The organism is Ureibacillus acetophenoni (assembly GCF_900220965.1).
GTDB classification, from domain to species: Bacteria; Bacillota; Bacilli; order Bacillales_A; family Planococcaceae; genus Ureibacillus; species Ureibacillus acetophenoni.
Genome location: NZ_OBQC01000001.1, coordinates 173015 through 586256, shown reverse-complemented (window position 1 = coordinate 586256; position 413242 = coordinate 173015). Strand labels below are relative to the sequence as shown.

General features: G+C 35.1%; 385 protein-coding genes, 5 pseudogenes and 2 other annotated features. Of the genes and pseudogenes, 74 read left to right on the top strand and 316 right to left on the bottom strand.

Going from position 1 to position 413242, the window contains the following annotated elements:
* Window positions 1-660: 660 nt before the first annotated feature.
* From dapA to CRO45_RS02650, 5 genes are all read right to left on the bottom strand, one after another.
* Window positions 661-1563: a 4-hydroxy-tetrahydrodipicolinate synthase gene (gene dapA, locus CRO45_RS02670; RefSeq protein WP_097148073.1), complete on the bottom strand. Its 903-nt coding sequence runs from the start codon at window positions 1561-1563 to the stop codon at window positions 661-663.
* Window positions 1564-1576: 13 nt separating this feature from the next.
* Complete coding sequence (locus CRO45_RS02665) at window positions 1577-2614, bottom strand: aspartate-semialdehyde dehydrogenase (protein ID WP_097148072.1); 1038 nt, start codon at window positions 2612-2614, stop codon at window positions 1577-1579.
* Between the two features lie 90 nt (window positions 2615-2704).
* Window positions 2705-3295 carry a dipicolinate synthase subunit B gene (locus tag CRO45_RS02660; RefSeq protein WP_097148071.1) on the bottom strand — a complete coding sequence of 197 codons (591 nt, stop codon included), beginning with the start codon at window positions 3293-3295 and terminating at the stop codon, window positions 2705-2707.
* The gene (locus CRO45_RS02655; protein ID WP_097148070.1) at window positions 3289-4071 is read right to left on the bottom strand and encodes a dipicolinate synthase subunit A; all 783 of its coding nucleotides are present in this window, start codon (window positions 4069-4071) and stop codon (window positions 3289-3291) included. The genes CRO45_RS02660 and CRO45_RS02655 overlap by 7 nt, the downstream gene beginning before the upstream one ends.
* Window positions 4071-4337 (bottom strand): YlmC/YmxH family sporulation protein, encoded by a 267-nt coding sequence (locus tag CRO45_RS02650; RefSeq protein ID WP_097148069.1) that lies wholly within the window; start codon window positions 4335-4337, stop codon window positions 4071-4073. Before CRO45_RS02650 ends, CRO45_RS02655 begins: the two co-directional genes overlap by 1 nt.
* 256 nt (window positions 4338-4593) lie before the next feature.
* Between CRO45_RS02650 and CRO45_RS02645 the strand changes: the two genes are divergently transcribed.
* From CRO45_RS02645 to CRO45_RS02630, 4 genes are read left to right on the top strand one after another with little or no spacing between them, the layout of a single operon-like run.
* Window positions 4594-4971: a GntR family transcriptional regulator gene (locus CRO45_RS02645; protein WP_097148068.1), complete on the top strand. Its 378-nt coding sequence runs from the start codon at window positions 4594-4596 to the stop codon at window positions 4969-4971.
* Window positions 4972-5859, top strand: coding sequence for an ABC transporter ATP-binding protein (locus tag CRO45_RS02640; RefSeq protein ID WP_097148067.1), 888 nt, complete (start codon window positions 4972-4974; stop codon window positions 5857-5859).
* Window positions 5819-6439, top strand: a complete 621-nt coding sequence (locus tag CRO45_RS02635) for an ABC-2 transporter permease (RefSeq protein WP_097148066.1) — start codon at window positions 5819-5821, stop codon at window positions 6437-6439. Before CRO45_RS02640 ends, CRO45_RS02635 begins: the two co-directional genes overlap by 41 nt.
* 11 nt (window positions 6440-6450) lie before the next feature.
* Complete coding sequence (locus CRO45_RS02630; RefSeq protein WP_097148065.1) at window positions 6451-7053, top strand: hypothetical protein; 603 nt, start codon at window positions 6451-6453, stop codon at window positions 7051-7053.
* Window positions 7054-7105: 52 nt separating this feature from the next.
* Here CRO45_RS02630 and CRO45_RS02625 read toward each other — a convergent pair whose 3' ends face one another.
* Entirely contained in the window at window positions 7106-8332 is a 1227-nt protein-coding gene (locus CRO45_RS02625) for a M16 family metallopeptidase (protein WP_097148064.1), read from the bottom strand.
* Between the two features lie 1555 nt (window positions 8333-9887).
* Here CRO45_RS02625 and CRO45_RS02620 point away from each other — a divergent pair.
* Both CRO45_RS02620 and CRO45_RS02615 read left to right on the top strand, forming a co-directional pair.
* Window positions 9888-10583 (top strand): ABC transporter ATP-binding protein, encoded by a 696-nt coding sequence (locus tag CRO45_RS02620; protein WP_097148063.1) that lies wholly within the window; start codon window positions 9888-9890, stop codon window positions 10581-10583.
* On the top strand, window positions 10573-11859 hold the full coding sequence (locus tag CRO45_RS02615) for an ABC transporter permease (RefSeq protein WP_097148062.1): 1287 nt from the start codon (window positions 10573-10575) through the stop codon (window positions 11857-11859). The genes CRO45_RS02620 and CRO45_RS02615 overlap by 11 nt, the downstream gene beginning before the upstream one ends.
* Before the next feature lie 57 nt (window positions 11860-11916).
* Here CRO45_RS02615 and CRO45_RS02610 read toward each other — a convergent pair whose 3' ends face one another.
* The 81 genes from CRO45_RS02610 to CRO45_RS02205 all read right to left on the bottom strand — a co-directional run bounded on the left by CRO45_RS02610 (window position 11917) and on the right by CRO45_RS02205 (window position 91853).
* Window positions 11917-12393: a DUF4188 domain-containing protein gene (locus CRO45_RS02610; RefSeq protein ID WP_097148061.1), complete on the bottom strand. Its 477-nt coding sequence runs from the start codon at window positions 12391-12393 to the stop codon at window positions 11917-11919.
* 2 nt (window positions 12394-12395) lie between these two features.
* Complete coding sequence (locus CRO45_RS02605) at window positions 12396-12944, bottom strand: PadR family transcriptional regulator (protein WP_097148060.1); 549 nt, start codon at window positions 12942-12944, stop codon at window positions 12396-12398.
* Window positions 12945-13177: 233 nt separating this feature from the next.
* A complete protein-coding gene (gene pnp / locus CRO45_RS02600) occupies window positions 13178-15295 on the bottom strand; it encodes a polyribonucleotide nucleotidyltransferase (RefSeq protein WP_097148059.1) in 2118 nt (705 codons plus the stop codon).
* A 397-nt stretch (window positions 15296-15692) separates the two neighbouring features.
* Entirely contained in the window at window positions 15693-15962 is a 270-nt protein-coding gene (gene rpsO / locus CRO45_RS02595) for a 30S ribosomal protein S15 (RefSeq protein ID WP_097148058.1), read from the bottom strand.
* A 162-nt stretch (window positions 15963-16124) separates the two neighbouring features.
* A complete protein-coding gene (ribF, locus tag CRO45_RS02590; RefSeq protein WP_097148057.1) occupies window positions 16125-17075 on the bottom strand; it encodes a riboflavin biosynthesis protein RibF in 951 nt (316 codons plus the stop codon).
* Between the two features lie 12 nt (window positions 17076-17087).
* Window positions 17088-17999, bottom strand: a complete 912-nt coding sequence (gene truB / locus CRO45_RS02585; protein WP_097148056.1) for a tRNA pseudouridine(55) synthase TruB — start codon at window positions 17997-17999, stop codon at window positions 17088-17090.
* A gap of 684 nt (window positions 18000-18683) precedes the next feature.
* A complete protein-coding gene (locus CRO45_RS02575; protein ID WP_235864511.1) occupies window positions 18684-19556 on the bottom strand; it encodes an IS3 family transposase in 873 nt (290 codons plus the stop codon).
* Between the two features lie 11 nt (window positions 19557-19567).
* The gene (locus tag CRO45_RS02570) at window positions 19568-19870 is read right to left on the bottom strand and encodes a transposase (protein WP_235864510.1); all 303 of its coding nucleotides are present in this window, start codon (window positions 19868-19870) and stop codon (window positions 19568-19570) included.
* 336 nt (window positions 19871-20206) lie between these two features.
* Window positions 20207-20548: a 30S ribosome-binding factor RbfA gene (gene rbfA, locus CRO45_RS02565; RefSeq protein ID WP_097148052.1), complete on the bottom strand. Its 342-nt coding sequence runs from the start codon at window positions 20546-20548 to the stop codon at window positions 20207-20209.
* Window positions 20549-20779: 231 nt separating this feature from the next.
* Window positions 20780-21058 (bottom strand): DUF503 domain-containing protein, encoded by a 279-nt coding sequence (locus CRO45_RS02560; RefSeq protein WP_097148051.1) that lies wholly within the window; start codon window positions 21056-21058, stop codon window positions 20780-20782.
* Window positions 21055-23412, bottom strand: coding sequence for a translation initiation factor IF-2 (gene infB, locus CRO45_RS02555; protein WP_097148050.1), 2358 nt, complete (start codon window positions 23410-23412; stop codon window positions 21055-21057). Before infB ends, CRO45_RS02560 begins: the two co-directional genes overlap by 4 nt.
* Before the next feature lie 15 nt (window positions 23413-23427).
* Window positions 23428-23736, bottom strand: coding sequence for a YlxQ family RNA-binding protein (locus CRO45_RS02550; RefSeq protein ID WP_097148049.1), 309 nt, complete (start codon window positions 23734-23736; stop codon window positions 23428-23430).
* Complete coding sequence (rnpM, locus tag CRO45_RS02545; RefSeq protein WP_097148048.1) at window positions 23733-24011, bottom strand: RNase P modulator RnpM; 279 nt, start codon at window positions 24009-24011, stop codon at window positions 23733-23735. The genes CRO45_RS02550 and rnpM overlap by 4 nt, the downstream gene beginning before the upstream one ends.
* 49 nt (window positions 24012-24060) lie before the next feature.
* Window positions 24061-25212: a transcription termination factor NusA gene (nusA, locus tag CRO45_RS02540; RefSeq protein ID WP_097148047.1), complete on the bottom strand. Its 1152-nt coding sequence runs from the start codon at window positions 25210-25212 to the stop codon at window positions 24061-24063.
* Between the two features lie 26 nt (window positions 25213-25238).
* On the bottom strand, window positions 25239-25718 hold the full coding sequence (rimP, locus tag CRO45_RS02535; RefSeq protein ID WP_097148046.1) for a ribosome maturation factor RimP: 480 nt from the start codon (window positions 25716-25718) through the stop codon (window positions 25239-25241).
* A gap of 355 nt (window positions 25719-26073) precedes the next feature.
* Window positions 26074-30402 (bottom strand): PolC-type DNA polymerase III, encoded by a 4329-nt coding sequence (locus CRO45_RS02530; protein ID WP_097148045.1) that lies wholly within the window; start codon window positions 30400-30402, stop codon window positions 26074-26076.
* Between the two features lie 50 nt (window positions 30403-30452).
* A complete protein-coding gene (gene proS / locus CRO45_RS02525; protein WP_170949381.1) occupies window positions 30453-32150 on the bottom strand; it encodes a proline--tRNA ligase in 1698 nt (565 codons plus the stop codon).
* A gap of 186 nt (window positions 32151-32336) precedes the next feature.
* Window positions 32337-33590, bottom strand: coding sequence for an RIP metalloprotease RseP (rseP, locus tag CRO45_RS02520; RefSeq protein ID WP_097148043.1), 1254 nt, complete (start codon window positions 33588-33590; stop codon window positions 32337-32339).
* Between the two features lie 95 nt (window positions 33591-33685).
* Window positions 33686-34831 (bottom strand): 1-deoxy-D-xylulose-5-phosphate reductoisomerase, encoded by a 1146-nt coding sequence (locus CRO45_RS02515; RefSeq protein WP_097148042.1) that lies wholly within the window; start codon window positions 34829-34831, stop codon window positions 33686-33688.
* A gap of 18 nt (window positions 34832-34849) precedes the next feature.
* The gene (locus CRO45_RS02510) at window positions 34850-35644 is read right to left on the bottom strand and encodes a phosphatidate cytidylyltransferase (RefSeq protein WP_097148041.1); all 795 of its coding nucleotides are present in this window, start codon (window positions 35642-35644) and stop codon (window positions 34850-34852) included.
* Window positions 35641-36438, bottom strand: coding sequence for an isoprenyl transferase (locus CRO45_RS02505; protein ID WP_097148040.1), 798 nt, complete (start codon window positions 36436-36438; stop codon window positions 35641-35643). The genes CRO45_RS02510 and CRO45_RS02505 overlap by 4 nt, the downstream gene beginning before the upstream one ends.
* A 300-nt stretch (window positions 36439-36738) precedes the next feature.
* Window positions 36739-37296, bottom strand: coding sequence for a ribosome recycling factor (gene frr / locus CRO45_RS02500; RefSeq protein ID WP_097148039.1), 558 nt, complete (start codon window positions 37294-37296; stop codon window positions 36739-36741).
* Entirely contained in the window at window positions 37296-38021 is a 726-nt protein-coding gene (gene pyrH, locus CRO45_RS02495; protein ID WP_097148038.1) for a UMP kinase, read from the bottom strand. Before pyrH ends, frr begins: the two co-directional genes overlap by 1 nt.
* Before the next feature lie 196 nt (window positions 38022-38217).
* Entirely contained in the window at window positions 38218-39102 is an 885-nt protein-coding gene (gene tsf, locus CRO45_RS02490) for a translation elongation factor Ts (protein ID WP_097148037.1), read from the bottom strand.
* Window positions 39103-39279: 177 nt separating this feature from the next.
* Entirely contained in the window at window positions 39280-40005 is a 726-nt protein-coding gene (gene rpsB, locus CRO45_RS02485; protein WP_097148036.1) for a 30S ribosomal protein S2, read from the bottom strand.
* 342 nt (window positions 40006-40347) lie between these two features.
* Complete coding sequence (locus tag CRO45_RS02480) at window positions 40348-40908, bottom strand: hypothetical protein (RefSeq protein ID WP_097148035.1); 561 nt, start codon at window positions 40906-40908, stop codon at window positions 40348-40350.
* A gap of 9 nt (window positions 40909-40917) precedes the next feature.
* Window positions 40918-41226: an RNA polymerase subunit sigma gene (locus CRO45_RS02475; protein WP_097148034.1), complete on the bottom strand. Its 309-nt coding sequence runs from the start codon at window positions 41224-41226 to the stop codon at window positions 40918-40920.
* Window positions 41227-41284: 58 nt separating this feature from the next.
* Window positions 41285-42055: a FliA/WhiG family RNA polymerase sigma factor gene (locus tag CRO45_RS02470; RefSeq protein ID WP_097148033.1), complete on the bottom strand. Its 771-nt coding sequence runs from the start codon at window positions 42053-42055 to the stop codon at window positions 41285-41287.
* A gap of 470 nt (window positions 42056-42525) precedes the next feature.
* Window positions 42526-42864: a hypothetical protein gene (locus CRO45_RS02465; protein ID WP_097148032.1), complete on the bottom strand. Its 339-nt coding sequence runs from the start codon at window positions 42862-42864 to the stop codon at window positions 42526-42528.
* Window positions 42861-43358 carry a chemotaxis protein CheD gene (locus tag CRO45_RS02460; protein ID WP_097148031.1) on the bottom strand — a complete coding sequence of 166 codons (498 nt, stop codon included), beginning with the start codon at window positions 43356-43358 and terminating at the stop codon, window positions 42861-42863. The genes CRO45_RS02465 and CRO45_RS02460 overlap by 4 nt, the downstream gene beginning before the upstream one ends.
* Window positions 43359-43979, bottom strand: coding sequence for a chemotaxis protein CheC (locus CRO45_RS02455; RefSeq protein WP_097148030.1), 621 nt, complete (start codon window positions 43977-43979; stop codon window positions 43359-43361).
* A gap of 23 nt (window positions 43980-44002) precedes the next feature.
* Window positions 44003-44449 carry a chemotaxis protein CheW gene (locus CRO45_RS02450; RefSeq protein WP_097148029.1) on the bottom strand — a complete coding sequence of 149 codons (447 nt, stop codon included), beginning with the start codon at window positions 44447-44449 and terminating at the stop codon, window positions 44003-44005.
* A gap of 20 nt (window positions 44450-44469) precedes the next feature.
* Window positions 44470-46536, bottom strand: a complete 2067-nt coding sequence (locus tag CRO45_RS02445) for a chemotaxis protein CheA (RefSeq protein WP_097148028.1) — start codon at window positions 46534-46536, stop codon at window positions 44470-44472.
* A gap of 15 nt (window positions 46537-46551) precedes the next feature.
* On the bottom strand, window positions 46552-47688 hold the full coding sequence (locus tag CRO45_RS02440) for a protein-glutamate methylesterase/protein-glutamine glutaminase (protein WP_097148027.1): 1137 nt from the start codon (window positions 47686-47688) through the stop codon (window positions 46552-46554).
* A gap of 2 nt (window positions 47689-47690) precedes the next feature.
* Entirely contained in the window at window positions 47691-48563 is an 873-nt protein-coding gene (locus tag CRO45_RS02435; RefSeq protein WP_097148026.1) for a MinD/ParA family protein, read from the bottom strand.
* A complete protein-coding gene (gene flhF, locus CRO45_RS02430) occupies window positions 48560-49699 on the bottom strand; it encodes a flagellar biosynthesis protein FlhF (RefSeq protein WP_101956400.1) in 1140 nt (379 codons plus the stop codon). The genes CRO45_RS02435 and flhF overlap by 4 nt, the downstream gene beginning before the upstream one ends.
* Window positions 49696-51729 carry a flagellar biosynthesis protein FlhA gene (gene flhA, locus CRO45_RS02425; RefSeq protein ID WP_097148025.1) on the bottom strand — a complete coding sequence of 678 codons (2034 nt, stop codon included), beginning with the start codon at window positions 51727-51729 and terminating at the stop codon, window positions 49696-49698. The genes flhF and flhA overlap by 4 nt, the downstream gene beginning before the upstream one ends.
* 30 nt (window positions 51730-51759) lie before the next feature.
* Window positions 51760-52848: a flagellar biosynthesis protein FlhB gene (flhB, locus tag CRO45_RS02420; protein ID WP_097148024.1), complete on the bottom strand. Its 1089-nt coding sequence runs from the start codon at window positions 52846-52848 to the stop codon at window positions 51760-51762.
* Window position 52849: 1 nt separating this feature from the next.
* On the bottom strand, window positions 52850-53626 hold the full coding sequence (fliR, locus tag CRO45_RS02415) for a flagellar biosynthetic protein FliR (RefSeq protein WP_097148023.1): 777 nt from the start codon (window positions 53624-53626) through the stop codon (window positions 52850-52852).
* Between the two features lie 5 nt (window positions 53627-53631).
* Window positions 53632-53901 (bottom strand): flagellar biosynthesis protein FliQ, encoded by a 270-nt coding sequence (gene fliQ / locus CRO45_RS02410; protein ID WP_097148022.1) that lies wholly within the window; start codon window positions 53899-53901, stop codon window positions 53632-53634.
* A gap of 12 nt (window positions 53902-53913) precedes the next feature.
* Window positions 53914-54579, bottom strand: coding sequence for a flagellar type III secretion system pore protein FliP (fliP, locus tag CRO45_RS02405; RefSeq protein WP_097148021.1), 666 nt, complete (start codon window positions 54577-54579; stop codon window positions 53914-53916).
* Entirely contained in the window at window positions 54579-55259 is a 681-nt protein-coding gene (locus CRO45_RS02400) for a flagellar biosynthetic protein FliO (protein ID WP_097148020.1), read from the bottom strand. Before CRO45_RS02400 ends, fliP begins: the two co-directional genes overlap by 1 nt.
* A gap of 4 nt (window positions 55260-55263) precedes the next feature.
* Complete coding sequence (locus tag CRO45_RS02395) at window positions 55264-55626, bottom strand: response regulator (RefSeq protein WP_097148019.1); 363 nt, start codon at window positions 55624-55626, stop codon at window positions 55264-55266.
* A 23-nt stretch (window positions 55627-55649) separates the two neighbouring features.
* Complete coding sequence (gene fliY, locus CRO45_RS02390; protein WP_097148018.1) at window positions 55650-56885, bottom strand: flagellar motor switch phosphatase FliY; 1236 nt, start codon at window positions 56883-56885, stop codon at window positions 55650-55652.
* Window positions 56878-57873: a flagellar motor switch protein FliM gene (fliM, locus tag CRO45_RS02385; RefSeq protein WP_097148017.1), complete on the bottom strand. Its 996-nt coding sequence runs from the start codon at window positions 57871-57873 to the stop codon at window positions 56878-56880. The genes fliY and fliM overlap by 8 nt, the downstream gene beginning before the upstream one ends.
* 107 nt (window positions 57874-57980) lie before the next feature.
* Complete coding sequence (gene fliL, locus CRO45_RS02380) at window positions 57981-58418, bottom strand: flagellar basal body-associated protein FliL (RefSeq protein ID WP_097148016.1); 438 nt, start codon at window positions 58416-58418, stop codon at window positions 57981-57983.
* Window positions 58411-58629 carry a flagellar FlbD family protein gene (locus tag CRO45_RS02375; RefSeq protein ID WP_097148015.1) on the bottom strand — a complete coding sequence of 73 codons (219 nt, stop codon included), beginning with the start codon at window positions 58627-58629 and terminating at the stop codon, window positions 58411-58413. Before CRO45_RS02375 ends, fliL begins: the two co-directional genes overlap by 8 nt.
* Window positions 58630-58713: 84 nt before the next feature.
* Window positions 58714-59928 (bottom strand): flagellar hook-basal body complex protein, encoded by a 1215-nt coding sequence (locus tag CRO45_RS02370; RefSeq protein ID WP_097148014.1) that lies wholly within the window; start codon window positions 59926-59928, stop codon window positions 58714-58716.
* 82 nt (window positions 59929-60010) lie between these two features.
* Window positions 60011-60388, bottom strand: a complete 378-nt coding sequence (locus tag CRO45_RS02365; protein ID WP_097148013.1) for a TIGR02530 family flagellar biosynthesis protein — start codon at window positions 60386-60388, stop codon at window positions 60011-60013.
* 14 nt (window positions 60389-60402) lie between these two features.
* Window positions 60403-61080: a flagellar hook assembly protein FlgD gene (gene flgD / locus CRO45_RS02360; protein ID WP_097148012.1), complete on the bottom strand. Its 678-nt coding sequence runs from the start codon at window positions 61078-61080 to the stop codon at window positions 60403-60405.
* 3 nt (window positions 61081-61083) lie between these two features.
* Window positions 61084-62418, bottom strand: coding sequence for a flagellar hook-length control protein FliK (locus CRO45_RS02355; protein ID WP_097148011.1), 1335 nt, complete (start codon window positions 62416-62418; stop codon window positions 61084-61086).
* 34 nt (window positions 62419-62452) lie between these two features.
* Complete coding sequence (locus CRO45_RS02350; RefSeq protein WP_097148010.1) at window positions 62453-63043, bottom strand: MotE family protein; 591 nt, start codon at window positions 63041-63043, stop codon at window positions 62453-62455.
* Between the two features lie 6 nt (window positions 63044-63049).
* A complete protein-coding gene (gene fliJ, locus CRO45_RS02345) occupies window positions 63050-63499 on the bottom strand; it encodes a flagellar export protein FliJ (RefSeq protein WP_097148009.1) in 450 nt (149 codons plus the stop codon).
* Between the two features lie 2 nt (window positions 63500-63501).
* Window positions 63502-64824, bottom strand: coding sequence for a flagellar protein export ATPase FliI (gene fliI / locus CRO45_RS02340; RefSeq protein WP_097148008.1), 1323 nt, complete (start codon window positions 64822-64824; stop codon window positions 63502-63504).
* Window positions 64825-64835: 11 nt separating this feature from the next.
* Window positions 64836-65615 (bottom strand): flagellar assembly protein FliH, encoded by a 780-nt coding sequence (gene fliH / locus CRO45_RS02335; protein WP_328588575.1) that lies wholly within the window; start codon window positions 65613-65615, stop codon window positions 64836-64838.
* Window positions 65599-66612 (bottom strand): flagellar motor switch protein FliG, encoded by a 1014-nt coding sequence (gene fliG, locus CRO45_RS02330; RefSeq protein WP_097148006.1) that lies wholly within the window; start codon window positions 66610-66612, stop codon window positions 65599-65601. The genes fliH and fliG overlap by 17 nt, the downstream gene beginning before the upstream one ends.
* A gap of 14 nt (window positions 66613-66626) precedes the next feature.
* Window positions 66627-68225: a flagellar basal-body MS-ring/collar protein FliF gene (gene fliF, locus CRO45_RS02325; protein ID WP_097148005.1), complete on the bottom strand. Its 1599-nt coding sequence runs from the start codon at window positions 68223-68225 to the stop codon at window positions 66627-66629.
* 57 nt (window positions 68226-68282) lie between these two features.
* Complete coding sequence (gene fliE / locus CRO45_RS02320; RefSeq protein WP_097148004.1) at window positions 68283-68594, bottom strand: flagellar hook-basal body complex protein FliE; 312 nt, start codon at window positions 68592-68594, stop codon at window positions 68283-68285.
* A 20-nt stretch (window positions 68595-68614) separates the two neighbouring features.
* Window positions 68615-69067, bottom strand: coding sequence for a flagellar basal body rod protein FlgC (gene flgC / locus CRO45_RS02315; protein ID WP_097148003.1), 453 nt, complete (start codon window positions 69065-69067; stop codon window positions 68615-68617).
* 2 nt (window positions 69068-69069) lie between these two features.
* Entirely contained in the window at window positions 69070-69462 is a 393-nt protein-coding gene (gene flgB / locus CRO45_RS02310) for a flagellar basal body rod protein FlgB (RefSeq protein ID WP_097148002.1), read from the bottom strand.
* A gap of 338 nt (window positions 69463-69800) precedes the next feature.
* The gene (codY, locus tag CRO45_RS02305) at window positions 69801-70580 is read right to left on the bottom strand and encodes a GTP-sensing pleiotropic transcriptional regulator CodY (RefSeq protein ID WP_097148001.1); all 780 of its coding nucleotides are present in this window, start codon (window positions 70578-70580) and stop codon (window positions 69801-69803) included.
* Between the two features lie 55 nt (window positions 70581-70635).
* On the bottom strand, window positions 70636-72036 hold the full coding sequence (hslU, locus tag CRO45_RS02300; protein WP_097148000.1) for an ATP-dependent protease ATPase subunit HslU: 1401 nt from the start codon (window positions 72034-72036) through the stop codon (window positions 70636-70638).
* Complete coding sequence (gene hslV / locus CRO45_RS02295) at window positions 72033-72581, bottom strand: ATP-dependent protease subunit HslV (RefSeq protein ID WP_097147999.1); 549 nt, start codon at window positions 72579-72581, stop codon at window positions 72033-72035. The genes hslU and hslV overlap by 4 nt, the downstream gene beginning before the upstream one ends.
* A 42-nt stretch (window positions 72582-72623) precedes the next feature.
* Complete coding sequence (gene xerC, locus CRO45_RS02290) at window positions 72624-73517, bottom strand: tyrosine recombinase XerC (RefSeq protein WP_408057106.1); 894 nt, start codon at window positions 73515-73517, stop codon at window positions 72624-72626.
* Window positions 73518-74001: 484 nt separating this feature from the next.
* Window positions 74002-76080, bottom strand: a complete 2079-nt coding sequence (gene topA, locus CRO45_RS02285; RefSeq protein WP_097147997.1) for a type I DNA topoisomerase — start codon at window positions 76078-76080, stop codon at window positions 74002-74004.
* A 118-nt stretch (window positions 76081-76198) separates the two neighbouring features.
* Window positions 76199-77092 (bottom strand): DNA-processing protein DprA, encoded by an 894-nt coding sequence (gene dprA / locus CRO45_RS02280; RefSeq protein WP_235864506.1) that lies wholly within the window; start codon window positions 77090-77092, stop codon window positions 76199-76201.
* Window positions 77093-77246: 154 nt separating this feature from the next.
* Window positions 77247-78149 (bottom strand): succinate--CoA ligase subunit alpha, encoded by a 903-nt coding sequence (sucD, locus tag CRO45_RS02275; RefSeq protein ID WP_097147995.1) that lies wholly within the window; start codon window positions 78147-78149, stop codon window positions 77247-77249.
* Between the two features lie 18 nt (window positions 78150-78167).
* Window positions 78168-79328, bottom strand: coding sequence for an ADP-forming succinate--CoA ligase subunit beta (sucC, locus tag CRO45_RS02270; RefSeq protein ID WP_097147994.1), 1161 nt, complete (start codon window positions 79326-79328; stop codon window positions 78168-78170).
* A 148-nt stretch (window positions 79329-79476) separates the two neighbouring features.
* Window positions 79477-79782 carry an EscU/YscU/HrcU family type III secretion system export apparatus switch protein gene (locus CRO45_RS02265; protein WP_097147993.1) on the bottom strand — a complete coding sequence of 102 codons (306 nt, stop codon included), beginning with the start codon at window positions 79780-79782 and terminating at the stop codon, window positions 79477-79479.
* On the bottom strand, window positions 79779-81674 hold the full coding sequence (locus CRO45_RS02260; protein WP_097147992.1) for a hypothetical protein: 1896 nt from the start codon (window positions 81672-81674) through the stop codon (window positions 79779-79781). The genes CRO45_RS02265 and CRO45_RS02260 overlap by 4 nt, the downstream gene beginning before the upstream one ends.
* 11 nt (window positions 81675-81685) lie before the next feature.
* The gene (locus tag CRO45_RS02255) at window positions 81686-82453 is read right to left on the bottom strand and encodes a ribonuclease HII (RefSeq protein ID WP_097147991.1); all 768 of its coding nucleotides are present in this window, start codon (window positions 82451-82453) and stop codon (window positions 81686-81688) included.
* A 182-nt stretch (window positions 82454-82635) separates the two neighbouring features.
* Complete coding sequence (locus tag CRO45_RS02250; RefSeq protein ID WP_097147990.1) at window positions 82636-85815, bottom strand: ATP-binding cassette domain-containing protein; 3180 nt, start codon at window positions 85813-85815, stop codon at window positions 82636-82638.
* Between the two features lie 102 nt (window positions 85816-85917).
* Window positions 85918-86793, bottom strand: a complete 876-nt coding sequence (ylqF, locus tag CRO45_RS02245) for a ribosome biogenesis GTPase YlqF (RefSeq protein ID WP_097147989.1) — start codon at window positions 86791-86793, stop codon at window positions 85918-85920.
* A 68-nt stretch (window positions 86794-86861) separates the two neighbouring features.
* Window positions 86862-87458: a signal peptidase I gene (lepB, locus tag CRO45_RS02240; RefSeq protein WP_328588573.1), complete on the bottom strand. Its 597-nt coding sequence runs from the start codon at window positions 87456-87458 to the stop codon at window positions 86862-86864.
* Window positions 87459-87651: 193 nt separating this feature from the next.
* A complete protein-coding gene (rplS, locus tag CRO45_RS02235) occupies window positions 87652-87996 on the bottom strand; it encodes a 50S ribosomal protein L19 (RefSeq protein ID WP_097147987.1) in 345 nt (114 codons plus the stop codon).
* A gap of 124 nt (window positions 87997-88120) precedes the next feature.
* Window positions 88121-88864 (bottom strand): tRNA (guanosine(37)-N1)-methyltransferase TrmD, encoded by a 744-nt coding sequence (gene trmD / locus CRO45_RS02230; RefSeq protein ID WP_097147986.1) that lies wholly within the window; start codon window positions 88862-88864, stop codon window positions 88121-88123.
* Complete coding sequence (gene rimM, locus CRO45_RS02225; protein WP_097147985.1) at window positions 88865-89383, bottom strand: ribosome maturation factor RimM; 519 nt, start codon at window positions 89381-89383, stop codon at window positions 88865-88867.
* A 133-nt stretch (window positions 89384-89516) separates the two neighbouring features.
* Window positions 89517-89750 (bottom strand): KH domain-containing protein, encoded by a 234-nt coding sequence (locus CRO45_RS02220; protein ID WP_097147984.1) that lies wholly within the window; start codon window positions 89748-89750, stop codon window positions 89517-89519.
* Window positions 89751-89764: 14 nt separating this feature from the next.
* Complete coding sequence (gene rpsP, locus CRO45_RS02215) at window positions 89765-90037, bottom strand: 30S ribosomal protein S16 (RefSeq protein WP_097147983.1); 273 nt, start codon at window positions 90035-90037, stop codon at window positions 89765-89767.
* A gap of 110 nt (window positions 90038-90147) precedes the next feature.
* Window positions 90148-91506 (bottom strand): signal recognition particle protein, encoded by a 1359-nt coding sequence (gene ffh, locus CRO45_RS02210; RefSeq protein ID WP_097147982.1) that lies wholly within the window; start codon window positions 91504-91506, stop codon window positions 90148-90150.
* Window positions 91507-91517: 11 nt separating this feature from the next.
* Complete coding sequence (locus CRO45_RS02205; RefSeq protein ID WP_097147981.1) at window positions 91518-91853, bottom strand: putative DNA-binding protein; 336 nt, start codon at window positions 91851-91853, stop codon at window positions 91518-91520.
* A 195-nt stretch (window positions 91854-92048) separates the two neighbouring features.
* Between CRO45_RS02205 and CRO45_RS02200 the strand changes: the two genes are divergently transcribed.
* The gene (locus CRO45_RS02200) at window positions 92049-92795 is read left to right on the top strand and encodes a hypothetical protein (RefSeq protein WP_097147980.1); all 747 of its coding nucleotides are present in this window, start codon (window positions 92049-92051) and stop codon (window positions 92793-92795) included.
* Between the two features lie 40 nt (window positions 92796-92835).
* Here CRO45_RS02200 and ftsY read toward each other — a convergent pair whose 3' ends face one another.
* From ftsY to CRO45_RS02135, 13 genes are all read right to left on the bottom strand, one after another.
* Window positions 92836-94059 carry a signal recognition particle-docking protein FtsY gene (gene ftsY, locus CRO45_RS02195; RefSeq protein WP_097147979.1) on the bottom strand — a complete coding sequence of 408 codons (1224 nt, stop codon included), beginning with the start codon at window positions 94057-94059 and terminating at the stop codon, window positions 92836-92838.
* Between the two features lie 2 nt (window positions 94060-94061).
* Complete coding sequence (smc, locus tag CRO45_RS02190; protein ID WP_097147978.1) at window positions 94062-97634, bottom strand: chromosome segregation protein SMC; 3573 nt, start codon at window positions 97632-97634, stop codon at window positions 94062-94064.
* 1 nt (window position 97635) lies between these two features.
* Window positions 97636-98397: a ribonuclease III gene (rnc, locus tag CRO45_RS02185; protein ID WP_097147977.1), complete on the bottom strand. Its 762-nt coding sequence runs from the start codon at window positions 98395-98397 to the stop codon at window positions 97636-97638.
* A 288-nt stretch (window positions 98398-98685) separates the two neighbouring features.
* Window positions 98686-98922: an acyl carrier protein gene (gene acpP / locus CRO45_RS02180; RefSeq protein ID WP_097147976.1), complete on the bottom strand. Its 237-nt coding sequence runs from the start codon at window positions 98920-98922 to the stop codon at window positions 98686-98688.
* A gap of 121 nt (window positions 98923-99043) precedes the next feature.
* A complete protein-coding gene (fabG, locus tag CRO45_RS02175) occupies window positions 99044-99790 on the bottom strand; it encodes a 3-oxoacyl-[acyl-carrier-protein] reductase (protein ID WP_097147975.1) in 747 nt (248 codons plus the stop codon).
* Between the two features lies 1 nt (window position 99791).
* Window positions 99792-100733: an ACP S-malonyltransferase gene (fabD, locus tag CRO45_RS02170; protein WP_097147974.1), complete on the bottom strand. Its 942-nt coding sequence runs from the start codon at window positions 100731-100733 to the stop codon at window positions 99792-99794.
* Window positions 100733-101755: a phosphate acyltransferase PlsX gene (gene plsX, locus CRO45_RS02165; protein WP_097147973.1), complete on the bottom strand. Its 1023-nt coding sequence runs from the start codon at window positions 101753-101755 to the stop codon at window positions 100733-100735. The genes fabD and plsX overlap by 1 nt, the downstream gene beginning before the upstream one ends.
* Entirely contained in the window at window positions 101739-102332 is a 594-nt protein-coding gene (fapR, locus tag CRO45_RS02160; protein ID WP_097147972.1) for a transcription factor FapR, read from the bottom strand. Before fapR ends, plsX begins: the two co-directional genes overlap by 17 nt.
* Window positions 102333-102471: 139 nt before the next feature.
* Complete coding sequence (recG, locus tag CRO45_RS02155; protein WP_097148099.1) at window positions 102472-104511, bottom strand: ATP-dependent DNA helicase RecG; 2040 nt, start codon at window positions 104509-104511, stop codon at window positions 102472-102474.
* An 11-nt stretch (window positions 104512-104522) separates the two neighbouring features.
* Window positions 104523-105407 carry an L-serine ammonia-lyase, iron-sulfur-dependent, subunit alpha gene (sdaAA, locus tag CRO45_RS02150; RefSeq protein ID WP_097147971.1) on the bottom strand — a complete coding sequence of 295 codons (885 nt, stop codon included), beginning with the start codon at window positions 105405-105407 and terminating at the stop codon, window positions 104523-104525.
* 13 nt (window positions 105408-105420) lie between these two features.
* The gene (gene sdaAB, locus CRO45_RS02145) at window positions 105421-106083 is read right to left on the bottom strand and encodes an L-serine ammonia-lyase, iron-sulfur-dependent subunit beta (RefSeq protein WP_097147970.1); all 663 of its coding nucleotides are present in this window, start codon (window positions 106081-106083) and stop codon (window positions 105421-105423) included.
* A 351-nt stretch (window positions 106084-106434) separates the two neighbouring features.
* The gene (locus CRO45_RS02140; RefSeq protein ID WP_097147969.1) at window positions 106435-108090 is read right to left on the bottom strand and encodes a DAK2 domain-containing protein; all 1656 of its coding nucleotides are present in this window, start codon (window positions 108088-108090) and stop codon (window positions 106435-106437) included.
* 18 nt (window positions 108091-108108) lie between these two features.
* Window positions 108109-108471: an Asp23/Gls24 family envelope stress response protein gene (locus CRO45_RS02135; protein ID WP_097147968.1), complete on the bottom strand. Its 363-nt coding sequence runs from the start codon at window positions 108469-108471 to the stop codon at window positions 108109-108111.
* Window positions 108472-108787: 316 nt separating this feature from the next.
* On the opposite strand from CRO45_RS02135, the gene rpmB reads away from it, so the two are divergent.
* The gene (rpmB, locus tag CRO45_RS02130; RefSeq protein WP_097147967.1) at window positions 108788-108976 is read left to right on the top strand and encodes a 50S ribosomal protein L28; all 189 of its coding nucleotides are present in this window, start codon (window positions 108788-108790) and stop codon (window positions 108974-108976) included.
* Between the two features lie 147 nt (window positions 108977-109123).
* Here rpmB and spoVM read toward each other — a convergent pair whose 3' ends face one another.
* From spoVM to CRO45_RS02060, 15 genes and pseudogenes are all read right to left on the bottom strand, one after another.
* The gene (gene spoVM, locus CRO45_RS19820; RefSeq protein ID WP_235864505.1) at window positions 109124-109246 is read right to left on the bottom strand and encodes a stage V sporulation protein SpoVM; all 123 of its coding nucleotides are present in this window, start codon (window positions 109244-109246) and stop codon (window positions 109124-109126) included.
* Window positions 109239-109892 carry a thiamine diphosphokinase gene (locus CRO45_RS02125; protein WP_097147966.1) on the bottom strand — a complete coding sequence of 218 codons (654 nt, stop codon included), beginning with the start codon at window positions 109890-109892 and terminating at the stop codon, window positions 109239-109241. The genes spoVM and CRO45_RS02125 overlap by 8 nt, the downstream gene beginning before the upstream one ends.
* The gene (gene rpe / locus CRO45_RS02120; protein WP_097147965.1) at window positions 109889-110557 is read right to left on the bottom strand and encodes a ribulose-phosphate 3-epimerase; all 669 of its coding nucleotides are present in this window, start codon (window positions 110555-110557) and stop codon (window positions 109889-109891) included. Before rpe ends, CRO45_RS02125 begins: the two co-directional genes overlap by 4 nt.
* 2 nt (window positions 110558-110559) lie before the next feature.
* Window positions 110560-111441 (bottom strand): ribosome small subunit-dependent GTPase A, encoded by an 882-nt coding sequence (gene rsgA / locus CRO45_RS02115; RefSeq protein ID WP_097147964.1) that lies wholly within the window; start codon window positions 111439-111441, stop codon window positions 110560-110562.
* 14 nt (window positions 111442-111455) lie between these two features.
* Entirely contained in the window at window positions 111456-113414 is a 1959-nt protein-coding gene (gene pknB, locus CRO45_RS02110) for a Stk1 family PASTA domain-containing Ser/Thr kinase (protein WP_097147963.1), read from the bottom strand.
* Window positions 113415-113417: 3 nt separating this feature from the next.
* Window positions 113418-114167: a Stp1/IreP family PP2C-type Ser/Thr phosphatase gene (locus tag CRO45_RS02105; RefSeq protein ID WP_097147962.1), complete on the bottom strand. Its 750-nt coding sequence runs from the start codon at window positions 114165-114167 to the stop codon at window positions 113418-113420.
* A 5-nt stretch (window positions 114168-114172) separates the two neighbouring features.
* Window positions 114173-115312: a 23S rRNA (adenine(2503)-C(2))-methyltransferase RlmN gene (gene rlmN / locus CRO45_RS02100; RefSeq protein WP_097147961.1), complete on the bottom strand. Its 1140-nt coding sequence runs from the start codon at window positions 115310-115312 to the stop codon at window positions 114173-114175.
* Window positions 115313-115402: 90 nt separating this feature from the next.
* Window positions 115403-116803: a 16S rRNA (cytosine(967)-C(5))-methyltransferase RsmB gene (rsmB, locus tag CRO45_RS02095; RefSeq protein ID WP_097147960.1), complete on the bottom strand. Its 1401-nt coding sequence runs from the start codon at window positions 116801-116803 to the stop codon at window positions 115403-115405.
* Window positions 116800-117741, bottom strand: a complete 942-nt coding sequence (gene fmt, locus CRO45_RS02090) for a methionyl-tRNA formyltransferase (RefSeq protein WP_097147959.1) — start codon at window positions 117739-117741, stop codon at window positions 116800-116802. Before fmt ends, rsmB begins: the two co-directional genes overlap by 4 nt.
* Before the next feature lies 1 nt (window position 117742).
* Window positions 117743-118234, bottom strand: a complete 492-nt coding sequence (gene def / locus CRO45_RS02085; protein WP_097147958.1) for a peptide deformylase — start codon at window positions 118232-118234, stop codon at window positions 117743-117745.
* Between the two features lie 117 nt (window positions 118235-118351).
* Entirely contained in the window at window positions 118352-120772 is a 2421-nt protein-coding gene (gene priA / locus CRO45_RS02080; protein WP_097147957.1) for a primosomal protein N', read from the bottom strand.
* 11 nt (window positions 120773-120783) lie between these two features.
* Window positions 120784-121326 (bottom strand): annotated as a pseudogene (gene coaBC / locus CRO45_RS02075) (bifunctional phosphopantothenoylcysteine decarboxylase/phosphopantothenate--cysteine ligase CoaBC); the annotation flags it as partial.
* Between the two features lie 85 nt (window positions 121327-121411).
* Entirely contained in the window at window positions 121412-121636 is a 225-nt protein-coding gene (rpoZ, locus tag CRO45_RS02070; RefSeq protein WP_097147955.1) for a DNA-directed RNA polymerase subunit omega, read from the bottom strand.
* A gap of 4 nt (window positions 121637-121640) precedes the next feature.
* Window positions 121641-122258 carry a guanylate kinase gene (gmk, locus tag CRO45_RS02065; protein WP_097147954.1) on the bottom strand — a complete coding sequence of 206 codons (618 nt, stop codon included), beginning with the start codon at window positions 122256-122258 and terminating at the stop codon, window positions 121641-121643.
* Between the two features lie 45 nt (window positions 122259-122303).
* Entirely contained in the window at window positions 122304-123179 is an 876-nt protein-coding gene (locus CRO45_RS02060; RefSeq protein ID WP_097147953.1) for a YicC/YloC family endoribonuclease, read from the bottom strand.
* 209 nt (window positions 123180-123388) lie between these two features.
* Here CRO45_RS02060 and CRO45_RS02055 point away from each other — a divergent pair, with 209 nt between their 5' ends.
* On the top strand, window positions 123389-125083 hold the full coding sequence (locus CRO45_RS02055) for an Rqc2 family fibronectin-binding protein (RefSeq protein ID WP_097147952.1): 1695 nt from the start codon (window positions 123389-123391) through the stop codon (window positions 125081-125083).
* A 294-nt stretch (window positions 125084-125377) separates the two neighbouring features.
* Here CRO45_RS02055 and CRO45_RS02050 read toward each other — a convergent pair whose 3' ends face one another.
* The gene (locus CRO45_RS02050) at window positions 125378-125593 is read right to left on the bottom strand and encodes a hypothetical protein (protein WP_097147951.1); all 216 of its coding nucleotides are present in this window, start codon (window positions 125591-125593) and stop codon (window positions 125378-125380) included.
* A gap of 315 nt (window positions 125594-125908) precedes the next feature.
* Here CRO45_RS02050 and CRO45_RS02045 point away from each other — a divergent pair, with 315 nt between their 5' ends.
* Window positions 125909-126817 carry a nuclease-related domain-containing protein gene (locus tag CRO45_RS02045; protein WP_097147950.1) on the top strand — a complete coding sequence of 303 codons (909 nt, stop codon included), beginning with the start codon at window positions 125909-125911 and terminating at the stop codon, window positions 126815-126817.
* Between the two features lie 686 nt (window positions 126818-127503).
* Here CRO45_RS02045 and pyrE read toward each other — a convergent pair.
* The 43 genes and pseudogenes from pyrE to CRO45_RS01830 all read right to left on the bottom strand — a co-directional run bounded on the left by pyrE (window position 127504) and on the right by CRO45_RS01830 (window position 172180).
* On the bottom strand, window positions 127504-128142 hold the full coding sequence (pyrE, locus tag CRO45_RS02040) for an orotate phosphoribosyltransferase (RefSeq protein ID WP_097147949.1): 639 nt from the start codon (window positions 128140-128142) through the stop codon (window positions 127504-127506).
* 1 nt (window position 128143) lies between these two features.
* Window positions 128144-128851, bottom strand: a complete 708-nt coding sequence (pyrF, locus tag CRO45_RS02035; RefSeq protein WP_097147948.1) for an orotidine-5'-phosphate decarboxylase — start codon at window positions 128849-128851, stop codon at window positions 128144-128146.
* Window positions 128851-129762, bottom strand: a complete 912-nt coding sequence (locus CRO45_RS02030) for a dihydroorotate dehydrogenase (RefSeq protein ID WP_097147947.1) — start codon at window positions 129760-129762, stop codon at window positions 128851-128853. The genes pyrF and CRO45_RS02030 overlap by 1 nt, the downstream gene beginning before the upstream one ends.
* Window positions 129759-130532 (bottom strand): dihydroorotate dehydrogenase electron transfer subunit, encoded by a 774-nt coding sequence (locus CRO45_RS02025; RefSeq protein WP_097147946.1) that lies wholly within the window; start codon window positions 130530-130532, stop codon window positions 129759-129761. The genes CRO45_RS02030 and CRO45_RS02025 overlap by 4 nt, the downstream gene beginning before the upstream one ends.
* Complete coding sequence (gene carB / locus CRO45_RS02020; protein WP_097147945.1) at window positions 130529-133729, bottom strand: carbamoyl-phosphate synthase large subunit; 3201 nt, start codon at window positions 133727-133729, stop codon at window positions 130529-130531. Before carB ends, CRO45_RS02025 begins: the two co-directional genes overlap by 4 nt.
* Window positions 133722-134822 carry a carbamoyl phosphate synthase small subunit gene (locus tag CRO45_RS02015; protein ID WP_097147944.1) on the bottom strand — a complete coding sequence of 367 codons (1101 nt, stop codon included), beginning with the start codon at window positions 134820-134822 and terminating at the stop codon, window positions 133722-133724. The genes carB and CRO45_RS02015 overlap by 8 nt, the downstream gene beginning before the upstream one ends.
* On the bottom strand, window positions 134812-136098 hold the full coding sequence (locus CRO45_RS02010; protein WP_097147943.1) for a dihydroorotase: 1287 nt from the start codon (window positions 136096-136098) through the stop codon (window positions 134812-134814). The genes CRO45_RS02015 and CRO45_RS02010 overlap by 11 nt, the downstream gene beginning before the upstream one ends.
* Complete coding sequence (locus CRO45_RS02005) at window positions 136061-136978, bottom strand: aspartate carbamoyltransferase catalytic subunit (protein ID WP_097147942.1); 918 nt, start codon at window positions 136976-136978, stop codon at window positions 136061-136063. The genes CRO45_RS02010 and CRO45_RS02005 overlap by 38 nt, the downstream gene beginning before the upstream one ends.
* A 166-nt stretch (window positions 136979-137144) precedes the next feature.
* Window positions 137145-138461 (bottom strand): uracil-xanthine permease family protein, encoded by a 1317-nt coding sequence (locus CRO45_RS02000; RefSeq protein WP_097147941.1) that lies wholly within the window; start codon window positions 138459-138461, stop codon window positions 137145-137147.
* A 19-nt stretch (window positions 138462-138480) separates the two neighbouring features.
* A complete protein-coding gene (gene pyrR, locus CRO45_RS01995) occupies window positions 138481-139029 on the bottom strand; it encodes a bifunctional pyr operon transcriptional regulator/uracil phosphoribosyltransferase PyrR (protein WP_097147940.1) in 549 nt (182 codons plus the stop codon).
* 334 nt (window positions 139030-139363) lie between these two features.
* Window positions 139364-140281 carry an RluA family pseudouridine synthase gene (locus tag CRO45_RS01990; RefSeq protein ID WP_097147939.1) on the bottom strand — a complete coding sequence of 306 codons (918 nt, stop codon included), beginning with the start codon at window positions 140279-140281 and terminating at the stop codon, window positions 139364-139366.
* The gene (gene lspA, locus CRO45_RS01985) at window positions 140281-140757 is read right to left on the bottom strand and encodes a signal peptidase II (RefSeq protein WP_097147938.1); all 477 of its coding nucleotides are present in this window, start codon (window positions 140755-140757) and stop codon (window positions 140281-140283) included. The genes CRO45_RS01990 and lspA overlap by 1 nt, the downstream gene beginning before the upstream one ends.
* Window positions 140758-141182: 425 nt before the next feature.
* Window positions 141183-143942, bottom strand: a complete 2760-nt coding sequence (ileS, locus tag CRO45_RS01980; RefSeq protein WP_097147937.1) for an isoleucine--tRNA ligase — start codon at window positions 143940-143942, stop codon at window positions 141183-141185.
* A gap of 82 nt (window positions 143943-144024) precedes the next feature.
* Window positions 144025-144279: a binding site (T-box leader), on the bottom strand.
* A gap of 205 nt (window positions 144280-144484) precedes the next feature.
* Window positions 144485-144994 (bottom strand): annotated as a pseudogene (locus tag CRO45_RS01975) (DivIVA domain-containing protein); the annotation flags it as partial.
* Between the two features lie 94 nt (window positions 144995-145088).
* The gene (locus tag CRO45_RS01970; RefSeq protein WP_097147935.1) at window positions 145089-145874 is read right to left on the bottom strand and encodes a YlmH family RNA-binding protein; all 786 of its coding nucleotides are present in this window, start codon (window positions 145872-145874) and stop codon (window positions 145089-145091) included.
* Window positions 145875-145962: 88 nt separating this feature from the next.
* Window positions 145963-146250: a YggT family protein gene (locus CRO45_RS01965; RefSeq protein WP_097147934.1), complete on the bottom strand. Its 288-nt coding sequence runs from the start codon at window positions 146248-146250 to the stop codon at window positions 145963-145965.
* 22 nt (window positions 146251-146272) lie between these two features.
* Window positions 146273-146731, bottom strand: a complete 459-nt coding sequence (locus CRO45_RS01960) for a cell division protein SepF (RefSeq protein ID WP_097147933.1) — start codon at window positions 146729-146731, stop codon at window positions 146273-146275.
* 15 nt (window positions 146732-146746) lie between these two features.
* The gene (locus tag CRO45_RS01955) at window positions 146747-147415 is read right to left on the bottom strand and encodes a YggS family pyridoxal phosphate-dependent enzyme (RefSeq protein WP_097147932.1); all 669 of its coding nucleotides are present in this window, start codon (window positions 147413-147415) and stop codon (window positions 146747-146749) included.
* Between the two features lie 72 nt (window positions 147416-147487).
* Entirely contained in the window at window positions 147488-147727 is a 240-nt protein-coding gene (locus CRO45_RS01950; protein WP_097147931.1) for a PRC-barrel domain-containing protein, read from the bottom strand.
* Between the two features lie 156 nt (window positions 147728-147883).
* The gene (gene sigG, locus CRO45_RS01945; protein WP_097148098.1) at window positions 147884-148663 is read right to left on the bottom strand and encodes an RNA polymerase sporulation sigma factor SigG; all 780 of its coding nucleotides are present in this window, start codon (window positions 148661-148663) and stop codon (window positions 147884-147886) included.
* A gap of 231 nt (window positions 148664-148894) precedes the next feature.
* Window positions 148895-149602, bottom strand: a complete 708-nt coding sequence (gene sigE, locus CRO45_RS01940) for an RNA polymerase sporulation sigma factor SigE (RefSeq protein WP_036181762.1) — start codon at window positions 149600-149602, stop codon at window positions 148895-148897.
* Window positions 149603-149849: 247 nt separating this feature from the next.
* Window positions 149850-150677: a sigma-E processing peptidase SpoIIGA gene (locus CRO45_RS01935; RefSeq protein ID WP_097147930.1), complete on the bottom strand. Its 828-nt coding sequence runs from the start codon at window positions 150675-150677 to the stop codon at window positions 149850-149852.
* A gap of 687 nt (window positions 150678-151364) precedes the next feature.
* Window positions 151365-152510, bottom strand: a complete 1146-nt coding sequence (ftsZ, locus tag CRO45_RS01930; RefSeq protein WP_097147929.1) for a cell division protein FtsZ — start codon at window positions 152508-152510, stop codon at window positions 151365-151367.
* Window positions 152511-152552: 42 nt separating this feature from the next.
* The gene (gene ftsA / locus CRO45_RS01925; protein WP_097147928.1) at window positions 152553-153845 is read right to left on the bottom strand and encodes a cell division protein FtsA; all 1293 of its coding nucleotides are present in this window, start codon (window positions 153843-153845) and stop codon (window positions 152553-152555) included.
* A gap of 96 nt (window positions 153846-153941) precedes the next feature.
* On the bottom strand, window positions 153942-154313 hold the full coding sequence (locus CRO45_RS01920) for a small basic family protein (RefSeq protein WP_097147927.1): 372 nt from the start codon (window positions 154311-154313) through the stop codon (window positions 153942-153944).
* Between the two features lie 3 nt (window positions 154314-154316).
* The gene (locus CRO45_RS01915; RefSeq protein ID WP_097147926.1) at window positions 154317-155033 is read right to left on the bottom strand and encodes a DUF881 domain-containing protein; all 717 of its coding nucleotides are present in this window, start codon (window positions 155031-155033) and stop codon (window positions 154317-154319) included.
* A gap of 25 nt (window positions 155034-155058) precedes the next feature.
* Window positions 155059-155772, bottom strand: a complete 714-nt coding sequence (locus CRO45_RS01910; protein WP_235864504.1) for a DUF881 domain-containing protein — start codon at window positions 155770-155772, stop codon at window positions 155059-155061.
* Entirely contained in the window at window positions 155765-156625 is an 861-nt protein-coding gene (locus CRO45_RS01905; protein WP_097147925.1) for a cell division protein FtsQ/DivIB, read from the bottom strand. The genes CRO45_RS01910 and CRO45_RS01905 overlap by 8 nt, the downstream gene beginning before the upstream one ends.
* Window positions 156626-156646: 21 nt before the next feature.
* On the bottom strand, window positions 156647-157735 hold the full coding sequence (locus CRO45_RS01900) for an FtsW/RodA/SpoVE family cell cycle protein (protein ID WP_235864508.1): 1089 nt from the start codon (window positions 157733-157735) through the stop codon (window positions 156647-156649).
* 25 nt (window positions 157736-157760) lie between these two features.
* On the bottom strand, window positions 157761-159113 hold the full coding sequence (gene murD / locus CRO45_RS01895) for a UDP-N-acetylmuramoyl-L-alanine--D-glutamate ligase (protein WP_097147923.1): 1353 nt from the start codon (window positions 159111-159113) through the stop codon (window positions 157761-157763).
* Window positions 159110-160090 carry a phospho-N-acetylmuramoyl-pentapeptide-transferase gene (gene mraY / locus CRO45_RS01890; protein ID WP_097147922.1) on the bottom strand — a complete coding sequence of 327 codons (981 nt, stop codon included), beginning with the start codon at window positions 160088-160090 and terminating at the stop codon, window positions 159110-159112. Before mraY ends, murD begins: the two co-directional genes overlap by 4 nt.
* Window positions 160091-160146: 56 nt before the next feature.
* On the bottom strand, window positions 160147-162144 hold the full coding sequence (locus tag CRO45_RS01885; RefSeq protein ID WP_097147921.1) for a stage V sporulation protein D: 1998 nt from the start codon (window positions 162142-162144) through the stop codon (window positions 160147-160149).
* An 89-nt stretch (window positions 162145-162233) separates the two neighbouring features.
* Window positions 162234-164423 (bottom strand): penicillin-binding transpeptidase domain-containing protein, encoded by a 2190-nt coding sequence (locus CRO45_RS01880; protein ID WP_097148096.1) that lies wholly within the window; start codon window positions 164421-164423, stop codon window positions 162234-162236.
* Window positions 164424-164461: 38 nt separating this feature from the next.
* Complete coding sequence (gene ftsL / locus CRO45_RS01875) at window positions 164462-164827, bottom strand: cell division protein FtsL (RefSeq protein ID WP_097147920.1); 366 nt, start codon at window positions 164825-164827, stop codon at window positions 164462-164464.
* A 4-nt stretch (window positions 164828-164831) separates the two neighbouring features.
* On the bottom strand, window positions 164832-165779 hold the full coding sequence (rsmH, locus tag CRO45_RS01870) for a 16S rRNA (cytosine(1402)-N(4))-methyltransferase RsmH (RefSeq protein ID WP_097147919.1): 948 nt from the start codon (window positions 165777-165779) through the stop codon (window positions 164832-164834).
* Window positions 165780-165809: 30 nt separating this feature from the next.
* Window positions 165810-166241, bottom strand: a complete 432-nt coding sequence (gene mraZ, locus CRO45_RS01865) for a division/cell wall cluster transcriptional repressor MraZ (protein WP_097147918.1) — start codon at window positions 166239-166241, stop codon at window positions 165810-165812.
* A 176-nt stretch (window positions 166242-166417) separates the two neighbouring features.
* A complete protein-coding gene (gene bshC / locus CRO45_RS01860) occupies window positions 166418-168034 on the bottom strand; it encodes a bacillithiol biosynthesis cysteine-adding enzyme BshC (RefSeq protein ID WP_097147917.1) in 1617 nt (538 codons plus the stop codon).
* A 110-nt stretch (window positions 168035-168144) separates the two neighbouring features.
* Complete coding sequence (locus CRO45_RS01855; protein ID WP_097147916.1) at window positions 168145-168537, bottom strand: DUF3397 family protein; 393 nt, start codon at window positions 168535-168537, stop codon at window positions 168145-168147.
* Window positions 168534-169436, bottom strand: a complete 903-nt coding sequence (locus CRO45_RS01850; RefSeq protein ID WP_097148095.1) for a ketopantoate reductase family protein — start codon at window positions 169434-169436, stop codon at window positions 168534-168536. The genes CRO45_RS01855 and CRO45_RS01850 overlap by 4 nt, the downstream gene beginning before the upstream one ends.
* Window positions 169437-169906: 470 nt before the next feature.
* Window positions 169907-170293, bottom strand: a complete 387-nt coding sequence (locus tag CRO45_RS01845) for a Myb-like DNA-binding domain-containing protein (RefSeq protein ID WP_097147915.1) — start codon at window positions 170291-170293, stop codon at window positions 169907-169909.
* Window positions 170294-170507: 214 nt separating this feature from the next.
* Window positions 170508-171272 (bottom strand): enoyl-CoA hydratase/isomerase family protein, encoded by a 765-nt coding sequence (locus CRO45_RS01840; protein WP_170949379.1) that lies wholly within the window; start codon window positions 171270-171272, stop codon window positions 170508-170510.
* A 176-nt stretch (window positions 171273-171448) separates the two neighbouring features.
* Window positions 171449-171622, bottom strand: coding sequence for a 50S ribosomal protein L32 (gene rpmF, locus CRO45_RS01835; protein WP_036171914.1), 174 nt, complete (start codon window positions 171620-171622; stop codon window positions 171449-171451).
* Window positions 171623-171646: 24 nt separating this feature from the next.
* Complete coding sequence (locus CRO45_RS01830; RefSeq protein WP_097147913.1) at window positions 171647-172180, bottom strand: YceD family protein; 534 nt, start codon at window positions 172178-172180, stop codon at window positions 171647-171649.
* Between the two features lie 131 nt (window positions 172181-172311).
* On the opposite strand from CRO45_RS01830, the gene CRO45_RS01825 reads away from it, so the two are divergent.
* Window positions 172312-173520: a nucleotidyltransferase gene (locus CRO45_RS01825; protein WP_097147912.1), complete on the top strand. Its 1209-nt coding sequence runs from the start codon at window positions 172312-172314 to the stop codon at window positions 173518-173520.
* A gap of 1 nt (window position 173521) precedes the next feature.
* On the opposite strand, the gene CRO45_RS01820 is transcribed toward CRO45_RS01825, so the two are convergent.
* Window positions 173522-174571 carry a SepM family pheromone-processing serine protease gene (locus CRO45_RS01820; RefSeq protein WP_408057105.1) on the bottom strand — a complete coding sequence of 350 codons (1050 nt, stop codon included), beginning with the start codon at window positions 174569-174571 and terminating at the stop codon, window positions 173522-173524.
* A 203-nt stretch (window positions 174572-174774) separates the two neighbouring features.
* Between CRO45_RS01820 and CRO45_RS01815 the strand changes: the two genes are divergently transcribed.
* Window positions 174775-175578 carry a hypothetical protein gene (locus CRO45_RS01815; protein ID WP_097147910.1) on the top strand — a complete coding sequence of 268 codons (804 nt, stop codon included), beginning with the start codon at window positions 174775-174777 and terminating at the stop codon, window positions 175576-175578.
* 58 nt (window positions 175579-175636) lie between these two features.
* Here the strand turns inward: CRO45_RS01815 and coaD are convergent, their stop codons facing one another.
* Genes coaD through CRO45_RS01800 form a run of 3 tightly spaced genes read right to left on the bottom strand, consistent with a single transcriptional unit; the run spans window position 175637 to window position 178138 of the window.
* A complete protein-coding gene (coaD, locus tag CRO45_RS01810; RefSeq protein WP_097147909.1) occupies window positions 175637-176122 on the bottom strand; it encodes a pantetheine-phosphate adenylyltransferase in 486 nt (161 codons plus the stop codon).
* Window positions 176123-176149: 27 nt separating this feature from the next.
* Window positions 176150-176698 carry a 16S rRNA (guanine(966)-N(2))-methyltransferase RsmD gene (gene rsmD, locus CRO45_RS01805; RefSeq protein ID WP_097147908.1) on the bottom strand — a complete coding sequence of 183 codons (549 nt, stop codon included), beginning with the start codon at window positions 176696-176698 and terminating at the stop codon, window positions 176150-176152.
* A gap of 18 nt (window positions 176699-176716) precedes the next feature.
* The gene (locus tag CRO45_RS01800; RefSeq protein ID WP_097147907.1) at window positions 176717-178138 is read right to left on the bottom strand and encodes an RNA polymerase II; all 1422 of its coding nucleotides are present in this window, start codon (window positions 178136-178138) and stop codon (window positions 176717-176719) included.
* 55 nt (window positions 178139-178193) lie between these two features.
* On the opposite strand from CRO45_RS01800, the gene CRO45_RS01795 reads away from it, so the two are divergent.
* On the top strand, window positions 178194-178583 hold the full coding sequence (locus tag CRO45_RS01795) for a DUF7147 family protein (protein WP_097147906.1): 390 nt from the start codon (window positions 178194-178196) through the stop codon (window positions 178581-178583).
* A 68-nt stretch (window positions 178584-178651) separates the two neighbouring features.
* Here the strand turns inward: CRO45_RS01795 and CRO45_RS01790 are convergent, their stop codons facing one another.
* Entirely contained in the window at window positions 178652-178930 is a 279-nt protein-coding gene (locus CRO45_RS01790) for a YlbG family protein (protein WP_097147905.1), read from the bottom strand.
* A gap of 253 nt (window positions 178931-179183) precedes the next feature.
* On the opposite strand from CRO45_RS01790, the gene CRO45_RS01785 reads away from it, so the two are divergent.
* Entirely contained in the window at window positions 179184-180125 is a 942-nt protein-coding gene (locus CRO45_RS01785) for a glycerophosphodiester phosphodiesterase (RefSeq protein ID WP_097147904.1), read from the top strand.
* A gap of 50 nt (window positions 180126-180175) precedes the next feature.
* On the opposite strand, the gene CRO45_RS01780 is transcribed toward CRO45_RS01785, so the two are convergent.
* A complete protein-coding gene (locus CRO45_RS01780; protein WP_097147903.1) occupies window positions 180176-180622 on the bottom strand; it encodes a YlbF family regulator in 447 nt (148 codons plus the stop codon).
* A 103-nt stretch (window positions 180623-180725) separates the two neighbouring features.
* Window positions 180726-182198: a UDP-N-acetylmuramoyl-L-alanyl-D-glutamate--2,6-diaminopimelate ligase gene (locus CRO45_RS01775; RefSeq protein WP_097147902.1), complete on the bottom strand. Its 1473-nt coding sequence runs from the start codon at window positions 182196-182198 to the stop codon at window positions 180726-180728.
* Window positions 182199-182471: 273 nt separating this feature from the next.
* Between CRO45_RS01775 and CRO45_RS01770 the strand changes: the two genes are divergently transcribed.
* Complete coding sequence (locus tag CRO45_RS01770; protein ID WP_097147901.1) at window positions 182472-182840, top strand: YugN family protein; 369 nt, start codon at window positions 182472-182474, stop codon at window positions 182838-182840.
* Between the two features lie 146 nt (window positions 182841-182986).
* Here CRO45_RS01770 and CRO45_RS01765 read toward each other — a convergent pair whose 3' ends face one another.
* From CRO45_RS01765 to cyoE, 7 genes are all read right to left on the bottom strand, one after another.
* Window positions 182987-183451 (bottom strand): DUF420 domain-containing protein, encoded by a 465-nt coding sequence (locus CRO45_RS01765; RefSeq protein ID WP_097147900.1) that lies wholly within the window; start codon window positions 183449-183451, stop codon window positions 182987-182989.
* Between the two features lie 35 nt (window positions 183452-183486).
* Window positions 183487-184419, bottom strand: a complete 933-nt coding sequence (ctaG, locus tag CRO45_RS01760) for a cytochrome c oxidase assembly factor CtaG (protein ID WP_097147899.1) — start codon at window positions 184417-184419, stop codon at window positions 183487-183489.
* Window positions 184420-184575: 156 nt separating this feature from the next.
* On the bottom strand, window positions 184576-184917 hold the full coding sequence (locus tag CRO45_RS01755) for a cytochrome C oxidase subunit IV family protein (protein ID WP_097147898.1): 342 nt from the start codon (window positions 184915-184917) through the stop codon (window positions 184576-184578).
* Window position 184918: 1 nt separating this feature from the next.
* Window positions 184919-185548, bottom strand: coding sequence for a cytochrome c oxidase subunit 3 (locus tag CRO45_RS01750; protein ID WP_097147897.1), 630 nt, complete (start codon window positions 185546-185548; stop codon window positions 184919-184921).
* Window positions 185548-187440 (bottom strand): cytochrome c oxidase subunit I, encoded by a 1893-nt coding sequence (locus tag CRO45_RS01745; RefSeq protein ID WP_097147896.1) that lies wholly within the window; start codon window positions 187438-187440, stop codon window positions 185548-185550. Before CRO45_RS01745 ends, CRO45_RS01750 begins: the two co-directional genes overlap by 1 nt.
* 150 nt (window positions 187441-187590) lie before the next feature.
* On the bottom strand, window positions 187591-188691 hold the full coding sequence (gene coxB / locus CRO45_RS01740) for a cytochrome c oxidase subunit II (RefSeq protein WP_097147895.1): 1101 nt from the start codon (window positions 188689-188691) through the stop codon (window positions 187591-187593).
* Between the two features lie 185 nt (window positions 188692-188876).
* Window positions 188877-189794, bottom strand: coding sequence for a heme o synthase (gene cyoE / locus CRO45_RS01735; RefSeq protein WP_097147894.1), 918 nt, complete (start codon window positions 189792-189794; stop codon window positions 188877-188879).
* A gap of 329 nt (window positions 189795-190123) precedes the next feature.
* Here cyoE and CRO45_RS01730 point away from each other — a divergent pair, with 329 nt between their 5' ends.
* Window positions 190124-191053 (top strand): COX15/CtaA family protein, encoded by a 930-nt coding sequence (locus CRO45_RS01730; RefSeq protein ID WP_097147893.1) that lies wholly within the window; start codon window positions 190124-190126, stop codon window positions 191051-191053.
* A gap of 138 nt (window positions 191054-191191) precedes the next feature.
* Here the strand turns inward: CRO45_RS01730 and pyc are convergent, their stop codons facing one another.
* From pyc to CRO45_RS01715, 3 genes are all read right to left on the bottom strand, one after another.
* Complete coding sequence (gene pyc / locus CRO45_RS01725; protein ID WP_097147892.1) at window positions 191192-194629, bottom strand: pyruvate carboxylase; 3438 nt, start codon at window positions 194627-194629, stop codon at window positions 191192-191194.
* A gap of 1 nt (window position 194630) precedes the next feature.
* On the bottom strand, window positions 194631-195818 hold the full coding sequence (locus tag CRO45_RS01720) for an FtsW/RodA/SpoVE family cell cycle protein (protein WP_097147891.1): 1188 nt from the start codon (window positions 195816-195818) through the stop codon (window positions 194631-194633).
* Between the two features lie 64 nt (window positions 195819-195882).
* Window positions 195883-196164, bottom strand: coding sequence for a YlaN family protein (locus CRO45_RS01715; RefSeq protein ID WP_097147890.1), 282 nt, complete (start codon window positions 196162-196164; stop codon window positions 195883-195885).
* Window positions 196165-196347: 183 nt separating this feature from the next.
* Here CRO45_RS01715 and CRO45_RS01710 point away from each other — a divergent pair, with 183 nt between their 5' ends.
* Both CRO45_RS01710 and CRO45_RS01705 read left to right on the top strand, forming a co-directional pair.
* A complete protein-coding gene (locus tag CRO45_RS01710; RefSeq protein WP_097147889.1) occupies window positions 196348-196848 on the top strand; it encodes a hypothetical protein in 501 nt (166 codons plus the stop codon).
* Between the two features lie 10 nt (window positions 196849-196858).
* On the top strand, window positions 196859-197065 hold the full coding sequence (locus tag CRO45_RS01705; RefSeq protein ID WP_097147888.1) for a YlaI family protein: 207 nt from the start codon (window positions 196859-196861) through the stop codon (window positions 197063-197065).
* Window positions 197066-197142: 77 nt separating this feature from the next.
* Here CRO45_RS01705 and CRO45_RS01700 read toward each other — a convergent pair whose 3' ends face one another.
* From CRO45_RS01700 to typA, 5 genes are all read right to left on the bottom strand, one after another.
* A complete protein-coding gene (locus tag CRO45_RS01700) occupies window positions 197143-197937 on the bottom strand; it encodes an ABC transporter permease (protein WP_097147887.1) in 795 nt (264 codons plus the stop codon).
* Window positions 197915-198697: an ABC transporter ATP-binding protein gene (locus tag CRO45_RS01695; RefSeq protein WP_097147886.1), complete on the bottom strand. Its 783-nt coding sequence runs from the start codon at window positions 198695-198697 to the stop codon at window positions 197915-197917. The genes CRO45_RS01700 and CRO45_RS01695 overlap by 23 nt, the downstream gene beginning before the upstream one ends.
* 1 nt (window position 198698) lies before the next feature.
* Window positions 198699-199697: an ABC transporter substrate-binding protein gene (locus CRO45_RS01690; protein ID WP_097147885.1), complete on the bottom strand. Its 999-nt coding sequence runs from the start codon at window positions 199695-199697 to the stop codon at window positions 198699-198701.
* Window positions 199698-200362: 665 nt separating this feature from the next.
* Window positions 200363-200758, bottom strand: a complete 396-nt coding sequence (locus tag CRO45_RS01685; RefSeq protein WP_235864503.1) for a YlaH-like family protein — start codon at window positions 200756-200758, stop codon at window positions 200363-200365.
* A gap of 48 nt (window positions 200759-200806) precedes the next feature.
* Window positions 200807-202654 carry a translational GTPase TypA gene (gene typA / locus CRO45_RS01680; RefSeq protein ID WP_097147884.1) on the bottom strand — a complete coding sequence of 616 codons (1848 nt, stop codon included), beginning with the start codon at window positions 202652-202654 and terminating at the stop codon, window positions 200807-200809.
* A gap of 106 nt (window positions 202655-202760) precedes the next feature.
* On the opposite strand from typA, the pseudogene CRO45_RS20420 reads away from it, so the two are divergent.
* Together CRO45_RS20420 and CRO45_RS01675 are read left to right on the top strand one after the other, a co-directional pair.
* Window positions 202761-202868, top strand: a pseudogene (locus CRO45_RS20420) (hypothetical protein); the annotation flags it as partial.
* Window positions 202816-202977, top strand: a pseudogene (locus CRO45_RS01675) (DUF5325 family protein); the annotation flags it as partial. The pseudogenes CRO45_RS20420 and CRO45_RS01675, both read left to right, overlap by 53 nt.
* Before the next feature lie 113 nt (window positions 202978-203090).
* Here CRO45_RS01675 and CRO45_RS01670 read toward each other — a convergent pair.
* Together CRO45_RS01670 and CRO45_RS01665 are read right to left on the bottom strand one after the other, a co-directional pair.
* On the bottom strand, window positions 203091-203882 hold the full coding sequence (locus CRO45_RS01670; protein ID WP_097147882.1) for an inositol monophosphatase family protein: 792 nt from the start codon (window positions 203880-203882) through the stop codon (window positions 203091-203093).
* A 92-nt stretch (window positions 203883-203974) separates the two neighbouring features.
* Window positions 203975-204172, bottom strand: coding sequence for a hypothetical protein (locus tag CRO45_RS01665; protein ID WP_036181882.1), 198 nt, complete (start codon window positions 204170-204172; stop codon window positions 203975-203977).
* Window positions 204173-204288: 116 nt separating this feature from the next.
* On the opposite strand from CRO45_RS01665, the gene CRO45_RS01660 reads away from it, so the two are divergent.
* A complete protein-coding gene (locus tag CRO45_RS01660) occupies window positions 204289-204918 on the top strand; it encodes a YktB family protein (protein WP_097147881.1) in 630 nt (209 codons plus the stop codon).
* A 192-nt stretch (window positions 204919-205110) separates the two neighbouring features.
* On the opposite strand, the gene CRO45_RS01655 is transcribed toward CRO45_RS01660, so the two are convergent.
* Together CRO45_RS01655 and CRO45_RS01650 are read right to left on the bottom strand one after the other, a co-directional pair.
* Window positions 205111-205389, bottom strand: a complete 279-nt coding sequence (locus CRO45_RS01655) for a UPF0223 family protein (RefSeq protein WP_097147880.1) — start codon at window positions 205387-205389, stop codon at window positions 205111-205113.
* 20 nt (window positions 205390-205409) lie between these two features.
* Complete coding sequence (locus CRO45_RS01650) at window positions 205410-206369, bottom strand: NAD(P)H-dependent flavin oxidoreductase (RefSeq protein ID WP_097147879.1); 960 nt, start codon at window positions 206367-206369, stop codon at window positions 205410-205412.
* Window positions 206370-206511: 142 nt separating this feature from the next.
* On the opposite strand from CRO45_RS01650, the gene CRO45_RS01645 reads away from it, so the two are divergent.
* Window positions 206512-207981, top strand: a complete 1470-nt coding sequence (locus CRO45_RS01645; protein ID WP_097147878.1) for an aminotransferase class I/II-fold pyridoxal phosphate-dependent enzyme — start codon at window positions 206512-206514, stop codon at window positions 207979-207981.
* A 393-nt stretch (window positions 207982-208374) separates the two neighbouring features.
* On the opposite strand, the gene CRO45_RS01640 is transcribed toward CRO45_RS01645, so the two are convergent.
* The 11 genes from CRO45_RS01640 to pdhA form a co-directional block, all read right to left on the bottom strand.
* Entirely contained in the window at window positions 208375-209061 is a 687-nt protein-coding gene (locus CRO45_RS01640; protein WP_097147877.1) for an LrgB family protein, read from the bottom strand.
* Complete coding sequence (locus CRO45_RS01635; protein WP_097147876.1) at window positions 209027-209512, bottom strand: CidA/LrgA family protein; 486 nt, start codon at window positions 209510-209512, stop codon at window positions 209027-209029. Before CRO45_RS01635 ends, CRO45_RS01640 begins: the two co-directional genes overlap by 35 nt.
* A gap of 144 nt (window positions 209513-209656) precedes the next feature.
* Entirely contained in the window at window positions 209657-211183 is a 1527-nt protein-coding gene (locus CRO45_RS01630) for a tripartite tricarboxylate transporter permease (RefSeq protein ID WP_097147875.1), read from the bottom strand.
* Between the two features lie 18 nt (window positions 211184-211201).
* Entirely contained in the window at window positions 211202-211651 is a 450-nt protein-coding gene (locus tag CRO45_RS01625) for a tripartite tricarboxylate transporter TctB family protein (RefSeq protein WP_097147874.1), read from the bottom strand.
* A 62-nt stretch (window positions 211652-211713) separates the two neighbouring features.
* Window positions 211714-212736 carry a tripartite tricarboxylate transporter substrate binding protein gene (locus CRO45_RS01620; protein WP_097147873.1) on the bottom strand — a complete coding sequence of 341 codons (1023 nt, stop codon included), beginning with the start codon at window positions 212734-212736 and terminating at the stop codon, window positions 211714-211716.
* A gap of 172 nt (window positions 212737-212908) precedes the next feature.
* Window positions 212909-213601 (bottom strand): response regulator, encoded by a 693-nt coding sequence (locus CRO45_RS01615; protein WP_097147872.1) that lies wholly within the window; start codon window positions 213599-213601, stop codon window positions 212909-212911.
* Entirely contained in the window at window positions 213594-215201 is a 1608-nt protein-coding gene (locus tag CRO45_RS01610) for an ATP-binding protein (protein WP_097147871.1), read from the bottom strand. The genes CRO45_RS01615 and CRO45_RS01610 overlap by 8 nt, the downstream gene beginning before the upstream one ends.
* Window positions 215202-215448: 247 nt before the next feature.
* Window positions 215449-216861 carry a dihydrolipoyl dehydrogenase gene (lpdA, locus tag CRO45_RS01605; RefSeq protein ID WP_097147870.1) on the bottom strand — a complete coding sequence of 471 codons (1413 nt, stop codon included), beginning with the start codon at window positions 216859-216861 and terminating at the stop codon, window positions 215449-215451.
* Between the two features lie 4 nt (window positions 216862-216865).
* Window positions 216866-218203, bottom strand: a complete 1338-nt coding sequence (locus CRO45_RS01600; protein ID WP_097147869.1) for a dihydrolipoamide acetyltransferase family protein — start codon at window positions 218201-218203, stop codon at window positions 216866-216868.
* Between the two features lie 79 nt (window positions 218204-218282).
* Window positions 218283-219260, bottom strand: a complete 978-nt coding sequence (locus CRO45_RS01595) for an alpha-ketoacid dehydrogenase subunit beta (RefSeq protein WP_097147868.1) — start codon at window positions 219258-219260, stop codon at window positions 218283-218285.
* A gap of 3 nt (window positions 219261-219263) precedes the next feature.
* Window positions 219264-220376: a pyruvate dehydrogenase (acetyl-transferring) E1 component subunit alpha gene (pdhA, locus tag CRO45_RS01590; protein WP_097147867.1), complete on the bottom strand. Its 1113-nt coding sequence runs from the start codon at window positions 220374-220376 to the stop codon at window positions 219264-219266.
* Window positions 220377-220764: 388 nt separating this feature from the next.
* On the opposite strand from pdhA, the gene def (CRO45_RS01585) reads away from it, so the two are divergent.
* A complete protein-coding gene (gene def, locus CRO45_RS01585; RefSeq protein WP_097147866.1) occupies window positions 220765-221322 on the top strand; it encodes a peptide deformylase in 558 nt (185 codons plus the stop codon).
* A 58-nt stretch (window positions 221323-221380) separates the two neighbouring features.
* Here the strand turns inward: def (CRO45_RS01585) and CRO45_RS01580 are convergent, their stop codons facing one another.
* A complete protein-coding gene (locus tag CRO45_RS01580; protein ID WP_097148093.1) occupies window positions 221381-222151 on the bottom strand; it encodes a Cof-type HAD-IIB family hydrolase in 771 nt (256 codons plus the stop codon).
* A 588-nt stretch (window positions 222152-222739) separates the two neighbouring features.
* Between CRO45_RS01580 and CRO45_RS01575 the strand changes: the two genes are divergently transcribed.
* Both CRO45_RS01575 and rnjA read left to right on the top strand, forming a co-directional pair.
* Complete coding sequence (locus CRO45_RS01575; RefSeq protein WP_097147865.1) at window positions 222740-222949, top strand: DNA-dependent RNA polymerase subunit epsilon; 210 nt, start codon at window positions 222740-222742, stop codon at window positions 222947-222949.
* A 5-nt stretch (window positions 222950-222954) separates the two neighbouring features.
* Window positions 222955-224622, top strand: coding sequence for a ribonuclease J1 (gene rnjA, locus CRO45_RS01570; RefSeq protein WP_097147864.1), 1668 nt, complete (start codon window positions 222955-222957; stop codon window positions 224620-224622).
* A gap of 118 nt (window positions 224623-224740) precedes the next feature.
* Here the strand turns inward: rnjA and CRO45_RS01565 are convergent, their stop codons facing one another.
* The 3 genes from CRO45_RS01565 to CRO45_RS01555 all read right to left on the bottom strand — a co-directional run bounded on the left by CRO45_RS01565 (window position 224741) and on the right by CRO45_RS01555 (window position 226793).
* Window positions 224741-225400 carry a potassium channel family protein gene (locus CRO45_RS01565; RefSeq protein WP_097147863.1) on the bottom strand — a complete coding sequence of 220 codons (660 nt, stop codon included), beginning with the start codon at window positions 225398-225400 and terminating at the stop codon, window positions 224741-224743.
* Window positions 225401-225484: 84 nt separating this feature from the next.
* A complete protein-coding gene (locus CRO45_RS01560) occupies window positions 225485-226180 on the bottom strand; it encodes a Type 1 glutamine amidotransferase-like domain-containing protein (protein WP_097147862.1) in 696 nt (231 codons plus the stop codon).
* Between the two features lie 169 nt (window positions 226181-226349).
* Window positions 226350-226793 carry a TlpA family protein disulfide reductase gene (locus tag CRO45_RS01555; RefSeq protein ID WP_097147861.1) on the bottom strand — a complete coding sequence of 148 codons (444 nt, stop codon included), beginning with the start codon at window positions 226791-226793 and terminating at the stop codon, window positions 226350-226352.
* 255 nt (window positions 226794-227048) lie between these two features.
* On the opposite strand from CRO45_RS01555, the gene CRO45_RS01550 reads away from it, so the two are divergent.
* From CRO45_RS01550 to CRO45_RS01530, 5 genes are read left to right on the top strand one after another with little or no spacing between them, the layout of a single operon-like run.
* On the top strand, window positions 227049-227591 hold the full coding sequence (locus tag CRO45_RS01550) for a helix-turn-helix domain-containing protein (RefSeq protein ID WP_097147860.1): 543 nt from the start codon (window positions 227049-227051) through the stop codon (window positions 227589-227591).
* 15 nt (window positions 227592-227606) lie between these two features.
* Window positions 227607-228710 (top strand): ABC transporter ATP-binding protein, encoded by a 1104-nt coding sequence (locus CRO45_RS01545; protein WP_097148092.1) that lies wholly within the window; start codon window positions 227607-227609, stop codon window positions 228708-228710.
* Window positions 228700-229506: an ABC transporter permease gene (locus CRO45_RS01540; RefSeq protein ID WP_097147859.1), complete on the top strand. Its 807-nt coding sequence runs from the start codon at window positions 228700-228702 to the stop codon at window positions 229504-229506. Before CRO45_RS01545 ends, CRO45_RS01540 begins: the two co-directional genes overlap by 11 nt.
* Window positions 229506-230306 carry an ABC transporter permease gene (locus CRO45_RS01535; protein WP_097147858.1) on the top strand — a complete coding sequence of 267 codons (801 nt, stop codon included), beginning with the start codon at window positions 229506-229508 and terminating at the stop codon, window positions 230304-230306. The genes CRO45_RS01540 and CRO45_RS01535 overlap by 1 nt, the downstream gene beginning before the upstream one ends.
* Window positions 230303-231379 (top strand): ABC transporter substrate-binding protein, encoded by a 1077-nt coding sequence (locus CRO45_RS01530; RefSeq protein WP_097147857.1) that lies wholly within the window; start codon window positions 230303-230305, stop codon window positions 231377-231379. The genes CRO45_RS01535 and CRO45_RS01530 overlap by 4 nt, the downstream gene beginning before the upstream one ends.
* A gap of 270 nt (window positions 231380-231649) precedes the next feature.
* On the opposite strand, the gene CRO45_RS01525 is transcribed toward CRO45_RS01530, so the two are convergent.
* Entirely contained in the window at window positions 231650-232225 is a 576-nt protein-coding gene (locus CRO45_RS01525) for a hypothetical protein (protein WP_097147856.1), read from the bottom strand.
* 280 nt (window positions 232226-232505) lie between these two features.
* Here CRO45_RS01525 and CRO45_RS01520 point away from each other — a divergent pair, with 280 nt between their 5' ends.
* From CRO45_RS01520 to CRO45_RS01505, 4 genes are all read left to right on the top strand, one after another.
* Window positions 232506-233708 (top strand): MFS transporter, encoded by a 1203-nt coding sequence (locus CRO45_RS01520; RefSeq protein WP_097147855.1) that lies wholly within the window; start codon window positions 232506-232508, stop codon window positions 233706-233708.
* A 121-nt stretch (window positions 233709-233829) separates the two neighbouring features.
* Window positions 233830-235167, top strand: a complete 1338-nt coding sequence (locus CRO45_RS01515) for a sigma-54 interaction domain-containing protein (protein WP_097147854.1) — start codon at window positions 233830-233832, stop codon at window positions 235165-235167.
* Between the two features lie 312 nt (window positions 235168-235479).
* Window positions 235480-236817 carry a GntP family permease gene (locus tag CRO45_RS01510; RefSeq protein WP_097147853.1) on the top strand — a complete coding sequence of 446 codons (1338 nt, stop codon included), beginning with the start codon at window positions 235480-235482 and terminating at the stop codon, window positions 236815-236817.
* Window positions 236818-236868: 51 nt separating this feature from the next.
* The gene (locus tag CRO45_RS01505) at window positions 236869-237636 is read left to right on the top strand and encodes a 3-hydroxybutyrate dehydrogenase (RefSeq protein WP_097147852.1); all 768 of its coding nucleotides are present in this window, start codon (window positions 236869-236871) and stop codon (window positions 237634-237636) included.
* Between the two features lie 43 nt (window positions 237637-237679).
* Here the strand turns inward: CRO45_RS01505 and CRO45_RS01500 are convergent, their stop codons facing one another.
* From CRO45_RS01500 to CRO45_RS01440, 13 genes are all read right to left on the bottom strand, one after another.
* Window positions 237680-238798, bottom strand: a complete 1119-nt coding sequence (locus CRO45_RS01500) for an N-acetyldiaminopimelate deacetylase (protein ID WP_097147851.1) — start codon at window positions 238796-238798, stop codon at window positions 237680-237682.
* A gap of 13 nt (window positions 238799-238811) precedes the next feature.
* A complete protein-coding gene (gene dapD, locus CRO45_RS01495) occupies window positions 238812-239528 on the bottom strand; it encodes a 2,3,4,5-tetrahydropyridine-2,6-dicarboxylate N-acetyltransferase (RefSeq protein ID WP_235864502.1) in 717 nt (238 codons plus the stop codon).
* Between the two features lie 107 nt (window positions 239529-239635).
* Complete coding sequence (locus CRO45_RS01490; protein ID WP_097147849.1) at window positions 239636-240517, bottom strand: LysR family transcriptional regulator; 882 nt, start codon at window positions 240515-240517, stop codon at window positions 239636-239638.
* A gap of 223 nt (window positions 240518-240740) precedes the next feature.
* Window positions 240741-241181, bottom strand: coding sequence for a cyclic-di-AMP-binding protein CbpB (gene cbpB / locus CRO45_RS01485; RefSeq protein WP_097147848.1), 441 nt, complete (start codon window positions 241179-241181; stop codon window positions 240741-240743).
* Window positions 241182-241399: 218 nt separating this feature from the next.
* Window positions 241400-241576 carry a short-chain dehydrogenase gene (locus CRO45_RS01480; protein ID WP_235864501.1) on the bottom strand — a complete coding sequence of 59 codons (177 nt, stop codon included), beginning with the start codon at window positions 241574-241576 and terminating at the stop codon, window positions 241400-241402.
* Between the two features lie 194 nt (window positions 241577-241770).
* Entirely contained in the window at window positions 241771-243813 is a 2043-nt protein-coding gene (locus tag CRO45_RS01475) for a sensor domain-containing protein (RefSeq protein ID WP_097147846.1), read from the bottom strand.
* A gap of 95 nt (window positions 243814-243908) precedes the next feature.
* Window positions 243909-246002, bottom strand: coding sequence for an RNA degradosome polyphosphate kinase (locus CRO45_RS01470; RefSeq protein WP_097148091.1), 2094 nt, complete (start codon window positions 246000-246002; stop codon window positions 243909-243911).
* 86 nt (window positions 246003-246088) lie between these two features.
* On the bottom strand, window positions 246089-247636 hold the full coding sequence (locus CRO45_RS01465) for a Ppx/GppA family phosphatase (protein ID WP_097147845.1): 1548 nt from the start codon (window positions 247634-247636) through the stop codon (window positions 246089-246091).
* Window positions 247637-248042: 406 nt separating this feature from the next.
* The gene (locus tag CRO45_RS01460; protein ID WP_170949378.1) at window positions 248043-248945 is read right to left on the bottom strand and encodes a chemotaxis protein; all 903 of its coding nucleotides are present in this window, start codon (window positions 248943-248945) and stop codon (window positions 248043-248045) included.
* A gap of 66 nt (window positions 248946-249011) precedes the next feature.
* On the bottom strand, window positions 249012-250334 hold the full coding sequence (locus tag CRO45_RS01455) for an MFS transporter (RefSeq protein ID WP_097147844.1): 1323 nt from the start codon (window positions 250332-250334) through the stop codon (window positions 249012-249014).
* A 71-nt stretch (window positions 250335-250405) separates the two neighbouring features.
* A complete protein-coding gene (locus CRO45_RS01450) occupies window positions 250406-251278 on the bottom strand; it encodes an NAD(P)-dependent oxidoreductase (RefSeq protein ID WP_097147843.1) in 873 nt (290 codons plus the stop codon).
* A 292-nt stretch (window positions 251279-251570) separates the two neighbouring features.
* Window positions 251571-251744: an aspartyl-phosphate phosphatase Spo0E family protein gene (locus tag CRO45_RS01445; protein ID WP_268878109.1), complete on the bottom strand. Its 174-nt coding sequence runs from the start codon at window positions 251742-251744 to the stop codon at window positions 251571-251573.
* Between the two features lie 117 nt (window positions 251745-251861).
* Entirely contained in the window at window positions 251862-252050 is a 189-nt protein-coding gene (locus CRO45_RS01440; RefSeq protein WP_097147842.1) for a hypothetical protein, read from the bottom strand.
* Between the two features lie 127 nt (window positions 252051-252177).
* Between CRO45_RS01440 and CRO45_RS01435 the strand changes: the two genes are divergently transcribed.
* The 3 genes from CRO45_RS01435 (at window position 252178) to CRO45_RS01425 (ending at window position 253850) form a co-directional block, all read left to right on the top strand.
* Window positions 252178-252369, top strand: coding sequence for a YkvS family protein (locus CRO45_RS01435; RefSeq protein ID WP_097147841.1), 192 nt, complete (start codon window positions 252178-252180; stop codon window positions 252367-252369).
* Window positions 252370-252451: 82 nt separating this feature from the next.
* Window positions 252452-253063: a CPBP family intramembrane glutamic endopeptidase gene (locus tag CRO45_RS01430; RefSeq protein ID WP_097147840.1), complete on the top strand. Its 612-nt coding sequence runs from the start codon at window positions 252452-252454 to the stop codon at window positions 253061-253063.
* A gap of 127 nt (window positions 253064-253190) precedes the next feature.
* A complete protein-coding gene (locus tag CRO45_RS01425; protein ID WP_097147839.1) occupies window positions 253191-253850 on the top strand; it encodes a hypothetical protein in 660 nt (219 codons plus the stop codon).
* Between the two features lie 231 nt (window positions 253851-254081).
* Here the strand turns inward: CRO45_RS01425 and CRO45_RS01420 are convergent, their stop codons facing one another.
* The 6 genes from CRO45_RS01420 to CRO45_RS01395 form a co-directional block, all read right to left on the bottom strand.
* Window positions 254082-254528 (bottom strand): MarR family winged helix-turn-helix transcriptional regulator, encoded by a 447-nt coding sequence (locus CRO45_RS01420; protein WP_097147838.1) that lies wholly within the window; start codon window positions 254526-254528, stop codon window positions 254082-254084.
* A gap of 111 nt (window positions 254529-254639) precedes the next feature.
* Window positions 254640-255365 (bottom strand): sensor histidine kinase, encoded by a 726-nt coding sequence (locus tag CRO45_RS01415; RefSeq protein WP_097147837.1) that lies wholly within the window; start codon window positions 255363-255365, stop codon window positions 254640-254642.
* Between the two features lie 395 nt (window positions 255366-255760).
* Entirely contained in the window at window positions 255761-256525 is a 765-nt protein-coding gene (locus tag CRO45_RS01410; protein ID WP_097147836.1) for an N-acetylmuramoyl-L-alanine amidase family protein, read from the bottom strand.
* 187 nt (window positions 256526-256712) lie between these two features.
* A complete protein-coding gene (locus CRO45_RS01405; protein WP_097147835.1) occupies window positions 256713-258065 on the bottom strand; it encodes a TrkH family potassium uptake protein in 1353 nt (450 codons plus the stop codon).
* 428 nt (window positions 258066-258493) lie between these two features.
* On the bottom strand, window positions 258494-259582 hold the full coding sequence (locus CRO45_RS01400) for an SDR family oxidoreductase (protein WP_097147834.1): 1089 nt from the start codon (window positions 259580-259582) through the stop codon (window positions 258494-258496).
* A gap of 177 nt (window positions 259583-259759) precedes the next feature.
* The gene (locus CRO45_RS01395) at window positions 259760-261337 is read right to left on the bottom strand and encodes a peptide chain release factor 3 (RefSeq protein ID WP_097147833.1); all 1578 of its coding nucleotides are present in this window, start codon (window positions 261335-261337) and stop codon (window positions 259760-259762) included.
* Window positions 261338-261617: 280 nt separating this feature from the next.
* On the opposite strand from CRO45_RS01395, the gene CRO45_RS01390 reads away from it, so the two are divergent.
* The gene (locus CRO45_RS01390) at window positions 261618-262496 is read left to right on the top strand and encodes a nuclease-related domain-containing protein (RefSeq protein WP_097147832.1); all 879 of its coding nucleotides are present in this window, start codon (window positions 261618-261620) and stop codon (window positions 262494-262496) included.
* 802 nt (window positions 262497-263298) lie between these two features.
* Here CRO45_RS01390 and CRO45_RS01385 read toward each other — a convergent pair.
* Both CRO45_RS01385 and CRO45_RS01380 read right to left on the bottom strand, forming a co-directional pair.
* Window positions 263299-264771 (bottom strand): UDP-N-acetylmuramoyl-L-alanyl-D-glutamate--2,6-diaminopimelate ligase, encoded by a 1473-nt coding sequence (locus CRO45_RS01385; RefSeq protein WP_097147831.1) that lies wholly within the window; start codon window positions 264769-264771, stop codon window positions 263299-263301.
* A gap of 322 nt (window positions 264772-265093) precedes the next feature.
* Complete coding sequence (locus CRO45_RS01380; RefSeq protein ID WP_097147830.1) at window positions 265094-266482, bottom strand: aldehyde dehydrogenase; 1389 nt, start codon at window positions 266480-266482, stop codon at window positions 265094-265096.
* 184 nt (window positions 266483-266666) lie between these two features.
* Here CRO45_RS01380 and CRO45_RS19965 point away from each other — a divergent pair, with 184 nt between their 5' ends.
* Both CRO45_RS19965 and CRO45_RS01375 read left to right on the top strand, forming a co-directional pair.
* The gene (locus CRO45_RS19965) at window positions 266667-266816 is read left to right on the top strand and encodes a hypothetical protein (protein WP_170949377.1); all 150 of its coding nucleotides are present in this window, start codon (window positions 266667-266669) and stop codon (window positions 266814-266816) included.
* Between the two features lie 109 nt (window positions 266817-266925).
* On the top strand, window positions 266926-267417 hold the full coding sequence (locus CRO45_RS01375; RefSeq protein WP_097147829.1) for a hypothetical protein: 492 nt from the start codon (window positions 266926-266928) through the stop codon (window positions 267415-267417).
* 45 nt (window positions 267418-267462) lie between these two features.
* On the opposite strand, the gene CRO45_RS01370 is transcribed toward CRO45_RS01375, so the two are convergent.
* Both CRO45_RS01370 and CRO45_RS01365 read right to left on the bottom strand, forming a co-directional pair.
* Window positions 267463-268074: a thermonuclease family protein gene (locus CRO45_RS01370; RefSeq protein ID WP_097147828.1), complete on the bottom strand. Its 612-nt coding sequence runs from the start codon at window positions 268072-268074 to the stop codon at window positions 267463-267465.
* A 34-nt stretch (window positions 268075-268108) separates the two neighbouring features.
* Complete coding sequence (locus CRO45_RS01365; RefSeq protein ID WP_097147827.1) at window positions 268109-268678, bottom strand: phosphatidylglycerophosphatase A family protein; 570 nt, start codon at window positions 268676-268678, stop codon at window positions 268109-268111.
* Window positions 268679-268799: 121 nt separating this feature from the next.
* On the opposite strand from CRO45_RS01365, the gene CRO45_RS01360 reads away from it, so the two are divergent.
* The 3 genes from CRO45_RS01360 to CRO45_RS01350 all read left to right on the top strand — a co-directional run bounded on the left by CRO45_RS01360 (window position 268800) and on the right by CRO45_RS01350 (window position 270550).
* On the top strand, window positions 268800-269522 hold the full coding sequence (locus CRO45_RS01360) for an alpha/beta hydrolase (protein ID WP_097147826.1): 723 nt from the start codon (window positions 268800-268802) through the stop codon (window positions 269520-269522).
* Between the two features lie 78 nt (window positions 269523-269600).
* Window positions 269601-270116, top strand: coding sequence for a YjcG family protein (locus tag CRO45_RS01355; protein ID WP_097147825.1), 516 nt, complete (start codon window positions 269601-269603; stop codon window positions 270114-270116).
* 5 nt (window positions 270117-270121) lie between these two features.
* On the top strand, window positions 270122-270550 hold the full coding sequence (locus CRO45_RS01350; protein WP_097147824.1) for a GNAT family N-acetyltransferase: 429 nt from the start codon (window positions 270122-270124) through the stop codon (window positions 270548-270550).
* Window positions 270551-270690: 140 nt separating this feature from the next.
* Here the strand turns inward: CRO45_RS01350 and CRO45_RS01345 are convergent, their stop codons facing one another.
* The 6 genes from CRO45_RS01345 to CRO45_RS01320 all read right to left on the bottom strand — a co-directional run bounded on the left by CRO45_RS01345 (window position 270691) and on the right by CRO45_RS01320 (window position 273410).
* The gene (locus CRO45_RS01345) at window positions 270691-270939 is read right to left on the bottom strand and encodes a stage VI sporulation protein F (RefSeq protein ID WP_097147823.1); all 249 of its coding nucleotides are present in this window, start codon (window positions 270937-270939) and stop codon (window positions 270691-270693) included.
* Window positions 270940-270961: 22 nt separating this feature from the next.
* Window positions 270962-271120 carry a YjcZ family sporulation protein gene (locus CRO45_RS01340; protein WP_097147822.1) on the bottom strand — a complete coding sequence of 53 codons (159 nt, stop codon included), beginning with the start codon at window positions 271118-271120 and terminating at the stop codon, window positions 270962-270964.
* A gap of 64 nt (window positions 271121-271184) precedes the next feature.
* On the bottom strand, window positions 271185-271553 hold the full coding sequence (spoVAE, locus tag CRO45_RS01335) for a stage V sporulation protein AE (protein ID WP_097147821.1): 369 nt from the start codon (window positions 271551-271553) through the stop codon (window positions 271185-271187).
* A gap of 8 nt (window positions 271554-271561) precedes the next feature.
* Complete coding sequence (locus CRO45_RS01330) at window positions 271562-272557, bottom strand: stage V sporulation protein AD (protein WP_097147820.1); 996 nt, start codon at window positions 272555-272557, stop codon at window positions 271562-271564.
* Window positions 272551-273006, bottom strand: a complete 456-nt coding sequence (spoVAC, locus tag CRO45_RS01325; protein ID WP_097147819.1) for a stage V sporulation protein AC — start codon at window positions 273004-273006, stop codon at window positions 272551-272553. Before spoVAC ends, CRO45_RS01330 begins: the two co-directional genes overlap by 7 nt.
* The gene (locus CRO45_RS01320; protein WP_097147818.1) at window positions 273006-273410 is read right to left on the bottom strand and encodes a putative periplasmic lipoprotein; all 405 of its coding nucleotides are present in this window, start codon (window positions 273408-273410) and stop codon (window positions 273006-273008) included. Before CRO45_RS01320 ends, spoVAC begins: the two co-directional genes overlap by 1 nt.
* A gap of 178 nt (window positions 273411-273588) precedes the next feature.
* Between CRO45_RS01320 and CRO45_RS01315 the strand changes: the two genes are divergently transcribed.
* Window positions 273589-274152, top strand: coding sequence for a CotY/CotZ family spore coat protein (locus CRO45_RS01315; protein WP_097147817.1), 564 nt, complete (start codon window positions 273589-273591; stop codon window positions 274150-274152).
* A 447-nt stretch (window positions 274153-274599) separates the two neighbouring features.
* Here CRO45_RS01315 and CRO45_RS01310 read toward each other — a convergent pair whose 3' ends face one another.
* From CRO45_RS01310 to CRO45_RS01285, 6 genes are all read right to left on the bottom strand, one after another.
* Complete coding sequence (locus CRO45_RS01310) at window positions 274600-274956, bottom strand: 4-diphosphocytidyl-2C-methyl-D-erythritol kinase (protein WP_097147816.1); 357 nt, start codon at window positions 274954-274956, stop codon at window positions 274600-274602.
* Window positions 274957-275049: 93 nt separating this feature from the next.
* Window positions 275050-276423, bottom strand: coding sequence for a magnesium transporter (mgtE, locus tag CRO45_RS01305; RefSeq protein WP_097147815.1), 1374 nt, complete (start codon window positions 276421-276423; stop codon window positions 275050-275052).
* 145 nt (window positions 276424-276568) lie between these two features.
* A complete protein-coding gene (locus tag CRO45_RS01300) occupies window positions 276569-277483 on the bottom strand; it encodes an RluA family pseudouridine synthase (protein ID WP_097147814.1) in 915 nt (304 codons plus the stop codon).
* 12 nt (window positions 277484-277495) lie between these two features.
* The gene (locus CRO45_RS01295) at window positions 277496-278290 is read right to left on the bottom strand and encodes an NAD kinase (RefSeq protein WP_097147813.1); all 795 of its coding nucleotides are present in this window, start codon (window positions 278288-278290) and stop codon (window positions 277496-277498) included.
* Between the two features lie 3 nt (window positions 278291-278293).
* The gene (locus CRO45_RS01290) at window positions 278294-278965 is read right to left on the bottom strand and encodes a GTP pyrophosphokinase (protein ID WP_097147812.1); all 672 of its coding nucleotides are present in this window, start codon (window positions 278963-278965) and stop codon (window positions 278294-278296) included.
* 90 nt (window positions 278966-279055) lie between these two features.
* Window positions 279056-279448: a UPF0738 family protein gene (locus CRO45_RS01285; protein WP_097147811.1), complete on the bottom strand. Its 393-nt coding sequence runs from the start codon at window positions 279446-279448 to the stop codon at window positions 279056-279058.
* Window positions 279449-279562: 114 nt separating this feature from the next.
* Here CRO45_RS01285 and CRO45_RS01280 point away from each other — a divergent pair, with 114 nt between their 5' ends.
* The 4 genes from CRO45_RS01280 to CRO45_RS01265 all read left to right on the top strand — a co-directional run bounded on the left by CRO45_RS01280 (window position 279563) and on the right by CRO45_RS01265 (window position 282333).
* Window positions 279563-280150 carry a CYTH domain-containing protein gene (locus CRO45_RS01280; protein ID WP_097147810.1) on the top strand — a complete coding sequence of 196 codons (588 nt, stop codon included), beginning with the start codon at window positions 279563-279565 and terminating at the stop codon, window positions 280148-280150.
* Window positions 280151-280170: 20 nt separating this feature from the next.
* Window positions 280171-280830, top strand: a complete 660-nt coding sequence (locus CRO45_RS01275) for a lytic transglycosylase domain-containing protein (protein WP_097148088.1) — start codon at window positions 280171-280173, stop codon at window positions 280828-280830.
* A gap of 292 nt (window positions 280831-281122) precedes the next feature.
* On the top strand, window positions 281123-281521 hold the full coding sequence (locus tag CRO45_RS01270; protein WP_097147809.1) for a globin domain-containing protein: 399 nt from the start codon (window positions 281123-281125) through the stop codon (window positions 281519-281521).
* On the top strand, window positions 281521-282333 hold the full coding sequence (locus CRO45_RS01265; protein ID WP_097147808.1) for a DsbA family protein: 813 nt from the start codon (window positions 281521-281523) through the stop codon (window positions 282331-282333). The genes CRO45_RS01270 and CRO45_RS01265 overlap by 1 nt, the downstream gene beginning before the upstream one ends.
* A gap of 375 nt (window positions 282334-282708) precedes the next feature.
* Here the strand turns inward: CRO45_RS01265 and pepF are convergent, their stop codons facing one another.
* The 4 genes from pepF to spxA form a co-directional block, all read right to left on the bottom strand.
* Window positions 282709-284514 carry an oligoendopeptidase F gene (gene pepF, locus CRO45_RS01260; RefSeq protein WP_097147807.1) on the bottom strand — a complete coding sequence of 602 codons (1806 nt, stop codon included), beginning with the start codon at window positions 284512-284514 and terminating at the stop codon, window positions 282709-282711.
* A gap of 60 nt (window positions 284515-284574) precedes the next feature.
* Window positions 284575-285699, bottom strand: coding sequence for a competence protein CoiA (locus CRO45_RS01255; RefSeq protein WP_097147806.1), 1125 nt, complete (start codon window positions 285697-285699; stop codon window positions 284575-284577).
* Between the two features lie 343 nt (window positions 285700-286042).
* Window positions 286043-286693, bottom strand: a complete 651-nt coding sequence (mecA, locus tag CRO45_RS01245; RefSeq protein ID WP_097147804.1) for an adaptor protein MecA — start codon at window positions 286691-286693, stop codon at window positions 286043-286045.
* A 376-nt stretch (window positions 286694-287069) separates the two neighbouring features.
* Window positions 287070-287465, bottom strand: coding sequence for a transcriptional regulator SpxA (spxA, locus tag CRO45_RS01240; RefSeq protein WP_170949384.1), 396 nt, complete (start codon window positions 287463-287465; stop codon window positions 287070-287072).
* A 448-nt stretch (window positions 287466-287913) separates the two neighbouring features.
* Window positions 287914-288129: a binding site (T-box leader), on the top strand.
* A 65-nt stretch (window positions 288130-288194) separates the two neighbouring features.
* Here spxA and trpS point away from each other — a divergent pair.
* Complete coding sequence (gene trpS / locus CRO45_RS01235) at window positions 288195-289184, top strand: tryptophan--tRNA ligase (protein ID WP_097147803.1); 990 nt, start codon at window positions 288195-288197, stop codon at window positions 289182-289184.
* Between the two features lie 342 nt (window positions 289185-289526).
* On the opposite strand, the gene fabF is transcribed toward trpS, so the two are convergent.
* Both fabF and CRO45_RS01220 read right to left on the bottom strand, forming a co-directional pair.
* On the bottom strand, window positions 289527-290765 hold the full coding sequence (gene fabF / locus CRO45_RS01225) for a beta-ketoacyl-ACP synthase II (RefSeq protein WP_097147801.1): 1239 nt from the start codon (window positions 290763-290765) through the stop codon (window positions 289527-289529).
* A 61-nt stretch (window positions 290766-290826) separates the two neighbouring features.
* Window positions 290827-291762 (bottom strand): beta-ketoacyl-ACP synthase III, encoded by a 936-nt coding sequence (locus CRO45_RS01220; protein ID WP_097147800.1) that lies wholly within the window; start codon window positions 291760-291762, stop codon window positions 290827-290829.
* Between the two features lie 339 nt (window positions 291763-292101).
* On the opposite strand from CRO45_RS01220, the gene CRO45_RS01215 reads away from it, so the two are divergent.
* Window positions 292102-292293 carry a YjzD family protein gene (locus CRO45_RS01215; protein WP_097147799.1) on the top strand — a complete coding sequence of 64 codons (192 nt, stop codon included), beginning with the start codon at window positions 292102-292104 and terminating at the stop codon, window positions 292291-292293.
* Window positions 292294-292410: 117 nt separating this feature from the next.
* Here CRO45_RS01215 and CRO45_RS01210 read toward each other — a convergent pair whose 3' ends face one another.
* Window positions 292411-294540 (bottom strand): ATP-dependent Clp protease ATP-binding subunit, encoded by a 2130-nt coding sequence (locus tag CRO45_RS01210; protein ID WP_097147798.1) that lies wholly within the window; start codon window positions 294538-294540, stop codon window positions 292411-292413.
* 222 nt (window positions 294541-294762) lie between these two features.
* Here CRO45_RS01210 and CRO45_RS01205 point away from each other — a divergent pair, with 222 nt between their 5' ends.
* Window positions 294763-295458, top strand: a complete 696-nt coding sequence (locus CRO45_RS01205) for a Crp/Fnr family transcriptional regulator (RefSeq protein ID WP_235864500.1) — start codon at window positions 294763-294765, stop codon at window positions 295456-295458.
* A 15-nt stretch (window positions 295459-295473) separates the two neighbouring features.
* Window positions 295474-296187 (top strand): hypothetical protein, encoded by a 714-nt coding sequence (locus CRO45_RS01200; RefSeq protein WP_170949376.1) that lies wholly within the window; start codon window positions 295474-295476, stop codon window positions 296185-296187.
* 54 nt (window positions 296188-296241) lie between these two features.
* Here the strand turns inward: CRO45_RS01200 and CRO45_RS01195 are convergent, their stop codons facing one another.
* Window positions 296242-296550, bottom strand: a complete 309-nt coding sequence (locus tag CRO45_RS01195) for a metal-sulfur cluster assembly factor (protein WP_097148086.1) — start codon at window positions 296548-296550, stop codon at window positions 296242-296244.
* 240 nt (window positions 296551-296790) lie between these two features.
* Between CRO45_RS01195 and CRO45_RS01190 the strand changes: the two genes are divergently transcribed.
* Both CRO45_RS01190 and CRO45_RS01185 read left to right on the top strand, forming a co-directional pair.
* Window positions 296791-297600, top strand: coding sequence for a Cof-type HAD-IIB family hydrolase (locus CRO45_RS01190; RefSeq protein WP_097147796.1), 810 nt, complete (start codon window positions 296791-296793; stop codon window positions 297598-297600).
* A gap of 98 nt (window positions 297601-297698) precedes the next feature.
* The gene (locus tag CRO45_RS01185) at window positions 297699-298556 is read left to right on the top strand and encodes a DegV family protein (RefSeq protein ID WP_097147795.1); all 858 of its coding nucleotides are present in this window, start codon (window positions 297699-297701) and stop codon (window positions 298554-298556) included.
* Between the two features lie 143 nt (window positions 298557-298699).
* Here the strand turns inward: CRO45_RS01185 and CRO45_RS01180 are convergent, their stop codons facing one another.
* The 12 genes from CRO45_RS01180 to CRO45_RS01125 form a co-directional block, all read right to left on the bottom strand.
* Window positions 298700-300541 (bottom strand): oligopeptide ABC transporter substrate-binding protein, encoded by a 1842-nt coding sequence (locus CRO45_RS01180; RefSeq protein ID WP_097147794.1) that lies wholly within the window; start codon window positions 300539-300541, stop codon window positions 298700-298702.
* Between the two features lie 120 nt (window positions 300542-300661).
* Complete coding sequence (locus CRO45_RS01175) at window positions 300662-301567, bottom strand: ABC transporter permease (protein WP_097147793.1); 906 nt, start codon at window positions 301565-301567, stop codon at window positions 300662-300664.
* A gap of 30 nt (window positions 301568-301597) precedes the next feature.
* Complete coding sequence (opp4B, locus tag CRO45_RS01170) at window positions 301598-302560, bottom strand: oligopeptide ABC transporter permease (RefSeq protein ID WP_097147792.1); 963 nt, start codon at window positions 302558-302560, stop codon at window positions 301598-301600.
* A gap of 1 nt (window position 302561) precedes the next feature.
* Window positions 302562-303509 carry an ATP-binding cassette domain-containing protein gene (locus tag CRO45_RS01165; protein ID WP_097147791.1) on the bottom strand — a complete coding sequence of 316 codons (948 nt, stop codon included), beginning with the start codon at window positions 303507-303509 and terminating at the stop codon, window positions 302562-302564.
* Window positions 303487-304515, bottom strand: a complete 1029-nt coding sequence (locus tag CRO45_RS01160; RefSeq protein WP_097147790.1) for an ABC transporter ATP-binding protein — start codon at window positions 304513-304515, stop codon at window positions 303487-303489. Before CRO45_RS01160 ends, CRO45_RS01165 begins: the two co-directional genes overlap by 23 nt.
* 396 nt (window positions 304516-304911) lie before the next feature.
* Window positions 304912-306369 (bottom strand): alpha-amylase family glycosyl hydrolase, encoded by a 1458-nt coding sequence (locus CRO45_RS01155; RefSeq protein WP_235864499.1) that lies wholly within the window; start codon window positions 306367-306369, stop codon window positions 304912-304914.
* A 661-nt stretch (window positions 306370-307030) separates the two neighbouring features.
* Entirely contained in the window at window positions 307031-307393 is a 363-nt protein-coding gene (locus CRO45_RS01150) for a YisL family protein (protein WP_097147789.1), read from the bottom strand.
* 94 nt (window positions 307394-307487) lie between these two features.
* The gene (locus tag CRO45_RS01145; RefSeq protein WP_097147788.1) at window positions 307488-308390 is read right to left on the bottom strand and encodes a fumarylacetoacetate hydrolase family protein; all 903 of its coding nucleotides are present in this window, start codon (window positions 308388-308390) and stop codon (window positions 307488-307490) included.
* 179 nt (window positions 308391-308569) lie between these two features.
* Window positions 308570-309730, bottom strand: coding sequence for a DUF418 domain-containing protein (locus tag CRO45_RS01140; protein ID WP_097147787.1), 1161 nt, complete (start codon window positions 309728-309730; stop codon window positions 308570-308572).
* Window positions 309731-309833: 103 nt separating this feature from the next.
* Window positions 309834-313556 (bottom strand): helicase-exonuclease AddAB subunit AddA, encoded by a 3723-nt coding sequence (gene addA, locus CRO45_RS01135; protein ID WP_097147786.1) that lies wholly within the window; start codon window positions 313554-313556, stop codon window positions 309834-309836.
* Entirely contained in the window at window positions 313537-317061 is a 3525-nt protein-coding gene (addB, locus tag CRO45_RS01130) for a helicase-exonuclease AddAB subunit AddB (RefSeq protein ID WP_097147785.1), read from the bottom strand. The genes addA and addB overlap by 20 nt, the downstream gene beginning before the upstream one ends.
* A gap of 227 nt (window positions 317062-317288) precedes the next feature.
* Complete coding sequence (locus CRO45_RS01125; protein WP_097147784.1) at window positions 317289-317909, bottom strand: TVP38/TMEM64 family protein; 621 nt, start codon at window positions 317907-317909, stop codon at window positions 317289-317291.
* A 210-nt stretch (window positions 317910-318119) separates the two neighbouring features.
* On the opposite strand from CRO45_RS01125, the gene CRO45_RS01120 reads away from it, so the two are divergent.
* Entirely contained in the window at window positions 318120-318842 is a 723-nt protein-coding gene (locus CRO45_RS01120) for an AzlC family ABC transporter permease (protein ID WP_097147783.1), read from the top strand.
* Window positions 318839-319162 (top strand): AzlD domain-containing protein, encoded by a 324-nt coding sequence (locus tag CRO45_RS01115; protein WP_097147782.1) that lies wholly within the window; start codon window positions 318839-318841, stop codon window positions 319160-319162. Before CRO45_RS01120 ends, CRO45_RS01115 begins: the two co-directional genes overlap by 4 nt.
* A 79-nt stretch (window positions 319163-319241) precedes the next feature.
* Here CRO45_RS01115 and CRO45_RS01110 read toward each other — a convergent pair whose 3' ends face one another.
* The 11 genes from CRO45_RS01110 to CRO45_RS01060 all read right to left on the bottom strand — a co-directional run bounded on the left by CRO45_RS01110 (window position 319242) and on the right by CRO45_RS01060 (window position 332913).
* Entirely contained in the window at window positions 319242-319493 is a 252-nt protein-coding gene (locus CRO45_RS01110; RefSeq protein WP_097147781.1) for a CsbA family protein, read from the bottom strand.
* Between the two features lie 39 nt (window positions 319494-319532).
* Window positions 319533-320699: a PDZ domain-containing protein gene (locus CRO45_RS01105; RefSeq protein ID WP_097147780.1), complete on the bottom strand. Its 1167-nt coding sequence runs from the start codon at window positions 320697-320699 to the stop codon at window positions 319533-319535.
* 164 nt (window positions 320700-320863) lie between these two features.
* Window positions 320864-322306: a S41 family peptidase gene (locus tag CRO45_RS01100; RefSeq protein ID WP_097147779.1), complete on the bottom strand. Its 1443-nt coding sequence runs from the start codon at window positions 322304-322306 to the stop codon at window positions 320864-320866.
* 94 nt (window positions 322307-322400) lie between these two features.
* Window positions 322401-323003, bottom strand: a complete 603-nt coding sequence (locus CRO45_RS01095; RefSeq protein WP_097147778.1) for a peroxiredoxin family protein — start codon at window positions 323001-323003, stop codon at window positions 322401-322403.
* A 155-nt stretch (window positions 323004-323158) separates the two neighbouring features.
* Window positions 323159-324397, bottom strand: coding sequence for a murein hydrolase activator EnvC family protein (locus CRO45_RS01090; protein WP_328588570.1), 1239 nt, complete (start codon window positions 324395-324397; stop codon window positions 323159-323161).
* A gap of 21 nt (window positions 324398-324418) precedes the next feature.
* Complete coding sequence (gene ftsX, locus CRO45_RS01085) at window positions 324419-325315, bottom strand: permease-like cell division protein FtsX (RefSeq protein WP_097147777.1); 897 nt, start codon at window positions 325313-325315, stop codon at window positions 324419-324421.
* Window positions 325305-325991 (bottom strand): cell division ATP-binding protein FtsE, encoded by a 687-nt coding sequence (gene ftsE / locus CRO45_RS01080; protein ID WP_097147776.1) that lies wholly within the window; start codon window positions 325989-325991, stop codon window positions 325305-325307. The genes ftsX and ftsE overlap by 11 nt, the downstream gene beginning before the upstream one ends.
* 273 nt (window positions 325992-326264) lie before the next feature.
* Window positions 326265-327485 (bottom strand): DUF4097 family beta strand repeat-containing protein, encoded by a 1221-nt coding sequence (locus tag CRO45_RS01075; protein ID WP_097147775.1) that lies wholly within the window; start codon window positions 327483-327485, stop codon window positions 326265-326267.
* A gap of 120 nt (window positions 327486-327605) precedes the next feature.
* Complete coding sequence (gene uvrA, locus CRO45_RS01070; RefSeq protein WP_097147774.1) at window positions 327606-330473, bottom strand: excinuclease ABC subunit UvrA; 2868 nt, start codon at window positions 330471-330473, stop codon at window positions 327606-327608.
* Between the two features lie 5 nt (window positions 330474-330478).
* On the bottom strand, window positions 330479-332455 hold the full coding sequence (gene uvrB, locus CRO45_RS01065) for an excinuclease ABC subunit UvrB (protein ID WP_097147773.1): 1977 nt from the start codon (window positions 332453-332455) through the stop codon (window positions 330479-330481).
* Window positions 332456-332679: 224 nt separating this feature from the next.
* Window positions 332680-332913 carry an IDEAL domain-containing protein gene (locus tag CRO45_RS01060; protein WP_097147772.1) on the bottom strand — a complete coding sequence of 78 codons (234 nt, stop codon included), beginning with the start codon at window positions 332911-332913 and terminating at the stop codon, window positions 332680-332682.
* A gap of 196 nt (window positions 332914-333109) precedes the next feature.
* Here CRO45_RS01060 and CRO45_RS01055 point away from each other — a divergent pair, with 196 nt between their 5' ends.
* Window positions 333110-333613: a competence protein ComK gene (locus CRO45_RS01055; protein ID WP_097147771.1), complete on the top strand. Its 504-nt coding sequence runs from the start codon at window positions 333110-333112 to the stop codon at window positions 333611-333613.
* A 114-nt stretch (window positions 333614-333727) separates the two neighbouring features.
* Here CRO45_RS01055 and CRO45_RS01050 read toward each other — a convergent pair whose 3' ends face one another.
* Window positions 333728-334108: a hypothetical protein gene (locus CRO45_RS01050; RefSeq protein WP_097147770.1), complete on the bottom strand. Its 381-nt coding sequence runs from the start codon at window positions 334106-334108 to the stop codon at window positions 333728-333730.
* Window positions 334109-334301: 193 nt separating this feature from the next.
* On the opposite strand from CRO45_RS01050, the gene CRO45_RS01045 reads away from it, so the two are divergent.
* Window positions 334302-334679 carry a hypothetical protein gene (locus CRO45_RS01045; protein WP_097147769.1) on the top strand — a complete coding sequence of 126 codons (378 nt, stop codon included), beginning with the start codon at window positions 334302-334304 and terminating at the stop codon, window positions 334677-334679.
* Between the two features lie 58 nt (window positions 334680-334737).
* On the opposite strand, the gene prfB is transcribed toward CRO45_RS01045, so the two are convergent.
* From prfB to secA, 3 genes are all read right to left on the bottom strand, one after another.
* Window positions 334738-335839, bottom strand: a protein-coding gene (gene prfB / locus CRO45_RS01040) for a peptide chain release factor 2 (protein ID WP_097148083.1) whose coding sequence is annotated in 2 segments (ribosomal slippage) — window positions 334738-335766 and window positions 335768-335839 — 1101 coding nt in all. Because the reading frame shifts where the segments join, the coding sequence is not laid out codon by codon here.
* Between the two features lie 287 nt (window positions 335840-336126).
* Window positions 336127-336306, bottom strand: coding sequence for a hypothetical protein (locus CRO45_RS01035; protein WP_097147768.1), 180 nt, complete (start codon window positions 336304-336306; stop codon window positions 336127-336129).
* A gap of 107 nt (window positions 336307-336413) precedes the next feature.
* On the bottom strand, window positions 336414-338921 hold the full coding sequence (secA, locus tag CRO45_RS01030; RefSeq protein WP_097147767.1) for a preprotein translocase subunit SecA: 2508 nt from the start codon (window positions 338919-338921) through the stop codon (window positions 336414-336416).
* A gap of 348 nt (window positions 338922-339269) precedes the next feature.
* On the opposite strand from secA, the gene CRO45_RS01025 reads away from it, so the two are divergent.
* A complete protein-coding gene (locus tag CRO45_RS01025; protein ID WP_097147766.1) occupies window positions 339270-339695 on the top strand; it encodes a VOC family protein in 426 nt (141 codons plus the stop codon).
* 194 nt (window positions 339696-339889) lie between these two features.
* Here the strand turns inward: CRO45_RS01025 and CRO45_RS01020 are convergent.
* From CRO45_RS01020 to CRO45_RS00895, 26 genes and pseudogenes are all read right to left on the bottom strand, one after another.
* Window positions 339890-341237 (bottom strand): annotated as a pseudogene (locus tag CRO45_RS01020) (IS3 family transposase).
* A 118-nt stretch (window positions 341238-341355) separates the two neighbouring features.
* A complete protein-coding gene (gene thiD / locus CRO45_RS01015; RefSeq protein WP_097147765.1) occupies window positions 341356-342180 on the bottom strand; it encodes a bifunctional hydroxymethylpyrimidine kinase/phosphomethylpyrimidine kinase in 825 nt (274 codons plus the stop codon).
* A gap of 163 nt (window positions 342181-342343) precedes the next feature.
* On the bottom strand, window positions 342344-342652 hold the full coding sequence (locus CRO45_RS01010) for a DUF3796 domain-containing protein (RefSeq protein ID WP_097147764.1): 309 nt from the start codon (window positions 342650-342652) through the stop codon (window positions 342344-342346).
* Window positions 342653-342856: a helix-turn-helix transcriptional regulator gene (locus tag CRO45_RS01005; protein ID WP_097147763.1), complete on the bottom strand. Its 204-nt coding sequence runs from the start codon at window positions 342854-342856 to the stop codon at window positions 342653-342655.
* Window positions 342857-343435: 579 nt separating this feature from the next.
* Window positions 343436-345121 carry a phospho-sugar mutase gene (locus CRO45_RS01000; protein ID WP_097147762.1) on the bottom strand — a complete coding sequence of 562 codons (1686 nt, stop codon included), beginning with the start codon at window positions 345119-345121 and terminating at the stop codon, window positions 343436-343438.
* On the bottom strand, window positions 345114-346337 hold the full coding sequence (locus CRO45_RS00995; RefSeq protein WP_097147761.1) for a glucose-6-phosphate isomerase: 1224 nt from the start codon (window positions 346335-346337) through the stop codon (window positions 345114-345116). The genes CRO45_RS01000 and CRO45_RS00995 overlap by 8 nt, the downstream gene beginning before the upstream one ends.
* Window positions 346338-346587: 250 nt before the next feature.
* Window positions 346588-347472 carry a UTP--glucose-1-phosphate uridylyltransferase GalU gene (gene galU, locus CRO45_RS00990; RefSeq protein WP_097147760.1) on the bottom strand — a complete coding sequence of 295 codons (885 nt, stop codon included), beginning with the start codon at window positions 347470-347472 and terminating at the stop codon, window positions 346588-346590.
* 203 nt (window positions 347473-347675) lie between these two features.
* Entirely contained in the window at window positions 347676-348227 is a 552-nt protein-coding gene (hpf, locus tag CRO45_RS00985) for a ribosome hibernation-promoting factor, HPF/YfiA family (protein WP_097147759.1), read from the bottom strand.
* Window positions 348228-348595: 368 nt separating this feature from the next.
* Window positions 348596-348979 (bottom strand): PilZ domain-containing protein, encoded by a 384-nt coding sequence (locus CRO45_RS00980; protein WP_097147758.1) that lies wholly within the window; start codon window positions 348977-348979, stop codon window positions 348596-348598.
* A gap of 356 nt (window positions 348980-349335) precedes the next feature.
* A complete protein-coding gene (gene fliS, locus CRO45_RS00975) occupies window positions 349336-349740 on the bottom strand; it encodes a flagellar export chaperone FliS (protein WP_097147757.1) in 405 nt (134 codons plus the stop codon).
* Window positions 349741-349798: 58 nt separating this feature from the next.
* Window positions 349799-350158, bottom strand: a complete 360-nt coding sequence (locus CRO45_RS00970; protein ID WP_097147756.1) for a flagellar protein FliT — start codon at window positions 350156-350158, stop codon at window positions 349799-349801.
* Window positions 350159-350174: 16 nt separating this feature from the next.
* Complete coding sequence (fliD, locus tag CRO45_RS00965; RefSeq protein ID WP_097147755.1) at window positions 350175-352628, bottom strand: flagellar filament capping protein FliD; 2454 nt, start codon at window positions 352626-352628, stop codon at window positions 350175-350177.
* 21 nt (window positions 352629-352649) lie between these two features.
* On the bottom strand, window positions 352650-353003 hold the full coding sequence (locus tag CRO45_RS00960) for a flagellar protein FlaG (protein ID WP_097147754.1): 354 nt from the start codon (window positions 353001-353003) through the stop codon (window positions 352650-352652).
* 1311 nt (window positions 353004-354314) lie between these two features.
* Window positions 354315-355991, bottom strand: coding sequence for a methyltransferase domain-containing protein (locus tag CRO45_RS00955; RefSeq protein WP_170949374.1), 1677 nt, complete (start codon window positions 355989-355991; stop codon window positions 354315-354317).
* Between the two features lie 107 nt (window positions 355992-356098).
* Complete coding sequence (locus CRO45_RS00950; RefSeq protein WP_097147752.1) at window positions 356099-357637, bottom strand: flagellin N-terminal helical domain-containing protein; 1539 nt, start codon at window positions 357635-357637, stop codon at window positions 356099-356101.
* Between the two features lie 168 nt (window positions 357638-357805).
* Window positions 357806-358021 carry a carbon storage regulator CsrA gene (gene csrA, locus CRO45_RS00945; protein ID WP_097147751.1) on the bottom strand — a complete coding sequence of 72 codons (216 nt, stop codon included), beginning with the start codon at window positions 358019-358021 and terminating at the stop codon, window positions 357806-357808.
* Window positions 358022-358025: 4 nt separating this feature from the next.
* Window positions 358026-358463, bottom strand: coding sequence for a flagellar assembly protein FliW (fliW, locus tag CRO45_RS00940; protein WP_097147750.1), 438 nt, complete (start codon window positions 358461-358463; stop codon window positions 358026-358028).
* A 19-nt stretch (window positions 358464-358482) separates the two neighbouring features.
* Entirely contained in the window at window positions 358483-359037 is a 555-nt protein-coding gene (locus CRO45_RS00935) for a DUF6470 family protein (RefSeq protein ID WP_097147749.1), read from the bottom strand.
* 54 nt (window positions 359038-359091) lie between these two features.
* On the bottom strand, window positions 359092-359997 hold the full coding sequence (gene flgL / locus CRO45_RS00930) for a flagellar hook-associated protein FlgL (protein WP_097147748.1): 906 nt from the start codon (window positions 359995-359997) through the stop codon (window positions 359092-359094).
* Window positions 359998-360010: 13 nt separating this feature from the next.
* Window positions 360011-361642: a flagellar hook-associated protein FlgK gene (gene flgK / locus CRO45_RS00925; protein ID WP_097147747.1), complete on the bottom strand. Its 1632-nt coding sequence runs from the start codon at window positions 361640-361642 to the stop codon at window positions 360011-360013.
* A 69-nt stretch (window positions 361643-361711) separates the two neighbouring features.
* A complete protein-coding gene (locus tag CRO45_RS00920; RefSeq protein WP_097147746.1) occupies window positions 361712-362212 on the bottom strand; it encodes a flagellar protein FlgN in 501 nt (166 codons plus the stop codon).
* Window positions 362213-362232: 20 nt separating this feature from the next.
* Window positions 362233-362493, bottom strand: a complete 261-nt coding sequence (gene flgM, locus CRO45_RS00915; RefSeq protein ID WP_097147745.1) for a flagellar biosynthesis anti-sigma factor FlgM — start codon at window positions 362491-362493, stop codon at window positions 362233-362235.
* A 174-nt stretch (window positions 362494-362667) separates the two neighbouring features.
* The gene (locus CRO45_RS00910; RefSeq protein ID WP_097147744.1) at window positions 362668-363084 is read right to left on the bottom strand and encodes a TIGR03826 family flagellar region protein; all 417 of its coding nucleotides are present in this window, start codon (window positions 363082-363084) and stop codon (window positions 362668-362670) included.
* Between the two features lie 115 nt (window positions 363085-363199).
* On the bottom strand, window positions 363200-363805 hold the full coding sequence (locus tag CRO45_RS00905; RefSeq protein WP_097147743.1) for a ComF family protein: 606 nt from the start codon (window positions 363803-363805) through the stop codon (window positions 363200-363202).
* The gene (locus tag CRO45_RS00900) at window positions 363805-364914 is read right to left on the bottom strand and encodes a DEAD/DEAH box helicase (protein ID WP_328588568.1); all 1110 of its coding nucleotides are present in this window, start codon (window positions 364912-364914) and stop codon (window positions 363805-363807) included. Before CRO45_RS00900 ends, CRO45_RS00905 begins: the two co-directional genes overlap by 1 nt.
* Before the next feature lie 1248 nt (window positions 364915-366162).
* A complete protein-coding gene (locus tag CRO45_RS00895; protein ID WP_097147742.1) occupies window positions 366163-367008 on the bottom strand; it encodes a DegV family protein in 846 nt (281 codons plus the stop codon).
* Window positions 367009-367172: 164 nt separating this feature from the next.
* On the opposite strand from CRO45_RS00895, the gene CRO45_RS19885 reads away from it, so the two are divergent.
* Window positions 367173-367382 (top strand): hypothetical protein, encoded by a 210-nt coding sequence (locus tag CRO45_RS19885; protein ID WP_141400310.1) that lies wholly within the window; start codon window positions 367173-367175, stop codon window positions 367380-367382.
* Window positions 367383-368092: 710 nt separating this feature from the next.
* Here the strand turns inward: CRO45_RS19885 and CRO45_RS00890 are convergent.
* From CRO45_RS00890 to CRO45_RS00880, 3 genes are all read right to left on the bottom strand, one after another.
* Window positions 368093-368617 (bottom strand): nuclear transport factor 2 family protein, encoded by a 525-nt coding sequence (locus CRO45_RS00890; protein ID WP_097147741.1) that lies wholly within the window; start codon window positions 368615-368617, stop codon window positions 368093-368095.
* A 315-nt stretch (window positions 368618-368932) separates the two neighbouring features.
* Window positions 368933-369607, bottom strand: a complete 675-nt coding sequence (locus CRO45_RS00885; RefSeq protein WP_097147740.1) for a response regulator transcription factor — start codon at window positions 369605-369607, stop codon at window positions 368933-368935.
* 71 nt (window positions 369608-369678) lie between these two features.
* Window positions 369679-370845 carry a sensor histidine kinase gene (locus CRO45_RS00880; RefSeq protein WP_097147739.1) on the bottom strand — a complete coding sequence of 389 codons (1167 nt, stop codon included), beginning with the start codon at window positions 370843-370845 and terminating at the stop codon, window positions 369679-369681.
* Between the two features lie 178 nt (window positions 370846-371023).
* Between CRO45_RS00880 and CRO45_RS00875 the strand changes: the two genes are divergently transcribed.
* From CRO45_RS00875 to CRO45_RS00865, 3 genes are all read left to right on the top strand, one after another.
* Window positions 371024-371656, top strand: a complete 633-nt coding sequence (locus CRO45_RS00875; RefSeq protein WP_097147738.1) for a YigZ family protein — start codon at window positions 371024-371026, stop codon at window positions 371654-371656.
* Window positions 371657-371802: 146 nt separating this feature from the next.
* A complete protein-coding gene (locus tag CRO45_RS00870) occupies window positions 371803-372846 on the top strand; it encodes an LCP family protein (protein WP_097147737.1) in 1044 nt (347 codons plus the stop codon).
* 670 nt (window positions 372847-373516) lie between these two features.
* A complete protein-coding gene (locus CRO45_RS00865) occupies window positions 373517-374014 on the top strand; it encodes a hypothetical protein (RefSeq protein WP_097147736.1) in 498 nt (165 codons plus the stop codon).
* A 78-nt stretch (window positions 374015-374092) separates the two neighbouring features.
* On the opposite strand, the gene CRO45_RS00860 is transcribed toward CRO45_RS00865, so the two are convergent.
* The 3 genes from CRO45_RS00860 to CRO45_RS00850 all read right to left on the bottom strand — a co-directional run bounded on the left by CRO45_RS00860 (window position 374093) and on the right by CRO45_RS00850 (window position 376671).
* Window positions 374093-374731: a vWA domain-containing protein gene (locus tag CRO45_RS00860; protein ID WP_097147735.1), complete on the bottom strand. Its 639-nt coding sequence runs from the start codon at window positions 374729-374731 to the stop codon at window positions 374093-374095.
* Between the two features lie 81 nt (window positions 374732-374812).
* Window positions 374813-375817: a macro domain-containing protein gene (locus CRO45_RS00855; RefSeq protein ID WP_097147734.1), complete on the bottom strand. Its 1005-nt coding sequence runs from the start codon at window positions 375815-375817 to the stop codon at window positions 374813-374815.
* Between the two features lie 122 nt (window positions 375818-375939).
* Window positions 375940-376671, bottom strand: a complete 732-nt coding sequence (locus CRO45_RS00850) for a CPBP family intramembrane glutamic endopeptidase (RefSeq protein WP_097147733.1) — start codon at window positions 376669-376671, stop codon at window positions 375940-375942.
* A gap of 217 nt (window positions 376672-376888) precedes the next feature.
* Between CRO45_RS00850 and CRO45_RS00845 the strand changes: the two genes are divergently transcribed.
* Window positions 376889-378340, top strand: coding sequence for a carbon starvation CstA family protein (locus CRO45_RS00845; protein ID WP_097147732.1), 1452 nt, complete (start codon window positions 376889-376891; stop codon window positions 378338-378340).
* A gap of 157 nt (window positions 378341-378497) precedes the next feature.
* Here CRO45_RS00845 and CRO45_RS00840 read toward each other — a convergent pair whose 3' ends face one another.
* On the bottom strand, window positions 378498-382043 hold the full coding sequence (locus CRO45_RS00840) for a chitobiase/beta-hexosaminidase C-terminal domain-containing protein (protein WP_097147731.1): 3546 nt from the start codon (window positions 382041-382043) through the stop codon (window positions 378498-378500).
* Window positions 382044-382708: 665 nt separating this feature from the next.
* Here CRO45_RS00840 and CRO45_RS00835 point away from each other — a divergent pair.
* Entirely contained in the window at window positions 382709-383296 is a 588-nt protein-coding gene (locus CRO45_RS00835; protein WP_097147730.1) for a transposase, read from the top strand.
* A 95-nt stretch (window positions 383297-383391) separates the two neighbouring features.
* On the opposite strand, the gene CRO45_RS00830 is transcribed toward CRO45_RS00835, so the two are convergent.
* The 3 genes from CRO45_RS00830 to CRO45_RS00820 all read right to left on the bottom strand — a co-directional run bounded on the left by CRO45_RS00830 (window position 383392) and on the right by CRO45_RS00820 (window position 387070).
* Window positions 383392-384615: a GNAT family N-acetyltransferase gene (locus tag CRO45_RS00830; protein ID WP_097147729.1), complete on the bottom strand. Its 1224-nt coding sequence runs from the start codon at window positions 384613-384615 to the stop codon at window positions 383392-383394.
* Window positions 384616-384773: 158 nt separating this feature from the next.
* Window positions 384774-385649 carry a hypothetical protein gene (locus CRO45_RS00825; protein WP_097147728.1) on the bottom strand — a complete coding sequence of 292 codons (876 nt, stop codon included), beginning with the start codon at window positions 385647-385649 and terminating at the stop codon, window positions 384774-384776.
* A gap of 368 nt (window positions 385650-386017) precedes the next feature.
* On the bottom strand, window positions 386018-387070 hold the full coding sequence (locus CRO45_RS00820) for a glycosyltransferase family 4 protein (protein WP_097147727.1): 1053 nt from the start codon (window positions 387068-387070) through the stop codon (window positions 386018-386020).
* Between the two features lie 281 nt (window positions 387071-387351).
* Between CRO45_RS00820 and secA2 the strand changes: the two genes are divergently transcribed.
* From secA2 to CRO45_RS00800, 3 genes are all read left to right on the top strand, one after another.
* Window positions 387352-389715, top strand: coding sequence for an accessory Sec system translocase SecA2 (gene secA2 / locus CRO45_RS00815; RefSeq protein WP_097147726.1), 2364 nt, complete (start codon window positions 387352-387354; stop codon window positions 389713-389715).
* Between the two features lie 2 nt (window positions 389716-389717).
* Window positions 389718-390617 carry an accessory Sec system S-layer assembly protein gene (locus tag CRO45_RS00810; protein WP_097147725.1) on the top strand — a complete coding sequence of 300 codons (900 nt, stop codon included), beginning with the start codon at window positions 389718-389720 and terminating at the stop codon, window positions 390615-390617.
* 1077 nt (window positions 390618-391694) lie between these two features.
* Entirely contained in the window at window positions 391695-392333 is a 639-nt protein-coding gene (locus tag CRO45_RS00800) for an FMN-dependent NADH-azoreductase (RefSeq protein WP_097147723.1), read from the top strand.
* Window positions 392334-392370: 37 nt separating this feature from the next.
* On the opposite strand, the gene CRO45_RS00795 is transcribed toward CRO45_RS00800, so the two are convergent.
* A complete protein-coding gene (locus CRO45_RS00795) occupies window positions 392371-392886 on the bottom strand; it encodes a C40 family peptidase (RefSeq protein ID WP_235864498.1) in 516 nt (171 codons plus the stop codon).
* Window positions 392887-393338: 452 nt separating this feature from the next.
* On the opposite strand from CRO45_RS00795, the gene brnQ reads away from it, so the two are divergent.
* Together brnQ and CRO45_RS00785 are read left to right on the top strand one after the other, a co-directional pair.
* Complete coding sequence (gene brnQ / locus CRO45_RS00790) at window positions 393339-394673, top strand: branched-chain amino acid transport system II carrier protein (RefSeq protein ID WP_097147722.1); 1335 nt, start codon at window positions 393339-393341, stop codon at window positions 394671-394673.
* A 69-nt stretch (window positions 394674-394742) separates the two neighbouring features.
* A complete protein-coding gene (locus CRO45_RS00785) occupies window positions 394743-395702 on the top strand; it encodes an LCP family glycopolymer transferase (RefSeq protein ID WP_235864497.1) in 960 nt (319 codons plus the stop codon).
* A gap of 304 nt (window positions 395703-396006) precedes the next feature.
* Here CRO45_RS00785 and CRO45_RS00780 read toward each other — a convergent pair whose 3' ends face one another.
* The 4 genes from CRO45_RS00780 to CRO45_RS00765 form a co-directional block, all read right to left on the bottom strand.
* Complete coding sequence (locus CRO45_RS00780; RefSeq protein WP_097147721.1) at window positions 396007-396270, bottom strand: hypothetical protein; 264 nt, start codon at window positions 396268-396270, stop codon at window positions 396007-396009.
* A 75-nt stretch (window positions 396271-396345) separates the two neighbouring features.
* Window positions 396346-397266, bottom strand: coding sequence for a C40 family peptidase (locus CRO45_RS00775; RefSeq protein ID WP_097147720.1), 921 nt, complete (start codon window positions 397264-397266; stop codon window positions 396346-396348).
* 415 nt (window positions 397267-397681) lie between these two features.
* The gene (locus CRO45_RS00770; protein WP_097148079.1) at window positions 397682-398587 is read right to left on the bottom strand and encodes a C40 family peptidase; all 906 of its coding nucleotides are present in this window, start codon (window positions 398585-398587) and stop codon (window positions 397682-397684) included.
* A 340-nt stretch (window positions 398588-398927) separates the two neighbouring features.
* Window positions 398928-400031, bottom strand: coding sequence for a CAP and S-layer homology domain-containing protein (locus CRO45_RS00765; protein WP_170949373.1), 1104 nt, complete (start codon window positions 400029-400031; stop codon window positions 398928-398930).
* Window positions 400032-400317: 286 nt separating this feature from the next.
* Between CRO45_RS00765 and CRO45_RS00760 the strand changes: the two genes are divergently transcribed.
* Window positions 400318-401706 carry a S41 family peptidase gene (locus tag CRO45_RS00760; RefSeq protein WP_097147718.1) on the top strand — a complete coding sequence of 463 codons (1389 nt, stop codon included), beginning with the start codon at window positions 400318-400320 and terminating at the stop codon, window positions 401704-401706.
* A gap of 97 nt (window positions 401707-401803) precedes the next feature.
* Here the strand turns inward: CRO45_RS00760 and CRO45_RS00755 are convergent, their stop codons facing one another.
* Window positions 401804-402394: a TetR/AcrR family transcriptional regulator gene (locus CRO45_RS00755; RefSeq protein WP_097147717.1), complete on the bottom strand. Its 591-nt coding sequence runs from the start codon at window positions 402392-402394 to the stop codon at window positions 401804-401806.
* Between the two features lie 673 nt (window positions 402395-403067).
* Here CRO45_RS00755 and CRO45_RS00750 point away from each other — a divergent pair.
* Window positions 403068-404789: an LTA synthase family protein gene (locus CRO45_RS00750; protein WP_141400309.1), complete on the top strand. Its 1722-nt coding sequence runs from the start codon at window positions 403068-403070 to the stop codon at window positions 404787-404789.
* 743 nt (window positions 404790-405532) lie between these two features.
* Here the strand turns inward: CRO45_RS00750 and CRO45_RS00745 are convergent.
* Window positions 405533-407410: an FAD-dependent oxidoreductase gene (locus CRO45_RS00745; RefSeq protein WP_097147715.1), complete on the bottom strand. Its 1878-nt coding sequence runs from the start codon at window positions 407408-407410 to the stop codon at window positions 405533-405535.
* A gap of 83 nt (window positions 407411-407493) precedes the next feature.
* Here CRO45_RS00745 and CRO45_RS00740 point away from each other — a divergent pair, with 83 nt between their 5' ends.
* Together CRO45_RS00740 and CRO45_RS00735 are read left to right on the top strand one after the other, a co-directional pair.
* Window positions 407494-408702 (top strand): acyltransferase, encoded by a 1209-nt coding sequence (locus CRO45_RS00740; RefSeq protein ID WP_097147714.1) that lies wholly within the window; start codon window positions 407494-407496, stop codon window positions 408700-408702.
* 556 nt (window positions 408703-409258) lie between these two features.
* Window positions 409259-410473: a DHHW family protein gene (locus tag CRO45_RS00735; RefSeq protein ID WP_097147713.1), complete on the top strand. Its 1215-nt coding sequence runs from the start codon at window positions 409259-409261 to the stop codon at window positions 410471-410473.
* Here the strand turns inward: CRO45_RS00735 and CRO45_RS00730 are convergent.
* Both CRO45_RS00730 and CRO45_RS00725 read right to left on the bottom strand, forming a co-directional pair.
* On the bottom strand, window positions 410454-411035 hold the full coding sequence (locus CRO45_RS00730; RefSeq protein WP_097147712.1) for a hypothetical protein: 582 nt from the start codon (window positions 411033-411035) through the stop codon (window positions 410454-410456). The genes CRO45_RS00735 and CRO45_RS00730 overlap by 20 nt on opposite strands.
* Before the next feature lie 7 nt (window positions 411036-411042).
* The gene (locus tag CRO45_RS00725) at window positions 411043-413055 is read right to left on the bottom strand and encodes an N-acetylmuramoyl-L-alanine amidase (RefSeq protein WP_170949372.1); all 2013 of its coding nucleotides are present in this window, start codon (window positions 413053-413055) and stop codon (window positions 411043-411045) included.
* Window positions 413056-413242: the final 187 nt, after the last annotated feature.

Below are 413242 nucleotides of genomic sequence, written 5' to 3'. Positions count from 1 at the left end.
TACGCTCCTAACTCTATGAAGTTAGGATTATTTTCATATAAAAGTGGCTCACTTTTCAATTGCTATGGTGGCTCAGTTTTAGCTTATCAAATACACACCCACTTTTTAAACCACTTTTGTCCATTAGACCCCTTCTATTAGACACTTCATCTACTTTTCCATCCTCTTTTGTCTAATATAGCCCTTCTATTAGACAATTCATCTGCTTTTTCATCACCTTTTGTCCAATAGACCCCTTCTATTGGACATTTCACATGCTTTTCCATCCTCTTTTGTCCATTAGAGCCCTTCTATTAGACACTTCACATGCTTTTTCATCACCTTTTGTCCATTAGAGTCCTTCTATTAGACACTTCATCTGCTTTTCCATCCTCTTTTGTCCAATAGACCCCTTCTATTAGACAATTCACATGCTTTTTCATCACCTTTTGTCCAATAGACCCCTTCTATTAGACAATTCACCTGCTTTTTCATCACCTTTTGTCCAATAGACCCCTTCTAATGGACACTACATCTACTTTTCCAACCTCTTTTATCCAAAAAAAAGCCCTTCTATTAAATACTTCACCTGCTTTTGCCATAACCCATAATCACTCCAACCTCAATCACTCCACAAAAAAAACACCCGGCACAACTAACGTGCCGGGCGCGCAAATCTATTTAATACCTTGCTCGAAAACTAGCAGCTTTCTTTTGGTATTCATTCCATACTTTATCGAAATCTACTTTATCTTCGTCCCTCAAGCCTACTAATGGAAGTCTGACGTGTTCTACATCAAAGCCCATTTTACTCATGGCATATTTCACTGGGACGGGGTTAGGGCTTACGAATAGTTCGCGAATCAATGGAAGTAATGCTTGATGAATTTCAGCAGCAACTTCATGGCGGCCCTCTTCAAAAGCACGCATCATCAGTTGCATGTCATCCCCTACGACATGGGATGCCACGGATACGACACCGCGCCCACCAGCCGCAAGTAACGGCAACGTTAAGCTATCGTCGCCACTATAGACATAAAATTCATCGTCCACATTTCCTAAAATCTCCGTCATCTGATCGAGACTTCCACTTGCTTCTTTTACAATACGAATGTTTGGTATTTTACTTAAAGCGATTGTTGTTTCTGCTGATATATTTACCCCTGTACGACCTGGTACATTGTAAATGACAACAGGTAAACTTGTCGCTTTGGCAACAGCTTCGAAATGCGCATAAATGCCTCGCTGATTTGGTTTGTTGTAGAAAGGTGCAACGACCATGATGCCGTCAGCACCTGTTGTTTCTACCCATTGCGCTGCACCAATCGTATAGGCAGTGTCATTATATCCAACTCCTGCAACGACTGGAATGCGTTTGTTCACCGTTTTAATTGTAAATTCTATAATGGATCGTTTTTCTTCTATTGTTAAGGTCGGCGTTTCACCTGTTGTTCCACACACTACGATTGAATCTGTTCCACTTTGAATTAAGTGCTCAATAATTCCTTCTGCCACGTCATAATCGATCGCGCCATTTTCGTCAAATGGGGTAATCATGGCCGTAGCAATCCGACCTAAATCCATTAACTTACACCCCTTATAGTAAGTTATCCTCCAACATCGCTTCTGCAATCTGAACTGAGTTTAGCGCAGCACCTTTTAATAAATTGTCGGATACAACCCATAAGTGGAAACCTTTTTTATTATCTAAGTCTTGACGAATGCGTCCAACATAAACTGGATCTTCGCCTTCAACGTAAATAGGCATTGGGTATTCTTGTTGAGTAATATCGTCTTGGAGTACAACGCCCGGAGCATTTCTTAACACTTCAAAAATATCTTGTTTTGTCGCGTCTTGCTCAACTTCAATATATACAGATTCAGAATGTCCTGAAACGACTGGAACACGAACACAAGTAGCAGCAACAGAAAGCTCTGGTGAGTGCATAATTTTTTTCGTTTCATTGATCATTTTCATTTCTTCGTACGTAAAGCCGTTGTCAGTAAATACGTCGATTTGCGGAATAACATTACGTGCGATTGGATAATGTTTTTTATCTGATTTAGCTGGTAAAATGTTTGCTTCAACATCTTTCCCTTTTTCCCATTGAGCACTTTGCTCGCGTAATTCTTCAATAGCTGAGATACCAGAACCTGACACAGCTTGGTAAGTTGAAACTACCACTTTTGATAAACCGAATTTTTCACTAATTGGTTGTAATGCAACAACCATTTGAATAGTTGAACAGTTTGGATTTGCAATAATTCCGTTATGCTTAGCTAAATCCTCGCGATTCACTTCTGGAACCACTAAAGGTACCTCTGGATGCATACGGAAGTGACTTGTATTGTCAATAACCACTGCTCCACGTTTTGCAGCCTCTGGAGCTAATTTCGCTGAAACTGATCCACCAGCAGAGAAGAATGCTACATCCACACCTTCGAAAGCTTCTGGAGTAGCTTCTTCAATAATATATTTTTGATTATTAAACTCAATCTCTTTACCTGCTGAACGTGCAGAAGCTAGAAACTTTATATGTTTAATCGGAAATTTACGTTTAATTAATTGTTCTTTCATTTGTGATCCTACTGCGCCTGTTGCGCCTACAATTGCCACTACTAATTCTTTTGCCATTACTCATCTCTCCTCAAAACATTTACATAATGTTAGAAATTGTATCATAGATTATTTGATTTGTGTGAGAAATGTTTGATAAATATTTGACTATTTATAATATTGGATCAATAAAGGCTGTAACTGCTTTTTATATTCGAGGGCATGCTCTACTGTTTCTCGCATTTTCGTAAAGTCTGCGATCAATGAGTTTGGTTTTTTGAAAGGATCGTCTTGACCGAAAGGAATAAAATAAATATTTTTAGAGTTCATTAATTTCATAATGTTAACGCCGTTTAGCCCTAGCGCATCATTTGTTGAAATTCCTAATACGACAGGGGATCCATTACGTAATGTCGCTTTTGCAGCCATTAATACTGGACTATCTGTTGCCGCATTTGCAAACTTACTAATTGAGTTACCTGTCATAGGTGCAATCACCATTGCATCTAGTGGATTACTAGGTCCAAATGGTTCTGCTTCAAGAATGGATGACACTACTTTTTCACCAGCAATCGACTCGATTTTTTTAATCCATTCTTCTCCTGTACCAAATCGAGTCGCTGCTGTTAATACTGAATGTGTAATAATTGGTACAACTGTTGCACCTGCTTCTGTAAATTGCGTAATCTTCGGCACAACATCTTCATACGTACAATGCGACGCCGTAATGCCAAGACCTATACGTTTACCTTCTAGCATTCTTCGCTCCCCCTTATTTGTCCAATTATTGATTCATATAAAACATGAGCTGCATCTTGTGGAAAATATTTCCCAGGAAGTGCAGGTAGTAAATCATAATTCGAACGTTTCACATCATCTTTTAAACACCCTGGAGAGGAAGCTAAATCATAGATTGGCATTTCGATTGCGTCATTAAATTTTTCGTCGAACCATTTTGCAGGAATCGTGTTGATGAAATAATCTCCTTTAACCTTACCTACTTGGTCTAAATAAACCGCTTCATAATGGAATGCTTTTGCTTCGTTCAATTGAACATGAGAACGTACAGCAATACAAACTTCCCCACCGATATTTTTTAATACGTGGGCAAGCATTTTCGCCACGCGGCCAAAACCTGTAATGATGAACTTTTTCCCATATACTGCCTGTTTTGTATTATAGAAAAATGAAACAAACCCCTCTGCAGTAAGTTGTGCATTTTTCCAAATGAATGATTCATCTTGTAAATAATAATGAATATCGTGATTTTTTAAGACTTCCTTCCACTCATCACTTAGCTTTCCTGCAAAAATTCTTGCGTTAGAAAGCCCAAGTACAACAGCTACTTGGATTGGTAGTGGATGGATTGGTAATACAACAACATCTGGTTGAAAATTGAACGCAGTTAAATTTAATTCTTCGCTCCAAACCGTTTCATTTTTATAATAAACAGTACGATTCCCTACACTTAGCTTTTTAGCTAAACTTTTTAGTCTTGCATCAGTTCCAATTACTAGCCATTTCTCGTTTACCATTAGTCATACTGTTTTCTTGTTGGTTTTGCCTTTCGAAATAGAATTCGATCCTCGCCAATTAGATGAATCTCTTCCCAAGGGATAAATAACGTTTGTGTTGGTTTTTTCTTTTGAAAAGGCATTTTAGCAGATTGGTCCAACAATTCGAATCCGTAAATAATTCCTGTCTTTGGATCAAAAATACATTCTGTTTCTGCTAAAAATCCAAAACGAACGCCATTTTCCATTTCGATCAGCTCTTTTTCAGCAAGCTCCGATAACAGCATGTTTTCCCTCCTCCCGAGCTCATTGTTAGCATATGCAACACTCAATTTTTGGGTGATGCTCCCAATGAAGTTTTAAAAATTGAAATAAATGTTAGAAAAACACGCATTACGACCTAAAACAAGACGAAAGCATATTTTTCTAGTGCGGATGTTAGGAAAAATCAAAAAAATCCATCCACGCGAAAGATATCACTAGACAATACTTTTCCGACTGTATATACTGTACATATACAGTTAGTAACAAGGTGGTGCAAGCATGTTTATTCGACTTAGTAATTCTAGTGATAAACCAATATATGAACAAATTACGCAACAAATTAAACAAACCATTCTTTCAGGAAAACTTACAGCTGGTGAACCACTGCCTTCCATCCGCGCTCTTGCAAAGGACTTAAAAATAAGCGTCATGACAACAAAGCGGGCTTATGCAGATCTAGAACGGGATGGCTTCATTGAGACAGTGGCTGGCAAAGGTAGCTTTGTAGCACAACGCAATCAAGATTTCCTAAGAGAAGAGCTTATAAGACAAGTAGAAGAACATTTACAAAAGGCAGTAACTCTTGCCAAAACAGCAGGACTCCCATCGAAAGAGGTACAAGAATTACTTTCATTGTTATTAGAGGAGGACGTTTAAATGACAAATGCAATTGAAGTACAAAACTTACTGAAGCACTTACACAGATTTCAACTAAAGGATGTTTCTTTCACCCTTCCTAAAGGAACGATTATGGGGTTTGTAGGTGAGAATGGTGCGGGAAAAACGACTACGATTAAATGTATTTTGGATTTGCTAAAGAAAGACGGCGGAAAAATTAAGCTTTTCGGTAAAGAACTGCATGAAGATGAACTAGCCATTAAATCTGAAATCGGTGTGGTTTTTGATGATCTTAACTTTCCTGAATCATTAACAGCTAAGAAAATTAGTAAATTCATGAGAAAAGTATACTCAACTTGGGATGACTCGTATTATTGCGAACTTTTAAATAAATTGAAAGTTCACGAAAACAAAAAGTTAAACGAACTGTCTCGCGGAATGAAGATGAAATTGTCTATTGCCATTGCCCTTGCCCACCATCCTAAATTATTAATTTTAGATGAACCGACAAGCGGTCTTGACCCCATTGTGCGTGATGAAATTCTCGACCTCTTCTTAGATTTTATGCAAGATGATGAGCACAGCATTTTATTCTCATCTCACATTACAAGTGACCTAGAGAAAATTGCTGATTATATTACTTTCATCCATGAAGGTAAGCTTTTATTCAGTGAGAGTAAAGATACATTGTTATATGACTATGCCATTTGGCGAGGTACGAAAGATGAATTTGAGGATTTACCTAGCGAGAGCATTCTTGCTATCCGAGAACAAGCATATGGACTTGAGGTTCTTTTAAAGAGAAATGAAGTAAGTACAGCATTTGAACTATCTCAACCTACCATTGAAGAGATTATGCTAATTTATGTGAGAGGGGTTAAAGCGGATGAGAGCTTTGTTAATGAAAGATTTTTTAATGCTCAGTAAACAAATTAAAATGATGGTAGCCATTTTTGCCGTGTTGATTATCATTTCATTCATTACAAATATGACAATGGTATTGGTTATTTTTTCACTCATTTTTGCATCCCTGCAACTAACAACCGCTTTTACATTTGATGAGATGAGTAAATGGGATAAATATGCCAATACCCTTCCTGTCGATCGAAAGACAATTGTTCAAAGTAAGTATGTGTTAGGATTGATACTAATTGCAAGCGGAATTGTGATCTTTACTCCGGTTGTTTTCCTATCAGATGAAATGACAAGACAACTTCCATTCATTGACATTTTCCAAACGATTGTTATCGTCTTATCAATAGCTTTGTTCTATATTTCTTTAACGATTCCTTTATTTATAAAGTTCGGCACTCAAAAAGCTAGATTCATTATTTTTGCCATTGTGTTTCTACCTGTTTTTGGTTCTGGCTTTATCCAATACGGTTTACGAACTGTTGGTTTGAATCAACTAATGAGTTACATCAAATATGTGCCGATTGCTGCCTTTGTATTTCTACTCTTATCTTATTTTGTTTCTGTGAAATGGTATGAGAGGAAAGAGTTTTAGGAGGTGTTCGTATGAGGGCTAGCCTTTACTTAAATTTTAAAGAACATCTTGCGTCAATCATCTTAACGGTTTGTCTAATTGTTCTTAATGCCGTCTCCATTTACATGTTTGATGCGATTAAATCAATCGAAATATTCATTATTATTTTTAATGTCACGCTAACAATAGAAATTATTTCAACTTACCGGAGAAAAAGCTGGGAAAGACATCTCCATACGTTTCCTATAAAGAAAGAAAGTTTTATAAAAGCTCCAATGATTATTGCTTGGGGTCATTGCACTCTACTTTTTCTCATTTCAATACCTGTCGTATTTTTAAGAGATGGTTCACTCTTTGATAATTTCAGGGGATATTTATTGTTCTATTGTGCATCCATTGTGACGATCGCTGTAATTTTTTACTTAAATTTCCGATATAAATACCGGGAAAAAATTAAAGGACTTTCTTACTTTGTTGCCTTTGTTACAACCATAGTTGCGGCAATTGGTTATATGTTCGTCGTTGTTTTACTAGGATTTCTTCCCCTCTATATCGTGCCACTACTTTTCCATATTCCATTATGGTATAGCTATAAATGGTGCGTAAAGAAGTATAAGCAAATGGATATCATTTAAGGGACCGGGTTCAATGTCCCGGTCCCTTGTTTTTGGTATATTTTCCAGCATTTTATTTTACATTCTGCCCAATTAAAGCTACAGCTGGTTCCACACTTAATATTTGTCTAAATAAAGAGTTTACTTGCTCTTGTGTAATTAGATCGATTTGTTCAATGATTTCATCCACTGTTAAATGTTTACCGTGAATTAATTCATTTCTTCCATTATGACTCATGCGAGCATTCGTACCTTCCAAGCTAAGCACAAAGCTACCTTTTAATTGCTCTTTCGCGTTATCGACTTCTTCGGCAGAAACTCCTTCACTTCTCGTTTTCAGTAATGATTCGTCAATTGATTGGTGAAGTAGTGGGTATTGCTGATTGTTCGTACTACCATAAATTGTTAATGAACCTACATCCGCATAGCTCGAGTGATAGGAGAAGATTGTGTACGCTAGCCCCTTATCCTCCCGAATATCTTGGAATAAACGGGATGACATATTCCCACCTAAAATATTGTTCATGGCGATAAAACCGAAGTAGTTCGAATCATTAACTCCAACTCCCGGATAGGCGATAGCAATATGAGATTGCTCCACATCACGATTTTTCACAAACTTGCCAGAATGGAATGTTGGGTACGTTAATGTTTGTTTTACCGCTTGAGGTGAACGCTCAAAGTGGCTAAACAGATTCTCAATATGTACTAACAATGTTGGTGTAATATTTCCTGCAACGGAGATGACCACATTCTCCGGGTAATAGTGCTTTGCCATATATTCACGAATCGATTCAGCCGTGAAAGTTTCAAGCGTTTTGCTGCTCCCTAAGATTGGCAAACCAAGGGAATCATTTGGATACATTACTTGCCATAGTTGTTCATGGATGTCGTCATCAGGGGCATCCTCGCTCATAAGAATTTCTTCTAGTACAACCTGTCTTTCTTTTTCTAGATCTTCATCAGCAAACATGGAGTTAAAAAACATATCCGCTAAAATCGATACCGCCAGTTCTCCATGATGATCTAGAACTTTTGCATAGTAACAAGTATTCTCTTTCGTCGTAAACGCATTCACTTCTCCACCAATACGGTCAAATTCTTCAGCGATTTGTCTAGCTGTTCTTGTTTTCGTTCCTTTAAACAGCATATGTTCAATGAAATGCGTAATCCCGTTCTCTTCCGGCGCTTCATAACGAGACCCTGCCCCAACCCAAATTCCTACAGAAATCGATCGCACATGGGGAATCGCCTCCGAAACAACCCGCACACCGTTTTGACATGTATATACCGTAACCATATAGTCCACTCACCTAACTAAAAATTCTAATATGAAGTAATAATATGCTAAAGTGGGAGAGGTTTCAACTGATGGGGGTTTTATACACTGTTGGGGATTGAAATAGGATTTCGTACGAGCATTGAGAAAGCTTTCGGTTACCTTTAGCGGGAATTATGGCTTTGTTCGGGCACTGAGAGGGGCGTTCTGTAACATTGTGATTGATATGCGACTGCGTTCTGGCACTGAGAGGGCCGCTCTTTTACCTTTTGATTGGAATTCGACTTCGTTTGGGCACTGAGAAGGCCGCTATGTTACCATGTGCTGGAATTACGACTGCGTTCGGGCACTGAGAAGGCCACTCTGTTACCTTTTGATTGAAATGCGACTTCGTTTGGGCACTGAGAAGCCGACTCTGTTACCTTTTGATAGAATTACGACTGCGTTCGGGCACTGAGATGGCCGCTCTGTTACCTTTTGATAGAATTACGACTGCGTTCGGGCACTGAGATGGCCGCTCTGTTACCTTTTGATAGAATTACGACTGCGTTCGGGCACTGAGAAAGCCGTTCTGTTACCTTTTGATAGAAATACGACTGCGTTTGGGCACTGAGAGGACCGCTCTGTTACCTTTTGATAGAATTAAGACTGCGTTCGGGCACTGAGATGGCCGCTCTGTTACCTTTTGATAGAAATACGACTGCGTTTGGGCACTGAGAAGGACGCTCTGTTACCTTTTCTTTGACATATGACTGCGTTCGGGTACTGAGAGGGCTGCTCTTGTTACCTTTTGATGGAATTACAACTTCATTCGGGCACTGAGAGGGCCGCTCTGTTACCTTTTGATAGAATTACGACTGCGTTCGGGCACTGAGATGGCCGCTCTGTTACCTTTTGCTTGAAATGCGACTGCGTTCGGGCACTGATGAGGATGCATTTTATATTTCCCCGCAGTTCCTCACTTCTATGAGACAGTTCTCACGCAATTCTTCTCACCTTTGTCCCATAGAACGCTTCTACGAGACACTTCACCCACTCTACTTACCGATTTTGTCCCGTAGAACGCTTCTACGAGACACTTCTCCCTCTCTACTCACCGCTTTTGTCCCGTAGAACGCTTCTACGAGACACTTCACCCGCTCTACTCACCGATTTTGTCCCGTAGAACGCTTCTACGAGACACTTCATCCACTCTACTCACCGATTTTGTCCCATAGAATGCTTCTACGAGACACTTCTCTCACTCTTCTCCCCGATTTTGTCCCATACAACGCTTCTACGAGATACTTCACCCGCTCTACTCACCGATTTTGTCCCATAGAACGCTTCTACGAGACACTTCATCCACTCTACTCACCGATTTTGTCCCGTAGACCGCTTCTACGAGACATTTCCCCCTCTCTTCTCCCTGCATTTGTCCCATAGAACGCTTTTCACCCTCTACAACCTCATACAAAACCCCATAATTCCTCACCTTTCATCATTTCTTAAGAAAATCTTCATAAATCCCCTCCCCTTTTCTTCAGATTCGTTGGCTAGAATCATATTAGTAAATCAATAAAAAAGGAATGAGTATATGATTACAGTTCAGTCACTGAGCCATACATTTAAAATCGGAAAGAAAGGTAAAGAGAAGAAAATTGAAGTGTTGAAAAATATCGACTTTCAAATACAGCAAGGTGAGATCATCACAATTGTAGGGAAAAGTGGTTCCGGAAAATCTACCCTATTACAAACAATAGCAGGCTTTATGAAACCGGACTCTGGATCCATCAAAGTAAACAATACAGAAATTGCGAATTTTAATGAAAAACAAAGCGCAGCGTTCAGACTAGATAACTTCGGATTCATCTTCCAAAACTTTCAATTGTTGCCGAATCAAAACGTTTTCGAAAATGTCGAACTACCTTTAAAACTCAAAGGGGTTCAAGCTTCCATTCGTAAACATAATGTGAAAATAATCCTTGAAAAAGTAGGATTGACAGATTACGCAGACCACTATCCAAATGAACTATCAGGTGGACAGCAACAACGTGTATCTATCGCACGAGCTTTAATTACAAATCCGCCCATTATTTTAGCGGACGAGCCTACGGGAAGTCTTGACTCGCAAACGGAAAAAGAAATCCTAGAGCTAATTCAACAATTAAACAAAATAGATAATATTACTTTTATGATCATTACACATGATGAAGAAGTTGCTCAAATTGCAGACCGCAAACTTCGCATGCACGATGGTATATTGTTAGGAGATGTAAAACATGTTATTTAAAGACCAACTTTCATTCGTATTTCAACATATGAGAAAAAATAAACTACGCGTCACAATGACAGTCCTTGCCGCAATGATTGGCTGTGCCTTTCTAATTGTCCTTGCTTCAGTTGGTTTCGGCCTTCAAGCTACAATTAAAGGTGAAATTTTAAATCAAGAAGACATTACAGAAATTAATCTTTGGGGCGATGAGCCTTTAACACAAGAGGAAATGGTAGATATCGAAGAAATTGACCATGTCAACGTCGTGTTAACAAGAAATGAAATCTCAGGTTCAATTCGTTCAACATTTGAAGACCGCGAAGTGGAATCGATGGGTATTGCCGTTAATATGGAAGACCAAGCAAAACTCCCTTCTACATTAAGTGAAGGACGACTTCCAGAAAACGCAAATGAAATCGCAGTAGGCTACCATTTTGCGCGAGCGTTATTAAATGATAAAGATCGTGAAATCATTGAGCAAAAATCAAAAGAAGCTGAAGAACAAGGTACTTGGTATGATGGTTTAGAAGAAGGTTATAAAGGGGAAATCCTAAATAAACAAGTCAACGTTCAATTTATGGATCCTGAGACGATGGAATACTTAGAACAAATCAGCACTTATACAATCGTAGGTATTTTAGATGAACCAGATTATGAATTCCAGATCGACAGCAGTATTTTATTCAGCGATGATTTATTCCTAGCACAACCTAATTTAGTTTCATATCCAGCGACTACAATCTATGTCGATACATTAGATAACGTATTGCCTGTATTGGATCAATTGAGAGAAAGCAACTATCAAGTTTACTCACCAATCGAACAGGTTAAAGAACTTGATTTATTCTTCCTTATTTTCAAAATCGGACTTATTTTTATTGGTACTATTTCAATTTTAATTGCATCTATTGGTATCTTTAACACGATGACGATGGCGGTAACGGAAAGAACCCGTGAAATTGGGGTATTAAAAGCAATTGGGGCATCTCCAAACATTATTCAACGTCTATTCTTAATGGAAAGTGCTTTCATTGGGCTACTCGGAACAGCTTTAGCCGTAATCGTATCATACGGTTTAAGTTATTTAATTAACGCATTACTTCCTTCTATCGTAGCCTTTGCATTATCAGATGAAAACGCAGATATGGCTGGAATCACGTTCTCCATCATTCCTGTAAGCCTAGTTCTTATAGCTGGTGGTATCAGTATATTTGTCGCAATCCTATCCGGCTGGCGCCCAGCAAGAAAAGCGACAAAAATCGAAGTAATCCAAGCATTAAGACAAGAATTATAATTATTAAGAGGAATGAAGTTTCGCACTTCATTCCTGTTTTTTATTTCTTAAATATATTTACCCCTCTTGTGATAACCTTTCAGTGGCACTGTTTATTTTCGAAGTTATCGGAATTTGTTCCATCGCTTTTGCAAGTCCATATAACGGCATATTGCGATAGACTGATTCGTATTCGCCTTTTCTTATGACATATGTCTCATGATATACTCCAACTGCATCATTATTTCCGACTTTCTGATTGAACTCTTTCCAAGCCTTCAAATGATTTTGCCCTCTTGCATAAGCCATGAGCTCATCTGTCGATCTCCAATACTGAATCATAACCGATGTTCTAAGCCCAAAATAACTTTCCATTGAAATAAATCCTAAATCTTTATTTTGGTACAGTTCCCGAATCATCTTAGGCATTGCTGTAAAAACCGGTAACCACTTTCGAATTGCAAGTCTTTTATTAATTCTCATGCCAATTAAAAACACTACGATGTCTTGATCATTTTCAGTCGTAAATCTTCCTGGAAAGATTTCTTTTCCCACAATTATTCCTCCTTTAATTGATCAATCGTGTCATTGCACCATTCAATTGCACTTTTTGCAATACGCTTTCCATAGTCAAGGGTAAACAGCCAAAACTTCGCATCTTCATTGTCACTTGAATAAAGAAGTATACTTTGTTCAATATTGAGGTACGTGTTGTATCGTTCTTGTAGTTTTTCCTTATAATCATTTAAATGAAGTATCGTCACATCATTGGTTTGGTGGCGACTAAAGAAAAGTTTCAAAAGTAATTCGTTTTTTTCCGTTGGTATATCTTTAATGGGTGCTAGGAGCCATGTTTGTAATTCAAGAACACCTTTTTCTGTCAGAAAATATTCCTTCTTATCTGGTTTGCCATCCTGGGATGAATCTGTTACAGTTGCAAGTCCTTCGTCAACTAATTGTTTCAGTACCGGATAAATTTGGCCATAACTAATTTTCCAAAAATGATTTAGACTTCGATCGATTAACTGTTTAATCGCGTATCCTGTGCGACATCCCGTTGTCAGTACACCTAGAATGGCATACTTTGTATCAGATTTTTTACTCATCTAACCAACACCTATCATTTTGATATATATCTTAATGATATACTATCACTTGCAGGATTATTCTGTAAACAAGAAAAAGTCCTATTTAACAATAATAGGAAATACACCTAACCATCCTGTAAAAGGCAAAATAAAAAACAGAAAACGAAGTCTTTCTTCATTTCCTGCTTGCCTGTTTACATATATAAAGTGCCTGGCACACTGCATAACAGTGTCCAGAGCGGTTAGTTTTATTATTGTTGTGCTTGTTCAGCGCGTTCTTTTTCTTCTTTAAGTACTACTTTACGAGATAAGTTTACGCGGCCTTGATTGTCGATTTCGATTACTTTTACAAGTAATTGATCGCCAATTTTTAGAACGTCTTCTACTTTGTTCGTACGTTCTTCTTGGATTTCAGAAATGTGTAATAATCCATCTTTACCTTGGAAGATTTCACAGAATGCACCGAATTTCTCAATACGTTTTACAGTAGCCATGTAGTACTCGCCTACAACTGCTTCGCGAACGATTGACTCGATGATTTCTTTTGCACGTTTGTTCATTGCTTCATTTGCAGAAGAAATGTAAATTGTACCATCTTGTTCAGTATCAATTTTTACGCCAGTTTCTTCAATGATTTTATTGATTGTTTTACCACCAGAACCAATAACATCACGGATTTTTTCTGGGTTAATTTGAATCACTTCAATCTTAGGCGCATATTGTGATAACGAAGTACGAGGTTTGTCCAACGTTGAAAGCATATGATCTAAAATGTGCATACGACCAACTTTCGCTTGTTGTAATGCCTCTTCTAAAATCTCACGAGATAAGCCATCGATTTTAATGTCCATTTGAAGTGCAGTAACACCTTTTGCAGTACCTGCTACTTTAAAGTCCATGTCTCCAAGGTGGTCTTCCATTCCTTGAATGTCAGTTAACACTGAGTAGTGTTCGCCTTTTTTCACAAGACCCATTGCAATACCAGCTACTGGAGCTTTTAATGGCACACCTGCGTCCATCATTGCTAATGTAGAAGCACAGATCGATGCTTGAGATGTTGAACCATTTGACTCTAATACTTCAGATACACAACGGATTGCATAAGGGAAGTCTTTTTCATCTGGAATAACAGCAAGTAACGCACGCTCACCTAACGCACCGTGACCGATTTCACGACGACCTGGTCCACGGATTGGTCCAGTTTCCCCTACTGAGAATTGAGGGAAGTTATAGTGATGCATGAAACGTTTTGACTCTTCTAATCCAAGACCATCAATAATTTGCACGTCACCTAGTGGCCCTAATGTACAAATCGATAACGCTTGAGTTTGTCCACGAGTGAATAAACCAGAACCGTGAGTACGTGTTAATAAACCTACTTCTGATGATAACGGACGGATCTCATCCACTTTACGGCCATCAGGACGGATTTTTTCTTCTGTAATTAAACGGCGAACTTCATCTTTCACCATTTTATCTAAAATTGTTTTAACTTGTTTTAATGTTTCTTCATCTGCTTCTTGCTCTTCGTAACTTGCAATAACACGTTCTTTTACAGCAGTAATTGCTTCTTCACGAGCGTGTTTCTCAACAGTTTGAATCGCAGCAATCATGTCTGCTTCACAAGCAGCTTTAATTTGTGCTTCGATTTCTTGATTGATTTCAAATAAAGTTACTTCAATTTTTTCTTTTGCAACTTCAGCAACGATTTGTTCTTGGAAGGCAATTAATTTCTTAATTTCTTCATGACCGAACATAATCGCTTCTAACATAGTTTCTTCCGGTACTTCTAAAGCTCCAGCTTCAACCATGTTAATAGCATCTTTGTTACCTGCCACTGTTAAGTGAATCGTACTTTTTTCTGATTGTTCAACAGTTGGGTTGACGATAAATTCTCCATCAATATAACCAACATGTACACCTGCAATAGGTCCGTTAAATGGAATGTCAGAAATTGATAGTGCTAATGAAGAACCAAACATTGCTGCAATGTCAGTTGGACCATTTGGATCTGAAGACATAACCATAGAGATTACTTGTACTTCGTTACGGAAACCATCTGGGAACATTGGGCGAATCGGGCGGTCAATCAAGCGAGATGTTAAAATCGCATGCTCTGATGGACGACCTTCACGTTTAATAAATCCACCAGGGATTTTACCAGCTGCATATAGTCTTTCTTCATAGTTTACAGTTAACGGGAAGAAATCTAATGCTTTAGCCTGTTTTGACATAGTTGCAGTTGCTAATACAGCTGATTCGCCATATCGAACTAAAGCTGCGCCGTTTGCTTGTTTAGCAAGTTGCCCAACTTCAATGACTAATGGGCGACCCGCCCATTCATAAGTGTAGACTTTTTTTTCGGTCATTTAATGAACCCCTTTCTCCTTAGAAAAACACTAATTTATCGCAATTTATGGCGAAAACTGATGTTTCTTTATACTAATTTACATTTAATTCTTTATTTATCAAAATTAGAAACACAATACGTCATAAAATATATACTGTACCAATAGTAAGTGTAACAAAAAACGCTATTGTATGCTAAATATTTTCAATAAAAAAATGGATATTTCGTTAAATTTTACATTCAATAAATCGATGAGTTAATGAATTTATTTTTACATAAATAAAAAGCGGGAAAATTCCCGCTTTTTAATGATTAGCTTTCAATTTGTTCGCGAAGAAGTTTCTTGGTTATAGTATTCATCATTGAATACAAATTAAACATAAAACAACTTCGAAAAGACGACTGAAAACTTAAAATTATCGACGTAAACCTAAACGTTGGATTAACTCACGGTAACGTTGAACGTCGTTTTCACGTAAGTATTTTAATAAGTGACGACGACGACCGATTTTTTTAAGTAAACCGCGTTCTGAATGGAAATCTTTTTTGTGCGTACGGATATGTTGGTTTAACGCGTTGATTTCGTGTGTTAAAACTGCGATTTGTACTTCTGGAGAACCAGTATCTCCTTCGTGTGTGCGGTATTCCGCAATAATTTCGTTTTTACGTTCTTTTGTGATTGCCATAATTATGGACCTCCTAAATTTGAATTGATCACCATCAGCACAGCAGTCGTTGGAGACTCGAACAGCCGAGCTAAGGTTAAGTACATGACTGTACTAAAGAATAGTAACATAATTCGATAAACCTAGCAAGGAATATCCTTTTCCAATCGAATTACCACTTTTTTAATTATATGACTGAAAGTATTTAATAGCTTCTTGTTTATCTTTTTCGATTTGAGCTTTTAATGATTCAATGCCATCAAATTTTTGCTCACTTCGAATTCGTTTAAACCAACCAACGACAACTTCTTCACCATAAATATTTTTCCCGAAGTCTAAAATATGAACTTCAATCGATAATTGTTTATCTTCTGGATTTTTAAATGTTGGCTTGTATCCAACATTACAAACTCCATCATACCATTCGCCTTGAACTTTTATTCGTACAGCATAGACTCCTGTTGCAGGGATAAAACTCCCTTCTTGGGATTGGATATTTGCTGTCGGGAATCCGATTGTACGACCGCGTTTATCTCCATGAACAACAAGGCCAGGTACTTCGAATGGACGTCCTAAAAGATTGTGGACCTCTTCCATATTCCCCTCTTGTAAACTTTTACGAATTCGGGTTGAGCTAATTTTTTCTTCATCGTCTGTTAATTTATCTACCACTGTAACTCCATAATCACCATTACTTAACTCTTTCATCGTTTCCATGCTTCCTTTTCCAAAAGCACCAAATGAAAAATCAAATCCGGCAGTTACATGGACTACATTTAACTCACGAATAAAGAAATTGATAAATTGTTCAGGTGTAAGTTTTGCAAAATCTGAAGTAAATTGAACGACAAACACCGTATCAACACCAAGTTCTTGTAAAATATTAATCTTTTGTTGTAGTGGTGTTATGTAAAATACCTTTTCCTTACGTCCACCAAGAACAATCGATGGATGCGGATCAAATGTCATTACAGCACTTTTCACATCTAGTTCTTTTGCTTTTTGAATTGCGCTTTGAATAACTGCTTGATGCCCTCTATGTACACCATCAAAAAATCCTACAGCTAAGGAATATGAAGAAGTTTTTTCCCCCTCATTGAGTTGGTGTGGATATTTTAAATGAATAACATTCATACGTTTGGCCTCCTACGTAACGATTGGGAACATTTTCTCTGGTTTCATCAAATCCATTTTTTCAGGATGTTGGATATAAACTGCAATCGCTTTACTATTTTTAGTAAATACTATTTTATCATGTTCAGTTAATAAACTATGCTTTGGAAGCACTTGCCCATTGAGAATTTGTTTTTCATTCTGCTCAGTAATTTCAATAAATGGAAATGAAGATAGTGCATACTCTACAGGGAAAATTATATCATGGATTGTTCCTTCTTCCATGAAATTTTCAATTTGTTGAAGTGTATAACATTTTTCACCTGTGAAACTTCCAGATTTTGTTCGAATTAGTGAAGCCATATGGGCAGGAAACCCTAGTATTTCACCAATTTGGACTGCCAATGTTCGAATGTAAGTGCCTTTACTACATGCGATTCTTATTTTGAAAGTAATTTCTTCCCCTTCAAATAACTCACGATCATCTAACAATTGTAAGGAATAAATAGTCACTTTACGTGTAGGACGTTCTACAGTCTCCCCTTTACGGGCATATTCATAAAGTCTACGGCCATTTACTTTTACAGCTGAATACATTGGCGGTGTTTGCTCAATTTCACCTGTTAGTTGATGAAGAGCTTGCATAAGTTCGTCTTTTGAGATGGATTTGTGAGTGTTGTCTTGTTCAACAGTTTCACCTTCCGCATCTTCGGTCGTTGTCGTACGGCTAATTGAGACAATCGCCTCGTATTCCTTACCAGCGTCTGTAAGATATTCTGCAATGCGGGTTGCTTGTCCAATACAGATTGGGAGGACACCTTCCACACCTGGATCGAGTGTTCCTGTATGGCCCACTTTTTTCGTTTTAAGAATTTTACGTAGTTTAAAAACGCAATCATGACTCGTCATGCCACGCTCTTTCCATAATGGAAGGATGCCGTTCATTGATATACCTCCGTGATCGTTTGTGTTCTTAGTATGTATGAATTAATAATTGATAAGGAATCAAATTAAATTGATTTACGAGACAAAATTTTAGGGTTCGCCGATGAAGTGTCTCGTAAAACTAATTTACAGGACAGAATTTCAAGGTTTACCCATAAAGTGTCTCGTAAAACTAATTTACGGGACAAAATTTCAAGGTTTGCCCATAAAGTGTCTTGTAAAACCAATTTACTGGACAAAATTTCAAGGGTCTCCAAAAAAGTGTCTTGTAAAACCTGTTTTCTGGACAGAATTTCTTGATTTCAAGTAATAGTGTCACAATAACACCCGTTTTTTGACAAAATTTCTTAATTTCCAGAAAAAGTGTCACAATAACGCTCGTTTCTTGACAGAATTCCCTAATTTCATGAAAAAGTGTCATAATAACACCCGTTTCTTGACAAAATTTCATAATTTCCAGAAAAAATGTCATAATAACGCTCGTTTCTTGACAGTATTTCTTGATTTCCCGAAAAAGTGTCATAATAACACCTGTTTCTTGACAGAATTGGTCTTCTGTCAAGAAAGTGGACAATCAAATTTGAGATTTAGAATAGACAAATGCCTACCGCACTTCGTTTGGTCCGGTATTCGAAATGACCGGTCGAAAAACCTGACCGCTCATTTCGAACACCCTGTCTTTTTTTATGAGATCAATTCTACTTCACGTCTGTTATACTTCCTCTCAAATTCAGCTGGTGAGATATTCCCTAAAGTTGAGTGTTTTCTTCTCGTATTATAGAAGCTGCTAATGTAATAATTTATAGCTTTGATGGCCTCATCTCTTGTCTTAAATCGTCTTCTGTAAATTAAGTCTTTCTTAAGTGTGGCATGGAACGATTCAATACAGGCATTATCATAGGGATCGCCTTTTCTGCTCATACTTATTATCATTTTATTCTCGTTTAAGATATCATTATAGTCTTGTGAAGAATACTGGGAACCCCGGTCGGAATGATGAAGTAGTCCTTCACCAGGTTGTCTATTAACTAGCGCCATGTTTAAGGCTTGAATTGTTAGCTCCTTTTTCATATGAGACGCAAGGCTCCAACCTACAATCTTTCTTGAAAATAAATCCATTACAGATGATAAATAAACCCAACCTTCAAGCGTCCAAATGTATGTAATATCAGCTACCCACACTTCGTTAGGCTCATCTACGTTAAACTGTCGATTAAGTTGATTAGGATACGTCTTATCATCATGATTGGAATCCGTTGTAACAACAAACTTTTCTTTCTGAACCGCGTTTAATCCCATTTCTTTCATCATCCGAGCTACGGTCTTTTGTGAAACGGAATATCCCCATTCAGTTAGGTCGTCATGAACTCTCGGGCTACCATAAGTTCCAAAACTCTCATGGAATGACTTAGCGATCTTCTGTTGGATTTCTAACCGATATTCTTCTCTTTCCGTTATAGCGCCAGATTGATTAAGCCATTTGTAATAACCACTCGTTGATACTCCCAGTACCTTGCACATCTTCGAAATGGCGTGTTCATCAGAGTGGGATTGAATAAAGGTATAAACTACGCTTGGTTTTTGGTGAAGATGTGCATGGCCTTTTTTAAGATTTCGTTTTCCTCTTTAAGTTGTTCCAATTCTTTCTCGTGTTGCTTTTTAAGTTTCTCTAGATCCGAAGGGGTAATATAAGCTTCCTCAGACTTACCACCATTTTTAATCGCTCTATACTCCTTCACCCAACGACTAACAGTCTTTGGAGATAGTTCTAGTTCGTAAGAAACTTCGCTTGCTTTTCTACCTTCTTCTACCACTAGCTTTGAAACATAATCTTTAAACTCTTGGTCATAATGCTTCGCCAAAATGAACACGTCCTTTAATATGATGATTTGATTATAAAACAAATCTCATTTTAACGTGTCCACTTTTAAGACTAACCTCAGAATTCCCTAATTTCGTGAAAAAGTGTCACAATAACGACCGTTTCTTGACAGAATTCCCAAATTTCGTGAAAAAGTATCACAATAATGCCCGTTTCTTGACAAAATTTCCTAGAACCCCGGAAATTTGTCATAATACATTGATTTCAAAGTATTAACTTTGAATCTTCACACGAAAATCATAATCACTAAATGAAAAAAGCCCGCCTGCATACTAATGATGCAGTTGCAGGCTTTTGTGCTGTTTTCACAACTTAATGCGATGTATTAATCTTTATTAATCGAGCGAAGTAGTTCTTCGATTTTATTTCCGTATTCTACGGAAGCGTCAAATTCAAATGTAATTTCTGGTGTACGGCGTAAGCGAATGCGTTGGCCGATTTCAGAACGAATAAAACCAGTAGCTTTCACTAGTGCAGCCAATGATTCTTGGCGTTCTTTTTCATTACCTAAAGCGGTAATGTACACCGTCGCCTGTTGAAGGTCACCTGTTACACGAACATCCGTAACCGTCACAAATCCAACACGTGGATCTTTGATTTTACGAGTAATGATTTCTCCAAGCTCTTTTTGAATTTGTTCACCAATACGATTGGAACGTAATGACATAGATTGTCACCCCTACTAATAATCAAATGCGCCTTGGCGAATTTACGACTAGATTTTAAATGTCGAGCAAGCTCGATAAAAATCTAGGGCACCCGCCATAAGGCTCTAACTTCATTCAATAGGAGTACTAACCCCAACTGAATGATTTACTGTTTGCATTCATTTCATCACTTTTAGAAGTGGCTACCTGAATGAAGTTAAAACTTGTTAAGATATTTATCCCCTAAAGGTTTATAAATATTCCCGCCACACATCGAGTTGTTCCCATGCAGGGTACGATTGTAGAAAATTCAATGCATGATTAATTTCACGTTCTGCGCTGTCTTTAGAAGAGGAGACAGCGACAAGAGCAATTCTTGTTCGCTGCCACACATTTTGATGATCAATTTCAGCTATAGAAACGTTAAATTTTTGTTTCGTACGTGTAATCATTCTTTGAAGTACTGCACGTTTTTCCTTTAACGAATGGGCTGTTTGAATCATAAACTCTACTTCAGCGTAGACGATCATGCGCGTTTAATTTCTTCCATAACGAAGGCTTCTAGCACGTCGCCTTCTTTAACGTCATTGAAGTTTTTAATCGTAATACCACATTCGTATCCTTTGGCAACTTCTTTCGCATCGTCTTTGAAACGTTTTAACGAATCGATCTCACCTTCAAAGATTACGATACCATCACGAATTACACGTAAACCAGAATCGCGTGTTACTTTACCTTCTGTAATATAAGAACCAGCAATTGTACCCACTTTTGATACTTTAATCGTTTGACGAACTTCTGCTTGACCGATAATTTTTTCTTCGAATTCTGGGTCTAACATACCTTTCATCGCTGCTTCAATTTCTTCAATTACTTTGTAGATAACGCGGTGTAAACGGATTTCTACACCTTCTTCTTCTGCAGCACGTTTTGCATTCACATCAGGACGTACGTTAAATCCGATAACGATTGCGTTAGATGCAGCAGCTAAAGAAATATCTGACTCAGTAATTGCTCCGGCACCTGTGTGGATAATTTTTACGTTTACGCCTTCTACATCGATTTTCATTAATGATGCAGCCATTGCTTCCACAGTACCTTGTACGTCAGCTTTAACGATCACGTTTAATTCTTTTACATCGCCTTGGCTCATTTGTTCGAATAAGTTATCAAGCGTTACACGTTGTTTTTCAGAACGGCTTGCTTGAATTGCAGTCATCGCACGAGATTCACCAACTTGACGAGCTGTTTTTTCATCTTCGAATACAACGAAGCGGTCCCCAGCTTGTGGTACATCGTTTAAACCTGTAATTTCTACTGGAGTTGATGGTCCAGCTTCTTTAACACGACGACCGATATCATTAACCATTGCACGAACACGACCATATGCATGACCAACTACGATAGGATCTCCTACACGTAAAGTACCGTCTTGCACTAATAATGTTGCAACAGATCCTCGGCCTTTGTCTAATTGAGCTTCAATAACAGTACCGATAGCAGTACGGTCAGGATTTGCTTTTAACTCCCCTACTTCTGCCACTAATAAGATCATTTCTAATAGTGTATCAATACCTTCACCTTTTAATGCTGAGATTGGAACAAAGATTGTATCGCCGCCCCAATCTTCAGGAACTAATCCATGTTCAGTTAGTTCTTGCATTACGCGGTCAGGATTGGCAGTAGGTTTATCCATTTTATTCACTGCAACAATGATTGGTACTTCTGCAGCTTTAGCATGGTTAATAGCTTCAACTGTTTGAGGCATTACACCGTCATCAGCAGCTACAACGATAATTGCTAAGTCTGTAATTTTCGCACCACGAGCACGCATTGTAGTGAAGGCTGCGTGACCAGGTGTATCTAAAAATGTAATCTTTTTACCGTTTTCTACAACTTGGTATGCACCAATATGTTGCGTAATCCCACCAGCTTCGCCAGCAGTTACTTTTGTATTACGGATTGAGTCTAGTAGCGTTGTTTTACCATGGTCAACGTGACCCATAATTGTAACAACTGGCGGACGTTCCATTAACTCTTCTTCAGTCGTTTCTTCAGACTGTTCAAAGTAAACTTCTAAATCCGTTTTATCAATACGAATTTCTTCTTCTACTTCTACGCCATAATCAGCACAAATTAGTTCGATTGCATCTTTATCAAGATCTTGGTTAATTGTTGCCATTACACCAAGCATGAATAACTTTTTAATTAGTTCAGATGGTTCACGATGTAATTTTTTCGCTAATTCTGCAACTGTTAATGATTCATAGAAAGTAATTTTTTCTGGTAATTCTTTTGGTACAACCGGTTGAGATGGTTGGTGAGTTTTTGGATGACGACGTTTTCCACCGTGAATTCCTGGTTTCTTACGTTGGTTAAAGCCACCTCTGTTATTATTACCGCCTTTAGAATTACCACCAAAGCGATCGTTTTGGTTTTGATTGCCCTGATTGTTGTTATTACGTTGATTAGTTTTTGGCTTATCGTTGTTCGATGCAGCTCTTGGCTTATCGTTATTTGTTGCAGGTTTTTGTTTGTTTTGTGGTGCGTTATTATTAGTTCGCATAGTTTTATTTTGTTCTGTCATTCTCTCTTCTTTTCGTTTATCAATTTTTTGGTTTTGACCTTTAGCCGCAGGTTTTGCTTGTTTAGGTGCCGATCCACCTTGATTATTTGCATTACTGTTTTGTTTTGGTGCTGACCCACCTTGGTTATTGGCATTACTATTTTGTTTGAATGCATTATCTAATTGAGACAAAGCATCAACTGTCAGTGTTGACATATGGTTAGAAACAGTAATATTTAATTTTTTTAGCTCTTCAATGACTTCTTTACTTGATTTATTCACTCTTTTTGCATATTCGTGAACTCGAATTTTGGTCATCAGCTCACCCCCGATTTATTTTTCGTTGAGTAGACTAGACATTTTTTTCGCAAATCCGCTATCGGTTATAGCAAGTGCGACCCGGGCTTCTTTACCAGTAGCATGTCCTAGTTGGTAGCGATCACCTATCACATGATACTCAACATTGTAATACGTACACTTGTCTTGAATTTTTTTGGAAGAATTAGGTGATGCGTCCGATGCTAAGAAGATAAGCTTAGCATTACCACTTTGAATCGTTTTCACCACTAATTCTTCTCCAGATATGATCTTACGCGCTCTCGCTGCTAATCCTAGTAATTGGAAAAGCTTATCATTTGTCATAAAATCGACTCCCTGCGGATTAGCCTCAGGATTTCTTCATATACCTCTTCAGGGATTTTCACTTCTAATTGGCGTTCTAAACTACCTTTTTTACGTGCTAGTTCTACCGCCTCTTCAGTTTTCGAGATGTAAGCACCGCGACCATTTTTTTTACCAGTAGGATCGACGAATACTTCTCCCTCTTTATTTCGAACAATTCGAATCATTGATTTTTTTGGAAGCATTTCACCTGTTACTACACATTTACGTAACGGTACTTTTCGCCCTGTCGACATTAGAATTCACCTTCCTATTGTTTCCAAATACGCTGAACTTCTTAGATGATTATTCTTCGTCGTCTTGATATAAATCGTATTCCACATTACTATATGAATTATTTTCATCTTCATCGTCTTCAAATTGACTAATGAAAGAACTAGATTCAGATGGATAAATACCTAATTCACGTGCATCAGTTTCACTCTTAATATCAATTTTCCAGCCTGTAAGTTTTGCTGCTAGACGCGCATTTTGACCACGTTTACCAATAGCTAATGATAATTGATAATCAGGTACTACAACCGTTGTCGATTTTTCTTCTTCGTTCACTTGAACATCAAGAACTTTTGAAGGACTTAGTGCGTTTGCAACAAATACAACCGGATTTTCAGACCATTCAACAATATCGATTTTTTCACCATTTAGTTCATTAACGATTGTTTGAACACGTTGTCCTTTTGAACCAACACATGAGCCAACAGGGTCCACATCTTTGTCATGAGCATACACAGAAATTTTAGAACGATCGCCAGCTTCACGTGCAATCGATTTAATCTCTACTATACCTTCATAGATTTCAGGAACTTCCATTTCAAATAGACGACGTAATAGCCCTGGGTGTGTTCTAGATACAATTACTTGTGGCCCTCTTGTAGTACGTTCCACTTTAGTAATGTACACTTTAATACGACTTTGAGGTTTGTAGACTTCACCTTGAATTTGTTCGTTAATTGGAAGTGCTGCTTCAACTTTTCCTAAGCTAACATAAATGTTACGGGAATCCATTCTTTCAATCGTACCGTTAACGATATCGTCTGTTCGATCGATAAATTCTTCATAAATGATTCCGCGTTCAGCTTCACGAACTCGTTGTGTAACTACTTGTTTTGCTGTTTGAGCTGCGATACGACCGAAGTTTTTTGGAGTTACTTCTTGTTCTAAAATATCACCAATTTCATAAGCGGGATTAATTTGCTTTGCTTCTTCTAGGGAAATTTGAAGTCGATCGTCTTCTACTTCATCTACGACATCTTTACGTGAGTAGACTTTCATCGATCCATTTTCTAAATTTAAATCGACACGCACATTTTGTGCTTGATTAAAATTACGTTTATATGCAGTAACTAAAGCTGCCTCGATTGCTTCAACTAGTACATCTCTGGAAATCCCTTTTTGTTGTTCAAGAGCAGTTAAAGCATCTAATAAATCACTACTCATTTTAATTTTCACTCCCAAATATTCTGTTATGATGAAAAGTCAATTGCGAGTCTTGCTTTTGCAATCTTATCTTTTTCAATAAAAATAGTTAATTTACGTGTTTTAATACGAATTTCCATTTCTAAGCCATCTTCATTATATGCTTTTAAATAGCCTTCGAATTCTTTCATATCTTTAATGGGTTCATATGTTTTCACATAAATAAACTTTCCAATCGCTTTTTCAAAATCCGATTCTTTTTTTAATGGACGTTCAGCTCCAGGAGATGAAACCTCTAAATAATAGTTTTGTTCGATTGGATCTTTTTCGTCGAGTACTTCGCTTAGTCGTTCACTCACTAAAGCACATTGATCTATATCAATTCCGCCACCAGGAGTGTCTATATATACTCTAAGAAACCAATTGCGTCCTTCTTTGATAAATTCAATATCAACAAGTTCAAGGTTTAGCTCTTCTAAAATTGGTGTGACAAGCTCTTCTATCACTGTTGTTACTTTGCTGCTCATAAGATCCTCCCAACGTACTCGTTCTTGTCTTTAAGCTTATATTTCCAAGTTGTAGTAGATATATACAAAGAACATATGGAAAACAACATGTTGTGTACAAAATTACAACATATAGCTAAAAATAAGAAAATCCACCATTGTTTGGTGAAATAATGTAACGGTCGTCTACGAAATTTGAAGTAGCCGTAACAACAGAAAAGAGCGGGAGAAAAACCCACTCTTTGCTGCAAGACTATCAACAAATTATTAATATTACAATAGCACAGTTTATGCTTGAATGCAAATTTGCGTAATTATGACACATGTTTCTTGTTGATTTTTTTATAGTTTTAGTTCCTGTTCACATTGTTAAAAGTTAGAACAAAGACAACTGATTTGCATCTGGTAATCCATCAAGACATCCCATTTGATCCATATATTCAATCAATGTCTTCGAAACACGGCCGCGCAACTGTAAATCTTCTTTCGATAAAAATTCTCCATCTTTACGGCTTGCAACGATAGCTTTTGCCACGTTTGTACCTAAACCAGGTATTGCATCGAAAGGAGGGATCAAAGAATTACCATCAATAATCCATTCACTAGCCTGTGAACGATATAAGTCTACCTTTTTAATACTCATGCCACGTTCAGCCATTTCTAGTGAAATTTCTAAAACGGTTAATAAATCCTTTTCCTTCTTAGAAGCCTCTAAACCCTTAGCATTTATTTCTTCAATTTTTGCTCGGATCATAGAAGGACCTTGTGACATAGCAATTAGGTCAAAGTCGCTCGCTCGAACTGTAAAATAAGTAGCATAATAAACAATCGGATGATGCACCTTGAACCAAGCAATACGAACCGCATTTAATACGTAGGCAGCAGCATGGGCTTTCGGGAACATATATTTAATTTTCTTACATGAATCGATATACCAGTTCGGTACATTTTTCTCCCTCATAGCTGCTTCCATGTCTTCAGTTAAACCTTTACCCTTACGAACGGATTCCATAATTTTAAAGGCTAACCCTGGTTCTAATCCTCTATAAATTAAATACACCATAATATCATCACGACAACCGATTACTTCAGCTAGTACACAAGTTCCGTTTTGAATGAGCTCTTGAGCGTTACCTAGCCATACGTCCGTCCCGTGGGATAATCCCGAAATTTGTAATAGCTCACTAAAGGTTGACGGTTTTGTATCTTCTAACATTTGGCGAACAAATCGTGTACCAAACTCAGGAATACCCAATGTCCCCGTTTTACACATAATCTGTTCCTCTGTAACACCTAACGATTCTGGGCCAGAGAAAATTTTCATTACTTCCGGATCATCAGTTGGAATTGTTCTTGGATCAATTCCTGTTAAATCTTGTAACATACGAAGTACAGTCGGATCATCGTGTCCTAGTATATCGAGCTTCAAAATATTATCGTGAATGGAATGGAAGTCAAAATGGGTTGTTTTCCATTCAGAATCTTGGGCATCCGCTGGGAATTGCACAGGTGTAAAATCGTAAATATCCATATAATCAGGTACAACTAGAATACCACCAGGGTGCTGCCCTGTTGTACGTTTAACTCCCGTACACCCTTGGACTAATCGATCGACTTCAGCTCCACGGAATGTTTTTCCATGGTCATTTGAATACCCTTTTACATAACCATAAGCTGTTTTTTCAGCAACCGTACCAATTGTTCCAGCACGGTATACGTAATCTTCACCGAACAAAACTTTCGTATAGTTATGGGCATGGGCTTGATATTCACCACTAAAGTTTAAATCGATATCGGGTACTTTATCTCCATTAAATCCTAAGAACGTTTCGAATGGAATGTCGTGTCCATCCTTTTTCAAATTAGTTCCACATTCAGGGCATTCCTTATTAGGTAAGTCGAATCCTGAACCTACAGAACCATCCGTAAAGAATTCACTATAATGACATTTCGGGCAAATATAGTGCGGTGCTAATGGATTTACTTCCGTAATTTCCATCATTGTCGCTACAAATGAAGACCCTACCGAACCACGGGAACCTACTAAATAACCATCCGACAACGACTTTTTAACAAGCTGCGCCGAAATTAAATAAACTACCCCAAATCCATGTCCTAAAATTGAATCTAATTCCTTTTCAATTCGTTTTTCAACAATTTCAGGTAATGTCTCTCCATAGATTTGATGAGCCATTTCATAGGTCATATTTGTAATTTGCTCATTTGACCCTTCAATATTTGGTGTATATAGCTTGTCCTTAATTGGCACAACTTCACCAATCATATCAGCCACTTTTTGAGTATTCGTCACAACGATTTCTTTTGCTAAATCTGGTCCTAGGAAGTCAAATTCTTTAAGCATCTCATTTGTAGTACGGAAATGCACTTTTGGTAATGGGTAACGATTTAATGGGTTCGCCCCACCTTGAGAACTGATTAAAATCTCTCTAAATATATGATCATTTTCATGTAAGTAATGGACATTCCCCGTTGCAACAACAGGTTTACCAATCTTTTTACCAAGCTTCACTAGTTTTCGAATAATATCTTCTAAGTTCCACTCATCATGAATAATCCCACCATCAACTAATTGGGAATAAACTGGTTTAGGGTGGACTTCAATATAGTCATAAAACTCAGCTACTTTTTCAGCATCCTCAGGTGATTTATTCATCATCGTTTCAAATAACTCACCGTTATTACATCCTGAACCTACAAGTAGTCCTTTTCGGAATTTAATTAAATCTGAACGTCTAACCCTAGGAACACGGTGGAAAGTTTGTGTATGTGCAACAGATATAAGCTTAAACATATTTTTTAATCCGTCGTTATCTACTGCTAAAATTGAACAGTGATAAGGACGACCTTGTTTATAACTTTCATCGGCATTTATATGTTTATTAAAATCATCGTGATAATGAATACCCTTTTCCTTTGCTTCTTTAAGCAAGTGTAGCATTAATTCACCTGTTGCCTCTGTATCGTAGATGGCACGGTGATGTTGAGTTAATTCAATACCATATCTTTTACTTAATGTATTTAATCGATGACTTTTAAGCGTTGGATTTAACATACGTGATAGTTCCAACGTATCTATTACAGGATGAACTACACCTTTAATTCCTGCTTTTTCATAGGCTGTATATAAGAAGCCCATATCAAACGATGCATTATGGGCTACTACAATCGCATCACCGATAAAATCACGGAATTCTGTAACAACCTCATCCACTTCTGGTGCACCGACAAGCATATCATCTGTAATATGAGTTAACTCGATAATTTTTGCTGTCAATGGTTTATGTGGATTTGCAAAACGTTCAAATTTATCTATAACTTTACCATCTTGAATTTTAACTGCGGCTAATTCAATGATTGAATCATAAGCAGTTGATAAACCTGTCGTCTCAACGTCAAATACAACAAAGGTTGCAGTATCTAATTCGATATGTTGTTCATCATAGGCAATTGGTGAACCATCATCGACTAAGTTTGCTTCAATACCATAAATAATTTTAATGCCATGCTTTTTACCAGCAGCATAAGCATCAGGGAAACCTTGAGCTACGGCGTGGTCTGTAATTGCAATGGCTGAGTGTCCCCATTTAGCCGCCTGACCAACTAATTGGTCAATCGGTGTAACAGCATCCATTGTACTCATTGGTGTATGTAAATGAAGTTCTACCCGCTTTTCTCCCTCAGGGGCAGTATCTTTTCGAGTTTCTCTAAATATTTCATGCATACCTTGTGCCATGATAACTAAATCTCGAACAAAGGTATCATTTTGAACAGATCCACGAACCTTGATCCACATCCCCTTTTTCAATTGGGACATTTTTTCTGCTTCCTCATCGTTACGTGAGAACATTTTCACTAAAATAGAATCCGTATAATCTGTCATTTTCACTTCTAGAAGTGAACGGCCACTCTTCAGCACTTTTACTTCTACTGCAAATACGAACCCTTCAATAACTACGCTTCGCTCTTCATCTTGAATACTCTTAATATCAACAATCTCTTGTTCTTTAATTTGCGTTCCAATTTGGAATGGACCACTTGATTCAACTGCAGCTGGACCTTCACTTTTCTTCGTTTCATTACTTTGGAAATCTACCATTGCTTGTCTAGCTAACTCAGCTTCCTCTAATTGACGTCTTTGGATATATTCATCCTGTGCTTGACGAGCTTCTTCCGTCATTTCTGCTAATTTAAAGTCAACGGCAATGTTTGAAAAACCAAGATTACTATAAGTTTGTGAAATTTTGTCTGCATATTTCGCTTTTAATGTAAGCTGCTCTACTTCCATCACACAATCTACTGTAAGTTTAGTGCCAGAAACTTTAGGGATTTGTGAGATAAGAATATTTCTTAATGTTGGAGCCATTTGGTCAATTTGATTTACTGCAGTTAACCAATAGTCTGTTAAAAGCTGTTCATTGATCTCTGGATTTTCAACTTGAATTGTTAAATTCGTTTGGGCAATTTCTGAAAATTCCTCTGCCATTCTTGAAGTTAAAAGTTGATACAGAGGAAATGGTAAAACATTATTTAGTTTAATAGAGAAATTCCAAACACGCTCTTTTTTATGAACTGTAACACGAGTGAGTTCACCTTGTTCAAAAAATGACATGTAGACATCTTCAGTTAGTTTTAACTGCTGTAAAAGTGTTAAAAATAATTGACGCTCTTTTTGTTTGTCCGACAATTGACTCACCTACTTTCTAAACTTGAAAAGAGGAGTACAACATTGCACCCCTAGTAAACCCTGAAAAATTCACTTAAACGATCCATTAATTCTTCCTTGGCACATTCAAATGATTCTCCAGTACGTCTATAAATGACTTTTACATTGCCTTGAATAGCATTATTTCCTACGATAACTTGAACAGGTATTCCAATTAAGTTTGCATCCATTAATTTTACATCAAATGGAGTATCACGGTCATCAAACAAAACATCAAATTGATAACTTAATAAAACATGATATAGTTGTTCGGATATCATCCATTGTTCTTCATCTTCAACTGATTCAGTCAATAAATGAACATCAAATGGGGCGATTGAATTTGGCCACGCAATACCTTTGTCATCTTGATATAATTCCGTTGAAACGGCAAATAGTCGGGAAACACCCATTTCATATATACCCATTTGAATTGGGTTGGATTTTCCATCCTCATCAATATAGTTCATTTCGAATTTTTCTGAGAAACTAGAACCTAATTTATATATGTGGGCAATTTCATATCCTTTGGAAAATTGGATTTCACCTACTCCATCAGGTGATGGGTCTCCTTCTTGGATATATCGTAAATCTTCATATGCATTAATAGCAAAGTCTCTCTCTGGATTAACATTACTATAGTAAAACCTGTCCTCATTCGCAAAAGTGATTCCATTACAAATCGTTTTAATACCATAATCTGCAACCACTTTTACATTAACCGGTAGTTTAATTGGACCAACATAACTTGATGAACATCCAATCACTTCTCGAACGGTCTTTTCATCAGCATATTTTATTTTTGGGACATTCAACTTATTTTTTAATTTCACTTCATTTAAAGTATGGTCCCCACGGTATAGAACAACGATTAGTTCTTCATTTACTCGAATTATTTTAGCTTTAATCATTTGATCTGCAGTTGTATCTAAGCTGTGAAGAAAATCATTTATCGATAGTTTACTATTACTTACTTCTTGTTTGACTAATTCTTTCATATCACAGCGATCAGATGTAGTGATTATTGGGACTTCTGCCAAATCAGCATTCACTACATAATCAGATTCGTTGGAACAGGCAATTGTTGCATCACCGTTTTCTGATAGAACGATATATTCATGAGATAGTTGGCCGGGGTAACTCCCTAAATCGGCTACAACTTTTTTGTACGGTAAACCGAGCCTTCTAAAAATTGATGTGTATACTTGATCTATTTTTTCATAAAACTCATCAAGTTGTTCACTTGTATGATGAAAAGAATAAACATCTAACATTTGAAATTCTTTATTTTTAAACATTCCATTTTCATGAATTTCATTTCTGTACTTGTTTTGAATTTGGTAAAGTACAAAAGGTAATTGTTTATATGAATTTATTTTTTCTTTTACGATGGATGTTAGTATTTCTACATGGGAAGATGCTAGATAAAACTCTTCCTTTTTATTTTTTTTCCAATGAAATAGTTCTTGATCATCCATTTCGGTTGGACTTTCTGACAAAGAATTTAAAATTGGTAATGTGATTTCATTGGTTGAAATTGTGTTTAATTCTTCTCGAATAATTTTTTCTATTTTTTGTAACACACGTTTTCCTAACGGTAAAAGTGAAATGTACTTCCCGTTTTTCATGTGTATATATCCAGCATGTACTAATAGTTCGTTTGGATGGATAGGGTTATTATTAGAAGGCACTTCATGGATTGTACTTATAAAAGCAAGACTTTGTTTCACCTCGCGCGCTCCTTTATTAAAAATAGTCCTCTTTCTAGCATAGCATAAGAATAAGTTGTTAAATAGTTTTATTGTTAATTCAAATTTTACAGATTCAGTTAAAAATCTCCACAAAAATAAACCTTATTCAGATAATTCTACTGAATAAGGTCTATTGTCATGTGATTAAAATTCACTTTAATGTAATTAGAAGAAGAATCGTTGTATATCGTTCCAAGTTACAACAACCATTAGAATCATTAATAGAACAATACCAACAAAATGAACCATACCTTCTTTTTGACGGTCAATCGGTTTTCCACGCAATGCTTCAATACCGAAGAACAATAAGCGTCCTCCGTCTAACGCAGGAAGTGGTAATAAGTTCATAATCCCTAGGTTTATACTAAGTAGTGCTGCCCAGTTCATTAAATTGAAAATTCCGTGCTGAGCAACAGTTTCGGTCGCTTTATATATGCCGACAGGACCAGAAAGTGCGTCAATAGAAAATTGTCCAGTGATCAATTTCCCTAGTAATTCAACAATTAGGACTGTATAATCCCAAGTTTGCGTAGCTCCAAATACAACGGCTTTTAGAGGGTCTTGCTCAATAGGTCTTAAAATACCTAATTGACCAAACTGTTGTTCATTTTCTACTACAGTAGCCGGTGTAATAACGAGCTCAATATTTTGGTTATCTCGTTCAACAACAAAATTTAATGGCTTTCCAGGGTTTTCTTGAACGATTCCCGATAATTCGTTCCAACGTTCGATTGGTTGTCCATTAATTGATGTTACTCGGTCGCCTGCTTGTATACCTGCCTCCGCTGCAGGTAAATTCGGCATGACAGAATCAATAACTGGTTCTGATGCTGGAACCCCTCTCATCATTCCTAAAGCCATTAAAACAAAAAAGGCAAGAATAAAGTTAAAAAGAGGACCTGCAAAAATCGCCATTGCCCGTTGACCAACAGTTTTCGAATTAAATTGACGGTCAACAGGGGCAATCATAATTTCGTTTCCATTTTCAACGAGGATCGCATTTCTCGCAATTTTATAACGTACGAAACGTTCCTCTTCATCGTATCCTTCAATGAATAGGTCTTTTTCTAAATCGGCTCTTTCTACTTCTAAGAACACAATATTTGGATGTGTCACGCTTTGATTAAAATAAATCTTCTCAGCTACATCGTCTTCGTTTAGTATAATCCCTACACGATAGCCAGGTTGAAGTTCAACTGAATCCATATCTTCTCCAGCCATTCGAACATATCCACCGAGTGGTAATAATCGAATCGTATAAAGGGTTTCACCTTTCGTCATACCAAATATCTTTGGACCCATACCAATAGCAAACTCCCGAACCATAATACCCGCACGTTTTGCGAATAAGAAGTGACCAAGTTCATGGAAGAATACTAAAGATCCAAATATGATAATAAACGCGATTACCGTTTGCATTCTTTCCCCACCTTTAAAGAGCAATTACTCGTGTTTGCTCAAACTAAACTTCAGTTACAAGTTAGACCAAAATCAATACCAAACATGAATAGTTTCTATTTTACCATGCCAAGGACAGTTTTTCTCGTCTCGCTGTCTACATGTAAAATAGTTTCTAAATCTGGCATTAAAATATTGTTATGATCGTTCATAATTTGTTCTATGATTTCGTCGATTTGTAAGAATGAAATTTTCTCTTGTAAAAATAGAGAAACTGCTGCTTCATTTGCTGCATTCATCGCTGTTAAAACTGTCCCACCAGTGCGTCCAGCATCATAAGCAAGCTTTATAGCACGGTAGCGGTCAAAATCTACTTCTTTAAAGTGAAGTTGTCCAATTTGTGCTAAGTTAAGTCGCGTACTATTTTTTACTGGATAACGGTCTGGGAAACTAAGTGCATATTGAATAGGAACTCTCATATCAGGTGTACCAAGTTGAGCAATTACACTAGTATCATCATACTCTACTAGAGAGTGAATAATACTTTCTTTATGCAATAAAACATCAATTTGATCATATGGTAAATCAAATAATACATGAGCTTCAATAACTTCTAAACCTTTGTTCATCATCGTTGCAGAATCTATTGTAATCTTTGCACCCATTGACCAGTTGGGATGATTTAATGCTTCTTTTACAGTTACTTGTTTTAACTCTTCACGGGTTTTATCACGGAACGAACCACCAGAAGCTGTAATAATAATTCGGTTCACCTGTTTTTTATTTTCGCCATTCATTGATTGAAAAATCGCGGAATGCTCACTATCAACAGGTAAAATTGTTGCATTATGTTTTTTTGCCTCAGCCATTACAATATGACCAGCTGTTACTAACGTTTCCTTATTGGCAATGGCAATTGTTTTCCCCATTCGAATGGCAGCTAATGTGGATTCTAACCCAACACTACCTAATACAGCGTTTAATAAAACTGTAGAATCAGGATGCGTTGCTACTTCAACTAATCCCTTTTTTCCATATGTAAAATGAATCGTAGGGAACTGTTTTTGCAAGTCAGTTGCTGCTTGCTCTTCTTGCACTGAAACGAGCTCAGGTTGGAGTTGTTTAATAATTTCTATCGTTTTTTCTATATTTTTTCCTGAAGAGAATGCAACTAGTTTAAATTTTTCTGGATAAGCAAGTAATATATCAATTGTTTGCAACCCAATAGAACCAGTTGCACCTAAAAGACTAATTTTTTTCAAAACTAAAACTTCCTTTCACTAACTTACAAAATGCAGTAAATTTAATAACGGTAAAACGAATAGTAAACTATCAAAACGATCTAAAATTCCACCGTGTCCTGGTAAAATCCAGCCTGAATCTTTTACATCGTAGTGTCGTTTAATTGCTGACTCTACAAGGTCCCCTAATTGTCCAAAAATCGAACTAATAATCGTAACGATGATAAAATAACTCCAAGACATATTAAATGGAGTAATAATTTGCATTACAGAAGCTAAAATAACAGCAATAATAATCCCACCTACAAAACCTTCAATCGTTTTATTTGGTGAGATTTCTGGCCAAAGCTTCCGTTTACCAAATTTTCTTCCTGTAAAATAAGCACCAGAATCAGTCGACCAAACAACAAGTAGAGCATAAATAATATACGTAAGTCCTGCTTCTCTTGTTGTTATTAAGTAATAGAAACCAATTCCAATATATAATGAGCTCAGGACAATAAATCCAATTTCATCGAATGTGAAATGATTTTTCACCAAAACAGAATAAGCTAATAACAAAATTGTTCCTATAACTAATAACTCAAATTTTGAATAACTCGTTATTTCTAGCATTTGAGCTGCCCACTCAGGAGGCATTAATATTGCAAATAAAAGTAAAGTACCTATTAAACCAGGTACCGAATAGATCTTAATCCCTTTCATTCGGAGTATTTCATAAAGCGCTACTAGTGCTAATCCATATACTCCAATTGTAAAAGGTAATTTTCCATATACAACAAACGGGATAAAAATTGCTGCTGCTATGACTCCCGTTATAATTCGTTGTTTCAAACTTTCCCTTCTCCTTTCAACCCTCCGTACCTGCGATTTCTCTTTTGATAATCATGGATTGCATTTAAAAATGTTTGTTCATCAAAATCAGGCCAAAGAGTATCAGTAAACCAAAATTCTGTATACGCAAGTTGCCATAACATAAAGTTACTTAAACGTACTTCTCCACTTGTTCGTATTAATAAATCTGGCTCTGGTAATGTATTTGTCATTAAGTATTGATTTACTGTGGACTCATTTATATCATCAATCGTCAGTTGTCCATTTTCTACATTACTTAGTATTGCCTTCATTGCTTTTACTATTTCATCTCTACTTCCGTAATTCATAGCAAAATTTAAAATAAGTCCACTGTTATTTTTTGTTTTTTCCATCGCATCATTTAAAACGATTTGAGTATGCTTTGGAAGCCCGTCCTTATTTCCCATCATCGTTACTCTTATATTACGTTCCATTATCTCTGGTAAAAAAGAGTTGAGAAACTTTTCCGGTAAACTCATTAAGTATTCTACTTCTGATTTAGGCCGTTTCCAATTTTCAGTTGAGAATGCGTAAAGGGTAAGTACTTTTATACCCCCTAAATCATCGGCAATACGAGCGATTTTTCGAACAATTTTCATTCCTTCATGGTGCCCCGCAATTCGAGGTAAAGCTCGTTTTTTTGCCCAACGTCCGTTCCCGTCCATAATAATTGCAATGTGGCTTGGAAGTATTTCTTTATTAGACAAAATCGTAGCACGGTCTAATAAAGAGTTTTGTTTATTTCGTTTTTTTCCAAATAGTTTAGAAAACATTTTTGTATTCCCCCATTTACAATAAATCGGACGTATTCTTACATAATCATATCAAAAACGAATGTTTGTGTCTTTTTTAAGAACAAACAAATTTCAATCATTTTATTTACATTTACTGTATTTTAATATACGTAGTAAGTATAAAATAAATTATTACAAATAAAAACTGTAAGATATTTAGTAATAAGCGTTCACATGTATTGTGATCGTATGTATATTGAATTCTTTCACAATTATAAAAATGAAAAGAGACGCCCTTTATGGCAGGACGTCTCAATTGACATAAAGTTCTTTCACATTTTAAACTGCAAGGATTTCTTTTTCTTTTTCTTTTGCTAAATCATCAATTTTTACGATTGATTGATCTGTTAATTTTTGAACATCATCGTTAAATCCACGTAGTTCGTCTTCAGTAATATCGCCGTTTTTCTCTAATTTTTTCAAATCTTCGTTTGCATCACGGCGTACATTTCGAACTGCAATTTTCGCTTCTTCTGCCTCTTTTTTCACTACTTTTACTAGTTCTTTACGTCTTTCTTCTGTTAATGCAGGGATCGTTAAACGAATAACATTACCATCATTTGTTGGTGTAATACCAATGTCAGATTTCATAATCGCTTTTTCAATCTCACCTAATATTGATTTGTCATATGGAGTGATTACGAGTAAACGTGCTTCAGGAACTGAAACACCAGCTAGTTGGTTGACGGGAGTTGGGGCACCATAGTAATCAACAGTGATACGGTCAAGTAATGAAGCGTTCGCACGTCCAGCGCGAATGGATGCTAATTCACGTGAATATGCAGAAATTGATTTTTCCATTTTGTCTTTTGCTTGTGCTAATACATCTTTAGCCATTATAGACTCCTCCTAACAATTGTTCCGATTTTGTCACCTTGAACGGCGCGTTTAATATTTCCTTTATCCATAATTGAGAATACTATTAATGGGATATCGTTGTCCATACATAATGTGGAAGCTGTAGAATCCATTACTTGAAGTCCCTTTTGAATGACGTCTAAATATGTAAGTTCGTCATATTTAACAGCAGTTGGGTCAGTTTTAGGATCTGCTGAATAAACCCCGTCTACGTTATTTTTAGCCATTAAAATTGCTTCAGCTTCAATTTCAGCTGCACGTAATGCTGCAGTTGTATCAGTTGAGAAGAAAGGATTACCTGTACCAGCAGCAAAGATGACAACACGTTTCTTTTCTAAATGACGAACTGCTTTTCGGCGTATATATGGTTCTGCAACTTGTGTCATAACAATCGATGACTGAACACGAGTTTGAATTTCAAGCTTTTCTAAAGCATCTTGTAATGCAAGAGAGTTCATAACCGTTGCTAACATACCCATATAATCGGCTGATGCACGGTCCATCCCCATTTCACTACCAACTTTTCCTCGCCAAATGTTTCCTCCACCTACTACTACAGCAACTTCAACACCTAAATTAACAACATCTTTAATTTCTTCAGCAACAGACTTAATAATTTGTGGTGATAATCCAAAGCCTGCTTCTCCTGCTAATGCTTCACCGCTTAATTTAATTACAACTCGTTTGAATTGTGGCACACTCATAGTAAACCTCCGTAACTCATTATTTATGGATTTCTCTTGTTGAATTCATACGCTATTCGTAATAATACTCTCAAATCATCTATTTTATAAAGCAAATATTCGCGTATGTAAGTTTTATCTTGAAAAATAGGGAACACTGTGATGTGCTCCCTATTGTTTCAATGTGTAAATTAATGACACAATTATTTGATTTGTCTTAGTTACCTTTAACTTGGTTCATAACTTCTTCAGCGAAGTTGTCTTCGCGTTTTTCAATACCTTCACCAACAGCATAACGTACGAATGAAGTTACGTTTCCACCAGTTGCTTTTACGAAGTCACGTACTTTTTGATCTGAGTTTTTAACGAAAGTTTGGTCAAGTAAGCAGATATCTTCGAAGAATTTTCCAAGACGTCCTTCAACCATTTTCGCAACGATGTTTTCAGGTTTACCTTCGTTTAATGCTTGTTCAGTTAATACTTTACGCTCACGCTCAACTTCTTCTTCAGAAACTTGGTCACGTGAAACATAAGTTGGGTTAATAGCTGCGATGTGCATAGCTACATCTTTAGCAGCTTCTTCGTTTGTTGAACCTTCAAGTACTACTAATACACCAATTCTTCCACCCATGTGTAAGTAAGAACCGAATGCATCAGCATCTGTTTTTGTTTTAATTTCGAAACGACGTAAAGTGATTTTTTCACCAATTGTTGCAACAGCTGATGAAATTTGGTCAACAACTTTAACGCCCTCAGCATTTACTACTTCTAAAGCAGCTTCTACAGATTCAGGTTTTGCAGATAATAGAGTTTCAGCAAGGCTTGCAACTAATACTTGGAATTTGTCATTTTTCGCTACGAAGTCAGTTTCTGCGTTAACTTCTAAGATTACAGCTTCATTTCCTTTTGCTAAAATGTAAGTTGTACCTTCTGCAGCGATACGGTCAGCTTTCTTAGCAGCTGAAGATAATCCTTTTTCACGTAAGAAATCAACTGCTGCGTCAATGTCTCCGTTAGTTTCTACTAGTGCTTTTTTGCAGTCCATCATTCCTGCGCCTGTTTTTTCACGTAGTTCTTTTACTAATTGTGCAGTAATTGCCATGGGGGGTTCCTCCTTAAAATTGTACATAGTTTTTACTATATCTATTTGCTCAATTTAGACTTAGAATAGCCAAGAAACTTTCAAATAAATCGAAAATTATCGGCGGTAAACTTTGTCTAAAATGTTCTTAAAAAAAGGTGATAAGGGGAATATCCACTTATCACCTTAAATAGTGAATTACTCAGCTACTACTGCTTCTTCAGCTGCTGGAGCTTCAGATTCACCTTGTTTAGACTCGATTAGAGCATCAGCCATTTTAGCAGTTAATAATTTAACAGCGCGGATAGCATCATCGTTAGCAGGGATTACATAGTCGATTTCATCTGGATCACAGTTTGTATCAACAATACCTACGATAGGAATATTTAATTTGCGAGCTTCAGCTACAGCAATACGCTCTTTACGTGGGTCAACAACGAACATTACGTCCGGAATTTCTTTCATATCACGAATACCGCCTAAGAATTTAACAAGACGTTCGTGTTCTTTTTTAAGTTGAACAACTTCTTTTTTAGGAAGTACGTCAAAAGTACCGTCTTCTTCCATTTTTTCGATTGCTTTTAAACGTGCAACACGTTTTTGAATCGTACCGAAGTTTGTTAAAGTACCACCTAACCAACGTTGGTTGATGAAGTAGTTACCAGAACGGATAGCTTCTTCTTCAATTGCTTCTTGAGCTTGTTTTTTAGTTCCTACGAAAAGAACTTTACCACCGTCTTGCCCAACTTGGCGCATGAACTCGTAAGCTTCCTCTAATTTTTTAACTGTTTTTTGTAAATCGATAATGTAGATACCGTTACGCTCAACAAAAATGTATTTTTTCATTTTTGGGTTCCAACGGCGAGTTTGGTGACCGAAATGTACACCAGCTTCAAGTAATTGTTTCATTGAAATTACTGACATGAATGTTTCCTCCTAATGTTTTGGTTTTTTTCCTCCGCATTTTTCATCTGTAACAAGCAACTTTTAGTTCTAAAAGCACCACTTACTACATCAAAATGCGTGTGTTTTATCACATTTGCCTTGGCGAATGTGCCGCCCAGATTTTTTCGAGCTCGCTCGAAAATTCACCTTTAAAAATCTGTGGCATCCGCCGGAGGCAATTAACTTCATACTTCCTACTACTTTGAGAAGTATTAGGTTTATGGTTTAGCCTCAAATTGTTTGAAACAAAAATCACTTTAAATGAAGTTAATTTAACACCAAGTGATATCATAACACAACGTATTGCCTACTGCAACAATTTTAAGCTTGGAATTTCAATAATAATTCGATCTCAGTCTTACCTTTATTCGTCAATTTTGCTATTTCTTCTATATTTTTTCCTTGATTATGTAATTTTATAACATGTTCTTTAAAGGAAATTATCGGTGCTTCAGAATTTGACTCAAAGGCATTATCAACTGTTTTAGTATCGTTATTCGTTTTTAATGTTTTATTTTTACTATAGGCATTTCTAGCAATAGACTTCGGCACAAATACTTTTTGTTCATATGAAAGATTATTTGAATCTATATTTCCCTCGTTCTTATCGGTAGTCCGTTCTATTTCAGTTTCTACCATATCTGCTGTTTTTCTTACCTTTTTTGTAGGTTGAACTTCTGAGAGTTCTTTAATTAACCGATCGTTCTCTTCTTGAATTTCAACAAGGTATAGACTAATGGACTCTTCCATTTCACGCATTATTTTTTCTTGTCGTACTTCTAAATCTTTAAATTTAGCAACCTTTGCATTTAATAAGGCTATGATGTAAAAACAGAACAGCTGTGAAATAATTAATAAAATAATAAATATAGTGGTTAACATCTGTTTCTCCTATCCACTGTAATCAATAAAGTTCCCTTTAAATGGATGAGTTGCTTTCTTTGTTTCCTTAGTGTCTTTCTTTGGATGATTCTGTTTCGTCTGTTGATCGTTCCCGTTTTTGTTGTTTTCATCTTTGTTGATTTTTTCTGTCGGTTCAGTATCAATTACAGTCAATTGCTTTCGCACCAACTCTTTTTTTAAAGCCTCATTGGCATTTAGTTGCTGCTGTAGAACATTGTGCTGATGCTGTTCAGCTAATTTTCCTGCATCAAAAGTCTTAGGAATGGCTATTTGTAATTCCACACCTTTTAAACTCATTAGTGAACCTCCAATCTTAAATCAGTTCTCGCTTAGATTGGCAAAGATACATTCCAACTTAGTTAACATTTATCATTTCTGAAGAGAGAAGCTTTCTTAGTTTAAATAATGCCTTAGAATGAATTTGTGAAATACGGGAAGTTGAAAGATTCAACATTTCGCCAATTTCAGTTAGCGTCATTTCTTCAGTATAGAATAGACTAAGAACTAATTGCTCTTTCTCATTTAAATTTTGAATATTTTTTACCAATTCATCGATTAATTCTGATTGTATGGCGGATTGTTCTGGCGTTTTTGTACGTTCATCACGGAGAACGAATTCTTTTCCTTCAGATTCATCCTGATCTTGTTGTTCATTAATGGACAATAGATTTGAAAAGAAATGTTCTTGTACTGTTTGATAAATATCATCAACCGGGACATTCATGTGTTCTGCTAATTCTTCGGGAGTTGGGTGTCGCATTAACTTTTGCTCTAGTTTTTCAATTTGAGCGTCCATTTTCTTCGCCTTTTCCCTAGCAGAACGTGGTAACCAATCTTCTTTTCTAAGTCCATCAATGATTGCTCCCCTAATACGGAACGAAGCATATGTATCAAATTTTAAATCTCTATTAATATCGAATTTATTTAGTGCATCAAATAGTCCAATCATTCCTAAGCTGAAAATTTCATCTTTTGAAATATTTTTAGGTAATCCCGCACTAATTCTTTGTGCATGGTAATTCACTAATGATTTATATTTTTTAATCAGCTGATCACCAGCTTGTGGATCTCGATTTTGTGTCCAGCTATTCCAAAGTTTTTGTTCGTCTAAAGTTGGTTGTACCATCGTATCACCTTTCTTCAGGCTGTGCGTAAATTCTAATGTTATTATAACAAATACCGCCAAAAAAACACATTGTTCGATTAATCCGAAATTGTACTATTCTGTGTAATTTGAAAGATCCCTTTGAATTCTTATTCTAACAAGTAAAAAAGTACAATCATTCTTTTCCGATTGTACTTTTTGGATATAGTGTCGTTCGCTTCCGATGCAGGCCTCGCTTTCCACGGGGAAGCCTTGAGCCGCTTCGAGCTAAAGCTCTGCAGGGTCTCAAGTCTGCTTCTACATCCCGTAGGACAAGGAATGCTTCCTTGAATTTACATCACAACGAGAAAATGCTTTAGCATTTTAGAGAGAGTCTCAGCCTGCCTCTCCAGCGAACGTCTTTCTAATTAAAGTATGAGCATATTTTTATAACAATTCTCAAGACAATTTGATCGCTGAAAAAGTATTTTTTATCAAGCCTTTTTGTTTTGTTAACTATTCATCATTGTTCTTACAACTTTTGCAATCTCCCCTGAGCTACTATCATTCATTTCAAATGAAGATGTACTTTCCTTTGGTTGTTGAGAAGCCTGAGTATTGGATTTATTTTCGTCTTTATTAGATGCCTCTATGTTATCTTCCGGTGTATATAATATGTATCCAATTAGGTATCTAATAATAAACATTGCAACAAATCCAATGATTGCAAAAATAAATGACCCTATAATAATACTGAAAGGAGATTCGGGTTTTTGGAACATAATTAAAAAGTAAAATGTAAATGCAGCTAAGGCTGCCCAGAAATTTAAAAGAAGTGTACCTACCATCATATATCACACACTCCTTGATTGACGGTGCGAATATTTAGCAGACTATTTTCAGGGTTAAATTCAATCGTTCTACCACTATTTCCACCAGTATTTTCTGCAACAATTGGTATACCGTGTTTTTTCAAAGCATTTTTAACTGCTTCAACATTACGGGGGCCAATACGCATCGTATCGTTATCCGTTGTAAATTTGAACATCTGAGCTCCGCCAGCGATTTTTGCCTTCAATCGAAATGGTTGTACCCCTTCTGCTTTCAACTTATCTATTAAAGCTTCTATACCTGTATCAGCGAACTTTGCTACATTTAGAGTGCTTGTTTTCCCTAGACTTGAATCTGGTAACATTACATGAACTAAACCTGCAATTTTTTTCGTTTCGTCATATAAAACTACACCAACACAAGAACCAAGACCTGAAGTGCGAATTGTATCTGGTGATTTTACTACATCCATTTGAGCGATTCCTACTTTTACTACCTGTTTAGACGAAAACATTTAAACAACACCTAAAGCATTGAATAACGATTCAAATGATTCAGGATCTGGTAGAAGGAAGAAATGGCCACGTACTTCCTCACAGTCACCATATCCTTCTTCAAAAATGGATGTATTAATCACTATGACATGGTCACTGATTTGTGATATCTCGATTAAACCAATACTAATAATCGCTCCAAACATATCAACTGCTAGCCCAGGTACAGTTGGATATATCTTTAGTCCTGTAAAATCCGATAATGCAGATAAATAAGATCCTGACAATATATTACCTAGCTCTTGCATAGCTGATAACCCTATTTCTGATACAAGATTATTTGAAAAATCAAATTGTTCATCTTGAATTAATCGTTGAATAAAACGGTTTGCTTGCTCCACAGGTAATATAAAGAACATGCTCCCCTCTACATCACCTTCGATACGTAAATAGATACCTACTACAACATTTTCAGATCCACCCGCAAGTTCCATCATATCTGTAAAGTTCACCATATCTACGTTTGGGACCCGCATGTCAATTTTTCTACCTACAAGATTGGATAAAGACGTTGCAGCATGAGCAGCACCAATATTCCCAATTTCTTTTAGAATATCTAAATGTAATGCAGTTATTTTCATTTTTGTATCCCTACTTTTAATAGTTAGTTGTCTGGCATTAATACTCTATTAAGATGTAAAAGAATTAAAAGACGATTGTCAATTTTAGCAACACCAGATATAAATTCAACCTCAACGGTACCAACAACATTTGGTTGATTTTCAATTGAATTTACTGGTATATCAATTACATCGTTTGCAGAATCAACAACAAAACCAACTTCCATATTATCAAGGGTACAAATGATAATTCTTGTGGAATCCATATATTCTGCAGTTGGTAATCCAAAACGTTCTCGAAGGTCAATGATTGGCGTTACAACACCTCTAAGATTAATAACGCCTTTTACGTATTTTTCAGCTTTAGGTACACGAGTAATATGCATTAACTTCTCAATTCCTTGCACGTTAGAAACAGGGATTGCGTATTCTTTCTCACCTAATTGAAAAATAATTACCTTCATAAATTCTTGGTCAACTAAATTAGTCATATTAACACCTCTTTCATCCTTTACTTCATCAATGCGTTACAATCTACGATTAATGCAACTTTACCGTTTCCTAAAATAGTTGCACCAGAAATGGCAAAGATGTTTGTTAAATAATTACCTAACGATTTTAGGACGATTTCCTGTTGCCCAATAAAGGAATCTACTACTAAACCTGCTAGTTTATCGCCTTTACGAACAATGACAACAGATTGATACTCATCATCGATTTCTTTTTCGCGAGGAACTTCAAAAATTTCTTCTAAATAAATTAACGGTACAACTTTTCCTCTAAAATCGATTACCTTTTGATTATGTGCATTTAGTATATCTGACTTTTTAATAATTGAAGTTTCGATAATTGATGATAGCGGTATTGCATACATTTCATCTTCAATTTCAACTAACATGACAGAAATAATCGATAATGTAAGCGGTAATTGAATAGAGAAAGTTGACCCTACACCTTCTGTCGAGTCAATTGAAATACTTCCACCTAAGGATTCAATTGTTGTTTTCACTACATCAAGTCCTACACCACGGCCTGAAATATCGGAAATCACTTCTGCAGTTGAGAACCCTGATGCAAGAATTAATTCATTAATTTCCTTATCTGTTAATGTAAGGGCACTTTCTTTCGTAACGATTCCTCGTGCTATAGCTTTTTTCAATACTTTATCTTTATTAATACCAGCACCATCGTCTTCAATTTCGATGAAGACGTAGTTTCCGCTATGATAAGCTCGTAAAATAACGGTACCTTCTTCAGGCTTACCTTTTGCAATACGCTCTTCAGGACTTTCAATTCCATGATCAAGTGAGTTTCGAATTAAGTGAACTAAAGGATCACCGATTTCATCAATTACTGTTCGGTCAAGCTCTGTCTCGGCACCGATAATTTCAAGGTTAATCTTTTTATGTAAATCACGAGATAATGTACGGACCATTTTAGGGAAACGATTGAATACCGTTTCTACAGGAACCATTCGCATAGTTAGTACAATATTTTGTAAATCACCCATCGTACGGCTCATTCGTTCAACCGTTTCGTTTAATTCGGTATGATTCACCTCAGAAGAAATCGATTGAAGTCTCCCTCTATCAATCACTAACTCTTCAAATAGATTCATTAGAATATCTAGTCGATCAATACTTACTCGAATCGTTTTACTTGAAGCATGTGACTGTGATTTAGATGGAGTCGATGATTTTTGTTTCGTTTCATTTTCAGTTGGCTGAACAACAGGTGTTGGTTCAGTATCTGTGTTAGTAATTGGTTCTACCTGTGTTACTTCTGTTGCAGAGGTTGTAAACATATCTTTTGTTAATGTTGAAACTATTACTTTATCTACCTCTGAAACTTTCATAATCTTTTTCTGAATTTCTTCCGCAGAATCTTTCGTAATAAATGCAACTTGGAATTGTTGGTCAAAATTCTCTTCTTCAAGTTGATCGGCAGAAGGAACTGATTTAATAACATCGCCGTTTTTCTCTAAAATATCAAATACCATAAATACACGAGCTGCTTTTAATAGGCAGTCTTCACGAAGAATTACCGTAATTTCAAAAGCATTGTAATCCTGCTCTGAAGATTGTTGTAAAACAGTTTTTTCATAGTCATCATATTGCATATGCTCTACTTCGTTAATTTGCGTAACTGTAGCTGCAACTTCTTCTAAAGCTTGAGCTTGTTCTTGGGAGGAAATAGGTTGTCCAGATTCAATTGCTTTTAGTTTAGCTACTGTATCTTTTACATCACGTTTTCCATCTCCACCATCTGCAATATCCATAATCATATCTTCTAGGTGATCTACGGATTCAAAAACAACGTCTAATATGTCCGAACTGACACTAATTTTATTGTTTCGAATAGCATCTAAAACATTTTCCATTTTATGAGTTAAGTCTGCTAAATCTTCATAACCCATTGTGGCAGACATACCTTTTAATGTATGAGCAGAGCGGAAAATTTCATTTACGATACTTAAATCTTCTGGATTCTTCTCTAATTCTAGTAAATTATCACTACAAGATTGTAAATGTTCTTTACTTTCTTCAATGAACATTTCTAAATATTGATTTAACTCCACCTTATCCACGCTCCTCTATAAATACTTTGTAATCGTATGTGCAATATCTTCAACGCATGTAATCTCATCAATTAGCTTTGTTTCTACTGCGGCTTTTGGCATTCCATACACAATACACGTTTCTTGCGATTCTGCTATTGCAATCGTCTTACCACTATTTTTCAATGCCCTCAATCCTTTAGACCCATCAGAGCCCATACCTGTCATAATGACAGCAATCTTATCAAAGTCGTCGTAACAACTTACATTTTCAAACATGACATCAACAGATGGTCGATGTCCTGAGCGTGGCGGCTCAGTTTGGTCAATTACAATTTCGAAATGGTTTCTAACCTTTTTTAATTTTAAATGAAAACCACCTGGGGCAATGTAGGCAGTTCCATTCTCTATGACTTCCCCATTTTCAGCTTCTTTCACACGAATTTTACTAAGCTGATTTAATCGTTCTGCTAAGGATTTTGTAAATCCCTTCGGCATATGTTGGACAATTAATATAGGAGCGTTTATAGTCTCTGGTATATTTGTGATAACTTCTTGAAGTGCACGCGGCCCACCTGTTGAAGTTCCTATTAATACAATTTTTTTGGATAACTTATTCCAGTCAAATTGATGATTTACTTTATTAATGATTTCACTTTGATTATTTTGTTGTACGCTTTTAGTTATAGGCGTCGTCAGCTTTGGCTTAACAATCTGATTGTTTAATGATTGTATTCCTATGGGCTTTCTCAATTTTGTAATAGATACATCGGCTACTGATAGAACCTTTTGAATCAGTTCTTCTTTCACTTTGTGTAAATCAAGTGAAATCATTCCACCAGGTTTTGCTACAAAATCAACAGCACCATACTCCATTGCGGTTAATGTTGTATCGGCTCCACTTTGAGTTTCACTCGATAGCATGATCACTGGAACTGGACAAAGTTGCATAATTTGTTTTAATGCATCGAGTCCATTTAGTTCAGGCATTTCTACGTCCATCGTAACTACATCAGGTTGTAATTGTTGTATTTTTTTAATAGCATCTTTCCCGTTACGTGCTGTTCCAATTACTTCTACATTCGGATGATCATGAAAAAAATCTGAGATTAGTTTTCTCATGAATGCTGAATCATCAACGATTAATAATTTGCTTTTTTTCGAAAAGCCCATTATTAACCACGTCCTTTCGAAAAAATATTCTTGAGCTTCTTCAAGAAGGAATTTGGTTGATTTGGTGCGTATACTTCTTCTACTCGATAATTCACAAAACTACTTACCATAGCTTGTAATGTTTTTGAAATTGATGAATCTGGATAGGAAATCGAAAATGGAATTTGATCTATAACTGCCTTTCTTACTAAAGGATCTTCAGGTAATGATCCTAATAAATTAATTTCTTTTGATAAAAATTTCATCATTGTATTTTTTAAGCGGAAACCAGTCTCTCTACCTTCTTCAGTTGTAAATGCTCTATTAACAACTAAATAGAATTTTTTCGTTTGGTCTCTTAAATGGATATATTTCATCATTGAATAGGCATCAGTAATTGACGTTGGTTCAGTCGTTGAAATAACGATTATTTCATCAATCGAAGTTAGTAAATCTAATGACCAGTTCGTTGCACCAGCACCCATATCAAATAAAATATAGTCAAAATTCTTTTGTAACGTTTCAAAAGCGCTAATTAATGACTCAAACATCGTAGGAGACCATTGAACCACTGACGATAAACCGGAACCACCAGATATATATTTCAAATTATTTGGACCGTCTAGTATGACGTCTTGTAATGGCACTTCTCCAACTAAATAATCCTTTAAATTATATCGGGCATTTTTACCTATTAATATATTTATATTTCCCATCCCGATATCCATATCAAGGACTACAACTTTCTTTCCTAAATTCGAAAGCAGAATGGCAAAATTCGTAGTAAAATTACTTTTACCTACTCCACCTTTTCCACTTACAACTGCAATCGATCTTCCCAAGGACCCTTGATTCTCCAACATTTTCATTCTTAATTTTTCAGCTTGATCTCTCATTTAAATTCACCTTGGAAAAATAAATCTAACAAATTATTAAGATTTGCTTCTTTAATATCTTCTGGTACTTCTTGACCATCCGTGTAGTAAGCAAGTCCTTTATTATATTTAATCATTAAATTATACATAGTGCCAATAGTATTTGTTTCATCGATTTTCGTAAAAATGAACTTTTGAATTGGAAAATCCTTAAATTGTTCAATAATCCGTTCCATGTCTCTTTCTTTCGATGTTAGTGCTAATACTAAAAACGATTCTACTTCATCATCGAAGTTAATCAGCTGTTTTAAGTCGTCTACATACTTTTCCTCTTTATAGTTTCGACCAGCTGTGTCGATAAAAACTAAATCTACGTTCGACATTTTTTCAATCGCTTTTTTATAATCTTTTGTATTGTACACAACTTCAATTGGTGCTTGTAACAGATTGGCGTATGTTTTTAATTGTTCAATTGCGGCAATACGATACGTATCTGTTGTAATAAAACCAACTTTTTTCTTCTTTTCGAGGACAGAACGAGCAGCTATTTTTGCAATTGTTGTTGTTTTCCCAACACCTGTAGGACCAAGAACATTAATAAACTTTTTCTCATATGTAATACCACCCATAGGTAATCTTTCAAGTCTTGTTCTTAAATTGTGTTCTACCATTTGCCACAATTCTTTTTGGGAAACATTTGCATCTAATTTTTCATAATGTGCAAAAAGCTCATCACTAATTTTTGTGATGAGCTCATCATTAAGCTCTTGTTGTTTAAGGAACTCAATGATAGTAAGTAATTGCTCAGGATAGTTATTCTCCTGTGACTGTCTTTGAATGGATTTCACCATAGATTTTAAATCAGCTAATTCCTTCTTTAAATCCTCACTTGAATCATTTTTTTGCTCATGTTGTATTGGACTTGATAGATTCTTCTTTTGATCAAAATTTAAATCAGGTAAATGATCGGTTTTAGGCTGTATCTCAATTTGGTCAACACCTGCTAAAACTTCAAAATGCTTTTGTTTCACTAATCCAAAAAACTTTTTTGTTTCAACCACTTTCGAATTAATAATGACTGCATCCTCACCTAATTCAGCTCGGATATTTTTCATTGCTTCTGCTATGGAAGGAGCTATATATTTTTTCATTTTCATTCTACATTCACCACTCCAACACTTTGAATTTCAATGTTTGCATCTAATTCGTTATAGGAAAGAACCGGAATTTGCGGGAAATAATTTTGAGTTAACTGTCTTAAGTACATTCGAATTGCAGGTGAACAAAGAATGATTGGAGATTGTTCCATAAATGATACACGTTCTACTTCTTTTGCAATTGATTCTAAGACATTTTGTGAATCTTGAGGATTCATAGCTAAATAATTCCCATGATCAGTTTGTTGAATACTATCAGCAATTAGTTTTTCTAACTTTGCAGGAACCGTTATAACTTTTAATGTTGGTCCCCCTGCAGCATATTGTGCTGTAATTTGTCTTGCAAGTGCTTGTCTTGCATATTCTGTTAATATATCTGGGTCGCTTGTTAACTTCGAATAATCTGCTAACGTCTCAAATATAATTGGCAGATTTCGAATCGAAACGTTTTCTCTTAATAGTTTGGCCAAAACCTTTTGAATTTCACCAATTGCAAGGGGAGTTGGTGTTAATTCTTCGACTAAAATTGGGTATGTTTCTCGTAAATGATCGATTAACTGTTTCGTTTCTTGTCGACCTAACAATTCATGCGCATTTGCTCGAATGATTTCTGTTAAATGAGTCGACACAACGCTCGGCGGATCAACGACTGTGTAACCTAAAATTTCTGCATCTTCTTTCGTTTTTTCTGTAATCCATTTTGCTGGTAATCCGAATGAAGGTTCAATTGTATCGATTCCTTCAATTGAGTTATCATCTCCTGGACTCATCGCTAAGTAATGGTCAAGTAATAATTCCCCTCTTGCCATTTCATTGCCTTTAATTTTAATGCGATATTCGTTAGGCTGTAATTGAATGTTATCCCGAATTCGCACAACAGGAATTACAATACCAAGTTCAAGGGCAAGTTGTCGTCGAATCATTACAACTCGATCTAGCAAGTCCCCACCTTGAGCAGCATCTACTAGTGGAATTAATCCATATCCAAATTCAAACTCGATAGGATCTACATTCAGTAGATTAATAACATTTTCTTGGCTTTTCATCGTATCGGTAGCGACTTCTTCTTCAATTTCAAGAATTTCTTCAGGTGTTTCATTTTTCTTACGGTCAGTTAGGTAACCAATTAAAACAAGAACGCCAGCGATTGGAACCGTAATCCAAAGTGGAATCGGTGTAAATAACCCAAGTAAAAAGATTGTTCCACCTGCGATATATAATAGTTTTGATTGTGCAAATAATTGTGCAGTAATATCAGATCCTAAATTACCATCAGATGCAGCACGTGTAACAACTAAACCAGTTGCCGTTGAAACAAGTAACGCTGGAATTTGTGCAACTAAACCATCCCCAACTGTTAACTTAGAGAAGTGAGAAGCCGCGTCAGCCATTTCATAACCTAATTGCGTCATACCAATAATAATACCGAATAATAGGTTGATGAAAACCATGATGATGGATGCAATGGCATCCCCTTTTACAAATTTCGTCGCCCCGTCCATCGCTCCGTAAAAATCTGATTCTCTTGAAACTTTTTCACGACGTTCTCTGGCTTCACTTTCTGAAATCATCCCTGCGTTCAAGTCAGCATCGATACTCATTTGTTTCCCAGGCATCGCATCTAATGTAAATCGAGCTGCTACTTCAGCTACACGTTCCGAACCTTTCGTAATAACTATAAAGTTTACAATAACGAGTAACATGAAAATTACTAACCCGACTAGTACATTCCCGCCGGTTACAAACTCACCAAATGTTTCAACAACATCCCCCGCATCACCATTTGCTAAAATGGCACGCGTAGTGGAAATACTTAATCCTAAACGGAATAATGTAACTAATAATATAACTGAAGGAAATATAGAAAAATCTAATGCTTCCTTCATATTCATCGCTGTTAATAATATAAGTAGTGAAATTGTAATATTAATTATAATTAAAAAACTTAGTAACCATGTTGGGAGTGGAATAACGAGCATCGCTACAATTAGAATAACTACAGCTAATACGCCAAGATCGCGAAATTTCAATTGATTCCCTCCTCTGATCTACTAAGTCGTTTAGATTTTACGTTTAATTCTATATACATAAGCAAGTATTTCTGCAACAGCTTTAAAAAACTCTTCTGGTACAAAATCTCCTATTTCTACTTTGTCATACATTGCCCTAGCAAGTGGTCTGTTTTCAACCATTACCACATTATTCTCTTTAGCAATTAGTTTGATTTTTTGAGCAACAAAATCAGTACCTTTAGCGACAACTTTTGGTGCTTCCATATCATTTTCATCGTATTTAAGAACAATTGCATAATGGGTTGGGTTTGTAATGACTACATCTGCATTAGGGACTTCTTGCATCATTCTTCGCATTGCCATTTCACGTTGACGTTGCTTTATTTTTGACTTAATTTTTGGATCCCCTTCCGCATTCTTATACTCATCTTTAATATCTTGTTTAGACATTTTTAATTGCTTTTCGTATTCATACTTTTCATACACATAATCTAAAACACCGATAAGTATTAGAATAAGTGAAGCTGCAATTCCCATAATTCCTGTTAAACTTGCAACAATCGTTAATATTTCCCACGGACTATGTAAAGCAAGGGAAAGTACATCTTCAAAATTCATCCAAATAATTAAGGCAGTCACTGTCCCGATAAAGGTTACTTTTAATAATGATTTAATTAAATTAATAATTGCTCGTAGTGAAATGATTTTTTTTATTCCTTTAATCGGATCCATCTTTTTTAAATCTAATTTCAATTGTTCTGTCGTAAATAAGAATCCAAATTGAAAGAAGTTAGAAGCTACTCCGATGACCATAGCAGCTAGAAGGATGGGTAATGCGATTTTCCCCATTTCCAATAAAGATTGCGAATAAATTTCCATCACCGTATCTTGATTTAAAGTATCAATCAACATATTCTTTTCGATCGATTGATGGAAAAAGGAAAATATACTTTCGAGCATCGATGGAGCCCAAAAATAAAGTAAAAGAAAAATCGTTAATAATAAAAATGCAGCGGATATATCTTGGCTTTTTACAACTTGTCCTTTTTTCCGAGCATCTTGACGTTTTTTCGGTGTTGCTTTTTCAGTTTTATCTCCGGCAAAAAACTGCAAATCTAATGGAAGAAGCAACTTCATTTTAAGCACCACCTAAAAGACTCATTAAATCTCGCATTGCGTAAATCATAAATTCTACTAAATATTTCATCACTTGGATCATGACGGCCATGACAATAAATAAAACAATAAAACCGATTGCGATTTTAATGGGAAACCCTACAACAAATATATTAAGTTGAGGAACCGTTTTCCCTGTAATCCCTAATGCAATCGTTACTAAAAATAGTGTAGCTACAACAGGTGCAGCCATTTGAAAGGCAATTGTAAAAACAGCTGCAAATAGTTTAATGATATATTCTGCTGTACCTGCATCACCGAAATTAGGAAAGACTTGATCGATCGGTAAAAATCGATAACTATAAAATATCCCATCTAAAATAAGATGATGTCCATTCGTTGCTAATAGGACAAAGATTAAAAGGACATTTAGAAACTGCCCCATAAGTGGACTTTGTGTTCCAGTTTGTGGGTCAATAATGTTTGCCATTGCAAAGCCCATTTCAAAATCTATAAATCCTCCGGCGATTTGCACAGCTGAAAAAACAATAAAGGCACAAACGCCAAGCATCAACCCTATAATTGCTTCTTTCAGAATTAATAATATGTAATTTCCATCAATTGAAATTGCGTCAATGGAGAACGTATAGTACATCATCCATGAAAGAATGAGTGCTAATGCAATCTTCAATTGTGGTGGAATCGTTCGATATGAAAATAACGGGATTGATACGAAAAATGCAGAAACTCTAACAAAAATTAATAACAGTATCGATAATTGTGGAATAATTTCCGTCATTTGGCTCACCCAATGTACCGAACTAAGTTATTTAAAATATTGTATACATAGGATGTCATTTGTGAAATCATCCACGGGCCAAAAAAGATAATTGCCACTAGTACAGCTATAATTTTTGGAACAAAGGCTAGTGTTTGTTCTTGAATTGACGTTGTTGCTTGGAAAATACTTACCATCAAACCAACCACTAATGCGATTAAAAGTAATGGGCCTGCTACAATGAGTACCGTCCATATCGCTTGTTCTGCTATTGAAATGACCATTTCTTCTGTCATACGTATCAACCCCTAGAAACTTTGAAGTAAAGATTTGACGACTAAGTACCAACCATCCACTAAAACAAATAATAATATTTTAAATGGTAACGAAATCATTACTGGCGGTAACATCATCATACCCATTGACATAAGGACACTCGCTACAACCATGTCAATAACTAAAAATGGAATGAAGATCATAAACCCAATTTGAAAGGCAGTTTTAATTTCACTTAAAGCAAAGGCAGGAACGAGCATCGTTAAAGGAATATCTTGAATGGTTTCTGGACGCTCTGCTTGGCTGTAATTCATAAATAATTCCAGGTCTTCCTGCCTCGTATGCTTCGCCATAAACTCTTTAAAAGGAGCAGAAGCCCGATCATAAGCTTCTTCAATTCCGATTTCTTCATTAAATAACGGTTGTAATGCCTGGTCATTCACCTGTTGAAATGTAGGTGCCATTATGAAAAAAGTTAAAAATAATGCAAGCCCGATTAATACTTGATTTGGCGGCATTGTATTAGTTGCTAATGCCGTCCTAGTAAATGATAAAACAATGATAATTCGGGCAAATGATGTCATTAATATTAAAATACTAGGTGCAAGTGATAGCACCGTTAAAAGAAGTAGAAGCTTCACTGAAGTAGAGACATTGGTTGGATCGCTTTCACCAAAGAACGAGATAAACTGTTCCATTACTTATCGCGCTCCTTTTCTTTCCATTTCTCCAATTCGTTTTGGCGATGCTTTTTAATATCCGAAAGTTTATTGTTAAAAATATCACCAAACGATTGCTGTTTTTCCTCTACTTCATTTGTTTTACGCATTTTCACATTCAATTTTTTTACAAGCTCGGAAATGTAAGGTGAAGTAACTGAAAACGATTGTCTTTCGTCGAAGTTTGCAATGATTTGTTCAATTTCTTCAGGATTTTCAATTTCCTTTATTAATTGAACATCTTCTCCAACACCAACAACGTAGATGGAATTACCAATTTGAATCAGTTGTACTGATTTTTGGGCTCCTAAATTTACCCCACCAATATTACGAACTAAACTATTTTGTTGATAACTGTGACTTTTTTTATTAATAAACTTTAAGACAAATAACAACAAACCTAATACAAAGATTAAAGCAAAGAGCATTTTTAAATAATCCCAAAAGCTTAACCCTTGTCCACCTGTAAGCTGTTTTTCTTCGGTGTTGTTTGTTTGTGCAGGTTCGCTTTGATTACTATCTTTACTATCTTGTTCCTTCAACCAATTATCAGTAACATTATTTGTTTCTGCAAAAACTAAATCTTGAGCTGGGACAACTAATGAAATAATGACGAAAAATATTAGTAGGAACCACTTTTTTCTTAGAAAGTCATACATCTTATTAACCTAATGCTTTTTGAATAGCTTCAATTACACGATCTGCTTGGAACGGTTTTACGATAAAGTCTTTTGCTCCTGCTTGGATAGCATCAATAACCATCGCTTGTTGTCCCATAGCTGAACACATAATAACAACTGCACCAGGATCATTACTCTTAATTGCCTTTAATGCTGCAATACCATCCATTTCAGGCATCGTAATGTCCATAGTTACTAAATCAGGACGTAATTCATTATATTTTTCTACAGCTTGTGCTCCATCAGCTGCTTCTCCAACAACTTCATATCCGTTTTTCGATAAGATATCTTTTATCATCATGCGCATGAATGCCGCATCATCCACAATTAGTATTCTTTTTGACATAAAACAAATTCCTCCAATAATTTCTATTTTAAATTATCTAATCGAGCAGCTTGGCTAACAATATCCGTAATGCGAACGCCGAAGTTTTCATCGATCACAACAACTTCACCTTTAGCAAGTAGTCGATTGTTTACTAAAATGTCGACTGGTTCGCCTGCAAGTTTGTCTAATTCAATAATCGAACCTGTTGCTAATTGCAAAATATCTTTCACCGAATGTTTTGTTCTACCAAGTTCTACAGTCACTTGTAATGGAATATCTAATAGCATATTTAAATTACTTGTTTCAGACTGTGTTATTAGCGGTTCTTGGAATGATGCAAATTGTGCTTGTTGTACATTTACAGGCTGCTGTTGTTGATAACGAGGTTGAGAAAAAATTGGTGCCTCGTCATAAACAGTTGCTGCAACTTGCTGTTGCTGTATCGGCTCCTGATATTTAGGTTGTTCATATGTTGGTAGTACAGGCACTGTTTGAGTATATTGTTGTTCAGGTTGAGTTTGCATAGGTTGTTGTGCAACTGGTTGCTGAATATGTTGTTCTGGCATAGGAGCCGGAGTAGACTCACCTAACAATGTTTTAACGATTTCCTGACTAAATGCTAATGGTAATAGTTGCATAATTGTAGAATCAATTAATGATCCTACTTTCAAACGAAACGAAACTTTTACCAATAAATCATCATTTGGAATTGTATCTTGCCCTTCGTTTTTAGGTAAATTTAACAAATCAATAGATGGCGGAGAAATATCCACTTTTTTATTGAAAATTGTTGACATTGAAGTCGCAGCAGAACCCATCATTTGATTCATCGCTTCTTGTACTGCACTTAAATGGATTTCACTTAAATCTAGGTTTGGATTTAAGCCATCCCCACCTAACATTAAATCAGCAATAATGGAAGCATCCGTTTGTTTGATGACAAGTAAGTTCATTCCAGTTAATCCTGTTGTATATTCCACTTGGATCGCTACATAAGGATGAGGGAATTCTTCTTCTAAGCGGCTACGTTGGACCATTGATACTACAGGAGTCGTAATATCTACCTTTTGCCCTAATAGTGTAGACAAAGCTGTAGCAGAACTACCAAAAGAGATATTTCCAATTTCACCTAATGCATCTTGCTCCATGGAACTTAAGTAATCCTCAACATTAAGTACTTCATCGTTTGAGTTATTAATTTCTGGTAATCGATCGTCTAAAGTTTCACCTCTTAGTAGAGCTTCGATTTCTTCTTGGGAGAGCATGCCATCATTCATCTTCGTCTCCTCCTTTCAACGTGTCCATAATTTGTACAGCCATTTTATTATTAAGTTTACCTGGCTGTACTGTGAATTTTGGTAAATTCCCCACTTTTAGCACTAGTGGATCTTCTATCTTTTTATCTAATTGAATGACATCACCTATATTCATATAGAGGAAATCTTCAATTGATATTGAAGCAGAACCAAGTTCAGCAATAATATTAATTTCAGCTTGCTTTACTCGATTTTCTAGTATTTTTGCCTGTTCAGGTGATGTTTCTTTTATATTCGATTGCATCCAATATTGAACAGATAGATTTTGTATTATTGGTTCTAACACTACATGTGGAATACAGATATTAATCATACCTGTTGTTTCCCCAATAATCGTATTCAATGAAATAACAATGACTGTTTCATTTGGTGAAATCATTTGTAAGAACTGAGGATTTACCTCAAGTTCAATGAGCATTGGATCGATTTCAGCAATATTGTCCCAAGCTTCTCGTAAATTATCGAAGGATCTCTCAAACAAATTCATCATTATTTTTTGTTCAATTTCTGTAAGATTATCAACATTATTATAGCTAGCACCAGTTCCACCTAATAGGCGATCCATCATGGAATAAGCAATGTTTGGATTAATTTCCATTAAAATATTACCATCTAAAGGTGGTACTTCAAATATATTTATTAATGTCATATTTGGAATTGATCGTACAAACTCTTCAAAAGGAATTTGGTCAACGGAAGCAACATTAATTTGAACATAAGTTCTCAGCTGAGCAGAAAAAAATGTTGTCAGTAGACGTGCAAAGTTTTCATGAATTCTTGTTAAGCTTCGTATTTGGTCTTTTGAAAAACGAAGAGCCCTTTTGAAATCATAAACTTTCACCTTTTTTGTTTCTTCTTCTTTTTTCATTTCATCTGCTGACATTTCCCCAGTTGAAATAGCAGAGAGTAACGCATCAATCTCTGATTGGGATAATACATCGCCTGCCATTTGACCACCTCCATTCCTTAAAATTTTCTTTAATGTGTTTTATTAATTTCTACTAATATTGTTTTTGGAGTGTGACAAAAATTATTACCTTCCAAAATGAGAAGCTGTTATTGAATTATGTAAGAAGTAATATAAACTTCAACGACTTCCCCGTTTTGCATCAATTCATTTAATTTCGATTTAACTGTAGATTGTAAGAAAATTTTCCCTTGTTTACCTTGTAAGTCTTCTTCAGTTAACTCCGATAATTCTTCAATTAATAAATTGTTAATTTGAAAATCACGTTTAGTTAATTCTGCTGCAGCATCTTTACTGTCAGTTGTAATTTTTAATGTTAGACGCACGAAACTATCATCAGCCAAGTTAGTTGTAATTTCAGGAACGTCTACACTTGCTGCGATAATTTCATCTATTGTAGGTTCTCCATTTGAAGCTGGTTTATTAAATTGAGTAAGTAATACAAAAATAACAACACCAATCAATGTGATCGTTACTAAGATGATTAACATGATTGTCAGCAGATTGTTTTTGCCTTTATTATTCATCTTCTTCACCTCGTAAATGCGGGTTAGATAAAACTTGGATTTCACGATAAAAATCCGAAACTTTTTTTCGAACTTCTGCAGTACTTTCTTTAACAATAACTTTTCGCCCAGTCGTAAGCGTTATCGTCGTATCCGGAAATGCTTCGACTGTTTCTATGTATAATGCGTTTAGTGACAATGGTTTTCCATTTAAACGAGTGAGTTCAATCATTGAATTAGGGCCGGGACCGGAGAGTGCCGGCCCGCCCCTCCTTAGCAATGAATTTATATGAAAAAGCTAAACTAGATTAATAGATTAACGTTTTAAGTTTACTAGTTCTTGTAAGATTTCATCCGACGTCGTAATAATACGTGAGTTCGCTTGGAATCCACGTTGTGCAACGATCATTTCAGTAAATTCTTCTGAAAGGTCAACGTTGGACATTTCTAGGAAACCGGATTGGATTGAGCCAATACCTGACTCAGTTGCAAAGCCTAATACCGGCACACCAGAGTTTGTTGTTTCTTGGTAGTAGTTACCTCCAACTTTTTCAAGGCCCCCAGTATTCGGGAATTTAGCTAATTGGATTTGCCCTGCAGATAATAAAACTCCATCTTTATCTACAAAGTTTACTGTGCCATCTTGACCAATTGACATACTTTGAGCTGTAGTTGGAATTCTTATCGGTTTTAACGTCGTTAATGCAGATTCAAATGTTAATTTTCCTTCAGCGCTGATAGCAGAATTAAATGCAGTGTGGTAGTTATTTCCAAGTGAAATTGTTATCGTATCTGTTGCAGGGTCTCCACCTTCTTTTAAAGCTGCACTATCACCTGTTAATGTATAAGTCTCTCCATTTTTATCTGTAAAAGTAAGCACTCCAGTTGCTAGATTTACTTCAATTGGGTAAGTCTCTCCATCATAATCTACTTCTGCAATTGTACCTGGTTCTTCACCAAAAACTAATTTTCCATCTTCAACTCTTAGTGCTTCATTGAGAGCATCAATATCTGCTTGTGTTGGTGGAGTAGAAGGTGTTATAGCTGTACCATTTTCATCAACACGTTGATCACCATTTAGTAAATACGTATTTGCATCAAACCCAACTAGATACTTACCATCAGAATTAACTAGATAGCCATCTGCATCCATATAAAAATTTCCTGCACGTGTATATTGTGTATTTGTGTAGCCAGATAATCCAGCTGCGCTATCAGCTACTTGGAAGAAGCCATCTCCTGAAATTGCTAAATCAAGTGTACGTGATGTAGTTTGTAATGAACCTGAACCGTGAATTGTATCAATTGCTGCAATCTGTGATCCTAATCCTACTTGTTTTGAGTTGATACCCCCACGTGTAGGAGTTGCAGCTGATGCACCTGAAATATTTTGAGAAATTAAGTCTTTGAATACAACACGACTTTTCTTAAATCCGTAAGTATTAACGTTTGAGATATTATTCCCAATTACGTCTAATTTCGTTTGGTGGTTTTTTAAACCTGATATTCCTGAGTACATTGAACGTAACATAGTTAGCGTTCTCCCTTCGTTTTAAAATATTTTACTCGCTTCGATCGGTCGGCGAGTTTAAGGCATCCATTAAGGTCCAGCCTTATAGCACAATCGTGCCGTCAATGTTTGTGAAAATTTGTTCCTTCGCTTCCGTGCGTTCCATCGCAGTGATTACCGTTGCATTTTTAGCACTTACAATCAACGCCGCTTGATCCATCAAAACGAGCGGTTGATTCACTCCTTTTTGTCGCGCCTCAAATACTTTATCTGTCACAACTTGCCACTCTTGATCTGAAATGTGAATATTGCGTTCCATTAACCGATCATTGGCATGTTTACTGATTTTTAATTCTTGGCTGTTCGTTGCTTGTTGTAAATGTTCTAAAAAACTATTATTCGTTGTAACTTTTGTATTCAGTTTTTGTTGTGCATGGTATGTCGGTTGCAATGGCACGTGCTGAATATGTATTCTTTGCATGTGCTTCACCAACCTTACTCTGTTATTAATTCAAATTGGTCTTTTGTTAATGATTCATTAGTTTCTAATAGAAACTCGATTGCTAAATTATTTGTTTTTACAGATTGGATAATCGATTCAATCCATTCACCATTTGATTCATAGCGAACTTTTTGTCCGATTAATTTACTCGCTTCAACTAATGGATTTTCAGTTGCTTCATTTTTTGAAGATGAACTGTCGAATACCGAAGAGATATTTCCAGGCGATAGTTCTTTCCCGTCTTCTAAAATAAAGACCGGTTCCCCATTGACAAACTTCATTTGATTAATGACACCTTTACCATTATTTACAATGAAGTTCCCTTCTTCATCTAACTCGTCAGTCATTTCATGCCACTCGACTTCTTTACCGATAAACGTTGTGTAATTCATCAATTGTGTTTGTTGCTGCGATACTAATAGATCTTCTATAGCCTTCGTCATATTTTGCATTTGCTCTAAAGAACTAAATTGGGCTAGTTGTGATATGTACTCAGTATTATCCATTGGTGCTGTTGGATCTTGATGTTGTAATTGAGTTACAAGTAATTGTAAAAATGCGTCTTTGCCAAGTGAATTATTGCCTGTTTCTTTCACTGTTTGCTTTTTATTCGTTAAATAATAATCATTTGTAATCGGCGCTGTACTTTGAGTTGTATTAGTATTAGTCAAGTACTACACCCCCTCATTAATTAAGTAGTCTTGGAAGCTAAGTTGCTCCTCATCTTCGTCATTTTGTTCTTCCTGATCATTTTCTGATTCTTGTTGTTGTCTAAAGAAGTTACTAAACAAGTTTTGATCTCGTAAGTTTCGATCTGGATCTTGTAAACTTTGGGCTATATCAATTCGATCCATTTGAATATTTGCTTGGGCAAAGGATGTTTTTAATTGATTGATTTGACTATCAAGTAACTCTTTTGCTTGTGGTGTTGATGCTAATAATCTTACTGAAAGTACACCATCTTTTTGCATTACTTCAATACGAATTGACCCCAAGTTTTCAGGATAAAGTTTAAGCAAAAGCTTCATTGTTCCTTGTCCGTTTGAAAACTGGCCTCGACCAATTAATTGTTGAATTTCTTTAACTAACGCTTCACCTTGAGCACTTTTTTCAACTGGCAACGTAATGGTTACAGTTTTTGGTACCGTTACATTGGTTTGTTGCCCAATTGCCGTAGTTGCTTGTGTTTCGGATGTTGAATTAAGCTTTTCAACTATTTGTTGGAAACTTTGGATTGATATATTACTAGTATTCGAATTTTGAATTGAGACACTTTGTGTTGAATTTAATAATTGAGATTGCACTTTATCTATAGTAGAAGATTGATTTACTTTCTCTTGATTGCCATTTATAAGTTCATTAATCTCATTCAAAATTGCTTTTAAATTCCCTAATTGAATTGGTTGTTCTCCAATTAAATCTGAACTTTTACCAATTGTTTCGGCTAACTTTAAAAGTTTTAACAATTGCTCAGCTTCTTTCGGTGTTACTTTATGTTCACCCTGCAAAGAAGTAGTCAATTGTGTAATTAAGTCAGGTGCTTGTTCGTTCACTAATTGAATAAGTTGCCAAACATCATTTATATTCAAATCAAGTTGCTCGGTACTTAACACTTGTTCCAGTACGTTTTGTTGTTGACTTTGGTCTATGTTCAATAATGCTAATAAATCTTCTAAATTCATTAATTCATCGATTGATTTAAAACTCTGCTCATCGGAAGTTTGAATTGTTAAGATTCCTTCGTCGTGGGGAATACCTAGTATATCTAGTACCTCTTCCAACGATTCCGAATTAACAAGTTCTGATAATTGGTTTAAATCGACATCATTACCCTCAGTAGAATCCATAACATTGTTTTGCTCGCTCATAACTTTACTGAAAATTGCTCCAAACTTACTATCACTTTCAGTAACGTTGTTTAAAGACGTTGTTTGGGACATAGCATTCAATTTTGTTTTTGATGCTGAGTTCATAGCAACAGTATTTAATTGCATGATTCCTAGATTCACAGTTTCACCCCCTTTCGACGCTAATTGTTTATGTCTATTGTGCTAATCGTTCAGTAAATTTTGCTGCATCTTCTGGACTCATCTTAGAAAGCACTTTTGATAGAGTTTCTGGTTTTAACTCCGCTAATATTTTTAGCGCTTCATTTTGATCCATTTCTACTAAAATTGGAGCAGCTTGTTTTGCGGTCATTTTTTCAAAAGCTGAAATAATTTCAGTAAATTCTTTTTGTGCAACACTTTGATCGTTCTTTAACTTTTGAATCTCATATTCAAGTTCTTCTTGTAAATTCTGAGCTTCTTGATTTTTCGCAATGGCACTATCTAATTGAGATTGAAGTTTAACTATTTGTGCCTCTTTTTCCTCAATTTCAGCTTGTAACTCTACAATTTTTTGACTGTCTATAGGCGTCGACTCAGGAGTCTCATCTTGAGATGAGACAAATGGTAAATTTCCAGTTATCTCTTTTGCCTTTTCAAATACATTCGTACCTGTAAAGGATGCAATCACTAATAACACCGCAATTCCGAATAGTAATGGAATTAACACTAAATAGAAGAATTTTTGGAAAAATCCCGGTGATTTTACATCTTCCATTGGCCTTTTTTCAATTGTAGGTCTAGTCATTAATGATCACCTTACTTCTCTTTTGGAATACATAATAGATGAAAGCTCGTCCAACATTAGCATTTCTACTTTGTCTTGTTCTTCTTTAAAGCTCTCAAAATCTTTCTCCCGCATTTTTTCAAATTTACGAACTTCTAAACTTTTTTCAACTAACTTTTGTTCATGCCAGTTCATTTTCGTTCGCGCTTGCATTACCTTTTGTTGCACATCGTTTATCGACTTTTCTAAACTATCAATAAATGAAGCGAAATGATGAATTTCATGAATAGTTGATCCTGTTTTTAACTTTTCTGCTTGGTCATTTAATAAATCTTCTTTTTTCTTTAACAATTCGTATAGTTTCGTAGCAACTTGCTCAAATGCTTGAACAGATTCCTTATATGCCATTTCCGATTGTTGTTTTTCTTGTTCTCGAATGGTTAAAATTTTTTCAAATCTATATTTATATTGGAGCATTATTATCCACCACCATTAGATAAAGCAATTAATTCATTTACACTATCTTGTAACGTAATTTTTTCTTTGTAACTTTGTTTCAAGAAATTCGTAATTAGTGGTTCATAATGAATTGCTTCATCTATTTCTTTTGAAGTTCCACGTTTATATGCACCGATATTAATTAAGTCTTCAGATTTTGAATATGTATAATACAGTTCACGGAGGCGACTTGCTGCTTTTACATGCTCATCGTCAGATATATTGTTCATAAGTCGACTGACACTTTTAAGAACGTTTATCGCCGGATATTGCCCTTTGTTTGCCAGGGCTCGATCTAAAACTATATGACCATCTAAAATCCCGCGGACAGTATCTGCAATTGGTTCGTTCATGTCATCTCCATCAACGAGCACTGTATAAAACGCAGTAATACTTCCATGTTGATTTGTACCCGTCCGTTCTAGTAGTTTCGGTAAAATTGAAAATACAGATGGTGTATACCCCTTTTGTGCTGGTGGTTCACCTGTTGCAAGACCAATTTCACGTTGTGCCATGGCTACTCGCGTTACTGAATCCATCATTAGCATGACATTTAAACCACGATCTCTGAAATATTCTGCAATCGCTGTTGCGGTAAAGGCTCCTTTAATTCGCATTAAAGCGGGTTGATCTCCAGTCGCTGCGATGACAATGGATCTACTTAACCCTTCCTTACCTAAGTCCCTTTCAATGAATTCTAAAACTTCCCTACCACGTTCACCAATTAAAGCAATGACGTTCAAGTCTGCGTTTGTATTTCGTGCAATCATTCCTAACAATGTACTTTTACCAACTCCAGAACCTGCAAAAATACCAACACGTTGACCCATTCCAACAGTTAACATACCATCAATTGCTTTTACGCCTACCTCTAGTTGGTCATTAATCGGTGGTCTACTTAACGGATTTGGAGGTTCTTTTTCAGTTTGTACAGTAACTAAACCTCTTGGTAACGAAGATCCATCAAAGGGATTACCCATTGAATCTAACACTTTACCTATCAACTCTGGACCCACTTTTACTTCAAGCGGGGACCCAGTTCCTTCTACTAAACATCCAATTGAAATTTCTCTAATAGATGTATAGGGCATTAGCATGACCAATTCACCATTAAAGCCTACTACTTCAGCTAAAATCACTTGATGACCATGTTTGGATGAATTAACGTGAATTTTACATACATCACCAATTGAACTTTCTGGTCCTTGTGATTCAATCATTAAGCCAACTACTCTTGTAATTTTTCCAAACTTTTTAAAGGTTGATATATTCGGTATTTGGTTTATTAATTGAGCCGCATGCATGTAATCATCCTTTACCCCAGTATCTCGCTTAACTTTAATCGTAGTTCATTTAGTTGTTCATCAATTGAAATAACGATACGTCCATGATTTGTTTCTATATAACAGTCGGTGTCGTTGAATTCTTCATTAACAAAGATGAAAAAAGGTACATCAGTAGGGAACAACTCTACTAGCTCATCACGATTTTTCGTAATAAGCCCATGGTATTTAGGAGAGGCATATAGCTTTATTTCCTTCATTTCCCTTGCCTCTTTTAAACCTCGCTTAACGATGGAGATGAATAATTCGTCATCCCTATCTAATGAAGCTCCAAGAATTCTTTCAGCAGCTGTAATTGCTAAGTCTAAAATTACATGTTCTTGATCTTCAATATACTTTCTTGCATTTTCTTTAGAGTTAATAATAGTTTCATTGGCTAATTGAAGAGACTGCATCATATCAGCGTTTGCTTTTTGAATGCCCTCTTCATAGCCCTGACTAAAACCTTCATCATACGCTTCTTTTTGAAGGACTAATTTCTCTTCTTCCCAAAGGTTTCTTAAATTTGTAAGTTCTTCAAGTTGGAGCACTCTTAGTTGTTCAAATTCTTCACGTTCAATTTGAAGTTGTTTTCGCTCTTCTTCTAATTGTTTTTTCTTTTCTTGAAAAATTTGTTCTATAGATGGTTCAGTATGTTCTTCAGCAAGCGAATCAAACTGTTCTGTAAAAATATCTCGTATTTGAATTTCAAATGGCTTTACTTCTTGTCTTGTTGAATTTACGGAGCGAATGATTCTAGACAATGACGTCATCTCCTCCACCACGAGCAATAATGATTTCGCCAGCATCTTCTAGTCTTCTAATAACAGCCACAATTCTAGATTGAGCTTCTTCAACATCTCGTAAACGAACAGGTCCCATAATTTCCATTTCTTCTCTAAATGTGTCCGCCATACGACTAGACATATTTCTGAAAATGATTTCTTTTACTTCATCGCTACTTACTTTCATAGAAAGTAGTAAATCTTCGTTTTCACAATCGCGGATAACACGTTGAATTGAACGGTTGTCCAATGTAACAATATCTTCGAATACAAACATACGCTTTTTAATTTCTTCTGCTAGTTCTGGATCTTGAATTTCAAGTGCATCAAGAATTGTTTTTTCTGTTTGTCGGTCTACTCCATTTAACACTTCAACAACAGCGTCGATTCCGCCAGTCTCTGTGTAATCTTGTGTAACCGTTGAAGATAATTTACGTTCTAAAACGGACTCAATTTCACTTATTACTTCCGGAGAAGTTGAATCCATAATTGCTATTCTTTTTGCAATATCCGCTTGTACCTCTTGAGGTAACGAGGATAATATTACTCCCGCTTGACCTGGGTCTAAGTACGAAAGTATTAATGCAATCGTTTGTGGATGTTCATTTTGTATAAAGTTAAAAATTTGTGACGGATCTGCTTTTCGAGCAAAGTCAAAGGGACGCACTTGTAAAGAAGAAGTTAGCCGATTGATGATTGCTTGGGCTTGTTCATGCCCTAAAGCTTTTTCTAAAATCGTTTTCGCGTACCCTATACCACCTTGAGATATATAATCTTGCGCTAATGCGATATTATGAAATTCTTCAATTATATCTTCTTTAATACTAGGTTCAACTTTTTTAACTCCGGATATTTCTAATGTTAAACGTTCAATTTCTTCTTCATTTAAATGCTTGTATACTGAAGCAGAAACCTCAGGTCCAAGGGAAATTAACAGTAAAGCAGCTTTCTGTTTGCCTGTTAATTCTTTATCTTTTTTAGACACACTTTAACCCCCCGTTATTCCTCAGCAATCCAACTTCGTAATAATTTCGCAAAGTCTTCTGGTTTTTCTTTCGCCATCTTTTCTAGTTGTTTACGACGAACTGTACTTTCTGTTTCTTTTTCTTCATTTATATCATCAACAAATAATTCTCTTTGTTCTTCGATAACTTCAATTTCTTCAGCTTGTGCTTGTTTTCTTTTTGATAATAGAAGCGTAACAACTAGCAATACAATAACAACAACTAGTATGCCTCCAATTACCCAAATCCACCAAGGGATGACAGGTTTTAAATCTTCAACTTTAGTAACATCGTTTCCATAAAACGGTTGAACGGAAACAACAATTTTCTCGTCGATTTGCTGATCAGTTAAATCACCAGCTACTTCTTTATCAATAGAAGTACGAACAATAGTAGATAATATTTGTTCGATATCCGCACGTACACTATCAGAAAGAGATGTTACATCTTCCGCAACTGGAGGCTCTACAGCTACTTGAATACCTATATCACGGATTTTATAAGGACTTTCTTGAATTTCCTTTGTTATACGATTTACATCATTGTTGATAGTTTCTTCAACACGTTCGTATTCTCCATCACCACTTCCAGTTTGTGGATACGTTAATGGATCTTCAGCTACACCGCCCTGTGGTGTACCAGTCGCTGCACCAGCATTTGAGCCAGTGTATGTTTCTGTAATTCTTTGTGCACTAATTTCAATTCCAGCCATATTTTCTTCATCAACTGGTTGAACAATATTTTCTTGTCTGTTTTCCTGCTTAAAATCGATATCTGTTGTTACTGATACAACAACTTTATCTTGTCCCATAAGCGTACCAAGCATTTGTTGTACTTGACGTTGAAGGTCGCGTTCAATTGTTTTCTTTACTTCCATTTGACCTTGAACAGTATCAACAGAACCTGAGCCAGTAGTCGCCGATTCTAAATCGAAATATTCAGAATGCTGGTTTGTAATAACAATATTATCAGTACTTAAATTAGGGATACTCTTTGAAACTAAGTTATATAAAGTAGCGATTTGTTCACCGCTAAATTGATGACCTGGTTCAGTATCAAGTGTAATAGCAGCACTCGCCTCTTGGTTCATATCATTAACAAAAACACCTTTTTTAGGAAGCGAAATCATAACATTTGCATTTTTAATGCCGTCGATAGTTTTTATTAAGTTTTCCAATTCTGTTTGTGTCGCTGCTAATCGAATAACCTCGAATTCATTATCTGTCATACCAAATCCGGCATTTGTCGTAAAGAAAGAGTTATTAATCTCTCCAGAGTTTGGATAACCTTGAGATGCTAATGATACTTTTAAAGAATCTACTTCACTTTCGGGTACTAGAATATTTGTTCCACCTGGAGCGATTTCAAATGAAGTACCTTGTGCTGTTAATACTTCAGAAATTTCTCCAACTTCTTTCATTGAAAGTTCAGTGAAAAGAGGTACCATTGTAGTTCTTGTAAAGAAATATGTAAGAATGCCAGCTAAGAGAATAACACCAATTAATGTCCCTACAATTGTACCTTTTTGTTTTTTTGATCTGCTCTTCCAAAATTGCGTGGAGTCAGTTTTCACTTTTGTAAGTCGTTCGTTCATTATGAGTCCTCCGGTTATATTGAATATACAAACAATTCATATTCGCATAACCAGCAGTTAGATTGACATACGCATAATCTCCTGGTATGCATCGATCACTTTGTTACGAACTTCCATTGTTGCATTCAATGTAATACTTGCTTTTTGAGATGCAATCATCACTTCATGTAAATCAACATCTTCTCCATTAATTAATTTTTGGGTCATCGTATCTGATTGGATTTGTTGATTATTAACAGATTGGATTGCCTCATTTAAGAAATTTGAGAACTTTTGACCCGCCTCATAAGGAGTAGGTTTAACTGTTAATTTATTTGCTTCATTAGTAATTTGGATAGGGCTCATTAAAGAAATTGAATTAATTGCCATAATATATCACCATTTCTTGGTTATTTTCCTATTTCTAATGCCTTAGTAAGCATAGCTTTATTTGCATTAAAAACTGTAATATTTGCTTCGTAGGAACGAGTTGCAGATATTAAATCTACCATTTCTCTTAATAAGTCTACGTTTGGCATTTCCACATACCCATCTTCATTTGCATCTGGATGTGTTGGGTCATAAACCAATTTAAGAGGTGTTTCTGTATCATCATTTATAGAGGTAACCTTTACACCATTACCTACCTCGTTTTTTCCCATTGCCTTATTTAAGAAATTTGAAAATCGACCTTCATTAGCTGATAGTGTCACTGTTTTTCTACGATAGGGTTCCCACTCACCATCAACTACTTTAGCGCGAGTCGTGTCGATATTTGCGATATTTGACGAGATTACATCCATTCTTAAACGCTGTGTCGTTAATGCAGATGAAGTAATATTCATACTCTTAAAAATTGACAAGATTAACGCCCTCCTTTAATAACAGTGTTTAAAGTGTTAAGCTTCCCGTTTATACGATCAACAAGAGCATTATAGTAGATTGTATTTTGAGCTAATTTTGCTTGCTCTGCATCCATATCTACACCATTTCCGTCGTTTCTATATGTAAAATTTTCATAACTCGATACATTAGATGGTTTGTTTGTAATTTCAAAATCATAATGTCTTATGTCAGTTCGATTAGCTGAAATGAAAGTAGTTTGTTTGTCCTGTAACATTTGTTTAAAACTAACATCTTTCGCTTTGTAATTCGGTGTGTCAACATTCGCTATATTTTGCGCTATCGTTTTATTTTTTAAAGTCGCATATTGCAAACCCTTTTCTAAGCTGTTAATAGTACCTCCAAAAAGATTCAAACGTTTCACCTCTATTAAAAAGTTTACTATTCTATAACAATCTCATCTAATTTTAAATAAGATAAGCAAAAGTGTCTATTACCTTTCGTCACTTTTTAATAGGGCGTCCGAACTATTTTTGACAATATTTTTCGAGAATTATTCACTTTTTTCATTCTGACTCAACTTTATTCGACAGGATAATTTATGTATTGAAAGAAAATAGTATATTATATCAAATATATATCAAGGTATTACGGTATATTAATTGTTAAATAAATGCCATTATTATAGGTCTATAATACCGACAATAAAAAAAGGATTTCATCGAAGCGATGAAATCCTAATATTTAACATATTTATTTCATTTTTATTTCAGCAAGGGCAGTTAAGAACTTATCGTTTAACACTTTAATATATGTCCCTTTCATACCTAGAGAACGTGACTCGATTACACCAGCAGATTCTAATTTACGAAGTGCATTAACAATTACAGATCTAGTTATACCAACACGGTCCGCAATTTTCGAAGCAACTAATAGACCTTCATATCCATCAAGTTCTTCAAAGATGTGTTCAATTGCTTCTAATTCACTATATGATAATGAATTAATCGCCATTTGAACTACTGCTTTACTACGAGCTTCTTCTTCAATTTCCTCTGATTTTTCACGTAAAATTTCCATACCTACTACAGTTGCACCATATTCAGCAAGGATTAGATCATCATCACCAAATTCAGTATCAATATGAGCAAGAATTAATGTTCCTAAACGTTCTCCACCACCATTAATAGGAACAATTGTAGTTAAACCATTTGGGAATAATTCCTTATTCTCAACAGGGAATACTGTATGTTCATTATTAACATCTAAATTTGGAGATGTTTCTGTAATTGTAAATAAGTTTGATGTATATTCTTCAGGGAATTGACGTTCTTCAAACATCTTTTTAATACGTTCGTTTTCAATTTTATGGTGAATTGAAATACCAAGTAATTTACCTTTACGACTTACGATAAATACGTTGCAATCAATAATATCGCCAAGAGTGTCAGCCATTTCCTTAAAGTTTACTGGTTTACCAGCAGATGCTTGTAGCATAGAGTTAATTTTACGTGTTTTACTTAATAAATTCATTTAAATATTTCCTCCTAAAGGGTTCGTATCCTTATTTTGAACATAACTATAACTTTTATAATATAAATTGAGATAAATCTTTATTTTTTGAAATCTCAGCTAATTTTGAATCAACATAAGCTGGTGTAATTTCAATATGACTCGGTCCGATTTCAGACGCTTCAAAGGATAGTTCCTCTAGCAGTCGTTCTAAAATCGTATGAAGTCTTCTTGCTCCGATATTGTCAGTATCCTGATTAACCTGAGTTGCAATTTCTGCAATCCGATCAATTGCATCTTCCGTAAAGTTAATCGTTACACCTTCTGTTTCAAGTAATGCTTTGTATTGTAAGATTAAAGATTGGTCAGGCTCTTTTAATATACGGATAAAGTCTTCTTTTGTTAATTTTTCAAGTTCCACTCGAATTGGGAATCGTCCTTGTAATTCTGGTATTAAGTCACTTGGCTTTGACATATGGAAAGCTCCAGCTGCAATAAACAGAATAAAATCTGTCTTAACAGGGCCATATTTCGTCGTTACTGTCGACCCTTCTACAATCGGTAGAATATCGCGTTGAACACCTTCTCTAGAGACGTCCGCAGAGGAAGATGAACCACGACTTGCAATTTTATCGATTTCATCGATAAAAATGATTCCTGATTGTTCTGCACGATTAATTGCTTCTTGTGCTAATTCGTCAGAATCGATTAACTTATTTGCCTCTTCGATAATAAGAATTCTTCTTGCATCTTTAACTTTCATTTTTCGTTTCTTTTTCTTTTTAGGCATTAAGTTTGAAAGCATATCTTGCATTCCAGAAGAACCCATATCAATGCCCATACCAGGCATCATATCGAACATGGCAGTATTTTGTTCAGTCACTTCCACCGTTACATAAGACTCTTCCAACTTACCAGCTTGTAAATCAGCAGCAATTTGAGAACGCTTTGAACGAATTTCAGTTTCTTCATGGCTCGTATCTTCTTGAACATTATCGTTCCTTTGGCCACCAAATAACATTTCGAAAGGATTTTGTGCCATTTTTTCTTTCCTCATGGATGGAACTAATAACTTCACAATTGCTTCATTCGCCAGTGTTTCAGCTTGATCTTTAACGTTGTTCATCATTTCATCTTTTACTAGACGTCTTGATGCCTCTACTAAATCGCGAACCATCGATTCAACATCTCTACCGACATAACCAACCTCTGTAAACTTCGTAGCCTCTACTTTAATAAAAGGTGCATTTGTAAGTTTTGCAATACGTCTGGCGATTTCTGTTTTACCAACACCAGTTGGACCAATCATTAATATATTTTTAGGGATAATCTCATTTTTCATGTCTTCACTTAATAATGAACGACGAAAACGGTTACGCAGAGCAATCGCAACAGCTCTTTTTGCTTGAGTTTGTCCTACAATATGTCTGTTTAAATGTTCTGTTATTTGTCTAGGCGTCAAATTTTGTACTGTCATTCTTCTAGCGCCTCCACTATTATATTATGGTTTGTATACACACAAATATCTGCAGCGACCGTTAAAGCCGCCTCCGCAATTTCTTTTGCAGTCATATGATCACCAGCGTGTCTTTTTAATGCTCTTCCTGCTGATAACGCATAATTACCACCTGACCCAATTGCCAATATTCCATCATCAGGTTCAATGACTTCACCAGTCCCTGAGATTAAAAGTAACGTATTTTTATCCATAACTAATAATAACGCTTCCAGTTGACGCAACATTTTATCTCCGCGCCATTGTTTTGCAACTTCTACCGCTGCTCTTTGTAAGTTTCCATTGTATTCATTTAATTTCGCTTCAAACATCTCAAAGAGTGTAAAAGCATCTGCAACAGAACCAGCAAAGCCAGCTAAAACTTTACCTTGATATAATCTTCTAACTTTTCTAGCTGTATGTTTCATAACAACAGCATTGCCTAGTGTTACTTGGCCATCACCAGCCATCGCACACTTTCCATTATGGTGAATAGCAAATATCGTTGTTGCATGATATTGTCCCATAAATTGTCCTCCTAATTGAAGTAATAACCTTTACTAAAGAAGTTAAGCTCTTGGGTGAGCATTCATATACGTATTTCGAAGATGTTCTTTTGTTACATGCGTATATACTTGTGTTGAAGAAAGATTTGCATGTCCTAATAATTCTTGGACAGTTCTTAAATCAGCACCGTTATTTAAGAGATGAGTAGCAAAAGTATGTCTTAGCATATGTGGGTAAATTTTCGTTTTCAAAGATGCCTTTTCAATCATCTCATTTAATATATAACGAACACCACCCGAAGTAAGTTCGCCACCTCGCATATTAACAAACAAACGATTATGTTTTTTGTTTTTCATCATTTGAGGCCTAGCTTCATTTATATATTTTAATAATGCATCTTGCGCATAATACCCAAATGGTACTATTCGTTCCTTGCGTCCTTTACCCATGACTCTTAGAATAGAATAATTTAAATCAATATCCCCTAATTCAATAGACGTGCATTCACTTACGCGAATACCTGTAGCATAAAGCAATTCAAGTAAAGCGATATTTCGAATTGACTTCAAATCATCGCCTACATTTTCTTCAAATAGTTTTGTAATCTCTTCTTCATAAAAAAAGTTCGGTAATCTTTTCTCTTTTTTGGGATGGTAGAGCGAAGAAAATGGCGCGTCATCCAAATTAAATTCCCGATTTAAGAAGCGAAAAAATGAACGAATGGAGGATATTTTTCTAGATATTGAAGTTCTTGCTTTCTTTTCATCATACAATTTTGTTACATACAATCTAGCATGAAGATACTCTACATCATTTAAATCTGAAATTCCCTCAGCCTGACAAAAATCAAGGAACTCATTTAAATCATATTGGTATTCTTTAACAGTATGTATCGAAAAATTCCTTTCTAACTGTATATATCGAATAAATTGTTCCAAGCTCTCTTGAATCTTAATCGCCAATACGAATCACCTCCATGTTAACAAACCTATTAGCGAAGATTCAGTCAATGATGGGCGATTGTTTTTTCTGACGTTATTACTTATTGATATATTCATAGCAGAACATAAATCATTGAAGAGAACGCTATTTTTTATATTCCATTAATTCTATTAGAATCAATGCTTCAAATTACCAAGATCTATTCGGTTAAAACTCCAAATATGACACTAACCTTATCTCACCAATTAATCAAGCAAAAAATACATAATAAATTGTTAAAAATACGTAAACGTTAACAATTTAGAAAAGATTAGCTAATTATTGAAATGTATACAAAAATTAAAGCCTCTAAATTATAACAATTTTTAGAGGCCAAAATCAAATATATTGTTTGAGAATTCACAAAATTATGAATCATTACTACAATTCGTTCATTTTTTGTTAACAAGTATTAATTTACATAGCTTTCACCATGTTCAGAACTTGACTTTAGTACATCTACTGGACCGGGCTTTCCTCATAGTCACATTTTGTACATTGGATTTGAATACCTTTTTTCAATTTCTTCTCTATTAATAATGAACTACATTTTGGACAAGGTCTACTAATTGGCTTGTCCCATGAAACGAACTCACATTCTGGATAATTATTACATCCGTAGAACGTTCGTTTTGTTTTACTTTTTCGCTCAACGATTTCTCCGTTTTCACAACTTGGACACTTTACCCCAATAAGTTTTAATATCGCTTTTGTATTTCGGCAATCAGGGAAATTAGAACATGCCATAAACTTACCAAAACGACCTAATTTATAAACCATTGGAGCACCACAGTTTTCACAGTCCTCACCAGCTGGTTCATCTTTTATTTCGATTTTTTCCATCGTTTCTTCTGCATGTTTTAAATATTTTTCAAAGTCTTGGTAAAACTCATCAATAATTTTTACCCAATTTGATTGCCCTTCCTCGATCTTATCGAGGTCTTGTTCCATTTTAGCTGTAAATTCTATATTAATAATTTCTGGGAAAAATTCACTCATTAATTGATGAACAATTTCACCCAATTCAGTTGGTACAAAACGTTTCGTATCTAATTGCACGTAGCCTCTTTTTTGAATTACATCCAGGGTCGGTGCATAAGTAGAAGGACGACCAATACCTAATTCCTCCAGCTCTTTTACTAAACGCGCTTCAGTATAGCGTGGTGGTGGCTGTGTGAAATGTTGGTTTGGAGTAATTTCTAAATTTTTAATTTTTTCTCCAATTTCCATTTCAGGCAATAGTTTTGTTGATTCTTCTGTTTGATCATCTGTTCCTTCAATATATAATTTCATGAACCCTGGGAATTTCACTTGAGATCCGTTCGCACGGAAAACGATTCCAGAATTCACAAGATCAACAGAGACAGTATCTAAAATTGCTGGGGCCATTTGGCTAGCAACGAATCGATCCCAAATAAGTCGATATAGTCTTAATTGGTCACGGCTTAGAACTTCTTTTAATGATTCAGGTGTTCGATGTACGCTAGTAGGTCGAATCGCTTCATGGGCATCTTGAGCATTTGTTGATTTTTTTGCTTTTTTCCCTTCACCAATTGCATACTCTTTTCCATATTTCTCAAGAATATATTCATAGCTTTCAGTTTTTGCTGTTTCAGAGATACGAGTTGAATCTGTACGCATATACGTAATTAATCCGACAGTACCTTCTTTTTTACCTATGTCAATACCTTCATACAGTTGTTGTGCCAGCATCATCGTCTTCTTCGCTCGGAAGTTCAATTTTCTAGCAGCTTCTTGTTGTAGTGAAGATGTTGTAAAGGCTGGCGATGCGTTACGCTTACGTTCTCTTTTTACTACATTTGTAACCGTAAACTCGTCACCTTTTAAACTCTTTAACACTTCATTTACTTGATCTTCATTTGTTAATTTAACTTTTTCTTTTTCTGTTCCATAAAAAACAGAGTCAAATGTCTTTTTACCTTTTTCAAAAGTAGCGTCAATTGACCAGTATTCTTCAGGAACGAAATTTTTAATCTCGTTTTCTCGATCGATGATTAAACGCATCGTTACAGATTGTACTCTACCTGCCGATAACCCTTTTTTCACTTTTTTCCATAAAAGTGGACTAATGTTATAACCTACAAGTCGATCTAAAATACGACGTGCTTGTTGTGCATCTACTAAATCCATATTTATCGCTCTAGGATTTTTAAAAGATTCTAGTATTGCATCTTTTGTAATTTCATTAAAAACAACACGACATTCAGAGTCTAAATCAATATTTAAAGCTTGAGCTAGGTGCCATGCAATTGCTTCACCTTCACGATCGGGGTCGGCTGCGAGGTATACTTTCTTTGCTTTTTTTGCAGCAGTTTTCAACTCTTGTAAAACTGGACCCTTACCACGAATCGTAATGTATTTCGGTGTATAGTTATTTTCTACATCGATTCCAGTCGTACTACGTGGTAAATCACGAACATGCCCAATGGACGCTTTAACTTTATATTTTTTCCCTAAATATCTTTCAATGGTTTTTGCTTTTGCTGGTGATTCTACTATCACTAAATAATCTGCCATCTATTCATCCCCCTATAGAGGTTACTTTGGTAATAATCTGTTTAAGTTAAATTTTATATTTGAAAATGAATACCTGTTGCAAAATGTATAACAGATTGAAAGATATTGCAACTTTTTTTCAATATTTACCCAAAAACATTTTTCTTTCCTCTATGATTTGATAGCCATTCCATATTGGAATAGCACCATCTTTTAATAGTTGATTTGTCCCTTTCGATTGCTCCGAATTTATCGGTCCAGGGACTACAAATATATCTTTTCCATGATCGAGTGCATGGTCTGTCGTTATTAATGTACCACTCGAAAGTGCAGCCTCTGTTACTACAATCGCTTCACTAATACCGCTAATAATACGATTTCTCATTGGAAATTGCCATTTTCGTGGCCCAACATAAGGTGGATATTCTGTAATTAATAAATGTTTTTCAGCCATTTTTAGTGCTAATGAACGATTTTCTTTCGGATATATATGAAAAAACCCGTTTCCTAACACACCAATAGTCTTACCACCATAATGAATTGCAGATGAATGAGCTAAACTATCTGCTCCTTTAGCAAGACCACTAACAATGACATAGTCATTTTCCACAAGTGGTGGAACAATTAAATCTAACGCCATTGAAGTATAATTTGTTGCATTTCTTGATCCAATAATTGCTATCTTATTATTTTCTTGTAAAAAGGATACATCACCCTTTGCATATAATACAGTTGGTGGATCGATTAGTTTGAGTAGTTCTTTTGGATAGTACGGATTATTAAAAGGAATCGGAATAATCCTTTCGGAATTATATGCATCTAGTAAATTAACTTTCAACATTTTTATAAATTCCTGTAAAATAATTTCTGATTTACTCAGCGGAATTTGTAATATATTAGCTAATTTTGTTGGGGAAGTTGTCGATAAATGAGTTATTGAACCAATGGAGTGAATGAGTTTTGAGTAAGCTTTGAAAGTAAGAGGATAAACATAATGCAAGGCTAGTAATTCATGAATTGGTTGTTCATGCAATTTACAATCACCTCTCATATTTAAATAGAAGAAACTCAAATTATTAAATAGACCGCACAAAATGAATTGGTATTTTTAAAAGAAGGGGCTGTCTAGAGTAAAAGTTTCCAGACAGCCTTTTTTAATTTTTCATTAGTGTTACTATTATTACACATTAATGTGTTTTACATTTTTCGTATAGACCTTTTTCTTTTAAAACTTTAATTAATGTTTCACCAATTACTGATGGAGTTGGAGCAACTTCAATTCCTGCTTCGTTCATTGCTTTAATTTTCTCACTCGCAGTACCTTTACCACCAGAAATAATAGCTCCAGCATGTCCCATTCGTTTTCCTGGAGGTGCTGTTTGTCCGCCGATGAATCCTACAACTGGTTTTGTCATATTTGCTTTAATCCATTCAGCTGCTTCTTCTTCAGCAGTACCACCGATTTCACCAATCATAACAACTGCATACGTTTCTGGATCGTTATTAAACTCCGATAATACGTCGATAAAATTCGTACCGTTTACTGGGTCTCCACCAATTCCAACAGCTGTAGTTTGACCGATACCAGCTTGAGATAATTGATGAACAGCTTCATACGTTAAAGTTCCTGAACGTGATACTACACCTACATGACCTTTTGTATGAATATACCCAGGCATAATTCCAATTTTACATTCATCAGCTGTAATTACTCCTGGACAGTTCGGACCTACTAAACGAGTCTTTTTACCTTCCATATATCGTTTTACTTTGACCATATCTAAAACTGGTATATGCTCAGTAATACAAATTGTTAAATCTAATTCAGCATCAACGGCTTCGATAATTGCGTCTGCTGCAAATGGGGCAGGTACGTAAATAACTGAAACATTCGCACCAGTTTCATTTACCGCGTCTTGAACTGTATTAAAAACAGGAACACCTTCTACAGTTTGTCCACCTTTTCCAGGTGTAACGCCTGCCACAATCTTTGTACCGTATTCTAACATTTGTTTCGTATGGAATAGAGCTGTTTCCCCTGTAATCCCTTGAACAATTACTTTAGTATCTGCATTAATATAAACACCCATGATTCTCCCTGCCTTCCATTAACCTACTAATTCGACAATTTTCTGGGCTCCATCTGCCATGGAATCCGCAGCAACGATATTTAATCCTGAAGCATTTAGCAATTCTTTACCACGATCAACGTTTGTACCTTCTAATCGAACAACTAATGGTACGTTTAGTCCTACTTGTTTTGCTGCAACAATAACACCTTCAGCAATAATGTCACATTTCATAATACCTCCGAAGATATTTACAAAAATGCCTTTTACATTTGGATCAGATAGAATAATTTTAAACGCTTCTGTTACTTTTTCCGTTGTTGCACCGCCCCCAACGTCAAGGAAGTTAGCAGGTTGACCGCCATAGTAACTAATTGTGTCCATTGTAGCCATAGCTAGTCCAGCACCATTTACCATACAGCCAATATTTCCATCAAGGGAAATATAACTTAAATCATATTTAGATGCTTCGATTTCTTTTGGATCTTCTTCATCAAAGTCTCTTAATTCAACAATATCTTTGTGTCGATATAGTGCGTTTCCGTCAAAATTAAATTTCGCATCTAACGCAACAACATCATCGTTACCTGTTACTACTAATGGATTAATTTCAAGAATTGACGCATCTTTGTCAACAAATGCATTATATAACCCTAGCATTAACTTAGCTGCTTTATTTACTAATTTTGCTGGAATATTCATATTAAATGCCATGCGACGAGCTTGGTATGGTAATAAGCCCGTTACAGGATCAATTACTTCTTTAAAAATCTTTTCAGGGTTTGTTTCAGCAACTTCTTCGATATCCATACCGCCCTCTTCTGAGCCCATTAATGTTACTCTTGAAGTTGCTCTATCTAAAACAAAACTTAAATAATATTCTTTTTTTATGTCTGATCCTTCTTCAATATATAATCTTTTTACTTCTTTACCTTCTGGACCAGTTTGGTGAGTTACAAGTATTTTTCCTAGTAATTCTTTTGCGTAAGTTCTAACTTCATCTAAATTTTTTGCAATTTTAACACCGCCAGCTTTACCCCTACCACCAGCGTGAATTTGCGCTTTGACTACGGTTACATTTGAACCTAGTTCTTTCGCTACTTTAACTGCTTCTTCCGGAGAAAAAGCTACACTCCCTTTAGGAACAGAAACTCCATACTTTCTAAGAATTTCCTTCCCTTGATATTCGTGGATATTCATCCTGCATCCTCCAATCAATCATCTGGAAATAAAATTTATTACCATTATTATTTTATACAAACAACATGATAATGTCTACGTTTGTTGTTTTCGACAACTTACATCTCTATTTTGCGCTATTTTTCTACTTAATGTAAATAGTAGAATATTAAATTTTAATATTTTTTTTTACTTTAAGTGCACTATGTTGTTCATCCAATCTGTAAATAAAGGCAAAAACTTCCGCTACTGCTTCATATAAATCCTCTGGTATCGCATCATTTAAATCTAGCTGGCTCATTAGTTCAACTAGGTTAGAATCTTCATAAATGGGAATATCATTCAAATTAGCATTCTCTAAAATATTCTCTGCTATTTTTCCTTTTCCTTTAGCAATTACTTTCGGGCTATTATACTCATTCGGATTATAAGAAAGTGCAATAGCTTCTTTTCGTCTATACGTTTTCTCATTCATACCCGAATATCAACTCCATTAAATTTTGACCCTTCTATCTGTTCTTGCCTAGAATTTTTTACAGTAGATTCGTTCGCAGTTTTGCCAAATGTTTTATAGAAAATTCCTGACAAATAATACCCTTTTTCAGACAATTTTTGTTTCAGTACGTTTTGATAGACTTCAGCAATCGTTTGTAAATTATTATTTTCATTAAATAAAGTAATCGACACAATTCGATTTTGTACTTGCATATCTACTACTGTTTCTTTTAATGATTCCATATCCAAATAAAATAATATTCTTGCATAATCAGAGTCAATTTTGCCATTATCATTCATCTTTGCATTCCATTGTAATGTTGCATCCATTGATTTACCGAAAAATTGTAATGGAATTTGCATAATGAGTTGATGCTGATGTCCATTTTCTCCTGACAATAGTTGCATCCCGTTCATTCTTGCTAGTAATATTTCCGCAGAATCCTTTAATGGAGAAACAGCCCCCTCTTTTATTAGTGATAAAAGATTTGGCTTTAATTGATCGGATATTTGCTCAATCTCTTCAATACTTTTATTGAGAGCTATTTCATAATTAACGCCTAGACTTTTTAAAACATTTTTTATCGCAAGTTGTACCGTATAACCATCGAGAGTCGATTTTAATTGTTGCTCAACTTTTTCGTTTAGACTTTGAATTTGAGGTTGTGTAGACTCATTTACAACTTTAGCAACATTCGACAATAGTTTTAATTCGTTTGACATACTATCTTCGTTAACAAGTGATAATAATTGACTAATTGCAGTTGATCCATTTGAATTTTGTGCAATTGATTGGTTCGTAATATTACTCGAATAAGCTCTTAATAATAAATCATTCAATTGCATTGAAAATTGTTGAATTGTTTGTGTTGTTTTTGGCATATTTTCAAATCGATTGATGAATGAAGTAAGCTCGCTCTTTTGTGATGGATTTAAATTTTGCTCATTTTGTATCCATAGTTTTACTTGATTAATTAGATTGGGCGCATTTTTTTCATCCATAATTTGTATCGCTTGAACGACATTTCTAGCCGAATGAAGTATTTGACCATCGTTATGTTTAGCTTGATGTAGGGTAGACTCCGACCAATTTGAAAGAGTTGCTTGCTTCGGAATGACAGATGCTTCTTTTAATAAATTTAGAGTAAATAATTTATTTGCAATAGGTTCTGTTTCACTAAATAACGTTTGGATAGCCCTTGCAATAACAAGACCACCTTTCATAGAATCTAGTGGTTTTGAAATATTATTTAAATTTTCTAAGATTGCTGATTTTGTTTTGTCAGAGATCGACGAATCTTTCAATTGCTGAGTAAAAGTTGCTAACTCTTGTGACATACCATTTGTTTTAGATCCATGTAAAACAGCCTGAAATATTTCTTTTGTTAATGGCATATTCGATTCAATTATTTTTTGTATAGCTAGAATAGCATCCTTTTTTGAAAGACTATCAACCATATTTAATAAGTTTTGAGCTAATTGAAACTGCTCCTTTGTTATTGGAACTTGTTCTTTAATGAAATGAGCTGCAAGTTGCATCATATTTGCAGTTTTGGGTAAGTTCATCGAATCTAAAAGTTGCTGAATCTGTTGTTTCATCGAATCAGAAGCGTTCATTGGCCCTGTAACGACTTTTAGTTCTGTTTGGGGAGAAATACTAGTCACTTGTAAAAAGTGTGAATCTCCGGCTTTTAAAGGGGTTTCTAGCTTTGCTAAAAACTTATGTCCGCCAACTTGAACTTCTGCAATTTGATCTGGGTATAGTTTTTTAACTGTCCCATGGAGAACTTGACCTTGTTTCAAAGTTAAAGGTTGATTTTGGGTTTTATTTGATTGTTGTATTTGAATTGGAGTTAATGAAGTGAAACTCATCATCTCACCCTTTACTTTATAATCATAGATTTTATTGGCTCAAAGCTTTTACGGTGATGAACAGTCGGTCCAAACTTTTCAATTGCTTCTAAATGTTGTTTTGTACCATAACCTGCATGTTGGTCAAAACCGTATTGTGGATATTCATTATGTAATTGTTCCATATACTCATCACGCGCATGCTTTGCTAGTATGGACGCCGCTGCAATTGCTAAACTTTTAGCATCACCTTTAATGATTGAGCTTTGTGGAATATCGATCGAGATTTCCATAGCGTCCAATAGACAGTAGTCTGGTTTAATATGTAATGTTTGTACACTTTCTTTCATCGATTGCTTTGTCGCTTCGTATATGTTTAGTTCATCAATTGCTTCAACACTTTGAAAATGAATAGAGTAGGATAGAGCATGTTGTTTAATCGTTTCTGCAAATTTAGCTCTTTGCATTTTAGTTAATTGCTTCGAATCATTTATACCAAACAACGCTTCACAATCTTCTGGTAATATGACCGCAGCCGTTACTACTGGACCGGCTAAAGGACCGCGCCCCGCTTCATCAACTCCAGCAATATTAGCCCCTTCAAAAGGTTTATAAGACTTATCAAAGTGGATTTTCATTTGATGTTCTTCTATTAGTTTTTGTTGTTTTTCATATCGATTTAGCCACGATGTCCAAGCTTTTTGAACTCCAGCTCTTTCATCAACTTTAATATCTTCCATCCATTTTTCATATTGGTCTGTCTGTTGTAAATCTATCGTTATTTCTTTTACCGTCTTCATGTGTACACTTCCTTTATTTCTTACACTTTATATCGACAGAATAGGATTCAATTCTATTAAAATCATAAAATTGTTGTCGATAATAATAAATTTAAAAATATATGATAATTAATTATTAAATTGTAACCTACAAATTCAAAATGAAAAACCCAATTACAACTTGGTAATTGAGTTTCACACTACTATTTTTTATTATTGCGCTCAAGGCACTCGTAAACTGCCATCATATCTTGCTTATTTAATTCGCGAATACGGCTAAAAATCGGAATATTACTCACTTCATCTGTTGTTAAACTTTCATCGATAACATCGCTTACCGTTCCAGTTAACCATGTTTTTACTTGTATTCCTTCGACAGTTACTTTTTGACCGTCATCATTTAAACCTGTCTCATTACAACTTACACATGGAATCGTTAATTTATAAACTCCGTCGTGTAAATTATCTTCTGATATAACCTTTTTTCCTTTACAGAATGGACACGGATTAGTTTTTCTAATTTTATTTATTTCGGTAACTAACTTTTTATATCCGAACGCTTCATATACATAAGTTAGTTTTTTATATTTTCCATTAGTGAAGTATTTATCTATGATCGCTTCCCTAGTCTCGTTAATATTCGGGAAGTCACAGATTGTCACTAAATTGTTTTTGCCAATCGATTCGATTGAATCTTTTATTGAATCCCAGAACGGATTTACATTTTGTAACACAATTTCATATCCACTAAAACTTGCTTGTTCTATTTCGAATAGTTTAAGTGCCACTTGTGTTTCTCTAGGTAATAGTGAAATTTCCTCTGTTAGAATCATCTCTCCACCAACAATTGATTTCAGCTTAAGGAGTACCGGTAAATCACCTACAATTTCTATCACTTCATCAATGGGCTTATTAATGATTTCACGTATATCTATATCACCAAAATTTAGTGATTTACGATGATTTAACACTGTACCCTCACAGATTGGACATTCAATCAACTCTTTTGAAGCTTTCATTTGTTCTTTTATTTCTGATTTTGAAATGACCATGTACATTCCTAGAATTGTATTAAATCCTACCCAAGTTCTACGTGCTTTACTATTTTTATCATAAAACGAATGATCAAAATATCCGTACCAGAAAACATGCTTTTCATCATCTGTCATATCATTGTAGCTTTTCGTGAAGTCATATCCAAGTTCGTTCTTAATTTCTTCAAAAATAAACTCTAATTTTGAGTATTGATAATACTTTAATACATCCATAACATCTTGATAGAACATTCCATCCCAAAACGGAACATTTTTGTCTTGTATTACTAGTTCTTTATCAAACACTTCAATTTTACGACGTCCTGAACAAGATGGACAGTGATTGTCCTGAGCATAAAAATCAAAGCTTCTAGTATCCTTATTCGTTGGGTGTGCTGCAATGATATGATTAATAACGCCTCCCACTTCAAAAAGGAAACTATATTGACTATATAGATGTCTTTCAAGGTCAATGGCTATAACAGGTGCGATTTTGTTTGAGTCATATTCACTACCATAAATTAAACGAGCCATTGATGATAAGCTTTTTAAAATCCCGCCTTTGTAAACTTGTTCTGCCTTTTTAAAATAATCAATTTGATTTTCTTTTAAAAACGATAGGCCATTTTGCAATTTCAACTTTGAGGCAATTGTAGTTGGTTGACTAGCTTGTACCTTATTGCTATCCGCAAAGTAATTTCGATGACTTACAACTTCTAATTGTGTAACAGGTTCTTCTTTCCTTTTCCCAAAGTCAACAATGTAATCGGAACTTTCCATCATATAGTCATTATGTTCAATCATAATAATCGATACAGAGTCATCTTCTAAAATTCCTCGAATACTATCGATAAATTGATTTAATATATTTTGCGACAATCCTTTTGATGGTTCATCAAAGATGAAGAGTGTATGTGGGTTTTTAGATTTTATGAACAACTCTGAAACTAAATGGACACATTGAAATTCACCCGTGGATAATGTTTGAGTTTTCCTATTTAAAGTTAAATAACCCAGTCCTAGTTTAATCAATAAACTTAAACGTTTATGGGCAATTTCTTCATTTGGAAGTTCATCAATAATATCTTCAATAGAACGATCGAAAATATCTTCCACTGTTTCGCTATATTTCGTAATCCTCTTTTTAATATCTAAAAATGTTGCAACCGTTGAACGACTCGTAATTGATTGGTTTCGATCCTGACCAACCATGACAAGCTTGTCTTTTTTATATTTTTTGGGGAATTCTTTAGCAATACATTCGTTTACAAGTGTAGATTTTCCACTACCAGACTCTCCGGTGATTGTTACTAGTCGATTTTTTGGGATTTTCAACTCATCGATTTGGATATTTCGGCTTGCTAAATTATTAAATTGATAATAATCTGTTGGCTCATCTTCATTTAATTCTAAATAGATTGGTTTTGGACGTGGGGATTCATCAACAATTTTCCCGCCATATTTACCACTGCCTGGTCCAAAGAATACTTTGGATTCAGTACTATTAAGAACTGTATCTGAATGGTCAATTAACCATATTTGATTTTGATATCCTAACTTTCTTATTTGTTCTAAAATTTTTAGTAATGTAACCTTATCAATACCTACTGATATTTCATCAATAATAATGACCGTATTCTCACTTATTGACATAAATTCAGCTAAGTAAAGTCGAGTTAACTCTCCACCAGACAAAGTCCCCATAATACGATCTATCGTTAAATAGCCAATATTCATATTAATAATATTTTGAAGGATATGCTGTTTTTGCTCGCTAATTTCTAATTGCTCACTAAGTGAAAGTACTTTTTCAATACTTAAATTATTTATGTCAGCGATATTATGTGGTTTATCCAATAAATTGAGTGTATATTGGAGTGTTTCTTCGTTATATCGAAGTCCATTACATTTAGTACATTCTTTATTACTGTTTGTACCTCTACCCTTACATTTAGGACACCAGCCGAGTTCATTATTAAATGAGAATACTTCCGGTGAAAGATTATATTGTTGTGCAATTTTTTGTCGGATTTCTGTAAAAACGCCAGTATGCGTCCCTATAGTTGAACGTGGATTTGAAGAAATGGAAGATTTTCCGAGGAAAAGGACTAATGGCATTTCTTCCATATGAATGGCACTGAAGTTTGTTTCCATAATAGTTGGAAATAAATATTGATATTCTGCTTTTGGCAATAAGGAGACGAGTCTTTTTTTCGATTCTTCACCAATTGTTTGGCAAAATGTTGTTTTACCAGAACCCGATAAACCAGCAATTCCTAACGATTGGTCTGTTGGAAGCATTGTATCTAATTTGTTAATATTGTTCGCAATTAATTGATTAATTTTCAAATAATTTCTCCTCCTTATTAATGCCATTTACGTATTGAAAGAAGCTGTTTAGAAAGTAACACTTTCAAAGCAGCTTCTTGTTTTTTATAAGTATACTATGTTTTATCGTTCTAACGATTCTTTCTCTAATTCTTCATCTACAATATCAAAGGAAAGCTTTCCAAGGTGTTGATCGCGAATATCTCGAACGATTAATTCTGCTACTTTATCATAATCAATTTCTCCACCTGGACCATACACACGGCGTAATTTACCAATATGGTCAAATGTCTCAACTAAATCTTCAGAAACAGACGTTATACCGTAACGCTCGTCCATTCGATTTGGGTAGTGGATCGATAAAAATCTTAGTCCATACACCGCAATATCTTCCATATTCGTTACAGCATCTTTTATAGCACCTGTAATTGCCAATTTCAAGCCAACTTCTTGATCTTCGAATTTTGGCCATAAAATACCCGGTGTATCTAATAACTCTATTTCTTTACCAACTTTAATCCATTGCTGAGCTTTTGTTACCCCAGGCATATTTCCAGTTTTCGCAATATTTTTCTTAGCCAAACGGTTAATTAAAGTAGACTTACCAACATTCGGAATTCCTACAATCATTGCGCGAATCGCTCTTGGTTTCATACCTTTTAATTTCATTCGCTCCCATTTTGGGGCTAAAATTTCTTTTGCAGCCTTTGTAACACTTTGCAATCCTTTACCTTCAAAAGAATTAATTGCAACTGCTGTATGGCCTTTGTCCGCGAAGTATTGTACCCATTTACGTGTCTCTGCTTCATCTGCCATATCTGCTTTATTTAATATCAATAGTCGTGGTTTTTGATTAATAACCTCATCAATCATGGGGTTTCTTGATGATAGTGGTAACCTTGCATCTATTAATTCAAAAACGATATCAACTAGCTTTAATTGTTCTTGAACTTCCCTTCTGGCTTTTGCCATATGTCCAGGAAACCATTGTATAGTCATATGTTTTACCTCCTACCTGCCGACTTGCAAAAAGAAAAGGAGATTACTTAGAACCTCCTTTTAAGAAATTATTCCACAAATCGTATTTCATTAATTGGCCAAAAAATTAGGTTTGTACTACCAATAATTTCATCAATACTTACAAGTCCAATATGTCGACTATCTTTACTTCCTCTACGATTATCACCCATTACAAATACATAACCTTCTGGAATGACTTCTATATTCGGATCAATATTCGGGATATCTTGCATTGTAAAGTCTTGTGTTAAATTTCCTGATGGTAATTGTGATTTATATTTATCTAAATAAGGTTCTTCGATGGGTTCGCCATTGATATATAATTGATCGTTTCTATATTCAATATGCTCACCTGGTAATCCAATTACTCGTTTAATATAATCTTTTCCTTCGGGTGCATGAAATACAACTATATCAAAACGGTTTGGTTCACCTACCATGTAACCAAATTTGTTTACAATCATTCGATCTCCATTTTCTAAGGTAGGCATCATTGAATCCCCATCCACCACTATAGGTGTAAATAAAAAATATCGAATGACTACAGCAATTAAAAACGCGATGATAAGTGCTTTTGTCCATTCCCAAAGTTCACTTTTCTTTTTCTCTTTTTTATCATTATGCTCTTCATTTATATTTTCCACGAGAGATGTCCCCCCATCTAACCTCATTTTATTGCAATGTAGGTATAAATTACAAGTGTTAGAAATAAAAACATAACCCGACCTTTAAATTTGGTCGAGTTGATAGTATTTTATGCTTATTATTTTCAATCTTATTCATTGATAAAAAAGAAAGGAGGCTTTTAGTTGTAAAAGCCCCCATTCTAAATCGTTATTATCGAATTTCTTTAATACGAGCTGCTTTACCACGTAGGTTACGTAGGTAGTAAAGTTTCGCACGACGAACTTTACCGCGGCGAATAACTTCTAATTTCTCGATTTTTGGAGTGTGTACAGGGAATGTACGTTCCACACCAACACCGTAAGAAATTTTGCGAACAGTAAATGTTTCGCTAATACCGCCACCACGACGTTTAATAACAACACCTTCGTATACTTGGATACGCTCACGAGTACCCTCTACGATTCTCACGTGAACTTTTACAGTATCACCTGGGCGGAATGTTGGTAGATCAGAACGAAGCTGATCTTTTGTAATTTCTGCAATAATGTTTGACATAATTTTCTCTCCTCGTACAGATGCTCTTATAGTCTTCTAATACTACAGCGGAACACCGTAATTAAGCGCTTCTAATAGAAGCACAGAATGTATCATACCACAAAGTAAGTTGCTTCTGCAACAATTATTCTTCTACTTTTTCTTTTTTCAACTTCTCAAGAAACGCCTTTTGTGACGCTGATAATTCGATATGTTCAAATAAATCTGGTCGTCTTTCAAAAGTACGTCTAATCGACTCTTCTTCGCGCCATTGTTCAATTTTTCCGTGGTTACCTGATACTAATACATCCGGCACCTTCATCCCTCTAAAATCAGCTGGACGGGTATAGTGAGGGTGTTCTAGTAATCCAGTGGAAAATGAATCGTGGATATGTGAATCTTCTTGTCCTAACACACCTGGTAAAAGACGAACTACAGCATCAATTACAGTCATGGCTGGTAATTCGCCACCAGTTAATACAAAATCACCGATTGAGATTTCATCTGTTACAAGATGTTCTCGGATCCGCTCATCATATCCTTCGTAATGACCACAGAGAAAAATAAGTTCTTCTTCTTTTGCCAATTCCTCAGCCTTTTTTTGAGTAAAGCGTTCACCTTGGGGGCACATAAGTATTATACGTGGCTTTTTAGTACTTCCTTCTGTTAGAGTTTCAACAGCTTGGAACATTGGTTCCGGTTTTAAAACCATTCCCGCACCACCACCGTATGGATAATCATCCACTTGTCTATGTTTGTTGTTACTGTATTCACGAATGTCCGATACAGCTAAAGAGACAGCGCCTTTTTCTTGTGCCTTTTTTAAAATCGATGAACCGAATACTCCTGTAAACATGTCTGGGAATAAACTAAGTACATGAATATTCATTTATAAAAGTCCTTCCATGACATGAATTATAATTTTCTTCTCGTCGATATCAATTTCTTTCACTACATCCTCAATGTATGGAATGTAATGTTTTTTTCCATTCGGATCTTTTAACTCCCATACATCGTTTGCACCGGTTTCTAAAATATCCGTAATGGTACCTAGCTTTTCGCCTTCTTCAGAGAACACTTCACAACCAATGATTTCAAAGTAATAGTATTCATTTTCTGCAAGTTCGTCTTCTTCAAGTTGATCTTTCGTTACTTTTAGTAGGCCTTCTTTAAACGGTTCTACTAGATTTATATTATGAAGTCCTTCAAATGTAAGTAGTATAAAGTTTTTATGACGACGTGCACTTTCAATAGTTACCCATGTAGGCTTTTTATCGCCTTTTTTAAAGACCGCTAGACGGTTCCCTGGAGCAAATCGTATATCTTCAAAATCAGTTGTAGAAATAACTCTTACCTCGCCTTTAATTCCGTGTGTATTAACGATTCTTCCAACATTAAACCATTCCAAACATATCACCTCTTTTTAGTTTGTTCTTAAATTACTAATCTGAATATAGTAAAAAGAAGGGAAACCAAGAAACGGCTCCCTTCTTTCATGTGTTGTATTACTTGATAGCTGAACAAACGGCCCAGCTTATTTTTTAATCCAATATATCGACGTACGTCTTTTTCTTTTGGTGGCCGCTAGCTACTGAGTAAACAATTGTACGAATCGCCTTTGCGACACGACCTTGTTTGCCTATGACTTTTCCTCTGTCATCAGGATGAACAAAAAGCTTATAAACAATTCGACTTGAATTCTCGTCCTTATCAACTCGGACTTCATCTGGAAAATCGACTAATGGTTTTACGATTGTTTCAATCAGTTGCTGCACAATGCCACCTCCGATTATTTACTGAATTTTAAGTTATGGAATTTTTCCATGATTCCTTGTTCTGAGAACAAGTTACGTACTGTATCAGATGGTTTTGCACCATTTGATAACCATTTAAGAGCTTTCTCTTCATCAATGTTTACAGTAGCTGGTACAGTAAGTGGGTTGTAAGTACCTACTGTTTCAATTTGACGGCCGTCACGTGGTGAACGAGCGTCAGCAACTACGATACGATAGAAAGGAGATTTGTTAGCTCCCATACGTTTTAAACGAATTTTAACTGCCATTTTTATTGCACCTCCGAATAAGTTTCACACAAGATAGTATATTATCAATGTTTTTGTTATTTGTAAAGTATTTTTTCTTAACAGTACTTTTTTTATTCAAAAACCGTATTTTATTTGAATAAAGAGTTGAATCCAGGTAGTTTCATTTTCTTTTTACCTTTACCTTGAGCCATACCTGTCATTTGTTTCATCATTTTTTTCATTTCTTCAAATTGCTTTAGCAATCTGTTTACATCTTGAATGGATGTACCTGATCCTTTTGCAATACGTTTCTTACGATTGGCATTGATAATTTCAGGATTCGTTTTTTCCGCTGGCGTCATTGAGTAAATGATGGCTTCTAAACGGCCCATTTGTTTTTCATCAACTTTGACATTGTCTAGGCCTTTCATTTTGTTGGCACCAGGGATCATTTTTAAGATGTCTTCAAGTGGGCCCATTTTTTTCAACGCTTGTAATTGTTCTACGAAATCATCAAAAGTAAAGCTTTGAGTCATAAATTTTTGCTCAAGCTCTTTTGCTTTTTCCATATCAACATTTGCTTGCGCTTTTTCAATAAGTGATAATACATCACCCATACCTAAAATACGCTGAGCCATACGTTCTGGGTGGAACGGTTCTAGGGCATCCATTTTTTCACCCATACCAACAAATTTAATTGGTTTTTGAGTAACAGAGCGGATTGATAACGCAGCACCACCGCGCGTATCGCCGTCTAATTTCGTTAAAACGACCCCAGTAATTCCAACTGTTTCGTTAAAGCTTTGGGCAACGTTTACAGCATCTTGACCAGTCATCGCATCAACAACTAAGAAGACTTCGTCCGGTTCTTTTAATGAACGAATATCTTTTAATTCCTGCATTAGTTCTTCGTCAATATGTAGACGACCGGCTGTATCGATGATAACAACATCTAGATGCTCTTCTTTTGCATGTTCAATTGCTTGACGTGCAATTTCAACCGGTGAAACATCTGTACCTAATGAAAATACAGGTAGTGATAACTGTTTACCTAATGTTTGTAATTGTTGTACCGCAGCAGGACGATAAATATCTGCTGCAACTAGTAAAGGTTTGCGGTTATATTTTTTTCTTAAAACATTCGCTAATTTACCAGTTGTAGTTGTTTTACCGGCACCTTGTAAACCGACCATCATAATGACAGTTGGTGACTTTGTACTGAATTTGATAGGGCTTTGTTCTCCACCCATTAAAGTAGTTAACTCATCTTGAACGATTTTAATGACTTGTTGGCCTGGTGTTAAGCTTTTCATTACCTCAGAACCAACCGCACGTTCACTAACGTTTTTAACAAATTCTTTTACAACTTTTAAGTTAACGTCAGCTTCGATCAGAGCAAAGCGAACTTCACGCATCATTTCTTTAACGTCTTGTTCAGATACTTTCCCTTTTCCTTTAAGCTTTTGGATTGTCCCTTGGAGTCGTTCCGCTAATCCTTCAAATGCCATAAGCTCTCCTCCTAATCCGTTTCTTTCAATTCATTAATTAAAGAAAGTCTTTCTTCAATTGTTGTATTTTCGTCTTTTATTGCTTTTGTAAGCTTTTCAATAATTTGTTGTCGCTTACCAAACTTTTCAAAAAGATTTAATTTATCTTCATATTCTTCAAGCATTGCTTCTGTTCTGCGAATATTATCATAAACAGCTTGTCTTGAAACTTTATAGCTCTCTGCAATCTCCCCAAGAGAATGATCATCAAGGTAATAAAGTTCCATATAACTTCGTTGCTTATCAGTCAGAAGTGCCTGATAAAAGTCGAAGAGAAAGTTCATGCGTGTCGTTTTTTCAAGTAGCATTCAATATCTCTCCAATCATAGTTTGTCAATTGTATCATAACTTTTTATGTTGATGGCTGTCAAGGTAATTTCCTTGAATAACATGATATTGAGGTTTGTTTGGAATGGTGTTATTGGGCATGTGAGTTTTGATGGGTTATTTGGAATTTCTCAAACTTATTTGCGGTTTTCGCGGAGTTACTTGCGATATTACGCATGTTAATTGCGATTCCCGGTTTACTTGCGAATTTAGCTGATTTTTTTGCGAATTCATCAAACTTATTTGCGAGTTTCGCGGAGTTACTTGCGATATTACGTGTGCCATTTGCGATTCCCGATTTACTTGCGAATTTAGGTGATTTATTTGCGAATTCATCAAACTTATTTGCGAGTTTCGCGGAGTTACTTGCGATATTACGTGTGCCATTTGCGATTCCCGGTTTACTTGCGAATTTAGCCGATTTATTTGCGAATTCATCAAACTTATTTGCGAGTTTCGCGGTGTTACTTGCGATATTACGTATGTTATTTGCGATTCTGGGTTTACTTGCGAATTTAGCTGATTTATTTGCGAATTCATCAAACTTATTTGCGAGTTTCGCGGAGTTACTTGCGATATTACGTGTGCCATTTGCGATTCTGGGTTTACTTGCGAATTTAGCTGATTTATTTGCGAATTCATCAAACTTATTTGCGAGTTTCACGGAGTTACTTGCGATATTACGTATGTTATTTGCGATTCTGGGTTTACTTGCGAATTTAGCTGATTTATTTGCGAATTCATCAAACTTATTTGCGAGTTTCACGGAGTTACTTGCGATATTACGTGTGCTATTTGCGATTCCCGGTTTACTTGCGAATTTAGCTGATTTATTTGCGATTTCATCAAACTTATTTGCGATTTCACCAGGGTTATTTGCGAAATTCCCTAGGGAGTTTACCCATCTCTACCCCATCACTTAAAAAAGCGCTCATAGCCTATGACTATGAGCACCTTCATTCATTAATCTTCTATCTTCTCTAATTCTTTTTCTAAGCCTTCAGCAAATAAACCATACACATAGCGTTCTGCATCAAATGGTTGTAAGTCATCCATTTTCTCACCTAAACCAACAAACTTCACAGGGATATGTAGTTTATTGCGAATAGCTAATACAATACCACCTTTGGCAGTTCCATCTAACTTTGTTAAAACAATACCTGTTACATTTGTTGCTTCTTTAAACGTCTGTGCTTGAATAAGAGCATTTTGTCCAGTTGTTGCATCTAAAGCAAGTAATACTTCATGAGGTGCATTTGGGATCTCACGAGAAATTACACGATGAACTTTTTCAAGCTCTTTCATTAAGTTTACTTTGTTTTGAAGACGACCTGCCGTGTCACAAATTAACACATCTGCACCACGTTTTTTCGCTGCGCCAATTGCATCATAAATAACTGCTGCTGGGTCTGAACCTTCTGATTGTTTTACTACTTCACAACCAACGCGATCTCCCCAAACTTGTAACTGATCAATAGCACCCGCACGGAATGTATCTCCAGCGGCTAATACAACAGATTTCCCTTGTGATTTTAAACGATGAGCAAGTTTTCCAATTGTTGTTGTTTTCCCTACTCCGTTTACGCCGACGAATAAAATAACCGTTAGCTCACCTTTTGGCTGCATGTTTAACGTAGTAATATTCTCCTCGCCAGCTTCGTAAATTTCAACTAATTTTTCAGAAATGATTGCTTGAATACCTTCTGTATCTTTAATATTTTTACGTTGAACTTCAAAACGAAGCTTGTCCATTAATTCCATTACTGTTTCAAAGCCTACGTCCGCTTGAAGTAAAAGCTCTTCTAATTCTTCGAAGAAATCTTCATCGACTTTACGATATCGCGCAACAAGGTCATTTACTTTAGAAGTAAATGTATCACGTGTTTTTGCTAAGCCCGCTTTAAACTTTTGTGTAATAGACCAAGCAGAAGGTTTCTTTTCTTGTTTAACCTCTTCTTGAACTTCAACGATTTCATTTTCAACAACAGGTTCTGTTTCCACTGTTTCATTTTGCTGTTCAACTACAACTTCTGTCGTTTCAACTTGTTCTTCGGAAACCTGCTCTTCTGTAGTTTGATCAGTTGTTTCTTCTTCAACCAGTGGACTTTCGTTTAATTCCTCTTGTTGTTCTTTTTGAACCTCTTCACTACCTAACAATTTCTCTTTCAAACGTTTAAAAAAACTCATTTTTATTCGCTCCTTTGCCCCACGAGTACGGCCTCTTTTTCAAGTTTTACAGATACAAGTTTCGATACTCCTGATTCTTGCATCGTAATACCATATAAGACGTCAGCACCTTCCATAGTACCTTTACGATGTGTTATGACGATAAACTGCGTTTCGCTGCTTAATTTCTTTAAATAAGCACTATAGCGATCAACATTCGCTTCGTCTAGTGCTGCTTCAACTTCGTCTAAAATAACAAATGGAACTGGACGGGTATTAAGAATTGCAAACAACAGTGCAATTGCAGTCAATGCCCTTTCTCCACCAGATAACAAACTTAAACTTTGTAATTTTTTCCCTGGAGGCTGTGCCACAATTTCGATACCTGTTTCTAGTAAATTGTCTGGTTCTAATAAAACTAAATCCGCTTGACCGCCACCAAACAATTCTCTGAATACGAGTTGGAATTGACTACGAATCATTGAAAAAGACTCACTGAAACGTGTTGACATTTCCTCATCCATTTCTTTAATTGCCTCATGTAAAGTATCTTGAGCTTCAATTAAATCGTTACGTTGTTCAGTTAAAAATGTATGTCGCTCTAAAACACGATCATATTCTTCGATTGCTGTTAAATTAACCGGCCCAAGCTCTTCAATCGATTGTTTTAACAATTTTACTTTACGTCGAACACCTTCAACATCTTCTATTGCATTTGCTGTTTCTTTAGCAAATTCGTAGTCTAATTCATATTGTTCGTCAAGTTGAGAATGAATACGATTAATTTCAAATTCTACCTTACTTTTTTTCAGGTCCATTGTTCGTAGAGATTCCATGTAACCTTTATGAATCCGTCCGAGCTCTTTTAATTGTTCCTCGAGGTCAGATAAATTGGACTGGTACTCAGAACGTTGCTGACGATTTTGTTGAATTGTTTCGGTTAATTGATCTCTTTGTAAAGACCAATTTTTAACTTTTTCATCAATTTCTTCGACAGTTGGTCCATCAGATTCTCCATTTTGAATCCAGTTAATTTCTTGTGTAACTGATTCAATTTGTTGCTTCGTCTTAGATCGTTTTAATGCAATATCTGCTGTAGCAACTTGAACTTGAGTTAATTGCTCACCAGCTACCGCTAAAAGAGACCGTTTTTCGGCTGATTGTTCTCTTAACTCATCTCTTTTATTTTCTCCGAGTAGCTTCATTTCAGTTAACTGTTCAACTGTGTTGTTTATATTCTCAAGTTCGATTTTTAATTCTTCTAAACGTCGATTCGCTTCTTCTCGTTGCTTTGTTAACGATTGCTTAATTGTTGTTACTGAGGATTGCTCTGATGTTGCTACGGAAACAGTAGCATTTAAACTTTTCTCCTCTATTTCTATTTCATGAAGTTTCGCTCTAAGTTCAATATCTCTTTTACGAATTTCTTCACCTTGGAGCTTCGACACTTCAATTTTTTCACGCAAACTACTAACCGTTTCTTTTTCATGTGAAACGGCTTTTTCAGCATTTAAAATTGACGCATCCATTTGCGCTAATTGATTCGTTAAAGTATCTAGTTCTGCTTTTCTAGTAAACAATGAAGATTGTTGCTTCGAGACACCACCAGTTAACGAACCACCAGCATTTACGATATCACCATCAAGTGTAACAACACGGTATCTAAAGCCACATAATCTAGCTATTTGACTTGCGCCTTCAAGTGTTGTTGCAACTAGTACATTCCCTAGTAGATTTTCAACAATTGTACGATTAGATTCGTCAAAGTTTACAATATTATAAGCTAAGTTAATAAACGCAGGGTGATTAATTGCCGATGAAATCTGATCAGGTGAAAGACGGCGAGATCTTATTACTGTTTTAGGTAAAAATGTTGCTCTACCAGCTCTTTTCACCTTTAACCAACCGATAGCTTTTTGAGCATCTTGCTCAGTTGTTGTAACAATATGTTGGGATGCTCCACCTAAAGCAGTTTCGATTGCTTTAGAATATTTACTGTCTACTTTAACGAGCTCAGCAACAGCACCTTCAATTCCTGATAATTCACCACGGTCACGTGCTAATAACACGTCTTTAACACCTTGGAAAAATCCAGAGAAATCGGACTCTAATTCTGCTAATGTTTCTTTTCGAGCCTTTAACTGTTGTTGATGTTGGTATGCTTGGTATAGCATTTTCTGCTTTTCTTCAAAGGAAGAAGAAGTTTTATTTAATTGAATTTGTAACATTTCAATTTCTTGAGTAGTTTTTAATAATTGTTGTTCGACCGACTGATGTTTTTGTAATAGTTCTTGCTTTTGTTGTCTAATCGATTCTAGTCTTTTCACCATTTCAACAGAGCGGTCTGACATGCGTTCTGCCGTTGCTTCATGTTGAGTTAATTGTTGTTCAATATGTTTCAGTTCATTTTTAACCGTTGCTTCTTCGTTCAACAAGTCAATATATTTGTTTTTTGACTGTTCAATTTGCTCTTCAATTTCAACGACAGAGCTATTTAACGATTGGTCAATCTGCTTAATTTCAGATTTTAACTGTTGTACTTCCTTTTGCTTTTGCTCAAATTGCAATTTTTTCTCTGATTCACTATGAGCTAGTTCCTCTTCTTCTTCAATTAGTTGATTTAACGATTGTTGTAATTGCTCGAGTTGCTTTTGGGCATTCATGCGTTTTTCTTGCATCAATGCTTTACGCCCTTCCCAACGTTCAACTTCTGTACTTGCTTCAACTAACTGTTCCTGAGAAATATCTAAAGTATGATCGATCTTTCTTAACTTCTCTCGTACGTCATTTGCTTTAGATTCTACATCTGCAATTTTATATGAGTACTTTTGCTCCTCAATTTCTAACTTTTCATAGTCACCTATTATTTTCGTTAAATCATCAAGGAAATTCGTTAAATCATGCACCATTAAAGAAATGTCAAATTCTTTAAGTTCCTCTGTCATTTGAACATAGTCTTTTGCTGCCGATGCTTGCATTTGCAATGGTTCAAGTCGGCTATCTAATTCATGTAAAATATCTAATACACGATTTAAATTTTCATCGGTTTCTTCAAGCTTATGCTCCGCTTTTTTCTTACGAAGTTTGTATTTTAATACACCAGCTGCTTCTTCAAAAATCGTTCTTCGATCATCTGGTTTGGAATTTAAAATCTCATCAACACGACCTTGTGAAATGATAGAAAACGCTTCTTTTCCTAATCCAGAGTCCATAAATAAGTCAGTAATATCCTTCAGGCGACATGACTGATTGTTTAATAAATATTCACTATCACCAGAACGATACACACGTCTCGTCACACTTATTTCTGTATAGTCACTTGCTACTTGTTCGTCTTCATTGTTAAGAATTAACGTAACTTCAGCGAAATTTAATGCTTTTCTTGAAGCACTCCCTGCAAAAATGACATCTTCCATTTTTGCTCCACGTAATGATTTGGCGGATTGTTCACCTAGAACCCATCGAATTGCATCAGTTACGTTACTTTTTCCACTACCGTTTGGCCCAACAACTGCTGTAACACCAGGAACAAAATCAATCCCTATACGATCTGCAAACGATTTAAAGCCAACCACTTCAAGTCGTTTAAGGTACATCCTAATCCTCCTTATGCAATGACTGATTTAACGCTACCATCGCATTTTGTGCAGCTTGTTGTTCAGCCTCTTTCTTCGATTTACCACGACCAATACCTAGTTCCTTATCGTTTAGAAGTACTCTAGAAACGAATACACGGTTATGCGCTGGACCTTTTTCATCGATAATTTCGTAATGTAATATGCCGTTATTATTTTGTTGAACTAATTCTTGTAATTGACTCTTGAAATCCATCACATGAGAAAAAGCACCGACTTCCACTTTTGGATAGACTACGCGTTGTAGAAATTCTACAACAGCATCTAAACCTTGATCTAAATACATAGCACCAATAAACGATTCAAAACAGTCAGCAAGTAATGCTGGACGTTCTCTACCACCCGTTAATTCTTCACCTTTTCCAAGTAATACAAATTTCCCGAAGTTTAATTCGTTAGCAAAGATGACAAGTGAAGGCTCACAAACGATTGAAGCACGAAGTTTAGTTAGTTCGCCTTCACTCATATGTGGATAACGTTCAAATAAATACTTTGACACTGATAATTCAAGTACAGCATCACCTAAAAATTCTAATCGTTCATTATCTGTGTATAATTTTCGTCGATGCTCATTCACATAAGATGAATGGGTAAATGCTTGGTAAAGTAAGCTTTTGTTTTTGAAAGAAATATTAAGTTCATGCTCTAATATTTCAAATTGGGCTTGTACTTTTTCTGGCAAAACCCCGAATCTTTGTTGTTGTCCTTTTTTTCTTATTGTCATGAGCTCTTCTGCCTTCCTAATAATTTCTATCTAATTTTTAATTTGCATTATTATATACATTGTACCCTATCAATGGCTAAAGTAGTTGTGATATTTTTATATCACAACTACTTTTTAAGTAAATATTAACTAATTCAAATAGAAAAACACATTTCGACCCAAAATAGGTCGAAAAGATGTCTTTTCTTATACGGATTACCAAAAAAATCTATACTTTCCTATCCGTCAATAAAGGTAAAGATTGAAAAGAGGCACGAATATCACTAGAGTGAATCGTGCCTCAAGCTGTTAATTTAGTTTACCTTCAATATATTTGATAGCATCGCCAACAGTTGCGATTTTTTCAGCATCTTCGTCTGAAATTTCCATATCAAATTCATCTTCAAGTTCCATTACTAATTCAACAACATCAAGTGAATCAGCACCTAAATCTTCACGGAAAGAAGCTTCTACTTTCACTTCACTCTCGTCAACACCTAAACGGTCAACGACTACTTTTGTTACACGTTCTAATACTGTAGTCAAGTCAGTCACCTCCCCTCAAATAGTATACATTATGTTAAACTTCAATCAATAGAAATTTATGAAATTTCTATAAAAATTCTCAAATTTAACAATTAAATAACAATTTTGCAATACATGATAATTACATGTACATACCACCATCGATATGTAATGTTTGTCCAGTCATATAACTAGAATCATCAGAAGCTAAGAAAACTACCGCTTTAGCAATATCTTCAGGTTGACCAAGTTTTGCTAATGGAATTTGAGATAGCATTGCGTTTTTCATATCTTCGGATAATGCACCTGTCATTTCTGTCGTAATAAAACCAGGTGCAATCGCATTTACTAAAATATTACGTGAAGCAAGTTCGCGGGCTGTTGTTTTTGTTAAACCAATAACACCTGCTTTTGCCGCCACATAGTTAGCTTGTCCAGCATTACCCATTACACCAACGATCGATGAAATGTTAATGATACGTCCTGAACGTTGTTTCATCATTTGGCGAGTAACTGCTTTAGTACATAGGAAGACACCTTTCAAGTTTGTATTAATGACATCATCCCATTCGTCTTCTTTCATACGCATGAGAAGATTATCTCTTGTAATTCCAGCATTGTTCACTAGAATATCAATTGACCCAAACTCTTTAATTGCTGTATCCATTAACTGAGTAACTGAATCAACATCAGCAACATTTGCTTGGACTGCAATAGCATTTGTACCCATACTATTAATTTCGTCAACTACTTGTAATGCTTTTTGCTCACTACCACTATAGTTAACAACAACTTTAGCACCTTCTTTTGCAAGATATAGCGCAATGGAACGCCCAATACCGCGAGATGCTCCAGTTACAACGGCAACTTTACCATCTAATTTTCCCATTTTATTCACCCCTTAAAGCTTCAATTACTTCATTTAATGTAGCTTCGTCATATACACAGTATGTGTTAACAGAGCGATCTACTTTTTTCACTAATCCTGAAAGTACTTTTCCAGGTCCACATTCTATGAAAGTTGTAACACCTAACTCTAACATTTTACGAACATCTTGCTCCCATAAAACAGGGCTGTAAACTTGTTCGATCATTTCTTGTTTAATTTCAGAGACGCTTTGTAAAATTTCAGCGCCTACGTTACTAATGATAGGAATTTGTGGTTCGTTAATTGAAATTTTTTCGATTTCATTTTCAAGCTTAACCGCAGCTTCACGCATTAGTTCTGAATGGAATGGTCCACTAACAACTAGAGGAATTGCTCGTTTTGCGCCAGCTTCTTTCGCAGCAACCGATGCTTTCTCCACACCATCTTTTGTACCCGAAATAACAATTTGACCTGGACAATTTAAGTTAGCTAATTGTACAACATCGCCTTCAGCAGAAATTTTATCGCAAACTTCTTTTAAGGTTTGAGCGTCTAAACCTAGAATAGCCGCCATAGCTCCTTCGCCAGCAGGAACAGCATCATTCATAAATAATCCACGTTTATGAACGATTTGAACTGCTTCTTCAAAGCTAATAGCTCCAGATGTTACAAATGCACTGTATTCACCTAATGAATGACCGGCTGTATAATCAGGTTTTATACCAGATTCTATTAATTTTGATGCAACCATAACACCAGTAGTAAGTAATGCAGGTTGTGCATTATATGTTAATGTTAATTCTTCCTGAGGACCTTCTAACATTAATTTTGAAAGTTCGAAGTCTAAAGCCTGATCTGCTTTTTCATAGAATTTTTTACTTTCTGGATAAGTTTCTACTAATTCTTGTCCCATTCCAACTTTTTGAGAACCTTGACCTGGAAAGATAAATGCAATTTTTGACATTATTCATTCTCCTCTTTCTTTTCCCCTTGCTCGGCATTACTTTCTGCTATTGTTGTTTTAATGATGGATGTAACGCTATGTTCAGCCATAATTGTTGCTTGACGAATTGCACTGTAAATCGCTCTTGCATTTGAAGAACCATGCGCCTTAATGACTGGAGATTGTAATCCAAATAACGCTGCCCCACCATGTTCTGAATAATCTAATTTACCTTTTAATTTTTTCAGTTCAGTTTTCATTAATAAAGCACCGATTTTTGTCTTTCCTGAAGCCATAAATGCTTCTTTCAGCATAGACATCATTGCACCGGCAGTACCTTCAATAGATTTAAGAACCATATTTCCTGTAAATCCGTCAGTTACTACAACGTCCGCAACATTATCTAGTAAATCACGGGCTTCAACATTTCCAACAAAGTTGAGATTAGAATCTTGTAGTAAACTATATACGCCTTTTGTTAGTTCATTTCCTTTTTTTTCTTCAGTACCAATATTCAATAAACCAATTCGAGGATTTTCAATACCACGTACTTTTTTGGCATAAATATTCCCCATAATTGCATATTGCAGCAAATGCTCAGGTTTTGCATCCGCATTGGCACCTAAATCCAACATTAAAAAGCCTTGTCCATCGATAGTAGGTAATGTAGTTGCAAGGGCTGGTCTAGCTACACCTTCAATACGTCCTACTTTTAAAAGTCCTCCGGCCATTAATGCTCCTGTGTTACCTGCGGATAAACACGCATCTGCAGTCCCTTCAGATACCGCTTCTAGCATTCTAGTCATAGATGAATCCTTTTTTCGGCGAATGCTTCGTGCCGGATCATCTTCACCTTCAATAACTTCTTCACAATGAATAATTTCAATACGATTATTTTGAGATTTTAATTCTTGAGCTATTTTATCTTTATGACCATAAAGTTTTACTTCTAAATTTGGGAATTCCTCTAATGCTAGTAAAACGCCTTCAACTACCGAACGGGGCGCATGATCGCCACCCATTCCATCAATAGCTAGTTTCATCGTTTTCACCTTTACCTTTCGTTCGATACATCTCAAATTCACCTTTAAATACAACACTATTATTTACTGTAGAAATTAAATCGATGTACGTCCGGTTTTTTTCTGTATTTTGTCCGCGCACGGTAGCTTTTGTTATTACTCTATCCCCAGCTTTTACTGGCTTAGAGAATAATACATTTGCCCTTACCGTTAACGCTAATTCGTCATTAATGACAGCCACTGCTAATGAATTGGCCTGCGCAAATAAATGATGCCCTCGAGCAATCCCATTCCGTTGAAAAACATGTTCTTCTTTTACATCAAAAATAGAAATAGCTCTAGCATCGAGCTCAATATCAATAATTTCCCCTATTACTTCATCTAAAGGCAAAGACTTAACTTCATTTTCTAAATTTTTTTCTGCTACATCTTTAATGCGCTCTCTTAATTCAGGTATGGATAACTCCATTCGATCTAAACGGATTGTTTGGACACTCACATTAAATTGCACTGCAAGTTGTTCATCCGTGACAAATGGATTTTCTTCGATTGTTTGTAATAAGAGTTGCTGACGTTCTTTTTTTGTTCGACGTTTCAATTTTCGCCATCACCTTATTATATGTATTAGCACTTGGTACTAACACCAGTATACATTTCCAAAAATAAGAACGCAACAATAATTCTAATATTGTTGCGTTCTAGATTAATTGTATTTATTATTAGAAAGTTCGGAAGTATTAATCAATTCTTTCTCCGTTTAATACTCCAGATTCTTCAAGCATTTCACGTAGGTGTTTATACTCAGTATCTATCCAAAAAGCGTCATTATATATAAGCGTTGCTGCATCTTGTCTAGCTACTTCTAACGTTCTATAATCATGGACTAAATCCGCCATTTTAAAATCAGGAAGACCACTTTGTTTCTTACCAAAGAAATCACCCGGGCCACGTAATTCTAAATCCTTTTCAGCCAACTGGAATCCGTCGTTAATTTCAGTCATAGACATCATCCGTTCTGTTCCTTCTTCTGTTTTAGGATCTGCTAGTAAAACACAATAGGATTGGAATTGTCCACGGCCTACACGACCTCGTAGTTGGTGAAGCTGCGCTAAACCAAATCGATCCGCATCATAGATCACCATGAATGAAGCATTCGGTACATTAACTCCGACTTCAACAACAGTCGTTGATACTAAAACATCAATATGCCCTTCAGTAAACTCTCTCATCACACGATCTTTTTCTTCAGAATGAAGGCGACCATGCATTAAATCTACTTTATACTTCCCTCTAAAAACAGTAGAAAGTTGTTCAAATACTTCCTGAGCATTATCTGCATCTATTTTTTCCGACTCTTCGATAAGTGGACAAATAACATAAGCTTGTCTTCCTTGTCGTAATTCTAATTCCATTTTAGAAATAACAGAATGTAATTGTTCTTTCTTTAACCAATGAGTTTCAATTTGCTTTCTACCTGCTGGTAACTCATCAATGATGGATACGTCCATTTCACCAAAAGCCGTTATAGCTAACGTTCTTGGTATAGGTGTAGCTGTCATAAACAGTACATCTGGGTTAGTACCTTTATCCCTAAGAATTCTTCGCTGTTCTACTCCAAATCGATGTTGCTCATCCGTTATTACAAATCCTAAATTTTTGAACATGACATCTGGCTGTATTAATGCATGAGTACCAATTAAAATATCAATTTCGCCATTTTGCAAGTTTTCTAATATCATTTTTCTTGCCTTTGTTTTAGTAGAACCAGAAAGTAGTGCAAGACGTACCCCCATTGGTTCTAACAGTTGACTTAATGATGTGGCATGCTGTTCAGCTAATATTTCAGTCGGGGCCATTAATGCACCTTGGAATCCAGCAGTTACAGCTGCAAATAAACCGATTGCTGCAACAACGGTTTTCCCTGATCCTACATCCCCTTGTAACAAACGATTCATTCGTGTTGATTCTTTTAAATCTTTACAAATTTCATTTACCACCCGTTTTTGAGCGTTTGTTAGATCAAATGGAATGGTAGAAATAAATTCTTTTAACCTTTGTAGATCATATTGAATTGCTATTCCATGTTCGTTTTCTTTATGTACTTTTCTTAACGCTTGAATTCGTAACTGGAATTGCAACAATTCTTCATAGACAAAACGTCTTCGGGCCTGTTTAGAGTGATTTGCATCAACAGGGAAATGCACTCCTTCTAGCGCCTCTATTATAGGTATTAATTTATATTTCGTAAGAAGGTGTGAGGGGATTGTTTCTTCAACTTCCCCTCCACACACATCTAACGCTTGCCTCATTAATTTTCTAAATTTCGTTTGATGCATATTACCTTTTAAACTATAAACCGGTTCAAAATCCGCATTTTCCACTTTTGGACCAAATTTAATCGTTGAAACATTAATTACTTGGCGACCACGATCCCACTTACCAGAAACTGTAACAATTGTTTCCGGAGTTAATTTTCCTCGTAAATAATTTTGATTAAAAAATACTAGTTTAATAAGGTGTCTTCCTACAATACACTTCACTGTTATTCTAGATTTGTTTCTACCAAGAAATTGAACAATTGGTTCACTTTCTATTCGTCCTTCTACTGTAACTTTTTCGTTATGTGGTGTTTCTGTTAAGTCCTTAAGTCGAAAATCCTCATGTCGATAAGGAAAAGTCCATAGTAAATCATTAATAGTATAGATCCCCATTTCAGCTAGTACATTTGCAGTTTCTTTTCCAACACCTTTTAATGTACTGACAGGATCTAATAACAAACTACTCAAGGTTAAGCAGTTCCTCCAAATATTCTAGCTGCTATCGCTTTTCCAGTTGGAGTAGCTGCTAATCCACCCCTAGCAGTTTCTTTTAAATTCGGACTCATTGCCTGACCGATTCTAAACATTGCACCAATCACTTCATCACATGGTATACGACTTGTAACACCAGCTAGAGCCATATCCGCAGCTACTAGAGAATTGGCAGCTCCCATTGCATTTCGTTTCACACAAGGAACTTCAACTAATCCTGCGACAGGATCACAAACTAGACCTAACATATTTTTTAACGTAATAGCGAATGCTTCTGCTGATTGAGCAGGTGTTCCTCCTGCCATTTCAACAATCGCTGCAGCTGCCATTGCACTTGCAGAACCTACTTCTGCCTGACATCCACCAGCAGCGCCTGAAATCATCGCATTATTGGCAACGACAAAACCAAATGCGCCGGAAGTAAATAGATAATTAATCATCTGTTCTCTAGTTGGGTTTAATTTATTTTTCACAGCAAATAATGTTCCAGGCACTACTCCAGCAGAACCAGCAGTTGGTGTTGCACAAATTGTTCCCATAGCTGCATTTACTTCGTTAGTTGCGACTGCTTTACTTACGGCATCTAATAATAAATCACCAGATAAGGAATTTCCTTTAGCGATATAATTTTGTAATAGAACCGCATCCCCACCTGTTAACCCAGTTACAGATTGAACACCATTAAGACCTCGTTCAACTGCTTGTTCCATCACAGTTAAGTTATTATCCATTTGAGCAATAATTTCTTCTCTAGATCTACCAGTAATATTCATTTCCTGTTCAATCATAATATCAGAGATGAGCATATTTCTACTTTCGGCAAGTTCAACTAATTCCTTTACATTACGAAATAATACGTCCATTTAGCCCACTCCCTTAATTATTAATCTTTGAAACTTTTGTTATATGAGGAATTAACGAGATTTGATGTAATATTTTCTCGTCAATATTTTGATCGACTTCAATGACCATTAAAGCAGTTTGGCCACGTTCAATACGAGAAACTTCCATATGTCCGATGTTCACATGATGCATCGCAAGTGTATTTGCCACATTTGCGATACAACCAGCACGGTCGTCATGGACTACTAGAATAGCTGGCATGCCTCCAGTTAATCGTAGTTTAAAGCCATTTACTTCACTAATTTCTATTTTTCCACCGCCAATAGAGATCCCTTCAACAGACATTTCACCTGAATCATCTCCAAGGACAATGCGTGCTGTGTTTGGGTGTTCTTTATTAGCCGTTTCAGTAATAAATTCAAATTCTAGTCCCGCTTCTTTTGCTAATTGAAAGGATGTTTTAATGCGCTCGTCAAACGTATCATAATCTAATAACCCACCAACAATCGCAACATCAGTTCCGTGTCCTCTATACGTTTCAGCAAATGAGCCATAAAGATGGATCTTAGCCCATTTTGGCTGACGTCCGAATAAGTCTCTAGCGACTCTACCTATTCTGGCTGCACCTGCGGTATGTGATGATGACGGTCCGATCATGACAGGTCCAATGATGTCAAAAACTGAAGTAAACTTCATCCTTCTCCCCCTTATCCTTTATGCTACATCCTATTAATTCTAAACTCATTGTATCATGAACATTTACTGCTTCCAAAAGGAATAATAATCAAATTCGCCTTGGCGTATTTGTGACTGCCGCAAGCTTTCGTCACAGCTGAAAAAACGTGCCGCCGAGATTTTTTCGAGCATGCTCGAAAACTACCATTGAAAATCTGTGGCATCCGCCGGAGGCTTTAACTTCATTCAGCATAGTTTAAAAAGCTCTGAATGAATCCACGGATTGCATTCATCTTACCACTTATAGAAAGCTAAAGACTTTTGCTGAATGAAGTTAAAAAAGGTGCATACTAAGTACGCACCTATCTAGAATTATTCAATTGAGAAAATAAATGGATATAATGCTTGTTTACCATCGACAATTTCAGCTTCCACACCTGGATATTGTTCTTCGATAAAACTTGCTAATTCATTTGCTTCGACTTCATTAGTATCAGTTCCGTAGATAATAGTAATGATTTCCGAATCCTCATCAACTAAATCTGTAATTACTTTTTTAGCTGCGTCCATTAGATTTGGAGTTGATAAAACAATTTTCCCTTCAGCAAGAGACATGTAATCATCTTTTCTAATTTCTACGCCATCAATTGAAGTATCACGAACAGCATAAGTAACTTGTCCAGCCTTTACACTCTCAAAGGCTTTTGACATACCCGCTTTGTTGTCTTCAACTGAAGCTTCCGGATTAAACGCTAAAATCGCAGCCATCCCTTGTGGAATTGTTTTCGTCGGAACAACAGCTGCTTCGATATCTAATAATTCAACTGCTTGTTCAGCTGCCATAATAATGTTTTTATTGTTCGGTAAAATGATAACACGTTCAGCTTCAATTTCTTTTACCGCTTTTACGATGTCTTCAGTAGATGGATTCATTGTTTGCCCACCTTCAATTACATAAGAAGCACCAATACTACGTAAAAGATTTGAAATGCCCTCACCCATAGCAATTGTTACTACTGCATATGGATGTTTTTCCTTTTTCGTTGGAACTTTTGTGTTTTCATTATTTGGTTGATTGTTAACAATTGAAGAGTGTTGTTCCCTCATATTATCAACTTTAATTTTAATAAGGCTACCATATTTTTGACCTGCACTTAGTACAGCTCCTGGTGTTTCAGAGTGGATATGTACTTTGGCAATTTCGTCGTCAGACACAACTAATAAAGAATCACCCATTGGGTCTAATTCTTGACGGAATTTTAACTCATCAAATGGTTCTTTATCTTTCTCAAGACGGACCATAATCTCGGTGCAATAGCCATAAACAATATCTTCAGTATTCATAAAATCTTGTACACGATGATGTTCAGCACTAATTAAATCATCGATTGAAGCATCATTTCTTTCTGGAAGCGCTTCACCTTTTAACGATGCAAGAAATCCTTCGTATATAAATAGTAGGCCTTGCCCACCACTATCGACAACTCCAACTTCTTTTAAAACAGGAAGTAAGTCTGGTGTACGATCTAAAGACTTTTTCCCTTCTTCTACTACAGCTTCCATTACCTTAATGATGTTCGCTTCATCTTTTGCAACTTCAACAGCTTTTGCAGCAGCTTCTCTAGCAACTGTTAAAATCGTCCCTTCAACAGGTTTCATAACTGCTTTGTATGCTGTATCAACCCCAGCTTGGAAAGCACCTGCAAACTTATGCGCATCAACAGTACTTTCTTTTTCAATATGTTTACCAAACCCTCTGAAAAGTTGAGATAAAATAACCCCAGAGTTTCCACGAGCTCCCATTAACAAACCTTTAGATAAACTTTGTGCAGTTTTTCCTATGTGTGCTTGAGCATTCGTATCAGTTTCCTTTGCTCCTGATGTCATCGATAAATTCATATTTGTTCCAGTATCTCCATCAGGCACTGGGAATACATTTAATGAATCAACAAAATTGGCATTTTGCGATAAGTGATGAGCACCCATCTGTACCATTTCTGCAAATTTTATGCCGTCTAGTGACTTCATTTATAATAAATCCTCCTCTTAAACCGATAAAACTTTCACACCATGAACAAATATATTAACTGATTTAACGCTCATTCCTAATGTTTTGTTCACTGTGTATTTTACTTTTGATTGGACTTGGTAAGCTACCTCTGAAATTTTCGTACCATAGCTCACGATTATATACATATCAATATGGAGGTCATCTCCTGATTGACGAATGACTACTCCTTTAGTGAAGTTCTCTTTGCGTAATATATCCGTTAACCCATCACGAATTTGATGTTTTGAAGCCATTCCGACAACACCATAACATTCAATTGCAGCACCACCTGCAATTTGTGCGATGACATCATTTGAAATATCAATTTGTCCGAAATCGTTTTTTATTTCTAATGACATGCTTTTGCCTCCTTTGCCTCTTTTTGGCTATACTCATTGTACTACACAAAAATCCATTATAAAAGAAAACGTTGTTTGTTGTATATAGTTTGTCTTGTTTGTTCATTTTATTTGTGAAAATTATAAAGCTTTTAGTCATGATTATCTAATAATCAACGTTGTTTCCTCCATTATTTTGACTGTAAAGGATTTTTTCTTGAAAGTACATGTAAAATTGGTTGCATCGAACCCAGACCTATGTTAAATTATTATGGTATGTGAAATCAAGAACTGAAGAAGAGATCTTTCAGATTCATCTGTAAGGAGGGAATTATAGATGCCAAAACAATGTGTTATTACTGGTCGTAAAACTCGTTCAGGTAACAACCGTTCTCACGCTATGAACGCTAACAAACGTACTTGGGGCGCTAACTTACAAAAAGTTCGTATCTTAGTAGACGGCAAACCAAAACGCGTTTGGGTTTCTGCTCGTGCTTTAAAATCAGGTAAAGTTGAACGTGTATAATTAAACCGTTAAAACCATCGAATGTACTATTTCGATGGTTTTTTATATTGTGAAAACCGTATGAAAAAGGAGTTGTGAGATGTTCACAACTCCTTTTTCTAATAAGAATATTACATCATTTACTTGAAAGTATAAGTGCATTATTCATTATTTATTTTCTTTCTTTTTTCCACCTCTAAACAAATTAATGCATGCACGTGTAAATGAACTAACAAATTTCGGTAATTGGAAAGTGTAAACTCGCAAAGTCTGCCCTCCTTTTTCAGTCACTACTTCTTATCATTAAACATATGCCTGAAGAAAAGGAGATATAACCTTCTATAGAATTCAGTTCATTACTTGTAAATCTTGATGTACCTAATTCAATTATTTCATTCGTTGTTTCATATTTGACTCCACGTAGAGTAACGTCTTTCACATTTTGTTCATAAGCAAAAAAAGATAGATATTGATATCGATCATCTTTTAAAATTGGGTGTTTTCCTGGAAATAAAAATTGAATTTCATTTTTTTCATTAACGATTTTCATTCGAATATGTAGGTTTCTAGATTGTACCCGATAAATTGTGCGTAAAGCAGATTCAAAATGATCTAACCGGCCACCTGTAACACCTGTAACAATAATTTCAGTGGGCTTATAATTTAGAGCTTTTTCTAAAGCTAAATCTGTATCTGTATCGTTTTTTTCAGCTTGTACTCTATCAATCTTCCGTACACAATTAGATACCCTTATCCATACTTCCTCTGATAGTGAATCAAAATCACCAACTATTTCCTCTGGGACAATTCCTTGATTTAATAAATAAATAGAACCTCTATCAGCACCTATAAAAATTGCATCTGTAGAAGATGCGTATGTTTTCAAAGATGGTAAATCTTGTTTTGGTCCTCCCGCACATACAATTACGGTAGTCATTTCGTATATGCCGCCTCACCAGCGTGCAAGATTTCTTTAAGTGCTTCTGCTCGATTCTCTTTATTATATATAGCTGAGCCAGCTACAAAAATATTCGCACCCGCTTTTGCACAAGGAATAATTGTTTCAGCATTAATACCACCATCTATCTCAATATCAATAGATAAGCCACGCTCTTTAATAATTTTTGATAGGTTTTCAATTTTCGGAACGACTGAATGTATAAACTTCTGCCCGCCAAATCCAGGGTTTACAGTCATAAAGAGTACAAAATCTATATCTTCTAAAATATGTTGAATTGATTCAATCGGAGTATGAGGATTTAATACAACCCCTGGTTTTACACCGAAGGAACGAATTAATTGAATTGTACGATGTAGATGTCGACATGCTTCTACATGCACTGAAATCCAGTCTGCACCTGCCTTTGCAAACTGTTCAATGTAATCATCTGGATTTTCAATCATTAGATGTACATCAAGTGGTAATTTGGTTACTGGTCGTAATGCTTCGACAACAATTGGCCCCATCGTTATATTTGGTACGAAGTGGCCATCCATTACGTCTATATGAATTACTTCCGCGCCTGCTTGTTCTACTTCTTTTACTTCTTCACCTAATTTAGCGAAATTTGCTGCAAGAATCGATGGTGCAATTTTAATCATTATTAATACCTCGGCTTTCGATCACTTATTTCTTGTAAAAACTCTAAATAATGTTCATAACGATACTGTGTCACTTCTCCTTGATCTACCGCATCTTTTACAGCGCATTTCGGTTCTTTCAAATGGAGACATCCTCTGAACTTACAATTTTCACTTATTGAAGCTATTTCAGGGAAACAATATGTCAATTCCTCTTTTTCAATTGTATCAAAGTCAAAGGAACTAAAACCTGGTGTATCGGCTAATAATCCATTTCCAATATCTATTAGTTCTACATGACGTGTAGTATGTTTTCCCCTTCCTAAGCTTTGAGAAATATCATTTGTTTTTAATTGTAATTCAGGGATTAGAGTATTTAATAACGTTGATTTCCCAACACCAGACTGACCTGCTAGTACGCTTGTTTTTCCTTGGAGGATTGGATGTAAAGATTTGAGTAATGTTTCATCATTTTTAAATGTATCTATAACCATATAGCCAATTTTCCGATAATCTTCAATATATTTTTGTAATCCAGCTAGTTCTTCGTCTTCTAGCAAGTCCATTTTAGTTAAACATATAATAGGCTTTACACGATAAGATTCCAAAACGACTAAAAATCGATCTAACAATAATGTACTAAAGTCTGGTTCTTTCACTGAGAAAACTAAAAGAGCTTGATCAACATTAGCAATAGGTGGTCGAACGAGCTCATTAAACCGAGGGTATATTTTCATAATATACCCATCGGATTCACCTTCTTTTGTATAATCCACAATATCACCAACAAGAGGCGCTTCCCCTCGATTGCGGAAGACTCCTCTACCTCTACATTGAATTAACTCGCCTTCGTGATAAACATAGTAATATCCGCTAAGAGCTTTTCGAATTTGGCCTTGAGCCATCTAACTCCTCCTTATTATTCTAAATCGTCAAAGTGAATTGTATCTTCTGCAAATAATCTTCCATCAATCTCAATTCGATAGGCTGCTGTCTGGCCTTCTACGATTTCTAATTGCGTGGAATATTCAAAATCTTCCTCAATTTCAAACACTTCTTTAGGTTGTGTCATGTTATTATTTTTATCTTGAATAAAAACTCTTACTGTTTGTGGTTCACCGTATTCTATTGGATCGTACGGAATTTCTAAACTTAAACGTAAAACTTTAAGGGCTGGTTCAGGAGGACCTTTTGAAATAACGACTTTTATCGTAGATCCTTTATCTAATTCTGTACCTGGCTCCGGATCCTGTGAAACGACACTTCCTGCTGGAATATCCTCAGAATGGACTTCTTCTTGTTTAACAATTTTAAAACCAGAAATCCGTTCATATTCCAATAGGTTCGATTCATTGTATTCTGTTAAGTTTGCAACTTTTACTTTTTCTAAACCTTTACTTACAACGAAAGTCGCCTCTGTATCTTTAGGTACAAATTCTTCTCCCACTTCTGGAGTTTGTTTGATAATCGTGCCTGGCGGTTGATCTGAGTGTACCTCTTCTTGATGAACGTCCTTAAAGTCCATTTTTTCAATGAGAGCTGAAACTTGGCTTATTTGTTGACCAACAAAGTTTTCCATCGTTACCTTTTCATTGCCTAGACTTATAATAATATCAATTTCAGTTCCTGTTGTACGTGTTTTCCCCGCATCCGGATCAGTACCAATTACCTTACCTTCTTCTATTGTTTCATCGTGCTTTTCCCTTTGATCACCTATTACAAAACCTTTTTCCTCTAATAAAGATATTGCATCTATAAGTTCCATTCCCGAAACATCAGGTATTTCAATTTTTTTCGGAGTTAATAAATTAAATAAAAATATTGCTAATAACACTATAATGAGAAGTGAAACTCCGATTATTGCGAAAATTTTACCTTTACTAACCTTTTTCTTTTCTTCTGGCGGTTGTTGTTGTTGAGTCTGTTTTTTAGAATCATTTGGTCTAATAATTTTAGTATTCGCAATTTCATTAATTGGTAAAGGTTCTTTAATAATCGGCATCGCCTTTGTTGCTTCATTATCAAAAGGTGGAAGGAATTTTGGTTCATTTAATCGACTAGGCGATAATACCGTCTCTAAATCTTCTTCCATTTCTTCAACTGAATTATATCGGTGTGCCGGATTTTTTGCTGTCGCTTTTAATACCACATTCTCAAGAGCTTGTGGGATTGAGGCATCTATCGCTCGAACAGAAGGTGTTTCCGATTGCAAATGCTTAAGTGCAATCGATACAGCCGACTCCCCAGAGAACGGCAATTCACCTGTTAGTAATTCATAGAGTACGATACCAAGTGCGTAAATATCCGATTTTTTCGTAGCAGTCCCACCACGTGCCTGTTCTGGTGAAAGATAGTGGACAGTCCCAAGTACAGAATTTGTTTTCGTAAAACTTGTAGCAGTTAATGTTGTTGAAATACCAAAATCCGTAATTTTACAGTTTCCATCCCCATCAATTAATATATTTTGAGGTTTAATATCTCGATGGATAATTTGATTTTCATGGGCGTGAGCAATAGCGCTCGTTAACTGCCTCATTATGTTTACACTACGAGCTGGCGATAAAGGCGAAAACTCATTTATGTATTGTTTCAATGTTTTGCCTTTAATAAATTCCATCACAATATAGTGCATATCTCCGTCTTCACCGACATCATAAATACTTACGATATTTGGATGCATTAGGCTAGTTGCAGAAAGTGCTTCTCGTTGAAATCTTCGATGAAATTCTTCTTCATTCGTAGAATCATATCTTAACACTTTAATAGCAACATCACGGTTTAAGATCATGTCATGTGCTAAATAAACATTTGACATTCCTCCACCGCCAACAAATTGAAGAATTTTATATCGATCACTAATTCTTTTTCCTATAAGCATTTATTACACCTCCTCATTACTAGTTGATAATAAGACGAGTGATATATTATCTTCTCCACCACTATCATTGGCTAATTGAACTAATTTTTTTCCTTTTTCATCGATTGTCATGTCTAACGTTAAAATTGCAGACATTTCATCGACGGATAGTTTATTGCTTAGTCCATCTGAACAAACTAATAAATAAGAACCTTCTTCCATCGTAACTTCATAAAAATCAGGATCTATTGTTAGTTCTGTCCCTAAAGCTTTTATTACGACATTTTTATGTGGGTGATTTTCTGCTTCTTCTTCACTAATTTCTCCATTATCAACGAGAACGTTTACATATGAATGATCCCTTGTAATTAGTTCTACCTTATTTGGTGTAAAATAATAGACACGAGAATCCCCAATATGGCTTATTAGGCATTTTTCATGGTCGATTAATACAGCAATTAAAGTAGTCCCCATTCCATTGCAATTTTCATTTGCTATTGAATGTTTATAAATATTTTCATTTACTTTTTTTATAACATCCAACATCCATTGTTTTTTGGAATGAGTCGTTTTAAATTTTTTTGAGATAGCGTTTTTAAATAAATATTCCATTCCTTTTATGGCCATTTCACTCGCAATATCACCTGCATTATGGCCACCCATACCATCTGCTAAAATAGCAAGTTTAAAGTGATCGGGGCGCTCAATAAGCGCAGCCCGATCTTCATTTATTTTTCGCTTTAACCCAATATCACTTTCAACTGTAAACTTCAAAAAGGTCACCTCGTCTCTTGAGCTCTCTCTTTCGCTCTTAACTGACCGCAAGCAGCATCAATATCAGATCCTTGTTCACGGCGAATAGTTACGTTAATGCCATTCTTTTTAAGCGTCTTTTCAAAAGCAAAGATTTTCTCGCGTGGTGTACGTACATAGTTGCGTTCTGGAACATAGTTTACTGGAATTAAGTTTACATGGCACTTAATTCCTTTAATTAGTTTTGACAATTCTTCTGCATGTTCAACAGAGTCATTTTCTCCACCGAAAAGACCGTATTCAAAACTTACACGTCTACCAGTCTTTTCTGTGTAATATTTAATTGCTTCAATTAACTTGTCTAATTTGTATGCTCTAGCAATAGGCATTAGCTTTTGACGTAGTTCTTGGTTTGGAGCATGTAATGACAATGCAAAGTTAATTTGTAATTGTTCATCAGCAAACTGATAAATTTTCGGAATAATACCTGATGTTGAAACTGTAATGTGTCTAGCACCAATGTTTAGTCCTTTATCATGATTAATAACTTTTAGGAAGTTCATCATCGCATCATAGTTATCAAATGGCTCACCAATTCCCATTATTACGATATGAGAAACACGTTCTCCTACTTCGTCTAGTTTTTGTTGAACTTTTACAACTTGTTCTACAATTTCACCAGCTAGTAAGTGACGTTTTAGCCCACCAAGTGTTGAAGCACAGAATGTACATCCAATACGACAACCAACTTGTGTAGTTACACAAATGGAATTACCATACTCATGTCGCATTAATACAGTTTCAATGGAATAGCCATCTTGTAATTGGAATAGAAACTTAATTGTGCCGTCTTTTGATTCCTGGCTAATAATTGTTGATAGTGTAGTTACCGCGAATGAAGCAGTTAATTTATCACGTAATGATTTCGATAAATTGGACATTTCTTCAAAGGATTTTACACGTTTTTCATATAACCATTCATAAATTTGCGTTGCACGGAAAGCTTTTTCTCCATTAGCTTCTAACCAATCTTTTAGTTCATCTAATCTTAACGAGTAAATAGATTCCTTAAGTTGAGGTTTTTCTTTTTTCTCACGACGGACCGGCTTATCTTCTGCTTCTTCTACTAAATCTTGAATTCGTTCGTTAAATTTATTTTCATCCATTACTTCTCGGATTCTCCTTTTTTCTTGGCTAGGATAAAGCGCCATACCCTCGTGCGCTTCGATTCCTCATTGATAGCTGAAAAGATGCTTTCAATGAGGGCTCTCCAGCGCATTTCGGGTATGAGCGGGCGCTTTATCACTTTTCTTTTGAAATGTAGCAACGAAAAATCCGTCACTACCAAAGTCTTGTGGGAATACTTGGAGCATTCCGTCTTGTTGTTTTTCAAGTAGATCCTCTGGCAAGTTTACAATTGGCATAAGTTCCATTTCTGGATGTGACGCTAAAAACTTCTCTACAGTTCCTTCATTTTCCAAACGGTCAACAGTACACGTACTGTAAACTAAACGACCGCCTGTTTTCAACACTTTAACCGCATTATCAAGTAACTGTAATTGAATCTTGTGTAAACTTTCAAAATCTTCTTCTCTTTTTGTATATTTAATATCGGGTTTTCTTCTAGTAACTCCTAAACCTGAGCAAGGTGCATCGACGAGTATAGCATCGTAAGATTCCCTTTGTAAAAGTTCAGCGGCTGTTCTTCCATCAACTGGTGCTGTTTGTATAATTTCAATGCCTAGGCGATTGCTAGTTTCTTCGATTAAATCTAATTTATGAGGATGGATATCAGTAGCTAAAATTGACCCATCATTATTCATTTTCTCAGCAATATGTGTTGTTTTACCACCAGGTGCAGCACACATGTCTAATACTCTTTCACCCGGTTTAGGATTTAGTACGTTTGCAGGCATCATTGAGCTTTCGTCTTGAATAGTAATAAAACCATTTTTAAAACATTCTGTATGTGTAACTTGTCCACCTATTATATGGATACACTCTGGAATAAGCTCGCTCTTTTTCGCTTGAATACCTTCTTCCTCCAGCATGTTCAATACATCTTGAGTCGTTGATTTTAACGTATTAACCCGTACTGTCAATGTTGGAGGAACATTGTTTTCTTCCAACATTTCTGTTGCAACTTCTATTCCATAGGAGTCGATTAATCTTTCAACTAGCCATTCAGGATGACTTGTTGCAATTGATAATCTTTTAATAGGTTCTTCTATTTCATCAATAGATCGTAGGCCTTGTCTTTGGATTGAGCGTAAAACGCCATTTACCATTGAAGCAATCCCTTTGTGCCCTCTTTTTTTAGCTATTTCCACTGCCTCGTTGACAGCTGCATGGGCTGGTATACGGGATAAATACACAACTTGGTATAATGAAAGGCGTAACAACCATCTAACCCATAAATCTATTTTCGTCCGAATAAAAGGCTCTAGATAGTAATCTAAAGTATATTTATGTTGCAAAGTTCCATACGTAATTTCAGTTAGTAATGCACGATCTTTTGCATCGATTTTGTATTTCTTAATAGTTTGGTTTAACAATAAATTACTATATGCTTGATTTTTATCGACTGCTAAAAGAATCGTTAAAGCGGCGTCGCGTACATTACCATCCCAAATCTGAACTTTTTTCTTAGATGTCATTCAAATCGGTCCCCAATCTGTAATTTTGAACCAGTTCCTCGTAAATAATCTTGAGCTGTCATCCGTTTTTTACCTGCCGGTTGTAAATCAAGAATAGCTAGTGTCTTCCCATCGCCTGTTGCAACTTCAAATTGGTCTTTTTCAATTTTTACAACCGTTCCAGGTTCTAAATCTGTTGATGTTGAGCCAATACTAGACCACCATATTTTTACGTTTTCACCATTTAAAGTAGTGTAAGCTACTGGCCAAGGATGTAAACCTCGTACTTGGTTATAAATTGTACGGGCATCATTTGTCCAATGAATACGTTCTTGTTCACGTGATATGTTATGAGCAAAAGTTACTTCATCTTCATTTTGCGGAATTCTATCATTTGTTCCAGCAATGATTGTTGGTAAAGTTTCCTTTAACAAATCACGTCCAACAATACTTAGTTTGTCAAATAGACCACCCGTGTGATCCGTTTCTTCTATCGGTATTTCGCTTTGAGAAATAATATCGCCTGCATCTAACTTTTGAGCCATATACATGATGGTAATCCCAGTTTTAGTTTGTCCATCTAGTACCGCTTGATGTATCGGAGCACCACCACGATACTTTGGTAATAGTGAAGCATGAACATTAATGCAGCCTAATTCAGGTGCATCTAACAATTCTTTAGGTAAAATTTGGCCAAAAGCTGCTGTTATAACGATGTCTGGTTGTAAATTGATAATTTCTTGTAACTCTTCTGAATTTCGAAGTTTTTCAGGTTGAATGACCGGTAAACCAAGACGTAAAGCTTCTTCTTTTACTGGAGGCGGAGTTAATACTTTCTTTCTGCCAACAGGACGATCAGGTTGTGTTACGACAGCTATTATTTCATAACCTTCCTCATGTAACATAGTTAAAATTGGTACTGAAAAATGAGGCGTTCCCATAAATACAACCTTTGTCATGTTACTCTTCCTCCCTATACATTTCTTCTAATTCTTCTTCCGTAACAACACGAAGAATTTTTGAATTAAACAATACACCATCTAAATGGTCAATTTCATGTAAAACTGCACGAGCATCAAAACCTACAGCTTCAACTTCGTACACTCTTCCTTCTCTATCACATGCTTCAATTTTGACGTATGTTGGTCTTTCAACTTCACCAAACAAACCTGGGAAACTTAAACAACCTTCTATATCAATATCCTTACCTTCAACTTCTATTACAGTAGGATTAATCATCTCTAAAATAGCTCTTTCTTCCCCTAGTTCTACAATTGCTACTCGCAGTGGAACGTTAATTTGAGGGGCTGCAATTCCTACCCCGTCGTATTCAACCATAGTGTCGTATAGATCATCTAATAATTGAATAATTTCTTCATTTATTTCAGTTACTTCTTCACACTTATTCGATAAAATATCTGCCGGATGTTTAACAACTTCTTTAATTGCCATATATTTATAAACCTCTTTTCTAAAATCAAATTCCTTATTAGGAATTTACAAATGACTCATTCTTTCGTTTAAGTTGGTATGATTATGTTCTACTCAAGGCAGAAAATATCAATTATATTAAATCGAAGATGGATTCAAATCTACTGACAGTTGAATCCCTTTTTTAATCCAATCGGATCTATAGATTTTGATTAATTGTATAAACGTGTCAATCAAGTTTGGTTCCACTTTGTATTTTATCAAACATTGATATCGATATCTATTTTGTAGACGGCTAATACTAGACGCCGTCGGACCTATTATTGATACATTAAATGATAAATTCGAACGTAAATAATCTGCTGCTTTACCTGCATATTCGCTTGCCATTAAAACATCTTCATGTGAAATCTGAATGAGTGCCAAATAATAATAAGGTGGATATCCAGCTTGATGTCTCGTCCACATTTCTCGCTCATAAAACGGCTCATATTGCTGAACTTTTGCTAGCTCAATGGCATAGTGTTCAGGTGTATAGGTTTGGATAAACACTTCACCTGGTAAAGAATGTCTCCCAGCTCGTCCACTTACTTGAGTTAATAGTTGAAACGTTTTTTCAGCGGAACGAAAATCTGGTAAATGTAGAGACGTATCTGCACTTAATACACCTACTAAAGTAATATTTGGGAAGTCTAGACCCTTTGCAATCATTTGCGTACCTAGTAAAATATCTGCCTTGCCATCACCGAACATTTCTAAAATTTGTTCATGGGAGCCTTTTGTTTTTGTTGTATCAACATCCATGCGAAGCACTCTAGCCTCAGGAAATAGCTTTGCAATTTCCTCTTCTACCTTTTGCGTTCCTGTTCCAAAATATCGAATATGATCACTTTGACATTCAGGGCAAGTCGTCGGAACCCACTGTTCGAATCCGCAGTAATGACATTTTAGCTTTTCATTAGAACGGTGGTAGGTTAGTGATATATCGCAATTTTCACATTGAACAACTGTTCCACAATCTCTACACATTACGAAGGATGAATAACCCCTTCGATTTAAAAACAACACCATCTGTTCTTTTTTCTCTAAACGAACTCGGATTGCTTCAACTAGTTTCTCAGAAAACATTGAGCGATTACCGTTTTTTAATTCCTCTCGCATATCGACGATTTGCACTTCAGGTAATAGGGAATGACTTACAGCACGATTTTTTAATGTTAAAAGCTTGTATACATTTTTCTTTGCCCTTGCAAATGATTCTAGTGACGGAGTTGCACTACCTAAAATAACAGGACACTGATGGTATTTACTACGCCAAACAGCAACGTCACGGGCGTGATATCTTGGAGTATCTTCTTGTTTATAAGTAGACTCATGCTCTTCATCTATTATGAGAATTCCAACGTTCTCAAATGGAGCAAATACTGCGGAACGAGCTCCAACTACTACTTTTACTCGTCCTTCATGAATTTTACGCCATTCATCGTATTTTTCACCTACAGACAACCCACTGTGCATTACAGCAACTTGTTCTCCAAATCGTGATCTGAATCGTTCCGTCATTTGTGGTGTCAGAGAAATTTCGGGAACTAATACAATCGCTTCTTTACCATCATTTAAACAATGTTCAATCGCTTGTAAATAAATTTCAGTTTTACCACTACCAGTAATTCCATGTAGTAAAAATGTTTCAGGAACTTTCTGCTCCATTGCATTTATTACTTGCTTTAGTGCTCCCGCTTGTTCTTCTGTTAAATCTAAGAAATCTGTTTTTTTCACATCTTTAGTAAAAACATCGCGGAAAACTTCTTCATGAATAAATTCTGCTGCACCTAGTTCCATTACTGAATGTAATACGGCATCAGAACAATTTACTTCATCTAATATTTCTTTTGGTTCAAAAACTTCATCAACATGATTCATCATCCACTCGACCAGCAATTTTTGTTTTTTAGCCCGATTGGATATATTTTCATAAATAGATTGAAGCGCTTCTCTTGAATCATTTATTTTTACTTTACGAACTTCTTTTATATTCCCTTGTTGCTTAACTACGTTTTCAATTACAACTTGATTTTGCTTAATTGCTATTTTTAGTTCATGGAGTAATTGATCCTTTTCAAAGATCTTGTAATTCACTTTTTTTGTTTTCGTGAAGTATGGCTGAAGAAGGAAGGATAGTTGTTCAACGTTCACTTGTAAGGAAACAAATTTTTCGTATTTAGCTCTTAAAGCCGATGGAAGCATTGCTTGAAGTACGTCAATTTCATAACAGATCGTTTCGTGCTTTAGCCATTTTGCAAGAGTGAGCATTTCACTTGTTAGTACAGGTTCTATATCCAGCAGTTTTGTTATGGGTTTTAATTTAGCGATTGATAAATCAGTTTCGTTTTTAATGGAAACAACAAACCCTAACACACTCCTTGGACCAAATGGTACCCTAACACGACTACCACACTCTATTAACTCTTGCATCTCTACTGGAATTAAATAATCAAAAGGTCGATCAACAGGATAAGCTGCCACATCGACGATTACTTCCGCAATTTTAACAGTCATTGTTTATTCGCTTCTCTCTGAAAATGCTCAACTACTAATTGAGTAATTTTTTCAGGTTCTTCTAAACGGCCTTTTCCTACATAACCGCAAGCCAAATACCCTTCGGAAGGTTCTATAAACTTACATCCGTCTTCGTAAAGGCGAGCAATATTTCGTTTAATAGCAGGATGGTCGTACATGTGAACATTCATGGCAGGAGCAATCCATACTGGACTAGTTGTTGCAAAATATGTAGTTGTTAGCATATCATCTGCAATTCCATTTGCTAATTTACCGATGATATTTGCAGTGGCTGGAGCAACGATGATTAAATCTGCCCAATCTGCTAAATCTATGTGCGCTATTTTACTTGAATCTTTTTCATCAAAAGTATCAAAATAAACATCATTTTTTGACATCACTTGAAAGCTCAAAGGTGTAACAAATTTTTGTGCTGATTCTGTCATTATCACTTTAACGGTCATTCCAGCTTGTGTAAGCTTGCTAACCAATGCCACAGCTTTATAAACGGCAATTCCACCCGATACACAAAGTAAAACATTTCTATTTTGCATAATTTCCACCCTTTCAAATGATAAGCTCCCAAAGAATGTTCTTTTGGGAGCTAAAATTTCTGTTTATTAAAAAAATTAATGAATCTTAGACTTCGTCTTCATATACAGTAGCTGCATCTTGTTTTTCTTTCATCAATGCACCTGCAGCAATTTCTTCTAAAGCTTTTCCAACTGGCTTGTAAGAAACATACGTACCTAGCTTTTCAATACCTTCTTCTTGCATTTGTCTTGCTCTTTTTGAAGCTAAACTTACTAGTGAATATTTAGAATCAATTTTATTTTTCAATGAATCGACTGATGGATATAACATAAATTTATTCTCCTCTCAACATGGACAGATATAGTTTTTCAACACGTTCTCTACGGCAATGCTCTGCCATAATTATTGCATTAATTTTTTCACAAGCTTTTTGAATTTCATCATTTTCAACTACATAATCGTATAGACTCATCATTTCTAATTCTTCTCTCGCTGTAGCGATACGTTGTTGAATTATTTCTTCCGATTCGGTACCACGGTTTACAAGTCGGTTTTGTAATTCAGAAAAACTTGGTGGTGCAAGGAAGATGAATAAAGCATCAGGTGCTTTTTCACGAATTTGTGCGGCTCCTTGTACTTCAATTTCTAAGAAAACATCTCTTCCTGCATCTAATGTTTCATTTACATATTCTAGCGGAGTTCCATAGTAGTTACCAACAAATTCGGCATGTTCTAGTAAACCACCCGACTCAATTAGCGCTTCAAATTCTTCACGGGATTTGAAGAAATAATCTACACCATCTACTTCACCCACACGAGGTTGTCGAGTTGTCATTGATACAGAATATTCGTAATTTGTATCAGGTTGCGAAAACAGTTCTTTTCTTACTGTGCCTTTACCTACTCCAGAAGGGCCAGATAGAACAATTAATAAGCCGCGTTCTTTTCTCATATTTTACATTCTCCCTTCTCTTTACTCTGTCTACTTCAAATGCTATTATTCAATATTTTGTACTTGTTCTCGCATTTTTTCTAATAAAGTTTTCGACTTCACAACTGCAACAGAACATTCAGCTGATTGATTTTTAGAACCAATTGTATTGATTTCTCTTAAGCATTCTTGCATTAAAAAATCAAGCTTTCGCCCGATTGAAGTACCCTCATTCAGTGTATCCACAAATTGCTGAAAATGACTTTCAAGTCGATCTAATTCTTCAGAAATATCCACTCGTTCAGCAAATAGTGCAACTTCTGCTAGAATTCGATCTTCGAAATCATTTGAACTCGTGATTTCTTTCATACGCTCAATTAACTTATTACGATATTTTTCCACAGCTTGAGGTGAATATTTGCGAATCAATTGAATTTGTTCCAGTAACTCATCCTTATATTGTAACAAAAATATTTTTAATTGTTTACCCTCACGTTCACGCATTTGAACTAATTGTTCTGCAGCTTCATTGATCGCATTTTGGATAGCAATTTTTAGTTGTTCCAGTGGGATTTCATTTTTCTCAAATACAATTGCATGCTCGATCGATAGTATTTCCTGCATAGACCAGTTGTCATTAAGTGGCATTTTACTACTTAATTGTTCTTTTACCTCTTTATAGGCTTCAATAACTGGCCAATTAATTTGAACATTAAATGAAGATTGTTCCTCAGTTTTAACATGTATGTTAATATCTAATTTTCCTCGACTGACAAATTGCGATAATTGCTTTTTTGCCATTAACTCAATTTCTAGCCATTCTTTTGGAAATTTTGAGTGAATTTCTAGAAATCGATGATTGACTGAGCGAATTTCGACTGTCAGTTGGAAATCATCCGTCGTTGTGACACCCCTGCCAAAACCAGTCATACTTCGAACCAAGGTTGGTCACACCTTTCTGTATAATATTCCAATTATAACATATGCTTTGAAAATTATAACTTAAGAAGTATGAGAAATACATACTCAATAGCTAAATATAGTCAAGTTATTTTATATCTTTTATCTTAATAAGGAAATCTTTTCACATCTTTGTGAAAAAGATTATATAATAGAACTTATTTAAAACATATAGAAACGAGGAATCTATCATGGCATTTGATGGATTGTTTACATTTTCATTATCTAAACAACTAAACAAACTAGTATCCGGACGTATAACAAAAATTCACCAGCCGAATGCATTAGAAGTTGTCATTCATGTACGTGCAGGTGGAGAAAATCATAAATTACTTTTTTCCATACACCCTTCATACGCGCGAGTACATTTAACAGAACAACCAATCGACAATCCAAGTGAACCACCGATGTTTTGTATTTTATTAAGAAAACATCTTGAGGGTGGATTTATTCAAGCAATTGAAACGGACGCTTTTGAAAGGGTCATCACATTCGGCATCGAAAGTAAAAACGAAATAGGTGATACTGTTTTCCGAAAACTAACGATTGAAGTGATGGGTCGCCATAGTAATTTAATATTAATTGACAGTGAAACCGATAAAATCATTGATAGTTTGAAGCACTTGCCTCCATCGGTAAATAGTTACCGAACAGTTTTACCAGGGCAACCTTATATTGCACCGCCTGCTCAAAATAAGGTAAATCCTTCTAGTATAACGGATAATGAACTAAAATTATTCTTTGAAAGTGAAAAAACTTCAAAAGAAGTCGTGGAACACTTTAAAGGATTTTCAATGACTCATGCCAATGAATTACTTTACCGCATACAACAAGGTGAGGTTGTGGATAGCTTCCGTATTTTTATGGACGAGATTATTAATAGTAAAAACCCTACTTATTTAGAACTAAACGGGAAAACTTACTTTTCTCCAACGAAGTTAAGTCATCTATCTGAATCTGGGGTAACTTATAATAGTTTAAGTGAATTGTTAGATCGGGTGTTTTATGCCCGGGCTGAAAGAGACCGTGTAAAACAACAAGCTGGCGATTTGGAAAGATGGCTACAAAACGAAGTTAGTAAATTAAAGTTGAAACTGAAAAAACTACAAAAAGATTTAGATAACGCTTCAAAATTAGATAAGTTCCAACTGTACGGCGAACTGTTAATGGCCAATTTATATAATTTCGAAAAAGGTGCGAAGGAAGTTACTGTGACGAATTATTACAGTGAAGATGAAGAGCAAATTACGATTCCTATTAGTGAAAGAAAAACGCCTATCGAAAACGCTCAAAGCTACTATACAAAATATAATAAAGCGAAAAATGCACTTGTAATGGTTCAGGAACAAATAGAAAAAACGAAGCAAGACGTCGATTATTTTGAGATGCTAATTGCCCAAGTTGAACAAGCAGCACCAGCAGATATAGAGGAAATCAGAGAGGAACTAGCTGAACAAGGATATTTAAGAATGCGCGCTTCGAAGAAAAAGAAGAAAGTGTCAAAGCCGGAGCCTGAAAAATTCGTTTCATCAACTGGAATTGAAATTTCAGTCGGCAAAAACAATAAGCAAAATGATTATTTAACCTTTAAAATTGCTAAGAAATCTGACATTTGGCTCCATACAAAAGACATACCAGGCTCTCACGTAGTTATTCATTCCAGCAATCCAGATGAAACAACTTTACTTGAAGCAGCTACATTGAGTGCCTATTTTAGTAAAGCACGTGAATCTTCATCTGTCCCGGTGGATTACACAGAAATACGCCAGGTGAAAAAGCCGAATGGTTCTAAACCAGGGTTTGTCATTTATTTTGAACAAAAGACATTGTATGTGACGCCGGATGAGGATATGGTACTGAAATTAAAAACAAATAAACTGTCATAAATTAAACGTCCTTCGGGGCGTTTTTCCTTGTTTTTGATTAAAAAGAAGGATCCGGTAGAATAGCAATTTGAGGCGGATCCTTTGCTAATCTGAATAATATGTATTTAATAGTAAATGGTATGTGGGAAATAGAATTAGCGATACTTTGTGCTAATATTTAAAGAGATTATGAATACATATCCAAGGTTAGACACTAAAATTTCCTTTAAAAAACAGGACAGGTATTAATAGGTGAGATTGCCAAAGTTCTGTTTTCTTTTAGTTTAACTGCTCTACATTCATAGAATGTCATAATTAATTATAACTTCGGGAAGTAAATTCTATTTCATAGATCTCACCATCTATTTCTATCTCATCTATCAAACTAAAATTTATTGCTACCTGTGCATCCGTAAAATAGACAAGGTACAAACCCTCGGTATCTATTACTGGTGGTACCGTATCTAAAAAGTAGCTGCTTTTAAATTCTACAATATCTCCTGTTGGCATTTTTAATCGATATTCATGCATTTTAATCACCTACTTTTACAAATAAATTACCACAAAATAGGTTTATGTAAATATCTGAATTTTGACAAAATTTTGAATATCCTTAACTTGTTCAGAGGTTGATATTGGGTTGGGGATTTTTGGATTTATAAATCTATTAATTGTATTAAAAGTGAATTTTATATTCATTCGTGGAGTTTTATTGATAACAAGTGCGTAAACTATATTTTTTCTATGGTTTATTCTCTTAAAATATTTATTTTATATAAAGTTATTGATTTTATTTAATTCTTTTATATAAATATTTTATAGAAACATTAAGGAAGTGAATGAACTTTGATTGTTAAGTCTAGAAAAAAATCTGGTGAATTAAAAATCCTTGCTTCACTAAATAATAGAATGGATTTACCTGACAAATATAAATCCCGTTTCTTCACACTCCAAAAGGGATATGAGGGAGAAGTCTTATTCGAATCCTATATTAAAAAGCTTCAAAATAATCACCTTGTTCTTAATGATTTATTTCACCAAGTAAGTAGCACCTCTTTCCAATTAGATAGCGTTATGATAACTAACGAAAAAATTTTACTTTACGAAGTAAAAAATTACGAAGGTGATTATTATTATGACTCGGCAAAGGATCGTATTTATTCAAAAAGTAAAGAAATTCAAAACCCTTATTCACAAGCAGTAAAGGCTGAAACACTATTGCGGCAACTACTGCAAAATCACGGAATTCAAATACCTATTGATTTTTATGTCGTTTTTGTAAACCCGGAATTCACTTTATATAACGCTCCTCTAGATAAACCATTTATATTCCCAACTCAAATGCACCGCTACTTAGAACAATTCAATAATAATTCTGCAAACATAATAAATAAGAATAGATTTATTGCGGAAAAATTATTATCGCTCCACACATCAGATTCGAAATTTTGGCAAATACCGGATTATAATTATGAATGTTTAAAAAAGGGCGTAACATGTAAGGTTTGTAATTCATTTAATCTTAATATTGAGGGACAAAGTTGCGTTTGCTTGGATTGTGGAAATCGTGAAGGCGTTTCAAATGCAATTCTACGTAGTATAAAGGAATTTAAGACACTCTTTCCGAGAGAAAAAATCACTAAAAATCAGATTTTTGATTGGTGCAATGGAGTAATATCAAGTAGAACTGTACTGCGTATATTAAAAAGTAACTTTAAAATGGTAGGTAATTCTCGTTCTACTTATTTTAAATAAATAGTTGATCGGTTCACCTTAGAACTATTGGGTTTCTATTCTTTTTCAAGGCCATGTTGGGTATGTGACATCTTTTACGGATTCTTCAGTTTTTTGGCACGCAAGGCATGATTCCGTGACAACTTTCAAGAGTTTCCATTTTTTGTCACGCAACACACGTTTCCATGACATCTTTCAAAGATTTTTCCATTTTTTGTCACACAACTCACGTTTCCATGACAACTTTCAAGGGTTTTCCATTTTTTGTCACGCAACACACGTTTCCGTGACAACTTTCAAAGGTTTTTCATTTTTTTGTCACACAACTCACGTTTCCATGACAACTTTCAAGGGTTTTCCATTTTTTTGTCACGCAACACACGTTTCCATGACAACTTTCAAGGGTTTTCCATTTTTTTGTCACGCAACACACGTTTCCGTGACAACATACAAGGATTTTTCATTTTTTTGTCACGCAACACACGTTTCCATGACATCTTTCAAGGATTTTCCATTTTTTTGTCACGCAACAAACGTTTCCGTGACATCTTTCAAGGATTTTTCAATTTTTTGTCACGGAACTCACGTTTGCGTGACAAATTCACCGGAAAACAATGATTTATAAGATAACTATTGCTCTACTTCTAAGAGAAAAAGAAGAAGGGTGCATCTAAAAATCATAGACGCACCCCCACCCATCAAACCTACTATTCCTTCACCAACGTCCCAGCCTTCAACTCCGCATGCCATTCTTTCAAAAATGGAATTTGGTCTTCTGAGATGGTACCGGATTCTGCCGCTGCTTCTGTTAAGTAATCAAAGTTTGTTAAACTTACATATTTTACACCGATTTCTTCAAATGCTTTTTCGGCTCTTGGTAAGTTATATGTATAAACGCAAACGACACCTACTACTTCACAACCCGCATTACGAAGTGCTTCAACCGCTGTGATTGAAGAGCCGCCTGTTGAAATGATATCTTCCACAACGACAACTTTTTGCCCCGCTAGGATTTTACCTTCGATTTGATTGCCACGGCCATGTTCTTTTGCTTTTGAACGAACATACACCATAGATAATTCTAAAATATCTGATACCCATGCAGCGTGGGGAATACCCGCTGTTGCTGTCCCTGCTACCACTTCTGTTTCAGGGAAAGTTTCTTTAATACTGCTAGCCAAACCATTTGCGATTTGCTTGCGAGCAACTGGATCAGAAATCGTTAAGCGTGTATCACAATAAATTGGAGATTTAATACCTGATGCCCAAGTAAATAATTCTGTTGGATTTAGTTCTACTGCTCCAACTTTTAACATTGCATGTGCGATCTCTTTATGTAATGACATTTTATTTAGCCTCCCAAAGTTTAACAACCGTATTATATGCATTTACTGGATCTGCAGAATTTGTAATCGCTCGACCTACAACGATTAAAGACGAGCCGTGGTTTCGTGCAAAGTTTGGTGTTGCCACTCGTTTTTGATCATGGCTTTCTCCACCAGCCAATCTAATTCCTGGAGTCACACGAAGGAAGTCTTCACCACAAACTTCACTAATCGTAGCTGCTTCATGCACCGAACAAACAACTCCATCTAAACCAGCCTGCTTAGTTATTTGAGCATAATTTAATACTGACTCAATTAATGGTAATTTGATTTTTTGTTGTTCTTGCATTTGTTGTTCTGTTGTCGATGTTAACTGTGTAACTGCGATTAAGCCAGCACGTGACTGATCAGAAGGTGTGCCTGCTTCCAATCCTTCCAATGCACCTTCCATCATATTAATACCACCAGCAGCATGCACATTAACTAAGTCCACTCCTAATCGAGCTAGACCTTTCATAGCAGACTTCACTGTATTTGGTATATCATGAAGTTTTAAATCAAGAAATACATCGTGGCCGAGACCCTTTACTTTTTCAACGATATTAGGGCCTTCTTGTAAATAAAGCTCCATACCAATTTTAACGAATAAAGATTCATCAAAGTGCCCTAAAAATTCAACTACTTCTTTTTCACTTGGAAAATCGAGTGCGATAATTGGTTTGTTATTCATTAACGGTGGCTCCTTCCGATGAGATCCTTAATACTTTCTATCCCAAGTTCATCCAACTTTTTAGGAAGTTCCTCAATAATCTTTGGACAAACAAATGGGTCCACAAAGTTTGCTGTTCCAACTGCAACTGCAGATGCACCAGCTGACATAAAGTCAATTACATCTTGTGCACAAGTTACGCCACCCATTCCGATAATCGGGATTTCTACTGCTTTATACACTTCATACACCATGCGAATTGCGACAGGTTTTACCGCTGGACCTGAAAGACCACCTGTACCATTCGCGATGACTGGTTTACCAGTGCGTTCATCTAAGCGCATCCCAACTAGTGTATTAATCATTGTAATCCCATCTGCACCGCCAATTTCAACTGCTTGGGCAATTTCAACGATGTTTGTAACGTTCGGTGATAATTTCACATAGACCGGAACTTTCGAAACAGCCTTTACCGCTTCTACTAATTGTCTAGCAACTACGGCATCTGTACCAAATGTAATTCCACCTTGCTTAACATTCGGACATGAAATATTTAGCTCTAACGCTTTTACATTTGGAGCCTTTGAAATCTCACGGGCAACATCGACATAATCATCTAATAGTGAGCCTGCCACATTGGCAATAATCGGAACATCGAATCTCTCTAACCACGGAAGTTCCTCGCTCATTACCTTTTCAAGGCCAGGGTTTTGAAGGCCGATCGCATTTAGCATTCCTGCAGGTGTTTCTGCTACGCGTGGTGTTGGATTTCCAAATCTCGGTTCAACAGTTGTAGCCTTGATCATAATGGCTCCTAACTTCGATAAATCATAAAGATTCGCAAATTCTCTTCCAAAACCGAAACAACCAGAAGCCGGCATAATTGGGTTTTTTAACTCTAGTCCAGGTAGTTGGATACTAATATTACTCACAGCTTCACAACTCCTTTCGCAAATACTGGTCCATCTGAACAAACTTTTACATAATCTTTTTCAACCTTGTCTGTTGTCTTACAAACACATGCAAAACATGCGCCGATCCCGCAACCCATACGCTCTTCAAAAGATAAAAATCCTTGCTTTTCAGGATAAAAATTCTCAAGTGCTCTTAACATTGGAAGTGGACCGCAAGCATAAAACGTGTCAAACTCTGGTGTTAATTCTTCCAGTAAATCTGTTACAAAACCTTTTGTACCATGCGTACCATCAACAGTTACATAATGTGTGTCACCTAATGTAGAGAACTTTTCTTCATAAAAAGTAACATCTTCTGTTGCAAATCCAAAAACGTGAATAGTTCGTACATCTCGTGCTTTTAATTGCTTTGATAGTTCATATAGTGGCGGAACACCGATCCCTCCACCTACTAACAACGCCGTCCCCCCTTTTGGTACTGCATCAACGGGAAAACCATTTCCTAATGGCCCAAGAACATCTACTTCATCACCAATTTGTTTTTGTGATAAACTTTGTGTTCCTCTACCTTCCGCGCGATAAATTAACGTAAACTCACGAGATTCTTTATTTATATTCGCTATACTGATGGGTCTTCTAAGTAGAGGCTCAAAGGAATCTGATACTCTAATATGGACAAATTGTCCAGGACTTGCATCCTGAACAATTTCCCCTTGTAATGTCAATTCATATATATTTTTTGCTATCTTTTCTTGCTGTACGACTGTCATTCTTTCTTGTTGAATCATGAATGAACTACCTCCGCTTTTGGCATTTCTTCTGCTGTAAATGTCATAGATTCAATGACTTCTAACATAGCTTCAGCAGTATCTAATGATGTTAAACATGGGATACCATTTTCAACCGATTCACGGCGAATACGGAAACCATCACTTGCTGGTTGTTTCCCTTTTGTTAATGTATTAATTACTAGTTGTGCTTCACCGTTTTGAATCACATCGATTAAAGTTTTTTCTTTCGATCCGATTTTACCAACAACATCCGATTGAATCCCCGCATTGGCAAAGCTACGAGCTGTTCCTTCTGTCGCCATTATTCGATAGCCAACTGTAATAAATCGTTTCGCTAATTGAATAGCTTCTTCTTTATCTTTATCTGAAACAGTGAATAGTACTGTACCATAAGTTTTCACTTCAGTTCCTGCTGCAACAAACCCTTTATATAGTGCCTTTTCGAACGTTACATCTTTCCCCATTACTTCCCCTGTTGATTTCATTTCAGGTCCGAGGGTAATGTCTACACGACGTAGTTTTGCAAAGCTAAATACTGGTACTTTTACATAAACACCTTTTTGTTCTTTGGCAAGACCATATTCATAGCCCTGTTCAACAATTGATGTACCGAGAATCGCTTTAGTTGCGATATTCGCCATTGGTATGTTCGTAATTTTGCTTAAGAATGGTACTGTACGACTTGAGCGTGGGTTTACTTCAATAACGTAAATTTCACCTTGGGAAAGTACGTATTGAATATTCATCAAACCGATAATTCCTAATCCTTTTGCTAACCGAGTCGTATAGTCAACTAACGTTGCTTTTTGTGCCTCTGTTAGTTTTTGTGGTGGATATACAGAAATCGAGTCACCAGAGTGAACACCTGCGCGCTCGACATGCTCCATAATTCCTGGGATTAAAACATTCTCACCATCGCTAATTGCATCTACTTCGATTTCTTGACCAGTTAAATAACGGTCTACTAATACTGGGTGATCTGGAGATGCTTCTACAGCGTTTTCCATGTAGTGTTTTAATTCTTCTTCGTTATAAACGATTTCCATTGCGCGACCACCAAGAACATAAGAAGGTCGAACAAGTACAGGGAATCCAAGTTTTTTACCAATTGCTATCGCTTCTTCAGTTGAAACTGCAGTTTCCCCTGCTGGTTGAGGGATACCAAGTTCGTGTAAAGTTTGCTCAAACTTATCGCGGTTTTCAGCACGGTCGATATCTTCTAAGCTAGTACCTAAGATTTTCACACCATTAGCCGCTAATTTGTCAGCCAAATTAATAGCAGTTTGACCGCCGAATTGAACAACTACACCAATCGGTTTTTCTAAATCAATAATGTGCATGACATCTTCAATTGTTAAAGGCTCAAAGTAAAGTTTGTCTGAAATGGAGAAGTCCGTTGAGACCGTTTCAGGATTTGAGTTAATAATGATTGCCTCATAACCTGCTTCTTGAATCGCCCATACGGAGTGAACCGTTGCGTAATCAAACTCAACACCTTGCCCGATCCGAATTGGGCCAGAACCAAGAACAATAACAGAAGGTTTTTCCGTTACGATTGACTCGTTTTCCTCTTCGTATGTACCGTAAAAATATGGTGTTGTTGATTCAAATTCAGCCGCACAAGTATCCACCATTTTATATACTGGAATAATGCCTTTTTCCTTACGATAAGCATACACCGCTTCTGCCGTTGTATCCCAAAGCTCTGCAATTTTCTTATCCGCAAATCCCATACGTTTTGCTTGGCGAAGAACTTCCGCATTATTATTATTTACAGATAACGTTTTTTCCATTTCAATAATGTTTTGTAATTTATATAAAAACCATAGATCAATTTTTGACCATTCATGAATTTGTTCTACTGTCACACCACGACGTAACGCTTCACCAATGAAGAATAGTCGTTCGTCACCAGCTTTACGAATTCGTTTTTCAATCCATTGATCACTATTTTTCTCTGGATGTTTTAATTCAATATGAACATGTCCAGTTTCAAGTGAACGTACTGCTTTTAAAATCGCCTCTTCGAACGTGCGTCCTAAAGCCATTACTTCACCTGTTGCCTTCATTTGCGTACCTAAGTTTCGTTTTGCAGATTCGAATTTATCAAATGGGAAGCGAGGTATTTTTGCCACTATGTAGTCAAGGGCTGGTTCAAAATCTGCGTAAGTTGAGCCAGTAACTGGGTTTTTAATTTCATCCAATGAAAGACCAACTGCAATTTTAGCTGCCAATTTTGCAATTGGATAACCCGTTGCTTTAGATGCTAAAGCTGACGAACGAGACACACGCGGGTTTACTTCGATTACATAATAATTGAAGCTATCTGGATCAAGTGCTAATTGTACGTTACATCCACCCTCAATTTTCAAAGCACGAATGATGTCTAAAGAAATATTACGTAACATTTGATATTCACGATCAGATAACGTTTGAGATGGTGCTACAACAATTGAGTCACCCGTGTGAATTCCTACAGGGTCAAAGTTTTCCATATTACAAACAACAATTGCATTATCTTTCGAGTCACGCATTACTTCATATTCGATTTCCTTGAAACCTGCTATGGATTTTTCAAGTAAACATTGTGTTACAGGGCTATATTTTAAACCACTTTGTACAATCTCTTCTAGTTCTTGATCGTTATGGCAAATACCACCGCCTGTTCCGCCAAGAGTAAATGCAGGACGAACAATAACTGGATAACCAATTTTTGCAACAAATGCTTTTGCTTCAGCTATGTTATGAATAATATCTGATTCTGGCACAGGGGCACCTAATTCATACATTAAGTTACGGAATAAATCACGGTCTTCTGCTTTATGAATGGCATCTAATTTAGTTCCTAAAATTTCAATTCCTAACTCATCTAAAATACCTGATTCTTGAAGTTGAATTGCCATATTTAATCCAGTTTGACCACCAAGTGTTGGAAGGATTGCATCTGGACGCTCTTTACGGAGGATACGTGAGACAAATTCTAAAGAGATTGGTTCGATGTAAACTTTATCGGCAATCTCTGTATCTGTCATAATTGTTGCAGGGTTAGAATTAATAAGAATTACACGGTAACCTTCTTCTTTTAAAGATAGACACGCTTGTGTTCCAGCGTAATCAAATTCTGCCGCTTGACCGATAATGATTGGTCCAGACCCAATTACTAAAATGGTTTCTATATCTGTACGTTTAGGCATGTTGTTTCTCCTTCCCTGCATGGGCTTCCATTAACTCGATAAATTCATCAAATAAATGATTCGAATCTTCTGGTCCTGGTGATGCTTCTGGATGATATTGAACTGTGAATATTGGATATTTTTTATGACGTAAACCTTCGACAGTGCCATCGTTTAAAGCTACATGGGTAACTTCTAAATCCGTTCCTTCTAATGATTCAGCGTCAATTGCATAACCGTGGTTTTGTGATGTTAACTCCGTACGTCCTGTACGTAAATCTTTCACTGGATGATTTGCTCCACGATGTCCAAATGGTAGCTTGAAGCTTTTTGCGCCACAAGCTAATGCGAATAATTGATGACCTAAACAGATTCCGAAGATTGGCACTTTTCCGATTAGTTCTCGGATTGTTTCAATTCCTTCTGTCACATCTTGTGGGTCTCCAGGTCCATTAGATAACATAATACCATCTGGATACCACGCTAGAATTTGTTCCGCAGGTGTGTTATAAGGAACCACCAAAACGTCACAGTGACGTTTGTTTAATTCACGTAATATTCCATGCTTCATACCGAAATCTAGTAATACAACACGTTTTCCACGTCCTGGACTTGGGTATGCAGCTTTCGGTGATACTTCCTTCACATGATTTGTAATTGGTGGAGTTGCTAATAATGTAGCAACAAGATCATTTACATTTACATCAGCATCCGCTTCTGTTAAGAATGCACGAACGGCACCTTTAGAGCGTATTATTTTAGTTAATTTTCGAGTATCAATTCCTTCAATTCCTGGGATGTCTTTCGAGATTAAATACTCATTTAAACTCATATCAGAACGGAAATTAGAAGGCTCTTTTGCAAGTTCACGTACAACCATCCCGCGAATACTTGGACTTACTGATTCAAAATCGTCACGGTTAATTCCGTAATTCCCAATTAAAGGGTAAGTAAACGTAATAATCTGTCCGTAAAATGAAGGATCTGATAATGTTTCTTGATATCCTGTCATTCCTGTCGTAAATACGACTTCACCTTGTGATGCTTTATCACTTCCGAACGCAATTCCTTGAAATACAGTACCATCTTCTAAAACTAGCAATCTACTTTTCATAAATTACCTCCAGCTCATATACGATATTGCCTTCACAAATCGTCATAATTGGCCAACCTTTTGCTTTCCACCCGTTAAACGGTGTATTGCGACCTTTAGTTTCAAATTTTTCAACTTCTATCGTTTGTTCTCTATTTAAATCAATGATAGTTAAATCTGCAGAAGCACCTACTTCAATTGTTCCATATGGTAAGTCGAAAATCTTCGCTGGTTTAACCGTCATCCAATCTACTAATTGTTTTAATGTCCATTTCCCTGTTTCTACGAAATGTGTATAAAGCAATGGGAATGCAGTTTCAAATCCAACAATTCCGAAAGGTGCACCAACCATTCCACAACATTTTTCTTCTTCCGTATGAGGTGCATGGTCTGTAGCGATACAATCAATTGTTCCATCTAGTAATGCTTGATGTAATGAGTCTAAATCGTCTTTCCCTCGTAATGGAGGGTTCATTTTCCAATTTGCATCATCTGAAGGAATATCCATCTCTTCTAATAATAAGTGGTGTGGACAAACTTCAGCAGTCACTTTAATACCTGCAGCTTTTGCATCTCGTACTGCACGTACAGATTCTTTTGTTGACACGTGACATACGTGGTAGCGAGCACCTGCAGCTTCAGCTAATAAAACATCACGAGCGATTTGAACTGATTCACAGATCGAAGGAATTCCTGGTAGACCTAACTCTTTATTGCGAATACCTTCGTGCATAACACCATCATAGATTAACGAATTGTCTTCACAGTGTGCTACAACTACAGCATCTACTTTCGCTGCATCTTGCATTTGTTCATACATTGTAGAAGCAAGTTGAATTCCAATTCCATCATCCGAAAATGCTACTGCTCCATGTTCTTTAAGTTCAGCGATATTCGTACGTGTTTCTCCCGCTTCATCTATCGTAAGAGATCCGTAAGGTAATACACGTACAACTGCACTTTCTTCTATTAAACTATGGATTAAGTTTAAGTTTTCAATTGTATCTGGCACTGGTTTAGTATTTGGCATTGCACAAATTGTTGTGAAGCCACCTTTTGCAGCTGATTTTGTACCAGTTTCAATTGTTTCTTTATGTTCAAATCCTGGTTCACGTAAATGAACATGTAAATCAACAAACCCTGGAGAAACAAAATTGCCATTCCCTTCAATTACTTCAGCACCTGGAGGTAGTTGACCACCAATCTCTTTGATTGTTTTATTTTCAATCGTGATACTAGTTGTCACTAATTCACCTTGTTTATCTAGCAATTGAATATTTTGAATGTACTTCATCATTTATTTCTCTCCCTTTCAAAATTGACTCTAAGATGGCCATTCGAATAAATACACCGTTTCTAACTTGATCAAAAATTCTAGAACGTTCACATTCTACAAGTTCTGAAGCTATTTCTACGTCTCTATTTACTGGAGCTGGATGCATTATAATCGAACCTTTTTTCATTCTAGCTTCACGTTCAACTGTCAATCCGTATTGCTCATGATAACTTTCCTTAGAGAAGTTTTTATTATTTTCATGTCGTTCATGTTGAACACGTAATAACATGACTACATCACTATCTTCTAAAAGTCCGTCCCAAGAATGGTGAGCTTCGAAATCTCCTGCCCATTCTTGAGGACAAAGGAAGCGTACATTTACACCTAAATTTCTCAACGCGATTGCGTTTGATTTTGCGACACGGCTATGTGATATGTCACCAACAATCGTTACATTTAAACCATCAAACTGTCCAAATTCTTTATGAATTGTATATAGGTCTAATAGGCTTTGAGATGGGTGCTGTCCTGCACCGTCACCAGCATTAATGACAGAAACATTGATTCCTTCGAGTAATTCATTGTAATACGCTTCTTCTTTTGCTCTGATGACAACAGCATCTATACCAATCATTTCTAACGTTTTCACTGTATCGTACATTGATTCCCCTTTTAGTGCGCTTGAAAAACTTGCATCAAAAGGAATTACTGTACAACCTACTTTTCTTTCAGCCATTTCAAAACTTGTACTTGTACGTGTACTTGGTTCAAAAAATAAGTTTGCTACGTTATATGATCGACATAAATTATGTTGTTCTCCTCTTTCAAACTCTTCTGCCCTTAAAATGATGCTAATTAACTCCCTATTTGTTAAATGTTCCATTGAAAGTAAATTTTTCATGCATGTACGCCTCCATTGTGTATAAACTTGGGTTTAAAAATACCTCGCATGGTAATTGCGAGGCAGTAGGAGGTATGAACTTGAACAAATTTTCGTCCAACTTCATAAGTCCCCTTTTTTGCCTCTCTGGACAAATCTTTAAAGGTTTAATTTATAACATTATTAATTATTCACTAGTTTCATAAATTTCTATTTCTTCTTTATCTCGACCAGGTAAAACTAAGTTTAAAACTACACCGACGATTGCTGCTAATGCCATACCTTCGATTGCAAATGTTTCAGTAAATCTAAGTACTGCTCCACCAATCCCTATGACTAATATTACTGAAGCAATTACCATGTTTCGGTTATTCCCAAAATCTATGTTGTTTTCAACTAACATTCTTAAACCACTAGATGCGATGATCCCAAACAGTAGAATTGAAATACCACCAAGAACAGCAGTTGGGATTGTTTGGATTAACGCCATTGCTTTACCTACGAAAGAGAATAGAATGGCTAAAATTGCTGCACCTAAAATAACGTATACAGAAAACACTCGTGTAATTGCTAGAACACCGATATTTTCACCGTATGTAGTTTTTGGTGGTCCACCGATTAATGCACTTGCGAATGTACCTAATCCATCACCTAGTAACGAACGGTGTAAACCTGGATCTTTAATATAGTTTCTATTTACAACTTTACCTAACACTAATTGGTGACCGATATGTTCTGAAATCGTTACGATAACGATTGGCACCATTCCTAGTAATATAGTAGAAGTGATATTAAATTCATAATGTACTCCTGGAATTAAAAACTCAGGTAATGCGAACCATGCAGCTTCCTGTACTTTTGTAAAGTCTACAATTCCGATAATACTTGAGTATATGTAACCAACTATTAGACCTAACAATATTGGCATTGTACTTAAAATATTTTTAAAGAAGATTGTGAAGATGATTGCTGCAAATAACGTTACTAACGCTGCTGAGAAATGTAGTACGCTATATTGTTCCACACCATCAACTGTTATGTTCATCGCCATGCCTACTGCTGTTCCAGCTAATCCTAAACCGATAACCATAATTACTGGTGCTACAACGATTGGTGGTAGTAAACGCATTAACCATTTATAACCTGTCTTCCAAATGATTAAGGAAACAACTGCGTATGTGACACCAACAGCCATCGCTCCTATCATCGCGTTACCTGGGTTAATACTTTGCCCCGTCGTTGAGTCAATTCCTGCTACAACAAGAATTGGTGATATGAAAGCAAAGGATGATCCTAAATAAGCAGGTACTTTAAACTGAGTAATTATTAAAAAGATGATTGTTGCAATACCACTTGTTAATAATGCGATTGAAGGGCTTAGTCCAACTAATTGAGGTACTAAAATTGTTGCACCAAACATTGCAAACATATGTTGAAAACTTAACGTGATTAATTGTCCAGCTGATGGTTTATCGTTAATATCAAGTACAGCATTTTTTGCCATATTGTCTCCTACTCTCTTCCTAGTCCATTTTGTGTAGCGTAACTTTGTCTTCTCCGTCCACTTCAGAAATGTTAACAACAATTTGCTCACTGCTTGAAGTTGGGATGTTTTTTCCAACATAATCTGCTCTTATTGGTAGTTCTCGATGTCCTCTATCAATTAATACTGCTAATTGAATTTGTGATGGTCTACCTAAATCAATCACTGCATCTAGTGCTGCACGAATAGTTCTACCTGTGTAAAGAACGTCATCAACTAGTATTATTTTTTGATTTTCTACTACATAATCAATATCAACTTCTTTTACTTTTGGTTCGCCATTTTCAAATTTTGAAGATAAATCGTCGCGATACAATGTTATATCTAATTCACCAGTACGAATTGGCTTACCCTCAATCATTTTAATTCTCTCAGCTAATCGTTTTGCTAAGAAGTCGCCTCTTGTTTTAATTCCTACTAAAATACATTCATCTATACCTTTGTTACGTTCAATAATTTCGTGGGCAATTCGTGTTAATGCACGATTCATTGATGGTCCATCTAATAGTTCTGTAAAATTTTGTGACATGGTAAATCCTCCTTTGAAATTTTGTCATTCCGTTGTGTAGTGATGAAATTGTAACAATTCACCTTTTCCAAATAAAAAACCTCTTAAGCATTCGCTTAAGAGGTTGGTAGTAGTTGTGTTTATGGGCATGTTTAAATAAGCTGCTGGTCCTAAATATATGTACATAAATACATATACGGTGATCCGCAAGCATGCTTTTCAACATTTCACAAGTACCTTTTCAGCCTCTCTGGACTGCCTTTAAAGGTGAATATTTAATTTAAAAACAACTGTCGCTTTTTGCGATATTATTTTCATTCACTGAAGCAAAGTATAAACCTTTATTTTTAACTCGTCAACCTTCATTTCTTAAATTTTCTAGTAATGCCACAAAATCGTCTGGTAACGGCACTTCAAATTCTAGGTATTCTTTAGAAGTTGGATGTACAAATCCTAATACACCTGCGTGTAACACTTGTCCACCAAAATCTATCGTTTTCTTCGGACCATATTTTGGATCACCTACAAGAGGATATCCAATATAGTTCATATGGACACGAATTTGATGAGTTCGTCCAGTCTCTAATATACATTCAACAAGCGTATAAAGACCGCCGAAACGTTCTTTTACGTTGAAGTGAGTTACTGCATGTTTTCCATTATCAACAACTGCTTGTTTTTGACGATCTTTCGGATCCCGGGCAATCGGCGCATCAATTGTTCCCTTATCATGGGCAATATGACCATGAACTAGAGCGGTATATTTCCTAGTTACTGTTTTATTCACTAATTGTTCTACTAGGGAATGGTGCGCATTATCATTTTTAGCTACCATTAGTAAGCCTGAAGTATCTTTATCGATACGATGGACAATTCCTGGTCTCATAACGCCATTAATTCCTGATAGGTCCTTACAGTGATACATTAAACCATTTACTAAAGTTCCCGTTGTATGTCCTGGCGCAGGGTGTACAACCATTCCTTTTGGTTTGTTGACAACAAGTACATCTGCATCTTCATAAACAATTTCTAAATCTAAATCTTCTGGGATCACTTCGAGTGGTTCTGGTTCTGGAACATCAATCTCGACAACATCCCCTACTTTTACTTTATATTTTGCTTTTACTTCTTCTCCGTTCACAGTCACAATACCGCCATCTGCAATCCAGCTAGCAATTTGTGAACGTGACCATTCTGTTGCAATGGTCGATAGAGCTTTGTCTATACGTTCACCTGCATTATTCTCATCAATTGTATATGTCACAATTGTCATTATTTCACCTTTTTCTTTTCTGCTCGTTCTTCCATAAGTACCGTAATAATAATCATAATAATTGAAATTGTAAGTGCTGCATCTGCAATATTAAATATTGGGAAATGATAATTGAACACAGGGATTAAAACATCAACAAAATCAACGACTTCTCCACGGAATAGTCGGTCGATAAAGTTTCCTAATGTACCACCTAATAAAATCATTAAACTAACTGCGAAAAAGTGATTTCCTTTAGCTTGCTTATGAAAATAATAAATAATACCTATTACAACAACAATCGTCACAATGAAGAAGATCCACATTTGCCCTTCAAGCATTCCCCATGCCGCACCACGATTTCGATGGGATAAAATACCAAGCCACGGATCCCATATGCTTATACGCTCACCTAACTCCATATTTTGCACGACTATCCATTTCGTCCATTGATCTAGCAGTACAATGAGTAGCGCAATTCCATAATATATATACACAGTATTCCCCCGTTTACGCTAAATTCTTAATTATTCTATCATAAAACGATAGTCTGTCCTACTAAAGAAGAAGAGGCTGGGACATAAGTAAAAAAGTACAATCGATCATTCTTTTCCGATTGTACTTTTTGGATATAGTGTCGTTCGCTTCCGATGCAGGCCTCGCTTTCCACGGGGAAGCCGCTTCGAGCTAAAGCTCTGCAGGGTCTCGGGCCAACAGGATGTTGGTCACAAAGGCGTTGCAACAGGACGTTGCGCTCTTAGCCTTTGATCCTTGAGGCTTCTATATCCCGTAGGAGTCTCAGCCTGCCTCTCCAGCGAACGTCTTTCAAATATAGGTATGAGTAATTTTTTACTATACAAAAACTTTCTGTTTGTAGAAAATTATGTTTTGTCCCAGCCTCATTAAATATTTAAACAAATATTTAAACGTAATATTTCTCTACAACATCTGCACAGCGAGCACAGACTGTTGGGTGATTCTCATGTTGACCTACTGTATCTGAGTAAGACCAGCAGCGTTCACATTTTTCACCTTCAGCTTTTTCAACTACAATCGATAGTTTATCGAGTACTAGTGCATTTTCTGGAGCAGCATCTTTAGTACCTGCAACTTGTAGCTGAGAAACGATAGAGATTTGTGCAAAGTTAACTGCTTCATCATTAATAATATCTACAACATTGCTATCTGCATAAATAACTACTTTTGCTTCTAATGATTTACCGATTACTTTTGCATTACGTGCTTCTTCTAAAGCTTTTAACACTTCGTCGCGAAGAGTAATTACTTTCGACCATTTTTCACGTAATTGTGCGAAGTTGCTACGCTCAACAACTTCAGGGAAGTCCGTTAATTGAACAGAAGCTTCTTCTGCATTTAAATATGACCATAATTCATCCGTAGTATGAGGGATAATTGGTGTTAATACTTTTAGTAATGTTTGTAACGTATCGTACATTACTGTTTGCATTGCACGACGAGCTTTACTATCAGCACCTTCGATATAAACTACGTCTTTTGCAATATCTAAGTAAAATGCTGATAATTCTACTGCAACAAAGTTATTCACAGCATGATATACATTTGAGAATTCGTAACGATCATAAGATGCGCGTACTTGTTTTAATAAATCTTGTAATCGCATGTACATATATTGATCCATTTCACGTAACTCTTCGTATGCAACACGGTCAGTCTCAGGGTTGTAATCAGATACATTACCATGTAAGAAACGTAAAGTGTTACGGATTTTACGATACACTTCTGAAATTTGTTTTAACATATCCATCGAGATACGAACATCCCCAGTATAATCTACTGATGCTACCCATAAACGAAGAATATCAGCACCATATTGATTCATTACTTTTTCTGGAATGATTACATTTCCTAATGATTTACTCATTTTACGGCCATCACCGTCTAATACGAAACCGTGTGTTAATAGACCTTTATATGGTGCATAGCCGTTAATAGCAACAGAAGTAATTAAAGAAGAGTTAAACCATCCACGGTGTTGGTCAGATCCTTCTAAATATAAATCTGCTGGATATTTCATACCACGTTCAACTAGTACACCTTGGTGAGTCGAACCAGAGTCGAACCAAACGTCCATAATGTCATTTTCTTTCGTAAACTTACCATTTGGACTACCTGGATGAGTAAATCCTTCAGGTAATAAATCCTTCGCTTCACGTTGGAACCAAATATTTGAACCATGTTCACGGAATAATTTTGATACGTGTGCAATCGTTTCTGGTGTAATAATTGGCTCATTATTTTCTGCGTAGAAAATTGGAATTGGCACACCCCACGCACGTTGACGAGAAATTACCCAGTCACCACGGTCACGAATCATGTTGTATAAACGTGTTTCTCCCCAAGATGGTGTAAATTCTGTGTCACGTACCGCTTGTAATAACTCATCGCGGAACATATCTACTGATGCAAACCATTGAGGTGTAGCACGGTAAATAACAGGTTTTTTCGTACGCCAGTCATGTGGATATGAGTGAACGAATTTTGAAACTTTTAATAAAGCGCCTAGTTCTTGTAATTTTTCAACCATTACTGGGTTTGCTTTTTCATAGAATAATCCTTCAAAACCAGGTGCCTCATCTGTATAACAACCGCGATTATCAACAGGACTTAAAACAGGTAAGTCATAACGTTTACCTACTTGATAGTCATCATCACCATGACCAGGCGCTGTGTGTACACAACCAGTACCAGCTTCAGTTGTTACATGATCACCAAGCATTACTAAAGAGTCACGTTTATAAATTGGGTGTTCTGCAACTAAACGGTCTAAGTTTACACCTTCAACTTCTTGATCGATTTCATAAGATTCCCAACCTAATTCAGTTGCAACCTTTTCAACTAAGTCTTTCGCTACAATATACTTATCGTTATTTGCCGCTACTACAGCATATTTATATTCTGGGTTTACCGAGATCCCTAAGTTAGCTGGAATTGTCCATGGAGTTGTCGTCCAAATGATGAATTTAGCGTCCTCAGGTACTACACCTTTTGCATCCTTAATACCAAATGCTACATAGATTGAATACGACTCAACATCTTTATATTCAATTTCTGCTTCAGCTAATGCTGATTCGGAAGAAGGAGACCAATATACAGGTTTAAGCCCTTTATAGATATAGCCTTTTTCAGCCATTTTACCAAATACTTCAATTTGACGAGCTTCAAACTCTGGCTTTAATGTAATATATGGATTTTCCCAGTCTCCGCGAACACCAAGTCTTTGGAATTGACCTTTTTGGTTTTCAATTTGCTCATATGCGTATTCTTCACAAAGTTTACGGAACTCAGCTACAGACATTTCTTTACGGTTTACACCTTTGTTTGTAAGAGCTTGTTCAATTGGTAGACCATGTGTATCCCAACCTGGAATATATGGTACATGGTAACCAGTCATTGAACGATGACGGTTAATCATATCTTTAATCACTTTGTTTAATGCATGACCGATGTGGATGTCACCATTTGCATATGGAGGTCCATCATGGAGTACAAATTCTGGACGGCCTTCAGTGCGTTTATTCACTAAAGCATTAATATCCATCTCGTTCCATTTTTCTTGAATTTTCGGCTCATTAGCCGGTAAATTTCCGCGCATTGGGAAAGCTGTTTTCGGCATTAATAACGTATCTTTATATTCCACCACTATTTTTTCCTCCTAGTTGTCATTAATTGTTGCATCAGAAAACTTGACTCATCTGCCAAAATAAAAAAGCCTTTCATCCCTCAAAAGGGACGAAAAGCTATGCAATCGTGGTACCACCCTAATTCGCAAAAAATTAATAAAATAATTTTTGCCTCATAGACACTGTAACGTCGTGTACACGAAATCACTTACTCAAAATACCTCTAATAGTGAAATTAGATTTCAGTGATTTAGTTCAGGAGTGATTTTCTTTTTTGAATACTATGTTCGAGCTTCCACCATCCTCGAATCGCTTTTGTCAGCTTTCAAAAAATACTGTCTCCGTCAGCACTATCTAAATTATTAAATTTATATATTCGAGAATCAGTATATGAAAAGGAATAATTACAGTCAAGTAAAAAGTGTAATTTCACTATTTATATTGGCAAATAAGGCAAATATTATAGTAAATGCTTTAATTCATCATCAGAGATTTCTCTTTTATCTTCATTTTCTTCATCATAAAACGAATTATTGTTATATGAATCAGCTTGATACATCTCATCTTCAACTCGTTTTTGATGATCTTGTATTTCTGTTAAACCTATATCATATTCCATTAATGTATTCCAATCGTCAGACTTTAACATATCTAATTGAGCTTCAACTAACATTTTAAAGCGGTTTCTGAAAACTTTAGATTGCTTTTTTAAGTCATTAATTTCAATTGCGATTTTACGTGACTTCGTTAATGCCTCATTAATGATACGATCTGCATTTTTTTCTGCTTCTTTAATAATTAATTTTGCTTCCTGTTGTGCATTGCGACGAACTTCTTCAGCAGCCTCTTGTGCAACAACAATCGATTTCTGTAAAGTTTCTTCAAGTGTATTATAATGTGACATACGTTCTGTCATCGTTTTAATTTTCTCTTCTAATTCTTTCTTTTCACGTAAAATAATCTCGTAATCTTTTATAACTTGGTCTAAAAATTCGTTTACTTCGTCTTCTACATAACCGCGGAAGCCACGAGTAAATTCTTTGTTATGTATATCAAGAGGTGATAATGGCATTTAACTACACTCCTTCATTCTGATCATTTTATTCTATTATACAGATGAAAAAGGAACTTCGCATTATAATTTGATAAAATTTAACAAAGAAGGTTCATTTTTGTTCTAAATATCCTATAATAAGTCGAATTTTTTCCTTTTTTGTACGTCCTTCTATTTTCAATATCTTTATTCTTCCAAAACCGCTAACTGAAAGGATGTCACCATCCTGTATATCGAAAGATACCGATTCTCTTACAGTCCAATTTACTTTTACTTTACCTGCTTGTATTAATAGTTTAGATTTTTCACGAGATATTCTTAATGCTAATGATAGTATGGAATCAAGTCGCATAGATGATACAGTTAAGGTTTTTTCAACCCACTTCTCATTACTTTGAATTAGATTTTCAAAATCGGCCATTAACTCTAATTGGACTTTTGCTTTACCTATTGATACAAGATTTGTTTCCACATATTCTGCGATTTCTTTCGATATTGCAAATTGGATGTTATCATCTTCTATTGTTATATCACCAAACTTAGAACGACTCATTCCTAAAGAGAGTAAAGATCCTAATACATCGCGATGTTTTAGCTGAAGAAATTTAGAAGGATAGTTAACCGAAAAAATAGCTATCTGAAAATCGTCCTGGTTAGGTTCTATGTAGGATGGACAAATAATCATTCTTTTTCTTTCTGCCTCATCAAATATACCTTCAGAATACAAGTTGAGTTCATCACTTTGTCCAATGATAGATGATATGATGAACTGCTCCCGCGGATCTAAAAAATCTGTTAATCGAATATTATGGCGATACAACACATCACGATGCCATTCAATCACTCTTTCTATAAACGGTTGTTCATCTTTTCTAAAATGCTGGATAAGATGTTCCATAATAGCTCCTTAAATAGTTAATAGTAGTTCTTATATTGCACAAAATTTTAAAAAATAAAAAACCCTACATTGTAGGGTGTAGAATACATTAGGAGAATAGATTATAAATATTTTCGACGACGATAAAAACGCCTCTACGAATGAAATCTAATAACAATAATGCGATGATTGGTGAAAAATCAATCATTCCAATAGGTGGTATGAACTTTCTAAAGAAACCTAAATATGGATCTACTGCTTTTGCTAGTAGCCGCCCAACACTAGAATCTTGAGCTGATGGTATCCATGACATAAGTATATAACCGATAACCATAAATTGATAAATCATAAATAAATAAGAAATAAATTGTAAAATTTGATATAAAATTGGATCCATAAAATTTAATTACCTCACTCGTTTATTGTGTATCGTCGTACAAGTAGTTAGACACCTCGCCACTAACTTCAACATTTTCTGGTGTACATAAGAATATATCATTGCCGATTCTTTGTATATCCCCATCAAGTGCATAAACAGTACCACTTAAAAAGTCAATAATACGGATACCTTGTTCACGATCAATACGTTGTAAGTTGACAACAATTGAACGTTTATTTTTAAGGTGCTCTGCAATATCCTGGGCCTCAGCATATACTCTTGGTTCTACGATCACGACTTTTGAACTTTTCAATGAGTTGGCTGACTGAATACTTACCACATTAAAAGGTGCTTCCGGCTCTGGTTTACGCTCTTTTTTCGCTCGAGTTTTCACTGGTTGCTCTTGTTGTTGCTTAACTGGAGGTTGGCTAGCAGGTTGTACATCTTCTTCCTCTTCTTCTAAGTAAAAGAAATTTTTAATTTTATTTTTCATACTCATACGCTTCCCTCTTTTCTATCCAACAAGTGCTGTACCAATTCTTATAAACGTTGCACCTTCTTCAATCGCAATGGCGTAATCATTAGACATTCCCATTGATAGTTCTGTGCAAGGTGCATATGGTAACTGTAATTCGACAACTTCTTGTTGTAATTGTTTTAAATCTGAAAATACTTTTCTAATAACAGATTCATCCTCTGTATTTGGTGCCATTGTCATTAACCCAACAATTTGAATTTTTGAAAACTCTGCTAATGATTGAATAAAAGGAATAACCTCTTCTCTAGATAACCCATGCTTCGATTCTTCTCCAGATACATTTGCTTGAACAAAGCATTTGACAGGTTTTTCTGCCCGTTTTTCAATTTCAGTAGCTAAACTCATTCTGTCTAGGGAATGAAGATAATCAATTTCATTAATAACCTGCTTCACTTTTCTAGTCTGTAGTGAACCAATATAATGCCAAATTGCCTTATCATTTAATTCTTCTTTTTTAGCTAATAATCCTTCCGGGCGATTTTCACCTAAATGAAAAATATTATTATCTAATACTTCTTTTGTTCTTTCAGTAGACACTTGTTTTGTTACAGCAATGATTGTAACATCTTGACCATATTTACTATTCTCTTTTGCTTGATCTATATCCGATTGTATATTAATTAAATTTTCACTAATCTTAGCCATATATTTCCCAACTTTACTTCATTTTAATTTATTGTAACAATGTGTATAGTAATTTTCAATGTTTAGCGCATTCTATTCATATGCAGACTTCACTAAAATAACATCTTTCCCAATAACTAATATATCACTTATTAGAACTTTACTCACGGCTTCCTCATTTTGCATAAAGGATAAGAATTTTTTTGGTTCTGAAACTAAGAACGAAACTATTTTCCCTGTATGTTCATCTACCTCAGCATCAACGATGAAACCAATAAATCTCCCACTCGAAGCTTCAATAATTTCTTTTTGCTGTACCGTTGAAAATCTCATAAATAAATACTCCTTTCACAGTTTTAAGTATAAGGGTATAGACTCCCACTGATTGTTTTACATCAAATAAAAATAAAGACGCACTAAGTAGATACCTAGTGCGTCCGATGTTTTGATGATATATTTGAATTTAATTTTTTTTAGACAAAATAGTTCTTAGTTTACTTTATAATCTTTTTGCATTGTTTCGATTGCATTTTTTTCAAGTCTTGAGATTTGGGCTTGAGAAATTCCTAAGGATTTAGCAATCTCTGTTTGCGTCTCGCCATAGTAAAATCTTTTCGCTAAGATTAATTGTTGTCTTTCATCAAGTTTTTGCATACTCTCTTTTACACTAACGTATGCTACCCATTGTTCTTCTGATACATCATCGTCACGCAGCTGATCCATTATAAATACCGCGTCACCACCATCAGAATAGATAGGTTCTTGTAAAGACAATGGATCTTGTATAGCATCTAGTGCATAGAGCACATCTTCTTTTTTCATTTCAATCATTTCAGCTAATTGCTCTATTGTTGGTTCATATAGATTTTCTGTAATGAAGGCTTCTTTTGCTTGCATAGCTTTGTAAGCAATATCCCTTAAAGATCTAGAGACTCTTAACGCATGATGATCACGTAGATGTCTACGAATTTCACCAATTATCATTGGTACAGCATATGTTGAAAATCGTACATTATGCTTTAAATCAAAATGATCGATAGCTTTTAGTAGACCGATACATCCAACTTGGAATAAATCATCTGCCTGTTCACCACGATAAGAAAATCTCCCTACAATACTTAATACAAGTCTTAAATTACATATGACGAGTTCATCTCTAACCCATTCTTCTCCACTCTGTAATCGAACAAACAACTCTCTCATCTCTTCATGTTTTAGTACTGGCAAAGAAGCTGTATCAACACCACAAAGCTCTACTTTTGTTCGCACCATCTTCTTTTCCTCCGAACTATATTTTTTTCTCTGAACTGTTTTTTAAGTTTGTCCGGATTAAAAAAGAATATGCACGTTATCCACGTCCAATTTCATCCAATGAACTTCACTAACTTTATAAGTTCATTTAGAGTTTTTCGCGGGTAATGTGCATATAATGGTTGATGGAAACGATATAATTTAAGTTTATATAAAAGTAGAAAGAATATTCAGTTTTTAAAAAACAGATTAAGAAATCGGCTGATTTAAATGCTCACGTAAATCTAAAATGATTTTTTTCTCAAGGCGAGAAATATAAGATTGAGAAATTCCTAAATGGTCAGCCACTTCTTTTTGAGTCATTTCTTGTTTTCCGTTTAAGCCGAAACGACATTCCATAATGTATCTTTCTCTTTCACTTAAGCCGTTAATTGCTTGAAACATCGTTGCACGCTCGATTTTTTTCTCAACATCGTTCATGATAATCTCTTCTTCTGTTCCTAAAATATCTGACAATAATAATTCATTGCCATCAGGATCTGAATTTAATGGCTCATCTAAAGAGACTTCACCTTTCATACGACTAGTTTTTCTTAAGTGCATTAAAATTTCATTTTCAATACAGCGGGATGCATAAGTAGCAAGTTTAATATTCTTTTCTGTGTTAAATGTTTCGATTGCCTTTATTAGTCCAATTGAGCCGATACTAATTAAATCTTCAATAGGTGTTCCTGTATTATCAAACCTTCTTGCGATGTATACTACTAGACGTAAATTTCTTTCAATTAAAGTATCTCTTGCTCGTAAATCTCCATTCATAAAGGCTTCAATAACTGTCATTTCTTCTTCTCTAGTTAATGGTACTGGCAATGAATCGTGCCCCCCTATATAGTACGTTCCTTTAGTGCGAAACTTACTGAATATTTTTTGAAAAAAGGCTATTACCGTTTTAAACAATCATTTTCCCCCTTTATGAATCACTTAAATTCAATTCCACTTGGCGTATGTGTGACTGCCGCAAGCTTTGGGTCACAGATTTAACATTTTTACTTTGAATTTATCGGCTAGATAAATTCATTTAAAGGGCTGTGACATCCGCTGGAGGCATTAACTTCATTCAATTGGAGAAGAACCCATACCGAATGGAATAATCCTTTGCATACAACTCATAACTTAATAAAGAAGCAAACTTCAAAGAATGAAGTTAACTAAGCGCTAAAACGTGCAATATCAATTGTGCATCTTGTGGGTACTTTGCATCATTACGGGTAAATACAACGTATTCGTCATATATTTCTTTATTTGTAGTTCCACTTATTTTCAGTCGATCGAATCGAAATGCAAGCACTGTGGACTTCTCTTTTTGCACAGTGGAGAGTGTCAAAATTCGAATTTTGGGGTAAACAGTTGATGGGAACATTTTTAATTGATAAGGATCTTTTTCATCCCATTGCAGTAGTGCATCGTGAAATTCACTTGGTAAATTATTTGATACTGCTTGATAAGATAGGAAATGTACTGGTTTTTGACTCATTGGCTCCACAGCTTCATTACCTGTATCGATAAAACCTTTTAGATAATAAGTGTTTTGTAAAAGCTGCAATTCACAATCCACTACAAACGATTGCTGTATTTTCTCTTGTTTCATCGTTCTCCACTTTAAATGAATAGCAGATAAACTTATAAATGCAATAGACGTACAGAAGATGAAAAATAGAAAATCAGATTGTTTGAGTAAGAAAGGTAATAAGCTAGTTAATAATCCACCGAGAAAAAATGTTGCAAGAAATAGTACAGTTCCCTGTTTTAATAGTGTTTGGATATTAAATGAAAATGCTACCCCAATTAGTATGACGAAACTAAGCACAGCTCCAAGTAAAGATTGATGCAAAATACTTGCGATTAGTCCGCTACAAAATGCACTGAGGATCAACCTACTTCGTTTAACATACAATCCCGTTATTTCTTGTGTGAATTTTAATAAAAAATAATTAAACAACGTATTGTATAGTACGAGTAATTCTCCAATCATTTTAGCGTCCTCCTATTGATAGATTAGCATTTAAGAGTTGTAGAAATTGTCAAACCGTCGTACACAATCTAAAAATAATTTTGACAAAGCTTAACATAAAGTCATGAAAATCGACGTTATCAAATTAATTTACAATAATATGAATAAACGCTAGCAAATTATGAACGCTATTTACTTTATTTATAAGTGAATTATTAGGAAGTTTATCGAATTTCCAATTATTGTGTAAAAACTCAAAATATTCAGAATTGTATTAAATTGTGTGTGTACCTGGTACCCGAAAGATTCTGAATTGTATTGAATTGTGTGTGTACCTGGTACCCGAAAGATTCTGAATTGTATTAAATTGTGTGTGTACCTGGTACCCGAAAGATTCTGAATTGTATTAAATTGTGTGTGTACCTGGTACCCGAAAGATTCTGAATTGTATTGAATTGTGTGTGTACCTGGTACCCGAAAGATTCTGAATTGTATTGAATTGTGTGTGTACCTGGTACCCGAAAGATTCTGAATTGTACTAAATTGTGTGTGTACCTGGTACCCGAAAGATTCTGAATTGTATTGAATTGTGTGTGTACCTGGTACACGAAAGATTCTGAATTGTTCCAGTACCTGGCACATAAAAAGGCACAAAAAAAACTGCCTTGAAAGATTGTATTTCTTTCAAGGCAGTTCGTATTTTTATAGTTAGCGATTTCTACGATTACGTAAAAATGTTGGAATGTCTAACATATCTTCTTGGGCTTGATTCGTTTGATTGTTGCTTCGAACAGGTTGTTCAACTTGAGTTTGTTCTATGCGCTCTCGACCATTCGTTGTAGGCTGTGAATTACGTACACCACCATTTACATTACGTGCTTTTGGTTGTGGTGTTAAAATATCTTCAGTAAAGCCTGTTGCAATCACTGTAACGATAATCTCGTCGTTTAAGTTTTCGTTAATAACAGAACCAAAGATCATATTCACTTCTTCATCTGAAGCAGATGCTACAATATCGGCAGCTTCTTGTACTTCAAATAAACTTAAATTCGATCCACCAGTAATATTCATGATGACACCTTTAGCACCATCGATAGATGTTTCTAGTAAAGGACTTGAAATTGCTTTTTTAGCAGCTTCCATTGCGCGATTTTCACCAGTCGCAATCCCGATACCCATTAAAGCTGATCCTTTGTCCGACATAATCGTTTTCACGTCAGCAAAGTCTAGGTTAATTAAACCTGGTGTTGCAATTAAATCCGAAATACCTTGAACACCTTGGCGAAGAACGTTATCAGCTTCACGGAATGCTTCAACCATTGGTGTATTTTTGTCTACAATTTGTAATAGCTTATCATTCGGGATCACAATTAACGTATCCACTGCATCCTTCATTGAAGCAATTCCACCGATTGCTTGAGTTTGACGTTTTTTCCCTTCAAATGAGAATGGACGTGTAACTACCCCAACCGTTAAAGCACCTAAATCGCGAGCAATGGATGCAATTACAGGTGCAGCACCAGTACCGGTACCTCCACCCATTCCAGCCGTTACAAAGACCATATCTGCTCCACGTAATAGCTCTTCAATTTGTTCGCGGCTTTCTTCAGCAGCCTTCTTTCCCACTTCTGGGTTTGCACCTGCTCCTAAACCACGAGTTAACTTTCCACCAATCTGTAATTTAAACTCTGCTTTTGATAGATTCAAAGCTTGAGCATCAGTATTAACTGCTATAAAGTCAACACCTTGTACTCCATGTTCAATCATTCTATTAACTGCATTATTACCGCCGCCACCAACGCCAATTACTTTGATGTTAGCTAGCTGGTCGATACTAGTATCAAATTCCAACATTCTTTTTCCTCCTACCACTCTAGTCGTATATATTAACAGTTTCTATTCAAAAAACTTATCAAACAGTCTCTTTGCTTTGTTGATGACACTTGTTTTATTACTGTTATCGGCTTTTTCAGCTGAATTTGAATTTTTCTTAGTAGGAGTTGCATTTGCTCCAACTGTGGCATACGTCACCGTAGAGTCTGTATTTGTTCTACCGTAAAACTCATCTTCCATACTAGCATATTTAATTAATCCAACAGCAGTGGTATAGGATGGTTCACGTACACCAATATAATCAGGAGTATAAACTCTTACGCGTGTTTGCATTACTTCACGCGCTAATTGAGCCACACCTTCTAACTGAGCTACGCCACCAGAAATAACAATTCCACCTGGTAAGTCTCTAACCCCAAGTCTAGCAAGCTCGTCTAATACTAATTCAAACAATTCTTCTAAACGTACACCGATAATCTCAGATATAAATTTTTGGTTATACTGATCTACCATATCAGTGCCAGAAACTGGTACTTCAAAGATTTCCTCTTCAGAAGCATCATCATAAAAGGCATGTCCAAATTGTTTCTTAATCTTTTCTGCTTGTTCAGTTGTTGTTTTTAGAATAATAGATAAGTCCTTAGTTACATGTTCTCCACCAACTGGTACTACTCCTGCATGTGTTAGTAGTCCATCTTCAAAAACTGAAATGGTAGTAGAACCTCCACCTAAATCAATATAGGCAGTTCCTTGATTTTTTTCATCTTCTGTTAAAGCAAAGAAACCAGCAGCTAATGGTTGTAAATAAATCTCTCTAATATGCAAACCTGAACGCTCAACACAACGTAATACATTATGTAATAAAGTTTTTGACGTTGTTATCATTGTAGCATCCATTTCCAACCGTATACCAATCATTCCACGCGGATCTTTTATTTCCTCTAAATTATCAACAATAAATTGTTTCGGTAATAAGTTCACTAACTCACGTTCAGGTGGAATCGACATCACTTGTGCGGATTCAATGACTCTTTCTAAATCATCATCCGTAATTTCACGGTTTTCACTATTTACTGCGACAACACCTTTAACAGATTGTAAAGTAGTCTGATTTGCTGGAATACCTAATACGACTTCATTGATAGAAATGCCTGTCATTCGCTCAGCTTCCTCAACAGCTTTTCGAATGGATTGTACCGTTGCATCGATGTCAACGATCGCTCCTTTTCGAACGCCGCTTGATTTCACATTTCCGACCCCGATGACATGTAGTTGTTCGTTGTTCACTTTCCCAATTAATACTTTGACTGAAGCTGAGCCTATATCTAGGGAAATATATATATCTTGGTTATTCAACTTTCCCGCACCTCCTTCGATTACTCTTATAACTCATTCTATTGTAAAATTTACATATTGTCTAAGTAATTTACTACTTACTATAAGATTTTACCGCTATTCTATAGTTTTTTCACTCTTTTTTATATGTCTTTCATCCCATTTTTGTATCAAAATTCGTCGAATAACCGCTATATTTTGGAAAAGCCGGACTCCAAAGGCAAAAATAGCAGCTAAGTACAAGTCAACTCCTAGATGAACACCTAAAAAAGCTAGTCCAGCAGCTAACACAATATTAAAGAAAAATCCGGAAATGAATACTTTATCATCATATACTTGTTGCAAGTAAGCACGGATACCACCAAATAATGTATCCAATGCAGCAAGTACCGCAATTGATAGGTAGTTTTCATACATAGAAGGGATTTGAATATCGGTTAACAATCCTAAGGCTAGTCCTAATATTAATCCTAAAAATGGCAGCCACATACTTTATTCCCCTTTTTGTTCGATTAAAAACTCATTTTCCAATGCTCTATCATATTCTGCGATTGTTACGCTTTTTTCGGGTTTACCAATAACTAAATTTAAATTATCGATATAAAAAGCATCTCTAAAAGATGAGATATTTAAGTAGTTGTTCAGTTTTTCTGCCTTTTCATAACTATCAGTAATTACTTTTATTTCAACATCTGACTTACTTATGGGAATACCATTTACTGTAGTTGAACCATTAATATCACGAATTGCCGTAGTATGGACAACTCTTTGACCATCTATTTCAATGAATTGCCCTTCAAATCGATTGATTTCATTCACTAACCGATATAGTAATTCAGGAGAAATGGGTTTAATGGAGAATCCAGATTGTACTAATTCCATAGCGGGGCTAATCGTAATGGTAATACCAGGTCCAGTTACTTCCAATAGACCTGCCTCTTGTTTTAGATGCTCTACTGTATTTGACAGAACATCTCCTAAATTTTCTGTCTCATTGTTTTTATATTTGTTGACTACGTCATTTAATGCGAGAATTTCAGAAAGTAACTGGGAATGCCTCTTTTTCTCCTCAGATAATGCTTGTCTTAGTTCCCAAGAATCCCTTGTATCCCTTGCTGACGGTTCCTTTACAGTATTATATTGGACAGCAATCATAAGTCCTACAATAAACGACACAATTGTGATTCGGGTCACTACTTTCATGTTCATTCTGTTTCCCTCCTAAAGCTGTGTCCTAACTTTGAGTTTCGTTTACAGAAGGCATTGTAATTTGTCCCTTTTTCTCAATCGTCACAACAATCTGATCATTAATAAGTTGGTCAAATACTCCTCCAACAATTTGTAAAGATGAAATTAATACTTCAGGATTACCAACCGCTTCTACAACAAATGGAGCAGGATATTGACTTCCATCAATTGTGATGACAGGACCTGTACAATTAATATAAGAATTCGATTTTAACCTATGTCCATTTATAGAAATCGCTTCAGCACCTGATATTTTTAGTTCATTGACCACTTTAAAAATATGGCTATCGTGAACAATATAATCATTTGGATTTGAATTGTTAGGGTTATATTCAGCATCATTTAATGTAATACGTATCCCTTGTCCCACTGCAGGAATTTCACCTAACATTAAGCGTAATTTTTCTGCTTCTTGTTGAAGTATTTCAAATTCATCCTTGTTAGAAGCAAAGGTTTTCTCAAAATCTCGAATTGTTTGTTGCAATTCGTTTAACTCTTCAGAAAGCTCTTTATTTCTTTCTTGTTGGCGAATTAAATCTTCTCGATATGTTTCCTCTTGGGAAACACTAGGACTTGTTATTTTTTTATTATCTTTTGTTAAATTATATGAAAAACCAATAATAAATCCTGTAATGATACATACAATGAGAATAATCATACTTTTTCGAGAAGGAGCTTTCATATATTTGTTTCTACTCATCTGCTAACACTTCCTGTTCGTCTGTATTAGCATTGTTGTCATAATTTGTAGAATCTATATCCGAAGATTCCTCCGAATTTTCTTCTGAATATTTAAAAGCGTATTCTTCCGAGAAAGATCTATAGTATGTTCCGACTTCAATATCAATAATACCTTTTTCATATTCGCCCGCATTTTCGATTTGTGCAACGATAGAAGGATAATAATTTAACTTTTCAGACAACGAAGTGATCTCCGCTCTTACTTCATATCCATCATTCATAAATAATGTGATGGCATAAGGATCTGATTCAGTAGGAGTTGCATTAATCTGGGATATCATTGATAACACTGTAGGATTAAGGTCAGCTAGTTCTTTTAACAATCTTTCTCGCATCTCGTTATCATCAAAAGCTAAAAAAATTGGTGCATCAATGGGTGCATTCGAACTAATTTCATTAAAAATAATCCCATTTTCTAAAATGGGATAAAACCCGTTTTGTTTAGAAATGTAAGCTACCTTTTGCCATTCCTCTATTTTTATTTCTACCGAAGTAAGCCACTTTTTATTTACCTCGACATTTTTCACCCAATCTAGCTCTTTTAAATGATCCTCAATTTCCTTTTCTTTAAAACTCCACATCGATTGTCCAACCTGTAAACTTGATTGTTTTATGTATTCCTCTTCACCAACTAAAGATGACCCTTTTACATTGATGGTTTTTATGTCACTATATGGAGATTGGAAATAAAGGAGTAAAAATAAGGTAACAAAAAATAATGTAATTAAGAATATAAATTTTTTGTTTGTTCGTTTTCTTCTTTTTTCTCGCAATGTAGGAATACGATCTTCTATATCTATTACTTTTTCCATTTTTACTCCTCCTCCCAAAAGTTATGAACTTACTTCACTTCGATTTGAAAAACTAATAACAATTGCTACGATAAACCAAATAATCATTAGTGATGTACCACCATAGCTTATAAACGGTAATGTTACACCTGTTACTGGTATTAAACCAACTACAACACCAATATTTAAGCATGCTTGGAAGCCGATCATACTAACTAGGGATACAATCGCATAAAAATGTGAGCTTTGGGTTGCTTGCATAGCTAATCCAATTCCTGAGTAGATGAACATACCGAATAATAGTAGTACAACACATCCACCTAAAAAGCCAATTTCCTCAAGAATGATAGAGAAGATGAAGTCGTTTTGAGGCTCTGGTAAGTACAAAAACTTTTGGCGACTATCTCCAAAGCCATGACCTAACAAGCCAGCTGGTCCAATTGCTAACATCGATTGCACACCTTGGAAGCCAGCACCTAGTGGGTCACCCCAAGGATCAATGAATGCAAAGATTCGTTGAAGTCGATAAGGTGCTGACATTATTAATGCAGTCAATCCTACAACACCTAGTGCAATAATTCCGACGTATAACTTAACTGGATACCTTGCAACAAAAAATAACATAAAGGATGAAACAATTAAGATAAATACGGAACCAAAGTCAGGTTGTAACATAATTAATGCACACGGTATGATTAAAATTAAAAAATGTTTTAATTGAACTACGCGTTCACTATTTTTAACTTTACTTAACAAAAAGCTTAAATACATTAAGGTCGTAATTTTCACTAATTCCGCTGGTTGCATTGTTAATGGTCCTAAACCAATCCAACTCTGGGAGCCATTACGTGAAAGGCCAATCCCTGGGATTAAAACTAATACTAACAATATCAACGAAAAAATGTATAACGAGATCCAAGCTTTCTCTTCTGTAAACAATGGCATATTAATTACTGTAAAGAAAACGATAAGTGCTATTGCTAAATAAATTGATTGTCTAATATAGAAAGGGGTCTGTCCTTCATAGTGAATCGAACTCCAATATGTACCAGCAGAAAATATAAACAATACACCTACTACTGATAGCAATATGCTCGAGATAATGAAAAGCCTCTTATACGTAAATTTCAGCTAAGGCATCCTTTCCTATAATTACTTAATTTAGCTTTAAGACGTTTTCTATAAACAAATCTCCACGCACCTCAAAATTTGGGTATTGATCCCAGCTTGCACATGCAGGAGAAAGTAAAATAACATTTCCAGGATTTGAAATCTCAGCTGCTTTTTGAACAGCATCCTCTACATCATCTGCAAGTTTTGTTATTGATATTCCACAAGATTGTGCAAATTCAATGAAGCGATTTTTAGTCTGTCCAAATGCAACTACCCCAACTACATTTTTCATAGACTCACGAAGTTCTTCAAAAGAATGACCTCTTTCAAGTCCACCGGCTATTAAAATTGTTGGCTCCGTAAAAGCATCGAGTGCAACTTTTGTTGCAAGGCAGTTTGTTGCTTTTGAATCGTTATAAATTTTTCTGCCGTTCCATTCACGAACAAATTGAGTACGATGACGTACACCAGTAAAGGTTTTTAATATATCTTCCATCTTTTCTTTCTCACAACCGTAAAGAATACATGCGGCTAAAGCAGCTAAAATGTTTTCTAAATTATGCTTGCCTGGAAGTGCGATGTTGGACCTTTCAATAAACGGCTTACCTTCCCAATAGATTGTAGATACGTCAGCACTAATCCCACTTTCAGTTCTTTGTTCAGAATTAAAAGGAACTTTTTTTGCTTTCGAATCTTTTACATATTGTTCTACGATTTTCTGATTCGCATTATAAATTAACCAATCAGATTCATCTTGATTCCTCGTAATATTCAACTTTGCTTGTGCGTAATCCTCAAATGTTCCATGGTAATCTAAATGCGCATCGTACAAATTAGTCAGAATTGCAATTTTCGGTTTAAACTTTTGAACACCCATTAATTGGAAAGATGAAAGTTCGGTAACAATACAGTCATCTTTTGTTGCTTCTTTAGCTACACCACATGCTACGGTTCCAATATTTCCTGCTATAAGCGGATTCCTATTTCCATTCTTAAGCATTTCAAATATTAAGGTTGTTGTTGTTGTTTTACCGTTTGTACCAGTTATTCCTATAAAGGGTGCTTCACTTATTAAGTAAGCGAGTTCAACTTCTGTTATAACGGGTAAATTTCGATTAATAGCATCTTTAATAATTGGGTTACTATAAGGAATTCCTGGATTTTTTACAATCCATTCAAAACCTTCATCAAGTAAATCTTCAGGATGTCTTCCACAAATGACTGTGATCCCTTTTTTCAACAAGTCTTGAGCCTGTGGGTTATCCTCAAAGGGCTTCGAATCATTCACAGTAACAAATGCTCCTAATTCGTGCAAAAGCTCAGCAGCAGCGACGCCACTTTTTGCAAGCCCTAATACTAGTACTTTTTTATATTGAAACTGTGCATTTTGAATCATAATAATGCCTCCGATAACACACCTATTAATGCTGCGATTAATGCTGTAAACCAAAATACTAGTACTACTTTTCTTTCTGACCATCCAGATAATTCAAAGTGATGATGAATCGGGGTCATTTTAAAAATTCTTTTACCACCAGTTAACTTAAAATAGGCCACTTGAAGAATAACTGATAAGGTTTCAAATACAAATACTATTCCGATGATTAGTAACAACAATTCTTGTTTTACTAAAATGGAAACTAATGCTAGGGCTCCACCGAGTGCAAGCGACCCGGTATCACCCATAAATACTTTTGCAGGATTTGCATTGAAAAGTAAGAACCCAAGTAAAGCACCAGTAATAGCAAATGTAAAAATAGCAACATCTATTTGGCCATTAAACAAAGCAATGACACCTAATGCAGTAAATGCAATTGAAGCAGTTCCTGCAACAAGTCCATCTAATCCATCAGTTAAGTTCACTGCATTTGAAAATCCTACTAACCAGAAGATTAAGAATCCTACATATAAAATACCAAGATCAACAGACCATTCAACAAATGGTATCGTTACTGTTGTATCAAATGTACCCCCAAGTCTTAAAAGTAAGAAGGATAGAATCGAAATAATAATTTGTCCTATAAGTTTTTGCAGTGATGTAAGACCTAAATTTCGTTTAAAAATAACTTTAATTCCATCATCTAAAAAGCCAATTAAACCAAATCCACATAAAACAAGAAGCATAACTACTGTTTGTGTAGTGAACACATTTATTAAATTTCCAACAATGACCGTTGTAGCAATGATTGAAATTAAAAATATGATACCGCCCATCGTCGGGGTTCCTGCTTTTTTCATGTGAGATTTTGGACCCTCTTCGCGAATGCTCTGCCCAAATTTTAACCTACGTAATATAGGTATGAGAAATGGTGCAAGAATCACTGAAATGAAAAATGAAATTGCTAAAATGGTAATTGTTGTTGCGATTGTCATGTTAGATCTCCTTTAAATCATGTTCTTTCATACAGTTTTATATTGTAATACACAAACTAATCCGTTTCATCATTAGAATTCGTTTCTTTATTCGTATTTGCTTCATTTTCTGAATTTGGCGTTGTTTCAGATGGTTCATTGCTTGTGTAAATATGAATTGTATCATCAACTTCTAATATATTTTCAGGTTCTGGTAATTGAGAAACAACTAAGTCCCCTTCTCCATGTATTTCGATACGATAAGGGTAGTGTAATTTCATAATTTCATCAACTTTTAAACCTACCAAATTCGGTACTCGGTCAGTAATTGGATCTCCCCAACGGTATTGCTTTTCAAGTTGACCTTCCCGATTAACTTCTAAACCAATCGTTGGTGCAATATCCTCAATAATTTGACCAACAATAGGAGCTGCAATCGTACTTCCAAATACAGTTGCACTTTTCGGATTATCAACTGCCACGTAAACAACAATTTCCGGATCATCTGCAGGTGCAAAACCGATAAAGGAAACAATATAATTGCCATCCATATATCTTCCATCTTGAACCTTCTGAGCAGTACCAGTTTTACCACCAATTCGAAGACCATCTCTAAAAGCTTGTCGACCTGAACCATTTGCCACAACAGACTCAAGGGCACTTCTTACTTTTGCTGATGTCTCTTCACTAATGACTTGTTTCTTAAGTTCAGGTTTGTTTTCTTGAATGACTTTCCCAGTATCAGAATCAACAATCCTTGATACAACATAAGGTGTAAATAATTTACCACCATTTACTGCTGCGGCAACTGCTGTAATTTGTTGTATTGGTGTGACTGAAATACCTTGACCAAAAGAGGTCGTAGCATGTTCTACAGGACCAAATCGATCTTCAGAAAATAAAATCCCTTTTGCTTCCCCAGGAATATTTGAACCAGTTGCTTCGCCAAAACCAAAGTCTTTTATATATCCCATTAATTTGTCAGGGCCAACTCTTTGTCCAAGTTCGATAAATCCTGGGTTACAAGAATTCTCTACAACTTGTAAAAATGTTTCATCTTTATGACCTTCACGTTTCCAGCAGCGAAGTCTCGCACCTTCAACGATTGTGTAACCGGGATCATAAAATCGATCATTTTCCAAATTTACTACCCCCTCTTCCAGGGCAGCACTAAGTGTAATAATTTTAAATGTAGATCCCGGTTCATATGTCATCCAAACAGGTAAATTTCGATTGTAGATTGATTGCTCAACCTCTTCGAAATTAGCTGGATCATAGGTTGGAAATGATGCTAAACCTAATATTTCACCTGTTTTTGCATTCATTGCAATCGCTAAGGCTTGATCTGCATCATATTTTTCCATTGCTTGTGATAACTCACGTTCGACTACTTGTTGCACTTGTAAATCAATTGTTAATTCTACAGTTGCACCTTGTTTTCCGTCCCGCCATTCATCATCAACATGGGGTAAAGCATTTCCAGCAGCATCTGTAAATAATCGGATAGCTGCATCTTTTGATGTCAGTATCTTATCATATTGATATTCAATACCAGCAAGACCTTGTGTATCATACCCTGTAAAGCCAAGGAACCTGGATAGTAAAGTTCCGTAAGGATAATGTCTTACATAATCTACTCCACTGTATAGCCCGTCTATTTTTAGACCTTGAATTTGCACAGCTTGTTCATACGAAATGTTCTTCGCTTCTGGTGCAAGCTTTACTAAGTAGGCTTTCGAGTTCATTTTTTCATAAAGCTTTTTCTCATCAAGATCTAATACCTCTGCAATTTGCCTTGCCGCTTCTTCGATATTATCGTTTTGTGCAGGCATAAAATATAGAGTAGGAGCTAACTTGTTCGTGACGATAATTTCACCATTTCTATCTGTAATTGCACCACGTTCTGATGCAAATGGCACTTCACGATCCCAGTTTTGTTTTGCAAGCTCAGTTAACCGGTCATATTGAAGAACCTGGACATAAAACAATCGAATGACGACAGCAAGCCCGAATATCATGAAGGCAATTACTATTAGTCTCAATCGTTTTTTGGATATGCTCGAAATCCACTTCATTCGACATTCACACCTCGTTTTTAACAAGGTATGAAATAAATTGGACTAGTATTCTATTAGAAAATCGAAAAAACCTTCCTTAACTCTGATTAATCTTGTGGTAGATCTATTAATTCACCACTTACTTCCTCAACTGGAGGTAAAAAAGTTTCTTCAGGAGTTTTTAAATTTACTACAATTAGTGAAGAGTCTCTAGCAATCACGCCTTCTGATACACTTTGATTTTCAACATACCCTTCTCCTGCTATTTCAATATTCAGCCCAGACATTGCTTTATATATTAATACATTTCGGAGTGACCAGTTTGTAAAGTCAGGTATTGTACTAGCACCTTCTGTTTTTAAGTAAACGAGACTTCCTTTTGTAACTTGCAAATCTTTATTTGGATATTGGTCAATTATTTTACCGCCTTCACCAATAATAATTGGGTTAAGTCCAGTCTCTCGTAAACTTTGTTCTACTTCACTTGTATTTTTAGAAATATAGTTATCCATAGTAAATGTATCTACTTCAGCAACATTCTCGGGGTCAATATTTAAATACTTAAGACTGTTTTCCATTACAGAATTAAATACTTCACTTACTGGATCAGATCCAGTTTCCCCTGTCTCTAATTGTGGTTGTTTCACAGCAACATACATAATTAGCTGAGGATCATCTGCTGGTGCCATACCTAAAAATGAATACAGATAATTATTTTGACCTGATAAGTAGCGGCCAGGATTATCTGGGTCAGCAATATATGCAGTTCCTGTTTTCCCAGCTACGTCATACCCATCAATTGCAAATTTTTTCGCAGTACCATACTGAGCTGTAACAGTTGATGCTAATATATCACGAACTTGTTTAGCAGTTTCTGCGGCTATAGGTGTACCTTTGACAGTAGGTTCATGCTTTTGTACGGTTTTACCCTCTGAATCTACTACTCTATCAATCACATATGGTTGCATCATTTTCCCCTCATTAGCTATAGCAGTCATAGCCTGTATAAGTTGAATAGGTGTAACTGTTGAACCTTGTCCATATGAAGTTGTTACGTAGTCGATAGCCCAGTCAGTTTTAATGGTTCCGCTTACTTCTCCAGGTAAATCAATACCTGTTTTCTTTCCGAAACCGAACTTATCCAAGTAATCTACAAAAACATCATTTCCTATATTTTCTAACATATAGGCCATCAATGTATTGGAGGAACGTTGAAACCCTTCTAAATAAGTTATGGATCCCCAACCAACATTATTATGATCTCGAATTGTTCTATCAAATACTGTATAAGATCCTGACGGGTAAAATGCACCTGGATGCCAATTTCCTGTTTCAATTGCAGAAGCTAATGTAAAAATCTTCATTGTAGAACCAGGCTCTAGTATTTTTTGTGTTGAAGTATTCAACCAATCTACTAAACCAACTCTATTTTCCGGATCAAAAGTAGGACGTTGACTCATCGCAAGTATTTCTCCCGTATCTGGATCCGCAATAATAGCAATCATAGATTCTGCTTCATATTTTTCATAAACCTTCGACATAGATTCTTCCAAAAAGTTTTGGATTGTTTTATCGATCGTTAAATAAATATCGCTACCATCTTTAGCAGGTTTAATCATCTTCTCACTATTTGGTAATAGGTAGTGAAAAGCATCACTTTTATATTGAAGTGAACCGTTTACTCCTGTTAGTTGTTCATTATAGAACTGTTCTAAACCCATCTTTCCAATCGTTTTAAATGAATTGTCATCCTGTTGTTCTTTCATTGCAAAACCAATTAAATGAGACGCAAATGGTCCATTTGGATAATATCTTTTCGTATCGCTCGAAAATACAATTCCAGGAAGTTCTTCTGCTTCGATAGCTGATTTTATTTCATGACTTATGCTACGACCAGCTACACCGAACTCTACTTGGTAAGGTTGCTTCAATTCACCAGTTTTTGAATCTCGTATTTTTTTAGTTAAATTATTATAAATATCAGTTTCATCCATATTAATGTATTTTGCTAATATTTTAGCGGTTGCTTGTGGATCAGTAACATGTCTTGGAGTCTTTGAGTTTTTTGAAGCTTCCGGACTAACGACTGCAATTAGTCGATAGCTTAATGTATCTTCTGCAATGATATTGCCACTTCGGTCTAAAATTTTCCCTCGCTCAGCTGTTAGCACAGCTTCTTTTCCATATAGAGCAGCTGCTCTAGCTTCTAATACTTGTCCATTTACGACACCGGTCGCTTGAATATGGACAATTTTTACAAATAATGCAAAAAAGAGCCCTCCGTAAATAACTAACATTAGAAAGGCTCCCCATTGGAATCGAAATTTTTTCTTTTTCATTCTCCCGGCACTACCTTTACATTTTTCTCATTGAGAGTTAAACCGAGTGCTTTTGCTTTTTTCATAATACGATCATATCTTGAAAGTTCAGCAACTTTAACTTTTAAATCGACATTTTGTTTAGATATTTCCGATATTTCACTTTGAATAGTTTGAATTTCCATCGTAGATTGTTGTATTGAACTTTGTTTATGTAATATTGTAACGGCCAGTATTGAAACCACTACAATAAATGCTATATATAGTACTTTTTCTTTTGCTGTAATTCGTTTCTTTTTCGGTTGTTTGATGATGGTTTGTTTTGGTTGTACGACTGTCGGTTGTTCTACATAAGTTTGAAATTGCCTTGCTCTCACTGCCATTTAATCACACCCCTTTATCGTTAATTTTTTCTGCAATTCGCAGTTTAGCAGATCTAGATCGGTTATTATTCTCTAATTCCTCATCTGAAGGAAGAATTGGTTTTCTTGTGACCAATTGTAAGGTTGGTTTAAATTGGTCTGGTACTACTGGTAATCCTGGTGGTAATTCAGGTAACGATGAAGCTTCTTTAAAAATTGTTTTCGTCAAACGATCCTCTAAAGAATGGAATGTAATTACGCTAATGCGTCCTCCAATGGCTAATAGTTCGATTGCATCTTCTAATGAATCTTCAGCAGCACCTAGTTCATCATTAACTGCAATCCGAATCGCTTGGAATATTCTTTTTGCTGGGTGTCCACCTTTTCTGCGAGCAGGGGCTGGAATTCCCTCTTTAATAAGTTCTACTAATTGTCCTGTTGTTTCAATTGGAGCATTTTTCCTTGCTTCCTCAATTTTTCGAGCAACTTGCTTTGAGAATTTTTCTTCTCCATAACGGAAGAAGATACGAACTAAATCTTCATAAGACCACTCATTAACCACATTAAAAGCAGTTAACTCCGCATGTTGGTCCATTCGCATATCTAGTGGTGCATCGTGGTGGTAACTAAAACCTCTTTCTGGTGTATCAAGTTGTGGAGAAGAAACACCCAAATCATATAGGATGCCATCTACTTTATAAATATTAAGTTTTGCTAGTTCCTCTTTGATATAACGAAAGTTTGAATGTACAAATGTTACTCGATCTAAATAATCTGCTAATCGTAATTTAGCATGCTCAATAGCTGTTATATCTTGATCGAAACAGATTAATCGACCTTCAGGCGATAATTGTTTTACTAAATATTCGCTATGTCCTGCTCCACCTAATGTACAATCTACATAAATTCCATTAGGCTTGATGTTCAACCCATCAACGGTTTCCCTTAATAATACAGTTGTATGATCGAACATAATGTATACTCCTTTTTGGCGCTAAATTAACTAGAAGTCAAAGCCAATTAAATTTTCTGCAATTTCATTGAATGATTCTTCAGCTTCCTCAGCATATGATTCCCAAGCTTCCTTCGCCCAGATCTCAATTTTGCTTGAAACTCCTATAACGACACATTCTTTTTCTATTTTTGCGTAAGTAGCTAATGTTGCGGGGATATTAATACGTCCCTGTTTATCTATTTCAACTTCGGTTGCACCTGAGAAAAAGAATCTAGTAAATGCTCTCGCATCCTTTTTCGTCATGGGCAATTGTTTTAACTTTTCTTCGAGTTTTCGCCATTCATCCATAGGATAGCCAAATAGACAGTTATCAAGTCCGCGTGTAATTACAAAAGTTGTTCCTAAATCCTCTCTAAATTTAGAGGGGACTATAAGACGTCCTTTTGTATCGACGGAATGTTGATATTCTCCCATGAACATGCTACTCACCCCACTTTAGTAAATAATGTACCACATTCCCCCACTTTCCTCCACAATTTTAAGTAAAATAATAACTTCTTTTAACAATTAATACGAAAAGTCCATTTTCCGACTAACAAATCGTGTAATTAGGCACAAAAAAAGAGTTATCTCTTTGAGATAACTCTTAAAAAACATTACAAATGGACTACGTTATGGTTATTTGAAAATTCAAATGGAAGTTCTAATAAATCTGAAATTAATGAAGGTCCATAAATCGTTAAATATTGATAAGGATTAAATACTCGTTCTTGATAATTGTCATTCGGATAGATTTCCGATGAGATTGTATTAAATTGACGAATAATTTTTTCATGTTTTAAAATTACTTGCTGATCTATTTTACTCTTCAAATAATCAAATTGTTGACGATGATAGGATTTGTTTTTTTGTACAATTTGATCTAGATGAATTTGTTGCCTATTTAAATGTTCTAATAGTTTTTCATAATGTTCTTCTACAAGTTCGTGTAATTGTTGGATTTGTTCCTTAGCTTTTTCGTCTTGAATACTATCTAAAAACTTGTCTTTTAACTCTTTAACTTTGCCATTGAAAACATCTTTAATTGTTAACTGATACTCTTCTAGCAATTGTTCTACTTGACGTGTAATTAAGGTAATATTCAAACGAGGTACAATTAATGGCATTTGTAAATTTAATAATTCAAAGGCATCCTTTAAAGTTGCCCAATAGGCTAATTCCCCTGGACCACCTACAAAAGCAAGGACAGGCATTGTCATTTCCTGCATTAATGGGCGGGTCACAACATTGTTACTAAGGTTTTCTGGACTGTTCACTGCAACCTCAAGTATCTCTTCCTTAGTAAGCTTAATATTTGCGGTTTCATTTATATAATAATCACTTTTGCGCTCTAGTAAATATCGCTCGCCATCTTTTACAAAAAATAAATTTGCATTGTCAGTCGTCGCACTAATAGGAGTACCAAAACCGAATTCACTCAATAACTGCTCTTTTTCAACAACTACTTGAGCAATCTTTTCATTATTTTCAATCATTTGTTGAAAGAATTTTGACTCAAATTGACGGAATGGTGCAAATGCAGCATCTATCATTAAGAGTCCTTCATCTTTAAACAATGAGTGCATACACCTTGTAAAAAAGTCAGTGAATGTATTACTTTCTTCAATAGCACTAACAACGGATTTGTATAAGTCTTGCGTATATTCCGTTTCCCCATAATCTTTGAAAATATCTTCAATTGTGTTTTTTAGTTCACTTTTATTTATTTCTGTTGTAGATGCCATTGTTTTACGTTTACTTCGTTCACTATAAACACGTTTTTTCGGCTCAGATTGTGAAATTGTAAACGTATGATTAATCTCTTCTAAATCATGGTCTTCTCCAGCTATCCAAAAAAGCGGAATTACTTTTGTACCCAATTTTACTGTTTGTTCCTTGGCAAGTAGTATGACAGAAATTGCTTTATGAACAGAATATAAAGGACCAGTTAAGATACCTGCCTGCTGTCCACCAACAATTACCGGTGAACCATCAGCTAAATACGAAAGGTTTTCATTTATTTTACCTGTTAACCCATATGGCTCCATAAACGACCGGATGGTTTCACTCAATTGTTTCGTGTTATAACTTTGATTTTTTAAATACTCAGCACGCTTAGAGTATGATTCATCACGTAACGGATATTGAAAAAAAGTATGTAATTTTTCGCTACCTGACCAATATTCAGATAACAATTTGTTGTTAACTGGCAAAGACACCTGTTCCAGCTTCATTCCTAAAATCTCCTCTACTATCTGCTAATATCGATAAATTTATAAGTTTAAGTTATTTCGAATTCATAATATATTGTAAACGTTTATTCGTCGCCTGCAAACGAATTTGCTTATGATAAGAAAACAAATGTGACTACTTGTTGAGTCATTCCCACAATCCAAATTAATATGTATGTAGTCATTAAGACTATAAATAAAAATCGCCAAACCTTTTTCATTAACGGAAGGATTTCAATCTCTTTCTGTGTTTTCCAATCAATATATGTAAAAATGATTGCAATCATAATGGCAAAACAAATTATGTAAGCACTTATATTCACATTCCACAAACTACTTATAAAAAGAGGTATTGAAAAGAATAACACAATGGTCGTAGCATCTGCTGCAAATCCAAAAGATTTAACTTCACTAACTTTTCTTTTTCTACAAATTGTATAAATTCCTATTAACAAAAGAATAGGAAATAGGATTATAAAGCTTATTAGATACAGTATAACGCTCACATTTTCTCAACTCTTTTCTCCTCTGCAGCTTTTATTAAGTAATATAATGTAGTAAGTGTTGGTAAATTAATTGATTTTTTGTCTGCCTTTTTTAAGATTGCACCTGCGATTGTTTCAATTTCTGAAGGTCTTTCATTTATAAAATCTGTCAACATAGATGATGTATTAGTAGCAGTTTTTTTGCACAAAGATATTACGTCATCAAAATTAAAATGAGACATTTCATCTGGAAATGCGTTTTTTAATTCAAAAAATAATTGTTCGAGTATTTGAAATGTTGGTTTATGTCCAATTAAATATCCATTTTTCACTTTTAATAGGGCAGTTAATGGATTAATAAAACAATTTAATAATGCCTTATCAAACAGCATTTGCTCTGCATTGGATACATATTCGAACTGGAAATAAGGTTCGTTATTTTGTCTAAGTAATTTAAAAAGGTCTTTATCTCCACGTTCAATCGCTATTTTTAAAACGCCAAATCCTCTATGTATAACCGTATGATCATTTTCTTTTTGTGCTCCAAACTGACATGAACCAAAAGCAATATTTTTTTGCGGTAAAGTTAGTACTTCCTCGAAGTGGGCCAACCCATTTTGTAAAAATAACAATGGTGTATCTTCCGGCAATGAAGTTAATAGTGGGTAAATAGATTGTAATTGACCATATTTAACGGCTACAACCACAAGTGAACTAGTATGAACGGGAGGAAATTCTGGTATCGCGAGTACCGAACTTTGAGAGATTGTATCGTCAATATTTTTGCGAATTAGTCCATTTCGATTCAATTCTTCTGCTTGCTCGCTTCTTCGAGTTACCAATGTTACGTTATTTTCTTGTGATAAGAAACTAGCTACTAACATTCCGACAGATCCTGCTCCAATTACTACAACTTCCACATTATACCCTCCGTTTTCCATGTGAAAAGGTCCACCAATTTGGTAGACCTTATAACAATTAACAATATTATACTGGATAAACAGAATGTTTACGAGCAGGTATTGTAATTTTGTAGAATAAAGGTTTAGTCTGTTTAACAATGTAATTATTATTCTACAAAATTCGATAGTATTATCGATTACAAATTTTGATGCGAGCTTTTATCACTCTTTTACATCTCGTAATTTTCTTTTGGTCCTCGATTTACTCTATTTGTTTAAATAGGCTGTATTTACCCTCATACAGGACCTTTACAGCTTTTAAACCCGTTGGAAGCGCTAAACATGCATCCGGTTCTATACCGGACAACACATCGCATATATCCCTGCTCCAAATGCTTTACTAATTATTACTTACAGTTACACTTCTTCGCTTTATTGCACTACTATTAATCAATTATAATTGCATTAAAATGTGTAGGTTAGTTCAATTATTTACTTTGATGTTCAAGAAAATTAACACCCTGATTTAACCACTTAATAAGTTTGTCATGTTCTGATTGTAGCTCTCTATATTTAATTTCTAATTCATTATATGCTTCAGTTAATTCATCGAAACTATTTAGTGCTAGTTTTAAATGACTCCTCATTAATTGTTTAGGTCGTTTTCTAACGCTATTTAACATTTGGCCATATTGGGTACGCAAAGTTTTATTCCAACGGAAACCACAAGCCTGTTTCGTTCGATTTAACACATTGGCAGCTTCAGCAAATGCCTCTAATTGTGTTTTACCATTTTGGACAGCTTGAATAACGATTTCTGCTAATTTTTCATCGTCTTCAGCAGTCCATTGATCTTTTCTTCTTTTCCCTTCCACTTTCTATCACCTCACATTTTTTACTACTATATGCACATAATGAGATTAAATAGAATAGAAGTACTTATAAAAAATAGGTAGTAACATTTTTTTGCGTATAAAATGTCTATATCATCGAAATATACGTAAAAAAAGACATCAATGTGACCGCTTCTTGGTCAGTATGATGCCTTTCTTTCATTACTACAAAAAATTTAAATTTGAATGTAAGAAGTTACTTGTTAGATTTATTTAAAAATCGATTCACTGCTTCAATATGTTCATCACTTTCCCATAGTTTTGCACACAGTTTTATTTCTTCCATTACTCGTTCAAACATATTTTTCTCTTTCCAACTTCGAAGTTTTATTTCTTTATAGGCGTGGTGTACAGAAGGGTGTATTTTTCGCATATGTTGAATGAAATTCTCTAGAGCTACTTCTTTCGACCCTTCAAATATGTTAGTAGCCCATCCAATTTCATATAATTTATCAGCGTCATAAGTGGATGAATCTACTAGCATTTTTAAAGCAAAATCTTGTTTTAATCCACTTTCCAATAAGTAGGTACCTCCACCCCAACCACTTGTAATACCTAATGTACCTTGAATGAATCCGCATTTTGCATCCTTTGCTACTAAACGAAAATCACAAGCTGTGGCAATTTCACATCCGCCACCAACTGCAGTACCATTAATTAAAGCAATCGTCGGAACTGGCAGAGTTGCTATTTCATATAATATTGTCCCCATTTTACTTAACATCCCAAATGCATCTTTTTCTGTTTGCAATTTATGAAACTCTGATAAGTCTCCTCCAGAACAAAATGCTTTTGCACCCGCGCCAGTTATTATTAAAAAGCGTACGTCTTTATTTTCGTAAATAGTAGTAACAATTTCTTTAAACCCATTCATGACTTCATCATTTACAGCATTTCTTTTTTCTTCTCTATCGATCGTAAATGTTAAAATACCATCTATGTAATCAATTTTATATGCCAACTTATCCATCCCCTTATTCATTAGCAATGAGTTTCCATTTGTTCCATAGTAAAACAGCTAAAATAGTTTGACAAGTTTTCTAAGATAATATTGTAAATAGAAAAAAGGCTAATAGAGAGCCATGGCCTCTCTATTAGCCTTTTTGTTTTAGAGCTTTTTCGATCAAGCTCAGTTTATTATTTGCTAACTACTTCTTTACCTTTGTAGTGTCCGCATGATTTACAAACGTGGTGAGATAAAGTTGCTTCTCCACAGTTTGGGCAAGCTACCATACCAGGTACAGATAATTTGAAATGCGTACGACGCTTTCTTTTAGCAGTTTTAGAAGTTCTTCTAAATGGTACAGCCATTATTGGCACCTCCTTACAGATCCATTATTCATCTGTTTGATCAAAATACTTAGCTAATCCAGCTAGTCTCGGATCTACTTTTTGTTCGCCAGATTCCTTTTGACGAGCAACATCCTCATCTGTTGAATAGCTCCAGTTTTTTCCGCCTTGCACTTGTCCTTCAGAACCTTCTTTAAACACTTGCATTGGAATTTCGAGTAGAATTAACTCCTCTAAAACTGGTTTCATGTCGATAACTTCACCATCAATATAATGGATATCCTCATCGTCATTTCCTCGAAGTTCCGGATCAATCCAACTAAAGATTTCAACCGCATCTACGTTTATAGGAAATTCAACATCCTCCCATGTTCTAGCACATGGTAAAGTTAATGTTGCAGTCATAGTAAATTGACAAGTCATTTGTGATGCACCGAATGTACAGTGCCCTTTAACATGTACAGGTGAAATATGGCGAATCTCATCGTTTCGCTTTTTTACTTCCTCTAACTGTACTTTTGTATCAATAGGCATCCCATTTTGGCGATACTTTGATAATTCATGAATAGACCATTTCATTCATTAATCACCTCGAGACAACAATGTTGATTATATAATGTGAAAATATAGATGTCAAGTTATTTTCTTGTCACTACAGTAAATCATAGACTATACTTTTATTAAACATCAAATTTAGGAGTGCTAATAGAATGAAAGCAGTCGGAGTAGTGGTTGAATACAACCCTTTTCATAACGGTCACCAATATCATATCCAACAATCGAAAACAAAAACAGGAGCTGATGTCGTTGTTGCTGTTATGAGTGGACATTTTCTCCAAAGAGGTGAACCTGCACTCGTTGATAAATGGTACCGTACGAAAATGGCCCTTCTTTCAGGCGTTGACATCGTAATAGAATTACCATACGTTTTTGCTACAAGTAAAGCAGAACAGTTCGCAAAAGGCGCTATACAGTTACTATCAGCAATGAAATGTGAATCATTTGCATTTGGTAGCGAGGATGGAAACATTGAGCCTTTTAAAAACACATTATCATTACTCCATGATTTTCGTACTGAATATAATGAACTTATTAAATATTATGTTTCCCAGGGAAATAGCTATCCAAAAAGTTTATTTGAAGCATATGAACAACTTAAACAAAAAAGACCCCAATTATACATTGATTTAGCACAACCAAATAATATTTTGGGCTATCACTACATTGAAGCTGCTTACCTTTTAAACAGTTCTATTAACCCTGTTACAATCCAAAGAATACAAGCAGGATTCCATGATGATATCCAGTCCGATACAACAATAGCTAGTGCAACAGGAATTCGTAAAGCATTATTTGAAAATGGAGAACTTAGTGATGTATTACAATATGTACCTAGATATACTTATGAACAATTGCAGGACTGGCTTCAAAACTACCAACAATTTGCTAACTGGGAAGCTTTCTGGCCACTTTTAAGATTTACGATTATTCGATATATACCAAAGGATTTAACGCAATTTGCAGATGTTTCAGAGGGCATTGAATATGCAATCGTTAAATATGCAAAAGTAAGTGATTCATTTACCGATTTTATGAATCATATAAAATCGAAACGTTATACTTGGACAAGACTTCAACGAATGTTAACACATATTCTAACAGGTATTACGAAAGAACAATTACATCGATTTTCATCTCCAACTTACATTCGTTTGCTTGGTATGACTAGTAAAGGACAACAATATCTATCAGAAAAAAAGAGTGAATTTGACTTACCATTGATTAGCCGAGTAGCTTCAACTAAAGATGAGTTACTCCAGATTGATTTACGTGCAACAGAAATTTACAGTCAGGGAATTCAATTCATTTCGAATAAAAAAATAGACGGAGATTATAAAACTCCGCCCATTCGAATTTAATTTATTTTTCTTCTAGCTGTTCTAAATATGCTAGAGCATCATCAATTGTCTTAACAGGTACGATTTTCATTTTCGTACCTATTTTTTCTGCAGTTAAAACTGCAACTTCATAATTTGATTTAATATCTGGATTTACTTTAAGCATTGCCTCTGTAATTTCATCATCTGGAGCAAAGAAAATTTCCATTCCATCTTCATGTGCAGCGGCAACTTTCTTTTCAATGCCTCCGATTCTTCCTACGGTACCATCTTCATTCATTTCTCCAGTACCTGCAATTAAATACCCCTTCGATAAATCCTCATCTAACAATTGATTTAATATTTCTAAAGTGAACATGAGACCAGCTGAAGGCCCACCAATTTCTTCTGCATCCACTTTTACAAATGGCTCAGTTTTAATAGATTTACTTTGGGAGTAATTAATCCCAATACCTATTCTCTTTGGGTCACTCCCCGGTATTTCTTTTAATGTTACCGTTTGATCTATAAGTTTATCATCACGATTTAGTACTAAGTGTACTTCTTCATTTTCTTTCTTTTCATTTAATATCGCAGTTAAATCTTCTGCTTTATGAACGAGTTGACCGTCAATTTCAACAATCTCATCCCCAGGCTTAATCTTTCCGTCTGCAGCACCCCCTGACAGTACATTCAATACTGTTATACCATTATAAGTAACTGTAAAAGGTAATCCTGCTTTTTGGAATGCAATATATAAAGCATTAAATTGAGAGTCGGTCATTAATTTTAACTGACGTACGTTATATTCCTCATCATCCTCTTCTTCATGTCGAACATCCTTAATGAGGAGAGTATCTTGAAACTCGTTAAAATAAGCGATTACATATGTAAGTGGTGTTGCTTGAAACATTGATACAGTCATTAAGTTAAATGTACCCTCATCGTCTATATCTCCATCTTGTACATTAACAAATCGGCTTACATCATAGGCGCTACCTGGTTTCATAATATAATAATCTAATCGATAAAAACAAAAAACAATTAATATTAGCATAAACACTATAAAACTAACGATTTTTTTCATTTGTATAGCACCTCCAAGTTCCGATATAAGACTAAAAAAATTAACAAGTGCATATATTAGTTTATCATTTCTTATTATTGGACAAAACATGAAAAGAGTTGGTGTAAATTCCTCTAGTATATTTATTCGTTTGTATTGGCCTTATCATTTTACTATTAATGTTTCCTGGTGTGGCACACGAAGGTACTGATTTAGGTGTAAATTTATTTATGGAAGCTTTATTTCCATACCTTTTGCCATACTTAATTCTAACACAATGGTTTATACGATTAACGCCGAATCAACAACAATCATCGTCAAGATTACAGTTATATTTAAAGACCTATGGTATCAGTGCATTAGGTGGTTTTCCAACTGGAGCTGCTACGATTGCTTTCTTAAAAAAAAGTAGACAGATATCTACGAAAGAAGCAAATGGCCTCTTAAGTATTTGTCATAGTCCAAGCCCTTTATTCGTCATTGGGTTTGTAGGTTATGACTTATTAAATGACACTATGTTCAGTTGGCGCTTTTTAATTTTATACCATATCGTTTCATTCGTCATATTGATCATATTTTATAAAACTTCTAGTAACAAAGATTTTCACATTAGTAGTGTAACATCTGAAAAAATACCAAAACCACAAAATCCATTTATTAGTAGTATTAAAGATAGTGTACCCACCGTATTAGTTGTTGGGTCAACATTAATCTTTTTCACTACGATTTATACGGTTGTCATGCATACGATTTCGACATTTGTCCCAACTATACATAATAGTTTAATCCTTCTAACCGCAGCTTCTCTTGAAATGACAAACGGTTTACAAATCACATCAGAAATGTTCTCAGGCGAATCGACTATGCTCTATTTATTACTAGCATTATTTTTAACGACACAAAGTCTTAGCATTCATATGCAAGTAGCAGTACTTGCAAAAAACGAGCGAATTTCTTTAAGACCTTATGTTGCACTTAGAGTCATTTTAGCGTTGCTAATCCCGGCATTGTATTATGTATTATTTTTATTATAAAAACCAAATAAATAAAAAATCGACGGAAACCATTTATATTTCCGTCGATTTTTTCTAGTCAAGTATTAAATTTCCCTTTTAAAGCCACTTCAACATGTGGAGGAACTAAACCTTCAACATTTCCACCATATCGTGCTACTTCTTTCACGATACTTGAACTTAAGAAAGAATATTGATTTTTCGTCATAATGAAAAATGTTTCTATAGATTCATCTAAAAATCGATTCATAGAAGTAATTTGCATTTCATATTCAAAATCTGAAACTGCTCGTAGGCCACGAACTATCGCCTTCGCATTTTTAGATCTTGCATAGTCAATTAATAATCCAGAAGACGAATCGATTCGGACATTTGGCATCGTATTTGTAACTTCCTCAATTAATGCCATTCTTTCTTCCAAAGTAAATAATGGACTTTTAGAAGAATTATTTAAAACTGCTACGTAGACAATATCAAAGACATCTGCTGCTCGTTTAATAATATCTAAGTGACCATTCGTTATTGGATCAAAACTACCTGGTACAACTGCGATTTTTTCAGACAAAATTTTCTCCCTCTTCCCCAATGATTACTATTTCGAATAGATTGAAATAATCGAGCTTCCATAGGTTTCTTTTCTCTTTAGTGGAAAAGTACCGTAAGTATCTGGTAATTGGACTTCTGTTGCATGCTCACAAACAATGATTGCCTCATCTGAAAGTTTACCACTATTTACTAATGACTCTACAAGATTGTAATATTCCATCTTATGGTATGGTGGGTCAACAAACAAATAGTCAATTTGCAAATCTCGTTTTAATAACCCTTTAACAGCACGTTTAGCGTCTGTACGAAATAGTTCAGTCACGTTTTCATATCGACATTTTTTTATATTTTCTTGCAATATTTGATATGCTTTAAAGTCTTTTTCTACAAAGATGGCTAGATCTGCCCCTCTACTTAAAGCTTCAATACCTAATCCTCCGCTTCCAGCAAACAAATCTAACGCAATACCACCATTAAAAAATGGCCCTATAATGTTAAATAAAGACTCTTTTACTTTATCTGTTGTTGGCCTAGTAGTCGTTCCTGTAACGGCTTTTAAAGGCATTCCTTTTCTATCACCAGCAACAACCCTCATTGTATTCACCGCTTTTCTTTATTGTAGTGTTGTAATAGGTGAAATAGTTATTTCGCTATTAGTTTTTTCTATTTCTACTAAAAATAATCGTTGTAGCCATGATTCTTCAATATATCGCTTATCCATAATCGTTGTAAAAGGATTTGAAATGGTATCGTACCTTCTCTGATTAAATACATAAAATTTATGATTTTCAGGGAAACGGAATTGTCTTAATTCACTATTTACATAATAGCCATTAGGACCATCGGATACTTCATAACCTAATGCCGCTAATATTTCATCAGATGAATAATATAGTAAACCATTCTGGTAAATTAAATTAACATCCTCTATCACATTTTGATCTAGTATTACTTTCCTATTGTCAGAAAACAATAGTGTGAAAACATCTTCTACAGTCTCATTTAGCTCAAAAAATTCAGTATTCTTTTGTAATACTTCAGAAAGCTCTTTATCTAATACCGTTGAAGTAATCTTTGTCCCTTTTAATTGTTCAAGCTTTTGAATCCAACTTTCTAATTGTTTATCTGACATATGATTTAATAATGCATTAACAATTTGTGATGACTTATTTTCAAGGGAAACTGAACCAGTCAGAAAAGCTGCGATTACTTCCTTCATCCATCGTGGGTTGTCCCCAAAATCATATAAAGAATCAATTTGAGATAAAAGTACGCTCTGATTTAAGCCGTCAAGTGTAAGATCATTTACAAATACGATTCGTTCACCTTGTTGCCCTGAATGACTTTCTCCTTGAACAATTGCCACATGATGTTCATTTAAAAATTGGATGCTATTAATTGATTCATGAAATTGTTCATCTAGCGGTGTTTTCGCATAAATTGAAATTAAATCAGTTGAATGTTGTAATTTTATATCATCTGCAATATAGTAGACTTCGTTTACTTCCCCTTGTCCACTAAACATTGAATAATTAACTAATGAGAGGGACTGTTGACCGATTAAAGGCAATCCTGTTACCCATTGACCTTCAATTTGACTATCCGTTGTTATATGTATAGTTGAATAAGAAACCTTCGCGTTACCTAAAGTAACAAATAAATCTTTTAACAAATGTTTTGATTGTAGTCCACCATCTAAAGGTATGACATAAGAAAGAGATTGAGATCTTGAGTCACCTATTTCAAACCTCGTTTTATCTTCACTTAACCTTTCGCAAGTTTGTTCACTTTCTAAAAAACAATCTGGATTAATGGCAAGAGGTGGCCATTTAATATCAATGTTTTGGTTTGGAAGATTTCTGAAATGTTGTCGTATATCCAAACTATTATTTCGGTAATCAATTTCTATTTCTTGAGTATATGTAAATTCACCTTGACCAGCTTCTAAGTTGTCAGAATAAACTTGATATTGGATAAACAACAACCCACTAACTACTAATAGTAATACAATAAAAAAGCTAACAGCATATTTCATGTGCTCAAACCTCCTCCTTCATGGTACTATTGGTACGAGAAAGGATGTGTATTATATGATTCAACGATTTATTGAATTAGGACAAGGTTATGGAGATATATATGAACTTTGCGAATTAATCCAAACAAATGAAAAAAGATTTCATAATGCCTTTTTAATTATTTCAAATAAAGGTGATAAAAAATTCGCTTCACCAGCTGTGGCATTCAAACCTGTTAGTGAAGGTAAATTTATGCCAATATATATTTGCCGTGAAGGAATTCCATACGATGATGAAAAACATTCAAAACGAATAGAATTATTTGAACAAGCATTAGAAAGCATTGGTAAAAAAGCAATTCCAATGGATGTTAAACATTCCTCATATTACCAGGAAACTGCTTTATTTTATAATCATTTGATTGGAATTTTACGAATGAACAATCTTATTCCACCGATGCAATAAAAAATTGTTTACATCCATTAGAATCGATTAGTTGTTCGAATTAAGCAGAAGGTTTATAGTACATAAGTTTATAAACCAATTTTATAATCATAATCATATTCCTTCGCTTTATCTGGTTTCGCATTTTCAAATTCAGTTTTTAAAAATGGACGATATGATGGAACAACGTCTTTCACAAAAGGAAGACGTTGAATTTTGTTCATTGCCATTTCAATTTCTTCTCGATTACAATAAATTACAACATATTTTAACTTTCTAGAAATATAATGAACATTGCCATATTTCCTTAAAGTTTTTGCATGTTTTAGTTGATTGACATATACGATTAGTCCTTGTCTTTCCTTCATTTCGATTCCCTCATTTCTTAATTAAAGAATACCATAATGTTATTTCTTATACCAACAGAGATTAGCTGACAGGATGGTAGATTTTCCGTTATAATCATCATTATAAGATTAAATATACTATATTATAAAATGACTGAAGTACAAAAATTTTAGATGGATTTTAATGAAGATTAAGTGAAACATTTATAATTGGGGATTCCCTACTACTGGGTTGTTGAATAGCTTATTCGATTTTAATCTGAGGAGGACTTTCATGGGAAAAAAGACAAAGTTAGCCCTAGCAATAGCAGCAGCGAGTGCAGCAGCATGGGCAGGAAGTAAGGCTGTGTTAAAACCGCAGAAGCGTGAAAGTAAAGAAGTATTGCAATTTGATCGTCCAATCGTACTTGCACATAGAGGAGGATCCCATTTAGCTCCGGAACATACAAGACCTGCATTTGATAAAGCTTTTGAATTGGGTGTAGAGGGTTTTGAAGTTGATATTCGATTAACAAAAGATGAGGAAATTATTGTTTTTCATGATGATACCGTTGACCGTACATCGGATGGTACTGGATTTGTAAAAGACTACACTTTAGAAGAACTAAATCAATTAAACCATGGTTTTAATTTTATAGACTTAGAAGGTAATACACCATATCAAGATTCAAAGTTACCTGTTGTAACACTAAGAGAATTATTATTAGATTTTCCAACTGTATATATTAATATTGATATTAAAGATTCACCTGATACTTATGAAGGAAGCTTAATGCCATCAAAACTATGGCGTTTAATTGAAGAATTAAAAGTCCATAACCGTGTAGTAGTAACAAGCTTTTATAGCGAACAAGTAGACAGATTCAATCTCTATGCTCAAAACAGTGTTGCACTAGGAGCTGGAGAAACTGACGTACGAAAAGCTTTCGCAGCCTTTACTAGTCAGTTTGGTCATCTATATAGCCCAAAAGTAGATGTATTCCAAATCCCACCTAAATTAGGTGTAATATCATTAGATATGCCTAAATTTATTTCTTATCTTGGAAATTTAAATATTCCAGTTCATTATTGGACTATTAACGATCCAGAACTAATTGAACGTCTAATTAAGCGTGGGGCAAAAGGAATCGTAACAGATCGTCCAGATATTGCCGTCCCGTTAGTAAAAAAATTATACGAAGAACTAAATTCGAATAATGAACAAACGGAACAATAAAAAAACAAAGTCTCCTTAGATTGATTTCTAAGGAGACTTTTAATATAATATTAAGCCGAACAAGAACAACTTCCACCTGATCCACAACCACTCCCACAAGATGAGCCGGTTGCGAAGAATGGATTACTTACAGGCACTTTCACAGATTCTGAAACTGATTTTCCGACAATTAGACTAATTTCATCTAATAAATCTTGATAATCATTTTCTGCGACTTTTAAATTCGCCACGCGCTCATCTAAATCGAGTTCGCGCTTTTGTTTGCGAATTTCCTTCATAATTTTATTGTAATCAGGATGATATTTCCCAAATCTTTGTACATCTTCATACTGCTCTTTCATTCTCGTGAAAGAAGCTATTTTTTGTACGAGTACTTGGTCATTATATACATTATGATAAGCCTCACGTAATTTTTGTGCTTGTTCAGAGGATAGTATCATGGAACTTAGTAAATCAGTTTCATCAAGAATTGTTACCCATTCAGAAGTTATTAACATCATCAATCCTCCATTCAACTCTATGATAGCAGAAAATAAGACTGTATGGTAGAATGAAAACTTCCCATATTTCTTAAATTTTAAAAGAGTGAATGGAGAGAAACTATCCTTGATTTAATTTCGATTCAAGAACAGATTGAACAAATTCAATATCTGAAAAACGTATTTGTGTTTTCCCAATCGTTTGTGTGTCCTCATGACCTTTTCCTGCAATTAGTATAGTATCTCCCTCTTTTGCTGATAGTATTGCTTTTGTTATAGCTTCACCACGATTCAAAATGGTTTCGTATTTTTGAGTTGATAAAAACCCTGCAGCTATTTGAGAATTAATGACTTCGGGGTCTTCACTACGGGGATTATCAGTCGTTAAATAGATCATATCAGCATATTTTGAAGCAACAGCTCCCATTTTTATACGTTTATGCTTATCTCGGTCGCCGCCACAACTAAATAGAACAATTAAGTTTCGTTTCGTTGTTTTCTTTAATGTTTGTAAAACAGCTCTTAAAGCTGCTTCAGTATGGGCATAATCAATATAGATGTCTAAATTCAAATTATTTTTAATATATTGTAGTCGTCCTTTAGGTAAGCTTAAACTTTCAGCAGCATAACATACTTCTTCAATATCAAAACCAAGTTCACTCACTGTTGTTATTGCTGCAATTGAATTTTGCAAATGATGGTCACCTACAAATGGTAGTGTGAACACCTTTTGCCCCTTTTTACTTTGTAAGCAAACAGTCGATGAATTATTCCCATCAGCAAGCAATTGTAATTGATAATCGACGCGATTTCCTAATCCGCAATATACTTTAGGTTTTTTTGCTTGTAAACCAACCGTACGACAAAAAGAATCATCACCATTTAAGACTAGTTTTTCCGATAGTGTTGATAAAATTTGCTTTGCGGACTTATATTTTTCAAAAGAACCATGATCTTCTATATGATCTTCAGCTAAATTTAAAAAGACACCAATGTTTATGGAGCAATCGTCTAATCTGTGCTTTGCTAGACCCATTGATGAAGCTTCTAATACTGCATACTGTACACCTTGGCTAACACCATATCGGAAAATTTTATGAAGATGTTTTGGTTGTAATGTAGTTAAATGTTCATATTCTAGGTTAACTTCTTTACCATTTATAAATACGCCATTCGTTCCGATGACCATTACTTTTTTATGTAGCGTGTTTAATATTTGACCAATGAAATGACTGACTGTTGTTTTTCCGTTTGTACCCGTTATTGCAATAACTTGCATTGCTTCTGCAGGGAATCGATTAAGTTTTGCGGCACTATATGACATAAACTTCATACAATTTGGAACCCATATTACAGGAACAGGAAGACTAACTTTATCGAGTAATTTTTCATCTTCTATGACAACACCTATTGCACCATTTTGTATGGCAATTTCTACATATTTAAATCCGTCATCGTTCGCTCCTTTTCGAACGATGAACAAATCCCCTTCTTTTACATGTTGTGCATAATCTTCTATACCAAGAACTTCTATTCGAATGGAACCACCTTTTACTGTGCACGGCCAGTCTTTTAAAAGCTCTGCTAGTTGCAATGTGTCACTCCTTCTTTTCCTTATAGTATGCCTAGCCTGAAATCATGACACAAAATTTTGAAGAATAGGAATGATTTTAGATAAAGCTTTTAAACAAAATAAACGAACAATTGGTTATAGTAAGTTATATAACTTTTCAATCTATTGATTTGTAATAATTATCTAAATTACTTATTTCTTGACACAATGTTGTCATTGCCAGGATTAGTATTTTAATCTATTATTAATAATGAGCGTATTCTATGTACGATTTGCTAAAGGAGGATATATATCATGTATTTCGAAAACAAAACTCTTGAAAATATAACTGCTGAACAAGAACTACTTGTTAGTGTTATGAAGAAAAACGGCTTAGAATCTCACGGTGGCTGGGATTGGGACCGCATGACATTTGACAAACGCTTTGATCTTAAAGAAGGACGCTTCTATTTACGTGTATTCTGTAGTGTTGTATCAGGTGATGTTGGAAATAATACTGCAATCTTAAAAATTTTAAAACCAGCACTTGGTAAATACTACTACCCACACGGAGTAGAATATGATGAAACTGAAGAAGTTTTCCCTACACACTTAGTAAAAGAATGTGAAGGAATTTTAGCTAACATTAAAAAACAATTCGCTTACCATGGTGCTGAAGCGTAATAAAAACCGATATATCAAGATAATGAAGAATTAGTCACTTTGATTAGTTCTTCATTTTTTATACGTAAATTGAATACGTAATACCGTTTAACCTAAAAATAAAAAGGCTGCGATGAAGTTTGAATTTCACCACAACCATTTACATATTAAAATCCAAGAATTGCTTTAATTACTGATGTTGTTTCACCAGGTTCAAATAGAATATAAAGTAGTAAGTAAACCATAACACCAGTTATCGCAACGAAAAACCAAACAATACTAGTAATTGGACCGATTTTACGGTGGATGGAAAGTTTATTTTTAAATCCAGTTAGTAAACTAACAATTCCAAATACCGCTCCTGTTGTTGCTAATATAATATGGAAGATTAAAAAGAATGTATAATATCCTTTTAAATTTTCCGGTCCTCCAAATGCAGTGTTACCAATAAACACTGTTCGTGAAGCATAAATAATAAAGAATATTAATGCAGAAACCCCTGCAGCCGTCATCACTTTTTTATGTGATTCAATATTCCTTTTTGCAATTAATACCCAACCGATAGCAACTAACACAGCACTTATTACTATGAATGCAGTACTAATAGTAGGTAGTAATAATGATAGTGACATTTAAACATTCTCCTAACGATTTCTTTCTTTCTCTATTAATGTTGTTGACTTTGTTTTAAAGCTTGGAAGTCTTTTAATGCATTTTGTGTAATTTCATCTTCGTTACTGCTGTGTTCATCTTTCCACCATTGTCTAAACACCTTCCACAAAATAACGCCGAAAATAATCTCTTGAATGATTTTCATTAATACTCCACCTGCTTGCTGGTCCCCAACTACTGTTAAAAACCCAGGGAAAAACAAATCTGGTCCAGTTAAGTTTAATCCACTTAAAGTTGAAGTAGGCACACATAACTCCATCGCTTTTAACCAAGTATCACCATCATAATAAGTTGCAAACAAAGGTTGTCCCGCAAAAATAATAAGTGCACAAGCTGGTGTAATTAAAACAGCATTTGAAATGATATATGCTATTTTGTATAGACTTTTCATTTGTCTTTGACCTTCAATGTTTTGATTAATGATTGGCCAAGTCATGAGAAATGCTGATAAGAATAATATGAACGTAAAGATTCCATGAAATGTTTGATCAAGTTTAATCGTATCGAATATAGCTGGTATATGATATAGAGAAAACATCATAGCAAACAAAAATACAGCAACTACTGGTTGTGTAAATATTTTAAAGACCATTCGAACTCCCGGTGCGTTAACAACTACTCGCCATATCCACCATGGGATACCTTTTATTAATAAAATTGGCAGAAGTAATAGTAAAAACGCCATTTGAACCATATGCATCGTAAACAATATGTGTGATAGTAAATCAATTGGTGAACCAATTACGATATACAAAGTAAGCATCGATAATAGAAAATAAGTTGCTTCACTCTTTTTTAATGGCTCACTTACTTTAAAGTCTTTTCTCCATTTAACTGTCACTAAAAAATAGACAACCGTTAAAAAGATTATGACACCTATTAAATATGGACTCCATAGTGCTTGAAAACCAAATATACTTAACGGCATTTTAAGCTCTCCTTTTAAACCTTCAGTAATTTTATTATAGAACGCTTACATTTTAACATCAATGAACGAACTATGACAATTAACATAAAACTATCCAAAAAAATAAGTGTAGATAAGTTGCAAAACAACTTATCTACACTTATATACTTTACTCTCTTACCACCAAATAATCGTTAAGAAACAAAGGAATACCGTAAATGCAATAATTGCACCTACCCATACGAAGGTATTAATTGTACCAATATGTGAAGCATGTTTTTCACCCATGTGCATGAATGCATATAATTGTAGTACAACTTGTACAGCTGCTAGTAAAAGTATAAATGGCTTAATGAAGTATGGCGAAAAGTCTGCCACTACAACCGCAAAAGCGATAAAAGTGAAGAGAATCATAATCGCAAAGTTTACAACTTGCTTACGCATTTCTACAGCATTTTTACGACGATCAAATTCGTGTTGTGCAACAGATTTCTCATGAATATGTGTATCGTGTCCCATATTATCCTAGCACCCCCATTAAGTAAACTACTGTGAAGATGAATACCCATACAACGTCGATAAAGTGCCAATAAATTGATGCAGCAAAGAATTTAGGCGCGTTGTATAAGTTTAATCCACGTTTTGCATTACGGATGATTAATCCTGTAATCCAAATAAGTCCAATAATAACGTGCAATCCGTGAGTACCTACAAGTAAATAGAAAGCAGATGAGAATGCAGAATGTGTAAATCCGAATCCTTCATGAACCGTATACTCATAGAACTCATAAATTTCAAGACCTAAGAATCCAAGACCTAGAAGTACTGTAATTCCCATCCATATTAGGACACCTTTAGAATTAAAGTTCTTCATGTGATACATAGCATATACAGATGTTAATGAAGATGTTAAAAGTAACATTGTCATTACAAATGCTAATTCTAGTCCAAATAATTCTTTAGCAGTAATATCCATTCCTGATGGACCACTATCTTTTAAAGCAAGGTAAGTAGCAAATACACTGGCAAATAATACGATGTCACTACAGATGAAAATCCAAATACCAACGAATTTGTTTTTTCCTTCCAAAGTTACTTGCTCAGCATGGTCTGGCCAAGTTTTTGGGGTGTATTTAGTATTAATATCCATTATTTGTTACCCCCTTTTCCATATAATGATTCTTCAGTAGCAATGATTTCTTCTTTCGTTACAGTGAAACCTAGATCGTCTTTAAATGAACGGATAATCATACATGCAACCGTAATACCAATACCTAGAATAATTACTGGTACTGACCAAGATACGCCATCTGGATGGTATAAAGAACCGAATGCAGCGATGAACATACCAATAGACATAATTAAAGGTAAGATTGAGCCATTTGGCATATGGATGTCCCCAACTGGTTCAGCATATGTCATACCTTCTTTATTGCCTTCATGTTTTTCAATCCAATATGGATCGTAACCACGAATAAGTGGTGTTTGTTTAAAGTTGTAGAAAGGTACTGGAGTTTTAAGAGCCCATTCTAATGAACGGCCATCTCCCCAGTAGTCACTTGTATTAAGTGGTTTAGACTTAATAGATAATAACATGTTAACTACTAAGAATATTACACCTAGACCCATTAATAATGCCCCAATAGATGAGATGAAGTTAAATAAATCCCAACCTTGGTCGCCTTGATATGTGAATACACGACGTGGCATACCCATTAGTCCTAAGAAGTGTTGGATAAAGAATGTTAAATGGAATCCGATAAAGAATGTCCAGAATGTAAGAAATCCAAGTTTTTCATTTAAAACACGGTTTGTCATAATTGGCCAATAGAAATGAGTTGCACCAAAAATACCTAATACTACCCCACCTACGATAACATAGTGGAAGTGAGCAACGATAAAGTATGAATCGTGTAATTGATAGTCAAGTGGAGCAACGGCTTGCATTACCCCAGTTACACCACCAGCAACGAAAGATGGAATAAATCCAAGAGCGTAAATCATTGGAACTGTTACTTTAATCGAACCGCCCCAAATAGTTAAGATCCAGTTAAATACTTTCATACCTGTTGGTACGGCAATTGCCATTGTAGCAACAGCGAAAATTGCGTTAGCAGTTGGCCCAAGACCAGTTGCGAACATGTGGTGAGCCCAAACCATGAATCCTAAGAAACCAATTAAAATTGTTGCGAATACCATCGAAGAGTATCCGAATAGACGTTTACGAGCAAATACCGGTATAATTTCAGAGAATAATCCGAATGCAGGTAAAATTAAGATATAAACTTCTGGGTGTCCGAAGATCCAGAATAAGTGTTCATAAATAATTGTGTTACCACCCATAGTATGGTCGAAGAAATTCGCTCCAAACATACGGTCAACTAACATAAAGAATAAAGCAACTGTTAGTGGAGGGAATGCAAATGTTATAAGTGCGCCTACGATTAAAGTAGTCCATGTAAATAATGGCATACGCATGAACGTCATACCAGGTGCACGCATTGTAATAATTGTTACAACGAAGTTAATACCTGAAATTAAGGTACCAGCACCAGAAATTTGTAAACCTAATACATAGAAATCAATACCATGTCCAGGTGAATATAAAGATAAGGACGCATAAGATGTCCATCCTGCATCAGGTGCTCCACCCATAAAGAATGAAAGGTGTAAGAATACAGCACCTAAGAAGAATAACCAAAATCCTAATGAGTTTAAGAACGGGAATGCAACGTCACGTGCACCAATTTGTAATGGCACGATCCAGTTCATAAAACCGAATAGCAATGGTGTCGCAGCTAAGAATAGCATTGTTGTACCATGCATTGTAAGTAATTCATTGAAAAGACCTGCGGAAACAAAATCATTGTTTGGTACCATTAACTGAATACGCATTAGTAAAGCTTCAAAACCAGCAATTGCAAAGAATAATAACCCTGCAAAGAAATACATATTCCCTAGTTTTTTATGGTCAACAGTTGTTAAATAGTCCCAAAGAGTTGCTCCAAAGCCCTTTTTATTACCAATTGCAACAGAGCTCACAACTTTAACCTCCTCTATGTTTCAATCGAAAAAAGTTCAAATCATATTTGCCATGGCGTATATGTGCCTAGAATTTATCGAGGGAACTCGATAAATTATCTTTTTTTAATCTATAGCAACCGCCTGAGGCAACCTCATTCATAAATGAAGTTATTTTTCTACAGATAAACTCATGATGTAGTCAGCAAGTGCGCTAATTTCTTCATCAGATAATTCATCTGGATTATTATTTCCAACTTTATACGCTCCAGTCATTAAGTTACCAGGTTTGTATTCTTCAGGATCTTTAATCCAGCTTACTAAGTTTTCTTTGTTGAATTCTAAGAAACCAGCGATGTGGCTACGATCACCAAATGTTGTTAAGTTTGGTCCCATTGCAGCACCTGCAGGCATACCAGTGACAGAAGAAACTGCGTGACATCCTAAACAGCTAGCAGCAAACGTAGCTTCACCTAAATCTGTAGAATCTTTTGATGCAATTTGACCTTCAGTAGCTTGCATTGAAGCAACCCAAGCGTCGAATGCTTCAGGAGCTAAAGTTTTTACTTTGAAGTCCATTAATGCATGTGATGGACCACAAAGTTCAGCACATTTTCCGTAGAATACTCCGTCTTTTAGACCTTCTGATTCTTCGTCAAATACTAAATAGAATTTGTTAATATTTTCAACGTTAGTGTCCATTTTACCACCAACTGAAGGAATCCAGAATGAGTGCTTAACATCAGCAGCTTTTAGGTTAAAGTAAACCTTTTCACCAGTAGGCACAACAAGTTCTTGTGCAGTTACAATTCCTAAATCAGGATACGCAAACTCCCACCAGTATAATTTCGCAGTAACATCAACAGTTAATGCAGTTTTATTACCATCTTCATCAACATGTTCCATTGCTGCTACATCTCCTAATTTGTAAGTAGAGATTAATGTTGGAACAGCTAAGATTAGTAACAGTACAATTGGAATTACTGTCCAAATAACTTCAAGTGTGTGGCTACCTTCAACTTGCTTTGGCATATAGTCCTCACCCTGTCTTGAACGGCGGAACTTAAAGAAAGCATATATATAAAGTACTGAAACCACAACGACAACCAACGCCATAATCGTAATAGAGAATAGCAATAAGTTAAATTGTTCTTTCCCTACTGCTCCAGCAGGTCGAAGCGTAGAAATATACTCTTCACCACAAGCAGAAAGGAAAACTGTCATAACAGCTAATAGCGAGAACAAACGCCATTTTTTAAGCCCTTTCATCATAGCTTAATAAAACCCCTCTTTCTTTGTTGTATTTCCATGTGTAACTTGGACATTGGTATTTGCATATATGTGAATTCTATTAAAGAAGAATCCCCTCAAACAATTACTTCTCAAATGACCAGAAGTTTTAAAACCTATAACTAAATTAATTCACAACATTAGTATTTAGCTAATCATAATTATACTTAAATAAATATTGCAAAAATAATCATTAATACAAAGGTAATAGTTAAATAATTTAATGAATAAATGAACATTCTCGAAGCCCATTTTAAATCATCAGTAGTTTTAAAGCCACGAAGAGCTAGGACAAGCCAACCGATATTTAACATCGTTGCTAAAATGATAAACGCTATTCCTAATTCCTTTAATAAAAATGGTAGCGGGAATAGAAAGACTATCCAAATTAGCATAGATACCTTTGTTCGTCTAAAACCCTTAACAACAGGTAGCATTGGAATATTTGCAGCACTATATTCATTTTTTCGTCGCATAGCAAGTGCATAAAAATGCGGAGGTTGCCATGCAAACATGATTAAAAACAAAGCTAATGCACCAAAGCTTAGAGAAGGCTCAACTGCAGCCCATCCTATTACTGGTGGTACCGCACCAGAAATGCTTCCAATTACCGTGTTGCTAACATACCTTCTTTTAGCCCAAATAGTATAAAGAACTACATAAGCTAAAATACCAATAAGTCCCCACATGCCGGCAGCATTAGATGCCGTAAATAACAAAATTTCACCTACAATGAGAAACGAAAGGGAAATTGTCAAAACGACATTTGGTTTAAATCTACCTGTCACTGTAGGTCTAGTACGTGTACGCTTCATTATTGGGTCTATATCTTTGTCTAGATAATTATTCATAGCCGCAGATCCACCAATAATTAATGCCGTACCAACCATAGTGTAAGCGATTAAATCTAAATGCTGCAAGAAGTGGCCGCCTGTAAACTGAAAAGCTAACCATATTCCGGTAAATGTTGTTACCAAATTTGAATTTACTATTCCTATCTTTATGAGTGCAAGAAAATCTTTTATGAAAGATTTAGTTTCAGGATTTGCTTTTCTAGTAGCACTAACTAGCTGGCCGTTTGACATTATATCCCTCCTTTCAATTTTGTAAGCATATTCCGCTAACACTAACTATATCGAACTTCTTTAATGATTTCTAGATATTAAAGTGAAATTTCGTAGATTAAGTCGAAATAGCGTATTAGTGTGCAAAGTTACTACATTCAAGTCTATATTAACTCATTTCATGGATGATTTTGTGAAAGTTACCATACAAAGTTGTGAACAATTTGTGAAAAAGTTTCTCTATTGTCCAAGTAACAACCGTTTGAAGTTGTCAATTGTGTTTTTATTCGATATCATCTAAATGCAGAGACACTTTATTAGTGTTGTTAGTAAAGTAGGTGGCGCATTACATGCAATATAAACACAGTAAAATATTAAAATGGATCGCTTTTCTCACTACTCTTGGAATGTTGTTTATTCTATTAGGCGGGGCACTAGTTACTAAAACTGATAGTGGATTGGGTTGTGGGAGACATTGGCCGGGTTGTAATGGTGAACTTATACCAACAGTAATTACAACTGAAGTTTTAATCGAATTTTCGCACAGGTTAACAACAGGCTCAGTGTCAATTCTTGTGTTGATTCTTGTCATTTGGACATGGAGATCATTAGGACATATTCGTGAAGTTAAATTTTTAGGTGTTCTAGCAATCTTCTTCCTTGTTGCACAAGCATTAATCGGTGCTGCACAAGTATTGTGGGGTCAAGGTGACTTTATTTTAGCATTACATTTCGGAATTTCTTTAATTTCTTTTGCATCAATATTGTTACTAGCTATGATTGTTTTTGAAGTTGATACAAAGTTCGATGCGGATACAGTACATATTGGAAATAAGTTAAAATGGCATACAATTGGCGTTACACTATATTCTTATATTGTTATTTACACGGGAGCACTCGTTCGCCATACTGGTTCCAGCTTAAGCTGTTACGATTGGCCGTTTTGTGATAACAGCCAACCATTCGCATTGCCAAACGGAATGTTTCAATGGGTACAAATGGGACATCGAATTGCTGTTCTCTTAATCTTTATTTGGATGGCCTATATAACTTGGCATGCAGTTAAACATTATAAAGAACAACGTGTAGTTTATTGGGGATGGATTATCGCCTTTATTCTTGTAATATTACAAATTATAGCAGGTATGCTTGTAGTGCTGACGAAGCTAGATTTGATTGTATCATTAATGCACTCATTGTTTATAACATTATTATTCGGCTTATTCTGTTACATGATTCTATTAATCGCTCGAAGTAATTACAATCAAAAAACAAAATAATATGAAGAAACGGGGACTCAATTATAGAGTTCCCTTTTTTCATGTATTTATTTTGATTTAGTTCTTAAAAAAAATAAAAAGTGGAAACAAAGAATTTCATAACTTTGTTTCCACTAGAATTAACTGTAATGCATGCTATTATTCAATTTCGATTAGTAAATCACCAGTAGAAATTGCATCTCCAGCAACTGCATAGATTTCCTTTACTACACCATCTTTAGGTGCTTGTACAGTAGTTTCCATTTTCATAGCTTCAGTGATCATTAAATGATCTCCTCGTTTTACTGTACTACCTTTTGAGACTACTACTTTTAATACTGTTCCAGGCATTGTTGCTCCAATTTGGTTCATATTACTTGGATCAGCTTTCAACGTAATCTTTCCATCAACTTCAACTGTTAAGTCTTGGATGACCAATTCACGAGATTGACCGTTTAGTTCAAAGTAGAGTGTACGTGTTCCATCATGTTGAGGCTCACCAATCTCAATAAGTTTAATAATTAGTGTTTTTCCTTTTTCGATTTCTACTTCGATTTCCTCACCAAGTTTTAAGCCATATAAGAAAGTTGGTGTATCTAGTACGGAAATATCACCAAACATTTCTGTAGCTTGAACATATTCTTCAAATACTTTTGGATATAACGCATAAGCTAATACATCTTGTTTTGTAATGATTCGATTCGTATATTTCTCACTTAACTGTGTTTTTATTTCATCAAAGTTAATTGGTTCTAGTAATTCGCCAGGACGTACAGTAATAGCTTCTTTATCTTTCAAGATTACTTTTTGTAATTCTTGAGGGAATCCTCCATGGACTTGACCGATATACCCTTGGAAAAATTCAACAACTGAATCAGGGAAATCAATCGTTAACCCTCTCGTATAAATATTTTCTTCTGTTAAGTCATTTTGTACCATGAATAAAGCCATATCACCAACAACTTTTGAAGAAGGAGTTACTTTTACAATATCTCCGAACATTAAGTTTACTGTCGAATACATTTTCTTTACTTCATCAAAGCGATCTCCTAAACCAACAGCTTTTGCTTGTTGTTGTAGATTACTATATTGGCCACCTGGCATTTCATGTACATAGATTTCTGAATGAGGACTTTTCATATCACTTTCAAAGTCGTTATAGTAAGTTCTCACGTCTTCCCAGTAGGAAGATAATTTTTCCAACGCATCTATATCTACTTTTATTTCACGATTGCTGCCCTTCATCGCATAATACAATGAGTTTATACTTGGCTGTGAAGTTAAACCAGACATTGAACCTAAAGCAGTATCAATAATGTCTACACCAGCTTCAATTGCTTTGGCATAAGTATAGACTCCATTTCCACTTGTATCATGTGTATGAAGATGGATCGGTAAATCCGTCGTTTCTTTTAATTCAGTAATTAGGCGATAAGCTGCCTCTGGTTTTAATAATCCTGCCATATCTTTAATTGCTAAAATATGTGCACCTTGGGCTTCTAATTCTTTTGCCATTTCTTTATAGTACTGAACGGAATACTTCGATCTTGAACTATCTAAAATGTCCCCTGTATAACAAATAGCTGCTTCTGCAATTTTTCCAGATTGACGAACTTCATCGATTGCAATTTCCATACCTTTGATCCAGTTTAGACTGTCGAATATTCTGAATACATCAATTCCGCTGTTCGCTGACTCTCTAATAAACTCACGAATTAAATTATCAGGATAGTTTTTATAGCCTACTGCATTTGCACCTCTAAACAACATTTGGAACAATACATTCGGCATTTGTTGGCGTAATTTTTCTAAACGTGCCCATGGATCTTCTTTTAAGAATCGATATGCTACATCAAATGTTGCCCCTCCCCACAATTCAAAGGAGAAGAAATTGTCCATCATTCGTGCTTTGTAATCTGCAATTTGGAACATATCTTGAGAGCGTACTCTTGTTGCAAGCAATGATTGATGTGCATCTCGGAAAGTTGTATCTGTTAGTAACACATCTTGCTGTTCCTTAATCCACTGAACTAAACCATCTGCACCTTTACTATCTAAAATTTGCTTCGTACCAGCAGAAATTTCAGATTTGATATCTAGTTTAGGTTTAGTAGGTTGTACTAAAATTGGTTTTTTACGTTTCTCAATTCCAGGGAAACCATTTAAAGTTATATTTCCAATATAGTTTAATAGTTTTGTACCACGGTCTTTTCTAATAGGAAATTCGAATAATTCAGGCGTTGTATCAATAAAACTTGTATCGAAATCACCAGAAATGAATTTTTCATGTAAAACAACATTTTCCAAAAATGGGATATTCGTCTTAACACCACGAATTCTGAATTCTCGCAAATTTCTGTCCATTTTAGCTGCAGCTTCACGGAATGTTCTACCCCATGTTGATATTTTTACTAAAAGTGAATCGTAATATGGTGTTACTACCGCACCTTGGAAACCATTACCAGCATCTAGACGAACACCAAATCCTCCACTTGAACGATAAACCATTAACTTCCCTGTATCTGGCATAAAGTTGTTTGCTGGGTCTTCCGTTGTAACTCGCGATTGAATCGCAAAGCCGAAAATAGGAATGTCGTTTTGATTTGGTATATTCATATAAGTAGAATGAAGTTCAGAACCTTCTGAAATTTTAATCTGTGCGTGTACAATATCAATTCCTGTAATCATTTCTGTAATAGTATGCTCTACTTGAATTCGAGGGTTAACTTCGATGAAATAAAAATCATCGCCAGAAACTAAAAACTCTACTGTACCAGCATTCACGTAGTTTACATTTTTCATTAGTTTAACCGCTGCATCACAAATACGATTACGTAATTCATCACTTAAGGCATTTGATGGAGCAATTTCTACAACCTTTTGGTGTCTACGCTGTATTGAGCAATCACGCTCATAAAGGTGAATTATATTACCAGATATATCTCCTAAAATTTGAACTTCAATATGTTTTGGCTTAATAATTGCTTTTTCAACATACACTTCATCCGAACCAAAGGCAGCTTTCGCTTCTGATTTCGCACGTTCATAACTTGTTGCTAATTCATCTTTAGTATGTACTAGACGCATTCCTCGTCCACCACCACCAAGAGCAGCTTTAATCATGAGTGGGTATCCGTATTTCTCTCCAAAAGCTTCTAATTCAGAAAGGGAGTTAACAGGTCCGTCACTACCTGGGATGACTGGTATGTTTGCAAGAATTGCCTGTTGTCTTGCCTTCACTTTATCTCCAAACATATCTAAATGTTCTGAACTGGGTCCTATGAAAATAATACCCTCTTCTTCACATCTTCTAGCAAAATGAACATTTTCAGATAAGAATCCATACCCAGGGTGAATCGCATCAACCTCTGCATGCTTAGCAATTTCGATGATTCCTTCAATATCTAAATAGGCATCGATTGGTTTTTTCCCCGCGCCTACTAGATACGATTCATCAGATTTGTAACGATGATGCGATCCACTATCTTCCCGTGAATAGATCGCAACTGTTCTAATATTTAGCTCATTACAAGCTCGAAAAATACGAATTGCGATTTCTCCCCTATTTGCGACTAAAATTTTATTAATTTTTTTCAAATTAACCACCCCTTAAATTTTTCTTTGTTTCAAGCTTTACATACATCGATACGTTTAGCAATATTCCCATCGCTAATGACAACATTATAATAGATGATCCACCATAACTTATGAATGGTAATGTTACACCAGTTAATGGAATCAAACCTGAAACTCCACCTAAATTAATAAAAGTTTGAATTGCAATCCAGCTCGATATTCCTGCAGCTATCATTCTAGCAAGTGGATCACTAGTTTTCATAGCAATATATAACCCTCTAAATACTATAAATCCTAATCCAACTAATACGAGAATAACACCTAAAACCCCCAACTCCTCAGCAATAATAGCCATTATGAAATCATTATGAGGTTCTGGTAAGTATCCAAGTTTTTGAACGGATTGTCCTAAACCAACTCCATCTAATCCCCCGGCACCGATAGCAATATAACCATTAATAATTTGATAACCAGAGCCAGTTTCATATTCAAAAGGGTTTAAGAATACTTTCAATCGTCCTAAACGGTTTTCAGTAAAAATTTTATCACCTTTTACAAGTATGATAAAAAGTAATAACAACCCACCTAGAACGGCAAATACTGAGAAGAACTTTAAATATGATTTAAAACTCATACCACTTGCAGCAATAACGGCAAAAGCAATTCCAGATAATATAATTACAGCACCAATATCTGGCTCGTTTGCTACACAGAATATAACAAAAATCCATATAAGAATTGGATATGCAATGTTATTCGGTTGCAAGTTTTCTAAAGGGTTGTTTATGCTCTTTCGGTAAAATGCACCTGCAAAATACAATATAACAAACAGTTTGGCAATCTCTGAAGGCTGGAAGTTCATTACCCCAAGATCTATCCAACTTTTTGAACCTGTTTGTTCAAATCCAACCCCGAAAATCCATAACCAAATTAGTATAAAAATCATACCAAAGGTCATCGTAACCATCAATTTTTTATTACTATAATGTTTATATGGTAAAAAGGCACCTACAAAAAATGGAACTGAAGCGACGAGTAAGTTCATTAATTGTTTTTTATAAAAGTAATCTGGTGATTCGCCCTCTTGAACTATAGCGACCATCATACTTGAACTGTAAATCATAACGAGTCCGAAAAGACATAAAAAAACGTAAGTAAAAAATAATGGATAATCAAAGTTTTTAATATAATAACCTATATATCTTCTCATTTGTGTAAAACCTCTTTTTAGAAAAAAAACTCAAATCGCAAAATAGCGTTTTGAGTTGATTCTATTATTTGTTTGTATACGCTTCATGTAACAAAGAAAGTTCTTTTTCTAGCGTATCTAGAATTTCCTTTCCTCGTTCACGTGATAATAAACCTAGCTTAACAGCAAAATCAATCTCACGTGATAAGCCAAACATTTGTGTATCAAGAACTTCTTCATATAGTGGACAGGATGGCATCGTTAAGTGATCCATCTGAACTTTTATTAACTTAGCAATTTTGTCTGCATCAGCAAGTAATAATTCTAAAGCTTTCTCCTGAAAGGAAGCTGGTGATTTCGTATCCATGAGGACGCCCCCATTAATTTTGATATTTCTTCTATTCTATCTTTATAAAGTTTATCTTTATAATTGTAAAAAAGCAAGAGAATTCACACAGGATTTAAGAGCTTTCAAATGTTAATTCTTTATTATTTTGTACCTAAAGCGTTATACTATTATTGAGAATATAATTAGGGGGACTCATAGCAAATGGAAAATATCATACCTATTAAGGGTGCTGTTACATATAAAATAACTATAGATCCGACTGTTTGGATTTTTGATGACCGTCGACTTGACTTAAAAACTTATTTTGACCAAAAGAATGACGAAGAATCTGAAGATATGAAATACTTACTATCAATGGGTAAACATTGGTCTCGTGAAATAATGGAAGGTGCTACTTTTCCGCCAACATTAAAAACCGAAAGAAAGTTCGACCGACAAGGAATGAAAACTGGTACATTCGGTATGGAAATCAAACATTTCTTAAAAAATGCAGAAATTCATGATGATGCAACTCGTGTAGTGTTTGAATGCGAAAATGGAATTGAACATGCTTTCTCAATTGAGGAAGCGAATACAATCATATTCAAATTTAGTCAAGATGGAAAACCATTATTAGAAGATGGACCTGTACATTTATTGTTTGCAGACGGCTCAAACGTCGATAATCCGATTAAAAATATACGCGCAATTCGTGTAGAGTAGGAGGAATTGGATGCGAGTCAAATGTGTTATTTGTGATGCTATAAACATCTTAGATGACGATTTACCACTTTCAAAAAAGCTTCGTAATCGTCCAATCCATACTTACATGTGTTCTCCTTGTTATGAACGTATTGCAGAGAAGACAGAAGAACGTTTAGCAACTGGTAAATTTCGATTTTATCGTGACTCACCAAAAAGCGCAGAAGACTATTTATGACTTTAGTGCTATAATTAAGCAAAAAATCCTTGAACATTAAAAAGTGTTCAAGGATTTTTATGTGTTTTATATGCTACCTATTCATTTTTTATTAACATTCTTTCAAGCAATTCAACAAGTTGGTACATAATCGTTGCAAAAATAGCAATGACAAGCAATGACAACAATACTAGATTGAAGTTAAATACTTGGAAACCATAAATGATTAAATATCCTAAACCTTGCGAAGATACAAGGAATTCTCCAACAATTACCCCTACCCAAGCCAATCCTACGTTTACTTTTAACGTTGAAATAATAGTCGGAAAGGATGCAGGCAATATAGCTTCTTTAAACATTTGAAATCTAGTTGCATTAAAGGTCTGTAATACTTTCAAATAGTTTGAATCCACAGTCCTAAACGCTGTATAGATTACGATAGTTGAAATAATTACGGAAATTAAGGCACCCATCGTAATAATCGAGCTCATACCAGGTCCTAAAGCTACGATAAGTATTGGTCCAAGAGCAACTTTAGGCATGGAATTTAGGACGACTAAATAAGGATCCAAAACTTTTGAAAGAAATGGTGACCACCATAAAATCGCTGCTAATATGGTTCCAACTAATGTCCCTAATATAAACCCAAGTACTGTTTCAAATAAAGTATAGCTTGAATGATAAAGTAGTGAATAATCCGCTACTTTTTCAACAAATAACTGACCAATTTTTGTTGGGGAACTAAAAATAAGCTGGTCAATCCAACGTAAAGACGACGCAACTTCCCACAACACGAAAAACAAGACTAATATTAATATTTGATAGAATCGAACCCATCTTTTTTCTTTTCTTAAATTCGCTTTAAATTGTTCATGAAGACTGTTGATGTTCAAGGCTCTCCAGCTCCTTCCAAATAGTCTGGAAAAGCGTAGAATAACTTGGATTAGCCCGCGCTTCAAAAGGTGTTAAACTTCTAACTTCTTCAGGAACTTCAAACGTTTGATGAAGTCTTCCCGGCCTTGCAGAAAACAGGAAAATACGATCACTCATTGCAATAGCTTCTCCGATATCGTGTGTAACGAGGACTGCAGTTTTCCCGTATTCTTTCATTAACTTATGAACCAAATCTTCAAGCTTTAATTTAGATTGATAATCAAGCGCTGAAAAAGGTTCATCAAGTAACAAAATTTTAGGATCTACTGCTAATGTTCTTGCTAATGCTACCCGTTGTCTCATACCACCAGACAACTCCCTTGGATACTTCTTTTCTACTGGTGGTAGCCCTACGTCACTTAATAACTTCGAAGCAAGCTCATTCGCTGCTTCTTTTTCTTTGCTTAATAACTTCAATCCAAGCGTTACATTTTCCTCAATCGTTTTCCATGGGAAAAGGTAATCTTGTTGTAGCATGTAGCCAATTGATAAGTCAGCATTTTCATGAATGTCTTGATTGTCAATTAGTACTTTTCCTGCTGTAGGCCGAAATAGTCCTGCAAGTATAGACAAAAGAGTCGTTTTCCCACATCCACTTGGACCTATAAAAGAAACAAACTCTCCCTTATCTATAGATAAATTAATGTCTTGTAATGCTTCGGTTGCAGTTTTGCTAGAGAAATACGTATGATGTACTTTGCTGACAGTTAAAAAGGTCATATTAATCAGTAACCTTCTCAGCAAATGTTGTATTAACTAATTCTTCATACGGAATTCTCTCAGGTAATTCTCCAGCTTCATCCATAATATTTTGTAAGTTATCCCATTCTTCTTGATCTAAAATTGGATCTTTTGCATAAGACTCTTGAGAACGATAACGATCCACAACCGTCGCAATTAAATCAACTTCAGTATTTTCAAAGTATGGTACGATCGCTTTTGCCACTTCCTCTGCAGAGCTTGAGTAAACAAAATCTTGTGCTTTTTTAATTGCTCTTGTAAATGCCTCAATCGTTTCTGGGTCTGAAGAAATCATACTATCCTTCGCCATAAAGACCGTGTAAGGTACATGACCAGATTCAGTTCCAAATGACGCTACGATGTATCCAACGCCTTCCTCTTCAAAAATACTAGCTGTTGGTTCAAATAATTGAACGAAATCACCTGTACCTGATGCGAAGGCAGTTGAAATATTTGCAAAATCAATATTTTGAATTAACTCTAAATCATTTTGAGGGTCAATTCCATGTTGCTTTAACACGAACTCCCCAACCATTTGTGGCATACCTCCCTTACGTTGACCAAGGAAAGTAGAATCTTTTAACATATCCCAAGTAAAGTTTTCAATAGGCTCCCGTGAAACTAAAAACGTACCATCTGTTTGTGTCAATTGGGCAAAGTTTTTAATTGGATCATTTGCACCTTGTGCAGATACATAAATTGACGTTTCCGCTCCAACAAGGGCAACATCAATACCGTCCGATAGAAGAGCCGTCATTGTTTTATCTCCACCAGGAATTGTAGATAATTCGATTTTTAGTCCTTCTTCTTCAAAATATCCATTCTCAATAGCTACATATAATGGTGCATAAAATATAGAACGAGTTACTTCTCCAACTTTCACTGTTTTTAACTCTTCTTTTCCGCCGCATGCAGCAAGAAGTAAAACCGTTAAAGCGGAGAATAGGACAAGTAAACTAGGCTTTAACCATCTTTTCACGTACACTTTCCTCCTTGTTTTATACTGTTAATCTAGAGTAGATTATGCGGGACAAGGAAAATGTGTTAATGCCTATTCGTTTTGAAGGTCTTATTTATATGGGGAAATTTGCTCGTAGACGAAATCAAGATACGACTTATTTGGAATTATGTGCAATCTGCGCTTAATATTGAATAAGTCGTATGTCAGTTTCGGTGAATGGGGATTTTGAGGTTTTAGTTTTTAATTTGAGTTTTTAACATAATGATTTTTAATTAAAGCTTTTGGGGTTACTTTTCATAATTATTTGGGTTATTTCTTTTCTGCAAGTTCACCGTTTTTTATACACAACTTTATTTTCGTGACACTTTCTCTTGGGTTGAACGTTTTTTGTCACGCAAATCCATTTTCCGTGACACTATTCTATGATTTCACGCCTTTTTGTCACACAATCTCATTTTCCGTGACACTTTTCCTCAGTTTCAACATTTTTTGTCATGCAAATCGAGTTTTCGTGACAGTTCCCCTCGGGTTCACCGTATTTTGTCACGCAAATCCATTTTCCGTGACACTATTCTACGAATTCTCGTCTTTTTGTCACGCAAAATTAATTCTTCCAAAACATTTAAAACTTCTAATACAAAAAAACCGATCCCCTATAAAAGAGAATCGGTCATAACTAAAACTTATGCTTTACCTTGTTGATTTGCCATTCTTTCTTCGCGTTTTTCCCGCCATAATCGAGTTTTATAAAGGATTAAGATTAGAGCCGCAACCATTAATCCTTCTATCATTGGCAAGAACAATGCTAGAAACGTTAATACAATACATCCTATAAAAAGGAAAACATAAATTACAACATTTTTCCAAAGAGCTAAATCATTTTTAGCAAAGCCCAGTTTAAATACGATTGCTGACAAAATAAATACTAAGAAAAATACAACATAACCAGCCGCTTGATATGATGGCATGTTTTCGTAAATGTAACGAGTAATACCCGACATCATTCCAAAGGCTTGAGACTCTGTCCAATTCAGAGGTGCAGATGCTAAAATAACATTAAACGAACCAAACAAGTTCATCTCCCACAACACCTTTCATCATTTCCCTAAAATTAACCAAAATTAATCTTATTGTTGTTCAGCTAGTTTTTTCTTTTTTGCTAGTTTTTCACGTTCGTTCTTATCCAAAATTTGTTTACGTAAACGAATGGAAACTGGCGTTACTTCTAAATACTCATCATCGTTTAAAAATTCTAACGCTTCTTCAAGTGTCATAATTTTTGGCTTTTTAATTACATTCGTTGCATCTTTTGTTGCTGAACGAATGTTTGTTTTTTGTTTCATTTTCGTGATATTTACTGTGATGTCATTGTCACGAGTATTTTCACCAACAATCATACCTTCGTAAATTTCAGTACCTGGCTCTACAAATAGTGTACCACGGTCTTCTACTTGCATCATACCATAAGTTGTTGCTTTACCAGTTTCCATAGACACTAGTGCCCCTTGGTGACGACCACCTACGCGTCCTGGAACTACAGGTTGATATGAATCGAATGTATGGTTAATGATACCAAATCCTTTTGTTAATGACATGAATTCAGTCGTATAACCGATTAAACCACGTGCTGGTACCATGAAAATTAAACGAACTTGTCCATTTCCTTCATTGACCATATCTAACATTTCACCTTTACGGTTACCAAGAGATTCAATAATTGAACCAACGCTATCTTCTGGTACATCGATTTGTACACGCTCAATCGGCTCACATTTTACACCGTCGATTTCTTTTATGATTACTTGTGGTTTAGACACTTGTAATTCATAACCTTCACGACGCATGTTTTCAATTAAGATTGATAAGTGAAGTTCTCCACGACCAGAAACGACCCAAGCATCTGGAGAATCTGTATCTTCTACACGAAGTGATACGTCCGTTTGTAATTGTGAACGAAGACGCTCTTCAACTTTTCTAGAAGTAATCCATTTTCCTTCACGACCTGCAAAAGGTGAATTATTAACTAAGAAAGTCATTTGTAAAGTCGGTTCATCAATACGTAATGGAGGTAGTGCTTCTTGGTGATCAATAGGACATACTGTTTCACCAACATTGATTTCTTCCATTCCAGATACGGCAATTAAATCACCTGGATAAGCTTCTTGAATTTCTTCACGTTTTAATCCGAAGAAACCAAATAATTTTGTTACACGGAATTGTTTTACTGAACCGTCTAATTTCATTAATGCCACTTGTTGCCCTACATGAATTGTACCGCGGAATACTCGGCCAATCCCAATACGACCAACGAAATCGTTATAGTCAAGTAATGCTACTTGGAATTGTAACGGTTCATCACGTGTATCAACTGGTGCAGGAACATTTTCAATAATCGATTCAAATAAGACAGCCATGTTCTCTTGCTGAGTTGATGGATCCGGATCAAGGGAAGCTGTTCCATTAACACCTGAAGCGTAAACAACTGGGAAATCTAATTGATCTTCATCTGCTCCTAGTTCAATAAGTAAATCAAGTACTTCGTCTACAACTTCCACAGGGCGAGCTGCATCTTTATCTACTTTATTTACAACAACGATAACTTTCAATTGTTGTTCTAATGCTTTTTTCAATACAAAACGCGTTTGAGGCATACAACCTTCGTAAGAATCAACTACTAGACATACACCATCAACCATTTTTAAAATACGTTCAACTTCTCCCCCGAAGTCTGCGTGTCCTGGTGTATCTAGGATGTTAATGCGTGTGCCGTTATAATTTACTGCTGTATTTTTAGCTAGAATTGTAATTCCGCGTTCACGCTCAATGTCACCTGAGTCCATTGCACGTTCTTCAACGTGTTCGTTAGTACGGAAAGTTCCAGATTGCTTTAATAATTGGTCGACTAATGTCGTTTTACCATGGTCAACGTGCGCGATAATTGCGATATTGCGTAAATCTTGACGTAACTTTGTCATTATTCCACTCCATATTCTTTTTTCGAATGATTAACTGTGTTATTATAGCACAAGAAGATGTACTTGTCTTAGGAAGTTTTTTTCCAACATAATATTTTAATAAATTATGACAATATATTTACATAGGAGGCATAAGTGTGAACTTAGCAAAATTAGTGATGTTTATATTTGCTTTAGCAGCATTACTATCTATGGTTTCAATTGGTTATGCAATAGCAATCGGCAGTATTTGGGGCGCGATTTTAGCCATTGTTGCTTTAGTAGTTGTATTCTTCTCCGGGTTTATGATGAAACGTAAACTTCGTGAAAATGGTTTATTATAGGCAAATAGGGCTTCACCTGTAATCTTATATTAAGTTAATTAATAAAATTCATGCATTAAAAAACATAAATCCACAATTACTAAAGTTCGCTACTTTAGCAATTGTGGATTTATCTATTTTTGTTCGATATAACTATTCAAAATCAATTGATGTATTGAAGGATTTGCTATGATAAACGTATCATTGGTTAATAAATTAACATCATTACCATTTAAGTTCGTAGCGATAGCTCCCACTTCATTTGCAATTATCACTCCACCAGCAATATCCCAAGGAGATAATCGCATGGATATATATGCGTCTAACTTTCCACTTACGACAAAAGCAATTTCCATTGCTGCAGATCCATACGATCTAGTTCCCCGCACAGTCCTAACTAATTCGATAATTTTTTCATGATTTAACTTACGATTAGGAATTACCCAACTGGCGTTTATACCAATAACCGCTTCTTCCAATGTTAAAGGTTTTAGTTTTCTTAAAGGTGAATTATTATACCATGCACCTTCACCAGCAATTGCATAAAACAAATCTTCCCTCATTACATCAAATATGTAACCTAATCTTCCAATACCATCAACATAAAAACCGATAGATATCATAAAATGACGATGTTGTTTAACAAAATTCATAGTGCCATCAATAGGGTCTATAATCCAAACAGGACCTTCAAGGGATTCAATTTTCTCTCCCATACCCTCTTCACCCAATACTCTATGGTTCGCATCAAACTGTTTAATTTTTTCAATGAAAAAACTTTCTGTTTCCCGGTCAATGTTAGTTACTAAATCATTCGGATCGGACTTTGTTTCTACAACCATGTCATAAGAAAACGAATGACGTATTCTTTTTCCTGCTTCAAAAATGATTTCTTTAGCAAACTCATTAATCTGATATAAATCCATTCTCCCCCACCTTCCCCATAAGTACATTATAACAAAAAATCACTTGCAAATTTTTAATTTTGCAAGTGATTTTTTATAGTGCTTTGGATTGATCATACATAAGCATGTAGACCATCTAATTCGTCTTGGATCTCCTTCAAGCGCTTTTTACACTTTTCCATTTCTTTCTCATCATTACCTTGCATTGCGGAATAAAGTGAGGCTAATTCATAATCAAGTTCTAAACGTAAAACATGTTCGTATTGCTTTTCAATGTCAACTTTACGTATAATTTTAATCATCTGTTTCATATGAATCACTTCCCTTTCCTATTTAAAAAACTTTTTTAACGAAAAGCTATTGTTACAAAATTTTTCCCAAAAACAATAGAAAATAAACATTAATTTTCTCAAAAGGTGGTAGTAAAATGTTAGAACAAGTTCAATGGACTAATAAAGATTTTGATGTATTTAAGATTGATGGTCTTGAACAACGAATGGAAGCATTAACATCAATTGTTCGTCCAAAGTTCCAACTACTAGGTGAACTATTTTCTGACTATTTCAGTGTTAATCTAGGAGAGGAATTTTTCCCACATATTGCAAAGCATGCTAGAAGGACAGTCAATCCTCCTAAAGATTCTTGGGTAGCATTTTCGTCATATAAACGTGGCTATAAATCACTTCCTCATTTTCAAATTGGTCTATGGGACAATTATTTATTCATCATTATTGCAATTATTTATGAAGCTCCACAAAAAACTGTAATGGCTAACCGACTTCTTGAAAATAAAGAAATTTTCAATAGTTTGCCAAATGATTTTGTTTTTTCAGGTAATCATATGTCTCAAGAAGTAATATCTTTAGAAGTAGGACGAGAAGAACAATTGGAACACGCACTTGAAAAACTTCGAGATGTGAAAAAAAGAGATTTCTTAGTAGGTCGCTATATTTCACGTGAAGAGGCTGTTCAATTGTCACCCGATGAGTTTGTGAATCTTACTAAAGATACATTTGATGCTCTCTTACCAATTTACAAAATAATGGTTCAAAGTTAATTAAAAATAATGTCTAATTTTTTGTGTTGTATAATTAATATGCACGGATGAACAGGAAACATTACATTTTTCTACTTAATTTCTTTAATTTATTTTTTTAAACAATTTGTTGTTAAAAGTGTAACCATTTAACAATTACTTAAGAGGGATGTTGTTGCATTTAGTAAAAATTCAACAGCATCCCTTTTTTACTTATTTTTTAGTTACTTTAATAGTTTGTCCATTCTCTAATTCTTTCGCTTGTTTTACTACAGTATAGCTAACATACCCACTCGCTTCTTCAAATTCACGGAAAACAGATTTCTCTTCTGCTTGTGAAGGGACAACTTCCTTGAAACGTCGATACAAAGATAACATTTCCTCTCGTACGATCCCTTTTTCGTATGCTTTTTCTATACCTTCAAAAAATTGTACAACCGCGATAATTTCATCTGTTGTCCAATCCGGTGAAAACGGATAAGAATATTCCATATAAAACCCTGCCTTTTACATTATTGTCCCCATTTTACTCGTATTTCCTCAGCTTGTGCAACCATTCGTTGAATCAGTTCTGAAACAGATGGAACATCTTTAATCATTCCAGTTACTTGTCCGGCCCAACCAAACCCGTTCGTTTCGTCTCCATCGTAGATGAATTTTTTATTTGCTTCACCACTAATATAATTTCGTAAAGCTTCATAAGTAGGGGTAACTTCTTCGATTTCCAAAATTTTGTTTGTGAACGAATTTTTTAATGCACGAGCTGGAGCACCAATGGATCTTTTAATAATTGTAGTATCTGTCTCAGTACTATTTAGTAATGCGTTAATATAATTTTGTGATGCATGAACGCACTCTTTTGTTGCAATAAAGCGCGTTCCCATTTCAATCCCTTCAGCACCTAATGCATGTGCTGCCATCCATCCTCTTCCGTCACCTATACCACCAGAAGCGATGACTGGAATCGATACACTATCAACAACTTGAGGTACAAGTACCATTGTTCCTACATCATCACGACCTAGATGACCTCCGCCTTCTTGTCCAACAACCATAACAGCATCTGCACCAAGTTCTTCAGCTTTTTGAGCTTGTCTGCGCGCAGCTACAAGAACAAGTTTCTTCGCTTTACTATCTCTAAGTAATTCAAACATTGGTGTTGGATTTCCACCCGTCATTGTAATAACTGGTACTTCCTCTTCAATCGCTACTTGTACCATGGGCTCGTACCCTTTTCCATGATTTCCAAAAGCAAAATTTACTCCAAATGGTTTATCAGTTTTTTCTCGAACCTTTTTAATTTCTTCTCTTAGCAAGTCAGGAGATTCTAAGCTTAATGCTGTAATTTGTCCAAGTCCACCTGCATTTGAAACTGCTGCTGCTAAATCTGAATAAGCAAGATAAGCTAATCCCCCTTGTATAATTGGATACTGAATGCCCAATAATTGTGTTATACGTGTTTCCCATTTCATACGTATTTCCCCCTATAATCTTGTTTCTATTATTTTACTTTACTAGTAAATAAAATTCCTGTATTTTTATATAGTCACAAAGCTGAAGAGGTGCTATAATTCTTCTTGTTTTGTATTTTAATAAAGTGAGGTGGTACCTGCGTTGTCACAGTTAGAAACTCCTTTGTTCGACGCATTACTCAAACATCGAAATAGACAACCAATCCAATTTCATATACCTGGACATAAAAAAGGTCAAGGAATGGATCCTGCTTTTCGTGAGTTCGTCGGCGACAACGTTTTATCAATTGATTTAATCAATATAGCTCCGCTAGATGATTTACACTCACCAAAGGGTGTAATTAAAGAAGCGCAAAAATTAGCAGCAGAAGCCTTTGGTGCTGACCATACATTTTTCTCAATTCAAGGTACTAGTGGGGCCATCATGACAATGATACTTACAGTTGTCGGTCCTGGTGATAAAATTATCGTACCTCGTAACGTGCATAAATCAACCATGTCAGCAATCGTGTTAGCAGGTGCCATCCCAATTTTTATCGCACCGGAAATTGATACGGAATATGGTATCTCCCATGGTATTTCAGCAGAATCTGTTGAAAAAGCGTTAGATACGTATCCAGATGCAAAAGCTGTTCTTGTTATTAATCCTACTTATTATGGATTTGCAGCAGATCTGAAAAAAATAGTTGATCTTGCTCATGGGCGTAATATTCCTGTCATAGTAGACGAAGCGCATGGTGTTCATATAAAATTTCATGATGAACTTCCAATTTCCGCTATGGAAGCTGGTGCAGATATGGCTGCTACTAGTGTTCACAAGCTTGGTGGTTCGATGACTCAAAGTTCAGTTTTAAATGTCCGTGAAGGACTCGTTTCAATTAATCGTATACAATCGGTATTTTCAATGTTAACAACAACTTCAACTTCATATCCTATTTTAGCATCATTAGATGCCGCAAGACGTCAATTAGCCGTAAATGGGTATGAGTTAATCGATGAAGCAATTCGTAATGCCAAAGACGCAAGAAAACGTATTAATAAAATACCGCATTTAAAGTGTGTAGGCCGAGAAATTCTTAACAATTCTGCTACGTATGATATGGATCCAACTAAATTACTTATTAGTGTAAAAGATTTAGGGATTACAGGTCATCAAGCGGAAGAATGGCTTCGTCAAAATGCAAACATTGAAGTTGAATTATCTGACCTATATAACATTCTTTGTATTATCACGTTAGGTGATACGAAAAAAGAAGTAAATCTTTTAATTAACGCACTACAACGTATGTCACAAGCTTTTGATTCGGAGGCTACAATTGTAGAGTCGAATGTACGTGTACCTGATATCCCTGCACTAGCGATGTCTCCACGTAACGCTTTCTATGCTCAAACGGAAATGGTACCATTAGAAGATTCCGCTGGATATATATGTTCAGAATTTATTATGGTTTATCCACCTGGGATACCAATATTCATTCCCGGGGAAATAATAACTGAAGAAAACATTAAATATATTCAGATGAATATAGATGCTGGCCTTCCAGTTCAAGGACCTGAAGATCCATCATTAAAAACGATTCGAGTTATAAAAGAGCGAATGCCAATATTCTAAAGTTAAATATGAATAAAAAAGCGCTAACTTACTTTAGTTATTTACTAAAAATAAGTTGCGTTTTTTCTTTTGTTCAACTAATTATTTATATCTGACCACACGATTTCGACCTATTTCCTTCGATTCGTATAACGTTTAATCAGCTAGTGTAATAACTAATACAATAATGACTATTGCTGAAAACATAATAGTATATAATAATCGATTCCCTAATTCCCCCAAAGACTTTAGCTGCATTATGCTCCCTCTCATTTGTAAAAATTACCATTACATTAGTATATTAACATAAAGCAGTTACCAATTGGCTTTAATTTACAAATAAAAAAATGGCATAATTCTTAACACTTAAGAATTATGCCATCCATTTCGCATTGTATTAAATACACTTAATTATTATAAAAATAGTATCGCAAAGATAGGACATATTACCGCTCCAATAACAGCACTTAAACTCATAGATACAGAACCTATGGACAAGTCCTCTTCTCCATATTCATTTAACTTTGAAATGCCTACTCCGTGACTAGCACTCCCCATTGATATCCCCCGACTAATTGGAGAATTGATTTTAGCAAGTTTATATATAGCAGGGCCAAATATCGCACCAGCAAAACCTGCAATCATAACTAAAGCAGCTGTAAGGGGTGCAATCCCACCAATCGTTTCACTTACTTGCATTGCAATTGGTGTTGTTAAGGATTTTGGTAAAGCCGTCAAAATTAATTCTCTTTCTACTTTAAATAAAACTAATAATACATATACACTAATCAACCCACTAATCATTGCGATAAACAATCCGGATATAATACTATATTTATATTTCACTAATAAATGTCGTTGATTGTAGAGTGGATAGGCAAGACCGACAATAGCAGGTCCTAATAAATGTTGTAACCATTTCCCGCCTTCCATATAAACTTCATATGGAATATGTAAAACTAAGAGTCCCACTATTATTATAATAGAAGCCGTTACAACCGGAAGTAGGAATGGATAGTTGAAACGTTGGTAAAGCTTTGCCATCAATAAATAAATAACAATAGTGCTAATGATTGATAGTACTACGTTCACTTTCCTCATCTCCTTCTAATGCCTCTTCTATTTCTAATTCTTTACGCATTTCCAATTTAGTAGACTTGTTTTTAAACAATTCTTCTCTCTTCTCTATTTTTTGACCTAGAAAACTAGTAATAAATAGAGTAAAAAGTGTGCTTATTATAACAGCACCAAATAATATTACTCCTGTTGGTGATAGTAATTCTGGATATTCAATAATTCCAATTAAAGGTGGTATATAAAAAATTAACATAAAGCTTATTAAGAAGCTTGCACCGTCACGTATGTATTCAACCTTAACCCAATTTAATAGTAAACACATAAATAATAAAATAAATCCAATTACACTTGGGGGTAATGGTATTTTAGTATAGGTAACGATGAAAACACCTATATAGTGAAATCCATATAGCAGAATAATTTGTACAGCTGTTCGAACAAATCGAATAATGGTGGTTTGTAAAGTTTCTTTCAAAGTGACATTCACCTCTCCATATTGGTAATTTTACGCCGAACATTCATTTATGTCTATCGTGGATATTAATGGATCTCATCATATCAAAAAAGATGACCAGATTGGTCACCTTTTTTGATATTATATTAGATTGGCATATAAATATTACCCTTCATCTGTTACAATTACTTTTCGTCCAATAAGTTTTAGTATAATTGGTACTAAAATCCACGCAACAGCTATTACGATAAAAATTAAGGAAAGCGGTTGAGTAATAAATATTTTCCAATCACCATTCGAGATTGTTAATGCACGGCGCATATTATTTTCCATCATTGGTCCAAGTACTAATGCAAGTACTAATGGAGCAACTGGATAATCGTGTTTTGAAAATAAATAACCTAAAAATCCGCAAGCTAAAAGTAAATATAAATCAAATGTATTATATTGCACAGCGTATACACCAAAGAAAGAAATCGCAATAATAATTGGTAATAAATACTTCGGAGGGGTTTGTACAACTTTTGCAAAAACTTTTACTAAAGGCATGTTCAATATTAGTAAAAATAAATTCCCAATAAACATACTTGCTATCAATCCCCAAGCGATATCTGGATGATCATCAAATAATAGTGGACCTGGTTGAACATTGTACATTATAAAAGCACCCATAAGAATTGCAGTAGTTCCCGATCCAGGAATTCCTAACGTTAGTAAAGGGATCATTGCCCCACCAGAAGCTGCATTATTGGCTGATTCTGGACCAGCAACACCAGCAATATTCCCTTTACCGAATGAGTCCGGATTTTTACTAAACTTTTTTTCTGTTATATATGAAAAGAATGATGCTATTGAAGCCCCTGCCCCAGGTAAAACCCCGATAAAGAATCCCATTAAAGATCCTCTAGTTATTGGTATAGCGCTATCTTTTAAATCTTGTTTTGTTGGTAATATTCGTTTGATTTTAGCAATCGGTTGAGTACTGTCACTTTTTTCAAGTATTGTTTTAAATACTTCTCCTAATGCAAATAGTCCAACTGCAATCGTTAGAAATTCTAATCCACCGTACAATACCGGTTGATCATATGTAAATCGTGCGATTCCGGATACTGTATCAATCCCTATTGTTCCAAGCATTAGCCCGACTACAGTCATAATTAACGCTTTTGTCATCGATTTTCCTGCAAGACCACTAACAGCACAAAGCCCTAGAAGCATAAGCGAAAAATATTCCGCTGGTCCAAACTGTAATGCAATATTAGATAATGGTTTAGCTAATAAAATCAATCCTATTAAAGAAATAATTCCTGCAACAAAAGAACCAATCGCAGCGATTGATAAAGCAGCCCCTGCACGACCCTGTTTAGCCATTTGATAACCATCAAGTGTTGTAACCACTGAAGAAGATTCTCCAGGTGTATTAATTAATATAGAAGTCGTAGAACCTCCATACATCGCCCCATAATATACTCCCGCTAACAATATTATTGAACTTGCAGCTGCAGCTTCAGTTGGCATTCCTGATGTCATTGTTGCAGTAACCGGAATTAATAATGCCACACCACTCATGGGCCCAATGCCAGGAAGTACACCTACTGCTGTACCTATAATTACACCGATTAGGGCAAATAAGATATTATGCCATTGAAATGCAATGGCAAATCCATTTAATAGATATGTGATTATTTCCATTTATACAATTTCACCCCTTTAGAATAAAGAAAATCTTGGTAAACTGCCTCCAAGCACTTGAACGTACATTGCATAAACCCCAAATGTAAAGAATGCAGCAATAATTAATGTATAAAGAAGTTTACCTTTCTCCATCACTTGAAAGGCTATAACTAAAAAGATAAACGTTGAAAGTACATAACCTATAATTTCTAGTAAAAAGACATAGGCTACAGCTGATACAAAAATAATTCCAAATCTTTTATAATTAAAAGTTTCTTTTTCTTCTTTTTCTGATTTTAATTTAAACGTTTCATATAACAATCTTAAACTTAAAAGACCGAGTACGACTCCGAGAATTAAGGGAAATGTCTTAGGTCCGACAGCTGAACCATAAGCACTCCCAGAAATTTTTAAACTCTCAAAGATAAATAAAATACTAATTAGTAAAAAAATAACTCCTGTAAATTTATCGAATGTTTTACTCATTTTTTTTACACCTCCAAAATAGAAAAAGGAGCTTTAAAACATTCGCTCCTCTTTCTGGAAACCTATTTATGCATTTCAAGAGCCTTTAATAAATCCCCGATAACTTTTTCCTGTTCTTGTAAAAATACTGTAAAATCTTCAGCATTTCGATATTCGTGCTGCCATCCATTTCTTTCGAGTTCTATTTGCCACTCTTCTGTTGCAGCCATTTCATCTAACTTCGTACTCCAATAATTAAAGGCTTCATCAGACATATCTTTAGGTCCAAATAGTCCTCGCCAAATAGTAAACTCAGCATCTAAACCCAATTCTTTAAAGGTAGGAACAACTTCTAAAACACCCGGTAGACGTTCACTTGAACTTACCGCTAATACCTTTACATCTCCCGACTTAACATATTCACCAATTGATGAAGCATCAGTAGCAATTACATCTGCGTTATTTCCGAGAAGTGCAGCAATCGCTTCACCACCACCATCATAAGAAACATACTTTACTTGTTTTGGGTCGATTCCATATGCGTAAGCTGGTAATACACCTACTAAATGATCCATTGAACCTGGAGCAGATCCCCCTGCAAGGGTAATCGATGTAGGATCAGCTTTAATCGCATCTAACAACTCTATTAAACTAGTAAAAGATGAATCGGATTTTACTACAATCGCACCATAATCTTTCGTCAACTGAGCAAGCGGTGTTGTATCTTTATATCCATAAGGACTATTTCCTTCAGCTTTTAAATTATTAATTAAAATAGGTGGAGATTTAGTCATTAACATATAATCATTGGTAGCTTCTTTTGTTGCGTATTCTGCCATGAATACAGCTCCTCCGCCACCAGCTCTATTTTCTACTGTAATGGCTTTCTCTACCAATTTTGTCTCAGACATGATTTTAGCAATTGATCGTGCAGTTAAATCCCATCCACCACCAGCCCCAGATGGTGCAACAATTGTAATATTTCTTTCTGGATAACTTGAGGCATCTGTGCCAGATGAATTACTTGATGAAGTATTATTGCCACAAGCAGCTAAACCGATGCTTAAGATCAACATCGTAAATAGCATTAATAGTTTTTTCTTCATTTATTTTCCCCCTTTGATATACACCTTTGTTTAATTGGATGTATATATATAAGTTAATGAAAGCGCATTCTCTTTACAATAAAAGGATAATAAATTAGTATTTTGTTCATAATACCCATTTTGTTCATACTATTTTCGCATAAAAAAACATCGAACATGATTGTCGATGTTTTTAAAGTTTATTTATAAAATAACGTCTTTCTGGTCTTCCTACCGTTCCATATATTAAATCGGTAAACACCATATTTTCAGACACAAGGTACTCCAAATAACGCCTTGCAGTGGAACGACTGATACCTAGTTCAATCCCTAGCTTTTCTGCGGTAATCCCTTCCATACATGTCTTTAAGTAATCATATACTTTTCCCCTTGTAATAGCATCAATACCCTTTGGTGTAGCTTGACCTAACATAACATCTTTTTCTTTTGAAGAAATCCAGATTTCCTTAATTTCCTCTTCCCCTAAGTGGGTATTTCTTTCGAAAAGTGTTCGCTTATTTCGATAAGTTACTAAACTCTCTTTAAAGCGTTCAAATGTTAGTGGTTTCAATAAATAATCTACCACTCCACCGCGAAAAGCCTTTTTTAGAATGTCAGTTTCCGATGCAGCAGTGATGAAAATAACATCAGTTTCTGGGCTGTTAGCTTTTATATACTCTAAAATTTCAGTTCCTAGATTATCTGGAAAAAACACATCTAGCAAAACTAAATGTGGCTTAAAGGAATCAATCCAATCAACTGCCTCTTCAGTTGTTAAAGCTATCCCAATATTTCGAAAACCATTTATTTTTTCAATAAATTTTTGGTGAATCTGAGCAATTCTCCTATCATCTTCTACAATTAATACTTCAATTACTTCATTCATGATTATATTCCCCCTTTTGAACCACGACGATAAATAAAGCCCCTCCAAGGTCTCCTTTCTCTATGGAAATTTCACCACCCAACTCTTTTACACTTTCACTAACTTTTATTAAACCAAATCCGTGCTGGTCATTATTTTTCCCCTTTGTAGATACCCTTCTTTCAAATAGAACACTTTTTAAATCGTCATCTAATCCTTTTCCACTATCTTCAACTTCAATAATAATTTCACTAGATAGATCTACAATAAGAACACGAACGATTCGATTTTTTTCTTCTAGATGTTCAACTGCTTCGAAAGCATTTGTGACGAGATTACCTAATATTGATACAAAAAGATGCTTTGGCAGTTTTTTCGGTAGTCGTTCTAGTTTACTATCCTCGTCTAGAATAAATTTCACTTTCAATTCCTTTGCCCTATTAAAGAATCCTATTAATATACCATTTATGAAGGAATCATTTATCCGGTAGGAAATAAAATGAATCAAACTTCCTTGATCAGCCCGTTCACTATGTATTAAACTAATTGCTTCATCATAATTCTCTAGTTGAACCAATCCTGAAATGGTATATAAAAAGTTATTGTATTCATGGGTTTGAGCTCGTAAAGCTTCCGTATATTTTTTCACCTGTGATAATTCCATTACAAGACTATCTATTTCGGATTGCAACCTAAAACTAGAAACAGCTCCTACTACCTTACCTTCATTCCAAATTGGAATTCGGTTAACAATTGTTTTTTTTCCACCTATTTCTATAGGTTTATCGAGTTGTTTTTCACCGGTTTTAAGTACTTCGTACATATTTGTATTAGGAATAGCATCTCGAATTTCCTTGCCTATTAATTGATCATTTTCACACATGGATAACGTTTTATAGGCAGCTGAATTTGCAACGGTAATAATCCCGTTTTGATTTACCATAATTATACCTTCACGAACAGACTCGATTAATGCATTTCGTTGCTTCAATAATTCTGCAATTTCTTTAGGTTCATAATTTAGTAGGTCTTTCTTTATTCGCTTCGATAGCAGAAATGAGCAAAAAGTTCCAATAACAAGACCTATGAGTATAATTAAAATTATATTGTCTAAGTAGTTTAAAAAAATTGAATTAATATTTGTTTTTAAATATCCTACTGAAACTACTCCTATAATTTCACCATCATAACCAAATATCGGAACTTTCCCTCGAATTGCCGGCCCCAAGGTTCCTGTACTTTCTGATATGTAGGATAGTCCATATTTTAAAGCATCATCATTGTCACCACCTACCATCTCCTCTCCAATTCTTTCTTTCACAGGGTGGGCATAACGAATTCCATTTTTATCACCAATTACTACATATTCCGATTCGGTATCTATTCGAATTTCTTCAGCTATTGGTTGAAGTATTTCTGAAGGATTCTCAGTATATAATCCCTCTATCACATCCGGACGATTTGCTGTTGTCTTTGCGATTTGTAATGCTTTAAGCCCTACTTCCTCCTTAATGGCATCCGAAATTGTATAGTAAAATGATATTCCCGTTACAATCGTAATTGAAAATATAATCAGTAAGGTATAGAAGAAAAATTTTGACTGCATCGAAGAAAACTTCATGAATACCCCCGTAGTTTTAATTTTCAGACACTTTAAGTAATTATAATAGAATAAATATAAGAATTAAAGAGTTCTAAAAATTCTTAGACTTAAGATGTAGTAGATTTTAATTGTTGTTTTACATACTTTTCATAGATAAGGGATAATCAAAGACTATTATTAAACCGAATTCATTTAGTGAATAACTACTAAACAATAAAAAGATCATTCTGCCCTATTTAACAGAATGACCTTTTTGATACGCTTATTATTTAGAAATAATGTGAATTGGATTGCCAAGTAACACTTCTGCAGTTTCCATTGTAATTTCACCTAATGTTGGGTGAGGATGGATTGTTAATGCAACATCTTCAGCAGTCATACCGCCTTCGATTGCTAAACAAATTTCCGAAATCATATCAGATGCACCAGCACCAATGATTTGTCCACCGATTAATAAACCATCTTCTTTACGAGCAACAAGTTTAACAAAACCGTCAGTTTGGTTTAATGCAAGTGCACGTCCGTTTGCTGCAAATGGGAATTTTGCAACATTTACTTCAATACCTTCAGCTTTAGCTTGTTCTTCGCTATAACCAACAGTTGCCATTTCAGGATCTGTGAAACATACAGCTGGAATCGCTAAATAATCAACAACTGAATTTTCACCAGCAATTGCTTCAGCTGCAATTTTTCCTTCATAAGATGCTTTATGAGCAAGTTGTGGACCCGCTACAATATCACCAATAGCATAGATGTTAGGGATATTTGTACGGCATTGTTTGTCAACGTTAATAAGACCACGTTCACCAAATTCAACACCGATTTGTTCTAAACCTAGCTCATCAGTATTTGGACGGCGACCAACAGTTACTAATACGTAATCTGCTTCAACTTTTTTCTCCTCGCCACCTACTTCATAAGTAACGATAACACCATTTTCAGTTTCTTCTACACCTTTTGCAGAAGCATTTACTTCAATTGCTACACCTTTTTTCTTAAGGCCTTTTTTCACGATTTGAGTCATTGCTTTTTCGAAGCCAGCTAAAATATCTTTACCACCTTCGATAATTGTTACTTCTGAACCAAAGTTAGCAAATGCTGAACCAAGCTCAGTTCCGATGTAACCTCCACCAATAACTACTAATTTACCAGGTAACTCTGTTAAATTTAAAGCACCTGTTGAACTAAGTACGCGTTTAGAAAATTTAAATGTAGGGATTTCTACAGGACGAGAACCTGTTGCTAAGATAGCATTTTTGAATGTGTAAGTTTGTGCTGAATCGCCATCTACTACACGAACAGTGTTAGCATCTACGAAATATGCTTCACCTTTTACAGTTTCAATTTTATTTCCTTTTAGTAAACCTGAAACACCGCCAGTTAACTTTTTAACAACGCCGTTTTTAAACTCTTGAACTTTAGTAAAATCAAGTTTAACTTCAGAAGCAAATACCCCCATATCTTCTGAATGTTTCGCTTGTTCGAAACGGTGACCTACTGATATTAATGCTTTTGAAGGTATACATCCTACGTTTAAGCAAACGCCACCAACCTCAGCTCTTTCTACAACAGTTACTTTTTGTCCTGTTTGTGCTGCACGAATAGCCGCTACGTAACCACCAGGGCCCGAACCTACTACAAGTGTATCAATTTCAATTGCAAAATCTCCAACTACCATTATATTACGCCTCCATTAATAAAAGTTCCGGCTCGGCTAGCAAACGTTTTAATTGATTTAAAGCGTTTTGCGCAGTCGCACCGTCGATCATTCGATGATCAAAGCTCAATGATAATGCTAACACAGGTGCAGCTACAATTTCACCATTTTTTATTATTGGTTTTTCTGAAATACGACCAATTCCTAAAATAGCAACCTCCGGATGATTGATCACTGGAGTAAACCACTGACCACCAGCAGAGCCAATGTTCGTAATTGAACATGATGCTCCTTTCATCTCGTTAGGTGAAAGCTTTCCTTCTCTTGCTTTTGTTGCAAGTTCATTGATTTCAGCTGAAATACTGAAAACTGATTTACGGTCTGCATGTTTAATAACAGGTACTAATAAACCTCTTTCTGTATCAGCAGCTATACCTATATTATAATAATGTTTCTGAATAATTTCACTAGTCGCATCATCAAGTGATCGATTGAACTCTGGAAACTCACGTAACGTTGATACTAACGCTTTTACTACATACGGTAAATAAGTTAACTTAATACCTTTTTCAGCAGCAATTTCTTTGAATTTTTTACGGTGTGTAACTAATTCAGTTACATCAACTTCATCCATTAAAGTAACGTGTGGAGCCGTTTGTTTCGAATGTACCATTGCTTTTGCAATCGCTTTTCGAATACCAGACATTTTCTCTCTTGTTTCAGGGAATTCTCCTTCAAGTGAAACTGGAATTGGTGCTGAAGTAGTTTTTTCAACTTCCTGTACTAATTCAGTTTCAACGTTCTGTTCAACAGCTGCTGGTGCTACATTACCACCTTGTAAGAAGTTTTCAATATCTTCTTTTAATATCCGGCCATTTTTCCCAGATCCATTAACTAATTGGATATTTACATCTTTTTCTCTTGCAAATTTACGGACAGACGGCATAGCGATAATACGTTTATTTGTATCAACGACTTCTTCTGTTGTTGTCGCTACTGGCTGTGGTGTCGATTCAGGTGCAAGATTAATTTGTTCATGACTTTGTTGTACTTCTGGTGTAACTTCCGATTTTGCAGAACGTTCTTCGTGATGTGCATCACCTTTTAGTTTTAAATTTTCATAACCAGGTGCATCAATTCGGATCAATACATCCCCTACTACCGCTACGCTTCCTTCTCCAACAACGATTTCTTCAATTTTCCCTTCTACTGGAGATGGCATTTCAACTACTGCTTTATCATTTTGTATTTCACATAGAACGTCATCTTCTTTAATCGTATCTCCAACTTTTACAAACCATTTTACGATTTCACCTTCATGGATACCTTCACCGATATCAGGCATACGGAATTCAAACGCCATAGTTTTCACCCTTTCAATGGTCAAATGTTAGTTTTCCTCCATTTTCTTTTTATCTAGTGGATTAAAAAGAATTGGAATCTTAGAATGTTAATACTTTTTTCGCAGTTTCAATTACGTCTTTATAATTTGGTAACCAAACATTTTCCGCTTGTGGGAATGGGTACACTGTATCTGGCGCTGCAACTCGCAATACTGGTGCTTCTAAACTTAAAATTGCACGTTCCGTAATTTCAGCTACTACATTCGCGGCAATACCAGCTTGCTTTTGTGCTTCTTGAACAACGATTGCACGATTTGTCTTTTCAACAGACGCAATAATTGTTTCAATATCAAGTGGTTGTACTGTTCGTAAGTCAACAACTTCTACTGAGTACCCTTCTTTTTCTAACTCTTCCGCTGCTTTTAAACTTTCGTGAACCATCAAACCGTAAGCGAATATTGATAAATCCTTACCTTCACGTTTCACATCTGCTTTTCCAAGTGGAATTGTATAAGACTCTTCAGGAACTTCTTCTCTGAATGAACGATATAATTTTAAATGCTCTAAGAAAATAACAGGATCATTATCGCGAATTGATGAAATTAACAATCCTTTCGCATCATATGGAGTTGAAGGAATAACTACCTTTAACCCTGGAGACTGAGCCATTAAGCCTTCTAAACTATCAGAGTGCATTTCTGGAGTATGAACTCCTCCTCCAAATGGAGAACGAATTGTAACTGGTGCACTATATACACCACCACTACGATAACGCATACGAGCTAATTGACCGCTAATTGAATCCATTACTTCAAACACGAAGCCAAAGAATTGAATTTCAGGTACTGGACGATAACCTGTTAGAGCCAAACCTATCGCCAAACCTCCGATTCCAGATTCAGCAAGTGGTGTATCAAACACACGATCTACACCGAATTCTTGCTGAAGTCCTTCAGTAGCACGGAATACTCCACCGTTTACTCCAACGTCTTCACCAAATATTAAAACGTTTTCATCGTTCTTTAGTTCACAGCGAAGAGCATCAGTAATTGCTTGAATCATAGTCATTTGTGCCATAGGTTATCTCGACTCCTTCTCTTTATAAATTGAATATTGCTCTTGTAAGTTTACAGGTAATTCTTCGTACATATTTGTAATTAAGTCTGTCACCGTTTGTTTCGGTGTTTCATCAGCTTTTTTAATCGCTTCTTTAATTTCTTCTTTTGCTCGTTCAATTACTTCTTCTTCTTTCGCTTCAGACCATAATCCCTTTCCTTCTAAATAAGTACGGAAACGTACGATTGGGTCTTTTGCTGCCCACTCATTATCAATTTCAGCAGTTCTGTATCGTGTTGGGTCGTCACCTGACATAGTGTGTGGACCATAACGGTAACAAACTGTTTCAATTAGAGTTGGCCCTTCGCCTCGGATTGCACGCTCTCTTGCATCACGTGTTGCAACATAAACAGCTAATGCATCCATTCCATCTACTTGAACACATGGTATACCAGCTGAAATACCTTTTTGTGCAAGTGTTTTCCCAGCTGTTTGTAACTCACGTGGTGTAGAAATTGCATATTGATTATTTTGAATGAAGAATATTGCTGGCGCTTTAAAAGCTCCTGCAAAGTTAATTCCTTCATAGAAATCACCTTGTGATGAACCACCGTCACCTGTATAAGTTACCGCAACATTTTTCGTGCCGCGTTTTTTAAGACCTAATGCTACACCAGCAGTTTGGACGTATTGTGCACCAATAATAATTTGTGGTGCTAAAACGTTAACACCTTCTGGAGCTTGGTTTCCTACAAAATGTCCTCTACTGAATAGGAATGCTTTCCATAAAGGTAAACCATGGAAAACAATTTGAGGTACATCACGGTAACCTGGTAAAATCCAATCTTCTTTTTCTAGAGCAAAATGTGAAGCCAGTTGCGAAGCTTCTTGACCTGCTGTTGGAGCGTAGAAACCTAGTCTTCCTTGACGATTTAATGAAATTGAACGTTGGTCTAAAATTCGTGTGTATACCATTCTTGTCATTAACTCAACCAATTCTTCGTCAGATAGATTCGGTTCATTCTCCTTGTCTACAATTTCCCCTTTTTCATTTAAAATTTGGAACATTTGGAACTTCTCTTCTATTTCGTTTAACAAACTTTGTGGATTATATTGATTTGATAGTTTTTCTCCCATCCGACACCTCTCCTTAATCTGTATCAAAATTTTTGTTAATTTTATTGGTACAACACATCTTGAAACATAGTATATATAAATTTTTCCAATCGGTCAATCACTTATTATTCTAATAATAATCATTTTTTTGTAGTTTAGGAATCAAACTTCTGTTATACACAGTTTTGTGTCTGTGTTATAACAGTCCCTGAATTCTGTCCCATCGAAGATGCTATACATTGGAAAATAAAATGGAAACCAACTATAGATTACCCTTTGAATTCAATATTTAAAAAAGATTTCATAAGATTTCTCTATTTTCATATGTTATTTTAAATAAAGTGAAATCAAATATTTTTTTATTTTGTATACTACTTATTAGATATACAAACTTGAAAGGAAGAATTTTATGATATTAATGGATGACATAGTTCGTGAAGGACATCCTACTTTACGACTTAAAGCAGAAGAAGTGAAATTACCTTTAACCGATGAAGATAAACAATTGGCGGCTGATATGTTGGAGTATTTAAAGAACAGCCAAGACCCAGAAACAGCTGAAAAATATGGATTACGTCCCGGCATTGGTTTAGCAGCAAACCAAGTAAATTCATTAAAACGCATGTTTGCCTTACATTTAGAAGATGAAAACGGTGAACTATTAAGTTTCGTTGCAGTAAATCCAAAAATTGTGAGCCACTCTGTGGAAAAAACTTATTTAACTGCTGGTGAAGGTTGTCTTTCAGTTGATAGACAAGTACATGGTTACGTGCCCCGTTACGCTAGAATTACAGCAAAGTTTTTTACTGTTGATGGAAAAGAACAAAAATTGCGTTTAAAAGGTTTACCAGCAATTGCCTTTCAACATGAATTAGATCATTTAAATGGAATTATGTTTTATGATCGTATCAATGAAGAAAATCCATTTGCTGAAATTTCAGATGCAATTCCTTATGGTGAAAAATAAATAATGAAAGAGAGATGCCCAAACAAAAGGCATCTCTTTGCTTATAATAAGTATAGATTCATATAATTTTTAAGCTCTTTAACACGTTTGCTAAACCATCTTCATCTACGTGACCTGCTATAACATCTGCAACCGCTTTCGTTTTCTCATGTGAATTTCCCATCGCGACACCTGTTCCAACGGATTGTAACATTTCAATATCATTCAAACCATCACCAAAGGCAATTACATTTGATATAGGAATATTCATTTTATCAAGTACTTTTTGAATTCCTCGAGCTTTTGAACCATCCTTTGGCAAAATATCACAAGAAAATGGATGCCATCTTACAAATTTAACATCTGGAAACTCTTTAGTATAATCTGGTTCATCCTTTTCTTCCATAAAGATCAATGTTTGATACACATTATTTGATTTATAAAAATGCGGATCTATAACAGGATATGGATGTTTAAGTGTCTGAAGACTTTTTTCAATATTTGAATCATCATCAACAGATGCAATCATTTTTTTGTCATCTATAAAAACAACAGGATGGTTTCGTTCATGTCCAAATTCGATAATTTTTGTAAGTTGGTCTGTTGGTATTCCGTCAGTAAAAATGACTTCATTTTTATAGACAACATATTGACCGTTGAATGTAACGTATGTATCAATTTCTAATTCTTCGATAATAGATTGCATCATAAATGGTGCTCGCCCTGTCGCAATCGCAATTTCAAATCCATTTGCCCTCGCTTGAAATATAGCTTCTTTTGCAGACTTAGGAATTTTTTTCTCACTATTATATAGCGTTCCATCGATATCAAAAAACAGTATGTTAGTCATCATCTAATCCTTTCCATGTATATTTTTATGTAAATGAAAAACACTTTACATATATATTACTCTTCAATATAATGAAGTTAGGGAGTGATGTGCCATGTTAAAGCGACTCAAAAAGAGAATTTTGAAACGATTAAATGGCATCCTCGGAAAAAAATCTATTGCATAGTTTAGCTGTCCAGAGTATATCTGGGCAGTTTTTTCTAATTTTTAATTCATTTCACTTTAATATGTGTTCGCTTCAAAGGATAATGACTATAATGTCAACATCCACGGCGCAAGGGGGTGTCAAAAAAGGTTTTTTTCAGACACTCCCTTTTCTTTATTTTAAACGAGTCACATGATAATATAAAAGAAATGCATATTTTTTAACTTTGTTTAGAAGAATTCCCAACATTTTTATTATACTAATGGGTACGTGTTATTCTGATTTAGAAAAAGTAAAAATGTATGGTATCTAGAACAAAGTGACTCATTTTGTGAATGTATATTGCTACCGGATAAAGTTTTTATAATTTAAGTTTGAATAGATTCACAAAATGTGGAAAAATTGAGAGAGATGCAAATTGTTCGTATCGAAGGAGAGAGAAAATGATTTACAAAGTTTATTACCAAGAAAATGCACTTGAAGTACCAGTTCGCGAAAACACAAAAAGTCTTTACTTAGAAGCTTCTTCAGAAAGAGAAGTACGCCAATATCTAAAAGACCGTAATTACAATATTGAATTTATTCAATTACTAGAGGGCAATTATTTAGAATATGAAAAAAATAGCCCGGACTTCCGATTGGAGAATGCTTAAATAACATGAAATTTGTAAAAAATGATCAAGCTGCCGTTTTCGCACTCGGCGGACTGGGCGAAATAGGTAAAAACACATATGCAGTTCAATTCCAAGATGAAATTGTTGTCATCGATGCAGGAATTAAATTCCCAGAAGACGACCTTTTAGGAATTGACTACGTAATTCCAGATTATACTTACTTAGTACGTAATGCAGATAAAATTAAAGGTTTATTTATTACGCATGGTCATGAAGATCATATCGGTGGTATTCCTTATTTATTACGCCAGGTAAATATTCCTGTTTACGGTGGAAAATTAGCGCTTGGGCTATTACGTAATAAGTTAGAAGAGCATGGATTATTACGTACGACAAAATTGATCGAAATTAAAGAAGATGATGTTATTAAATTCCGAAAAACATCTGTAAGCTTTTTCCGTACGACTCATAGTATTCCAGATGCTTTTGGAATTGTAGTTAAAACTCCACCAGGAAATATTGTTCATACTGGTGACTTTAAGTTTGACTTCACACCTGTAGGAGAACCAGCGAATTTAACGAAAATGGCTGAAATTGGTCGTGACGGCGTTTTATGTTTACTTTCAGATAGTACAAACGCTGAAGTTCCTAACTTTACAATGTCTGAAAGAAAAGTTGGCGAAAGTATTCACGATATTTTTAGAAAAGTTGAAGGACGTATCATTTTCGCAACATTCGCTTCAAATATTCACCGTTTACAACAAGTAACCGATGCAGCGGCACAATATGGTCGTAAAATCGCTGTATTTGGACGTTCCATGGATAACGCGATTACGATTGGTCGTGAACTTGGATATATTACTGCACCGAAGGAAACATTTGTTGATGCACAAGCTATTAATCGCCTACCAGCAAATGAGGTACTTATTTTATGTACAGGCTCTCAAGGGGAACCAATGGCTGCATTATCTCGAATTGCTAACGGTACCCATAGACAGATTCAAATCCAACCAGGTGATACAGTCGTATTTTCTTCTTCACCAATTCCTGGTAACACAACAAGTGTAAACAAGATTATTAACTTATTGTTCAGAGCTGGTGCGGAAGTAATCCATGGATCATTAAATAATATCCATACTTCTGGTCACGGTTCACAAGAAGAACAAAAATTAATGCTTCGCTTGATAAAACCGAAGTTTTTCATGCCGATTCACGGTGAATACCGCATGTTAAAAATGCATACGAATTTAGCTGTTGACTGTGATGTTCCTGCTGAAAACACATTTGTTATGGAAAATGGAGACGTGTTAGCATTAAGTCCAAATGAAGCTCATGTTGCTGGTCGAATTCCTTCCGGTGATGTCTATATTGATGGAAGTGGAATTGGAGATATAGGAAATATCGTATTAAGAGATCGTCGTATTTTATCTGAGGAAGGCTTGGTCATTGTTGTCGTAAGTGTGGATATGAAACGTCAAAAGATCGTTGCTGGTCCAGATATTATTTCCCGCGGCTTTGTCTATATGCGTGAGTCTGGTTCACTTATTAGTGACGCACAAAAAATGTTATCTAACCAATTAAACGCATCTATCCAAGAAAAACTAACTCAGTGGACAGAACTGAAAAATGAAATTAATGATGTGTTAGGTCCTTATCTATTCGAAAAAACGAAAAGACGACCTATGATTTTGCCAATCATTATGGAAGTTTAATATGTGAAAAACACAACTCAAACAATGGTGAGTTGTGTTTTTTTACTAAAAAGGCGTATATACTAGATTGTTAATTTTTGTACATACACCTTTATTATTTGAATACCTCTATAGCAATTTATCCCATAGCTTTTTTCACAAATCGATTGATATCTACTACTGCACCGATCACAAGCAATATATCCCCTAAAAGAATTTTTTCATCAGCATTTGGCGAAATAATTATTGCTTCATCGCGTTTAATACCTACAATGTTTATGCCATAATTAGCACGGATATCTAAATCTTTAATAGAGTAGCCAGCTATTCGGTCATTAGCCTTTATTTCCATAATGGAATGCTCGTCTGATAATTCTAAGTAATCTAGAACATTACTAGACATTAAATTATTGGCAATTCGAATTCCCATATCTCGTTCTGGATGGATGATTTGGTCCGCCCCAATTTTCTTGAGCACCTTGGCATGATAGTCGTTCGTTGCTTTGACTGTTACATTTGGAACACCAAGTTCTTTTAATATTAATGTTGTTAGTATACTCGCTTGAATATTTTCACCGATTGCTACTATCACATGTTCAAAATTACGTATACCAAGTGACTTAATAACTTCTTCATCTGTCGTATCTGCGATAATGGCTTGTGTTGCAATTTTAGCATATTCATCAACTCGTTCAGAATGCGCATCAATTGCCATTACATCTGCCCCAAGACGAACAAGTTCTTGAACAATACTCCCACCAAATCGGCCAAGACCTATAACTACGAATTCCTTTTTCATACATAACCTCCGTGGGAATGAAATAATACTGATGTCATTTTAACCTATAGTGAATATTTTGTAAAAATTAGTATTCTAAACAATTCATCCTAAATAGTTTGTATCAAGTTGCTCTTCAACTAAGATCCCATTAGATATAGAGACTTGATATGCTTTTGCATTTGGTCTTGAACTAATAATTTTGACGATTTTTTCATTTACATAGTGAATACCAACACCATCATCTGCTGCAATACCTTGTTTTAGTTGGTTCGTTGCAATGAATTGTTGATACGATGGCCTTCTATCCTCTTCTCCATCATAATGTGGACAATGACTACCTTCTATGAATCCTAATCCTTGGATTGGCTCGAGCTCATCGCCAAAGGAATCTGTAACCCCCTCTTCGTACCAACAAATCGAACCTGCACTTAAACCTGAAAGGATAATTCCCTGTTCCCAAGCTTTCTTAATAATTTCGTCTAATCCCCATTCTTTCCATAAAGCTAATAAATTTTTAGTATTTCCCCCACCAACATAAAGAATATCTTTCTCTAATATAAAGCCCTCTAAATCTTTTGTTGGAGGTTTAAAAAGAGATAAATGTGACGCCTCACATGGAAGTGTATTAAACGACTCATAGAACCTTGTAATATATCCTTCAGAATCTCCGCTTGCAGTTGGAATAAAACAAATTTTAGGATTTTCTTTATTAGACTGTTTTAATATGTATTGATCTAGCACTAGGTTATCAGGCTCCATTGAAAACCCTCCCCCGCCAAGTGCGATAATTTGCCTCATACTGATTCCTCATTTCTTCTATAGTTCTTTAAGTTTTATTTTCTATTTCTTCATTGCTATTTCCTTCTATTACACACACTGAAACTTATTCCTTAAAATTTATGAAAAATAAAAAAAGGAGCAGTTTTAAGTTTTAAACTGCTCCGGAAAAATTGTATTTTAAATTTTATTAAATGATACCTAAAATTCTTCTTATACGCTGCTCTAGCATCCTCATTCCACTCCCACCAACTTGGTAGTGGCGTAATAACCCCTTTTCATCAAACAAGTAATACGCTGGAACATACTCATTTTCAAATGCATCGGTAAGTTTTAAATCATTATCGATGTAAATTGGATATTGAATGTTAAACTGCGCTGCGATCTTTTTAACTAAAGATAAATCTTTATCTTCCTTTGAACGTGGCATATGGATAGATACGATATTTAAGTCATCTTTAAAGCCACGAAGAATGTTATTTACATCCCACATCTCTTCCTTACAAAGATAACAACTAACTGACCAAAAATGAAAGAATGTCGGTTTCTCTCCAACTAAATCTTCTCGTTTTACTTTTCCATTGATCCAAGTTGTCGCTCCATCAAGCTGTGGCATTGGTGAGCGTAATCTCATTGTATAGTTCCTCCTTAAATGGATAGTAAAAATCATAGAAAGACGGATACTAATAATAAATTCAATGACTTTACATTCGGTTCATCACATTATGACAACAAAGAAAAGTTTACAAAAAAAATTAGAAAACATATTGAATATTACCATATTTTATGTATAATGGTTATCGTTATTGTAAACTTTAGGTTTTGTATTTGTAAACTTCCTAAACTAAAAGTTTATGAAGACTAAACTGCGAAGGAGCAAGAAACCTTTATGCAAATTGGAAGAAAAATCAAATCACTGCGTCTTAAAAAAGGGCTTACTCAAGAAGAACTTGGGGAAAGAACAGATTTAACAAAGGGCTATATTTCTCAACTTGAAAGAGATTTAAATTCACCATCAATAGATACACTATTTACTATATTGGAAGTTTTGGGTACAACTCCTAAAGAATTTTTCGATGATTCAACAGCCGAAGAAAAAATCGTTTATAACGAAGACGATCAAACAACATATTTCGATGAAGAAAAAAAATACGAAATTAAATGGTTAATTCCAACTTCTAATGAAAAAGAGATGGAGCCAGTTTATTTAACGCTTGAAAAAGGCGGAGAATTTAAATTGTTCGAACCTTCATTAGCCGAGACCTTCATTTATGTATTAGAAGGTCGCATACGAGTTGTCATTGGTGAAGAAGAATATATTGCAAGCGAAGGAAATGCTATTTATTACGAAGCATCAAACAATCACCAAATTTTTAACGCACATGATGGAAAAACTGAGTTGCTCTTAGTAGCAACAGAATCTTATTTATAAGGCTTGGAGGCGAAAATTTTGAGTAATACAATTATTCGTTTTGAAAATGTTACAAAATCTTATGATGACGAAGTCGTTTTAAAAAACGTTAATTTTGAACTTGAAAAAGGAAAATTCTATACATTATTAGGTCCATCGGGATGCGGTAAAACAACAATCCTACGTATGATTGCAGGTTTCACAGAACCGACAAGTGGAAACATATTTTTTAATGACAAAAAAATTAACAATGTTCCAGCAAACGAAAGACAAGTTAACACGGTATTCCAAGACTACGCTCTATTCCCCCATTTAAACGTATTTGAAAACGTAGCATTTGGATTACGCATTAAAAAAATGAAAGAAATTGAAATTAATGAGCGAGTAAAAGAAGCTTTAAAATTTGTTAACTTATCTGGTTATGGTAATCGTGAAATTTCTGAAATGTCAGGTGGTCAACGTCAACGTGTAGCGATTGCACGTGCAATTGTGAATGATCCAGAAGTTATTTTACTAGATGAGCCATTATCTGCACTAGATTTAAAATTACGATCAGAAATGCAATATGAACTTCGTGAACTACAACAACGTTTAGGTAAAACATTCGTCTTTGTAACACACGATCAAGAAGAAGCTTTAGCCATGTCAGACGAAATCTTTGTTCTTAACGAAGGTGAAATTCAACAATCTGGTACACCTGTTGATATTTATGATGAACCTATTAACCGTTTCGTAGCCGACTTTATCGGTGAATCAAATATCGTTGAAGGTGTAATGATTGAAGACTTTAAAGTACAGTTCAATGGAAAAGTATTTGATTGTGTCGACCAAGGGATGAAGCCAAATGAAAAAGTTGAAATTGTTATTCGTCCTGAAGACTTAGAGATTACTTCAGTTGATAAAGGAAAACTAGTTGTAAAAGTTGATACTCAATTGTTCCGAGGTGTACATTATGAGTTATCTACTTATGATAAAGACGGTAATGAATGGCTAGTCCACTCATTGAAAAAAGCTGATGTAGGGCAAGAGATTGGCTTAGACTTTGATCCAGAAGCAATTCATGTAATGCGTTTTAACGAATCAGAAGAAGATTTTGATAAACGATTAGAATCCTATGGAGAAGATGACAATGACAACTAAAGTATCGAAAGGTTCTTTATTCCCTTATGTTATCTGGATTGCCCTTTTTGTAATTGCACCGATTCTATTGGTAGGTTATTTTTCACTACTAGATTTAAACGGTAATTTTACACTTGCCAACTACGTTAATTTCTTTAAACCAGCTTATTTAACAATGACACTGACTAGTTTCTGGTACGCATTTTTAATTACGTTATTTACTCTAATTGTTGCGTACCCAACAGCTTATTTTTTAACGAAAACAAAACATAAACATTTGTGGTTAATGTTTATCATTATTCCATCTTGGATTAACTTATTGTTAAAAACATATGCTTTCATTGGAATCTTTGGTTTGTACGGCCCAATCAATGCGATTGCAGAAGTGTTTGGTATTGAACCAACACAAATTTTATTTACGGATTTTAGTTTTATATTTGTAGCGGTATATATTTTCATACCATTTATGATCATTCCTATTTTTAATGCTTTAGATAAACTAAATCCGACACTAGTTTATGCTGCAAGAGATTTAGGTGCATCAAGGTTTACAACATTTCGTCGTGTCGTATTCCCTCTAACAATTGAAGGAGTAAAATCAGGTATACAAGTTACATTCATACCTGCCCTATCGTTATTCATGATTACACGACTAATCGCTGGTAACCAAGTTATTACGTTAGGTACAGCAATTGAACAGCAATTTTTAGTCGCACAAAACTGGGGCATGGGATCTACCATTGCTGTCTTCTTAATTATATTTATGGTCATCATCATGTTACTTACTGGCCAGAAAAGAAAGAGAGGTCGGGTATAATGAACAAATTAACATCAGGTGCAAAAGTATATTTGGCCATCGTCTTTCTTATTTTATATGCGCCGATCTTTTATCTAATTTTCTACTCATTTAACAGTGGTGGCACGATGAATAACTTTGAATCTTTTACGTGGGAACATTATCAAGCAGTATTTGAAGATTCGAGACTTCTAGTAATATTAATAAATACAGTTATTATCGCTTTACTGTCTGGACTAATCGCAACAATTATTGGCACATTAGGTGCAATTGGTATCGTTTCAATAAGAAATAAAAAAATGCGAAATACACTATTGTCGTTTAACAACGTATTAATTGTAAGTCCTGACGTTGTAATCGGTGCAAGCTTTCTAATTTTGTTTACAATGATTGGCGTGAAACTTGGATTTACATCTGTTCTCGTTTCTCATATAGCATTTAGTATTCCAATTGTTGTATTAATGGTTTTACCAAAATTACTTGAAATGAATACGAATTTAATTGATGCCGCGCAAGACTTAGGCGCCTCTAAACGAGACGTATTAACAAGAGTAATTCTTCCATATATTAAACCAGGCATTTTCGCAGGATTTTTCATGGCCATAACTTACTCTCTTGACGATTTTGCCGTTACATTCTTTGTAACAGGTAATGGTTTCTCAACATTGTCTGTTGAAATTTATTCAATGGCTCGTGCTGGTATTACCCTTACTGTTAATGCGATTTCAGGGATTGTATTCATTGCTACAGTGCTTATAGTGATTGGATACTACTTTGTAACGAATCGCTCGAAAGTTGGCAACACGGGGGTGCAAGAATGAAATCATTAGTTCAAGCAACAATTGCGATTGTAGTTGCTTGTGCCCTGCTTTTCTTTGCAGCTCATCAGTTAGAAGCAGGTGGCGCACAAGGTAGTAAAGATACAATTACAGTTTACAACTGGGGAGAATATATCGATCCAGACTTGATTGCACAATTTACTGAAGAAACAGGTATTAAAGTAATTTATGAAACGTTTGATTCAAACGAAGCGATGATGACAAAAGTTCAACAAGGTGGATCAGCGTATGATATCGCTGTGCCTTCTGAATATATGGTGGAAATGATGAAAGAGGAAGATTTACTTATTCCTTTAGATCATTCGAAAATCCCAAATATGAAAAACATCGATCCATACTTTTTAGACTTAGCCTTTGATCCAGGAAATGAATATACGATACCTTATTTCTGGGGTACAGTTGGAATTGTTTATAATCCAACAATGGTTGAAGACCATCTAACTTTTGATACGTGGGAACATTTATGGGATCCATCACTTAAAGGAAAGGTATTTTTAGTTGATGGTGCCCGGGAAGTAATGGGAATGGGGTTAAACTCCCTTGGTGAATCATTAAATGCAAAAGATGATGAATTGCTACGTCAAGCAACCGATAAATTAATTTCTCTATCTCCAAATATTAAAGCAATCATCGGTGACGAAATTACTCCATTGATGATTAACAACGAAGCAACTGTCGCACTTACTTGGTCTGGTCAAGCAGCAGATATGATGTGGGAAAACGAGGATCTTGATTTTGCAGTTCCTGAAGAAGGTTCCAATTTATGGTTTGATAGCTTTGTCATTCCAAAAACAGCAGCCAATATTGACGGTGCCCATGCATTTATTAACTTTATGTTAGATGCGGAAGTGTCCGCACAAAATAACGATTACGTAGGGTATTCAACTCCAAACGCAGCAGCGATGGAATTAATGGATCCCGAGGTAATTGAGGATGAACGTTTTTATCCAGACGAAGAGCTTCGTGAACATTTAGAAGTATACGAAAACCTAGGTCTCGAATGGCTAGGTAAGTATAATGAATATTTCTTAGAATTTAAGATGTCGTTACGCTAGTGATCAATAGCGTTTGATGGCAATGTGGCTGCCCCGAATTTCGGGGTAGTTTTTTTTATTTTGGGTGGAGGTTTTTCTTGCGAATTTATGGGGGTTATTTGCGAAATCGTGGCGTTTATTTGCGATTTCTGGGGGTTTATTTGCGATTTCTGGGGGTCTATTTGCGATTACTAATTTACTTGCGATATCATGAGCTTTATTTGCGATTTCACCAGATTTACTTGCGAATTTCGTAGACTTATTTGCGAGTTTCAAGGTTCCATTTGCGATTCAAAGTTTACTTGCGATATCGCGATGTTTATTTGCGATTTCCTCACATTTACTTGCGGATTTCACAAACCTATTTGCGAGTTTCAAGGTTCCATTTGCGAATACAAGTTTACTTGCGATATCGCGATGTTTATTTGCGATTTCCTCACATTTACTTGCGGATTTCACAAACCTATTTGCGAGTTTCAAGGGTCCATTTGCGAATACAAGTTTACTTGCGATATCGCGATGTTTATTTGCGATTTCCTCACATTTACTTGCGGATTTCACAAGCCTATTTGCGAGTTTCGAAGGTCCTTTTGCGATTCCAAGTTTACTTGCGATATCGCGATGTTTAATTGCGATTTCCTCACATTTACTTGCGGATTTCGTAGACTTATTTGCGAGTTTCAGGGATCCATTTGCGAATACAAGTTTACTTGCGATATCGCGATGTTTATTTGCGATTTCCACACGTTTACTTGCGGATTTCACTTGTTTAATTGCGAATTTCACTTGTTTATTTGCGAATTTAATAGGTCTATTTGCGATTACAAGTTTACTTGCGATTTCGCGATGTTTATTTGCGATTTCCACACATCTACTTGCGAAGTTCACATGCTTATTTGCGAATTTTCATGCACCTATTTGAGCTTTCCAAGGGGCCATTTGTGAATCCACACTCCCCCGCTAAATCCTCCACACCTAAGCGTTATTCCTCCTTCCAACTACCTCATAGTCAACCAGTCTACTAATCCTTTTATCTGTTTCTATTAAATTGCATTTATGTAGTGCTCACTGTCATTTTATGTTAAGCTAGTGAGTATTACATTTATAGACGTTTATTTGGATGACCTAAAAGGGTGGGTGGAAAAGTATGACTCAAAAAACAAAAAAACTTGCCTTACTTATTTTAATGTTTAACATGTTCATTACAATGGGCGGAATTGGTATTATCATTCCCGTATTACCTTCGTATCTCGAGATATTTGGTGTAGGCGGCCAGGTGCTCGGGTTTTTAATTGCTAGTTTTGCATTAGCCCAATTTCTTTTTTCGCCAATTGCAGGCGACTTTTCTGACCGGTATGGTAGGAAAAAATTTATCATTATTGGTCTTATCATTTACGGTATCTCACAAATTATTTTTGGGTTAGCCAATCAAGTTTGGATATTATTTATCGCGCGTTTCTTAACCGGTGTCGGCGCTGCATTTATCATGCCTCCAACGATGGCCTTTGTTGCCGATATTACAACACCTGAGGAACGTGGTAAAGGTATGGGGCAATTAGGGGCTGCTATTTCATTAGGTTTTATGATAGGTCCTGGAATCGGTGGTTTTTTAGCAGAAATCGATTTACACTTTCCATTCTTCGCTTCAGGTGTCGTCGCATTGTTAACAGCCCTTCTATCCTGGATTATATTGCCAAATGTGCAAACACAACAGGAACATGCAGTGGCAAATCGACCACCTCGAGAAAATCTACTGCAACAACTCGTAAAATCAGTTAAAACTCCTTACTTTATTTTACTAATTGTCGTCTTTACGTTTAGTTTTGGTATTGCTAATTTCCAGTCTACGTTATCCATGTTTTTAAAACTTAAATTCAGCTATACTCCAGCTGATATCGCAATCGTTATTACCGTAGGTGGTTTTGTTGGTGTCATCTTACAAATGTTTATTATCGATATATTATTTAAAAAATATGGAGAAATGAAGGTCATTTTAATTAATTTAATTGCCGCAGCTATTACGATGTTCTTAATGATTTTTGTAAACGGTTATTTTGTCATTTTAACGGTAGCGACGCTATTCCAAATTGCAACGATATTTATCCGTCCTGCAGTTAATACGTTAATATCTAAAATGGCTGATCGGGACCAAGGATATGCTGCTGGTATGAACAATGCTTATATGAGTTTAGGGAATATGATTGGTCCTGCATTAGCTGGAGTTCTTCTTGAGTGGAGTTTACCATCACCATTCATCTTCGGCGCAATTATATTAATTGGCTGTTTTGTTTTAGCTTATGGATGGAATCGGAAAAACGCCCCTACTATTATACACGCAGAAGTCAAATAAATATAAAGAAGCAATCTTGAATTACACAAACTCAAGATTGCTTCTTTTTTATACTTTAAAATCTACTAAACACGCCTTCATCATCATAAATATATAAAAATACTAGATTTGAGGTGATATATTGAAAAGCTTAATAAATAACTTATCACCGGAAGTAATCGAGCAAATATTAGAAACCGCCTTTTCATGGTTTGTAGTGGTAGACAAAGACGCCAAAATTATTTATATCAATGAAGAATACTGTAAATTCCTAGAAGTGAACCGCGAAGAAGTAATCGGAAAACATGTCACTGAAGTCATTGAAAATTCCGAAATGCATCTTGTCATGCAACACGGAGTTGCTCATATTGCGGCACCACATTATATAAAAGGTAATTATATGTTACCAAATCGTATTCCTATTTATGTTGATGGTGAAATAGTTGGTGCTTTCGGTAGTGTAATGTTTAGAGACGTCAATGATTGGAAAAAATTGAATTCCCACGTACAAAAAACATTAGAAAAAATAGAAAGAAATATGAATACATCTATGAATCAACAGGAACGTTTCCCTAATTTAATTGGGTCTTCTAATGCAATCCGTAAAATTAAAGAAACCATTTCCATTATTGCTCCAACAAAGCTACCAGTATTAATCGAAGGTGAAATTGGTTCTGGTAAAGAATTGTGTGCTAGAAGTATTCATCGATTATCGGATCGTTTTGAAAAACCTTTTGTGACGATTGATTGCTCATCGATTCCAAAAGAGTTATTGGAAATAGAATTGTTTGGAAAGTGGGACGGAAACACTTTAAAAAAAGGAAGAGTTTCCCTCGCCGATGGCGGGACAATTTATATTCAAGAAATTAGCGAACTACCATTAACCATCCAAGCAAAGTTATTAAAAATGATACAAGATGGGACAATCCAACCCGTAGAAACAGACGAAGAAGTTCCAATTAATACAAGAGTCATTGTAAGTTCCAATTCCCCTCTCACAGAATTAGTAAAAACAAAGCAATTTCGGGAGGATTTGTTTTACCGAATACAATCTATCACTTTACAAGTTCCTCCCCTGCGTGAAAGAATTGAAGATTTACCAGAGCTTATTCAAACATTTATTAACAAATTTTGCGTAGAAGCCGGTAGACGTAACATTAAAGTTCATCGTAAAGTTTACTGGACACTCCAAAACTATGACTGGCCAGGAAATGTTCGTGAACTACAAGATATAATTGAAGCAATTGTGCATCTTGCAGATGGGGATGTAATTACAGAAGACATCTTACCATTTCATCTACGTCGCAAGTCTTCTAATTTCAGTCGTTCAAACGGTACATTGGAAGAAATATTAAATCACGTTGAAGGTCAAGTGATTAAAGAATATCTACTAGTTGAAAAAGATAAAAATAAAATTGCACAACAGCTTGGTATTAGCCGTTCCACTCTTTATGAAAAAATAAAAAAACACAACTTATGACCTAAAATCCAACAAATCGGACAGCATTCCGAATTGTTGGATTTTTGTTTTCCTTATTCTTTAGCCTGTTTTCAGCTTTCTTTGTATAGATTGTCCAGATTCCTGGATTTCTCTAACAAAACCTAGTTCACATTTTTGAAACATATGAGTGCATATAGTGAATTACCTTTGAAGTTGAGGGCATTTGTAAACGTTTTTCGATAGTACTTAAAGGAGTTGATAACCAGCAGAGTTAGACAAGCAGTTTTTAATGAAATTACATGTGAACATTAATTTACGGTTGACCATATCAATTTAAAAGGGGGTTTACTAATGGATACTAGTATTGTCTTGAGTATGGTCGGACTCATAGGTGGTCTTGTCTTATTAATTTGGCTAACTATGAAAGGGATAAATATTATTATAGTTGGTCCGATTTCTGCCTTATTCGTAGCTATTTTATCTGGATTGCCATTATTTCCACAACTCGCTGAAGAAGGTGCAGCGAACTTTGTAACGAGTTATATGACCGGATTTACAGGTTTTATCATGTCCTGGTATTTAATGTTCCTACTTGGAGCAGTTTTTGGTAAAGTAATGGAAGATAGTGGTGCTGCTGATGCCGTTGCAAAATTCATTGTCGATAAATTAGGGATGAAATATGCGGTTATCGCAATTGTCGTTGCCTGTGCTGTCTTAACATACGGTGGCGTTTCATTATTCGTCGTTGCTTTCTCGGTTTATCCAATGGCAATTTCATTATTTAAACAAGCTGATTTACCACGTCGTTTTATTCCAGCGACATTAGCATTAGGGTCTGTAACTTTTACGATGACATCGGCGGGTTCTCCAGAAATTCAAAACTGGATTCCTATAGAATATTTAGGGACAACTCCTTATGCTGGTTGGGAAGTTAGTATCATTGTTGCCGTATTTATGGCTGTATTTGGTTATTGGTGGTTAAAACGTTTAATTCAAAAAGCGGTTAATAAAGGAGAGCGATTCGTTGCTCGAAAAACAGATCCAACATTCGATTCGTCACGAACTTTACCGAATCCAATGCTATCATTTATTCCGTTAGCTGTTGTATTAATTATTTCGTTTATATTCCATAATGATTTAGCTCAATCAGCACTTATTCTTGCTTTACTAGGTGGTATTATTGCGACATTCATCGTTAGTTGGAAATACTTTAAAGATCCTTGGGAAGCAGTATCACAAGGGACAATTGGTGCAATTATCGCCATTGGTAATACGGCTGCTGTAGTTGGGTTTGGTGGGGTTGCAAAAGCAGTACCTGCATTTAATGTTGCTGTTGATGCAATGACAAGTATTCCTGGCTCACCTTTAATTGGTGCAGCTGTAGCTGTGTCAGTTATTGCAGGTATGACAGGATCCGCATCAGGAGGTCAATTAATCGCATTGCCACTCGTTGCACCTGGATATGTAGAAGCAGGGGTAAACACAGAAGCCCTTCACAGGGTCGTTGCAATTTCTTCAGGTGCTTTAGACTCCTTACCACATAACGGATATGTTGTTACAACGATTCAATCAGTCTGTGGTGAAAAACATAAAGATGCATATTGGTCTGTAGCAGCAACAACAGTTGTTACTCCAATAATCGGTGTAATTATTGCAATTGTCTTATTCTCATTAGGTTTAGGTCTATAATCTATTTTAAGAGCCGCTTAAACGACTCTTCACTTAGGGGGTTATATCGGGGTGGTTGAAAACAAAGTTGTATTTATTACAGGTTCTGCACAGGGGATTGGCTTTGAAATTGCAAAGGCCTTTCATTCAAAAGGTGCTAAAATTGTTCTAACAGATAAAAATGAAGAAAAGGTAAAAGAAGCAGCTGCTTCATTTGGAGAGGAAGCAATTGGACTTTCGTGTGATGTAACAAGTGAAGAAGAAATTATCGAATCGATCACAAAGGCAGTTGACCATTTTGGGCGAATTGATATTTTGATTAATAACGCTGGTATGCAACATGTCGCTATGATTGAAGACTTTCCAACAGAGCGCTTTGAATTACTAATTAAGATCATGTTAACCGCACCATTTGTTACTACGAAACATGTATTGCCAATTATGAGAAAACAAAAATTTGGACGAATTATTAATATAGCGTCCATCAATGGCTTAGTAGGATTTGCTGGTAAAGCTGCTTATAACTCTGCAAAACATGGCGTTATTGGTTTAACAAAAGTAGCTGCACTTGAAACAGCTACAGACGGAATAACAGTTAATGCAATTTGTCCTGGCTACGTCGATACACCTTTAGTTCGTAATCAGTTAACTGATTTAGCAAAAACTCGGAATGTGCCATTAGAGAGCGTATTAGAAGAAGTAATTTATCCTCTAGTGCCACAAAAACGTTTGCTTGATGTATCCGAAGTCTCAAATTTAGTTCTATTCATCGCTAGTGAGGATGCAAAAGGAATGACTGGTCAAGCGGTTGTATTAGATGGAGGCTATACCGTTCAATAATAAAAAGGTGAAGAAAACTATAATTGTTTTCTTCATCTTTTCTTTATAACGATCGAATAAACTGTTCCACAAAGTTAGCATTAAAAGCTAATAGACTTTCATCTGGAGACATTTTTGCATGGTGCAAACCATACTCACAATTTGCCCCTGCCCAGAACAGTGCACCTGGTATCTCTTTTAAAAAGTAACCAAAATCCTCCCCTGTCATTGCTGCAGGACTTAGAACTGGTTGACAATCCTTAATTTCTTTCGCAAAAGATAATAACTTATTCGCACATTCTTCGTTATTATTAACTTCATAATACATAGAACCATAATCAATTGTAACTGAACATTCAAACGAAGCTTCTATTCCTTTACAAATAGCATCAATTCGACGTTTTACTTCCACCATCGCATTAGCACTTAACGTACGAATAGTTCCTTCTAATCTAGCATTTTCTGCAATAATATTTTGTACGGTACCAGATAACATTTTTCCAATAGTAATTACGCCACTTTCCATTGGATCTACATTTCGGCTAATAACCGTTTGCAATTGAAGAATTAAATTTGCTGCAGCAACTGTCATATCTCGTGTTTTATGAGGATATGCAGCATGACCACCTAACCCTTTTAAATCAATAAACAATTCCGATGTATTCGCAAATAGTAACCCAGGTCGTGTTGCCACTGTACCTACCGGATATTCTGGAGCAATATGTAATGCATAGATTTCATCAGGTAAAAGGTCAGGACGATCAGATTTTAACCAATTTAACATTGGTTCTGCTCCACCAGGTCCTTCTTCTGCCGGTTGAAAATAGACAATTACGTTTTGTTTAGGTTGACTTATCGCAAAAGCCTTTACTAATGCTAAAGCAATCGTCATATGACAATCGTGACCACATGCATGCATTCTTCCTGCATGAGTTGAAGAAAAGCTCAAACCTGTTTCTTCTACAATAGGAAGTCCGTCAATATCCGTACGCCATCCAATTGATTTTGATGGTTCGCTACCTGAAATTTTAACGATTATTCCTGTTTTCCAAGTTGTTATCGTCAAAAAATCTTGAGGAAGCTGATTTAATTGTTCTAATAAATATTGTTGAGTTTTATATTCTTGAAACCCAATCTCAGGTATTTGATGAAGATCTCTACGAATTTGAATGAGCGTTTCCATAAATTACACCTTCTTAAATATTTCTAAGAGCGTCAATAATTTCAGTTTTTGATTTTGTTTTTTCATCGATCTTCTTAATCACTTTTGCTGGAACACCACCGACAACTGTAAAAGGCTCAACATCACTTATTACAACTGCGCCTGCAGCTACTACTGCGCCTTTACCAACGCGAACCCCTTCTAAAACTACTGCATTCGCACCAATTACAACATCATCTTCAATGATAACCGGTTGTGCTGAAGGTGGTTCAACGACTCCAGCTAAAACTGTACCAGCACCGATATGACAGTTATTTCCTACTATTGCTCTTCCACCTAACACTGCGCCCATATCAATCATCGTTTTTTCGCCGATTTCAGCACCAATATTAATAATCGCACCCATCATGATAACTGCATGATCCCCAATCGTTACTTGGTCACGAATAATTGCACCAGGTTCAATTCTTGCATTTTGATATTTTAAGTCAAGTAAAGGTACACCGGAATTTCTACGGTCACTTTCAACTACATAGTCTGTTATTTGACTTTCATTTTGTTTTAAAGCTGTTTCAATTGTAGACCATTCACCAAATACAACTGCGTGAGAACCTTCACCAAAAACTTTTGTATCCTCACCATAGGATAATTCAGCTACTTTATCACCTTTCACATATACTTTTACAGGTGTTACTTTTTTTGCATTAGAAATAAAATCGATAATTTGCTGTGCATTTAATTTTTGGTTCACTAATATTCCCCTCTCAATCATAAAACATGTTACGATTGTACAAAAATTTCACCAAAAACGCACGAATTAATTTCTATTAAATTCAATTTATTTTCATTTTATGGTAGTTATTTATAGATTGTACTTGCATGATCCTTAACTACATCAACAAATGCATCAACTTGTCTTAACTCAAATGAAGACTCATAACCTATAAGCCAAGTATCACGAGTTAAGCCTACATCTTTTTCACTCGTTGAAAGGGGGATTTTGTTTACATTTTCTTCTCCATTTAAAGTAATGGAAGGCAATATTGCATAGCCAATTCCGTTCATGGCCATTTGTTTACAAGTCTCAATTTGGTCAACAATAATTTGTCTACGCGGGTTAGAAGAAAAATGACGTTGCCACCAAAGTTGTATTTCCTGATAGTAGTTTGAATCACTTTTAAATTGAATGAATGGTCGATCTGTCGTTAAAATTTCGTCGATATTCGTAATTTCTTTGTCAACTAAGTACATCATATCTTGAAATAAGTGTATTTTTTTTCCTTTCCATTCAGCTTGTCCGCGCACAATTCCAATATGTGCTTCACCTTCGTAAAGAGCTTTTACAATTTCAGAACTCCAACCAGTAATTAAAGAGATTTTCGCATCTGGATATTTTGTCACGAAATCCTTTAATACTTTTGGTAACCAGTTATGACCAACTATCGAAGCACATGCAATTTTTAATGTTCCATGCACTTTAGAATTCATTGCTTGTATTGCTTCAAATACTTCCTCTTTTTTCGCTATCGTTTCAATCGCATATTGAATAATTAGTTCTCCAGCAGGTGTAGGAGTTAACCCTTTTTGTGATCGTATAAAAAGCTTAGCACCCCAGTCTTTTTCAATCGATTGTAAACGTTGGGAAAGGGCTGGTTGTGTTAAAAACAATCGCTCTGCTGCTTTTCTCATATTTTTTTCTTCAGCAAGTATTTTAATAATTTCCGCTTCAGTTGTTGTCACTTATGTTCCTCCTTTATAAAAAGGTTATGTACATTATTTAACATATTGATTTTTTCGATTTTGTAATTATAGTATACGCTAAAAAAAACGAAAAAAGGGGTGTCTAGAAGACATTAACTTCAAGACACCCCTTCATACGTGCCATTATTTAGACTTTTTACGACTGGTAACAATAAGTCATCTGTCCTTACGCAAAAAAACTTCCCCTATTTCTAACTTTCTACTAATCTACTTGATAAATATATTTTTTTAATTGTTTTAAAATGACACGTCTAGTCAAAATACCCGCAAAAGTACCTTCCTCATCCACCACACAAAGAAACGCATGGTTAATAACTAAATCTAATGCTCTTTGGAAAGTATCATTAATTTTTAAATGAACTATATCTGATTCCATTACATCATCAACTTTTATATTATGGAGTTTATCGTATTCTATTCGTTCTAATCCTAGAATAGCTTCAGTAATCATTTTCATTCCTAGTAATCCATGTAATCTGTACTTGGTATCTAATACTGGAATTGAAGAATAACCCGTCTTTGTTAAAACAAGCAGTGCATGTTCTGCACTATTTCCAATCTGAACATGTGCAACCTTTTCAGCAGGTATTACAAAATCACTAATTGGTGTATCTAATAAAGCTTTACTATTTAAAGAAATCATTTCCCATTACCCCTTTTTGCGTTCATTTCAGAACAGCTACTACTATTATTATCATATCATAGATGACCAAATTATGACCATGACAATAACCGCGGTTAATTGTATACATTGGAAACGTTTTCATTTTTTCTCTTTAATTATATAAAAAAAGCAACAGAATTCATTTAAAAACGAATTCCATTGCTGTTCTGTTTTACATTTATTATATTGTGATAATATTAATACCCATACTGCGACCAATAATAAAAAATCATAATGCCCGTAAACAGTCCAAATATAATATACATAATGATAATTGGGTTCATCATAATTGGATTTTCACGGACGTTTTTAGCAATAGGTGTATCTGAGGCTGTTGCTCTTTGGGTAGTTCTTTTCATTACACCTACCGTCATATAATACGAAACTCCAATGATTATAACACAGGTTATAATCAAGGGGATAATCCATCCGCCCATTTTTTTATCACTCTCCTTTACATTGAAGTACTTTTAGTATTCAACTGGGGAGTAGTTTTATTCTACATCAAAGTATAATGAAAACGGGGAGTTCTTATCGTCATTTTTGCAAACTCATCATAAAACTAGGATTACTTTAATAAATATTCCTGTATTATTTGGTCAACTGGAAGCGGCTTATTGTATAAGTAGCCTTGACCTTTTTGACAATTATGTTGTTTTAAAAATTGTTCCTGTAATTTTTCTTCTACACCTTCTGCTACAACATCCATCCCTAAATTTTGAGATAATGTTATAATTGCTTTAATAATCGCTTCATTTTTCTCATCTTTAGAAATATCTTTAATAAATGACTGATCGATTTTTATTATATCAATTGGGTATTTTTTTAAGTAACTTAAACTTGAATAGCCCGTACCAAAATCATCCACCGATACGAATACACCTAATTGTTTTAACTTAGTTAAAATCGAATGGGTTTCATTTACATTGACCATAGAGCTTTCAGTTATTTCTAACTCTAAATATCTCGGTTCAATATCATATTTAGATAATAATTGTTCAATCTTTAAAGCGAATTTTTCCTCTTTAAACTGCTTAGGTGAAATATTCACTGCGATTCTTACAGGTCGATATCCTTTTGAATTCCACTCCTGTAGATTTTTACACACTTGCTCTAATACCCAGTCACCAATTTGAATAATTAGCCCTGAACTTTCAGCAAGTGGAATAAATTGCGAAGGCGGAACATAACCGAATTTACGGTTGTTCCAACGAATAAGTGCTTCAAAACTATCAATTTCCTTCGTACGTAAATCGATTTGTGGCTGTAAATGAATCGACAATTCATCAAACTCAATTGCTCGTTTTAAATGGGACTCCATTAAAACTTCATTTGGAAATGCTTGACTCATTTCACTTCGGTAAAATCGATAATGATACCTTCCATTTTTCTTTGCATAATACACAGCCTGCTCTGCTTGGTGTAAGACAGTTTCTAAATCATTATTATGACCGTATGTACTGATAGAAATACCAATCGAAGTCGTAATGAAATACTCTTGTTCATCTAGAATAAATGGTTCTTTAAAAGATAATAAAACTTTATTTGCAAACAATTCTATTTCTTCTCTTGAGAAAAACTTGAGAATAAAAACAAATTCGTCTCCATTATATCGATAAATTTCACAAAACTCATTGCGTAATTTCATTAATCGATTACTAACCATTTTTATTAATAAATCTGCAGAACTTTTGCCTAATGATTCATTGTATTTTTTAAAGCGATCTAAATCTGCAACGATTAGGGCAACATTTAGTCCATCTGTAAATTTGCTAATTTCTTCATTCCAATGTTCGTTTAAAGCTTTTCGGTTAAATAAACCTGTTAGCTCATCTTGATAACTAAGTAATTGGAACGGTGTGCCATCAGCTAAGAAGAAATCATTTATATCTTTTAAGATGATATGGATTCCAATTACTTCGTTATTCCAGTATGTAGGGAAGGTTTTAATATTGTATGGTTCTTGGCTAAATTGTCTATGATTAATAACTAATTTAGGCATAGCCATTGGAAAACCTTTTAATGTATTGTCAAAGACGATTTTAAATTGTTTTTTATAATCATCATCGATTAAATCAACTAAACTTGTACCGATCAGTGATGAATTTTCTAATGATAGTTTTTTTGACGCAGCGTTATTTGTATATAAAATGTTCCCATCTAAATCTATAGAAATGATTGGGTCAATATAATTTTCAACAAATAATAAATGTTTTGCAATATCATTTTCAGTAGTTACATACTCTACGTTGTTGTATTCATTTACCTGTCTAATAATAATTGAATAGTAAAGTTCTTCACCCATTTCTATCTTTTGGACACTAAGTGCACATAGTTGTGCATTTTCAGTTAAGGTAAAGAACTTTACTTCATTTTGTGAACTGGAAAATAACCTTTCAATTTCTCCCCAATTTGTGCTATTGAAGAAATCTTTAGCAGTTATTCCTTTTGTAAATGATTTCTTATCTAACAACGTTAAAGCCTTTGCATTCGTCGTTTTAACATATAGCTTATTATTCGTTTCAGTTACAATGACTATAGCATCGAATGGATTTAGATTAATGAATTGGTTAAAAATTTGCTCAACATGTTCTTGTTGTATATGTGACATAATTTTTCCTCCAGTAAAGGCGAATGGCAAGCTGTTGTATGTCTAATAGTCCCAGATTTTATAAAAAATTACTATAAAACCATTATACACTAATCTTAATCTTCGACTATAACTCTACTCATTGCTTCTTCAATAAATAACTCTTGACTATTAATAGAATTTGCACTATTTCTTCCATCTTTATAGTGATACTTTCCTGTGTGATTTTGTACTCTCGCTTTGACATTGTCAGCTAATTGAGTAAGTAAGATGCTCATGACACGTTCTTTTGTTTCTTTTGCATAGATAGGAAACAAGATTTCTACTCGTTTTACCATATTTCGTGTCATAAGATCAGCAGAAGATAAATACACTTTATTTTCTCCATTATGATGGAACCAGTAAACTCTCGTATGTTCTAAAAATCTTCCAACTATACTTGATACTGTTATATTTTCACTTATACCTGGAATACCAGGACGTAGACAACAAATACCTCGTACTAGTAATTCAATTTTCACTCCATTAATCGAAGCCTCATAAAATTTCATTATAATATCTTTATCGGTTAAGGAATTCATTTTTGCACGGATATAGCCATTTTTATATTTTTTATGACACTCAATTTCTTCATCGATTAATCGAATAAATTCATCTCGAATATCGAAGGGCGATACAACAATATGGTTAAATTTAGGCTTTTCTGTATATCCACTTAAATAATTAAAGAAGTTTGTTGCATCAATACCAAATTCCTTATCAGATGTAATTATCCCCATATCTGTATAGGCTTTTGCAGTAGCATCATTATAATTTCCTGTTCCCAGGTGTACAAACCGTTCTATTTTTCCTTGACGTCTGCGAACTACAAGTGTAATTTTTGAATGTGTCTTTAAATTATTCATTCCATAAATAACAAGACAACCTGCTTGTTCAAGTTCTTTAGCCCAGTGGACGTTATTTTCCTCATCAAAGCGTGCCTTTAGCTCTACTAATACCGTTACTTGTTTTCCATTTTCAGCTGCTTGCTTTAATGCTTGAATAATTGGAGAGTTCCCACTTACCCGATATAAAGTTTGCTTAATAGCTAACACACTCGGATCAATCGATGCATCTGCTACAAAATCTATTATCGGTTCAAAGGATTCGTAAGGATGGTGGAAAAATATATCTTGCGTTAATGCTTTCTCGAATATATCCTCATCAGAATCTAAATCTCTCGGATGTTGTGGGATAAAGCTTTCGTAAACTAAATGCTCACGACCTACAGATATTTTCTTTACGAAACTAAACAAAAATGTTAAATCAAGAGGTCCATCTATTCGATAAACATCCGTTTCTTCTATCTCAAATTCTTCTAGTAAATATTCGAGAACCTCATCGTTCATTTCCCCGTCTCTAACTTCTAATCGACTGCCGACGCCCCATTTACGCTTTTTAAGTTCTTTTTCAATCTCAACTAGTAAGTCTTGTGCACCTTCTTCATGGATCGTTAAGTCTGCATTTCTAGTTAAACGAAAAGCTTGTGTAGACTTCACTTTATAGCCATAAAACAATTGATCGATATGGCTAGTAATAACATCTTCTAAAAGAACAAAAACTTTCTCATCATTTTCACTAGGGATTTCGATAAATCGATCTAATACTGAAGGTACTTGTACAATTGCAACGCGCTCATTAAATTCCTTATTTGCCCCGTTATCTTCAAGCATAACTAGTAAGTTTAACGTTTTACCTAATAATGTTGGGAATGGTCTGTATGCATCTACAGCCATTGGTGTTAAAACGGGAAAAATTGTTTCCTCAAAAAGTTCTGCAATATAACTTTTTTGTTTATCGTTTAATGATTTTATTTCCTTTAAAAAGACGTTTTCTTTAGGTAATAAATCAAATATTAAATGACGAAATTCCTCCATTTGCCTTCTAACAAGTGTTTGTGTACGTTCAGCAATTTTCTTTAGTTGTTCCGTAGGGGTTAGACCTGCTTTGTTTTCAGGTTTATGAAAGTCTGCTCGAACTTGGTCCTGTAAACCTGCGACACGTACCATGAAAAACTCATCTAAGTTTGAACTAAATATCGCTATAAATTTCAATCTTTCTAACAAAGGGTTATTCTTATCTTCAGCTTCTTCTAGTACACGTTCGTTAAAAGCTAACCAACTTAGTTCACGATTATTGTAATATTGTGGTTTTGCAATTTCTTCTAACATATTTATGGAGATTTGCTCACCTTTATCGGTGTCGCTTTCATGAAAGTCATCATTCTTCTTAATTGAACTTTTTTCGAGGTCGGTATTCACTCGTCAGCCATCCCTTCCAATGTAAAGTGAATCGTTACGGGTACTTTAAAAAGTCGTTCTAAATGTTTTTTTTGCCTTTCAGCTTGATATTTTTCAGCAATTGCATTTTTCTTCGTAGTAATAATTGCATGTATTAAGTTTTCATTTTTCTCTAATTTAATCCTCTTTACTATGTTTCTTTTCGATATATTTAAAGCATAAACAAATTTTAATAATGCACCAAAATCCCGAAGGTTTTTCATTTCTTCTTTAGAAATCCACGTGTCAAATGGTGTTGCAAAACGTCTAAAATAATCACGGTTTTTATAGGAAGCAAGTAAAGCTAATTTTACACGGTCTTTATGATTCATACCTTCCAACGATTGGTTGGCAATTATATAAAATGTATGTTGACTTGCAGAATCAAGCTCGATATATTCCCCAATAGAATATAGTTTCGCTGCTCTTCTAATTAGCACATAATCGTTAATATTAAATTCAAATAAGTTTAAATTACAGACCTCATTATATAACTGATCCGCCAATGTAAGTAGCGTATTAGATTCTTCTTCTGTTCTTCCGTACTCAAAGGCAAGTTTATTTGAGTTTTCCTCGAACACATTATACTTATCAAAGGCATCCTGATTGTCTTGCAATACTCGATGTATGATTACACCTTCCCGTAATCCTTTTTTACTTATTTGGAACTTGCTAGACCCTACGACTTCCATAAGGACAATAAAAACGTCCATTGCTAACCCGATAATATCTGCACGGTCTGAAGAGAGGCCATCTAATTGTTTTAATTGCTCAATTGTCATTTTCCCTAGATATTGATTTAAATGCTCCAAATCTTCTTTAATAATTTCATAATGATGTACACCCGATATAGGATAATCAATACGATGTTGATGAACTTGAGCAACATTTCTGGCACTTCCACCTATGGCAATCACTGGAAAATACACATTTTGTATCCATGGTATACTTTGAAATTGTTTTTTTATAAACTCGCGGAGTAGTTTTCTTTCCGTTTCATCTAATAATTCGCCTTTTACAAAATTTTGTTTTAGCGAGACAGTTCCAAATGGAAAACTATATGACTTTTGTAGCTTCTTATCTGTAAATAATGTAATTTCAGTTGAACCTCCACCGATATCAACTGTAACTGCTGAAGGTGTATCCATTGAATGGGAGACTGCTAAAAAGCCAAAATAAGCTTCTTCCTCTTCAGTTAAAAGTTCGATTGTTATTCCCGTTTCCTTTTTCATTCTTGCAATAATTTTGTTTTTGTTCTTAGCTTGTCGAATGGCTGCTGTAGCAACTGCCTTAATATCTGTTACTTCATAATCCTCTATAATCATCCTAAAGGAATTTAACGTATTTGCTAATAACTGGATTCCGTCTTCGGACATTTCGCCATCCGATTCTATGTAATTTCGCAATCTCGCTACAGCTTTTATATTTCCAAATTCACGGAGCCCTTCATTTTTTTCATATTTATAAAGTACAAGTCGAATTGTATTAGAACCAATATCGATGATTGCTGTTTTAAGCCTTCTCATACTCTCCACATCTCTTTTCATACTAGAATAAGTTCAAATCAATCAGGGTGAAGGGCACTTTAATAATTTGAACATCGAAACTCCCTCTACGCATACCACAATTGATGTTACACTTTACTGTATAGAATAGTGCAATGCCTCCCTATTTAAACGAGTAAATAAGAAAAAGTCGGAAGCCCTAAAAAGGGATCCGACTTTAACTTTCCATATTAAGTGAAACTTACCTCAATGATACTTAAATTCACATTGATGGATAGTTCAGGTCCATAGAATGTAGACTGCACAGATACTATTTTAGGATTCGTTTGTATTTAAAGATTTGACTATTTTAGTAAATCTACTACCTCTACATTTATAGAGTAAGGCTTAAAGTTTTGTCGGATACCTAATTGTATGTTTTTACGAATTATAATATAAACTCATCTACTTTTAGAATTAGCTCTGCAATTTCAGGCTTACTTATTTGACCTTCAGCACCAACTTCTTCACCTTTATGTCTTAAGTCATCTGTAATTAAACTTGAGAAAATAATTACAGGAAGTTTTTGTAAGTTGGTATTTGATTTTATTTTCTTCGTTAAGTGATGTCCATCCATCTGGGGCATTTCAATATCAGTAACAACTAATTGGACAACCTTACTTACATCAGTGCCTGATTGTGCAATAGACTCTAAATAATTATAAGCATCCTTACCATTTTCGAAGAACTCTAGATTTGAATAGCCTGCCTCATTGAACGTATCATTTAATAATTTTCTTAATAACGGTGAATCTTCCGCAATAATAATGCGTTTTTCAGATCTTTCCCGCTTACCTAATTTTTTAACAGAATCAACATTAATTCCAGAATTAGGATTTATATTTACCATAATTTTTTCAAAGTCTAACATTAATATCATTTTATCATTTTGTTTAATGACACCAATAACTTGGGAAGAGCCACCTTGATACATGTCTGATGGTCTTTCAATGTCTTCCCAAGAAATACGATGTATTTGGGTAACATTATCTACATGAAAGACAACTTTTTGTTTATTAAACTCTGCTACAATATATTTTTGCTCAGCACTAAAAGTAGCATTTTGAATTCCTAATACCTTCAACATATCAACTACTGGTAATACTTCTCCACGAAGCTGTATGACACCTTCAACATGAGGGTGTGCATGGGGTATAAATGTAACAGGTATTGGCTGAATAATTTCTTTAACTTTTATGACGTTAATGCCGAAATTATTATTTGCAACATGGAATTCAACAATTTCTAATTCATTTGTTCCGCTCTCTAGTAAAATTCCTTTTGGTTCCAAAATGGTGTTACCCCTTTCCAAATCACAACAATTTATACTGATTGTAACATAGCCAAGACTTTTATCCTATAAGCTATTTTCAGTTGCTTTGACTTGTAAGTGAATAATTAGACCAATAATTGTCATAATTATTAAGGAACCAAAAGCAATACGACTTGCAAGGGCCCCATACTCTGCAAGCATTAGCGTAATTGTCCCGTAAATTGCCGGTCCAACGATAGCAGACACTTTACCGGAAAAAGCAAATAAACCAAAGAATTGCCCTCTTTTATCATCTGGTGTCATTTCAACAATTAACGTTCTTGAAGTTACCCACATAGACCCTAAAGAGATACCAAACATACTACCAGCAAACCAGAACATCCACTTAGCATTTGCAAAAACTCCTATAAATAGGGCGATAATCATTATTATTGCAACTAGTGAAACTGATTTTCTAGCACCAATTGCTTTTGCAATGTGTCCAAAGATAAAGGCGCCGATAATAGATGCAACCGTACTTACTAAATACAAAATGATAAATTCACCGGATGTAAAACCAACAATTGCCGTTGCATACACAGTCATCATTGCAATAGTCGTCGCAATTGCGTCGTTTAAAAAGAAATACGCAATCATAAAAACGAAAATGGACTTATATGTTTTCATTTCTTTAAATGTCTTGAAGATTTCTTTATACCCTTCTAAAAATCCAATTCGTTTCCTCTCATTTTTAGGAATAGGAGTATCTTTATTCACAAAAAACAGTGGTAAAGAGAATAGTAAAAACAATACTGCAGTCGGAATAAATGCACGGTGGTACCCACCATCAGAAACAAGCAAATAAACTAATAACCCAACGATTGTACCTAAATAGCCTAGTGCTACTCCAAAGCCAGAAATAAGCGGCATCTCTTTTTTAGTACCAAGATCACCCATCATAGAATCATAAAATACTAAACTCGAGTTATAGAAAAACTTTGCAATAACAAAACTAATTACTACAAGTAGGAAACCGAGTGGAATGCCACCTACTAAAATAGTATTATCGATTTCTGCTAGAATTCCCATTAAGAATGTGAAGAAAATCGAACAAGAAGTAAACCATACAATGAACTTTTTCTTATAACCTGTTTGGTCAATCCAAACTCCAAAAAGGGGAGAAAATAACACGATAAAGAAACTTGCTATAGCATTAGCATACGAAATAAAAGTACTTGCCACTTGCTGCATCACTTCATTTGTTCCGAGCACTTCGTTTGTATAAAATGGAAAAAATACCGTTGTAATGTTTGACGAGAAAATAGTATTTGCAAAATCATAAAACGCCCAAGACAATATCGGTAGAGACATGTACAAAGCTAACTGACTACGTTCCCCTGGTACAGCTTTGTTAAAAGATTTCCCCATTGTATTCGCTCCTCGCAAATCTGACTTACTTACATTCTATGAGTATCCTATGCAATTTTAGTTGTATGTTTTTAGTCTATATAATATTTAATGAGTGCTTGTGTCCCATTGTCTCCATACCCTCGCTCTAACAAAGTGTTGTAAATTTCCTTTGATAGTTTTACTCCAGGTAATTCGAGACCCATTGCCTCAGCTTCATCAATGGCTATTTTCATATCTTTTATAAAATGCTTTATATAAAATCCAGGATTATAGTTTCCATTAAGCATTTTTGGTCCTAAATTAGATAACGACCATGAACCTGCTGCACCCGTTGATATAGATTGCATCACCTTGTCCAAATCAAGTCCAGCTTTCAATCCATAGGCAATCGATTCACAAACACCAATCATATTTGTTGCGATTAATAGCTGATTACACATTTTAGTATGTTGTCCGCTACCAGCTTCTCCTTGGTAAACTATGTTCGAACCAAACTTTTCAAAAACAGGAAGTAATCGATCGAAAGCTTCTTGATCTCCCCCAACCATGATTGAAAGTGTTCCGTTCTGGGCACCAATATCACCTCCAGATACAGGGGCATCTAACGAGGAAATTCCCTTTTCCTTTGCTAGCTCGTAAACTTTCTTAGCTAATGTTGGTTGTGAAGTAGTCATATCAACGACAATTGCTCCCTGTTTTGCACTTTCCAGTATGCCATTTTCGCTAAAGTAAACTTCTTCAACATCTTGTGGAAAACCAACCATTGTAAAAATTATGTCCTTTTGTTTAGACGCTTTGGCTGGTGTTTCTGCCCAATTTGCTCCTTGATCAATTAATGATTGTGCTTTTTCTTTAGTTCTCGTATATACGGTTACCTCGTAATTTGCAGCAAGTAAATGTTTTACAATGCTCTTGCCCATTACCCCCGTACCAATAAATGCGATTTTTTCTTTTTGTAACATACGATTCACCCCAAAATAGAATTCAAAAAATTATAATTACTTTCTTGTATTTTAACAAATAATAGGAATGGTGTTATGATTTTCAAAAAATTATTACTACAAATTTACAAAGGACCACTCAAAGAGTTGGTCCTTTAAATTTAACTTTGTAATTTTAAACAAAAAAAGAGAGCTGAAAACCAAATGTTTTCAACTCTTAAAGGGGGAAATGAGAATGTTGCTGTGTTCAATAATAATATAGCCAAAAATAAAATTATTAAACATAAATTTCATAAATTTTTTTTAAATTTATTTAACTAATTGAACTTTTATTAAAAATGCTTAATTCAATCTCATATTCATTCATAATTCGATCTAATTCACGACTTAAACGAATTGTCTTCGGATTTTGTAAACCATTCTCGATTCCTGACTGAATCATTAACCTTCGCTTCATTTCGAGTTTTTTTAATGTATCTCTTTTCACAAAATCCCTCCTATGAAATTATACCTGAAACATGGCGTCTAATGTCTATTGTCACCATTCGTAGGATTCAAAATACATAATAATAGATGTTTTACACAATCAAAAGTTTCATGCCGATTAGGCTCGTGGAGTTTCTAAAAATGTATAGACAACATTTCCACCTTGTTTTCCTTCACCTTGAAAATGTTTAAACATCTCATCTTTTACCAGGATTTCCCTAAAATATAAAAATTCTTCCTTTGGAACTTCTATACTATTTATTTCCCCTTTTTTTAATTGTTCAATCATATTTTTATACTTTTCCATATAAAAACACCTTTCTTTCACTAATTGAATTAGTTATTATCTCTTAATTATCTAAAAAACTCTTTACATTTTAGTAATTTTAATGCTAAATTCTTTAATATTATCCCATGAAGGAGCTGCTGCTGTTATGAAAATAGCTGAAGTAGGAAATATTATAGAATTTAAAGACGGTCGTTTACAAGGAATTGTTGAAAAAGTAAACGAAAATTCCGTTATCGTAGATTTAACGATTATGGAAAACTTTCATGACCTTGAAATAGAAGAAAAAACAGTAGTAAATCATAAGAAATATAAAATTTTAAATTCAGATGTTTTTTAATAATTGATTTCCCTCTGCATCGTGAAATGATGATTGGGAAGTCTTTTTTTGTGTTAGTATAAGTACGAGGAGGTAATAACGCTTGAAAACATCTAAGAAAATCATTTTACTCCTAGGCTCACTCATTTTCTTCTATGCGGTTTTCTCTTACTTGTTTAAAGAATCTGATATATTTTGGTACTTATATCCGTTTCTCATTTTAATCGGGATAGCCATTTCCATTTTAACATCTCATCAAGAGGACGAACTTTCAATTTGGAGATGTTTATTATACGGAATTGGATATGGAGTTATTTTATACGGATTAATACGTCTTTCATATATCATTTTTAATTTAGTAGGAAATAATTTTACAAAATCTCTATCAAAGTATATTACAGAGTTTGGACCAAGTAATATTTGGCATTATGTCCTATTAATTTTTATTATCGTAGTTGGTGAAGAACTATTTTGGAGAGGGTATGTTCAACAAACGCTCATTAATTGGACCTCTTCTTTTATAGCTGTTGTACTTTCGAGTATACTATACGCTGGTCCTTTTCTTATAAATGGATACTTTTCATTCGGTTTATTAGTATTCATTTCAGGATTATGTTTGGGAGCTATTTACGAATGGAAAAAGAGTATTCCATTAAACATCGTAGTTCATGAAGTTTATATACTACTTCTGTTTTTACTTATTCCTCTTATCTAATAAGGATCTCATAGGAAAGGAATCCCTGGGTACTTTTACAGATTCAAAGCATATTTCCAACTGCTAACTAATTCGGTGAAACTTTCATCGTATAGAAACGTTTAATTCTTAAGAGGAGGAAATCAACATGACAAAACAAATTAAATTTCTTGCCATACTATGTATTGCTTTACTAATGCTAGTCGGATGTAATACTGCAAAAGATCAGGATACAACAGATGAGACTTCTACTACAGAAGGCAATAACGCAAGTAATGACAACACAGAAAAAGATGAACAACCTACAGAATCAGATGATGTAACAGAAAAAGAATCTAAAACAATCACATATACAACAAATGGTGAACAAAAACAAGAAGAGACTACAGCTGTAAACAGCGATGAGCAACAATACTCAATTGAAATTTTACCAAGTTTCACTTTAACAGCTGAAGAACCTGGAAAAGATATGCTTTATCTAACAGAAAACGGCTCAATTTCTATGCGTATTGAAACAATGTCAGTTAATGACCAAACATATGAAAATTTAATAGCTAATACTGAAGAGATGATGAACGCTGTAGATGAAACAGTCCATCCAACTAATTTTGACATTCAATCTTATATCGCAAATCACTCAGATATTACGAATTACGCTGCATATAAAGTTGATTTAGTCGATGAAATTGTTACAGCAGTTGTTTTTGAAAAAGCGAACCAACTTGTTCGATTAACAATTTTTGATGATCCAAATGTAGATTTAACAGAAGCAATGATAAAAATGGGTCTAACAATTTCAAAGAGCTAATTAGTTAACTTTATGTATTACACAGCTTGGTTAACTACACGTAAATAACGAATTAGTGCCTTAAATCATTAATATTGATTTAAGGCACTTTATTATGTAAAAAAATAATGGTCTGTCTAGAAGGTAAAGTTTCTAGACAGACCAAAAAAATTTGAAGTTATAAACCTAAGCTTTTAATTTTAATCTACATCGATATTTAATGTAAATATCAATTCCTGTTTACCACAAATATTAATAAGACAAGTCTTTAATGGATAAACCTAATTTTTTCAACAAGTTAATAGCCACATCTTTTTCTTCAGCTGTCAACGCACTTAACAATTCATGTAAGTGTTGTTCGTGCTCAGGAAAAAGTTGGTCCATAAATTCAGAACCTTCTTTAGTGATGTCCGCATAAGTTACACGACGATCTGTTGGACATGATACTCTTGCTAAAAAGCCCCTTTTCTCAAGTTTATCAATTACATAGGTAATGGAACCACTTGCAAGAAGTATTTTATTTCCTATTTGTTGAAGTGGCTGTCTTCCTTTATGATAAAGCAATTCGAGCACAGCAAATTCAGTAGGATTTAAACTATTTTGTTGAAAAAATTGATTTGTCACTTCATTAATTGCCTTATTTGCACGTGATAATACGATATAAAGTTTTAGTGATTGTTTAATTTCTTCTGAAGCCATGACAAATCATCCTTTTTTCCTAATAAAAATATTATATCGGCAAATGATGACATTTGTCAAAACGATCTATCCCATTTTATGGGGCATATTTCAATCACGATTGCCAAATATCTATTTAATTAATATTTTATATGACGGCTGATAGGATTCACTAGTAAGTGGTAGTTCGATCACAAAGGACGTTCCAACGTTCTCAATACTTTTCACATAGATGTTTCCTTCATGTTCTTCCACTACTGATTTAACTATTTGTAACCCAAGGCCTGTCCCCTCAGCCTTCGTCGTATAAAAAGGCTGAAACAAATTAGGAATATCCTCTTTTGCAATTCCTCTACCCTCATCACATATAGTAATTTGGACTTTATTTTTCACATTTTTTAATGTGATTGTAATAGTACCACCCATGTCCATTTCTTCTATTGCATTTTTCACAAGATTCATGAGCATTTGTTTTATGCGAGTTGAATTTCCTAATATATTTGAATGTGAATGATTTTTTATATTTAATACTATTTTTATTTTATGGAAATCAGCAAGTGGTGTCATAATTTCTTTTATTTCATTTGCTATATTAGCTACAGATATTAGTTCGTATTTTCTTTCAACTGGTTTTGATAAGTGTAAAATTTCGGAGAGGATTTGCTCCATTCTATCTAATTCAGATTTCATAATACTTAAATATTTCTTATTTTCTTCTGTAGAATTCATTTTAAGTAGTTCAATAAAGCCATTAATTGAAGTCATTGGATTCCGGATTTCGTGAGCAATCGTTGCTGCCATTTGACCGATCAACTGAAGATTATTTTGATGATCTGTTTTTTCTTGTAGTTTCACCATTTTTTGAAACACATCCTTCCGTATGTACTTCTAATCTTTGAAATTTATTACATATTCTAAATCTATTAATCTTCTCCGACAAATATGACATATTCTAATAATAATTTGTAAATTTTTAACTAATTGTTACAGATTATCTGTTCTATTTATTTTTATGTTTCACCAATAGTCAACTTTTTTTCGCAAAAAAATCAAAGATTATACTAAATTACTATATAGTTAAAAATCGAATTAGTAAGAAAAAAGAATTACATATTAATATAACATCATATAAATTTTATAAAAACAAGAATTTATTGTCAATTAGATGGTTTTCTAATAATTCTGAAAATAAATGGTTGGCGAATTTTAGGCCAACCATTCGAAAAATTTGTATAGTTAATGATAAATAAAACTTAACTTTTTAATTTCCTATTCACATAAGCCAAAGCGAAACTCAATAATTGAATATCGTCGTATTCGTCGACATTTTCGTGTTTGTCGTGAAACAACTTTTCTTCAACTCCACGCTGTATCATTTCCTTCGCCTCAGCACGTCCAGTTTTATTTAAAAATTGGGCCATTTCTTCTTCCTCCTTATTCCCAAATGTAATTCTTTTCAAACCTACAAAATTTGCAAAACTTTGTGCTATTATTTTTCCCGCATTTTCTAAAACACGATCATCACGAAGTTTTTTTATATCAATCGTCGAGTCCATAAAGCCACCCTCTATTAAAATGGCAGGCATGTTAGTTTCTCGTAATATATGAAAGTCAGCTTCTTTAATTCCCCTATCTCTTAAACCGTATGCTCTTACTACTGAAGGATGTATAGCTTGCGCTAATCTCCCGCTTATAGTTGACTTGTTTCCTACATATACGTAAGTCTCTACCCCAGACCAAGTCCCCCAGCTTGAAGTATTCGCATTATGGTGAAAAGATATATAATAATTTGCTCCCCAAGAATTGGCTTCATCGGTTCTCTCTTGTAAAGGAACATCCCGTTCACCAGATGGATCATCGAATCGCTTAGCCGTTACTCCTTTATAAAGGGCTAATTCCTTAGCAAATGCTTTTGCAACTTTATTGTTAAAATCCCATTCATATTCTCCATCTGGCGATCTTTTCCCTGGTGTTACGCCAAAGCCACCATGTCCGGCATCATAACCCACTTTTATCATTAATATCACCCTTGGTATATGTTATGTTCTTCTATTATTAAGATAAGTAAATATGACCTAAAATGAGACAATAATAGTTAGAAAAAGGAGTATATACCTAAATAAAGTTATGAATTCCATATAATATACCTAAAAAAAGAGGTTAAATGATTGTTTAAAATCATTTAACCTCTTATACTTTACATTTTTATCCAATTATAACTCTTTCCTTCGGATAACGGTAATGTGCTTTATTTTCCTTACCACCTAAAGAGTATAGAAATGATATGAGACCTACACGCCCTATAAACATTAATATCATAATAATGATTTTTCCAGCTGTTGATAAATTTTCAGTAATTCCTAGACTCAAGCCACAAGTTCCAAAGGCTGAAGTAATTTCGAAAATTACTTGATTAACCGAAGCATACGGTTCAGTGATCAAAAGAAACATTGTAGCAAACAAGACCATAAATGCTGCTAATATAATAACCACGAATGAGCGATACACATCTGTTAAATGTATTTCTCGACCAAATACTTGGATTTCATGCCGTCCATTCGCAAAGTTAATTAAAAAAAGTATAGCTACTGCAAATGTAGTTGTTCTTATTCCTCCACCTACAGAACTAGGTGAAGCCCCAATAAACATTAACAAACTTAAAAATATATCAGTCGCTTCATTAAAAGTCGATATGTCAAGTGTTGTTAGTCCTCCAGAACGAGCTGATATAGAATGAAAAACGGAAGTAAATATTTTTTCATGCCAAGGCATACCCCGAAAAGATTGAAACGATTCAACAAGATAAATTACTACAGCACCTACAAATAAAAGAATTCCATATGTCGCAGTTGTAATTTTTGTAAATAAGCTAAATCGGAAGGTAGGATCTTTACGAGATAAATATTTCTTTGTTTCAACTAACACAGGAAAACCAATTGCACCTAAAACGATAAGTACCATGATCACAAATTGCACAAAATAATCTCCATTAAAAGGCTGTAAACTGTTATTAGTTAGTGTAAAACCTGCATTTGTAGTAGCCGAAATAGAAGTGAAAATTCCATGTTTTAAAGCTTCTCCAAAACTATCATAATAACGTAGAAAATGAACAGAAAGAATCAAAGCTCCAATGAACTCAATAACAAATAAAATTTTAACAATTTCTTTTAATAAATGAACAACACCTGATAAATTATATTGGTTATAGTCAATCATGATTAATTGACGACCACGCATACCTATTTTTCTACCGAACAATATCCAAATAAAAGTACCAATGGACATTATTCCAATAGCACCAATTTGAATAATAAAAAGAAAGATAATTATTCCAAATGGTGTAAAAACATCGACAATATTAAAAACGCTTAGTCCTGTAACACTTATAGCACTAATGGCTGTAAAGAGAGTATCTATATAAGAAACCTCTATTCCTTCTTTATAAACTGCAGGTATACGTAATAACAAAAAAGATATAGCAATTGCTATAAAGTAATAAGTTACAATTAATTGAAAGGGTGTAATAATGTATTCCCGTTTCTTTTTTGGTTGAGCCATTTTGTCGCCTTCTTTTTTATTCAATAATGGTAATTATTACAAATTCAAAATTTATAGTATGAAAAAAGGAACAGCATAACAAAAACTGTTCCAATTTATTTTAACAAATAGTTCTTAACAATTCTTGTTCTGTAGGTTTTGTATGCCCAATTTTCATGTGTTTCAATATGTAAATTTTTCAGTTGAATACCACTTATAGACAAAAGAAAAGACCTCTGCCTATAAATTGCGAAAGGTCTTGCTAAGCAAATTCACCTTTTCGAATACCATTAATTTTCGAAAAGGTTGTGTTACACACCCGATGATATAATGATCATGTAATGACGAATGTGAAGTAAGTATTATAAATAATTATAGCTACTCCCCTTTTAAATAAGTGACAATGGTTATTCAGTTAAAATCATATGGTGACCAGTACGAATTGCAAGTCATTTGATTTCAATATGGTACTCTTTTTTATGTTTATGTTTATTGTAATATTTCACCATTGTCGGCATCGATTCTATGAAATCTGCACACTTAATTTTTCCTTTAGCTAAAAGTCGTTCTGCCTCTTTACAATTAAAATGCCCTTTCCAAGTTAAATAATCTAATGTTTCAATTTCGACTCCTAACTTTTGACGAACGTATTTAATTTGTAAACATGATCTAGTTAAACTAAGGGGTAATCTCCCTTTAGGAAACTTATTAGTCATTAGTTTTACCATCATCCGGTAAACTTCTAAAACAGGATGTGGATGTGGGTCTGTTAGATGTAGGGTTTTCCCTACAGCTTCGGGCTCTTGACTTAAAAATGCACTAGCCTCAATTACATAATCAATTGGTACAACGTTAATAAAAGCCTTTGAATGCCCAACATAAGGAATGTTTGGCATAAACTTAATTTTATCGATCATATTTAGAAAGAAATATGGCCCGTCAAACTTTTTCGTTTCTCCTGTTAGTGAATTTCCTCTTACAATCCCAGGTCGAATGATTGTAGTTGGTATTTTAGTTTTTAAATCTTCAACTATAAGCTCGGCTTCAAACTTCGTTTCTTCGTAATAGTTTTTAAAACCATCTTTAGGACGAATAAGCTCACTCTCTAAGAGGATTCCTTCCCTTTTCCCAGCAACATATGCGGTACTAAAATACATGTAACGAGCTAAATTCGGTAATTTTTGTACAAAATCATTTACATTTCTCGTTCCATCCACATTGACTTTCCAAGCGATTTCTTTAGGAACAGCTAAATCATAGATGGCAGCTAAATGCCAAACAACTTCGATTTGTTCCTGAAATTCCGAAAGCGATTCTTGTACGATTCCTAGCTGGGGTAAGGTAATATCACCTTCAACAATTGTAATCTTTCTCCCTGGAAATGCATCCATAATCTTCATACTTTCATCTTGAGCTTTTTGAATTTCTGTCGGTAAGACAATTGTATATATATGGTCAGCATAGTTTTTTCTAAATAGCTCTCGTACTAATTGACTAGAAATAAAACCAGGAAAACCTGTAAATAAGTGAACCCCCATAACTCACCCCACCTTTTATATAAACGTTAACCTTTATTTGAATGATTATACGATTCACAACTAGCTTATGTTTCATTAAACGTTAAATTATGATAAAAGTTTCAATTGGGGTATGTGTAGAAAGTTGAGTGAAATATAAAGGCTGCTCATAACATTTAGTTCTGAACAGCCTGAATCTTATAATAGACTATATAATTTTATGTTCTCATTTTTTTCAGAGAACCAGCGCATTGCAAATTCATTTTCAAATAAGAATACTAAGTTATCGTATCGGTCTTTCACTAACATCGAACGACTTGAAGACATTGATTCTTTTACAGCATCTTCGTTTTCAATCCAGCGAGCAATTTTAGAACCAATCGGTTGCATTTGAACTTCAACATTGTATTCATTTTTCATACGATGTTCGAATACTTCAAATTGTAATTGACCAACGGCACCAAGAATTACTTCTTCTGTGTGAAGGGTTTTATAGTATTGGATTGCCCCTTCTTGAACTAATTGTAAAATCCCTTTATGGAATTGCTTTTGTTTCATAACGTTTTTAGCAGTAACACGTACAAATAGTTCAGGCGTAAATTGAGGTAATTTTTCAAATTGGAAAGATTTTTTACCTCCAACAACTGTGTCACCGATTTGATATGTTCCAGTATCATATAATCCAATAATATCTCCAGCTACAGCTTCATTTACAGTTTCACGATCATCAGCTAAAAATTGAGTAGATTGTGTCACTTTAAACGACTTTCCAGTTCGGGTTAAAGTCATATTCATACCTCGCTCGAATTTACCCGAAACAATCCGTACAAAAGCAATACGGTCTCGGTGAGCTGGGTTCATGTTAGCTTGTATTTTAAAGATGAATCCAGAAAAATCATCATGTTCTACTGGTTCAATATATTGTTCATCTTCCGTAAGTCTTGGTTGAGGTGTAGGAGCAAATTTTAAGTAAGTTTCTAAGAAAGTTTGAACCCCGAAGTTTGTTAGTGCAGATCCAAAGAATACTGGCGTTAACTCCCCACGACGAATTTTTTCTTCAGAAAATTCATTCCCTGCCTCATTTAGTAATACGATGTCATCCATTGCTTGAGTGTAATAAGAAGTTTCTTTCATTGGATGGTCAATAGCTAATTCACCATTTTCATCGATAGGTAAATAACGATGGTCTTCGTCTGTACGGAATTGCTCAATACGATTGTTATATCGATCATAAATACCAAGGAATTCCTTACCCATACCAATTGGCCAGTTCATTGGATACGCATTGATTTCTAGAACTTCTTCTAACTCTTCAATAATTTCTAAGGGCTCTTTTCCTTGACGGTCTAATTTGTTTATAAATGTGAAGATCGGTATACCGCGCATACGACAAACTTTAAATAATTTAAGTGTTTGTGCTTCGATCCCTTTAGCAACGTCAACTACCATTACCGCACTATCAACAGCCATTAATGTACGGTAAGTATCTTCTGAGAAGTCTTGGTGCCCTGGCGTATCTAAAATATTTACACGGAAGCCGTCATAATCGAACTGCATAACTGATGATGTAACAGAAATACCACGTTGCTTTTCGATTTCCATCCAGTCACTCGTTGCAAATTTCCCTGTTTTCTTCCCCTTTACGGTACCTGCGTCACGAATCGCGCCGCCAAATAATAATAATTTTTCTGTAATCGTCGTTTTCCCAGCATCCGGGTGGGAGATGATAGCAAACGTACGACGTGATAAAATATCTTGCTCTAATTTTGAAGTCATGTTTTTTCGTATCTCCTTTTTCTACTTTCTTATAATAAAAGAAAATAACTATTCCGTACAACCTTTTTATCTAATGTCCAACATTATTTAATATTTAATTTTACAAACTGTTCATGAAAATGATGTATTTCAATTTAAGTTAATCCCCTTATAATAGTAATTAAAATGTGCGGTCAATTTATTAGAAAGGAGTACAGTTTAAATAAGTATCATCATTACAAATACAAATGTAGATTTACTTTTAAACAGACTTAGGTTTAGTAATAGTGAAAAAACTCAATTGATTGAAGCAAACCTTTCTAAGTTAAAATCCGGGATAATTGGTGAGCAACGCTTATTTAGAATGTTAGAAAGCTACCGTAATCATTTTCCTTACAAAGTAGTTAAGGATGTTTCCCTAGATGCGGGAGGTAAGTTTCAAATCGATTGTATGATTTTAACCCCTAAACTTATTTTTATTCTTGAGAGTAAAAATATTGGTGGAAAACTATACTTTGAGAAAAATCCTGAAAGACTTGTCCGTGTAAAAGAAAATGGTGAAACTAGTGTTTTAGAAAGTCCTGAAATTCAAGTCGAAAGAAATGTAGCATTATTTAATTGGTGGCTGGAACAGCAAGGGTTAAAAATTCCTGTTGTAGGTGCTTTTGTATTTACAAGTTCAACTCCCCCGTTAATATTAAAAGGCCCTGAGAGAGTCACTTCCCTTTTTCCTAAATCCATATTTTATTATCTTCATCAAAAATGGAATGAATATAACGATAGAGAACAATGCTTATCGAAAGGTGACATAGATAAATTAAGCAAAATAATTCAAATTGAGTGTAAGAAAAATCGTTTTGAGCAATACCCTTTAAGGAAAAGTTGGAATCTCGATACAGTACAAATTGTAAATGGGGTCCGTTGTCTGAAATGTAGCAGGATAGGCATGGCTAGACTTTATGGTAAATGGCAATGTCCTGCTTGTAACCATAGTGACAAAGATTCTCACATACCTACACTTCAAGAATGGTTTATTTTCAACAAAGACCAAATAACAAATGCAGAATGCCGAGACTATTTAATGATTACTGATCGGCATTTAGCTAAACGATTATTAAAACATGAGAATCTTTTAGAATTTTTTAGTTATAAGAGCACTTACTATAAGTGGAAATGGTAAGATGAACCACCTTTTGAATTTTCAAAAGGTGGTTTTTTTGAGGACTGCTTTTTAATCTGGTCTGGAGTTGATCGTAAGCACCAAAGTGTTGCTCGTAATTGGGAGAAACTTGCTCATAGACCTGTTGAAGTTGCTCATAAACATGCTAAAGTTGCTCATTAAACAAGATTGGGGCCGGAGTTGATCATAAGTCCCAAAAAGTTGCTCGTAAACCGAGAAAACTTGCTCATAAATCAACTGAAGTTGCTCATAAACATGCTAAAGTTGCTCATTAAACAAGATTGGGGCCGGAGTTGATCATAAGTCCCAAAAAGTTGCTCGTAAACCGAGAAAACTTGCTCATAAATCAACCGAAGTGGCTCGTAAACATGTTAAAGTTGCTCATTAAAATAGATCGAGATCTGAGTTGCTCATAAGTCCAAAAAAGTTGCTCGTAAACCAGAGAAACTTGCTCAAAACTCAGCCGAAGTCGCTCGTAAACATGCTAAAGTTGCTCATTAAAATAGCTCGAGATCGAAGTTGATCATAAGTCCCAAAAAGTTGCTCGTAAACCGAGAAAACTTGCTCATAAATCAACCGAAGTTGCTCGTAAACATGCTAAAGTTGCTCATTAAAATAGATCGAGAACGAAGTTGATCATAAGTACCAAAAAGTTGCTCTTAAACTAGAGAAACTTGCTCATAACTCAGCCGAAGTCGCTCGTAAATCCCCAAAAATGTACCTCAAGTAAACAGTTGCCACTTTTATTCTAGAAACAATACAAAAACCCTCTCAAACTTAGAGAGGGCGTGCATTAGCATTATTATTTTACAAATTTCAATTGTCCTACTTCAATCGCAATTTGTGCGTCACTATGTGGATATTTGGTATTACCTATAATTTGATAATCTTCATGTCCTTTTCCTGCAAAGATAATAATATCTCCTGGTTCTGCTACCGAAACTGCGTGGCGAACAGCTTCTGCTCGGTCGCCGATACATGCATAGTTTTCATGTAGCATTCCTTTTGCCAAATCGCCTGTAATACTATCGTAGTCTTCATAACGAGGATCATCTGTTGTCAAAATAACGTAATCCGCGCGTGAGGCCTTCTCTGCCATTGTCGGTCGTTTCGACTTATCTCGATTTCCACCTGTTCCAATTAAGAAAATTAATTTATTTTCAGGCTTTTTATATGGTAGCGCTGCATTGATTGCTTTTTCAATTGCATCCGGAGTATGTGCATAGTCTATAAACAGTTGAATCGGTAAATCTGTTTTTACTAGTTCCATTCTACCTCTAATTGGATTTAGATCTTCAATTTGTTCTAAAATGGCTTCAAGTGGGAATCCTCGACCATAAAACACGGCAGTTGCTGCTAATATATTGTATACATTAAACTCACCTAAAAGTTTCATGGTAACAGGAAATTTCCCTTCCGGCGTAATCATATCAAAAGTTGTTAAACCATCATCGTAGTTGCAATTTTCAGCTGTAAAGTCCGCTGAATTTTTAAGCCCGTAAGTCCAAACTGGATAAGGAGTTAGTTTTGCATATTTTTCTGACCATGGATCATCCGCATTTAGGACAACATATTTATTCTTCGTTAAGTCTTGACCCATTTGTGAGAAGAGCAATCCTTTTGCATTTCCGTACTCTTCCATCGTTCCATGAAAATCTAAATGGTCATGCGTTAAATTTGTAAATACAGCAATATCATAATCTACACCAGCTAATCGACCTAACGCTAACCCGTGAGAAGATACTTCCATCACCATAGCTCTGCACCCTTCCATCTTTGCACGGAAGATCATTTGTTGAGTACTTAATGCATCGCTAGTTGTATTTGCCGATTCATATAAAACACCATTTAAATTAAAACCAATTGTACCAGTTAGTGCAGATTTTTCACCCATACCTAACAACATATGATGGATGATACCTGAGACACTTGTTTTACCATTCGTACCCGTTACACCAATTAACGTTAAATCTTTTGACGGGTTGTCAAAAAATTTCGCAGCTAATAATCCTAGCGCACGATTCGTATCTGCGACAATCACTTGGGCAACTTGACCTTCTAACTCAAGTTCCCTTTCTGTTACAATAACAATAGCCCCTGAATCTACAGCCTTTTGTGCGTAATCATGTCCGTCAACTGTATAGCCTTTTATACATATAAAAATACTTTTTGGTTGCACACTTCTAGAATCGATTGAAATATCTTTAACATTACTAGGTAACTGCCCAATAACCTTTTTTAAAGGGATTACACTTAACAATTCCTCTGTATACATCCTAAAATCCTCCATTCAATCATTGGTTAGTTACATTCACCATTCAAATTATGTATTCAAATCTTTTAACGCTAATCTACATTTTTTGATTTTTTAAAAGTGAAAAAATAGTACTGAATGAAATTAATCATATCAAAAATATGGTTACTTCGATATTACTTTTTAATTATTTTTATATTAACAATCGAGGCTGTCCATGTAATTTTCTCACGAAAGAGGGTCCAAATTAAACTTTTTTGAACCATTTCTTAACATATTTTATTAAATTATTGCCATCAAATAAATTTCTTTACCTAAAAGCCTATAGACAGCCTCGATTTTTTTATTTTAATACCATTCTCACAAGATTTACTTTCTTTTTATAAGGTGGATATAACAAATCATTCGTTACCTTAGTAGAACGTTGCATAATCGATTTAGGATGGGTGAAATTTTCAAAGCTAGCTTTTCCGTGATAAGCATTCACCCCTGATGGCCCGACTCCCCCAAATGGTAGATAGATATTTCCAACATGAGTAATTGTATCGTTAATACAACCACCACCAAATGGTAATTGTTCAAGGAAATATTCTACTGCTTTTTCATGCTCGGAGAAGAAATAAGCTGCAAGTGGTTTAGGAAGCTTCCTAACTTCATCAATTGCAACGTGTAGTTGGTCATAAGGCATTATTGGAAGTATTGGGCCAAATATTTCGTCTTCCATAATCGGACTTGTCCAAGTTATGTTTTCTAAAAGTGTCGGCTCAATATACCGGTCTTCTAAATCATAGTATCCACCATACGAAATTTGTTCATTTTCTTGTTCCAACAACTGAACAAGACGCTCCAATTGTTTATGATTAATAATTCTTCCATAATCTTTACTTTGCTGTGGATCCTCACCAAAGAACTGTTTGATTGTTTTCTTTAATAGTTCAATAAATTCGTTATACACTGTTTGTTGAACGAGCACATAGTCTGGTGCAACACATGTTTGTCCATTATTATTAAATTTGCCCCACACAATTCGTTTCGCCGCTAATTCTAAATTCGCAGTATGGTCTACAATTGTCGGGCTTTTTCCACCTAACTCTAATGTAATTGGTGTAAGTCTTTCTGCTGCCGCACGCATAACCACTTTCCCAACAGCGACACTGCCAGTAAAAAATATATAATCAAAGGATGCATGGATGAGCGCTGTTACCTCTTCTTTTTCACCTTCAACAACCGCTACATAGTTAGGTTCAAAAGTTTCTTCAATAATTTTTTTCACAATTTCACAAGTATGAACCGCCGATTCAGAAGGTTTTACTACCGCCGTATTTCCTCCAGCAATCGCACCAATTAATGGCTCCATTACTAGTTGGAATGGATAATTAAATGGAGCAATAATTAATGTTACTCCATATGGTTCTCTAATGATAAAACTTTTAGCTGGTTGTAAAGATAATGGTGTTTTTACTTCTGTATGTTTAACCCATTCATCAATATTTTTTAACATGTAACGAATACTACTTAACACAATACCTACTTCATTTGTATACCCTTCAAACTCACTTTTGCCTAAATCTAAATTTAAAGCTTTTAAAATTTCTTGCTCATATTTTTTTATGGACTTTGCTAATTTTTGAAGTTGTTCTTTTCGAAATTCCAACGATCTAGGTTCACCATCATAGTAATACGCTCTTTGATTTGAAATTATTTTTTCAACATCATGTGGAGTAAGGCTCATAATATCATCCTCTCTCTTTTTAAATTTTATTACATAAATTTAAATCTAGTTGTTCATAATAACAATGTACATTTACTACTTCGTGTAGTGAATTTCCTTCTTATAGCATAACTCAATTCGCTTTTTCCAAGCGAGAGAAATGCTATGAAAGAAAGGGATACATTTAAAAAAGGGGGCAATTTTTATGATTTCGACTGATAATTGGTGGGAGCAAATATTTTCTGGACCTTTATCCATAGGTCTCAATGAGGATAAAGTGCATCTATTAGAAGACGAAACGTTTTTATTCTTAAATGAAGAACAATTGCCACAAGAAGACACACAAACTGAATAGAACTTGAGTAACTGTTTTTGAGGAAAGTAGATTTTGAAAATTTAATATGAATTTGCTATTATTTCCTCCTCATTATTAATATAATTTAATATGAGGAGGGAGTAATACTATGAGAAAGTTTAATACAATCTTTTTATTACTTTTAACAATCTTTATCGTATTTGGGTTAACCGTTTTCTTTATTAGTGATACGGACCCGTTTAAAAATACTCCAGTACCCGAAATGGAATCGATGAGTAGAACACCCGGTTATTCAACAATGATGACGGTTGCTTCTATTGTTGAAGATGAAATTTCTGAAGAAGTAATCCTTGATTTACAAGTGTCACCGGAAGATGGTGAAGAACATGTATCATTAAAGCTTTTGAGCGACGAAATTTTAACGGAAGAAAACTTATTGAAATCAAGTTACCCAATACTATTACAATCATCTGAAATTGAGAATTTATCTTCTTTTTCTATTTCATGGCATTTAGAAAATGACCTCACAGTAATGTCCTTCACATTAGATAAAGCTGATTTGTCGAATATGATGTTGGAAAACTACGCAACAATTCCTTCCATAGCAGAAGATTATTATAAACATGAATCAATGAACTAAAAAACAAGGTTCCCTATCAAATCTGGGATACCTTGTTTTTGTTTATTATTCTGCTACTACGTCTGGATGAAAGCCATCATTTTGTAAATAATTAGCATGACTCCAAATATTAATTTGTTTTAATTTCGCTTGATCTTCTATTTTCTTAAAGTCCTCTTCTAAAGTATTATTCGGTTCATGAATAAATCTTACGGCAGCAAATCCTTCTTGTAATAATCGTTCTTGTAGTAATACATCATCTACGAATACGTAAGCTAACAACCTGCCGTAATTATCTGTTTTTGGACCATTATCATATAATACTTCAATTTTTTTTGCATTTTCGAGTAGCCCCATTGTAAATTCCTTTGCCTCTGGAGCATAAGGCATTGGGTCATTGTCTTCATAATTCATCTCAGGTGTGTCGACCATTAATAATCGAACTCTCTCTTCTTTACCATTAATAGTAAGTCTAAAAGTATCACCATCATTCGTTAAAACATATCTAGCATTAATAAGTTTATTGCCTGTTACATTTTCTGCATAGGTAGGTGAAATTAGAAACCCATCTGTATTCGTTGCAGGTTCTTCTTTTTTCAATAAATTGTTATATAAATAAAACAATAAGAACGCTAATATAATTATTGTTATTACAATTCTAATATCACTTAAATTCATAAAGGTAGATCCCCATTACTTTCAATTTCAAAAATTAAATTTCATCGTCTGAATCAAGAACCTCTGGCGGAATGTCCGCAAATGTTTCGCCTTCTTCTTCTAAATCACGCATGTTATGTGCGATTCTAGAAGCTGCACTTGCTGCTATACTTGCCACAAGGTCATCTAAAAAGGTATGAACAGATTCCCCGACTTTTGTATCTAATTTTTTTATTATTCCAATTTTCTCTTTGTCTAAGTGACCATAAGTTGTTAGTGCAATACTTCCATAGGTAAGAACAGATCCTAAAGCAAGTGTTTCATCAACCCCAAATAATCCTTCGTCTGTTTCGACAATTTGTTGCAGTGGTTGTGATAGCATTTTCTTTTCTGCCAATTCATCAAGCTCTACCCCTACTAAAACGGCATGTTGAACTTCACGTTTTCTTAAAACACGTGTTACAGAGTTAATACAATGCTCCATTTGAAGTCCATCATTATATTGTTTTTGCATTAGATAAACAATTTCCGCGATATCTTCTATTTTTACACCACGACGTTCTAACGCTTCTTTTGCTGCTTTTGTAACATCATTTGAGTGGACACGTCCATTTTTACCATTCATACAAAAAACCCTCTCTATGTCTTTATTTTTATTACCGAATTAATTGTTTAAGCTTAAAGTACACGGGTACAATTCATTATGATACAATCAAAAATATTACATATGTTAGGAGGTCTTAATTGTGGAAAAGGGCACGATTCAAGACGTAGCATTTTTTAGCCAATCTTTAGAAGAAGAAATCGATTTATTAGTTTATGTTCCAGCAAATTATACTCCTTTAAATAAATATAACATTTTACTTGCATCTGATGGAAAAGATTACTTTCAACTAGGTGGGATAACAAAATTAGCCGATGAATTAATTGAAGAATATGAAATTGAAAACATAATTATCGTAGGAATACCATATAAAAATATACATGACCGAAAAGAGAAATACATTCCTACAGGCAATAAGCATGAAGCCTATTTACATTTCTTAGCTCATGAACTAGTTCCATATTTAGACAGAGAATATTCGACTTTACAAATGGGGTCAACACGCGGACTTATTGGAGATTCTATGGCAGCAACTGTCTCGTTACTAGCAGCATTGAAATATCCAAATATTTTTAGTAAGGCCATTTTGCAATCCCCATATGTCGATGAACATGTATTAGATATTGTTCAGAATACACAAAATAATGGACACATTTCAATTTATCACATCATTGGTAAAGAAGAGAATAAAGTACTTACGATGGATAAAACTATAAAAGATTTTTTAACACCTAACAGACAATTACATCAGCTATTAAAAGAAAAAGGCTATAACACATTTTATGAAGAATTTGATGGTAATCATACTTGGAAATATTGGAAACCAGACTTAAGAAGAGCTTTGATTAAAAATTTTCCATACTAGGGGTTATGAGTTTCTTAACTTGTCTGAATTTTGTTATACTTAAAAAGTTAAGAATATTAAAATAAGGAGGTATTATGTATGAAATTTGGGATTGTCGCTTTTCCTTCAAAAAAATTACAAGATCTTGCAAATACGTATCGTAAACGATATGACTCACACTACTCAAAAGTAACACCTCATATTACTTTAAAAGAAGGGTTTGAGGTCAATGAAGCAGATATTAAGGTCATTACTGAAAAGTTAGCGACTATAGCTAAAAAGCACGCACCGTTAAATATTCATGCCTCTCGCGTCAGCTCGTTCTTTCCAAACACGAATGTTATTTATTTCAAAATTGAACCTACTGAACAATTATCAAACCTACACAATGAATTACACGCTGAAATAAATATCGGTAAACCTAGACATGTCTTTGTTCCTCACATCACCATTGCTCAAGATATTAGTGCAGCAGAACATGATGATATTTTCGGACAATTACGAATGGTTGGCGTGAATGAGAAAGATACAATCGATCGAATCCATCTACTCTATCAACTAGAGGATGGTTCATGGACAACTTATGAAACATATAAGTTAACTGGAGATGAATAAGCATAGTGTTTATAGTGAAAAATGTAAAAACTGAAGAGCAATTAGAACTTGCTTTTCAAATTAGAAAAAAGGTTTTCGTAGAGGAACAAGGTGTTCCAGAGCATTTAGAATTAGATGAACATGACAAATCAGCAAATCATTTTATTGTTTTGGATAGCGATAAAGTAATCGCAGCTGCACGTATTAGAGAGTACGAGCCAAAAGTAGGTAAAGTCGAAAGAGTATGTGTATTGCCGGAGTATCGTGGAAAAAGAATTGGAATACTTATAATGCAGGCAATTGAAAAATTTGCAATTGAACAAGGGTATTCGAAATTAAAGTTAAATGCCCAATCTTATGCTGTACCTTTTTATGAAAAGTTAAATTATATCGTTTCTTCACCTGAATTTTTAGATGCGGGTATCCCTCATCGATCCATGGAAAAAGCGATTTAAAAAGGGGATGTGTTGAAAGTTAAACTTTCAAAACACCCCCTCCTTTTTACATAGTCAATGCTTTTGTATGAAGTCGCCACATCACGATGCCATCAACTATGGCGCAACGGGTGCGTCTCAAACAAGACGCACCCTACCTACTACCTCATCATCTTTTCAATTTTGCTAAAATCTAACGAGTTACCATCTTTTACGATTGATTGAACAATTTTATCTTCCAAATCTCTCGTAATAGGTTTTTTAGCTAATTTACTTACGCGTTGTACAATCTTTCGAACTTGTTTTTCGTTTTTAAAATCTGCATGTTGAATTGCATTAGCTAGTTCGAAAATATCTTCCATACCTACGCCTGTTTTGTTTTCAATTTGTTTAAAAAAAGGGTTTTGCATGTTCTCCCTCCTTACCTACAACCTACCAGCAAACAACAGCACCAACAATGATTAATAAAATGAATAATACTACGATTAATACAAACATTGAGTTGTTATTGCTGCCATGATCACAGTAGTCATTTCCCATATCATATGCAGGGCTTACTTGATTGCAACCACAAAAATTATTATTCCACATAAAAAATCCCCTCCTTTCACTTTGTATCCTATGCAAGGGTAAAAGTAAAAGTTGGGGTATTCGTCTAGTTTGGTTTACCTTTTGGTTTAAAAATAAATGCCGCTATAAAGCCAAATACAATTGCTGCGCTAATTCCAGAACTTGTCACTTCAAACATTCCTGTTAAAACACCAACCCAACCATGCTTTTCTGCCTCCGCAAATGCCCCTTGAGTTAGAGAATGTCCAAATGATGTAATTGGAATTGTCGCCCCACCACCTGCTAAATCGATCAGTGGTTGATACAAACCAAGACCTGAAAGAACCGCACCTGCTACAACTAAAATCGATAGAGTATGCCCGGGTGTCAATTTTCCATAATCCATAATTAATTGACCGATTAAACAAATGATTCCACCAATAACAAACGCTAATAGAAAATCAATGAATATCATGTTTTGCATCACTCCATCGTTAGTTCAATTGCATGTGCTGTACATGGAATTGATTCACCCTGTTGAAAAGAAAGTGGTGAAAGTAGCGCACCAGTCGCACATAATAAAACACGCTTAAACCGTCCAGTTTTTAATTGTTGTATAATGTAGCTAAAATATACAGCTGCAGAACAACCTGCGCCGCTAGCACCAGCTAAAAAGGCTTCATCTTCACCATAAAACTCCGCTCCGGCATCTCTTAGTAATTGTAACTCTTCTGGTTTAATACCTGACTGGGCAAACATCGTTTGCAGTATTTTTAATCCTACTTTCCCTAAATCTCCTGTCATTATTAAATCGTAGTCTTGGAATTTTTGATTTCGTTTTTTCAAATGGGCCTTAATCGTATCAAAGGCTGCTGGAGCCATCGCACCACCCATATGGAAAGGATTCGTATCTCCATAATCAACAACTTTTCCTACAGTTGCAGCTACAACAGAAGGGTATTCTGGATTATGCTTTCCTACTAATACATATCCAGCTGCTGTTGCTGTCCATTGTGCAGTTGCTGGTTTTTTTCCACCATATTCAATCGGATAGCGGAATTGTCTTTCAATAGCATTATGTTGACTTGCAGCTCCAGCAATCGCATATTGGGATGCTCCCAATTCAGTGAGTAAACTTGAAATGATGACAGAAGACACCGATGTTGCACATGCAGAAAATAATCCAATAAAAGAAATGGCTAATTCTCTAGCTGCAAAATTAGACGGTGTCATTTGATTGACTAAATCTCCACTTAAAAAGTAATCCACATCTAAGTTATTAATATTTGCTTTTTTCGTAATGATTTCACATGCTTCTATGATCATTTTTGAATGACCTTGTTCATTTGTCTTTTGATTCCATCTTTCATCCTCAACAACTGAGTCAAAATAGGAGTAAAAGACACTTTTCTTTTCTAAAGGTCCGGCTACAACGGCGTTAGCTAAAATAGAAGGTTTTGATTGAAATACGATTACCATTGAACAACACCTATTGTTACGAGAATTAATTTAATCAATGAAATAAAGAATGCAGAAGCTACACCAAATAAAATAACAGAACCTGCTAATTTAAAGATGTTTCCTCCAACCCCTAAAACAATACCCTCTGTACGATGTTCAATAGCCGCTGATATGACCGCATTACCAAACCCTGTAACAGGAACTGCACTTCCTGCACCTGCAAACTGTCCTAATTTTGTATATAAGCCAAAACCCGTTAGAAGCATTGATAAAAATATCATTGTTGACACAGTAGGATTACCAACCGTATTTTCCGTAAAATCAAAAAAGATTATATAGAAGTATGTGATGGCATGTCCAATTGTGCAAATAATGCCGCCTACAAAAAACGCTTTTAGAGCATTTTTCAAATAAGGTGTAGGAGGAGTAACTTGTTGTTCAAGATTTTTATATTGTTCTTGTTGCATTACGTTTCCTCCTTTTCTAATTCTTTCAATTTCTTTACCTGATCTTCCACTTTTTTTGAATCTTCTTCATTTAAAAGCTTATTTGCTTCCCAATAAAGCTTATAATCTGCCGATACTAACACATCAAATTGTGAAAATTGTTCTTCAAACTGATTTGTTAACTCTTTCTCAATTTTCCCTTTTTTATAGTCAAGCCACGGTTTTGCTTGAACGGCTACAAGCAAATCATTATTCACAAATATGGCTGTACCACTATAAATATCCTCATTACTATCAAGAATTTCACGTACCTCTACTCTTTTTTCAGCATCATCTAAAACGTCATACACCTCAATCGTTTTATCGTTGCCTGAACAGCCTGCTAGTAATAAAGGGACGAAAAAGAAAAATACTATTTTCTTCAAAATTCAACCCCCTTTTTTATTTATTATTTACTTTTTCAGTGAATCTATTCTGATTAGATTTTTGTGTGTTTAATGAAAAATTTAGGCCAAAATTTAGCGCCTATGGTTAAACGCCCGGTTATATAACTCGTTTCGACATATTGTAGATTGAAGTTAAATAATAAGGGGTGAATTTAAAATGGGTTGTGGTAGAAACCATGATAGTAGTTCTTTTCACGGTGATAAACATGATGACCGTGGGTGTATTTGTGAAGTTGTGAAATCCATCTTAAAAATTCAAAATGCGGCAGTTCGTCATGATTGTGATACTTGTGGAACAAGTTGTTACCTTGAACCACTTGGAGGACTTTCACATCGTTCAAGAAATGCCGATACACGAGTTTTCATGTTATTGGATGAATTAGGAAAACCGTTTAAAGTAATGGCTAGAAGAGGTCAAAGCTTCTTCCATACTTGCTTCTTCCGTGTTGAAGATGTATTTGGTGATTGCTGTGCTACATTACGCGCTCTAGATCCAATTAGAGTTCCACTTGGTGATGAACTTGATGAAGAAATGTCACCAATAGATCCAGCTGATGCAGCAGAAGACGGTGTAGTGTTCCTAGATAATGATAATATTAATCCAGTAGCATTCTCTGAAATTAGAAAATTCAAGAAAACTGATACTTGTTGCACAGTGGATTTAAATGACTTCACAGCGATTCAATGTGTTGCAGATTGTGACTTAAACATTTGTAACTAGTGTATGTAGAAAGTTAATGGCTGACTCTTAATTGAGTCGGCCGTTTTTTTGTTAAATTTAGGCGGTTTTTTTAGCTGATTGTGAATTTACCGGGGATATTTGCGATTTTTGGTGATTTATTTGCGATTTTTCGCTGGTTACTTGCGATACTCCGGGTGCTATTTGCGAATTAATGTTAATTTGCGTATTACTCACATTTACTTGCGAATATCCGCATTTTATTTGCGAATTCTCACTGGTTATTTGCAATTTTCAAGTGCCTATTTGCAAATTAATATTTACTTGCGATTTCCATGGTTTTATTTGCGATATCGCATTGAATACTTGCGAAATTACGGTAACCATTTGCGAATTACATCCATTTATTTGCGATATGAACACGGATCTTTCTAACAAACAAAAAAAACGACAAATTCCATCATAGAATTTGCCGTTTCCCAATAATTATTACATTCGATTCGAAACTGTAATTGCTTTTATTTCATTTCCGTTAATTGAAACTAAATCTGTTAATGTTTTAACTTTCACATTAATCCCATCAATTTCGTCAATTTTACCAATCACTCTCTCACCGTCTTCAAGATGGAACACATAATTTCTGTTGCGATTTAAAGGTAGAGAAAAATAATTCAGTTGTCTTAAAATAACGTCATTTTGAATTTTTTCATTTTTGTCTGATCGCGCGATTTCATATACTGACGTACTTTCATCATAAAAAGTTTGTTCTTGAACTGGAGATTCTTTCACATCCACATAATAGAAAGGTGGACTTTGAATAAAAAGTTTCGGTTCGCGAAGTTCCAATTTTGCACATCCTTTTTTTCCTATAAATATGCAAGATGAAATTTTTCGTGACATAAACCTATGTGAAAATACGATTTTAACCCATACGCAAGCCTATCTAATCTGAGAAATGAAATTTGTCGCAAGCCCCAGATAGATTAATATACTTGTGATGTCATTTAATGTTGTAATAAACGGACCAGAAGCAACAGCAGGGTCTACCCCCAATTTGTGAATTAGTAGCGGAATAAATGAGCCTGCAATCGTTGCTACTACAATGGAACAACAAATTGCTGCACCAACGAGTAATCCAATAATTAATGAGTGCTGCCAAAAATAAATAATCGCAACGACAACAATTCCACAAACTATCCCAGTTATCAATCCAGTACAAATTTCACGAATCAACAATTTTAATTTATTTTTTCCATCAACTTCCCCTGTAGCAATCCCACGCACGGCAACCGCTAACGCTTGTGTTCCACTATTACCAGAAGTCCCTGAAATTAATGGAATGAAAAGAGCTAGGAGGGCTACTTGGTCCAACGTCGCTTCAAACCGCGACATTAAAGTTGCTGTCAAAGTTCCTAAAAATAATAACATAATTAACCATGGCAACCTATTCTTTGCTGCCTTAAATGGATTTACATCTGTATCATCTACGTCAGAAATACCGGCTAATTTAGAATAGTCATCTGTTGCTTCTTCATCGATGACGTCAATAATATCATCAACCGTGATAATACCGACTAACTCATTATTTTCACTAACAACAGGTAATGCTAAAAAGTTATAGTCTTTAATGAGCTGTGCAACGTCTTCCTGATCGTCTGTTACTTTTGCACAAACGACACGTTCTTTCATAATATCTTTAATAATTGTATCTTCATTTGAAACAATTAAATCTCTTAGTGAAAGTACACCTGTGAGCCGGTGTTCGTCATCTACAACAAACACATAATAAATCGTTTCTGCATTTGGCGCTTCTTTACGTAAAACGGCCATCGCTGAACGAACCGTTGAATTTTCTAAAATAGAAACATACTCAGTGGTCATGATTGACCCTGCAGTATATTCTTCATAAGCTAAAAGCTCATTAAATTCTTCAACGGTTTCACTATCCATCATTTCTAAAAAGCTATCACGTTGGTCTTCGTCTAGTTCATTTAAAACGTCAACAGCGTCATCCGTGTTCATAAATGAAAGCATATCTGCCGCATAGGACGTTTCCATTTCATTTAAATAAGCTTCATATTCATCATCTTCGATTTCAAGTGCTTCAAAGATTAAGGCCATCTCTTGAGGAGACAAAAAATGATAAATTTTCTGTCGTATATCAGGTCCCACCTTCTCATAAAACTGGGCCTGATCATACTCATGAAGTGTAAAATACTGCTCACGGAATTCTTCTATATTGTCATCAAGTAATAATTGTTCGATGTACTCTTTATTTAACTCTACATTCACTTCATTCAGATTTTCTCTCATACTTGTCCCCTCCTCTCAGATTATTTATTATCATCATAACATTAATTGACCATTTAAAAATGTATTGAAAATTGACATATTTAAAATTTCTATGTAAAAAGATTTTAGTTCCTTCTACTAAAAAGAAATAAGATGCTCGAAAAAATCATTTTTCGAACATCTCATTATTAATTAAATTTTTCATCGTTTCAAGTACTTCACTAGAAAAATTTATTTTTTTATTTGTTAAAGGATGATACATTTCCAAATAAACACAATGAAGAGCTTGCCGCGCATATAGCTCCCTACTTCCTCCATATAATTCATCACCCACTAGTGGATGACCAATATGCGCCATATGTACACGAATTTGGTGTGTTCTTCCTGTATGCAACGTTAATCTTACTCGGGAAACTGGTTCACCTTTATGATAGCCTTTTTCTAAAACTTTCACATCGGTATGAGCATATTGACCACGATCATTTACTTCTCGTTCGATAATACTCGTTTCTTTCCGACCAATAGGTGCAATTACGGATTGTTCAGTCAATTCTAAATGACCATGAACAATCGCTTCATATTGTTTATTTATCTGTTTTTTTTGCTGTTGTATACCGATTAAATGGTGTATATGACTGTGTTTTGCAATACATACTAATCCAGATGTATCTCGATCTAAACGGGTCGCAATATGAACTGTGGAGTGAATCCCTTTCCTTAGGAAATAACCACATACGTAATTAGCCAAACTACCTGTTGGATGGTCTCTAGAAGGAATCGTATTCATAAAAGGTGGCTTATCAATGATTAAAAGCGCCTCGTCCTCATAAATGACTTTTAAGTTACCATTTTGAGCTATTAACCCTTCACTAACCTCTTCTTGCGGGAAAATAATCGTAATTTGATCTCCCTTTTTTAACGGATAACGAACCGTTCTTTCTTCTCCATTGACGAGGATTTCTCCACCTCGATATTTGATTGCAGTTAAACCCCGTTTTGAGATACCATAACGTTCAATTGAGGAACGGAGAAGTTCTCCATCTACAGTAGCTGTATACGTAATGCGAAATCGTTTATCCATATAGTTCTCCAATTATTCATTTGCAACGAATGATTCATGGACACGTTCCCAAAACGGGAAAGGTCTGAATCTTGCGAAACGTACTTTTTCTGATGCAACTTTAAATGTTATTGAATGTAAATCCGTTTGTTCCAATTGAATATGATCTACTGTCATCATAAACTTCTGATCAGTTACTGGCTTTAAAGTACAATGATGGTGAGCAGGTAATACTAAAGAAGATCCTACCGTTCGGAATACTCGATTATTAATAGAAGCCATTTCCGTTAATTGGAATGCTTGCAATGTAGGATGAATAATCGCCCCACCTAATGCTTTATTGTAAGCTGTACTTCCAGATGGTGTGGATAGACATAATCCATCCCCTCGAAAACGTTCAAATTGATTGCCATTTAGTTCAATATCCATCACAAGTGTGACATCTGGTGATTTAACCGTTGACTCATTTAATGCAAGATACGTGTTTGTATCAGAATTATTATGATTTACTGTTATTTCTAACAATGGGTATTCCACAACGTTAAATTCCTTTTTCGCTATGGACAAAACAAGTTTTTCTAGTTCAGAAGGTTTCCAATCTGCATAAAAACCTAAATGACCTGTATGAATTCCTACAAAAGCAACTTGATCTAAACGGTGTGTATGTCGGTGAAACGCATGTAGCAAAGTTCCATCGCCACCTATAGAAATTACGATATCAGGCTCATTTTCATCAAATATTAAACCAAAATCTTGTAAGTAGGTTTTTGCGAGACTCATTAGCTCGTTGGATTGAGAATCTCTTCTTGATTGAATCGAAAATTTCAACGATTAGTCACGCTCCTTTTCCTGTTTTGTTGGAATCTTCGGATTAGTAGCTTCTTTTACCTCACTGAAATAAGCTTGAGCTTCTTGAATTTCACTACGAATTGAAGACATTTCTTCATCTAATTGAAAAGCGGCTTCTGCTGCTCTTTGTAGTCGGTTGTTAATTTCCTCTGGAAATATTCCCTTATATTTATAATTCAACGAATGCTCAATAGAAGCCCAGAAATTCATTGCTAATGTTCGAATTTGAATTTCGGCTAATACGTTTATTTTTCCGTTAATTGTTTCGACAGGATATTCAACGATCATATGATAAGATCTATAGCCACTTGGTTTCTTATGGGTGATATAGTCAATCTCTTCCATTACACGCAGATCATCCCGTTGTCTAATTAATTTTGTCACAGTTGAAATATCATCTACAAATTGACACATTATACGTAAACCTGCAATATCTTGCATCTGTGCTGCTAATTGCTCGGAAGGTTCAAAAGGAATACCCTTTTCACGCGTCTTATCGTAAATACTTGCTAATGGTTTTACCCTACCCGTAACAAATTCTATTGGAGAGGTACTACCTTGTATTCCAAATTGCGAACGCATACCTTTTAATTTGATCTTTAATTCATCAACTGCTTGTTTATATGGACTTAAAAATATATCCCATTGTCCCATAAAATTTCCTCCCAGCATAAAGACAGTACATCAAACATGACTATGAGGTACTTTTTCCCCGTATTACAATAAGAAATTTGTTTTTAATGGCTATTCAAGTTCCATTTTTAAAATAGGTTCAAATTCACTTTCAACTGCTTTTACAAAATCTGCCCCGTAATTGTCATTTCCTTCAATATTAAACAGAAGTGTCTTTAACTCATCGTTAAAATCAGTTAACTCAATTAATTGGTTTCCGACTTTTAACGAAGGATTTTGTTCTGTTTTAAGTAGTGGTACTAATTGTGGCCATAACTTTTGAGGAATTTTCAAATAACTATACTGGTTTTCTTCCTCAATTATGTAAATGAAAGAAAAATCATCAGAATCTACTATTACTTGACCAGCGGGTAGAAATTGTTTTTCTTCACCAAGTTCGTTTAAACTAAAGTGAAGTTCATTTCCTACGATTTCAAATTGTTCAATTTTATATGTATTACGCATATGTTAACATCCCTTCAAGCTTGCTATTCAATTCATATTTTAACATAGCCCTAAGTGATGCGAAAAAGAATAATGGAAATATTATTATGTTTTTTATAGAAAGGAAGACATATGATGAGTCAAGAAATAGAAATTGAATTTAAAAACATCCTTACAAAGGACGAATACGAAAAACTTTTAAAAGAATTTAATATTGAACAACAAATGATTATCCGCCAAACGAACCATTATTTCGATACTCCTGAGTGGCATTTAAGAAAATTATCAAGTGGTTTAAGGATAAGAGAAACAACTTCAAAAACCGTTTGTACATTAAAAGAAAAAACATCTCAAAATACACACTTAGAAACAACGGATGTTCTATCAATTAATGAAGCTTCACATATGTTAGAAGGAAAAGGATTCTTTGCCCCTTCAGTACTGTCAAAACTACAACAACTACAAGTACCTATTGAACAATTGAGAGTATTTGGTTCATTGACAACTGATCGGGTTGAAATTCCTTTTGAAGGTGGGACCCTCGTCCTAGACCACTCCCTTTATTTGAACTGTGATGATTATGAAGTAGAATTTGAAATTAATGATGAAATTATTGGTTCAACAATTTTCGACAACTTTTTGATAAAATACAATATAGAGAAACGAAAGACTGATAAAAAAATTGCTCGATTTATGAAAGCACTTCAGTCACAGAAAGGTTGATTTCTTTGGACGCACTTTCAATGAAACGTCTTCTTGAAATACAAGCTCTACAATCGATTGGTTTATCTTCTATAAATAATAATCTTAATGGTAGTAGCAGTTCAATCTTTACACAGCTATTAGGAGAGTTAACAAATGATTCTGCAACTACAATGGCAAATCAAACTGTACAGTTATTAGGTAGTCAAACTTCTGTAGATTTTTCATATTCTAATTTACCAATAACAACAGGTTATTATGACCTATTATTGGAAGGAAATAATGAATCTACAAGTTTTACTAATAATGGAACGGAAAACGAAGTTCATTCATATCAAGACATCATTTCAGAAGCATCAAAAACTTATGGTGTCCCTGAACAACTAATCACTGCAGTTATTAAACAAGAATCGAACTTTAACCCAAATGCAGTTAGTTCAGCAGGTGCTACTGGGTTAATGCAGTTAATGCCCGGGACAGCTCGGTACTTAGGAGTTGTTGATTCTAAAGATCCGGAACAAAATATTATGGGTGGCACAAAATATTTAAGAGAAATGTTAGACCAATTCAATCACAATATTGAACTTGCTTTAGCCGCATACAATGCAGGTCCAGGAAATGTGAAAAAATATGGAGGCATTCCACCTTTTAAAGAAACAATGAATTATGTAAATAGAATAGTAAACTCTTATCATGCTTAAAAAGCTTATACTCTTTAGCATGCAGGCATTTCCAGTGTATATGCATGCTATTTGTTTGAGAAAAAAAGTATAGGTTGTTAGAATGAATATAATACTTCACAAAAACTTTATTCCGGTGTACCGTCCGTAGACCCACCATGAAGAACTTTCTAAGTTATAAGTGGGAAGGTAACGATCGCTAACACCTCGATTAGTTCAACTAAAAATCAATTAGGTTGAATATATCCACTAATTGTAGTTTCACTGTATAAAGCATTGTTTTTTCTTATAAAAGAAAGAGGGAGTTACACCTATGAATCGAAAATATACGATTCCTTACGAGGAACTTGGTCCTGAAAAACTTAAAGAGCTAATTTACGCTTTTTATAGACGTGTTGATAAACATCCACTAATACGACCTCTTTTTCCAGAAGATTTATCGGAAACGGCACGTAAACAAATTCAGTTTCAGACCCAGTACTTAGGTGGGCCTAATTTATTTACTGAAGAACACGGTCATCCAATGATGAAAGCACGTCATATGCCATTTCGAATCACTCAAGATCATGCGCAAGCTTGGCTTGAATGTATGAGTGAAGCTATGGATGAAGTGGGACTTGAAGGTAAGTTTAGAGAAGTTTATTTCAAACGACTAGTTTTGACTGCTCATCACATGGTAAATACAAAGGTTGAAGATGAGGAGGAATTTTAGTGAATAATGTCCATTTATTATCTGAACCTATTGCACCTCCGCAAATTACAAAGCCAATTGAATTGTATATTTTCATTGATCCTTTTTGTCAAAAAGCAATACAAATGCAGAAGATTATGAGAAGGCTACAAGTGGAATACGATCATTATTTCACGTGGCGAGTTGTAATTAGTACAAACCTAACAACACTTAATTTAAACAATTGTCGTGCAAATGGTGAATTTTCAGGTGCTGAATTGGATATTTCACACCCTGTTTTCCCTTCTATCGCCATAAAGGCTGCTGAGCTTCAAGGTAAAAGAGTAGCATTCCGATTTATGCAAAAGTTACAAGAACATATCATTCTAAAAACAAAAAACATTCAATCATACTCTACTTTACTAGAAATTGCTAAAGAGTCTAATTTAGATTTAGATGAATTTACTGCAGACTTCGGTTCAAGGGAAACAGCGCGCGCTTTTCAATGTGACTTACACATTACACGAGAAATGGAAATCGATGAAATTCCAAGCGTCGTATTTTTCAACGAAAACATTGAAGATGAAGGTCTTAAAGTTAGTGGACTTTATGAATATGAAGTTTACGTTCAAATTTTAAGAGAATTGTTAGATAAAGAGCTTATTCGAAGTCCACTGCCATCATACGACGAGCTTTTTAGTCGTTTCAATACATTGTCTACTGAGGAAATAGCAGAAATATTCTCGATTCCTGTTAGTGAAGTTGAACGTGAATTAAAGAAACGCATGTTACAGCAAAAAATAGAATGCCTACGTAACGAAGATGTTACCCTATGGCGAGTGAAATTATTATAAATTCATATATTCATAAAAAAATATACTAGTAGAAAAGCAGCCAAAATCTTGGCTGCTTTTTTATGTATAAACACATATAACAAATCATTTAGAAATAAAAAGAGTCGCCATTATTCTGAATAATAATGGCGACTCTTACACAAAGGGGATGGGAGAAATGTTCACGTTCAAACAAAGGGGTGTATGTTTGTTATGTGATTTATTTCACGTATTAAACTTAACATAGATTAATAGTCTTGTGCAATAATTCGACAGTTATTTCACAAATTCGTCAAATAGAAAGCGATTTCATCATAAATTTACGGAACTCTAGTTCAATTTGTCGATTTATTATGTACAAAAGACTACAGAATTGCTCTGTAGTCTTTTACTAAATTATTTTAATAATAAAGATTCTAATTCAGCTAGTTTTTCTTCAAAAACTTTACATGCTTCTGCAATTGGTTGAGGTGATACCATATCAACACCTGCTGCTTTAAGTACTTCAATTGGGAAATCAGAGCATCCAGCTTTTAAGAAGTTGTTAATGTAACGATCAACAGCTGGCTGTCCTTCTTCTAAAATTTGTTTACTTAATGTAGTCGCTGCACTTTGACCTGTTGCATATTGATACACATAGTAATTGTAATAGAAGTGCGGAATACGTGCCCACTCTAAACCGATTTCTTCATCTACTGTCATTGCATCGCCGAAGTATTGTTTATTTAAGTCATAGTAAATTTTCGTTAAACCTTCAGCTGTTAATGCTTCTCCACGTGCATCCATCTCATGAACAATATGTTCGAACTCTGCAAACATTGTTTGACGGAATACTGTTCCACGGAAACCATCTAACCAATGGTTTAATAAATAGATCTTCATTTGTGGATCTTCAGTATTTTTTAATAAATAATCAAATAATAATTCTTCATTACATGTTGAAGCTACCTCAGCTACAAAAATAGAATAGCTTGCGTATGGGTACGGTTGATTTTGTCTTGTATAGTAGCTATGCATACTATGACCAAATTCATGAGCTAATGTAAATAAATTATTTAAATTATCTTGCCAGTTCATCAACACATAAGGATTTGTTCCGTACGTTCCGGATGAATATGCACCACTTCTTTTCCCTTTGTTTTCAAGAACATCTACCCAACGGCTATCTAATCCTTTTTGTACAAGCTCTTGATATTCTTTACCAAGGGGAGCAAAGCTTTTGACCATCGTTTCTTTTGCTTTTTCATATGGAATTTCAACATTCATTTCTTTTACTAATGGAACAAATAAGTCGTACATATGAAGTTCATCAACACCTAATACTTCCTTACGTAGAGCAATATAACGATGTAGTACAGGTAGATATTCATGAACAGTTGAAACTAATTGATCATACACTTTTTCTGGAATGTTATTGTTGCTAAGAGCGGCATGTCTAGCAGAATTATATTTTCGTATTTTTGCACTTACATTATGAGATTTTACATTTCCAGAAAGCGTTGAAGCAAACGTGTTTTTAAATTTGCCGTATGTTTCATAAACAGCCTTAAACGCATCGCGGCGAACATCACGATCGTAACTTTCTAAGAAAGAAATATAGTTACCGTGAGTTAGTTCCACTTCTTCCCCTTTATCGTTTTTAATAACAGGGAATTGTAAATCTGCATTATTTAATGCACTGAAAGTTCCACCAGAAGCACCTTTTACTTCTGAAAACTGTGCTAACATTTCTTCTTTTTCAGCAGATAGTACATGAGGACGTTGTAAGTTCAACTCTTTTAACATTTGTGTATATAATTGTAATGGTTCATATTCATTTAAATATTTTTCAATTGTCTGTTCATCGACAGAAAGAATTTCAGGAGTCGTAAATGACCATGCTGCACTTAACTTCGCTGCTAATGATCTTACCCGACCATCCATTGCTTGATATTTGCTGTTTGCAGTGTCTTGGTCATGCTTTAAATGACTATAAACGTAAAGCTTTCCGAATCGTTGAGACAGTTGATCGCTAAATTGTAATGTTTCATAAAGACTTTGAGCACTTTCAACAACTTTTCCTCTGTATTTATCAGCTTCAGGTAATAACGATTCTATTTCTTTAAATTCCTTTTCCCATTCTTCGTCGGATGCAAAGATGGTTGTTAAGTCCCATGTTAACTCAACAGGTACTTCTTCACGAGTTAATAATTTTTTCGCCATAGAATAGCCTCCAAACAGATTAAAATAAAATTCTCTATTATTTTCTCAATTTCCAGAATATTATGCAAGAAATTGTGTATATAACGACTCTAGTAATTTGTCATTTTCAACTGAACTATAGATATGTTGAATATTTAACTGTTTTAATAGATTGATATAGTCACTAACCATTAAAATTGAATCCTCTGATACATCGAGTTTTGCCCATTTTAGAAAAAATTTAATCACTTGCCTATCAAAATTACTTATTTCTACTCGGTAAAAATGTGCAAAATAAAACAAAGAAGCTTGCCACTCAACAGCAAACACCTTTAATGATTCATTGCCTTTTAAAGGAACTCCTATGAATGACGGTATTGTTGAAAAGGACAAACGTAACTCATATACACTTCTTAGAAATAAATCATTAACTCCTTTTCTGCTAATCAATACTCGGTTGTTTAAAAAGCGAACCTTCGAATCAAGATATGTTTTAAAGTAGTACAAAAATTCATTTCTAGTTAATTTTTTTGGTAAATAAAATGGAAAAATCTGTTGTTCTAAAGGCATTTTTTGTACTTTACATAAATATTGGTTGTCCTTTATATGAAGCAAATTTGTGAAATAGATAAATTGTTTTTTATGGGGATTGTAACTTAATATATAACGTTGATTTTTTGTAGAGAGAACAAATTGTTGAAACTGTTCACTTAAAGAGACGATCATCATCCCAGTGGATAGGTTTAATCTTTGCGGTGTATTTGGTATCCAGATTGACTGTATATTTTCGAGTTGGTAACCGCTATTTCTTGCCTGTAAATACTCTTTAGATATGTTACTACATTGGAATTCAATTGCAAAATGTTTGCCTTCTTTTGTTTTCACAAGAAGGTCAGGTCTTTGTTTTAGATTTGGAATGTAGGATTCAAGCTCTACTTCATATCCTAATTGCAAAAACAATTGATATAAATGTTCTTTTCCTAATAAATGTTGTTCGGATTCACCCTCTGAAAAAAATGCTTCACATGCGCTGTTGGTTTTATGGGCAAAGTGAGGGATTTTAATGGCTCCAATTTTTAATTGGACATTATTTTTACACTGGGGACAATAAAATTTCCTTTCATTGCGTAGTTGCCTTAGTTTGTCTTTGGGGATCGATGTTTGTAAAACGAGTGTTTCATTTTGGTCTGTCAATGCGACTAGCATAAATACCCTCCTTTACAACCATTCTATAAATACTGGATGTTGTTGACAACAAAGACTTTCAAAACCGTTGAAAGTTATAATTTGGGCGTTTTACCATATTTACGAGACATTTTTTTGCGGCTGCATCGAATTTTGTCTCGTATACCGTTTTTAGTAGACACTTTTTCGCGACAACACCGAATTTTGTCCCGTAAATCCTTTTTACGAGACACTTTTTCACGACCGCACCGAATTTTGTCCCGTAAATCCCTTTTCGAAGCACTTAAGAATAATGACTTCTAATCCAATTGGTATTTTTGAACAAAAAAAATAAGCCAAAACCTTTACGATTTTGGCCGTCCAATTAATCGAAATATTGAATGACTGATTCAAAACAATTGTCTTGCATAATCATTTCACCATATTCCTGAAGGCGATAAATTGTCAATTTAGAACTATTTAAATACTCATTAATAATGGATTTATAATTTTGACGTACATTTTTATCATCTATTGTGGAGAAATCTACAGCTACATAGTAACTGTTTTCAAATTTATATAAAGATGAAGGTATACCGAAAGAAATGGCACGCTTTGCTAAAGGTATTATTTCGTCAATGTCTTTGAATTTAAATGTGTATACGCTTGAAAACTGCTGGTAACCATTTGATGATTCATCTTCGATGGAATCAAATAATGAATTCTTATTTTTGAAATCCGTAGATTCACGTTGGTCATCAAAATTTGAAAGTAATTGAGGTTCACCATCAGAAGTAATGCTAGCACGGGTTACAATAACTTCTAAACCTTGTTCCGATGCATTCACATGAATCCAAATTGGACCATCAAGATCAAAGTAATCTTCGGTGTTGATTTCGCCAATCATATCCCAAAAAAGTTCTTCGCCTTTTGCTCTGTTGTACCATATCTCTTCTCGACTATAACCACGGTCCTCAATATCTCGATAAGAAATAAATAGTTTTAATGTATTTTCATTCACGCGTTCGATGTCCATTAAACTTCAACTCCCTTCTAGTCTTCGTTGAAAAACACGGAAAGCGTTATTAGTATGTTTGAATTGCTAACTTTTATTTGTGTTAGACAATCCAAATAGATATCATCACCCTAATATAAAAAAAGCAATCCAATGTTGGGGATGATTCTATAACTCTATTGTATGATGTTTACACTTAAAATGGAAAGGAAAAACATCCTTAATAGAAAATTATTTGAATATTGAAATTGTAGTTCACTATCTCAATGAAATCAAGTGATTTTTCCCTCAAAACAAGTCAAAAGGTAAAACAAAATTTCGACATTTTTATATATAGAAAAAACCGGTAAAATCCTAAGATTTTGGATTTTACCGATTTAATTTACGCAAAAAAAAACTAATTAACCATCTTTTGAGCTTCAAGTAATTGGAAAGCACGAACTTTTCTTGGTAAGAATCGACGAATCTCATCTTCATTATACCCAACTTGCAAACGTTTCTCGTCGATAATAATCGGACGTCGTAAAAGTCCAGGATATTCTTGAATTAACTCATATAATTGTTGTAACGGTAAACTTTCTACATCAACATTTAATTTTTGGAATATTTTCGAACGTGTTGAAATGATTTCATCTGTACCATCTTCAGTCATTCTTAAAATTTCTTTAATTTCACTTATAGATAATGGTTCAGAAAATATATTACGTTCTCTATATGGAATTTCATGCTCTTCTAACCATGCTTTAGCTTTCCTACATGATGTACAACTTGGTGAAGTAAATAATGTTACGATCATGGCTTACACTTCCTTTCTAGGTATAGTATCTATCACAAATTTTTATTAGTTTAGAATTAATTTAATTAAGAAGAATGTAATTATTATACAACAAGAAATGTCATTTGGATATAGCAAGTTGAAAATCATTGTCGTAAATTTTAAATATTTGTACGTATTTTCTCTTATCTAGTCCTCATTCTTTTTATTGATGTAAAAATTACATATTTATTTATACCCTTTTTTTACTGGAACAAAACATGATATTTTCCAAAATATTATTCTCAATTAGAGCAAATTAATCGAGAAGTATCAAAACTTTCTGTCAACTGTTATACTTTTTCCCATATGATTACGTACTATAGAAGATTACCCATTCTTTCAATAATTCATTCGAATGAGAATAGAAAATTTTATTTGCAAACAAGATTTATTTTTTATATAATCTTTTCAATAATGGAAAATTGGAAAATCGATGACAAAGAGTAGTACATTTGGTATCCGTGTATAGAGAGTCTGTGGTTGGTGAAAACAGATCTCGGAGCGAATGGAATGGACTTTGGAGTAGCTTTATGAACGACTAAGTAGTAAAGCTCGTTTGCTTCACGTTACGAAGTGGAAAGTGGTCGAGTAATCGACAAGCTGGGTGGTACCGCGGATTTAAACATCATTCGTCCCATTACGTTTAAAAAACGTATGGACGCATGATGTTTTTTTATTTGATCAATTTATTGGAGGTAGAAAAAAATGAAAAATATTTTCTCAGGTGTTCAGCCAACAGGTGTTATTACCTTAGGAAATTACATTGGGGCATTTATGCAATTCCCTGCACTACAAGATGAAGGAAATACAGTTTATTGTATCGTTGACCAACATGCAATCACTGTTCCTCAAGATCCAAACGAATTAAGCAAAAATATTCGTACGTTGGCAGCTACTTATTTAGCAACTGGTATTGATCCGAAGAAATCAACATTATTTATTCAATCAGAAGTACCTGCGCACGCACAGGCGGGATGGATTTTACAATGTGTTGCCTCTATAGGTGAACTAGAACGTATGACGCAATTTAAAGATAAATCTGAAGGTAAAGAATCTGTTACAGCCGGGTTATTAACTTACCCACCTTTAATGGCTGCAGATATATTACTATATAACTCACACATTGTACCAGTTGGAGAAGACCAGAAACAACACCTTGAGTTAACTCGTGACCTTGCTGAGCGATTCAACAAACGTTACGGCGATGTATTTGTTATTCCTGATATTCAACTTCCAAAAGCTGGAGCACGTATCAAATCATTGCAAGAACCAACGAAGAAAATGAGTAAATCAGATCCAAATACAAAAGCAACGATTCGATTTTTAGATACAGCGAAGGAAATCGAAAAGAAAATTAAATCTGCTGTAACAGACTCAGAAGGTGTTGTTGCATTTGACGAAGTGAACAAACCTGGTGTGTCTAACTTACTTACAATTGAAGCAGCAGTTACTGGTCAGTCAATCGATGCTGTTGTTAAAAAATATGAAGGGCTTGGCTACGGTGCATTTAAACAAGGTGTTGCAACAAGCTTAATCGATCATTTAACACCGATCCAAGAACGCTTCCATGAACTGATCAATTCACCAGAGCTTGACCAAATTTTAGACGAAGGTGCCCAAAAAGCAAATGAAATTGCTAGCGCAACTCTTAAGAGAATGGAGAGCGCGATGGGTTTAGGCCGTAGACGCAAATAAATAAGAATATAAATGAACCAATGGCGATATAAAATTCATTTGTACTTAATATAAATGTCCATACTGCATTCCATGAATAGCCAAGTGTTCGATAATTCAAATAGAGTATAATGTTACCAACTGACATTACACACATTCCATAACAAAACAAGAAAAGCATAAACCGTAATAGAATAAGACCATCCTTTTCTTTTGAAATATCTTTCGTAAATAAAAAACATATTTATTAAATCATATAAAAAAGCCCTTAGCGATATGCTAGGGGCTTTTAATTTAAAGAATTAAAAATATGAAATTTATAAGTTTGCAGCTAGAAAAACTTCAATTTTTAAATACAAACCATTAGTCAACTTTTTTCAATAATAAACTTGCGTTATGTCCGCCAAAACCAAGGGAATTACTCATAGCATATTCAATGCTAGCTTCACGAGCTTCACCTGCAACATAATCTAAATCACATTCAGGATCTGGATTTGTTAAGTTAATAGTTGGAGGTAAGATTCCCTCTTTTAATGCAAGGGCAGTGAAAATTGCTTCTACACCACCTGCAGCTCCAAGTAAATGTCCAGTCATTGATTTTGTAGAACTCATTGCTAAATTATATGCATGTTCACCAAAAACTGATTTAACAGCCATTGTTTCATATAAGTCATTGTATTGTGTACTTGTACCATGAGCATTAATGTAACCAACTACTGTTGGGTCAACGCCACCGTCTTCAATAGCTTGCTTAATGGCACGAGCTGCGCCTTCTCCATTTGGAGCTGGAGCAGTAATATGATACGCATCACCAGTAGAACCGTAACCAATAATTTCTGCATAAATTTTGGCACCACGAGCTTTAGCATACTCATACTCTTCTAAAATAAGGATACCAGCACCCTCAGCTATTACAAACCCATCACGATTCGAATCAAAAGGACGAGATGCTGTTGCAGGATCTGGATTTAAAGATAATGCTGTACTTGCACAGAAACCTGCAACTGCCATATTAACAATCGGAGCCTCTGTACCACCAGTAATCATTACATCTGCATCTCCACGTTGGATCACTTTAAACGCATCACCAATTGAGTTTGTTCCAGATGCACAAGCAGTTACTGAACAAGAGTTAATTCCTTTTGCGCCTAAATGGATAGAAACTTGGCCAGATGCCATGTCTGGAATCATCATTGGGACAAAGAAAGGACTTACACGGCGTGCTCCACGTTCTTTAAACGTTTCAAATTGGTTTTCATATGTTTCCATACCACCAATTCCAGACCCAATCCAAACACCAACACGATTTGCATTATCTTCATTAATTTCTAAATTAGCGTCTTTTACTGCCATAATTGCAGAAGCTAATGCGTAATGAGTAAAGCGGTCCATTCTTCTTGCATCTTTTCTATCAATAAATTCCTCAATATTAAATTCTTTTACTTCAGCAGCAACTTTTGCTGGGAATTTTTCTGCATCAATACGTGTTAAAGGTCCGACTCCCGATTTACCAGCTTTTACATTTGCCCATGTTTCTTCAGCTGAATTACCTAAAGGAGTTACGGCACCAATACCCGTTATTACTACTCGTTTATTCATAATCTTTTCCCCCCAATTAGTAACCTTACTATAAAATTACTATATTTGTTTCTATGAAAGCAATTTATTTACCCCATTTAATAACAGCAGCGCCCCATGTTAGGCCTCCACCGAAACCTACTAAAACAATAACGTCATCATCTTTAATGTTTCCTGCTTCTAACTCATCTGTTAATGCGATACCAATTGAAGCGGAAGAAGTATTTCCATATTGATGAATACGTTTTGATAGTTTTTCTTCGGGTAAATCTAAACGTTCACGAGATGCTTCCATAATACGTATATTCGCTTGGTGTGGAACTAAGAAGTCAACATCTTCTTTTGTTAAACCTGCTTTTTCAATAACAGAAACTGCAGACTCACCCATTTGTCGAACTGCAAATTTAAATACTTCACGACCATTCATAGCAATATAGCGTTCTTGGTTTAACAATAAATGTTTTCCACCTGAACCATCTGCTCCTAATTCAAATGCTAAAATTCCTCGACCTTCAGATACTTTACCAACTACTGCTGCAGTTGCTCCGTCACCAAATAATACTGCTGTATTACGATCTGTCCAGTCAGTAACTTTTGAAAGTTTTTCTGCACCAACAACAAGTACATAATCATAACTACCACTTTCAACAAATTGTTTTGCTGTAGCAAGTGCGTAAATGAAACCAGAACATGCAGCAGAAACATCCATAGCAGCAGCGTTTGTCGCATCAAGTTTTTCTTGGATTTGACAAGCTACACTAGGAAATGCCGTATCTGGTGTTACAGTTGCAACTAAAATCAAACCAATTTGGCTAGGAGAAATTTCTGCATTTTCAATTGCTTTCACAGCTGCCTTATAAGCTAAATCAGAAGTTTCTTCACCTTCTGCAATTCTTCTTTCTTGTATACCAGTTCTAGTTCGAATCCATTCATCATTTGTATCTAAAACTTTTTCTAAGTCAAAGTTCGTAACCACTTTTTCAGGAACATATTTACCTAAACCGATAATCCCTGCGTTCATATTGTTTCCCCCTCAATAGAGATAATTATTTTTCTCGGCTTAAACATCCTTTACACTCCACCAATAAATTAGGGTAGTGTAATTCGTGAGTTAACATCCGAATTTTTTCAACAATCATTAGTAAATAATATTAAAATTCCTTTACTACGTGTAAGTCTACTTTATGACTAACAATTAGTACTTGGTCTTAATTATAGCTCACATTTTTTCTCACGACAATAGTAATCTTTGTCATATTATGAAAACGTGTTGTTATTTTTTTGGAACATATGGTATGATGTTTTAGGGTAAAATATAAAAAACAATATATATAATTAAAGGTCTATAGAGGTGAAACTAATGCAATATATTGCTACATTTTTCTGGTCTTTCTTACTAGTTACGATGTTAAACTATGTAGTTAGTTCAGTATTAGGTGTTACATTTGATTTTGTAACAGGAGCAATCATTTCACTAATTTTCTCAGTATTAGTATTAATTGTTACTGCGATTATTCCAAATGAGCCAACTCCAGAAGCTGAACATCATTAATCGTTTCAAATTACCTTATAAACCTGTCTCTCATTCAACTAGAGGAACAGGTTTTTTCATTCACAATAAAAATCCAGCTTTATTGATAGTATTTATCAAAAAAGCTGGATTTTAACTTTATTCTTTTGTAATCTTTAATTCATCCTCTTCAACTTTTACATTTAAAGTATCACCAGGAATTGCTTCCCCTTTTAGCAGTTCTTTTGCAACAAGTGTTTCCACATTTCTCTGAATAAATCGCTTCAACGGTCGCGCACCAAATTGAGGATCCACCCCATTTTCAATTACCCAATTCACTACAGAGCCATCCACTTGTAGATTAATCTCCTGTTCAGCTACACGTTTTTGTAATTGATTGATATACTTCCATGCAATCATAGTAAAATGATCTGAGCTTAACGCATGGAACATAATGATGTCATCAACACGGTTTAGTAATTCAGGTTTAAAGTGAAGTCGTAATTCCGACATGACTTGCTCGTGAGCTTTTGCATCTGAAGGATCTTGTTCCAATAAATACTGCGAACCAATATTCGACGTCATTATGACGACTGTATTTGTAAAGTTTACAAGTCTTCCTTGACTATCTGTAATGCGGCCATCATCTAAAATTTGCAATAAAATGTTGGCCACATCAGGATGAGCTTTCTCAATTTCATCAAGCAGAATAACGGAATATGGATTTCTTCTAACTGCTTCTGTTAATTGACCACCTTCTTCATAACCGATATATCCTGGAGGTGCACCAACTAGTCGAGAAACACTATGTTTTTCCATATATTCACTCATATCAATTCTTATAAAGTGTTCTTCAGAGTCAAAAAGCTGCGCAGCAAGTGCCTTCGCAAGTTCAGTTTTACCTACTCCTGTCGGACCTAAGAATATGAATGAACCGATTGGTCGATGAGGATCTTGAATTCCTGCACGAGCGCGCCAAACGGCTTCTGTTACTAGTTTTACTGCCATATCTTGACCTACAACCCGTTCATGCAGTGTATCTTTAAGTCTTAATAATTTTTCCCGTTCACCTTCAACGAGTTTTGTTACAGGAATTCCTGTCCACCTAGAGATGATGGACGCAATTTCATCTGTCGTCACTTCTTCACGTAAGATGCGTGAATCAGAACCATCTTTTATTTCTTCTTCAAGTTTAACTAATTCCTTTTCAAGGGCTGGAATTTTTCCGTGACGTAGTTCTGCGGCTTTATTTAGATTATAATTACTTTCCGCTTCTTCCAGTTCACGACGGTAGCGATTTAATTGTTCTCGTTTCGTTTGAATCGTTTGTAATGCTTGTTTTTCTTCATTCCATTGTTGTTTCATACTTTCTTGTTTTTCTTTTAACGATTGCAACTCTTCTTTTAAACTCTCTAATCGTTTTTTACTTGCGTCATCTTTTTCTTTTGTTAATGCCTGTTCTTCAATTTCTAATTGCATTACTCGTCTTGTTACTATGTCAAGTTCTTGAGGCATTGAGTCTATTTCAGTACGAATCATCGCACATGCTTCGTCTATTAAATCGATTGCCTTATCTGGAAGAAATCGATCTGTAATGTATCGATTGGATAGTTCACTCGCAGCGATAATTGCACGGTCATGAATGCGTACACCATGATGTAATTCGAATCGTTCTTTTAAACCACGTAAAATGGAAACCGTATCTTCAATAGATGGTTCACGTACTAAAACCTGTTGGAATCGGCGCTCTAACGCCGGATCTTTTTCAATATACATGCGGTATTCATCCAATGTCGTAGCACCAATACAGTGCAATTCCCCTCGAGCTAACATTGGTTTTAACATATTACCAGCATCCATTGCCCCATCAGTTTTTCCAGCGCCTACAATTGTATGAAGCTCATCAATAAATAAAATAATACGACCTTCAGATTCTTTTACCTCTTTTAAAACACCTTTTAAACGTTCTTCAAATTGTCCTCGATAACTTGCACCAGCTATTAATGCACTCATATCTAGCTCATAAAGGACACAATCTTTTAATCCTTCAGGCACATCTTTACGTACAATTCTTTGGGCTAACCCTTCAACAATTGCTGTTTTCCCTACGCCAGGTTCTCCTATTAATACGGGATTATTTTTCGTTTTTCTTGATAAAATTCTTATAACATTTCGGATTTCCTCATCTCGCCCAATGACAGGATCCATTTTTCCATTTTTAACTTCTTCAATTAAATTTCGTCCAAATTGTTCTAAAGGTTTACGATTGTCTTGTTGCTGAAATTGCATCCGTATTCACCTCATCTATTCAATTTAATATGACTTGTATGAATTATAGTTTGACCTTTATTGACCATTTTTATTATAAAGATATTTGTATTGTATTGCAAAAAATACTCCCAAAATTTTCACATTTACCAATAATTGATTGTGATATGATTTATGTAAATGTAGTATTTTATATATATATTTAGTTTTTAAGTTATTCTTATTATTAAGGAAGTGATCAAATTGGTAATTTTAAATACCGCATCAATGAATTTTCACAATTTATTTGAAGATCACGGACAATTATTAAAGTTTGATAAAGGTACACAAATTTACCAAGAAGGTGAATCTGCTACCGAAATTTATTTAGTCAAACATGGAAAAGTACAAATTAGTAAGGAAGCGGAAAACGGTAAAGAATTAACGTTTCGAATTTGTGGTAAAGGTAGTATTTTAGGAGAAACAACTTTATTTAATAAAGAAAACGTTCATACAACTTCAGCGATTGCTTTACTTCCATCTGAAGCTTTCATGTTAACAAAAGACTCATTAGAAATGTTATTAACTGAACAACCAGTACTACTAATTGAATATTTAAAATGGTTGCAAAACGAAAACATAAAGAATCAAAGTTTAATCCGTGATTTAGTGATGAACGGAAAAAAAGGTGCACTCTATTCTACATTAATTCGTTTATCTAACACATATGGTGAGACTATTGCAGATAACGTTGTATATATTAATTTCAACTTAACGAACACTGAGATTGCAAACCTTTGTTCAACAAGTCGAGAAATGGTTAACCGCATGTTAAGTGATTTACGTAAACAAAAAATTATATCGATGGATAAAGGATATATTACAATACACAATTTACAACATTTAAAAGATGAAATTTGTTGTGAAAACTGTCCCTTATCGGTATGTAGAATAGATTGATCAAACCGTCTCAAAATGTTGGGGCGGTTATTTTATTTATTTTGGATGGACACGCTGGAGTTACTTGCGAATTTCATTGCTTTATTTGCGAATTCTGGAGTTCTATTTGCGATTCTGGAGTTATTTGCGATTTCCGTGGAGTTACTTGCGAATTTCATTGCTTTACTTGCGAATTCTGGAGTTCTATTTGCGATTCTGGAGTTATTTGCGATTTCCGTGGAGTTACTTGCGAATTTCATTGCTTTACTTGCGAATTCTGGAGTTCTATTTGCGATTCTGGAGTTACTTGCGAATTTCATTTCTTTACTTGCGAATTCTGGAGTTCTATTTGCGGTTTCCGGGATTTTATTTGCGATTCTGGAGTTACTTTCGAATTTCATTTCTTTACTTGCGAATTCTGGAGTTCTATTTGCGGTTTCCGGGATTTTATATGCGATTCTGGAGTTACTTGCGAATTTCATTGCTTTACTTGCGAATTCTGGAGTTCTATTTGCGATTTCCGGGATTTTATTTGCGATTCTGGAGTTACTTGCGAATTTCATTGCTTTACTTGCGATTTCTGGAGTTCTATTTGCGGTTTCCGGGATTTTATTTGCGATTCTGGAGTTACTTGCGAATTTCATTGCTTTACTTGCGAATTCTGGAGTTCTATTTGCGATTTCCGGGATTTTATTTGCGATTTTGGAGTTACTTGCGATTTCCGCGTACTATTTGCTAATCACAAATTAAAAAAAGTAACTCTCCTCTCGGAAAAGTTACTTTTAATTATACAAACTCTAAAGTTTAACGAATTCCTAAAGCCATTTTTGCATATCTTGACATCATATCTTTATTCCATGCTGGTTGCCAAACGATATCGACATCAACTTTTTTAATTTCTGGAAGTTCGCTTAATGCTGTAGTTACTTGGTCGACGATTACTGGTGCTAAAGGACAACCCATAGAAGTTAGAGTCATTGTAACCGTACAAGTACCTTCCTCATCTAAATCTACTTTATATACTAAGCCTAAGTTAACGATATCGATACCTAACTCAGGGTCAATTACATTCTCTAATGCACCTAAAATACTTTCTTGCATTTCTTCACTAATTGCCATGTTCGAATCCCCTTTCTAACAGTTGTAAATTGTATCTTACTTAATGATACACTAATTGATAATCATTTTCAAAAATCGAGAACTTTTTTCAATATCTCTAGTAGTTATATTATATTCAAGTCGAGCATAATATATCTGTTCAAATTGCATGAAAAGAACTTGTGGTTCAATACTTTGACTAAATATTCCACCCCGATATAAAATTTATTGAATAGAAGAAAGGAGTTATCCTTTATGGAAAAACATTTAATTGTTTTAGACTTAGATGGTACTTTATTAACCGATGAAAAAAAGATTTCCGAAAAAACGAAACGAACTTTATTGAAAGCAAAAGAAGCTGGACATCAGGTGATGATTGCAACAGGAAGACCATTTCGTTCAAGCTCTATCTATTATAATGAGCTAATGTTAACAACCCCCATCGTTAATTTTAACGGAGCGCTAGTACATCATCCTAAAAATAAATCTTGGCAAATGGTCCATTCACCAATGGATATTCGTGTTGTTCATGATGTTGTCGATTCAGTAGATAAATACCAATATCAAAACTTAATCGCAGAAGTAATGGATGATGTATATATTCATACAGAAGATAAAACCTTTATGGATATTTTTAATATGGGGGATCCAAATGTTCTAATTGGTAACCTTAGAGGAAATTTAAATGATGACCCAACTAGCCTATTAATTCATGCAACCGAAGAAAATGTACCAGGAATTAGGCAACATTTAGAAGATGTCCATGCAGAATTAATTGACCATAGACGTTGGGGTGCACCTTTCCATATCATTGAAATCGTTAGAAAAGGATTAAATAAAGCCGTTGGAATCTCCCATGTTGCAAAAGATTTAGGTATTCCAAGGGATCGAATTATTGCCTTTGGGGACGAAGATAACGATTTAGAAATGATCGACTATGCAGGGATTGGTGTTGCAATGTCAAACGGAATCGATCAATTAAAAAATATCGCTAACGAGGTTACTTTAAGTAATAATGAAGACGGAATTGCGAGATTTTTAATAGATAGATTAAAATTGAAATAAATAAGATCATGGTAAATAATAGAATTACTATTAGTTAAATCATCCTAGAGTATTTATTTTAGTTACACAATGATTTGTAATAGTAAGGGGGATAAAAAATGAAAATATTTGCAGACAGTGCCTGCGATTTACCAAAAGAATTTTTTAATGAAAATGATGTAGAGTTATTTACATTACGCGTACATGTAAATGACAAAGAGTATCATGATATTTTAGATATTGAACCAACAGAAGTTTATGATGCAATGCGCAATGGTGCGGTACCAAAAACATCACAAGTATCTCCTGAAGAATTTTTAAATGCTTTTGAAGAACTTGCAAAAAATAACGAAGAAGGTATTTACATTGCATTTTCTTCGAATCTTTCTGGTACTTACAATACTGCAGTAATGATTGCTACTCAATTAAAAGAACAATATCCGAACTTTAATTTAAAAGTGATTGATTCAAAATGTGCATCATTAGGTTATGGATTAGTTGTTAAGGAAGCAGTAGCGTTAAGAAATAAAGGCTTGGCTTTAGATGAGCTTTCTTCACGTGTCGAAACTTTCGCTAAACATATGACACACTTGTTTACAGTAGAAAAACTTGACTATTTAGCTGCTGGTGGTCGTATATCGAAGTCAAGTGCATTTATTGGTGGTTTGCTTAGTATTAAACCAATATTACACGTTGAAGACGGAAAATTAATACCATTAGAAAAAATCCGTGGTCGTAAAAAAGCCATTCAAAGAATCGTAGAAATAATGGCAGAACGAGGCGGAGACTTCTCGAACAAAACCGTTGGGATTAGCCATGGAGATGATTTACAATTTGCAGAAGAAGTAAAAGCAATTATTATGGATAAGTTAAAACCAAAATCATTTGATATGACGTTGGTTGGTGCTGTTATAGGTGCTCACGCAGGTCCAGGAACGATTGCCATCTTCTTTACAGATAAAGACTACAACGATTAGTAGAAACAGTTTAGGAAGCGTCTAACCAGTTTATTAGACGCTTTTTATATTCCACAAATATAAAACTATGAAATTATGTTGTAAATCTAAAAAAGAGACTGTCTAGAAAGCTAAACTTTCCAAACAATCTCTTTTTACTTAAATTATTTTACTGGGTTTTCAGAAACTAACTCAATTTCATGCAATTCAGTTGGCTCTGAATAGTCAATGCTGTAGTTTTTCACACGTTTGTTAACTGGAACGATTTCATAACGGAATTGCATTGGAATCGTAGTAGCCACTTCTTCGATGTGCTCTTGGAATGCTTTGAATTGCTCTGCACGCCATTCAGCATCGAATGCTTGTGGTGAGTCAATACCAATTACATAACCTTCTAGCTCGTCAGATGTGTAACGGCTGAAGTTGTATTGGTCAGCAGAACCGTATAATCCTGCTGGAGATGGGTTAGTACCTGTACCCCATGCACCCATGAAGATATCGATTTCTGGATCGTCAGCTTGAACTTTGTCATAGAATGAGTTGAACTCGATTAAACGTCCTGTTGTTAATGTTACGTTTAAGCCAACATCTTTCCAGTTTTGTAAGTAGTAAGAAATAATATCTTCTTGTGTAGCGTCACCAGACATTGCAGCAAGTCTGATTTCTAATTTTTCACCATTTGGATCTTCACGTAATCCGTCACCATCAACGTCTACGTAACCAGCTTCGTCTAAGATTGACTCAGCTTTTTCTGGATCATAAGTGTATCCTTTTAAGTCACCATTGTAGAATGATTCAAATACTGGTGGAATTAAAGAATTCGCACGTTCACGTAAGTTGTTATAGTAAATTTCAGATACTGCTTCAATATCTAAAGCATAACCCATAGCTTGACGTAATTTAACGTCACCCATTTTTGAACCTTCGAAGTCAGTTACGTTCACGTTATTTTCGTAATCGTATTTACCAACTTTGAAACCTAAATAAGAGTAGTAAAGCTCTGGACGGCCAAGAATTGTAATATTTTCATAGTTTTCAATTTCTGGCATTTTTGTTGCATTAAATGATAATACGATATCGTATTCACCAGAACCAATAGCTACAGAAATTGAGCTTGATGGTACAACTTGAACGATTACGCCATCAAGTTTTGGTTCACCTTTCCAGTAGTGTTCGTTTTTCACGAATTGTACAGATTCACCTGGAACGATTTTATCAAATTTAAATGCACCTAAAGTAACTGGGTTTTTACGGACTGCATCGTGTTCAACTAACTCAGCAACTGGAATGTCACCAATTTGGTGTACTGGAGCTGCATAAGTCCATAAACCATCTCCACCGTAGAATATCGATGGTGATAATGTTTTAAAGCTAATTTCTAAAGTTGTTTCGTCAATTTTCTTTAAACCTGAAATAGTATCAGCTGTACCTGCATTATACTCTTCAGCACCAATGATGTTTTTGAATTGAGTATCATAACGTACACCTGTGTAATCTTTATGACCAATGATTAAGTATGGAAGCATTACGTCTTCAATAGTTAAAGGATTGCCGTCAGACCATTTAACGCCTTCTTTAATTTTTACTAATACTTTGTTGTTTTCTTGGTCAACTTCTAAAGTCGCAATACCTTCATCTGTAATCATGAAGTTACCGTCTACCTCGAATAATGAGTTAGAAGCATATGCCATAATGTCAGCATCATAAGCGTCTTCATATAACTCAGCTAAGAAAATACCTGCGAATGGCTCATCTTTTACCATAGCTACTTTAAGCATACCGCCATCAATAGCTTCACCATCATGTGTTACTGCTAAATCAAATAATGCATCTGATTCAGTTTCCGCAGTTTCTGTTTCAGTTGTTTCTGTTGTTTCTGTTGTTTCTGTTGTTGTTTCTTCGTCTTTTGGTTTTTCCTCAGTTGTACTACCGCCGCCACTACATGCTGCTAACGCTAATACAAGAGCGAATAATAACGCTAATAAAGACCAACGTTGTTTCTTCATTAATAATCCTCCTTTTCGTGTACGCTGGGATTTGTACCAAAGTTCCCAACTATATCTAAACATATTTATCTAATGGATAAATATGATGGTACCAAATACCTTTTTACTACTAAGTGAACATTAACCTAGACGTTGTTTCGCATCCGCAGCACGTCTAAACGCCTGACCTACATAGTTAATTGCTAACATCATTATCAAAATGAATAATGCTGCTGGTGCCCAACACCACCAATATTCTTGCAATACCTTAGGGTTATTAGCATATGCAACCAAGTTACCCAAAGATGGTACATCAGGTGGAAGACCGAATCCTAAGTAGGATAATCCCGTTTCGATCCCTACGTTTCCAGCAAAATTTAAAGTTGTTTCTACAATTAGAATTGAACTTAAATTCGGCATAATTTCTCTAAAAATGATTACAAAATCATTTGTTCCAAGGGTTTTGGAGGCATTTACATAATCCCGCTTACTCTCACTGAGTGCTTTAGACCTTACTAATCTTGTAATACCCGTCCAACCGAATAGACTTATAATCAAAATTAGATGCCACTGTGTATATTTAGGAATAACTGTAATAAAAACAATGATTAACATTAAAGATGGAATAGTGATGAAGAAATCAATTATTCGCATAATAACATTGTCAATCCATCCACCGAAATAACCACAAATTAAACCAACAACAATACCGAATATTCCAGTTATAACTGTAACTGCAATAGCTATTTCTAGAGAGTTTTTAGCACCGACTACTAATTGACCAAAAATATCACGTCCACCTTGGTCGGCCCCTAGAATAAACTTCTCCCCCGGCTCGGCAAATTTATCACGTAAACTAACTCGCATTAACTCATTAAGGTCGATCACAAAGTATGCCATGTAAAAAACAAAAGCTGTAACTAGTACGATACTTATTAATGATACTAATGCTAATTTATCTTTAATAAACTCACGAAAAATTACCTGGAAACCTGTTGGTGGAGAACTAACTTTATTTGAATCTTTATCATTTGTTACACTAACCATTTATTCTCCCTCCTTAACTCATCGAAGTGTCTATTCAATTCTTATCCGTGGGTCAACAATGCTCATAATAATATCGGATAAGAGACTACCTAATAGTGCTAAGAAGCCAAATAACATTACAAGTGCTGTAATGACACTATAATCTCGTGAAAGGACTGAAGATATAAATAATTGACCCATTCCAGGATATCCAAATATTGTTTCAATAAACACTGAGCCACTAAGTAATCCAGTAATTGTAAAACCTAAAAATGCTGCAATTGGAAGTAACGAGTTCCTGAAAATATGTTTTGAATAAACCTTTCTCATAGGAATACCTTTACTTCTTGCTGTTCGAACATAATCAAGTGCTTTTGCGTCAATAATTTCAGATCGTAAATATTGAATAACACCTGTTGTACCTAAAACAGCAAAAACAAATGCAGGTAAAATTAAATGATAAATTTTATCAATATACCAACTAAATGTACCTGGATCTAGTCCAACGCTCACACTTCCTACTGTCGGGAACCATTGCAATTTATATCCAAATAGATATAAGAATAGTAACCCTAGTACGAATGTAGGTATTGCATAAGAGATAAAGCTGTAAAGTACAATTGTCTTATCCAACTTAGAGTTATTATAGCGACCTGCTAATATCCCTAAAGGAATTGCAATTAAGTACAGTAAAATTACACTCACTAGAGAAAGCCATAAAGTATTTAGTGCCTTTTCTCCAATTAGGTCACCAACACTACGTTGGAATGTATAACTTTTACCTAAATCTCCCTGAACTAAATTCCCTATCCAGCGAGCATATTGTTGATACCAAGGGTCATTTAATCCAGCTTTTTCTCGTAATTCTTCAATTCTAGCAGGATCTGTTTCAGGTGTAATCAAACCTGAGAACGGGTCACCCGGCATAAATTTAGCAAGAATGAAAACGATTAAACTTAAAACAAACAACTGTGGAATCATAATTAATACACGTCTAACAACTGTTTTCCACATATTAGATGACCTCCTTCACATTCGGAGATGCTGCTACGAAATGAGTTTCAGAAACTGGAACTAAATCAAACACTCGTCCACTCTCGTCAAAAGATAAACTATGCTCTTTTTGATAGTGTGTTTCTACGTTTATTCTTTCTCGTTTACGAGCATTCCTTCCGGTTGGTGAAACTTCAGGAATTGCTGATAGTAAACGTTTCGTGTAAATATGTTGAGGGTTTTCAAAAATTTCTTTTGTTGCCCCCGTTTCAACAAAGCGTCCTTTATACATTATTGAAATGTGTTCACACATATGCTTTACAACACCCAAATCGTGGGAGATAAATAAATAAGTTAAGCCGTACTCGTTTTGAATATCTTTCATAAAGTTTAAAACTTGTGCTTGTACCGACAAATCGAGAGCTGATACAGGTTCATCCGCAATAATTAATTTTGGATTTGTTGCAATTGCTCTTGCAATTCCAAGTCGTTGTTTCTGACCACCAGAAAATTCGTGTGGATATTTTAACTTCGAATCTTCAGGCATCCCTACGATTGCTAATAGCTCATTAATTCTTTTTCTCTCTTCTTGAGGTGATAGTTTCAAAAAGTTTCGAATAGGCTCAGCTAAAATATCTTGAACACGCTTTCTTGGATTCATAGCAGAATGAGAATCTTGGAAGATCATTTGAATATCCCGGTTATAAGCAGATTTTCTGTCACGACGTTTGTTCGTTACATCTTCGCCTTCATAAATGATGTTCCCTGACGTAATTTTTTCAAGTCCAATAATAGATTTACCCGTTGTTGACTTTCCACATCCAGATTCACCTACTAGACCATATGCCTTTCCTTTATCAAACTCCATACTAATTCCATCGACAGCATGAATGTGGTCTATTACTGTATTAAAAAAACCACCACGTACTGGATAATGAACTTTTAAGTTATTGATCTGCATAAACATGATGGCTACCCCCTATATCGCTCTTGAAGTGGAAATGTTTCCAACAAGTACATCTAACAAAGTGACCTGGTGAAATCTCATGTAAAGTTGGGTTATCCTCATGTGCCTCTTCAGGTATCCATGAAATTCGTGAAGAAAAACGACATCCTTCTCGTGGTAGGTTCATAAGTGAAGGAACAATACCTTCGATTACATTTAATCTAGCATTCTCTTGACTCATTTGCGGAATAGAATTAAATAAGGATCTCGTATATGGATGTTTTGGATCGTTAAATAACACATCCACTGGTGCTATTTCAATAATCTCACCTGCATACATAACTGCTACCCTATCCGCTATTTCTGCAACGACACCTAAATCGTGGGTAATTAAAATAATTCCCGCACCTGTTTCATTTTGTAAATCGATTAATAAATCTAAAATTTGCGCTTGAATCGTAACATCTAAAGCAGTTGTTGGTTCGTCTGCAATGATGATTTGTGGTTTACAAGAAATAGCGATTGCTATAATTACCCTTTGACGCATCCCCCCAGATAACTGGTGTGGAAATTGTCTTGCTACACGTTCTGGATTGCGAATCCCTACTTGATTTAATAGTTCAATTACACGTGCTTTTCTTTCTTCTTTTGTTAACTTAGTATGATAGATTAGGCCTTCTTCGATTTGCTCACCAATTCTCATTAATGGATTTAATGCAGATAGTGGGTCCTGGAAAATCATACTAATATCTAAACCACGAACTTCATTTAGCTCTTCTTCCGTCATACTCGCTAAATTCTTATTTTTATATAATATTTCTCCCTGGATGCGTGTTTTGTTTCGATCTAGCAAACCAATGATTGATGTTGCTAACGTACTCTTTCCACAACCTGACTCACCTACGATAGCGAGAATTTCATTTTTGCGAAGTGATAAAGAAACATTGTCGACTGCATCGAAATATGTATCTTTAATACGGAACCCTGTATGTAAGTTTTTAATTCTCAACAGCTCATCAGTTGTCTTCAAAATACTCCTCCTCCCAATTGTTTTTCGAATTATTACAAATGTTTTAAATTTATAGAAATTATATTTAAGAAACTTACTCCTTGTCAACGTAAATTAAGAGAATTTTTGTAATTTTCATTTATTCGGCATTGTTCGACAAAATATTGTAATAATTTTTACAATTATCTAGGTAATATTATTTATATGCATCACGATATATGTTTATTAATTTCAAACTAATTATCTAAACTTTTAGTATTTTAATAGACTTTTCTTCACTAAGTTAAATTGAAATTTTGTCAAAATTCGATTTATTCCGTTAGTGCAGTAAAGCAATCATAGTGGAAATTTACTAAAAATAAAAAGAGCTATTTTAAATTGATTACTCAATTTAAATAGCTCTTTACTCGTTTAATTTTATTCTGATTTCTCTGATTTCGTTCGTTTTGCTTTTCTCATAATTGCAATAATAAATGCTATGAATATAACATATACAAATCCTAAAGCAATCAGATAAGGTATATTAATACCTCTTTCATCAATCACTTGGAAAATCTCCACGATTTCTCGATCTAGTACAATTGGAAATGTTCCTTCTTTGTTTACCTTAACAAGTTCAGATTCAAGCATACCTTGAAGTTCTTTACCTTCTCCAACTAACTCTTCAGAAACATCTATTCTTTGCGTTTTCCCAGTGTTATTAATTACAACAATCCATTTTTCACTATCAGAAGAACGCATAAAAGTTAATAAACCATTATCATTTTCTATTAATGTGAATTCGCCCATACGTAACGTATCAGAACTATTTCTTAATGTTTGTATATTTTTTACAAAATCTACTAGTTCTTCTTCTGTCTTAAAGTGATAAGCTTGGTGCGATTCTGGACCTGCTGCACCATTCATCGCTATTTCTGTACCATATTGCATTACAGGAAGACCCGGTAGCAATAACGTTGTAGCTAAAGCAAGTTTTGCACGTGTTGGTGGAAATGCTTCAACATCCATAATAAATCGATCCGATTGAATATGATCAAGCATTATTTGAGTAGGCTTTCCATCACCATTCATAAATGGTTCTAAATTTTTAAACAGTTGCGTTGAATCTTGATCTACATTTTTGTAGATTGAGCGGAAAATTTGAAACGTATCATTATGATAAGTTGCATCTAAATCTGCATCGCTCTCTTCTTTAGAAATAACATATATATCAGCATTAACTTCTTTAATGGCTCCGATTATTTCGTTAACAAAGTTCGTATCAGCATTATCAAGGTTGGTTAATCTTATTCCACCTACGTCATATGTTGAGACAATTTGTACGATAGCATCAATCAGTGCCTTTTGTATTTCTTCATTCGATAAATCCCATCGAACTTGTCCATTTGTAGTTTCTAAAACCCAGTCTGCCTTTGTTGAATCCTGTGCCCATTCATGGTTTTCGCTTACATAAGATAATGGGAAATCAATCATCGTTTTAATTTTATTTTTGTTAATAGTGTTAACTAGTGATTCAAATTCTTCTTCTGTCCCAAATCGAGGTTCAAATCCTGAATAGGACGTCACTAGTGACCCATCATATTTTTCTGTAGGAAATACTGAACCTAGAGAAATAATGGTAAAACCCATTTTAGAGATTTGAGAAAGTTGTTTTGTTAATCCAACGAAATCTCCACCGTTAAATTTTATTGGGTCAGTTGAGTCTGCATCAATATCATTGGCACTCGTACCGTTATAATAACGATCGACTAATACATCATATATACTTTCATCTGCAATTGTTCTTGTTTCCTCAGCATTCACTATAGGTGTTACGGTCAACGTAGCTGCAAGAACTGTAGCTGCCATGGCACTAATCCACTTCTTAAATTTCAAGAATATCCATCTCCTATCAATTACTGCAAAACACTTTTACTTATACTTGTTATTTTGTGTAACCCATAAATTATTATTGAGTGTTTGATGAGTGACAACTACTAATAATCTAAGTTATATTACACATTTATGTCATCAAGGATTTTCTACGAACATATAAATCCATCGTAATTTTACCAAACAAAACCGTTGTAGTGCACATATTTCCAATGAAAATCTGTATTTCAAATGGAATTGCGACAGAAAAGTGACAAATTGTTCAGCTGTAAAATTTTTGGCTTCTAAATGGTTTTATTATTGGTTTAAATCTTTGAAATGACTTTATTTTGCGGCATGAAGACCGGTTCTGTACTATATTGGGCTAATATTGGTCTTGATCCCGCATTATCAGGGCCACTTCTGATTATTTTTGTGATCATAATGGTCTTCATCTACCTTATGAAAGACATTTCAACTGGATTTTCACTTCCAAATGTCCTTTATCCACCTCATGAAAGACATTTCAGCTGGATTTTCACTTCCAAATGTCCTTCATCCACCTCATGAAAGACATTTCAACTAGATTTCCGCTTCCAAATGTCCTTCATTGACTTCCGGGCCACTAACCCCTATCTCCCCAGACATGAAAAAACGCAAAGTACTAAGTACTTTGCGTAAATAATTAGAATAATTTCGCACCCATTGGTAATTTGAATCCATAGAATAAAGTTGCAAATAAGAATACTGCAAATAGGATCCAAAACATTGTTGTTGGTTTACCTTTAGATTTACGAACTAGCACCATTTCCATCATACCGATAGTTAATACTCCTAAAAGGAACTTGATGCCATATTCCATACCCATTCCATAGCTCATTGTTTTATAGAACAATGCAGCACCTGTAATGATAATTAAAATATAGAATAGTCGTAGAATCATGTGAACTGCTTTTGAATTAGTAGCTAACGCTGCAACTAAAAATAATACAATTGCAACTACCCAAGTAGTTATGTGTAAATGTGTTGAGTCAGTTAAAAAGCTCATTGTTTCCCCACCTTTATTGTCATATCATTCCTATACTACCAGACTCAAGTTAGGGATTCAAATATAATAGTTAACCATGCAATTGTAGAATCTTTTATTCAAAGCGGTTTACTAAAGTACCAATTCCCTCAATAGAAATCTTCACTTCATCACCAGCACGTAAGAATGTTGGAGGGTTCATTCCCTTACCAACTCCTGCAGGCGTTCCTGTTAATATAACATCGCCAGGTTCTAACGTTACGTATTGAGATAAGATTGAGATTAAATCTTCTACAGGGAACATCATATCTCTCGTAGTTCCATTTTGACGTACTTCACTATTTACTTTTGTTACTACTGTAAGATTTTGTGGGTTCGGAATTTCATCTTTTGTTACTAAATATGGCCCCATTGGACAAGTACCTTCTAATGATTTGCCTAGGAAAAACTGAATATGACGTTCTTGCAAGTCGCGAGCCGTAATGTCATTTGCAATCGTATAACCAAATATGTAGTCAATCGCTTGATTTTTTGGAATATCTTTACCTACTTTACCAATTACAACGGCAAGTTCACCTTCATAATCTAAAGCATTTGTTTTATCCGCATGAATTGGTAATACTTGATGATCTGCTGCGATTGCCGATGGAGCTTTTGTAAAAACAACTAAATTTTTAGGGGCTTCTTTTGCACCCATTTCTTTTGCATGTTCATCGTAATTTTTTCCGATACAAATGATGTTTTTAGGCGTTCTAGGGATCGGTGATAACCACTCGATTGTTGAAAACTCATATTTATATTTATTTTCTTCACCTGAATTTCTAGCTGCTTCTACAAGTTTTCGAATTTGCTCAACAAAATCAAAGCCTAAAGAAATTCCGCCGATAATATCTGATGGAAATGATGGCAATACTTTAAGGTCTTGTTGAATTTTTAATACATCCCATACAGCATCTTCTTTCTTAACTTTCGGACCGAATTTTATTTCACCATTGAACTTAAAAGACAAAATCTTCATTTTTACAAGCTCTCCTTATTTTTAATATCCCAATTACAGTCTATTAGAATATTATTAGATTAATAATATTTCTTCCTATTATATGGGGTTTTCTTAAATCATTTTTTGACCAAAAATGTACTCATTAAAAATGATTTGATTTCATCATACATCAAACAATTTCAATTGTCCTACTTTTCTTACAATGTTTTATAAGTAATTTTTTTCACGGCATATTCTAGAGGTCCCTGCTTAAACTTCATGAACCAACTTAGTGCAAATATAATCTGTACAATAAAAATAACAAGAGCAATTAATACACCCATTTGTACATTTACTTGTCCATATAACCCAAATCCATAATCATAGAATATAATAGTACAAATAATAGATTGCATAATATAAATCGTTAAAGACATACGCCCTGCTAGTCCAATTGGTTGCAATATTTTCGTCGCAAATGGTAGTAAACAAATACAAACAATTAAAGCCATATATCCAATCGCTAAAATCGGGCCACCAATATAAACTTTTAAATACTCTAATAAATATGTTCTTTCATACATAAATGGAGCACTTTTTATGAACAATCCTAAAGCGTTACAAATGACTGCAAATGAGATCCATAACCCTTTTAGACTTTTCGCTCTTTCGATTAAACGCCACTTTGCAAAGGCAGCCCCTATTAACATATAAGGTAATATAGTAAATAATGAGAAAATCCACATCGACGGGTTCATTTGTACGGTTAAATCATTTAATCGTTGACTAAAGGCCTCACCCCAGCCCCCAATACCATAAGCAGAAAGTGCACTTTCTACCATAACAATGTTCACAGGAATTGCTTCCATTTTCTCATTGGCAATACCTAACATTCCATACCCACCGAGAATCATAACATGCAATAATCCATAAATAACTAATCCAAAAGTAAGAATCATCTTTGGGTTAAAACGAATAAATAATAATAGGAAGAAACCACAGAAGGCATACATTGCCAAAATATCGCCCCACCAAATAAATAAGGCATGTAGCATTCCTAAAACAAACAGGACGATCAATCGTTTTCTCGCAAATGAATAAAAACGAACCCCAGTTTTCTCAGCCTTTAAATATTGCATAGCAATTCCATATCCAAATAACATTGAAAACAAAGGATAAAAACTACTCTGTACATAAATATCTAATGTTTGATGCCATATAATATCCATTGCTTCTGTAAACCAGTTTTGCAAATCTATATGTGGCATCGGAAGATAGAATCCAAATATGTTTACGAGTAAAATTCCTAGTAAACTAAATCCTCTAATAATATCTATTGAATCGATTCGCTCATTCAGTGTAGTTGGTTTAAATTCCACAACTCGACCCCCTTCTCAAGTACAGTTCCCTTTTATGTATTTTAACGCCAAAATTGAATATAGAGAGGATGTTTGTTTATGAACATTCATCCTCTCATCTATATTATAACTGTATTTCTTTTTGAGCATTGTATAAATAAATTAACTTTTCATCGACTTCTACACCTATCACAGCCGTGACAGCTTCACTGTAAATACGAAGTTGCACACCATACCGTTCATTCATTTCCTTCGATAATGCAGGCTCCTCTTGGAAATGAGGTAATATTTTATCCGTTTTATAATCAAGTAAAATCCACTGATTATCTTCATCTAAAAATAAACAGTCGATAATCCCTTGAATTATTTGACGATCTCCGTCTTGATCGGTTCTACTTAAAGTAAATGGTAATTCACGATAAATCTTTTTGGCACGAGTAAATCTTTGTCCAATGGCAGATTCGAAAAATTTCATTACCTTATCACGATCAACGACACTAACTTCTTCCTCTGTTAACAATTGACGATCCACGAGATTTTGTAAATAGGTATCGACTTCATCAATTGATTGGAATCCAGCCTTTGGTGCGTGCTGCATCACTGTATGAATAGCAGTACCTATTTCCGTACTAGACAATCCTTTTTGTTGAAGAAACATTGGTCTTTTGGCAACGCTCTTAAATTTCCGAGGCTCTTCAATTTCCACTTCATCTTCTTCAAGACGCTGGAGATTTTCGATTCGTTTAATTTCAGTAACTGTTGTCTTTGATTTTTTCGTAATAGATTTTTCAAAAGGATACTTTGCCGTAAATCTTTTATGAATTTCTTCATATAAAGTTTCATCTACATCGTGTGATACAAGATCGTTATTTTCCTTTTCTTCATTAGAACGCTGATTATTTAAGAATGTTTCATTTGAAATAGCTGATACGACCCACTTAGACGGATGTTGTACGGGTGTAAATGAATCTTCATAATAGGAAGAAAAACATTCATGTCTAGCAATCGCTGGGCCAATCCAATCTAGGTAATTTTTTGCCCGCGCTCTTACAAACTCAGGAAGCACATCTCCTAAAGTATGACCGGCTTCACACCATTTGGCAGAAGTTTTTTTAAAATCCTTAACTGAACCTACAAGAATTAATCGTTCTTTTGCACGTGTCATCGCAACGTATAAAATACGCATTTCTTCTGCTTTCATCTCAAGAATTTTCTTTTCCTTCATCGCCAAAAATGGTAGTGACGTGTACATAATTCGGTTTTCAGGGTCAATCGCTTTAACCGCAAATCCGTATTGTTGGTCAAACAAATAGGAGTTGGAAAAGTCCATTTGGTTGAAGGCACGTCCAAGTCCAGCAACAAACACAACTGGATACTCCAATCCTTTTGAAGAGTGAATCGTAACTAAACGGACAACGTCATCTTTTTCACCAATCGATTTTGCGACTCCTAAATCGTCGCCCCTTGATTTCATCCGATTAATAAAGCGTAAAAATCTAAATAATCCACGGAATGAAGTTTTTTCATACATAAGTGCACGGTCATGTAATGTACGTAAATTAGCCTGACGCTGTTTACCGTTTGCCATAGCACCAACCATTTCGTAATAATTCGTATCACTATATATTTTCCAAATTAAATCGGATAACGAACCACGTCTTGCCATATCTCTCCAAATCTCTAAATTTTGAAGAAATGAATGAAGTTTTTCTTGTGTATTTGAAGAAATACCAGACCCTTCTTCTTGTACGAATGTTTTCAAAGCTTCATAGAATGGTACATTTTTCTTCGCTAAACGAATAAGAGCGAGTTCATTTTCCGTTAATCCAACGAACGGTGAGCGTAAAACTGACGCCAATGGAATATCTTGATACGGATTATCTACTATAGTTAATACATTAATCATAACCATTACTTCTAGCGCTTCAAAATATCCTTTCGACGATTCAGCGTATAAAGGTATCCCCGCCGCTTTAAATTCTTCAACTAAATCATTAGACCAGTTCATCGAACGCATAAGTATTACGATATCGCTGTATCGTAAAGGACGAACTCTTTTGGCAGGATCTTTTTCCTTTGCATTATAAACAGTTGTACCACTTGCCATAAGTTCTTGAATTCGCTTAATAATGAATCTCGCTTCTTGTTGAGATTTTTTAATTTCTTCTTCCATTACCGCATCTATTGCTTTAAATTCTTCATCAGATTCTTCGTCTGATTCACCATTGTCTTGCTGTTCATATAATATCGCTAATTCAACAGGCGTCTCCACATCATCATACGGAGCACTCGGTTTTAAACCTGCTTTTTCGTCATACTCGATTTCCCCAACAGTTGTACCCATAATTTGTTCGAAAACAAAGTTTGTTGCATGGAGCACTTCTTTACGACTTCGGAAGTTAGCATTTAAATCGATTTTTAAGCCTGAATTCTCAGGCTCTTCTTCAAAGGTTAAATATTTGTTTAAAAATAACATAGGCTCTGCTAGACGGAATCGATAGATGGATTGTTTAACGTCTCCTACCATAAAGAGGTTTCCGTCTACTTCTTCACCAGATTTCACTAATTGTAAAATCGTCTCTTGAAGCATGTTTGTATCTTGATATTCATCGACTAATACTTCTTTAAATTTTTGTTGGAACTCTTTAGCCACTTCTGAAGGTTTAAGGGTTCCATCTTCATTCACCGATAATATTTCAAGTGCATAGTGTTCTAAATCCGAAAAATCTAAAAGTCCGCGCTCTAACTTTGCAGCCTTAAATTTTCTTCCGTAGTTTTCTGTTAGTTGCACTAACGTTTCAATCATTGGCGCCATTAATCGAATTTCTTCTAACAATCTAGATGGTGTTCGAGTGAAAAAATCTTCCTTTATTTTCGTGACAATTTTTTTCGCTTGGTCTCGCTTTTTCTTTGCCAACTCTTTTAACTCAGGATCACTATCTTGTTTTTTTCGAGATAATGTTTCCCATTTTAATGAATGAAAATAGTCATATATATCTTGCCACGTACCATTCTCAAGTCTTCGGAATGCTTCTTGTAATAACATAAAGTCAATTTCTGCAGTTTCTCCATAAGGAGCTGGACCATCTGGCTTTAAAGCAAGTTGTCGCATTTCTTCAATATAGGAATAAGCTTCTTGTAAACTAAATTTAATGGCGTTTTTGACATGACCGATATACGGTAGTTCATCAATTGTTACATCATCGCCTAACTTATATTGTTCAGATAAAGAACGCAACCATTCAGTAGGCTTTGGATGTACTAAAGATGTTTGATATAGTTTGTCTATTAACGTTTCAATCTCCTGGTCATCTCTATCAGAAGTAAAACTATCAACTAAACGATAGATTGCATTTACTTTCGATTCCTCTTTGTCGGCATAAGCTTCTTCTAGCACTTCAGCTAATACATCATCTTTTAATAATGAAGATTCTCCTTCATTGGCAAGACGAAATCCTGGATCGATATTTAGTAAATATGCGTACTGCCTAACAATAGATAAGCAAAATGAATGGAGTGTAGAGATTTGCGCTTTATTCACTAAACTTAGTTGTCGTCTTAAATGTTGGTTGTGAGGGTCTTTTGCAATTTCCTTTTCTAACGCTTCTGCCATACGGTGGCGCATTTCGGCAGCAGAGGCATTTGTAAAAGTAACGACAAGAAGTTCATCCACGTCAATGGGATTTTCTATATCGATTACTTTTTCAATCATTCGATTGATAAGAACTGCGGTTTTCCCGGAACCAGCTGCAGCAGATACTAATGTATCTTGACCTGTAGCCCAGATTGCTTTCCATTGTTCGTCAGTCCATGTTACATCTGGACCCTTAGTCGGAATCTCGCGCATCTTTCTTCAACTCCTCACTAATTTTTGTAACTACGACATCAGATTGTTCAGTTTGTAGTTGATGATATTTTTGCATGTTATCAGATACGTCAAATTGGCAAACGGATTTAAATGAACAGAAATCACAAGCTGTTTTGTTCTTCATTTTATATGGTCTTATTGAGGTTTCCCCACTTAAGATACCATTACCCGCCTGTTGATGTTTCTTTTGAACATATTGTTGTAAATTTTCCATTTCAAGAGGTGGAATAACACGAGAATTTCTTTGGTAAACAGAGCCATCCTTTTTAAATTGTACTGGAATGATTTTAGATTTCCCGGAAACTTCTAATTCTTCATCCATTAATACAAGTGCATTAGGGTCTTCGGCAAGTAACCCTTTCATACGATATTGTTTCAATCGTTCGATTTCGAGTGTTCCTTCGTCTAACTCTTCTTCTAATTTCAATAGCGGGTTGTGAACATGCACATATAAAACTCCAGCAGGCTGTACATCCCCTTTTATCCAATGGCTCGCATTTTCTACCGCTACATTTAAATAGGTTAATAATTGTAAAGATAAACCATGGTACACTTCGTTTAAATCTAAATCTCTACTAGAAGATTTATAGTCAACTACTCGTAAATAGGCTTTATCATCAATTTCTACACTATCAATGCGATCGATTCGTCCTCTTAAACGCATTTTTCTTCCACCATTTAAGTTAAACTCAAGGGGTGGTAACTGTTCTTTCCCAGGTCCGAATGCTGCTTCTATAGCAATTGGTTTAAAATGTGAAGATTTCGCTTGATGAGATAAAGCAATCATTGTTTTTTCAACAATGCGAATTAACTTATGTTGAATATAGCGATAGCGCGCACTACTTAATAATATTTGGTGTGAGAAAACTGGAACAATATGTTCTACAGCCTGTCTTGCTAAAAGGCTACATTGTTCACGGGATAATTTATTCCAAGAAATATTGCGCTTGTTCGTTTCAATGGAAATCCATTTTAACGCTTCGTGGAATAAATCCCCCATCGCAAAGGTTTCGAGTTTATATTCTACACGTTCTTCTAACCCTAATCCGTAAGTTGTAAAATGGGCAAACGGACAGCTATAGAATTTCTCAATACGAGATACACTTGAATTTAATTCCGTTCCATATAGAGCATCTGTAATATCCTGTGTTAATTTCTCAGCTTCATTTTTCTTTTCTAACGGCCGCATAACAATTTCTAACATTAACTTCCAACGTAAATCCTGTTCATAGAACCTTTTTAAGGCAATCCACTCAGGTGAAAGTGCATTCGTATACTGAGCTTGTCTTAGTTGCATCATTAAAAACGATAGTGATGTACGAGGATGTCTTATATATGAAAGAACATTATTTTCGTCTAATTCTTCAATTGGATCTATTAATATTCGTTTATGCGGTAACGTCTTTTCACCATCGACTTCAAACAATTTGTGTAATCGATTAATGTAAAGCGATGGTAAAAGGGATTTACTTTCCTCGTCAGAACTTGAATAAGTAACGTAAAGTCGATCAGTTGGCGATGAAAAGGCACGATAAATAAGAAATGCTTCTTGCAAAAGTTTATGTTTTGAAGATGGTGAAAGCTCCGTATCAACAGCCGTAAACCATCCACGTTCAGCATCTGTTATTAAGCCTTCATAATCCATTCGCATAGGATAAATACCATCATTAACACCAATAACAAAAACAACCTTCATATTATCGTAACGAGAATACTCAACTGTACCAACTTTTACTTCATCCACAGCAGGTGGGATTCTTGAAAATTCTAATGTATCGTAACCTTCATCTAATATTTTCGCCGCTTCTTCAACGGTCATTTCTTGATCACCAAACATGATGACGAACTGATCTAGTACGTTTACCCATTTATTCCAAGCTTGGTCATGTTCATTTGCTTCTAATAGTTGATGTTTTTCAAGCTCAGCATCTTTTAGTGCTTGCAGTTTCTCATATACTTGTAAATCTTCGATAGATTGATAGAGAGCCATTGCAATATCGCGACCTGTTTTTGCTTCTTTTAAATTGTTTTGCAATGTTTCAAGCGGTCCACGAATCATATCCTTCATTTCATCAATAATATGTTGGATAGCTAACTCTTCGTCTGTTTGACGGTTCGTTAAAAATTCTAATCCTCTATATTTTTTATATAGCCATCTTGATTCTTCAAACCAACGATAGCCGTAAATTCCTTGAGCAATGACAAAGTTTTCGAAGCGATCTGCTTTTTCACGCATATCACTTAATTCACTTTTCAATGGAAAAAATAAGTCTGTTTTTACACTTCGGAACACTGGCTCATACTGCCATTTTGATGTCACAACTTCAAGAATAGAACGACTGAATTCAATTAATGGGTGATGTAACATCGTTTTTTTCTCGTTGGTGAAAACAGGAATATCATATTGTGAGAAAGTCGTTAGAATGAGAGAATCGTAAACATCAGCTTGGCGATACATAATACCAATATCTTGATAACGAATATTTTTCTCTTTAACTAAACGACAAATTTCCCGGGCAATTGCATGTACCTCAGCACGACGGTTTGCCCCTTCAAAAATTTGAACAAAACCTTGTGCTTTTCTTGGATTCCAAAGAGGTTCATGAAAATTTGCCTCTATATGTTTCAAGTCAAGATTGTTATATCGATAACTACCAAATAAATGTTCACGAGGTTCAACTTCAACCTGAAGATTGTTTGCTTCTTCCAGTAATTTATCGTACATAACCGCACCACGATAAAATAAAGCTTGTTCATCATCTTTATCGTGTTCATCTTCCAGTGGTAGTACAACAGTTACCCGTTCGGCATGGGTTAATAGTTGTTTAATAATGTCAAATTCACGAACTGTAAATTGAGTAAAACCATCAATGTAAATATGGGCTTCTTTTATTTTTTCAGAGTTTTTTATTTGCTCTAGTAGTACCGGATAATACGCTTCACCGTCTACGTATGTATCTCCGAGTTCACTTTCCAACTCTTGTAAAATAATTTGTAAATCTTTCGTTTTTGAAAGTAAAGTATGAGGTGCTTGTTTTTCTTCTAACTTTTCTATAACTTCGTCTAACGTATCACTTTGAATATTAAATTGGCTAAACTCTTTTATAAGTTGGACAACTTCGGTAGTAAACCCTCGTTTATCTGCTGCTTGACGGAATAATGAGAACTTGTCTTTATTGTCCATAAGTAAACGACGAATTAGCATTTGGTAACCGATTTTGTCAATTTTATCTCTAGCAATTCCACCTGTTTCCTGCAATACATACCATGCCAAACGTTTAAATGTCATAACTTGGGCACGCATGATACCACTAATATCGTATTTGTTTGTTAAGTCATACTCAGTTGAAAAGGACATTTGGTCAGGAACAATGATATAAATTGGGGCACCTAGTGGATCTCTTTTTAATTCTTTTACTATCTCTTTATGAATGGTACTCGTTTTCCCTGCACCAGCTCGTCCGCTAATGACTCGTAATGACATCTACTCTCCCCCTCTAACTAGTAGATTATTTATCTTCTATTGTATTTATTATTATTTTACTATAATAGTAGTGTTTCGGTATGAATAAAACTCGGCCAATTTAATCCAGGCCTGAATGTATATGTTTTATGTGACTTTTCTAAGAAACCTTTTTCGGCTCCATACAAAAAGCGATTTACATAACACTTAATTGTAAACCGCTTCATGTTTAGAAACAAATATTTTATTCAACCTTCTGACTTGCTTGATGCCTCTCTTAAATCTTTATCAACCCGCTTATTCAAACGTTTTTCAACTGTTTTACTAACAACCCATAGTACAACAATGCCAATGGCTACAAAAATTAGTTTAATTGGATTAGTAAAATATGAAGCGATATCATAGCCAAGTACACTAATACTTAATACCATTATAAATTTACCCGCCATAAGTACAAATAGATAATATTTTTTCTTTATATAAGAGAGACCAGCAACGATATTTACAAGTACAGACGGGGTAAACGGAAAACATAATAAAATAAATAAAGGGCTCAGTCCTCGCATTGTAACAAATTTAATTAGCTTCTGAACATTTTCCCTTTCAATAAATCGCTTAAATCTTGGATTTCTTCCAAATTTTCGAACGATTAAAAAGACAACATAAGAACCTAGTACAGTACCTGCCCAGGATAGAATGAAACCTAACCATAAGCCGTATGAACTAACATTAGCTACTACAATAACAACTAGGGGCAAAAAAGGTAATAATGCTTCTAGAAATGGTAGCAATATCCCAATTAGCGGTCCAAGTGTTCGATAATGCGAAACCAATGATTGAATATTTTCTTCAGTAAACCATTCGCTCAACTACTACCACCTCAAATAACAATGATGTTTCAATCTGGATTCAAGTTAATGGATCTATTTAATGAATCAAACTCATTTATATGTACTACGTTACTTCAACGTGATAAAATTACATTTGGTTGCTTAGTCAATCTTTGACATTTTTCATTATATAACAAAATATTATTGTTTGAACAATATACACTCTATTTTATGAAAGGAGATGATCTTATGGTTACTCAAACGGAAGTGAAACAAACAGTGACAACAGATTCATTCTCTCAAGGAATACGAGATTGTATACCTACGCTGCTTGGATACATAAGTATAGGTTTAGCTTTCGGTGTCATTGGAATCACCTCAAACCTATCGATTTTAGAAATCTTTTTATTGTCTGTGTTTGTTTACGCAGGCTCTGCTCAATTTATTTTTTGTGGATTATACGTAGCAGGAGCACCTGTCTCCATCATTATTATTACAACGTTCATTGTGAATTTACGTCATTTTTTAATGTCTTTAACAGTGGCCCCGCACTTAACGAGATACTCTTCCCTTCGTAATATTGGTTTTGGTTCTTTATTAACAGACGAAACATTTGGCGTTGCTGTAACGAAGTTGATGAAGGAAAATCATTTAGGCGGCAGATGGATGGATGGGTTGAACTTAACTGCCTATTTATCTTGGATTGCAGCTTGTACTCTTGGTGGAATTCTTGGAAAATGGATTCCTAATGCAGAAAGCTGGGGACTCGACTTTGCCCTTGTTGCGATGTTTGTGGCATTACTAGTTTTAAATCTTGCCGATGTAGGAAAGTCAAAACTCATGCATTATTTAAAATTAATAGGCTGTGTTGCTATTAGTATGTACATTCTTTCTTATTTTGTACCAGGACACTTAGCAGTTCTTATTTCAACTGTTATTGTTGCAACGATTGGGGTGTTGACTGAAAAATGACAACGACTCTAGGTATGTTTCTTATTATTTTAGGGTGTGCAATCGTTACTTGGTTGCCAAGGGTGATTCCCTTTATGTTAGTACGTAGTGTCCAATTACCCGATGTTGTACTACGATGGTTAACCTATATTCCAGTTTGTATTTTAAGTGCCCTTGTCATTCAATCCCTGCTCAACACAGAAGGGAATTTCGTCACATTTGAATGGTTAAATTTAATCGCCTTTATCCCATCTGTGCTTGTTGCAATCTGGACGAAAAGCTTATCGCAGACAGTCATCGCTGGTGTATTGACGATGGCGGTATTAAGGTATTTCTTTTGATGTTGGTATTTCCTAGATTAAGTGATTCGTAGAATATAAAGAAACGCGATGGACTATCTGATCCATCGCGTTTTTATTTTCAATCACCATCGCTATTCGTTTTCGCACGATTCATCGTTCGAGTTGCATACCAGAAGCCCACTGTTAATGACAAGGCATCTGCTACGAAAACGATGGCTGGAGTTGAGTACCCCGCATAAACAGATGCTGCAATTAAAGCTATGGATAATAGCAATGCAACAATATGATTATAAGTAATTCGTGTGAAAAGGACGACTAATAATCCAGGTACAAATAGTGCAAGTATTATTTTATCTATGACTGACTCCATAATAAGACTCCTTTGTAACGCTTGCTAGATTATTTTAAACTATTCTGCAACGATTAACCCAATTTGATGATGATCTTTACTATAAACGACATGCTGCGTTAATCTTAATTCATTTTGATGGTCCAGTACTTCCAATTTACAATGGGCAGCATTAATTTGTAATGCTTCGTAAAGCTCTTGTTCCGAGTGTACTTCCACACCATTTACTTTACGAATTACTTCACCTGATTTTAAACCCATTTTGTCCGCTGGTGAAACTGGTAAAATAGCTGCAATCATTACACCATTTGATTTTGGTGAAACGGCATAGACGTCTTTTCTTTCCCTAGCCATGAAATAAGCTGAAATAACAATTCGTAGTAAAGCTCCAACAAATAGGACGATTACCCCGATAATTGGCATGAAATATGCAAATAAACCACCAATTACGACAACCTGCCCAAGAATTAACACTGTACGACCTAATTTAGGATAAAAATAAACCGGTAAAGTCGTGCGAGCAATTTGCTGATACCCTATTAATATCGGGAATAGAATAATTGAAAATGCATTAGACCCTAAAGTGAACTGTGGCCAATAAGGTAAAAAAGATTCAATTGCATCTCCAGGAACAACTAAAAAGATTGGTAAAACCCATACCTTTTTGCTTAAAAACGAAACGGCTTTTAATCCGCGCTTTGTACGTTCAAAACGTGGAGATGCAAAATGTGCACCTTTCTTTCGAATTAGCAACCCTTCAGCAATTAGTAACAGACCAACTATTATTGTAATCGTTATAGCTGCGCCGTCATCTACCGACACCCCTGTAAACTCAAATCCTAAAACATTAACTGACCAGTTTTGCCAGTCTATTAACAACAGAATCCCTACAGCAATTGCAAAATAAATAATGGGTGAAAGTAAATGGAAGAAATAAGATAGTAGAGCTACTAAACTTACAATAGTTACTACATAAATAAGCTCTTCTGGTATTGCTAAACCAATAGCAAGAGAAAGAATTGAAATACATAAAGAAATCAATAACCCTTCAGTTATTAATCCTCTTGCCTCTGACCAACCATTTAAAATTCGAATATGAAAATGTCTTCGTTCATTTTTCACACGTCGATAACCTATAAAAATGGCCATAAAAATAGCTAAATATAAAATTGGGTTAATTAAAAATCGTCCAACAGCTCTTAAAAATTCAAATAAAATATCTACCATATATGTACACCCCGTCAGTAACTACTATTATTGACATTGTAACATTCTAATAGATTAGTTGCGTAGTGTAAAAGGAATTAAATAAGAAAATAATAGAAATAAATTTTTACAAGCGAACAAAAAAGCCCACTTCATAATTGAAATGAGCTTTTAAGATAATCTATTTATATATTTCCTTTAATCGTATGAACCATGACGCTTATACCCATTTGTAATTGTAAATCGTGGGATTGTTCTTGTTTATAGGCTACAACTTGTTCACTAATACTATTAAATAATTCTTCGTTCATATGTCGCCCTTCAAGTAAATTACTACGCTCGCGATATAATGCCACTGCATCTCCAGTTTCTTTATCATAGAAGCCATCTGTCCTTGTCACCTTATACCCTAGACCATTTAATACCTTTTGAACATAGGCAATTTCTTCACTGAAATCCCCTTCTTCAAAATTACCTTTAAGTGGAATAACTTCTAGTAAAAAGAGTGGATGCTGTTCTACTTCAATATCTACATTTATTCCTTTTCCATGAATCCAATCTCTTTTTGGCGTGAGCCATTTATTTGTCGAAAGTTTAAGTTCGCCTTTGTTTTGTAACTCCATCGTTTCTTGGACAGTTCCTTTTCCAAAGCTTTTAACACCAACAATTGATGCACGATCCCAACTTTGTAATGCACCTGCCATCACTTCACTTGCAGAAGCACTTCCTTCGTTTTGAAGAACTATCATAGGAACTTTATTCATCTGATCTAAATAGTTTTGCTCTACTTCAAGTTTCGCTGTGTGCAGTGGCTCCATTGCACCAGCTCCATTTTGCATATAAGCAAAGACTTCCCCTTCTCGTTCAACACTACTTACAACAGCTGCAACGCTATGTAGATAGCCCCCTGGGTTATCACGTAAATCCACTATAATCCCTTTAACATCTTGAGCTAATAGATCATTTGTTGCTTCAACCCACTCATTTGCAGTTTTTTCACCAAACAGTGAAATAGAGACATATCCTATTTTTACATCTTCAATTTCTAATACTTGAGATTCAACAGTATCATTTTTAATTTCCATACGTTCTAAAGTTACAGTGATATGCCTGTCTGTGCTTGGACGATAAATGACCAAAGTAACTTCTTCACCAGCATTTCCTTGGATTAGGTTAAGAAGTTCCCCCATTGTTTTTCCATCGAGACGTTGATCATCAACTTGTACAATTTCATCGAATGGTCGGATTCCTGCCTTCTCCGCAGGGGAAGATTTCACTGGTGATACGACGATAAAGCGTCCATTCTTTTCAGTTATTTCAATACCAATACCTACTCTTTGTCCAGCTAATGATTGTTTGTGGAGTGCTGCTTCTTTTTCTGTATAATACGTACTGTATGGATCTTCTAAGGCATTCGTCATTCCTCGAAGTGCCCCTTCAATTAGTTTTTCTTGTGGAATACTATAAACCGATTTCTCTGTTATTAATGAATACACTTCATCGATAACCGCTACATTACTTACGCTTGTAACCCCTTTTTCTTTACTATTCAAACTTTGCCAAACGATAAATAATGCAATTATTAAGCAGACAAAACCTAATAAAATAAAAATTCGACCTTTTCGCAAGATTAACCTCCTCTCGTACAATTTATGAAAGTACGAGCTATCCTAACACTTGCATTGGTCGAATTTATTTTTCTTTATTTAATTGTTCATCATATTACTCTAATTGACTTATAAACTTGTCTATTGAATCTTCGTCTAATGGACCTAGTATCTGATGTTGAATCCGTCCTTCTGTATCAATCATAAATGTAGAAGGTATTGTTACAATTTGATACGTTTTACTAAGTGAATCTTCTTCCATTAACGGAATTGGAAAAGTAAGATCATAACTATCAACAAATAAACCTACCATTTCATAGTTTTCTTTCATATTAAATCCTCTTTCGGTATGGGTTAAGTTTACTGCCACAATTTCAACATTTTCTTTTTCCGCAAATTTTTCATAGTAATTTTGTAGTGCTGGCATTTCTTTTTTGCACGGTGGACACCATGTAGCCCAAAAATTAAGGACTACTTTCTTTCCTTTTAAATCAGATAATGTAAGCGTGTCACCAGCAATTGTTTGTAAAGTAAAATCCGGTGCCATTTGTCCCTTTTTAATTCCATATTCTTGCTTATCTAAATTGACTTCATATCCTTTAATCTGGGAAGCTTCGCTAACTTGGTTACTTGAGTTCATTTCTTCATTGATATATCCTATAAGCGCAATGGCAACTAGCACTAAAACGACGATCATACCTATCATGGATTTTTTCATTGTATTCCTCCTGATTACCACAACATTCACTAGAAAATTTATATAGTATTTTCCATTAGAATAACATACATTGCTAAATCTTTGTGGTTTAACAAATATCGTTTTTGTGAACTCAAAAAAACTCACTAGGCTTAATAACCTAGTGAGTTGGAATTTTATAATGAGATATATCGTAACGGATTGACGTTACCAGCTTTTTGACCATTCCATGGACCAGTATGGATTTCGAAATGTAAGTGTGGGCCTGTTGAACGACCTGTGCTACCCATTAAACCAATTTGTTCACCTTTACTAACAGATTGTCCTTTACTTACTTGGATCGTACTCAAATGAGCATAAACTGTTGTGAAGATTTGTCCATTAACGGAATGAGTAATGATAATACAGTTTCCATACGTAGATAATGGCGCTGCATATGTCACAATACCACCCGCTGAAGCAACGATTGGTGTACCAGTGCTATTGGCAAGGTCAATTCCATAGTGGAATTCTGCACCAAAGCCAAGGTTACGCCAGCCCCAAGGACTAGTTAAACGACCGTTCGTTGGTTTCATAAATGTACCATCTGAAGTATTTGGTAAATTACCAGCATTTTGCTTTCTTAATTCTTCTAACATTCGTTGTGTTTCTGCTTTAATTTTTTGGTCTAATTCTTTATCCAAAATCAGAGCTTCTGAGTATTCTTCTTCAAGTAATTGCTTTTCATTTTTAAGTTTTTCTTGCTCGGCTTCTAATTCGTTAATATAGCGGTCTTTCTCAGCTTTTTGTGAATCAAGAGACTCTTTTAATCTTTGAAGTTCGGCTTTTTTATCTTCAAGTTCTTTCCTTGTATTTTCTAATACAAGTTTTTGCTCTTCTAATTGATTTTGGTCATCTTGTTGTTCACGCATAATTTGACGGTCTGCTTCAATTAATGTATTTACCGCAGAAAAACGGTCTATAAAATCTACGAAACTATTCGCACCAAGTAACACATCTAAGTAGTCAACTGTACCGTTTTCTTGGATGGCACGGGCACGATCTTGCAAAAGAAGGTCACGTTGTTCGATTTTTTCTTGTAAAATTGCAATTTCTTCTTCCAATGCGATGATTTTATTGTTCGCATCTTCAATTTCAGCATTTACAGTTGTAATTTCAGCATTCGTAGAAGTAATTTTTGCGCTTAACGCTTCAATTTGAGCTACTAATTCTTTTAGTTTTGATTCAATTGTAGAAATCTCTGAAGATTTTGCTTTAATTTCTGAATTTAGTTCATTTTTTTGTTTTTCAATTTCACTTTTTTGACCTTTTAATTCTGATAAATTAGCCGCATATGTAATAGGTACTTGTACCAATAATAGAATAGCTACAATTGCGACGAAGAGTTTCACTTGCATTTTAAATAGTTTCTTCACTACTAAGACTCCTCTCAAAAACTATGCTTTAAGAAATTTACGTACGGACATGAAACTTCCCCATAAGCCAATGAAGATCCCGAGAATAATCATTAACCCATTTACTTGCCAAATTAACGGAGAAACTTCTAGCATTTGAAGTAATTGTCCTTTTAATTGTGGGGCTAATGCATTGTATAAATTGTAGTAAGCAACAGAGACTGCAACCATTGGAATAATTGCACCTAAAATTCCTATCCACATTCCTTCTAATAAAAATGGAATTCGCACAAAGGAATTCGTTGCTCCTACTAATTTCATAATCTCAATTTCATCTTTTCGAGCAATAATAGTAATTCGAATTGTATTAGAAATTAAGAAAATGACTGTAAATAGTAAGCCTAAAATTAATACTAGCCCTATATTTCTAGCAGTTTCTAAGAAGTCAAATAAGTTTTCAACGGTATCTTTTCCATCTACGACATTATGTACATGTTCTAATTTCTTAATTTGATCAGAAATTTTTAAAATATCTTGTGGATCTGCCGCTTTTACATAGATTGCACTACGTAATGGGTTACTTTGTTCATAAAGCTTAAATTCATCTCCAAGCTTTTCAATAAGTAGATTTAACTCTTCATCTTTAGAAGAGTATCTAGCCTCTGCAACCCCTGGTATTTTCTTCACTTGTTCAATGAGCTTTTCCTCAGCAGCTTTAGCTTGTTGTTCATCTTCAATAATCGTAATGAGAACTTTTACTTCTACATCTTCTTCAACAGAAGTTGCGGTATGGTTTAAATTCATCATAAGAATGGCAAACACACCGACAAGTAATAGTGTGACAGTGACGGCACTTATAGAAGCAAACGTCATCCATCCATTTCGACTTAGTGATTTAAAACTCTCACGAAAATGGCGACGTATTGTTCTACCCTTCATAACCGTAGTCACCTCCGTTTATATCTCTAGCGATCATACCGCCTTCAATGGCGATGACACGTTTACGGATTGTGTTAACAATTTCACGGTTGTGGGTTGCCATAACAACAGTAGTACCACGTGTATTAATTTCTTCAAATATTTTCATGATTTCCCAAGAGTTTTCAGGGTCAAGGTTCCCTGTAGGCTCGTCCGCAATTACGATACTTGGAACGTTAACAATAGAGCGTGCAATAGAAATTCTTTGTTGCTCTCCTCCTGATAACTCGCTTGGTAACATGCGCATTTTATGTTTTAACCCTACTAAATCTAATACTTCCATTACTCGTTTTTTAATGACTTTTGGATGTTCTTCAATTACTTCTAAAGCAAATGCTACATTCTCAAAAACATTTAGTTTCGGTAACAGTTTAAAATCTTGGAATACTACTCCAAGCTCTCTTCTTAGTTGAGGGATTTGACTTTTTTTCATTGTCGTTATATTTTTTCCATTTATAATAACATCACCAGATGTTGGTTTTTCTTCGCTATACATCATTTTTATAAAAGTGGATTTCCCAGCACCGCTTGGTCCAACCACGTATACAAATTCGCCTTGTCCAATATCGACTGAAATACCATTGGCAGCAACAACGCCGTTCGGATATTTTTTGTAGACATCTTTCATCGAAATCATGGATTCACCTAAATTCTATCTATATTTCTTCCCTTTTAGATTATATCATTCTTTTAAACTCATATTATTACATTTTTGTTTCATATTCAGTTGAATGTTGTTTTTTCTGCTAGCATTTGACATTATTTTATATACAAAGTATGGCATTTTTCGAAAGTAAAAGAAATAGGATTCGTGTCTGTATTTTATCAGTCAGGTTATCTGTCGGATTTTAGGCAAAAAAATAGAGTGAATCGCATATGCTATTTCGCGATTCACTCACTTTTTAATTTATTATTCTTGGTGATCTGATTCTACTGTGTAGCGGACAATAATACTTCCTGTTCTTGATTCACCAACTATTTTTAATGTTGTTGCATCTTCTACAATTTTACTAAATGAAGTTGTTTTACTTAAAAACTGATCTTCCACTGAGCTTTGTGTAACATCTGATAATCCAATGTCAGATTTTCCAAAATTTGTTGAAACTTGTCCTTCAATGCTCACATTTCTAGGAATATAAAGTTCCACTGCACCTGCAACTGTGCTTGCTTTAATTTTCCGTGCTGTTTCAGAAGTCGTTGTGACAGCAACTGCACCATTAACGGATTCTGCTTCAACTTCTTGCAATTGGCCATTAATATAAATGCGTCCATTTACTGTTTCTGCTTCTAAATCGTCACCTTTCACGTTACGTAATTCGATTGCACCGTTTCCGCCATTAATTGTCGCAGTTTCGAATGTACTATGGTCTAGTTTTACTGCACCATTATATGATTTAATTTTTAATAACTTCGTATCAAGTTGAGATACAGTAACACCACCATTTAGTAGACGGAAATTAATTAAATCATAATGTTTTTCGGGTAATGCTAAGCGCAATGTCACTTGTGACATTTTAGAAGGTGTCGTAATATCCAATTTCCCATCTTTTAGTTGGATAAATTGTTGCTCAAAATCTTCTTTTGTTTTTGCTTCATCGTCATTGACTAGTGCCGTTTTTACTTTTGCTTCGACAATGACTTGGTCGCCTTCACTTCTTACAACATCAATTTTTCCTGTTGGAATATCGATTTCGATTCCTTTGATTTCTTCTCCCTTATATTCGTAAGTGTTATTAAATTCCACTTTTTCGCCAAAAGGAAACTCAAAGTCGAAGTCTTTTACTTTCGTAAAAGTCGTATTCACTAAATCCATCATTTTGCTGCTAAATTGAGACAAATCTTGTTTTAAGTCGTTGATAAATTCATTCATTTTTTTGTTTGATTCTTTATTGTTAAACATATTGCTAAACATATCTTCGAAGCTTTGCTTTGATTTATGCTCTCTATTGTATTTTTCAAAATTCGGTTCTTCAGATGATTCTTTTTTCGTAACAGGAACAGGTACTGGAACAGTTTTCCCCTGAGTGGATTCTTTTTCTTTTGATAACGCCTCTAGTAAAACAATTGCCTCTTCTGCAGAAATTGTTCCATTCTCAACTAAATTTAAAATGCGTTTTCTTTCGTTTTCCATTAATAAAAAGCCTCCCTCAACTTTGTATACCAAGTATACGTCAAGGGAAGCTAAAAAGTTTCATTTCTGTATTGACAAATTTTTATTGATTTGTTGAAAGCATCAGTTTTGGTTTGGAATTTATTTATTTGCAGCGTTTGCTAATAATTCTTCCATTCGTTTTTGGTCACGTTCTAAAATCGGTTTTAAATAGTGGCCAGTATAAGAACCTTTCACTTTAGCAACTTCTTCAGGTGTACCAGTTGCAATAATTGTACCACCCTTGTCTCCACCTTCAGGGCCAAGATCGATAATATAATCAGCTGTTTTAATGACATCTAAATTATGTTCGATTACTAAAACCGTATCACCATTTTCAACAAGCCTTTGTAGGACTTTTAATAATCGAGCAATATCATGGGCATGTAGTCCTGTCGTTGGCTCGTCCAAAATATAGAACGATTTTCCTGTTGAGCGGCGATGTAGTTCAGAAGCAAGTTTTACACGCTGTGCTTCCCCACCAGATAATGTTGTTGCAGGTTGGCCAAGCTTCATATAGCCAAGTCCAACATCAACAATCGTTTGCAGTTTACGTTGGATTTTCGGAACATTTTCAAAAAATTTAACGCCTTCTTCAATAGTCATATCTAAAATGTCCGCTATATTTTTTTCTTTGTATCGAACTTCTAAAGTTTCACGGTTATATCGTTTACCATGACATACTTCACACGGTACATACACATCTGGTAAGAAGTGCATTTCAATTCGTATAATCCCGTCTCCACTACAAGCTTCACATCGTCCACCTTTAGTGTTGAAGCTGAATCGACCCTTTTTATAACCGCGCACTTTCGCTTCATTTGTAGAGGCAAATAGATCACGAATATCATCGAACACCCCTGTATATGTTGCAGGGTTTGAACGTGGTGTACGACCTATTGGAGATTGGTCAATATCAATGACTTTATCCAAATGCTCCATACCGACAATTTCTTTATGATGTCCTGGTTTTGATCGTGCTCGGTTTAGATGATGTGCAAGGGATTTATATAATATTTCATTGATTAGTGTTGATTTACCTGAACCTGAAACACCAGTCACTGCAATAAATTGTCCTAAAGGAATATCCACTTTTACATTTTTTAAATTGTTTTCTTTTGCACCTTTAATCGTTAGTTTTCGACCATCTGGTTTACGACGCTCTTTTGGAAGTGGAATGAATTTTTTACCACATAAGTATTGACCAGTAATTGAGTCTTCATTTTGCATTACTTCTTGTGGAGTTCCTGCAGCAACAATCTCTCCACCATGAACACCGGCATGTGGCCCAACATCGATTAAATAATCGGCAGCATTCATCGTATCTTCGTCATGTTCTACGACGATTAATGTATTTCCTAAATCGCGCATTTCTTTTAATGTAGAAATTAAGCGATCATTGTCTCGTTGATGAAGTCCAATGGATGGTTCGTCTAGTATATAGAGAACCCCTGTTAAACGAGAACCAATTTGAGTGGCCAGTCGGATTCGCTGTGCTTCCCCACCGGACAAGGTTCCTGCTGAACGAGATAATGTTAAATAATCAAGTCCAACATTAATAAGGAAACTTAACCGTTGTGTAATTTCTCGTATAATGAGTCTTGCAATTTGCATTTCTTTTTCAGTTAAATTCAATGTTGAAAAGAAGCCGTACATATCTTGAATAGAATGTTGTGTAGCTTCGGAAATGTTTAATCCTTCGACTTTAACGGCCAATGATTCAGGCTTTAAACGCATTCCTTTACATGATGGACATTTCTGTTCAGCCATGTATTTCGACATTTGTTCGCGAACGTATTCGGAAGAAGATTCACGGAAACGTCGATCAATATTGTTCACAACACCTTCAAATGGAATGCTCTTATTATGAACACTTCCATAGTCACTTTCATAATAAAAATAAATAAGCTCTCCATTAGATCCGTATAAAATCTTATCCATTTGTTCCTTAGGTAGTTCTGATACCGGAACGTTCATCGGAATATTATAATGATCACAAACTGATTTTAATAGCTGTGGATAATATTGAGAACTCGTTGGTTCCCACGGAGCAATGGCATGTTCTTCTAATGTTTTACTCCAATCAGGTATGACTAAATCAAGATCTACTTCTTGCTTAAACCCTAACCCATCACAAGATGGACATGCTCCAAATGGACTGTTGAACGAGAACATTCTTGGTTCTAATTCACCAATAGAGAAACCACACATTGGACAGGCATGATGTTGACTAAATAATAATTCTTCTTGTTCCATCACATCTACTAATACGCGGCCCTCGGCTAAATTACAAGCTGTTTCAAGGGAATCATATAAACGCGAATCAATTCCTTCTTTAATGACGACACGATCAATGACTACTTCAATGTCATGCTTTTTATTTTTATCGAGTTCGATTGAATCATCTAAGTCACGCATTTCACCATCAACTCGAACACGTACATATCCTTGCTTTTTCAAATCTTCAAGAAGTTTTACATGTGTTCCTTTTTTCCCAGATACAATTGGTGCAAGAAGCTGCATTTTTGTACGTTCTGGATATTCTATAAGTCGGTCTACCATTTGTTCGATCGATTGGGATGCAATTTCAATTCCATGATTAGGACAAATCGGTCTTCCTACTCGTGCAAATAATAGACGAAAATAATCGTAAATTTCTGTTACTGTACCAACCGTTGAACGCGGGTTACGACTCGTTGTTTTTTGGTCAATCGCAATGGCAGGAGATAAACCTTCAATCGAATCGACATCCGGTTTATCGACATTTCCTAGAAATTGACGTGCATAAGCAGATAACGATTCTACATATCTTCTTTGACCTTCTGCATAAATTGTGTCAAAAGCTAGCGATGATTTCCCAGAACCAGATAAGCCTGTAATGACTACAAGTTGATCTCGCGGGATAGTTACATTTACATTTTTTAAATTATTGGAACGTGCTCCTTGCACAACAATTTCTGTATTTTTCACTTTGGTCACCCTTCTACCTTCAGTTCGAATATTGTATCTCGAAGTTCTGCAGCACGTTCGAAATCAAGCGACTTCGCTGCTTCTTTCATTTCTAATTCTAATGATGCAATTAACTTCTCCAGTTCTGCCTTTGTTAATTTCTTGCCCTTCGTTACTTTTGTAACGTATGTTTCTTCTTCTTCGGCAGCTTGTGTAGCACGTATTAAGTCCGGAATCTTCTTCTGAATTGTCTGTGGTGTAATTCCGTGTTTTTTATTGTATTCTTCCTGAATTGCACGACGACGTTTCGTTTCATCAATTGCTTTCTTCATGGAATCTGTTATATTGTCTGCATATAAAATAACATGACCGTTCGCATTACGAGCAGCACGTCCAATCGTTTGAATTAATGAACGTTCCGAACGTAAAAATCCTTCTTTATCTGCGTCTAATATTGCAACGAGGGATACTTCAGGGATATCTAATCCTTCACGAAGTAAGTTAATTCCTACTAACACATCGTAGGTCCCTTTTCGTAGCTCGCGAATAATTTCAATCCGTTCTAATGTTTTTATTTCAGAGTGAAGATATTCTACCTTAATACCTATCTCTTTTAGATAGTCTGTTAAATCTTCGGACATTTTCTTCGTTAATGTTGTAATAAGAACACGTTCATTTTTCTTCACGCGTTCATTAATTTCATCGATTAAATCATCAATTTGCCCTTCGATTGGTCGCACGTCGATAGTTGGATCGAGTAATCCAGTTGGTCGGATAATTTGTTCAACCATTTCAGGTGTGTGTTCTAATTCATATGGACCAGGCGTTGCAGAAACATAAATTGCTTGGTGAATATGTTGTTCAAACTCTTCAAATTTTAAAGGTCTATTATCCAGAGCAGATGGTAAACGGAATCCATGCTCTACTAATACGTTTTTCCTTGCTTGGTCACCATTATACATTCCTCGTACTTGTGGTAAAGTTACGTGACTCTCATCGACAACGAGTAAGAAGTCTTTTGGGAAGTAGTCTAATAATGTATAAGGTGTTGCGCCAGCTTCTCTTAATGTTAAATGCCTAGAATAGTTTTCAATTCCTGAACAGAAGCCCATTTCGCGCATCATTTCCAAGTCATAGTTTGTTCGTTGTTCTAGTCTTTGCGCTTCAAGTAATCTATCTTCAGAACGTAGTTTTTCTAGTCGATCTTCCAACTCTTTTTCAATATTTTGGATCGCTATTTTCATTTTTTCTTCTCGTGTTACGAAGTGGGATGCTGGGAAAATCGCTACATGATCTCGCTCACCTAAAATTTCTCCAGTTAACGCATCGACTTCACGAATTCGATCAATCTCATCTCCGAAAAATTCTACACGAATACAATGTTCGTCACGGGATGCTGGGAAAATTTCCACTACATCTCCACGTACTCTGAACGTTCCCCGTTGGAAGTTCACGTCGTTTCGCTCGTATTGAACATCAACAAGTTTACGGAGTAGTTGGTTACGTTCTATTTCCATACCATTTCGTATAGATACAACCAATTCACGATACTCTTCCGGATTCCCTAAACCATATATACAAGAAACTGAGGCAATGATAATGACATCATCTCGTTCAAATAGAGCAGATGTTGCAGAGTGTCTAAGTTTATCGATCTCATCGTTTATGCTTGAATCTTTTTCGATGTATGTATCAGTTTGTGGTATATACGCTTCAGGTTGGAAGTAATCATAGTAACTGACAAAATATTCAACTGCATTGTTTGGGAAAAATTGTTTGAACTCACTGTATAGTTGGCCAGCAAGTGTTTTATTGTGTGCTATGACAAGTGTAGGTTTGTTAACTTCTTTTATTACATTGGAGATTGTAAACGTTTTTCCTGTACCAGTTGCTCCTAATAATGTTTGGTGACGTTTTCCTTCGTTTACGCCTTGTACAAGTTGTTTAATCGCTTCTGGTTGGTCACCACTAGGTTGGTACGGGGACTGCAATTCAAATGTCATTCAATCGGCCATCCTTTCACCAATTTATCGTAAGTTTAGTGTAGCATATTCATTTTAAAAAATCGATAAATAAGCGAACGTATATTCTTTATTTTGTTAGGCGATTAAGACTGAGCGGTTCTCGAATATTTTGCGAGTCGTTTCTAGGCAGATTAAAAGCCGCCTAGATGAACTTGTTCCAATTTCAGGTTGAAACAAGTTAAATAGGCGGCTTATATGCTATCTCATGATTCTTGTAATTCATTTAATTCTTCGGCATAAGTATAAAATGCCTTTTCATCTCTTTCATCTAATGCTTTATCGATGAGATGTTTTAGTTCCTCAATACGTTGCATTCTTTGAATTCCGTTCAAAAACAAGTCCATATAAATGTCATTCAACAATTTCTCAGATTCATTTGCATGTTGATATTGTCCAACTGCCTTAAGAAAATCTGTGTATGAATAATATTTATCCATCGATATCACCCCGATTCCCTTTTTTCTATTATAAAAAAATATTTTTCAATTTGCAATATATTCTGAAAAATAGATTCCACTTTTTAAATTGTCAAAATTTTCGACAAATTGTCGTTGAAATTTAAGGGATTTTGTATTATTATGATTACGAATTGGTGGTTATGTAAAATATTAACACCGGAAAGGGGTGAGATACATGAAAAAACTACAGACTGTCGATTCATATTATTTATCTTTCAATTCCTATTTGATTGAACCTATCGAACACGGGGACAAGCTATATTCTCGGGTTTATGATAAGAGTGGTGAGGTCATTGTCTCAAGAAAACCTCTCTATATCATTCGTAAATCCTGTGACTTAATGGGGTCAAAGTATAATGCAGCTCGGGAATTTTCTAAAAGGTTTCTTGGTGATAGTAAGCATAAATTACCTGTCATCATTGCTTATGATTACGGTGTTCCGTTAGTGTTCTTTCCAATTCTATCTCCTACATCTTCAAGTAATGTTTGGGTTGGTCTACATAGCATCATAAACATTCAATCAGTAAATGATCAAACTAAAATTACATTAAAAGATGAACGAGAGATAATTTTACAGTTGCCACAAACATCTTTCAACAACCAATACGTAAGAGCAACTATGCTACAAAAACATGCGAGCAACAAACGTTTAATCATTCAAAACGACTTACTTCTTTAATCTTTAGAAAACGTCGCTTACGTATTTTAGACTAGTAATAATGTTGGAAAACGTGGCCAAGATTTTATGGAGCTTGATATGGCATCATTTCTTCAAGCTTTGGTGAATCCTTCTTTACAAGATAGACGTGATAGACATCCGATTATTAGAGTTGAAATAATAATCAAGTAAATTTTCTACTCTATTTCGAAGGCGTATATTTGAATACCTTCTTACTTCCATCGCCTGCTCATAATGAAAATAATACTCGGTAAATAGCTCATCACTATCACCACGAATAACCTTCAATTGATGACGAGACAAATACGCCTTCGTTTTTTTAAAGTCCTCAAGTGCATTCTTCCTAACCTTATCAATTAAATTAATATACGGTTGTTTCAACTTAAACTGCCCTACTTCTAATTGAGCATAGTCTTGATCTAAAACAATTAATAACATTGGTAAATATATTGCCGCTTCTAAGTACGGGACAGCTTCAATGGGAACGTGCGCCACTAAAACTCCTCCTATTAACAGAACGTTTGTTCTTATATTGTACAACAGATTTGAAAATATGCAACTACAACTAAAAATTTAGGCTGGGTTTTTATTTGGAACTACATTTTAACCATTTTTTGCGGCATTGTTGTTCAGATTTTATTTCTATATAATCTGAAGTTAACGAATACTATTTGTGGGAGGTGTAAATTTGAGTGAGATGAACGCAGTATTACAAGCAGTGTTAGAACTTTCTAAAAAAATGGACTCGCTGGAAAGTAGAATGTCTTCGCTTGAGGATAGGATGAGTTCGCTTGAAGATAGGATGAGTTCGCTTGAAGATAGAGTGGGTTTGCTGGAAGAAAGAATAGGTTCGCTTGAAGAAAGAGTCGGTTCTTTGGAAGAAAGATCAGGTTCGCTTGAAGTTAGAGTCGGTTCTTTAGAGGAACAATCAAACAAAAACCAACAGATTTTAATTGAAAAACTCGATAGCATCAATGAACAAATGATGATTTTAGCCCACAATTCTGTAACATCAAAAGGGGATATACGGTTATTGAAAAAGAAAATTGGTATGCTTGATTACTAAATTCATTGAAATAAAAACAGCATCCATTGTTTTAAATCTAATGGATGCTGATATTATATTACCCTATACGTGAACGCAAGTATGCATTAATGAAACCATCTAACTCGCCATCCATCACGGCATGGACGTTACCAGTTTCAAAATTCGTTCGATGATCTTTTACCATTGAGTAAGGGTGAAATACGTATGAACGTATTTGTGAACCCCAACCAATTTCTTTTTGTTCACCGCGAATCGCATCAAGTTCAGCTTGTTGCTTCTCAATTTCTAATTGATAAAGTTTCGCCTTTAACATACTCATTGCCTTTTCACGGTTTTTAATTTGGGATCGTTCAGCCTGACAAGATACAACGACACCTGTCGGAATGTGAGTAATACGAACCGCAGAGTCAGTTGTATTAATGTGCTGACCACCTGCACCAGTTGAACGGTACGTATCGACTTTTAAATCTTCTGTACGCACTTCGATTTCAATTTCATTGTTGAATTCTGGCATAACATCGCAAGAAACAAAAGATGTATGACGGCGACCTGCCGAGTCAAAAGGCGAAATACGAACTAAACGGTGAACACCTTTTTCAGCTTTCAAATAACCGTAGGCATTATGACCTTGGATTAATAACGTCACAGATTTAATTCCCGCTTCATCTCCAGGCAAATAATCCATCGTCTCTACTTTGAAGCCATGTTGTTCTGCCCAACGCGTATACATACGTAATAACATGGAACCCCAATCTTGTGACTCCGTACCACCTGCACCAGGATGCAGTTCTAAAATGGCATTGTTTTTATCGTATGGTTCACTAAGTAGCATTTGAAGTTCAAAGGCATCCATTTTCTTTTGGAAATCCGCTAATTCTTCACCTAGCTCGTTTTGTAAATCTTCATCTGGCTCCTCTTTTAGAAGCTCCAATGTCATTTCTAAGTTCTCTTGTGTTAACAAGAGATCGTTATATTCATTTACTATTGCTTTCAGAGCATTTGCTTCATTGATGACTTTTTGTGCTGCTTCTTGGTCATTCCAGAAATCCGGCATAAGCATCATTTCATCAAGCTCTAGAATACGTGGCTCTTTGTTTTCTAAGTCAAAGAGACCCCCTAAAGTCCGCCAACTTTGAGGCTGTTGTTTCTAATATATTTCTTACTTCTGCTAATTCAATCATTAAATGAAATCCCCCGTACTGTACGAAATTGAGAGAACCGTGCCTTTACGACGCGCGTGGCAACGGTTCGAGTTGTTATAATAAAAGGTAATGCGAATATGTGTTACTGTTCTTAAAAAGGTTTGGTTATTAAGGATAAGATTTTGTCCGTGAGATGAGGTCTCGTGGACAGTTTTTTAGAAATTCCGCTTTTTTTGTCCTCGAGAAGCGGGCTCGTGGACACTTTTTCGGAAGTTCAGCGAGTTTTGTCCTTGAGAACCGATCTCGTGACACTTTTTTGGAATTCATTCATTTTTTGTCTCGTAAAACACTTTTTCGTGACACTTTTTCCGAATTTCTTCATTTTTTGTCTCGCAAATCACTTTTTCGTGACACTTTTTCTGAATTTCTTCATTTTCTGTCCCGCAAATCGCTTTTTCGTGACACTTTTTCTGAAATTCTCCAGTTTTTGTCTCGTAAATCATTTTTACGAGACACTTTTCCAGAGTATCCAGATCTTTTGTCCAGAAACCCGCTTTTATTAGACATTTTTTCCGAGATTCTTTATTTTTTGTCCCGAAAATTCACTTACTTACTGCGCTGCACCGTGACAGTTTTTGTATTTCTTGCCGCTTCCGCATGGACATGGGTCGTTGCGTCCGATGTTCTCTGCTCTTCGGACCGGTTGTTTTTTCTTCGGTGTAGCTTCTTCTTTCGGGTTTACCGCTTGGCCTTTCGCTACTTCTTCACGTTCTAAGTTGTTTCGGATTTGTGCTTTCATTGCGTACTTCGCAACGTCTTCGCGGATCGAAGCAACCATATCTTCGAACATTGTGAAACCTTCTTTTTGGTATTCGCGAAGTGGATCCGTTTGACCATAAGCACGTAAATGAATCCCTTGACGTAATTGATCCATTGCATCGATATGGTCAATCCATTTTGTATCAATTGAGCGAAGTAAGATAACTTTCTCGAACTCACGCATACGTTCGGAAGTCAAGTCTTCTTCTTTCTCGTCATATTTTTTCTGAACTTCATCAAAGATGAGGTTAATCATTTCTTCAGGAGACTTACCTTCTAGGTGAGCAACCGTCACAACACCTTCGTCTAAAAGATTTCCTTGAACATAATCTTCTATAGCTTTTAAGTTCCACTCGTTTTGGTCACCTTGCGTATGAACGGCAACATTTGTTTCAATAGATTCTTGAATCATTGATTCCACAAGCTCACGCATATTTTCAGATTCAAGCACTTGACGACGTTCTTGGTAAATGATCTCACGTTGTTGACGTAACACATCATCGTATTGTAATAAACGTTTACGAGCGTCGAAGTTATTTCCTTCAACACGTTTTTGTGCACCTTCAACAGCTCTTGAAACCATACCAGACTGAATCGGTTGAGAATCATCCATACCAAGACGTGTCATCATCGCTTTCATTTTATCTGAACCGAAACGACGCATTAACTCATCTTCAAGTGAAAGGTAGAATTGTGTAATACCAGGGTCTCCTTGACGACCAGAACGACCGCGCAGCTGATTATCAATACGGCGTGATTCATGACGCTCTGTACCAATAACCGCAAGACCACCAAGCTCTAGAACACCTTCACCAAGTTTAATGTCTGTACCACGACCAGCCATGTTCGTCGCGATTGTTACCGCACCACGTTTACCAGCATCTAAAATAATTTCTGCTTCACGTTCATGGTTTTTCGCGTTCAACACATTATGTGGAATTTTATATTTAGTTAATAGATTCGAAATAATTTCCGATGTTTCAATTGCAACTGTACCAACTAATACAGGTTGCCCAGCTTTGTGGCGTTCTGCAATATCATTCGCAACCGCCTTAAACTTCCCATCCATTGTAGCGAAGATTAAATCTGGTTTGTCTTGACGTGCAATTGGTTTATTCGTTGGAATTGCAATTACTTGCATGTTGTAAATATTACGGAACTCTTCTTCTTCCGTTTTCGCCGTACCTGTCATACCAGATAGTTTTTCATACATACGGAAGTAGTTTTGGAACGTAATTGTTGCCATTGTCATCGATTCGTTTTGAATCTCAACGCCTTCTTTAGCTTCAATTGCTTGGTGTAAACCATCTGAGTAACGACGGCCTTTCATTAAACGACCAGTGAAGCCGTCAACGATTACGATTTCGCCTTCCTGTACAACATAGTCTACGTCACGATGCATAGAAGCATGAGCTTTTAATGATTGATTAATTGCATGTAATAGACGTACATGTGTTAAATCAAATAAATTATCTACACCAAATGCTTTTTCAGCTTTGGAAATTCCGCTTTCCGTTAACGTAACACCTTTAGTTGTTTCTTCGTACGTATAATCTTCTTCCGGTTTCAACATGCGTACAAATGCATTTGACTGAACATAAAGTTTCGCTGATTTACCAGCTTGTCCAGAAATGATTAAAGGTGTACGTGCTTCATCAATTAAAATCGAGTCAACTTCGTCAATTACTGCGTAATACAATGGACGTTGAACACGGTCTTCTTTATAAAGAACCATGTTGTCACGTAAATAGTCGAACCCTAATTCGTTGTTCGTTGTATATGTAATGTCCGCAGCATATGCTTCACGTTTTTCTTCTTTTGATAAGCTGTTTAAATTTAAACCAACCGTTAAACCTAGGAAGTTATAAAGTTCACCCATTTGGGAAGCGTCACGAGTAGCAAGGTATTCGTTCACTGTAACAACGTGTACCCCTTTACCAGTTAACGCATTTAAATAAACGGCCATTGTGGAAGTTAACGTTTTCCCTTCCCCCGTTTTCATTTCTGCGATATTTCCGTCGTTCAGAGCTGCCGCACCCATTAATTGTACGCGGAATGGGTACATTCCTAGAACACGTTTAGAGGCTTCACGACAAACAGCAAATGCTTCAGGTAGCATTTTTTCTAACGTTTCGCCATCTTGATAACGTTGTTTAAATTCCGTTGTTTTTTCTTTTAATTCATCGTCTGACAACTTCTCCATTTGAGAAGCAAGTGCCTCTATTTGATCTGCTTTTTTTTCAAGTTTTTTAAGTTCTTTTTTGTTCGGATCAAAAATTTTACTTAATATGTTAGCCATAAAATTTTTCACTTCCTATATAGTCTCACTCTCCATTCTAACAAATAGAACAGAGTGGGGCAAATGACCTTACTTAATTCATGAAATTGGCGCCAGTCACTCACATTATTCTGGAATAATTCAGAATATTTTGGGTGCCAGGTACACACACAATTCTGAATATTTTGGGTACCAGGTACACACACAATTCCGGGACAATTCTGAATATTTCGGGTGCCAGGTACACAAACAATTCTGAAAACTTCTAGGTAAGCCCTGTATAAAAAATTATTTGTAAGGATAAAAGGGATATGATGTGCATTTCTTGAATGTATATTACGTATTAAACCATTGTAGGAGGTATTGAAGATGGGTGTAGTAGTATATTTAGTTTTTAATGGTAATTGCCGTGAAGCAGCGGAATTTTATGCAGATGTATTCAAGACAGAAAAACCAGTAATTCAAACTTTTGGAGAAGCACATAATGACCCGAATTTTGAAATGCCTGAAGAAGCGAAGAACTTAGTTATGCACACTCGACTGAATATCGCTGGTAGCCGAGTAATGTTCTCTGATACTTGGCCGGGTCAGCCATATGTAGTAGGTAACAATGTCACGGTCGCCGTGTTATCAGATGATGAAGAGTATTTAAGAAGTTCATTCGAAGCACTACGAGAAGGCGGCCAAGTGACAATGGAGCTGCAAGAAACTTTTTGGAGTAAAGCCTACGGTGCCCTTAAGGACAAGTTCGGAGTTGAATGGCAGTTTAGCCATGAAGTTCCGGAAGGACAATAAATTCAGAACCTATCTCTTATGGTGATGTGACCCCGAAAAGTTAGACACGGTTATTTGTTTGTTATTGATATTTGAGAGAATTAAAAGATTTAGTATAAGGACTACTTAATCCTACCCATTCATTTCTTCCGAAGCGTAGCGAGGAAGAAATGGATGGGTAGGTCGCGGCTCGCAATCAACATTCCGGATTTATATTAAGCAACTTGTTGAGCATGAGTTCGGTATTGTATCGGACTCATGCCTTTTAATTTCGCCTTAATTCTTTTGTTATTATAGTACTCAATATATTTTTCTAGTTCTATTTTAAAATGTTCTACACTCTCAAATTCTTTGAAATAAAGAAACTCTGATTTCATGATGCCAAAGAAATTCTCCATAACTGAATTATCGTAACAGTTTCCCTTACGGGACATGCTTTGAGTGATTCCTCTCTTTTGTAAAGCCTCACGATATTTTTTCATTTGATAATGCCAACCTTGATCTGAATGCATGAGTAGCTGGTGGTCTTCTGGTAACCGTTCTAGTGCTTGTTCCAGCATCATTGATACAAGAGAGTACGTTGGTCTAGAGCCAATCGTGTATGTGATAATCTCTCCATTGAATAAATCTAATACAGGTGATAAGTAAAGCTTCTCTCCAAATAATTTAAACTCTGTAATATCCGTTACCCATTTCTCATTCGGATGATCAGCTGTAAATTTACGATCTAAAATATTGGGCGCAATTTTACCAACTGTCCCTTTATAAGATTTATATTTTTTCATGCGTACAAGGCATTTTAAACCTAATTCCTTCATGATTCTTTGTACTTTTTTATGATTCACTTTTTTACCACGATTCGCTAATTCATCACGAATTCGACGGTATCCATAACGACCTTCATGTTCGTCATAAATAGCTTTTATTTCGATTTTTAAGTCGGCATCTGGATCGGGTTTATCCATTTGTTTTACGTAATAATAGTATGTGCTTCTATGGATCCCCGCTAGTCTATCACCGGAAACTCATGCCTTAATTCATAGACTACTTGTGCTTTGTCTTGTTTGGTGATTTTTCCTTGTTTTGAACTAAGGCATTCAACTTTTTTAAATACGCATTTTCCATTTCAAGCTGCTTAATACGTGCTTCCAGAGCTTCGACAGATCCTTCGGCTGGTGATTGATTTGTTTGTTTCATAGACTCTTTTTTCATGGATGGACGCCCCTTATTTTTTGATTGAAGGGCATCTAATCCTTGTGTCTCAAATTGCTTTCTCCAAGTGCTTAATGTTGAAGGTGCAGCTATTTTAAATATAGCTGCTGTTTCATTTAAGGACGTACCGTGTTCAATCATATAATTTAGTACGTCTAGTTTATACTGTTGTGTGTAATTTGTATATTGCTTATCAAATGCATCTACACCATTGTATTCAAATTGTTTGACCCATTTAAGAATCGCTTTATTATCAGTTCCTATAGATTTAGCTATTTCAACAGAACTTTCAGTTCCATTTAAATAACGATTAACTGCTTGTAACTTATCTTCTGTAGTAAATTTAGCCATAGAAAAACTGCACCTCCAATTGTTAGATGGTGTCTAACAATTGGGGTGCAGTTCATGGGGTAGGTTTTTTTTAAAAATAAAAAAACTGAGAACAAAAAGTCCCCAGTTCCTGTAAAATTTATATTTCGTTCACGATTACCCCGTTTTCACCTACTTCTTTATAAGCACGATGATCAATAGCACCCGCTACTCCTTCGAATGGAATGTGACGACGAATGCCTGCTGTCACAAAGTTTTTCGCTAACACAACGGCTTCTGTAGTGGACATCCCCTTTGCTAATCCAGCTGTTATCGCAGCAGAATAAGAACAACCTGCACCATTTGTATGAATTGTTTCAATACGCGGCGCTTCAAGATGAATCATTTTTACTCCATCATACAAAACATCCACTGCTGGACCGCCCAACCTCCCGCCTTTTACTAAAACTTTTTTCGATCCTAACTCTAATAAATCTCGCGCTGCATCTTGTAAATCCGAAACCGTCTCAATCTTTCGCTCACCAAGCAGGAATGATGCTTCAGGCATATTCGGGGTAATGATAGTTGCCTGAGGGATTAATTTCGTCTTTAACGAATCCATCGCATCAGGCTTCAGTAGTGCAGAGCCAATTTTGCCGAACATGACTGGATCGACGACGATATTTTTAAGTGGATGTTCTTCCAACCATGACGCAACAAATTCAATTATTTCTCTTGTAAATAACATACCTGTTTTCACAGAGTCCAAATGAAATTGATCAAAAATGGTATGCAGTTGAGCCTCGATTACATCCATTGATTGCGTGAAAATGCCTTGTTTTATTTCTGGATGGTTAGCAACAAATGCGGTAATAGCAGTCGTTCCAAACACACCGAGCTCTTGAAATGTTTTTAAGTCCGCTTGAATCCCTGCCCCACCTCGAGCAGCCGACCCAGCAATGGTACAAGCGTAAGCGATTGTCATAGTAATTCTCCTTTATTGAACGACGAATAATGGGATATATGTAAATAAATAAATTTAAACATATTTAGGGCATTGTGAAAAGAATTAGGTTAATAAAGTTAATTAAGGTCAGTACAAAAAAAGAATCCATTCATTTAAAATGGATTCTCAAATTATCGGTGATTTAATTCCGACTATTCGCTATAGCAGTTCCAATAGCATATGAAGTCATGTGTCCTGCCCAAATAATAGAAATTAACCAAAATGCAAGGAGCTCTTTAAATACTGCAAGGGATAAAAACCAGCATATAAAAATGACAACTACAGAACCCATCCAACCATAAGAACGCCCTAAATGATCGTTATAAACAAATCGCTCATCATGCTGTTTTTTCTTTTTTACTAACTTTCTTGGAATAATAAACGAGCTAATAACAAACACCCCTAAAATAATCCAGAAAACTAATTGCACCCAAAAATTATTGAAATCCATTTATTTTTCCTCCCCTTCGAAAATAAAAACATCTTCAATCCGACATTGAAACACCTTTGCAATTTTGTACGCCAACATGATGGACGGGTTATACCGTCCCTTTTCCAGTGAAATAATGGTCTGTCTTGATACTTCTAACCGTTCAGCGAGTTCATCTTGAGTCAAATCAAAAACGGTTCGCAAATCTTTGATGCGATTCTGCACCTTCTCACCCCTCAACCCCAAAATGTAAAGTTAACTTTACGTAAAGTATACTTTACATTTAAATGAAATGTCAAGTAGGCTTTACATTTTATTATCAAATTTTCAGAATTGTTTGTGTAGCTTGTTTGTGTACCTGGCACCCGAAATATTCTGAATTGTTCCGGAATTGTTTGTGTACCTGGCACCCGAAATATTCTGAATTGTTCCGGAATTGTTTGTGTACCTGTCACCGGAAATATTCTGAATTGTTCCAGAATTGTGTGTGTACCTGGTACCCGAAATAAGTATTTACTTACTTGGTGAATGTGAATCTCGGGAAAAGAAGAGTAAATATAAAAGGTTAGAGCTTAATATTAGAAAAAATCAATGTGTTATTAGAAAATTTGCATAGGTTATTAGAAAAAATAGAATGGTTATTAGAATCTAACCTATTTTTAAACTCTCGTGACTCTAATATTAGAAAAAATTGAGCTGTTTTTAGAAATTTTCCTTAAGTTATTAGAAAAAATGAATAGTTATTAGAATCCTGACAAAATAAAAATGGTGCCAGTTCCATCAAAAGAACTTGGCACCACCTTATTATTTGGAGAATTCCAATATCTCTCTTTCAATATGTTCAAAAATCGAATCATCCTGATTAATCAACCCAATATAAAACTTGCACTTCGGTTCAGTTCCTGATGGACGGGCGCAAATCCAAGAGCCGTCTTCAAGAATGAACTTCAGTACGTTCGATTTTGGTAACTCGATTTCCTCCTCTGTTCCATCAGCAAGCGTCGCAATTCCTGTTTTGTAGTCCTCAACACGAGTGACACGTAATCCCGCAATTTCCTTAGGTGCTGACTCACGAAGGTTCGTCATAATCGCTCCAATCTTTTGCTGACCTTCCATTCCTTCGAACGTCAATGAAATCAATCTTTCGCGGTATTGACCGTATTGTTCATATAATGCATCTAATACTTCTAGCAAAGATTTACCTTCATTTTTATAATAAGCCGCCATTTCAGCAGTTAATAAAGCAATTTGAACCGCATCTTTATCGCGAACAAAGTCACCAGCTAAATAGCCGTAGCTTTCTTCATAGCCAAACAGGAACGTATGCTCACCTGTTTTCTCAAAACGAGCCATTTGTTCAGCAATAAATTTAAAGCCCGTCAACGTATTGATCACCGTAACACCAAATGACTCCGCGATCGCAGCACCCATTTCAGATGTCACAATCGTTTTCACCATCGCTCCGTTACTTGGCAAGGTCCCGTTCTCTTTTTTCGTGGATAATAAATAATGAAGAAGCATCGCGCCAAGTTGATTGCCCGTTAATAGCTTGTAACTCCCGCCATCTCGAACCGCAACTCCAAGACGATCCGCATCTGGATCCGTTGCAAGCAACAACTCTGCTCCAACGCGCTCCCCTAACTCAATCGCCAAACCAAAAGCAGCTTTTTCTTCTGGGTTAGGATACGAAACAGTAGGAAACGCGCCATCTTGAACAGCTTGCTCTTCCACTACATGGATGTTCGTAAATCCAGCTTCCTGCAGTCCACGTAAAGTTGGCACAAGTCCCGAACCGTGCAACGGAGTGTACACAATGTTCAAATCCTTCTCGATATCCTTGCGTTGCATTAATGACATTAAAGCCCCATTATAAGCATCATCAATTTTATCCAACACTTCTGTACATAATCCTGAAGCCAGCAACTCATCTTTCCCCATAGAAGGCACTTCAAAGATATCCTCTACTGACTCCATATGCGCCACAATTTCATCCGCGAATTCCGGTGTTAACTGGGCACCATCTTCCCCATACACTTTAAACCCGTTATATTGTTTCGGGTTATGACTCGCAGTGATCACAACTCCGGCAACTGCATACAGATAACGCACTGCAAAGGACAGCTCAGGTGTTGGGCGACTCTCTTTAAATATGTATGATTGGATGCCATGACGGGCTAACACTCCAGCCGTTTCATAAGCAAACTCTTGAGAGAAATGACGCGTATCGTAGGCAATGACTACACCGCGCACTTTCGCAGCTTCCCCTTGGCCCTCGATTTGACGAGCAAGCCCTTCAGCAACCAATCGAATAGTATGGTAATTAATACGATTCGTTCCAGCACCAAGAAGACCGCGCATACCACCCGTCCCGAAAGGCACGGTTTGGTAAAAGCGATCTTCAATATCCTCTGTTCGATCTAAAATAGATTCTAACTCCGACTTATATATTACATCTGCACGTTCAAGCCACGTTGCATACAAATTACTCATGAATATTCACCACATTTTCCTTTAATAGCTCTAACATTTTCTTTTTATATGCTTCCACGCCAGGTTGGTCAAATGGATTCACCTCAAGTAAGTTCGCACTGATGACACAAGCCTTCATAAAGAAGAACATTAAATAACCAACATGGTAAGCATCTAGTTTCGGAATACATATTTTCATAACCGGCACGCCGCCTTCTTCATGGGCAAGGACAACACCATCTTTAGATGTTGCGTTAATTTCATTCATTGAACGGCCAGCCAAATAATTCAGTCCGTCCAAATCGTTTAACATAAACGGCACTTCTATATCCTCTTCAATTTCATCGAAATGAATTAAAGTTTCAAATAAAATCCGGCTACCTTCTTGAATGAATTGTCCAATCGCATGTAAATCTGTTGAAAACGTTACTGTTGTTGGATAAAGGCCTTTATGCTCTTTTCCTTCACTTTCACCAAATAACTGTTTCCACCATTCATGAAGCTTTCTTAAACGAGGCTCAAAGGATGCAAGCAACTCCAATGAATAGCCGCGGCTATAAAGATCAAAGCGCGCCAAAGCATATTGATAAGCAGCGTTCGATTGAATATCTACATTATCAAAGTCGCTTTCCGCATTCTTCGCCCCATCTAAAAAGGCTTGAATATCAATTCCACTCGCAGCAATTGGTAGTAACCCAGCCGCAGTAAAAACAGAATAGCGTCCCCCTACTTCAGTAGGAATGACAAACTGACGGTATCCGCACTGTTCTGCCATTTGTTTTAAAATGCCTTTATGTGCATCCGTTGTGACTAGAATACGATTACTTGCTTCAGTACCGTAACGATTCTCCATATATTCCTTCACGATACGGAACGCAAGGGCTGGTTCCATTGTTGAACCTGATTTGGATACGACATTTACATAAACACTTTTATTTTCTAAATAAGTGATTAACTGCTTTAAATATGCCCCACTCATGTTATTGCCGGCATAAATCACTTCTACTCCGTTATTTGTACGGAAGTAGGGTGTTAACGCGTCAATAACCGCACGAGCCCCAAGAAAAGACCCCCCTACCCCGATTACAAGCAACACATTGGCATTTTCCCGAATCTCCTCGGCCACTTGTTGAATCGCAAATAGTTCGTCCATCGAGCAATCAACATAATGCTTCATATCTGGAACTTCAACCATATTAAATTGCTCAGGGTTTTTTGGATAATCAAATTTCAGCATTAATCTACTCCTAAAAAATGCTTGCCCAGATAAATAGAGCAAGCAATATTTTTATTTCTGTGCAACCAACCAACGACGATGGATTCCCCCTCACTGATGGAAGTTTCACTTTATTACTAATAACTAATATAGTTATAAACGATAGATAAATATCTTTCAATAACAAAGTTTACCACTACATTACAAATGTAATCGCAGCGACCATAACGCCACTTATCAATCGTAATAACATGGGACTACGCCATATTTCCTACAATTCTTCTTTAATAAATGTATGCAGGTAACTACGTAATCTTTCCTGTAAATCTTCACGTTCTAGCGCAAATTCAATTGTCGCCTGGATAAAACCGAATTTACTACCAATATCATAAAGCTTACCGACCACGTCTTGTGCAACAATGCGCTCGCTATGATTTAATAATTCAATCGCATCCGTTAATTGAATCTCGCCACCAACACCAGGTCTTGTTGCTTCTAACGCTTTGAATATATTGGGTGTTAATACATAACGACCCATAATTGCAAGGTTAGAAGGTGCTTCTTCCGCTCTTGGCTTTTCTACGAATCCCTGAACTTCAATTGGTTTACCTTTTTCAATTCCGTTTGCCGGATTGATAACACCATATTGATTTACTAAATTCATTGGCACTTCTTGAACACCAATGACAGAAGCTTGTTCTTTTTCATATGTTTCAATTAATTGGGCTAATGCAGGTTTTTCAGCATTTAATACAATATCTCCAAGAAGAACAGCAAATGGCTCATCGCCAATAAAACGATGCGCACAATAAATGGCATCCCCTAAACCCTTTTGTTCCTTTTGACGGATGTAATGGATGTTCGCAAGATTTGTGATCTCTTGAATTTCATGTAAGTCATCCCATTTTCCTTTTTTCGCAAGTAACTCTTCCAGTTCATACGTTTTATCGAAATGGTCTTCAATGGCACGTTTGTTACGACCACTAATAATGATAATATCCTCGATCCCCGATTTAACTGCTTCTTCAACGATATATTGAATCGTAGGCTTGTCCACAATCGGTAACATTTCTTTCGGTTGGGCTTTTGTAACAGGAAGGAAACGTGTTCCTAAACCAGCTGCAGGAATAACCGCTTTTCGTACTTTTTTATTCATCTCAACAACTCCGATACGTAATAGAAATAATATATTTTATTGTACTACAGTATTTTGTTAAATTCGTAAAAATTATATAAATTAATACTAGCATAAAACTGGAAATCTTCAATCAATTATCCGAAATTTGGGATTTAATAGGAAAGAGTATATAAGAAAACCTCTAATAAGGAAGTCTTTCCTTATTAGAGGTTATGAATCGTTTATTGAGTTTCAATGAGTCCATACTTTCCATCTTTACGTTTATAAACAATGTTCGTCCCATTGGATTCTGCATCTGTGTAAATATAGAAGTCATGTCCAAGTAAATTCATTTGAAGGATCGCTTCTTCATCATCCATTGGTTTTAAGCTAAATTGCTTAGTACGAACAATTGTGAATTCTTCTTCATCATTTGTTGTTTCTGGAGCAGTTCCGTTCGCTGCATAGAAAATGCCTACGCCTTCACGTTCACGGAATTTGCGGTTCACTTTCGTTTTATGTTTGCGAATTTGTCGTTCTAACTTATCGACGATTAAGTCTATTGCAGCATACATGTCATTATGACGTTCTTCTGCACGGAGTGTTACGTTTTTCATTGGGATGGTAACTTCCACTTTATTTTGCTTGTCGTTGTAAACTTTCAGATTGACATTGGCTTTAGCTTCAAAATCTTCGCCAAAGTAACGCTCAATTTTCTCAATCTTGCTTTCAACGTACTCGCGTATCGCTGGAGTTACCTCAATGTTTTCACCACGAATGTTAAATTTAATCATGTAAACTCCTCCTTTTAATCAAATGCACCTTGGCGAATTAGCCGCCCAGATCTTATCTAGTAAGCCCAATAGAATAGAATCTACTGTATCCGCCCGAGGCTTAATTCCATTCAGTTATAGTGTAACCAAATGAAATGGTTTCCCTTCGCAATAAGGCCAACTAATTTCGAATTGTAAAATTCTTGTTAAAGATGTTAGCCCTTAGTAAATATATTCTCCATAGTGTAAGGAATATCCTGCCTATCTTGTCGAAATCTTTACATACTTAACAACAAATTTTGCAAGGTGTGTGGATGTTTGATTTCGGAATAAAAGCGGGTAAGCAAAAGTTGCTGTTCGCACGCTTTCGCTTTAGGTAAGCGCTATCATTATTTCTTAAGCACTTCTTTTCTTCTACGCTGTTTCATCTCATTGATGATTAAATCGACGATGTCAGGTTGGTCAATAATGTGAATTCCATATTGCTTCCCTTGTCCAAAAGGCTTTGTCCAAACAACCTCACCAAGTGCACGAATAGTTGTCACATCAAGAACGAATTCAATCTCAAGTTGGACCGGCTGAACTTCATCCTCTCCAATTTCGACATTCGAATATATTTTTATACCTCTCGGGCTCTGATCGAGAATTTCACAGGGATGGCTATTTTTGTGATTAATTTGATCAACTTGTCCATCCTTATTAACTATAACGAAATTCGCCTTGATTGGTTCATTAAACACAAAACGAAATCCTTCTTGTCGCTTAAATTTCATAGTCATTACCTCCCAATATTTGGGCGTATTTCTTACTTTCATTATCGACCTTTAGGGGTGGAAAGTCGAATGAAATCGCTGGTTTGGGTTGTGAATTTTGTGGGGATGTTCAAGGATTTGTAAAAAATGTTTTGGGGAGATCTCAGGGAGTATGTGTGGCTAATAAAATGGAGTTCTGTGGATTACCGATTTTGAGATACGACATATTCAAAGTTATGTGAAATTGCGCATAATTATTAATATGTCGTATGTGGATTTCGCCAATGGGAGGATTTTAATTAATAAAATTCATTCATTAAATTAATAGCGAAATATAAAAAGCTCTGTAAACGATTTTCGTCTACAGAGCCGTTCAATTAGATTTGTTGCATGTTGCCGTATTGTTGTTGACGAGTGATTTGGATTACTTGCTTCCAAGTGTCGCGGAATTCTGTTGATAGGCCAATTACTTCGTCGATGATTTCAGTATCATTTTTAATGTTAGCTTCAATTAGTCTGCGGTTCATATAGTCGTATAATGAAAGCATTTGTTTTGCCACTTCTTCATCTAATTTTAAAGTAACCATCAATTCAATAATGATGTTTTGTGCCTTTTGTATATTTGTATTCTTTTCTACGATGTTATTTTCTTCAATCGCTTTTTTAGATTTCAGTAAGAATTTAATACATCCATTATATAACATTAATGTAAGTTCACCTGGAGAAGCTGTTGTGACGCTATTTTGTTGATAAGCGTTATATGCTGCATTGTGTGTTACCATTATTAGTACTCCTTTTTGAATAATGAAAGTGACTTCTAAATAACAGTCAATGATTCATCTATTTTTTCTTATCGTAATATCTTCCATCCATTGTGCGAACAGAATCATAGGGATTAATATATTTTTTTTCCTTATTTTTAGCCTTTTGCAATGTTTTCATATCACTCTTTACTGCTTCCATAACAATGTCCAGTCTTTCGCGAATACCTTTATCTAATTCAATAAGCATCGAGTGTAATTTAGTTTCTGGCTCTATTTGAAATCCCTCGTTGTGAAGAATCTCAAGTACATTCCCACGTTCATTCAATTGTCGGTTTACTTCTTCAATAAATTTATCTCGTTCCTCACTTCTAGGAACTGATTCTAATTGTTGAAAAAGTTTTGCGGATATTTGGAGTAATTTTTGCTCGTTATCCATTGTTGCGAACTCCAATCTATTGATAGAATGATCCCATTAACATAGTAGATTGCTGGTTAGCTTTATTAATCATTTGTTCCATAGCACCAAATTGTCTCCAATAGCGATCTTCTATTTCAACTAGTTTGTCTTGCCATGTGTCGATTCGTTTGTTTACATCTCTTAGATAACTTCCTAGAGTAAATTGAGTCTCATTCATAGAAGCTCGGCCAGCTCGCTCCACAATTTTCGATTCAATTACATCAATCTCCCCACGAAGCTTTCTTAAAAAACCTCGTGTATCAGCTGTTTTTGTCTCTCCATTAACTGTGATACCAGCTTCTTTTTCACCATCAAATGTAAATAATTTTAAGACTGAATCAGGATCTTCATTTAAAGCATCTCTTAGTTTTTGATCATCTATTTCTAATGTACCACCTGAAAGATAATCTTTTGAAGTAGTAATACCAACGCTAAAAAGCGTATTAAATTTTATATTCGCAATGGCGGGATTTGATTGATAGATTAAGTTTCTCATTGAAGAAATACCTTCACGAATAGTTGAATCTCCTCGAAGTAAACCACTTTTAGCTTTTTCTTCCCAAAGCTCAATTTCTTTATCTTCCATTTCTTTTCTTTGTAGTGTTGTCAATGGCTTATAGTCACGATACTTTGTTTCATTCGTTAAATTGTTTAAATCCGTTATCAGTCCGTTATACGTTTGTACGAACTCCTTAATTTTATCAATCATTTCGTCTACGTTTGTTGATGAAGCAAGTGTAACAGTATTTTCTTTCATTTCGGTCACTGTGATCCGAGGTACTTCTGTGAAGCTATTAAACAATTCCTCTAATTGTTCATCAGTCATTGCATCTAACTCTTCTTTTGTCTTACCATCTGGTACTAAACCATTCTGGATATATAAATCTTTAAATATTTGGAAGCTAGAATTTTTCTGATTTTCAGCAACTGCTTTGTTAACAGAAGCAAGATTCATTTCATTTTCAGCAGTATTTAAAGTTACTTCTGCAGTTGCAATATTTTTAAAGCTTAATAATTGATCTTCACTTAAGGTGTCTAGTATATTTAGTTCCTCTACAGCCAATTTACCTAAATTATCTTTTAATGCCTTATTTTCAGGATTATTTAATATATGGTCTTCAGGTAAATTATCTAAAGGTGCATCACCTGATAAATCTAAATCAGCAAGAACTGTAATCTCATCAGGAGATAAATCCTTCAAAAATGTTTTGTTCAAATTAATGTATTTTGTTTCTAATATCGCTATTGGTCTTAAAGAATTATAGTTATCAACATTAAGCTCTTGCAAAGTTTTGAAAGCTTCTGGAGTTAAAGTTTTTAACTCATCTTTTAGCTCTTTTGGGATAATTTCATCAGAAATTGTTTCTAATCCTGCTATAATACTTTCTTGGCTTGTTGAATCTATATTTGCTAAAACGGTACTAATAGTATCATGGTCAAGCTTTGCTAAAAGATCCGGTCTTCCTAGTTTAGTCCATATTGTTTGTATATCTGTAGGTACGTATTTAGTTAAAAAGTTATCATTATATGCTTTAGTGTAATCTGATTGTGCTGATTGAAAAGCTTCTGATTTTGTATCATAAATGCTAGATTTTGAATCATAGTTCTCCTTAGTAAACTTATAGTCATTAAAAGCATCTTTAAGCGTTGCATTAATAGTAGCTTGTGAATTAAAAGTATCTTTTAACGTAACGTTATATCCTGAAATAGTAAATGTATTTGTTGATCGTTCTGTAGCAATTCCATTTACTTGGAACACTGCATTTGTACCCTTTTTAGTAAAAATATTATTCGGGTCAAATCCAAATGCCTGAAATACTTCACTGCCATTCCCAATTACCACTTCTTCGCTATTTTTCACATCACCGGTATTTGTAGAGGTAATTGATAAACGTCCATTTTCAAATATTGCTGTGACACCTGCATTACTACTATTTAATTTGCTAACAAAATCACTAATATTCATAGAGCTTGTATATTCAATTTTTGTAGGTTTTGTCGCTAAAGACCCGTCCTTTTGTATAGCACGAATTTCGATATATTGTTTGTCACTTGCAGGTAAATTTCCACCTAGCAGTTGTCCCATAGTAGTCGTTCCTGTTGCATTAATTTGACTACTAATACCACGAGCGGCTGTTGCTAATTGGGAAACCCCTTCAATCGTTAATGTTCCAGAAGCTGCACTTGTTGCTTCTGCAGTGACAAAATTTGAATTAGAAGTAGTCGCGGTTTTAACACTCATTGATCTAATAAAATAATTATCCGCTAGAAAAGTATCAAATGTTTTTAACTTTGTATTTACTTCTCTATAGGCATCACGTTGCCATTCATAGGTTTGTTTTTTTTGCTCAAGTTTGTCCAAAGGCGCACGTTCTGTCATCATTAGTTTCTCAACCAAACTATCAATATCCATTCCAGAAGCTAATCCGCCAATTCGCATCGTTGTCATTGTATTACACCCACATTTTCTTTAAATTTTTTCGTCAACAATCATTCCAGCTAATTTTTGCATTTCATAGAAAGCATCTAACAGTTTTTTAGGTGGAATTTCTCTCACAACTTCTTCTGTAATAGAATTAACTAGCTGAACAAAATACTGTTCCAGTCCTTCGTGAAAAACAAACTTTAATTCTTTCTCGTATATTTGAAATAGTTCATTGACTGAGTCAACTGCCTTTTGAAGCATGTCTTTGGACATTTCTTGTTGGCTCTCTTTATTTGTATGATTTATAACTTCTACATTAGTTGGCTTAACAGCTTTGTCTTCTTTCTCATTTATTTTCGTTAAAACTACTTTTTCAATTGAATGGCTATGAACACGCATAAATAATCCTCCAAACAATAAGTATGTTATTCTATATATCGGTTAAATAAAATTAGTTTTTACAAGCATATAGTAGGATGAAAATAAATATCTATGACAATAGTAAGATTTGACCCAACAAGTTATAGTTAAAGCAGCAGTTTTACTCGATTATGTTCTGTATATCACTGGGCTGGGCTTAAACCAGTTAATATTGTTTTAATAATTCGTTCTTCTTATGTTTCAGAATAAATTCCTAATATCTTTAGCATTGCAGCAATTATCTGCACACTGGTTCTAGGTATTTCTTGAAAATTCATAGAAATCTCCAAAAAAAGAGGAAAAACACCGAACAACCATACAATATCTATTTCGCTTCAAAGTTATTACCTACATTTATTTAGATATTGCATGCTTAATCTGTATATTTCCAGGGTAAGTGTTTTTAGTACAATTTATATGTTTTTTATTAATTTATGGAAAACCCCAAAAAATAATTTTGCCATTATACAAATCTGAAATTGCCTCCAATTAAATATTTTCAATTCCAGTACATTTCAATTATGTGATGATTTCTACCAACTTTTGTATAAGAATCGGTATACTAGTTAGTCGGTTTAAACGGTTTCTCGCGAACATACGAACCGTGTTTTATAAGAATGCCAATGTAACTTTTTTCTTAAGCAATATATTTATCCTAAAACCTTAAGAATATTTACACTTGTTCTTTAATCTGAATACTCTTTCTTCTATTGTTGAATAAGTTTACCTGTCGTTTATCTGCAGCATCAATTAGATTTTTAAATTCTAATCCTTATTCTAGTTCAAATACCACTGTTACTTTCTAAAAAGACACCGGGATTCTCCAATAAAGTTTAACTATAAAAAGACTTTTAATAATATAAGACGGATTATTCATTTCGAACTCAAATTGTAACATTTTGATAATAAGATTCTGAAGTTAATAATTTGGAATTTTGATTTCTTATCAAATAATTTTCAGGATAATATACCAACTGATTATTCTTAAACAACAATAAATTTAAAATAAATTCTATGCATTTTAAAAAATACCCCAATAGTTAAACTTTCCATCTAACTTTTGAGGTTCAGCACTAAATATGTGATTTTTAATCATTATTTAATATTTGTTAATCTATTGAAATAGGTTTTAGGAAATAGTAAGGCTCCAAGACCTACTTCTAATTTATATTACGGCAAAATTTAACTTTATTTTACAATTATTATTTTCACCTAAGATCATTTAAACCTAGTCAATTCAATGAAACTGGAATGAGTTTCTACTATAAATATTTAAATAAAGATTATTTCTTATAGTGAATTCGGATTATATTTCATTACATCTGGTAAAAATACCTCAATCAATTCTATAGTCAAATTACTAAAAGTAGGAAGAAGCAAATTATTCAATATATTATTAGCTTCATCAATATGATTAATTTCAATATAATATAATATTTTATCTAAATATTCTTTAATAATTGACATTTGTGAGAATATTAATTTATTCGAGATAATAGGATAATATATATTTATAATATTAGCAACTTTATTATAAGCATTTATAATATCTAAAATAATTAATTTATTATTAATATTAGATTTTAAACTAATTACACTTTCGAATATTTTCTCCAATAATCTTATCGCCTTTTCAAGAATTATTTTATAATCTTCATGACTAATAATATTCGCAGTTAATTCTAGATTGGGCTCATAAACATGTATCGGCCTTAACCTAGTATCACAATATAATTCGAATCCTGCGTTTATTGCTGACCTACAAAATGGTACATCTTCTCCTTTTGGGTCATATGCATACCCAACTCCGGATTCAATAACTTCCCTCTTAATAAGATAAACAGCTCCTGTCATATCAACAGGTATGATTCCTTCAGGTACTGGAGATACGTGATTCTGATTTATGTAAATATTGTGTGCACTGCCACTTGGTATATTACTAATAATCATGGATACAATGTCTTTATCATCTTCCAGTAATTTGCGTAATGAACCATCTGGGATTATTATGTCAGTATCGATAGAAAAGAAGTATTCACAATCACTTTTAAGAAACTCTTCTAATAATAAATTACGAAGTATTGCTAAATTTTTTTTAGAATATTCACCTCTATTACTTCCGAACTCTTTTCCGAAGTTCTTCTGTATAAAGTTAACTCTATTTTCTTCTAATACTTCTATTGTGTTATCATCACAATCATTAACTATAAAGCACGTTTCCATTTTAACATTTTGTTGTAACAACGATTCAAAAAATCTTGGTAGAATCCATGCTCTGTTCCGTACGGGAGCGCCTACAAATACTTTTGGCTCTATTACGGAACTTAAGTTTAATTTTTCTAATTCATCTTTTTTTGAGTAAATTACAAGTAATTGCTTACCATTCCAATAGGGGTTAGGGGTATCCTTAAAATTTATTACTTTATGATAACATAAGAAAAAATCATCTATTACCATTGGAAATGAATTATAATTAAAACTAGATTCATGTTCTTTATCACGGTTTACTTCATTTTCTTGGAAAGGTATTAATATTATTAAAAAATTATTTGTAATTTCTGTAAGGTACCTTGTTATATGTAACGGATTTTTGAAGTGTTCTAAAGTATTAGAAGAAATAATAACATCAAAATTTTGTTTAACCCTTAATATATCTTGACATTCAAAATCTATATGAGGGTATTTTTTTTTTGCCTTTTTTATTGCCTCTTCTGAAAAGTCAATTCCTGTTAATAGATTACTTGTAAAGTATTCACTAATTTTATTAACTCCATCCCCTAAGGCACAACCAATATCACAAATAGACATTTTTTCATATTTAATCCTATTCTTTATTTTAACTGGTAAGTTTTTTAATAAAACTTCATAAAAGAATGTTGTCTGCTCTGGCCCTCTATTCAGTTCCCACTTAGTTTCAAATTTGGTATTCCAATATTGTATAGAATTCACACTGTAATCACTGGACATACTTTTCCTCCTTATTTTGCAAATCAATATAAAAAGAGAGTCTAGCAAGACTCTCTTTAACTTCATAACGTAGTAAATGAAAAATACGCACTGTAGTTAGTAATAAATTAACGTAGTAGTTGAAGTACCCCTTGTGGCTGTTGATTAGCTTGAGCAAGCATGGCTTGGGCAGCTTGAGAAAGAATAGAGTTTTTAGTTTGTTCCATCATTTCTTTTGCCATATCAACATCACGAATACGAGATTCTGCAGCAGTTAAATTTTCTGCAGATGTACCAAGGTTATTAATTGTATGCTCTAAACGGTTTTGATAAGCTCCAAGTTTAGAACGTTCCCCTGAAACCTGCTCAATTGCATTATTTATAGATGTAATAGCTTTTTCTGCTTTTGAAGCGCTAGATACATCAACAGCACTACCTTCTGTGTCTCTTACCCCTAGAGCACGAGCGCCCATGTCACCTATTGAAATATCCATTGTTTGGTCTTCATTTGCTCCAATGTGCATTGATAAAGATTGATCTGATTTTGATACAGTTACACTAATTTCATCATTAGCGTTGAAAGCAACATTTGCCATTTGAATCTCAACACCATCAATTAAATTATTCACTTTTGATCCTGCAGCAGCTGCTACCGAGTCATTTGTTACAGCATCGCTACCAACAGTTAAAATTGCATCTCCAGCGTTTGCAGCAACTGAAGTTTGTGTGAATTCTAACGCAGTATTAAAGGCAGTTCTATCAGATCCAGAAGAAGATACTGCAGTAATACTTACGTCTGTAATTGCATTCTCTCTACCAGTAGCACCAGTAATTCTTAATGCACCAGAGTTTATATCTGCTGTACCTCTTGAACCTAACTCTGTATTAATTGTATCAATTACATTTTGGAAAGTTTCTGTACTAGCATCTGTTATTTTATACTCTAGATTTACATCTTCTCCACCAACATTCATGGAGATTTTAATTGTATCACCGTTTTGTAAACCAAGATTTGTATCACCTGCATTATTCCGTAAGTCTCCTAATGCAATCGCTCCAGTAGCAGCAGCAGGTGTCGTTGCGCTATCTTTTAAAGCAGTAGATGATGTAATTGTAGCTTGATCGGCGTTAGCCACTGAAACAACTTCAATAGTTGAAGTACCTATAGATGCAAATGATTTAACATTTACCCCTGCTACAGCTGTACCACTTGTATTAGTATAGTAACCATTTTTTGCACTTTCAGATAAAGAACCATCAATTAACTTTTTAGTGTTGAACTCAGTTGTACTAGAAATTCTATCAATTTCATCTGCTAATTGATTAATTTCTTTTTGTAATTCAGTTCGGTCTTTGTCATTATTAGTATCATTAGATGATTGCACTGCTAATTCACGCATACGTTGAAGAATTGAGTGAGTTTCGTTTAAAGCACCTTCAGCAGTTTGGATTAGAGAGATACCATCTTGAGCGTTTTTAGAAGCCATGTCTAAACCACGGATTTGTCCACGCATTTTTTCAGAGATCGCTAAACCAGCAGCGTCATCTCCAGCACGATTGATTCGTAAACCTGAAGATAATTTTTCCATTGATTTAGATTGTGCACCAGCTGCGCTATTTAATTGGCGGTATGTGTTAAGAGCCGCAATATTGTGATTAATTCTCATTTTTAGTTCCTCCTTGGAATTTACCGCTCACTTCCTTGTGAGCTTTTGTTTTTTTGTATGTACAAGAAAATCGAGCCGGCCGAACTCTATTTCCTGCTTACATAGATAATATCGGCATGACTCGATTTAGTTTAATAGTTTTATAAACTTTTTTTGTGGAATTTCGACTTATTTTTTTGTGTTTTTTAATAGTTCCAGATTTTTCACCACTGATTCTAGATTGGAGTTTGAAATATCCTGTCGAAGTTCACCTCTAACTACTTCAATACTTCTAGGTGCACGAATACCAACCTTTACTTGTTCACCTTTTACTTCAGAGATAAATATTTCAACGTCTTCTCCAATCCATATCGTTTCGCCAACTTTACGAGAAAGTACTAGCATATGCTCACCCCTTTACACTTTCAAAAGGGAGTTTTTGTCGAATATCATATTTTTCACTATCTAGGATCACTTGTTTTGCCTTATTATTTTTTGTATTCAACACAATAGGTGCTTTTAAATTAACCGTTGATTTTGCTAATGTTTCTTTTAATGAGACAATGGCAAAGACAGCAACTTCACTTTCGTCTGTAATTTCTAATGCATGAACTGTTGCCTCATCAATATCAAAATTGTAATTCGTTGTGACTGCATAGGGACTCGTAATGATAAATGCAAGTCCTTCTGTTTTTGTAGATTGAAGGATTTGGAATATACTATTTTCTTCTATTGGTAAACGCACAAAACAATTCTCTTCTTCAAAACCAGGGATTCCATGTTCAAAATGTAAAATTTCATTTGGATCTATTTCTATTTCACCCATATAAGCTGTTTTGATTTTCATTAGTAAATCTCCTTACTATTTATACTAACCAATCTATTTTTAGAGATGGATATTGTAGCATTTCCACATTTACTTTTCCTGTTGTATAGTTGTGGATCGGCCTGTTGATTGTTGAATTATTAATAACTTTCTGAGGTTTTACATCTATATCTACTTGAGCAGGTGCAAAATTCACTTTTACACTACCAGCTTGTGGAATAAATTTAATGTTTAAACTTGAATATGGTTGTCTACCCGAAAGTTTTGCCTGTTCCGCAATCGGATTACCGCCATTTTCTATCCTTACTAATTGCTGACCTTCTTGGGCCATTATAGCGATACCGTCTAAGGATTCTTGTAGACTCTTTTGTGCAATTTCTTTAGTACGGCTTATTGAACTTTTATAATCCATACTCTCTCTAGCAGCGTGGGAGTCTATAGTAAGTTTAGATTTAGTTGTGTTTATGGTTAGAATAGCAGCCGGTTGTTGCAAATCTAAGTTTGCTTTAGGTTGCTGTATTTCTTGAACAGGCTTTTGTATATTTAGACCAATTTGAGCTTTTGTGGACTCAATTTGCAGTTTGGGAATATTCAAAAGGTCTCCCTCCTTTGAAAGAAAGCGTTTGGAAATTAATCCAAACGCTTTTTACTATCTTAAAAAGTCTGTTAAAGTTGGTTGAATGATTCTCGCACCTACAGATAAAGCTGCACGGTGAATCGACTCTTGTGTAATCATTTCTGTAATAGTTTTTTCATAATCAATATCTTCATTTTCGGACATACGTTTTGTTGCAATGATTTCTTGAGATTGAAGACGAGCATCCATTAATTCCACTCGGTTTTGACGAGCTCCAATATCAGCACGAGTTGTTAATAATTCATTCATGTTTTCATCAATTTGACCAATGAAAGCTGATAGTTCAGAACCTGTTGCGGTAGAACCTTCACCCATTTTTTCATCAATTCTTCCAAACATGTCATCAATCTTTGTAAACAATTCAATTGGTGTTGTATTGATTTGCATATGGATACCGTCAAATACTTCTATTTCAATAGATTTTTTGAATGGTTCATTAACATTATCTGCATCAAAATCTTGGTATTTTCCGTTCTCTTTGTCATAAGGAGGCGTAGTTGTTCTTGTCCCACTAAAAATATATCGGTCACCAATTTTTGTATTTGAAAGATCTTGAATATGTTCTCTAAGTTGTTGAAGTTCTGAATTTATTTTCTCACGATCCTCAGGTGTAGTAGTATCACTAGATGCCTGGACCATCAATTCATTAGCACGTTGTAGAGTTGCACCAATTTTATCGAATGTGTCGTCTGTTGTATCCAGCCAGTTGTATGCTTCCCCAATATTGCGTGAAAATTGTTCCACATTGTTTAACTCTGTACGATAGCCTATGCCCTTCATAGCAACAACTGGGTCATCGGAAGGACGAGTTACTTTTTTTCCTGTTGTTATTTGATCTTGGATTTTACCCATTTTTGAATAACTATTTGATAAGTTTCGGAGCATGTTGCCCGAAAGCATAGATTGTGTTACGCGCATGGTCTACCTCCTACTATAATCCAACGCGGCCTAAGCCGTTAATGATTTTATCTAAAGTTTCATCAATCACTGTAATCATTCGTGCGTTGGCATTGTAAGCTTGTTGGAATGAAATCATGTTTGTCATTTCTTCATCGAGTGATACCGAACTAACGGAAGCGCGACGCTCAGTAACTGCTTGTTGAAGAACTTGAGCGTTATATTGTAATCTATTAGCTTGCTGGCCATCAACACCAAGTTGACCGATTAAACCTTCAAAATATGTTTGAACACTGACATTTTCTAACTCACTAATTTTAGTAAATTTAACATTCGCAAGGTTTAGTGCATTTTTTCCGTTTCCGGGCTCTGGGTTAGGGATGAAATTACCACTACCCGGAGGTTCTTCTATTTCTTGTGAGTCAGATGCAGCGATCAAATTAGGATTATCAATTATTTCTTGAGACACATAAATATTTTCAGCTGTAATGTTACCTAGCCCATTCTCTTTTATTACGAAGAATGGTAGACCTGTTACTCCATCTAAATCAGTACCTTTTTTATGTTGTTCATTAAATGCAGTTGCAAATTCTTTTGCCATTGTATTTAAGTTTTCAAGCATTTCAGGAAATAAACCACCTGCAATAGGAAGTCCGATTTCATTACTACCAGCAATGTAACCGTATGAATCTACTAATCCTCTAAATTTCCCAAGGCTACTAAACTCACTAATTTGATAATATTGCTTTGTACCGTCTGGCGCCCAATCGTTACTTAGAACAGTTTCAGATCCATCACCTTTTACAATATGTAATGTATTAATCATATTCGTTGGTGTAACACCATCATCTTCTGCACCATGGCTTAACCGAAGTTGTGCAAAATTCTTACCATCAACAAGTTTTACCTTTGAACCATTAAGCACTAGTGAAACAGTTACTGAACCTTCTGCAATATCTAAAGCATTTCCACCTGATTTTTCATTTTTAATTTCAATTGGGAAGTATGAAGAAAGTTGATCTAGTAAGTTATCACGTGCGTCATATAAATCGTTAGGCATGAATCCATTTGGTTCGACCGCGATAATTTGTTCATTGATACTAGCAATTTGTTCTAAAATTGAGTTTGTATCTTTTAATAGAATACCAATTTCTTCACCAGCATTGTCTTTTAATTGTTTAATAGAGTTATACATATAGTTGAATGAATCAGCTACAGCAATACCGCGTTGTACAACTACCGCACGGGCACCACCATCTTCTGGACGTACATTTAAATCTTGAAGAGAATTCCAAAATTCATCCATTGCTTTTGCAAGGCCGTAGTCTGATGGTTCATTTAGAATATCTTCCATTTGTGTAATAGATTGAGATCTTGCTTCCCAATAACCGAGTTTGTTGGATTCTTGCCTAAATTGTTTATCGACAAAACTATCTCGGATACGTTCAACTGCAGAAGCTTGTACACCTGTACCAATAAATCCTGCTGTTTTTGGAGCATTTAAACCTACGCCAGGGTATCCTAAAGTCGGTTCCATGTTCACTCGCTGACGAGAGTACCCTGCTGTGTTGGCATTTGAGATGTTATGTCCAGTTGTATATAAAGCGCTTTGTTGTGTGAAAAGGCCGCGCTTACTTGCTTCTAGTCCCATAAATGTGGAGCGCATGAGGTCTCCTCCTTTTTCGATGTTCCATTATGTAATAAAGTGTGCCTGTAATTAGAACAGCACACTTTTTTATGCTTGTGAATCAAAAATTGATCTTTTCGGTGCAGAGTTTTGCCCCTTCACTTGATTACCTGAGTAATTGATTTGTTCATTTTGTGGTCGTATCATTTCAAGCGACATATTCACAAATTGCAATGATTGATAAACCAGCTTTTGGTTTAAATCATTTTGACTTTTTAGTTCGCCAACTACTTGTACTAAGCGTTCGCGGACTTGTTGTAATAGTTCACGTTCGTTTTCTGTATGAGCAGCTTCGATTAAATCGGCTACAGTAGGGATGTCAGAGAAATCGATTCCTTTCGATTTTAGGTAGTCCGTTACCAAAACTTGACGCTGTTTTTCGATAGTTTCGATGGCTGCTACATGTGATTGTTCATTTTTTAGTATTTGGTCGAGTTCAACCATGTCGCCCTTTTTAATAACTTCTGTTTTTCGAAGAGCCAGTTCAAGCAAACTTCTATGCACTTTTTCAAGTTTTTCTAATGTATCGATGATTGTTTGTACTGACATTGGTTTGAACTCCTTTATGATTATCTTCGATAGTATTTCAGTATATCTTCTGCAACTTTGTGTGCATCAACTTTGTATTCACCTGATGCAATTTGTTCTTTTAGTTTTTGAACTTTTTCTGCACGCTCAGTATTAACCGTTGAGTTTACTTGCATTTCCTTTGCAGCTGAAGAAATTTCTATTTTATCGGCAAATGGTTTGCTTTCACTCGCAGCTTTCAATTTTTGCTGTTGTTTATTGTATGGATTTACATTATTTACGCCATATGAAGTGATTTTCACAATGAGGCCTCCCCTCAAATTCTTTACTATTATTTATTTCGGTCAATTCACAAAAAAGTTAATAAGAAAATGAAAAAAATCATTTACAAATATAAAAAAACTTACAAATCAGCATGAACCACTTTCCAATTGTTTAATCAATGAAAGTATCTGGCCAAATTGTAAGCGATTTATTTAATTGTCTTTTCTATCAGCTAAATATGTAGCCTTTTCGCGTCTTTTAATATCTTCCCTAAATTCCTTAGCAGCTTCAAATGTTCTTAAATCTGATTTAAGATCATCGGTACAATTTTGGCATAACTTCCCTTTATTCGTTAAACGACCACAGTTATCACATGGATATCCTAAGTTCGGGAATACTGCAGGATGTAAACGACCTTTACGCACCCATTTGTATAAAAGTTCTTCCTGTACTCCAGTAGCTTCCACAATACGTTCAACTGTTGCCGCACGATTTTCACGTTTTCTAAGGAATCTATAAACGATTTGATACATATCTTCTTCATTTTGTGCACACTTATGACAAATGTCTCTTATACCTGTGTAGTTAAAAAACTCACCACAGCTTGGACAATTTCGAATTTCAGCCATTTGATTTCCCCCGATTTTATTTAAATAAATTATCTCATTTTTTTATCTATTCAATTTGAATGCTACTATTGGAATTTTAAAAAGTAAATGAAGTTCACGATTTTTTAAGATTTGGCTAGCCTCTAATCAAAGTGAATGCCTTCACCGATTTGGCGCCCTCTTGAATTAACAAATTTTTAGCATGTTGAATAGTTGTTCCAGTAGTTATAATATCGTCCACGAGTAGGATTTCTTTATTTTTCATATCGACATTTTGCTTAAGTTTAAATAATTGCGGTGTATTGAGACGTTCATCACGTGATTTTTCGCCTTGTGTTTCAGTTGTAATCTTTTCAAGATATTGTTTAAAGGAGAGGTCTGCGGCTTTTAAAAGCTCATCGATATGTGCAAAGGTACGTTCTTTCAGTTTTTCGGGATGTATCGGAATTGGCACAATCGTTTCACGTCGTTTATATAGATGTTTTCTGATTTGATTGCGAAAAACTTTCGCGAGGATCACATCGTGCATAAATTTATATCTGTGGAGGTAGTCTTTCATTTTGTCGTTGTATTGATAAAGCGAAATAATTTCGTGTGAATCACTTTCTGTGACTGGTTCTAATTCACCTTCACAATCAGAACAAATCGTATCTGGGTAATCACTTCCCAACAACGATTTCCACGTCACATTTTCATTTAATGGCGTACCACATAACAAACAATTGTAAATTTCCTTTTTCATTAGCCACTACTCCCAAATCCCATTTTATTTAGTCTCATAATTTCATTTCTTGCTTCGTCCATTTCAGTCGTGATTCCATGATGGAAATAAACGATATCCCCTTGTGGAAAATTCACATTCCTTCCAACGCGACCGCTGATTTGAATAAGAGCACTGGATGTAAATATTTTTGATTCGGCACCTACAACTGCAACTTGTACGTTTTTTATTGTTACACCCCGTTCAAGAATGGTTGTTGTCAGCAGTCCTGGGATTTCTTCATTGCGAAGCTTCATCACTTTTTCTTTACGATCTGCATCTTCTGCATAGACGCTCAATATATTTGGATGAATATTTTCAAATAACGTGATCGCTGTTTTCATTAATTGAATTGTTGGGAAGAAAATTAAAAAAGGCTCTTTGTTTTGTAGTCGTTGTTTCGTCCATTGTAGTAATTTCGGTGGGATGGAGCCTTTTTCAAAAGGTTTGTTGTAATTCCATAATGATTGGAAGCGTGGTACTGGAAGTGGATGACCATGGAATCTTCTTGGAATGAAAGATACTCCCCAGTTTTCTTTTTTAGTTCTGTTAAGGATTTTGGCTGATGGTGTTGCGGTAACAAATACAGTTGGCGCGTTAGGTTTTCGAGCTTTGATGACTGCTTTTTGTAGTGATTCATCGAAAGTATATGGAAATGCATCCGCCTCATCGACAATAACCACATCAAATGCGTTTTCGAATCGGTATAGTTGGTGGGTTGTAGTAATGACAAGTTCTGCGAAGCCAGGTTGCTGCGGTGAGCCACCGTATAATGCGTGAATGGTGGTATTTGGGAACACTTTTTGAAACCGCGGAAATAATTCGAGCACCACATCGGTTCTTGGTGTTGCAATGCAAACCCGATTGCCCCGGTTTAATGCATAATGAACGGCCGGGAATAAAATCTCAGTTTTCCCTGCTCCACAGACCGCGTGAACCAAATGGTTACGATTTTGTTCGAGGCTTTGAATTAATTCATTTGCCGCTTTTTGCTGAAGTTCAGTAAATTGGCCAGCCCAATCTAAAACTTTGTTCCGCTTTTGCTTTGGCTTAGGTCCTTTCCACAAAATGAGTTCCGTACAGCTACTCATCCTCCCCATATTGATACAATGCCTGCAATATACACATTTACTTTCGCACTTAGCACAATCAAACTCTATGAATTCTTGCTGATTGGAATTGTGGCATCGATTACATATGTAGCGCTTCCTTTTGAAGGGTCCAAATGAGGTGTTCTTAATTGAGATGGCTGATCTTAATTTAAAATAGCCTCTCTCAATATACTTCTCTATTTTTTCTTGCGGAAATGGTGTATGGTTCCTAGTCCAAATACGACCTGAGAAAAAATCCCGAACTTGTGGTTCGACTATGATGCTTTTGTAAGTTATATAGTTGCTTGTTTTTATTAGTTTAAATCTCAAAGTTCACCCTCCAACATTTTATATTTAAGTTACTTTTATTGGACAATCTAGCTAGTTTTCTAACCTCTTTTGTCTCATATAATGCTTCTACGCGACAGTTCTACTATTTTTCCATCCCCTTTTGTCTCATAGAACGCTTCTACGCGGGACAGTTCAACCAATTTTCCAACCCCTTTTGTCTCATAGATCGCTTCTACGGGACAGTTCAACCAATTTTCCAGCTCCTTTTGTCTCATAGAACGCTTCTACGGGACAGTTCAACCAATTTTCCAACCCCTTTTGTCTCATAGATCGCTTCTACGAGACAGTTCAACCAATTTTCCAGCTCCTTTTGTCTCATAGAACGGTTCTACGGGACAGTTCAACTTATTTTCCAGCCTCTTTTGTCTCATAGATCGCTTCCACGGGACAGTTCAACTTATTTTCCAACGCCTTTTGTCTCATAGAATGCTTCTACGGGACAATTCAACTTATTTTCCAGCCTCTTTTGTCTCATAGATCGCTTCTACGGGACAATTCAACCAATTTTCCAATTCCTTTTGTCTCATAGAACGCTTCTACGGGACAGTTCAACCAATTTTCCATCCCCTTTTGTCTCATAGAACGGTTCTACGGGACAATTCAACCTATTTTCTAGCCTCTTTTGTCTCATACATCGCTTCTACGAGACAGTTCAACCAATTTTCCAGCTCCTTTTGTCTCATAGAACGCTTCTACGGGACAGTTCAATCAATTGTCCAACTTCTTTTGTCTTATTGAACTCCTACTATTGCTGTGCAACCATTCTTATTTCTCCTTTTAGTAATAAATAAAGCTTATTAAATACAAAAAACCCCTGTTTTAACAACAGAGGCTTTGTTCTATAAATTTTATAATATAATTGCATTTTAATTAGGGAAAAATTAAATAAATCCTTAACTAGTTCTTCTCTACCCAAGTCAATCCAAGTGATCCTTCACCTAAATGCGTACCGATTACTGGACCGAAGTAGCTTAAATGGAAATCTACGTTTGGATATTTGGCAGCAAGTTCATTCATCCACGCTTTGCCTTCTGCTTCAGCGTTTGCATGAATGACAACGCCTTCTAAACGTTCATAGTTTTTAGTGTCTTCGGCTAAAAGTTCTTCAACGCGTTTTAAAGCTTTTTTCTTTGTACGGATTTTTTCGAAAGGAACGATTACTTTATTTTCAAAGTTTAGGACTGGTTTGATTTGTAATAGTCCACCTACGATTGCAGCTGCAGACGAAAGACGTCCACCTCGTTGTAAGTGTGATAAGTCGTCTACAACGAAATAGGCTTTCGTTTTAGTTTTTAAATCTTCAAGCTTGGCTAGAATTTCTTCCACAGAAGCGCCGTTTTTCGCCATCTCACTTGCTTTTTTTGCGTAAAACGCTTGTGGTGCACAAGAAATTTCGCTGTCAAAGGCATAAACTTCAATACCTTCGACCATTTCCCCAGCTTGTACAGCTCCTTGGTAAGTTCCGCTAATTCCACTTGATAGATGAATTGAAATGACATCATCATGGTCTTTTGCAAGTGCTTCATAAAGTTCCACAAACTTTCCAACAGCTGGCTGCGTTGTTTTTGGGAACACTTTTGCTTTTTTCACTTTATTGTAAAATTCAGTTGTTGAGATTTCGACCTCTTCCTCAAAAGCGCCTTCTTCAAGTGTTACGCTTAAAGGTATGACATGAATGTTATATTTTTCTCTTTCCTCATGCGTTAAATACGCTGTACTATCGGTTACGACCGCAATTTTCATTAATTTCACCACTCCCCTTGGTAATAGTTTACATGACAAATGTCATGTTGTGAACTTTTAATATATCTTAAATTGATAATAGTTTTTTCAATAGAAAATTAGGCTAGAAAACGTGATTTTAGCACCATTACATCTTTGATAAATCGCATACTTGTAAATCGTGATTGTTACTTGCGAATTCTCATACTTTATTTGCGAATTTTGATTTACTTGCGATTTTCATATTACTATTTGTGATTTCTAGTAAGTTATTTGCGGTTCCGGATGTTTTATTTGCGAATTGCAAGTTACTTGCGATATCTCACTCTTTACTTGCGAATTCCTTAAGTCCATTTGCGATTTTAGATGATCAATTTGCGAATTCCGGATGTTAATTTGTGAATTACAATTTACTTGCGATTTCTCACACTTTATTTGCGAATTCCTTAAGTCCATTTGCGATTTTAGATGATCAATTTGCGAATTCAGGATGTTAATTTGCGAATTCTAATTTACTTGCGATTATCGATTGTTTACTTGCGATTTTCATATTTCTATTTGCGATTTCTAGCAAGTTGTTTGCGGTTCCGGATATTTTATTTGCGAATTGCAAGTTACTTGCGATATCTCACTCTTTACTTGTGAATTCCGGAAGTCCATTTGCGATTTATAGTAAGGTATTTGCGGTTCCGGATATTTTATTTGCGAATTGCAAGTTACTTGCGAAAATTTCACCACTTATTTGCGAATGCGAATTTTGATGATCAATTTGCGAATTCTAATTTATTTGCGATTATTGATTGTTTACTTGCGGTTTTCATTTTTCTATTTGCGATTTCTAGTAAGTTATTTGCGTTTCCAGATATTTTATTTGCGAATTACAAGTTACTTGTGAAATCTCACACTTTACTTGCGATTCTCGCATCCCTATTTGCGAAATCCACGGTCTTATTTGCGAATCCCGCGCCACCGCTCCTCGCACCAGCGCCGCCACGCCCCGCGGCTCCACACCCACAAAAAAATAAAACACCCCGCAATCACCCAAACCGCGGAATGCTTTACTTATTCTACTTCCTATGTCAACAATTATGCGAAAATCCTATATTTAAAATTGATTTCCAATATAATAAATGCTCGTTACTTTCCAAGCATTATCTTCTTTGACCAAAACGGTTACTTGGCGGCCTTCGTCTTGAAGTTCTGTGCCGGATGCAAGTTCGGTCATGTCTGTTACGATGTTGGCGTAAACTTGTGCTTCGTTTTCGTTATATTTCACAATAGTGATGTCTGAAGCGGTTTTTGTAATATCGTATTGTTCAAACGCCATCTTTGCTGCTTCTTGATCGTCTTCGATGGAGAAGCCTTGTGGATTTTTAGAAAGTGTGTTCACATAGCGATCGATGTCTTTTGCGTTAAATGAAGCAATATATTCTTCGAATGATGAAATAATAGATTCTTTCTCTTCAGTAGGCACACCAGATGCTTCTTCAATTGTTTCACCCATGATTTCAAAACCTACTGTACCTTCTTCAATAATTTGTTCATTTTCTGCAAGATTCACTTGTTGTTCTTTATCACTGCAAGCTGCAAGCATAAACACTGCAAAAACAGCTATCAACCATTTACTCATTTGCCTAATCCTCCCGATGCACAATTGTAGCATACTTTCTGACCTATGCCTATTGGCTTACTCTTATTCAACTAAAATAGTGAAATTTTCACTGGAATAATACAAATCCATATTGAAACGAAATTTGCACCTTTAATCATATCAGGATTTAATGACGCTTCACAAATTAAATAGTTGCAAAAAAATTCTCGCGCTTATTCTAGCATGTAGCATTTTTACCTAAAATAACCTAAATATCACAATATTATGGCAATAAAAAAATTCCAACCTATAACAGATTGGAATTTCTCAATTCTATAAAGAGTTTAATAGAAATTAACGAACTTCTACCCACCCATTTTTAATAGCAGTAACAACAGCTTGTGTTCGGTCGTTCACATTCATTTTTTGAAGAATGCTTGATACGTGGTTTTTAACCGTTTTTTCAGAAATATATAATGTTTCACCGATTGTACGGTTCGATTGTCCATCAGTTAATAATTGAAGAACTTCACACTCACGTTTTGTTAGTAAGTGGAATGGACGACGAATTTCTGTTTGGTGGAAATTGCCTTTATTTTCATGTTCGCTTAAGCGTCGGAACTCAGCCACTAGGTTTTTCGTTACTTTTGGATGTAAATAAGAACCACCATTTGCTACGATTTTAATCGCTTCAACGATTTCATCTGCATCCATTTCTTTTAACATGTAACCTAATGCACCTGATTTTAATGCATGTGATACGTAGCTTTCATCATCATGAATTGAAAGCATAATTACTTTTGCTTCTGGGAATTCTTTTACTAACTCAGATGTCGCATCGACACCATTTTTCCCTGGCATGTTAATATCCATTAGTACAACGTCTGGTAAAACTTCACGGTATAAGCGAACGATATCCGCTCCGTCGTCACCTTCAGCAACCACTTCAAACGTGTCCTCGAAATCTAAAATTCGTTTAACCCCTTCACGAAACAGTTGGTGGTCATCGATAATAATAATTTTTGTCATAATTGTTACCCCCTAGACTAACATTTCCGCATACATCTAATTTATAGACGTTTTTTGTCAATTTTAAGTTCCTATGTTCCTATACGATCTTGTATTTCGTGGAGTGGAATTTTAAATAAAATAACGGTCCCATCTCCAACGTTACTTTTAATTTCCATAGTTCCTTTTAATAAATCTACCCGTTCTTTCATACCAACTAAACCAAAAGATTTGTCTTTTATTGTATTTAATTCAAAACCATTACCATTATCTTTCACAATGATATTTATATGTTCTTTTAACCATTCTATTTTAACCCATATATCTCGTGCATTGCCATGTTTTATTGCATTGTTTACGGATTCTTGAACTAAACGAAAAATCGATACTTCATAATCCGATGGTAATCTCTCTCCATTATTATTTGACTGAAAGTGTATTTGTACACCGCTGTTATATTCCATCGTCGTTAACAAATACTTTCTTAAAGTCGGAACAATTCCTAAATCATCTAATGCCATTGGTCGTAAGTCATAAATGATGCGACGAACTTCCGACAAAGCATCACGGACTGTTCCCTTTAACTCTCTTATTTCTCTAATGGCTGAGTCAATTCCTCTTTCTCGATAAGTTCTTTCAATTAAATCAGTACGCAATAAAACATTCGCCATCATTTGAGCTGGACCGTCATGAATTTCTCTTGAGATCCTTTTTCGCTCCTTTTCTTGAGAAGCGATAATCTTTATACCAAAATCTTGTTTTAATTTCGCTTTTTCAAGAGCTCTACTCACATTTTTCAAATCTGACGTTAAATAATTAATAACGACGTTAACTTGGTCGACAATATGTTCGGCCCTTTCGATTGTATCACTTAAATCTCTTAAACGTCGTTCAATATCATCTCTCTTTTCCCTTAGCTGTTTTTCGTTGGCACGAGTAAGAGATAGCTTAATTTGTAAATTGTTTGCATTTTCATAAGCCTCTCTAACTTGTTCTTCGGAATATTTATCGAAATATTTACTTACTTCAACCAATCGATTTTTTGCTAACCTTAACTTTTGTTCTAATATGTCACTTTCATTAATTGTGACAATTATTTTTTGTTTAATAAATTCAAGCTCTATTTTCATTTGTTCGAAGCTTCTTCGACTTTGTTCGCTTATAATAAAAATATCATTCTTTGAATTTGTAATTGTATCTATCATTCGATTAAAGATTACATCTAATGAAGCGATATCAATTTTTTCATTTGAAAACATGGTTTTAATCCTCATTTCAGTAAAAACTCAAACTAGGTAAAAAAAGCTATACAATTCATTTTACATTAAACACACTTTAGTACTAGACTATTATATCACTTTTTATCACTTTGTTAAAAATTACAAACATTTGTAATGTAAAATATACATAATATTAACATTCGAAGGAGAATTAAATATGCTCAAAAATTACAAAACAGTGAAAGGCTTTGGAGAACAGGAAATAATCATCTCAAAATCAAGGTTCATAGCTTATGTGGATCGTGCAGAAACTGAAGAAGAGGCAATTCAGTTTATTGATAAAATAAAAAAAATGCATCCTACCGCAACGCATAATTGTTCTTGCTATATGGTTGGGGAGAACGATCAGATTCAAAAAGCCAATGATGACGGGGAACCTAGCGGAACTGCAGGCGTTCCTATGTTAGAAGTACTCAAAAAACAAGGTTTGAAAGATACAGTAGTTGTTGTAACGAGATATTTTGGTGGTATAAAACTTGGTGGAGGCGGTTTAATCCGCGCTTACGGGAAGGCCACTACAGAGGGAATTTCTGCTGCGCAAGTAGTGGAAAGAAAATTGCATCATCAACTGAAAATTTCCATAGACTATACATGGTTAGGAAAAGTAGAAAATGAAATTCGATCTTCTCACTACATTTTGGAAAATATAGCATACGCTGACCAAGTTGATATATTTGTCTATGTATTAAGTGACGAAGAAGAAACTTTCACTAGCTGGATGACGGAAATTACGAATGGTCAAGCTGTCGTGAACAAAGTCGATCAAACGTATCTTGAATTTGTTTTATAGTAAAGTATTTATTTACTGAATTTTATCAACGTAGTATAATTAAATTTATGAGTATTTTATACGTGACATTTTTTGACTTATTATTGCAAGAATCAACATTCGCATAGAAAATAAGCTATTTATTTTCATATATAAGGAGAATTTTAATGAAAAGAGCAAATCAGCAAAAGGGCAAAAAAGGCGCTTTCGTATATGCACTGAAAATACTTGTCCTACTTTGTGCCTCCCTTTTAATTTGTTTAACTACATACGCAGTCTATTTAACGAAAAAAGCAGAAACAGCAGCAGATAAAGCCTATGAGGAAATAGAAGATCGTGAAAAGTCGGAGAAGCGTGAAACGGCTGTAGAGCCAACCCAGGACAACGTATCTATTCTATTTATTGGTGTTGATGATAGCGAAAACCGACAAGAGGCTGGTTTAGGAAATCCTCGTTCGGATGCTTTGTTATTAGCTACCTTAAACCAAGAAGCAAGAACAGTGAAGTTAGTAAGTATTCCTCGTGATTCATTTGTTTACGTGCCTTATTTAAATTATAAAGATAAAATTACACATGCTCATGCATTTGGTGGAACACTAGCTACGATTGAAACTGTAGAAGAATTATTTGACATTCCAGTAGATTATTATGTGAAGATGAACTTTAACGCATTCATCGATGTAGTTGATGCAGTTGGTGGAATTGACATTGAAGTTCCATACGATCGTTTAGAACTTGATGAAAATGACCAACGTACAATTCAATTACGAGAAGGTTTCCATACATTGGATGGACGTGAAGCGTTAGCCTTAGCACGTACTCGTTATTTAGATAGCGATATTGAACGTGGGAAACGTCAGCAAGAAATTTTAAAAGCCATTGCTAAAAAAGCAGCAAACATTACTTCCATTGGTAGTTATGGCGCAATCATTGATGCTGTCGGTGCTAACATGAAAACGGACATGACCTTTGAGGAAATGAAATCATTCTTCGCATACTTAATAGGTGGAATCCCTCAAATTGATACATTGACGCTTGATGGTCAGAATGGATCAAACCCAGCTACAGGTGCGTATATTTGGGAACTAGATCAACAACATTTAATTGAAACGCAAAACATATTAAAAAGTCATTTAGGATTAATTGAAGACTCTTCGAATCTTTCAGGTGTTAACCCAAGTGAAAGTGCCAGTCCAAGCGAAATTGAATGATCATATGAAGTTTAACCCCTCGGATGTGAATTCGAGGGGTTTTTTATTTGGCTGTGCTTTTGAAAAATTGGTATGAGAGCTTATTAGAAAAAAATCTTTAAATATTAGAAAGCTTCATGTAGTTATTAGATAATTTTAGAAAGTTATTAGAAATATGACCGATTATTAGAAAATATGCACAAGTTATTAGAAAGAATCTACTAGTTATTAAAATTTCTACATTGGTTTTTAGAAATATTCAGTAGTTATTAGAACTTAAGAGATTGGACTGAAGATATTCGCCAAAATGATAAATAGATTCGCCAATCTGCATGATCTATTTGCCAAAACATAGGATTTATTTGCCTAGATTAGAATTTCTGGAATAATAAACAAATATATTCGTCAGATCCTTGAAGGTATTCGCCAATCTGCATGACTTAATCGCCAAAACATCAATATTATTCGCCAACACATATTTTTCATTTATGTACCTTTATTTCTCACTATCACAAACATATTCCTCTCCCCTCCGCCTGCTTATTTATCCCAAAACTTCATGAATCTTCTTGTCATTTTTTGTATGAACCTGTTCATATAGTGAATTATCCGTCGTTCTAAATGGGCTTCAAGTCCTGGGTAGCTCAAATTTTGTGCGGGCTTTATTTCGTTATGGAAGGGGGTGGAGAAAATGAACGTACAATACGGTAATGAGTATGCGTATTTGGATATGGCAGCATTAATGGCGTTTGTTCTAGGATTCATTGTGTTCTTTTTGATTTTTGCACTCATCGCTTACATTCTTTCTGCCATTATTTTTTCAAATACTGCAAATACGAACGGATTCAATGAGATAGCTGTTTTCAGTTGGATTCCGATCATCAATATTTACGTTTTATTTGCACTCATATCCAAAAAAACAACCATCCCTGAAATCAAATCAGATGCTTTAAAATATACATTAATCTACTTTGGTCTAGCCATTGTTTCAGCCATACCAGTATTAGGATTTTTAGCAGCAATTGCCCTGATGGTATTAGTGATTTACAGTTTCTATCGATTATTCTACCGCTGGACAGGAGACCAAACAAAAGCCATTCTATTCGTCATTCTAATGTACATTACTGGTGGAATCTTCTTCTACGTCTACGGACTCATGAAAATGAAAGACCGCTTCATGGCATGGTAAAATTGTTTGCGTACCAGGTACGCAAACAATTCTGAATATTCAAAATTGTGTGGGTACCTGGTACCCACACAATTTTTTTTATTTTCTTCGATTGTAGTCTGCTTCAATTTCCTTCTTCCACTCTTTTTCGATTTTCCCCTCTTTTCGGTAGTTAAGGACGGTTTCTGTAACAACGGAGAAATTCATTTGTACTCCTTCTTCATCGGCGTGAAATTCTACCGCGTGATCACTATCGATTCCTAATTCACTTGCTGTTCCGATCGCATCAATGTTTGCACCTAGGAAGATAAATTCCCACCCGCATTCTTTTTGTTTTTGTATCATTTGTTTAATTTTTTTGTAGTCAAACTCACGACTAGAATTTTCTAAACCATCTGTAGTAATGACAAAAAGCACTTTTGCAGCTCGATGCTCTTTCAGTGTGGCATTTTGAGCTTTTTTAATTTTATTAATCGTGTGGCCAATTGCATCTAAAAGCGCTGTTGTGCCGCTCACTTCATAATCCTTTATTGTTAATGGTGCAACCCCTTTAACATTGATGCGGTCATGTAATAATTCATTTTCATGATTAAAGAGAACTGTTGTAACTACGGCTTCCCCTTCTGCCTCCTTTTGTTTTGCAAGCATCGAATTGTAACCGCCAATTGTGTCAGACTCTAACCCTGACATCGAACCACTTCGATCTAAAATAAATACTAACTCTGTTAAATTTGTCATAAAAAAATATCCTCCAATTCGTTTATTAATTGAAGGATATCAAATGTAAAATTACGTATGGTCGCATGGCAGGCGACGTTTTTATGCCCCAAGAAGCTCTTGTTCAAAAGTAAAGAGCGCTTCATTAATTTCAAAAATATTATAGTTTTTCTGTTCGATGAAATATTTAATAATCAAATCAAACTTCCTACTATTAGAAAGTGTATATCCTGCTGTGCTCAACAAATCGATTGTTTCATCGATATTTAACTCCAGTGCAATCGCAAATGCTAGAACCGTCTTCTTTTGAGGAGTGTAGTCTCGTTTTTTTTTAATTTTGGAGAACAGCCTGCGATCGATATTGGCCTTTTTGTATGTTTCAACATCAGTCTTTCCCTTTTCATCAATCAGACGAAGTAGTCTTTCGGAAAACGTTTCGTCCAATTGATTTAACACGTCTTCTAACGAGCGGGCTTTATTGTCGTATTGTATCTCTTCTTCTTTTTCTAGTATATCTTCGGAATAAACTTGATAGTGTTCAAATTCACCCCGTCTAATATTAAGAGACTCTAACTCTTCCTCATAATGATCGTCTATAAATTGTTGAATAGAATGAAATAACTTTTCGCTCAAAGAAACAGCCTGTTGATCAAAGACAACTATCGTAACGTCCATTTCATTATCCAATAAAAACTCGCTAATGGTAGACACTGCGATCTGCAAAGCTTCTCGTTTTGGATAACCGTAAATGCCCGACGAAATTACCGGAAAAGCAATGGATTTGCATTTATGTTCAGCTGCAAGTTTAAGTGAATTTTTGTAACAAGACGCTAAAAGTTGAGCTTCATTTTTCGTTCCTTCACGCCAAATTGGACCAACTGTGTGAATAATATATTTCGCGTTGAGATTAAATGCATCGGTAATCACAGCTTCGCCAACTGCGCATTCACCGATTTCATTACACGCTTTTTGAAGTTGCTCAGCCCCTGCCGCACGAAAAATCGCACCACAAACACCGCCCCCCATCCTCAGCGCAGAGTTCGCCGCATTCACAATCGCATCCACTTTCATCTTCGTAATATCATTTCGCACAATATTTAATGGCATAGCCTCATCTCCTTTTACAGTGCCTCTTTTACGGTACCTTTTATTCGGTACCTGGTACACGCACAATTCTGGAACTATTCAGAATTGTTTCTGTACCAGGTACACAAACAATTCTGAAAACTTTATACAATTTCATCTTCGTCTCCGAGTTTGGTAACATAGTCGATTAAAAAGTGAAGTACGATAATTGGTAGAATGGAACCTAAACCAATGTATAGGATCGAAAAAATATATCCAATAAACGTCGTTCTAATAACATCCCCTATTCCCTGATACGTATGGGCTAACCCAAAAAGGACGGATGCAGCGAGCATTACGAGCCAAATTGAGAGACTTGGAAACAAATATGCAATTGCAAAAATTAAAAATCCTCTATAAATAATTTCTTCCGTCACACCTGCTGTGATGGAGATATAAGTCCAAGCCTTCTTTTCCTTCTTTGTCACAGGTATTAAAGATTTAAAACTAATTTCACTTAACTGCTTTTTCTTTGATTCTATAAATTTCTTCCGAAAGTTTACATTAGAATAATAACTAACAATGTAAAATATCAACACAATAAAATAAAAAGCCGCCACAGCCAATGTTGCATAAGTAATGATTGGCCCAAGAATTTCTGAGTTAATAGTAGGTAAAGTAATTCCCACATCTTCGAAGGTTAACTCCGTAAATAAAATTACGAAAATAATGAAAAGCGTCGGAATCCACAATCCCAACATAATATTTTTAAAATATTGTAATCGTGCTTGACTGAATAAAAAGACACGTTCTTCAAATTTTTTAAAACCAAAATAACCAATGATAGGTTCATAGATTAATGTAAATAGAATAAAAATCCAGAATATTATTCCCAAATTATCCCTCCTATAATACCAATATACGATTTTAAAAATCAAAAAGTTTCGTATACCTTATTAACACTGGGTGATTCGTTAAAAACATTACAAACTTCAACTTAGAACTGTTATATAAAAATAATAAAATTCTATCTTGCTGTTATATAACATAATATGTTATCATTTAAAAAAATACTAATATACAGAAAATTCTAATAGAATTGGAGATGAGAAAATGATTACATTCTTAGTTTGTATCGCACTATTAATCGTAGGTTACTTTACGTATGGAAAGTTTGTTGACAAAGTATTCGGCTCAACACCTAGTCGTCCAACTCCAGCATATGTAAATTCAGATGGCGTAGACTATGTGCCAATGTCAACACCAAAAAATTCATTAATCCAATTATTAAACATAGCTGGTACTGGTCCAGTATTCGGACCAATCGCAGGGGCTTTATATGGTCCTGTGGCATTTATTTGGATCGTTGTAGGTTGTATTTTTGCAGGGGCTGTACATGATTACTTAACTGGGATGATTTCAATTCGAAACAAAGGCGCTCACCTTCCTGAGCTTGCTGCAAAGTTCTTAGGTAAATTCATGAAGCATGTTGTAAATGTATTCGCACTATTATTACTTATTTTAGTTGGTACAGTATTCGTTACTTCACCAGCGATGTTAATTAATAATTTATTAGACGGACAAGTTGCACTGGCTTTAATTGTAGGAGTTATTTTCTTATATTATATTCTTGCAACTTTATTACCTGTTGATAAAATTATCGGTCGTTTTTACCCATACTTTGGAGCAATTCTAGTAATCTCGGCATTAGGGATTGGCATTGGAATGCTAGTTACTGGTGCACCAATACCAGAGTTAACGTTTGAGAATATGCATCCTGGTAACTTACCGATTTTCCCACTTTTATTCTTCACGATTACTTGTGGGGCTCTATCTGGTTTCCATGCAACTCAAACACCAATTATTTCTCGTACAACACAAAATGAAAATCAAGGACGTAAGATTTTCTACGGTATGATGATCGCTGAAGGTATTATTGCTATGATCTGGGCAGCTGCTGCAATGAGCTTATTTGGCGGATATGGCGGATTAAATGAATTACTTGCTGCGGGCGGTCCTGCTGCTGTAGTAAGTGAAGTTTCATTACTAATGATGGGTTCTATTGGTGGTACAATTGCTGTTTTAGGGGTTATCGTATTACCAATCACTTCGGGGGATACTGCATTCCGTGCAGCACGTATGATTATTGCAGATTACTTTAAATTTGCACAAGCTAAATTATTAAGTCGTTTATGGATTGCAATACCTTTATTCGTAATTTCGTTTTTATTAACAAAAATCGATTTTAATATTTTATGGCGTTACTTCTCTTGGGCAAACGGTGTAACTGCCGCAATCGCACTTTGGGTTGGAGCAATGTATTTATTCTTAGCGAAGAAAAATCACTGGATTGCAACGGTTCCTGCATCATTCATTACATCAATGTGTTATGTATATATTTTATACGAACCAACAATGGGATTCGGAATTCCATTAACAGCTTCATACATTGGTGGAGCAGTTATTACTGCAGCAACAATCGCGATTTTCTTCATCTCTGCATACAAACAACGCGGAGGCTCATTCTTACTGGATGAGGACGTTTCAGGATATAAACAAATTTAAGTGAAACAATATACAATTTAAAAGAGGGTCCTGCTAAGGGATCCTCTTTTATATTTGGTTGTGAATCTAAATTGTTTGGGTGCCAGGTACACAAACAATTCTGAAAACTTTATACAATTTAAAAGAGGGTCCGGTGAAGGGACCCTCTTTCTTCGGGTTAATTCGAAAACTTAATTAAGTCTTCTTTTGCACCTTTTTTAAACTTCAATTTCTTTACATTCTCAGCCCCGCGAATTTCAATGACATTTGGACCTTCAATTGTTACTTCCTTAATTTCTGTTCCTTTAAAATCAAGAATTGCCCCAGGTTGTTCTGGATTGATTGTAATTTTAGTATTTTTAAATCCTTTACCATGAAATTCTGCGTATCCACTTGTGACAAACATGTTATTCAATTTTGTGTTTTCAGCTAAATGAATTTCAACACTTGGATCAGTAATAGTGATTTTATTCGCATGATATCTTGGTTTATCTAATACAATCACTTTCTCAGCTTTTCCTTCAGATTTCTTCTTGAAATCAATCTGTACCATCACCGGATCATGGTCACTAGCACGTCCTGCCATATCTGTAAAATCAGCGTTTATATGAAGAATATCAATCTCTGTTTTTTCCGCTAGATTATTGGAAACTAAAATGTGATCAAGCACTTGCGAGTTTCCTTGGAATAAATACGTATAACGGTCAGCAGTTTCTACTTTATTAATCATATTCGTCATGAGATCGCCCTCATGAATTTTAAGCGCTTCTGAGAATTGGAAGTCATTAAAGTCTCCCACAGAAACGACGTTTGCATCTGGGTTTTCCGATTTAATGTCTTCAATAAAGTCATACACGATCTTCGCAATTTCCTTACGCTGTGCTTCACTGCCGTAAACAGGTGGCTGTGTTGAACCAAATAAAGGTGTATCCCCTGACTTAGAGTTCCAGTGGTTTACGATGACAATCACTTCTTCGCCTTGGAAGTTAAATTGTGCTGCTAAAGGCTTACGACTACTATTGAATGCCGGATTTGTTGGGTCAATGCGACCTGGATTCAATGTTAATGAACCATCCTCATAATCAACAGCTGTTGTAGCATCCCCAACTGGAATGACATTTCCGTTTTCATCCTTCGATAAACTTACACGATCCGGATTATAAAATACTCCTACACGAATATTCGCATTTGGTGCGCCACCGTCTTTATTATTTTCGGGATCAATGTTCACATACTCATAACGAGGTCCACCAGCATCCACAATAGCTTGAATCAAACGCTCATAACTTTCATTTGCCGCTGAGTCACCCGCCAATTCTCCATTATTATCCTGCACTTCTGTTACTCCGATAATATCTGGACTTTGCATGTCTTCCACAAATGCTCTTGCCAGTTTTTGAGCTTTGTCGTTGGACGTTTCTTTCGTATTATTTGAGAAGTTTTCTAGATTATAAGATGCGATTGTTAATTTTTCTTCATCTTTAACAATTGTAGTCGTTTCAGGTTCAGCTTTCCCTTCTACGAATGCGTCTTGCATATCTTCTAAATCAACATAAATCTTATAGTTTTGGAATCCATAATTCACTACACCTTGAATAGGGCCGACGAATTTATCCCCCGTTGCTACTTCGAAATCTCTTGCCGCGTTGTTGTCATACATTTTAAATTGAATACGGTCTGCATTTGCATTATTTTCTTCTAATAAAACACCGCCGTGGATCGTGTTTGTTTCACGATTTTCAAGTACCGTGATTAAATCTCCGTGTTCTTGAGGTGCCACAGCCTTCACTAATCCGACTTCCACTAACATACCTTCAAGGCTTTCCCAGAAATCGATAGCATCTTCTTGTGGATCAAATTGCGAAAATCCATCGTTATCAATAACATCACTCGGTAAATTTGAGCTAGTAATGATGAATGGTTTAGGAAGATCAACACTTTTCTCAACAACTTTGACCACACCACCACGATCATCACGAGCATTAATTTGAGTGACTGGTAAATCAGTATCTTGCTTCGAATCATAGTAACCATCAATATGATATTCATCTACAGTACCAGTAACACTTACTAAATTACCAACTTGAACCGTTGCTTTATTTCCTGTATAAACAACGATCCCTTCTGATGTTCTTGGATTTCCATCCTTTTTATCGTCCGGAGTTTGCATTGTAAAGTAGTTTCCGCTGCCAATTTTGTATGTGTAAGTTACAATACCTTCAACATTTTCAACGACAGTTCCTTGTAACGGTGAATGGTGGCTCTCCCCTTGGATATCATGAATTCGAATGTCTTCCGCTTCATAAACAGTATAAGTGAATTCATTCACTTCGCTATTTGAAAGTCCATCTTTCACGGCAATCGCTTTAATTGTCGTAGAATCATTGATTGTGATTGGTTTCTCGTACAATTTACCATTCGTAACAGTTGGTTCAGTTCCATCAGTTGTATAATAAATTTCGGCACCAACTGTAGAAGTTGTTAAAGTTACTTCAGTTCCTACAGGGAGCGCTCCAGATGGATGTGAAGCGTAAACTCTTTGAACTGTTGTCGCATCTTCAACAATATCAGCTTGTCCACGTGGGATAATTTGATAGTCTTGATCAAATTGTTGGATGATGCCTGTGATTGAATCGTACGTTGTTCCAACTGATAAATTTAATGTACCTGTTTCATCACGAACTAAAAATTCTGTACCATCTTCTGCTTTTGCAGTGTAGTTAGCCCAGCCGTTACCTTTATTCACATCGATTAGCTCGAGGTTATTAACAATTGCTAGCTTGGATTCATTCTCTTCATTTATTTCTGCTCCATTTAGTTGTTTAGGCTCAGGAATAGTTGCTGCTTTTGTTTCTACTACTTTTGCAGAGTCCAATTGTAGTAATCCTCTAAAATCTTGTAATGAACCACTTACAATAATTTCATCACCTAGTTCAACATCTAAGGAAGTTGGGCGAACTGCGATTGCCGCGGTTTCATCTTGAATATGGATTGTATTTTTAAGTTTTGCAGTAACAGTACCCTTTACAGTCGCGCTACCAGATGCTTGTGTACGCGCATCAGCAATTGTTATGACATTAGGTGTTTCCGGGTCGACAGGGCCACCTGGAGTTCCATCGCTCAAGTGTTTACCTAGATCTGTAAAGCTATCTTTTCCTAACCCAGTCCATTCAACCTCAGGAACAAATGCATCGTAAGGATTTGTATCACCATTTAGGACTGTACTATTCCTAATTAGCGTATTATCTACTGTTTTTACAGTAGTTCCCCAACTAGCCCCCGGATCTACACCAACTTGTCCAAATGAATCAATAACTGTATCTCCATTTTTTAAGACAAGAGCATCGTCACCGTTAAAATTAATAACAGCGTTACTCTCTAAATCTCCTACCGCTTTAATAGCTTCACTTGCCTGGCTGTTATATAGAACATAGACATCACCATTTTCTAATATTCCCGATAATGTAACTGCTTGACTTGCTGTAGACGCACCATTTGAATAAATTTCTAATGTGTAATTTCTTAAATCAATAGCTTTTCCTGTTCCATTATAAATTTCTATTGCTTTATTAAAACTACTACCCTCAATATACTCAGAAATAATAAGATCCGTTGCGATTGATTCCGCATTTACTGTACCTGGAACTACTGGAACAGCCACGCTCGCGACCAAACTAGTTGCTAATAATGCATTAATGGATTTCTTCCAAGATTGTTTACTCATTCTAATAATCTCCTTGTCAATTGGAATTTTAACTTACACATAGTCAGTATTCTTATATTAGAAAATGAATTTTTCTGATCAAAAGGACTCCTTTCTATTAGGAAACTTATCGATTTAATTCCAGTTAAATTGTACTAGTAATTTATTAATTCCCTATTACACAATGTGAATAGAATGTAAATACACATAATTCTGTTATGAAATGTTAAAACCTTCTTTTGACATTAAAAATATGGGTTAAATCTGAAATTTGATTCATTTTAATTAATTCCGAAAATTAATATTAGGAAAATATTCTCGCCTCAAAATATACAAAGCCCCACCCCTATCCACCAAAATCCTGGATATAAAGACCTCCAAATATTTAACAATTCTTTACAAAACAAATTGTGCGGGTGCCAGGTACCCACACAATTCTGAATAGTTTGGGTGCCAGGTACACAAACTATTGAGAATATTCAGATAACTAACCGAATATCAAAATATTTTTTTGGATATATATTTCCACTCAACCTTTGTATTTATTATTAAATTAACGTTTAAATATGTACATTCACTGTTTTTAAAAAAGGATGGTTGGTGGACAATTATCTGATACTCTATTAACTTTATAGTAGAATTTAAATTATTCATTTTGCGAATATCTTTAATGATGAGGTGATTGAGTGCCAAGAGGTATTAGGATTTGGAATCCAAATTATTTTCATCACATTGTAATGAGGGGGAACAATCGACAAAGGATTTTCCAGAATGAAAGGGATTTTAATGAATTCTTCAGAGTGCTTTATTATACATATGATAAGTACCCTTTTACTATTGCAGCATATTGTATTATGTCAAATCATTATCATCTACTATTAAAGTCCCCAGAATATCCATTAGGACATGTCATGAGAAGTATCAATCGTCGTTATTGTGATTATTTTAAGAAAAAGTATAAATACACAGGGCATCTTTACGAATCACGCTATTTTTCAAAAATGATTACAACACCAATGTCCCTTTTAAGCGTGAGTAGATATATTCATCGGAACCCAATTAATACGGAAACCCCCATTGTTGTTAAGTTGGAACATTATCCATATAGTAGCTACGCATTAAATAAAAACCCGTTATCACAACCTCTTCCCTTTATAGACACAACTTCATTATTAAGCTGTTTAAAATATCCAAACCTACAAACAAAAGAAGATTATTTTGCATACTGTGAAAATAATATAGATGATAACGACAATAATCTTTTAGCTTATTAAATTGTAGTGAATTGTCAGAATTGTTTGTGTACCTGGTACACAAACAATAAAAAGCTGAACTCCCAAACGAACCGAGTTCAGCTCCTCTACCAAATCTAAAAATAATCAATAAACGTCGGAATCCCGACCGGTAATATATCCTCTAACACCTTAATGATCTCACGATTCCCCTGCAACCGTTCAATTTTCTCTAAGTACCTCGGTCGCTTATAGCCAAGCATCATTGTTACCAATGTTTGAATCGATAAATGAACAGTGATTTCTTCATTTACATCCTCAACCTTCTTGATCGTTACCTTGCCATCTGTCGATTGAATATCATAAGTACCGTTATTCCACTCTACCATACGATCCGTCACAACAAAGCGTATATGGAAATTCGGTTCATCGAAAGGATAGCGTTCTAGGAACTTCTCTACATCGACAATTCGGGCCATAAAATACGGAGAAACTTCTTGAATAATTTCGCTATCTTCCAGCAAAAACGCGACTGGTTCATTTCCGGTCATCTTTCCATAAGCGTTATAAACCATGGATGCATGTGCAGATACGAAATTCCAAATTCCTTTGCGGCCTTCCTCTGTTACATACACAACTTCATCTATATAAAAATTTTCTTCCATTATTCGATAGTACATATATGCTTGTGGTACATCGTCTTCATCGTAATAAACCGCTGCCTGTAACTCAACGTCCGAATCCACGAATTTTTCTTCCCAGTAGTCTTCGTGAAATTTTTCATTCCACGCAATACTATTACGTATCATTGCCCCGTGAGTACGTGCTGCAAAGCGATCATATACGCTGATCAGATCAATACTTTTTGTATCGACCCGTCGAATTTTACCCGGTACTTCTTTATAGTTAGGAAATTGGGAATCTTTCACTCGAAATTCAACTATGTCGCAAATAATTTCCCATCCCTTTTTACGATAATACGGAATTGAAAATGGGAAAAGATACGAAATATAGCGACCTTCATCCCGCATAATCTTCAACGTTTCTTTTATTAACGTGTCCATCAGACCTTGCTTAGAGTATTCAGGATACGTCCCAATTGCTGTAATTCCGCCCATTTCGTAAGGAACACCATAAATATTCACTTGAAAAGGTAGGCTTAAAATTTGCGAAACAAGTTGATCTCCATCAAACCATCCCAATGCGTGTCCTTTTTTGAACTGCCGACTCTTTTCGCTAACGAACCGCCGATCCTTCTTAATCGACATAGACATTTGAAATACATAATTTAGTAAGTCAATGGACTGCCCCATCTCATCCATTCGTATTTCTCTCATCACAAGTCCTTTGCGTTGACTCATTTTTACACCTCGTCATATACATGCTTAATTATATATAGTATGCCTCATTAGTAATTTTTCAGTATTTTCCCATCTCATATTTTTTAGACTTAAAAATGAAAAAATAGCCTTATCACATGAACTGTGTAAGACTATAAACTATTTTTTTATAAACTTTATTACAATACTTTCTTCTTTGAAATAAATTCCACCGATTTGTTTAGCACTGCTCTTCGTAACACTCTTTCTACAAATAACTGTAACTGTTTATTTTGATCATCTAAATTCAAAATCAAGTATTGCCACCCGGGTAGTTTTAAAGTTTGAATAAATCCAATGATTAGTAATTGTATACAATTTTGAGCACTTCGAAATTCCTCTTTTAGAAAGATTGACTTAACAATTATTGTTTGTTTTTCAACCCTTTGAATTATAAACCAACCAATCACTTTCCCATCTAGCTTTACTCCAAGGCTTGATTTTTCTATTTTTTCATCATCATTAAATGGGGAATGATTGTGCGGATACCACTTGCCTTCCCCTCTTAAAACCTCAAGGCGTTCATTCGCTGGAAATAAACCCCACTCAAAAAAGACAAGATGATTATTACTATTAAAATGTTTGTTATAACGTAATTCCTGCATGATTCCATTTCTACTTAGTAGGTAATTAAAGGATTTCGGTCGAAACGAGGTCCAATTATTTTTACGAAGAAGTCCATCCATATAATAAAAGTACTCATTTCGATCGCCATTATATTCAAAATGAATTTGACGAATCTTTTCCACACTCGCGATATCTTCTAATAAATATAAAAACATTTCTTCTAGGCCAGTATTTTTATTCCAATCACTTACAGCAATATAATGAATACGCATTAAAGACAAATCTATATTTTTTTTTGCAATGACAATGCCTGCATACTCCTCTTTACTCCGCGCACCTAGAACCGTAAATTGTTCTGGCGACTCTTCAATCATGTTTTGAACATTCAATGGAATAAAGTTTTCGTAAAAAGAATAATTCGACAAAGCATTTTCAATTGTGATTTTCAAACATCTATCACCCCTATGAATGAAACGAAATAACCTTGAAAATCGGATCGGCTCAGTTTCTTTTCCAAATGAACAAAGGCATCCAAGTAATCTAAACAACGCTTATCTATGTATCGTATGATTACACAATTGAAAATACGACTAAGTAAAAAATTGTAGTAATTTTTCAGAATTGTTTGTGTACCTGGTACCGAAACAATTCTGAATTGTGTGTGTACCTGGCACCGGAACAATTCTGAATTGTGTGTGTACCTGGCACCGGAACAATTCTGAATTGTTCGCGTACCTGCCACCCGAACAATTTCTTTCTAGCAAACAAAAAAGCTATTACACTGAATTGATAGATTTCCAATTCAATGCAATAGCTATTAATTTATAGTTTTGTTAAAAATTCTTGCTAATTTAATTAACGGTCTGTAGTTCTTTCCTGCGAGGCCTATAATTTCTACGAACAGTTCAAGTGCCACTAAGATCACAGTTACTAAAAGAATTGCGCCCCAAATACTTGCCATCGAGAAGATGATTGCAAACAAACCAAACATCGCAGCAATTCCATAAATAATTAATACCGTTTGTCTATGTGAAAATCCGATATCCAATAGACGGTGATGTAAGTGAGACTTATCTGGATCTGACCATTTTTGTCCATTGCGTACACGACGAACAATTGCAAAGAACGTATCTGAAATTGGAACACCTAACATAATAACAGGGATAATGAATGATACCACTGTAATATTTTTAAATCCAAGTAACGAGAATACGGCAATCATAAACCCTAAGAATAGAGCTCCTGTGTCACCCATGAAAATTTTTGCTGGGTGGAAATTAAAGAATAAAAATCCAAGTGTACTACAAGCTAGTAATGCTGCTAACGCCAAAACAAGTGGATTTGGAACGATAATTGCCATGATTGCAATTGTAATTAATGCAATCGTGGAAACTCCAGCTGCAAGACCATCTAGCCCATCGATTAAATTAATCGCATTTGTAATACCTACAATCCAAAGGATCGTTAACGGAATACTTAAATATCCGAAATCCATCATCCCACCGAATGGTAAGTTAATCATTTCAATTTGAATTCCACCGAAAAATACGATAATGAATGCTGCAACTAACTGTCCTAACATTTTCGCTTTTGCAGAAATTTCGTACATATCATCCAAAATACCAGTAATAATAATGACAGTGGCAGCAAGCACGATGGCTAACGTATACTCACTCTCTGGTCGAAGGATTACCAGACCAATTAAAAACGATAGGTATATGGCCAATCCACCTAAACGTGGCATTATACGTGAATGAACTTTTCGATAATTCGGAGCATCAACCGCTCCTATTTTAAACGCTAATCGCTTTACAAGTGGAGTTAGTAAAATTGACGAAATAAACGCCACAATCAAAGACACATAAATCATGTCTGTCCTCCTTAAATCATTTTATATGTACGATTAAACCTTGATTATTATAGCATGGTTATATATAAAAAAATAGCTTTTCTCTATATTTAACACGAAACTGTAAATATATGCTAGAACTCGAACATCTTCTGCAACATGTTGGTAATAATATTTACACAAACGTCACTTACTACAATTAGTTTTCCCGTACGATATGTAGTCATACTAAAAAAAGTTTGATAGAATAACTTAGTGTCTACCATATTATAGTTAGACAATATAAAGGAGCGTAAGCAAAAATGTTTTCATTATTTAATCGAAATAAAGAAAAAACTTCCTATAGAGAATTAAAACGTTATTATAAAATCGTCAATCAAATTAATCAATTAGAAGATACTTATACTTCAATGACAGATGATGAATTAAAAAACATGACTGTAAAATTTAAAGAACGACTAGCAAATGGAGAAGATCTTACTCAAATTATTCCAGATGCTTTCGCTGTTGTACGCGAAGCTTCAAAACGCGTATTAAACATGCGTCACTTTGATGTGCAGTTAATTGGTGGGCTTGTCCTCACTGAAGGAAACATATCTGAGATGGCTACTGGTGAAGGTAAAACGTTAGTTGCTTCACTTCCTACATACGTTCGCGCCCTTGAAGGTAAAGGTGTGCATGTAATTACAGTGAATGATTACTTAGCGAAACGAGATTTTGAATTAATTGGTCAAATTCACCGTTTCTTAGGTCTAACTGTCGGATTAAATATACCAATGATGGAACAAAACGACAAGAAAGACGCATATAATGCAGACATTACATATGGTGTCGGAACAGAATTTGGTTTCGACTATTTACGTGACAATATGGCTCGTTCAATGGAGGAAAAGGTTCAAAGACCTTACCATTTTGCCATTATTGATGAAGTAGACTCTGTTTTAATTGACGAAGCGAAAACTCCGCTTATTATTGCAGGGAAAATGTCATCTAACGAAGATCTTCACCGCATAGCAGCTCGTCTTGCACAACGTTTCAAACAAGATGAAGACTATGACTTTGATGAAGAAACAAAGGCTACTTCCCTTACAGATCAAGGTATTGAAAAAGTTGAGGCTGCTTTTGGAGTAGACAATCTTTACGATTTAGATCACCAAACGTTATATCATTACGTGATTCAAGCAGTACGTGCACACGTGATGTTCCAACGCGATGTTGATTACATTGTTAAAGATGACAAAATTGAACTTGTAGATATGTTTACAGGCCGAATTATGGAAGGCCGTACATTATCAGATGGTTTACACCAAGCAATTGAAGCAAAAGAAGGCGTTTCAATTACAGAGGAAAATAAATCTCAAGCACAAGTTACAATTCAAAACTATTTCCGTATGTACCCTAAATTAGCTGGTATGACAGGAACGGCGAAAACTCAAGAAAAAGAGTTCCTAGAAGTATATGGAATGCGTGTTATTCAAATTCCAACAAACAGACCAAAAATTCGTATCGACCAACCGGATATGATCTTTGAAACAACACATGCAAAATACCAATTTGTAGCTGAAGAAGCAAAAAGCAGACATGAGAAAGGTCAACCTGTACTAATCGGTACAACTTCCATCCTACAATCAGAAAAGGTTGTAAAATATTTAGATAAATACAAACTTCCATATCAACTGCTAAACGCGAAAACAGTAGAACAAGAAGTTGAATTAATTTCTGAAGCTGGACAACGAGGTCGAATTACTGTTGCTACGAATATGGCTGGACGTGGTACGGATATCGTTCTGGGTGAAGGTGTACCTGAACTAGGGGGACTTTACGTAATCGGAACAGAAAAACACGAAAGCCGTCGTATCGATAATCAATTACGTGGACGTTCTGGTCGTCAAGGGGACCCAGGTGAAAGTCGTTTCATTCTTTCTATTGAAGACGATATGTTCCGCCGTTTCGCAAAAGACGTTGTTGAGAAATTCAAAAAGAAAATGGTTGTTGATAATACAAAACGCATTCAAAACAGTGATGTATCAGAACTTATCGAACGTACACAACGTATCGTCGAAGGCGCACACTACTCTATGCGTGAATACAACTTAAAACTAGACGATGTCATTAATGACCAACGTCGAGTAATTTATAACTTGCGTGACAGCATTTTAAAACGCGACGATATTATGAACCATTTGGAGAAAATGCTCCAAGAAACAATCGATTTTGCTGTTCGTGAAAATGCTCCTGAAGAAGTAAATCCAATTGAGTGGGATTTTGAAACGATTGAGCGAACAATTAATTCACTTTATTTAACACCTGTAACTTTAGATCGTGAAATAAATAAAATTAAAACAATTTTCAATGAAATTGAGCCAGGTCACATTGAATTACTAGAATATATTAAGCACTTTGAAGAAGACGAAAGAATGATGGAATTTATTCCAAGAGTTATGTTAACCTTTATTGATAGTATGTGGGTGAAGCATCTAGAACAAATGGCGCATTTAAAAGAAGGTATCGGATTGCGTCGTTACCAACAAGAAGATCCTATGAGAATCTATCAACGTGAAGGATTAGAATTATTCGGTAGAAACTACCAAGAGCTTCGTCGTGGAATCATCGAACAAATCGTTGGGTTCATGAAATCCCTAAAAGAAACAAATCAGGAGGAGTAATTATGGGCTTATTTGATTTATTTAAAAAGACGGACAAAGTCGGAAAAGACAGCGCCATCGATTCAAAAGAAATTATTAAAGATGTAAAAGAAACAAACACCAACAAACAAGTGGTGACAAAACTTTCCTACCATCCTGATTGGCAAGTACCACAAGAACAAAAGTATATTTTTAACTTTTTAGCAAACGAATTAGAACCATTAAAACCAAACCAACTTTCATTAGCTGCTATTAACATTGATGTAAATCAACGCACTGGCGCTTGGGACGTAAAGGCATTCTTCCGTAATTCATTACCAAAAGCAATTGAGTTAGGTGAAATGGGACTTTATTTACTAGATAAAGACGGAAAAGTTATCGCTTCTAAAACGTTTAACATGAAAGAACTAGGCTCAATTCCAGCAGAAAGTGCACGCCCTTGGGTATTCACTTTCGAAAAAAATACACTTCAAGTGGACGAGCTACCAGAAGAAGGCTGGAAAATTGCCTTTAACTTAGTTTCTTTACGTGGCCATCAGTTAGACCTTGATGATTCATGGAAAAACAAACTATCAGAAGACCAAATTAAACAATTAGAAAAAATCGTAAAAGACCTACCGAAATTAGGCAAAACAGAAGTCAACTTCACAGGCTTCCAAATTAAATTAATGGATGACCAAAGTTTAGCGGTTTCTATTTTATTACGTAACGGTAATGAAAAATCTGTAAACCTAGAACAATTACCTTTAGAAATTTACGATGCAAATCAAAAACAAATCGCTAAAGGTTACTTTAAACTAGATCCAGTTCTATCAATCCAACCAAACTCAACAAAACCTTGGACATTCATCTTCCCTAAAGAAATGGTCAATGCCGAGGATGCAGATCTTAGCAGCTGGACACCACGAGTGCCGCAGAAATAATAAAGCAAAGCATAGAAAAACCCGATGCGGTTTTTCTATGCTTTTTATTTTTTAGGTTACAGTGTGTGTGATTACGTGCGAGTTTTGGTATTTTATGAGCGACTTTCCCTATCTTACGAGCGGTATTTCATTACTTACGGGCACTTTTTCTGTTGCTTGCAATTTCATGAAGTTTACTTGCGAATTCGGGGATCTTATTTGCGAAAATAACTTGTTTATTTGCGAATTTATACACTCTATTTGCGATTTTGCTGTTACTTGCGAGTTTACTATATTTACTTGCGATTTCAGGGATCTTATTTGCGATATTAATTAGTTTATTTGCGAATTTTCTCACTCTATTTGCGGTTTTGTTGTTACTTGCGAGTTTACTATATTTACTTGCGATTTCGGGGATCTTATTTCGATATTAATTAGTTTATTTGCGAATCTATACACTCCATTTGCGATTTTGCTGTTACTTGCGAGTTTACTAAATTTACTTGCGAATTCGGGGATCTTATTTGCGAAAATGACTTGTTTATTTGCGAATTTACACACTCTATTTGCGAGTTTGCTATTACTTGCGAGTTTACTAAATTTACTTGCGAATTCGGGGATCTTATTTGCGAAAATGACTTGTTTATTTGCGAATTTACACACTCTATTTGCCGATTTTGCTGTTACTTGCGATTTTGCTGTTACTTGCGAGTTTACTATATTTACTTGCGATTTAGGGTATCTTATTTGCGAAAATAACTTGTTTATTTGCGAATTTACTCACTCTATTTGCGGTTTTGCTGTTACTTGCGAGTTTACTAAATTTACTTGCGAATTCAGTTATCTTATTTGCGAAAATGACTTGGTTATTTGCGAATTTACACACTCAATTTGCAATTTTGGCATTAGTTAATGCTAAAAATTCACCAACTATATGTTAAACACTTCATTAACCTTCCATCCCCACTACCAATATCCATTTCCTCCATAAAACTATATAAGCATAACGATTGAAAAACTATGAATCTCCCGTTATACTTTAATAGTATCTTGATTTCAAGATAATTAAATACGAGATAAAAAGGAGTTATATACATCATGACTAACGTGCTTATTATTAAAGCAAATAACCGCCCTGATGGCGTTTCAACTAAAATGTACGAAACTTATTTAGAGGAAGCTCGCAAAGTAGAAGGTTTAAACATTACTACTTTTGACTTGTTCGAAGAAGATATGCCTTATTTTGGCCAAGATCTATTTAATGCTTTTGGTAAAACTCAAAATGGTGAAGAATTAACTGACATTGAGTCACGCCTATTAACAGCAAAACAAAAAGCAATGGACGTTTTAAGTGCTGCTGATGTGGTAGTAATCGCATTCCCAATGTGGAATTTAACGGTTCCTGCAAAACTGCATACTTACATTGACTATATCTATCAAGCTGGCTTCACATTCAAATACACTGAAGACGGACAAGCTTTACAATTAATGACAGACAAAAAATTCGTTGTGTTAAACGCTCGTGGCGGAATTTATTCAACACCTGAAGCTCAACCAATGGAAATGGCTGTAAACTTTGTTAAAAATGTTTTCGGTGGGGTTGCTGGTATGTCTCTTCTTGATGAAGTGATTATCGAAGGTCACAATGCTAAACCGAATGAAGCTGAAGCAATTATTGCTGAAGGTATGGAACGCGTGAGAGCATCTGTACAAAAATTAGTAACTGTTAATACGTAATAAAAAATGAGAGTCGACCAGTAAAGTCGACTCTTTTTTATGATTCTGCAGTTGTTCCATTTACAGTCTGTAAAACATTGCCTACATTTGCGATTCGTTTTGCACCAATGTAGCGTGCCCCCCAATACTTCGGGTCATCCAAATCGGTCACACTTACCCCATAATCACTTTGAGAATGAATGAATTGACCGTTTCCAAAGTAAATTCCTACGTGGGAAACACCATTTCCTAGTGTATTAAAAAATACAAGGTCGCCTGGTTGTAATTGATCCTTCGTGACAGATTCGCCCACTTCATAGAGTAATGAAGTAGTTCGGGGTAAATCAATGCCTAAATCAGAAAATACTTTTATAACATAACCAGAGCAGTCAAAACCACTCGTCGTTGTTCCTCCCCAAACATATGGTATATTTAAATACTGTTGGGCAGTTTCTCTTAATTCGTCGGAAGTAAAATCAATTTCTTCTGCGCTTGCAGCTTTATTATAATCAATAGTTATTAGAAAAGTGATGGTTGTAATAAAAGTCATTCGTAAGATTAACTGTTGCTTCATGTAAACCTCCAAATTCCAAGCATCGTATTTTTTACTATCTTAGCATGTGTAAAATTGTGTCAATATAACGTTACAGTTTTGTAACAAATATATTACAAAATACGACAACTCCATCATTCTACCCAAAAGTAACTCGATTAATCCTTCCGATTAATTCAACATACCAATAAAGACTACTACAAGAAACTACCCCCTCCAAATACAAGTATTATCAATTAATAGAATATTGATAGACTAAATTACACAATTATCAGTCAAGGTACAATAAGATTTTTTCGAATATTTGTAACATTTAATATCAAATTTCGACATAAATCGCTAAAAAGTTGATAAAACTATTTTAATTATGAGAAAACTATGATAGAATCCTAACTTGTACACAACTTTTAGGGACTTTATTTTCAGAAAGTTTCAACAACTTAAAAAATTACAACAAAGAGAGGTTATCACATATGAAATTTTTTAAAGAAAACCTTCCTGTAGGATTTATGCTATTTGCATTATTCTTAGGAGCAGGAAATATTATATTCCCACCTTTATTGGGACAACAAGCTGGATCAGAGTTTATCCCGGCAATGATTGGGTTTTTAATTACTGGCGTTGGGTTACCGTTAATGGGAATCGTCGCAGTTGCATTAAACGGTGGAGATTTACAACAAGTTGCTAGTCGAGTGAGTCCAGCGTTTGGAATTATCTTCACTGCAGTCGTTTACTTATCGATTGGGCCACTGTTTGCGTTTCCTCGTACTGGTGCAGTAGCTTTCGAAATCGGTGTTGCACCATTCGTAGCGGCAGAATCTCAAGCGAGCTGGATTCCATTATTCGTAACAACAGTAATCTTCTTTGGAGTCGTACTGTTCTTATCCTTAAACCCAAGCAAAATTATTGACCGTGTAGGTAAAGTATTAACACCATTATTATTATTAGTTATCGTTCTACTAGCAGTGAAAGCATTCATTACACCTATTGGTCCGATTGGAGACGCTCAAGGTGCTTATACTTCACAAGCATTTGGTAAAGGATTTACTGAAGGTTATTTAACATTAGACGTATTAGCATCACTAGTGTTCGGAATTTTAATTGTTCAATCTTTAGCAGCAAAAGGAATTAAAGACCGCGCAAGACAAGTTAAAATGACTATCAACGCGGGATTAATCGCTGCACTAGGACTAGCATTCGTTTATATCTCATTAGGATACATTGGTGTAACAAGTCCAAGCGTTACTGGTTATTTAAATGATGGCGGTAGTATTATTGCTCAAGCATCTCAAATTCTTTATGGTAATGCCGGAAATATTATTTTATCTGCAGTAATCATTTTAGCTTGTTTAACAACAGGGATTGGCTTAGTGTCAGCCAATGCAACGTTCTTCAATAAGCTATTCCCGAAACTTTCTTATAAACTTTTAGTTGTTGTATTCACATTATTTGCATTCGTAGTTTCAAACGTTGGTTTAGCGAACTTAATCACAATTACGTTACCTGTATTAATGTTCATTTACCCACTTACAATCGTTTTAATGTTATTAGTAATGTTCGATAAATTATTTGATCGTCGTCCAATTGTTTATACGTTACCATTAATCGTTACAGCATTCGTTGGACTTTACGATGGACTAAGTACAGCAGGTATTAAAGTTGAATGGTATGGAAAGATCATCAATTCATTACCATTAGCAGAACAAAGCTTAGGTTGGTTAGTTCCGGCAATTATTGCCCTTGCAGTTGGATGGTTGATTCACCTATTAACAAAATCAAGCTATCAATTAAAAATGAGTACGAAATAGTATCTTGAAACTCTTCTATTTTGCATATATTGCAAGATAGAGGAGTTTTTATTATGGGGGAGTTTTTTCATGAAAAAATGGATGAACTGGAAAGTAGTTTTCATTGTGCTTGGCTCTATTTTGTTGCTTGTAACGGGTTATGGTATTTATCTATATAATGAAGTCCGTTCTACTTTTGACGCGATTCACGAACCGTTAGTGATCTCTTCTAAGGCTCCGGAAGATAATTATAAAATTAGCGAGGTTAGTTCGAATGAACAACCATTTCAACAAGAGCAGCAAAATGAAACAGAAACAGCGAAACCTATAACAGTTCTCCTACTCGGTATCGACACCGATCAATCCAAAGGCCGCGCAGATACGATTCTTGTTTTGACATTAAATCCAGCACAGGATGCTATGAAAATTTTAAGTATTCCAAGAGATACGTATACAGAGATTGTAGGTTTTGATTTTGAAGATAAAATTAACCACTCTTACGCTTTTGGCGGCGTCGAAACTTCCCTTTTAACCGTTGAGAATTTATTAGATATTCCGATTGATTATGTCGTTTCAGTCAATATGAAAGGGTTTGTCGAAATGGTGGATATCGTTGGTGGAGTTGAAGTCGTGAATGACATGGACTTTACTGTCGACGATTACCACTTCCCAGAAGGAACAATCACCCTTTCCGGTGAAGAAGCCCTCGTCTATGTACGTATGCGAAAAGAAGACCCCCTTGGTGATTTTGGAAGACAGATGAGGCAAAGAGATGTTTTGGAGAGTATTTTTAATAAAGCCGTGTCCTTTAATTTAGTCTGGCAAGCTCCAAGTATATTAAAAACAATTAGAGAAAATGTGCAAACGAATCTTACTTTCGATGAAATGATAGAGTTTCAAAGTACTTATAAGTCAACTTTAGATAATATAGAGCATTTGAAATTTTCTCAAGGCGATGGACGTATTGAAGAAGACGGGATATGGTATTATTTTTTAAATGAAGATGAGCTACAAGATGTGCGTGAAGTACTTCAAAAATCACTAATGTAAGATTAATAAAAACTAGATTAAGTAGAATTATTCACGTTTATAAAATGTGAGAAAAGCTTTTATAGACGTAAGCTTAAGTAGAATACACTTTACCTGAGTAGGCTGCGTAATCATTTTTTATTCAAACGTTATCCTCTATTTTCGACAGTTAACTGGAGAATCTTGAACTTTTGTCTAGATAATCACCCTTTCTTGACAATACTCCAGTAATTCCAGAATTTTCGTCTAAATAATTACCTGTTCTCGACAAGTCTCCGGTAATTCCAGAATTAATGTCTAAATAGTCTCCCTTTCTTGACAAGTCTCAGATGATTCCAAGATTTTTGTCTAAATAGTCTCCCTTTCTTGACAGTTTTCCGGAAATTTCAGAATTTATGTCTAAATAATCACCTGTTCTTGACAAGTCTCCAGCAATTCCTGAAGTTTTGTCTAAATAATCACCTGTTCTCGACAAGTCTCCGGTAATTCCAGAAGTTTTGTCTAAATAATCACCTGTTCTTAACAAGTCTCCAGCAATTCCTGAAGTTTTGTCTAGATTCGAAATCACTATAAATAATAAAACCCCCAAACCAACTCACTCCCTTAGTGAATTAATCTGGGGGTAGCCGTGCACACTCAACAGGAAAAAGCGTACACTCACCTTTTATTTTAAATTCTTCGCTCTTTCAGTAAATAAATCCATTTGATCCATACTTACGTAATCATTAACGCCAAACAATCCGTAGCCAACACCAAGTGTTACTTTGTTTGATGATAAGATTGACACGTGTTCATATGCCCAATGATTTGATGGAACATCATTGAATTGTTCTACATCACCTGTTTGCTTTAAACCAAAAGCAACGACTAAAACTTTTGCAATTTCACCGCGCGTAATTGGTGCATTTGGATTAAATTCTCCATTTTCATTACCTTCAAATACGCCCATTTTGTTTAATGCTGTTGCAGCTCCAGCATAGTCAGCCGAGCTACTCACATCTGGAAATGGTGAATTTGTATTCGTAGTGTCTAATCCAAGGGCTTTCGCTAATTCCACTGCAATTTCACCGCGTGAAGCAAATTGTTCTAAGTTTACTGTTTCAGCTTTCACTTGTTCTACTTGCTCATTTGTAAAGTTAGTTACACGTTTTGCGCCAACATATTTATTTCCCCAGTAGTAAGGGTCATTGATGCTATCTACTGCTACACCTCTACTTGTTGTAGCAGAAACAAATTTGCCGCTTCCAATGTATATTCCTACGTGAGAGATTCCTCTTCCTGATGTGTTAAAGAAGACTAAATCGCCAATTTGTAAGTTGCTTTTAGATACTGCCGTACCTTGTGCATATTGTGCACTTGACGATCTAGCAAGGTTAACTCCTAGTTTTGAAAATACTAATTGGGTATAAGCGGAACAATCAATTCCGTATGTAATGGATGTGCCTCCATATTTATATGGTGCTCCTATGTATGATAAAGCTGTTTTCGTTAAGTCTGATGGGCTTGCAGCTTCGGTTTCGTTGATACCAAGGCTAGAAAAAATCATGAATGATGCAAATACTGGTAGTAGCCATTTCTTTTTCAATACTTCTCTCTCCCTCTAATCAAAACATTAATAGTTATCTAGTAGTTATCTGTTTTTTATCTATTCTAAGACTATCATAGAAAAGAGAGTAATAACTTTTCATTCTTATTACTATTCGTCGAATTGGTTTAATAAGAAAATCTTGCTATTTCGAGCTAATTGGTGCATAAACAACAATTTACCAATTTCACCAAACATATTTGTAATTTGGTCGTAATAAACTATGAATTATTTTCCACTACTTCCAGGGGAAATTAATTAGCATTTACAATAAATTTCCACATATACATAAAAAGAGAAGGTATAAAACCTTCTCCCTGAAACGTTCATATATAAGAGTTCTGAAAGGATCCAATCATCAATCTGTGCAGGAATTAATGATTAGCTTGAACTACATGTTAAGAACTACGTTAAATTAATTTTCTGTAAGCTTTTCGATAAACTCGCTTAATTGCTCTTTTGAAACTAAGTCATCGATCCCGTATTTACCGTCACCAATTCCTTGTGTAATATCGTTAGAAGCTAAAATCGAAACAAAGTCATGTGCCCAATGAGTTGTTGGGACATCTTTAAATTCGACAGCTTCACCTGATTGAGTTAAACCGAAAGCATTTACTAATACTAATGATAACTCACCGCGAGTCATCGGTGACCCTGGGTTGAATTTTTTCTGTTCATCGCCAATGAAAATTCCTTTTTTATAAAGAGCGTTAACCGCACCAGCATATTTGTCAGATGGTTTAACGTCAACAAATGGACTATTTGTATCAGATGTATCTAAACCAAGTGTTTCAGCAAGAATCAATGCCACTTCACCGCGAGATGTATAAATGCTAAAGTCAACACTTACACTTTTCACTTCTGCTTTCGCTACTTCTGCCTTAGCCTCTTCTACTTCTTCAGCAGTGAAATCAGCTACACGCTTAGCACCAACATATTTTGAACCCCAGTAATAAGGATCGTTAATTGAGTCAATGGCAACACCACCATCTGTTGTAGCAGAGATAAACTTGCCATCGCCAATATAGATTCCTACATGGGAGATACTTCTACCATTTGTATTAAAGAACACTAAATCTCCAGCTTGTAAATCGCTTTTTGCCACTGAAGTTCCAACATTAAATTGTTCTGAAGATGAACGTGGTAAAGAGATCCCAAACTTTGAGAAAATATATTGAGTATAAGCAGAACAATCAATTCCTGATGTAATTGAAGTTCCACCATATCTATAAGGCGCCTTTAAATATTGTTTAGCTGTTGAAGTTAGCTCTTCTACTGATGCTGCTTCTGCATTCATAGCACCTATCCCTGAAAATAACATAAAAGATGCGAATACGGGGATTAACCATTTTTTCTTCTGCACATTAAACTACTCCTTCCAGTAACCTCTCTTTAGCTATTAATAGATTATCATAAAAATCCTGGAAGTTATTTTTCAATTATGTAACGTTTTTACTATAAAATAGAAAGTGCCGAATTTCTTGGTAATACTAGAAATTCGGCACTTTATAAGAAAATTTTAGAAGAAATATTTCAATCTTGTAATACTTTTGTAACATATAGCGCTACTATATTACATTTATTATTCATTATTTCGAAAGAATATCTACAGGATAATAATTTATTTTATAAAACATTGCGCAATAGCGGTTGTTTCCTTATTACGTACTTGAAAACATTTGAACCCAATAATAGTTACCATTGTCATCTTTGGTAATTCCGACTCCAATGTTTGTATAACTATCCCTTAACATATTCTCACGATGGGAAGGAGATTCCATCCAAGCATCTACTACATCTTTAGGCGCTTGGAAGTTTCTAGCTATATTTTCACCCAAACTTGTATATTCATAATCAAATAAAGTCGCTAAATCCCAAGGGTAGCCATAATAAGGAGATTTGTGTTCAAAATAATGACGTTTAACCATATCTTTCGCTTTAATAATCGCCAGTTGATTTAACAACATATCTAGCTCCAGTGGCGCCACACCAAATTTTTCTCTTTCAATATTGACATAATGCACTACCTCATCAGCCCAGTTAATGAACTCATTTTTTGTAGAGATATACTCTTTAGACAAATAATCGTAAGTAATTTCCAAATGATTCACTTTATGACTAAACTCTTGTGCTCTACTTATGAAGGTTGCTAATTGAGCTCTTGTTACGTGATCATTTGGAGAATACGTAGTTGCTGATGTTCCTTGGATGATGTCTACATCTGCTAACGATTCGATCGTATGCTTTGCCCAGAAAGAGTCTTTGTAATCTTTAAACGTCGATTTATTTTGCTGATCTACTTCCACTTGAAAGGCACGTGATATCAAAACTGCTACTTCTGCTCTAGTTAAAGGTTCATCTGGACGAATCAAATCGTCATTTTGGATAATACCTAGTTCCGCCAGTTTTCTTATTTCATTAAAATAACAATGAGAAGTTGAAACATCCTCTGCAATTAACTGGAATTCTGAATCTAATGAAACTCCTAATACTTTCGTAATTACTTTAGCAGCTTCTCCCCTAGTAATAATTTCATTTGGTAGAAATTCACCATCTTCATAGACTTCCATATACCCTTGATTGACAACATTTAAAATAGGGTTTGTCCCCCAAAAATGTAGAGAAATATCATTTATCAATTCAAATTCGTTAGAAGTATTAGTTTGTTTACACAAATCATTTTTAGTTTCTGCTGAAGCATTGATCATACACAATTGAAATACAAAGAATAGAACAACGAATAAAGAAGAACCTATTTTTTTCAAAATGCAACTTCCTCTCAGGTATATTTTCCGCATAAAATCCTTATTCTTTGGGGCATTTATAAACTAAAACTATGTATCTCATAATCTATTTATCTCTAATATATACAAGCATGACTCAATTTATACTATTAGATTTCAATTGTGTAAATTATGATATTTTTCCAAATATTAACTCCTTTATTCATTTAAACAGATAAATCGACAAATTAAAATATATTTCTAATTTCTATCAAAAATAATGTGAAAGGACTATAATATTAGTACAAAGATTGAGAGGTGTTGACATATGAAGAAAGTCTTTCCTTCTCTTTTCATAGCGTTTTTCATATTGTTGTTGCCACTACATACTTACGCAGCAACACTCGATGAAGTTAAAACAATTATAGAAAATGACTATGTTGGGGAAATTAACGGCAACTTAGAGACTGCCACGTCTATTAGTGAAATGATGGAGATGTTAGATCCACACTCCACTTACTTTACAAAAGAAGAATATGAATCCTTTGTAAATTCAATAGATAATACGACAGTCGGAATTGGGGTTGTTATTGAAAAGCATGAAAAAGGGATTTTAATTTTAGATGTAGTTAAAAATGGAAGTGCATCTAAAGGTGGAGAGGTTGAAGTTGGGGATATTATAACTGAGGTCAATGGGCAACCTACAAAAGATTTGACTATAGAACATGCCTCATCTTTAATAACTGGAGCAGAAGGTACGATTGTTTCTTTGACTCTATTAAAAAAAGATGGAACTACAAAAAATGTTACCATTCCGAGAAAGCCTTTTTCAGTTGAAAATGTTTCTACTAAATTATTATATGGAAATGTTGGGTATATCCAACTCAATTCCTATAGTTCAAATGGAGTTTCAGAGGTAAAAGAAGCCTATCAATCTTTAGTTTCAAAAGGTGCTACTTCATTTATATTAGATTTACAAAATAACGGCGGGGGCTATGTTTCTACAGCAGAAGATATTATCGGATTATTCCCTGGGGCAAAAAATGCCTATAAACTAAGAATTTCTGAAGGTATATATACAGCACCAGCTTCATATCAAGCTATTCAATTCCCAGAGAATACTAGAGTGCTAGTAAATCGATTTAGCGCAAGTGCTTCAGAAATGACAGCAGCTGCATTACTTGATCAAAATGCAGGCATTCTTTACGGTGAACAAACTTACGGTAAAGGATCAATGCAATCATTCTATCAACTAAGTGATGGGAGTTACTTAAAGTTAACTGTTGGTGAGTTTTACGGTCCAAACGACACTGTTGTAAATAATATTGGCGTAAAACCACACAAACTTACCGAATCAAATCCTGTTTACTTAGCGCACTATGATAGTATTGTGGAACATTTGCAAGGTTACGCGAAACTTAATGATTTATTAAACGTGCCGACAACTAAAAAGTTTACTATTAACTTTACCAAACCAGTCCAACTGCCTAATGATCCGAATGCAATTGAACTAGTTAAATTAGGTGGGGATCCAGTAGAGATTACACCTACACTAAGTGAGGATGGTAAGCATATTGTCGTTACCCCAAAAAATCCACTACAACCTGGTTCACAATATATTTTATTAATCCATCCTACAATCCAAGATACGGATGGAAGAAACTTGAAGAGTGGTTACTATTTAAAGACAACAGTTCAATCGAATAATGGTAATTAATGTTGAATATATTTACACTATGTAAATAGTAAAAACCTGCTAGAAATTTAATCTACCTTCATTGTTGGTAGATGATACTCTAGCAGGTTTTCTTTTATTAAGCCGTAACAACGGCGTCTTCTTTTGCAAAATAAATTGTCACAAGCTCTTCAGCTAATTGTTCAGGATTCGTGTTCTCTAGTAGAAGTGAAGATAGTGTTAATCTTTCTATTGAACCTATTAAACTTTGAATTAAGATGTGTATGGATACATCTTGTTTTTGTAACGATTTTAAATCGTTTTCTAAAATCGATTTAAATTTTTGTGGTAGTACTTCTGTAACAAATTCCACATTCGATTCATTTAACCCAATTTTCGCCAAATGTGGGTTAGTAGCAAAATAAGTAAATAGTCTAGATAAAATTACTTGAAACGTTTGCTTACTATCTTGAAGCTGTTGATACTCGCTCACTGTTTCGTCAATAATTTGTTCAAGATTTGTATGAAATTCCTTTAAAAGATCTTTATATAATGCCTCTTTACTTTCAAAGTATAAATAGTATGTTGGCTGTGTTACATGTGCAGCCTTAACAATATCACTAATTTTCGTTTGGAAATATCCATTCTCAGAAAATAGTTCAATTGCTTTTTCCCTTAAGAGCTTCATACTTCTTTCGCCACTTGAATTCACTTTTCTTCCTCTAGCCATAATTTCCCGCCTTATTAAAAAATATGTATCTCTTATTTTTCTATAATAATAAGTATATTATACCCTATGATTTTATAAAATCTAAAAATATGCCTAGGAAAAAGGAATATTTTACATAATCGACAAACACTGCACATAATTATAGTATTTTTCTCATAAAAAGAACAAAAGCTATTCACAAAACACGCTAGTAGGCTCATATTAAATTTATTCCGAAGCGTTATTTATAAAATATATGAGTTCTTTGATTTATATCGATCATAAATAATTACAGTCTTATAGGTAATTTGTAATAGGTAATTTATTCGTGTTTGATATGATGTTTCTCTTGAGAATATTTTTCTGAAAACACAATTAATTCATTCTACCATTTCACTAATTGAAAATTAAATAATTAGCATTATCGAGCAAAGTGATTCCCAAATTTACAAACTACTAAAATTAAGTTAATATGTACTTAATATTTTTAACTGAATATTTACAATACATGAGGTGAATATATTTGTCATTCATTAATAGTTTAAAGAAACATCACCTTTTTTTTATTTTCTCAATTATTTTCCTTTTAAAACTATTCTTTGTAAGGATCCTATTATTTGATAGTTTTAATATATTTCAAACGTTTTTCGTTGAGATTGGGTATTTCTTAATTATTTTTGGATTAATTGAGTTAATGAAATCAGAAAGAGTTAAGTTTATTCTGTATGTCATAATCGATTTGATTGTATCGATTTTATTGCTGGCTGTCATACTTTATAAAAACTACTATGGCTATATTGCGACAGTTTACGCCTTTGGTCTTATCAATCAAGTAGGTACGGTTCAAGAAAGTGTTCTTTCATTATTTAATCCGATTTATTTGCTTTTATTTATAGACTTTTTACTTTTAATCGTTTTTGTTTTTGTGAAAAAGAGATTTTCTCAACTTAACGACGGTAATAAAAGCATTAAATTTATTCTCGGAACGATTATAGTTGGGATAGCATTAATTAGCACAAACTTATTGATGCACAAAGGTGAACAGATTGCGGATTCTGTCATTGCAGCAGAAAAGCAAGGGATTTTTAACTATCAAGTGTTTGCAGTGATTAATAAAAATGCAAATCAAAATTCATTGACACCGGATGAACTTGCTATGTTGCCGGATTCGATTGCGGATTTAAAAGAAGTTTCTGTTATTCCTGAGGAGCAATTAAAATTTGCAGGGATTGCGGAAGGAAAAAATGTCATTTCTGTTCAAGTGGAGGCATTACAGGACTTCACGATTGGTTTAGAGATCGATGGCCAAGAAGTAACGCCATACTTAAATGAATTATTAAAAGATAGTATTTACTTCCCGAATGTTTATCAGCAAATCGGACCTGGAAATACGTCAGATGCTGAATTTATCTTTAACACATCACTATATCCAAATGCTTGGACAGCGACATCTGAATCTTTCTCAGATCGGGCTATCCCAAGTTTACCAAAACTGTTGAATAAGCTAGGCTATACGAGCTTCACTGCTCACGCAAACGATGTATCGTTTTGGAACCGGGAAAATTTATATCCGGCGTTAGGCTTTGATAAATACTATGATATTAAGTTCTTTGGCCAAGAAGATGTCATTAGCATCGGACCTTCTGACGAAGTTCTATACTCAAAACTAGTACCGGAATTGAAAAAGATGCATGAACAAGGCCAAAACTTTTATGGCCAATTTGTTACTTTATCAAGTCATCATCCATTTAAAATTCCAGATACAAAAGAAGTAATTACCCTTCCATCTAAATTTGATGGTAGTATTGTTGGAAATTACTTGAAATCTGTGAACTACGCAGACTTTGCTTTAGGAAAGTTTGTTCAGGATTTAAAAGATGAAGGCATGTGGGAAGATACAATCTTGATTGTTTACGGCGATCACTTTGGATTACATCCTACGAGCGTAACAGAAAATGACATAAGTCTGTTAAATGATTTAATTGGACATGAATATCATTACCACGATCAATTTAACATTCCGTTTATTGTAGCCGTAGGAGATCAATCCTATGGTGAAATCATTAATACAATTGGTGGTCAAATTGATATTCTACCAACCGTGGCGAACATGTTGAACTTATCATTAGATAACTTTGTTCACTTCGGACAGGATTTAGTTAACCATCCTGATAATTTATTGGGAATGCGATATTACATGCCAATCGGTTCCTTCTTTAATAACGAAATATCCTTTAAACCAAAAGAAGAGTTTGAGGATGGAGATGCTTATGATGTTTATACTAATGGACGAATTAGAGACTACTCAGCTTTTGAAGAAGATTATGATCGAATCTTAAAGCTCATGAAGTATTCTGATTTGTATATGAATAGTTTACCGAAGCGTGAGCATTCGGAGATGTTGGAGCGGAATTAGGTTGTTGAAGTGAAAGTGCTTGCTACTAGCAGGCACTTTTTTCTTTGAAGTTTTACGAAATTCGGTACTAGGTGAAACCAATTTCTTCAAAACAACTAGTCTTAGAAGACATTTGTTCTAGATTTCTTCCATGTTTTATCCTTTAGAGCGCTTATTAAAGACATTTCTTTCAGATTTCACCTCAGTTTTGTCCTTTAGAACACCTATAAAGGACACTTCTTCTAGAATTCTCCTCTGTTCTGTCCCTTAGAACACTCATTAAAGACATTTCTTTCAGATTTTATCTCCGTTTTGTCCTTTAGAACGCTTATTAAAGACATTTCTTTCAGATTTCACCTTGGTTTTGTCCTTTAGAACACCTATTAAAGACATTTCTTTCAGATTTTATCTCCGTTTTGTCCTTTAGAACACCTATTAAAGACATTTCTTTCAGATTTTATCTCCGTTTTGTCCTTTAGAACGCTTATTAAAGACATTTCTTTCAGATTTTATCTCCGTTTTGTCCTTTAGAACGCTTATTAAAGACATTTCTTTCAGATTTCACCTCGGTTTTGTCCTTTAGAACACCTATAAAAGACATTTCTTCTAGAATTCTCCTCTGTTTTGTCCTTTAGAACGCCTATATAAGACACTTCTTTTGATTTTATCTCCGTTTTGTCCTATTGAACGCTTAAAAAATGCATCACATCTAATCTCCACAAAAAAACCACAAATCATCACGATTTGTGGCTCTTCCATAATTACTATTGTTTCACATACTCAATAACTTCCGCGCAGATTGCGTACATTTCTTTGAATGTTAGTTCATGATTATCTGAAGAGATATTTGAAGCAACGTCCGCACTAATAATGTTCGCATCGATTAAGCCTTGCCAGCTTGGCGTGCCCGCGTTTTCAATAAATAACTCTGTTAGAACTGCTGTCACATCTTCAAGCATCAGAGGTCCGTTCTCTTTCGCGAATTCAGTTGCATGGATTCCCGTTAACTTCGTACCGAATGCATCATCAATTCCCGGATTTGCACGTTCAATCGCACCTTTTAGCATGTTAATAAAACTATGTCTTGTAGACGCTTCATCTACTCTTAAATCATTTGTATATCCACCAACTACAAGTCCGTAGTTAATTAATGTTTGAACTGATTCATCAAACCATTCACCTTGGTATGGATAAGTTGACTCTTTATGTTCAACAAACGCACCTTGTTCAGTTAATAAAGTACGTAAATATTCGATTTGACCTTCGTCCTGACTTAATTCTCTAAATGAGATATCGTGACCGATTGCAATCGTTGCGGCAACACCTGCTGCTTCACCAGTAACCATCCCTGTTGGAACGACACGAGCACTACCAGCAGCTAAAGACGAAAATCCTGCCGAACGACCAACAACTAGTAAGCCTTCAATTTCTTTTGGTACTAACGATCTAAATGGAATTGCATATTGCTTAGGATCAGATAAAACATAACCATAATCTTGTGGTGTTTGTGCTTGTACATCTACTGGATAAGCGCCGTAACCGATGTTATCCCAATGATCTCGGTTCGTCCAAACGTCCGCCATTGAAAGTTGGTATTCTGCCCAAATATGTCTTGTTTCACGTACGTATAACTCTGTTGGGAAACTTGCAATTTTTGCATCTTCAAAGCCAGGGAATTCTTTTTGTAAGTAAGCTAAAATATGCTCTGTTTCACGCTTCCCTTTTTCAATCGCTTCTTTTTTCGATTCTGAGTCTAGTCCATTAATTCCGAAAATTTGTAACGCGTTAATATAATAATCGTTGTCAATTTTCACTAAGTTTAAGCCACGTAAACGTGTATTTTCTTCGACTGGTTGATAATCATAATGTAAATCTGAGAATCCCCATGCAACAGAATTTGTTACTTCAGCTGGACCAAATTTTTCTGACTTCGCTGTTTCTCTTACTCTGTCCCAATTTACATCATTTAAATGAATCATTAACGTAACGGCCATCTTTTTGTCTTTAATGCCAATGTCTTCTCCACCTACAAAGTATGGAACCTTTGACATTGCTGCAAATTCAGCATCTTGTGTAGCATCGATAAACGCTTTCCCGCTAATTTTAAATTCACCGTGTTCATTTTTTACTTTTACACCAATCACAGTATTACCTTCCATGATGGGTTCCATCACTTCAGTATTCGCTGATAATGTAAGATTCTTTTCCTCATCAACTAACTTCTTAAAAGCAGCTTTTGCTTGTTCAATTCCAAAAGCATTGCCGCCACCAACAAGTGCATGCCACTCTTCGTATATCCCGCGGCTTACTGATTTTCCATCTTCACCTTGTGGAATATCTAAGAAATTTAACATTCCATATGTAAATAAACCACCAAGCTCTGCACGACTTTCAATTAATAATGTCTTCGCACCATTTCTCGCAGCAGAAACAGCAGCTGCTACACCTTCTGGTTCTCCACCAATTACGATGACATCGTATTCTTCATTAAACTCACTTACTGCATCCGGTTTCTCATAAGGTATTGGCTCTGAGGTAACAACTGGATCTTTTAAGTTTTTGTAAACATAAAATCCGACAAAGCCTACTGCAAATACAAAAACGAATGCTGTAATTATTAGGAATATTTTACTTTTCGACATAATTTCCTCCATAATCTATCATTTGACGCAAACTATCTTCTATTCTACCATGTAAATTGATATTATTAAACGAGGTGATACTAATGAAAAAAGCACAATTAAATGAATTATATATAACGAGAGCGTTAGCAATCTTAGGTGTACTAATTGTTCACGCTACTTCGTACACTTTCGCGGAACTTAGTAACACTTCGACATTATATGGCGTTTATAGTTTTGGTAATACATTCTTTCGTATTGGTACAACAACGTTCATCTTTCTAAGTAGTTTTGTACTTTTTTACTCATATTATCATCGACCAACTACAGCAAGTTTAATCGGAAATTTTTATAAGAAGCGATTTTTATATATTATCCTGCCTTATGTTTTGTTTACGATCGTTTACTTTTATATTAACAGTTACCATATTTTTGCTCCCATTTTAACAACGAGTGAAATAGTAAGTGAATTTCTTTACCAACTTTCTCAAGGGAAAGCGGCAGCTCACTTATATTTTGTTTTTATAAGCATTCAATTCTATATTTTATTCCCAATCCTTTTACTAGTGTTCAAGCGTTATCCAAAATTAGTGAAACATACGTTTTGGATTGGATTTGCTTTACAATGGATTTTTGTCATTTTGAACAAATATTATTTCCAATTAGATAAAGGCAATCTAGCAATCTCTTATTTTAGTTTTTATTTTATGGGGATTTTCTTTGGGGTTTATTTTGATCGAATTAAAGCATTCCTTACCGTTAAACGAAATCAGTTATTCACAACAAAAATAGGGTGGCTCACAATTTCACTATGGCTATCATGGATTGTCATTTCTAGTATTAATGTCACAATTAACTATTTTAGTAGAACCGTTTATGGGTTTTATTTAAATTCTTTAATATTTGAATTAGTATGGAACTTGCATACAATTTTATCGGCCATTGTTCTACTACAAGCTTCATTTGTAATCTATCGAGTGTTCCGACCAAAAGTTGTTAATACCTTGATGCACCTAGGGGTTGTATCCTTTGGTGTTTACTTAATTCATTTACTCATTTTAAACTATGCTCATCAATTTATACCGACATATGGAAAACCGATCCTTTATCACCTTTCCATTGTTGCCGGCTTCCTACTTAGCTTGTTTGTTTCATGGTTAGTAGTCCACTTAGTCATGAAACATTTCAAATGGTCATGGATAATCTTTGGTGCCGGACCTAAAAAGATGCCAATAAAATCAGAAGCAACTGAACCTAGCATTGATTTACCAAGCTCTGAAGAGACCAAAACAAAAGAACTAGTTTACAAATAAATCCAACTCGAACTTCCCGCTCAGGCGGGAAGTTCTTTTTCATTCCAAATTGTGTGAGAATTGTGTGTGTACCTGGTACCCAAAAGATTCTGAATTGTTTCTGAATTGTATGTGTACCTGGTACCCAAAAGATTCTGAATTGTTTTTGAATTGTGTGTGTACCTGGTACCCGAAAGATTCTGAATTGTTTCCGAATTGTGTGTGTAACTGGTACCCGAAAGATTCTGAATTGTTTCTGAATTGTGTGTGTACCTGGTACCCAAAAGATTCTGAATTGTTTTTGAATTGTGTGTGTACCTGGTACCCGAAAGATTCTGAATTGTTTCCGAATTGTGTGTGTACCTGGTACCCGAAAGATTCTGAATTGTTTCCGAATTGTGTGTGTACCTGGCACCCGAAAGATTCTGAATTGTTTCCAAATTGTGTGTGTACCTGGTACCCGAATAATTCTGAATTGTGTGGGTACCTGTCACTATATTGAATGCTTTCATTTTTACGTGAAATTTTATACTATAGATTGAGGAGTTATATTTGTTGTTATAAATGGGGCGATTGATTGAAGAAATTTGGAAATTATTTGTTAATGATTATATTTTTAGGATTTATTTTTGTGGTAGGTGCTTATGTCGTGGTCAGTACGGACAAGCCAGTATCCTTCTACGAAAACCGTGCTCTTGCACAAAAACCACCAGTGACAGCTAGTTCGGTCATGAACGGTGAATTTTCTAAAGGATTTGAAACGTATTTTACCGACCAGTTCGCTGCTAGGGACGTTTGGGTAAGCAGCTACATGAACTATCAAAAGCTAACGAACCAAACTTATTATTTAAATCATTACGTTGCGAATGATAATTGGATTTATCCAAAGCCTATGGCATACACTGCTTATTCAAGTATCGACCAATCTATGGCTTATCTTAAAGAACTCGAAAATTACACAAAGGAAAAGAATATCGAATTTTACTTCTTTTCTCTGCCAGAACGTTCGATTCTATTAGAGGAACCTTATCCGGATTATATTAAAAGTGGTAATGAGAAACTAAATAAAGACTACTTTGCCGAGACAATTCCGAAAGAATATTTAATCTACACGAATATTGAAGATCAATTCCGTGCTCAATATTCACAAGATGAAATTAAAGAACTATACTTCCAAACGGACCACCACTGGAACATTGACGGCGCATTTGCAGGCTATCAAACGATTATTGATACGTTCAATCAACACTCACAATATTTTGATGAACTTGCAGTAACTGCCGACCATTTCGAAAAACAATGTTTCCCCGAAGAACACTTTTTAGGAAGTTATAATAAGCAATTGTACGCAAGTGTTCCGACAACTGATGTCGCTTGTACTATGACGCCGATCAATTTCGATTATAATGAACTTGAAGTGTATGCAGGTGAAATTCGTGAGGATTTAAAAGTTTCTTATCAACAAATTTACGGTAAAGATGTCAATAAAGGATTAGAATACCTTGAGTATGCAGGGGTCTTCACTGGAGACCATCGAGAAATTAACATTATCAATCCTGCGAAAATTGACGAAAATTCAAAAGTACTTTTCGTTAAAGATTCCTATGCGAATCCATTAACGATGTTGTTATCTCAACATTTTTATCAAACAACATTTTACGATATGCGATATAATCTAGACCGTTCTTTGTTTGACTATATTGAAGCAAACGATTTTGATATGATTGTGTTCTTATACAATGATATTACGATTTTCCCAAGTATGTATGATTTTAAGTTAGAATTACAATGAAAAACGGGTGTACAAAAGTTAGCGACTTTTGTACACCTTTTTTAGTGTTTTGTAAATATCTGAGTTTTAATTTATGGGCGTATTCTTCATACTTACAGGCGAGTTTTGATTGATCATGTGCGAGTTTCATCGGTTTACGGGCAGTTTTCTTATCTTTACGTGCGAAATTTAGCTTATGGGCGTATTCTTCATGCTTACGGGCGGTTTTTGATTGTTTATGTGCTAGTTTCACCGGTTTACGGGCGGTTTTCTTACCTTTACGTGCGAATTTTAGCTTATGGGCGAATTCGCAATACTTACGGGCGATTCTGATATATTTACGGGCGTATTTCACCGGTTTACGGGCGGTTTTCTTACCTTTACGAGCGAGTTTTACTTTATGGGCGAATTCGCAATACTTACGGGCGAGTTCAGCTAGTTTAAGTGCGATTTCCACAAGTTTACGCGCGAGTTTCACCAGTTTACGGGTGAATTCCCGATCTTGCTCCACAAACTGCAGAATCACCAACCCCAATCCAAAAATACACAAAAAAAACGGCGAGACAAGTGTCTCGCCATCCATCTACTATTTAATTACTATAGTAATTCAAAATTCCTTGATAGATTGAATCCGCATAAATTTCTTGGTATTCAGGACTCGTTAGTTTTGCACGGTCGTATTGGTTAGAGATGAAGCCTAACTCAACTAATACCGATGGGAAAAGAGAGTTCGCAACAACGTACCAATCTTTTCTTTTCACTTTACGGTCTACCATTTGTGCATTGTTCACGATTTGTGAATTTATGTTCGAAGCTAATGCGTAGTCTTCTTTTTCATTATCGTTTGCAGTCACACTATAGAACGTTTCTGTTCCAAGTGCCGAACTGCTCGTTGCAGAGTTCACGTGAATACTCACGAAAATTTCTGCGTACTTGTCATGCGCGAACTTTACACGATCTTGTAAAGTTGGGTAAGTATCTCCCACACGCGTCATATACACTGTTGCTCCAGCTTCTTCAAGTTTTTGTTTTAAAATACTTGTAACAGTAAACACGATTTGCTTCTCTTGGTACGGACCGCTTACCGCACCAGGATCTTTTCCACCATGTCCTGGGTCTAGAACGATGATTCTACCTGCAAGTGGTGAACCTGATTGATTTAACAATTTTAAATATCGTTTATGGACGTGAGCTTCTTTTCCTTTGTATAGAATTTTTGCCCAGTTTCCATTAATTGAAAGAACGCTTACTTCATCACCGCGATTTAACGTCCCTACAATTTCAGATGAATCTGAAGTATTTGGTTGTGCACGAACACGAACTGAGTTTGCCGTTGTACGACCAATTAAATTTGTCACAACAGGTTGTTCCGGTTCAACAGGCTTTTCCTCTTCAACTTCAGGTTCTTCCTCATTGTCAACCGGTTCTTCTTCATCAACGTTCGGTTCTTCACCTTCAACCGGTTTCTCTTCTTCCACTGTTGCTCCAGTAGTTTGAGACACTTTCACATAACCAGGTAAACCATTTACTTTTGTTAAGTACCAGTCCCCTGTTTTACCATATACATCAATTGACTTTCCTTCAGAAAAGATTCCAATTTTGTTCGAATCTTCATTACTTTTCACGTAAACAGACAAATCTTCAGTTGCTGTAACAGTCGACTGTTTTAAACCAAGCGCTTTGCCGTTTTCGTCAACAAACGAAGCATAATTAGCCCAAATATAAGCATATTTGCCTTCATGAACTACCTTAATCCAATCTCCTTCAACAGCATAGGCATCAAAGTTATGACCTTTATGAACTTGTCCAACAAGGTTACTTCTGTCCGATGTTGACTTTGAAGAACGTACGTTAAGGTAATTTTCATTTGAAATTACTTTTCCGATATACTCTTTTTCATTTGGCACATGAACACCAGCTACTTCGCCTTCCGGTAAACGGAATTCTTCGCTAAGTCCACGTGCAACGAACATAGAAAATTCTCTTCTAGATAACGCACCAGAAGGATTAAACTTTTTAACTGGTCCTGCAGAAACGCCATTTGTTATGCCATTATAATACAACGCACTTATGTATTTATGGTATGGGTTAGTTTTCGTAATATCACTAAATGGCGAATCTTGTGAAACATACTTTTCCACATCGAGTTTGAGGGCAGTAGCCAACACTTTACTCATTTCTCCACGTGTTAAAGATTCATGTGGTTTAAATTTTCCATCTGTAATCGTATTGAAAAAACCAAGGCTCACAGCTTTTTCTACATAGCCAGACATCCAGGCATCCTTTTTTACATCGATATCAGTAAATGAAGACTCAGTCACGTCTAATGGCTCGTAACCTCCAGCAATGATCACCATTTTAGCAGCTTGTCCTTTTGACACAGAATCAGTCGGTTTAAACACATAGCCGCCTGTTCCGTTATAAGCTGGGATACCATTAATGATGCCCAAGTCTACTAAATAATAGATTTCTTCCGAGCCAAGTAAACTGGACGGAACATCTGGGAAACTAAGGGCTGCTTTTGCATTCACATTTGGCACGAGCATAAATGCGATTGACATTAAAGCAAGCATAAAAATTGATCTTACTTTCTTTATCGACAACTGTCTCAAACCTCCTTTCATAGATGTCTATAATTCTATCAAATAATTACTAATTAGACATCATACTTTTTTACTTAATAGCCAGATTTCCCAAACTCGGCTAAAATTTATTCTATTAACCAATCGACATAAACCTTTGTGTAATTCTATTAATTATGTCAATAAAATAAAAAAGAGGGATACCCTT

Bases quoted from the DNA above. Each gene is read 5' to 3' on its own strand.
- dapA (WP_097148073.1), bottom strand. From the start codon at position 1,563: ATGGATTTAGGTCGGATTGCTACGGCCATGATTACCCCATTTGACGAA.
- CRO45_RS02665 (WP_097148072.1), bottom strand. From the start codon at position 2,614: ATGGCAAAAGAATTAGTAGTGGCAATTGTAGGCGCAACAGGCGCAGTA.
- CRO45_RS02660 (WP_097148071.1), bottom strand. From the start codon at position 3,295: ATGCTAGAAGGTAAACGTATAGGTCTTGGCATTACGGCGTCGCATTGT.
- CRO45_RS02655 (WP_097148070.1), bottom strand. From the start codon at position 4,071: ATGGTAAACGAGAAATGGCTAGTAATTGGAACTGATGCAAGACTAAAA.
- CRO45_RS02650 (WP_097148069.1), bottom strand. From the start codon at position 4,337: ATGCTGTTATCGGAGCTTGCTGAAAAAGAGCTGATCGAAATGGAAAAT.
- CRO45_RS02645 (WP_097148068.1), top strand. From the start codon at position 4,594: ATGTTTATTCGACTTAGTAATTCTAGTGATAAACCAATATATGAACAA.
- CRO45_RS02640 (WP_097148067.1), top strand. From the start codon at position 4,972: ATGACAAATGCAATTGAAGTACAAAACTTACTGAAGCACTTACACAGA.
- CRO45_RS02635 (WP_097148066.1), top strand. From the start codon at position 5,819: ATGAGAGCTTTGTTAATGAAAGATTTTTTAATGCTCAGTAAACAAATT.
- CRO45_RS02630 (WP_097148065.1), top strand. From the start codon at position 6,451: ATGAGGGCTAGCCTTTACTTAAATTTTAAAGAACATCTTGCGTCAATC.
- CRO45_RS02625 (WP_097148064.1), bottom strand. From the start codon at position 8,332: ATGGTTACGGTATATACATGTCAAAACGGTGTGCGGGTTGTTTCGGAG.
- CRO45_RS02620 (WP_097148063.1), top strand. From the start codon at position 9,888: ATGATTACAGTTCAGTCACTGAGCCATACATTTAAAATCGGAAAGAAA.
- CRO45_RS02615 (WP_097148062.1), top strand. From the start codon at position 10,573: ATGTTATTTAAAGACCAACTTTCATTCGTATTTCAACATATGAGAAAA.
- CRO45_RS02605 (WP_097148060.1), bottom strand. From the start codon at position 12,944: ATGAGTAAAAAATCTGATACAAAGTATGCCATTCTAGGTGTACTGACA.
- pnp (WP_097148059.1), bottom strand. From the start codon at position 15,295: ATGACCGAAAAAAAAGTCTACACTTATGAATGGGCGGGTCGCCCATTA.
- rpsO (WP_097148058.1), bottom strand. From the start codon at position 15,962: ATGGCAATCACAAAAGAACGTAAAAACGAAATTATTGCGGAATACCGC.
- ribF (WP_097148057.1), bottom strand. From the start codon at position 17,075: ATGAATGTTATTCATTTAAAATATCCACACCAACTCAATGAGGGGGAA.
- truB (WP_097148056.1), bottom strand. From the start codon at position 17,999: ATGAACGGCATCCTTCCATTATGGAAAGAGCGTGGCATGACGAGTCAT.
- rbfA (WP_097148052.1), bottom strand. From the start codon at position 20,548: ATGTCATTACGTTCCAATCGTATTGGTGAACAAATTCAAAAAGAGCTT.
- CRO45_RS02560 (WP_097148051.1), bottom strand. From the start codon at position 21,058: ATGATCGTCTACGCTGAAGTAGAGTTTATGATTCAAACAGCCCATTCG.
- infB (WP_097148050.1), bottom strand. From the start codon at position 23,412: ATGACCAAAATTCGAGTTCACGAATATGCAAAAAGAGTGAATAAATCA.
- CRO45_RS02550 (WP_097148049.1), bottom strand. From the start codon at position 23,736: ATGACAAATGATAAGCTTTTCCAATTACTAGGATTAGCAGCGAGAGCG.
- rnpM (WP_097148048.1), bottom strand. From the start codon at position 24,011: ATGTCGACAGGGCGAAAAGTACCGTTACGTAAATGTGTAGTAACAGGT.
- nusA (WP_097148047.1), bottom strand. From the start codon at position 25,212: ATGAGTAGTGATTTATTAGATGCTTTAACTGCTCTTGAACAACAAAAA.
- rimP (WP_097148046.1), bottom strand. From the start codon at position 25,718: ATGAGCAGCAAAGTAACAACAGTGATAGAAGAGCTTGTCACACCAATT.
- rseP (WP_097148043.1), bottom strand. From the start codon at position 33,590: ATGCAAACGGTAATCGCGTTTATTATCATATTTGGATCTTTAGTATTC.
- CRO45_RS02505 (WP_097148040.1), bottom strand. From the start codon at position 36,438: ATGTTTTCTAAACTATTTGGAAAAAAACGAAATAAACAAAACTCTTTA.
- frr (WP_097148039.1), bottom strand. From the start codon at position 37,296: ATGGCTAAAGATGTATTAGCACAAGCAAAAGACAAAATGGAAAAATCA.
- pyrH (WP_097148038.1), bottom strand. From the start codon at position 38,021: ATGAGTGTGCCACAATTCAAACGAGTTGTAATTAAATTAAGCGGTGAA.
- tsf (WP_097148037.1), bottom strand. From the start codon at position 39,102: ATGGCAATTACTGCACAATTAGTAAAAGAACTACGTGAAAAAACAGGC.
- rpsB (WP_097148036.1), bottom strand. From the start codon at position 40,005: ATGTCAGTAATTTCAATGAAACAATTACTTGAAGCTGGTGTACATTTC.
- CRO45_RS02480 (WP_097148035.1), bottom strand. From the start codon at position 40,908: ATGTTAACCACTATATTTATTATTTTATTAATTATTTCACAGCTGTTC.
- CRO45_RS02475 (WP_097148034.1), bottom strand. From the start codon at position 41,226: ATGAGTTTAAAAGGTGTGGAATTACAAATAGCCATTCCTAAGACTTTT.
- CRO45_RS02470 (WP_097148033.1), bottom strand. From the start codon at position 42,055: ATGGTACAACCAACTTTAGACGAACAAAAACTTTGGAATAGCTGGACA.
- CRO45_RS02465 (WP_097148032.1), bottom strand. From the start codon at position 42,864: ATGATGGTAGGTACACTTCTTTTAAATTTCTGGGCAGCCTTAGCTGCA.
- CRO45_RS02460 (WP_097148031.1), bottom strand. From the start codon at position 43,358: ATGTTTTCGTCTAAACAGGTAGTAAAAGTAGGAATCGCTCAAATGGAT.
- CRO45_RS02455 (WP_097148030.1), bottom strand. From the start codon at position 43,979: ATGAAAATAACTGCATTACATTTAGATATTCTAAAAGAAATTGGGAAT.
- CRO45_RS02450 (WP_097148029.1), bottom strand. From the start codon at position 44,449: ATGACTAATTTAGTTGACCAAGAATTTATGAAGGTAATTATTTTTCAA.
- CRO45_RS02440 (WP_097148027.1), bottom strand. From the start codon at position 47,688: ATGGGCTTTTCGAAAAAAAGCAAATTATTAATCGTTGATGATTCAGCA.
- CRO45_RS02435 (WP_097148026.1), bottom strand. From the start codon at position 48,563: ATGAGAGATCAAGCTGAAAAATTAAGAATGAAAATGTTGGAGAATCAA.
- flhF (WP_101956400.1), bottom strand. From the start codon at position 49,699: ATGAAAATGAAAAAATATATAGCTCCTTCCATAGCAGAAGCAATGAAA.
- flhB (WP_097148024.1), bottom strand. From the start codon at position 52,848: ATGAAGTTGCTTCTTCCATTAGATTTGCAGTTTTTTGCCGGAGATAAA.
- fliR (WP_097148023.1), bottom strand. From the start codon at position 53,626: ATGACGGAAATTATTCCACAATTATCGATACTGTTATTAATTTTTGTT.
- fliQ (WP_097148022.1), bottom strand. From the start codon at position 53,901: ATGACAGAAGAAATGGTCATTTCAATAGCAGAACAAGCGATATGGACG.
- fliP (WP_097148021.1), bottom strand. From the start codon at position 54,579: ATGGAACAGTTTATCTCGTTCTTTGGTGAAAGCGATCCAACCAATGTC.
- CRO45_RS02400 (WP_097148020.1), bottom strand. From the start codon at position 55,259: ATGTATGACTTTCTAAGAAAAAAGTGGTTCCTACTAATATTTTTCGTC.
- CRO45_RS02395 (WP_097148019.1), bottom strand. From the start codon at position 55,626: ATGTCAAAAAGAATACTAATTGTGGATGATGCGGCATTCATGCGCATG.
- fliY (WP_097148018.1), bottom strand. From the start codon at position 56,885: ATGAATGATGGCATGCTCTCCCAAGAAGAAATCGAAGCTCTACTAAGA.
- fliM (WP_097148017.1), bottom strand. From the start codon at position 57,873: ATGGCAGGCGATGTATTATCCCAATCAGAGATTGATGCGTTACTCTCT.
- fliL (WP_097148016.1), bottom strand. From the start codon at position 58,418: ATGAATAATAAAGGCAAAAACAATCTGCTGACAATCATGTTAATCATC.
- CRO45_RS02375 (WP_097148015.1), bottom strand. From the start codon at position 58,629: ATGATTGAACTCACTCGTTTAAATGGAAAACCATTGTCACTAAACGCA.
- CRO45_RS02370 (WP_097148014.1), bottom strand. From the start codon at position 59,928: ATGTTACGTTCAATGTACTCAGGAATATCAGGTTTAAAAAACCACCAA.
- CRO45_RS02365 (WP_097148013.1), bottom strand. From the start codon at position 60,388: ATGCAAAGAATACATATTCAGCACGTGCCATTGCAACCGACATACCAT.
- CRO45_RS02350 (WP_097148010.1), bottom strand. From the start codon at position 63,043: ATGACTAGACCTACAATTGAAAAAAGGCCAATGGAAGATGTAAAATCA.
- fliJ (WP_097148009.1), bottom strand. From the start codon at position 63,499: ATGCTCCAATATAAATATAGATTTGAAAAAATTTTAACCATTCGAGAA.
- fliI (WP_097148008.1), bottom strand. From the start codon at position 64,824: ATGCATGCGGCTCAATTAATAAACCAAATACCGAATATATCAACCTTT.
- fliH (WP_328588575.1), bottom strand. From the start codon at position 65,615: ATGACGTCATTGTCTAGAATCATTCGCTCCGTAAATTCAACAAGACAA.
- fliF (WP_097148005.1), bottom strand. From the start codon at position 68,225: ATGAACGAACGACTTACAAAAGTGAAAACTGACTCCACGCAATTTTGG.
- fliE (WP_097148004.1), bottom strand. From the start codon at position 68,594: ATGGCAATTAATTCAATTTCTTTAATGAGCCCTATCCAAATTACTAAT.
- codY (WP_097148001.1), bottom strand. From the start codon at position 70,580: ATGAATTTATTAAGTAAAACACGTAAAATTAACTCTATGCTACAAGCA.
- hslU (WP_097148000.1), bottom strand. From the start codon at position 72,036: ATGACAGTACAAAATTTGACGCCTAGACAAATAACAGAACATTTAAAC.
- hslV (WP_097147999.1), bottom strand. From the start codon at position 72,581: ATGGGACAATATCATGCAACAACGATATTTGCTATTCACCATAATGGA.
- topA (WP_097147997.1), bottom strand. From the start codon at position 76,080: ATGGCAGATTATTTAGTGATAGTAGAATCACCAGCAAAAGCAAAAACC.
- sucD (WP_097147995.1), bottom strand. From the start codon at position 78,149: ATGGGTGTTTATATTAATGCAGATACTAAAGTAATTGTTCAAGGGATT.
- sucC (WP_097147994.1), bottom strand. From the start codon at position 79,328: ATGAATATCCACGAATATCAAGGGAAGGAAATTCTTAGAAAGTATGGA.
- CRO45_RS02265 (WP_097147993.1), bottom strand. From the start codon at position 79,782: ATGAATGAGAAAACGTATAGACGAAAAGAAGCTATTGCACTTTCTTAT.
- CRO45_RS02260 (WP_097147992.1), bottom strand. From the start codon at position 81,674: ATGAGTTTCACTTCATTAACTCCAATTCAAATACAACAATCAAATAAA.
- CRO45_RS02255 (WP_097147991.1), bottom strand. From the start codon at position 82,453: ATGAAGACGGTAAAAGAAATAACGATAGATTTACAACAGACAGACCAA.
- ylqF (WP_097147989.1), bottom strand. From the start codon at position 86,793: ATGACTATACAATGGTTTCCTGGACATATGGCAAAAGCCAGAAGGGAA.
- rplS (WP_097147987.1), bottom strand. From the start codon at position 87,996: ATGTCAAACATTATTGCAGAAATTACAAAAGATCAGCTTCGTTCTGAT.
- trmD (WP_097147986.1), bottom strand. From the start codon at position 88,864: ATGAATATTCATGTACTTAGTTTATTCCCAGACATGTTTACAGGAGTA.
- rpsP (WP_097147983.1), bottom strand. From the start codon at position 90,037: ATGGCAGTTAAAATTCGTTTAAAACGTATGGGAGCTAACAAATCTCCT.
- ffh (WP_097147982.1), bottom strand. From the start codon at position 91,506: ATGGCATTTGAAGGATTAGCGGAACGACTCCAAGGGACAATCCAAAAG.
- CRO45_RS02205 (WP_097147981.1), bottom strand. From the start codon at position 91,853: ATGCTACTTGAAAAAACGACACGCATGAACTTTCTCTTCGACTTTTAT.
- CRO45_RS02200 (WP_097147980.1), top strand. From the start codon at position 92,049: ATGTTAATTGCGATTCCCGGTTTACTTGCGAATTTAGCTGATTTTTTT.
- ftsY (WP_097147979.1), bottom strand. From the start codon at position 94,059: ATGAGTTTTTTTAAACGTTTGAAAGAGAAATTGTTAGGTAGTGAAGAG.
- smc (WP_097147978.1), bottom strand. From the start codon at position 97,634: ATGTACCTTAAACGACTTGAAGTGGTTGGCTTTAAATCGTTTGCAGAT.
- rnc (WP_097147977.1), bottom strand. From the start codon at position 98,397: ATGACAATAAGAAAAAAAGGACAACAACAAAGATTCGGGGTTTTGCCA.
- fabG (WP_097147975.1), bottom strand. From the start codon at position 99,790: ATGGGAAAATTAGATGGTAAAGTTGCCGTTGTAACTGGAGCATCTCGC.
- fabD (WP_097147974.1), bottom strand. From the start codon at position 100,733: ATGTCAAAAATTGCATTTATCTTTCCAGGTCAAGGTTCTCAAAAAGTT.
- plsX (WP_097147973.1), bottom strand. From the start codon at position 101,755: ATGAAACTAGCTATTGATGGAATGGGTGGCGATCATGCGCCCCGTTCG.
- sdaAA (WP_097147971.1), bottom strand. From the start codon at position 105,407: ATGGACGTATTATTTCGTAATGTAAAGGAATTAGTTGAACTTGCCGAA.
- sdaAB (WP_097147970.1), bottom strand. From the start codon at position 106,083: ATGAAGTTTACTTCAGTTTTTGACATCATTGGACCTGTCATGATCGGA.
- CRO45_RS02140 (WP_097147969.1), bottom strand. From the start codon at position 108,090: ATGAAGTCACTAGACGGCATAAAATTTGCAGAAATGGTACAGATGGGT.
- CRO45_RS02135 (WP_097147968.1), bottom strand. From the start codon at position 108,471: ATGTCATTAGAAATAAAAAACGATTTCGGACAAATTGATATTTCAAAT.
- rpmB (WP_097147967.1), top strand. From the start codon at position 108,788: ATGCCAAAACAATGTGTTATTACTGGTCGTAAAACTCGTTCAGGTAAC.
- CRO45_RS02125 (WP_097147966.1), bottom strand. From the start codon at position 109,892: ATGACTACCGTAATTGTATGTGCGGGAGGACCAAAACAAGATTTACCA.
- rpe (WP_097147965.1), bottom strand. From the start codon at position 110,557: ATGATTAAAATTGCACCATCGATTCTTGCAGCAAATTTCGCTAAATTA.
- rsgA (WP_097147964.1), bottom strand. From the start codon at position 111,441: ATGGCTCAAGGCCAAATTCGAAAAGCTCTTAGCGGATATTACTATGTT.
- pknB (WP_097147963.1), bottom strand. From the start codon at position 113,414: ATGCTTATAGGAAAAAGAATTAGTGATCGATATAAAATTCTTCAATTT.
- rlmN (WP_097147961.1), bottom strand. From the start codon at position 115,312: ATGGATGAAAATAAATTTAACGAACGAATTCAAGATTTAGTAGAAGAA.
- rsmB (WP_097147960.1), bottom strand. From the start codon at position 116,803: ATGACATCTAAGAAAAAAGTTCAGATTTGGGATGGTAATGTACGCGAC.
- fmt (WP_097147959.1), bottom strand. From the start codon at position 117,741: ATGACAAAGGTTGTATTTATGGGAACGCCTCATTTTTCAGTACCAATT.
- def (WP_097147958.1), bottom strand. From the start codon at position 118,234: ATGGCAATTAAAGAAGTTGTTAAACATCCGGCAGATATTTTATCGAAT.
- priA (WP_097147957.1), bottom strand. From the start codon at position 120,772: ATGACTGTTAAAATTGCGGAAGTAATCGTCGATGTGGCAGCTTATCCT.
- rpoZ (WP_097147955.1), bottom strand. From the start codon at position 121,636: ATGTTATATCCATCAGTCGATTCATTGAAAAATAAAATTGATTCTAAA.
- gmk (WP_097147954.1), bottom strand. From the start codon at position 122,258: ATGAGAAAAGAACGCGGCTTATTAATTGTTCTATCTGGCCCTTCTGGA.
- CRO45_RS02055 (WP_097147952.1), top strand. From the start codon at position 123,389: ATGGCATTTGATGGATTGTTTACATTTTCATTATCTAAACAACTAAAC.
- CRO45_RS02050 (WP_097147951.1), bottom strand. From the start codon at position 125,593: ATGCATGAATATCGATTAAAAATGCCAACAGGAGATATTGTAGAATTT.
- pyrE (WP_097147949.1), bottom strand. From the start codon at position 128,142: ATGTCATTACATAAAGAGATCGCACATGCAATGTTAAAAGTTGGAGCA.
- pyrF (WP_097147948.1), bottom strand. From the start codon at position 128,851: ATGAATAACAAACCAATTATCGCACTCGATTTTCCAAGTGAAAAAGAA.
- CRO45_RS02025 (WP_097147946.1), bottom strand. From the start codon at position 130,532: ATGATTCAACAAGAAAGAATGACAGTCGTACAGCAAGAAAAGATAGCA.
- carB (WP_097147945.1), bottom strand. From the start codon at position 133,729: ATGCCTAAACGTACAGATATAGAAACCATTTTAGTAATTGGGTCTGGA.
- CRO45_RS02015 (WP_097147944.1), bottom strand. From the start codon at position 134,822: ATGAAAAGTAGATTGCTAGTTTTAGAAGATGGTACTGTATTTCAAGGA.
- CRO45_RS02010 (WP_097147943.1), bottom strand. From the start codon at position 136,098: ATGATGAAGTACATTCAAAATATTCAATTGCTAGATAAACAAGGTGAA.
- CRO45_RS02005 (WP_097147942.1), bottom strand. From the start codon at position 136,978: ATGAAAAATTTACTTTCAATGGAACATTTAACAAATAGGGAGTTAATT.
- CRO45_RS02000 (WP_097147941.1), bottom strand. From the start codon at position 138,461: ATGGCAAAAAATGCTGTACTTGATATTAACGATAAACCATCAGCTGGA.
- pyrR (WP_097147940.1), bottom strand. From the start codon at position 139,029: ATGTCACAAAATTTTACAGAACTATTAGATGGACCATCAATGAATCGT.
- CRO45_RS01990 (WP_097147939.1), bottom strand. From the start codon at position 140,281: ATGACAATTGTGACATATACAATTGATGAGAATAATGCAGGTGAACGT.
- CRO45_RS01970 (WP_097147935.1), bottom strand. From the start codon at position 145,874: ATGGAACATCTTATCCAGCATTTTAGAAAAGATGAACAACCGTTTATA.
- CRO45_RS01965 (WP_097147934.1), bottom strand. From the start codon at position 146,250: ATGGATCCAATTTTATATCAAATTTTACAATTTATTTCTTATTTATTT.
- CRO45_RS01960 (WP_097147933.1), bottom strand. From the start codon at position 146,731: ATGAGTATGAAAAATAAAATTAAAAATTTCTTTTACTTAGAAGAAGAG.
- CRO45_RS01955 (WP_097147932.1), bottom strand. From the start codon at position 147,415: ATGGCTAAGATTAGTGAAAATTTAATTAATATACAATCGGATATAGAT.
- CRO45_RS01950 (WP_097147931.1), bottom strand. From the start codon at position 147,727: ATGAGATTTTCAACGGTACAGCAAAAAGAAATTATTGAAGCTTCGAGT.
- CRO45_RS01935 (WP_097147930.1), bottom strand. From the start codon at position 150,677: ATGATTGGAGAATTACTCGTACTATACAATACGTTGTTTAATTATTTT.
- ftsZ (WP_097147929.1), bottom strand. From the start codon at position 152,510: ATGTTGGAATTTGATACTAGTATCGACCAGCTAGCTAACATCAAAGTA.
- CRO45_RS01920 (WP_097147927.1), bottom strand. From the start codon at position 154,313: ATGTGGCTGCCATTTTTAGGATTAATATTAGGACTAGCCTTAGGATTG.
- CRO45_RS01915 (WP_097147926.1), bottom strand. From the start codon at position 155,033: ATGAACATGAAAGTAGTGACCCGAATCACAATTGTGTCGTTTATTGTA.
- CRO45_RS01910 (WP_235864504.1), bottom strand. From the start codon at position 155,772: ATGAGTAGAAACAAATATATGAAAGCTCCTTCTCGAAAAAGTATGATT.
- CRO45_RS01905 (WP_097147925.1), bottom strand. From the start codon at position 156,625: ATGGAAAAAGTAATAGATATAGAAGATCGTATTCCTACATTGCGAGAA.
- murD (WP_097147923.1), bottom strand. From the start codon at position 159,113: ATGATTCAAAATGCACAGTTTCAATATAAAAAAGTACTAGTATTAGGG.
- mraY (WP_097147922.1), bottom strand. From the start codon at position 160,090: ATGACAATCGCAACAACAATTACCATTTTAGCAATTTCATTTTTCATT.
- CRO45_RS01885 (WP_097147921.1), bottom strand. From the start codon at position 162,144: ATGAAGTGGATTTCGAGCATATCCAAAAAACGATTGAGACTAATAGTA.
- CRO45_RS01880 (WP_097148096.1), bottom strand. From the start codon at position 164,423: ATGTTAGTTATTTACGGAGGGCTCTTTTTTGCATTATTTGTAAAAATT.
- ftsL (WP_097147920.1), bottom strand. From the start codon at position 164,827: ATGGCAGTGAGAGCAAGGCAATTTCAAACTTATGTAGAACAACCGACA.
- rsmH (WP_097147919.1), bottom strand. From the start codon at position 165,779: ATGTTCGATCATACAACTGTATTATTAAGGGAAACCGTTGATGGGTTG.
- mraZ (WP_097147918.1), bottom strand. From the start codon at position 166,241: ATGTTCATGGGAGAATATCAACATTCCGTCGATACAAAAGGACGTCTT.
- bshC (WP_097147917.1), bottom strand. From the start codon at position 168,034: ATGAAGCTGGAACAGGTGTCTTTGCCAGTTAACAACAAATTGTTATCT.
- rpmF (WP_036171914.1), bottom strand. From the start codon at position 171,622: ATGGCTGTACCATTTAGAAGAACTTCTAAAACTGCTAAAAGAAAGCGT.
- CRO45_RS01830 (WP_097147913.1), bottom strand. From the start codon at position 172,180: ATGAAATGGTCTATTCATGAATTATCAAAGTATCGCCAAAATGGGATG.
- CRO45_RS01825 (WP_097147912.1), top strand. From the start codon at position 172,312: ATGAAAGCAGTCGGAGTAGTGGTTGAATACAACCCTTTTCATAACGGT.
- CRO45_RS01815 (WP_097147910.1), top strand. From the start codon at position 174,775: ATGGAAGCTTTATTTCCATACCTTTTGCCATACTTAATTCTAACACAA.
- rsmD (WP_097147908.1), bottom strand. From the start codon at position 176,698: ATGAGGGTTGTTGCTGGTGATAGAAAAGGAATGCCTTTAAAAGCCGTT.
- CRO45_RS01800 (WP_097147907.1), bottom strand. From the start codon at position 178,138: ATGAAATATGCTGTTAGCTTTTTTATTGTATTACTATTAGTAGTTAGT.
- CRO45_RS01795 (WP_097147906.1), top strand. From the start codon at position 178,194: ATGATTCAACGATTTATTGAATTAGGACAAGGTTATGGAGATATATAT.
- CRO45_RS01790 (WP_097147905.1), bottom strand. From the start codon at position 178,930: ATGAAGGAAAGACAAGGACTAATCGTATATGTCAATCAACTAAAACAT.
- CRO45_RS01785 (WP_097147904.1), top strand. From the start codon at position 179,184: ATGGGAAAAAAGACAAAGTTAGCCCTAGCAATAGCAGCAGCGAGTGCA.
- CRO45_RS01780 (WP_097147903.1), bottom strand. From the start codon at position 180,622: ATGTTAATAACTTCTGAATGGGTAACAATTCTTGATGAAACTGATTTA.
- CRO45_RS01770 (WP_097147901.1), top strand. From the start codon at position 182,472: ATGTATTTCGAAAACAAAACTCTTGAAAATATAACTGCTGAACAAGAA.
- CRO45_RS01765 (WP_097147900.1), bottom strand. From the start codon at position 183,451: ATGTCACTATCATTATTACTACCTACTATTAGTACTGCATTCATAGTA.
- ctaG (WP_097147899.1), bottom strand. From the start codon at position 184,419: ATGCCGTTAAGTATATTTGGTTTTCAAGCACTATGGAGTCCATATTTA.
- CRO45_RS01755 (WP_097147898.1), bottom strand. From the start codon at position 184,917: ATGGGACACGATACACATATTCATGAGAAATCTGTTGCACAACACGAA.
- CRO45_RS01750 (WP_097147897.1), bottom strand. From the start codon at position 185,548: ATGGATATTAATACTAAATACACCCCAAAAACTTGGCCAGACCATGCT.
- coxB (WP_097147895.1), bottom strand. From the start codon at position 188,691: ATGATGAAAGGGCTTAAAAAATGGCGTTTGTTCTCGCTATTAGCTGTT.
- cyoE (WP_097147894.1), bottom strand. From the start codon at position 189,794: ATGTCAAACGGCCAGCTAGTTAGTGCTACTAGAAAAGCAAATCCTGAA.
- CRO45_RS01730 (WP_097147893.1), top strand. From the start codon at position 190,124: ATGCAATATAAACACAGTAAAATATTAAAATGGATCGCTTTTCTCACT.
- CRO45_RS01720 (WP_097147891.1), bottom strand. From the start codon at position 195,818: ATGAGAAGATATATAGGTTATTATATTAAAAACTTTGATTATCCATTA.
- CRO45_RS01715 (WP_097147890.1), bottom strand. From the start codon at position 196,164: ATGGATACGAAATCACCAGCTTCCTTTCAGGAGAAAGCTTTAGAATTA.
- CRO45_RS01710 (WP_097147889.1), top strand. From the start codon at position 196,348: ATGGAAAATATCATACCTATTAAGGGTGCTGTTACATATAAAATAACT.
- CRO45_RS01705 (WP_097147888.1), top strand. From the start codon at position 196,859: ATGCGAGTCAAATGTGTTATTTGTGATGCTATAAACATCTTAGATGAC.
- CRO45_RS01695 (WP_097147886.1), bottom strand. From the start codon at position 198,697: ATGACCTTTTTAACTGTCAGCAAAGTACATCATACGTATTTCTCTAGC.
- CRO45_RS01685 (WP_235864503.1), bottom strand. From the start codon at position 200,758: ATGAACTTGTTTGGTTCGTTTAATGTTATTTTAGCATCTGCACCTCTG.
- typA (WP_097147884.1), bottom strand. From the start codon at position 202,654: ATGACAAAGTTACGTCAAGATTTACGCAATATCGCAATTATCGCGCAC.
- CRO45_RS01670 (WP_097147882.1), bottom strand. From the start codon at position 203,882: ATGGATTTATATCAGATTAATGAGTTTGCTAAAGAAATCATTTTTGAA.
- CRO45_RS01665 (WP_036181882.1), bottom strand. From the start codon at position 204,172: ATGAAACAGATGATTAAAATTATACGTAAAGTTGACATTGAAAAGCAA.
- CRO45_RS01660 (WP_097147881.1), top strand. From the start codon at position 204,289: ATGTTAGAACAAGTTCAATGGACTAATAAAGATTTTGATGTATTTAAG.
- CRO45_RS01655 (WP_097147880.1), bottom strand. From the start codon at position 205,389: ATGGAATATTCTTATCCGTTTTCACCGGATTGGACAACAGATGAAATT.
- CRO45_RS01650 (WP_097147879.1), bottom strand. From the start codon at position 206,369: ATGAAATGGGAAACACGTATAACACAATTATTGGGCATTCAGTATCCA.
- CRO45_RS01640 (WP_097147877.1), bottom strand. From the start codon at position 209,061: ATGAGGAAAGTGAACGTAGTACTATCAATCATTAGCACTATTGTTATT.
- CRO45_RS01630 (WP_097147875.1), bottom strand. From the start codon at position 211,183: ATGGAAATAATCACATATCTATTAAATGGATTTGCCATTGCATTTCAA.
- CRO45_RS01625 (WP_097147874.1), bottom strand. From the start codon at position 211,651: ATGAGTAAAACATTCGATAAATTTACAGGAGTTATTTTTTTACTAATT.
- CRO45_RS01620 (WP_097147873.1), bottom strand. From the start codon at position 212,736: ATGAAGAAAAAACTATTAATGCTATTTACGATGTTGATCTTAAGCATC.
- CRO45_RS01615 (WP_097147872.1), bottom strand. From the start codon at position 213,601: ATGAATGAAGTAATTGAAGTATTAATTGTAGAAGATGATAGGAGAATT.
- CRO45_RS01610 (WP_097147871.1), bottom strand. From the start codon at position 215,201: ATGAAGTTTTCTTCGATGCAGTCAAAATTTTTCTTCTATACCTTACTG.
- lpdA (WP_097147870.1), bottom strand. From the start codon at position 216,861: ATGGTAGTTGGAGATTTTGCAATTGAAATTGATACACTTGTAGTAGGT.
- CRO45_RS01600 (WP_097147869.1), bottom strand. From the start codon at position 218,203: ATGGCGTTTGAATTCCGTATGCCTGATATCGGTGAAGGTATCCATGAA.
- CRO45_RS01595 (WP_097147868.1), bottom strand. From the start codon at position 219,260: ATGGCACAAATGACTATGATTCAAGCAATTACTGATGCTCTTCGCTGT.
- pdhA (WP_097147867.1), bottom strand. From the start codon at position 220,376: ATGGGAGAAAAACTATCAAATCAATATAATCCACAAAGTTTGTTAAAC.
- def (WP_097147866.1), top strand. From the start codon at position 220,765: ATGATATTAATGGATGACATAGTTCGTGAAGGACATCCTACTTTACGA.
- CRO45_RS01580 (WP_097148093.1), bottom strand. From the start codon at position 222,151: ATGACTAACATACTGTTTTTTGATATCGATGGAACGCTATATAATAGT.
- CRO45_RS01575 (WP_097147865.1), top strand. From the start codon at position 222,740: ATGATTTACAAAGTTTATTACCAAGAAAATGCACTTGAAGTACCAGTT.
- rnjA (WP_097147864.1), top strand. From the start codon at position 222,955: ATGAAATTTGTAAAAAATGATCAAGCTGCCGTTTTCGCACTCGGCGGA.
- CRO45_RS01565 (WP_097147863.1), bottom strand. From the start codon at position 225,400: ATGAAAAAGGAATTCGTAGTTATAGGTCTTGGCCGATTTGGTGGGAGT.
- CRO45_RS01560 (WP_097147862.1), bottom strand. From the start codon at position 226,180: ATGAGGCAAATTATCGCACTTGGCGGGGGAGGGTTTTCAATGGAGCCT.
- CRO45_RS01555 (WP_097147861.1), bottom strand. From the start codon at position 226,793: ATGAGATTACGCTCACCAATGCCACAGCTTGATGGAGCGACAACTTGG.
- CRO45_RS01550 (WP_097147860.1), top strand. From the start codon at position 227,049: ATGCAAATTGGAAGAAAAATCAAATCACTGCGTCTTAAAAAAGGGCTT.
- CRO45_RS01540 (WP_097147859.1), top strand. From the start codon at position 228,700: ATGACAACTAAAGTATCGAAAGGTTCTTTATTCCCTTATGTTATCTGG.
- CRO45_RS01535 (WP_097147858.1), top strand. From the start codon at position 229,506: ATGAACAAATTAACATCAGGTGCAAAAGTATATTTGGCCATCGTCTTT.
- CRO45_RS01530 (WP_097147857.1), top strand. From the start codon at position 230,303: ATGAAATCATTAGTTCAAGCAACAATTGCGATTGTAGTTGCTTGTGCC.
- CRO45_RS01520 (WP_097147855.1), top strand. From the start codon at position 232,506: ATGACTCAAAAAACAAAAAAACTTGCCTTACTTATTTTAATGTTTAAC.
- CRO45_RS01510 (WP_097147853.1), top strand. From the start codon at position 235,480: ATGGATACTAGTATTGTCTTGAGTATGGTCGGACTCATAGGTGGTCTT.
- CRO45_RS01500 (WP_097147851.1), bottom strand. From the start codon at position 238,798: ATGGAAACGCTCATTCAAATTCGTAGAGATCTTCATCAAATACCTGAG.
- cbpB (WP_097147848.1), bottom strand. From the start codon at position 241,181: ATGATTTCTTTAAATAGTAAAGCTTTATTAGATACACCAATTAGTGAT.
- CRO45_RS01480 (WP_235864501.1), bottom strand. From the start codon at position 241,576: ATGACGGTAGGTGTAATGAAAAGAACTACCCAAAGAGCAACAGCCTCA.
- CRO45_RS01475 (WP_097147846.1), bottom strand. From the start codon at position 243,813: ATGTCACATATACAACAAGAACATGTTGAGCAAATTTTTAACCAATTC.
- CRO45_RS01470 (WP_097148091.1), bottom strand. From the start codon at position 246,002: ATGTTAGAAGAAATTGCAAAACCACAATATTACAATAATCGTGAACTA.
- CRO45_RS01465 (WP_097147845.1), bottom strand. From the start codon at position 247,636: ATGAGAAGGCTTAAAACAGCAATCATCGATATTGGTTCTAATACAATT.
- CRO45_RS01455 (WP_097147844.1), bottom strand. From the start codon at position 250,334: ATGGGGAAATCTTTTAACAAAGCTGTACCAGGGGAACGTAGTCAGTTA.
- CRO45_RS01450 (WP_097147843.1), bottom strand. From the start codon at position 251,278: ATGTTACAAAAAGAAAAAATCGCATTTATTGGTACGGGGGTAATGGGC.
- CRO45_RS01440 (WP_097147842.1), bottom strand. From the start codon at position 252,050: ATGGAAAAGTATAAAAATATGATTGAACAATTAAAAAAAGGGGAAATA.
- CRO45_RS01435 (WP_097147841.1), top strand. From the start codon at position 252,178: ATGAAAATAGCTGAAGTAGGAAATATTATAGAATTTAAAGACGGTCGT.
- CRO45_RS01425 (WP_097147839.1), top strand. From the start codon at position 253,191: ATGACAAAACAAATTAAATTTCTTGCCATACTATGTATTGCTTTACTA.
- CRO45_RS01420 (WP_097147838.1), bottom strand. From the start codon at position 254,528: ATGGCTTCAGAAGAAATTAAACAATCACTAAAACTTTATATCGTATTA.
- CRO45_RS01415 (WP_097147837.1), bottom strand. From the start codon at position 255,365: ATGGTGAAACTACAAGAAAAAACAGATCATCAAAATAATCTTCAGTTG.
- CRO45_RS01410 (WP_097147836.1), bottom strand. From the start codon at position 256,525: ATGATAAAAGTGGGTTATGATGCCGGACATGGTGGCTTTGGCGTAACA.
- CRO45_RS01405 (WP_097147835.1), bottom strand. From the start codon at position 258,065: ATGGCTCAACCAAAAAAGAAACGGGAATACATTATTACACCCTTTCAA.
- CRO45_RS01400 (WP_097147834.1), bottom strand. From the start codon at position 259,582: ATGGGGGTTCACTTATTTACAGGTTTTCCTGGTTTTATTTCTAGTCAA.
- CRO45_RS01395 (WP_097147833.1), bottom strand. From the start codon at position 261,337: ATGACTTCAAAATTAGAGCAAGATATTTTATCACGTCGTACGTTTGCT.
- CRO45_RS01385 (WP_097147831.1), bottom strand. From the start codon at position 264,771: ATGTATACAGAGGAATTGTTAAGTGTAATCCCTTTAAAAAAGGTTATT.
- CRO45_RS01380 (WP_097147830.1), bottom strand. From the start codon at position 266,482: ATGAGCCTTACTCCACATGATGTTGAAAAAATAATTTCAAATCAAAGA.
- CRO45_RS19965 (WP_170949377.1), top strand. From the start codon at position 266,667: ATGATTTCGACTGATAATTGGTGGGAGCAAATATTTTCTGGACCTTTA.
- CRO45_RS01375 (WP_097147829.1), top strand. From the start codon at position 266,926: ATGAGAAAGTTTAATACAATCTTTTTATTACTTTTAACAATCTTTATC.
- CRO45_RS01370 (WP_097147828.1), bottom strand. From the start codon at position 268,074: ATGAATTTAAGTGATATTAGAATTGTAATAACAATAATTATATTAGCG.
- CRO45_RS01365 (WP_097147827.1), bottom strand. From the start codon at position 268,678: ATGAATGGTAAAAATGGACGTGTCCACTCAAATGATGTTACAAAAGCA.
- CRO45_RS01355 (WP_097147825.1), top strand. From the start codon at position 269,601: ATGAAATTTGGGATTGTCGCTTTTCCTTCAAAAAAATTACAAGATCTT.
- CRO45_RS01345 (WP_097147823.1), bottom strand. From the start codon at position 270,939: ATGCAAAACCCTTTTTTTAAACAAATTGAAAACAAAACAGGCGTAGGT.
- CRO45_RS01340 (WP_097147822.1), bottom strand. From the start codon at position 271,120: ATGTGGAATAATAATTTTTGTGGTTGCAATCAAGTAAGCCCTGCATAT.
- spoVAE (WP_097147821.1), bottom strand. From the start codon at position 271,553: ATGATATTCATTGATTTTCTATTAGCGTTTGTTATTGGTGGAATCATT.
- CRO45_RS01330 (WP_097147820.1), bottom strand. From the start codon at position 272,557: ATGGTAATCGTATTTCAATCAAAACCTTCTATTTTAGCTAACGCCGTT.
- spoVAC (WP_097147819.1), bottom strand. From the start codon at position 273,006: ATGCAACAAGAACAATATAAAAATCTTGAACAACAAGTTACTCCTCCT.
- CRO45_RS01315 (WP_097147817.1), top strand. From the start codon at position 273,589: ATGGGTTGTGGTAGAAACCATGATAGTAGTTCTTTTCACGGTGATAAA.
- mgtE (WP_097147815.1), bottom strand. From the start codon at position 276,423: ATGAGAGAAAATCTGAATGAAGTGAATGTAGAGTTAAATAAAGAGTAC.
- CRO45_RS01300 (WP_097147814.1), bottom strand. From the start codon at position 277,483: ATGGATAAACGATTTCGCATTACGTATACAGCTACTGTAGATGGAGAA.
- CRO45_RS01290 (WP_097147812.1), bottom strand. From the start codon at position 278,965: ATGGGACAATGGGATATATTTTTAAGTCCATATAAACAAGCAGTTGAT.
- CRO45_RS01285 (WP_097147811.1), bottom strand. From the start codon at position 279,448: ATGCGTAATACATATAAAATTGAACAATTTGAAATCGTAGGAAATGAA.
- CRO45_RS01280 (WP_097147810.1), top strand. From the start codon at position 279,563: ATGAGTCAAGAAATAGAAATTGAATTTAAAAACATCCTTACAAAGGAC.
- CRO45_RS01275 (WP_097148088.1), top strand. From the start codon at position 280,171: ATGAAACGTCTTCTTGAAATACAAGCTCTACAATCGATTGGTTTATCT.
- CRO45_RS01270 (WP_097147809.1), top strand. From the start codon at position 281,123: ATGAATCGAAAATATACGATTCCTTACGAGGAACTTGGTCCTGAAAAA.
- pepF (WP_097147807.1), bottom strand. From the start codon at position 284,514: ATGGCGAAAAAATTATTAACTCGTGAAGAAGTACCTGTTGAGTTAACA.
- CRO45_RS01255 (WP_097147806.1), bottom strand. From the start codon at position 285,699: ATGCTAGTCGCATTGACAGACCAAAATGAAACACTCGTTTTACAAACA.
- mecA (WP_097147804.1), bottom strand. From the start codon at position 286,693: ATGGACATCGAACGCGTGAATGAAAATACATTAAAACTATTTATTTCT.
- trpS (WP_097147803.1), top strand. From the start codon at position 288,195: ATGAAAAATATTTTCTCAGGTGTTCAGCCAACAGGTGTTATTACCTTA.
- CRO45_RS01220 (WP_097147800.1), bottom strand. From the start codon at position 291,762: ATGAACGCAGGGATTATCGGTTTAGGTAAATATGTTCCTGAAAAAGTG.
- CRO45_RS01215 (WP_097147799.1), top strand. From the start codon at position 292,102: ATGCAATATATTGCTACATTTTTCTGGTCTTTCTTACTAGTTACGATG.
- CRO45_RS01210 (WP_097147798.1), bottom strand. From the start codon at position 294,540: ATGCAATTTCAGCAACAAGACAATCGTAAACCTTTAGAACAATTTGGA.
- CRO45_RS01200 (WP_170949376.1), top strand. From the start codon at position 295,474: ATGTTGGGGCGGTTATTTTATTTATTTTGGATGGACACGCTGGAGTTA.
- CRO45_RS01190 (WP_097147796.1), top strand. From the start codon at position 296,791: ATGGAAAAACATTTAATTGTTTTAGACTTAGATGGTACTTTATTAACC.
- CRO45_RS01185 (WP_097147795.1), top strand. From the start codon at position 297,699: ATGAAAATATTTGCAGACAGTGCCTGCGATTTACCAAAAGAATTTTTT.
- CRO45_RS01180 (WP_097147794.1), bottom strand. From the start codon at position 300,541: ATGAAGAAACAACGTTGGTCTTTATTAGCGTTATTATTCGCTCTTGTA.
- CRO45_RS01175 (WP_097147793.1), bottom strand. From the start codon at position 301,567: ATGGTTAGTGTAACAAATGATAAAGATTCAAATAAAGTTAGTTCTCCA.
- opp4B (WP_097147792.1), bottom strand. From the start codon at position 302,560: ATGTGGAAAACAGTTGTTAGACGTGTATTAATTATGATTCCACAGTTG.
- CRO45_RS01150 (WP_097147789.1), bottom strand. From the start codon at position 307,393: ATGAGCTTTTTAACTGACTCAACACATTTACACATAACTACTTGGGTA.
- CRO45_RS01145 (WP_097147788.1), bottom strand. From the start codon at position 308,390: ATGAAGATTTTGTCTTTTAAGTTCAATGGTGAAATAAAATTCGGTCCG.
- addA (WP_097147786.1), bottom strand. From the start codon at position 313,556: ATGCGCGAGATTCCGACTAAGGGTCCAGATGTAACATGGACTGACGAA.
- addB (WP_097147785.1), bottom strand. From the start codon at position 317,061: ATGTCATTACGAGTCATTAGCGGACGAGCTGGTGCAGGGAAAACGAGT.
- CRO45_RS01120 (WP_097147783.1), top strand. From the start codon at position 318,120: ATGGTTACTCAAACGGAAGTGAAACAAACAGTGACAACAGATTCATTC.
- CRO45_RS01115 (WP_097147782.1), top strand. From the start codon at position 318,839: ATGACAACGACTCTAGGTATGTTTCTTATTATTTTAGGGTGTGCAATC.
- CRO45_RS01110 (WP_097147781.1), bottom strand. From the start codon at position 319,493: ATGGAGTCAGTCATAGATAAAATAATACTTGCACTATTTGTACCTGGA.
- CRO45_RS01105 (WP_097147780.1), bottom strand. From the start codon at position 320,699: ATGGTAGATATTTTATTTGAATTTTTAAGAGCTGTTGGACGATTTTTA.
- CRO45_RS01095 (WP_097147778.1), bottom strand. From the start codon at position 323,003: ATGAAAAAATCCATGATAGGTATGATCGTCGTTTTAGTGCTAGTTGCC.
- ftsX (WP_097147777.1), bottom strand. From the start codon at position 325,315: ATGAAGGGTAGAACAATACGTCGCCATTTTCGTGAGAGTTTTAAATCA.
- ftsE (WP_097147776.1), bottom strand. From the start codon at position 325,991: ATGATTTCGATGAAAGATGTCTACAAAAAATATCCGAACGGCGTTGTT.
- CRO45_RS01075 (WP_097147775.1), bottom strand. From the start codon at position 327,485: ATGGAAAACGAAAGAAAACGCATTTTAAATTTAGTTGAGAATGGAACA.
- uvrB (WP_097147773.1), bottom strand. From the start codon at position 332,455: ATGACATTTGAATTGCAGTCCCCGTACCAACCTAGTGGTGACCAACCA.
- CRO45_RS01060 (WP_097147772.1), bottom strand. From the start codon at position 332,913: ATGGATAAATATTATTCATACACAGATTTTCTTAAGGCAGTTGGACAA.
- CRO45_RS01055 (WP_097147771.1), top strand. From the start codon at position 333,110: ATGAAAAAACTACAGACTGTCGATTCATATTATTTATCTTTCAATTCC.
- CRO45_RS01035 (WP_097147768.1), bottom strand. From the start codon at position 336,306: ATGATTTACGAGACAAAAACTGGAGAATTTCAGAAAAAGTGTCACGAA.
- secA (WP_097147767.1), bottom strand. From the start codon at position 338,921: ATGGCTAACATATTAAGTAAAATTTTTGATCCGAACAAAAAAGAACTT.
- CRO45_RS01025 (WP_097147766.1), top strand. From the start codon at position 339,270: ATGGGTGTAGTAGTATATTTAGTTTTTAATGGTAATTGCCGTGAAGCA.
- thiD (WP_097147765.1), bottom strand. From the start codon at position 342,180: ATGACAATCGCTTACGCTTGTACCATTGCTGGGTCGGCTGCTCGAGGT.
- CRO45_RS01010 (WP_097147764.1), bottom strand. From the start codon at position 342,652: ATGGATTTCAATAATTTTTGGGTGCAATTAGTTTTCTGGATTATTTTA.
- CRO45_RS01000 (WP_097147762.1), bottom strand. From the start codon at position 345,121: ATGAGTAATTTGTATGCAACGTGGCTTGAACGTGCAGATGTAATATAT.
- CRO45_RS00995 (WP_097147761.1), bottom strand. From the start codon at position 346,337: ATGCTGAAATTTGATTATCCAAAAAACCCTGAGCAATTTAATATGGTT.
- galU (WP_097147760.1), bottom strand. From the start codon at position 347,472: ATGAATAAAAAAGTACGAAAAGCGGTTATTCCTGCAGCTGGTTTAGGA.
- hpf (WP_097147759.1), bottom strand. From the start codon at position 348,227: ATGATTAAATTTAACATTCGTGGTGAAAACATTGAGGTAACTCCAGCG.
- CRO45_RS00980 (WP_097147758.1), bottom strand. From the start codon at position 348,979: ATGAAATTTAAGCGACAAGAAGGATTTCGTTTTGTGTTTAATGAACCA.
- fliS (WP_097147757.1), bottom strand. From the start codon at position 349,740: ATGGTAACACACAATGCAGCATATAACGCTTATCAACAAAATAGCGTC.
- CRO45_RS00970 (WP_097147756.1), bottom strand. From the start codon at position 350,158: ATGGATAACGAGCAAAAATTACTCCAAATATCCGCAAAACTTTTTCAA.
- fliD (WP_097147755.1), bottom strand. From the start codon at position 352,628: ATGACAACGATGCGAATTGGCGGATTAGCTTCTGGAATGGATATTGAT.
- CRO45_RS00960 (WP_097147754.1), bottom strand. From the start codon at position 353,003: ATGCGTGTTCATAGCCATTCAATTGAAAAAGTAGTTTTAACGAAAATA.
- CRO45_RS00955 (WP_170949374.1), bottom strand. From the start codon at position 355,991: ATGTCCAGTGATTACAGTGTGAATTCTATACAATATTGGAATACCAAA.
- CRO45_RS00950 (WP_097147752.1), bottom strand. From the start codon at position 357,637: ATGAGAATTAATCACAATATTGCGGCTCTTAACACATACCGCCAATTA.
- csrA (WP_097147751.1), bottom strand. From the start codon at position 358,021: ATGCTAGTACTTTCTCGTAAAGTTGGCGAAACGATATGGATTGGAGAA.
- fliW (WP_097147750.1), bottom strand. From the start codon at position 358,463: ATGAAAATCAAAACAGCTTATATGGGTGAAATAGAAATAGATCCAAAT.
- flgL (WP_097147748.1), bottom strand. From the start codon at position 359,997: ATGCGCGTAACACAATCTATGCTTTCGGGCAACATGCTCCGAAACTTA.
- flgK (WP_097147747.1), bottom strand. From the start codon at position 361,642: ATGCGCTCCACATTTATGGGACTAGAAGCAAGTAAGCGCGGCCTTTTC.
- CRO45_RS00920 (WP_097147746.1), bottom strand. From the start codon at position 362,212: ATGTCAGTACAAACAATCATCGATACATTAGAAAAACTTGAAAAAGTG.
- CRO45_RS00910 (WP_097147744.1), bottom strand. From the start codon at position 363,084: ATGGCTGAAATTCGAAATTGTCCAAGCTGTGGTGAGTTTTTTAACTAC.
- CRO45_RS00905 (WP_097147743.1), bottom strand. From the start codon at position 363,805: ATGAAAAAGGAAATTTACAATTGTTTGTTATGTGGTACGCCATTAAAT.
- CRO45_RS00900 (WP_328588568.1), bottom strand. From the start codon at position 364,914: ATGAGTAGCTGTACGGAACTCATTTTGTGGAAAGGACCTAAGCCAAAG.
- CRO45_RS00895 (WP_097147742.1), bottom strand. From the start codon at position 367,008: ATGAAAATTGCGGTCGTAACCGATAGTACAGCGTATTTAACGCATGAG.
- CRO45_RS00890 (WP_097147741.1), bottom strand. From the start codon at position 368,617: ATGAGTAAATGGTTGATAGCTGTTTTTGCAGTGTTTATGCTTGCAGCT.
- CRO45_RS00885 (WP_097147740.1), bottom strand. From the start codon at position 369,607: ATGACAAAAATTATTATTATCGATGACCACCAACTGTTTCGTGAAGGG.
- CRO45_RS00880 (WP_097147739.1), bottom strand. From the start codon at position 370,845: ATGTTTTCAAATGAAAAAATTGATATCGCTTCATTAGATGTAATCTTT.
- CRO45_RS00875 (WP_097147738.1), top strand. From the start codon at position 371,024: ATGCTCAAAAATTACAAAACAGTGAAAGGCTTTGGAGAACAGGAAATA.
- CRO45_RS00870 (WP_097147737.1), top strand. From the start codon at position 371,803: ATGAAAAGAGCAAATCAGCAAAAGGGCAAAAAAGGCGCTTTCGTATAT.
- CRO45_RS00865 (WP_097147736.1), top strand. From the start codon at position 373,517: ATGAACGTACAATACGGTAATGAGTATGCGTATTTGGATATGGCAGCA.
- CRO45_RS00860 (WP_097147735.1), bottom strand. From the start codon at position 374,731: ATGACAAATTTAACAGAGTTAGTATTTATTTTAGATCGAAGTGGTTCG.
- CRO45_RS00855 (WP_097147734.1), bottom strand. From the start codon at position 375,817: ATGCCATTAAATATTGTGCGAAATGATATTACGAAGATGAAAGTGGAT.
- CRO45_RS00845 (WP_097147732.1), top strand. From the start codon at position 376,889: ATGATTACATTCTTAGTTTGTATCGCACTATTAATCGTAGGTTACTTT.
- CRO45_RS00840 (WP_097147731.1), bottom strand. From the start codon at position 382,043: ATGAGTAAACAATCTTGGAAGAAATCCATTAATGCATTATTAGCAACT.
- CRO45_RS00830 (WP_097147729.1), bottom strand. From the start codon at position 384,615: ATGAGTCAACGCAAAGGACTTGTGATGAGAGAAATACGAATGGATGAG.
- CRO45_RS00820 (WP_097147727.1), bottom strand. From the start codon at position 387,070: ATGATTTATGTGTCTTTGATTGTGGCGTTTATTTCGTCAATTTTACTA.
- secA2 (WP_097147726.1), top strand. From the start codon at position 387,352: ATGTTTTCATTATTTAATCGAAATAAAGAAAAAACTTCCTATAGAGAA.
- CRO45_RS00810 (WP_097147725.1), top strand. From the start codon at position 389,718: ATGGGCTTATTTGATTTATTTAAAAAGACGGACAAAGTCGGAAAAGAC.
- CRO45_RS00800 (WP_097147723.1), top strand. From the start codon at position 391,695: ATGACTAACGTGCTTATTATTAAAGCAAATAACCGCCCTGATGGCGTT.
- CRO45_RS00795 (WP_235864498.1), bottom strand. From the start codon at position 392,886: ATGAAGCAACAGTTAATCTTACGAATGACTTTTATTACAACCATCACT.
- brnQ (WP_097147722.1), top strand. From the start codon at position 393,339: ATGAAATTTTTTAAAGAAAACCTTCCTGTAGGATTTATGCTATTTGCA.
- CRO45_RS00785 (WP_235864497.1), top strand. From the start codon at position 394,743: ATGAAAAAATGGATGAACTGGAAAGTAGTTTTCATTGTGCTTGGCTCT.
- CRO45_RS00770 (WP_097148079.1), bottom strand. From the start codon at position 398,587: ATGTTATTTTCAGGGATAGGTGCTATGAATGCAGAAGCAGCATCAGTA.
- CRO45_RS00760 (WP_097147718.1), top strand. From the start codon at position 400,318: ATGAAGAAAGTCTTTCCTTCTCTTTTCATAGCGTTTTTCATATTGTTG.
- CRO45_RS00755 (WP_097147717.1), bottom strand. From the start codon at position 402,394: ATGGCTAGAGGAAGAAAAGTGAATTCAAGTGGCGAAAGAAGTATGAAG.
- CRO45_RS00750 (WP_141400309.1), top strand. From the start codon at position 403,068: ATGAAATCAGAAAGAGTTAAGTTTATTCTGTATGTCATAATCGATTTG.
- CRO45_RS00745 (WP_097147715.1), bottom strand. From the start codon at position 407,410: ATGTCGAAAAGTAAAATATTCCTAATAATTACAGCATTCGTTTTTGTA.
- CRO45_RS00740 (WP_097147714.1), top strand. From the start codon at position 407,494: ATGAAAAAAGCACAATTAAATGAATTATATATAACGAGAGCGTTAGCA.
- CRO45_RS00730 (WP_097147712.1), bottom strand. From the start codon at position 411,035: ATGGATGGCGAGACACTTGTCTCGCCGTTTTTTTTGTGTATTTTTGGA.